449 protein-coding genes, 3 tRNA genes, 1 other RNA gene, 1 pseudogene and 1 riboswitch (2 of these 455 cut by a window edge) are annotated in these 453,112 nt (G+C 62.7%); of the genes and pseudogenes, 270 read left to right on the top strand and 184 right to left on the bottom strand.

Translation table 11 applies throughout. From position 1 onward, the window contains the following. A protein-coding gene (locus Q0844_RS15030; RefSeq protein ID WP_299046399.1) for a potassium transporter TrkG crosses the window boundary here: on the bottom strand, window positions 1-663 show its start. It extends 810 nt beyond the left edge of the window; 663 of the gene's 1,473 nt are visible here — the first part of the coding sequence; it begins with the start codon at window positions 661-663; its stop codon lies off the left edge, out of view. 114 nt (window positions 664-777) lie between these two features. Between Q0844_RS15030 and Q0844_RS15025 the strand changes: the two genes are divergently transcribed. From Q0844_RS15025 to Q0844_RS15015, 3 genes are read left to right on the top strand one after another with little or no spacing between them, the layout of a single operon-like run. Next, complete coding sequence (locus Q0844_RS15025; RefSeq protein ID WP_299046397.1) at window positions 778-1,650, top strand: formate/nitrite transporter family protein; 873 nt, start codon at window positions 778-780, stop codon at window positions 1,648-1,650. A 32-nt stretch (window positions 1,651-1,682) separates the two neighbouring features. Next, complete coding sequence (locus Q0844_RS15020) at window positions 1,683-2,540, top strand: SDR family oxidoreductase (RefSeq protein WP_299046394.1); 858 nt, start codon at window positions 1,683-1,685, stop codon at window positions 2,538-2,540. Next, window positions 2,530-4,119, top strand: coding sequence for an alpha-amylase family glycosyl hydrolase (locus Q0844_RS15015; protein WP_299046392.1), 1,590 nt, complete (start codon window positions 2,530-2,532; stop codon window positions 4,117-4,119). The genes Q0844_RS15020 and Q0844_RS15015 overlap by 11 nt, the downstream gene beginning before the upstream one ends. Here the strand turns inward: Q0844_RS15015 and Q0844_RS15010 are convergent. After that, window positions 4,116-5,090, bottom strand: coding sequence for an SDR family oxidoreductase (locus Q0844_RS15010; protein ID WP_299046390.1), 975 nt, complete (start codon window positions 5,088-5,090; stop codon window positions 4,116-4,118). The genes Q0844_RS15015 and Q0844_RS15010 overlap by 4 nt on opposite strands. Window positions 5,091-5,427: 337 nt before the next feature. Between Q0844_RS15010 and Q0844_RS15005 the strand changes: the two genes are divergently transcribed. Both Q0844_RS15005 and Q0844_RS15000 read left to right on the top strand, forming a co-directional pair. Further along, window positions 5,428-6,192, top strand: coding sequence for a LuxR C-terminal-related transcriptional regulator (locus tag Q0844_RS15005; protein ID WP_299046388.1), 765 nt, complete (start codon window positions 5,428-5,430; stop codon window positions 6,190-6,192). A 70-nt stretch (window positions 6,193-6,262) separates the two neighbouring features. Beyond that, complete coding sequence (locus Q0844_RS15000) at window positions 6,263-6,523, top strand: hypothetical protein (RefSeq protein WP_299046386.1); 261 nt, start codon at window positions 6,263-6,265, stop codon at window positions 6,521-6,523. Between the two features lie 22 nt (window positions 6,524-6,545). Here Q0844_RS15000 and Q0844_RS14995 read toward each other — a convergent pair whose 3' ends face one another. The 6 genes from Q0844_RS14995 to Q0844_RS14970 form a co-directional block, all read right to left on the bottom strand. Further along, a complete protein-coding gene (locus Q0844_RS14995) occupies window positions 6,546-7,343 on the bottom strand; it encodes an SDR family oxidoreductase (protein ID WP_299046384.1) in 798 nt (265 codons plus the stop codon). 73 nt (window positions 7,344-7,416) lie between these two features. After that, window positions 7,417-9,030 (bottom strand): sodium:solute symporter, encoded by a 1,614-nt coding sequence (locus Q0844_RS14990; RefSeq protein WP_299046382.1) that lies wholly within the window; start codon window positions 9,028-9,030, stop codon window positions 7,417-7,419. Window positions 9,031-9,100: 70 nt separating this feature from the next. Beyond that, window positions 9,101-9,736, bottom strand: coding sequence for a DUF998 domain-containing protein (locus Q0844_RS14985; RefSeq protein WP_299046380.1), 636 nt, complete (start codon window positions 9,734-9,736; stop codon window positions 9,101-9,103). Window positions 9,737-9,740: 4 nt separating this feature from the next. After that, window positions 9,741-10,865, bottom strand: a complete 1,125-nt coding sequence (locus Q0844_RS14980; protein WP_299046378.1) for a mechanosensitive ion channel family protein — start codon at window positions 10,863-10,865, stop codon at window positions 9,741-9,743. Window positions 10,866-10,871: 6 nt separating this feature from the next. Beyond that, complete coding sequence (locus tag Q0844_RS14975; RefSeq protein WP_299046376.1) at window positions 10,872-12,473, bottom strand: sodium:solute symporter; 1,602 nt, start codon at window positions 12,471-12,473, stop codon at window positions 10,872-10,874. A gap of 413 nt (window positions 12,474-12,886) precedes the next feature. After that, on the bottom strand, window positions 12,887-13,918 hold the full coding sequence (locus tag Q0844_RS14970) for a sodium:calcium antiporter (RefSeq protein WP_299046374.1): 1,032 nt from the start codon (window positions 13,916-13,918) through the stop codon (window positions 12,887-12,889). A gap of 157 nt (window positions 13,919-14,075) precedes the next feature. Between Q0844_RS14970 and Q0844_RS14965 the strand changes: the two genes are divergently transcribed. The 12 genes from Q0844_RS14965 (at window position 14,076) to Q0844_RS14910 (ending at window position 26,408) form a co-directional block, all read left to right on the top strand. Then, window positions 14,076-14,762: a gluconate 2-dehydrogenase subunit 3 family protein gene (locus Q0844_RS14965; RefSeq protein ID WP_299046371.1), complete on the top strand. Its 687-nt coding sequence runs from the start codon at window positions 14,076-14,078 to the stop codon at window positions 14,760-14,762. 3 nt (window positions 14,763-14,765) lie between these two features. Next, on the top strand, window positions 14,766-16,550 hold the full coding sequence (locus Q0844_RS14960) for a GMC family oxidoreductase (protein ID WP_299046369.1): 1,785 nt from the start codon (window positions 14,766-14,768) through the stop codon (window positions 16,548-16,550). 11 nt (window positions 16,551-16,561) lie between these two features. Next, on the top strand, window positions 16,562-17,383 hold the full coding sequence (locus Q0844_RS14955; RefSeq protein WP_299046366.1) for a c-type cytochrome: 822 nt from the start codon (window positions 16,562-16,564) through the stop codon (window positions 17,381-17,383). A gap of 6 nt (window positions 17,384-17,389) precedes the next feature. After that, window positions 17,390-17,887, top strand: a complete 498-nt coding sequence (locus Q0844_RS14950) for a c-type cytochrome (RefSeq protein ID WP_299046364.1) — start codon at window positions 17,390-17,392, stop codon at window positions 17,885-17,887. Continuing rightward, window positions 17,884-18,834: a cytochrome c oxidase subunit II gene (gene coxB, locus Q0844_RS14945; protein WP_299046363.1), complete on the top strand. Its 951-nt coding sequence runs from the start codon at window positions 17,884-17,886 to the stop codon at window positions 18,832-18,834. The genes Q0844_RS14950 and coxB overlap by 4 nt, the downstream gene beginning before the upstream one ends. Continuing rightward, the gene (gene ctaD, locus Q0844_RS14940) at window positions 18,831-21,380 is read left to right on the top strand and encodes a cytochrome c oxidase subunit I (protein WP_299046361.1); all 2,550 of its coding nucleotides are present in this window, start codon (window positions 18,831-18,833) and stop codon (window positions 21,378-21,380) included. Before coxB ends, ctaD begins: the two co-directional genes overlap by 4 nt. Then, complete coding sequence (locus Q0844_RS14935; RefSeq protein WP_299046359.1) at window positions 21,377-21,706, top strand: hypothetical protein; 330 nt, start codon at window positions 21,377-21,379, stop codon at window positions 21,704-21,706. Before ctaD ends, Q0844_RS14935 begins: the two co-directional genes overlap by 4 nt. 18 nt (window positions 21,707-21,724) lie before the next feature. Continuing rightward, window positions 21,725-22,429, top strand: coding sequence for a cytochrome c oxidase assembly protein (locus Q0844_RS14930; protein WP_299046357.1), 705 nt, complete (start codon window positions 21,725-21,727; stop codon window positions 22,427-22,429). Between the two features lie 192 nt (window positions 22,430-22,621). Continuing rightward, a complete protein-coding gene (locus Q0844_RS14925) occupies window positions 22,622-23,998 on the top strand; it encodes an NAD-dependent succinate-semialdehyde dehydrogenase (RefSeq protein ID WP_299046355.1) in 1,377 nt (458 codons plus the stop codon). A 75-nt stretch (window positions 23,999-24,073) separates the two neighbouring features. Then, a complete protein-coding gene (locus tag Q0844_RS14920; protein WP_299046352.1) occupies window positions 24,074-24,688 on the top strand; it encodes a glutathione S-transferase family protein in 615 nt (204 codons plus the stop codon). 50 nt (window positions 24,689-24,738) lie between these two features. Then, window positions 24,739-25,335 (top strand): SDR family oxidoreductase, encoded by a 597-nt coding sequence (locus tag Q0844_RS14915; RefSeq protein ID WP_299046349.1) that lies wholly within the window; start codon window positions 24,739-24,741, stop codon window positions 25,333-25,335. Window positions 25,336-25,517: 182 nt separating this feature from the next. Further along, window positions 25,518-26,408, top strand: coding sequence for a transglutaminase family protein (locus Q0844_RS14910; RefSeq protein ID WP_299046346.1), 891 nt, complete (start codon window positions 25,518-25,520; stop codon window positions 26,406-26,408). An 88-nt stretch (window positions 26,409-26,496) separates the two neighbouring features. On the opposite strand, the gene Q0844_RS14905 is transcribed toward Q0844_RS14910, so the two are convergent. Continuing rightward, on the bottom strand, window positions 26,497-27,537 hold the full coding sequence (locus Q0844_RS14905; RefSeq protein ID WP_299046343.1) for a PAS domain-containing sensor histidine kinase: 1,041 nt from the start codon (window positions 27,535-27,537) through the stop codon (window positions 26,497-26,499). Window positions 27,538-27,807: 270 nt separating this feature from the next. Continuing rightward, window positions 27,808-28,167, bottom strand: coding sequence for a hypothetical protein (locus Q0844_RS14900; RefSeq protein WP_299046341.1), 360 nt, complete (start codon window positions 28,165-28,167; stop codon window positions 27,808-27,810). Between the two features lie 136 nt (window positions 28,168-28,303). On the opposite strand from Q0844_RS14900, the gene Q0844_RS14895 reads away from it, so the two are divergent. From Q0844_RS14895 to Q0844_RS14865, 7 genes are all read left to right on the top strand, one after another. Next, window positions 28,304-29,923, top strand: coding sequence for a GMC family oxidoreductase (locus Q0844_RS14895; protein ID WP_299046339.1), 1,620 nt, complete (start codon window positions 28,304-28,306; stop codon window positions 29,921-29,923). Beyond that, window positions 29,920-30,573 (top strand): c-type cytochrome, encoded by a 654-nt coding sequence (locus Q0844_RS14890; RefSeq protein WP_299046337.1) that lies wholly within the window; start codon window positions 29,920-29,922, stop codon window positions 30,571-30,573. Before Q0844_RS14895 ends, Q0844_RS14890 begins: the two co-directional genes overlap by 4 nt. Further along, window positions 30,566-30,982 (top strand): sugar dehydrogenase complex small subunit, encoded by a 417-nt coding sequence (locus tag Q0844_RS14885; RefSeq protein ID WP_299046336.1) that lies wholly within the window; start codon window positions 30,566-30,568, stop codon window positions 30,980-30,982. The genes Q0844_RS14890 and Q0844_RS14885 overlap by 8 nt, the downstream gene beginning before the upstream one ends. 11 nt (window positions 30,983-30,993) lie before the next feature. Beyond that, window positions 30,994-31,881, top strand: coding sequence for an alpha/beta hydrolase fold domain-containing protein (locus Q0844_RS14880; protein ID WP_299046334.1), 888 nt, complete (start codon window positions 30,994-30,996; stop codon window positions 31,879-31,881). Window positions 31,882-32,021: 140 nt separating this feature from the next. Continuing rightward, complete coding sequence (locus tag Q0844_RS14875; RefSeq protein WP_299046330.1) at window positions 32,022-32,588, top strand: type 1 glutamine amidotransferase domain-containing protein; 567 nt, start codon at window positions 32,022-32,024, stop codon at window positions 32,586-32,588. A 151-nt stretch (window positions 32,589-32,739) separates the two neighbouring features. Further along, complete coding sequence (locus Q0844_RS14870) at window positions 32,740-33,861, top strand: efflux RND transporter periplasmic adaptor subunit (protein WP_299046327.1); 1,122 nt, start codon at window positions 32,740-32,742, stop codon at window positions 33,859-33,861. Further along, complete coding sequence (locus Q0844_RS14865; RefSeq protein WP_299046324.1) at window positions 33,858-37,001, top strand: efflux RND transporter permease subunit; 3,144 nt, start codon at window positions 33,858-33,860, stop codon at window positions 36,999-37,001. Before Q0844_RS14870 ends, Q0844_RS14865 begins: the two co-directional genes overlap by 4 nt. Window positions 37,002-37,071: 70 nt before the next feature. Here the strand turns inward: Q0844_RS14865 and Q0844_RS14860 are convergent, their stop codons facing one another. From Q0844_RS14860 to Q0844_RS14840, 5 genes are all read right to left on the bottom strand, one after another. Then, a complete protein-coding gene (locus tag Q0844_RS14860) occupies window positions 37,072-37,209 on the bottom strand; it encodes an entericidin A/B family lipoprotein (protein ID WP_299046322.1) in 138 nt (45 codons plus the stop codon). Between the two features lie 237 nt (window positions 37,210-37,446). Beyond that, window positions 37,447-38,757, bottom strand: a complete 1,311-nt coding sequence (locus Q0844_RS14855) for an NAD(P)/FAD-dependent oxidoreductase (protein ID WP_299046320.1) — start codon at window positions 38,755-38,757, stop codon at window positions 37,447-37,449. A gap of 243 nt (window positions 38,758-39,000) precedes the next feature. After that, window positions 39,001-39,804 (bottom strand): metal ABC transporter permease, encoded by an 804-nt coding sequence (locus Q0844_RS14850; RefSeq protein WP_299046318.1) that lies wholly within the window; start codon window positions 39,802-39,804, stop codon window positions 39,001-39,003. Further along, window positions 39,804-40,541: a metal ABC transporter ATP-binding protein gene (locus tag Q0844_RS14845; protein WP_299046315.1), complete on the bottom strand. Its 738-nt coding sequence runs from the start codon at window positions 40,539-40,541 to the stop codon at window positions 39,804-39,806. Before Q0844_RS14845 ends, Q0844_RS14850 begins: the two co-directional genes overlap by 1 nt. Then, entirely contained in the window at window positions 40,538-41,035 is a 498-nt protein-coding gene (locus tag Q0844_RS14840) for a transcriptional repressor (RefSeq protein WP_299046312.1), read from the bottom strand. The genes Q0844_RS14845 and Q0844_RS14840 overlap by 4 nt, the downstream gene beginning before the upstream one ends. 77 nt (window positions 41,036-41,112) lie before the next feature. Here Q0844_RS14840 and Q0844_RS14835 point away from each other — a divergent pair, with 77 nt between their 5' ends. From Q0844_RS14835 to Q0844_RS14825, 3 genes are all read left to right on the top strand, one after another. Beyond that, window positions 41,113-42,237 (top strand): zinc ABC transporter substrate-binding protein, encoded by a 1,125-nt coding sequence (locus Q0844_RS14835; protein ID WP_299046310.1) that lies wholly within the window; start codon window positions 41,113-41,115, stop codon window positions 42,235-42,237. A gap of 165 nt (window positions 42,238-42,402) precedes the next feature. After that, window positions 42,403-42,861, top strand: coding sequence for a DUF2267 domain-containing protein (locus Q0844_RS14830; RefSeq protein WP_299046308.1), 459 nt, complete (start codon window positions 42,403-42,405; stop codon window positions 42,859-42,861). Window positions 42,862-42,891: 30 nt separating this feature from the next. Further along, window positions 42,892-43,413, top strand: a complete 522-nt coding sequence (locus tag Q0844_RS14825) for a GNAT family N-acetyltransferase (RefSeq protein WP_366523011.1) — start codon at window positions 42,892-42,894, stop codon at window positions 43,411-43,413. 46 nt (window positions 43,414-43,459) lie between these two features. Here the strand turns inward: Q0844_RS14825 and Q0844_RS14820 are convergent, their stop codons facing one another. Further along, window positions 43,460-43,840, bottom strand: coding sequence for a DUF983 domain-containing protein (locus tag Q0844_RS14820; protein WP_299046306.1), 381 nt, complete (start codon window positions 43,838-43,840; stop codon window positions 43,460-43,462). Between the two features lie 177 nt (window positions 43,841-44,017). Here Q0844_RS14820 and hmgA point away from each other — a divergent pair, with 177 nt between their 5' ends. From hmgA to urtE, 10 genes are all read left to right on the top strand, one after another. Next, window positions 44,018-45,373, top strand: coding sequence for a homogentisate 1,2-dioxygenase (hmgA, locus tag Q0844_RS14815; RefSeq protein ID WP_299046304.1), 1,356 nt, complete (start codon window positions 44,018-44,020; stop codon window positions 45,371-45,373). Window positions 45,374-45,466: 93 nt separating this feature from the next. Next, a complete protein-coding gene (locus Q0844_RS14810) occupies window positions 45,467-46,417 on the top strand; it encodes an MBL fold metallo-hydrolase (RefSeq protein ID WP_299046302.1) in 951 nt (316 codons plus the stop codon). A 23-nt stretch (window positions 46,418-46,440) separates the two neighbouring features. Then, entirely contained in the window at window positions 46,441-48,066 is a 1,626-nt protein-coding gene (locus Q0844_RS14805) for an FAD-dependent oxidoreductase (protein WP_299046299.1), read from the top strand. Between the two features lie 3 nt (window positions 48,067-48,069). Beyond that, window positions 48,070-48,252, top strand: a complete 183-nt coding sequence (locus Q0844_RS14800) for a DUF2783 domain-containing protein (RefSeq protein WP_299046296.1) — start codon at window positions 48,070-48,072, stop codon at window positions 48,250-48,252. Between the two features lie 308 nt (window positions 48,253-48,560). Further along, window positions 48,561-48,917 (top strand): hypothetical protein, encoded by a 357-nt coding sequence (locus tag Q0844_RS14795; protein WP_299046293.1) that lies wholly within the window; start codon window positions 48,561-48,563, stop codon window positions 48,915-48,917. A 574-nt stretch (window positions 48,918-49,491) separates the two neighbouring features. Beyond that, complete coding sequence (urtA, locus tag Q0844_RS14790) at window positions 49,492-50,769, top strand: urea ABC transporter substrate-binding protein (RefSeq protein WP_299046290.1); 1,278 nt, start codon at window positions 49,492-49,494, stop codon at window positions 50,767-50,769. 88 nt (window positions 50,770-50,857) lie between these two features. Next, the gene (gene urtB, locus Q0844_RS14785) at window positions 50,858-52,831 is read left to right on the top strand and encodes an urea ABC transporter permease subunit UrtB (protein ID WP_299046288.1); all 1,974 of its coding nucleotides are present in this window, start codon (window positions 50,858-50,860) and stop codon (window positions 52,829-52,831) included. A 3-nt stretch (window positions 52,832-52,834) separates the two neighbouring features. Beyond that, window positions 52,835-54,097 (top strand): urea ABC transporter permease subunit UrtC, encoded by a 1,263-nt coding sequence (urtC, locus tag Q0844_RS14780; protein WP_299046286.1) that lies wholly within the window; start codon window positions 52,835-52,837, stop codon window positions 54,095-54,097. After that, on the top strand, window positions 54,094-54,834 hold the full coding sequence (gene urtD / locus Q0844_RS14775; RefSeq protein ID WP_299046285.1) for an urea ABC transporter ATP-binding protein UrtD: 741 nt from the start codon (window positions 54,094-54,096) through the stop codon (window positions 54,832-54,834). The genes urtC and urtD overlap by 4 nt, the downstream gene beginning before the upstream one ends. Then, entirely contained in the window at window positions 54,824-55,531 is a 708-nt protein-coding gene (urtE, locus tag Q0844_RS14770) for an urea ABC transporter ATP-binding subunit UrtE (RefSeq protein ID WP_299046284.1), read from the top strand. The genes urtD and urtE overlap by 11 nt, the downstream gene beginning before the upstream one ends. Before the next feature lie 47 nt (window positions 55,532-55,578). Here the strand turns inward: urtE and Q0844_RS14765 are convergent, their stop codons facing one another. The 8 genes from Q0844_RS14765 to Q0844_RS14730 form a co-directional block, all read right to left on the bottom strand. Then, the gene (locus Q0844_RS14765) at window positions 55,579-55,971 is read right to left on the bottom strand and encodes a response regulator (protein ID WP_299046283.1); all 393 of its coding nucleotides are present in this window, start codon (window positions 55,969-55,971) and stop codon (window positions 55,579-55,581) included. Further along, window positions 55,968-57,440: an ATP-binding protein gene (locus Q0844_RS14760; RefSeq protein ID WP_299046282.1), complete on the bottom strand. Its 1,473-nt coding sequence runs from the start codon at window positions 57,438-57,440 to the stop codon at window positions 55,968-55,970. The genes Q0844_RS14765 and Q0844_RS14760 overlap by 4 nt, the downstream gene beginning before the upstream one ends. A 3-nt stretch (window positions 57,441-57,443) precedes the next feature. After that, window positions 57,444-58,193, bottom strand: a complete 750-nt coding sequence (locus tag Q0844_RS14755) for a transporter substrate-binding domain-containing protein (RefSeq protein WP_299046280.1) — start codon at window positions 58,191-58,193, stop codon at window positions 57,444-57,446. A 192-nt stretch (window positions 58,194-58,385) separates the two neighbouring features. Beyond that, entirely contained in the window at window positions 58,386-59,660 is a 1,275-nt protein-coding gene (locus Q0844_RS14750) for an aminotransferase class III-fold pyridoxal phosphate-dependent enzyme (RefSeq protein WP_299046278.1), read from the bottom strand. Window positions 59,661-59,663: 3 nt separating this feature from the next. After that, window positions 59,664-60,767, bottom strand: coding sequence for a mandelate racemase/muconate lactonizing enzyme family protein (locus Q0844_RS14745; RefSeq protein WP_299046276.1), 1,104 nt, complete (start codon window positions 60,765-60,767; stop codon window positions 59,664-59,666). Continuing rightward, window positions 60,764-61,870 carry an enolase C-terminal domain-like protein gene (locus Q0844_RS14740; RefSeq protein WP_299046275.1) on the bottom strand — a complete coding sequence of 369 codons (1,107 nt, stop codon included), beginning with the start codon at window positions 61,868-61,870 and terminating at the stop codon, window positions 60,764-60,766. The genes Q0844_RS14745 and Q0844_RS14740 overlap by 4 nt, the downstream gene beginning before the upstream one ends. Further along, a complete protein-coding gene (locus Q0844_RS14735; RefSeq protein WP_299046272.1) occupies window positions 61,867-62,949 on the bottom strand; it encodes an alcohol dehydrogenase family protein in 1,083 nt (360 codons plus the stop codon). Before Q0844_RS14735 ends, Q0844_RS14740 begins: the two co-directional genes overlap by 4 nt. Then, complete coding sequence (locus Q0844_RS14730) at window positions 62,946-65,402, bottom strand: FAD-dependent oxidoreductase (protein WP_299046269.1); 2,457 nt, start codon at window positions 65,400-65,402, stop codon at window positions 62,946-62,948. The genes Q0844_RS14735 and Q0844_RS14730 overlap by 4 nt, the downstream gene beginning before the upstream one ends. A gap of 68 nt (window positions 65,403-65,470) precedes the next feature. On the opposite strand from Q0844_RS14730, the gene Q0844_RS14725 reads away from it, so the two are divergent. The 11 genes from Q0844_RS14725 (at window position 65,471) to Q0844_RS14675 (ending at window position 75,953) form a co-directional block, all read left to right on the top strand. After that, the gene (locus Q0844_RS14725) at window positions 65,471-66,358 is read left to right on the top strand and encodes a MurR/RpiR family transcriptional regulator (protein WP_299046266.1); all 888 of its coding nucleotides are present in this window, start codon (window positions 65,471-65,473) and stop codon (window positions 66,356-66,358) included. Then, window positions 66,355-67,461: an aromatic ring-hydroxylating dioxygenase subunit alpha gene (locus Q0844_RS14720; RefSeq protein WP_299046263.1), complete on the top strand. Its 1,107-nt coding sequence runs from the start codon at window positions 66,355-66,357 to the stop codon at window positions 67,459-67,461. Before Q0844_RS14725 ends, Q0844_RS14720 begins: the two co-directional genes overlap by 4 nt. Then, window positions 67,458-67,838, top strand: a complete 381-nt coding sequence (locus Q0844_RS14715; RefSeq protein WP_299046259.1) for a carboxymuconolactone decarboxylase family protein — start codon at window positions 67,458-67,460, stop codon at window positions 67,836-67,838. The genes Q0844_RS14720 and Q0844_RS14715 overlap by 4 nt, the downstream gene beginning before the upstream one ends. A 250-nt stretch (window positions 67,839-68,088) precedes the next feature. Further along, window positions 68,089-69,822 (top strand): ABC transporter substrate-binding protein, encoded by a 1,734-nt coding sequence (locus Q0844_RS14710; protein ID WP_299046256.1) that lies wholly within the window; start codon window positions 68,089-68,091, stop codon window positions 69,820-69,822. A gap of 111 nt (window positions 69,823-69,933) precedes the next feature. Beyond that, entirely contained in the window at window positions 69,934-70,998 is a 1,065-nt protein-coding gene (locus Q0844_RS14705) for an ABC transporter ATP-binding protein (RefSeq protein WP_299046253.1), read from the top strand. A gap of 91 nt (window positions 70,999-71,089) precedes the next feature. After that, complete coding sequence (locus tag Q0844_RS14700; RefSeq protein WP_299046250.1) at window positions 71,090-72,175, top strand: ABC transporter ATP-binding protein; 1,086 nt, start codon at window positions 71,090-71,092, stop codon at window positions 72,173-72,175. Next, a complete protein-coding gene (locus Q0844_RS14695; protein ID WP_299046248.1) occupies window positions 72,172-73,035 on the top strand; it encodes a sugar ABC transporter permease in 864 nt (287 codons plus the stop codon). The genes Q0844_RS14700 and Q0844_RS14695 overlap by 4 nt, the downstream gene beginning before the upstream one ends. A 114-nt stretch (window positions 73,036-73,149) precedes the next feature. Next, complete coding sequence (locus Q0844_RS14690; protein ID WP_299046246.1) at window positions 73,150-73,947, top strand: carbohydrate ABC transporter permease; 798 nt, start codon at window positions 73,150-73,152, stop codon at window positions 73,945-73,947. A 128-nt stretch (window positions 73,948-74,075) separates the two neighbouring features. After that, window positions 74,076-74,345, top strand: a complete 270-nt coding sequence (locus Q0844_RS14685; RefSeq protein ID WP_366523020.1) for a DUF2160 domain-containing protein — start codon at window positions 74,076-74,078, stop codon at window positions 74,343-74,345. Window positions 74,346-74,425: 80 nt separating this feature from the next. After that, entirely contained in the window at window positions 74,426-74,821 is a 396-nt protein-coding gene (locus tag Q0844_RS14680; RefSeq protein ID WP_299046242.1) for a BlaI/MecI/CopY family transcriptional regulator, read from the top strand. Further along, window positions 74,808-75,953 (top strand): M56 family metallopeptidase, encoded by a 1,146-nt coding sequence (locus Q0844_RS14675; protein ID WP_299046239.1) that lies wholly within the window; start codon window positions 74,808-74,810, stop codon window positions 75,951-75,953. The genes Q0844_RS14680 and Q0844_RS14675 overlap by 14 nt, the downstream gene beginning before the upstream one ends. Window positions 75,954-75,956: 3 nt before the next feature. On the opposite strand, the gene Q0844_RS14670 is transcribed toward Q0844_RS14675, so the two are convergent. Next, window positions 75,957-77,009, bottom strand: a complete 1,053-nt coding sequence (locus Q0844_RS14670; RefSeq protein ID WP_299046236.1) for a LacI family transcriptional regulator — start codon at window positions 77,007-77,009, stop codon at window positions 75,957-75,959. Between the two features lie 187 nt (window positions 77,010-77,196). Here Q0844_RS14670 and Q0844_RS14665 point away from each other — a divergent pair, with 187 nt between their 5' ends. The 14 genes from Q0844_RS14665 to Q0844_RS14600 all read left to right on the top strand — a co-directional run bounded on the left by Q0844_RS14665 (window position 77,197) and on the right by Q0844_RS14600 (window position 91,351). Then, the gene (locus Q0844_RS14665; protein ID WP_299046233.1) at window positions 77,197-78,423 is read left to right on the top strand and encodes an ABC transporter substrate-binding protein; all 1,227 of its coding nucleotides are present in this window, start codon (window positions 77,197-77,199) and stop codon (window positions 78,421-78,423) included. A 75-nt stretch (window positions 78,424-78,498) separates the two neighbouring features. Beyond that, window positions 78,499-79,404: a sugar ABC transporter permease gene (locus Q0844_RS14660; protein ID WP_299046230.1), complete on the top strand. Its 906-nt coding sequence runs from the start codon at window positions 78,499-78,501 to the stop codon at window positions 79,402-79,404. After that, window positions 79,397-80,287: a carbohydrate ABC transporter permease gene (locus Q0844_RS14655; protein WP_299046229.1), complete on the top strand. Its 891-nt coding sequence runs from the start codon at window positions 79,397-79,399 to the stop codon at window positions 80,285-80,287. The genes Q0844_RS14660 and Q0844_RS14655 overlap by 8 nt, the downstream gene beginning before the upstream one ends. A gap of 3 nt (window positions 80,288-80,290) precedes the next feature. After that, window positions 80,291-81,364: an ABC transporter ATP-binding protein gene (locus Q0844_RS14650; protein ID WP_299046227.1), complete on the top strand. Its 1,074-nt coding sequence runs from the start codon at window positions 80,291-80,293 to the stop codon at window positions 81,362-81,364. Between the two features lie 6 nt (window positions 81,365-81,370). Next, the gene (locus tag Q0844_RS14645; RefSeq protein WP_299046224.1) at window positions 81,371-83,761 is read left to right on the top strand and encodes a glycoside hydrolase family 2 protein; all 2,391 of its coding nucleotides are present in this window, start codon (window positions 81,371-81,373) and stop codon (window positions 83,759-83,761) included. 11 nt (window positions 83,762-83,772) lie between these two features. Next, on the top strand, window positions 83,773-84,528 hold the full coding sequence (locus Q0844_RS14640; protein WP_299046218.1) for a sugar phosphate isomerase/epimerase: 756 nt from the start codon (window positions 83,773-83,775) through the stop codon (window positions 84,526-84,528). Window positions 84,529-84,540: 12 nt separating this feature from the next. Beyond that, on the top strand, window positions 84,541-85,665 hold the full coding sequence (locus tag Q0844_RS14635; protein WP_299046215.1) for a Gfo/Idh/MocA family oxidoreductase: 1,125 nt from the start codon (window positions 84,541-84,543) through the stop codon (window positions 85,663-85,665). 110 nt (window positions 85,666-85,775) lie between these two features. Continuing rightward, window positions 85,776-86,444 carry a DNA-3-methyladenine glycosylase I gene (locus Q0844_RS14630; RefSeq protein ID WP_299046213.1) on the top strand — a complete coding sequence of 223 codons (669 nt, stop codon included), beginning with the start codon at window positions 85,776-85,778 and terminating at the stop codon, window positions 86,442-86,444. 184 nt (window positions 86,445-86,628) lie between these two features. Next, complete coding sequence (locus tag Q0844_RS14625) at window positions 86,629-87,567, top strand: sugar ABC transporter substrate-binding protein (RefSeq protein WP_299046211.1); 939 nt, start codon at window positions 86,629-86,631, stop codon at window positions 87,565-87,567. A gap of 92 nt (window positions 87,568-87,659) precedes the next feature. Beyond that, a complete protein-coding gene (locus tag Q0844_RS14620; RefSeq protein WP_299046209.1) occupies window positions 87,660-88,742 on the top strand; it encodes an ABC transporter permease in 1,083 nt (360 codons plus the stop codon). Window positions 88,743-88,753: 11 nt separating this feature from the next. Continuing rightward, the gene (locus Q0844_RS14615; RefSeq protein WP_299046207.1) at window positions 88,754-89,530 is read left to right on the top strand and encodes an ATP-binding cassette domain-containing protein; all 777 of its coding nucleotides are present in this window, start codon (window positions 88,754-88,756) and stop codon (window positions 89,528-89,530) included. Between the two features lie 4 nt (window positions 89,531-89,534). Then, on the top strand, window positions 89,535-89,732 hold the full coding sequence (locus Q0844_RS14610; protein WP_299046204.1) for a hypothetical protein: 198 nt from the start codon (window positions 89,535-89,537) through the stop codon (window positions 89,730-89,732). A 3-nt stretch (window positions 89,733-89,735) separates the two neighbouring features. Next, window positions 89,736-90,737 (top strand): LacI family DNA-binding transcriptional regulator, encoded by a 1,002-nt coding sequence (locus Q0844_RS14605; protein WP_299046201.1) that lies wholly within the window; start codon window positions 89,736-89,738, stop codon window positions 90,735-90,737. Between the two features lie 80 nt (window positions 90,738-90,817). Beyond that, entirely contained in the window at window positions 90,818-91,351 is a 534-nt protein-coding gene (locus Q0844_RS14600) for a GNAT family N-acetyltransferase (protein ID WP_299046200.1), read from the top strand. Window positions 91,352-91,384: 33 nt separating this feature from the next. Here the strand turns inward: Q0844_RS14600 and Q0844_RS14595 are convergent, their stop codons facing one another. The 3 genes from Q0844_RS14595 to Q0844_RS14585 are packed head-to-tail and all read right to left on the bottom strand — an operon-like array spanning window position 91,385 to window position 94,553. After that, window positions 91,385-92,539 (bottom strand): Gfo/Idh/MocA family oxidoreductase, encoded by a 1,155-nt coding sequence (locus Q0844_RS14595; RefSeq protein WP_299046198.1) that lies wholly within the window; start codon window positions 92,537-92,539, stop codon window positions 91,385-91,387. A gap of 1 nt (window position 92,540) precedes the next feature. Next, window positions 92,541-93,437: a TIM barrel protein gene (locus Q0844_RS14590; RefSeq protein WP_299046195.1), complete on the bottom strand. Its 897-nt coding sequence runs from the start codon at window positions 93,435-93,437 to the stop codon at window positions 92,541-92,543. Between the two features lie 12 nt (window positions 93,438-93,449). Then, window positions 93,450-94,553 (bottom strand): Gfo/Idh/MocA family oxidoreductase, encoded by a 1,104-nt coding sequence (locus tag Q0844_RS14585; RefSeq protein WP_299046193.1) that lies wholly within the window; start codon window positions 94,551-94,553, stop codon window positions 93,450-93,452. A 145-nt stretch (window positions 94,554-94,698) separates the two neighbouring features. On the opposite strand from Q0844_RS14585, the gene iolD reads away from it, so the two are divergent. The 6 genes from iolD (at window position 94,699) to iolG (ending at window position 101,209) form a co-directional block, all read left to right on the top strand. Beyond that, on the top strand, window positions 94,699-96,567 hold the full coding sequence (gene iolD, locus Q0844_RS14580; RefSeq protein WP_299046191.1) for a 3D-(3,5/4)-trihydroxycyclohexane-1,2-dione acylhydrolase (decyclizing): 1,869 nt from the start codon (window positions 94,699-94,701) through the stop codon (window positions 96,565-96,567). Beyond that, window positions 96,567-97,412 (top strand): phytanoyl-CoA dioxygenase family protein, encoded by an 846-nt coding sequence (locus Q0844_RS14575; RefSeq protein WP_299046188.1) that lies wholly within the window; start codon window positions 96,567-96,569, stop codon window positions 97,410-97,412. Before iolD ends, Q0844_RS14575 begins: the two co-directional genes overlap by 1 nt. Beyond that, window positions 97,409-98,389: a 5-dehydro-2-deoxygluconokinase gene (iolC, locus tag Q0844_RS14570; protein WP_299046186.1), complete on the top strand. Its 981-nt coding sequence runs from the start codon at window positions 97,409-97,411 to the stop codon at window positions 98,387-98,389. The genes Q0844_RS14575 and iolC overlap by 4 nt, the downstream gene beginning before the upstream one ends. Window positions 98,390-98,402: 13 nt before the next feature. Continuing rightward, entirely contained in the window at window positions 98,403-99,257 is an 855-nt protein-coding gene (locus Q0844_RS14565) for a 5-deoxy-glucuronate isomerase (protein WP_299046184.1), read from the top strand. A gap of 126 nt (window positions 99,258-99,383) precedes the next feature. Beyond that, a complete protein-coding gene (locus tag Q0844_RS14560) occupies window positions 99,384-100,217 on the top strand; it encodes a class II fructose-bisphosphate aldolase (RefSeq protein WP_299046181.1) in 834 nt (277 codons plus the stop codon). After that, window positions 100,214-101,209 carry an inositol 2-dehydrogenase gene (gene iolG / locus Q0844_RS14555; protein ID WP_299046178.1) on the top strand — a complete coding sequence of 332 codons (996 nt, stop codon included), beginning with the start codon at window positions 100,214-100,216 and terminating at the stop codon, window positions 101,207-101,209. Before Q0844_RS14560 ends, iolG begins: the two co-directional genes overlap by 4 nt. On the opposite strand, the gene hemN is transcribed toward iolG, so the two are convergent. After that, entirely contained in the window at window positions 101,206-102,558 is a 1,353-nt protein-coding gene (hemN, locus tag Q0844_RS14550) for an oxygen-independent coproporphyrinogen III oxidase (protein WP_299046175.1), read from the bottom strand. The genes iolG and hemN overlap by 4 nt on opposite strands. A gap of 59 nt (window positions 102,559-102,617) precedes the next feature. Between hemN and fnrL the strand changes: the two genes are divergently transcribed. The 6 genes from fnrL (at window position 102,618) to ccoP (ending at window position 107,441) form a co-directional block, all read left to right on the top strand. Beyond that, window positions 102,618-103,358 (top strand): transcriptional regulator FnrL, encoded by a 741-nt coding sequence (gene fnrL / locus Q0844_RS14545; RefSeq protein WP_299046171.1) that lies wholly within the window; start codon window positions 102,618-102,620, stop codon window positions 103,356-103,358. Between the two features lie 82 nt (window positions 103,359-103,440). Then, complete coding sequence (locus Q0844_RS14540) at window positions 103,441-103,848, top strand: universal stress protein (protein WP_299046168.1); 408 nt, start codon at window positions 103,441-103,443, stop codon at window positions 103,846-103,848. A 169-nt stretch (window positions 103,849-104,017) separates the two neighbouring features. Continuing rightward, window positions 104,018-105,628 (top strand): cytochrome-c oxidase, cbb3-type subunit I, encoded by a 1,611-nt coding sequence (gene ccoN / locus Q0844_RS14535; RefSeq protein WP_299046166.1) that lies wholly within the window; start codon window positions 104,018-104,020, stop codon window positions 105,626-105,628. Between the two features lie 12 nt (window positions 105,629-105,640). Next, window positions 105,641-106,366, top strand: coding sequence for a cytochrome-c oxidase, cbb3-type subunit II (ccoO, locus tag Q0844_RS14530; RefSeq protein WP_299046163.1), 726 nt, complete (start codon window positions 105,641-105,643; stop codon window positions 106,364-106,366). 9 nt (window positions 106,367-106,375) lie between these two features. Next, window positions 106,376-106,567, top strand: a complete 192-nt coding sequence (locus Q0844_RS14525) for a cbb3-type cytochrome c oxidase subunit 3 (protein ID WP_299046161.1) — start codon at window positions 106,376-106,378, stop codon at window positions 106,565-106,567. Between the two features lies 1 nt (window position 106,568). Beyond that, a complete protein-coding gene (ccoP, locus tag Q0844_RS14520) occupies window positions 106,569-107,441 on the top strand; it encodes a cytochrome-c oxidase, cbb3-type subunit III (RefSeq protein WP_299046159.1) in 873 nt (290 codons plus the stop codon). Between the two features lie 213 nt (window positions 107,442-107,654). Here the strand turns inward: ccoP and Q0844_RS14515 are convergent, their stop codons facing one another. After that, on the bottom strand, window positions 107,655-108,770 hold the full coding sequence (locus Q0844_RS14515; protein ID WP_299046156.1) for a hypothetical protein: 1,116 nt from the start codon (window positions 108,768-108,770) through the stop codon (window positions 107,655-107,657). Between the two features lie 186 nt (window positions 108,771-108,956). On the opposite strand from Q0844_RS14515, the gene ccoG reads away from it, so the two are divergent. From ccoG to ccoS, 4 genes are read left to right on the top strand one after another with little or no spacing between them, the layout of a single operon-like run. Next, a complete protein-coding gene (ccoG, locus tag Q0844_RS14510) occupies window positions 108,957-110,390 on the top strand; it encodes a cytochrome c oxidase accessory protein CcoG (RefSeq protein WP_299046153.1) in 1,434 nt (477 codons plus the stop codon). A 3-nt stretch (window positions 110,391-110,393) separates the two neighbouring features. Beyond that, a complete protein-coding gene (locus Q0844_RS14505) occupies window positions 110,394-110,849 on the top strand; it encodes a FixH family protein (RefSeq protein ID WP_299046150.1) in 456 nt (151 codons plus the stop codon). Continuing rightward, window positions 110,846-112,978, top strand: coding sequence for a heavy metal translocating P-type ATPase (locus Q0844_RS14500; RefSeq protein ID WP_299046148.1), 2,133 nt, complete (start codon window positions 110,846-110,848; stop codon window positions 112,976-112,978). Before Q0844_RS14505 ends, Q0844_RS14500 begins: the two co-directional genes overlap by 4 nt. Beyond that, a complete protein-coding gene (gene ccoS / locus Q0844_RS14495) occupies window positions 112,975-113,115 on the top strand; it encodes a cbb3-type cytochrome oxidase assembly protein CcoS (protein ID WP_299046146.1) in 141 nt (46 codons plus the stop codon). Before Q0844_RS14500 ends, ccoS begins: the two co-directional genes overlap by 4 nt. Here ccoS and Q0844_RS14490 read toward each other — a convergent pair. The 10 genes from Q0844_RS14490 to Q0844_RS14445 form a co-directional block, all read right to left on the bottom strand. After that, on the bottom strand, window positions 113,112-114,041 hold the full coding sequence (locus tag Q0844_RS14490) for a 3-keto-5-aminohexanoate cleavage protein (protein ID WP_299046143.1): 930 nt from the start codon (window positions 114,039-114,041) through the stop codon (window positions 113,112-113,114). The two genes, ccoS and Q0844_RS14490, sit on opposite strands and share 4 nt — an antisense overlap. Before the next feature lies 1 nt (window position 114,042). Further along, a complete protein-coding gene (locus tag Q0844_RS14485; RefSeq protein WP_299046140.1) occupies window positions 114,043-115,059 on the bottom strand; it encodes a branched-chain amino acid ABC transporter permease in 1,017 nt (338 codons plus the stop codon). Next, entirely contained in the window at window positions 115,059-115,925 is an 867-nt protein-coding gene (locus Q0844_RS14480; protein WP_366523010.1) for a branched-chain amino acid ABC transporter permease, read from the bottom strand. Before Q0844_RS14480 ends, Q0844_RS14485 begins: the two co-directional genes overlap by 1 nt. Further along, a complete protein-coding gene (locus Q0844_RS14475) occupies window positions 115,922-116,632 on the bottom strand; it encodes an ABC transporter ATP-binding protein (protein ID WP_299046137.1) in 711 nt (236 codons plus the stop codon). The genes Q0844_RS14480 and Q0844_RS14475 overlap by 4 nt, the downstream gene beginning before the upstream one ends. Continuing rightward, window positions 116,625-117,353 (bottom strand): ABC transporter ATP-binding protein, encoded by a 729-nt coding sequence (locus Q0844_RS14470; RefSeq protein ID WP_299046134.1) that lies wholly within the window; start codon window positions 117,351-117,353, stop codon window positions 116,625-116,627. The genes Q0844_RS14475 and Q0844_RS14470 overlap by 8 nt, the downstream gene beginning before the upstream one ends. 9 nt (window positions 117,354-117,362) lie before the next feature. Then, window positions 117,363-118,634: an ABC transporter substrate-binding protein gene (locus Q0844_RS14465; RefSeq protein ID WP_299046131.1), complete on the bottom strand. Its 1,272-nt coding sequence runs from the start codon at window positions 118,632-118,634 to the stop codon at window positions 117,363-117,365. Between the two features lie 146 nt (window positions 118,635-118,780). Continuing rightward, window positions 118,781-119,725, bottom strand: a complete 945-nt coding sequence (locus Q0844_RS14460; RefSeq protein WP_299046129.1) for a 3-hydroxyacyl-CoA dehydrogenase family protein — start codon at window positions 119,723-119,725, stop codon at window positions 118,781-118,783. Between the two features lie 3 nt (window positions 119,726-119,728). Then, on the bottom strand, window positions 119,729-120,514 hold the full coding sequence (locus Q0844_RS14455; RefSeq protein ID WP_299046126.1) for an SDR family oxidoreductase: 786 nt from the start codon (window positions 120,512-120,514) through the stop codon (window positions 119,729-119,731). Further along, window positions 120,511-120,861: a cupin domain-containing protein gene (locus Q0844_RS14450; protein ID WP_299046123.1), complete on the bottom strand. Its 351-nt coding sequence runs from the start codon at window positions 120,859-120,861 to the stop codon at window positions 120,511-120,513. The genes Q0844_RS14455 and Q0844_RS14450 overlap by 4 nt, the downstream gene beginning before the upstream one ends. 73 nt (window positions 120,862-120,934) lie before the next feature. After that, window positions 120,935-121,774, bottom strand: coding sequence for a cyclase family protein (locus tag Q0844_RS14445; protein WP_299046121.1), 840 nt, complete (start codon window positions 121,772-121,774; stop codon window positions 120,935-120,937). Window positions 121,775-121,954: 180 nt separating this feature from the next. Between Q0844_RS14445 and Q0844_RS14440 the strand changes: the two genes are divergently transcribed. After that, the gene (locus Q0844_RS14440; protein WP_299046119.1) at window positions 121,955-122,662 is read left to right on the top strand and encodes an IclR family transcriptional regulator; all 708 of its coding nucleotides are present in this window, start codon (window positions 121,955-121,957) and stop codon (window positions 122,660-122,662) included. Between the two features lie 2 nt (window positions 122,663-122,664). Here Q0844_RS14440 and Q0844_RS14435 read toward each other — a convergent pair whose 3' ends face one another. Genes Q0844_RS14435 through Q0844_RS14420 form a run of 4 tightly spaced genes read right to left on the bottom strand, consistent with a single transcriptional unit; the run spans window position 122,665 to window position 126,577 of the window. Continuing rightward, window positions 122,665-124,137 (bottom strand): aldehyde dehydrogenase, encoded by a 1,473-nt coding sequence (locus Q0844_RS14435; RefSeq protein ID WP_299046116.1) that lies wholly within the window; start codon window positions 124,135-124,137, stop codon window positions 122,665-122,667. 8 nt (window positions 124,138-124,145) lie between these two features. Further along, on the bottom strand, window positions 124,146-125,180 hold the full coding sequence (locus tag Q0844_RS14430; protein WP_299046114.1) for an LLM class flavin-dependent oxidoreductase: 1,035 nt from the start codon (window positions 125,178-125,180) through the stop codon (window positions 124,146-124,148). Window positions 125,181-125,226: 46 nt separating this feature from the next. Then, entirely contained in the window at window positions 125,227-126,006 is a 780-nt protein-coding gene (locus tag Q0844_RS14425; protein ID WP_299046112.1) for an alpha/beta hydrolase, read from the bottom strand. Further along, window positions 125,978-126,577, bottom strand: a complete 600-nt coding sequence (locus Q0844_RS14420) for an amino acid synthesis family protein (RefSeq protein ID WP_299046110.1) — start codon at window positions 126,575-126,577, stop codon at window positions 125,978-125,980. The genes Q0844_RS14425 and Q0844_RS14420 overlap by 29 nt, the downstream gene beginning before the upstream one ends. A 107-nt stretch (window positions 126,578-126,684) precedes the next feature. Here Q0844_RS14420 and Q0844_RS14415 point away from each other — a divergent pair, with 107 nt between their 5' ends. The 4 genes from Q0844_RS14415 to Q0844_RS14400 all read left to right on the top strand — a co-directional run bounded on the left by Q0844_RS14415 (window position 126,685) and on the right by Q0844_RS14400 (window position 142,306). After that, window positions 126,685-127,521, top strand: a complete 837-nt coding sequence (locus tag Q0844_RS14415) for a LysR family transcriptional regulator (RefSeq protein WP_299046107.1) — start codon at window positions 126,685-126,687, stop codon at window positions 127,519-127,521. A gap of 319 nt (window positions 127,522-127,840) precedes the next feature. Continuing rightward, window positions 127,841-135,238: a hypothetical protein gene (locus tag Q0844_RS14410; protein ID WP_299046105.1), complete on the top strand. Its 7,398-nt coding sequence runs from the start codon at window positions 127,841-127,843 to the stop codon at window positions 135,236-135,238. A gap of 9 nt (window positions 135,239-135,247) precedes the next feature. Next, window positions 135,248-139,216, top strand: a complete 3,969-nt coding sequence (locus Q0844_RS14405) for a hypothetical protein (protein WP_299046102.1) — start codon at window positions 135,248-135,250, stop codon at window positions 139,214-139,216. A gap of 3 nt (window positions 139,217-139,219) precedes the next feature. Then, a complete protein-coding gene (locus Q0844_RS14400) occupies window positions 139,220-142,306 on the top strand; it encodes a hypothetical protein (protein ID WP_299046099.1) in 3,087 nt (1,028 codons plus the stop codon). A gap of 177 nt (window positions 142,307-142,483) precedes the next feature. Here the strand turns inward: Q0844_RS14400 and Q0844_RS14395 are convergent. Beyond that, window positions 142,484-142,559, bottom strand: a tRNA-Thr gene (locus Q0844_RS14395). Window positions 142,560-142,687: 128 nt separating this feature from the next. On the opposite strand from Q0844_RS14395, the gene Q0844_RS14390 reads away from it, so the two are divergent. Next, window positions 142,688-143,479, top strand: coding sequence for a hypothetical protein (locus tag Q0844_RS14390; protein ID WP_299046097.1), 792 nt, complete (start codon window positions 142,688-142,690; stop codon window positions 143,477-143,479). On the opposite strand, the gene carB is transcribed toward Q0844_RS14390, so the two are convergent. Further along, window positions 143,476-146,808 carry a carbamoyl-phosphate synthase large subunit gene (gene carB / locus Q0844_RS14385; protein WP_299046095.1) on the bottom strand — a complete coding sequence of 1,111 codons (3,333 nt, stop codon included), beginning with the start codon at window positions 146,806-146,808 and terminating at the stop codon, window positions 143,476-143,478. The genes Q0844_RS14390 and carB overlap by 4 nt on opposite strands. Before the next feature lie 167 nt (window positions 146,809-146,975). On the opposite strand from carB, the gene Q0844_RS14380 reads away from it, so the two are divergent. Beyond that, complete coding sequence (locus Q0844_RS14380) at window positions 146,976-147,647, top strand: HAD-IA family hydrolase (RefSeq protein WP_299046093.1); 672 nt, start codon at window positions 146,976-146,978, stop codon at window positions 147,645-147,647. Here the strand turns inward: Q0844_RS14380 and Q0844_RS14375 are convergent. After that, window positions 147,644-148,888, bottom strand: coding sequence for a cyclopropane-fatty-acyl-phospholipid synthase family protein (locus Q0844_RS14375; RefSeq protein ID WP_299046090.1), 1,245 nt, complete (start codon window positions 148,886-148,888; stop codon window positions 147,644-147,646). The genes Q0844_RS14380 and Q0844_RS14375 overlap by 4 nt on opposite strands. Before the next feature lie 51 nt (window positions 148,889-148,939). Beyond that, a complete protein-coding gene (locus tag Q0844_RS14370) occupies window positions 148,940-149,716 on the bottom strand; it encodes an alpha/beta fold hydrolase (protein WP_299046087.1) in 777 nt (258 codons plus the stop codon). A gap of 76 nt (window positions 149,717-149,792) precedes the next feature. Here Q0844_RS14370 and Q0844_RS14365 point away from each other — a divergent pair, with 76 nt between their 5' ends. After that, window positions 149,793-150,167 carry a hypothetical protein gene (locus tag Q0844_RS14365; RefSeq protein ID WP_299046085.1) on the top strand — a complete coding sequence of 125 codons (375 nt, stop codon included), beginning with the start codon at window positions 149,793-149,795 and terminating at the stop codon, window positions 150,165-150,167. 42 nt (window positions 150,168-150,209) lie between these two features. Beyond that, window positions 150,210-151,193 (top strand): NAD(P)H-binding protein, encoded by a 984-nt coding sequence (locus Q0844_RS14360; RefSeq protein ID WP_299046082.1) that lies wholly within the window; start codon window positions 150,210-150,212, stop codon window positions 151,191-151,193. Here the strand turns inward: Q0844_RS14360 and Q0844_RS14355 are convergent. Both Q0844_RS14355 and glyA read right to left on the bottom strand, forming a co-directional pair. Further along, the gene (locus Q0844_RS14355; protein WP_299046080.1) at window positions 151,190-152,059 is read right to left on the bottom strand and encodes a DUF817 domain-containing protein; all 870 of its coding nucleotides are present in this window, start codon (window positions 152,057-152,059) and stop codon (window positions 151,190-151,192) included. The two genes, Q0844_RS14360 and Q0844_RS14355, sit on opposite strands and share 4 nt — an antisense overlap. Before the next feature lie 7 nt (window positions 152,060-152,066). Further along, window positions 152,067-153,362, bottom strand: coding sequence for a serine hydroxymethyltransferase (gene glyA, locus Q0844_RS14350; protein WP_299046077.1), 1,296 nt, complete (start codon window positions 153,360-153,362; stop codon window positions 152,067-152,069). A gap of 184 nt (window positions 153,363-153,546) precedes the next feature. On the opposite strand from glyA, the gene Q0844_RS14345 reads away from it, so the two are divergent. Beyond that, window positions 153,547-154,308: an NAD kinase gene (locus Q0844_RS14345; protein WP_299046075.1), complete on the top strand. Its 762-nt coding sequence runs from the start codon at window positions 153,547-153,549 to the stop codon at window positions 154,306-154,308. Window positions 154,309-154,344: 36 nt separating this feature from the next. Here the strand turns inward: Q0844_RS14345 and Q0844_RS14340 are convergent, their stop codons facing one another. Genes Q0844_RS14340 through Q0844_RS14330 form a run of 3 tightly spaced genes read right to left on the bottom strand, consistent with a single transcriptional unit; the run spans window position 154,345 to window position 155,946 of the window. Then, window positions 154,345-154,905, bottom strand: a complete 561-nt coding sequence (locus Q0844_RS14340) for an SCO family protein (protein ID WP_299046073.1) — start codon at window positions 154,903-154,905, stop codon at window positions 154,345-154,347. A 4-nt stretch (window positions 154,906-154,909) separates the two neighbouring features. Further along, window positions 154,910-155,476, bottom strand: coding sequence for a hypothetical protein (locus Q0844_RS14335; RefSeq protein WP_299046071.1), 567 nt, complete (start codon window positions 155,474-155,476; stop codon window positions 154,910-154,912). 2 nt (window positions 155,477-155,478) lie between these two features. Next, window positions 155,479-155,946, bottom strand: coding sequence for a hypothetical protein (locus Q0844_RS14330; RefSeq protein ID WP_299046069.1), 468 nt, complete (start codon window positions 155,944-155,946; stop codon window positions 155,479-155,481). A 165-nt stretch (window positions 155,947-156,111) separates the two neighbouring features. On the opposite strand from Q0844_RS14330, the gene Q0844_RS14325 reads away from it, so the two are divergent. After that, window positions 156,112-157,128: a hypothetical protein gene (locus Q0844_RS14325; RefSeq protein WP_299046068.1), complete on the top strand. Its 1,017-nt coding sequence runs from the start codon at window positions 156,112-156,114 to the stop codon at window positions 157,126-157,128. On the opposite strand, the gene Q0844_RS14320 is transcribed toward Q0844_RS14325, so the two are convergent. The 5 genes from Q0844_RS14320 to Q0844_RS14300 form a co-directional block, all read right to left on the bottom strand. After that, the gene (locus Q0844_RS14320) at window positions 157,125-158,564 is read right to left on the bottom strand and encodes an SPOR domain-containing protein (RefSeq protein WP_299046067.1); all 1,440 of its coding nucleotides are present in this window, start codon (window positions 158,562-158,564) and stop codon (window positions 157,125-157,127) included. The genes Q0844_RS14325 and Q0844_RS14320 overlap by 4 nt on opposite strands. 65 nt (window positions 158,565-158,629) lie before the next feature. Further along, complete coding sequence (gene upp / locus Q0844_RS14315; protein WP_299046065.1) at window positions 158,630-159,262, bottom strand: uracil phosphoribosyltransferase; 633 nt, start codon at window positions 159,260-159,262, stop codon at window positions 158,630-158,632. A gap of 135 nt (window positions 159,263-159,397) precedes the next feature. After that, entirely contained in the window at window positions 159,398-160,567 is a 1,170-nt protein-coding gene (locus tag Q0844_RS14310) for a phosphopentomutase (protein WP_299046062.1), read from the bottom strand. Next, a complete protein-coding gene (locus tag Q0844_RS14305; protein ID WP_299046060.1) occupies window positions 160,567-161,874 on the bottom strand; it encodes a thymidine phosphorylase in 1,308 nt (435 codons plus the stop codon). The genes Q0844_RS14310 and Q0844_RS14305 overlap by 1 nt, the downstream gene beginning before the upstream one ends. Next, the gene (locus tag Q0844_RS14300; protein ID WP_299046058.1) at window positions 161,871-162,269 is read right to left on the bottom strand and encodes a cytidine deaminase; all 399 of its coding nucleotides are present in this window, start codon (window positions 162,267-162,269) and stop codon (window positions 161,871-161,873) included. Before Q0844_RS14300 ends, Q0844_RS14305 begins: the two co-directional genes overlap by 4 nt. A gap of 74 nt (window positions 162,270-162,343) precedes the next feature. Here Q0844_RS14300 and Q0844_RS14295 point away from each other — a divergent pair, with 74 nt between their 5' ends. Continuing rightward, a complete protein-coding gene (locus Q0844_RS14295; RefSeq protein ID WP_299046056.1) occupies window positions 162,344-162,547 on the top strand; it encodes a hypothetical protein in 204 nt (67 codons plus the stop codon). Here the strand turns inward: Q0844_RS14295 and Q0844_RS14290 are convergent. Then, on the bottom strand, window positions 162,544-163,629 hold the full coding sequence (locus tag Q0844_RS14290; RefSeq protein ID WP_299046053.1) for a cupin domain-containing protein: 1,086 nt from the start codon (window positions 163,627-163,629) through the stop codon (window positions 162,544-162,546). The genes Q0844_RS14295 and Q0844_RS14290 overlap by 4 nt on opposite strands. 191 nt (window positions 163,630-163,820) lie before the next feature. Here Q0844_RS14290 and Q0844_RS14285 point away from each other — a divergent pair, with 191 nt between their 5' ends. The 4 genes from Q0844_RS14285 (at window position 163,821) to Q0844_RS14270 (ending at window position 168,765) form a co-directional block, all read left to right on the top strand. Next, window positions 163,821-166,094, top strand: a complete 2,274-nt coding sequence (locus tag Q0844_RS14285; protein ID WP_299046050.1) for an NADP-dependent malic enzyme — start codon at window positions 163,821-163,823, stop codon at window positions 166,092-166,094. Window positions 166,095-166,240: 146 nt separating this feature from the next. Beyond that, window positions 166,241-166,504, top strand: coding sequence for a hypothetical protein (locus Q0844_RS14280; protein ID WP_299046048.1), 264 nt, complete (start codon window positions 166,241-166,243; stop codon window positions 166,502-166,504). A 27-nt stretch (window positions 166,505-166,531) separates the two neighbouring features. Beyond that, the gene (locus tag Q0844_RS14275; RefSeq protein ID WP_299046046.1) at window positions 166,532-166,786 is read left to right on the top strand and encodes a hypothetical protein; all 255 of its coding nucleotides are present in this window, start codon (window positions 166,532-166,534) and stop codon (window positions 166,784-166,786) included. Window positions 166,787-166,875: 89 nt separating this feature from the next. Next, on the top strand, window positions 166,876-168,765 hold the full coding sequence (locus Q0844_RS14270) for an AMP-binding protein (RefSeq protein WP_299046043.1): 1,890 nt from the start codon (window positions 166,876-166,878) through the stop codon (window positions 168,763-168,765). On the opposite strand, the gene Q0844_RS14265 is transcribed toward Q0844_RS14270, so the two are convergent. Beyond that, window positions 168,762-170,324 carry a DUF427 domain-containing protein gene (locus Q0844_RS14265; protein ID WP_299046041.1) on the bottom strand — a complete coding sequence of 521 codons (1,563 nt, stop codon included), beginning with the start codon at window positions 170,322-170,324 and terminating at the stop codon, window positions 168,762-168,764. The two genes, Q0844_RS14270 and Q0844_RS14265, sit on opposite strands and share 4 nt — an antisense overlap. A 212-nt stretch (window positions 170,325-170,536) precedes the next feature. Here Q0844_RS14265 and Q0844_RS14260 point away from each other — a divergent pair, with 212 nt between their 5' ends. Further along, window positions 170,537-172,036 (top strand): M23 family metallopeptidase, encoded by a 1,500-nt coding sequence (locus Q0844_RS14260; RefSeq protein WP_299046039.1) that lies wholly within the window; start codon window positions 170,537-170,539, stop codon window positions 172,034-172,036. Between the two features lie 201 nt (window positions 172,037-172,237). Here the strand turns inward: Q0844_RS14260 and Q0844_RS14255 are convergent, their stop codons facing one another. After that, complete coding sequence (locus Q0844_RS14255; RefSeq protein WP_299046037.1) at window positions 172,238-172,447, bottom strand: CsbD family protein; 210 nt, start codon at window positions 172,445-172,447, stop codon at window positions 172,238-172,240. A 69-nt stretch (window positions 172,448-172,516) separates the two neighbouring features. Continuing rightward, window positions 172,517-174,136: an AMP-binding protein gene (locus Q0844_RS14250; protein ID WP_299046034.1), complete on the bottom strand. Its 1,620-nt coding sequence runs from the start codon at window positions 174,134-174,136 to the stop codon at window positions 172,517-172,519. A 76-nt stretch (window positions 174,137-174,212) separates the two neighbouring features. Between Q0844_RS14250 and Q0844_RS14245 the strand changes: the two genes are divergently transcribed. The 4 genes from Q0844_RS14245 (at window position 174,213) to Q0844_RS14230 (ending at window position 178,098) form a co-directional block, all read left to right on the top strand. Continuing rightward, complete coding sequence (locus Q0844_RS14245) at window positions 174,213-175,199, top strand: DMT family transporter (RefSeq protein WP_299046032.1); 987 nt, start codon at window positions 174,213-174,215, stop codon at window positions 175,197-175,199. Between the two features lie 131 nt (window positions 175,200-175,330). Next, window positions 175,331-175,972, top strand: coding sequence for a sulfotransferase family 2 domain-containing protein (locus Q0844_RS14240; protein WP_299046030.1), 642 nt, complete (start codon window positions 175,331-175,333; stop codon window positions 175,970-175,972). Between the two features lie 204 nt (window positions 175,973-176,176). Next, a complete protein-coding gene (locus Q0844_RS14235) occupies window positions 176,177-176,812 on the top strand; it encodes a Hint domain-containing protein (RefSeq protein ID WP_299046028.1) in 636 nt (211 codons plus the stop codon). Between the two features lie 251 nt (window positions 176,813-177,063). Continuing rightward, window positions 177,064-178,098, top strand: a complete 1,035-nt coding sequence (locus tag Q0844_RS14230) for a hypothetical protein (RefSeq protein ID WP_299046025.1) — start codon at window positions 177,064-177,066, stop codon at window positions 178,096-178,098. A gap of 69 nt (window positions 178,099-178,167) precedes the next feature. Here the strand turns inward: Q0844_RS14230 and Q0844_RS14225 are convergent, their stop codons facing one another. The 7 genes from Q0844_RS14225 to Q0844_RS14195 form a co-directional block, all read right to left on the bottom strand. After that, the gene (locus tag Q0844_RS14225) at window positions 178,168-180,366 is read right to left on the bottom strand and encodes a 3-hydroxyacyl-CoA dehydrogenase NAD-binding domain-containing protein (RefSeq protein ID WP_299046022.1); all 2,199 of its coding nucleotides are present in this window, start codon (window positions 180,364-180,366) and stop codon (window positions 178,168-178,170) included. Between the two features lie 12 nt (window positions 180,367-180,378). After that, window positions 180,379-181,590, bottom strand: a complete 1,212-nt coding sequence (locus tag Q0844_RS14220) for an acetyl-CoA C-acetyltransferase (protein ID WP_299046019.1) — start codon at window positions 181,588-181,590, stop codon at window positions 180,379-180,381. Window positions 181,591-181,687: 97 nt separating this feature from the next. Beyond that, on the bottom strand, window positions 181,688-182,320 hold the full coding sequence (locus tag Q0844_RS14215) for a glutathione S-transferase family protein (protein WP_299046017.1): 633 nt from the start codon (window positions 182,318-182,320) through the stop codon (window positions 181,688-181,690). A gap of 305 nt (window positions 182,321-182,625) precedes the next feature. Further along, complete coding sequence (locus tag Q0844_RS14210; RefSeq protein ID WP_299046015.1) at window positions 182,626-183,783, bottom strand: acyl-CoA dehydrogenase family protein; 1,158 nt, start codon at window positions 183,781-183,783, stop codon at window positions 182,626-182,628. 24 nt (window positions 183,784-183,807) lie between these two features. Continuing rightward, window positions 183,808-184,020 carry a hypothetical protein gene (locus Q0844_RS14205; RefSeq protein WP_299046012.1) on the bottom strand — a complete coding sequence of 71 codons (213 nt, stop codon included), beginning with the start codon at window positions 184,018-184,020 and terminating at the stop codon, window positions 183,808-183,810. A 45-nt stretch (window positions 184,021-184,065) separates the two neighbouring features. After that, the gene (locus Q0844_RS14200) at window positions 184,066-185,847 is read right to left on the bottom strand and encodes an acyl-CoA dehydrogenase C-terminal domain-containing protein (protein ID WP_299046011.1); all 1,782 of its coding nucleotides are present in this window, start codon (window positions 185,845-185,847) and stop codon (window positions 184,066-184,068) included. Between the two features lie 27 nt (window positions 185,848-185,874). Beyond that, window positions 185,875-186,276 carry a MerR family DNA-binding transcriptional regulator gene (locus tag Q0844_RS14195; RefSeq protein WP_299046008.1) on the bottom strand — a complete coding sequence of 134 codons (402 nt, stop codon included), beginning with the start codon at window positions 186,274-186,276 and terminating at the stop codon, window positions 185,875-185,877. Between the two features lie 239 nt (window positions 186,277-186,515). On the opposite strand from Q0844_RS14195, the gene Q0844_RS14190 reads away from it, so the two are divergent. After that, the gene (locus Q0844_RS14190) at window positions 186,516-186,962 is read left to right on the top strand and encodes a universal stress protein (RefSeq protein ID WP_299046005.1); all 447 of its coding nucleotides are present in this window, start codon (window positions 186,516-186,518) and stop codon (window positions 186,960-186,962) included. 34 nt (window positions 186,963-186,996) lie between these two features. Here Q0844_RS14190 and Q0844_RS14185 read toward each other — a convergent pair whose 3' ends face one another. Together Q0844_RS14185 and Q0844_RS14180 are read right to left on the bottom strand one after the other, a co-directional pair. Beyond that, window positions 186,997-187,989, bottom strand: a complete 993-nt coding sequence (locus Q0844_RS14185; protein WP_299046002.1) for an FkbM family methyltransferase — start codon at window positions 187,987-187,989, stop codon at window positions 186,997-186,999. A 116-nt stretch (window positions 187,990-188,105) separates the two neighbouring features. Next, entirely contained in the window at window positions 188,106-189,080 is a 975-nt protein-coding gene (locus Q0844_RS14180; protein WP_299045999.1) for a hydrogen peroxide-inducible genes activator, read from the bottom strand. Between the two features lie 111 nt (window positions 189,081-189,191). On the opposite strand from Q0844_RS14180, the gene Q0844_RS14175 reads away from it, so the two are divergent. Beyond that, the gene (locus Q0844_RS14175) at window positions 189,192-189,728 is read left to right on the top strand and encodes a phosphoribosyl-AMP cyclohydrolase (protein ID WP_299045996.1); all 537 of its coding nucleotides are present in this window, start codon (window positions 189,192-189,194) and stop codon (window positions 189,726-189,728) included. 69 nt (window positions 189,729-189,797) lie between these two features. Here Q0844_RS14175 and Q0844_RS14170 read toward each other — a convergent pair whose 3' ends face one another. Further along, a complete protein-coding gene (locus tag Q0844_RS14170; protein ID WP_299046786.1) occupies window positions 189,798-190,169 on the bottom strand; it encodes a MerR family DNA-binding transcriptional regulator in 372 nt (123 codons plus the stop codon). A 124-nt stretch (window positions 190,170-190,293) separates the two neighbouring features. Here Q0844_RS14170 and Q0844_RS14165 point away from each other — a divergent pair, with 124 nt between their 5' ends. The 3 genes from Q0844_RS14165 to Q0844_RS14155 are packed head-to-tail and all read left to right on the top strand — an operon-like array spanning window position 190,294 to window position 192,561. After that, window positions 190,294-190,722, top strand: coding sequence for a PaaI family thioesterase (locus Q0844_RS14165; protein ID WP_299045993.1), 429 nt, complete (start codon window positions 190,294-190,296; stop codon window positions 190,720-190,722). Beyond that, entirely contained in the window at window positions 190,719-191,219 is a 501-nt protein-coding gene (locus Q0844_RS14160; RefSeq protein ID WP_299045990.1) for a PaaI family thioesterase, read from the top strand. The genes Q0844_RS14165 and Q0844_RS14160 overlap by 4 nt, the downstream gene beginning before the upstream one ends. A gap of 1 nt (window position 191,220) precedes the next feature. Beyond that, entirely contained in the window at window positions 191,221-192,561 is a 1,341-nt protein-coding gene (locus Q0844_RS14155; RefSeq protein WP_299045988.1) for an MATE family efflux transporter, read from the top strand. Between the two features lie 55 nt (window positions 192,562-192,616). On the opposite strand, the gene Q0844_RS14150 is transcribed toward Q0844_RS14155, so the two are convergent. From Q0844_RS14150 to Q0844_RS14140, 3 genes are read right to left on the bottom strand one after another with little or no spacing between them, the layout of a single operon-like run. Next, on the bottom strand, window positions 192,617-193,660 hold the full coding sequence (locus tag Q0844_RS14150) for a quinone-dependent dihydroorotate dehydrogenase (RefSeq protein ID WP_299045986.1): 1,044 nt from the start codon (window positions 193,658-193,660) through the stop codon (window positions 192,617-192,619). Then, complete coding sequence (locus Q0844_RS14145; RefSeq protein ID WP_299045983.1) at window positions 193,657-194,085, bottom strand: DUF1330 domain-containing protein; 429 nt, start codon at window positions 194,083-194,085, stop codon at window positions 193,657-193,659. Before Q0844_RS14145 ends, Q0844_RS14150 begins: the two co-directional genes overlap by 4 nt. Continuing rightward, window positions 194,082-194,429 (bottom strand): DUF952 domain-containing protein, encoded by a 348-nt coding sequence (locus Q0844_RS14140; protein WP_299045979.1) that lies wholly within the window; start codon window positions 194,427-194,429, stop codon window positions 194,082-194,084. The genes Q0844_RS14145 and Q0844_RS14140 overlap by 4 nt, the downstream gene beginning before the upstream one ends. Window positions 194,430-194,570: 141 nt before the next feature. Between Q0844_RS14140 and Q0844_RS14135 the strand changes: the two genes are divergently transcribed. Together Q0844_RS14135 and Q0844_RS14130 are read left to right on the top strand one after the other, a co-directional pair. Beyond that, window positions 194,571-196,130, top strand: a complete 1,560-nt coding sequence (locus tag Q0844_RS14135) for a 5'-nucleotidase C-terminal domain-containing protein (protein ID WP_299045977.1) — start codon at window positions 194,571-194,573, stop codon at window positions 196,128-196,130. Between the two features lie 163 nt (window positions 196,131-196,293). After that, window positions 196,294-196,965, top strand: a complete 672-nt coding sequence (locus tag Q0844_RS14130; protein ID WP_299045974.1) for an SOS response-associated peptidase — start codon at window positions 196,294-196,296, stop codon at window positions 196,963-196,965. Here Q0844_RS14130 and Q0844_RS14125 read toward each other — a convergent pair. After that, window positions 196,962-197,312, bottom strand: coding sequence for a hypothetical protein (locus tag Q0844_RS14125; RefSeq protein ID WP_299045971.1), 351 nt, complete (start codon window positions 197,310-197,312; stop codon window positions 196,962-196,964). The genes Q0844_RS14130 and Q0844_RS14125 overlap by 4 nt on opposite strands. A gap of 206 nt (window positions 197,313-197,518) precedes the next feature. Here Q0844_RS14125 and Q0844_RS14120 point away from each other — a divergent pair, with 206 nt between their 5' ends. Further along, window positions 197,519-198,742 carry an acyl-CoA dehydrogenase gene (locus Q0844_RS14120; protein WP_299045968.1) on the top strand — a complete coding sequence of 408 codons (1,224 nt, stop codon included), beginning with the start codon at window positions 197,519-197,521 and terminating at the stop codon, window positions 198,740-198,742. A 41-nt stretch (window positions 198,743-198,783) separates the two neighbouring features. Here the strand turns inward: Q0844_RS14120 and Q0844_RS14115 are convergent, their stop codons facing one another. Next, window positions 198,784-199,770, bottom strand: coding sequence for an ester cyclase (locus Q0844_RS14115; RefSeq protein ID WP_299045966.1), 987 nt, complete (start codon window positions 199,768-199,770; stop codon window positions 198,784-198,786). Window positions 199,771-199,874: 104 nt separating this feature from the next. On the opposite strand from Q0844_RS14115, the gene Q0844_RS14110 reads away from it, so the two are divergent. From Q0844_RS14110 to Q0844_RS14020, 19 genes are all read left to right on the top strand, one after another. Further along, entirely contained in the window at window positions 199,875-200,921 is a 1,047-nt protein-coding gene (locus Q0844_RS14110; protein ID WP_299045965.1) for an ABC transporter ATP-binding protein, read from the top strand. A 96-nt stretch (window positions 200,922-201,017) separates the two neighbouring features. Continuing rightward, complete coding sequence (locus tag Q0844_RS14105) at window positions 201,018-202,238, top strand: extracellular solute-binding protein (RefSeq protein WP_299045963.1); 1,221 nt, start codon at window positions 201,018-201,020, stop codon at window positions 202,236-202,238. Window positions 202,239-202,291: 53 nt separating this feature from the next. After that, window positions 202,292-203,797, top strand: coding sequence for a GMC family oxidoreductase N-terminal domain-containing protein (locus Q0844_RS14100; protein WP_299045961.1), 1,506 nt, complete (start codon window positions 202,292-202,294; stop codon window positions 203,795-203,797). Further along, window positions 203,794-204,822 (top strand): sugar ABC transporter permease, encoded by a 1,029-nt coding sequence (locus Q0844_RS14095; RefSeq protein ID WP_299045958.1) that lies wholly within the window; start codon window positions 203,794-203,796, stop codon window positions 204,820-204,822. Before Q0844_RS14100 ends, Q0844_RS14095 begins: the two co-directional genes overlap by 4 nt. Before the next feature lie 27 nt (window positions 204,823-204,849). Beyond that, on the top strand, window positions 204,850-206,001 hold the full coding sequence (locus tag Q0844_RS14090) for a carbohydrate ABC transporter permease (protein ID WP_299045957.1): 1,152 nt from the start codon (window positions 204,850-204,852) through the stop codon (window positions 205,999-206,001). A gap of 76 nt (window positions 206,002-206,077) precedes the next feature. After that, entirely contained in the window at window positions 206,078-206,608 is a 531-nt protein-coding gene (locus tag Q0844_RS14085) for an ester cyclase (RefSeq protein ID WP_299045955.1), read from the top strand. 9 nt (window positions 206,609-206,617) lie between these two features. Beyond that, window positions 206,618-207,946, top strand: a complete 1,329-nt coding sequence (gene hisD, locus Q0844_RS14080; RefSeq protein ID WP_299045953.1) for a histidinol dehydrogenase — start codon at window positions 206,618-206,620, stop codon at window positions 207,944-207,946. Between the two features lie 3 nt (window positions 207,947-207,949). Further along, entirely contained in the window at window positions 207,950-208,954 is a 1,005-nt protein-coding gene (locus Q0844_RS14075) for an ester cyclase (protein ID WP_299045951.1), read from the top strand. Then, window positions 208,951-210,000, top strand: coding sequence for an ester cyclase (locus tag Q0844_RS14070; RefSeq protein ID WP_299045949.1), 1,050 nt, complete (start codon window positions 208,951-208,953; stop codon window positions 209,998-210,000). Before Q0844_RS14075 ends, Q0844_RS14070 begins: the two co-directional genes overlap by 4 nt. Further along, entirely contained in the window at window positions 209,997-210,758 is a 762-nt protein-coding gene (locus Q0844_RS14065; protein ID WP_299045947.1) for an SDR family oxidoreductase, read from the top strand. Before Q0844_RS14070 ends, Q0844_RS14065 begins: the two co-directional genes overlap by 4 nt. Next, window positions 210,736-211,788, top strand: coding sequence for a LacI family DNA-binding transcriptional regulator (locus tag Q0844_RS14060; RefSeq protein WP_299045945.1), 1,053 nt, complete (start codon window positions 210,736-210,738; stop codon window positions 211,786-211,788). The genes Q0844_RS14065 and Q0844_RS14060 overlap by 23 nt, the downstream gene beginning before the upstream one ends. Then, window positions 211,785-212,753 carry an ester cyclase gene (locus tag Q0844_RS14055; protein WP_299045943.1) on the top strand — a complete coding sequence of 323 codons (969 nt, stop codon included), beginning with the start codon at window positions 211,785-211,787 and terminating at the stop codon, window positions 212,751-212,753. Before Q0844_RS14060 ends, Q0844_RS14055 begins: the two co-directional genes overlap by 4 nt. 44 nt (window positions 212,754-212,797) lie before the next feature. Then, on the top strand, window positions 212,798-213,412 hold the full coding sequence (locus tag Q0844_RS14050) for a pyridoxamine 5'-phosphate oxidase family protein (protein WP_299045940.1): 615 nt from the start codon (window positions 212,798-212,800) through the stop codon (window positions 213,410-213,412). Next, window positions 213,409-213,945 carry a DUF6653 family protein gene (locus Q0844_RS14045; protein WP_299045938.1) on the top strand — a complete coding sequence of 179 codons (537 nt, stop codon included), beginning with the start codon at window positions 213,409-213,411 and terminating at the stop codon, window positions 213,943-213,945. The genes Q0844_RS14050 and Q0844_RS14045 overlap by 4 nt, the downstream gene beginning before the upstream one ends. After that, entirely contained in the window at window positions 213,942-214,907 is a 966-nt protein-coding gene (locus tag Q0844_RS14040) for a cupin domain-containing protein (protein ID WP_299045935.1), read from the top strand. Before Q0844_RS14045 ends, Q0844_RS14040 begins: the two co-directional genes overlap by 4 nt. Beyond that, window positions 214,904-215,506 carry a class I SAM-dependent methyltransferase gene (locus Q0844_RS14035; RefSeq protein ID WP_299045933.1) on the top strand — a complete coding sequence of 201 codons (603 nt, stop codon included), beginning with the start codon at window positions 214,904-214,906 and terminating at the stop codon, window positions 215,504-215,506. Before Q0844_RS14040 ends, Q0844_RS14035 begins: the two co-directional genes overlap by 4 nt. A gap of 12 nt (window positions 215,507-215,518) precedes the next feature. Then, a complete protein-coding gene (locus Q0844_RS14030) occupies window positions 215,519-216,643 on the top strand; it encodes a cobalamin-independent methionine synthase II family protein (protein ID WP_299045931.1) in 1,125 nt (374 codons plus the stop codon). A 3-nt stretch (window positions 216,644-216,646) separates the two neighbouring features. Next, window positions 216,647-217,339 carry an RraA family protein gene (locus Q0844_RS14025; RefSeq protein ID WP_299045927.1) on the top strand — a complete coding sequence of 231 codons (693 nt, stop codon included), beginning with the start codon at window positions 216,647-216,649 and terminating at the stop codon, window positions 217,337-217,339. Beyond that, on the top strand, window positions 217,336-217,860 hold the full coding sequence (locus tag Q0844_RS14020; RefSeq protein ID WP_366523009.1) for a CIA30 family protein: 525 nt from the start codon (window positions 217,336-217,338) through the stop codon (window positions 217,858-217,860). The genes Q0844_RS14025 and Q0844_RS14020 overlap by 4 nt, the downstream gene beginning before the upstream one ends. On the opposite strand, the gene Q0844_RS14015 is transcribed toward Q0844_RS14020, so the two are convergent. From Q0844_RS14015 to Q0844_RS13975, 9 genes are all read right to left on the bottom strand, one after another. Next, window positions 217,857-219,089, bottom strand: coding sequence for a mandelate racemase/muconate lactonizing enzyme family protein (locus Q0844_RS14015; RefSeq protein WP_299045924.1), 1,233 nt, complete (start codon window positions 219,087-219,089; stop codon window positions 217,857-217,859). The genes Q0844_RS14020 and Q0844_RS14015 overlap by 4 nt on opposite strands. Window positions 219,090-219,157: 68 nt before the next feature. Beyond that, window positions 219,158-220,249 carry an alcohol dehydrogenase catalytic domain-containing protein gene (locus Q0844_RS14010; protein WP_299045921.1) on the bottom strand — a complete coding sequence of 364 codons (1,092 nt, stop codon included), beginning with the start codon at window positions 220,247-220,249 and terminating at the stop codon, window positions 219,158-219,160. Window positions 220,250-220,323: 74 nt separating this feature from the next. After that, window positions 220,324-221,553 carry a TCR/Tet family MFS transporter gene (locus tag Q0844_RS14005; protein WP_299045918.1) on the bottom strand — a complete coding sequence of 410 codons (1,230 nt, stop codon included), beginning with the start codon at window positions 221,551-221,553 and terminating at the stop codon, window positions 220,324-220,326. Then, window positions 221,550-222,872, bottom strand: a complete 1,323-nt coding sequence (locus Q0844_RS14000; RefSeq protein WP_299045915.1) for a lyase family protein — start codon at window positions 222,870-222,872, stop codon at window positions 221,550-221,552. The genes Q0844_RS14005 and Q0844_RS14000 overlap by 4 nt, the downstream gene beginning before the upstream one ends. Before the next feature lie 3 nt (window positions 222,873-222,875). Beyond that, window positions 222,876-223,664 (bottom strand): 3-oxoadipate enol-lactonase, encoded by a 789-nt coding sequence (gene pcaD / locus Q0844_RS13995; RefSeq protein ID WP_299045913.1) that lies wholly within the window; start codon window positions 223,662-223,664, stop codon window positions 222,876-222,878. 5 nt (window positions 223,665-223,669) lie between these two features. Beyond that, window positions 223,670-224,860 carry an endonuclease/exonuclease/phosphatase family protein gene (locus Q0844_RS13990; protein ID WP_299045911.1) on the bottom strand — a complete coding sequence of 397 codons (1,191 nt, stop codon included), beginning with the start codon at window positions 224,858-224,860 and terminating at the stop codon, window positions 223,670-223,672. After that, on the bottom strand, window positions 224,857-225,828 hold the full coding sequence (locus tag Q0844_RS13985) for a threonine/serine dehydratase (protein ID WP_299046783.1): 972 nt from the start codon (window positions 225,826-225,828) through the stop codon (window positions 224,857-224,859). The genes Q0844_RS13990 and Q0844_RS13985 overlap by 4 nt, the downstream gene beginning before the upstream one ends. Continuing rightward, on the bottom strand, window positions 225,825-226,643 hold the full coding sequence (locus tag Q0844_RS13980; protein ID WP_299045909.1) for an alpha/beta hydrolase: 819 nt from the start codon (window positions 226,641-226,643) through the stop codon (window positions 225,825-225,827). Before Q0844_RS13980 ends, Q0844_RS13985 begins: the two co-directional genes overlap by 4 nt. Beyond that, entirely contained in the window at window positions 226,640-227,326 is a 687-nt protein-coding gene (locus Q0844_RS13975) for a haloacid dehalogenase type II (RefSeq protein ID WP_299045907.1), read from the bottom strand. The genes Q0844_RS13980 and Q0844_RS13975 overlap by 4 nt, the downstream gene beginning before the upstream one ends. A 132-nt stretch (window positions 227,327-227,458) precedes the next feature. On the opposite strand from Q0844_RS13975, the gene Q0844_RS13970 reads away from it, so the two are divergent. After that, complete coding sequence (locus Q0844_RS13970) at window positions 227,459-227,893, top strand: peptidylprolyl isomerase (RefSeq protein WP_299045905.1); 435 nt, start codon at window positions 227,459-227,461, stop codon at window positions 227,891-227,893. 45 nt (window positions 227,894-227,938) lie between these two features. On the opposite strand, the gene Q0844_RS13965 is transcribed toward Q0844_RS13970, so the two are convergent. Then, complete coding sequence (locus tag Q0844_RS13965) at window positions 227,939-228,307, bottom strand: hypothetical protein (protein ID WP_299045902.1); 369 nt, start codon at window positions 228,305-228,307, stop codon at window positions 227,939-227,941. Window positions 228,308-228,463: 156 nt separating this feature from the next. Here Q0844_RS13965 and Q0844_RS13960 point away from each other — a divergent pair, with 156 nt between their 5' ends. Next, entirely contained in the window at window positions 228,464-229,267 is an 804-nt protein-coding gene (locus tag Q0844_RS13960) for a sulfotransferase (protein WP_299045900.1), read from the top strand. A 33-nt stretch (window positions 229,268-229,300) separates the two neighbouring features. Here the strand turns inward: Q0844_RS13960 and Q0844_RS13955 are convergent, their stop codons facing one another. Both Q0844_RS13955 and fabB read right to left on the bottom strand, forming a co-directional pair. After that, complete coding sequence (locus Q0844_RS13955) at window positions 229,301-230,092, bottom strand: enoyl-ACP reductase (RefSeq protein WP_299045897.1); 792 nt, start codon at window positions 230,090-230,092, stop codon at window positions 229,301-229,303. Window positions 230,093-230,101: 9 nt separating this feature from the next. Continuing rightward, entirely contained in the window at window positions 230,102-231,331 is a 1,230-nt protein-coding gene (gene fabB, locus Q0844_RS13950) for a beta-ketoacyl-ACP synthase I (protein WP_299045896.1), read from the bottom strand. A 231-nt stretch (window positions 231,332-231,562) separates the two neighbouring features. Here fabB and Q0844_RS13945 point away from each other — a divergent pair, with 231 nt between their 5' ends. Further along, window positions 231,563-232,606 (top strand): MBL fold metallo-hydrolase, encoded by a 1,044-nt coding sequence (locus tag Q0844_RS13945; RefSeq protein WP_299045893.1) that lies wholly within the window; start codon window positions 231,563-231,565, stop codon window positions 232,604-232,606. Window positions 232,607-232,618: 12 nt separating this feature from the next. Here the strand turns inward: Q0844_RS13945 and fabA are convergent, their stop codons facing one another. Next, window positions 232,619-233,128, bottom strand: coding sequence for a bifunctional 3-hydroxydecanoyl-ACP dehydratase/trans-2-decenoyl-ACP isomerase (gene fabA / locus Q0844_RS13940; RefSeq protein WP_299045890.1), 510 nt, complete (start codon window positions 233,126-233,128; stop codon window positions 232,619-232,621). 129 nt (window positions 233,129-233,257) lie between these two features. Here fabA and Q0844_RS13935 point away from each other — a divergent pair, with 129 nt between their 5' ends. The 3 genes from Q0844_RS13935 to Q0844_RS13925 all read left to right on the top strand — a co-directional run bounded on the left by Q0844_RS13935 (window position 233,258) and on the right by Q0844_RS13925 (window position 235,346). Continuing rightward, the gene (locus Q0844_RS13935) at window positions 233,258-234,043 is read left to right on the top strand and encodes a 2OG-Fe(II) oxygenase (RefSeq protein WP_299045887.1); all 786 of its coding nucleotides are present in this window, start codon (window positions 233,258-233,260) and stop codon (window positions 234,041-234,043) included. 74 nt (window positions 234,044-234,117) lie between these two features. Further along, window positions 234,118-234,537: a Fur family transcriptional regulator Irr gene (irr, locus tag Q0844_RS13930; protein WP_299045884.1), complete on the top strand. Its 420-nt coding sequence runs from the start codon at window positions 234,118-234,120 to the stop codon at window positions 234,535-234,537. A 71-nt stretch (window positions 234,538-234,608) separates the two neighbouring features. Continuing rightward, window positions 234,609-235,346 carry a methyl-accepting chemotaxis protein gene (locus Q0844_RS13925; RefSeq protein ID WP_299045881.1) on the top strand — a complete coding sequence of 246 codons (738 nt, stop codon included), beginning with the start codon at window positions 234,609-234,611 and terminating at the stop codon, window positions 235,344-235,346. Window positions 235,347-235,420: 74 nt separating this feature from the next. Here the strand turns inward: Q0844_RS13925 and Q0844_RS13920 are convergent, their stop codons facing one another. Beyond that, complete coding sequence (locus Q0844_RS13920; protein ID WP_299045880.1) at window positions 235,421-236,287, bottom strand: hypothetical protein; 867 nt, start codon at window positions 236,285-236,287, stop codon at window positions 235,421-235,423. 117 nt (window positions 236,288-236,404) lie between these two features. Here Q0844_RS13920 and miaB point away from each other — a divergent pair, with 117 nt between their 5' ends. The 9 genes from miaB to Q0844_RS13875 all read left to right on the top strand — a co-directional run bounded on the left by miaB (window position 236,405) and on the right by Q0844_RS13875 (window position 244,942). Continuing rightward, window positions 236,405-237,727: a tRNA (N6-isopentenyl adenosine(37)-C2)-methylthiotransferase MiaB gene (gene miaB, locus Q0844_RS13915; protein ID WP_299045877.1), complete on the top strand. Its 1,323-nt coding sequence runs from the start codon at window positions 236,405-236,407 to the stop codon at window positions 237,725-237,727. Window positions 237,728-238,003: 276 nt separating this feature from the next. Then, on the top strand, window positions 238,004-238,525 hold the full coding sequence (locus Q0844_RS13910; RefSeq protein WP_299046780.1) for an OmpA family protein: 522 nt from the start codon (window positions 238,004-238,006) through the stop codon (window positions 238,523-238,525). Between the two features lie 10 nt (window positions 238,526-238,535). Continuing rightward, window positions 238,536-238,838 carry a hypothetical protein gene (locus Q0844_RS13905; protein ID WP_299045875.1) on the top strand — a complete coding sequence of 101 codons (303 nt, stop codon included), beginning with the start codon at window positions 238,536-238,538 and terminating at the stop codon, window positions 238,836-238,838. A 172-nt stretch (window positions 238,839-239,010) separates the two neighbouring features. Next, window positions 239,011-239,976, top strand: a complete 966-nt coding sequence (locus tag Q0844_RS13900) for a PhoH family protein (RefSeq protein WP_299046779.1) — start codon at window positions 239,011-239,013, stop codon at window positions 239,974-239,976. 61 nt (window positions 239,977-240,037) lie between these two features. Next, complete coding sequence (ybeY, locus tag Q0844_RS13895) at window positions 240,038-240,532, top strand: rRNA maturation RNase YbeY (RefSeq protein WP_299046777.1); 495 nt, start codon at window positions 240,038-240,040, stop codon at window positions 240,530-240,532. 46 nt (window positions 240,533-240,578) lie between these two features. Next, a complete protein-coding gene (locus Q0844_RS13890) occupies window positions 240,579-241,466 on the top strand; it encodes a hemolysin family protein (protein WP_299045872.1) in 888 nt (295 codons plus the stop codon). Next, complete coding sequence (gene lnt / locus Q0844_RS13885; protein ID WP_299045870.1) at window positions 241,463-242,980, top strand: apolipoprotein N-acyltransferase; 1,518 nt, start codon at window positions 241,463-241,465, stop codon at window positions 242,978-242,980. The genes Q0844_RS13890 and lnt overlap by 4 nt, the downstream gene beginning before the upstream one ends. Window positions 242,981-242,989: 9 nt before the next feature. After that, a riboswitch (SAM-SAH riboswitch) is annotated at window positions 242,990-243,040 on the top strand. Between the two features lie 3 nt (window positions 243,041-243,043). Next, entirely contained in the window at window positions 243,044-244,225 is a 1,182-nt protein-coding gene (gene metK, locus Q0844_RS13880; protein ID WP_299045867.1) for a methionine adenosyltransferase, read from the top strand. 120 nt (window positions 244,226-244,345) lie between these two features. Then, the gene (locus tag Q0844_RS13875) at window positions 244,346-244,942 is read left to right on the top strand and encodes a hypothetical protein (protein ID WP_299045865.1); all 597 of its coding nucleotides are present in this window, start codon (window positions 244,346-244,348) and stop codon (window positions 244,940-244,942) included. A gap of 27 nt (window positions 244,943-244,969) precedes the next feature. On the opposite strand, the gene Q0844_RS13870 is transcribed toward Q0844_RS13875, so the two are convergent. Further along, a complete protein-coding gene (locus Q0844_RS13870; RefSeq protein ID WP_299045863.1) occupies window positions 244,970-245,716 on the bottom strand; it encodes a class I SAM-dependent methyltransferase in 747 nt (248 codons plus the stop codon). Window positions 245,717-246,196: 480 nt separating this feature from the next. Here Q0844_RS13870 and rpsA point away from each other — a divergent pair, with 480 nt between their 5' ends. From rpsA to Q0844_RS13825, 9 genes are all read left to right on the top strand, one after another. Further along, complete coding sequence (gene rpsA / locus Q0844_RS13865; RefSeq protein WP_299045861.1) at window positions 246,197-247,873, top strand: 30S ribosomal protein S1; 1,677 nt, start codon at window positions 246,197-246,199, stop codon at window positions 247,871-247,873. 283 nt (window positions 247,874-248,156) lie between these two features. Next, window positions 248,157-248,441: an integration host factor subunit beta gene (gene ihfB, locus Q0844_RS13860; RefSeq protein WP_076626727.1), complete on the top strand. Its 285-nt coding sequence runs from the start codon at window positions 248,157-248,159 to the stop codon at window positions 248,439-248,441. Further along, window positions 248,441-248,791, top strand: a complete 351-nt coding sequence (locus Q0844_RS13855; RefSeq protein ID WP_299045854.1) for a LapA family protein — start codon at window positions 248,441-248,443, stop codon at window positions 248,789-248,791. Before ihfB ends, Q0844_RS13855 begins: the two co-directional genes overlap by 1 nt. 9 nt (window positions 248,792-248,800) lie before the next feature. Continuing rightward, complete coding sequence (locus Q0844_RS13850; protein WP_299045852.1) at window positions 248,801-249,445, top strand: phosphoribosylanthranilate isomerase; 645 nt, start codon at window positions 248,801-248,803, stop codon at window positions 249,443-249,445. A 44-nt stretch (window positions 249,446-249,489) separates the two neighbouring features. Continuing rightward, a complete protein-coding gene (locus tag Q0844_RS13845) occupies window positions 249,490-249,699 on the top strand; it encodes an N-(5'-phosphoribosyl)anthranilate isomerase (protein ID WP_299045849.1) in 210 nt (69 codons plus the stop codon). A 111-nt stretch (window positions 249,700-249,810) separates the two neighbouring features. After that, window positions 249,811-251,055: a tryptophan synthase subunit beta gene (gene trpB, locus Q0844_RS13840; protein ID WP_299045846.1), complete on the top strand. Its 1,245-nt coding sequence runs from the start codon at window positions 249,811-249,813 to the stop codon at window positions 251,053-251,055. A 239-nt stretch (window positions 251,056-251,294) separates the two neighbouring features. Beyond that, complete coding sequence (locus Q0844_RS13835) at window positions 251,295-251,585, top strand: hypothetical protein (RefSeq protein WP_299045844.1); 291 nt, start codon at window positions 251,295-251,297, stop codon at window positions 251,583-251,585. Window positions 251,586-251,657: 72 nt separating this feature from the next. Then, window positions 251,658-252,083 (top strand): hypothetical protein, encoded by a 426-nt coding sequence (locus Q0844_RS13830; RefSeq protein ID WP_299045841.1) that lies wholly within the window; start codon window positions 251,658-251,660, stop codon window positions 252,081-252,083. Continuing rightward, window positions 252,067-252,594 (top strand): helix-turn-helix transcriptional regulator, encoded by a 528-nt coding sequence (locus Q0844_RS13825; protein ID WP_366523008.1) that lies wholly within the window; start codon window positions 252,067-252,069, stop codon window positions 252,592-252,594. The genes Q0844_RS13830 and Q0844_RS13825 overlap by 17 nt, the downstream gene beginning before the upstream one ends. Window position 252,595: 1 nt before the next feature. On the opposite strand, the gene Q0844_RS13820 is transcribed toward Q0844_RS13825, so the two are convergent. From Q0844_RS13820 to Q0844_RS13800, 5 genes are all read right to left on the bottom strand, one after another. Further along, entirely contained in the window at window positions 252,596-252,964 is a 369-nt protein-coding gene (locus Q0844_RS13820; protein ID WP_299045839.1) for a DUF2237 domain-containing protein, read from the bottom strand. A 3-nt stretch (window positions 252,965-252,967) separates the two neighbouring features. Continuing rightward, entirely contained in the window at window positions 252,968-254,134 is a 1,167-nt protein-coding gene (locus Q0844_RS13815) for a serine hydrolase (RefSeq protein ID WP_299045838.1), read from the bottom strand. Window positions 254,135-254,199: 65 nt separating this feature from the next. Continuing rightward, window positions 254,200-255,234: a DUF2332 family protein gene (locus tag Q0844_RS13810; RefSeq protein ID WP_299045837.1), complete on the bottom strand. Its 1,035-nt coding sequence runs from the start codon at window positions 255,232-255,234 to the stop codon at window positions 254,200-254,202. Then, window positions 255,231-255,914, bottom strand: a complete 684-nt coding sequence (pth, locus tag Q0844_RS13805) for an aminoacyl-tRNA hydrolase (RefSeq protein ID WP_299045835.1) — start codon at window positions 255,912-255,914, stop codon at window positions 255,231-255,233. Before pth ends, Q0844_RS13810 begins: the two co-directional genes overlap by 4 nt. A gap of 144 nt (window positions 255,915-256,058) precedes the next feature. Continuing rightward, on the bottom strand, window positions 256,059-256,706 hold the full coding sequence (locus Q0844_RS13800; RefSeq protein WP_299045832.1) for a 50S ribosomal protein L25/general stress protein Ctc: 648 nt from the start codon (window positions 256,704-256,706) through the stop codon (window positions 256,059-256,061). Window positions 256,707-256,854: 148 nt separating this feature from the next. On the opposite strand from Q0844_RS13800, the gene Q0844_RS13795 reads away from it, so the two are divergent. Next, a complete protein-coding gene (locus tag Q0844_RS13795; protein ID WP_299045829.1) occupies window positions 256,855-258,027 on the top strand; it encodes an MFS transporter in 1,173 nt (390 codons plus the stop codon). Between the two features lie 63 nt (window positions 258,028-258,090). Here the strand turns inward: Q0844_RS13795 and Q0844_RS13790 are convergent, their stop codons facing one another. After that, a complete protein-coding gene (locus Q0844_RS13790; RefSeq protein WP_299045825.1) occupies window positions 258,091-259,254 on the bottom strand; it encodes an alpha-hydroxy acid oxidase in 1,164 nt (387 codons plus the stop codon). A gap of 158 nt (window positions 259,255-259,412) precedes the next feature. Here Q0844_RS13790 and Q0844_RS13785 point away from each other — a divergent pair, with 158 nt between their 5' ends. The 5 genes from Q0844_RS13785 (at window position 259,413) to Q0844_RS13765 (ending at window position 263,893) form a co-directional block, all read left to right on the top strand. Continuing rightward, complete coding sequence (locus tag Q0844_RS13785) at window positions 259,413-260,558, top strand: twin-arginine translocation pathway signal protein (protein WP_299045823.1); 1,146 nt, start codon at window positions 259,413-259,415, stop codon at window positions 260,556-260,558. Further along, window positions 260,551-260,997 (top strand): MarR family transcriptional regulator, encoded by a 447-nt coding sequence (locus Q0844_RS13780; RefSeq protein WP_299045821.1) that lies wholly within the window; start codon window positions 260,551-260,553, stop codon window positions 260,995-260,997. The genes Q0844_RS13785 and Q0844_RS13780 overlap by 8 nt, the downstream gene beginning before the upstream one ends. An 82-nt stretch (window positions 260,998-261,079) precedes the next feature. Further along, window positions 261,080-261,778: a tRNA (guanosine(46)-N7)-methyltransferase TrmB gene (trmB, locus tag Q0844_RS13775; RefSeq protein ID WP_299045818.1), complete on the top strand. Its 699-nt coding sequence runs from the start codon at window positions 261,080-261,082 to the stop codon at window positions 261,776-261,778. A 136-nt stretch (window positions 261,779-261,914) separates the two neighbouring features. Then, window positions 261,915-263,267, top strand: a complete 1,353-nt coding sequence (aroA, locus tag Q0844_RS13770; protein ID WP_299045815.1) for a 3-phosphoshikimate 1-carboxyvinyltransferase — start codon at window positions 261,915-261,917, stop codon at window positions 263,265-263,267. Continuing rightward, window positions 263,264-263,893, top strand: a complete 630-nt coding sequence (locus Q0844_RS13765; RefSeq protein WP_299045812.1) for a d(CMP) kinase — start codon at window positions 263,264-263,266, stop codon at window positions 263,891-263,893. Before aroA ends, Q0844_RS13765 begins: the two co-directional genes overlap by 4 nt. On the opposite strand, the gene Q0844_RS13760 is transcribed toward Q0844_RS13765, so the two are convergent. From Q0844_RS13760 to Q0844_RS13750, 3 genes are all read right to left on the bottom strand, one after another. Further along, entirely contained in the window at window positions 263,890-264,324 is a 435-nt protein-coding gene (locus Q0844_RS13760; protein WP_299045810.1) for a hypothetical protein, read from the bottom strand. The two genes, Q0844_RS13765 and Q0844_RS13760, sit on opposite strands and share 4 nt — an antisense overlap. 109 nt (window positions 264,325-264,433) lie before the next feature. Continuing rightward, complete coding sequence (gene trpA / locus Q0844_RS13755; RefSeq protein ID WP_299045808.1) at window positions 264,434-265,228, bottom strand: tryptophan synthase subunit alpha; 795 nt, start codon at window positions 265,226-265,228, stop codon at window positions 264,434-264,436. An 87-nt stretch (window positions 265,229-265,315) separates the two neighbouring features. After that, entirely contained in the window at window positions 265,316-265,801 is a 486-nt protein-coding gene (locus Q0844_RS13750; protein ID WP_299045807.1) for an acyloxyacyl hydrolase, read from the bottom strand. A gap of 189 nt (window positions 265,802-265,990) precedes the next feature. Here Q0844_RS13750 and ychF point away from each other — a divergent pair, with 189 nt between their 5' ends. After that, on the top strand, window positions 265,991-267,088 hold the full coding sequence (ychF, locus tag Q0844_RS13745) for a redox-regulated ATPase YchF (RefSeq protein ID WP_299045805.1): 1,098 nt from the start codon (window positions 265,991-265,993) through the stop codon (window positions 267,086-267,088). 6 nt (window positions 267,089-267,094) lie between these two features. Here ychF and Q0844_RS13740 read toward each other — a convergent pair whose 3' ends face one another. Then, window positions 267,095-267,340 (bottom strand): hypothetical protein, encoded by a 246-nt coding sequence (locus Q0844_RS13740; protein ID WP_299045803.1) that lies wholly within the window; start codon window positions 267,338-267,340, stop codon window positions 267,095-267,097. Between the two features lie 98 nt (window positions 267,341-267,438). On the opposite strand from Q0844_RS13740, the gene Q0844_RS13735 reads away from it, so the two are divergent. The 4 genes from Q0844_RS13735 (at window position 267,439) to Q0844_RS13720 (ending at window position 270,357) form a co-directional block, all read left to right on the top strand. Next, a tRNA-Ser gene (locus Q0844_RS13735) sits at window positions 267,439-267,528 on the top strand. A gap of 130 nt (window positions 267,529-267,658) precedes the next feature. Next, on the top strand, window positions 267,659-267,805 hold the full coding sequence (locus tag Q0844_RS13730) for a DUF6538 domain-containing protein (protein WP_299045801.1): 147 nt from the start codon (window positions 267,659-267,661) through the stop codon (window positions 267,803-267,805). Between the two features lie 663 nt (window positions 267,806-268,468). Beyond that, the gene (locus Q0844_RS13725; RefSeq protein WP_366523007.1) at window positions 268,469-269,470 is read left to right on the top strand and encodes a TIM barrel protein; all 1,002 of its coding nucleotides are present in this window, start codon (window positions 268,469-268,471) and stop codon (window positions 269,468-269,470) included. Further along, window positions 269,467-270,357 (top strand): ribokinase, encoded by an 891-nt coding sequence (locus Q0844_RS13720; protein ID WP_299045796.1) that lies wholly within the window; start codon window positions 269,467-269,469, stop codon window positions 270,355-270,357. Before Q0844_RS13725 ends, Q0844_RS13720 begins: the two co-directional genes overlap by 4 nt. Here the strand turns inward: Q0844_RS13720 and Q0844_RS13715 are convergent. Both Q0844_RS13715 and Q0844_RS13710 read right to left on the bottom strand, forming a co-directional pair. Further along, window positions 270,354-271,196, bottom strand: coding sequence for an amidohydrolase family protein (locus Q0844_RS13715; RefSeq protein ID WP_299045794.1), 843 nt, complete (start codon window positions 271,194-271,196; stop codon window positions 270,354-270,356). The two genes, Q0844_RS13720 and Q0844_RS13715, sit on opposite strands and share 4 nt — an antisense overlap. After that, the gene (locus Q0844_RS13710; protein ID WP_299045793.1) at window positions 271,193-272,215 is read right to left on the bottom strand and encodes an aldo/keto reductase; all 1,023 of its coding nucleotides are present in this window, start codon (window positions 272,213-272,215) and stop codon (window positions 271,193-271,195) included. Before Q0844_RS13710 ends, Q0844_RS13715 begins: the two co-directional genes overlap by 4 nt. Before the next feature lie 103 nt (window positions 272,216-272,318). On the opposite strand from Q0844_RS13710, the gene Q0844_RS13705 reads away from it, so the two are divergent. The 3 genes from Q0844_RS13705 to Q0844_RS13695 are packed head-to-tail and all read left to right on the top strand — an operon-like array spanning window position 272,319 to window position 275,685. After that, on the top strand, window positions 272,319-273,122 hold the full coding sequence (locus tag Q0844_RS13705; RefSeq protein ID WP_299045790.1) for a BtpA/SgcQ family protein: 804 nt from the start codon (window positions 272,319-272,321) through the stop codon (window positions 273,120-273,122). Beyond that, a complete protein-coding gene (locus tag Q0844_RS13700) occupies window positions 273,119-274,201 on the top strand; it encodes a M42 family metallopeptidase (RefSeq protein WP_299045788.1) in 1,083 nt (360 codons plus the stop codon). The genes Q0844_RS13705 and Q0844_RS13700 overlap by 4 nt, the downstream gene beginning before the upstream one ends. After that, window positions 274,198-275,685 (top strand): FGGY-family carbohydrate kinase, encoded by a 1,488-nt coding sequence (locus Q0844_RS13695; protein WP_299045787.1) that lies wholly within the window; start codon window positions 274,198-274,200, stop codon window positions 275,683-275,685. Before Q0844_RS13700 ends, Q0844_RS13695 begins: the two co-directional genes overlap by 4 nt. A 2-nt stretch (window positions 275,686-275,687) precedes the next feature. On the opposite strand, the gene Q0844_RS13690 is transcribed toward Q0844_RS13695, so the two are convergent. Genes Q0844_RS13690 through Q0844_RS13675 form a run of 4 tightly spaced genes read right to left on the bottom strand, consistent with a single transcriptional unit; the run spans window position 275,688 to window position 279,951 of the window. Then, window positions 275,688-276,617, bottom strand: a complete 930-nt coding sequence (locus tag Q0844_RS13690) for a carbohydrate ABC transporter permease (RefSeq protein ID WP_299045786.1) — start codon at window positions 276,615-276,617, stop codon at window positions 275,688-275,690. Beyond that, window positions 276,614-277,717, bottom strand: coding sequence for a sugar ABC transporter permease (locus tag Q0844_RS13685; protein ID WP_299045785.1), 1,104 nt, complete (start codon window positions 277,715-277,717; stop codon window positions 276,614-276,616). Before Q0844_RS13685 ends, Q0844_RS13690 begins: the two co-directional genes overlap by 4 nt. Continuing rightward, on the bottom strand, window positions 277,714-278,295 hold the full coding sequence (locus tag Q0844_RS13680) for a methyltransferase domain-containing protein (protein WP_299045784.1): 582 nt from the start codon (window positions 278,293-278,295) through the stop codon (window positions 277,714-277,716). Before Q0844_RS13680 ends, Q0844_RS13685 begins: the two co-directional genes overlap by 4 nt. Window positions 278,296-278,355: 60 nt before the next feature. Then, window positions 278,356-279,951 carry an extracellular solute-binding protein gene (locus Q0844_RS13675; protein WP_299045783.1) on the bottom strand — a complete coding sequence of 532 codons (1,596 nt, stop codon included), beginning with the start codon at window positions 279,949-279,951 and terminating at the stop codon, window positions 278,356-278,358. Window positions 279,952-280,221: 270 nt separating this feature from the next. Here Q0844_RS13675 and ugpC point away from each other — a divergent pair, with 270 nt between their 5' ends. From ugpC to Q0844_RS13655, 4 genes are all read left to right on the top strand, one after another. Beyond that, window positions 280,222-281,286, top strand: a complete 1,065-nt coding sequence (gene ugpC / locus Q0844_RS13670; RefSeq protein ID WP_299045781.1) for a sn-glycerol-3-phosphate ABC transporter ATP-binding protein UgpC — start codon at window positions 280,222-280,224, stop codon at window positions 281,284-281,286. Window positions 281,287-281,301: 15 nt separating this feature from the next. Further along, window positions 281,302-281,754 carry an RbsD/FucU family protein gene (locus Q0844_RS13665; protein WP_299045779.1) on the top strand — a complete coding sequence of 151 codons (453 nt, stop codon included), beginning with the start codon at window positions 281,302-281,304 and terminating at the stop codon, window positions 281,752-281,754. A gap of 7 nt (window positions 281,755-281,761) precedes the next feature. Continuing rightward, window positions 281,762-282,685: a ribokinase gene (rbsK, locus tag Q0844_RS13660; protein WP_299045777.1), complete on the top strand. Its 924-nt coding sequence runs from the start codon at window positions 281,762-281,764 to the stop codon at window positions 282,683-282,685. A 645-nt stretch (window positions 282,686-283,330) separates the two neighbouring features. Beyond that, window positions 283,331-283,828: a DNA starvation/stationary phase protection protein gene (locus tag Q0844_RS13655; protein WP_299045774.1), complete on the top strand. Its 498-nt coding sequence runs from the start codon at window positions 283,331-283,333 to the stop codon at window positions 283,826-283,828. Window positions 283,829-283,868: 40 nt separating this feature from the next. Here the strand turns inward: Q0844_RS13655 and Q0844_RS13650 are convergent, their stop codons facing one another. Next, window positions 283,869-284,684 (bottom strand): response regulator, encoded by an 816-nt coding sequence (locus Q0844_RS13650; protein WP_299045772.1) that lies wholly within the window; start codon window positions 284,682-284,684, stop codon window positions 283,869-283,871. A 99-nt stretch (window positions 284,685-284,783) separates the two neighbouring features. On the opposite strand from Q0844_RS13650, the gene Q0844_RS13645 reads away from it, so the two are divergent. The 3 genes from Q0844_RS13645 to Q0844_RS13635 are packed head-to-tail and all read left to right on the top strand — an operon-like array spanning window position 284,784 to window position 287,255. Then, entirely contained in the window at window positions 284,784-284,957 is a 174-nt protein-coding gene (locus Q0844_RS13645; RefSeq protein ID WP_299045769.1) for a NepR family anti-sigma factor, read from the top strand. Beyond that, entirely contained in the window at window positions 284,947-285,495 is a 549-nt protein-coding gene (locus tag Q0844_RS13640; RefSeq protein ID WP_299045768.1) for an RNA polymerase sigma factor, read from the top strand. The genes Q0844_RS13645 and Q0844_RS13640 overlap by 11 nt, the downstream gene beginning before the upstream one ends. A 53-nt stretch (window positions 285,496-285,548) precedes the next feature. Then, on the top strand, window positions 285,549-287,255 hold the full coding sequence (locus Q0844_RS13635; protein ID WP_299045766.1) for a sensor histidine kinase: 1,707 nt from the start codon (window positions 285,549-285,551) through the stop codon (window positions 287,253-287,255). Here the strand turns inward: Q0844_RS13635 and Q0844_RS13630 are convergent. Continuing rightward, window positions 287,234-287,983, bottom strand: coding sequence for a Crp/Fnr family transcriptional regulator (locus tag Q0844_RS13630; protein WP_299045764.1), 750 nt, complete (start codon window positions 287,981-287,983; stop codon window positions 287,234-287,236). The genes Q0844_RS13635 and Q0844_RS13630 overlap by 22 nt on opposite strands. Window positions 287,984-288,049: 66 nt before the next feature. On the opposite strand from Q0844_RS13630, the gene Q0844_RS13625 reads away from it, so the two are divergent. Further along, complete coding sequence (locus Q0844_RS13625; RefSeq protein ID WP_299045763.1) at window positions 288,050-288,421, top strand: hypothetical protein; 372 nt, start codon at window positions 288,050-288,052, stop codon at window positions 288,419-288,421. 53 nt (window positions 288,422-288,474) lie between these two features. Here the strand turns inward: Q0844_RS13625 and Q0844_RS13620 are convergent, their stop codons facing one another. Then, the gene (locus Q0844_RS13620; protein ID WP_299045762.1) at window positions 288,475-288,654 is read right to left on the bottom strand and encodes a hypothetical protein; all 180 of its coding nucleotides are present in this window, start codon (window positions 288,652-288,654) and stop codon (window positions 288,475-288,477) included. A 201-nt stretch (window positions 288,655-288,855) separates the two neighbouring features. Between Q0844_RS13620 and Q0844_RS13615 the strand changes: the two genes are divergently transcribed. The 17 genes from Q0844_RS13615 (at window position 288,856) to Q0844_RS13535 (ending at window position 306,285) form a co-directional block, all read left to right on the top strand. Beyond that, window positions 288,856-289,692: a formate/nitrite transporter family protein gene (locus tag Q0844_RS13615; protein ID WP_299045761.1), complete on the top strand. Its 837-nt coding sequence runs from the start codon at window positions 288,856-288,858 to the stop codon at window positions 289,690-289,692. Between the two features lie 320 nt (window positions 289,693-290,012). Further along, window positions 290,013-291,293 carry an extracellular solute-binding protein gene (locus tag Q0844_RS13610; protein ID WP_299046772.1) on the top strand — a complete coding sequence of 427 codons (1,281 nt, stop codon included), beginning with the start codon at window positions 290,013-290,015 and terminating at the stop codon, window positions 291,291-291,293. A 99-nt stretch (window positions 291,294-291,392) separates the two neighbouring features. Beyond that, window positions 291,393-292,340: a sugar ABC transporter permease gene (locus Q0844_RS13605; protein WP_299045760.1), complete on the top strand. Its 948-nt coding sequence runs from the start codon at window positions 291,393-291,395 to the stop codon at window positions 292,338-292,340. 106 nt (window positions 292,341-292,446) lie between these two features. Continuing rightward, complete coding sequence (locus Q0844_RS13600) at window positions 292,447-293,385, top strand: carbohydrate ABC transporter permease (RefSeq protein ID WP_299045758.1); 939 nt, start codon at window positions 292,447-292,449, stop codon at window positions 293,383-293,385. 109 nt (window positions 293,386-293,494) lie between these two features. Further along, window positions 293,495-293,689, top strand: coding sequence for a hypothetical protein (locus Q0844_RS13595; protein WP_299045755.1), 195 nt, complete (start codon window positions 293,495-293,497; stop codon window positions 293,687-293,689). Between the two features lies 1 nt (window position 293,690). Continuing rightward, complete coding sequence (locus tag Q0844_RS13590; protein ID WP_299045752.1) at window positions 293,691-294,059, top strand: VOC family protein; 369 nt, start codon at window positions 293,691-293,693, stop codon at window positions 294,057-294,059. Continuing rightward, window positions 294,052-295,149 carry an ABC transporter ATP-binding protein gene (locus Q0844_RS13585; RefSeq protein ID WP_299045750.1) on the top strand — a complete coding sequence of 366 codons (1,098 nt, stop codon included), beginning with the start codon at window positions 294,052-294,054 and terminating at the stop codon, window positions 295,147-295,149. The genes Q0844_RS13590 and Q0844_RS13585 overlap by 8 nt, the downstream gene beginning before the upstream one ends. Continuing rightward, window positions 295,142-296,140, top strand: a complete 999-nt coding sequence (locus Q0844_RS13580; RefSeq protein ID WP_299045748.1) for an ABC transporter ATP-binding protein — start codon at window positions 295,142-295,144, stop codon at window positions 296,138-296,140. Before Q0844_RS13585 ends, Q0844_RS13580 begins: the two co-directional genes overlap by 8 nt. Window positions 296,141-296,154: 14 nt before the next feature. Next, window positions 296,155-297,777, top strand: coding sequence for a dihydroxyacetone kinase subunit DhaK (locus Q0844_RS13575; protein WP_299045745.1), 1,623 nt, complete (start codon window positions 296,155-296,157; stop codon window positions 297,775-297,777). Between the two features lie 33 nt (window positions 297,778-297,810). After that, entirely contained in the window at window positions 297,811-298,836 is a 1,026-nt protein-coding gene (locus tag Q0844_RS13570; RefSeq protein WP_299045743.1) for a LacI family DNA-binding transcriptional regulator, read from the top strand. Between the two features lie 22 nt (window positions 298,837-298,858). Next, window positions 298,859-299,914 carry a sugar phosphate isomerase/epimerase gene (locus tag Q0844_RS13565; protein WP_299045741.1) on the top strand — a complete coding sequence of 352 codons (1,056 nt, stop codon included), beginning with the start codon at window positions 298,859-298,861 and terminating at the stop codon, window positions 299,912-299,914. Continuing rightward, window positions 299,914-301,047, top strand: coding sequence for a Gfo/Idh/MocA family oxidoreductase (locus Q0844_RS13560; protein ID WP_299045738.1), 1,134 nt, complete (start codon window positions 299,914-299,916; stop codon window positions 301,045-301,047). Before Q0844_RS13565 ends, Q0844_RS13560 begins: the two co-directional genes overlap by 1 nt. Window positions 301,048-301,110: 63 nt before the next feature. Next, window positions 301,111-301,184 (top strand) — tRNA-Gly (locus Q0844_RS13555). Window positions 301,185-301,269: 85 nt separating this feature from the next. Continuing rightward, window positions 301,270-303,081 carry an ABC transporter transmembrane domain-containing protein gene (locus Q0844_RS13550; protein WP_299045735.1) on the top strand — a complete coding sequence of 604 codons (1,812 nt, stop codon included), beginning with the start codon at window positions 301,270-301,272 and terminating at the stop codon, window positions 303,079-303,081. Between the two features lie 69 nt (window positions 303,082-303,150). After that, entirely contained in the window at window positions 303,151-303,573 is a 423-nt protein-coding gene (locus Q0844_RS13545) for a BON domain-containing protein (protein ID WP_299045733.1), read from the top strand. 200 nt (window positions 303,574-303,773) lie between these two features. Then, a complete protein-coding gene (locus Q0844_RS13540) occupies window positions 303,774-305,672 on the top strand; it encodes an acyl-CoA synthetase (protein ID WP_299046769.1) in 1,899 nt (632 codons plus the stop codon). Between the two features lie 145 nt (window positions 305,673-305,817). Next, entirely contained in the window at window positions 305,818-306,285 is a 468-nt protein-coding gene (locus Q0844_RS13535; protein WP_299045731.1) for a hypothetical protein, read from the top strand. Between the two features lie 6 nt (window positions 306,286-306,291). Here Q0844_RS13535 and Q0844_RS13530 read toward each other — a convergent pair whose 3' ends face one another. The 7 genes from Q0844_RS13530 to Q0844_RS13500 all read right to left on the bottom strand — a co-directional run bounded on the left by Q0844_RS13530 (window position 306,292) and on the right by Q0844_RS13500 (window position 316,003). Beyond that, window positions 306,292-307,128 carry an alkaline phosphatase family protein gene (locus tag Q0844_RS13530; protein ID WP_299045729.1) on the bottom strand — a complete coding sequence of 279 codons (837 nt, stop codon included), beginning with the start codon at window positions 307,126-307,128 and terminating at the stop codon, window positions 306,292-306,294. 158 nt (window positions 307,129-307,286) lie between these two features. Beyond that, complete coding sequence (locus tag Q0844_RS13525) at window positions 307,287-308,921, bottom strand: ABC transporter ATP-binding protein (protein ID WP_299045727.1); 1,635 nt, start codon at window positions 308,919-308,921, stop codon at window positions 307,287-307,289. Window positions 308,922-308,988: 67 nt separating this feature from the next. Next, window positions 308,989-309,804, bottom strand: coding sequence for an ABC transporter permease (locus Q0844_RS13520; protein ID WP_299046766.1), 816 nt, complete (start codon window positions 309,802-309,804; stop codon window positions 308,989-308,991). Window positions 309,805-309,817: 13 nt separating this feature from the next. Continuing rightward, window positions 309,818-310,774 (bottom strand): ABC transporter permease, encoded by a 957-nt coding sequence (locus Q0844_RS13515; protein ID WP_299045724.1) that lies wholly within the window; start codon window positions 310,772-310,774, stop codon window positions 309,818-309,820. A 97-nt stretch (window positions 310,775-310,871) separates the two neighbouring features. Then, window positions 310,872-312,464 carry an ABC transporter substrate-binding protein gene (locus Q0844_RS13510; protein ID WP_299045721.1) on the bottom strand — a complete coding sequence of 531 codons (1,593 nt, stop codon included), beginning with the start codon at window positions 312,462-312,464 and terminating at the stop codon, window positions 310,872-310,874. Between the two features lie 139 nt (window positions 312,465-312,603). Next, window positions 312,604-314,592 (bottom strand): CocE/NonD family hydrolase, encoded by a 1,989-nt coding sequence (locus tag Q0844_RS13505; RefSeq protein ID WP_299045718.1) that lies wholly within the window; start codon window positions 314,590-314,592, stop codon window positions 312,604-312,606. Window positions 314,593-314,902: 310 nt separating this feature from the next. Beyond that, a complete protein-coding gene (locus Q0844_RS13500) occupies window positions 314,903-316,003 on the bottom strand; it encodes a DUF4147 domain-containing protein (RefSeq protein ID WP_299045716.1) in 1,101 nt (366 codons plus the stop codon). Window positions 316,004-316,224: 221 nt separating this feature from the next. Here Q0844_RS13500 and Q0844_RS13495 point away from each other — a divergent pair, with 221 nt between their 5' ends. The 4 genes from Q0844_RS13495 to Q0844_RS13480 all read left to right on the top strand — a co-directional run bounded on the left by Q0844_RS13495 (window position 316,225) and on the right by Q0844_RS13480 (window position 324,297). Beyond that, window positions 316,225-319,407 carry an Ig-like domain-containing protein gene (locus Q0844_RS13495; RefSeq protein ID WP_299045714.1) on the top strand — a complete coding sequence of 1,061 codons (3,183 nt, stop codon included), beginning with the start codon at window positions 316,225-316,227 and terminating at the stop codon, window positions 319,405-319,407. Between the two features lie 215 nt (window positions 319,408-319,622). Continuing rightward, window positions 319,623-320,888, top strand: coding sequence for a TolC family protein (locus Q0844_RS13490; RefSeq protein WP_299045712.1), 1,266 nt, complete (start codon window positions 319,623-319,625; stop codon window positions 320,886-320,888). Next, the gene (locus Q0844_RS13485) at window positions 320,885-323,119 is read left to right on the top strand and encodes an ATP-binding cassette domain-containing protein (protein ID WP_299045709.1); all 2,235 of its coding nucleotides are present in this window, start codon (window positions 320,885-320,887) and stop codon (window positions 323,117-323,119) included. The genes Q0844_RS13490 and Q0844_RS13485 overlap by 4 nt, the downstream gene beginning before the upstream one ends. Continuing rightward, entirely contained in the window at window positions 323,116-324,297 is a 1,182-nt protein-coding gene (locus Q0844_RS13480) for an HlyD family type I secretion periplasmic adaptor subunit (RefSeq protein WP_299045706.1), read from the top strand. The genes Q0844_RS13485 and Q0844_RS13480 overlap by 4 nt, the downstream gene beginning before the upstream one ends. A gap of 85 nt (window positions 324,298-324,382) precedes the next feature. Here Q0844_RS13480 and dtd read toward each other — a convergent pair whose 3' ends face one another. The 11 genes from dtd to Q0844_RS13425 all read right to left on the bottom strand — a co-directional run bounded on the left by dtd (window position 324,383) and on the right by Q0844_RS13425 (window position 334,148). Continuing rightward, window positions 324,383-324,826: a D-aminoacyl-tRNA deacylase gene (dtd, locus tag Q0844_RS13475; RefSeq protein ID WP_299045704.1), complete on the bottom strand. Its 444-nt coding sequence runs from the start codon at window positions 324,824-324,826 to the stop codon at window positions 324,383-324,385. Beyond that, window positions 324,823-325,494: a nitroreductase gene (locus Q0844_RS13470; protein ID WP_299045701.1), complete on the bottom strand. Its 672-nt coding sequence runs from the start codon at window positions 325,492-325,494 to the stop codon at window positions 324,823-324,825. The genes dtd and Q0844_RS13470 overlap by 4 nt, the downstream gene beginning before the upstream one ends. Then, window positions 325,491-326,615: a TFIIB-type zinc finger domain-containing protein gene (locus tag Q0844_RS13465; RefSeq protein WP_299045699.1), complete on the bottom strand. Its 1,125-nt coding sequence runs from the start codon at window positions 326,613-326,615 to the stop codon at window positions 325,491-325,493. The genes Q0844_RS13470 and Q0844_RS13465 overlap by 4 nt, the downstream gene beginning before the upstream one ends. Beyond that, window positions 326,612-327,007, bottom strand: coding sequence for a hypothetical protein (locus Q0844_RS13460; RefSeq protein WP_299045697.1), 396 nt, complete (start codon window positions 327,005-327,007; stop codon window positions 326,612-326,614). Before Q0844_RS13460 ends, Q0844_RS13465 begins: the two co-directional genes overlap by 4 nt. A gap of 138 nt (window positions 327,008-327,145) precedes the next feature. Beyond that, window positions 327,146-327,700 carry a cytochrome b/b6 domain-containing protein gene (locus Q0844_RS13455; protein ID WP_299045695.1) on the bottom strand — a complete coding sequence of 185 codons (555 nt, stop codon included), beginning with the start codon at window positions 327,698-327,700 and terminating at the stop codon, window positions 327,146-327,148. A 36-nt stretch (window positions 327,701-327,736) separates the two neighbouring features. Next, complete coding sequence (locus Q0844_RS13450; protein WP_299045693.1) at window positions 327,737-328,807, bottom strand: fatty acid desaturase family protein; 1,071 nt, start codon at window positions 328,805-328,807, stop codon at window positions 327,737-327,739. Window positions 328,808-328,891: 84 nt separating this feature from the next. Then, window positions 328,892-329,998: an SPFH domain-containing protein gene (locus tag Q0844_RS13445; protein ID WP_299045691.1), complete on the bottom strand. Its 1,107-nt coding sequence runs from the start codon at window positions 329,996-329,998 to the stop codon at window positions 328,892-328,894. A gap of 24 nt (window positions 329,999-330,022) precedes the next feature. Continuing rightward, window positions 330,023-330,901 (bottom strand): DUF2927 domain-containing protein, encoded by an 879-nt coding sequence (locus Q0844_RS13440; protein WP_299046764.1) that lies wholly within the window; start codon window positions 330,899-330,901, stop codon window positions 330,023-330,025. 94 nt (window positions 330,902-330,995) lie between these two features. Continuing rightward, entirely contained in the window at window positions 330,996-332,192 is a 1,197-nt protein-coding gene (locus Q0844_RS13435) for a toxic anion resistance protein (protein WP_299045688.1), read from the bottom strand. Window positions 332,193-332,209: 17 nt separating this feature from the next. Further along, window positions 332,210-333,109: a 5-bromo-4-chloroindolyl phosphate hydrolysis family protein gene (locus Q0844_RS13430; RefSeq protein WP_299045685.1), complete on the bottom strand. Its 900-nt coding sequence runs from the start codon at window positions 333,107-333,109 to the stop codon at window positions 332,210-332,212. Between the two features lie 244 nt (window positions 333,110-333,353). Then, window positions 333,354-334,148, bottom strand: a complete 795-nt coding sequence (locus Q0844_RS13425) for a pseudouridine synthase (RefSeq protein ID WP_299045682.1) — start codon at window positions 334,146-334,148, stop codon at window positions 333,354-333,356. A gap of 56 nt (window positions 334,149-334,204) precedes the next feature. Here Q0844_RS13425 and Q0844_RS13420 point away from each other — a divergent pair, with 56 nt between their 5' ends. Beyond that, window positions 334,205-334,654 carry a nucleoside deaminase gene (locus Q0844_RS13420; RefSeq protein WP_299045680.1) on the top strand — a complete coding sequence of 150 codons (450 nt, stop codon included), beginning with the start codon at window positions 334,205-334,207 and terminating at the stop codon, window positions 334,652-334,654. 56 nt (window positions 334,655-334,710) lie between these two features. On the opposite strand, the gene Q0844_RS13415 is transcribed toward Q0844_RS13420, so the two are convergent. Further along, entirely contained in the window at window positions 334,711-335,403 is a 693-nt protein-coding gene (locus tag Q0844_RS13415) for a metal-dependent hydrolase (RefSeq protein ID WP_299045678.1), read from the bottom strand. A 317-nt stretch (window positions 335,404-335,720) separates the two neighbouring features. On the opposite strand from Q0844_RS13415, the gene Q0844_RS13410 reads away from it, so the two are divergent. Continuing rightward, complete coding sequence (locus Q0844_RS13410) at window positions 335,721-336,392, top strand: ceramidase domain-containing protein (RefSeq protein WP_299045677.1); 672 nt, start codon at window positions 335,721-335,723, stop codon at window positions 336,390-336,392. On the opposite strand, the gene Q0844_RS13405 is transcribed toward Q0844_RS13410, so the two are convergent. Continuing rightward, window positions 336,371-336,784 carry a VOC family protein gene (locus tag Q0844_RS13405; protein WP_299045672.1) on the bottom strand — a complete coding sequence of 138 codons (414 nt, stop codon included), beginning with the start codon at window positions 336,782-336,784 and terminating at the stop codon, window positions 336,371-336,373. The two genes, Q0844_RS13410 and Q0844_RS13405, sit on opposite strands and share 22 nt — an antisense overlap. A 115-nt stretch (window positions 336,785-336,899) precedes the next feature. Here Q0844_RS13405 and gatC point away from each other — a divergent pair, with 115 nt between their 5' ends. The 5 genes from gatC to rnpB all read left to right on the top strand — a co-directional run bounded on the left by gatC (window position 336,900) and on the right by rnpB (window position 340,716). Continuing rightward, window positions 336,900-337,187, top strand: a complete 288-nt coding sequence (gene gatC, locus Q0844_RS13400) for an Asp-tRNA(Asn)/Glu-tRNA(Gln) amidotransferase subunit GatC (RefSeq protein ID WP_299045669.1) — start codon at window positions 336,900-336,902, stop codon at window positions 337,185-337,187. Continuing rightward, entirely contained in the window at window positions 337,187-338,671 is a 1,485-nt protein-coding gene (gene gatA / locus Q0844_RS13395) for an Asp-tRNA(Asn)/Glu-tRNA(Gln) amidotransferase subunit GatA (protein ID WP_299045666.1), read from the top strand. The genes gatC and gatA overlap by 1 nt, the downstream gene beginning before the upstream one ends. Before the next feature lie 33 nt (window positions 338,672-338,704). Next, window positions 338,705-339,544, top strand: a complete 840-nt coding sequence (locus tag Q0844_RS13390; RefSeq protein WP_299045663.1) for a hypothetical protein — start codon at window positions 338,705-338,707, stop codon at window positions 339,542-339,544. A 62-nt stretch (window positions 339,545-339,606) separates the two neighbouring features. After that, complete coding sequence (locus Q0844_RS13385) at window positions 339,607-340,206, top strand: N-acetylmuramoyl-L-alanine amidase (RefSeq protein WP_366523006.1); 600 nt, start codon at window positions 339,607-339,609, stop codon at window positions 340,204-340,206. A gap of 117 nt (window positions 340,207-340,323) precedes the next feature. Continuing rightward, an RNA gene (gene rnpB / locus Q0844_RS13380) (RNase P RNA component class A) lies at window positions 340,324-340,716 on the top strand. Here rnpB and Q0844_RS13375 read toward each other — a convergent pair. Next, window positions 340,717-341,280, bottom strand: a complete 564-nt coding sequence (locus tag Q0844_RS13375; RefSeq protein WP_299045661.1) for a TetR/AcrR family transcriptional regulator — start codon at window positions 341,278-341,280, stop codon at window positions 340,717-340,719. A gap of 105 nt (window positions 341,281-341,385) precedes the next feature. On the opposite strand from Q0844_RS13375, the gene Q0844_RS13370 reads away from it, so the two are divergent. Both Q0844_RS13370 and Q0844_RS13365 read left to right on the top strand, forming a co-directional pair. Beyond that, entirely contained in the window at window positions 341,386-341,583 is a 198-nt protein-coding gene (locus Q0844_RS13370; RefSeq protein WP_299045658.1) for a hypothetical protein, read from the top strand. A 4-nt stretch (window positions 341,584-341,587) separates the two neighbouring features. Next, window positions 341,588-341,986: an MAPEG family protein gene (locus Q0844_RS13365; protein ID WP_299045656.1), complete on the top strand. Its 399-nt coding sequence runs from the start codon at window positions 341,588-341,590 to the stop codon at window positions 341,984-341,986. Between the two features lie 45 nt (window positions 341,987-342,031). On the opposite strand, the gene Q0844_RS13360 is transcribed toward Q0844_RS13365, so the two are convergent. Next, window positions 342,032-342,409, bottom strand: a complete 378-nt coding sequence (locus Q0844_RS13360; protein ID WP_299045653.1) for a hypothetical protein — start codon at window positions 342,407-342,409, stop codon at window positions 342,032-342,034. A 244-nt stretch (window positions 342,410-342,653) separates the two neighbouring features. Here Q0844_RS13360 and rpmG point away from each other — a divergent pair, with 244 nt between their 5' ends. Together rpmG and Q0844_RS13350 are read left to right on the top strand one after the other, a co-directional pair. Next, entirely contained in the window at window positions 342,654-342,821 is a 168-nt protein-coding gene (gene rpmG, locus Q0844_RS13355) for a 50S ribosomal protein L33 (RefSeq protein ID WP_039682682.1), read from the top strand. 80 nt (window positions 342,822-342,901) lie between these two features. Continuing rightward, a complete protein-coding gene (locus Q0844_RS13350) occupies window positions 342,902-343,378 on the top strand; it encodes a GNAT family N-acetyltransferase (protein ID WP_299045643.1) in 477 nt (158 codons plus the stop codon). A 23-nt stretch (window positions 343,379-343,401) separates the two neighbouring features. Here the strand turns inward: Q0844_RS13350 and Q0844_RS13345 are convergent, their stop codons facing one another. From Q0844_RS13345 to Q0844_RS13335, 3 genes are all read right to left on the bottom strand, one after another. After that, window positions 343,402-343,863: a cupin domain-containing protein gene (locus Q0844_RS13345; RefSeq protein WP_299045641.1), complete on the bottom strand. Its 462-nt coding sequence runs from the start codon at window positions 343,861-343,863 to the stop codon at window positions 343,402-343,404. 73 nt (window positions 343,864-343,936) lie between these two features. Beyond that, entirely contained in the window at window positions 343,937-344,716 is a 780-nt protein-coding gene (locus tag Q0844_RS13340) for a Bax inhibitor-1/YccA family protein (protein ID WP_299045639.1), read from the bottom strand. Between the two features lie 193 nt (window positions 344,717-344,909). Then, a complete protein-coding gene (locus Q0844_RS13335) occupies window positions 344,910-345,125 on the bottom strand; it encodes a DUF1127 domain-containing protein (protein ID WP_299045638.1) in 216 nt (71 codons plus the stop codon). A gap of 124 nt (window positions 345,126-345,249) precedes the next feature. On the opposite strand from Q0844_RS13335, the gene Q0844_RS13330 reads away from it, so the two are divergent. The 5 genes from Q0844_RS13330 (at window position 345,250) to Q0844_RS13310 (ending at window position 349,523) form a co-directional block, all read left to right on the top strand. Continuing rightward, on the top strand, window positions 345,250-346,137 hold the full coding sequence (locus Q0844_RS13330; RefSeq protein ID WP_299045637.1) for a LysR family transcriptional regulator: 888 nt from the start codon (window positions 345,250-345,252) through the stop codon (window positions 346,135-346,137). Window positions 346,138-346,549: 412 nt separating this feature from the next. After that, on the top strand, window positions 346,550-346,921 hold the full coding sequence (locus Q0844_RS13325) for a helix-turn-helix domain-containing protein (protein ID WP_299045635.1): 372 nt from the start codon (window positions 346,550-346,552) through the stop codon (window positions 346,919-346,921). Between the two features lie 51 nt (window positions 346,922-346,972). Further along, the gene (hisN, locus tag Q0844_RS13320) at window positions 346,973-347,767 is read left to right on the top strand and encodes a histidinol-phosphatase (RefSeq protein WP_299045632.1); all 795 of its coding nucleotides are present in this window, start codon (window positions 346,973-346,975) and stop codon (window positions 347,765-347,767) included. Continuing rightward, window positions 347,764-349,104: an 8-oxoguanine deaminase gene (locus tag Q0844_RS13315; RefSeq protein WP_299045629.1), complete on the top strand. Its 1,341-nt coding sequence runs from the start codon at window positions 347,764-347,766 to the stop codon at window positions 349,102-349,104. Before hisN ends, Q0844_RS13315 begins: the two co-directional genes overlap by 4 nt. A gap of 47 nt (window positions 349,105-349,151) precedes the next feature. Further along, window positions 349,152-349,523 (top strand): CAP domain-containing protein, encoded by a 372-nt coding sequence (locus Q0844_RS13310; RefSeq protein WP_299045627.1) that lies wholly within the window; start codon window positions 349,152-349,154, stop codon window positions 349,521-349,523. On the opposite strand, the gene guaD is transcribed toward Q0844_RS13310, so the two are convergent. Then, window positions 349,520-350,806 carry a guanine deaminase gene (gene guaD / locus Q0844_RS13305; RefSeq protein ID WP_299045625.1) on the bottom strand — a complete coding sequence of 429 codons (1,287 nt, stop codon included), beginning with the start codon at window positions 350,804-350,806 and terminating at the stop codon, window positions 349,520-349,522. The two genes, Q0844_RS13310 and guaD, sit on opposite strands and share 4 nt — an antisense overlap. Before the next feature lie 113 nt (window positions 350,807-350,919). Here guaD and mgtE point away from each other — a divergent pair, with 113 nt between their 5' ends. The 6 genes from mgtE (at window position 350,920) to Q0844_RS13275 (ending at window position 357,086) form a co-directional block, all read left to right on the top strand. Next, window positions 350,920-352,314, top strand: coding sequence for a magnesium transporter (mgtE, locus tag Q0844_RS13300; protein WP_299045624.1), 1,395 nt, complete (start codon window positions 350,920-350,922; stop codon window positions 352,312-352,314). An 8-nt stretch (window positions 352,315-352,322) separates the two neighbouring features. After that, window positions 352,323-352,877, top strand: coding sequence for a 5-formyltetrahydrofolate cyclo-ligase (locus tag Q0844_RS13295; protein WP_299045623.1), 555 nt, complete (start codon window positions 352,323-352,325; stop codon window positions 352,875-352,877). Window positions 352,878-352,991: 114 nt separating this feature from the next. Continuing rightward, window positions 352,992-353,801: a TIGR00282 family metallophosphoesterase gene (locus Q0844_RS13290; protein WP_299045622.1), complete on the top strand. Its 810-nt coding sequence runs from the start codon at window positions 352,992-352,994 to the stop codon at window positions 353,799-353,801. Further along, the gene (locus tag Q0844_RS13285) at window positions 353,798-354,724 is read left to right on the top strand and encodes a DMT family transporter (protein ID WP_299045621.1); all 927 of its coding nucleotides are present in this window, start codon (window positions 353,798-353,800) and stop codon (window positions 354,722-354,724) included. The genes Q0844_RS13290 and Q0844_RS13285 overlap by 4 nt, the downstream gene beginning before the upstream one ends. Before the next feature lie 25 nt (window positions 354,725-354,749). Next, the gene (locus Q0844_RS13280) at window positions 354,750-356,528 is read left to right on the top strand and encodes an SLC13 family permease (RefSeq protein ID WP_299045619.1); all 1,779 of its coding nucleotides are present in this window, start codon (window positions 354,750-354,752) and stop codon (window positions 356,526-356,528) included. Window positions 356,529-356,588: 60 nt separating this feature from the next. After that, window positions 356,589-357,086 carry a hypothetical protein gene (locus tag Q0844_RS13275; RefSeq protein ID WP_299045617.1) on the top strand — a complete coding sequence of 166 codons (498 nt, stop codon included), beginning with the start codon at window positions 356,589-356,591 and terminating at the stop codon, window positions 357,084-357,086. Here the strand turns inward: Q0844_RS13275 and Q0844_RS13270 are convergent. From Q0844_RS13270 to Q0844_RS13255, 4 genes are all read right to left on the bottom strand, one after another. Then, the gene (locus tag Q0844_RS13270) at window positions 357,069-358,727 is read right to left on the bottom strand and encodes an FAD-binding dehydrogenase (RefSeq protein WP_299045615.1); all 1,659 of its coding nucleotides are present in this window, start codon (window positions 358,725-358,727) and stop codon (window positions 357,069-357,071) included. The genes Q0844_RS13275 and Q0844_RS13270 overlap by 18 nt on opposite strands. A gap of 12 nt (window positions 358,728-358,739) precedes the next feature. After that, window positions 358,740-359,597, bottom strand: coding sequence for a bile acid:sodium symporter family protein (locus Q0844_RS13265; RefSeq protein WP_299045614.1), 858 nt, complete (start codon window positions 359,595-359,597; stop codon window positions 358,740-358,742). Between the two features lie 122 nt (window positions 359,598-359,719). Beyond that, on the bottom strand, window positions 359,720-361,492 hold the full coding sequence (locus Q0844_RS13260; RefSeq protein WP_299045613.1) for an SLC13 family permease: 1,773 nt from the start codon (window positions 361,490-361,492) through the stop codon (window positions 359,720-359,722). A 254-nt stretch (window positions 361,493-361,746) separates the two neighbouring features. Beyond that, window positions 361,747-362,691: a glutathione S-transferase C-terminal domain-containing protein gene (locus Q0844_RS13255; RefSeq protein ID WP_299045612.1), complete on the bottom strand. Its 945-nt coding sequence runs from the start codon at window positions 362,689-362,691 to the stop codon at window positions 361,747-361,749. A 156-nt stretch (window positions 362,692-362,847) separates the two neighbouring features. On the opposite strand from Q0844_RS13255, the gene Q0844_RS13250 reads away from it, so the two are divergent. Both Q0844_RS13250 and Q0844_RS13245 read left to right on the top strand, forming a co-directional pair. Continuing rightward, on the top strand, window positions 362,848-363,594 hold the full coding sequence (locus Q0844_RS13250; protein ID WP_299045609.1) for a YebC/PmpR family DNA-binding transcriptional regulator: 747 nt from the start codon (window positions 362,848-362,850) through the stop codon (window positions 363,592-363,594). A 147-nt stretch (window positions 363,595-363,741) separates the two neighbouring features. Continuing rightward, entirely contained in the window at window positions 363,742-364,158 is a 417-nt protein-coding gene (locus Q0844_RS13245) for a VOC family protein (protein WP_299045606.1), read from the top strand. Window positions 364,159-364,308: 150 nt separating this feature from the next. Here the strand turns inward: Q0844_RS13245 and Q0844_RS13240 are convergent, their stop codons facing one another. Continuing rightward, a complete protein-coding gene (locus tag Q0844_RS13240) occupies window positions 364,309-364,545 on the bottom strand; it encodes a hypothetical protein (RefSeq protein WP_299045604.1) in 237 nt (78 codons plus the stop codon). 281 nt (window positions 364,546-364,826) lie between these two features. On the opposite strand from Q0844_RS13240, the gene Q0844_RS13235 reads away from it, so the two are divergent. The 7 genes from Q0844_RS13235 (at window position 364,827) to Q0844_RS13205 (ending at window position 372,619) form a co-directional block, all read left to right on the top strand. Beyond that, complete coding sequence (locus Q0844_RS13235; RefSeq protein ID WP_299045601.1) at window positions 364,827-365,423, top strand: LysE/ArgO family amino acid transporter; 597 nt, start codon at window positions 364,827-364,829, stop codon at window positions 365,421-365,423. A gap of 39 nt (window positions 365,424-365,462) precedes the next feature. Next, window positions 365,463-366,365: a DMT family transporter gene (locus tag Q0844_RS13230; RefSeq protein ID WP_299045598.1), complete on the top strand. Its 903-nt coding sequence runs from the start codon at window positions 365,463-365,465 to the stop codon at window positions 366,363-366,365. A 69-nt stretch (window positions 366,366-366,434) separates the two neighbouring features. Next, window positions 366,435-367,010 carry a transcriptional regulator BetI gene (gene betI, locus Q0844_RS13225; protein WP_299046758.1) on the top strand — a complete coding sequence of 192 codons (576 nt, stop codon included), beginning with the start codon at window positions 366,435-366,437 and terminating at the stop codon, window positions 367,008-367,010. Next, the gene (gene betC / locus Q0844_RS13220; RefSeq protein WP_299045596.1) at window positions 367,007-368,515 is read left to right on the top strand and encodes a choline-sulfatase; all 1,509 of its coding nucleotides are present in this window, start codon (window positions 367,007-367,009) and stop codon (window positions 368,513-368,515) included. Before betI ends, betC begins: the two co-directional genes overlap by 4 nt. Before the next feature lie 40 nt (window positions 368,516-368,555). After that, window positions 368,556-370,013: a betaine-aldehyde dehydrogenase gene (gene betB / locus Q0844_RS13215; RefSeq protein ID WP_299045594.1), complete on the top strand. Its 1,458-nt coding sequence runs from the start codon at window positions 368,556-368,558 to the stop codon at window positions 370,011-370,013. Window positions 370,014-370,267: 254 nt separating this feature from the next. Next, complete coding sequence (betA, locus tag Q0844_RS13210; RefSeq protein ID WP_299045592.1) at window positions 370,268-371,914, top strand: choline dehydrogenase; 1,647 nt, start codon at window positions 370,268-370,270, stop codon at window positions 371,912-371,914. A gap of 54 nt (window positions 371,915-371,968) precedes the next feature. Then, window positions 371,969-372,619 (top strand): thermonuclease family protein, encoded by a 651-nt coding sequence (locus Q0844_RS13205; RefSeq protein WP_299045591.1) that lies wholly within the window; start codon window positions 371,969-371,971, stop codon window positions 372,617-372,619. Window positions 372,620-372,635: 16 nt separating this feature from the next. Here Q0844_RS13205 and Q0844_RS13200 read toward each other — a convergent pair whose 3' ends face one another. Together Q0844_RS13200 and Q0844_RS13195 are read right to left on the bottom strand one after the other, a co-directional pair. Next, on the bottom strand, window positions 372,636-374,036 hold the full coding sequence (locus tag Q0844_RS13200; protein ID WP_299045589.1) for a helix-turn-helix transcriptional regulator: 1,401 nt from the start codon (window positions 374,034-374,036) through the stop codon (window positions 372,636-372,638). 65 nt (window positions 374,037-374,101) lie between these two features. Beyond that, a complete protein-coding gene (locus Q0844_RS13195; protein ID WP_299045587.1) occupies window positions 374,102-375,319 on the bottom strand; it encodes a multidrug effflux MFS transporter in 1,218 nt (405 codons plus the stop codon). Between the two features lie 179 nt (window positions 375,320-375,498). Between Q0844_RS13195 and Q0844_RS13190 the strand changes: the two genes are divergently transcribed. From Q0844_RS13190 to Q0844_RS13145, 10 genes are all read left to right on the top strand, one after another. After that, complete coding sequence (locus Q0844_RS13190; RefSeq protein WP_299045586.1) at window positions 375,499-377,031, top strand: acyl-CoA carboxylase subunit beta; 1,533 nt, start codon at window positions 375,499-375,501, stop codon at window positions 377,029-377,031. Next, window positions 377,031-377,372, top strand: a complete 342-nt coding sequence (locus tag Q0844_RS13185; protein ID WP_299045585.1) for a hypothetical protein — start codon at window positions 377,031-377,033, stop codon at window positions 377,370-377,372. Before Q0844_RS13190 ends, Q0844_RS13185 begins: the two co-directional genes overlap by 1 nt. Beyond that, complete coding sequence (locus Q0844_RS13180; RefSeq protein ID WP_299045582.1) at window positions 377,369-377,764, top strand: cupin domain-containing protein; 396 nt, start codon at window positions 377,369-377,371, stop codon at window positions 377,762-377,764. The genes Q0844_RS13185 and Q0844_RS13180 overlap by 4 nt, the downstream gene beginning before the upstream one ends. Before the next feature lie 92 nt (window positions 377,765-377,856). Continuing rightward, window positions 377,857-378,249, top strand: a complete 393-nt coding sequence (locus tag Q0844_RS13175; RefSeq protein WP_299045579.1) for a DUF6497 family protein — start codon at window positions 377,857-377,859, stop codon at window positions 378,247-378,249. Window positions 378,250-378,427: 178 nt separating this feature from the next. After that, window positions 378,428-378,574 carry a hypothetical protein gene (locus Q0844_RS13170; protein WP_299045577.1) on the top strand — a complete coding sequence of 49 codons (147 nt, stop codon included), beginning with the start codon at window positions 378,428-378,430 and terminating at the stop codon, window positions 378,572-378,574. A gap of 57 nt (window positions 378,575-378,631) precedes the next feature. Further along, on the top strand, window positions 378,632-378,988 hold the full coding sequence (locus tag Q0844_RS13165) for a hypothetical protein (RefSeq protein WP_299045576.1): 357 nt from the start codon (window positions 378,632-378,634) through the stop codon (window positions 378,986-378,988). Window positions 378,989-379,355: 367 nt separating this feature from the next. Then, window positions 379,356-379,559, top strand: a complete 204-nt coding sequence (locus Q0844_RS13160; protein WP_299045574.1) for a hypothetical protein — start codon at window positions 379,356-379,358, stop codon at window positions 379,557-379,559. A 132-nt stretch (window positions 379,560-379,691) separates the two neighbouring features. After that, the gene (locus Q0844_RS13155; protein WP_299045572.1) at window positions 379,692-379,895 is read left to right on the top strand and encodes a hypothetical protein; all 204 of its coding nucleotides are present in this window, start codon (window positions 379,692-379,694) and stop codon (window positions 379,893-379,895) included. A 651-nt stretch (window positions 379,896-380,546) separates the two neighbouring features. Further along, complete coding sequence (locus tag Q0844_RS13150; protein ID WP_299045570.1) at window positions 380,547-382,568, top strand: acetyl/propionyl/methylcrotonyl-CoA carboxylase subunit alpha; 2,022 nt, start codon at window positions 380,547-380,549, stop codon at window positions 382,566-382,568. Continuing rightward, window positions 382,569-383,345, top strand: coding sequence for a hypothetical protein (locus Q0844_RS13145; protein ID WP_299045568.1), 777 nt, complete (start codon window positions 382,569-382,571; stop codon window positions 383,343-383,345). It begins immediately after the preceding gene. A 187-nt stretch (window positions 383,346-383,532) separates the two neighbouring features. Here the strand turns inward: Q0844_RS13145 and Q0844_RS13140 are convergent, their stop codons facing one another. Next, a complete protein-coding gene (locus Q0844_RS13140) occupies window positions 383,533-383,979 on the bottom strand; it encodes a DUF4174 domain-containing protein (RefSeq protein WP_299045566.1) in 447 nt (148 codons plus the stop codon). A 145-nt stretch (window positions 383,980-384,124) separates the two neighbouring features. Between Q0844_RS13140 and Q0844_RS13135 the strand changes: the two genes are divergently transcribed. The 7 genes and pseudogenes from Q0844_RS13135 (at window position 384,125) to Q0844_RS13105 (ending at window position 390,467) form a co-directional block, all read left to right on the top strand. Then, window positions 384,125-385,081: a hypothetical protein gene (locus Q0844_RS13135; RefSeq protein WP_299045564.1), complete on the top strand. Its 957-nt coding sequence runs from the start codon at window positions 384,125-384,127 to the stop codon at window positions 385,079-385,081. Then, a complete protein-coding gene (scpA, locus tag Q0844_RS13130; RefSeq protein WP_299045563.1) occupies window positions 385,044-387,179 on the top strand; it encodes a methylmalonyl-CoA mutase in 2,136 nt (711 codons plus the stop codon). The genes Q0844_RS13135 and scpA overlap by 38 nt, the downstream gene beginning before the upstream one ends. A gap of 106 nt (window positions 387,180-387,285) precedes the next feature. After that, window positions 387,286-387,894 carry a VOC family protein gene (locus tag Q0844_RS13125; protein WP_299045560.1) on the top strand — a complete coding sequence of 203 codons (609 nt, stop codon included), beginning with the start codon at window positions 387,286-387,288 and terminating at the stop codon, window positions 387,892-387,894. Next, complete coding sequence (locus tag Q0844_RS13120) at window positions 387,891-388,394, top strand: GNAT family N-acetyltransferase (protein WP_299045558.1); 504 nt, start codon at window positions 387,891-387,893, stop codon at window positions 388,392-388,394. The genes Q0844_RS13125 and Q0844_RS13120 overlap by 4 nt, the downstream gene beginning before the upstream one ends. 9 nt (window positions 388,395-388,403) lie before the next feature. Beyond that, window positions 388,404-389,084, top strand: a complete 681-nt coding sequence (locus Q0844_RS13115) for a molecular chaperone DjiA (RefSeq protein WP_299045555.1) — start codon at window positions 388,404-388,406, stop codon at window positions 389,082-389,084. Further along, window positions 389,084-390,085 (top strand): annotated as a pseudogene (locus Q0844_RS13110) (endonuclease/exonuclease/phosphatase family protein). Before Q0844_RS13115 ends, Q0844_RS13110 begins: the two are co-directional and overlap by 1 nt. A 16-nt stretch (window positions 390,086-390,101) precedes the next feature. Beyond that, window positions 390,102-390,467: a hypothetical protein gene (locus Q0844_RS13105; RefSeq protein ID WP_299045553.1), complete on the top strand. Its 366-nt coding sequence runs from the start codon at window positions 390,102-390,104 to the stop codon at window positions 390,465-390,467. Here the strand turns inward: Q0844_RS13105 and Q0844_RS13100 are convergent. The 4 genes from Q0844_RS13100 to Q0844_RS13085 form a co-directional block, all read right to left on the bottom strand. Beyond that, window positions 390,464-392,014 carry a Ppx/GppA family phosphatase gene (locus tag Q0844_RS13100; protein ID WP_299045551.1) on the bottom strand — a complete coding sequence of 517 codons (1,551 nt, stop codon included), beginning with the start codon at window positions 392,012-392,014 and terminating at the stop codon, window positions 390,464-390,466. The genes Q0844_RS13105 and Q0844_RS13100 overlap by 4 nt on opposite strands. 130 nt (window positions 392,015-392,144) lie before the next feature. Beyond that, window positions 392,145-394,313 carry an RNA degradosome polyphosphate kinase gene (locus Q0844_RS13095; RefSeq protein WP_299045548.1) on the bottom strand — a complete coding sequence of 723 codons (2,169 nt, stop codon included), beginning with the start codon at window positions 394,311-394,313 and terminating at the stop codon, window positions 392,145-392,147. Between the two features lie 52 nt (window positions 394,314-394,365). After that, complete coding sequence (locus Q0844_RS13090) at window positions 394,366-395,037, bottom strand: DnaA/Hda family protein (RefSeq protein WP_299045545.1); 672 nt, start codon at window positions 395,035-395,037, stop codon at window positions 394,366-394,368. A 4-nt stretch (window positions 395,038-395,041) separates the two neighbouring features. Continuing rightward, entirely contained in the window at window positions 395,042-396,121 is a 1,080-nt protein-coding gene (locus Q0844_RS13085) for an AI-2E family transporter (RefSeq protein WP_299045539.1), read from the bottom strand. A gap of 229 nt (window positions 396,122-396,350) precedes the next feature. Between Q0844_RS13085 and proS the strand changes: the two genes are divergently transcribed. From proS to Q0844_RS13050, 7 genes are all read left to right on the top strand, one after another. Next, window positions 396,351-397,688, top strand: coding sequence for a proline--tRNA ligase (gene proS, locus Q0844_RS13080; RefSeq protein WP_299045538.1), 1,338 nt, complete (start codon window positions 396,351-396,353; stop codon window positions 397,686-397,688). A gap of 13 nt (window positions 397,689-397,701) precedes the next feature. Beyond that, window positions 397,702-398,685 (top strand): serine hydrolase, encoded by a 984-nt coding sequence (locus tag Q0844_RS13075; RefSeq protein WP_299045535.1) that lies wholly within the window; start codon window positions 397,702-397,704, stop codon window positions 398,683-398,685. After that, entirely contained in the window at window positions 398,682-399,185 is a 504-nt protein-coding gene (locus Q0844_RS13070; RefSeq protein WP_299045533.1) for a DUF2937 family protein, read from the top strand. The genes Q0844_RS13075 and Q0844_RS13070 overlap by 4 nt, the downstream gene beginning before the upstream one ends. A 51-nt stretch (window positions 399,186-399,236) precedes the next feature. After that, complete coding sequence (locus Q0844_RS13065) at window positions 399,237-400,523, top strand: lipoprotein-releasing ABC transporter permease subunit (protein WP_299045531.1); 1,287 nt, start codon at window positions 399,237-399,239, stop codon at window positions 400,521-400,523. Beyond that, window positions 400,516-401,202: an ABC transporter ATP-binding protein gene (locus Q0844_RS13060; RefSeq protein WP_299045528.1), complete on the top strand. Its 687-nt coding sequence runs from the start codon at window positions 400,516-400,518 to the stop codon at window positions 401,200-401,202. Before Q0844_RS13065 ends, Q0844_RS13060 begins: the two co-directional genes overlap by 8 nt. Before the next feature lie 115 nt (window positions 401,203-401,317). Next, complete coding sequence (locus Q0844_RS13055) at window positions 401,318-402,826, top strand: calcium-binding protein (protein ID WP_299045527.1); 1,509 nt, start codon at window positions 401,318-401,320, stop codon at window positions 402,824-402,826. Window positions 402,827-402,889: 63 nt separating this feature from the next. Next, window positions 402,890-403,876: an Ldh family oxidoreductase gene (locus Q0844_RS13050; RefSeq protein ID WP_299045526.1), complete on the top strand. Its 987-nt coding sequence runs from the start codon at window positions 402,890-402,892 to the stop codon at window positions 403,874-403,876. Here Q0844_RS13050 and Q0844_RS13045 read toward each other — a convergent pair. Together Q0844_RS13045 and Q0844_RS13040 are read right to left on the bottom strand one after the other, a co-directional pair. After that, a complete protein-coding gene (locus Q0844_RS13045) occupies window positions 403,873-404,307 on the bottom strand; it encodes a DMT family transporter (RefSeq protein WP_299045524.1) in 435 nt (144 codons plus the stop codon). The genes Q0844_RS13050 and Q0844_RS13045 overlap by 4 nt on opposite strands. 27 nt (window positions 404,308-404,334) lie before the next feature. Beyond that, window positions 404,335-405,015, bottom strand: coding sequence for a hypothetical protein (locus Q0844_RS13040; RefSeq protein ID WP_299045522.1), 681 nt, complete (start codon window positions 405,013-405,015; stop codon window positions 404,335-404,337). Window positions 405,016-405,158: 143 nt separating this feature from the next. Between Q0844_RS13040 and Q0844_RS13035 the strand changes: the two genes are divergently transcribed. Further along, window positions 405,159-405,485, top strand: coding sequence for a hypothetical protein (locus tag Q0844_RS13035; protein ID WP_299045520.1), 327 nt, complete (start codon window positions 405,159-405,161; stop codon window positions 405,483-405,485). Here Q0844_RS13035 and Q0844_RS13030 read toward each other — a convergent pair. The 6 genes from Q0844_RS13030 to Q0844_RS13005 form a co-directional block, all read right to left on the bottom strand. Continuing rightward, on the bottom strand, window positions 405,482-405,997 hold the full coding sequence (locus Q0844_RS13030) for a PaaI family thioesterase (protein WP_299045518.1): 516 nt from the start codon (window positions 405,995-405,997) through the stop codon (window positions 405,482-405,484). The two genes, Q0844_RS13035 and Q0844_RS13030, sit on opposite strands and share 4 nt — an antisense overlap. Before the next feature lie 831 nt (window positions 405,998-406,828). Beyond that, window positions 406,829-407,566 carry a hypothetical protein gene (locus Q0844_RS13025; protein ID WP_299045517.1) on the bottom strand — a complete coding sequence of 246 codons (738 nt, stop codon included), beginning with the start codon at window positions 407,564-407,566 and terminating at the stop codon, window positions 406,829-406,831. Then, entirely contained in the window at window positions 407,563-409,521 is a 1,959-nt protein-coding gene (parE, locus tag Q0844_RS13020) for a DNA topoisomerase IV subunit B (RefSeq protein WP_299045514.1), read from the bottom strand. The genes Q0844_RS13025 and parE overlap by 4 nt, the downstream gene beginning before the upstream one ends. 77 nt (window positions 409,522-409,598) lie before the next feature. Beyond that, entirely contained in the window at window positions 409,599-410,258 is a 660-nt protein-coding gene (locus tag Q0844_RS13015; RefSeq protein ID WP_299045511.1) for a hypothetical protein, read from the bottom strand. Window positions 410,259-410,317: 59 nt separating this feature from the next. Beyond that, the gene (locus Q0844_RS13010; RefSeq protein WP_299045508.1) at window positions 410,318-411,187 is read right to left on the bottom strand and encodes an alpha/beta fold hydrolase; all 870 of its coding nucleotides are present in this window, start codon (window positions 411,185-411,187) and stop codon (window positions 410,318-410,320) included. Then, window positions 411,187-412,476, bottom strand: a complete 1,290-nt coding sequence (locus Q0844_RS13005; RefSeq protein ID WP_299045505.1) for a dienelactone hydrolase — start codon at window positions 412,474-412,476, stop codon at window positions 411,187-411,189. The genes Q0844_RS13010 and Q0844_RS13005 overlap by 1 nt, the downstream gene beginning before the upstream one ends. Window positions 412,477-412,694: 218 nt before the next feature. On the opposite strand from Q0844_RS13005, the gene Q0844_RS13000 reads away from it, so the two are divergent. The 3 genes from Q0844_RS13000 to Q0844_RS12990 all read left to right on the top strand — a co-directional run bounded on the left by Q0844_RS13000 (window position 412,695) and on the right by Q0844_RS12990 (window position 415,778). After that, the gene (locus tag Q0844_RS13000) at window positions 412,695-413,285 is read left to right on the top strand and encodes a DUF1007 family protein (RefSeq protein ID WP_299045502.1); all 591 of its coding nucleotides are present in this window, start codon (window positions 412,695-412,697) and stop codon (window positions 413,283-413,285) included. Further along, window positions 413,273-414,169, top strand: coding sequence for a hypothetical protein (locus tag Q0844_RS12995; protein WP_299045499.1), 897 nt, complete (start codon window positions 413,273-413,275; stop codon window positions 414,167-414,169). The genes Q0844_RS13000 and Q0844_RS12995 overlap by 13 nt, the downstream gene beginning before the upstream one ends. Before the next feature lie 226 nt (window positions 414,170-414,395). After that, window positions 414,396-415,778 (top strand): MATE family efflux transporter, encoded by a 1,383-nt coding sequence (locus Q0844_RS12990; RefSeq protein WP_299045496.1) that lies wholly within the window; start codon window positions 414,396-414,398, stop codon window positions 415,776-415,778. A gap of 38 nt (window positions 415,779-415,816) precedes the next feature. Here the strand turns inward: Q0844_RS12990 and Q0844_RS12985 are convergent, their stop codons facing one another. From Q0844_RS12985 to Q0844_RS12975, 3 genes are read right to left on the bottom strand one after another with little or no spacing between them, the layout of a single operon-like run. After that, a complete protein-coding gene (locus Q0844_RS12985; RefSeq protein WP_299045493.1) occupies window positions 415,817-415,996 on the bottom strand; it encodes a hypothetical protein in 180 nt (59 codons plus the stop codon). Between the two features lie 36 nt (window positions 415,997-416,032). Then, window positions 416,033-416,443 carry a hypothetical protein gene (locus Q0844_RS12980; protein ID WP_299045491.1) on the bottom strand — a complete coding sequence of 137 codons (411 nt, stop codon included), beginning with the start codon at window positions 416,441-416,443 and terminating at the stop codon, window positions 416,033-416,035. 12 nt (window positions 416,444-416,455) lie between these two features. Further along, entirely contained in the window at window positions 416,456-417,658 is a 1,203-nt protein-coding gene (locus Q0844_RS12975; protein ID WP_299045490.1) for a pyridoxal phosphate-dependent aminotransferase, read from the bottom strand. Window positions 417,659-417,746: 88 nt separating this feature from the next. On the opposite strand from Q0844_RS12975, the gene Q0844_RS12970 reads away from it, so the two are divergent. The 3 genes from Q0844_RS12970 (at window position 417,747) to Q0844_RS12960 (ending at window position 419,005) form a co-directional block, all read left to right on the top strand. Beyond that, window positions 417,747-418,145 carry a helix-turn-helix domain-containing protein gene (locus Q0844_RS12970; protein ID WP_299045489.1) on the top strand — a complete coding sequence of 133 codons (399 nt, stop codon included), beginning with the start codon at window positions 417,747-417,749 and terminating at the stop codon, window positions 418,143-418,145. Continuing rightward, window positions 418,138-418,404, top strand: a complete 267-nt coding sequence (locus tag Q0844_RS12965) for a succinate dehydrogenase assembly factor 2 (RefSeq protein WP_299045487.1) — start codon at window positions 418,138-418,140, stop codon at window positions 418,402-418,404. The genes Q0844_RS12970 and Q0844_RS12965 overlap by 8 nt, the downstream gene beginning before the upstream one ends. 115 nt (window positions 418,405-418,519) lie before the next feature. Beyond that, window positions 418,520-419,005 (top strand): winged helix DNA-binding protein, encoded by a 486-nt coding sequence (locus tag Q0844_RS12960; protein WP_299045484.1) that lies wholly within the window; start codon window positions 418,520-418,522, stop codon window positions 419,003-419,005. A 3-nt stretch (window positions 419,006-419,008) separates the two neighbouring features. Here Q0844_RS12960 and Q0844_RS12955 read toward each other — a convergent pair whose 3' ends face one another. The 5 genes from Q0844_RS12955 to Q0844_RS12935 form a co-directional block, all read right to left on the bottom strand. Continuing rightward, complete coding sequence (locus tag Q0844_RS12955) at window positions 419,009-419,761, bottom strand: DUF1194 domain-containing protein (RefSeq protein ID WP_299045480.1); 753 nt, start codon at window positions 419,759-419,761, stop codon at window positions 419,009-419,011. Beyond that, complete coding sequence (locus Q0844_RS12950; RefSeq protein WP_299045478.1) at window positions 419,758-420,462, bottom strand: DUF1194 domain-containing protein; 705 nt, start codon at window positions 420,460-420,462, stop codon at window positions 419,758-419,760. The genes Q0844_RS12955 and Q0844_RS12950 overlap by 4 nt, the downstream gene beginning before the upstream one ends. After that, window positions 420,456-420,884, bottom strand: a complete 429-nt coding sequence (locus Q0844_RS12945) for a VOC family protein (RefSeq protein ID WP_299045476.1) — start codon at window positions 420,882-420,884, stop codon at window positions 420,456-420,458. Before Q0844_RS12945 ends, Q0844_RS12950 begins: the two co-directional genes overlap by 7 nt. A 62-nt stretch (window positions 420,885-420,946) precedes the next feature. Further along, window positions 420,947-422,329 carry a tetratricopeptide repeat protein gene (locus Q0844_RS12940; protein WP_299045474.1) on the bottom strand — a complete coding sequence of 461 codons (1,383 nt, stop codon included), beginning with the start codon at window positions 422,327-422,329 and terminating at the stop codon, window positions 420,947-420,949. Next, window positions 422,322-423,257 (bottom strand): hypothetical protein, encoded by a 936-nt coding sequence (locus tag Q0844_RS12935; protein ID WP_299045472.1) that lies wholly within the window; start codon window positions 423,255-423,257, stop codon window positions 422,322-422,324. The genes Q0844_RS12940 and Q0844_RS12935 overlap by 8 nt, the downstream gene beginning before the upstream one ends. Window positions 423,258-423,466: 209 nt before the next feature. Between Q0844_RS12935 and thyX the strand changes: the two genes are divergently transcribed. The 3 genes from thyX to Q0844_RS12920 all read left to right on the top strand — a co-directional run bounded on the left by thyX (window position 423,467) and on the right by Q0844_RS12920 (window position 426,124). Further along, on the top strand, window positions 423,467-424,378 hold the full coding sequence (gene thyX, locus Q0844_RS12930) for an FAD-dependent thymidylate synthase (protein ID WP_299045470.1): 912 nt from the start codon (window positions 423,467-423,469) through the stop codon (window positions 424,376-424,378). Next, a complete protein-coding gene (locus tag Q0844_RS12925) occupies window positions 424,368-425,051 on the top strand; it encodes a hypothetical protein (protein ID WP_299045467.1) in 684 nt (227 codons plus the stop codon). Before thyX ends, Q0844_RS12925 begins: the two co-directional genes overlap by 11 nt. 794 nt (window positions 425,052-425,845) lie before the next feature. Beyond that, window positions 425,846-426,124: a hypothetical protein gene (locus tag Q0844_RS12920; protein WP_299045465.1), complete on the top strand. Its 279-nt coding sequence runs from the start codon at window positions 425,846-425,848 to the stop codon at window positions 426,122-426,124. Here the strand turns inward: Q0844_RS12920 and Q0844_RS12915 are convergent. Then, entirely contained in the window at window positions 426,121-426,360 is a 240-nt protein-coding gene (locus Q0844_RS12915; protein WP_299045463.1) for a hypothetical protein, read from the bottom strand. The two genes, Q0844_RS12920 and Q0844_RS12915, sit on opposite strands and share 4 nt — an antisense overlap. A 169-nt stretch (window positions 426,361-426,529) precedes the next feature. On the opposite strand from Q0844_RS12915, the gene Q0844_RS12910 reads away from it, so the two are divergent. Beyond that, window positions 426,530-426,826: a hypothetical protein gene (locus Q0844_RS12910; protein WP_299045461.1), complete on the top strand. Its 297-nt coding sequence runs from the start codon at window positions 426,530-426,532 to the stop codon at window positions 426,824-426,826. Between the two features lie 68 nt (window positions 426,827-426,894). On the opposite strand, the gene Q0844_RS12905 is transcribed toward Q0844_RS12910, so the two are convergent. Then, window positions 426,895-427,101, bottom strand: coding sequence for a cold-shock protein (locus Q0844_RS12905; protein WP_299045459.1), 207 nt, complete (start codon window positions 427,099-427,101; stop codon window positions 426,895-426,897). Window positions 427,102-427,287: 186 nt separating this feature from the next. On the opposite strand from Q0844_RS12905, the gene Q0844_RS12900 reads away from it, so the two are divergent. After that, on the top strand, window positions 427,288-427,605 hold the full coding sequence (locus tag Q0844_RS12900) for an ArsC/Spx/MgsR family protein (protein ID WP_299045457.1): 318 nt from the start codon (window positions 427,288-427,290) through the stop codon (window positions 427,603-427,605). Here Q0844_RS12900 and Q0844_RS12895 read toward each other — a convergent pair. From Q0844_RS12895 to Q0844_RS12865, 7 genes are all read right to left on the bottom strand, one after another. Further along, complete coding sequence (locus tag Q0844_RS12895) at window positions 427,602-428,165, bottom strand: DoxX family protein (RefSeq protein ID WP_299045455.1); 564 nt, start codon at window positions 428,163-428,165, stop codon at window positions 427,602-427,604. The two genes, Q0844_RS12900 and Q0844_RS12895, sit on opposite strands and share 4 nt — an antisense overlap. A 4-nt stretch (window positions 428,166-428,169) precedes the next feature. After that, complete coding sequence (locus Q0844_RS12890; protein WP_299045453.1) at window positions 428,170-428,928, bottom strand: DNA-binding domain-containing protein; 759 nt, start codon at window positions 428,926-428,928, stop codon at window positions 428,170-428,172. A gap of 5 nt (window positions 428,929-428,933) precedes the next feature. Next, window positions 428,934-429,794, bottom strand: coding sequence for a DUF692 domain-containing protein (locus Q0844_RS12885; protein ID WP_299045451.1), 861 nt, complete (start codon window positions 429,792-429,794; stop codon window positions 428,934-428,936). Window positions 429,795-429,870: 76 nt separating this feature from the next. Next, window positions 429,871-430,176 carry a DUF2282 domain-containing protein gene (locus Q0844_RS12880; protein WP_299045449.1) on the bottom strand — a complete coding sequence of 102 codons (306 nt, stop codon included), beginning with the start codon at window positions 430,174-430,176 and terminating at the stop codon, window positions 429,871-429,873. 192 nt (window positions 430,177-430,368) lie between these two features. Continuing rightward, window positions 430,369-430,869 (bottom strand): hypothetical protein, encoded by a 501-nt coding sequence (locus Q0844_RS12875; protein WP_299045448.1) that lies wholly within the window; start codon window positions 430,867-430,869, stop codon window positions 430,369-430,371. Further along, complete coding sequence (gene thrS, locus Q0844_RS12870; RefSeq protein WP_299045447.1) at window positions 430,866-432,824, bottom strand: threonine--tRNA ligase; 1,959 nt, start codon at window positions 432,822-432,824, stop codon at window positions 430,866-430,868. Before thrS ends, Q0844_RS12875 begins: the two co-directional genes overlap by 4 nt. 88 nt (window positions 432,825-432,912) lie before the next feature. Continuing rightward, window positions 432,913-434,076 (bottom strand): MFS transporter, encoded by a 1,164-nt coding sequence (locus tag Q0844_RS12865; protein WP_299045446.1) that lies wholly within the window; start codon window positions 434,074-434,076, stop codon window positions 432,913-432,915. A 172-nt stretch (window positions 434,077-434,248) separates the two neighbouring features. Between Q0844_RS12865 and Q0844_RS12860 the strand changes: the two genes are divergently transcribed. After that, window positions 434,249-434,461, top strand: coding sequence for a hypothetical protein (locus Q0844_RS12860; RefSeq protein ID WP_299045445.1), 213 nt, complete (start codon window positions 434,249-434,251; stop codon window positions 434,459-434,461). Here Q0844_RS12860 and Q0844_RS12855 read toward each other — a convergent pair. From Q0844_RS12855 to Q0844_RS12845, 3 genes are all read right to left on the bottom strand, one after another. After that, window positions 434,446-434,910, bottom strand: a complete 465-nt coding sequence (locus Q0844_RS12855; RefSeq protein ID WP_299045444.1) for a GNAT family N-acetyltransferase — start codon at window positions 434,908-434,910, stop codon at window positions 434,446-434,448. The two genes, Q0844_RS12860 and Q0844_RS12855, sit on opposite strands and share 16 nt — an antisense overlap. 195 nt (window positions 434,911-435,105) lie before the next feature. Beyond that, the gene (locus Q0844_RS12850; protein ID WP_299045443.1) at window positions 435,106-435,522 is read right to left on the bottom strand and encodes an MAPEG family protein; all 417 of its coding nucleotides are present in this window, start codon (window positions 435,520-435,522) and stop codon (window positions 435,106-435,108) included. A 3-nt stretch (window positions 435,523-435,525) separates the two neighbouring features. Further along, the gene (locus Q0844_RS12845; RefSeq protein ID WP_299045441.1) at window positions 435,526-436,293 is read right to left on the bottom strand and encodes a helix-turn-helix domain-containing protein; all 768 of its coding nucleotides are present in this window, start codon (window positions 436,291-436,293) and stop codon (window positions 435,526-435,528) included. Between the two features lie 123 nt (window positions 436,294-436,416). Between Q0844_RS12845 and Q0844_RS12840 the strand changes: the two genes are divergently transcribed. The 6 genes from Q0844_RS12840 (at window position 436,417) to Q0844_RS12815 (ending at window position 441,853) form a co-directional block, all read left to right on the top strand. Next, a complete protein-coding gene (locus Q0844_RS12840; protein WP_299045439.1) occupies window positions 436,417-437,160 on the top strand; it encodes an alpha/beta hydrolase in 744 nt (247 codons plus the stop codon). Next, window positions 437,157-438,137 carry an alpha/beta fold hydrolase gene (locus Q0844_RS12835; RefSeq protein ID WP_299045437.1) on the top strand — a complete coding sequence of 327 codons (981 nt, stop codon included), beginning with the start codon at window positions 437,157-437,159 and terminating at the stop codon, window positions 438,135-438,137. Before Q0844_RS12840 ends, Q0844_RS12835 begins: the two co-directional genes overlap by 4 nt. A 14-nt stretch (window positions 438,138-438,151) precedes the next feature. Continuing rightward, complete coding sequence (locus Q0844_RS12830; RefSeq protein WP_299046756.1) at window positions 438,152-438,766, top strand: hypothetical protein; 615 nt, start codon at window positions 438,152-438,154, stop codon at window positions 438,764-438,766. Between the two features lie 124 nt (window positions 438,767-438,890). Beyond that, the gene (locus tag Q0844_RS12825; RefSeq protein ID WP_299045435.1) at window positions 438,891-439,961 is read left to right on the top strand and encodes a transporter substrate-binding domain-containing protein; all 1,071 of its coding nucleotides are present in this window, start codon (window positions 438,891-438,893) and stop codon (window positions 439,959-439,961) included. Then, window positions 439,961-441,046: a transporter substrate-binding domain-containing protein gene (locus Q0844_RS12820; protein WP_299045433.1), complete on the top strand. Its 1,086-nt coding sequence runs from the start codon at window positions 439,961-439,963 to the stop codon at window positions 441,044-441,046. Before Q0844_RS12825 ends, Q0844_RS12820 begins: the two co-directional genes overlap by 1 nt. Window positions 441,047-441,142: 96 nt before the next feature. Continuing rightward, entirely contained in the window at window positions 441,143-441,853 is a 711-nt protein-coding gene (locus tag Q0844_RS12815) for an alpha/beta fold hydrolase (RefSeq protein ID WP_299045431.1), read from the top strand. A 185-nt stretch (window positions 441,854-442,038) separates the two neighbouring features. Here Q0844_RS12815 and Q0844_RS12810 read toward each other — a convergent pair whose 3' ends face one another. Genes Q0844_RS12810 through Q0844_RS12790 form a run of 5 tightly spaced genes read right to left on the bottom strand, consistent with a single transcriptional unit; the run spans window position 442,039 to window position 447,993 of the window. Continuing rightward, complete coding sequence (locus Q0844_RS12810; protein ID WP_299045429.1) at window positions 442,039-443,532, bottom strand: AMP-binding protein; 1,494 nt, start codon at window positions 443,530-443,532, stop codon at window positions 442,039-442,041. Continuing rightward, complete coding sequence (locus Q0844_RS12805) at window positions 443,529-444,932, bottom strand: aldehyde dehydrogenase family protein (RefSeq protein WP_299045427.1); 1,404 nt, start codon at window positions 444,930-444,932, stop codon at window positions 443,529-443,531. The genes Q0844_RS12810 and Q0844_RS12805 overlap by 4 nt, the downstream gene beginning before the upstream one ends. Window positions 444,933-444,988: 56 nt before the next feature. Next, window positions 444,989-445,957, bottom strand: coding sequence for a tripartite tricarboxylate transporter substrate binding protein (locus tag Q0844_RS12800; RefSeq protein ID WP_299045425.1), 969 nt, complete (start codon window positions 445,955-445,957; stop codon window positions 444,989-444,991). Window positions 445,958-445,999: 42 nt separating this feature from the next. Further along, window positions 446,000-446,464, bottom strand: coding sequence for a tripartite tricarboxylate transporter TctB family protein (locus tag Q0844_RS12795; protein ID WP_299045423.1), 465 nt, complete (start codon window positions 446,462-446,464; stop codon window positions 446,000-446,002). Beyond that, the gene (locus tag Q0844_RS12790; RefSeq protein ID WP_299045419.1) at window positions 446,461-447,993 is read right to left on the bottom strand and encodes a tripartite tricarboxylate transporter permease; all 1,533 of its coding nucleotides are present in this window, start codon (window positions 447,991-447,993) and stop codon (window positions 446,461-446,463) included. Before Q0844_RS12790 ends, Q0844_RS12795 begins: the two co-directional genes overlap by 4 nt. A gap of 102 nt (window positions 447,994-448,095) precedes the next feature. Here Q0844_RS12790 and Q0844_RS12785 point away from each other — a divergent pair, with 102 nt between their 5' ends. Further along, a complete protein-coding gene (locus Q0844_RS12785; protein WP_299045418.1) occupies window positions 448,096-449,109 on the top strand; it encodes a substrate-binding domain-containing protein in 1,014 nt (337 codons plus the stop codon). On the opposite strand, the gene Q0844_RS12780 is transcribed toward Q0844_RS12785, so the two are convergent. Beyond that, window positions 449,106-449,681: a DUF6151 family protein gene (locus Q0844_RS12780; protein WP_299045416.1), complete on the bottom strand. Its 576-nt coding sequence runs from the start codon at window positions 449,679-449,681 to the stop codon at window positions 449,106-449,108. The two genes, Q0844_RS12785 and Q0844_RS12780, sit on opposite strands and share 4 nt — an antisense overlap. 12 nt (window positions 449,682-449,693) lie before the next feature. Continuing rightward, window positions 449,694-450,968, bottom strand: a complete 1,275-nt coding sequence (gene phaZ, locus Q0844_RS12775) for a polyhydroxyalkanoate depolymerase (protein WP_299045415.1) — start codon at window positions 450,966-450,968, stop codon at window positions 449,694-449,696. A 152-nt stretch (window positions 450,969-451,120) separates the two neighbouring features. On the opposite strand from phaZ, the gene phaC reads away from it, so the two are divergent. Together phaC and Q0844_RS12765 are read left to right on the top strand one after the other, a co-directional pair. Beyond that, window positions 451,121-452,926, top strand: coding sequence for a class I poly(R)-hydroxyalkanoic acid synthase (gene phaC / locus Q0844_RS12770; protein ID WP_299045414.1), 1,806 nt, complete (start codon window positions 451,121-451,123; stop codon window positions 452,924-452,926). Window positions 452,927-453,070: 144 nt separating this feature from the next. After that, window positions 453,071-453,112, top strand: partial view of a phasin family protein gene (locus tag Q0844_RS12765; RefSeq protein ID WP_299045413.1) — the start only. Its footprint extends 408 nt past the window's final position; the window shows 42 of its 450 coding nt (coding positions 1-42); it begins with the start codon at window positions 453,071-453,073; its stop codon lies off the right edge, out of view.

The following is a 453,112-nucleotide window of genomic DNA, read 5'->3' as shown; positions in this document are numbered from 1 at the left end:
CTCCCACCATCCGGGAAACAGGGGGATCGAGAGGACGACACCAGTAGCGGTGATGGCGGAATAGCCCATCAGCACCAGACGCGCCTTGGCCCGGGTCGAGGCGTGATAATCGGTGCCCGCCACCGATTGCTTGCCCAGCACCTGCGCCGCACGCCCGCTGTCCATCAGCAGCGCAACACCGGCCACCGCAATGGCAACCCCGCCGCACCACTGCATCCAGGCGCGCAGGAAATGGGCCGACACCGGCCAGCTTTCTGCATCCCGGGCCACGGACAGACCCGTGGTCGTGATGCCGGAGGCCGCTTCGAACAGCGCGTCATGCGGGGCGAGGCCCAGCACCATGAAGCCGGGAACGGCCAGCACCGTCGACAGGACAAAGATCAGGGCCAGCGTGGCGACGGCCTCGATCCGGCGCAGGTCCGCATCGGTCTTGAACTGCCGTGACCAGACGCCAAGTGCTGCCAGAATGACGGTCGGCGCCAGCAGCGCGGCGGCCAACGGCCGTTCGCCTTCGATCAGGGCGGCCACACCTGGCGCGCCGACCAACACGGCCAGCACCGGCGTCTGGTTCAGCACGGCGCGGCCCACGAATGCCGGACGTGCCCGCACGGACGCTGCCGCCTGTCCCCGGCGCGCGAGATCGGCGGCATCGCCACGCGTCATGCGATGTCTCGATGAAGGGGATGAAGGGACGGCTTCATACCAGAAAAATGCGCGTCGCGCCAAATGGTTCCCCACCATGCCGGAACCGTTGCCCGGACTGGTGCGTTGACCACTATGCACAGTTCCGAACGGCCCCTATCCGGCCCCCCGTCGAAACACACCAATTCGGACGAAGACGAGGCGTCGGTCCAGACGGCCACGCGCCTGTCCGCGCGCCTGATCTACGAGGTCATCCGCCGCGATGGCGAGGAAGAGCTGGAGCGCCCGACATCGTCCCTTGTCTGGTCCGGCATGGCCGCCGGGATCGTCATCAGTTTCTCGGTCTGGGGCGAGGCGGTGCTGCGCACGTATCTGCCCGACACGCCGCACGCCTTTCTGGTTGAGAACCTTGGCTATTCGCTGGGCTTTCTGATCGTGATCCTGGGGCGGATGCAGTTGTTTACCGAAAACACGATCACGACCGTCCTGCCGGTGATGCACCGGCAATCGTGGTCCTGCCTGGTGGCGATGCTGCGCCTTTGGACCCTGGTTCTTCTGGCCAATGTCGTGGGCGCCTTTGTCGCCGGGTTCTTTCTGTCACTGCCGGATGTGGTGTCGGACGCCGTGCAGGCGTCCTTGCTGGAATTGTCGTCGCATGCGGTGGGCATGGGCGCATGGCAGGGGTTTGTGCGCGGTATCCCGGCCGGTGTCCTGGTCGCCTCCATCGTGTGGATGATGCCGTCGTCGCAAAGCGGGGGCTTCTTCATCATCCTGGGCTTTACATGGATGATCGCAGCCGGTGACCTGACCCACATCATCGCGGGGTCCGTCGAAATGGCATATCTGGTCTGGCAGGGACAGTTGGGTGCCTACGCCGCCATTGTCGATTTTTTCCTGCCCGTTCTGGCAGGCAACATCGTGGGCGGCACGGCCATTTTCACAATGCTGGCGTGGGGCCAGGTGAAAAATGAGGTCGCACACGGAACCGGCACGTCAGGATCGGGTTGAGTCAGGAGCACACCCAGCCCGGAGCTTCCCCAATGGCCGACCAGAAAAAGATCCCCGCGCAAGCGCAGGAGTCAATGCCCGCGCACGAACACAAGATGGAGCCTGCCCCCGACTGGACGCCACGCCATGCCGGTGTCGGCAAGCTGTGGGGCAAATGCGCCATCATCACCGGCGGTGACAGCGGCATCGGCCGCGCCGTGGCCGTCCTCTTTGCCCGCGAAGGCGCGCGCGTCGGCATCATCTACCTGAACGAGGATCAAGACGCCGAGGAAACCTGCCGCATCATCGAAGAGGATGAGGGCGGCACCGCCTTTGCCCACAAGGCCGATATCGGCGACCGTGACGATGCCTTTGCCGCCATGGACGCGCTGCGTGAAAAGCTGGGCGGGATCGACATCCTGATCAACAACGCCGCGCAGCAATTCATGGAAACCGACCTGCGCGACATCACCGAAGAGCATCTGCGCCGCACCTTCGACAGCAATGTCATGGGCTATTTCTTTTGCACGCAGGCCGCGCTTGACCACATCCCCGAAGGCGGCGCGATCGTGAACACGGCCAGCGTAAACGCCTTTGCCGGGATGGCATCGCTGGTGGATTATTCGTCGACACGCGGCGCGATCACCGCCTTTTCGCGGTCATTGGCGCAGCAATTGGTGGGCAAGGGCATTCGCGTCAATTGCGTCGCCCCCGGCCCGATCTGGACGCCCTTCATTCCCGGCACGATGCCCGCCGAGATGGTCGAGGATTTCGGCAGCGAGGTGCCCATGGGCCGCCCCGGCCAGCCGTGGGAGGTCGCGACATCCTACCTGTTCCTTGCCAGTGACGACGGCAGCTATTTCTCGGGCCAGACGCTGCATCCCAACGGTGGCATGATCGTTGGCAGCTAAGGCACGTCCGCTGCGCGGCAACTGGCCCGCCAATCCCGTCATCTACCAGATCTACCCCCGCTCGTTTCAGGACAGTACCGGAACGGGCGAGGGGGACTTGCCGGGTATCACACGGCGGCTGGACCATGTGGCACGGCTGGGCGTGGATGGCATTTGGCTGTCGCCCTTCTTCACCTCGCCCATGTGCGACGGTGGCTATGACGTGGCCAACCATGTCGAGGTCGATCCCCGCTTTGGCACGATGGCGGATTTTGACGCGTTGGTCAGCCGGGCGCATGATCTGGGCCTTTTGGTGATGATTGATCAGGTGTTCAACCACACCTCTGACCAGCATCCGTGGTTCAAGGCGTCACTGGAACGCGCCCCGGAGTTCGAGGATTTCTATGTCTGGGCCGATGCGCGCGCGGATGGCAGCCCGCCGTCGAACTGGATTGCCTATTTCGGGCACCCTGCATGGCAATGGCACGCGCAGCGCGGGCAGTATTGCCTGCACCAGTTCCTGCCGTGCCAACCGGGTCTGAACCATCGCAACGATGCCGTGCGCGCGGCGTTGCAGGAAACGACATCGTTCTGGCGCGCGCGGGGGGTCGACGGCTTCCGCTTTGACGCGATCACCAGCGTTTTCTTCGACCCCGATTTCCCCGACAACCCGCCCGCGGATGACGCGGCGCGCGCGCTTATTCCCGGCCCCAGGAACAACCCGTTTACCATGCAGCGACACGACCATGACATGCTGCCCAAGGAGTGCGCGGCTTTTACCCGCGACATCCGCGAATGGTGCGGGTCCGACACGTATTTATTGGGAGAGATCAATCAGGGCCCCGGATCGATTGAGGTGCTGACGAAGTTCACCGGCCCGGACCGTCTGGATGCCGGATACACCATTGACCTGCCGGAGCGGGGCCTGTCGGGCACGATCATCAAGGATGTGCTGGACCGCCTTGGCGCACCCGGCCCAATGGCGTGGTGGTTGTCATCGCATGACCAGCCGCGACAGGTCACACGCGCCGGGGACGGCAGCGCCCGTGACGCGCGGATGATGATTGCCATTCTCTGCGCGCTGCCTGGTGCTGTGCTGCTTTATCAGGGCGAGGAGTTGGGCATGACCCAGCCCGATCTGCCGCGCGAGGTGCTGACTGACCCGTTCGACCTGGCCTATTGGCCCGATCCGCCGGGACGCGACGGGGCCCGCACCCCCATGGTGTGGGATGATACGACCGATCAAGGGGGCTTTAGCACCGCGTCCGATACGTGGCTGCCGGTGATCCATCCGCCCGGCGGCGGTGCCGCGCGCCAATGGGCAGACCCCGGATCGGTCCTGCGCTTTTATGAAACCGTCATTGCGCAGCGCCGCGCACTGGGCCTTGCCGATGGCGAGATCGCGGTGCAGGTGGCCGACGACACGCTGTTTGTGGCGCGGATCACCACCCCGGACGCGACTGTCTTGCTGTATGCAAATACAGGCGACGCGCCGCGTGCAGTCGATCTGCCCCCCGACGGGCACAGGATGCTGAGCAGTGCGGAACAGACCGATCAGGGACAGATCGCGCCGCGCAGCACGATCTGGGCGGTGATCTAACCGATCAGAAGGCCCAGGCACAGCACCAGCAGCAATGGCACGCCAAGCGCGATCAGCCGGGCGCGATCCGCGTCGATGATCAGGGCGCTGTTGCTTGCGCGGTCCGAAAACCGGCCACGGGCCGTCGCCTCGACGCCGGAGACCGGCCCCTCGATGTTGTTGGGGCGGCCGCCGGGTTCATTGCTGTCGGACTTCTGCATTTCGGCACCGCTGTCGGCCAGCTTGTGATCCAGCCAGTCGGGCAGCACCATGTTGCCGAACACCAGTTGCAGCACCGAACCGCCGACAAAGTATTCGCGCCGCCCTTCGCGTACCGCGCGCAGGATGGCGCGGGCCGCCACCTCTGGCTGGAAGATGGGCGGCGCGGGTTGCGGTTTCTTGGGCAGGCGGTTCAGCGCCCAGTCGAATTGCGGGGTGTTGAGCGCGGGCAGCTGCACCAGCGACACGGTGATGTGTGACCCTTCGCGGATCAGCTCGGACCGGATGGCAGATGTAAAGCCGTTGATGCCATGCTTGGACGCGCAATAGGCGGATTGATAGGGCACCGACCGGTAGGACAGGCCCGACCCCACATTGACGATCCGCCCGCTGTTGCGCCGTTCCATCAGCGCCAGCGCGGTGCGCGTCCCGTTCACCGCACCGATCAGCGTGGTGTCGACAATGCGCTGGAATTCGTCCGGGCCCATGCCGGGAAAGGGCGAAAAGCTGGTTTGCATCGCCGCGTTGACCCAGACCGAAACCGGGCCAAGCCGCTCTTCGATCTCGGCACCTGCGCTACCGACGGCCTCGGCATCCGACACATCGCATGTCCGGCAGACGACCTTGTCGCCATATTCGGTCTCCAACTGGTCCAGACGTGACTGGCCACGGGCCAGGATGCCCACGCGATACCCCTTGTCGATCAGGGCGGCGACCGTGGCACGGCCCACTCCTGCTGTGCCTCCTGCGACGACGGCGACGCGATCTGTCATTGGCTTGCCTCCAGTTCTGGTGCGCGGCCGTGAACGGCAACGCTTCAACAAGGGAACGCGTACCGGTCAAGGGCTGTTCCACGCGGACGGGCCGGGGACGCGGGCGATTGCGCGTGCAGCGTGCGACCGTGCGCCGCGCCTGCGGGACCACGGGTCAGCCGCGCGGTACATCGCGGTTCTGTCCGTGTGGCTTGGCACCTGCGGGATAAGCCGCCGTGGTCCCTGCATCGCGGAACTTCGGGCACCGCGGCGCGTTTTGACCTTGACCCTGACTGTTTTTGCGCGCCTTCCAGCGTCGCACGTTTGGGCTGGCACGGGGCCAGTCGATGGGGTGGACATGATTGACCTGAATGCAGCCACAGACCGCATCTTTGCCGCGCGCAGCATCCCGATGCTGCGGCGCACCCTGTTCAGGCTGTTGCGCGGGCTCCGGTTCCGCCGGATCGCGTATATCCACGCGGCCCTTGGCCGAAACGACTATCATTTCATGGACCAGGTCGGCTTTCCGCGCGACTTCGTGGTGTCCTATGCCGGGGCGCGGAACGATCCCGAAAGTCACATCAACGATCCCTTTCCGGTCGCGTCGCGGCAATGCGCATTTCCGGTGCGCTGGGCGGCATTCACGCAGTCCGCCGATCTGTCCTATCGGCATGCCGCGTTTGTCGACACGCTGCGCGCCCGGGGGATCGGAGACGGCCTGAGCGTGCACGTGGCGGGCCCCAGCGGGCGCGACGGCTATTTCGCACTTGGCTACGGGCGCTATGGCATCGACGCATCCGCGCGCGAGATGGCGCATGTGCAATTGATCTGCCAGGCCGCGCACAACATGCTGTGTTACCTCAGCCCCGATGGAAACAGGGTGATCCGGGTCGCGCTCAGCCAGCGGGAGATTGAGGTGCTGCACTGGATCGCGCATGGCAAGTCCAACAGCGTCATCGCGGAAATCCTTGGCGTGTCCCGCCATACGGTCAACACGCTGTGCCGCCGCAGCTTTGAGAAGTTGGGCGTAAGCGACCGGGTGTCCGCCGTCATCATCGCGCTGCGTCTGGGCGCGATCCCCAGCCTGTCGACAGGCCCCGTCGCGCAGGTGTCACTTACCTGAGTGACTTACACGTCCCCGTTGGTTCGCCTATCGCGTCCCCGGCCAGACGATGCGCAAGGGGTCCATCCGCATGCTCAAGATATCCGCTGACATCCTGGACCTTCTCGACACGACGCTTGATCCCTTCGACCGCCAGATCAAGGCGCTTGTCAGGGTCGAGGTCGCGGCGCACCTTGCCGAACACGCCGCCTACCAGATCCCGGAATACGAAGACTGTGCCGCTCTGCCGCGCCTGATCGAGGCGGCAGCCGAACTGAACCGGCTTGTCGTCATTCTTGCCGACCGGATCGACGGCTCACCCCCGATCACCGCCCCGCTTGCCAAGCGTTGACCCATCGCAGGGGCGACACACGTCAGATCGCCATCGTCGCGACCGATCCACCGTCGACGCGGTAATTGGCCCCTACGACAAAGCTGGCCTTGTCCGAGCACAGGAAGGCGATGGCTGCGGCCACTTCCTCGGGCTTGCCGCGCCGCTTGAGTTCCAGATACGGGCGCTCTTCGTCCAGGAAACTGCGCACCGCCTCGTCGCGGCTGACGCCGTCCTGTTCGGCGCGTTTGTCCATCATGCCATCGGTCATCGGTGTTTCGATGAACGCGGGCGACACCGTGTTGACCAGCACGCCGTTCCTGGCCGTCACCCGGCTGAGCCCCTTGGCGAAGTTCAGCAGACCGGCCTTGGCGACGTTATACACCGCCTCGTCCGCATAGGGTTGCACCGCGTTCTCGCTTGAGACGATGACGGCGCGGCCCCAGCCCTTGCGTTCCATCGGAGGGACAAAGGCGCGCATGGTGCGCACGACGGACATGAAATCGGTGTCCCAGGCGTGGTGCCAGTCGCTGTCCTTCATTTCCAGCGGGTGCCCCTTGGCCCCCGTCACGCCTGCGGCGCAGACCAGGATGTCGGGCATGTTGAACCGTTCCTCGACCGAGGCGGCCAGCCCCTCGACCTGCCGTGCATCGGTCAGGTCCGCTTGCAGCGCCGATGCGGCATCGCCCAGTTTTGCGGCGGCATCCGACACCGCGTCGCCCTTCAGGTCGACAAGGATGACATGCGCACCTTCTTCAATCAGGGCCTGTGCGGTCGCGCGCCCGATGCCGGATGCGCCGCCCGTTATCAGGGCCGTCTTGCCGTTCAATCCATAGTCCATGACGTGACCTTTCGCGTGTTGCGGGGAATGACTTGCAGGGCAAACGCCCCATCGACGTGACGGTTCCGCGCCGTCACCAGAACAGGATCAGAGTGCCGATCATCAGCGCGCCAAGGATCCAGGCATGGGTTTTGACATTCTTCAGGAACGGTGCATTTGCCGCATCGGTGTCAAAGGCCGCCGCGCGGGACCACAGCGCGTCCTCGTCCACGTCGTCCCGGTCGCCCATCAGGCTGAGACCGACAAAGATGGCCCCGGACACGAGCGTCATGATCGTGACGTTGATGGTGAAATGCAGCGGCCAGATCCCGAACTGGTTGGCGATAAAGACGCACAGGCCCAACAGGTGTCCCGCGATCAGGGTCCAGAATGCGGCACTGGCCGTGCCACGCGACCACAGCGCGCCCAAAGTGAAACAGACGACGAGGGGCGGCACCAGCACGGAAAACGCCTGTTGGATATAATCCCAAAGCCCGCCGAAATACTGGATGAACGGGGCCCAGATGATGGCGATGACCATAAAGCCCAGTGTCGCCCACGTGCCCCATTTTTTCTGTTGTTCCGGCTCGGGTTCACGCCCTTCCTTGGTCAGGAAATCATTGACCAGCAGGGTCGAGGACGAATTGAGCGTGCTGTCCACCGACGACATGATGGCCGCGATCAGCCCGGCCAGGACAAGGCCGGTCAGGCCTGCGGGCAGCACCTCGGTGATGATGATGGGAAAGACCTGATCGGGTGCCGAGATGTCCGGCAGGGTGACGACGGCCATCACACCCGGCAGGATGATGAAGAACGTCGGCAGGATCTTGAGAACACCGCCAAGGATGGCGCCCCATTGCGCGCGGCTCAGATCCTTGGCGCCCAGCACGCGCTGCACGATGTACTGGTTCGTGACCCAGTACCAGAAGCCCAGCAGCCAGACGCCGGTAAAGAGGCCGGGCCACGGCAGCGTGTCGTCGTCGATGGGCTGCACGATGCTCAGATTGCCGTCGGGCACCTGATCCTGCACGGTGGCCCATGAAAAGTCGACGGACTGGAACATCAGGAATGCCGTCAACGCCGTGCCCAGAAGCAGCACGACGGCTTGCAGGATGTCGGTGTAGACCACGGCCTTGAGACCGCCAAGCGCGGTATAGATACCTGCAAAGATGCCGATGCCGACACAGAACATCCAGATGTCGACACCCGGAAAGAACACGCGCATCACGACCGCCCCGGCATAAAGCCCCCCGGCGGTGTCCACGATGACGGTAAAGACGATGGTCAGGCCGGAAAAATACAGGCGTACCCGGCGCGAGTACCGTTTTTCCAGGTATTCCGGCGTGGTCGAGATGCGGGATTTCAGGAACACGGGCGCAAAGACGAACGCCATCAGCAAAAGCGGGATGCCCGCCATCCATTCATAGGCCGACACCGCCAGCCCGCCGGAATAGGCGCTGCCGGTGAGGCCCACAAGCGTCGAAGTCGAGATGTTCGAGGCAAAGAGCGAGAAACCGATGGCGGCCCAGCCCAGCGACCGGCCCGCCAGAAACAGGTCCTCGCCCGTCTTGGTCTGGCGCGCGACCCAGACGCCGATGGCCACAACGATGCCCAGGTACCCCGCGATGACGATGTAATCGAGAACGGCTAGGTCGGCGTCGATCTGGTTTTCCAAGGTGTCTGGTTCCCGTGTGGCAGGCTGTGCCACGGGCCACCCGGGCGGTGCGATGCGTTAAATATCATCAGCTTAACGCCCGAACCGGTCTTCGGTTCCCGCCTCAGGACAGGCTTTTGCGTCCTTGCCGCCACAGGATCCACGCCAGCGGCAGGGTCCAGATCAAGGTCGCGGCGACCGCGATCTTTTCCAGCGCCCCGTCATAGCTGTCGGGCGCCAGCTTGAAGCCCGTGGCAAAGACGATCCACAAAAACGCGGATGCGATGAACGCCCCGCGCAACGCCGTGCTGACCCGCGCAATCGCCCCGGCCATGGCCAGCGGCCCGGCAAGGTAGAGCGGGCCCAGCAGGAAGGTCAGCCAGACATGCACGGTCCAGTTGTCGCCCTGTGTCGTCAAATCGTCCCATAGGCCCAGCAGCGTGATCACGAGGGCCAAGAGCGCCAGCATGAACACCCCCATGGACCACCAGAACCGGCCGATGTGGTAATGCGCCGTGCCGATGGACAGCGCCAGCATGCCGGTCGCGCCCAGGTAGAACCCGGTGTCCATAATCCACTTGTGCGGCCCGCGCCCCAGGTCGCTGATCGTGTCGGCCATGAAATCATGTTCGGCGAACGCGATGGCCATCAGCATGGCGGCAAGGGGCGCGATGTTGCCAAGCGCCCCGACCGCGCCGCAAAACACCAGCAGTTCGGGTCGCAATTCGTTCAGGGCATCGTGGTTGCGTTCGTGGGCCATCAGATCATGCCGCCCGGCCATTGGATGCGTCGCGGTCGTCGCGCGCGGGCGTGCTCAACTCTCCGCGCAGACGCGGCAGCGCCTGCGGGTACTCGGACTGGAACCATTCGATCATCTTTTCCCGGATCTCGCAGCGCAGGTCCCATGCCTGCGGCGAGGTGCGGGCACTCATCAACCCGCGCAGGGTGACGGTATCCTTGTCGGTGTCGGTCACTTGCATGTTGGCAACCTGCCCGTCCCAATGGGGCGAGTTTTTCAGCAGCGTCATCAGGTGTTCGCGCGCGGCACTGACCGGCACGGTATAGTCCAGATACCAGTGCACAGCACCGATGATCGACGCGCTTTCGCGGGTCCAGTTCTGGAACGGCTGTTCGATGAAATAGGACAGCGGCACCACCATGCGCCGCCAGTCCCAGATGCGCACAACGACATAGGTGGCAAAGATCTCTTCGATCCAGCCCCATTCGCCTTCGACGATGACAACGTCGTCCAGCCGGATGGGCTGCGTGATGGCGATCTGGATGCCCGCGATCAGGTTGGCCAGCACGGGCCGCGCCGCAAGGCCCAGGATCAACCCCGCCGCCCCGGCGGAGGCGAACAGGCTGACGCCGTAACGCTGCACGCTCTCGAATGTCAGCAGGACGGCGGCGGCGGTGAAGATGCCCAGCACGATCACGGCGGTGCGCCGCAAAACGCGCACCTGCGTGACGTATTTGCGGGCGGCCAGGTTGTCGTCCGTGTCGAACCGGTACTTGCGCATCGACCGTTCGGCAAAGTGATTGACCAGCAGGATGGCGGTCCACCCCACAAGCACGATCAGAAGGATAAGCACCGTGTGCTGCAATCCGTCGTTCCAGAATGTCGGCAGGCGCACCGCAGGCAGCACAACGATCAGGCCAAGCAGGACAAAGGCAAGCCGCATGGGCCTGCGCGCCCGGCGCACGGCGGACCCGGCCAGCCCGACATCGGCCCCGAACACCCGCGTCAGCACGCGAAACGTCAGCCAGTGCAGCAGCAGCCCGCCCAGAATGGCAAGCCCGACCGCCGCAAGGGGCAGCAGGAAGCCGGGCAACCCTTCGACCCAGGCGATGGCATCCTGTGCCGCATTTTGCAGATCAGCCGGTTCCATGCCCGTTCACCAGAACCAGATCACGAAGCCTGCGGTGCAGACCACCAGCAAACCGGCCCACAGGGTGCGGTCCTGCCAGAACGGGGTTTCGATGGTGGTGAACACCTCTCGCGCTTCCTTGCCCGACCAGACCAGATCGCCCACGTTTTCCTTGTCATCGGGCGAGGTCAGGGCGGAAATGCCCATATGCGTGGCGATGCCCAGGACCATCATGATGGTCGACATGATGGTATAGTGGATCTCGGGCAGGCCCAGATCGGCCCAGATGCCCGTCACCTCTTTCATGATGAACAGCGGAATGCCCACGACAAGACCCAGCACAATGGTCCAGAACGCCCCGTTCCCGTTCAGCCACGGGATGAACAGGCCAAGGATATAGACCACCACGATGGTCGGGATGATATAGGACAGCGACGACTGGAAATAGCTGAACAGGCTTTCAAAGCCCGCGATCGACGGGGCATAGAGCGCGCCGAACACCATGACCACACCGGTCACGACCCGGCCCAGCCAGACCTGCCGCTCCTCGCTCACGTCCCAGATGGGTTCGACGAAATCCTTCACCACGAGGGTCGAGGCCGAGTTCATCGCGGAATCCAGCGATGACATGATCGCCGCGATCAGCGCCGCCATGATCAGGCCCCGCAGACCGATGGGCATCAATTCGAACGCGAGGGTGGGAAAGGCCAGGTCGGGCGTTTCAAGGCCAGGGTACAGTTTCAGCGCGATCAGCCCCGGCAGGATCATCAGGAACAGGTTCGGCAGCTTCAGGAACCCGGCGAACAGGGCACCGATCTGCCCTTCCTTCAGGTTCTTGGCGCCCAACGTGCGCTGCACGACAAACTGGTTGATGGTCCAGTAATAGAACCCCAGCAGAACCACACCCCACAGTCCCGTCCACGGCAGGAAATCGTCGCTCGGCGGCAGGATCAGCTTGGTCTTTTCCTCGGGGATGTCGACGAACAGCTCTTTCCAGCCGCCAATCTCGTCCAGCCCGATCCAGAACAGGGCCGCCGCCCCGATGATCAGCAGGATGGCCTGTACCGTGTCTGTCACGACCACGGCCGACAGCCCGCCCAGGATGGTGTAGATGCCCGCCACCAGCGCCAGCACGGCGACGGCGGTCCACAGGTTCAGATAGCCGGTGACGTTCGAGATCACGAGCCCCCCGGCATAGAGCGCGCCAGCCGTGTCGATGAACAGGATGGCCAGGATCGTGAACAGCGAAAACGCCCGGCGCGACCGGACGTCATAGCGGACTTCGAGGAATTCGGGAACGGTCGAGATCTTGGCCCTGAGGAACGAGGGCAGTATGAAGATCGCAAACAGGATCAGGACAAGCGCCGCCGTCCATTCGTAGTTGAAGATGACGACGCCGTTGGAATAGGCCCCGCCCATCAGCCCGACAAAGCTGGACCCCGACATGTTCGAGGCAAAGAGCGAGAAGCCGATCAGGTACCAGGGCAGGGACCGACCGGCGAGGAAATAGTCTTCCGATCCCCCCTTGGACTTGCGCGAGACATAGATGCCGTGACCGATGACGCCGATGAAGTATACGACGACAATCGCGTAATCTATCCAGTGAAGATCGAACTTTGCGTCACCCATGATAGCCTTCTGTCATCTGTACGCGGTGGTCGGCCGGTGGCGGGAACTTGCGCCGTCCGATGGCCGCCGGGGAGTGTGCGGTGGAACGGAAACGCGGCCTCGGGACGTTTTCGGTCGGGGCAGTCAGCGCGCGGGCAGAATCGGTCGGCGCGGCCTGGAAATGGCGCGGACCGGCACACATGCGCGGCGTTCAAAACTTGGAAAGAAAAATCGACGGAAGGACTGGATCAGGTGAAGCAGCATGGCGAACCTCCTTGAATGGATCGGACGCAGCGACCATGGCTGCGCATCCTAACGGTCAACGCGGTTCAACGTGCTTCGGTTGCGCAGGATGTGCATTTTGATGCCGAATGCTGCGCGATTGCGTTGATTTGACGATGGTTTTTCCCGGCAGCCGGATGCGCCGCGCGCCTTTACAGCGCGATGGCCTGCACGGCGATGGCCCCGGCATAGAGGCCCAGAATGGCAAGGCTCTCGCGCCCGATCCCGCCGGGTCCCTGCCGTTCTCGGTAAAGCAGGCCAAGCAGCAGGACCGCCGTCATCATCATCCCCACGGTCAGCCAGAACAGGTCGCTTGTCTGGATCGCGTGGTAGATCGAGCCGTCCCGATATCCCACGTCCGATATCGTCAGGAACAGGGTGTCAAAGGTGTTGCCGCCGATGATCCCGCCCACGGCCAGTTGCAGTGCGCCCCGCCGGACGGCGGCGATTGTGGTGACCAGTTCAGGCAGTGATGTCGCCACGGCCGTCATCAAGGCCCCGACCAGCGATGCCGACAGGTTCAGCCGGTCCGTCATTTCACCCCCGACCTGCCCGATCGCCCACCCGGCGGCACCCAGAAACAGCATCAGGACCCCGAACTGCACCAGCAGCCCGGTCGCGCGCTGGCCCGGTTCATCGCCGTCATCCGGCGTATCGGCGCGGGTGTCTTCGGTTTCGACCGGGCGCCACATCGGTTCCGCGCGCAACCGCGACGTGGCGACGACGCCAAGACCGTAAAGCAGTACCAGCAACAGGGACGCAGGGTGCACGCCCCATATGGCCACCTCTGGCGTGGCATAGGCGGCCAGCGGCACGCTCAGCAGCAACAGCAGCACGCCGCATTGAAAGACATTGGCCAGTTCCGCAGCCGCATGTTCAAGGTTGGCGCGCCGGTACAGTATATCCGCCACGGCCAGAAACGCCGTCTGCGCCGCAATGCCGCCGATCCCGTTGGAAAAGGCAAGCGACGCGCGCCCGTCCAGCGCCGCCGTCAGCGATACGATTGTCCCCGAAAACGACGTGGCCGCCCCCAGAAGGACGCCACCCACGACCGCCTCGCCCAATCCGGTGCGGTCCGCGATCCGATCGGCAAGGTCCGTCATGCGCATGCCCGCAAACAGGATCACGGTTGCGGCGACCGCACCGACACCAAACAGGGCCCACAGGGAAAACGAAGTCAGCATATCCACAGAACGCAAACCGGCGCCTCTTTGTTCAATCGCGCTTTGCACCTTTGCGTGCGGACCTGAAATAATCCCGGGCCATCACCGGCCATTTTCAATGGAACCCGCCACGGTTGCGCGACGTTGGTCTGTTGTTCACTGACCCGGAGACATATCCATGCCGCCCCGCTTTTCCCGACGCGCCGTCCTGCTGTCCATGAGCGGCGCGGCCCTTGCTGCAGGCATGCCAGTCCGGCACGCCTTTGCCCAGATGGACGCCGAACCGTGGGCCTTCCTGACAGATGACGAGGCGCGGTGGCTGGCCGCCGTGGCCGACATCTTCATTCCCGAGGACGACCATCCCAGCGCCAGCCAGGCGGGTGTCGTGGACTACATCGACATGCAACTGGCCACCGGCTACGGGCAGGGGCAGGGGCTTTACCTTGCAGGGCCGTTTCCCGAAGGCACGCCCGAACAGGGTTGGCAACTGCCCATGACCCCCGCCGAACTGATCCGCAACGGGATCGCGGCGGCGCGCGAGGAGACCGACCTTGCCACGCTGCCGGATGCCGACAGGCTGACCTGGGTCGAAGAGTTTTCCAAGCGCGAAGATCCGATCGGGGACGCACCGGCGCAAAGCTTCTTTGGCGAGTTGCTCAGCCTCACGAAGGAAGGGTATTTCGCCGATCCCATCTACCTCGGCAACCACGATTACGCGGGCTGGCGCATGGTCGGCTTTCCCGGCGCGCACGCCTATTTCACCGAACGGGTGGGCGACAACGCCCCCACCAGGCAGCCCCCCATGGGGATCGCGCACGGCCAGTTGCGCCACCGCGCCCCCCGTCCCATCGTGCAGGAGGGTTGAGCCATGGCCACACGCACCCTTCCCAAGACGGATGTCGTTATCGTCGGCGGCGGCTGGACCGGCCTGACGGCGGCCTATGAACTGGCCCATGCCGGGCAGCGCTGTGTCGTGCTGGAACGCGGACAGACCCGCCATACGGCGACGTCTTTTGCCGGGCCCGAGGAACATGACGAGTTGAAATACGCCCTGCGCTACGGCCACATGCAGGACGTCAAAAAGGAAACGCTGACCTTCCGCAACAACCGCGACCAGCAGGCGCTGCCGATGCGGCGACTGGGATCGTTCCTGCCCGGCACGGGGCTGGGCGGTGCGGGCATCCACTGGAACGGCCAGATCTGGCGGCCCCTGCCGTCGGACCTTGAGATGCGGACCCATTACGAGGACCGCTATGGCAGCCAGTTCATCCCGGACGACCTGACCATTCAGGACTGGGGCGTGACCTATGATGAACTGGAACCGCATCTGGATTTCTTTGAACGGATCTGCGGGGCGGCCGGTTACGCGGGCAACCTGAACGGCGAGACGCAGGCAGGCGGCAACGTGTTCGAAGGACGGCGCAGCGCCGACTATCCGAACCCCGCCATGAAGCAGCCCATTTCCAACACGCTGTTCGGCAAGGCCGCCGAAAAGCTGGGGTATAACCCGTTTCCCATGCCCTCGGCCAACGTCACGCAGGCCTATGAAAACCCCTATGGCGCGCAGCTGCACCCCTGCACCTATTGCGGCTTCTGCGAACGCTTCGGCTGCGGATATTTCGCCAAGGCCGACCCGATCATCTGCGTCTATGACCGCATCAAGGATCACGAGAATTTCGAGATCCGGTTCGAGGCACAGGTCCTGCGGGTCGAAAAGTCGGAGGACGGTCAGACCGCCACCGGCGTCACCTATCTGGATGAGGACGGGGTGGAGGTGTTCCAGCCCGCCGACACCGTTTGCCTGAATGCCTATGCTCTGTGGAACGTGCACCTGATGCTCGTGTCCGAGCTTGGCAAACCTTACGATCCCGAAACGCGTACCGGTGTCGTGGGCCGAAACTATGCCTACCAGACCATTGCGGCGGTGGATGCGTTTTTCGACAAGGATGTGGTTACCAACCCCTTCATGGGGGCTGGTGCGCTCGGCGTGGTGGTTGACGATTTCAACGGTGACAATTTCGACCACGCCGAGCTGGGGTTTCTGGGCGGCGGTTACATCGCGTGCAAGCAGTACAACGGTCGCCCCATCAGCTACCAGCCCACACCCGAAGGGACGCCCGCCTGGGGCGGGGACTGGAAACGCGCGGTGCGCGACAACTACAACCACCACGGCGATCTGGTCATTCACGGCTCGTCCGTGTCCACGCACGAGAACTACCTCGACCTCGATCCGACATGGACGGACGCGTATGGCAGGCCGCTGCTGCGGATGACGTTCAACTTCCCCGACAACGACCGGAAGATGAGCGATTACGTGATGAACCGCGCCGTCGAGATCGCGCAGGAGATGGACAACGTCACCTCGGTGTCGTCGGTCAACCTGGCGGCAGAGGGCAAGGATTATTCCATCGTGCCCTACCAGACGACGCACAACGTGGGTGGCGCGGTCATCGGCACCGATCCGACCACCAGCGCCGTGAACCGCTATGGCCAGATGTGGGACCATCACAACGTCTTCGTCTTCGGCGCGTGCCTGTTCCCGCAGAACCTTGGCTACAACCCCACGGGGCCGCTGATGGGGCTGGCCTATTGGACGCTTGAGCACATGAAGACCGACTACCTGCCCAACCCCCGCCCGCTGATGGACGCCTGAAGGAGGATCCTATGACCCGCAAGAACCACATCGCCGGCAGTATCGCAGCGACACTGTCGATCGTGATTGTCGCCCCCCTTGTCGCCATCGCCCAGAACCGCGAAGAGCAACCGGGCATCCGCGCGCTTGAGGCGAACCTTCAGGATGAGCGGGTGCTGTTCAACGCGACGGTCAACGAAACGGTCGATGACGACCTGCTCGAACTGGGCCGCCTTGTCGCCGTGGGCGGTGCGGAACGTGGCGGATCGGGCATGGCCTGCATCACCTGCCACGGGGCCGAGGGGATGGGCGACGGGTCGGGTGCGTTTCCGCGGCTGGCCGGGCAGGCGGGCTGGTACACCTACAAGCAGCTGATCGACTACGCCTCGGGCGCGCGCCCCAATCAGGTGATGTCCGGCATCGCCCAACGCCTGACCGAGCGTGAAATGGAAGCCGTCAGCGCCTATTACGCGGCCATCGACGCGCCCTATCACGAACCTGCGGGCAATGTGGACGTGGCCCTGTTGCAATGGGGCGGCCAGCTGGGCGCTGCCGGGTCGGCGGAAAAGGGCATTCCGGCCTGCGTGAACTGCCACGGCCCCTCGGGCACGGGCAATCCCCCTTCGGTGCCGTATCTTGCCGGTCAATACGCCAATTACATGACCTACCAGCTTCAGCTCTGGCGCGAGGGCGTGCGCGACAATGACGCCATGAACGTCATGTCCTCCATCGCCTCCAAGATGACGGACGAGGACATGCGCGCCGTGTCCGAATACTACGCCCGCGTGCGTCCGACCGACCATGTGGCCGACACCGCGCCACAGCCTGTCGACACGCCCGCGATTGCCGACTGACCGCGCATGTCGCGCAGGCGCACATATGTGGTGGCGACCGTGCTGGTGGCCTTGTCCTGTGCCGCGATGGCGTGGGCTGCGGTCCGTCCCGGTGACGGCATCGGCCACCGCACATGGGTGGCGGCGGGCGATGCCTTGCGCCATGTCGGGGACTGGTACCGCAGCGGTCCCGCAGACCGCCAACCGGACTGGGACGCGGCAAGCCTTGCGCTGCACGGCGCCGATGCGTCGCGCGGGCCTGACCTGATGATCGCCCATGGCTGCGGGTCCTGCCACGTGATCCCCGGCGTGTCGGGTGCGCGCGGTACGGTTGGCCCGTCGCTGGCCGGTCTGCGCCACCGGTCCTATGTCGCGGGGGTGCTGCCCAATGACCCCGGATCGCTGGTGCGCTGGCTGATGAACCCCACCGTGCACGCGCCGCAAACCGCGATGCCCGACCTTGGCGTGACCGAGGCGGAGGCGCGCGACATGGCGGCCTATCTCTACACACTCAGGGGCGGATGATGGAGCCACAGGACCACACGCCATCAACGCTGGACATGTACGGCTCGCAATCCGCGCTGAACCCCGTGGGCCTTGGCGCGGACCTGACGCTGGATTTGACACTGGCGATGACCATCGGTTTCGGCATGGTCTTTGTCGGGGTCATGGGCATCGTCTGGCTGGCCTGGCGGCGCGACCGGCCTGCGGGCCGCTGGTGGGTCTGGTCGGGCGGCATCGTGCTGCCCATCGCGGCCATCCTTGTCCTGATGACCGCGTCGACCGCGATCCTGGTGGCCAGCACCCGCGCCGACGACCGCGCGCTGGTGATCGACGTCACCGGCTATCAGTTCTGGTGGGATATCGTCTATGACCCCGGCGGCATCGCCCTGCGCGACGCCAACGAACTGGTGCTGCCTGCGGGCCGTGCCGTGACGCTGCGCTTGCGGTCGGCCGATGTGATCCACTCGTTCTGGGTGCCCAGCATCTCAGGGAAAATGGACATGATTCCGGGCCGAGTGAACACGCTGACCATCCGCCCCGACACGCCCGGACGCTACCGCGGTCAATGCGCCGAGTTCTGCGGCCTCAGCCACCCCCGCATGGCGTTCGAAGTGGTCGTGCTGGCACCTGACGACTTCGACCGCTGGCTGGTCGAGACGCAGGGCGAGGCGCGCGACGCGGCCAAGCCGGAACTGCTGGACGGCAAACAGGTGTTCATCGACTACGGCTGCCCCGCCTGCCACGAAATTCGCGGCGTGGCAGAGGGCGGGCGTCTTGGCCCCGACCTGACGCGCGTGGGCGGGCGCGCAGCGCTTGGCGCGGGCATGTGGCGCATGAACCAGGGCAACCTCGCGGGCTGGATCGCCGATGTGGGCGACATGAAACCGGGCGCGCAAATGCCCAGCTACAACCACCTCAGCGGGCCGGAACTGCGCGCCGTCTCCGCCTATCTGGCAAGCCTGAAATGACCGACACCCCGTTTGATCCGACCCCCGTGCCGCCGCCGCGCAACGACGCCTATGATGTGGCCCCCAAGGGCGAGCCGGACAAGGATTTCGAGGAGATCTGGGCCACGCCACAAGGCGCGCGCGTGCTGTCATCGGTCAGCCACCGCGTCGTGGGCAAGCGGTTCCTGATCACCGGCTTCATCTTTTTCCTGATCGCGGGCGTGCTGGCCCTGCTGGTCCGCCTGCAACTGATCGTGCCCGAAAACACCTTTCTCGACAGCGAGACCTACAACCAGGTCTTCACCATGCACGGCACGATCATGATGTTCCTTTTCGCGATCCCCATGCTGGAAGGGTTCGCGGTCTACCTGATCCCGCTGATGATCGGCGCGCGCGACCTGGTGTTCCCCCGCCTCGGGTCGTTCGGATATTACTGCTACCTCTTCGGCGGCATCATCGTGCTGTCGTCCTTCATCTTCGACGCGGCCCCGGCGGGCGGGTGGTTCATGTATGTGCCCCTGTCCACCAGCCAGTACACCGAAGGGTTAAGCGCCGATTTCTGGCTGATCGGCATCACCCTGGCCGAGATTGCGTCCGTCACCGCCGCCGTGGAAATCATCGCCGCCATCCTCTGTTCCCGCGCCCCGGGGATGAGCCTGACGAAGATGCCGATCCTGATGTGGTACCTGCTGGTCACCGCCTTCATGATCGCCATCGGCTTTCCGCCCCTCATCATCGGTTCCATCCTGCTGGAGGCCGAGCGTCTGCTTGGCCTGCCCTTCTTCGACATCGCCCTCGGGGGCGACCCGCTGCTCTGGCAGCACCTGTTCTGGCTGTTCGGCCATCCAGAGGTCTACATCATCTTCCTGCCCGCCGCCGGGATGGTCGCCACGATGCTGCCCGTGTTCGTGGGCAAGCCGCTTTTTGGCTATGGCTTTGCGGTGGCGGCGGTCGTCACGATGGGCTTTCTCAGCTTTGGGCTCTGGGCGCACCACATGTTCGCGACCGGTTTGCCGGTCATGTCGCTGTCGCTGTTTTCCGCCGCCTCGACCATGGTGGCGGTGCCCACGGGGGTGCAGATATTCTGCTTCATCGCCACGCTGTCGCTGGCACGGCCGCGCCTCACGGTGCCGATGCTGTTTATTCTGGGCTTCCTGTTCATCTTTGTTCTGGGCGGGCTGACCGGCGTGATGCTGGCGGCGGTGCCGTTCAACTTGCAGGCGCATGACAGCTACTTTGTCGTGGCGCACCTGCACTACGTGCTGATCGGCGGCTTTGTCTTTCCGATGTTCGCAGCGCTTTACTATTGGGTGCCGCATTTCACGGGCCGCATGATGTCCGACACCTTGGGCAAATGGGCGTTCTGGCTGATGTTCTCGGGCTTCAACCTCGCCTTCTTCATGATGCACCTGACGGGGCTGCGCGGGATGCCGCGCCGCATCGCGACCTATCCCGAAGGGATCGGGTGGGACCGGCTGAACATGCTGTCCACCATCGGCGCCTTCATCCTGGCCGCCGGGGTTGCGGTGTTCATCTGGGATTTCTTCCGCCACCAGCGCACGGGGCGCGCGGCGGGGCGTGACCCGTGGGGGGCGGCGACGCTCGAATGGCTTTATCCGACAAACGCGCCCGGCTACAACTTTCGCGCCATCCCCGAGATCCGGTCGCGCGAACCGCTCTGGGACCAGCCCGAACTGACGCAGGGCGACCCGGCGCAGATCGACGGCGCATTGCGCGCCTATCCCGATCACCGGCGCGAGACGATGGGCTGCGATCCCGTCAGTGGCGCGCCCATTCAAATCCTGCGGCTGCCGCATCCGACATGGATGCCGCTGGTGTCCGCCTTTGGCCTTGCCGTCCTTTTCGCCGCCACGCTCGCGTCGCTTTACTGGCTGTCGGCCATCGGTGCGCTGGTGGCCCTCGCGGGCCTGACCGGCTGGGTGTGGGAGCCGTCGGATAGCGGCGTCACCCGCGACATCGGCATCCGCGACGGCCTGCGCCTGCCGGTGAATGCCGTCAGCCGGTCCAGCCACCTGCATGTGGGGACGGTGGGCACGATCCTGATCCTGTTCGCACTCTACGCGTCGCTCCTGTTCGCGGGCCTCTACCTGTGGAACGTCAAACCCGACTTTGCCGAGGCCACGCAGCGCCCCGCGCGCACCTTTGCCCTGCTGGCCTTCGGCCTTGCGGTGGTGATGTTCGCGCTCAGCTGGATGGCCGGGCGCACGGCGCTGTTGCAGGGGCCGCGCGCGCTGGGGCTGGTGGCGAATGTGCTGCTGGCGTTGACGGTGCTGGGCCTGGGTCTGTGCCTGTTTTTGGCGCTGCTGCCGGTCGATCCCTACAGCACGGCCTTTGCCGCCGTCGGTTGGGCGATTGGGGCATTCGTGGGCGCGCTGCTGTCCGTGACGCTTTACTGGTCGCTGTTCAATGCGCTGCGCAAGCTGGTGGGGGCGGTGCGCCCCGGTCAGGGACTGCCCGATCTGCTGCTGGGATCGTTCGGCAAGGCGACGGCGACCATGGCGGCGATGACGGCGCTGGCCTATCTGGTCGCGGGGTCGCCGCAATGACCGGGCAGGTGATCCGCATCGCGCGCCCCGTCACGCTGTGGTCGCTGCACTTCATCGCGATCTACGCGCTGATCTCGGCCGCCTGCGCGCCGCGCGGGCTGATTGATCCGGACATGATGCGCGGCATCGCGGCCATCGTCACCGCAGGCTGCGCCATCGTGTTGCTGGTGTGGCTGGTGCTGGGCCTGCGCACGGCGCGCACGCTGGACGCGGATGCACCGGAGCGTCCGCTGAACGTGGCGGTCATCTGGTCGGCGCTGATTTCCCTGCTGGCCATCTTTGCAAACCTCTGGCCCGTGGCGGTGCTCGCCACCTGCGCGGGCTGACCTGACAAGGAGAGCGACATGGACCCCTATACCCCGTTCTGCGGCACACCGCCGATCCCGACCGAGCTGCTGACACGCTGGACCTTCGATCCGGTGCTGATCGCGGGCCTTCTGGTCGCGCTGGGGGCCGGGCTGGCGTGGGCACCGGACAGACAGCGGTTTGCCACGGCGTGGGCGCTGGTCGCGGTCCTGTTCGTCTCGCCGCTATGTGCCGCGTCCATGGCGCTGTTTTCCGCCCGTGTGGCGCAACACATCCTGCTGACGCTGGTGGCGGCCCCGCTGCTGGCGGCGGCCCTGCCGAAGACACGGGTTTCACCCGTCGGGGCGGCGGCGGCCTTTGCCGGGCTCTTCTGGATGTGGCACGCGCCCGGCCCTTATCAGGCGACGCTGGAAAGCGACCTGATCTACTGGTCCATGCATCTGAGCCTGTTTGCCGCCGCGACGCTGATGTTCGCCTCGATGCGCGCCGCCCCGGAAAAGGCGGTGCTGGCGGCCGCGCTGACGGGCACGCAACTGACGGTGTTCGCGGCCCTTTTGACGCTGTCGCCCAGCCCGTGGCACGGCTGGCACGCGCTGACCACGGTGCCTTACGGGCTGTCGGCACTGGCCGATCAGCAACTGGCGGGCGCGCTGATGTGGGTGGCGGGCGGTGGCCTGTTCATGGCGATGATCGCGCACCTGACATGGCGCTTTCTGCGCGAGACAAACGCCGGTCATCGCTAGCCGGTCAGCAGGGTCGACGGCGGCGGCGCATGTGCAGTCCGACACAGGCCACAGCGTGAGACCGTCGGCCCATGGCGCGCCCGTTGATGGCCCGGGACCGTCCGCACGCGCGGGTCTTCATCTGCCGCCCGCACGGAACGAAACCCACGATCCTGCGTTGAACCATGAATCCCAACAAGGTGAGCCCCCGACATGACGGCGTTTTCGACGATCAATCCTGCGACTGAAACCAAACTGGCGGGCTATGACCTGATGTCGCCCGATGCGGCTTTTGGCAAAATCGAAACCTGCCATACCGCATTTCTGGACTGGCGAAAGAAAAGCCACACGGAACGCGCACCCTACCTGCGCGACATCGCGAACCTGTTGCGCAACAAGGCGGATGACTACGCCAACCTGATGACCGAGGAGACCGGCAAGCTGTTGCGCGACGGCAAGACCGAGGTGGAACTCTGCGCGCAGATTTTCGAATACACGGCCGAGCACGGCCCGGACATGTTGGCCGACGAAGAACGTCAGCATGGCGCGGACGGCAAGCAGGGGGTCGTGGCCTACTGCCCGATCGGGGTGATCTACAGCATCCAACCGTGGAATTTCCCGGTCTACCAACCCACCCGCGTGCTTGCGTCGAACTTGATGGCAGGCAATGGCGTCATCCTGAAACACGCGTCGATCTGCACAGGCAGTGGCCTCATGCTGCGCGACATCTGCCTTGAAGCCGGACTGCCCGAAGGGTTGTTCGATGTGGTGATCATTGATCACGACACGTCGGATGCGGTCATCGAACACAAGCTGATCCGCGGCGTGACCATGACAGGCAGCGACGGCGGGGGCCGCCATATCGGTCAAGTCGCGGCCAAGAACCTCAAGAAGACTGTGTTGGAGCTTGGATCCAACGACGCCTATCTCGTCCTCGAAGATGCCGACATCGAATTGGCCGTAAAAACCTGCGTCCAGGGCCGTCTGTTCAACAATGGCGAAACCTGTGTGTCCGCCAAACGCTTTGTCGTGACCGAGGCGGTGTATGATGATTTCGTCGGTGCCTTTGTCGAACAGATGCGCGCCATCGAACTGGGCGACCCCAAGGACGAGAGCACGCAACTGGGCCCGCTTTCGAGCGAGGAACAGTTCGACACGATCTGCACGCAGGTCGCCGACAGCGTCAAGGGTGGCGCGGAAATCCTGTGTGGCGGCGAAGCGCCGGACCGGACCGGTCAGTATTATCCCGCGACCGTGCTGGTGAACTGCCAACCCGGCACACCTGCCTATGATGACGAGATTTTTGGCCCCGTCGCCGCGGTCATCAAGGCCAAGGACGATGAAGACGCAATGCGCATCGCGAATGACAGCCGGTATGGTCTGGGCGGGGGTATCTTTACCCGCGACGAAGATAAGGCGCGCAAGCTGGCCCGCGATCATTTCGACACCGGCATGGTGCGGATCAATTCGTTTGGTGCCGCGGACCCGAACATGCCCTTCGGGGGGGTGAAGGATTCCGGTTTCGGGCGCGAACATGGCGGCTTTGGCATGAAGGAATTCGTCAACGTCAAGGCGATCTACATGCCCTGAAGCATCGCCTGCCGATGCCGGGACGACCCCGTTGTCGCCCTTTGCCCAAAGCCCTCGAAAAGGACACCTGACGCCGTGATCACCATCCATTGCCTCGCCTATTCCCGCGCCATCCGGCTGATCTGGCTGATGGAGGATCTGGGCCAACCCTACGACCTGGTCCGATACGACCGGACCGATGCCTTTCGCGCACCGCAGGCGTTGCGCGATGTCCATCCGCTGGGAAAATCGCCGGTCATCGAGGATGGCGATCTGCGTCTGGCCGAGTCAGCAAGTTGCCTCCGGTATCTGACGCGCAAATTCGACGATCACACCCACACGCCGGACCCGGGGTCAGCCGCCTTCGCGCAGCACGAAGAGATGCTGGACTACGTCGAAAGTTCGTTCGCAGCGGCGTGCATGCGCGTGCTGCTGCCAGCGATGAAGGGCGAGGAGGTCGCCGAAAAGGCGCGGGATACCCTGCAGATGCACCTGGGCTATATCGCGCAGTCCCTGCCCGATCACGGTCTGCTTTTTGGTGATGCGGCCACATTGGCAGACATCCAGATGTCCTACCTTCTGGCGAACCTGGCTGCGGGTGGCTTTCTGGCCGAAACGCCGCGCGTCGCAACCTATTGGAACGACCTGCAAAAACAGCCGGGCTACATCGCCGCAACGAACGTGGCCGGACCGATGGCCCCCGATCTCTGAGCCGCCCCAAACCGCGCGGCCCATCTTCAAATTCAACAAAGGACCTTGTCATGAAAATTCTTGTCGCAGGCGCCACCGGCGCCACCGGAACACGCCTTATGAACACGCTTGTGTCAGAGGGGCACGCCCCCATCGCCTTGGTGCGCGAAAGCTCGGACACCAGCAAACTGCCGGATCAGGCAGAGACGCGCATGGGCGACCTTGCGGACCTTCAGGACGGCGTGTGCAACGGGTGCGAGGCGGTAATCTTTGCCGCCGGATCAGGTGGCGACACCAGCGCGGAGATGACCGACAAGATTGATCGCGACGGCGCGATCAGCTTGATCGATCACGCGTCCAAGGCGGGCGTGGCTCGCTTTGTCATGCTCAGCAGCGTCGGCGCGGATGATCCCGATCCCAGCACCGACATGGGCCATTACCTGAAGGCGAAACATGACGCCGACGAGCACCTGAAAGGGTCCGGCCTGACCTACGCCATCGTGCGCCCCGTCGCGCTGACTGACGACGATGGCACCGGCGACATGAAGTTCGGCGACGACGTTGATCCGAAGGCCAAGGCCGCGCGCGGCGATGTCGCGCGCGTTCTGGCCGATGCCGTCACCAGCGACGCGTGGGCTGGCAAGACCCTTTTGATGCAGTCGGCCTGAGCGCCGCTTGCCCAATCCGACCCCGCGCCGGTGCGCCCCACCGCGTGGCGCACCGGCGCGCGGTTGGCGGAGTACGGTGTCCCGCCCGGAGCAAAACAATGACCACATCCAAAACGTCCGTTTCCGTCATCCGCCCTAAAGACCGCCGACGGTCTTCAGGCCAGAGGTCCTGAGCGCTGGCCATGCCACATATCGAAATTCGCCATGAAACGACGTACCGGTACGCCGGTCCCGTGTCCCTGGGCCCGCACCAGATGATGCTGCGCCCCCGCGAGACCCGCGATCTGCGCCTGGTGCGGTTCGATCTGGATGTGTCGCCCGACGCGCGTATCGACTGGTCCACCGACGTGGCCGGGAACACCGTGGCCAAGGCAACCTTCGACGCCGCAAGCGATACCCTTGCTATCAAGGCGCGCATGATTGTCGATCTTACCGCGTCGGTCTGGCCGGTCTTCCCGATCTCGGCTGACGCGGCCTCTTATCCCTTTGTCTATATGAATGACGCAATGACCGATCTCGGGCCTCTGGCCGCGCCGCAATACGTGGATGACGCCGGTCGTCTGTCCGACTGGGTCGAAGGGTTCGTGATGCAGCGGCCGACCGACACGCTGTCCCTGCTCAAGGATGTCGCCAATGGCGTGACGGCGCAGGTCGCCTATCAAAGCCGCGAGACGGAAGGGACGCAAGGGCCGCTGGACACATTGGACAGGGGCTGGGGCACCTGCCGCGATTTCGCCGTTCTGTTTGCCGAGGCTGCGCGGACACTGGGCTTCGGCGCGCGGATCGTGTCCGGCTATCTCTCAAACCCGAACGCCGATCTGACCGGTTCCGCGGGCGATGGCTCTACCCACGCCTGGGTCGAGGTTTTTGTGCCGGGGGCCGGATGGATCCCGTTCGACCCGACCAATCAGTCGGTCGGCGGGGCCAACCTGATCCCCGTCGCGGTGGCGCGACGGATCGAACAGGTCGCACCGGTGACCGGCAGTTTTCACGGTGCGACAGATGCGCAGATGTCGATGGATGTGAGCGTAAGCGTCAAGCATATCGCGGACACGGCGGGCAACGACACCTGACCCTTCGCGATCTGGCGCGACGCTGGCAATGTCCTTGCCCACGCAGATGATATCGCGCCCGGCATTGCGGCCCTGGGGTATGCTGGTCTCAGCCCAGCGGAATGGCCAGACGGAATACGGTGCGATCGTCATTCGATGTCACGCCAATCTCTCCGCCATGCGCCTTTGCGATCTGATCCGCGATGTACAGCCCCAGGCCCAATCCCTGAAGGGACGCGCTCTTGTCGGCACGCTCGAACGGCTTGAACAGGTTCGAAAGAATATCCGGCGGAATTGCCTGTCCGGAGTTGGCGACCGACAGCACGAAAAAGCCATCCACCTCGTCCGTGACAACAGAAATCGGGTCATCCTGTGCCCCGTGCGCGACGGCATTGGCAACCAGGTTCGACAACAGCTGATCCAGCCGGGCCGCATCGCACAGCAATGCACCATCAAACGTGAACGAGGTTTCGATCTGTCGCTCGGGATGCGCCATCCTGACCTCATCCACGACGCGTTCAAACCCCGCCTGAAGCGTGTCGATCCGCTTCAGATCAACAGGAATGCCGCCGCCCAGACGGGCCCTGGCAAAATCCATGATGCTGTCGATCAGCGCCGCCATCCGCTCCGTACTTCCATGTATGGCGGCAAGCATGGCGGCGATTTGTGCGTCATGGGGTTGGCGTGAAGCGATCCGCGCGGCCGATCCGATGGCAGCCAGCGGATTGCGCAGGTCATGCCCCAGAATGGCGATGAATTGCTCGCGCAACAGGGCTTCGTCCTCCGAGGACTGCAGCGCCCGGGCGTTCGCCCTGTCCTGTGTCACATCACGCGCACTGCACACGAAAATGTCGCCCTCGGGGACCGCAACCCAGGACAGCCAACGATAGGTGCCGTCCTTGCACCGGTACCTGTTTTCGAAATGAAGCGCGGGTTCGCCTGCTTGCATGCGGCTGAACAGCGCAAGCGTCCGTTCTATATCTTCAGGATGAAGAAAGTCGGTAAAGACCATGCGCCTGATTTCAGGCTCGCTCCACCCGAGAACAGATTGCCATGCTGGGTTCGTCTCGACAAAAACACCGGCCTGATTGACGATACCCAGCAGGTCGGGCGAAACCTGCCAGGTCAAACTGTGTGTATCTGCAGCCATTGTCATGCCCGCATTTTAACGCAATCACGGCGATTGTCATGCCAGATGTAACGGGGTGCCAGTTGCGCGCTGCACAGTTGGGCCAGCGCGCCATCGGCTTAGGGAATCGACACCTGGCAGGTCAGACGCAAGTGCGGTGCGGGCGCCGAAAGACCTGGACCGAGGCGTAGGTGAACATAGGTGCGCATTGGCAAAGGCCGCCGCGGATGTCGCGGCACAAAGGGCCGTCGCCGGACAGGGCGCCGGGATGCGCCGCTGTCCTGGACCGGATTACGATGCAAGAACCCACAACAGGATCAGAAACAGCGGGCCCACCACCAGGGCGGCGATGAACAGGCCCTTGCCGCTGCGGGCGGGTTTGTCGCTTGGGTCATCCAGCACGCGCGGGGCGTCCTGCAATCCGGCATCCCCGGGGCCCGCACGCACTTCGCCCTGGCTGTCGATGGTATGGACAGTCTCGCTCTGCATGCCCGCTCCGGGTCGTGGCGCGCGGCGCCCGGCCTCTTCATCCGTGCCCAGCGGGGCAGCGGCGGGATGCACGCCCTGATCGGTGTCGGCGTTGTGTGCATGATCCGTCGGGTCGACGGGGTCGGCCTTGGGGCGGGGTTTGCGGGCGGGGTCCTGTGCCATTGAACGGGGTCCTTTGTGCTGTCGTCGCTGCGGGGTCAACAGATCAACCCCCAAGGGGCGCGGTCGGTTCCGGGCATCCGTGCGGAACCACCGACCGGCGGCCTGCGTTGCTTTCATGTCCAGCATCGGAGACGCCATGACCACCACACTTCCCCAAACCCCCGATCTCGTGGTCATTGGCGCAGGCGTCGCCGGTGGTCTGGTGGCCAAGCGCGCGGCCGAGGCGGGCCTGCGTGTCACCATCATCTGCGACGGTCCCGTCGTGGCGCGCGGCGACCTGGTCAACCGGTTTCGAAACGCGCCCGAGCAGACGATGATGTCGCCCTATCCCGTCGTCCCCCACGCGCCGCAACCGCAGACGGTGCGCACGGATGACTACCTGATCCAGAAGGGGCCATACCCCTACGACCAGCAATATATCCGCGTCGTGGGTGGCACGACCTGGCACTGGGCGGCCGCCACATGGCGGTATCTGCCCAACGACATGAAGCTGAAGACCCTTTATGGCGTCGGACGCGACTGGCCGATCAGCTATGACGACATCGAACCGTGGTACCAGATGGCCGAAGAGGAAATGGGCGTCGCCGGGCCGGAAAACGCGCCCTATGATGCTCCACGGTCCAAACCGTATCCCATGGGACCGGCCCCGTTTTCCTATATGGACAGTGCGTTCAACGAAAAACTGTCGGCGCTGGGTTATGATCACATCCAAGCCCCGCAGGCGCGCAACAACCAGCAGGTCTATGACGACCGCCCGCCTTGCTGCGGCAACGCCAATTGCATGCCGATCTGTCCCATCGGGGCACAGTATTCCGGCAACATGTCCGTGGAAAAGGCGCAGGCCGCCGGGGCGGAGCTGATCACGGATGCGGTTGTCCATCACCTTGAGGTCGACGCAGACGGACGCATCACCGCCGCCCGGTATCTCAAGCCCGACCGGTCCGAATTCCGCATCGAGGCGTCACGCTTCGTTCTGGCCGCCAACGGCATCGAGGGGCCGAAGATCCTGCTGATGTCGACACAGGAAAACGCCCCCGACGGGGTCGGCAACGCGTCGGATATGGTGGGTCGCAACCTGATGGACCACCCCGGCACCGCCAGCGCGTTCCAAAGCGCCGAGCCGCTCTGGCCCGGGCGCGGGCCGAACGTGCTGTCGGCCATCACGAACCTGCGCGACGGTCCGTGGCGGTCGGACATGGCCGCACGCAAGCTGATGATCCTGAACATGAACCCCGTGGCCGGTGTGACAGAGGACGCCATCGACGAAGGGCTGACCGGCACCGCCTTGCGCGACGCGATCCGCCACCGCACGGCCCGCGCGCAGGTGATCACCAGCTTCAATGAACAGCTGCCGGACCCCGCCAACCGCATCGTCCCCTCGACCGAAGGGTTGACCGACGCGCTTGGCCTGCCGCGCCCGGAAATCCGCTACAACATCGACGATTACGTGCACCGCGCCGCGGCTGATACCCGTGCGCGCGTCGAAAAGATTGCCGAGGCAATGGGGGCCGCGCCGGGCAGCGTGTCGCATAATGACGGCTATGCCCCCAACAACCACATCACCGGGGCCACGATCATGGGCGACGACCCGTCCGACAGCGTGGTGGACAGCGAGTGCCGCACCCATGATCACCCGAACCTGTGGATCGCGTCCTCGTCGACCTTTCCGTCGGTGTCCAGCGTGAACGTGACCCTGACCATCGCCGCCCTTGCCCTGCGCATCGGCGACAGCATCGCAGCGGAGGCGCGGCCATGAGACATATCTCCCTGATCGCCGCCGCCGTCCTGTCCCTGACCCTCGCGCCGCAGGCGGGCGGGCAGGGGGCGGACGTGCTACTGAACTGCTCCGCCTGCCACACGGTCGGGCCAGACCGGAACGCAGGCGACATGGCGCGGGCGCCGTCGCCCTATCCCAACCTCAACGGCCAATCGGTGCGCTATCTCGACCGCCAGCTTTGGGCCTATCGCCAAGGGCTGCGCCAGCACCCGCAGATGCAGGCCACGGCCACGGCACTGGGGGACGGGGCAGGGGCCATGGCGCGCATGTACGCCGATGCGCCTGTACCGGAGCTGACGTTCAATGCATCGCCCGGTGCGTTTGCCGAGGCCGAAACGCTGGTCATGGAGGGCGACTGGTCGCGCGGCCTGCCGTCCTGCGCCAGCTGCCACGCGCTGGACCCTAATGACCGTGCGCGCCTGTCGCCGCGCCTGCACGGCCACCCCGCGCCCTATATCGCCCGCCAGTTGCGCGCCTATGCCGACGGCACGCGCCGCTCTGACCCGATGGGCCGGATGCGCGCCTATGCCGCCGAACTGACCGAGGACGAGATCACCGCGCTGGCGGACTACTACGCCGCCTGGGGTCCGGAGACCGACCAGACGCAGGAGGACGACACCGATGGTTGACCCATATCCCACATCGCGCCGCAGCTTTCTGGCGGGCGTGTCCGCCGCCGCCCTGATCCCCGGCCAGGCATGGGCGCAAGCCGCGCCGACATTCGAGGATTTCGCCGCCCGCGCCCGCGCCCTGTCCGGCTTTGACCCGGTGCCGCGTAGCCTGCTGACGGGCGCGCGCGGCGTCCTGGACGACATGCAGGCCACCGCCTTTGCCGAAGGGCACGGTGCGGCAGACGCGGTGACCAAGACGGTGCTCAGGGCGCTTTATACCGGGCGGCACATGCCGCGCGACGGCGACATGGAACGCTTCGCCTATGCCGACGCGCTGATGTATGCCGCGATCGAGGACAGCGTGAACGTGCCCAGCTATTGCGGCGGCGTGCCGGCCTATTGGGCCGAAAAGCCCCGAATCACGTAACCCGGCACGACATGAACAGCATTGATTACAACGCGTTGCGCCACGTTGCCAACGGGCAACGCCTGCGCACGGCCATCGCCGAACGGCTGCACGTGGCACCCGTCACGGGGCCGCCCGTACAGATGCGCGCCCGCTTTGCACAGCTTGTCGGTGCCGGGCCCGCAGGACACCCTGCCACGATTGCGGGCGTGCCGTGCGTGCGGCACGGGGACGGGCCCGCGGTGATGTGGCTGCACGGTGGTGGCTATGTCTTTGGCGGGCCGCACACCCACGCCCGGGCGGCTGATGCGCTGGCCCATGTCAGCGGCTGCGCCGTCTATGTGCCCGACTACCGGCTTGCCCCCGAACATCCCTGGCCTGCCCCGCTGGAGGATGCCTGCGCCGTGCTGGACGCGCTGCCGGGTCCCGTGGCCCTTGTGGGCGACAGCGCCGGGGGGCACCTTGCCCTTGCCGTCGCGCGGCGGCGCGCGGGGCGGGTGCACGCGCTGGCCCTGATCTCGCCCAACACCGACCGCACGGGGCGCAGCTGGACCCGCGCGGCCAATTCCGACAGCGACCTGATGAACAGCGACGCCGATGACGCGCGTCTGGCGCGGATGGCGATGCCCGATCTGGCCCCGGACGATCCCGACGCCTCGCCCATTCTGGCGGACCTTTCGGCCCTGCCGCGCACCCTTGTCACCGCATCCCCGGACGAGGTGCTGTTTGGCGACAGCGTCCTGTTGATGCAGGCGCTGGCCCATGCCGGACATAACGTCAGTGCCGATATGCCCGGCGGTCTGTGGCACCTGTGGCCGCTTTGGCCGGGGCGGCTGCGTGCGGCGGACATGACCCTGCGGCGCATCGCGGCATTCCTGACCGCCGATGCGGACGCGATTGGCCGCGATCCCGGTTCCTGATCCGGGCGAAGACGGTGCACCACGCGCATGCGCGCGGCACGGCGCATAACCGCCGATCCCGGCATTTTCCGCGCGCTGCCTGTGGAACCCCACCCGCTGCGGATCGGTTGACCCGACAGATACCTAAAAAGGAGACAAAGATGCCTGCCGTAGAGAACGCGAAGATCCTGATCATGTCCACCAACGGGTTCGAACAGTCCGAACTGACGGGGCCGAAACAGCAACTTGCCGATGCCGGGGCCACGGTCCATGTCGCAACGCCCGATGGCGAGGCGATCACCGGCTGGGACGGTGGCGATTGGGGCGACACGGTCGAGGCCGACCTCAAGATCAGCGACGTGACCGTCGATGACTACATCGCGCTGGTCCTGCCGGGTGGGCAGATCAACCCCGATATCCTGCGCACCGATGAAACGGCCGTGCAGCTTGTGCGCGACTTCGTGGCAGGCAACAAGATCGTCGCCGCCATCTGCCACGCCCCGTGGCTTCTGATCGAGGCGGGCGTGGTCGAAGGGTGCGAGATGACGGCCTATCCGTCCATCCGCACCGACTTGCGCAATGCCGGGGCCAACGTGGTCGACAGCCAGGTCGCCATCTCGAACGGCATCATCACCTCGCGCAATCCGGATGACATCGACGCCTTCGTGGCCAAGATCCTGGAAGAGGTGAAAGAGGGCGAACACCAGCGCAACGTCGCTGCGCAATAGACCGGATAGGGCTCCCGCCATCATCCTGGGCGGGTGCCCAGCTGCCAAACGTGCATGGAACTTGCACCAAGCAGGCGCGTTGCGCTTTCACACGTAGGAGAGCCGCCGCCATGACATTTCCTCATACCCGTCCCTGCGCCCCCGCACATTCATGAGCGAGGACCGCACATCACTGGAGTTCGAGGATGATGCCGGCTCGGGGCGTTCTGCCTGGATCGCGGCGGGTATCACGATTGCCGCCGTTCTGTGGATGGGCAGCGGATTTATCTGGCCCGCCGACGACACGTCCGAAAGCACAAATACCGAGACCGAGGCCGAGGCGGTGTCCGTCGCAACGCGCCCGTCCCGGGCCGAGGACGTCACCCTTTATTTCCGAGGCGAGGGGCAGGCCGAACCCGACCGCGAGACGATGATCCGCGCCGAAATCTCGGGCGAGGTGGCCGAAGTGTTGGTTGAAAAGGGCAGTGATGTCGTGGCGGGCGAAATCCTTGCCCGGCTGTCCACGACGCGCCTGCAGGCCGATCTGAGCCGCGCGGAAGAGGAATTCGACCGCGCCGACCGCGAATTCAACAATGCCGTCGAGTTGCTGGACCGGGGTGTGGCCACGGTGGACCGCGTGTCGCAGGCGCGCGCCACGCTGGCCGCCGCCCGTGCCGCCCGCACCAACGCCGAAGAGGCGCTGGACGCCGCCCGGATCGAAGCCCCCTTTGACGGGCGGCTGGAACAGTTCAACGTCGATCCCGGCGAATATGTCACCGCCGGGTCCGAGGTGGGCCGCATCGTCGACAACCGCCCCCTGACCGTCTCGCTTCAGGTGCCGCAGCAGATGCTGGCCGGGCTGCGCGATGCCGAAACAGCGCGCGTGACGTTCATCACCGGACAGGAACGCGACGGGCGGGTGGCCTTTGTCGGATCGTCCGCCGCGTCCGAGACGCGCACCTTTCTGGCCGAAGTCGTCGTGCCCAATGAAAATGGCGACATTCCCGCTGGCATCTCGGCCGAAATCCGCATTCCCAACGGGCAGGAACGCGCGCATTTCGTGGCACCCTCCATCGTGTCGCTGAACGCCGCCGGAGAGATCGGGGTCAAGACGGTCGCGGACGGCGCGGTCGTGTTCCACAAGGTCGAGATCGCGCGCGCCGAGGTGGACGGCCTGTGGGTCACGGGCCTGCCGGACGAGGTGGAGTTGATCACCATCGGCCAGGGCTTTGTCCAGGATGGCGAACCGGTGCGCACGCGGCCGGAACCCGATGCGCAGGGCACAAGCGGATGAACGCGGTGATCGACGCCGCCTTTTCCCGCACCCGCGTGGTGATCATGGCGCTTGTCGCCATTCTGGCCGTGGGCGCCTATGCCTATGTCGCGATCCCGAAAGAGGCGAACCCCGAGGTGCCGCTGCCGCTGGTCTTTGTCACCACCGGCCTTGACGGCATCAGCCCCGCAGATGCCGAGGACCTGCTGGTCAAGCCGATGGAAACCGAATTCGGCGCGCTCGAGAACCTCGAAAAGATGACGGCGCAGGCGGGGCAGGGCTTTGCCAACGTGCAGCTTGAGTTTACCGCAGGCGGCGACATCGACGACGCGCTCGACAAGGTGCGCGAGGCCGCCGACCGCGTCGAAAGCGAACTGCCCGAGGATGCGCGCGACCTGACGATTGTCGAGATCAACACGAGCCTTTTTCCCATCATCACCATCGTGCTGTCCGGTCCGCTGCCGGAACGGGCGCTGAACGACATTGCCGACACCGTGCAGGACGAGCTTGAGGCGCTTCCCGGCGTGCTGGAGATCGACATCGGCGGGCAGCGGGACGAATTCCTTGAGGTGCTGATCGACCCGACGGTGTTCCAGACCTACAACCTCAGCTTTGACGAGATCGTGGGCCAGATCCAGCGCAACAACCGCCTGATTGCCGCCGGTGCGATCCAGACGGGCGGCGGGCGCATCGTGCTGAAGGTGCCGGGCCTGATCCAGAACGTCGAGGATGTGATGGACATGCCTGTCAAGGTGCGCGGCGATGCGGTCGTGACCTTTGGCGATGTGGCCACCGTGCGCCGCACGTTCGAGGACCCCGACAGCTTTGCCCGGATCGACGGCCAGCCCGCGCTGTCGCTGGAAGTGACCAAGCGGTCGGGCGCCAACATCATCGACACCATCGCGCAGGTGAAGGCGCGGATCGACGCGCTGTCGCAGGACTGGCCCGATGCGGTGCAGGTGACGTATCTTCAGGACCAGAGCGAACAGGTGGAAACCCTGTTGTCGGACCTTGAGGCGAATGTGATCGCAGCGGTCATCCTGGTCATGGTCGTCGTGGTCTTTGCCCTTGGCCTGCGGCCCGCGATCCTTGTGGGGCTGGCCATTCCCGGTGCGTTCCTGTCGGGCGTCATCGCGCTGTGGGCGTTCGATTACACGATGAACGTGATTGTGCTCTTTGCCCTGATCCTTGTCGTGGGGATGCTGGTCGACGGGGCCATCGTCACGGTCGAACTGGCCGACCGCAAGTTGCAGGAGGGGATGGACCGGCGCGCGGCCTATGCCTTTGGCGCAAAGCGCATGGCGTGGCCCATCATCGCGTCCACCGCGACCACGCTGTCGGTGTTCTTTCCGCTGCTGTTCTGGACGGGCACGACGGGCGAGTTCATGAAATTCCTGCCCATCACCGTGATCCTGACGCTGTTTGCGTCGCTGTTCATGGCGCTGATCTTTATCCCTGTGGTGGGCGGCGTGATCGGCAAGCGTCAGCCGCAAAGCGCGCGCGGCAAGGCGGTGCTGCACGCCGCCGAACTGGGCGATCCGCGCGACATCGGCGGGGCCACGGGGGCCTATGTGCGGGTGCTGGAATGGGCGATCCTGCGCCCCGGCACGACGTTGCTGTGTGCCGTTGGCCTGCTGGTCGCGACCTTTGCCGCCTATGCCGAATTCGGGCGCGGCGTGTCGTTCTTTCCCGAGATCGAGCCCGAGTTCATGCGCGTGGAACTGCGCGCCCGCGACAACCTGTCGATCTGGGAACGCGACGCGCTGGTGCGCGCGGTCGAGGCACGCATGCAGGGCTATAACGAGGTCGAGACGGTCTATGCCCGCGCGCAACTGGCCGAGGGGCGGCAGGACGAGGATACGATCGGCGTCATCCAGCTGGACCTGATCGACTGGGACGAACGGCGCACCGCCGCGGAACTGGGCGCGGATCTGCGCGCCGACCTGAGCGAAATCCCCGGCATCGATATCGAGGTGCAGACCGCCAGCAACGGACCCAACCAGGGCAAGCCCATCAACCTGCAACTGCGCACCCGCAGCCCCGACAAGCAGGCCGCCGCGGTCGAGACCGTGATGACCCTGATGGACGAGATCGGCGGCTTTACGGACGTGTCCGACACGCGGCCCCTGCCGGGGGTCGAGGTGTCGATCCAGGTCAACCGGTCCGAGGCCGCGCGCTATGGCGCGGATGTCAGCCTGCTGGGGCAGGCGGTGCAGCTTCTGACCCAAGGGATCACCGTCACGGATTATCGCCCCGACGACACGGACGGAGAGCTGGACATCCGCGTCCGCTTCCCGCGCGAGGAACGGTCGCTGGCCGAGTTGAACACGTTGCGCGTGCCGACGCCCTCGGGGCTGGTGCCGATTTCGAACTTCGTGACCTTCGTGCCCTCCGAGCGCGTCGGCACCATCCGCCGCATTGACGAGGCGCGCGTCGTCACGATCGAGGCGGACGTGGCGCCGGGCGTGCTGGTGGCCGAACAGATCAGCGCGCTGCGCGGTGCCCTTGAGGGGGCGGACCTGCCGGACGGTGTCACCTATTCCTTTGCCGGTGAGGCACAGGACCAGCAGGACGCGATGCAGTTCCTGAGCAGCGCCTTTGTCGCGGCCCTTGTGCTGATGGTCCTGATCCTGGTGATCCAGTTCAATTCCTTCTTTCAGGCGGCCATCGTGATGAGCGCCATCATCTTCTCCATTGCCGGGGTTCTGCTGGGCCTGCTGGTCACGGGCCGCCCCTTTGGCATCGTGATGGGTGGCATCGGGGTGATCGCGTTGGCGGGGATCGTGGTGAACAACAACATCGTGCTGATCGACACCTACAACGATCTGAAACGGCAGGGGGTACAGTCGCTGGAGGCGGCATTGCGCACCGGCGCGCAGCGTCTGCGGCCTGTGGTGCTGACATCCATCACCACCGCGCTTGGGCTGATGCCCATGGTGATCGGGGTGAAGCTGGATTTCTTCACGCGCGAGGTTGTCTATGGCGCGCCGTCGACGCAGTGGTGGACCGAACTGTCCAGCGCCATCGTCGGCGGTCTGACCGTCGCGACGGTGCTGACGCTGGTGCTGTCACCTGCGATGCTGATGCTGCAGGATCGGCTGGCGCAGGTCAGGCTACCGGGTTTTCTGAGGGGTCTGAAAAGGTCGAAACCCGCGCAGTAGCGCGGGTTCGGTTGGCCCGTCCGCCCGTGTCATCACGGCGCACGGGCGGGGCAGGATCACTGGCGCGCGGTCAAAGCTCTTGCTGGACGTCGTTCGAGACATCAGAGATGGCTTCACCACCGGCCTGGACGTCGCGGCCGAAGCCGTCCGCCGTTTCGCAGGCAGCAAGAGCGAGCACCGAGAAAAGGGCAAGTATGTGGAGTTTCATGGGGTTTATCCTTTCGTGACGGGCGCTGTTCGCCGCGAGGGCGATTGGAGCGCGTGTATGGTCCACCAACGTCTTGAGGGCCGATCGGTTCCTGAATGCGTGCGCAATACCACCGGGCCGCGGTGTGCTGTCTTCGGGACATGGCCCCCAGCGCCGCAGCGGATGCCCGTGGCAACGCGGTGATCTGCAGCCTTGGCGCTGTTGCTGACCGTGTCCTCGGGAGGACGCGTGCAGGGGTCAGCCGCCGGTGAACTCTTCGACGAATGACGGATGGATGGGCGCGATGCGGTCCAGATCGCTGGCCTTCGCCCCGGACCGGCGCAGGGACGCCAGAAGGGCGATCAGATCCTCGGCATGCTCTGCCGCGATCTCGGCCCCGGTCAGGGTGCCGCCCGTGTCAAAGCCGAGCCGGAAGACCTGTGGCTCAGGGCCGTTCGCCGGACCAAGGACACTGTCCGACAGGGTGCGGAACGTGTCGGTCCGGGGCGATCCGTCTGCCGTGCCGATGAAGGCCGCAGGCGGGTAGACAAAGGCGGTTGTGGTGACGTTGTCCAGATCGATCAGGGCCCCGCCATCACCGTGCAGCATGTGGGCCAGTTGCCGCCCGTCCGACGTGGCCACCGGGGTCAGCGGCATCCGGTCCGCCGCATCGCCCAGGGCATGGACACCCGCCACGTTCGTGGCAAGCCAGTCATCCACCTGCGCGGCCCCGCTGTCGGCACAGGCCAGGTCATCCGACAGCGGCCCGAGCGTGTCGGTGTTGGGTGTACGGCCCACGGCGGCGATGACGGCATCAGTCTCGACCTGCGCGCCACCGGCAAGTGTGCAGCGCAGGCCCGTATCCGTGCGGTGAACCGCAGTGAGGCCCGAGCCCATGTGCAGGGCGATGCCGTCGTGTTCGAAGATGTTTTGCACATGCTGGGCCAGGGAAGGGGGGAAGGTATCAAGGATCGTGGTCCCGTCCTGCACAAGTGTGATGTCGCTGCCCATGGCGGCAAAGATCGCCGCAAACTCGCACCCGATATACCCGGCCCCCACGATCAGGATGCGCGCGGGCCGGGATGTCCAGGACAGGACATCGCGGCTGTCGCTCAGATGTTCGGAGCCTTCGATGTCCAGCGGCGTGGGGCGTGCGCCGGTGGCGATGACAACGTTTTCCGCGGTGTAAGTCGTGTCGTTCACGCGCACGCATGTGCCGTCAACCTGCGCCCGGCCGCGGACAAGGGTGACGCCGTCCTGTGCCAGGGACTCCTCGAACCCGTCCCGGATGCCGGCGATGTGCGTGTCGCGGCGGGTGGCCAGCGTTTGGAAATCCATCGCCGCCGGGCCAAGGATGCCGGTCGTGTGGGCCGCTGCCAGTGCGCGCTGCATCCGGCCCGCGGACCACAGGATCTTTTTCGGGACGCAGCCCCGGTTCACGCAGGTGCCGCCCAGGTCTTCCTGTTCCACCAGCAGGACCTGTGCCCCCAGTCCCGCCGCCGTGCGCGCAAACGAAAGCCCCCCGGATCCGCCGCCTATGACGATGCTGTGGAAGGTGGTCTGGGTCATGCCGGTGCTCCGAAGTCTGGGGCGTGCGCCGATTGTGTCGGCACGCCTGCATCAACCCATGAGGTTCAGGTTCAGTTCCATGCCAGGGGGTCGGGCCTGTCCCGCCTGCTGGTGGTTCAAAGGTGTCAGGCGCCATTCAGGCGCGGCTGCGGACAGGGGATGTGCATATGGCGGGACCCGTGATGCCCTGCCGCGTCCGGGGGCACCCGGCGGGTGCCCTTGCCCGGGTCATGACGTGATACGCTAGCGCGTGTGCCCGCCCTGGCTGCGCCAGCCGATCAGGTTCAGCAGTGCAAACGACGCGGCGGCCACACAGACGATGGATGGCCCCGCCGGGGTGTCGAACAGATACGCGCCCTGTAAACCGGCAACGGCAGAGAGTGCGCCGATCCCGGCTGCGATGAAGGCCATCGCCTCGGGGGTGCGCGCCAGACCGCGGGCCGCCGCCGCAGGGATGATCAGCATCGCCGCGATCAGCAAAACGCCCACAACCTTGATTGCGACGGCCACGGTGATGGCAAGTGACACGGTCAGGATCAGCTGTTCCCGCTTTGGGTCAAGGCCACTGGCATATGCCAGTTCCTCGTTCAGGGTCGAGGTCAGCAGCGATGACCACCGCCAGGCGATCAGCCCCATTACCATCGCCGCACCGCCCCAGATCACCACAAGGTCGGTGCGGGACACGGCCAGGATATCGCCAAACAGGTACGCCATGAGGTCGATCCGGATGCCCGACAGGAAGGACACCGCCACAAGGCCAAAGGCGAGGGCGGAATGTGCAAGCACGCCCAACAGCGTGTCCATGGCATAGCCGCGCCCGGCCAGAACCGTCACGATGAGCGCCATGGCCAATGCCACGGCCAGTGCGCCGGGAAAGATCGACATCTCGAACGCCAGGGACAAGGCGACGCCCAGGATGGCGGCATGCGCCGTTGCATCCCCGAAATAGGCCATCCGGCGCCAGACCACAAAGCAGCCCAGGGGCGCGGCGGCAAAGGCCACACCGACCCCGGCCAGGGTCGCGCGGGTCATGAAGTCATCCAGCATTATTCGGCGGCCTCGTGGCTGTGCGGGTGATCATGGCCGTGGTCATGTTCGTGACGGTACAGCGCCAGCGCGCCGCCGGTCCCGGTTCCGAACAGCGCGCGATATTCGGGCGCGGACGCGACAACGGCCGGGGTGCCTTCGCAGCAGACATGCCCGTTCAGGCAGACGACCCGGTCCGAGGCGCTCATGACGACGTGCAATTCGTGGCTGATCATCAAGACGGCACAGCCGGTATCGCGCCGGACCTGTTCGATCTGCTGGTAAAAGGCCGCCGACCCACGCTGGTCCAGTCCCTGCGTCGCCTCGTCCAGCAGCAATATGTCCGGCTGATTGATCAGCGCGCGCGCCAAAAGCACACGCTGAAACTGGCCGCCGGACAGGTGCGACATCTGCCGTTTTTCCAGATCCGGCACGCCCGCACGGTCCAGGGCCGCGCGGCAGGCGGATCTGGACACACGGCCCGTCAGGCGCATGAACCGGTCCACGGTGATGGGCAGGGTCGGATCGATATGCAGGCGCTGCGGCACATAGCCGATCTTCAGCCCGTCTTTCAGCGCGATCGTGCCGCGTGTCGGTCGGGTGGCGCCAATAACGGCGCGCAGCAGGCTGGTCTTGCCTGATCCGTTCGGGCCGACGATGGTGACGATTTCGCCCGGTTTCACGCACAGGTCCACATCGTGCAGCACGGTGTTTGCGCCGTAGGCGACGCTCAGGGCGTTCACGGTGATCAGGTTCATACGTCGACCTTGTTCACGCAGGCCGGGCAGATGCCTTCGGCTTCGATGACTGTCTTTTCGATCTGGAACCCGACTGCGCGCGCCGCCGCCCCAAGCGCGCCTTTTGCGGGCGGCGATTGCGCTTCGGCAACGGCGTCGCACAGGCGGCAGATCATGAACGCGGGCGAATGGGTTTCGCCGGGATGCGTGCAGGCGACGAAGGCATTCAACCGTTCGATCTTGTGAACGAAGCCGTGTTCGGCCAAAAAGTCCAGCGCGCGATAGGCGACCGGCGGCTGTGACCCGAAGCCTGCGTCGCCCAGCATGTCCAGAATCGCATAGGCCCCAAGCGCGCGGTGTTCCTGAAGCAGGAGTTCCAGCACCTTGCGCCGCACCGGTGTCAGGCGCAGCCCGCTTTCGGCACAGCGTGCCTCTGCTTCGGCCAGGCCCTGGGCGACACAGGCCCTGTGGTCGTGTTTTTCAAAGCCGATGGGGGTCGCACCGTCTGCGGACATGGGTCGGAGGCCTCTTGTCATGTTATTATATATCATTTATGTAGCGACAAACGTTATAAAATCACATAGGTATCACAATGTCCAGATCGCGCATGTCCCTCTCTGTTGTCGCCATGTTGATGGGTGGAACAGCCATGGCTGAGGTGCCGCGTGTTGCCGTTGATATTGCGCCGGTACATTCGCTTGTGGCCCGGGTCATGGAGGGTGTCGGCGTGCCGGACCTGATTGTTCAACCCGGCGCATCCCCACATGCATACAGCTTGCGCCCGTCCGAGGCCGCTGCCCTGCAGAATGCCGATCTTGTGTTCTGGATCGGCGAGGATCTGACGCCCTGGATGGAGGGCGCAGTCGACACGCTGGCGACGGGCGCGGCGGTGACCAGCCTGCTGGAGGCGGATGGAACGACCCTTCTGGATTTCCGCGAAGGCGCGTTGTTCGAGGCGCATGATCACGGCGATGAAGATCACGCGGGCCATGATGACCACGGCCACGACGACCATGGTGAAGAAAAGCATGCAGAGCATGACGCGGATGGACACGATGACCATGGCCATGACGATCACGGCGATGAAGATCACGCGAACCACGATGACCATGCCCATGATGATCATGGTGACGAGAAACACGCCGAGCACGACGATCACGGCCATGACGACCATGGGCACGACGATCATGCGGGGCACGATCACGGGGCGCATGATCCGCATGCCTGGCTGTCCCCCCGGAATGCCGGCGCGTGGCTGAATGTCATTGCCGCGCAATTGTCGGCGGCGGATCCCGACAACGCGGGCCGCTATTTTGCAAATGCAGCCGCCGCCCGGGAGGACATGCAGGCACTGGCTGCCGAGGTGACTGCGACGCTTGATCCCGTCCGCGGCGGAAGCTTTGTCGTGTTCCACGACGCATACCAGTATTTCGAGGTGGATTTCGATTTTCCCGCGTCCGGTGCGATTTCGCTGAGCGATGCGTCTGATCCAAGCCCGGCGCGCGTGGCCGAGGTGCAGGGCCGCATTCGCGAAGAGGGTGTGGATTGCGTTCTGGCAGAGCCGCAGTTCAATGCCGGGCTGGTCGAGACCATTCTGGACGGAACCGAAGCCAATACCGCGATCATCGATCCGTTGGGGGCCGCCCTTGAACCCGGCGCGGCCCTGTATCCACAGCTGATCAGAAACATGGCCACCACCCTGGCCGAGTGTCTCTGACACCCCGGGCATGTCGTGACCGGCACCTGTTCGGTGCCGGTGCGCCAATGGGTCGACGGTGTGGTTGCCGGGCCCATATATGTGGTAAACGCGCTGCCTGCTTCCTAGATTGATATGCGTCTGCGCCTGCCCGCGTCTGACCAAATCGTAAAAGGATGCCGTGCCATGCCGATGCCCTGGACCTATCGCCATGCGACAAGGGAGTTTCGGTCCTTTCTTGGCGATGCCAAGGAGCGGATGAGCCTGGTGTCGGACAACAGCACCTATACCGCCGTTGATGCCGTGTTTCAGGTGTTCCGGCGACGGCTGACGCCGACACAGGTGATGATGTTTGCCGATGTGCTGCCATCTGTTCCGCGTGCCATCTTCGTATATCGCTGGAACCCCGAGGCGGCGCCCGTTCCCTTTGCCAGCCTTGAACAGCTGACCCGCGAGGCGCAGCGCGTGCGCAAGGATCACAATCTGACGCCGGACAATGCCATCGAGGCCACGGCCTGGGCCCTGCGCCGCCATGTCGATCAACGCAGCCTTGACCGTGTCCTGGATCAGTTGCCGGACGGAGCGGTGCAGTTCTGGACCGCCAGGGTCGATGACCCCAGGGAACTGGAACAGCGTATTGTCTGACGCCCACGGCCAAAGGACGAAGGTGCCGCGATGTCGCCCCTGCGTGATGATCACTCTGCGCGACCGGGCAAGGCGATGAGCGCCACGATCACTTTTGCGCGGCTGTCGACGGTGTCCTGTGACGAGATTGCCGCCCATATGTCCGACCCGCGCGTGGCCGCGCACATGCCCTTGCTGACGTCGGCGTGGGACCACGCCAAGGCCAAACGGTTTGTGGACATGAAAGAGGCATTTTGGCAGCGCGACGGCCTCGGCCACTGGGCCTTTCTGGCGGGTGGCGCCTATGTCGGGTGGGGAGGCTTTCAGAAAGAGGGTGCCGAATGGGACTTTGGACTGGTCTTGAAGCCGGACGCCTTCGGGCTTGGCATACGGATCGCACATCTGGCGATGGCCTGCGCGCGGGCGGACCAGCGCATTCCGTTCGTCACGTTCCTGTTGCCGCCGTCACGTACCCGACTGAAGGCTTTGGAGCGACTGGGCGCTGCGTTTGTCGGACGCGTGCGCCATGACGGCTGCGACTTTCTGAAGTACCGGCTTGAGACGCCGCGATAGCGGAAACCGGATGCCTGCCAGTCGCCGCCGAACGACACCGCCCGACCTAGAATCCGTGCATCCGTTTTGACCATTGATAGGCAACAACAAGCCCCTTCATCCGGGGCAACAGGAACAGTGTCGATGCCACCGCGACCGCCGACAGCACAAGGGCCAGTGTCAGCGGTTCGGGGCGGAACGCCGTGTACGCAAAGTGCAGGACAAAGCCCATGATGTGGCCGACAAGCAGGATGGTCAGGTAGGCGGGGCCATCATCGGCACGCTGCGGGCGCAGGTCCTCTTGGCACGTGTCGCAGTGTTCGTTCACCTTCAGATAGGAATGCAGCAGGCGGCCGCGTCCGCATTTTGGGCATTTCAGGCGCATACCGTTGAACAGGGCGGGTTTGAGCGCCCGCTCGGCTGGCGCGGTGCTGGCAACATCGGTCATCGCACATCTCCATCGCAAGACACGTGCAGTGCATATATGACCGGAAGGATTGTATGCAATCAATTTATGGAAATGATTGCATGTAGAACATCCTGTCCCCGGCATAGGTACAGCCCGGTTTTCAGTTGTTAGTTACAAATCCAACTAATAGGGAAGACCGACAGAAAGGGCTGAACCATGAATCAGGATGTGTTGATTTCCGGACTGAAGCGCGCGCCGAACATGACCGGCACCCACGAGGGGTACATGCCCGGCTGGGCCAACGATTTCGAGACCGAAGCCCTGCCGGGTGCATTGCCGCAGGGCATGAACAGCCCGCAAAAGTGCAACTACGGGCTTTATGGTGAACAACTGTCGGGGACGGCCTTTACACAACCCGGCCCGGAACGGACCTGGTGTTACCGGATCAGGCCATCTGTCAAGCACACGCATCGGTTCAACCAAATAGACCTGCCGCATTGGAAAACGGCCCCGCATGTCGTGGGCGGGATCGTGTCGCTGGGCCAGTACCGTTGGGACCCGGTCGAACACACGGGCGCGCCGCTGACCTGGTTGACCGGCATGCGGACGATGACCACGGCGGGGGACGTCAACACACAGGTCGGCATGGCCAGCCATATCTACCTTGTCACCGACAGCATGGTGGATGCCTATTTCTATTCGGCCGACAGCGAATTACTGGTTGTCCCGCAACAGGGCCGTCTGCGGTTTGCCACCGAGCTGGGCGTGATCGACGTTGCCCCGCAGGACATCGCGATCATCCCGCGCGGGCTGGTGTACCGGGTGGAGGTCCTGGAGGGTCCGTGCCGCGGGTTCGTGTGCGAAAACTATGGCCAGGCATTCGACCTGCCGGATCGTGGCCCCATCGGGGCCAATTGCATGGCGAACCCGCGCGACTTCAAGACCCCGGTCGCCGCCTTCGAGGATCGCGATGTTCCGTCTACCGTCACGGTCAAGTGGTGCGGTCAGTTTCACGAGACACGGATTGGGCATTCGCCGCTGGATGTCGTCGCATGGCACGGCAACTACGCGCCCAGCAAATATGACCTCAAGACCTATTGCCCGGTGGGCGCCATCCTGTTCGACCATCCCGATCCGTCGATCTTTACCGTGCTCTCGGCGCCATCGGGGCAACCGGGTGTGGCCAATATCGACTTTGTCCTGTTTCGCGAACGCTGGCTGGTGGCCGAGGATACGTTCCGCCCGCCATGGTACCATAAGAACGTGATGTCCGAACTGATGGGCAACATCTATGGCCAGTATGATGCCAAACCACAGGGGTTCGTGCCCGGCGGAATGAGCCTGCACAACATGATGCTGCCTCATGGTCCGGATCGGGATGCGTTTGAACGCGCCTCGAACGCAAATCTGGGGCCGGACAAGCTGGATCAGACCATGTCGTTCATGTTCGAAACCCGCTTTCCGCAGCATCTGACGCAATTCGCGGCGCAGGAGGCACCGCTGCAGGACGATTACATCGACTGCTGGGCGTCACTGGACAAGAAATTCGACGGCACGCCCGGCAAGAAGTAGCGACCACGGCGGCTGCCACGACTGCACGCGGCGCGCCCGCACGGCACCACACAACAACCGATGCGGGCCACGACCCGATCAAGGGAGAGTAGAATGGGAAAAGCTTTTGCCTCGCAGGGGGACATGACAGAAAAGACGATTTCCTTTGACGAGGTCGGCAAGGGGCTTTGGGCCTTTACCGCCGAGGGGGATCCGAATTCGGGTGTGATCATTGGCGATGACAGCGTGATGATCATCGAGGCACAGGCCACGCCCCGCCTGGCCAGCAAGGTAATCGAGAAAGTGCGCGAGGTGACGGACAAGCCGATCACCCATGTGGTCCTGACCCACTACCACGCCGTCCGGGTCCTGGGCGCGTCGGCCTTTGGCGCGTCACAGATCATCATGTCGGATGCCGCACGCGCGATGGTGATGGAACGGGGGCAAGAGGATTGGGACAGCGAATTCCAACGCTTTCCCCGCCTGTTCGAAGGGCATGAGAGCATTCCGGGCCTGACCTATCCGACCACGACCTTCAGTCACGGCATGACCGTCTATCTGGGCAACCGGCGTGTGGACATCAAACATGTCGGGCGGGCCCATACGGCTGGTGATGCGGTGGTGCATGTGCCGGACCAGAACGTGCTGTTCACCGGCGACATCGTCGAAGACCGGTCGGCATGTTATTGCGGCGACGGTCACTTTGCCGATTGGGGCACGACGCTGGATGCGATCCGGGCCTATGAGGCGGACGCCATCGCCCCCGGGCGCGGCGGGGCCCTCATCGGGCGCGAGGCGGTCGAGCGCGCGATCGAAAGCACGCGCGACTTCGTTCAAAGCACCTACAGGCCCGCGGCCAGGGTCGCTGTGTCCGGTGGCAGCCTCAGGGACGCATGGGATGCCGTGCGCGCCGAATGCGACCCCAAGTTCAAGGATTATGCCATTTACGAGCACTGCCTGCCGTTCAACGTCGCGCGCGCCTATGACGAGGCGCGCGGAATTGCCCACCCACGGATCTGGACCGCACAGCGCGACATCGAAATGTGGGACGCCCTGCAAGGCTGATCAACATGTCGAGAGAGGTCGGAATGCCAGCCACACGCTACGACACGGTTTTCAAGCTATACCCCTATGAACGTGTCGCGGCACAGGACAGCGATGTGCCGTCGCGGCACCCGGTGGTCATCGTGGGCGGGGGGCCGGTCGGGCTGGGCCTGGCCCTTGACCTTGGACAGCGCGGCACGCCGGTGCTGGTTCTGGATGACCATGACGGGCCCGGCACGGGGTCGAAGGCGATCTGCTTTGCCAAGCGCACGCTCGACATTGCACATCGGCTGGGCGTGGCGGCACCCATGGTCGACAAGGGGATCGTGTGGAATGTGGGCAAGGTGTTCCACGACACGGCGAAGGTGTTTGAATTCAACCTGCTGCCGGAGGATGGACACAGGAACCCGGCCTTCATCAACCTGCAACAGCCCTATTTCGAGACATACCTGTTTGACGGGATCCGGGCCGCACAGGCCAGGGGCGCGCCGATTGAGGTGCGTGGACGGAACGCCGTGGTCGGGATGGCGGACGCGGACACCGGCGTCAGGCTGGATGTTGAAACACCGGATGGACCGTACCGGATCGACGCGGATTGGCTGATTGCGTGCGACGGGGCACGGTCGCCCATCCGCACGATGATGGGTCTGGAATTCGACGGTCGGGTGTTCGAGGACAACTTTCTGATCGCTGACGTCCGTATGACGGCCGATTTCCCCACCGAACGGTGGTTCTGGTTCGACCCGCCGTTCAAGACAGGGGGCGCGTCGGCGCTGCTGCACAAGCAACCGGATGATGTCTGGCGGATCGACTTTCAGCTGGGTTGGGACATTGACCGCGCCAGGGAACTGGACCCGGACCGGATCCGGACACGGGTTGACGCCATGCTGTCCAGTCAAACGGGCGAGGTTCCCGACTATGATCTGGTGTGGACCTCCATCTACACGTTCCAATGCCGCAGGATGCGGAGTTTTCGCCATGGCCGTGTCTTTTTCGCGGGCGATTCAGCGCATCAGGTGTCGCCCTTCGGGGCGCGCGGTGCCAATTCGGGGATGCAGGATGCAGAGAACCTGGCCTGGAAGCTGGACTACGTGATCAAGGGGCATGCCGCGCGGCGCCTGCTGGACAGCTACGATGCCGAACGCAGCTTTGCCGCGGATGAGAACATCCTGAATTCGACCCGGGCCACGGATTTCATGACGCCCAAGTCCGACATGTCAAAGACGTTTCGCAACGCGGTTCTGCAGCTTGCGCAAAAGCACCCGTTCGCGCGCCCATTGGTGAACTCGGGCCGTTTGTCGGTGCCGTGCACCTATGACGGATTTGCGCATTTTTCGGAGGACATGTTGCAGGGCGGCCCCCCCGTCACCCGGCCCGGCGCTGCGTGTCCGGATGCGCCTGTCGGGGACGGGTTTCTTCTGGACCATGTGGGTCACGGATTCACGCTGCTGGCCCTTGGGATCGCGGACCTGACGACCGATGGGATCGATCCTATGATATCGGCTCTGCACATTCCCGACCCATCGCCGCCCTTGGTGGCACGCTATCTCGGGCAGGCGGCGCACGCCGTTTACCTGATCCGGCCCGATCACCACGTGGTTGCGCGCTGGGCGGACTTTGATGCAGGCAATGTGACAGCAGCGCTGGACCGCGCATTGGGGAGGGTCTGATCCGTGACACTCAATCTTGAGCCGAACCTGCCCGACCCGGATGGGTTTTACGATGAATTATTGGCGGCGCACGCAGGGCTGAGCACGCAGGACAGCACGGATTTCAATGCGCGGCTGATCCTTGTTCTGGCCAACCATATCGGGGACCGTGACATCTTGCGGGCGGCCCTTGCCGCTGCAAAATAGGGCGCCCGGGCGTCGGGTAGTGCGCGGGCCATCGCCCAGTGCTGGTCGAACCGGACCCCGGAATGCAACAGGAATTCAGGTTCGGCAAAGCGGCTGATCTGGCTGGGGTCGTCACGCAGGATACGGCGCGACAGGCGACCGCTACTGTTCGGCAAAGGCCTGGCCGCGCCGTCCCGCAATGCGGCGTGCCGTTGCCGTGCCCATCGGTTCGGGAAAAGGCGGGTTCGCCCAGAAGTGTGTTGGTTTGCAGGATCTGATGCGCCGCCGTTTCGGTAAACGCGCTGATCAGCGCCGATCCCGGCAGCGTCATGACGGCACCAATGACGCCTTGGGGGATCATTCAACGCGCCGGACAGGGCCAACGCAGCGGCAAGGTCGTCCATGTCTATTCTACGCTGGAACACATTCCGCCGCATGGCCTGTTCCAGCGCGGTGCCGGTGGTGCGGATATCTTTTTGCAGCGTTGTTTCCAGTTGATAAAGCGCTGCGGCGCGCGTGGAGTCGAACCACCTCTGGGCCTTCGTACGTGTTGCCCCAACGGCGGACGGCATACCAAACAGATCGCTTTCGATGATGCTGGCAAGCCTGATCTGCCTGGGCAGATCCGGGTCACGCTTGATTTTGACCTTCTTGCCGTTGCTTTGACGATTTCGCTGGCCTTGTGACCCTTTCCCCGGGACAGGTCCTCAAGCCGCCATGCGCGGCCAGCTTGTGCGAGTGTATGTAAACGTCGACATCAACCAAATTGACCCAACCTGTTTCGCTGGCTCGGACGGTGCGCTGCACCGGATTGCGCCAATTCGCCATAAACGATTCTCGTAGTCTACGATAAGTAGAGGCTCGAAGAGCGCCTTGATCTGTCACGATTCCATTTGTCTTCAGTGACTTCGCCCCAAGCACGCGGGTCCGGCAGGTGGTAAAAGGGCGCCGGGCCTGATCATCCGTACCAAAGTTTGCGCGCGAAAAGGCGTGGTGCGCCTGAATTTTCGGCGATGCCGCATTTTCCGCTTAAACTTTGCGCAAACGTGCGCGGCCTGCGCCACATTTCCAACCCCAGGACGTGTGCGGCGGGCGGATGCGGATACGACTTGCCCCGGGCGTTGATGCCCGAAAAACGTGCGACGGTGCCCGGCCTAGGAAACCATGAACACCATCGCACTCCGCATCAAATGCGTGGGGGGGATATGGATGTTCGTCATTCAAAACGCAACGCCCGCGCGACACGCAAAGGGATTGGCGATGTCTAACAAACTTCTCGCAACAACGGCTGCATTGGCCGCATTGACCGCACTGCCTGCGGTTGCACAGGATTGCCCCATCAAGGTCGGCGTTCTGCACTCGCTGTCGGGCACGATGGCGATTTCGGAAACCACGCTCAAGGACACGATGGAAATGCTGGTCGAACAGCAGAACGCCGCGGGCGGTGTTCTGGGCTGCCAACTCGAAGCCGTGGTGGTCGATCCGGCCTCGGACTGGCCGCTCTTTGCTGAAAAGGCGCGCGAGCTGCTGACCGTGCACGAGGTCGACGTGATCTTTGGCAACTGGACATCCGTCAGCCGAAAATCCGTGCTGCCGGTGATCGAGGAACTGAACGGTCTGCTGTTCTACCCGGTGCAATACGAGGGCGAGGAAAGCTCGAAGAACGTGTTCTATACCGGTGCTGCCCCGAACCAGCAGGCGATTCCGGCCACCGATTATTTCCTCGAAGAGCTTGAGGTCGAAAAATTCGCGCTGTTGGGCACCGACTATGTCTATCCCCGCACCACGAACAACATTCTGGAATCCTACCTTCAGGACAAGGGCATCGCGGCCGAGGACATCTTCGTCAACTATACGCCTTTCGGTCATTCCGACTGGTCCAAGATCGTGGCCGACGTTGTGGCGCTTGGCGCGGACGGCAAGAAGGTCGGTGTGATCTCGACCATCAACGGCGACGCCAATGTCGGCTTTTACAAGGAATTGGCGGCTGCCGGCATCTCGGCCGATGACATCCCCGTTGTGGCGTTTTCGGTCGGTGAAGAAGAACTGGCGGGCCTTGATACGTCGAACCTGGTGGGGCACCTGGCCGCCTGGAACTATTTCCAGTCTGCGGAATCCGAAGCCAACGACGCATGGATCGAGGCGTGGAAGGCCCGTATGGGCGACGATCGGGTGACCAACGACCCGATGGAAGCGCATTACATCGGCTTCAACATGTGGGTGAACGCCGCCACCGAAGCAGGCACCACCGATGTCGACGCAGTGCGCACCGCGATGTATGGCCAGGAATTCCCGAACCTGACCGGCGGTACGGCGGTCATGCTGCCGAACCACCACCTGGCCAAGCCGGTTCTGATCGGTGAGATCCAGGAAGACGGCCAATTCGACATCATCAGCCAGACCGAAGAAGTGCCGGGCGATGCCTGGACGGACTTCCTGCCGGAATCGGCTGTTCTGGTGTCCGATTGGAAAGAGCTGGGCTGCGGAATGTACAACACCGAAACGTCCAGCTGCGTTCAGATCAAGTCGAACTACTGATGTGACATACCGGGGGCGGCGCGCTGCCCCCGGACCTTTTCCGCGCGGCGGCGATGTGCCGCCAGACCCCTTCAAGGAAGTGACGCTCATGTCGGTTTTCCGCAACCTGTGCGCCGCGCTGGTATCCGTTTTTGTGGTGCTGTCGGCCGCGCCCTTGACGGCGCAGGATGCCACGGCGCCTATCCAGCAGTTGCTGCAGGTTCATGGCGACATCATCGCCAAAAGCTCGCGGCGCACGATTGGCCCCGCAATCGATGCGCTTGCCGACAGCGGTTTGCCCGAGGCCCAGACCGTGCTGGAGCGGTGGCAGGCCAAGGAGATGTGGCAGAACGAGGACACCGGGCTGTTCGTCTTTGCCGAAGAAATCGACCGCCGCACGATCCGCACCTTTGACGTGGCGTCCGGGGCTGATCTGGGCACGGTGCCCGACGACGGGTTCAAGCAACTCAAACCGAACAGCGGCATACGCGGTATGATCGGTGCCGCACTGGTGCGCTTTCAACTGAATGACCCGAACCCCGTCGCACGTCACGCCGCGCTGAACGCGATCGAACGGGATGCGGACGCCAGCCATCTTGGCGCATTGCGCGCCGTGCGCGACACCGAAGCTGACCCCGAACTGCGGGTCCGCATTGACCGGCTTGAACGGTTGCTGACCATCCAGTTCGCCGAGGCGGATGCCGAACGCATTGCCGCCATCGAGAGTTTTGCGGACGATCTGGGCGTCGATGTGCGGGCCGCGCTGAACCCGCTGGTCGTGACGGCCGTGGATGTCGCGACGGTTCTGCCCGATGATCCGGACGTTGTTGGACAGATTGTTCCGGGGTCGGATGACCTCAGCACGGCCAGTGCGTACGACCTTCTTGTGTCCAAGGGATTTGCCGTGGGCCGTATCTCGCGCGATGCGCAGAAGGCAGCCCTGATCGCGAATATCGATGGCGACCAGGTGGCAGGGATCAAGGTCGCATCGCTGGACAGTGAAACGGCGCGTGATCTGGCCTATGCGGCCCTTGCCGCTCAGGGCAGTGTCGAACCGGCGGCCACGGACGCAGATGTCGACGCCGCCCTGGCCGCACACGTGTTTTTCGAACGCTACCGCAGCACGGCCCCGGCGGTTGCAATTGCGGCGCAAGCCGTCCTGACGGGTATCGAGAACAAGGTTGCCGTGAACCAGACCATCGATCTGGGTCTGGACGCGCTGTCGCTTGCGTCGATCTATTTCCTGGCCGCCATCGGCCTTGCCATCACCTTTGGCGTCATGGGGGTGATCAACATGGCGCATGGCGAATTCATCATGATGGGGGCCTACACGGGCTATGTCGTCCAGTTGTTCATTCCCGACTATACCGTGTCGATAATCGTCGCGATCCCGCTGGCCTTTGCAGTGACCTTCGGCGCAGGTGTCGCGATGGAGCGGACGGTGATCCGTTGGCTGTATCACAGGCCGCTGGAAACCCTGCTGGCCACCTTCGGTATCTCGATTGCCTTGCAGCAACTGGCCAAGAACATCTTTGGCACCCAGGCGCGCCCGCTGACGGCACCGGGTTGGCTGGACGGGTCGCTTGCCTTCAACGACATCGTATCGATCAGCTATATCCGGATCGCCATCTTCGTCCTGGCCCTGCTGTTTCTGGCCCTGTTCTGGGTGGTGATGAACCGCACGCGCCTGGGGCTTGAAGTGCGGGCGGTCACCCAGAACCCGCGCATGGCGGCGTCCATGGGCATCAACCCCGACAAGATCAACATGCTGACCTTCGGCTTCGGATCGGGCATTGCCGGGATCGCAGGGGTCGCCATCGGGCTTTATGCCAAGGTCACGTCCGAGATGGGCAGCGACTATATCGTGCAATCGTTCATGACCGTGGTCGTCGGCGGGGTGGGCAACATCTGGGGCACGCTTCTGGGGGCCACCATGGTCGGCACGCTGCAAAAGGGGATCGAGTGGTTGAACCCGTCCAACACGCTGGCGGCACAGACCTATATGATCCTGTTCATCATCCTGTTCATCCAGTTCCGACCCAAGGGTATCATCGCCCTCAAGGGTCGCGCGGCGGAGGCCTGAGCCATGACACACGCCGTACTGGACGCGCCGCGCAAACCCCGGTTCTTCCTTGTTGGAAACCCGTCGGTTATCCTGTTCATCTTCTGCCTGGCCGTTTTTACGCTGGCGGTCACGATCCTGGCCGAAGGGTTCGGGATCGGGATGATCTCCACCAGTTTCGTCAAGACGTTGGGCAAGACGCTCTGCCTGTGCCTCGTGGCGCTCGCCATGGACCTTGTCTGGGGGTATTGCGGCATCCTCAGCCTTGGGCACATGGCGTTCTTCGGGATCGGTGGCTATGCCATCGGCATGTGGCTGATGTATGCGCGGACCGAGATCATCGTGACGCAAAGTCTGGCTGCAGCGCCATTGCCACCCACGCCGCAAGAGATTTCGGACGGGATCGCGACACAGATCTTCGGGGTCGTGGGGGCGTCTGAATTTCCGCCAATCTGGGCTTTTGCCCATTCGCTGCCCATGCAGCTTGGGGCTGTGGTCCTGGTGCCGGGCCTTATCGCGTTGCTCTTCGGTTGGCTGGCCTTTCGCAGCCGCGTCACGGGGGTCTACCTGTCGATCCTCACGCAGGCCATGACGCTGGCGCTGGCGCTTTATCTCTTCCAGAACGACAGCGGGCTGCGCGGGAACAACGGCCTGTCCGGCCTGCAAAACCTTCCCGGCCTTGATGCAGTGCCGCAATCCACCGTTTCGATCTGGTTCTTCTGGGCGTCGGCCCTGGCGCTGGGCCTTGGCTATGTGCTGTGTACCTGGGTGGTGTCGGGCAAGTTCGGGTCCGTCATTCGCGCCATCCGCGATGATGAAAGCCGGGTACGCTTTCTGGGCTATCCGGTCGAAGCCTACAAGCTGTTCATCTTCACCATCACCGCGGTCATCGCAGGGATCGCCGGGGCGCTGTATTACCCGCAAGCGGGCATCATCAACCCGGCAGAGATCGCGCCCATCGCCTCGATCTATCTGGCGGTCTGGGTCGCGATCGGCGGGCGCGGGCGGCTTTATGGCGCGGTCATCGGCGCGGCGTTCGTGTCGCTTCTGTCCACCTATTTCACGGGCGGGCAGGCGCCTGACATCGCCCTTGGGGGCTATACCGTGCAGTGGGTGGATTGGTGGACGGTCCTGCTGGGCCTGTCCTTTGTGTGCGTCACCTTGTTTGCGCCCAAGGGGTTGGGGGGGCTCTTTGACCTGATTGCCGCGCGCCGGGCGCCCACGCGGCATGGTGCAGATCTGGGGCCGGATGTCGGTGCGCTGCGCGAAAAGGAGGCGGACACATGAATACGCTTCTCGAAGTGTCGGGGGTTTCGGTGTCCTTTGACGGATTCAAGGCCATCAACAACCTGACCTTCCAGATCGGCGAGGCGGAAATGCGCGCTGTGATCGGTCCAAACGGCGCGGGCAAGACCACGTTCATGGATATCGTGACGGGCAAGACGCGCCCGGACGAAGGGCGCGTCCTGTGGGGCGAAAAATCGCAATCCCTGCTGTCCATGTCAGAAAGCCAGATCGCACGGGCCGGAATTGGGCGCAAATTCCAGCGCCCCACCGTGTTCGAAGATCAGACCGTTGCCGAAAACCTGATGCTGGCGTTGAAGAAGAAACGATCGCCCCTTGCGGTTCTGGGCTTTCGCGCCTCAGCTGCGGACCGGGCGCGCGTGACCGAACTGGCCGAAGAGATTGGCCTGGGCGCAGCACTGCACCGCAAGGCCGGTGAACTGAGCCACGGACAGAAACAATGGCTCGAAATCGGGATGCTGTTGGCGCAGGAACCAAGGCTGTTGTTGGTGGACGAACCCGCCGCCGGGATGACCCCGGCCGAGCGCGCGCACACTACGGAAATCCTGGTCGAGGCGGCCAAGACGCGCGCCGTGGTGGTGGTCGAACACGATATGGAATTCGTGCGGCGGCTGGGGTGCAAGGTCACGGTCTTGCATGAAGGGTCCGTGTTGGCCGAAGGCTCCATCGACCATGTCACATCCAACGAAGCGGTGATCGAGGTGTATCTTGGCCGATAATCTTCTCGAAATCCAAGGGCTCACGCTGCACTACGGTGGCAGCGAGATCCTGCGGGGCATTGACCTGTGCGCGCGGCGCGGAGAGGTCACCTGCGTCATGGGCACAAATGGTGTGGGCAAGACAAGCCTTCTCAAGGCCATCTCGGGCACCCATGTCCGGACGGCCGGAACCTATCATCTGGATGGGGATGACATCGGCAGGCTCAGCGCCCATGCGCTGGCCCAACGGGGGGTCGCCTATGTGCCGCAGGGGCGCGAAATTTTTCCGTTTCTGACGGTACAGGAAAACCTGGAAACCGGATTTGCCTGCCTGCCGCGTGACAAGCGCCGTGTGCCGGACGACATCTTTGATCTGTTTCCGATCCTCAAGGACTTCCTGCACAGGCGCGGCGGCGACCTGTCGGGTGGGCAACAGCAGCAGCTTGCCATAGCCCGCGCACTGGTCACAGAGCCAAGGCTGTTGCTGCTGGACGAACCGACCGAAGGCATACAACCCAACATCATCAAGCAGATCGGGGATGTCATATCGACCCTGCGGGACAAGGGGCAGATGGCCATCATCCTGGTCGAACAGTATTTCGACTTTGCCTTTGAACTTGGCGACCGGTTCACTGTTCTGGAACGGGGCGCGGTCAAGCTGGACGGGCCACGGCACGGCATTGAGCGGTCAGAGCTGCTGCGCGCCGTTTCCGTTTGACGGCTCGACCATTCCGATTTGGCCGCCTGCCGCGCCCTGCTGCTGCGTCAGGCCGATCCGCAATACTTGTGAACGATTGCGTTGATCTCGGATGCGATGATGGGTTTGCGCAGATGCCCGTTCATGCCATTTGATGTCACCGCCCCATCGTCGTGATAGTCGCTGTCTGCGGTCACCGCGATGATCGGGATGCTCCGGGGTGGGTCGGATGCCTTTTCGCGAATGCTCCGCGTGGCATCGACGCCGGACATGCGGGGCATGTGAATGTCCATCAGGATGACGCCATAGGCGTCGGGGTTGGCGCATACGATATCCAGGCATTCCTGCCCGTCCTTCGCGATGTCATAGTCGTAGCCCAGGGTGCTGAAGATTTCGCCCATCATGTACTGGGTGAAACTGTCGTCTTCGGCCAGCAGGATCTTCTTGGCAGGTTGGGTCATGCGGCTTCTTCCCCGATGTCACGTGCAGGGATCTGCAAGGTGAAGGTCGTCGCATAATCCTCTAAGTTTGACGGACTTTCAACCTCTAGCTGTCCGCCCATCAGTTTGGCCAGATCGCGGCTGATCGACAGCCCCAGACCGGTGCCGCTGTGGCGGCGGGTCAGGCTGTCATCGACTTGTGAAAAACGCTCGAACACGTTTGTGCCGTCGTTGCACAAGATGCCCGGGCCGGTGTCCGAGACAGAGATTTCGATCATCGGGCGGTTTGCGGCGGTTGCTTGGGTCATGCCAACGGCAATCATCACTGCCCCCTCGGCCGTGAACTTTGCCGCGTTGTCACACAGGTTGTGAACGATTTGCGACACACGCTTGTCATCGAAACACACGTCGGTCGGCACGTCGTCCGCGACCTTAAGATGGACCTTGATGTCTTTTTCATAACGCATGACGGACCCGACGGCCGTGTCGCGCCATTGTTCGGCAAGAGACATCAGATTGACCGACCGCGGGTTCAAGCGCACTGCGTTGGCTTCCAGCCGGGACACTTCCAGCACGTTGGTCAACTGCCCCAACAGGACGTTGGCGGCATCCAACCCGGTCGCGGCCTGCTTTTTCTGTCGCGCAGGCACGTCCGACATCTCGATCAACTGGAACAGGCCCATCATCGCGTTCAGCGGCGTCCGGATCTCATGGCTCATGTTGGCAAGAAACCGTTTGCGGGCAAGCGCGGCGGTGACCGCTTCGGTTTCGGCCTTCTTGCGCTGCGCCACTTCGTTCTCCAGCGCGTCGATCTGCTGTGCCGACCGATGGCTCATATCGTTCAGGGCCGACACGATCTTGTCTATGGCATCGGGGCGCATCTTGGCGCGCCGGTCCAGTGTCAGGGACAAGGGCGCCTGGCCCGGGTCCGCCACCCCTATACGTTCGGCGACGTCCGACAGATGCCGCGTGACGTACCAATAGTAGACAATCAGCAAGGCAAACGCGACGAGATAGGCCTTGATCAGGTTCGTTGCGATCAGTGTCAGGAATTGTGCCCACAGATCGGCCCAGATGCTGTCGAGAGACAGATAGATTGTCAGCGTGCCGATCACATTGCCTTCGCCGTTCACATTGCGCTCAAGCTCGAAGGTCGTCTCGCGTTCCAGATACGACTGATCGCCATATTCAAAGCTGTGGCCGGTGGTCGACGCCAACATGACATGCGCCACCGCCGGGTCCGACTGAATGCCGCGCAAGATGATGTCGACCTGTTCAAAGTCAAACTGCCACAATGCGTTTTGCAGGGGTTCCAACGCGCTGGCGCTGACCCGATCAACCACCTGAAAGGCGGTGCCGACCTGGCGCTGATAACTCAGGTACAATTGAACACTGGACGCCACCGCGGAAAACAGCGTGCTGATCAAAAGGGTCGCAACCACCAGGCGGAGGCCCAGCGGATCGCGCAGCGCTGTTCGAACAAACCCCATCCGCTAGTCACCCACATGCCGGTCCAGGATCGCGTCCAGCGTCCCATCCGCCCGCATATCCGCAAGCGCTGCGTTAAAGTCGCCCAGCACCTGATCCCGGTTCGGGAAATCGTTGCGCATCGCCATGTGGATGTTCTGCGACGTCAACGCGCCTGGAACAATCTCCAACTGACTGGCAAGGGTCGGATCAAGGATGCGCATGGCATAGTTTACCACATCAACACTATCGAGCGTCAAATCCGCGCGTCCAAAGGCCACCATTTGCATGGCTTGCAGGGTCGTTGTCACAAACACCTTGTTCAGGTAATCGGCGCGATCAAATTCATCTTCATACAGAAAGCCGTCTCCGACCGCGATTGTGTAGGGCCGCAGCGCCGGCACCGACGTGAATGTGTAAGTCTCTCCCGTCCGCTGAACCAGATGCACGTCGGTGGCATAAAACGGGTCACTGTAATCAAGGAATGCGGTCAATTCCTCATCCAGAAAAAGGCTGCCGACCACATCGAATTCGCTGCGGCGCGCGCCGTCCATGATCCGTGCCCAGGGAACCACATCGCTTTCCACCGTGTACCCGGCACGGGCGAACACTTCTGTAATGACATCAAGGGACAGTCCCCGGCCGGGCAATCCCGCGCCAGAGAATGGCGGCCACTCGTCCGCGACCGCCCGGATGGTGGGCGTGTCGCCGGCGACCTGCACAACTGTCCCAAGCAGCGTTGCGGCCAAGGCCAACAGCGACAGACATTTCTTCATTTCGATCACACCGTTCCTGCTTCGCGCGTAAGTTATGCCTGCCGCATGTCCCGATACAAGCATGAGTTGCATCTGCGCGTCGACGCCGCAACGTGTCGCGACGGACCCAACACAACGGCACCGCATGCCCGGGGCTCTTAACCAGTTACACAGAGTGGTTAAGCCATCGTGTACGCCGGAACTCGCTCTGGCCTAGTGCCGTGAAATTGCCGTCGCTGCGGCGTCAACGGCGGCACGGGTTCGCTCAATATCGTTGCGGGTCAGCGCCAGCGACGGATAAAGCTTGCCCGGAGACTTGAAGATGCCGTGATCTCGCAAGACCGCGTTCCACCGTGCGTTCCGTTGCGGATCGTCGTGACGGGCCGACCGGTAATCCACACAGGACTGCGCCGTGAAAATCACGTCAAACAGCGTGGCATCCCCGCACATCTTGTGTGGCACGTCCACATGCGCTAGGGCGGTGCTGATCATTTCCATCACCTCTGTGCCCACAGCCCGCAAGGCATCGTATTGGCCGGGTCTGCGCAGGATCTCCATCGTCTTCAACCCGGCAACCGATGCGACCGGGTTCCCCGAAAGTGTGCCAAGCTGCATCAGCCATTTGCCCTGTCCCACGCGCGCCTTGTCGAAATGGGCCATGATATCGGCGCTGGCACCCAGGGCCGCCAGGGGAAACCCGCCGCCAATGATCTTTCCCAAGGTGCAGATGTCGGGCACCACGCCGTAATGTTCCTGCGCCCCCCCATAGGCGAGGCGAAAGCCGGTGACGATTTCGTCAAAGATCAGCAAGACACCGTGGCGCGTGCACAGCTCACGCAGCCCGTGCAGGAAACCCGGTTGCGGCGGAATGATACGCTGCAACGGCTCCACGATGATGGCCGCGATATCGGCATGTTCATCCAGCAGCGACGCCACGGCCCGAAGGTCATTGAAAGGCGCGATCAGCATCTGGTCCGCCACGCTGGCGGGAATGCCCGCGCTGTCGGGAACGGCCTGCGGAAAATTCACATCCCGCGCGGGTGCCAAGCTCATTTGCGCTTCGGCGCTCATCCCGTGATACCCGCCCTCGAACTTCAGGATCTTGGTACGCCCGGTAAAGGCGCGCGCAAGCCGGATCGCATACATGTCCGCTTCGCCGCCCGAAGTGACAAAGCGGACCTGTTCGCAGCAGGGGACCGCATCCACGATGGCGGCGGCCAACTCGATGCCTGCGGCATTGTTGGCGAAAAAGGTCATGCCCTTGGGCAATTGCTCCAGCACCGCCTCCATGACTTCGGGGTGGCCGTGGCCCAGAAGCATGGGGCCCGACCCGATCAGGTAATCGACATAGGCGCGTCCATCTTCGTCCCACACCCGCGATCCCTCGCCGCGCGCGATCACGATGCCGGGGTCGAAATTGCCAAACCCGGCCGCCGGTAGCACGGCGCTTGCATGGTCAATCCATTCGGCTTGGGTGCGGATTTTCATTGGCTACTCCCAGATGTGATCAGGACGGCCCAATGCCTCGGCATTGACCGCGATGCCAAGGCCGGGACCGTCCGGGGGGCAAATGCGGCCCTTTGCCCGGACCGGGGCATCGGGTGCCAGGCGCGGGCTGACATAGCCCGACAGGTCGCAGGTGTTCAGCACCCGGTCCGGCGGGGTCGCGGCGGCCAGGTGCAGGACGGCAGCGGTGGTGATATCACTGCCCCAGGTGTCTTCGACGCACATCCGCGCGCCCAGATACAGGCACAGGTCGCGCGCACGCCGCGTCGCGCTCAACCCGCCGAACTTGCTGAGTTTCAGGGCAACGGCATCCATGCAGCCGCGGGCGTGTGCCTCAAGCAGGGATGCGGTGTCATGGGCGACCTCGTCCAACTTCATGGGCAGGCAGGTCGCATCGCGCACCCGGGCGCAATCTTCAATGGTCGGGCAGGGCTGTTCCAGCATCACATCCAGATGGGCCGCGGCCCGGCCCACGCGCGTGGCGTCCAGCGACGTGGCACCGCAGTTCCAGTCGCCATAGACCAACGGCCCGGGCCCCACGGCCTCCCGCACCCTGGCCAGCCGTTCCACATCCGTATCCCACCCGCCCGACGCCCCCAGCTTGGCCTGAAACTGGGTGATGCCCTGCGCCTGTGCATCGCGCGCGATGCGCGCCATCTCGTCGGGGTCAACACATGTGATCGAGTGATAGAGGGGCAGGCTTTCGCTTTGACGCCCGCCCAGCAACGCATGTACGGGCAGGTCGGCGACGCGTCCCGTGATGTCCCAGAACGCGATATCAAGCGCGGACTTGGCATAGCGGTGGTCGATCAGATGCGCCTCAAGCCGGGCCATGAGTGCGTCGACCCCAACCGGGTTGGCGCCGATCAAAAGGGGGGCCATCTCTTCAATGGCCGGGGCGACACCGCGGGCATAGGCCGGCAGGTAGTTCGGGATCGGACACACCTCGCCCCAACCGCTCACACCCGCATCCGTGTCGACCCGCAAAATGACCGTTTCGACAGTGTCGCAGGTCTTGCCCGCCGCCATGTAATAGGTCGCGTGGCTTGTCAGGGGCACATGCCACAAGGAGATGCGCGTGATCTTCATCCGTAGACCGCGACCGGATCGCCCAGGGCGTCTTCGTCAGGGTGCACGCCAAGGCCGGGTGCCTCGGGCAAATGCAAATGCCCATCGCGATTGCGTGGCCCGCGCCCGCCTGCGATCTCTGCCGTGATCATGTCCTGACAGGCCCAGACCGCGTGGCAATGGGCATCCGGGATCGTCGCCGCCAGATGCAATGCTTCCGTGTCTGCCAGAACCGACCCACCCGTCGCCATCACAAACATGTCGATCCCATGAGCCAGCGCCACATCGCGCATCCGCGCCGCCTTGGTCAGCCCCCCCACGCGGTTCAGCTTGATGCCGAACACCTCCGCAATCCCCTCGCGCGCGATGCGGCAGGCATCTTGCAGGGTGACAAGGCTTTCGTCCATGGACACGGGACAGGCATGGCGCGGCGCGATGGCGGCAATGCCATCCAGGCTTTCGCAGGGCTGTTCGAACATCACGTTCAGGTCTTCGCATGCGGACATGACGCGCAGGGCCTGCTGCCGGGTCCAGCCCCGGTTCACGTCATAAAGGATGATGTCGCCTGGCGCGCGCAGTGCCTCGACATCCCGAATGCGGGCAATGTCGCGGTCCACGTCGCCGCCAATCTTCACCGAATGGGCGATGTATCCCCGCTGGCGGTAACGGTCGATGACGGCGCGGGTCTCGTCCGCCGTCTTGGCCCCGACAGAGGACGCGATGGGACGCGGCGTGCGCGACCCGCCGCCCATCAGATCGGCGATCGGCAGACAGGCGGCTTGTCCGGCAATGTCCCAACACGCCATGTCGATAGGGCTTTTGGCATACAGGTGACCGGGCAGGGCCATGTCCATGGCCCGCTCCACATCCAGCACCCGGCGCGGGTCAAGGCCCAGGACAAAAGGGGCCATCGTCGCGACCCCGGCGCGTATGCCCGGGCCGTGGGCCGGGACATAGGTATGTCCCCACGGCGTGCCTTCGCCCCAGCCGATCAGCCCGGCGTCGGTTTCAACCCTGACCAGCGTCGCATCCAGCGTCTCGAACTTCAGCCGTCCGCCCGACAGCCAATAGGGATGCTCAAGCGGCAGATCGACCTGATAGACGGTAAGGCGCGTGATCTTCATGGGACAACGACGATGTTGCCTGTGTGCGCCTTGGCGATGAAGGCGCTCTGGGCGGCGTGCAACTCGGCCAGCGGATAGGTCGCGGCCAGCGCCGGTCTGATCTCGCCCGCTTCGATGTAGCGGACGAGGTTGGGCATGACCTCAAGATCAATCACGGTCGAGCCGGCAAAGGTCAGATCGCGCAGGTACAGCGTGCGCAGATCCAGCGTCACCATTGGCCCGGCAATGGCACCGGAACAGGTGTAGCGCCCGCCGCGCTCAAGCACGTCGATCATCGTGGGCCAATACGTCCCGCCCACGACATCCGCCAGAACGGTGATCTTCTCGGCCCCCAGGGCCTTGCGCAGGTTGCCGGGCGCGCGGGGCAGAACGACATCCGCGCCCAGTGCAGCCACGTCGGCGTGCTTGGGTTCCGATGCCAGGGCAATCACCCGTGCCCCGCGCCGCCTGGCCAACTGGACCAGGGCGCCGCCCACGCCGCCGGAGGCACCGGGCACAAGAACGGTATCGGCATCGGTGACAGCGGCCCGGGTCAGCATCCCCTCGGCTGTGGAATACGAACAGGAAAACGTTGCCAACTCGGCATCCGACAGATCAGACTGCACAGTCACCGCGTTGCGGGCGGGCATGGTTGTATACTCGGCAAATCCGCCATCCCGTTCCGATCCAAAATACCCGGTCCTTGTCTTGTCGGTCAGGTCCTCTGGATCGCGCAGCCAGTTGTCAGTGATGATCCGCTCGCCCATCCGGGCCGCATCAACGCCTGCGCCCACGGCCACAATGGTGCCGCACACATCAGCCCCCTGGATACGCGGGAACGCGATGGGCGCGCCGCCCCAGCTTGGGTCCTCTTCGCCCACGTCGTCATAGGCCCCACCGCTTGTGGCCTCGGTCACTGTCTTGGAATACCAGCCCGAGCGCGTGTTCACGTCCGTGTTGTTCAACCCGCAGGCGCCCACCTTGATCAGCACTTCGCCGGGGCGGGCCTCGGGGCGCGGCCAATCGGTGTGCCAGACCATCTGGTCCATGTCGCCATGGCCCATCGTGACCATTGCGTTCATCGTGTCGGGCAACGTCATGGCGCCGTCTCCATGTGGCTGTCGGTGCGCGGGCGCACGCTGTGTGGGTCATAGGCCGGTTCGGCCAACACGCGTGCCCGACGCGGGGTGCCATGAATGACAACCTGCAACGCGGTGCCGGGTGTGGCGGCAGACTGTTTGACGTAGGCAAAGGCCAGGCCCTTGCCCACCGTCGGGCCAAAGACAACGGATGCGGTCGATCCGACAACGACGCCATCGTGCAACACCGCCTCGCCACCATGGCCATCAATCTCACCATCAGGTTCGATCTCAAGATAGGCGCAGACCCAGGGCAGGTCGGTGTTGAAGGTGCATTCGGACCCCAGGAACGTCTTGTCCGCCCGGGCAAAGCGCAGCACGTCCGCTTCGGCCAGAGTGACCTCATTCGTCAATTCGCCCGCGCCCTTGAACCCCTTTTCCATGCGCATGACATTCATGGCAAAGCTGCCATAGTCCCTCAGGCCCAGCGGTGCCCCGGCGGCCCAAAGGGCGTCGTAGACATCAACGCAGGCTGCGTTGGGCATGTGCAGTTCCCACCCCAATTCCCCGGCATAGGACATGCGGAAGGCCCAGACAGACTGACCCGCCACCGCGATTTCCCGTGCCGACAGCCAGCGAAAACGGGCATTGTCGAGGGGGGCATCGGTACAGGCCCCAAGGATGGCGCGTGCCTTTGGCCCGTTCAGCGACAGGGCTGACCAGTCCGCCGACAGCGCCTTGACCCTTGCATCCGCATCGCCCTGATGCTGTGCCAGGTGATCCAGCAACCGCTGCTCGAAGAACGCGGCGCACACCAGGTAGAACCGATCCTCCGCCATCCGTACAATCGTGGTTTCCAATTCGATCCGACCGCGACGGTTCAACATGTGGGTCAGGGTGATCGACCCCACATTCTGTGGCATCCGGTTGGCCGTCAGCCGGTCCAGCAGGGCGTAAGCATCCGGCCCCGACACCTCGACCTTGGTAAATGCGGTGACATCCATGATCCCGGCCGCCTCGCGCACCGCTTTGACCTCGGCCGCGACCACGTCATCCACAACCGTGCGCCGGAAACTGTAATGGTCTTCCTGCGCCACACCGCCTGTCGCAAACCAGCGTGGGCGCTCAAAGCCGTACACGTCTTCGAACACCGCCCCCTTCGATTTCAGATGCGCATAGAGCGGCGATGGTTTCACCGGCCGCCCGGCCAGCCGGTTGAAATGGGGGAAGGGGATCTCGTGGCGCAGACAGTAATCTTCCTTGGCCTTGATCACTTGCCAGTCCTTGGTGGCATAGCCGCCAAAGCGGCGCGGGTCATAATCGCGCATCGAAATGTCCGCCGCCCCATGCACCATCCATCGCGCCAGTTCGCGCGTCAGGCCCGGCCCCCAGCCAATCCCGATCTGTGTGCCACAACAACACCAGTAGTTCCGCACACCCGGCGCGGGGCCAATCAGCGGGTTGCCATCGGGGGGATGGCTGATGGCCCCGTGCACATCGCGGGTGATCCCAAGGTTCGCAAAGATGGGCATGCGGTTCAGGCTTTCCTCAAGCCACGGCATCACCCGGTCATAGTCCGCATCAAACAGTTCGTTCTCGGCCTCCCACGGGCAATGATCCTCCCACACCGTGTTTGGATTGGCCTTTTCGTATATGCCGATCAGCCCCTTCTTCTGTTCCATCCGGATGTAGCCAGAGACTTTTTTGTCATCGCGGATGACCGGCAGTTCGGTGTCCAGATCGCGGAATTCCGGCACCTCGTCAGTCACGAAGTAATGGTGGGTCATCGACGTCATGGGCAGTTGCAGCCCCGACCATTCGCCCATCTGGCGGGCATAGGTGCCGCCGGCATTGACCACGTGTTCGCAGGAAATGGTGCCGCGCTCCGTTTCGACCACCCATGCGCCGTTCGTGCCCTGGGTGATGTTCGTCGCGCGACAGCGGCGCACGATGCGGACCCCCTTGGCCCGCGCGCCCGCCGCCATCGCCATAGTTACATTTGTCGGGTCCACATGCCCGTCATCGGGTGTGTGCAGCGCGCCCAGCACGCCGTCCAGATTGTAGAACGGATGCAATGCGGCCACACGCTCGGGGCCGACCAGCTCTATGTTGAACCCAAGGGACCGGCCCACCGACAACGTGTGCCGCAGCCAATCCATCTCGTCCTCGGTATAGGCGAGGCGAAAGGACCCGCAGCCATGCCAAGTGACAGGCTGGCCCGTCTCTGCCTCAAGCCCGCCGGAATACAGGCCGATGTTGTAATCGACGCATTTGCCCAATGAGAAACTGGACGTCGAATGCGTGATCTGCCCGGCAGCATGCCACGTGCTGCCGCTGGTCAGTTCCGCCTTCTCCAGGAGAACCGTGTCCGCGCCCCACCCTTCATGGCCAAGGTGATAGGCAAGGCCCACGCCCATCACGCCGCCCCCCACGATGACGACCCGCGCGTGGGTCGGAAAATCACTCTCAGCCATGAATCGCATCTCGGGTTGGCGCAAATAATGCTCGACACGCTAATCGTACATTTATACCTTCGTCAATTATGAATGACACAGATGTATCATCGCGCGTCCTGACCCGTCTGTCCGACGAATTCGGCGACCTCACGCCCGAGGCGCAGAAGGCCGCCAAATACGTGCTGGAAAACCCCCGCGACATAGGTGTGTCGACCGTGCGCGAGATTGCGGAAGCGGCCCAGGTCAAACCCAACACCGTTGTGCGTATGGCGCGGCAGGTCGGCTTTGACGGGTACGAGGATTTTCGCGCCCCGTTCCGCGAGGCGATCCGCCAGGGGCAGGTGACCTTCCCCGACCGCGCGCGGTACCTGCAGGACATCGGCAAATCCGGCCAGCTTGGCGCGCTCTATGCCGACATGATCCAATCCGCCTTGCGCAACATCGAAGAGACATTCGCCAACATTCCAACCGACGCCCTGACCGCGGCAGCCAAGGCCATCTGGACCTGCCGAAACGTCTTTGTGCTTGGTGTCGGGGTCAACAATGCCAACGCCCGCAACTTCACCTATCTTGCCTCGACCGGCATGGTGCAATTCCATGCGATCCCCCGCGCCGGGTCCGTCGCGACAGACGATCTGGCCTGGAGCGACGACCGCGATGTCCTGATCGCCATCACCTGCGCCCCCTACCGCCGCGAAGTGATCGAAGCGGTCGAGGTTGCGCGCGAACAGGGCATGACAATCATCGGGATAACCGACAGCCCCGCCAGCCCGCTCTACCGCGCCGCCGACCATGGCTTTGTCGTGGCCGCCGACACGCCGCAGTTCTTTCCGTCCTCGGTCAGCACCATCGCGCTGCTCGAAACGCTTCTGTCGTTTGTCATCGCCCAATCCACCGACAAGATCGTCGAGCGGGTCGAGGCGTTTCACGCCCGCCGTCACCGCATTGGTCTGTATACCGAGGGGTCCGAATGACCGAACCGATCCGCGCGCTTCCCGCGCGCTATTACACCGACCCCACCATGTTTGCCGTCGAACGGGCCGGGCTGCTGGCGCAAACCTGGCAATTTGCCTGCCACGCCTCCGACCTTGGCGAACCCGGCGCCTACTGCTGTTTCGAGGTTGCGGGCGAAAGCCTCTTTGCCATCCGGGGGCGCGACGGTGTGATCCGTGCCTACTACAATGTCTGCCAGCACCGCGCGCACCAACTGGTGCAGGGCAGCGGCACGACCCGCGTCATCGTCTGCCCCTACCACGCGTGGACCTATGAACTGACCGGAGAGTTGCGCGCAGGCCCCAACCTCAAGGCGGTCGAAGGGCTGCAAAAATCCGAAATCTGCCTCACGTCCATCCGGGTCGAAGAGTTCCTTGGCTTCGTCTTCGTCAACCTTGACCCGAACGCGGCCCCCATGGACGACTGGTTCCCGAACGCACGCGCGGAACTGGAAGACTGGGTGCCCAACTGGGCCGACCTGCGCCCGCTCGAATGGGTCGAGATCGCGGAACGCTGCAACTGGAAGGTCAGCGTCGAAAACTACTCGGAATGCTACCATTGCAGCCTGAACCACCCGACCTTTGCCAACGGCGTGGTCCGGCCCGATACCTACGACATCCAGCCGCAAGGCAAGTGCCTGCGCCACACGACGCAATGCCAGTCACTGGATCAGATGACCTATGATATCGACAGCGGCTTTGCCCACAGCCACGAATATTCCAGCTGGTTCCTGTGGCCCATGTTCAGCTTTCAGGTCTATCCGGGCAATGTGCTGAACACCTACCACTGGCGGGCCATCGACGCTGAAAATGTGGTGGTCTGGCGGGGCTGGTTTTCGGTGGACGGCGCAGACGACGAAACCGTGCGACGGCTTGCGGTTCAGGATCGCGCCACCACGGTCGAAGAAGATATCGGACTGGTGGAATCCGTCCAACGCGGCCTGCAATCGCGCGGATATGTGCCCGGACCGCTGGTTGTCGATCCAAAGGGCGGGGTGAATTCCGAACATCCGGTCATGCATTTGCAACGCTGGATGCGCGCGGCCATAGAAGACGCACCGCAAGCCCAAGGAGACACCCAATGAGCACCTTTGACGAAGACCTGTTTCTGAAAGGCCTCGAACAGCGCAAGGCGACCCTGGGCGCGGAATACGTGGAAAGGAACCTCGCCGCCGCTGACGATTTCACGCGACCGTTCCAAGAGGCGATGACCGCGTGGTGCTGGGGGTTTGGCTGGGGCGACGATGTGATCGACGCCAAGACGCGGTCGATGATGAATCTTGCGATGATCGGCGCGCTGGGGAAGATGAGCGAATGGGAAATCCATTGCCGCGGGGCCATCACGAACGGTGTCAGCCGCGAAGAAATCCGCGCCATCATCCATGTGGTGGCGATCTATTGCGGTGTACCGCAGGGGTTGGAATGTTTCCGGGTCGCGCGCCGGGTGCTTGACGAAGAATGAGCACGCGGCACCGTATGGAATCGCCGTGACACACTCTGTTTCGATCACCTGGACAAGCGGGACGCTGCCGGGTCCGGTTGGCGACCGGCATGGCGTCCAAAGGGCTTTGAATGCTGCGGCTCGCGATAAGGCGCTGTAACTCTGGCGTAAATTTCTACTAACTTTTTAGTTTGACAGAAATTTTACTTTGCGCCTATCGTAGCTCAAGTCGGAGAAAACCGGCTCACATGGAAATTTGGGAGGACACAAGATGCGCAAGTATCTTCTCTCCGCGACGGCTGTGCTTGCAGTCATTGCGGGGCATGGGACTGCTTTTGCCGACACGGCGGCAGCCCAGAAATGGATTGACCAGGAATTCCAGCCATCCACGCTCAGCAAGGCCGAGCAGATGTCGGAAATGGAATGGTTCATCCAGGCAGCCGAGCCGTTCTCGGGCATGGAAATCAACGTGCTGTCCGAAGGCATTCCGACGCATGGCTATGAATCCGAAGTGCTGACCAAGGCGTTCGAGGAAATCACCGGCATCAAGGTGAACCACCAGATCCTTGGCGAAGGCGAGGTCGTGCAGGCTGTGCAAACGCAGATGCAGACACAGCGGAACCTCTATGACGGTTACGTCAACGATTCGGACCTGATCGGCACCCACTCGCGCCTGCAACTGGCCTACAACCTGACGGAGCAGATGGCCGGCGATTGGGCAGACACCACAAGCCCGACGCTGGACCTGGAAGACTTCATGGGCATCCAGTTCACCACCGGTCCCGATGGCAACCTCTACCAATTGCCCGACCAGCAATTTGCGAACCTGTACTGGTTCCGCAAGGACTGGTTCGATGACGAAGAAAACAAGGCCGCATTCCAGGCCAAGTACGGCTATGAACTGGGTGTTCCGGTCAACTGGTCGGCTTACGAGGACATCGCCGAATTCTTCTCGGAAGATGTGCAGGAAATCGACGGCGTCCGCATCTATGGCCACATGGATTACGGCAAACGCGCCCCGGACCTTGGCTGGCGCATGACCGACGCGTGGCTGTCGATGGCCGGTGCGGGTTCGGTGGGCGAGCCAAACGGCGTGCCGATCGACGAATGGGGCATCCGCATGGAAGCAGGGTCCTGCAACCCTGCGGGCGCGTCTGTGACACGTGGCGGTGCGGCAAACGGCCCTGCGGCGGTTTATGCGATCCGCAAATGGGATGAATGGCTGCGCCAATACGCGCCACCCGGTGCGGCCTCGTTTGATTTTTATCAATCTCTTCCTGCGCTTAGCCAAGGGAACGTGGCCCAGCAGATCTTCTGGTACACCGCCTTTACCGCCGATATGGTCAAGCCGAAATCCGAAGGCAATAACACCGTGGACGACGACGGCATGCCGCTCTGGCGGATGGCGCCCAGCCCGCACGGACCATACTGGACCGAAGGACAGAAGGTTGGCTATCAGGATGTGGGGTCCTGGACCTTCCTGAAATCGACACCATCGGATCGTGCGCAGGCCGCGTGGCTCTATGCCCAGTTCGTGACGTCCAAGACTGTGGATGTGAAGAAGTCCCATGTGGGTCTGACTTTCATCCGCGACAGCTCGGTCAACCACGAAAGCTTTACCGAACGCGCGCCCAAGCTGGGTGGTCTGGTCGAGTTCTACCGCTCGCCTGATCGCGTGGCGTGGTCGCCCACTGGCATCAACGTGCCCGATTACCCCAAGCTGGCCCAAATCTGGTGGCAGCAGATCGGTGACGTGAACTCCGGTGCCTTCACACCGCAGGAAGCGATGAACCGTCTGGCCGAGGAAATGGATATCACCATGGCCCGGATGCAGCAGGCGGACGAAGCGGCAGGTGTCTATGGCGGCTGCGGCCCGCGTCTGAACGAAGAGCGGGATGCCGAATGGTGGTTCGCCAATGGCGGTGCCAAGCCGAAGCTCGACAACGAGAAGCCGCAGGGCGAGACCGTCAACTACGACGAACTGGTCGCGCGCTGGCAGCAATAAGCGACAGGTGGTCCCCGCGGGGACGCGGGGACCACCGATTGCAGGCCGGGCTTCAGCCCGGCATCCGCATGGGGTGTGCCGGGCTGAAGCCCGGCCTACGGGACGAGACTTATGACAATCGAGCTGAAATCGGCCGCGAAGGCGATCCGCGGGATCACCCATATCAAGCCGACCTCTCTGGTGCTGGAGACGGGACATTTCAACGTCCTTCTGGGCCAGACCGGATCGGGCAAAACCTCTTTGATTAAGCTGATGGCGGGCCTTGACCCGCTGGCCGGTGGCGAGATCTGGATGGACGGGCGCGACGTGTCCAAGCTGTCCACGCAAAAGCGCAATATCAGCCTCGTGCACCAGTTCTTTGTGAATTACCCCCAGATGACGGTCTACGACAACATCGCCTCCCCCTTGCGGGTTGCAGGCATGGCCAAGTCCGAAATTCAGGGCCGGGTGGAGGAGGCCGCAGACATCCTGCAACTCCGCCCCATGCTCAACCGCCGCCCGCAAGAGCTGTCAGGCGGGCAGCAGCAAAGGACTGCGCTGGCGCGCGCGATTGCCAAGGAAAGCCGGGCCGTGTTTCTGGACGAACCGCTGGCGAACCTGGATTACAAATTGCGCGAGGAATTGCGGGAACAACTGCCGGAACTGTTTGCAGGACGTGGGGCGGTCGTGGTCTACGCCACGTCCGAACCGGAAGAGGCGTTGTTGCTGGGTGGCAAGACCGCGTTGATGGATGACGGCGTGGTCACGCAGTTCGGAACGACCGCCGACATCTATCGCAAGCCCGAAAATCTGACCGCCGCGCGCGTGTTCTCGGATCCGCCGATCAACGCGGCGCGGATGTCGAAGTCGGGGACGACAGCGACCCTTGATACCGGGGCAAGCTGGACTGTTGCAGGTGCCGCGGCAGACCTTCCCGACGGGTCCTATACCCTCGCAATCCGACCGCATCATGTGACGCCTGTCCCCGCGGGGACAGATTATGTTAAATTATCCGGTAAGGTTTTGGTAACGGAATTGTCGGGGTCCGAGTCCAGTGCGCATTTCCAAATGGGGGGCGACGGCTGGGTATCTTTGGCCCATGGGGTGCATCCCTATGAGGTGGGCGAGGCGCATGATTTCTACATGGATGCCAGCCAGGCGTTTTATTTTTCTCAAGATGGGAGGCTCGTGGCATGACCCGGATTTCCCAGCATTGGTGCGCCGTCAAGGCACACCCTACGGCACCCTGTAGGGTGCGCATTCATGCGCACCGCACCGGAGCGACATGATGGCCAAGATCACGCTTTCGAACCTACGCCATTCCTACCTGCCGAAGCCTTCGGGGCCTGCGGACTATGCGCTCAAGGAAATCGACCTCGATTGGCAGGACGGCGGGGCCTATGCGTTGCTGGGACCGTCGGGCTGTGGCAAGTCCACGCTGCTCAATATCATCTCAGGCCTGCTGACCCCGTCCGAGGGGCGCATCCTGTTTGACGACCGCGATGTGACCGACCTGCCGCCCGATCAGCGCAACATCGCGCAGGTGTTCCAGTTCCCGGTGATCTACGACACGATGACGGTGCGCAACAATCTGGCCTTTCCGCTGCGCAACCGCGGCGTGGACGAGGCGCGGATCGCGCAGCGCGTGGCCGAGATTGCGCAGATGCTGGAGGTCGAGGAGATGCTCGACATCCGCGCCGCGCATCTGTCCCCCGACAACAAGCAGAAGATTTCGATGGGGCGGGGATTGGTCCGCGACGACGTGAACGTCGTCATGTTCGACGAACCGCTGACCGTGATCGACCCGCATCGGAAGTGGAAGCTGCGGTCCAAGCTGAAGGAACTGCACCAGCGTGTGCGTGCCACGATGATCTATGTCACCCATGACCAGACCGAGGCGCTGACCTTTGCCGATCAGGTGGTGGTGATGCAGGACGGTGAGATCGTGCAGATCGGCACGCCCGTGGAACTGTTCGAACGGCCGCAGCACATTTTCGTGGGTCACTTCATCGGCTCGCCCGGCATGAATGTCCTGCCCGCAGAAGAACGCGATGGCGGTGTGCGCTTCCAGGGCCGCGCGGTGGCCCTGGAAGGGGCTGTGACCGGGCAGGGTGGCATCACGCAGATCGGCATCCGCCCTGAATTTGTCGCGCTTGCAGATGCGGGCCTGCCTGCACGGGTTCGCAAGGTGTCGGATGTAGGCCGTCACGCCGTGGTCGAGGCGATGGTGGGCGACGCGCCCGTCAAGGCCATAGTCGAGGGTGAGTTGCCTGAACAGGGGGCAGAGGTGCATCTGGCGTTTCGGCCGGACCATACGCGCCTGTACCGGGATGGGTGGATCGCGACAGCAAAAGAGGGACCGGCAGCACAATGAAGACCGAAAATCAAAAGGCGTGGTTCTTTGTCCTGCCCGTGCTGCTGCTGGTCGCGTTCAACGCGCTGGTGCCGATCATGACGGTGGTCAACTATTCGGTGCAGGAGACGTTTGGCAACAACGTGTTTTTCTGGCAGGGGCTGGATTGGTTCGAACAGATCCTGCGGTCCGACCGCTTTCAGGCCGCGCTGGGGCGGCAGTTCCTGTTCACCTTCCTGATCCTGATCATCGAGATTCCGTTGGGTATAATCATTGCGCTTTCGATGCCGAAGAAGGGCATGTGGGTGCCTGTGTGCCTGGTGCTGATGGCGCTGCCCATGCTGATCCCTTGGAACGTGGTGGGGGCAATGTGGAACATCTTTACCCTGCCCAAGATCGGATTGCTTGGCTATTTTCTGAACGACGTGTTGGGCGTGCCCTATGACATGACCCAGAACCCGTTTGCGGCTTGGGTGACGATCATCGTCATGGACGTGTGGCACTGGACGTCCTTGGTGGTGCTGCTGAGCTATGCGGGCCTCGTGTCCATCCCGGACGCCTATTACCAGGCGGCCAAGATTGATGGGGCGAGCCCCTGGAAAGTGTTCCGCTATATCCAGTTGCCGAAGATGAAGACGGTGCTGACCATCGCCATCCTGCTGCGGTTCATGGACAGCTTCAACATCTATACGGAGCCGTTTGTTCTGACCGGTGGCGGGCCCGGGAATTCGACGACATTGCTGTCGATTGATCTGGTCAAGATTGCCCTGGGGCAGTTCGACCTTGGCCCTGCGGCGGCGATGAGCCTGATCTATTTCGCGATCACGCTGCTGGTGTCGTGGTTGTTCTACACCCTGATGACGAAGGATGATGCGCAATGAGGTCTTATCGTCTGATCCAAGTCACGCTCGGCGGGCACCGCCGGGCATGCCCACCCCGGGGGGGCGTGCAAGCCCTCAGTTCTGCCGAACAACCCATTGGGCGAGGTGTTTGCCATGCGTAAACGCTCCCTCATCCCGATCCTCTATATCGCGTTTCTGATGCTGCCGATCTATTGGCTGGTGGCGATGTCGTTCAAAACCACGAACGAGATCCTGTCGGGGTTTTCCCTTTTCCCGCAGACCTTCACGCTGGACAACTACAAGGTCATTTTCACCGACCCGAGCTGGTACTGGGGCTACATCAACTCGATCATCTATGTGTCACTGAACACCGTGATCTCGGTTTGCGTGGCCTTGCCTGCGGCCTACGCGTTCTCGCGCTATCGGTTCCTTGGGGACAAGCAGTTGTTTTTCTGGTTGCTGACAAACCGCATGGCCCCGGCGGCGGTGTTCGCGTTGCCGTTTTTCCAACTCTATTCCTCGGTCGGTCTGTTTGACACGCATATCGCGGTGGCGCTGGCGCATTGCCTGTTCAACATCCCGCTGGCTGTGTGGATTTTGGAGGGGTTCATGGGCGGTGTGCCCAAGGAACTGGACGAGACGGCCTATGTCGACGGCTATTCCTTCCCGCGCTTCTTCGTCGTGATCTTTCTGCCCACGATCAAGGCGGGCGTGGGTGTGGCGGCGTTCTTCTGTTTCATGTTCTCGTGGGTCGAGTTGCTGCTGGCCAAGACGCTGACGGCGGTGCAGGCCAAACCCATCGCCGCCGAGATGACCAAGACGGCGTCGTCCGCGGGCTACGAATTGGGACTGCTGGCGGCGGCGGGGACGCTGACGATCATCCCCGGGGCCATCGTGATCTACTTTGTGCGCAACTACATCGCCAAGGGCTTTGCCCTGGGGAGGGTGTGATGAAACGACTTCTCTGGCTTGCAGCCCTTCTGCCGACCAAGGCACTTGCCCAAGGGTGGGGCAATGTCGCCAACACTCAGGAAGACAAGGGGTTTTCGTGGACGGACCCGCTTTGGCCCAGCTTCTGGATGGCATGGACGCCTGCCACTTTCGCCCTGTTCTGCGGCATCTTCGGGGCCATTGCGATCATCGGTGTGCTTGAGGTGGTCAAGTACCGTGACGGGATCGAACGGCGCGGTATCCTGGGGCTGACCACGACATTGGGGGATCGGCTGTTCATCTCGCTTCTGGGGTCGGCCTACATCTTTCTGGCGTGGCTGGGGCTGATGGGCCAGCCGCTGTGGATTCCGCTGGGCCTTGCCCTTGGTTGGGGCGTTTTCTGCTTCTGGAAGGTGTGAGAAAGCGTTTTGTAAAACGAAAGACTTCGTATTTACTCGGCCGGTGTGACGAGTGAGCGATGTGTCTTGGATAGGACGGAATGAGACAAAAGAAGAAAAGCGACCTGCTGACCGAGGTGGAACTGGAGTTCATGACCGAGCTTTGGGACCTGGGCGAGGGGACCGTACGGGACGTTCTGGACCAGCTGCCGGAAGGTCGGGACCTGGCCTATACCTCGGCCGCGACCATCCTGCGCATCCTGGAGCAAAAGGAATTTGTGACCAGCCGCAAGGATGGCAAGCGCCATGTCTTCAAGCCGACGCTGGGCAAGGATGCGTACCAGACCCGCTCTCTCAAGGATCTGTCGATGAAGCTGTTTGATGACACGCCTGCGTCCCTCGTGGCGCGGCTGGTCAATGATGACGCGCTGACAGAGGAAGCATTGGGGCAAATCCGGGCACTTGTGGATCGGAGGTTGAAAAATGATTCCGGGTGACGCGCTGCTCGACGCTTTTATCAATGCCAATATCCTGTTCGTCGTGGCCTACGCTTTGTGGTATGCCGCGCGATTTCTGTTTCACCGGCTGGGCCTCAGGCACAGCTACGCCACGCAATTGCACCTTCTGAACAGCGTGTTTGTGGCGATTGTGCTGTCGCCGTTCTTGATCGTGGCCTTTGCGGCGTTGCAGGCCAGCGGCTACGCCAAAAGCGTGAACGTCAATCTGTCGGATATGGTGGTTGCCTACTACCTGAACGGCGGCTTCAGCATGCAGGCGACCGAGTTCGAAAAGTTGGTGAACCTGCGCGATACGTTCCTGAACAACGTGGTCAACGCGGCAGGGTGGGTGGCCTGGACCGTGATCGCGGCCTTCTTTGCGGGCCTGATCATCGGGACCGGGCGGTTGGTGTTTTCCATGTTCTGCCTGGGGCGCATCGTGTCGGCCAGCTATGCCTGGCGGCGGTTCGGGCGCATCCGTCTGCGACTGTCGGACAGAACGCTGGTGCCGTTTTCCACGCGTGGGTTGCGCAACTACTATGTTGTGATCCCGTCGCACATGCTGGGGCAACCCAAGGAACTGAGCGTGTCGCTGGCCCATGAATTCCAGCACCTGCGCCAGGGCGATATCGAGTGGGAGATCGTGCTCGAGGCGCTGAAACCCTTCTTCTTTCTCAACCCGGCCTATCATGCCTGGAAGCGTCAGGTCGAACATCTGCGCGAACTGTCCTGCGATGCCGAGGTGCTGACGCGGGGCCGGATCGATGTGCGGGCTTATTGCGAAACGTTGCTGGCCGTGTGTCAGCAAACCCTGCGACGCGACCGGATGTTTGTCGTGGCCGTGCCAAAGGTGACATTGGTCACCGCCGACCGATCCACCCTGCGCGATGGGCGCATGACGTTTCTGGAACGGCGGATCACCTCGCTTTTGGACATGCGGCACCTGCGGCACCCGCGCTTGCTGTACATGGCGACCCTGCTGCCACTGATCGGGGCCATCATGCTGACTGCCATTGCCATCCAACGGCCCGGCGACTGGAGCCAGGACCGGCTTATGCTGTCGACGGTTGTGAACCTTGAACGGCTGGACGAAATCAACCGGCTGTCCACCTTTGGCCGGGTGCGCAATTAAGACCTAGTCAGACCGCCACGCCCGGTCGTCGGGGCGGTCAAGCTCCTGCATAGGGGGCTCGTCCGGGGCGTTGATCCGGTGCATCAGGGCACGGGCCATGAAGTTGCCCGCCTGATCGATGTTTTCCTCAACCACCAGAATGCCCGAGCGGAAGCGACGCAGGAAGGTGATCGCCTCTTTGGCCACGACATCAAAATCCTGTTCCAGTACAAAACCCAGACGTTCAACGGTCGAGACCATGGTGACGCACCCGCCGATACTGGGCGCAATCAGGCCGTCGGGGCGGTCATCGTGTTGGAACACCGGGATCATCGCCTGTTCGATCACCGGGTTGTCCTGGTGGGCGTTGGCCCCTTGTATGACCGAGAACCGCACGCCAAATTCAGCGGCCGCGCGCGTGGCCCCGTCAATCATGTTCTGGGCATAGGTCTGGTTCCGGGGCGGGGCCAGCATGGCAATGTGTTTGCGCCCGCGCCCGGCCAGTGCCTTGACCGCCAGCGCGCCATAGCTGGTGTTGTCGTAGTCGAAATAGGCGTGCCGGTCGCACGCCGCTGTCCGCCCATGGGTGACAAACGGGAACTTGTGATCAATCAGATAGTCGACGCGCGGATCGTCTGGTTCGATCTGGTTGATGATCAACCCGTCCGCGCTGCCGGTTTCCACGATGTAGCGAATGGGCACCATCGGGTCCTCGTCCGGGAAATAGGGCGTTATGATCATGTGGTATTGCGTGCCACGCAATGACGACGCGACCGAGGATATCAGCCGCGCGGTGTGGTTCATCATGTCGTGTTCGGTCGACATCACGATGCTGATCACGTTGGTCCGGCCGGTGCGCAGCCGCACGCCCGCGCGGTTGGGACGGTAGCCGATCTGCTTGGCGATATCGCGCACCCGTTCCTTGGTGTTCTTGCGAATGTCCGGGGCATCGGCCAAGGCCCGCGACACGGTGGGCACAGCCAAGCCCGACAGACGCGCAATCGTCTTGAGCGTCGGGCGTTCGCCCGGTTTAAGGGCGATGGGGGTCGGCGTGTCCGGGCTGCCGGTCTTGGTCATTTCGGGCCCCTTCCGGCGCATATCCGCAGGTTTGCCCGGACAATGGCCCAAGGCAATGTCAACGGAACCAAGCCGTTGCGTTCCGTACGGTAGTTAATTCGATCCATAGCAAAATTCTACCTTGATCGGAAAATCTAAATCGTTGTAGCAATTACTATAACGATTTAGAAGTCAGGGAGGACTCACTATGAAAAAGATCGCAAAACTGATGGCGTCCGCTGCATTCTGCACGGCGTCCGTGGCCCATGCCGGAGAGCTTGAGGTCACGCATTGGTGGACATCCGGGGGCGAAGCCGCGGCTGTGGCCGAATTTGCCAAGGCATTCGATGCCACCGGCAATACCTGGGTGGATGGCGCCATCGCGGGGTCGGGCGGCACCGCGCGCCCCATCATCATCAGCCGCATTCTGGGCGGTGACCCCATGGGCGCCACGCAGTTGAACCACGGGCGGCAAGCCGAAGAGTTGATCGAGGCGGGTCTGATGACCGATCTGACCGACCTGGCCGAGGCCGAGGGCTGGAAAGACATCGTGAACCCGCCCTCGCTCTTGGATGCCTGCACCTATGAGGGCCGTATTTATTGCGTGCCGGTCAACATCCACTCGGCCCAGTGGATCTGGCTGAGCCACGGGGCGTTCGAAAAGGCAGGTCTGTCGGTGCCCGCGAACTGGACCGAATTTGTCGCCGCCGCGCCCAAGCTGGAAGAGGCGGGGATCACGCCGCTTGCCATGGGGCAGCAGGGCTGGCAGCAGAACCTTGCCTTTGGCACGATCACCATCGCGATTGCGGGCATCGACGCGTGGCGCAAGGTGTCGGTTGAACGGGATGTCGCGACAGCGCAGGGCCCGGAATATGCGGCGGTGTTCGAGGCCGTTGCGAATGCCCGTGAACTGGCGCGCAATTCCAATGTGCAGGACTGGAACCTTGCCACGAACCTTGTGATCACCGATCAGGCCGCTGGCCAGATCATGGGCGACTGGGCGCAGGGCGAATTCCAGGTGGCTGGTCAGGTCGCGGGCGAGGATTACACCTGCCTGCCGGGTCTGGGGGTGAACGAAATCCTCGATACCGGTGGCGACGCGTTTTACTTCCCCGTGATCGATGATGCGGCCACGAAAGAGGCGCAGATGGCGCTGGCCTCGACGCTGATCGCGCCGGAAACGCAAGTGGCGTTCAACCTCAAGAAGGGATCGCTGCCCGTGCGCGGTGACATCGATCTGTCGGCTGCCAATGACTGTATGCAGAAGGGTCTCGAGATCCTGGCCGCAGGCAATGTACTGCCGTCGGGTGACATGAATCTGACCGCCGACACCCAGACCCAGATCGAGGATCTGATGGCCGAGTTCTGGACCTCGGACATGTCTGCCGGTGATGCGCAAGCGCGCTACGCCGACATCATCGCGTCTGCCGAGTAAGACGCGCCTCCCAGTCGCCTGCCCGATGTGATGTCGTATCGGGCAGGCGCAGTGCGACATGTGATGGGGTGGGTCATGTCCTCTTCTTCTTCCAAAGCGCGGAAGCCTTCGGGTCTGTTCCGCAACCTGTCGGCCAAGATTGCGTCGGTGCCGATGGTGCTGACGGCGCTGGTTGTGTTCGTGGGCGGTACGGCCTGGACGGTGGTGTATTCGTTCACGTCATCCAAGCTGCTGCCCAAGCTGAACTTTGTGGGGCTCGATCAATACGAGCGGCTCTGGGGCACCCGGCGGTGGCTGATCTCGATCGAGAACCTGGCGGTTTACGGCTTTTTCTCGATGATCTTCACGCTGCTGATCGGGTTTACCCTTGCGGCCTTGCTGGATCGCAAGATCAGGGGGGAGAATGTGTTTCGCACCATTTTCCTCTATCCCTTCGCGCTCAGCTTTGTTGTGACGGGCCTTGCGTGGCAATGGATACTGAACCCCGATCTGGGCGTGCAGCATGTTGTCCGGTCGATGGGATGGGACAGCTTTACCTTCAACCCGCTGAACGACCCCGACATCGTGATCTATGGCATCCTGATTGCCGGGTTGTGGCAGGGCACGGGCCTGATCATGGTGATCATGCTGGCCGGACTGCGCGGCATTGACGAAGACATCTGGAAAGCGGCCCGCGTCGACGGGATCGGTACCGTCAAGACCTATATCCGCGTGATCATTCCGATGATGCGCCCCGTCTTTGTGACGGCGCTGGTCCTGATCGCGAGCGGGATCATCAAGATCTACGATCTGGTGGTGGCCCAGACCAATGGCGGACCCGGCATCGCGTCCGAGGTGCCCGCGAAATACGTCATCAACTACATGTTCCGCGCCCAGAACCTGGGCCAGGGCTTTGCCGCGTCAACCATGATGCTGGTGAGCGTGATCATCATCCTGATCCCGTGGGCCTACCTGGAATTCGGAGGCAAGAAACGTGGCTGATGCAATCACCCCGCGCGGGCCCAAACCGCGCCCCCGCTTTTCGCGTGCAAATGTCATGCTCTACGGCACGCTGATTGTCGTGGCGGCCTACTATGCACTGCCGCTCTACGTGATGATTGTCACATCGCTGAAGGGCATGCCCGAAATCCGCCTGGGCAACATCTTTGCCCCCCCGGTCGAGATCACCTACCAGCCCTGGGTCAAGGCGTGGGCCGAGGCGTGCACCGGCATCAACTGCGAAGGTCTTTCCCGCGGGTTCTGGAACTCGGTCCAGATCCTGATCCCGTCCGTGATCCTGTCCATCGCAATCGCATCCGTGAACGGCTACGCGCTTGCAAATTGGAGGTTCAAGGGATCCGAGGTCTTTTTCACCATTCTGATCGTGGGGGCGTTCATCCCCTATCAGGTCATGCTGTACCCGCTGGTCATCATCCTGCGCGAACTGGGCCTGTACGGGAACGTCTGGGGTCTTGTGCTGGTGCACACGATCTTTGGCATGCCGATCCTGACGCTGCTGTTTCGCAACTACTTCACTTCTGTACCCGAAGAGTTATTCAAGGCCGCTCGCGTGGACGGGGCAGGGTTCTGGGGCATCTACTTCCGCATCATGCTGCCCATGTCCCTGCCCATCTTCGTGGTGGCGATCATCCTGCAGGTGACGGGCATCTGGAACGACTTCCTGTTCGGCGTGATCTATACCAAGCCCGCCGACTACCCGATGACCGTGCAGCTGAACAACATCGTCAATTCGGTACAGGGCATCAAGGAATACAACGTCAACATGGCCGCCACGCTGCTGACCGGTCTTGTCCCGCTCATCATCTACTTCGCCTCCGGCAAGCTGTTTGTCCGGGGCATCGCCGCGGGCGCGGTGAAAGGCTGATCCATGACTTCTGTTCTTGTCAAAGACCTGACTTTGAAATTCGGCGCGCTGACCGTGCTGGACAACCTCAACATCGACATACCCGAGGGCGAGTTTCTGGTGCTGCTGGGTGCGTCGGGCTGTGGGAAGTCCACGCTGCTCAACTGCATCGCGGGGCTGCTGGACGTCACAGACGGCGAAATCCACATCAACGACCGCAATGTGACGTGGGAGGAACCCTCGGGCCGTGGCATCGGCATGGTGTTCCAGTCCTACGCGCTCTACCCGCAAATGACGGTCGAGGGGAACCTGTCATTCGGTCTGAAAAACGCGCGGATGGCGCGCGACGAGATCAGGAAACGCGTGGCGCGGGCGGCAGAGATCTTGCAGATCGAGCCGCTGTTGCAGCGCAAACCCGCCGCCCTGTCCGGCGGGCAGCGCCAGCGGGTCGCCATTGGCCGGGCCCTTGTGCGCGACGTGGACGTGTTCCTGTTTGACGAACCCCTGTCGAACCTGGATGCCAAGTTGCGCGCCGACCTGCGGGTCGAGATCAAGCGCCTGCACCACAACCTGAAAAACACGATGATCTATGTCACCCACGATCAGGTCGAGGCGATGACACTGGCCGACCGCATCGCCATCATGAAGGGCGGGATCATCCAGCAACTGGATACCCCGACCGAAATCTACAACCGGCCCACAAACAAATATGTGGCCGGGTTCATCGGCAGCCCCGAGATCAACTTCTTTGAAGGGTCGGTCGAAGACGGCGTGTTTGTCACCGCCACGCAGCGCTTTTCGCTGGAGGGGTACACGTTTCAGGGGGCCGCGCAGAATGGTCCGGCGTGGCTGGGCATCCGACCGGAACATATCGTGTCCGGTGATGGCGCGCGCCATCTGCCGGTCACGGCCGAGGTCACCATCGACATCGTGGAACCGATGGGGTCCGACACGTTGGCCTGGGCCGATCTGGCCGGGGTGCCGGTGCGCATCCGGATGGACGGGCAGGCGGCAGTGTCCACAGGGGACAGCATCCTGATCGGGTTTGACCCGGCCCGTGCGTCGCTGTTTGACAAAACGACCGAGGAAAGGGTCTGAGCCGGCATGCAGGACCTGAGCGGCCAATGGCACCTCTCGGACGAGACGGGGCAGTTCACGGCACCGATGGTGCTGCCCGGCGACGGGATCAGCGCGCTGCGCGATGCCGGCGTCATCCCTGACCCGTATTGGGGCCGCAACGAATATGACCTGCGCTGGATCGCGGACCGGGATTGGCTGCTGACCCGGACATTCCGTGCGACCGGGCGCAAGATGACGCTGGTCCTGTCGATGCTCGACACCGTTGTCGATGTGTCGCTGAACGGAACGACCGTGTTGCAGGCCGACAGCATGTTCCGCACCTACCGGATCGACGTGTCGGACGCCCTGGTGGCTGGCGAAAACGTCATCACGCTGCATTTTCGCTCTGCCCCTCGCATTGCCAGGGCACGGGCCGACGCTCAGCCTGTCCCGGTGCCCTTTCAGACGGACAATTGCCCGATCCCGCATGGCAATATGCTGCGCAAACCCGAATGCGACTTTGGCTGGGACTGGAACATCGCCCTGGCGCCCTTTGGTCTTTACGGCGACATCCGGCTGGACCCGCACGGGCCGCGTATTGCGGATGTCATCGTGGCGCAAACGCACGCGCCGGGTGCCGTGACGGTGACGGCGACGGTCCGAACCGAGGGGGTCGAGGATGGCAGTGACGTTGCCGTGTCCCTATGCGGTGTGACGGCCCAAGCCCCCATCCGGGATGGCACCGCGCAGGTCACGCTTGCGGTGGCAGACCCGGACATGTGGTGGCCCGTGGGGCAGGGGGATCAGACGCTGCATTGCCTGCAGGTCACCGCCGGCGGGGCAGAGGCCACCCGCAAGATCGGTCTGCGCCATGTGGCGCTGGTCACAACGCCAGATGCGACAGGCAGCGGTTTTGCGCTGCATGTCAACGGGCGTCCAACTTTCATGCGGGGTGCGAACTGGATACCGGCGGATGCCTTGGGCGGTGCCATCACGCCCGACATGTGCCGCGACCTGCTGCAATCGGCGGTCGATGCCAACATGAACATGATCCGGGTTTGGGGTGGCGGACGGTACGAGCCCGACTGGTTCTATGATCTGTGCGACGCGTTGGGTCTGCTGGTCTGGCAGGATTTCATGTTTGCCTGCCATCTGTATCCATCCGACGATGCGTTTCTGGCCGATATCGACGCTGAAGTCCGCGAACAGGTGGCCCGCCTGAACCACCATGCCTGCATCGCGCTGTGGTGCGGGGACAATGAACTGCTGGGCGCGCTGACCTGGTACGAGGAAAGCCGCAAGGACCGAGATCGGTATCTGGTGGCCTATGATCGGCTCAACCGGATCATCGAAACCGCGGTTAGGGCCACGGCACCGGACGCCCTCTGGTGGCCGTCCAGCCCCTCGCCCGGGCCGATGAGTTTCAGCGGCGGTTGGCACAACGACCGCGCGGGCGACATGCATTTCTGGTCCGTCTGGCACGAGGGCCGCGATTTTGAGCATTACCGGGACGTGTCGCCCCGCTTTTGTTCCGAGTTCGGATTCCAATCCTATCCGTCCATGGACGTGATCCGCCGTTTTGCGGATACTGCCGATTTCAACATCGCGGCCCCGGTGATGGAAAGCCATCAGAAGAACGCAGGCGGCAATGCCCGGATCGCGGAAACCATGTTCCGCTATTTCCGCTTTCCCGTGGGGTTCGAGAATTTTGTCTACCTCAGCCAGGTGCAGCAGGCACTGGCGATCAAGACCGCCGTTACCCATTGGCGCAGCCTGAAACCGCATTGCATGGGCACGTTGTATTGGCAGCTGAACGACACTTGGCCGGTCTGTTCGTGGTCAAGCCTGGATCACGGCGGCGGATGGAAACTGCTGCACCACGCCGCGCACCGGTTCTACGCCGATGTGCTTGTCACGGCTGTACCGGGGGACGCGGGGACCGACCTGCGCGTTGTAAACGATGGGCAAGGCGAGGTTGATGTGGACGTGATGGTCTATGCCGCGTCACCATCCGGGACCTTGCGGGCGCTGGGACAGGCCAGCGTCGCAGCACCCGTGTCGCAGTCCGTTTCCGCCCTTGCGGTGCCGGATGGCGCGCTCGCTTTGGATGAGGTTCTCTGGTTCGATTGGACCACACGCGGCGCGGCAGGCGGGTCCGATCATTTTGCGCCCGTGCCCTACAAGGGCCTGCCGCTGCTGCCGTCCGGCCTCTCGGTCAAGGTGACCGAGGGCGATGGCCACTGGCTGGTGACCCTGACGGCATCGGCCCTGGCCCTTTTTGTTGCGGTCGAAGCGGACCAGCCGGGACGGTTCAGCGACAACGCGTTTGACCTGTTGCCGGGCCGGCCCGTCACACTTCGGTTCGTTCCTGCCGCACCCGGCGCGACGCCCGCGTTCACCGTGCGCGATCTGCACTCTGCCACCCATGACATTTGAAAGGTCCTGACATGACAGCCCTGTCCTACCAGCTTTACAGCTCCCGCCTGTTTCCGCCTCTGGGCGACACCCTGCATATGCTGGCCGATATCGGCTATGCCCATGTCGAAGGGTATGGCGCGCTTGTCACGGATGACGATGCGCTGGCCGCCCTGGATCGCGGATTGCAGGACACGGGCCTGACGATGCCCAGTTGCCATGTGGGCCTCGACCTGTGCGAAAGCGATCCCGAAAACGTGCGTCGGATAGCGGACCGGTTCGGGGTCGAAACGGTGGTGATCCCCTACATCATGCCCGATGACCGGCCCACGGACGCGGCGGGCTGGCAGGCCTACGGCGCGCGGCTTGCCGCTGTGCAGGACCGGTTCGCGCAATCCGGTCTGGACACGGCCTACCACAATCACGACTTCGAATTCATGCCGCTTCCGGATGGCACGCTGCCGATGGACCTGATCCTTGAACACGCGGGCGACGTTCTGTTCGAATATGATGTGGCCTGGGCCGTGCGGGCCGGGGCCGATCCCATGGCACCTATCGGCACCTATGGGGCACGGATTGCCATCGCGCACCTCAAGGACATCGCGCACCCCGGGCAGGCCGGGGACGAAGATGGCTGGGCCGATGTCGGGCACGGGACGATGGCGTGGCCCGCGCTGTTTTCGGCCCTGAAGGCCGCGGGCACGCGCCACTTTGTGATGGAACACGACAACCCCAGCGATCACCGCCGCTTTGCCCAGCGTGCGTTCGACGCAACACAGAATTTCTGAGCGGAGGGACACATGCAAGGCATTGGAATTATCGGCTGCGGCAACATCTCGACCGCTTACCTGACACTGGCCCCGTTGTTTCAGGGACTTGAGGTGCGCGCGGTCGCCGACCTCGATATGGATGCGGCCCAGGCCCAGGCAACCAAATTTGGCGTACGCGCCAGCAGCGTGGACGATCTGCTGGCCGCTGGTGACATCGACATCATCGTGAACCTGACCATCCCGGATGCGCATTTCGCAGTGACGCGGTCCATCCTGCAGGCGGGCAAACACGCCTATTCGGAAAAGCCGATCGTACTGACGCAGGAACAGGGCGAAGACCTGCGCTCGCTGGCGGCGGCCCGGGACCTGCGCGTCGGGTCTGCCCCCGACACGTTTCTGGGCGGTGCCCATCAGGCCGCGCGGGCGGCGATCGATGCGGGCAAGATCGGCAATGTGGTGGCAGGCACGGCCCACGTGATGAACCACGGAATGGAACACTGGCACCCCAATCCCGACTTTTTCTTCCTGCCCGGCGCGGGGCCGATGCTGGATATCGGGCCGTACTACGTCACCAACCTGATCCAGCTTTTGGGCCCGGTGCGCCGCGTCGGTGCGCTGACCTCGACGCCTGAAACCAGCCGCACAATCCTGTCCGAACCGCGCAAGGGCGAGGTGATCCCGGTCAAGACCCCGACCAATATCCACGCCCTTCTGGACTTTGAAAACGGGGCCACGATCACCCTGTCCACATCATGGGATGTCTGGGCACACCGGCACGGGCATATGGAGCTGTACGGCACCCGGGGCAGCATGTTCCTGCCCGATCCCAACTGGTTTTCGGGCGACGTCGAGATCGTGGACAAGAGCGGCGAAACCGCGTCGCTGAACACGACGACCCACCCGTTCGGCGTGCCCAATGTCGACAACAACGGCGTTGCGCGCGCCAATTATCGCACCGCCGGGTTGGCGGATATGGCGCAGGCCATGAACGAAGGGCGGGCACATCGCTGTTCGCTGGAACTGGCCCTGCACGCAGTCGATGTGATGACGGCCATCCTGCAGGCGGGGGACACCGGTAACATGGTGACGCTTGGATCAACCTGCGCGCGGCCGGACCCGATGACTGCGGATGCCGCAAGGGCGCTGCTGAAATAGGATCCAGGGTGGTGCGCGCATTTGCGCACCACCCCGGTGACGGAATTGCGCCTTCTCTGATGCGCGGCACGCGGCCTATCCTGCGCCGAGCCAGCCAGAGGAGTTCCACCATGCGCAGCCTAGACGACATTCTTGCCATCAGCGCAGACCGCAAGGGCGGGGTTGCCGCAGTGCTGGGAGAATTCGCGCCATCAGCCACGCCCGATGCGCTGGCCCAAATCCCCGATGACCGTTGGCTTGCCCAGATGACCCGCTCGATCTTTCAGGCCGGGTTCAACTGGAAGGTCGTGGACAACATGTGGCCCGGATTCGAAGAGGCGTTTCACGGGTTCGACATCGGGCGCTGCGCCATGATGAGCGAGGACTGGTTTGACGAACTATGCGCAAACAAGGCCATTGTCCGCTTCCCGCAAAAGATCAGGTCCGTGCAGCAGAATGCTGTTTTCATTCAGGAACAGGCCGCGACCCATGGCAGCTTTGCACAGATGGTCGCCGCGTGGCCCGCGGATGATTATGCCGGTTTGCTGGACTTTCTGAAAAGGGACGGCACCCGATTGGGTGGCAACACCGGACAGTATTTTCTGCGCTTTATGGGCGTGGACGGCTATATCCTGTCGCGTGACGTGACCGCGCGATTGATCGCCGAAGGGGTGATCGACAAACCGCCGACCTCCAAGTCCGCGATGAAGGCGGTACAGACCGCGATGAACGATTGGCAGGCCCAATCGGGGCGCTCCCTGAAAGAGATCAGCCGCATCCTGGCCACAAGCTGCGGATAGGGGCGCGGGCCACCGGGCAGATGCGGCCCAATTGAAATTTTGAATGCAACCGGTTGCAAAATGCAGCGACTCGCATATCATCGCGGTCGTTGCCAACCGGAGACTCAGTCCGATGAGAGACGGTTTCCGGTCGGCGGTCCGGCAAAAAATGGCGTGATCCGGACACGCAACTTGGGAGGAAACCATGAAGAAATTTGTGACAGTGGGCGCGCTCGCCATGCTGATGGGTGGCACGGCCATGGCCGAAACCATCGGTGTGTCCGTGGCCCGTTTTGACGACAACGGCCTGACGATCATGCGCAACGGCATGACCGATCACGTGGAAACGCTGGACGGTGTCGAACTGATCATGGAAGACGCGCAAGACGACGTGGCGCGCCAGCTTGACCAGATCAACAACTTCATCGCGAGCGGCGTGGACGCGATCATCGTGAACGCGGTCGACACCAACGCGACCGAAGCGATGAGCCAGGCTGCTGCCGCTGCCGGTGTGCCGCTGGTCTATGTGAACCGCCAGCCCATCAACATGGACACGTTGCCCGAAGGCCAGGCGTTCGTTGCATCGAACGAGATCGAAAGCGGCACGCTCAAGGCGTTCGAGATCTGCAAGAACCTGCGCGCCGCGGGCAAGTCGGGCGGGGCCACCGCCTACATGCTGATGGGTCAGTTGTCGAACCAGGCGGCTGTGCAGCGGTCCAAGGATGTTGAAGACGTGATTGGCATGGACATGTGCAACTTCATCACCCTGATCGACAAGCAGACGGCCAACTGGTCCCGCGACCAGGCGCAAGACCTGATGACCAACTGGATTTCGGCGGGCGAACCGTTTGACGCGGTCTTTGCCAACAACGACGAAATGGCGATTGGCGCGATCCAGGCGATGAAAGCGGCGGGCATTTCGATGGATGACGTCGAAGTGGGCGGCGTGGACGCCACACCTGACGCGCTGGTGTCGATGCAGGCAGGTGACATGGACGTGACCGTGTTCCAGGACCTCGCGGGTCAGGGCGCAGGCTCGATCGACACCGCGATCAAGCTGGCAAACGGCGATGACGTCGACAAGACCGTCTTCATCCCGTTCAAGCTGGTGACGCCGGACAATGTTGCAGACTTCCTGCAATAATTCGGATCGGTCGGGCGGCGCATGACGCGGCCCGACCACCCTGTCCTGACAAAAGAGGCGGCCCATAGGACCGCTCAACCCGGGAGGCACCCATGGCCGACGCATCGCAGGGCACCGGCGGGCTGACATTCGACAGCAAGCGACGGGCCTGGCCAAACGAGCTTAATATCTTTTTCGCGCTGATCCTGATCATCTTCGCGTTCGAGGCGGCGGGGCAATTTCTGCCCTACATGAACGGGCAAAGCTTTCTCTTCGACACACGCGACCGCTTTGACAGCATCTTCAACGAGGCACGGCTGCGCATCATCATCCTGCAGGTCGCCATCATCGGCATCATCGCGCTGGGGGTGACGCAGGTGATCATCTCGGGCGGCATCGACCTCAGTTCCGGCCCATTGGTGGGGGCAACGGCGATGATCGTGATGTCCTTTGCCCAGACCGAACTGGTCAATGGCGGCCCGAACCCCAAGGCGGTGTTCGGCGACTGGGCCTTTGATTTGCCGGTCATCGTACCGCTGATCGTGGGCCTCAGTTTCGGGGCCTTCATCGGCGCCATAAACGGCAGTCTGATCGCCTATACCAAGATCCCGCCGTTTATCGCGACGCTGGGCATGTTCCTGATCTGCCGCGGCATCGCGCAGGCCTGGACGCGCGGACAGCCCGTATCCTTCCCCACCGAAACCTATGCCCTGATCGGCAAGGGCATGATGCCCGTCTACCTGTTCCTGGCCCTGGCGGTGCTCTTCCACTTCATCCTCAAATACACCGTCTACGGCAAACACACCTACGCCATCGGATCAAACGAGGATGCAGCAAGGATGTCGGGCATCAACGTGCAGCGTCACAAGGTGGTGGTCTACATGATCGCCTCGATGCTGGCGGCCTTTGCGGCCATCGTGCTCAGTTCCAAGAACCTCACGGCGCAATCCGGCATGGGCATCTTCTATGAACTCTACGCCATCGCCATGGCCGTGATCGGCGGCGTCAGCCTGACGGGCGGGCGCGGGTCGATCATCGGCACGGTGCTGGGGGCCATGGTCTTTGGCGTGATCCAGTCCGGGTTCACCTACATCAAGCTTGACGCCTTCTACCAGTTGATGGCGATGGGCGGGATCATCATCGGCGCGGTCGTGCTGGACAAGGTCCGGCAAGAACGCGCGGCATTGCGAAGTTGACGGGGGCGATCATGAGTGACGAAATCGTACTTGAGACGCGGGGGCTGACCAAACACTACGGTGGTGTGCACGCCCTCAACGACGCCAACTTTACCCTCAAACAGGGCGAGCACGTGGCGATCATGGGCGACAACGGCGCGGGCAAGTCCACCTTTGTCCGCCAGATCACAGGGGTCGAACAACGTACGCGCGGCGACATCATGTTCTACGGTGAGCCGGTGCACTTTGACGGCCCCCTCGACGCGCGCAAAGCCGGCATCGAGACCGTGTTCCAGACGCTGGCACTCGCCGATGACCTGGACGTGCCCGATAACCTGTTCCTGGGCCGCGAAAAGACCAGATTCGACTGGCTGGGTCCGTTCCGCCTGCTGGATTACAAGGCCATGCGTCAGGCCACCATGGACGGGTTGGAAAAGACGGCCGTGAAAATCCCCAACATCCGCAACACCATCCGCAACATGTCGGGCGGCCAGCGGCAATGCGTGGCGATTGCGCGCACGGCCACCTTCCACTCACGGCTCACAATCATGGACGAACCCACGGCAGCGCTGGGCGTGCAGGAAACCGCACAGGTCGAAAACATCATCCGCACGCTCAAGGAACAGGGCGAACCCCTGATCCTGGTCAGCCACAACATGCGGCAGGTGTTTGACTTGGTGGACCGGATCGTGGTTTTCCGGCGCGGACGCATTTGCGCGAACCTTCGCAAGGAAGACACCGATGGACAGGACGTGGTTGCCTACATCACCGGGGCCAAGACCCAGGAAGGGTACGAGGACGCAGCCTGATCCGGTGAAACGCTACCTTGATCATTCCTTCTTTGTCCAGGCATGGCGACGGCACCTGACCGTCGCCGTGTGCGTTTTGTGGGGGCTGTTCGAACTTTCCGCCGGTGCCGTGGGCTGGGCCGTGTTCACCTTTGCCATCGGGGCCTTCGCGCAGTGGCAGTTCAGCCTCGTGGACTGGTCAATATACGATGCGGAGGGCTGAGCGATGGCCGTGACCCTCAAGGATGTGGCCGAACGCGCGGGCGTGTCCCGCTCTGCCGTGTCGCGCTGTTTCACGCCCGGCGCATCGATCAGCGGCAAGACCCGCGAAAAGGTCGAAAAGGCCGCCGCCGAACTCGGCTACAGCCCCAACGCGCTGGCCTCGTCCCTGACCACGGGCCGGACGAAGCTGGTGGGCGTGGTGTCCAACAACTTCCACAACCCGATCTTCCTCGAAGTCTTTGATCTGGTCACGCGCGAGTTGCAAAAACGTGGCCTGCGCCCGCTTCTGGTCAACCTCTCGGACGAGATGGACCCGTCGAATTCGGTCCGCCTGCTGCAGCAATACTCGGTCGACGCAGTAATCGTGGCCTCGTCCACCCTGCCGGTCAGCTTCGCAGAAAGCTTTCACGAGGCGGGGATGCGCGTCGTGCACTCCTTTGGCCGTCTGACGGATGCGCCCAAGATCAACGTGCTGGGTATCGACAATATCGAGGCCGGGCGCATCGCCGCGCGCGAGTTGATCAAGCGCGGTTACCGCAAGGTCGGCTTTCTGGCAGGTCCGCTCAGCGCCACGTCGACCCGCGACCGTCACACCGGCTTTGCCGAGGAACTGGGCCGCCACCCGGACGTGTCGCTGTCGGTCAGCTATGCCAAGGCCTATTCCTTCAACGCCGGGCGGGACGAGATGGCGCGCCTTCTGTCCATGGGCCCGGCCGAGGCGTATTTCTGCGGGGACGACGTGCTGTCCATCGGGGCAATGTCCGCGATCAAGGATGCGGGCCTGTCGGTGCCGGATGACGTGGGCATCATCGGGCTGAACAACATGGAAATGGCCGCCTGGGAACTGATTGACCTTACCACCCTCCACAATCCCATAGACGAGATCGTGCGCACGTCCGTCGATCTGGTCGAGGCGATGCTGGATGGCGAGGAAACCGTTGCCCAATCCCTGACCTTTGACTGCCACGTGGTCGAACGCGGTACGCTGCGCCCGGTCGAAACCTGATCCGGCGACTTGGCGCCTACGCGCTGCGGTGCCGCTGTTTGGACATTGCGCGACGGATCGCACCCGGTCCTTAATCGCGCATGACCTTCGCGCCCCTGTTGGACACGCCACGGCTTGCCCTGCGCCCGCTGCGGCTGCGCGATTTTCCATTTTACTGGCAGTTGGTCGGGCATCCAGAGGTGCGCCGCTACCTTGGGGGGGCTGCGCCACGGCGCGCACGGCTGTCTCGCTTTCTGCATCTTTTGGTGGTTGGGCGCGGGTCAGGGGCATGGCTGGTCTGTGCCCGACCACGGGGACAGGCCATCGGGTTGGTCGAACTTGGACCGCACAAGGACGGGCAGGATATTGAACTGTCCTACCAGTTCCATCCGCGCGCGTGGGGCCGGGGACTGGCCTGCGAAGCGACGGAACGTGTCGTGACTCATGGGCTGCTGGACGTGCAACTGCCCCGGATCATTGCAGAGACGCAAGCGGCGAATGCCGCGTCGTGCCGGTTGCTGGAACGCCTTGGTTTTGCCGAAGATACCCGCCTGACCCGTTTCGGGAATGAACAGGTGATCTTTACCGTCCCGGCCCCCCGGACGGTGGAGAAATCTGAAATTTACATTCCTTAACAAAGCGTTGTGGTTACCCATGGGTAACCTCAGCTACCGAAACATCGGTGGCCGCGCATCCAGCCACGCACCGTTCTGCTTGCCGCTTTCCGCCACTGCAAAAACGGCTGCCATGGACCGCAACCCGTCTTCGGCCCGCGGATACAGGTTGGCCGCCGGGTCCATCAACCGCCCTTCTTTGCGGGCCCGGATTGCCTCGGCCAGATCGGTGTAGATGTTGGCAAAAGCCAGCGGCATCCCTTCGGCATGGCCAATGGTGACGCGGGTGGTGCGGTCCGCCTCGGGCGACAGGTTCGCCTCGCCCCGTTCGATCACCTGCAACCGCTCGTTCAGCGGCATGTAATACAGCTGGTTCGGCTGTTCCTGGCTCCACCGCAGACCGCCGGTTTCGCCAAACACCTGAATGCCCAGCCCGTGCTGCCGTCCGATGGCGACCGACGACGTCCACAGCCGACCGACCGCACCGCCATCCATGCGGAAGTTGACCATGGCGTCATCTTCCAAGGTGCGCACATCGATGCAGGACACGGTGTCGGCGCTCAGCCTTTCAACCTCCTGCCCCGTCACGAAAGATGCCATGTGCATCGCATGAATGCCGCAATCGGCAAACTGCGCCGACACGCCCGCCTGCGCGGGATCATAGCGCCAGCGGACGCGCGGGTTGTCCGCATCTGTGGCATCGGCATGGTGCCCGTGGGCAAATTCGGCCACGACCAGCCGCACCTTGCCGACGTCGCCGCGCGCCACCATGGCCCGCATGTGACGCACCAGCGAATAGCCGGAATAGCCGTAGTTCACCGCGCAGATATTGCCGGTCTTCTGGGCGATCTCGACGATCTCCTGACCCTCTTCCACGGTCATGGTCATCGGCTTTTCACACAGCACGTGAAACCCGCCTTCAAGGAAGGCCTTGGTGATCTCGAAATGCGTGGCATTTGGCGTGGCAACGGTCACAAGGTCGATCCTGTCGTCGCGCTTGCGCTCTCCCTCCAACATGTCCTGCCAGGACCCATAGGCCCGATCCCCCAGGCCCAGACGCCGACCATAGTCGCGCCCTTCCTCGGGACGGTGATCCAGCGCGCCTGCGGTGAAGTCGAACAACCCATCCAGGCCAGCACCCAAACGGTGGGCCGGACCAATCTGGCTGCCTTCACCGCCTCCGATCATGCCCCATTGCAGCTTTGCCATCTCAGGCTCCTTCAAATCCGATGGATTGCAGATAGGCGCGGTTCAGTTTCGCGTCGTCGATGGGCGAGGTGTCGCCAGCAGGATCGCAATCCTGCTCCACCGTGCACCAGCCGTCAAAACCGTTGTCCAGCAGAAGCTGCCGCACGGCCGGAAAATCGACATCGCCGTCGCCCAGGTTGCAGAAGATACCCTGACCGCAAGCGTCGTAGAAACCGGTGCGCTTGGCGATCACATCGGCTTTCACCTTGGGATCGATGTCCTTGAAATGCATATAGCTGATGCGGTCGATATGCCGCTTCATGAACGCGACGGGATCAAAACCGGCATAGGAATGGTGCCCGGTGTCAAAGCAGATCTTCAGGATGCTGTCGTCCACCTCATCCAGCAGACGTTCCAGCTCCGGCTCAAAGTCGATGAAGCCTGCGGCATGGGCGTGAATGCCCACAGTCAGGCCATAGTCTTCGGCCCCCATCCTGGCCACGGTCGCGATGCGGTCGCGAAACGCGGTCCATTCCGCGGTGCCCATCTGTTCGGCCTCGTCCGCGCGGCCCGCAGTCGGCGCACGCCGTTCGGAAATGGAATCGATCAACACAAGATGCCGCGCGCCATGCGCCTTCAGTGCCTTGCAGGTGCGCACGGCACCGTCCATCACGTCATCCCACGCGGCAGGATCGTGGAACGGGCGGAACACAACCCCGCCCACCAATTCCTGCCCGAACTCTTCCAACGCATCACCCAGAACTGCGGGGTCCTCGGGCATGAAGCCCACGGGCCCCAATTCGATCCCGGTGTAGCCTGCATCCGCGTTCTCCTGCAGTACCTTGCGCCATGCGGGGTTGCGCGGGTCGTCCGCAAATTCCACGCCCCAGGAACAGGGGGCATTGCCGATCTTGATCATGTCCTTGCCTCTTCAGAAATCCGCCACATTGACCCAAGCCTCTGCCCGAGAGGAGGCAAGGGCCGCAGCCACAACTTGATTGACGCGCAGGCCTTCCTCGAACGTCGGCCAGACGGTATCACCCGTGTGGATCGCGGTCAGAAAGTCCTTGGCCTCGATGATGATCTGGTCCTGATAGCCGGTGCCATGCCCGGGACCCTGACAGAAGGGCAGGTAGTCGGGATGCGCAGGCCCGGTCAGGATCTTGCGAAAGCCGCGCTCGGCCTGTGGTCCCTCGGCGGTGTAAAGCCACAGCGCATTCTGATCCTCGCCATCAAAACGGATCGCGCCACCGGTGCCATAGATGTCATAGGCATAGCCCATCTTGCGCCCCGTCGCGACGCGGCTGATGAACAGGCTGCCATTGATGCCGGAGGCAAAGCGCAGGGTCAGATAGGCCTGATCGTCATTTGTCACCTCAATGCCACCGCGCACCCGGTGCACCGTTTCAACCCGGGCAAACAGCGCCTCGATCGGTCCCATCAGCGCCTGTGCGCAGTTGATGGGATGCGGCGCCAGATCGCCCATGCAGCCATTGGCATCGCCCTGCGCACGCCACGTGCCGGGGTCATTGGGATCGGCAAAGAAATCCTCGGTCATCTCGCCGCGAAACGACGTGACCTGCCCGATGCGTCCCTCGGCCACCAGCTGGCGGGCATATTGCGTGGCCGGTGTCTTGGCATAGTTGAATCCGACCATGTTCGCGACGCCCGCCGCCTTGGCCGCGGCCACCATCTCACGCGCATGATCGGGTGTTTCGGCAAGCGGTTTTTCACACAGCACAGGTTTGCCGGCGGCAAGGGCGGCCAGGGCGATGTCGCGGTGCGTGTCCTGGGGCGATGCGATGACAATCGCCTCGACCTTTGGGTCATCCACCAGCACGCGCCAGTCAGCGGTCGCGCGCGTAAAGCCATAGGTTGCGCGGTAGCGTTCCGCCGATGCCTCAGAGGTCGCGCACACCATTTCGAGCCGTGGGCGCAGGGCCGTGTCGAACACGGCGGCCACGGCGCCAAACGCCACCGCATGGGCCTTGCCCATATAGCCGCCACCGACGATGCCGATGCCAATTTCCGCCATCCGGGCTCCTCCCTGAAAAAGTATTTGCAACCGGTTGCAATACCGGTATCGTCATTGCAACGGACGGGTCAATACAGAATCGTCGCGAAATGAAATCGCGCATCAAAAGGCGCTAAATGCAATCGCGCAGCCATGGGAGGAGAATATGGCGAGCAGCGACACCGTGCGTCTGACGACAGCGCAGGCGATCATCCGCTATTTGGCGGCGCAGTACATCCAGATTGACGGGCAGGAGTGGCACCTGTGCGGCGGCGGCTTTGGCATTTTCGGGCATGGCAACGTGACCTGCCTGGGCGAGGCGCTGTTTGATCACAAGGACGAATTGCCGCTCTATCGCGGGCAGAACGAACAAAGCATGGGCTTTGCCGCGGCAGGCTATGCCAAGACATGGCTGCGCCGACGCTTCATGTTCTGCACGGCGTCTGCCGGTCCCGGCACGGCAAACCTGCTGACGGCCTCTGCCCTGGCCCATGCGAACCGGCTGCCGATGCTGATGCTGTGCGGCGATACGTTCATCACGCGGCTGCCTGACCCGGTGCTGCAACAGCTTGAACATTTCGGCGACCCGACCTTTGGCGTGAATGACGCGTTCAAGGCGGTCACGCGCTATTGGGACCGGATCACGCATCCGGCGCAGATCATCCAGTCGCTGCCGAATGCGATTGCAACACTGCTGGACCCGGCAGATTGCGGACCGGCGTTCATCGGGCTGCCGCAGGACGTGCAGGGCTGGGCCTACGACTACCCGTTGGCGATGTTCGAACGACGCGTGCACCGCATCCGCCGCCAGTTCCCCGACGCGGCAGAGGTGGCCGACGCCGCCGCCGCCCTGAAAACAGCCAAACGCCCCATGATCATCGCGGGCGGCGGCGTGCAATATTCCGGCGCGGTCAAAGAGCTGACCGCCTTTGCCGAAGCCCACAACATCCCCGTGGTCGAAACCATCGCGGGACGGGCCAATATGCTTGATACGCATCCGCTGAATTGCGGCCCCATCGGCGTGACGGGATCGGACAGCGCCAACGCGATTGCCGAAAAGGCCGATGTGATCTTGTCGGTGGGCTGCCGGTTGCAGGACTTTACCACCGGATCCTGGACGGCCTTTGCGCAAGACGCACAGATCATCGGCCTGAACGCAGGGCGCCATGACGCTGGCAAGCACCGCTCGCTGCCTGTGGTGGGGGATGCCAAGCTGGGGCTTGATGCACTTGGATCGGCCATGTCGGGCTATGTCTCTCCGACCGGGTGGACTGATTTTGCAAAATCAGTGCGCGCCGAATGGACGGCATATGTGGCAGGCAACGTGGCACACGGGAACCGCCCGAACTCCTACGCCCAGGCCATTGGTGTGGTGAACGCGGCGTGCGATCCACGCGACCGAGTCATCGCCGCGGCAGGCGGTCTGCCTGCCGAGGTGACAGCCAACTGGCGGACCCTCGACATCGGTACCGTGGATGTCGAGTTCGGGTTTTCGTGCATGGGCTACGAGATCGCAGGCGCGTGGGGTGCGCGCATCGCGCAGGCCGAACGCGAACCCGATCAGGACGTGATCACCTTCTGCGGCGACGGATCGTATCTGCTGATGAATTCGGACATCTATTCCTCTGTCCTCAGCCGGAAAAAGATGATCGTGCTGGTGTTGGACAATGGCGGCTTTGCCGTCATCAACAAGCTGCAGAACAACACCGGCAACGAAAGCTTCAACAACCTGCTGAGCGATGCGCCCACGATTCCGGACGCCTTTGCCGTGGATTTCGAAGCGCATGCCGCCAGCATGGGGGCTGCGGCAGAAACGGTCGCGACCCCCGCCGACCTGGGCGAGGCGTTCCGACGGGCCAAGGCCAGCGACAAGACCTATGTCATCTGCATGAAGGTCGACGCCTACGAGGGCTGGACTGAAGGCGGCCACGCGTGGTGGGAAGTGGGCACGCCTCACGTGACCGACAATGAAAAGGTCGCCGCCGCCCATGCCGATTGGGAATCCACCCGGCCCAGGCAGCGCAAGGGGGTATGATGCGGACCTTTACCGCCGACACCGCCGATCCCGTTGTGATCTGCGAAGAGATGCTGAACGGCCCCGGTGCCGTGCGCATTGCCGGACTGTTCAGCCCGGACCAGATCGCAGACGCGCGCGCGCGCATCATGGCGCATTCGGACGGCGAGGGTGACAAGGTCACGCATTTCCAGGGTGCAGCGATGGAGGATGGACGCGCCAACCTCCAACGCCGGGTCTGGAACCTGCTGGCCAAGGGCGATGTGTTTTCCGAGATGGCGACGCATCCGGTCATCATGACCGTGCTGCGGCGCTGGCTGGGGTCCGAATTCATCATGGGGTCCATCGCCGCCAACCGCATTCTGCCCGGTGGACCGGGGCAGGAACCGCATATCGACTTTCCCTATTGGGATTTCCACAGCCCTGACACACACCCCATGGGCCTGAACGCCAGTTTCCCGATGAACGCGCAGGTCACCATCGCGCTGGACCCGTTTACCGAGGAAAGCGGCGCAACGGCTTACCTGCCGGGCACGCAGCGCGACATGCGCTATCCCACGGCGGATGATCACGATCATTTCTATGCCAACTGCGCACGGATGACGGGTGATCCCGGCGATACCGTCATCTTCTTCGGCGCGGCGTGGCACTGTGCGATGCCCAACCATGCGGATCACGACCGCAATGCGGTGCTGATCAACTACATCCCGAAATTCGTCAAACCGCTCGAAGACATGCCAGGTGCCTTGCCGCAGTCGTTCCTTGATGCCGCCAGCCCCGAGATGCGGCAGCTTCTGGGCTTCAACTACAAGTACCCCGAAATTCTGGATCAGGCAGACGCGGTGAATGCCGAGGGGATCAGATGAGCGCGCTGCTGGATGGGATAAGGGCCAATGACTTTGTCATCGTGGGGCGCGCGGGGATTGATTTCTTCACCGATGTGGGCGTGCGCGCCGAGGATGCGGAGCGCTTGACGGTCGATCTGGGCGGGTCCGCCGCAAATATCGGTGCGGGCATCTGCAAGCTGGGGGGCAAGGCGGCGCTTGTCACATCCGTCAGCGACGATTCCGTCGGCAGCTACTGTATCAACCGCCTGAGGCACTACGGCGTAGACACCACTCACGTGAACCGGGTCGGCGGGGAATACCGCAACTCGCTTGCCTTCTACGAAAGTGTGCTGGACGGGCATCGCAACGTCATCTACCGCAACGGGGCCGCGGATTTTCAGATGACGGCTGAAGATGTCGAACAGGTGGATTACTCCAAATATGGCGCGCTGATCACCGCAGGCACCGTATTTGCCGCCGAACCGTCGCGCAGCGCCACGTTCCGCAGCTTCGACCTGGCGAAGGACGCGGGCCTGCCCATCATCTTCGACGTGGATTACCGCCCATACTCGTGGCCCTCTCCGCAGGTTGCCGCCGACGTGCTGAGCCGCGCGGCCGAGGCGTCGGACATGATTGTCGGCAATGATGAAGAGTTCGGGTTCATGGCTGGTGGCATGGACAAGGGACAGGCCAAGGCGCGTGTGCTGTCCGAAACCACCGCCCGCATCGTGATCTACAAGAGGGGCGAAAAGGGCGCTGTAACCTACGCGGACGGGCAGGAGATCGCCACTGGTATATACCCCGTCACCGCCGTCAAACCCAATGGGGCAGGGGACGCGTTCATGGCCGGGCTGATGACCGGCCTTGCCGACGGGCGCGATCTGAAGACCGCCATCCTGCGCGGCTCCGCCTGCGCGTCCATCACCGTCTCGCAACCGGGCTGCGCGCCTGCCATGCCCACGCCCGACCTGCTCGATGATTTCCTGACACACCATCCCGGTCCCACATCACCATAAAGGAGACAGGCACATGCATATCGCGCCTTTCGACAACCAGAACAAACCGATCGTGGATGTGGATGATGCCACTGTCCCGCTGAATTACTTCAACATCGTGAAGCTGAAGAAGGGTGAGGCGTTCGAATATGCCGTGCCCGGATACGAGACCTGCATCGTGCCCGCGACCGGTACGGTCGACGTGAATGTCGAAGGGTTCAAGGCCGACGCACTTGGCGGGCGCGGCGTGGATGTGTGGGACGGTGAACCCGAAGGCGTCTATGTCCCCACGGCGGCGAAGGCCGAGATGGTCTGCACTTCGGACACGGCCGAGGTGTTCGTGGCCGGTGCGCGTTATGACAAGGTGCTGGACGCCTTTGCAGTCCGCAACGACGAATTGGACCTGGTGCAATACGGGTCGGACGACACGAAAACCCACCGCAAGATCAAGCACATCCTCGGCACCAAGTACCACGACAAGGTGGGGCGCTTGCTGGTGTCCGAACTGTTCACCGTGGGCCAGGGCGGCTGGTCGGGGTTCCCCAGCCACAAGCACGACACCGACCGGTCCGAAGGCGGCGAGGTGATCGAGACGCGCCATGACGAGACCTACAACTTCCGTTTCCGCCCCAACCACGGATCGGGCGTGCAGATGTTGCAGCGCAAGGACAACCTTGCGGGCGATGCCTATCACATCGTCGATGGCTCCACGATCTGCCTCGACAACGGCTATCACCCCTGCGCGGTGCTGCCGGGATATGAGATGTATTACTTCACCATCCTCGGTGGCCTGAGCCAGCGCAGCCTGGTGCAGTATTTCCAGCCGACCCACGCCTATCAGATCGAAACCATTCCGGGCATCAAGGACATGATCGCGAAGTTCAAGTGATGTAGCGCCCGGCGGCACCGCCGGGCAGCCCCCGACCGCCCATTCCCCAATGGCGAACCGCAGGTTCGACGGGCGGGGGCCACACCCCCAACCCGCGGCCGGGGCCCGCCCTCAGTTTCCAAAGACATGCCACTCGTCACTCTGTCAGATGTTTTGATCCCCGCCAAATCCGATGGCTATGCCGTCGCAGGTCTCGTCACGCTGGGCTGGGAAGACATGCGCGCCTACGTCGCCGCCGCCGAAGCTGAAAACTGCCCCGTGATCCTGCAGGCCGGACCGTCCTGCCGCGCGCACACACCCCTGCCAATCCTGGGCAAGATGTTCCGACACCTGGCCGAAGCGGCAAGCGTGCCGGTTGTTGCCCATCTCGACCACGGCTACACCTTCGATGAATGCCGCGAAGCGCTCGACAGCGGCTTTACCTCGCTGATGTTCGATGGCTCGCGCAAGCCGCTGGCCGAGAATATTGCCGAGACCAGGGCCATCGTCGACATGGCCCACGCGGCTGGCATCTCCTGCGAGGGCGAGATCGGGTTCGTGGGCTATGACAACGGTGAAGCCTCCGCCGGGACCAACCCGGCCGAGGCGGCGCAATTCGCGGCAGAGACAGGCGTGGATGCCATGGCGGTCTCGGTCGGCAACGTGCACCTGCAAACCGACCAATCCGGCGGCCTGGACGAAGACCGCATCGCCGCCATCCAGGCGGTCACCGACGTGCCGCTTGTCATCCATGGCGGCTCTGGCGTGCCTGCCGCCCAGCGGCGCACGCTGGCGACACAGACCAATATCTGCAAGTTCAACATCGGGACCGAGCTGCGGCAGGCCTTTGGCAACGCCCTGCGCGACGCGGTGAACAGCGACCCGGAGCGCTTTGACCGCGTGCAAATCCTGCAAGACACGCACGACCCGGTTGTCGCGGCCACCCGCACCGTCCTGCGCACCATGAGGGCAAACACATGATCAATATCGCACTTCTGGGCTGTGGTCGTATCGGACAGGTCCATGCCCGCAGCCTGATGGGGATGGAGGGCGCGCAGGTCGCCGCCGTGGCCGATGCCATGCCCGAGGCCGCCGCCGCCCTGGCCAAACGCACCGGGTCCAGGGTGATGGAGACCGAGGATATCCTGACCGCCTCCGATATCGACGCGGTGGTGATCGGCACGCCGACCACCACGCATTACGACCTGATCCACAGCGCGGCCCGCGCGGGCAAGGCGATCTTTTGCGAAAAACCCATTGACCTGAATGCCGCGCGCATCCGCGACTGTCTCGCCGTGGTCGAACAGCACGCGGTTCCGTTCTTTATCGCCTTCAACCGGCGCTTTGATCCCAATTTCCGCACGCTCAAGGGGCAGATCGACGACGGGGCCATCGGCAAGGTCGAGATGGTGACAATCCTGTCGCGCGACCCGTCACCGCCGCCCATCGGCTATATCAAGACCTCCGGCGGTCTGTTCCGGGATATGATGATCCACGATCTGGACATGGCGCGGTTCCTGCTGGGCGAAGACCCGGTCGAAATTTTCGCGCATGGGTCGTGCCTTGTAGACCCCGAAATCGGGCAGGCAGGCGATATTGACACCGCGATGGTGTCCCTGCGCACCGCGTCGGGCAGGCTGTGCCAGATATCGAACTCGCGCCGCGCCACCTATGGCTATGACCAACGCATTGAAGTGCATGGGGAAAACGGCATGTTGCGTGCTGACAACGTGCTGACCTCGACGGTCGAGATGTCGAACGCCGCCGGCTTCACCCGCGCCCCGACCGAACCGTTTTTCCTGGAACGCTACGCCGCAGCCTATACGGCGGAGATGCAGCATTTCGTACAGGTTTTGACTGCCGGTACGCCGCCCAACCCCGGCGGGATCGACGGCTACAAGGCGCAGGTGATGGCGGACGCGGCGCAGGCCTCTTACGAGGCGGGCGCGCCAATGACGCTGGATTTCACCTAGATCGCGGCGCTGTAGGTGCGCTTGTCAGCCTGTGCGGGGTGGTCGGTGGTCAGCGTGCCGGCAATCTGGCGCACAAGCGGGTGCGCCCAGCGGGCAATCGTCAGCGTTTTGCCATCCCAGCTCACGGCCTCTTTGAACCGCTCAACGATGTGCAGCACAGCCGACAACACGGTGGGGTCGGCCAGGTGCGCGTCCGACAGTGTGGCGGCGTGATAGCACATCATTTGCGCAACCACATCCGCCTTGAGGTGATCCACCCCGTTCAACGCATAGCCGCGCCACAGGGCGGGCTGGTCCGCATCGATCTGGGCGGCGTATTTGCCGGTCACCGGGATGTTCTGCGCAAATCCCTGCGGATAGGTCGAGATGGCAGAGGCCCCCAGACCGATCAGATAAGGGGCCGTATCATCGGTGTAGCCCTGAAAGGACCGCGTCAGCCGTTTGTCAAAGAAGGCCTGCGCCAGCGCGTCGTCGGGGCGTGCAAAATGATCAATCCCGATCTGGACATAGCCTTGGCCCAGCAGCGTCCGCCGGGCAAGGTCGAACAGCGCCAACCGGTGTTCCGGCTTGGGCAATGCGTCGCTGGGGATCAGCGACTGTCGCTTGGACATCCATGGCACATGCGCATAGCCAAACAGCGCGATCCGCGCGGGCGCCATATCCAGCGCGGCCTGCAGCGTCTGGGCCAGTGACGTCCTTGTCTGGAAGGGCAGGCCGTAAAGCAGATCAAAGTTCAGGCCCTGCACGCCCAGATCGCGCACCTGTGCAACCACATCTGCGGTCAGCGCCCGTGATTGAGCCCGTCCAATGGCCTTCTGCACCTGCGGGTCAAAGTCCTGGATGCCAAGGCTGACGCGCGACAGGCCGTGCTGTCGCAGCATTGCAAGGCGTTTGGGGCCCACATCTGTCGGGTCCACCTCGACCGAGAATTCATCGACCGTGCTGAGGTCCCAGATGTCATCAAGACCCGACAGCAAACGGTCCAGCAGGGCGGCGGTCAGGATGGTAGGGGTTCCGCCGCCCAGATGCAGCCGCCTGGTGCGCACCGCGTGTCCAAAGCCGGTCCGCGTGGCCCGCGCCTCGGCCAGGACCCGGTCGACATAGGGCGCCAGCGGGGCGTCGTTGCGCGTCCCCTGGGTCCGGCATGCGCAGAACCAGCACAGTCTGCGGCAAAAGGGGATGTGGACATAGAGCGAAATCTCTGCATCCTTGGGCGCAGTAGATTGCCAGGTGCGCACGCAGTCCGCGCCCACCTCTTCGCTGAACCAATTGGCGGGTGGATAGCTTGTAAAGCGTGGGACCCTGGCATCGAAAAGCCCATGACGGCGGAGGTCGGAAACGTGTTTCATAGCCCTGAGTTTCGTGATCTGTCCGCCGCGCGCATTGACACAGATCAACAGGTCTCGGGATGAACAAACCGGTTCCGGCCTTCGACAACTGTTCCAGTTGCCCGATCCGTCACCGCGCCGTGTGCGCGCGCTGTGACGAGGACGAGCTGGAGCAACTGAACCAGATCAAGTTTTACAAGACCTATCCTGCGGGCAAGACCATTGCGATGCGCGGTGATGCGCTGGATGTGGTGGCGTCGGTTGTGGCGGGCACCGCGACGCTGGAACGCGCGATCGAGGATGGGCGCACGCAACTGGTGGGCCTGCTGTTGCCGTCCGATTTCATCGGGCGTCCCGGCCGGGACACGTTGCAATATGATGTGACCGCCGTGACCGAGGTCACGTTGTGCAGCTTCTACCGCAAGCCGTTCGAGACGTTGCTGAAGGATGTGCCGCATTTGCAGGAACGCATGCTTGAGATGGCGCTGGATGAATTGGACGCGGCCCGCGACTGGATGCTGCTGCTGGGTCGCAAGACCGCGCGTGAAAAGATCGCCAGCTTCCTCATGCTGATCGCCAAGCGTACCGTGAACCCCGATGGCCGCGTGATGGGGGACACCTCACGGCTTGAATTGCCCATCAGCCGCGAGGCCATGGCGAATTTCCTGGGTCTGACCATCGAGACCGTCAGCCGGCAGTTCACCAGCCTGCGCAAGGACGGGGTGATCGGGCTGGATGGCAACCGCACCGTTCTGATCCCCGATCTTGAGACGCTGCTGCTGGAAAGCGGCGATGACTCGGACGGCGGCGTGCTGTTCTGATCCCCGCTTGATCCACATCAACGCAGGCCCTGCGCGCGTGGCGTAATCCTTCTGGCCGAATGGTCAAAGGAGGGTTGCCCCCATGTATTCCAACATTCTGATCCCCGTCGCCTTTGGCGAAGATCGCGATCATCCGCAGGCGGTGGCCGTGGCGCGGCATCTGTCCTCGGACGGTGCGCTGATCACGCTGTTGCATGTGATGGAGCAGTTGCCCGTCTACGCAGCCGAATTCGTGCCGACCGACCTGGTCATCGGGAACCGGGAACGCATGGCCGGACGCTTGCAGGTCATGGCAGCCGATCTGCCCAATGGACAAAGCGCCGTGATCGAAGGCGCCACAGGGCGTAGCATCACCGACTATGCCAAGGATCACAGTACCGATCTGATCGTGATGCCATCCCACCAGCCCGCGCTGTCGGACATCTTGCTGGGATCCACCGCCGCCTGGGTCACCCGGCATGCGCCCTGCGCGGTGCATGTGATCCGCTAGGGACGTGTCCCAAAATCTCGGGCGCTTGATCCAGATCAACGCGGGCGTCCCGGCGCCCGCTTAATCACCACAACATACGAACAGGTCTGTTGTCCCCGCGGGGACAGTGCGCAGACGCGCAGCGATCCAGAAAGCCAAGGGATCGGTGCGAATTTGCAAAGGAAAGAGAATGTGGGACTACGTTAAACTCATTTTGCTGGGCCTGGTGGCCCTGTGCGCTGCCATTGCAGCGGACTGGGGGCATGACCTGGCCTACAAGCTGCATGCGGCACTGATCTTTGTGATCGCGCTGGGCATGTTCATCTGGCAGGTCCGCCAAATCGGAGAGACACAAGCCGTTGTGGACGACACCGGCTATATGGATAGTGTCATCCGGGCAGGCGTGATCGCCACCGGCATCTGGGGTGTCGTGGGTTTTCTTGCGGGCGTGTTCATCGCCTTTCAACTTGCCTTTCCGGCCCTCAATTTTGACTGGGGCCAACCCTTTACCAATTTCGGACGGCTGCGCCCGCTGCACACAAGTGCGGTGATTTTCGCGTTCGGGGGCAACGCGCTGATCATGTCGTCGTTCTATATCGTGCAGCGTACCTGTGGTGCGCGCCTGTGGGGCGGCAACCTCGCGTGGTTCGTCTTCTGGGGCTATCAGCTGTTCGTCGTGATGGCCGCGACCGGTTATTTGCTGGGCGCCACGCAATCCAAGGAATATGCAGAGCCGGAATGGTATGTGGACATCTGGCTGACCCTTGTCTGGGTTGCCTTCCTCGCCGTCTACCTTGGCACCATCTTCAAGCGGCAGGAAAAGCACATCTATGTCGCCAACTGGTTCCTGCTGAGCTTTATCATCACCGTGGCGATGCTGCATATCGTCAACAACCTGAGCATTCCTGTGTCGCTGTTCGGCTCCAAATCCGTGCAGGTGTTTTCGGGCGTGCAGGATGCGATGACGCAATGGTGGTATGGCCACAACGCCGTGGGCTTTTTCCTGACTGCGGGCTTCCTGGGCATGATGTACTATTTCGTGCCCAAGCAGGCGGGGCGTCCGGTCTATAGCTACAAGCTGTCCATCATCCACTTCTGGGCGCTGATCTTCCTGTATATCTGGGCGGGTCCGCACCACTTGCACTACACCGCGTTGCCGGACTGGGCGTCGACCCTTGGCATGGTGTTTTCGATCATCCTGTGGATGCCCAGCTGGGGCGGCATGATCAATGGCCTCATGACGCTGCAAGGCGCGTGGGACAAGCTGCGCACGGATCCGATCATCCGGATGATGGTGATTTCGCTGGCCTTCTACGGCATGTCCACCTTCGAGGGGCCGATGATGTCGATCCGGGCGGTGAATTCGCTGAGCCACTATACCGACTGGACCATCGGGCACGTGCATTCCGGTGCGCTGGGCTGGAACGGCATGATCACCTTTGGCGCGCTCTACTTCCTGACGCCGCGCCTGTGGGGCCGGAAAGAGATGTATTCGATGGCGGCTATCGACTGGCACTTCTGGCTCGCCACCATCGGTATCGTTCTTTACGCCGCGTCCATGTGGGTGACCGGCATCATGGAGGGCCTGATGTGGCGCGAAGTCGATGCCCAGGGGTTCCTCGTGAATTCGTTCGCCGACACCGTAAGCGCGAAGTTCCCGATGTATGTGGTGCGTGGGCTGGGCGGGGTCCTTTACCTGGCTGGCGGCGTGATCATGGTCTGGAACATGTGGATGACCATCCGGGGCGGCAAACCCGTCGCGGTGGCCCCGCCCGCACCCGCAACCGCACAAGCAGCATAAGGAGACAGTGCAATGGCTTTTCTTGACCGACACCAGGCCCTGGAACGCAGCCCGACGCTTTTGTTCGTCTTCTCGCTGCTTGTCGTCACCATCGGTGGCATCGTGGAAATCGCACCGCTGTTCTATCTTGAGAACACGATCGAAGAGGTGGACGGGGTGCGGCCCTACAGCCCGCTGGAACTGGCGGGGCGCGACATTTACATCCGTGAAGGGTGCTATGTCTGCCACAGCCAGATGATCCGCCCCATGCGGGACGAGGTCGAACGCTATGGCCACTATTCACTGGCGGCAGAGTCGATGTACGACCACCCGTTCCAGTGGGGGTCCAAGCGCACCGGGCCGGATCTGGCCCGTGTGGGCGGCCGGTATTCGGATGCGTGGCATGTGGATCACCTGCTGGACCCGCAATCGGTTGTGCCGGAATCCATCATGCCGAAATACGCCTTCCTGGCCGATACCGTGCTGGACACGGATCAGGTCGAAGCGCTGGTCCGCACCCACCGATTTGTGGGCGTCCCCTATACCGACGAGATGGTCGCGGCTGCTGTGGACGATTTCCGCGTGCAGGCCGATCCCGACGCGGATTGGGACGGGCTGGTGGAACGTTATCCCGGTGCGGTGGTGTCCAATTTCGATGGTCAGCCCGAGTTGACCGAGATGGATGCGCTGATCGCGTATCTGCAGATGCTGGGCACGTTGGTCGACTTTTCGACCTTCACCCCCGAGCCGAGCCGATAGGAGGACATGATGGATACTTATTCCTTCCTCCGAGAACTGGCCGATAGCTGGGTGCTGCTGGCGATGGTGGTCTTCTACATCACAGCCTGCCTGTGGTCCTTCCGCCCGTCGGCCCGCAAGGCCAATGAAGAGGCCGCTGGCATTCCCCTACGCAACGACACAGACGCGCATTTCATCGCGCAAGAACCGGAGGCCGACTGAGATGGCTGACAATCAAGATATCGATCAGGTCACCGGGACCGACACCACCGGCCATGAATGGGACGGAATCAAGGAGTTGAACAACCCGTTGCCGCGCTGGTGGCTGTGGACCTTTTACGGGACGGTTGTGTGGGGCCTGGCCTATACCATCGCCTATCCCGCCTGGCCCCTGGTCAACGCGGCCACCGCGGGCCTGTTGGGCTATTCGACACGTGCCGAGGTGGCCGAACAGATCGCCGTGGTCGAGGCGCAGAACGCGGAGGTGTCCGCCATCCTTGCGTCGGCTGACCTGTCGACGCTGACACCCGATGATCCGGCGCACCGTTATGGTGTGGCGGGCGGCGCGTCGGTGTTCCTTGCCAATTGTTCGCAATGTCACGGGGCTGGGGCCGCCGGGGTTCAGGCGGCGGGGTATCCCAACCTGCTGGATGACGCGTGGCTGTGGGGCGGCACGCTTGAGGATATCGAATACACCGTGCGTCACGGCATCCGGAACGAGACCGATCCCGATGCGCGGTGGTCCGAGATGCCTGTCTTTGGCGACATCCTGTCGGATGAGGAAATTGGTCAAACCGTCGAATATGTGTTGGCCTTGTCAGGTCAGGACCATGATGCGGCACTGGCCGAACAGGGCGCAGGTCTGTTTGAAGAGCAGTGTTCGGCCTGTCACGGGTTGAATGGAGACGGTGACCGGACGCTTGGTGCGCCGACGCTGAACGATGCCATCTGGCTTTATGGCGGTGACCGCGAACGCCTGACCGAGACGATCACCTATTCCCGTTTCGGCGTGATGCCCGCGTGGGGCCAGCGCCTCGACGAAGACGAGATCAAGGCGGTCACATTGTACCTGCACCAATTGGGAGGCGGCGAGTAGCTCTTGCCGTTTTTCACTACGCCGCGCGGTGGGGTACCTGCCCCGTCAAAGGGGGGATGCGCGGCGGTCCCGGTCCCTGTCCTGTTCGTACCAAGCGGGGGCCGGGATACCCGCTTGAATGACTGCGGCCTGATCTGAGACCTGTTTGATATCGGTGACCTGCGCCTGGATACGCAGGCTTCCCACATTGAAGTCGAACGTTAGCTCCGCAGGTCAATCTTCTGGAATGTCAACGTTTTTGTCCTTCTCCAGTATCTTTCGCCACTCATCCACCTTCGCGGTGATCCGAGGCGCTCCTGGTCGAATTGCAAGCGCCATTTCCATCAGCTTCAGCGCATCCTGCAATTCCGGTTGCCGGCCTTTTTCGATCCGCAGTGCCAGTCCAAGTAAGAACTGCAAGTCCCCGTCACGCCGTTGAAAAAAAGGTGCTTGGGTCGTGATGTTTTCGGCAAGGGCGGCGATCGTGTCTTCGGGTATCTGTTCGGATGGTGCCGTGCGCACCACGTCCTTTGGGTCGCCAAACCCGACGTGTTCTTCGGGTGGAAGGTTCCGGTTTATAGCCGCAACGAATGGCTTGTTGGCCGCAGTTAACAGGTCATAGGTTTTTTGCGATACGCGTGTTTTGCCCCCGCGGCTTTCGGGAAAGTGGGACACCAGAAACTTCGCCACGTAACCCGCGCTTTGGGAGCCTATGATGGCGTTGAACAGGCGCTGTATGTCCAATTCGGGTTGTGTCAGCCCGCGATTGACCCGTGTGACGTCGGGCAACTGAAATGCCTTGGCGTCAAGACGTCCATCGAAAGCGTCGGCGCAAAACACAGATACCAAATCCGACTTGTGCCTAGAATAGTTCCGAACGCGCAGTTCGAACCCCAGCATGCGCGACAGGTTCATCCATTCGACCACGATAGGGTGCGGACCCAGCGGGTTCCGGGTCAGGTATGTATCCACATCCTCGACGATCCCGCGCCCTTTCACGCCCTGTATCCAACGGGATATCCCGTGATCCACGACGTCGCGCGTGAACAGGATCACCTTCAACTTGTACGTCTGCGAAATCTTGGCAAGCGTGTCCGTACCCATCAACGTTCTGAACAAGGTTTCGCCGCTGACCAAAAGCGTATTCCGGCCCGCGAAATCCAGCACATCGGAAAAGATGCTGGAGTGATTGCCCGAGGTGGTCTGTCCCGCAGCGGCGGCCGTCAGGTTCTTGTGAAACGGGTATGTTACGTTCGCACGTTGCAGTTGCTCTTGGTTCAGCGCGAACAGCGATTGTAAATAGGATGAACCGGTTTTTCCGTGCCCGACATGCAAAACGATTGATGTCATCTGATTGCGGTCGCCTTTGCGTTTTCAGCAGCCTCGCCTGACGGCAGGCCTTTCGCCAAGACTTACAGTGGGTCCCGCCAACCTGCAAAGGCGATCAATTGCAATTGACCGAACTGCAATTGATCTGGGTCAAGGCTGCTTGGGCTGCTGGTGTGCAGGATACGTTGACGAACAGGACAACCGAATATGACACAGCCTCCGGCTACTCCGCCGTCTTTGTATGTTGCGCGCGAACCGATCTTTCCCCGGCGGGTGAAGGGCACGTTTCGCACGTTGAAATGGTGGATCATGGGCGTGACCCTCGCGATCTACTACCTGACCCCGTGGATCCGCTGGGATCGTGGCCCGAACCTGCCCGATCAGGCGGTTCTGATTGATCTGGCGGGGCGGCGCTTTTACTTTTTCTGGATCGAGATCTGGCCGCACGAGTTCTACTTTGTGGCCGGTTTGCTGATCATGGCGGGCTTGGGCCTGTTTCTGTTCACCTCGGCCCTGGGCCGGGTCTGGTGCGGCTATACATGTCCGCAGACCGTGTGGACGGATCTGTTTATCCTTGTCGAACGCTGGATCGAAGGCGACCGCAACGCGCGGGTGCGCCTGTGGAATGCCGATTGGTCGCTGAAAAAGCTGCGTTTGCGCGTGACCAAGTGGGGTGTCTGGTTCCTGATCGCGCTGGCGACGGGCGGGGCGTGGGTGTTCTACTTTGCCGACGCACCGACGCTTGCCGCGCAGTTGCTGACCTTCAGCGCGCCGCTGGTGGCCTATTCCACCATCCTGATCCTGGCCGCGACCACCTTTGTGTTTGGCGGGTTCATGCGGGAACAGGTCTGCAACTACATGTGCCCGTGGCCACGCATTCAGGCGGCGATGATGGATGAAAGCACGTTGACCGTCGCATACCGCCATTGGCGGGGCGAGCCGCGCGGCAAGCACCGCAAGGCCGAAGGGGCGGAGGCCCTGGGCGACTGCATCGACTGCATGGCCTGCGTGAACGTGTGCCCTGCAGGCATCGACATCCGCGACGGGCAGCAGATGGAGTGCATCACCTGCGCGCTGTGCATCGACGCCTGTGACGAGGTGATGGAGAAGATCGGCAAGCCGCGCGGCTTGATCGACTACCTTGCCCTGTCGGATGAAGCGGCCGAAACAGAGGGCGCAAAACCGCGCCCGATCTGGCAACATGTGCTGCGCCCTCGCACGATCCTTTATACGTCGATGTGGTCGCTGATTGGCGTGGCGCTGGTCTATGCGTTGTTTATCCGGTCGGACATCGATCTGACGGTCGAGCCGGTGCGCAATCCGCAATTCGTGACCCTGTCGGATGGGGCTGTGCGCAACACTTACACCCTGCGCATCCGCAACCTGACGGCCGATGACCGGGAGTTCCGGGTCATGCTGACCTCGGACGAGATTTTGCGGATCGATGTGGAAACGGATGGGCCCGTGGCCAACCATGTGACCGTCCCCGCCAACGAGACGTTTCAGGCGCGTGTCTATGTCATCGCGCGCCCGCAGGACCCGGCAGCCGAGGCTGTTACCACCGACCTGCGCCTGTGGGTCGAGGATGTCGAGACCGACGACCGCGCCGGCGTCGCCACCATATTCAACGGAAAGGGCTGAGAGATGATCAAGGAACTGAATGGCTGGCATGTGTTGGCGATTTTCGGCTCTGGCTTTGCTGTCATCATCGGGGTGAACCTGACGCTTGCCTTTCAGGCGGTGCACACCTTTCCGGGGCTTGAAACCAGGAATTCCTATGTGGTCAGCCAGGCGTTCGAGGCGGACCGTACGGCGCAGGAGGCGTTGGGCTGGAACGTGTCCGCTTCGGTCGACACCGGGGCGCTGTATTTGACCATCGTTGATGCGCTGGGACCGGTTCAGCCGCAAATCACCGCCGCAACGCTGGGGCGTGCCACCCATGTGGGCGAGGACCTGACACCGATCTTTGCCTATGATGGCGCACGCTTTGTCGCTGCGATCCCGGTGCTTGCGCCGGGCAATTGGAACCTGCGTCTGGCGGCCGTGGCCCCCGACGGCACCGCGTTTCGCCAGCGCATCGTCTTGCGGGTCTCGAAATGAGCGTGGCGTCCTGCCCCGGTTGCATTGCAGCAGGTCCGGCGGCGGAGGCCGCAGGCCGGGACGCCGGTTTGCCCACCCACGAATTGATCCTGCCGGGTGTGCATTGCGTGTCGTGTATCCGGTCGGTTGAGGGGCTGCTGAACGCCCGCCCCGACATTGCGGCCGCCCGGGTGAACCTGAGCCGCAAGCGTGTGGCGATCACCGCGGAACCGGGCATGGACCCCGCCTCGTGGATCACGGCCCTGACCGATATCGGTTTCGAGGCCCATGAGGCGCGTGATGCGGGCCGTCACATGCAGGACGACGGGTTGACGTTGCGCCTGGGCATTGCGGGCTTTGCCATGATGAATGTCATGCTGTTGTCCGTGGCCGTGTGGTCCGGCGCGACAGACGCGACGCGCGATTTCTTCCACTGGATTGCGGCCACGATTTCGCTGCCTGCCGCAATCTATTGCGCGCAGCCCTTCTTTCGGTCGGCGTGGTCGGCGTTGCGGGCTGCGCGCCTGAACATGGATGTGCCCATTGCACTGGCCATCCTGCTGGCTTGTGGCCTGTCGCTGTATGAAACCATGCATGGCGGCGAACACGCCTATTTTGACGCGGCCCTGTCGCTTACCTTCTTTCTGTTGGGCGGTCGTGTGTTGGAAAAGCGGATGCGTCAGGCGGCCCGGTCCGCGGCGGCTGATCTGGCGGCGTTGGAGCCGATGCGGGTAACCCGGATTGAAGGGGACACACGGGTCAGCGTGCCCGTGGATGAGGTTGCGATGGGCGACACCCTTTGGCTGGCCGCTGGTGCGCGGGTGCCGGTGGATGGGGTGGTGAACAGCGATGTGGTGCAGGTGGATCGCAGCGCGCTGACCGGTGAAAGCGAAGAGATTGCGGTGGCCCAAGGCGCACCCCTGACCGCGGGCGAGGTTGTGCTGACCGGTCCCGTGACCATGACGACGACCGTGGCGGCCAAAGGGTCCACGTTGCGCCGTTTGATCCAGATCGCTGCGCAGGCCGAGGGCGCGCGCAGCCGGTACACCAGCCTCGCTGACCGTGCGGCGGGTGTCTATGCGCCGCTGGTGCATGGCTTGTCCTTTGCCGCCTTTGTCGGGTGGTCGGTGGCGACGGGGGACATGTATCACGCCCTGACCATCGCCATTGCGACGCTGATCATCACGTGCCCTTGCGCGCTGGGATTGGCTGTCCCTGCGGTGGCGACCGTGGCGACGGGCCGTTTGTTCCGCATGGGGCTTTTGGTGAAGTCCGAGACCGCGTTGGAGCGGTTGGCCGAGGTGGACACTGTAGTCTTTGACAAGACCGGGACGTTGTCAGCCGCCGCCCTGGTGCCATCGGCAGAGATGCCGGCCACGGCGCGCGCGGTGCTCAAGGCCCTCGCGCAGGCGTCTGCCCACCCGCTGAGCCGGTCGGTGCTGCCGCTGCTGGGCGACGTCAGGGCGGCTGATCTGGACCAGATTGCCGAGCAGAGGGGCAACGGTGTTTCGGCAGTTTGGCAGGGACGCCCCGTGCGCTTTGGCAACGCGGCCTGGGTGGGTGCCGGGCAGGGAACGGTCTTGAGCATCGGGTCGCATCTGTATGCGTTCGACCGGAAGGAACAGTTGTTTGCGGATGCCGGTGACACCGTTGCGCGGCTGCGGGACATGGGACTTGAGGTGCATTTACTGACCGGTGACAGCGCCCGGAACGCGGCGCGTGTTGCGGCCCAACTGGGTGTCGAACAGGTGCATGCGCAGGTGGATCCGGAGGCGAAACAGGACCTGATCGAAGCCCTGCAAGCCGAGGGGCGCAAGGTTGTCATGGTGGGTGATGGTCTGAACGACACGCTGGCGCTGACCCGCGCCTGGGCGTCCATCGCGCCGGGCACCGCGCTTGAGGCCAGTCAGAATGCAGCCGATGTCGTGCTGCTGGGCCAGCATCTGTCAGGCATTCCTGCCGCCATCGGCATTGCGCGCAGCGCGCGGCGGCGGATACTTGAGAACTTTGGCCTTGCGGCGTGCTACAATGCCGTGGCGATCCCGCTGGCTCTGGCCGGATTTGCCACGCCGCTGATGGCGGCGCTGGCGATGTCCACCAGTTCGATCACCGTGACTGTCAACGCTTTGCGCACGAGGGCGACGCCATGAATGTGCTTGTCATACTTGTTCCCTGTTCGCTGATCCTGGGGCTTGCCGCGCTGGTCGCCTTTGTCTGGACCCTGAAAAGCGATCAGTATTCCGACCCCGATGGGGACGCGCAGCGCATCTTGTTGCGGGACGACTAGAACGCGACCTTGTCGCCGCCCTTGAGGTCGAGGATCTCGCGCGCCTCGTCCGGGGTGGCGACGTCGCAGCCCAGATCCTCGACGATGCGGCGGATTTTGGTGACTTGCTGGGCGTTGCTTTCCGCAGGTTTACCGCGCGAGATGAAGAGGCTGTCTTCGAGGCCGACGCGCACGTGGCCGCCCATCTGGCTGGCCGTGGTCGCCAATGGCATCTGTGCGCCGCCCGCGCCAAGGACAGACCAGCGATAGTCATTCCCAAACAGACGGTCCGCTGTGCGTTTCATGAAGATCAGGTTGTCCACCTCGGCCCCGATGCCGCCCAGAACGCCGAACACGAATTGCAGGAACACGGGTGCTTTGAACAGGCCGATATCCATGCAGAATTTGAGATTATAGAGGTGGCCGACATCATAGCATTCGTGCTCGAACTTGATGTCGTGGGGGGCCAGTTCCGTCGCCGCCTGTTTGATATCGGCAAAGGTGTTGCGGAAAATATTCGCCTCGGACCCGGCGACATAGTCCTTTTCCCAATCGTGTTTCCACGTGTCATAGCGGTCTGCCAGCGGATGGAAGGCAAAGTTCATCGACCCCATGTTGAGCGAGCACATCTCGGGGCTGAATTTGACCGCGGCCTTGATCCGATCCTCGATCAGCATGGTGGGTGCGCCGCCGGTTGTGATGTTCAGCACGGCGTTGGTGGATTGTTTCACGCGGCTCAGGATGCCGGTGTAGTGATCGGGGGTGACAGATGGGCGGCCATCGTCAGGGTCACGGGTATGAAGGTGCAGGATGGATGCCCCAGCCTCGGCCGCTGCAATCGCCTGTTCGGCGATGTCATTATGCGTGACGGGCAGGTGGTCGGACATGGTGGGCGTGTGGATCGCGCCGGTGACCGCGCAGGTGATGATCGTTTTCTGCTTGGCCATGTTAATTGTCCTTTGCGTCAAGTTTGATACGGTAGCTGAGCGGGAAAAGCTCAAGGTCGTAGCGGTCGCGGATCAGGCCCCAGACGCCTTTGGGTGCCTTCAGCATCACCACGATGGCAACGGCCCCCAGCACCATCAGGTAGATCGTGCCGAAATCGGCGAGCGTTTCGCGCAGCAGGAAGAAGAGGAGCGTGCCGATGATCGGCCCCTCAAGCGTGCCGATGCCGCCGATGACGACGATGAAGATCACGAAAGCCGTCCAGTCGTTGACCGAAAAGGCGGCGTCGGGCGAGATGCGTAGCTTTTGTAGAAAGATCAGGCCGCCTATGATTGATGTGAAGGCAGAGGTGACGACATAGACTTCAAGCTTCGTGCGCCAGATGTCGATGCCAAGCCCGCTGGCCGCCACTTCGCTGTCGCGGATCGCCGTCAGCGCGAGGCCCCGGCGCGAACGCAGGAACAGGTAGACGGCTGTGATCACAAGGATGGCCGCGCCTAGGGCAAGCCAGTAGCTGAGCGCCTCGCGCGCCGACCGCCCGTCGGCAAGCGAGCGCACGATCCCGACAGGTAGGGAGGTGCCAGAGCCACCGCCAAGGGATGAGATTTGGGCGAAAGTCAGGCGGAACACCTCGGCCACCACCCACGTGCCGATGGCGAAATACGCGCCCTTGAGCCGGAAGATAAGGGCCGCGATGGGGACTGACAGCACGGCGGCGAGCAGGCCCGCCAGCAGGATCGCCGTGATCGGGTGCAGCCCGCCGAAGATGGTGAGGGCAAAGAGCATGTAGCCCCCGAAACCCACGAATGCCTGTTGGCCGACCGATACAAGGCCCGCATAGCCCGCCATGAGGTTCCAAAGGCACGCAAGGGAGAGGTAAAGGAACACCTCGCCCATCAGGCGCAGATCTGCGCGCCCCGCCCACCACGGGGCGGCGGCCAGAACGATCAGGGCAAGGGCCGCGATGATCATGGCAATGCGACTGGCGCGGGTGGCGCGATATACGGTTGGCGTGCTCATCAGTGCTGCACCCTTGGGAACAGGCCGTTGGGACGCACGGCCAAAACAACAAGGAAGGCGATGTGACCGGCGAGGACCTGCCAGCCGGGATCAATCTTGGCCCCGATGGTCTGTGCGACGCCAAGGATGACGCCCCCGGCAAGCGTGCCCCAGAGGTTGCCCAAACCGCCGATGATGACCGCCTCGAACCCGAAGATCAGGCGCCCCCCGCCGATGGAGGGATCAAAGCTGGTGCGGATGCCCAGAAGGATGCCCGCGATGCCCGTAACCGCAAGGGCCAGCGCCATGGCAAGGCCGAAGACGTGTGCTTTGTTCAGGCCCATGAGTTGGGCGATGTCCTGATTGTCGGACACGGCGCGGAAGCCGCGCCCGAGGGCGGTTGAGTAGAACATCCATTGCAGGCCCGCGATGACCGCAACGGCGATGCCGAAGGTCAGCAGGGGCAGGATGCCGATGGTGAGGCCACCCAAGGATACGCTGGCCGTTTCGATAGCCCCGGCAGACAGTTTTTGCGGATCGGCGGAATACCCTTCGAGCAGGGCATTCTGGATGATGACCGACAGGCCGAACGTGACCAGCAGCGGCGGCAGGATGTCGGGCCCAAGCGTCTGGTTCAGGATGCCGCGTTGCAGGATGTAGCCGATAACCGCCATGACCGGCAGGACCAGAAGGGCGGCAGCAAAGGGGTGCACACCGAACATCATGGTTGTGCTGAGGCCAAGATAGGCGGCCAGGATGATGAGGTCGCCATGAGCGATATTCACCAACCGCATGACACCAAAGATCAGCGACAGTCCGGCGGCAAAGAGCGCATAGAGCCCGCCCAGTAGAACGCCCTGCACGATCACGTTGATCCACTCGATCATGCGGCAACTCCGAAATAGGCGGCGGTGATTTGGTCGCGCGTGACATCGCCGGTCTTGCCGGACAGCGACACGCGCCCCTCTTGCAGGCAGAACACGCGCGACGACACTTCGAGCGCCTTGCTGATGTCCTGTTCGACCACCAGCGCGGTCATGCCGCCGCCGATGATGCCGGGCAGCGCGTCGTAGATCGTCTTGATGATGACGGGGGCAAGGCCAAGGCTGATCTCGTCAAACAGGATCACTTCGGGGTTGGCCATGAGGGCGCGACCGATGGCGACCATTTGCTGCTGCCCGCCCGAGAGTGAGGTCGAGGCCTGTTTGCGCCGTTCCTTCAAAACCGGGAAAAGGTCATACACCGCATCGAGCGACCACGGGCCGGAGCGCCCCACCTTGCCGCCAAGCATCAGGTTTTCCTCGACCGACAGGGATGGGAAAAGCTGCCGCCCTTCGGGCACAAGGGCGAGGCCGCGATAGGCGATCTCGTCCGCGCGCAGGGTGCCGATGGCTTCGCCGTTGAAACGGACCTGTTCGGGCGCGTTCCGCATCAGGCCGGAGATGGAGCGCATGAGCGTGCTTTTGCCCGCGCCGTTTGCGCCGATGATGGCGACGACTTCGCCTGCGTGAATATCCATGTCGACGCCGTAGAGCGCCTGGAAGTCGCCGTAATGGGCGTCGAGTTTGGACAGGGACAGGATCGGGTCAGACATCGGGGTCCACTCCGAGATAGATTTCCTTCACCTCTGCGCTGTACATGATGTCCTTGGGCGCGCCTTCGGCAATCTTTTTGCCAAAGTCGATGACGATCAGGCGGTCGACCACGGCCAGCAGGGCGTGGACCACATGTTCGATCCAGATGATCGTGGTGCCTTTGGCATGCACTGCCTTGATCGTGTCGATGAGGGCGGTGCATTCAGCCTCGGTCAGCCCACCGGCAATTTCGTCCAGCAGCAGCAGTTTCGGTTGCGCCGACAAGGCGCGCGCCATTTCCAGCCGTTTGCGATCCAGCAGGGTCAGGGACCCGGCGCGTTGGTTGGCCTTGGGCAGCAGGCCGGTGTCCGTCAGCACCTGAAGCGCGTGGTTTTCAGCCTCGGCGCCCGACAGGCCCGCGCCCTGCATCGCGCCGACAAGCGCATTTTCGTAGACGGTCATGCCGCCGAAGGGCTGGGGCACCTGAAAGGACCGCGCGATGCCCATCTTGCAGCGTTTGGCGGCAGGGGTCGTGGTGATGTCCGACCCCTGAAAGGTGATCCGGCCCGCGTCTGGGCTGAGCGCGCCGGTGATCAGGTTGAACAGCGATGTCTTGCCCGCGCCATTGGGTCCAAGGATGCCAACGGCGTCGCCGCTGGCAATCTCGAACCCGGTGTCATCCGCGACCGTGACAGCCCCGAATGACTTGCGCAGCCCGTCGACAGACAAAAGGGCAGACATCGCCCCGCCTTAGCTCAGCAACTGCAGCTCGCCGCCGACAGGGATCTGTGGCGCGTGGCTGTTGTTGGTGATGACCAGTTCGACACCGTCGCCTGCCTTTTGCCACTGCCCCGACACCAGCGGTGTCTTGGACACGTTGGGCACGGGGCCGGTTACCCAGTTCACGTCACCGACGATGGTGGACATGTTGGTGCCTGCGATGGCGGCGGCGTTCGCCTCAAAATCATCAAGGTCCTCGGACCGGGAAATGACATCAGCCACCACTTCGAAGAGCGCGTGTTTGAACCCGATGGGCTGTGTCCACGGACGTCCCGTGGCAGCGGTGAAGCCGTTCGCCAGTTCGCCTGCTGTCGTGCCGGTCAAGGATGAGCTGAAGGGGTGGTTCGGCGACCACCAGATTTCGGTCGTGAGACCCACGCCACGGTCCCCAAGCGCTTCGATGGCGGACGGGAACAGCAGCGCCTTGCCGATGGTCGCAACCTTGGGATTAAAGCCCTGCTGCGCGGCCTGCGCCCAGAAGGTGCCGAAATCCGGTGGGATCATCACGCCGGTGATGATCTCGCAGCCGGCGTCCTTGAAAGCCGAAATGAAGTTCGAAAAATCGTCCGTGAGGGGCTGGAACCGACCCGGATCGGTCAGCTCGAACCCTTGCGCGGCCAGCGGTGTGGGCAGGCCAAGCTCGGGGTGGCCCCATGCGTTGCCGTCCGCATCATTGGGGAACAGCCCGCCGACCTTCTTGGCCACGCCTGCACCATCCCAAAGGCTGGTGAAGTTGGCGATAACGTCCTCAAGCCCCCAGAAGAAGTGGTAGGTATAGCGAAAGCCTTCGGCGGGGTTGCCGCCACGGCCAAAGAAATAGGGTTGCCAGGGGGCATCGGTGGTGATGCAGGGGACCTCGTTGATCTCTGCCTGATCGGCGACCGGGTTGGTGGTATCGGGGGTTGCAGCGGCGGTGATGATGTCCACTTCGTCCGACAGGATCAGTTCCGCGGCGACTTCGGCGGCGCGGTTGGGGTTGGACTGGCTGTCCTTCTTGATGATCTCGATGTTGTAGGATTTGCCATTGTTCGTGATGCCGCCTGCGAACTTGGCGCGCAGACCTTCGAGGATGTAATCATCGGCCTCTGCGAAACCCGCCAGCGGCCCGGTCGAAGGTGTCACAAAGCCCACCCGGATCGTCGGGGATTGTGCGTAGGCGCGTGTGGCCCGCAGGATCGCGGGGGCTGCGACGGTGGCACCCAACCCGGCCAGGATGCGGCGGCGTGTGATATCAGTTTTCATGTCTCTCCTCCCAAAGATGTGGTTCGGGCGGCGTCCCGTCCCGACATGCGCGCACCCTCTTTGCCGGGGCGTCACGCCGTGATGTGCTTCAGACCTATCACATGCAAAAGATGATCCTGATCCGAAATGAATGCCGATTTATAACCTCATGTTATGTTTTGAGCCTGTTCAGCCAAGAGTTCGTCCAATGCGTGCAAATGCTGCGCGATCCGGGCCTTGGTCTTGTCCAGATCGCCGGAGGCCCAGTCTCGGAACCCATGTCCTGCTGCCATGCCGGTGCGCCCCTCGTGCAACAGGGACCCAAGCAAGGGCGACGGATCAGGGCGCGCGTCCAGATCGAACAGAACCTGATCGTGGATGTCCCGTGTCAGTGCCAGCCCGACCAGATCCGCGTTTTCCAGGGGCCCCAGTACGGCCAGCCGCCGTCCGAAACTGGCCTTGACCACATCATCGACGGTCTTGGCGGTGCAGATGCCGTTCTCGACCAGGCTGATCGCTTCGCGCCACAGCGCATGCTGCAGGCGGTTGCCGATAAAGCCCGGTACATCCTTTTCGACCATCGCCGGTGTCTTGCCCGCATCGGCCAGTAAATCCATCATCGCGGTGGCGGCGTTCGCGTCCGTCCATTCCGTCTTGATCACCTCGACCAGGGGGATCATGTGCGGCGGGTTCCACCAATGTGTGCCCAGGGCGCGGTGGCGGTGGGCCAGCCCGCCCATGATCTTTGTGATCGGGATGACAGAGGTGTTCGAAGCCAGAATGGCGTTTTCGGGCGCGTGCGCCTCGACCCCGGCAAAAATCTGCTGTTTCAAGTCAAGCTTTTCGGGGGCCGCTTCGAATACGAATTGCGCATCACGGACGGCGATGTCGACGGTGTAACACAATTCGATCCGTTTCAGGGCGCGGGCGATGTCCGGATCGGTCGCGCCCAGCAGGCGTAAACTGTCCGAGACGCGATGGGGCAAGGATTGCAGCGTTTCGGGGACGGGGTCATGCACGGTCACATAGTGCCCGGCGCGCGCAAAGGTCAGCGCGATGCCATGACCCATGAGCCCGCCGCCGATCACCGCGATTTGCTGGTTCTTGTCCATGCCTTAACCCGCCGTATAGCCGCCGTCGGCATATAATATATGCCCGGTGTAAAAGTCCGACGCGCGGGACGACAGGAACAGAAGTGGCCCGGCGAGGTCCTCGGGTTCGCCCAGTCGCCCCTTGGGCACGCGGGTCAGGAAGCCGTTGCGCACCGCCTTGGCCTCGTCCGTGTCCTCAAACATCCACGCGGTGAGGGGGGAGCGGAAGACCGTTGGTGCAATGGCGTTGACCGTGATGCCGGTCGGGCCCAGTTCGCATCCCAGGGCCTTGGTGATCCCGTCCACGGCTGCCTTGGACGCACAATAGGCGGTGTAGCCCGCAGGGTGGCCCAAAAGGCCGCGGGCCGAGGACATCAGAACAATCTTGCCACCGTCGCCCTGGGCTTGCATCTGCGCGCTGGCGGCGCGCGCGATCAGCCAGCTTTGGGTGACATTGGCGTCCATCACGCCTTCGAAGGTTGCGGGGGCCATGTCGCCGATCTTGGCGACCTTGTTCATGCCTGAGGCCACGACCAGGATGTCGATCTGGCCAAAGGTGTCGACCGTCTCGGACACCAGCGCGGCACAGGCGTCTTCGCTGTCGGGGCGCGCGTTGATCTGGTGCGTTTCGCCTATGCAGGTGCTTGCCACATCGGCCATGGCGTCCGCATTGCCTGCCGCCAGCACAACTTTGGCACCTGCGCCGGACAGGCAACGGGCAGCGACCGCGCCGAAAGCGCCGGACGCGCCAGTGATCAGTGCCACTTTGCCCGAGACATCGAAGAAGGACAGGGGATTGTCGAGGCTCATGGCCGACCTCCGTCGGGGTAGGGGATGACAACCAGCATCTTGCAGATGTGGTTGCTGCGGTTTTCGATCTTGCGCACTTCACCGGGGGGGATGGTGCAACTGTCCATGGCGCGCAGCACCGTGTTTGTGCCGTCAATGGTGACGGTCAGTTCACCGTCCAGGACGACATAGACCTTTTCAAACGGCGTCGCGTCGGGGCCGGCGCCACCACCGGGCAGGAATTGCGAAAACCCGACCCACTGGTTTTCCGGCCCGCCCTCTTCGAACCCTTGCAGGCGTAAACCTGTCACGCCCCAGTGGTTGGGGGCGTCATAGGGTTGGGCATCGGCAAAGCGTTTCGTCAGCATGGTGTGATCCTTGGTGGCGGTGCGCCCAAAGGGCACACCCTATGTAGGGTGCGCATTCACTGCGCACCTTGGCTCAGAAATCCTCGCCCGCCTCGATCCGGTAGCCCTGGTTCTTGTCCATCAAGGCGACCAGGCGGATGATACAGCCATCGCCGCGATCCCAGTTCCAGGGGAAGAAGGCAAAGGTCACGCGCTTGCCCGTGACCCGGTCCAGATCGCCGCCCACGTTTTCGATGCCCAGGATGCCGTTGGTGAACAGCTTCTGGTGCACGGGCTCCCATTCAGGGAAATCAACGTCCCACGGGGTGCCGCCGGACCATTCAAGGTACTCTTTTTCCAGATGTGGCAGGATCGGGCCATTGCGCTGCGGACCGATGGCGGTGGCGAGCGGGTGGTCGTTGGCCTGGGTGTCGTGGCCGACAACCTTGACCCCTTTTTCGACCATCCAATCGGCGGCAGAGGGTACAAGGCCGGGGCAATAGGCGAAATAGTCGCCGTCTTCATATTGCTTGTGCCAGCCGGTGTTGATGATCAGCACGTCATTCTTGCGGATTGCGTGGCCGCAGGCTTTTTCCAAGTCATCACCGGTGATCTGCTCCCACTTCTTCTTGGGGATGCTGACCACAAGGCCGGAGCCAAAGAAGTGGGGCAGGGGCACTTCGTCGATGAACGGTGTGCCCTGCACCACGTGGGCCGGGGCGTCGATATGGGTGGTGACGTGCATCGTCGTGGTGATGGTCTGGCTGAGAACACCGGACTTCGCCATGTAGTGCTTACGGTCGATCTGGACGTCCTTGAAATACGGCCAATTCGGGCATTGGAAGCCATAGCGGTGGCTGAGGTTCACGAACTCAAGCCCCATGTCGTTGTTGTCGTTTTCCTGGAAATTGATCCCGCGAATGTTGACGACCATTCCACCCTCCCAAAGCTGCGTCTTGCTGTCCTGTATTATGGTGCGTATGTACCGAATGGCGGTCAATGATTGTTTGCGGAACGGTAGGCCAGTAGGTTTTGATTGATCAAATGGTCGGCAAGTCTGGGCGGGAGGAATTCAATGCAACGCGAAGAAATAGTTAAAAATCAAGGAATTCAGGTGATTTCGCGCGCTGCTGACATTCTGCGGCTTCTGGGGCGCGAGACCGGCGGATTGAGCTTGGGGCAGATTGCCAAGCACGTGGAACTGCCCCGCTCTACGGTACAGCGGATCGTTGCGGCGCTAGTGGGCGAGGGGTTTATTTCCACACGGCGCGGGGACGGGGGAATCAGGTTGGGGCCTGAAATCCAGTCGCTTGCGCAGGCGGTGTCATCGGATATGCGTGCCCGTTTGCGCCCGGTGATGGAGCGGCTTTCGGAAGCCACGAGCGAGACCGTGGACCTTGCCATCCTCGAAGGCGCGCGAATGCTGTTCGTGGACCAGATCGAAGGCAGTCACAGGTTGCGTACCGTCTCGCATATCGGCGAACGGTTTCCCTTGACGACCACTGCCAACGGACGCGCGGCGCTGGCCTGCATGACGCGGGATCGGGCCCTCGCCCTGATCCGGGCCGAACACAGGGACCGGGGTGCCTACGCGCCGCCGCTGTCGGATATGGTCGCACAGATAGATGCGATCCGCGCGGGCGATCTTGCCCATGACGAGAACGAACATACTGACGGTATCTGCGCCATGGGATTTGCCGTGATGGACCAGGCGGGCGACATCTTTTCGGTGTCTGTGCCCGTCCCCAGTTCGCGGTATGATCGCGTCAAACCGGCCCTCGCTGCTGCCATCCGTGCCGCGATTGCCGACTTGGAAAGCTAGTATCAGCGCATCACGAACGGATTTGCCATGGGCGTGTCCGACGTGTTGATCCAGGTGGTCTTGGTCCTGGTGTAGTCATGGATCGCCTCGATCCCGGCTTCGCGCCCGTATCCCGACTGGTTGAAGCCGCCAAAGGGGGCGATCGGGGAAATGGCGCGATACGTGTTGATCCAGCAAATCCCGGCACGCAGCCTGTCAGACACACGATGCGCGCGCGCAAGGTTCTGGGTGAAGATGCCCGAGCCAAGGCCAAAATCGCTGTCATTGGCAAGCGCGATGGCTTCGTCTTCGGTGTCGAAGGGCAACAGCGACATGACGGGACCGAACATCTCTGTCTTGAGCGTTGCGATGTCGGGGCTTGGGCATTCGACAAGGGTGGGGGCCATGTAGTTGCCGGGCCTGTCTGGTGCGCTGCCGCCGAAGCGGATGGTTGCCCCATCACGTGTCGCATCTGCCAGCGTTGCCGTGATCCGGTTCACTTGTGCCGCCGTGCACAACGGGCCCACATGGGTTGTCGCCTCAAGCGGATCGCCAACGACGATGCCAGCCGCCTTGGTTTCGATCCGGGATACAAGGTCTTCGAAAATGGTGCGCTGAACGAGCCCCCGTGACCCGGCCACACAGCTTTGTCCGGATGCACCGAAATTGCCCGCAATCAGCCCGTTCGCCGCCCCGTCCAGATCGGCATCGTCAAAGACGAGGATCGGGGACTTGCCGCCCAACTCCAAAGTGGTGACCGCGAAATTCTCGGCTGAATTGCGGACGACGTGCCGTGCCGTGTCTGGCCCGCCGGTAAAGGCGATGCGGTCCACATCCGGGTGCCGGGTAAGGGGGATGGCACAGTTTTCGGCGTCGCCGGTGATCACCGATACCACACCGGGTGGAAAACCAGCGTCTTCGATCAATTTGGCAAATTCGAACATGGGGGCAGGGGCGATTTCCGACGCTTTCAACACAACGGCACAGCCTGCCGCCAGCGCTGGCCCCAGCTTGGTCGCCGTGAGGAACATCTGCGCATTCCACGGCACAATGGCCGCCACGACGCCGATGGGTGCGCGTCTGGTAAAGACATGCATGTCCGGTTTGTCGATGGGCAGGACGGCGCCTTCGATCTTGTCGGCCAGACCCGCGTAGTAGCGGTAGTAATCCGCCACATAGGCCGTCTGGGCAGAGGTTTCGGCCAAGAGCTTGCCACTGTCCGTGGTTTCGATCCGACCCAGATGGTCCGCATGCTTTTCGATCAGGTCGGCAAGGCGGTAGAGCAGTTTGCCGCGCTGCGTCTGGCTTAGGTCGCGCCATGCCGGATCGTTCAACACGCGCGTGGCGGCGGCGATGGCCGTATCGACATCCTGAGGAGCGGCGCAGGCGAAGGTGGCCCAGTCCTTGCCCGTGGCCGGGTTTTGCGTCGCCATGACCTGACCCGCAGCGCCATCGCGCCACGTGCCGTCAATGAAAAGCTGGTAGTGCTGGGTCATCCGGGTCCTCATTGAAAGGCGGGCATCACGTCATCGATGAAACGGGCCAGCGAGGCGCGCTTGCGTTCGAAACTCATACCGCTGTCGATCCAGAATGAATACTCGTCATAGCCGAGGTCTTCGTAGCGTTTGATCTGGTCAATCACCTCCTGAACCGTGCCGATCGTCAGATCGCGGTGCATGTTCTTAGGCGACATCATCTTGTTTGCGGCAAGCTCCGCGTCACTGAGTTCGGCAATCAGCCCCTGTTCGACGGGCCGCGTGTTCTGAAACCATGCCCCGAAATAGCAATAGAAGCGGGACAGTTGCTGTGCGGCCAGACCCACGTCCGCCGCATCCGATCCCACGTAGGTGTGGTGCAGCAACATGATCTTGGGGCGCGGACCGTCATGGCTGGCACAGGCGTCGTTGAACCGGCCCATCAGTGTTTCGATCTCTTCCAGACCTTGCCACAGCGGCGTGACCTGAACGTTGAACCCGTTGTGCACACCGAATTCATGACTGTTGGGATCACGCGCCGCGATCCAGATCGGTGGACCATCGGGCTGCGCGGGCTTTGGGGCGGATGTTGTCGCGGGGAATTGAAAGAACTCTCCCTCATGGGCGCAATCCCCGGCCCAGAGGGCGCGCAGCAGGGGCACAGTTTCACGCATGCGTTGGCCCGCTTCCCACGCGTCCATGCCGGGCACCATGCGTTCGTATTCATAGGAATAGGCCCCGCGCGCGATCCCCAGTTCGATCCGTCCGCCGGTAATGACGTCGGTCGAGGCCGCTTCGCCCGCCAATTTGATCGGGTGCCAGAAGGGCGCCACGATGGTGCCTGTCCCCAGGCGTACGTTTTTTGTCTGGTGCGCCAGATCCACCAATGTCAGGAACGGGTTGGGCGCAATCGTGAATTCCATCCCGTGATGCTCGCCGGTCCAGATCGCACGCATGCCGCCCTCATCCGCCATCTTGCACAGCTGAATGAACTCCTTGTGCAGCACGTCGTGCGGCTGGTCCGGGGTCAAGCGTTCCATGTGTGCAAAAAGCGAAAACTCCATCACTTGGTCCCTTCTGTTGACAGGTCTTTCGGGGTGGTCGCGTCGGTCATCCAAACACCTCGGACGCAAAGCGGTGCAGCGAGTCGTTTACGATGCCTGGGTGGGTGACGGGCATCATATGCGCTGCCCCGGCGACAATCAGGGCGCGCCCGTGCGGTGCAAGTTCGGCCATGTGGTGCGACATGGCTGGGGTTGAATTCGGCTCGTCCGCGCCAGTGGCAAACAGCGCGGGGCAACCAAGCGCGCGCAAATCGGCATCTGTGGGTCCGTCAGCATTCGCAAAGACGGTATAGGCGGATTTGTATCCGGCGGGGTCTGTCTGCGTCAGCCATGCTTCACAGGCGGTGCGTTCCGGCGATACGGTGGCCCCGAACCAACGGTGCAGCGTGGGGCCAGGGTCCGGGTTCGTCGTTCCATCAAGGTTTGCGGCACGCGACTGCACAGCCTGTGCGGCGGTGGGGCTGCGCCCCTTGATCGCGTTCAACGCGACCACTGCCAGAACCCGCCGCGGGTGCCGGGCCGCCATATCAAGCGCAATCATCGCCCCAAAGGAATGCCCAACGATCAGGGCCGGTCCGGCCAGGCAGGACGCGACCGCATCCGTGTAGTCTGCCACGCCAGATGGCGCGGTCAGCCGCACACTGCGCCCGTGCCCCGGCAGGTCGATGGCCGATACGCGGCAGTGACCCGCCAAGGCGTCGATCTGCGCATTCCACGCCTCGGCCCGCAGACCGACGCCGTGCAGCAGGACAATGTCCGGTCCCTGACCGGCCACGACCGCCGCAAGCGGGCCAAGGTCAGACCGCTGCCGGGTTGTCCACGTCATGGCCCAGATCCTTGAGGTCTTGGTATCGGTCACCGATGCGGTGATGCGGGCGTCCGCCGGTTGCGGCCCCCAGGACAACAACCACTTCTTCCGCACGGGGCGCATCCGGGATCGCGAACTGGATGGTCAGGTAATGCGACCGTCGGCCTGCATCGTTCTTGTCCATCAGCGGCACCATGATTGGCGCATTCGCAGGCCCCCGCGTGTTCGTGAAGGCGAGGTAGGACTTTGCGCCCACCGCCTCGCGAAAGTGGTTGCCGAAGCGCAGTGTGTGGATAAGGCCCGAGGCATGTTCGACTTCGCCGTCCAGACCAACAACTGCGGCCTTGCCATAGGCTTCGATTGCGTCGCCTCCGCCCGCCATTCCAAGGATGCGGTTGGTCAGCAACGCGCCCAGTATTGTGCCATATGCCTGGATTTCGGGCGTCAGATCCTCGACAAACCGTCCGGCCCATGGGTTTTCGACCACAGCGGCAACGGCAAACAGGCGCCAGGGATCGGCGGCCCGTTTGAAGCCTTCTATCAGAACCTCTTCTTCATACGTGACCAGTTTGCGGATGTTCGGTTGCATGAGTGCCCCAGCCTTGATGTCGTGCAACCATCAAAAAGCTGCGTGTTTTTGACAAATGATGGATTTATGCCCTTATGCATTAGTATGACTAATGGCAGGCTTCTGTGATGGCAAAATCCCTTCCCCCGTTGACGTGGTTCCGGGCCTTCGAAGCGGCCGCACGGCATCTGAGTTTCACGGCGGCCGGGGCCGAAATCGGGATGACCCAATCGGCTGTCAGCCAGCAGATCAAAGCGCTTGAGACCCGTCTTGGATCAACGCTGTTCTTGCGCAGGCCAAGGGGATTGTCGCTGACCGATGACGGGCGGCGCTTGCTGCCTCAGGTGGGGGCGGCGTTGGAAACGCTGTCGGCGGCAACCGCGGGGTTCGAGGCTGGGCCGCGCGCGGACCTGCTGACGATTGCCGCATCCGTCAGCGTGACACAATGGATGATCTCTCCCCGATTGGCCGACTTCACATCAGCGCATCCGAACGTGCGCCTGCGGTTCCTGAGCACGATCTGGCCGGACGATTTTCATGCTCCGCGTGCCGATGTCGAAATCCGGTTTGGATCCCGCAAGCAAGTGGGGCAGGGCGCCGTCGAACTGCAGCCTTCGGGACTGGTCGCGCTGAAACCACCGACATTGGGCGGCCCCCTGTCCACGCTGCCCCTGATCGAAGCGGTGGGGACGTCGGGCGGATGGTCGCGATGGCGCGACATCGTGGGCGATGCCGGTCAGCCCACGCTGTTCGTTGATTCCTTTGGCATGGCCTTGCAGCTTGCCGCGCGGGGTCACGGGGTGGCGCTGGTGAGCGAGATTCTTGCGTCGGATGCGCTGCGGACAGGTATGTTGGAACGGGCGCACGATGCACGACTGCCCGCGCAAGAAGGGTATTTTCTGTGGCACGCAAACGAAAATTCACATGCCAAGGCGTTTGCGGATTGGGTGGCCGGGATGCGCTGAAAAGCTGTGGGCGCGCACGTGTGCCTTCAGCTGAGAAAGTCGTTCGTATTCAAGCCGCAACGCGCCATACTTGACAGATAGTGTCCGAGCCCACGGCCTTGATGGCCCCTCATTCAGGTCAAAAATTGAAAGCGCTTTGATCGCCAGCGCGGCATACGTGGCCGTCTGGCGTGGCGCGTCCATGACACCTTTGGCAGTGGCGAATTTACGCGCACGCGGTTTGACAGACGCATCCATCGATGGTTGAATTTTCTGACAGTTACCGTGTTTTTCCGTCGCTTTTTAAACTCAGCAATTATTTTGCAGGGATCATTGGCTCATGCCGTTCGATCTGTCTTTGGTAGACCTGTTCCGGCCGTATATTTTGCGCGGCGAGGCGACAACCTGGCACGCCGTCCTGTCTGTCATCTATGTCGAAAGTTATGAAACCGCGACCGGTCCCGGCGGTATGGTCATTCGTGGGGTTGCGCGGTTTTCCGGCGATGTCGATCTGCCCACCTTCGATCCGTCCACCGGTACGCTGACGGCGGGGGCGGCCAACACGGAAGGGCACCCACGCAACCAACCCGACCGGTCAGAACCCTGGTTGGATGTGACGGACACGCGGGTCGAGTTTTCGATGACGGTGCCCCGGGTGGCTGGGACGATCATCGCAACGGGTGTCGGCACAGTGCCCGGCGGGGACGCCGATTTTCAGCCCCTGCGCGATGTGCTGGATGCGCTTGATGCGCCGCCCATTGATCCGCCGCCATCTGATTTTCCCAACACCGGTTTCACGCTTGATCTGGTCCTTGCGGGCATCGAACTGCGCCCGCCGTTCCTGCAACCGGCAGAGATGCGGCCTGACGGGTTGCTTGTTCCGCATTCCACGAGACGGGACGTGGTGTTTCATCTGCCCAAGATCAAGCTGCGTCTGACCCAGGGATCGGATGCGAATGCGCAAGTGCAGGTGTGCCTTGTGTCGCTGGGGGCCTCCGGTCTGGACGATCCCGGGGCGCTGAGCGCGGCCGAGCTGGTCACGATGGAGCCGCACCACGCCTTTATCGGTCCGGGCCGCGTGGTCGGATTTGGCTTCCGGTCGGCCTATCTGGATCTCTCGGATGGTTACACCCCGCCCGAAGTGCTGTCGCAGTTTGGATTTGATGAGGCATGGACCGGGCTTTACCTGCCCGAGATCCGCATTTTCTTTGCCCCGAACGGGGCCGAGGATTTTGCCGTCAATGCCGGTGTCGAGAACCTCTTGATCGGTCTGGGCGGATCGAACGGGGTGACCGGTGATTTTGACGTGGCCGTCATCAATCAGGGTGGTGGTGATCTGGCCATCGGCGCCAATTTCTTTACCAGTGACCGCCGTGGGATTGGCATCACGCGGACAGGGGCGGGGACGGCAACCGCGGCCCTGCCGGAAACCACCCGTCTGGCCGTTGATGTCCGAGGCGGTCGCGCGCCATATTCGGTCACTGTGGATCAGGGCAGCGGTGCGCAGGCGGGTGTGGTCCATGACGTCACGACACCCGCGACCGGTACGCGCACGATCACCATCACCGCGACGGACACAAGCGCACCGCCCAAGGAAACGACCCTTGTCATCACGGCCGCCCGCCGTGCGCCGCCCGCGATTGCGCCACCTCCCGGCGAACCGCTCGCGGCCATTCTGACCACCACATCCATCACCCGCGAGGCGCAGTCACTGCCTGCGCCACCCCTTCAATTGCTGAACGACAACCGCCAGGCGGGCACAGTGCGGGTGTCGCTGGCGGGTGTGACCGTGCCGCCCGCGACCGAATGGATCGTCGATGGGGGGCCGCCCAGTGTGGGCACGACGGTCGATATCGATGTGGCAGGTGGGCAATCCCGCACAATCGAGGCGCGCATACCCGACGACACTGTCAATTCACTGACCGCCTATTTTCGCTATGACACGCCACCCAAGAATGACCCGCTGAACTATTCGCGTGCGGCTGGAAACATCCGCCATGATCAGGCCCTGATCGCAGATGAGAATTCTGCCTGGCGCGTCGGTGCGCGCGACTTCGATGTGGTGCATGCGGATGTCTTGCAACGGATCAACCCCAAGGATGTCACGATCACGGGCACGGCCAGCTATGATGGCAATGACGGCAAGGCGCAGTACAATTGGCTGCTGAGCCAGCGGCGCGCCGAAGGGTTGCGCGCCTTGCTGGATGACCGGTTTCCACCAGGTTACACCGGGGCGGACGCGCCAAGTGGCCCAAGTTTCACCATCAGTTGGCGGGATAATGTCTGGCGTCCGCAAGGTGCCCCCAACCGCTCGCAATACTGGAGCGCGGAGATCACCGGCTTTTCCGTCAACTATCCCGGAGAAGTCATCACGGGCGATGTGCGCCGCCCCGATGTCCCGGACCCGCCGCCGCCGCCGCAGATCACCGATACGCCGCCCGACGAACCGGCAACCCCGGACTGGTTCCGGTCTGCGCGCCTGAAGGTCCGCATCATCCGCAACCAGTTCGTGGCGCTTGAACTGTCGGGGCAGATCGACTTCCAGACCGGTGTCGAGGGCGCGCTGCAACGGGGTGGGGCAGGTGAGACGCCAGATGACATCCGCGGCGTGGGCAACAACCCAGCCGATGGCATCACTGATTTCTTGTTCCTTTACCAGACCGACCCGGCCAGCCAGACGGACGAGGTAAAGCTTTATATCGGGGCCGACCCGGCGGACAAGGACGGGCTGATCATGACGGGGCAATTGCCCGGTCAGGCCCTCAAGCCCAAGAATTTTGGCCGTGACCTGCTGGGCATGACCACCATCTTCACCCCGCTTCTGTCCGAGATTGCGCCCGCCAACCCCGCCGATGGCGGCGTGGCCCCGCTTGTGGCCTCGGCTGCCGTGATCGGGGTGGCGACGGGTTTGGCCACGGCCGGGTTCTTCAACATCGAACGGGTGATCCTGTTCGGGGGCGAAGGGGCGTTCCGCCGTCAGGGTGATCGCTGGCAGATGAGTTTCCTCTTTGATGTCGAGACTGCGGTATCGGTCAACATTGCCTTTGGCGGCGGTGACCCGCTGTTGGAAATTCCGCGCGATACCCCACTTGCAGTGCGGTACAAGGCCATCGGTCTCAGCTTTGGTGAACCGCCGGGCGGCGGGGGCAAGTTCGAGTTCCGTCCGGTCTTTGACAGTTCCAAAGGCTATACCATCGACGTGTCGGGCCCCGGTGCCATCCGTGTGGCCGATCCTCTGGGGCAGATCCTGCAGGTGCTGGGTGCACGCATCGCCCGGACCAACCCGCTGAGTTTCGAGATCGACCTGGGCTTTGCCATCGACCTGGGCGTTGTATCCGTCGACCGCGCCCGCGTGCGTCTGCCAGTTGATCCGCTGGGGGCGCCCGAACTTACGGCTTTCGGCGCCGGGCTGAAGGTGCCCGGCGTCCTGGAAGGCAGCGGGTACATGGAATTCAACGACGGTGCGGCCGGAACCGAGATCAAGGGTGGCATCGACGTGCGCCTGATCCCGGTCAAGCTGCGCATCGCCGCCCAGATTGCCATCGCCCAGATTCCCGAAAGCGCAGGCGGCCCGGCCACCGGCGTGGCTGTGGCCCTTGAAGTCGAGTTGCCGGTCGCCATTCCCCTGGCGCAGTCCGGGTTCGGCATCTACGGCTTTGTCGGGCTGTTCGCGATGCACTATGCGCGGGACGAGGACGGGATCACGTCGCTGACCCCGGCGCTTGAATGGCTCAAGAACCGCGCCAATGGCGACCCCACGAACCTGCAGGCATGGAAGACCAATGTAGACAGCTGGGCCTTTGGCGTCGGCATCACGCTTGGAACCATGGGCAGCCCGATCATCTTCAACGTCAAGGGCATGTTTCTGCTGGAACTGCCGGGGCCCCGCGTGCTGCTGGTGGTCAAGGCGAACCTCTTGGCGGTGCTGCCCGCCCTCAAGGACAAGAACGCGGAAGGCACGTTCCTGTGCGTCATCGACCTCGACTTTGGCCGGGGCACGCTGACCATCGGCATTTCCATCGACTTCACCATCGATCCGCTGGTCGAGATCAAGATCCCGATCGAGGCGTTCTTCAACCTCAAGGACGGCAAGTTCTGGCACATCTACCTGGGCAGTTTTGAAGGCAGTGACCTGCAAGGCAACCCGCTGCCCGGTCCGATCCGCGCGTCGATCCTGGGTGCATTTGACGGGTCGGGATATGTGATGTTCTCGGGCCACGGCATTCCCAGCTACCAGCCCCCGGGCAACAATCTGCCCGCGCTCAGCCAGGTCAACGGGTTCGGCATTGCCGCCGGTCTGGAAGTGTCGATCATCTGGGGCAACACGTCGATCAACCTGTATCTGAAGGTGACGGCGGGCTTTAACGCGATCATCGGGTTCCAGCCCTTCTATGTGGGCGGGCTGCTGTACCTGCGGGGCGAGTTGAAGCTGTTCATCATCAGCCTGTCCGCCTCTGCCGCGCTGTCGGCGCAGGTGGGCGAACGGGCAGACGGCACGCAGGTCAGCCGCATTGACGGTGAAGTCTGTGGCGAGCTGGACCTGTTCTTCTTCTCGATCAAGGGTTGCGTCGATTTCCACATCGGCGAGGATTCGAAAATCCTGCCGCCGCCGCCGGATCTCTTTGCCGGAGCCGTGCTGGTCAGCCGCACGCCGGCGCTGGCCGAAGGCACCGGCGTGGACCGCGGCATCGACAGCAAGATCGGAGATATGCCGCGCGGTTCCAGCCAGCCCGCGAATGAAGACATGCCAGTTGTGCCCATCGACGCAATCCCGGTGCTCAGCCTTGCCATGCCCGCGCTTGACGGTGGGATCATGCCGTTGGGGGACACGCCAGGTGGCAGCACGGGTGCGCCGTCTGGTGGATTCATCGGACGCGGCGACTTTGCCTATCGCTATTCGATGACCGAGGTCACGCTGGAGCGCGTGGGGGAAGCCGACGCTGTCATGCCGGGCAATACCCCATCCACGTGGTGGACGCTCGAACCCACCGACGGTGAGAACCTGACGACACATCTTTCCTTGCTCAACTGGACACCAAATCCCGCGCCCAAGGCGCTTGAGCGGACGGAACTTCTGGAAGAGACAGTCCGCGAGCGTTGGGGCAACATCTGTAATCCGGCCGCTCCCGCAGCGCCCGTCCTGTGGACCTTCTCGGATGAGCCGCTGGGCCCGTCACCTTCGGGGTGGACCCTGCAGGGTGCTGCGTGGCCAGACCCCGAAGACACCAGCCGGTCGGTCGAGGCAGACACCGGTCTGCATGTGCACGAAACCTGGCGGTCGGGCGATGCGGCGCTGGACCAGTTGCGCGGGATCATTCCGGCAGTCGTTGAAGGTGCGCTGGTGAACTGCGCACCCGAGGTGCCGGACGATTTCCAACCACAGGGCGACAGCACCGGCATTCGCCGTGACATCACGGGTCGCCCGCTTGATCTGAGGTTGAATGCGGATCGATTGGACGACCTGTCCGATATTCGGATCACGCCTGCCCTGAACCCCGACCTTGCGGCCACCCTGCGTCGGGCGACCCCTGATCTGAACGTAGACGTGGGCACGTTGAACACCGATCTGGTTGGGGCCTTTGCCGCCCGCCGCGATACAACCGGTCGCGATACGAACATCGCGACAGGGACGTTGAACACGCGGACCCGTCGCCTGGCTGAACGGACGCTTGTTGACCGGGCCGTCATCGGATCGTTCGGCGCGCCGAACGGCGTGGACATCCTAACCGCTGACCGCATCGACCTGGGCGAGGCGGCGCGCCGGTTGACCCAAGGCGTGGCGATTACACGCAGCACATTGCTGAGCGCCACGGCAGGCGCTGCGACCCATGCCACGCCAACCCATGACATACCGCAGATCGACGGCCCGAAATGCCCGGGCCGGGTTCTGGCCTCGCCGCTGTGGGACATCGGCGAACCGGTGGTCTTTGGTGATCGCAGCCGCGCGGACGAAGTGGCCGATCAACTGTCCGAACTGGGCCTCAAGCACGGCCCCTTGTCCGACGTGATCGAGGTCGACAGCGACCGGATCGTGGACGGGCACCTGCTGATGTGGGTGAACCGCGGGTTGCTCAATGACGAACAGGGCACCGGGCGCGGCTTGATGATCCACTACCTTGATGCGGGTGGGAACGTGCTGGACGTACGCCCTGTCCGCGTGTCCGACTTGCTGTCTGTGACAAGCGTGCCGCCGCGCTGGTTGAACCCGCTGGGTCCCTGGTTTGAGGATATCTATCACACGGTTCTGTACGGACAGTCGCGCCTGGCCCCGCGCCAGCCGGTATGTGTCAAGCTTGAGCCACCAGACGGCACCGAGCGGTTCCGCATTGGCGTGCTCTATCTGGACGAAAAGCAGGCCAACCGGTTCGAGCAGCAAGGCCGTCCCTACTATGTGGGTGCCATCGAATTGACCCGCATGGGCGAGGTCGAGCGCGAAGACTACGACACAACCGAAATCCAGAAAGATCGCGAAGTCGTCGAAGAGTTCCTTGGCCCGCAAAGCGGCGACGTGGCGCTGATGTTCCCGGGTGCGGTCTACAAGATGACGTGCCGCACCGATGTGCGCATCCGTGATGATGAAGGCGCGGAAAGTGACGCGGCCCCGCAGGTAGCGGAATTCTGGTTCCGGACCGATGACGCGGCGCCTGCGCGGCTTGATCCTTGGATCCTCTGCACTTTGCCCGCGGAAAACGAGGCGCACGTGTTTGGCCTTGATGCGCCACGGGTCGTTTTTGCCACCAATGCTGTTGATCAGCTATTTGCTGCATATGGCAAGGAATTGCGCGTCCGGCTGAAGGCCGCATCGTTCGAGCAGGTGGATGAACCGGGCATGCCGCACCCCGTGCCGATCGACGCAGGCACCCTTGAAAACGTCAAAGGGCATGTGCTGTCGCCCTTCGAGGCCGTGTTGCAGGATGTGATCAGCAAGGACGCGGATTGTGTCCCCATCGACGGCGAACGCGTGCGCCATTCGCTCTTGCAACTGCCGATCCCGCTTGATCCCTACACCGATTACGTCATGGACATCGAAAGCGTCGATATCGGCGCACCTGCCGACACGGTCGGTGACCGGGTGTACCGTTTGAACTTCTCCACCGGGCAATTCGGGCTGGTCGAAGATTTCGCGCGCGATATTCAGGGAACGCTGACCGAAGACCGGTTCGTGGCGGCCGGGGCCTTGCAGGCCATTGCAAACAAGCCTGCCTATGCAGGCCGCACGCTGGACAGCATCGTCGGGGGACAGACCCTGTTGACCACCATGGGTCCCGAACTGGACGAAGACCTGATCGATGCCGGTCTTGAACCGATGGACGTCCCCGGCGCGGCACGCGTCATCGTGTTCTGGGAACAGGCCAATCCGGCCTCTGATCCACAACCGGCGGCCATGTTGCTGGACGCAAGCGAGCCGCTGCATCGGACACGTCCCCTGCCGCAGGAGGTCACCGAAGAAGACCCTGACGGCATTGCAATCACGCGCTGGCGTCTTGAACCTACGCCATGGCTGTCGATCGCCGAGGCAAGCAGTTCTGATGACGTAATCGACAAAACCCTGTTCGCGCCGGGTGCCCAACGCGCACTGATTACCCTGAAGCCCGGATCGCGCGGCAAGGCGTTGCGGTTGAACATGATCCGCAAGGCCTTTTCCGAGCCATATCTGGACGAGGGACTGTCCGGCGATACCGAGATCGAAATCGTGGCGACGGACCTGACCCGCGCACCCTGGGAAGAAGAGGAATAGGAGGCAAACATGGATCGCATATTCAGCCCCTATTTGTTCCGCGGTCAGGGCGCGATGATCGACGGCAACGCGTTGCTGCGTCCCTTTGCCGACGAAAACGGCGTGGTCACGGGCCCCTTTGGCCCGTCGGCAGATGTCGCCGCCACCCATGAAACCCTGCGCGCGACCCGCGCGGCTCCTCAGGGCCTTGATCTGAAGGATTTCGGCAACAGGGTGCTGGCCGTGTTTTTGCGCTGGCAGTTGAATCCGGGCGTCGGAATGCCGTCGGAACCGTTCAAGGTATGGCGGCGTGTGGCGTTTCCGCTGTTGCAGGACCCCACACCGGCTGTCGCCACCCCCACCGCCTTGCCGCCGCTTGGCACGGTGTATCAGTTCGCCGAACCGGTGATGTCTATCGTCGTTCGGGTCAAAAGCGTCGGCCCGGCGCTGGGCGTGACCATTGTGCCCGTGGCCAACGGGGTTGGTTTTGAAAACATGTTGGGCCTCGAGGCGCTGAACATTCCGGCCAATGGGGCACGCACCTACCGCTTCTATGCGCCGTTCATCACCGCCGTTCTGATCAACGGGGCGCAGGGCCAGGAAGTGTCTGTTGTGGGCGAACCTCTGTCCCAGGCGGAAAAGATACAAGGTTGGGAACTGATCGAAACCGTCGGTTTGCCGGTTGATCCCGGAGAGTTCGACGGATTGGACGGGCAGTCGCATGGTAAGGAACAGGGGCTGGTTGGTGCCGAATTGCCCGCCATGGATGCCGCCAAACAAAGGTTCTCGCGCGGGATCAATCCATTTGGGTGGTATCCCGCCTTTCCGACAGGAGAGGTCGCGCCCACCTGGGAATTGCCTGACCCGGATGGCATGATCGATGATGCCAACAAGACGCTGCTCGCGATGCTGCGCAAGGCGATGGAGGCCCCGCCAAATCAGCAGCAGGAGGTGCTGGACCACCACGTCATCAGCCCCCCGCAAAACGCCAATGGCGACATGATGCCGGCCGAGGATGGCGAGGCGCGGGTGTCGTCGGTCAAGCTGATGCAGATGGCCGTGGCCACCGATCCGATGCAATCGGTGCTCATGGGGTTTGGCACCGGGTATCCCTATGTGGACCTTGATCCGATCAATTTCGGGGAACAGAGCTTTCTCGGGTCCTCGGATATGGCCGATTATGACTTCATGATCACCGGGCTGTGGCATCGGGGCCTGGCCGGCAATGGCGACGCACAGGAACTGGCCGCGATCATACCGCGCCCGCGCCGCGTGATCCGCCCCATTCCGCCTGCTGATCTGCGGCTTCATTTCCTGTCACACCAACGACCCGCCGCGCCAAATGGAAACTGGGTCGCGACCAGTCGGGCAAGTTGGGAACGTCTGCCGCTTGACAACCTGAACGCCGTGTCCAGCTTTGCCTTCGGACGGGCCGAGACGGGCGTTGCCGGGCCTGCAACACCGTTGATGGAACAGCGCCCATCGGGCAAGGGCCTCATGCCCATCGGCAACAATGAGAACCGGCAAGACCCCGAATACCCGCGCCAATCGGCGTCCGACCCGGGTTTTGTCATTCCCAACAGCCCTGGATCGGTCAGTGCACGCTATGGGATTGCCACGCAAAACCTGTTTGGGATCTGGAGCCCATGGGCCACACAGCCCTTTGCCTCGACCCAGCCGGACCCGGACACCGTGAACATCATCTCGGCCGAATTGCGTCCCATCGATACAGGAAGCGGTACGGTCTGTCCCGCGGATCTGGTGGTCGAGTTCGTCGTGGACTGGCGCGTGCGGTCCGTGGCGCGCATCGACTTCCGGGGTCGCCTTTTCCAGGCGCCAACCCGGCACACCGAACCGCCAGCGGCCTTGCCCGGTGGGTTGCAGAAGACCCTCGGCGGGGCAGCCCAGAACGTATTCGTCAGCTTCGCGGGGGATGTGCCATCGTTGAATGATCCAAGCGTACCGGGGCTTGATGGCGAACAGAATGTCATCAGCCTGGACGAACAGGGGGAAAGTGCCGTCGCCACACCCGGTTTCGCCAGCCAGGGCCATGCGCGGCGCTACCGCGTCACAATTCCGGGCTTTTCGCTGGATTACGCAGGCACCCCGCATGTCGGGCTGGCCCTGCGCGCGCGGTTGCGCGAAGCCATCGCGCCCAACCGTCTTGGCAGCTTTGGTCCCCGCAGCAAGGTGACATATGCGTCGGACCCGCGCGCGCGCCCGACGCAGGTGATCGACATCGTGCGGCTTGCCAGCCTGCCGGACGCCAAGGGCGAATGCCACGCCATCATCGAATGGCAATCCGTGCCGGGGGCAGAGGGGTACATCCTGTACCAAAGCACCGAAACACGCATGCTCGCCAGTCGCGACCTGTCGGAAGCCCTGCCCGGCGTGACCCTGAGCACGCGGTTGACCACCCTGAAAGACGCATTCGCCGCGTCACCCGACAGGCGTGATTTCAACCGGGTGAACAAGACCTTGCTGACGGGCACGAACCTTGATGTCGCCTTGCCGCGTGGCTCGCAGGCCATTCACCTCTTCATCGTCATCCCGGTCAGCGCTGGCGGCGTCGAGGGGCCATGGCCGAGCGGCCCGGACGCGGACGAAGCGATGATCCCCTTTGTTGCGCCCCGTATTGCAACGCCTGCGCCCCCGACGCTTGAGGCGCAGCGGATCGAAACGCCGGGCGGCTTTGCCGCCCGCCTGCGGATCGAGACGCGGGCGCGTTCCGGCGCGCGGCCCGGCACCATCGACCTGTATCGCACGCGGGTGGCCGACGCAGCGCGCCAGATCGACAGTATGGGGCCGCCGCTGGTGTCCCTCACGGGCAGTACAGGGTCGTGGACAGTTGGCACAGACACCAATGGTTCCGAAAACTGGATCACGGACGTGACCGGCGAGGACGAACCGGGCGGATCTTGGCGACCCCAATGGTACCGCGCCATCGCGTGGGGACAGGACGATGCGCAACGCGGCGTCCGCAAGGGCAGGGGGCGACCGTCGCCCGCCGTCCCTGTCGTTATTCCGCCAAGCGGGCCGCCGCCCTTGTCGCCGCCAATGCTGGAATGGCCGGGTGGCGGCAATTTCGGGGACATCCTTTTGTCAGCCGTGTCTGACGCACCGATCTTGCCCACGACGCTTGGCCCCCACACGCTGTCGGCAGAGGTGCGGTTGGACGGCGTGCCGGGGCTGCATTACAACACCGTGGCCCCGGATGCGGGCGAGGACCCGTTGAACCCCGGCCAAAAGCTGCCGGGCGCCACTCCGCTGGACCTGATCCCGGAAGTGCCGGAAATGACCCAGACCGCCCTGTGGCGCGCGCCGGACGGGCAGGACCGCAACTATCGCCTGTTCATCCGCCGCCCTGCCCAGATGCCTGGCGGCAGTATCCTGCTGCGCATGACGGACCCGTTGGGGCGTGTAACGGAACGCGCAATCAGCTTTGGTCAGGGATCCCTTATCCCGTTGCCGGACCTGAGCGAGGTGGATAGTTTCAGCATTTCGGGGCGGGGTACCGTCTTTTCGGTGACGACGGATGCGCCAGTGACGGGCCCGCTGGAATATCGCGTGCGCATTGCGATCCGGCCCACATCGGGCGGTGTGCTGGGCACAGACCGGTTCCGCGACCTGCGCGATTTGACGGACCGCTTTGACCGGTTCCGCCCACAGCCTGACGACACGCCCGATCTGCCCTTCCGCCGACCCCGCAGAATTGAACCGCGCCCGGGACCTATCCTTGACCTGGGGATAAACCGGCCGCGCTCGCAATTCGAGACGGTCGGCAACGAACTGGTCTACGAGGCCCCGCTGGCCGACGTGCCGGTGGGACGCGGACCGGCACCAACCGGTGGCGCACAGGCCCCGCTTTATGTCGCCAACCGGCAGAAGATCGGGGCGCGCACGGGGATAACGGTGTTCGCCAGCAGAGACATCCGCAGCATCACGTTCGAGGTAATCACACCGGACGGGCGGCGGGTCTCAAGTTCGGATCGGGATTGACCCATGACACAGCTGACCGTTTTCACATTAACCCCCCAGGCCGCAGCCCAAGCCCTGCAAGACAACGGACTTGACGCGCTGGGATTGACGATGCCGCACCTGTCAAACGCCTGGGGGTCGGCAGACCCCTCCTTTGACGCGGGCACACTCCGGTTGACGCCGTCCGGCAATGCGCTGGCCCCGTTTCGGGGCACGTTGGAATATCTGGATCAGGGGCACGAATTCCGGGATGTAACCGGCGCCGGAATCGCTGGTCCTGTTGGCGCGTTTCGCCTGCACCCGCAGGCGGTCGCACGTTTGTCGACCCTGATGGCACGCTACGCCGTGGCCCCCGCGCCCCACCATCGGCCTGTTCCCGAAACGCTGGTTTTCACAGGGGCTGTTCCGGTGCCGGACCGGTCCCCGCAAACCTATGAGCCGGGCGAAAGCCTGGGCCGCAGCGAACCGATGAGCTTTCATGACAGTCGCGGCCTGATCATCGACCCCATCGCCGTGGCTGCCCTGTTCGACGACCTGATCACGACCTTTCCAGCGCTCGACTTTTCCGATGGTGCAGGCACCGGCGGCGCGGGAGGTGTCGGCACCATCGCCGCGCTCGCTTCGGGCGTTCTGGCGCAGGTCGTGGACCTGCACGGTGCACCTTTTGTGGCGGCCTTGGGTGACGTGGGCGTGGAAAAGCAGGACGGTTCGGACACGCAGACCGGTACACTGGACGGGTCCGGCCTTGTCGCGATGTCAGCCGGAGAGGTTTTGGCGGCAACAGGGTCCGAAGCCGGAACCAGGGTGCGACTGGGGTGGGCCACCGGAGGCACCATGGGGGCCGGGCCGCTGGCGCAGCCTGGCCTGCCCGGTGGGATCACGCTGCCGCGGCAGTTCTTTCGCGCCTATGCGGTGGACCTCGATTGGCACCTGCGGGGCAACCGCACCACCAGCGCGGTGGCTGGGGTGCCTGCCGAAGATGGCGACATACCCGAGGACCTGAAACCACAAGTGCGAACCGAAGTGATTATCGACTATGCGGTGGATGGTCCTGACCTAATGGCGATGTCGAACCAGGTCCTGACGCGGATGGATGGCGCGGCTGGCAACCCGCTGATGTTCGCTGTCGCGCCGATCATAGCGGATGGTGTGCCGGTTCCGCCCGGCCCCGGCGCTCCGGCCCATTGGCCTGCGTTTCCGGCGGGGGGCGGGGCTGGCGTGTTCGGGGCCAACCCTGCGCCGCTTGTGGGCGCCACGGCCACATGGACAGCGGACGAGGACGTCGTGGTGGTGATTGCAGCAGATGCCGTACCCGATGGCAGCGCGGTGCGCATCTACAACCAGCGCTTTGTTTCGATCCCTGCAATTGGTGAAACGCCGTCCTTCAAGCGCGGGGATGGCGGTGCCGGGATCGCGGTGGCGGGCGTGCCGACACAGATCCTCGTACACAATCCGCTTGGCCTCGGTGCGGGCGATCCCAAGCCCGATCCGGCCACGCTGGTCTTTGACATGGTTGTCACACCGCGCACCCAGACCCGGCGTCTGTTCGCGGCGCGCACCCTTGCCATTGCGGCCGGGCCCGCGGCCCCGCCACCCGACATTTTTGGTCCCGCGCCGGACCGGATGGCCGCCGTGCCCGATACGGTGAAATCCGTGGCGCCCGTGCCGTTGTTCGGCACCGACGACGGGCCTGATGATGGTGCCGCAGGCACCCCGGTTGACGCCGCACGGGCCCTTGCGTCCGAAACCGTGCCACGCACCGGGCCGCGCCAGCCCACGATGGGACGGCTCGAAGCGATTGTGGTCACGGGCATCGGCGGTGCCGCTGTCAGCGCAGGTCTGGACTGGGACGGTGTGCTGAGCGGAACATCATGGGATCGCGACGCGCTGTCGGCCAATCACGGGCAGGGGAACCCTGGCAATCCGCCCGGACCGGACACGCACAGCGCCGGGGTGCGGGTCGAAGGGGCACTGGGCTATGATCTGGCACGCCACGCCGTGCGGCGTGTGCAGCCCTTCATCCCGCTGCCGGGCGGGCCACCACCTGCCCAAGCCCCCGGATGGCTGGCCATGTCGGGCGGCGACAACATGAACCCACCGGCGCGGGCCGGGGCAGCACCTGCCGGGGCGACCTCGTCCGGTGTGCTCTTGCAGACCGTGGCCGCGGTGTCCGAGACGCCAGAGCTGTCCCTGCTGCCGCCGGGCAATCCGCTTGACTCAGCCTCGCCCATCGATTTGCAGACCGTGATCAACGACATCGCAAGCGCGCTGAGCTTGCCTGCGCCCACGCTGAACGTGACCAATGGCAACCGGCTGCTGAACGAATTGCGGCGCGAGTATGAATTGTCGGTACACGGCGCGCGCGATGCGCTTTGGTCGCTGGCCCGTGCATTCCATCAGGCCGAGGAACTGGTTTACATCGAGACATCAGGCCTTGCCCGTACGGTCCATGCCGGGGCAGGCGCCGGGGCTGTTACAATTGATCTGATGCAGATCCTCGCCGACCGGCTTGCGGCGCAACCGCGTTTGAGAGTGATCCTTTGCACACCGCGTGAAACCGACTTTGCCAAGGCCCCGTTTGCGCGTGCTGCATTCCAGCTGCGCAACGAAGCGCTGCAAATGCTCACTGCTGTTGCAGAGGCCCGCGTGGCGGCGTTCCATCCGGGCGGATTCCCGGGCCGGGCGTCCAGGCTGCCGGGGACCACAGTGATTGTCGATGACGTCTATTCCCTGACCGGTGCCACGCATGTACGGCGCCGCGGTATCAGCTTTGATGGCAGTGCCGCCGTGGCTTCTGTCGATCACAGCATTGCCCAAGGCTACAGCGCCAAGGTGCGCACCCAGCGCGTGTTGTCGATGGCGGCCCGGATGGGGATCGCGCAACGCGATGCGATGGGTTTGCCCGTCTCGGATTTCATCAGATTGCAGCGCCCGTCGGCCGCATTCTCGCTGGTGCGGGACCTTGTTGAACAGGGCGGTCTTGGCCGGATTGAGCCACATTGGGACGGCCCGGACGATGCAACAGTGCTGCCGCAATCGGCAGACGTGGCGGACCCGGACGGCAGTGACGGCGCGAACCTTGCGCTATTCCTCGCAGCGTTGCTGGCCTAAGCGGTTGTAAAGATTTGAGGAAAGCGCGGCGGCGTTCGTTGCCAGCGTCGGAAACGGCAATGCTGAATGCACGGATGCTTGTCAAACCACCGGCATTACCCAAGCAACTGATGCAAGGGCCAGCACAACTTGGAACGCATCCGGTCGCAAGATAGCAAAGGCGGTGGGCCCAAAAGGTGGTGCCGCTGAAGGGACTCGAACCCCCGACCCCATCATTACGAATGACGTGCTCTACCAGCTGAGCTACAGCGGCACCGTGGCGGGCGTTATACTCATTCCGCCCGGCAGAGCAAGCGCAAGAGATCCTGCTTCGGCACCACCGTTAAAGCCGCTTTAAGGCGTCACCTGTAAGAGCGTGCCAGTCTAGTGGTGGTACCTCGCATGAAGTTCTTGGCAATTCCCTTGATGGCGGCAATCCTTGCGCTCGGATTTGGTGCACCGCCTGCGCAGGCGGATCGCAACACGATCCGCGACTTGGCGGATCAGGCGGTGCTTGTCCATCGCATCACCAAATCTGCCTGCATGCTGTTTGTCGGGGCTGAAACCCCTGTGCACGCACAAGATGTCATCGCATCGTCCGAGATGTTGACGACGCTGTCGGTGTGGCTGGCCATGGACCCGGATGCGTCCGAACCCATGTTGACCGAGCTTGAAACCTACACGCGCTCGGCCCGCCAGATTGCAGCGGGTGATCGCCACACCGTACCGGTCACGTTGCTGCTGCTCGGCAATCCGTCGCTTGCAGCGCGGTACCGCGAACGATGGCAATCAGCCCCCAGTGATGTCGAAGAGCGGCATCGCGCGTCCTATGCCTTGGTGCAGGAATTGCGAGTTGCATCGCAGGCCTTCCAGCGAGATTTGTGCCTGTTTCTGACCAACCTGACACCAGAAGGCGCCGGGGCTATCCTTGCGACCGACATTGCCGAATTTTCCGACGCGCTTGTCAGGTTGGTCGAAGGAGATGTAGAAACGGGGATCGTTCCGGCACCGAATATCCATATCAAGATCACACTGGGCAAGGTTGCCAGCAAGTGGAAAACGCTGGAACCGATCCTGAGCGGTGCGGCGTCCGGTGCCCCGGTTGATTCGCGCAACGCGCAACTGGCTTCGGTTCTGGGCGATTCGATCCTCGCGAATTTCGACGAAATCTCGGATCGCTTTCTGAACTACTAACCCTGCAACGCTTTCACACCGACATCACCCTGTGCCTGCTCCCGGATCGCCAGTGCCGCCGCATATGCCCCGGCAGCGGTGGTAAAATACGGGATCCGGTCATAAAGCGCGATGGCACGGATGGATTTGCTGTCTTCAACGGCGAGCGACCCTTCGGTGGTGTTGAACACCAGTTGAATGCCGTCGTCCTTCATCATGTCGGTCACATCCGGGCGGCCTTCATAGACCTTGTTGACCATGCTGCACGGCACGCCGTTGGCCTCAAGCCATGTGGCGGTCCCGCGCGTCGCGACGGTTGTGAAACCAAGCCCATGCAGGATCTGTGCCGCTTCGAGCATCTGTGGGGTCTTGTCCATATCCTTGATCGAAATGAAGGTGCAGCCTGCATTGGGCAGCACCATGCCCGCCCCCATCTGCGCCTTGAGGAAGGCACGGGCAAACGTCCGGTCCCACCCCATGACTTCGCCGGTTGACCGCATCTCTGGTCCCAGGATCGTGTCGACACCGGGAAAGCGTGCAAACGGCAACACAGCCTCCTTGACCGAGAACCAGGGCATGTTCGGATCAGCCAGCGTCATCGGATCTGCGAGCGGCAGCACGCTGTCATAGCTGGCATCTGCATCATAGGCCGGGCGCTGTGGGAAGTTGGACAGGGGCTCGCCCGCCATGACCCGCGCGGCGATTGAGGCAATTGCGCTGTCGGTGGACTTGGCGACGAAGGGCACGGTCCGCGAGGCGCGGGGGTTAACCTCGATGAGGTAGATGTCGTCGCCCTGGATCGCGAATTGCACGTTCATAAGGCCAACCACCTTCAACGCCCTGGCCAGCGCATGTGTCTGCGCCTCGATCTCGGAAATGATATCGGATGGCAGCGAATAAGGGGGCAGGGAACAGGCGCTGTCGCCCGAATGGACGCCAGCCTCTTCGATATGTTGCATGATGCCAGCCACATGCACATCCGTACCGTCGCACAACGCGTCCACATCCAGTTCGACCGCACCGGCCAGATAACTGTCCAGCAAGACGGGGCTGTCGCCCGACACCACCACAGCCTCTGAGATATAGCGTTCCAGGTTCGCCTGATCGCGCACGATCTCCATCGCGCGCCCACCCAGGACATAGGACGGGCGAATGACAAGCGGGAAGCCGATATCGCCCGCGATTTCAAGTGCTTCGGCATCAGAATGGGCGATGCCGTTCTTGGGCTGCTTGAGACCGAGATCGTTGACAAGGGCCTGGAAGCGTTCGCGGTCCTCGGCCAGGTCGATGGCGTCAGGCGTGGTGCCAAGTATCGGAATGCCGGCGTCTTGCAGCGCGTTGGCCAGCTTTAGTGGTGTCTGCCCGCCAAATTGCACGATCACGCCATGCAACGTGCCGTTATCCTGCTCGACCCGCAGAATTTCCATCACATGTTCGAACGTCAGCGGTTCAAAATACAGCCGGTCGGATGTGTCATAGTCGGTGCTGACCGTTTCAGGATTGCAGTTGACCATGATGGTCTCGTACCCTGCGTCCGTCAGGGCAAAACAGGCGTGACAGCAGCAATAGTCGAACTCGATCCCCTGTCCGATCCGGTTCGGACCGCCGCCCAGAATGACAACTTTCTTGCGGTCTGACGGGCGCGCCTCGCACTCGACATCGCCGAAGACCGGCGTTTCATAGGTCGAGTACATGTAGGGCGTTTGGGCCTCGAACTCGGCCGCGCAGGTATCGATCCGCTTGAACACGGCCCGCACGCCCAGATTTTCGCGTGCACGACGCACCTGATCCTCTTCTCGCCCGCTCAATTGGGCCAGGCGCGCATCGGTAAAGCCCATCATCTTGAGGCCCCGCAGCCCGTCTTCGGTCACGGGCAGGCCGGCATCGCGCACCCGCGCCTCGGCGTCCACGATCTCGCGGATGCGGGACAGGAACCAGGGGTCGAACTTGGTTGCGCCAAAGATGTCATCGTCGCTCAACCCGTGGCGCATGGCCTGCGCGATCAGGCGCAAGCGGTCCGGCGTTTGCGCAGAAATGGCCTTGACCACCGCCGCCTTGTCCGGTGCCCCGGGGATGTCGATGTCATCAAGGCCGACAAGGCCGGATTCCATGGATGCCATCGCCTTTTGCAGCGACTCGTGGAATGTCCGGCCTATGGCCATGACTTCGCCCACCGACTTCATGGCGGTCGTCAGGGACGGCTCCGCGCCCGGGAACTTTTCGAATGCGAATTTCGGGATCTTCGTGACGACATAGTCGATGGTCGGCTCGAACGACGCGGGCGTCACCTTGGTGATGTCGTTGTCCAACTCGTCCAGCGTATAGCCGACCGCCAGCTTGGCTGCGATCTTGGCAATCGGGAACCCTGTCGCCTTTGAGGCCAGTGCCGAAGACCGCGACACGCGAGGGTTCATCTCGATCACGACCATGCGCCCGTCATCGGGGTTGATCGCCCATTGCACGTTCGACCCGCCTGTTTCCACGCCGATCTCGCGCAGCACCGCGATCGAGTGGTTGCGCATGATCTGGTATTCCTTGTCCGTCAGCGTCAGGGCCGGGGCCACGGTGATGCTGTCGCCCGTATGCACCCCCATCGGGTCCACGTTTTCGATGGAACAGACGATGATGGCGTTGTCCGCGGTGTCGCGCACCACCTCCATCTCGTATTCCTTCCAGCCCAGCAGCGACTCGTCCACAAGGATCTGACCCACGGGCGACGCGTCCATCCCGGACCGGCAGATCGCCTCGTAATCGTCGCGGTTATAGGCCACGCCGCCGCCGGTGCCGCCCAGGGTAAAGGCGGGGCGGATGATGGCGGGCAGGCCGATCTCTTCGAGCGTTTCGAGGGCCAGCGCAACACCGGCCGCCAGATCCTTGTTGCCTTTTTCGTCCTTGGGGGCCGTCACGATGGTGGCGCGGGGGTTCTCGATGCCCAGCCGGTCCATCGCCTCTCGGAACAGCTTGCGGTCTTCGGCCATTTCAATGGCTTCGCGCTTTGCGCCGATCATCTCGACCCCGAACTTGTCCAGAACACCCATCTCTTCCAGCGCAAGCGACGTATTCAGGCCGGTCTGTCCACCCATCGTCGGCAGCAGCGCATCGGGGCGTTCCTTCTCGATGATCTTTGCGACGATTTCGGGTGTGATCGGCTCGATATACGTGGCGTCGGCCAAGCCCGGATCTGTCATGATGGTGGCCGGGTTCGAGTTGACCAGAACAACCCGGTAGCCTTCTTCCCGCAGCGCCTTGCAGGCCTGTGCGCCGGAATAGTCGAACTCGCAGGCCTGACCGATGACAATGGGACCCGCGCCGATGATCATGATCGACTTGATGTCGGTACGCTTTGGCATCTTGGCCCCCCAAATGTGCAAATTGTCCTGCCTTATAGGGATGGCGCAGGAAGGTGCAAGAGGCGGCAAACATGCGCTCGACGAAAACCGGCTTCGGGTGCGGAACTTCTGCAGCAGTCACGCAGTTACTTGCCTGTCCCTGCGCTGCCATCACAAGGAACCCATACATGACCTATTCCGCATTGCTCTTTGGATCGATCGGGGTCCTGACGGAAACGTCTGACCTGCAACGTCGCGCCTTCAACACCGCCTTCGAGATCAACGAACTGGTCTGGCATTGGGACACCGACACCTATCGGTCCTTGCTGGAAGTGCCGGGCGGCAAGGCCCGGATCGCCCATTACGCCAGCACACAAGAGGCAGACGTCGATGTCGACGCGGTGTACCAGTCCAAACTCGAAGCGTTCGAAGCTGCGCTGGAGGACGGCGTCAAGCTGCGCCCGGGCATCGCCGACCTGATTGCCGAAGCGCAGGTGCTGCAGATGCGCCTTGGCTTCGTCACCGCGACCGATCCGCGACAGGTCGCGGCCATTCTGCGTGGATTGCAATCTCAGGTGGATGCATCGGTCTTCGATTTCATCGGTGATCGCACCATCGCCGCGCGGTCGAAACCGGCCCCGGACATCTACAACGAGGCGTTGCGCCAATTGCACATCACCGCGGATGCGGCGCTGGCGATCGAGGATACGCCGGAAAGCGCGCAGGCCCCGGTGGCCGCCGGTATCCGCACACTGGGCTACCCCGGTGCCCTGTCCGAAGGCAGGTCTTTCGGGGAAGGTGTCGAGGTTGTCGACGAATTGCATGTGTCACTTTTGCGGGACGCCGCCGCCGCAGCCTAGGCGCTTTCGGACATCCGTGGCGCGGGTACTCTGGCCTTTGTCCCCGTGTCATAGAGATAGTCGCGCGACAACGGCACGGCATCGCGTTTATGCGCGAGTTGCAGGTGATACACCCCCTGCATCTGGTGTTCGAACGCCATGATGCACACCGTCAGATAGTAGCGGAACATGCGTATGAACCGGTCGTCATAGTCCTGCCTGATCTCGTCCAGATGCGCTTCGAACCGGTCGCGCCAGTGGCGGATGGTCTTGGCATAGTGCAGCCGCCACACTTCGATATCCGTTTGCCACAGGCCGGACCGTTCCATCGCCGGAGCCAGCTCGGACAGGGATGGAACATAGCCACCGGGAAAGATGTATTTGTTGATCCAGGATGAATGCGCCATTGGCGGCGCGGATCGCCCGATGGTGTGGATCAGCGCAACGCCATCGGGGTCCAGCAATTCGGCCACACGCTGGAAGTAGGTGTTGAAATTGGGCACCCCCACATGTTCCAGCATGCCCACAGACACGATCCGGTCAAACGTGCCTTCGGTGTGGCGATAGTCCTGCAATCGGAATTCGATCCGATCGGCCAGGCCCGCCGCCTCGGCCCGGCGCCGGGCCGTGGCAAGCTGGTTCTCGCTCAGCGTGATGCCGGTGACACGGCAACCGTGATCGCGGGCCAGGGTCAGGGCCATTCCGCCCCAACCACAGCCGATGTCCAGCACCCGCATGCCCGGCTCAAGACACAGCTTGCCAGCGATATGCGCCTTCTTGGCGGCTTGCGCCTCTTCCAGCGTCATCGCGTCATGGCGAAAGTAAGCGCAGGAATATTGCATGTCGGTGTCCAGAAACCGGCGATACAGGTCATCCGAAATATCATAATGGTGCGCCACGTTCCTTCGGGACGCGCTTGGCGCATTGTGCTGGATGAAGCGGCGCATAAGGAACCGCGCCCGGTTCGCCATCAGCATCCAGGTGGGGATCGTGCCTTTGAACCGGTTGCGCACGATGATGGTCAATGCATCGTCCAGTGTGCAATTGCGCGGGGTGATCCTGCCATCCATGTACCCTTCGCCCAGGCCCAGATCAGGGTTCAGGATCAGTGCGCGCAAGGTCGCGCTGTCCGAAATCTCAAGATGCGCGGTGGCGCCCGTGTCGGGGCCATAATCGCGCGTCACCCCATCAGGATAGGTCAGGCTGAGACGGTCATCGACCATCATGCCCGTCAGAAAACGGTCAAGCAGCTTATCCCACATGATCGCACCCCTAGATTCACTCCAACCATAAAATAGCGGCGTGGACAGGGGTTACGTCAAGGGCTGGGGGGGCGGTGCGTCCAGATAGGCGCGCACGGTGCCTTCAAAAGCGCGCGGGTCATCAGCATGCAGCCAATGCCCGGCGCCGGTGATCTTCACGAACCGGGCGGCGGGAAACAAGGTGCGGATGGCCGGGCGGTGATCGTGGGTGACATATGCGCTCTGTGCGCCGGACAGAAACAGTGTTGGGCCCTCGAACTGGCCTTCGACCTGCGGAAAGCCAAGAATCGCAGGCATATTCTGCGCCAGCGCGTCCAGGTTCAGTCGCCAGCGCCGGTCCGCCACGTCCAGCGACTGGGTCAGAAAACTGCACAGGGCCGGTTCAACCCCCAGGTCGGCCAATTGGGCGTTGGCGTCCGACCGGCGCGTCACCGTGCTCAGGTCGACGGCGCGCATTGCTTCGATGTACTGAATTTGGCTGTGGTCATAGCCGACCGGCGCAATGTCGCCGATTACCAGCCTCCGGACAGCGTCGGGCCGGGTCACGGCCAGCATCATCGACGCCTTGCCGCCCATGGAATGGCCAACAACATCCATCGGGCCACCCAGCGCGTCGATCACCTCGGCCAGGTCCGATGCCAGATCGGTATAGGCGTGATCGTCTGACCAAAAGCTGTGCCCATGATTGCGCATGTCCACGGTGATCACGCGCCGGGTATCGGACAGCCGTTTGGCAATGATCCCCCAGTTCCGCCCTGACCCGTAAAGGCCATGGGCAATCAGCAGCGGGGTGCCTGTTGCGTCCCCATGTTCGGAATAGCTGAGCATGCGCCAAGGCTTAGCCGGATTGCGCCGGCGCATCCAGAGGGATTGAGCATGCACCGCCCGCGCGGTAAACAGCGGCATGGAAACCGCACACAGCATTCAGGCCCGCGCCGACCGCGTGCAACGCGCGTTGGGCGCTGCGTTTGGTGTCAAGGCCAAGTCGCTTGAGACGGCGTTGCGCCGAACGGGGCGCCGCATGCCCAAACGGCTGCACGCAGAGGCGCGCAAGATCGTGAGGGCGCAATCCTTCGGCGGACATCCAAAGCTGATGCGCCAGATCGACGGTGCAGCCCTTGGCACGGCCGAAGATCGCGTGATTGTCTTTCTGCAAAACATCGACCGCGCGGACCGGCGCAAGGGCCTGTGGTTGGGTATCGGTGCTGCCATCGCCTTCAACATCCTGCTGGTGCTGGGCGGTGTCGTTCTCTGGATGTGGTCGACGGGCCGGGTGTGACCGGCACTGGCAATGCAGGGGCCAATGTGACACCCATATGCCGTGACTGATCCATTGCGCGCCCCGTCTCCGAAACATGTCCTGGTCTTTGGGGCCACGGGCACAATTGGCCGCGCGACCACGGCGGCCCTTCTGGACAGGGGCCATGCGGTGACATGTGTCATGCGGCCGGGTGCCGACGCAGTTTCGGCAGCCGGTGCGGCCTGCATTCAAACCGAAGTCTTGGACCCGACCGCGGTGGCGCGTGACGTGTTCGGGCGCGGCACCTTTGACGCGGTGATCTCCTGTCTCGCCTCGCGTACCGGTCCGCCACGGGACGCCTGGGCCATCGATCATCGGGCGACGGTCGATATCGTGCAGGCGGCGCGGGCCGCGGGGGTGCCGCATGTCGTGCTGTTGTCGGCGATCTGTGTCCAGCGCCCGCGCCTTGCCTTCCAGCACGCCAAGCTGGCCGCCGAACAGGCGCTGATTGCGTCCGGGCTGACCTATTCCATCGTGCGGCCCACCGCCTATTTCAAGTCGCTGTCAGGTCAGATCGCGCGGGTCCGGAGCGGCAAGCCGTATCTGCTGTTCGGGGATGGCGCATTGACGGCCTGCACGCCGATCAGTGATCGGGACCTAGGGCATTATCTGGCCCTTTGCGTCGACACGCCCGACCTGCAAAACCGCGTGCTGCCCATCGGCGGGCCAGGCCCCGCGCTGACGCCGCGCGCGATGGGGGACCACCTGTTTGCCCTGTTGGGCCAGACGCCCAGGTTCAAACATGTTCCGGTGGGTATGATGCGCGCGATTGCAGGCGGTCTTGCGGCGGCAGGCAAGGTGGTCCCCCCCCTCGCGGCCAAGGCCGAGCTTGCGCGTATCGGCCTCTACTATGCCACGGAATCGATGTTGGTACTGAACCCGGACACGCAGCAGTATGACCGCACCGCAACCCCTGCGACCGGTGCCGACACGCTGTTCGACTATTACGCTGCCGTCCTCAAGGGCGAGGCGACCGTAGAACGGGGCGATCACAGCGTCTTCTAGGTGGCCTGCACCGTCTGCTTCTGCGACACCGGCGCCCAGGCGCTGCGCATCAACGCATCGCGACTGACCAACGTGACGGTGCCAAAGGCAAGGTAGAGCAACATGTACCAACTGCCCATCTTCGAGAAATTGACCGGATCGCCCGGCAATTGCCCGGCATACAGCCACGTGCTGGTCGCCGTCCCGATGTTTTCGGCCACCCACATGAACAGCGCGACCAGGGCACCGGCGACGGGCATCGGCATCCAGTAGAACCGGGCCATCCGAAACCAGACCCGGGTCCGCCAAAACAGCAAGACACTGCCCACGATCAACACAACCCGGATGTCGGGCAAAAAGTGATGCGCAAAGAAATTGGCATAGATCAGACCGGACAGGGCCCACAGCGCCCAGACAGGTGGAAACGGGGCAAAGCGCATGTCAAAGACACGCATGACCCGTGCGATATAGCTGCCGACGCTGGCATACATGAACCCCGAAAACAGGGGCACGCCCGCAATCTTGGTCATGGCGTCGCCGGGATAGCTCCACGATCCCATATGCACCTTGAACAGTTCCATCGCGGTGCCTGTCAGGTGGAACAGCAGGATGATCCGCATCTCGGCCCATGTTTCGATCCGCAGGATCAGCAGGATGGCCTGCAACGAAATCGCATAGATCAGCAGCGCATCATAGCGGGCGATGATCCACGTCTCTTGCCAGATGGCATCTGTCACGATCAGACCGGCCAGCAGCAGTGCACCAAACAGGCTCGCCCAGCCCTGCTTGACCGTGAACATGACAAACTCGGCGGCCGACGCGGGCAAGCGGGCCCTCAGGGCATCGCCCAGGCGCCGCTCGATCCGGTCGGTGCGTGTGCCCGTCAAAAGTGGGTCAGAGGTTTGGATACAGCGGGAAGCGGGCGCACAGGTCAGCCACCTCGGCCTTCACCTTCGCTTCGACAGCATCATTGCCATCCTCGCCATGGGCCGCAAGGCCGTCGACAACTTCGATGATCCAGTCGCCGATCTGCCGGAACTCGGCTTCGCCAAAGCCACGCGTTGTGCCCGCCGGTGATCCCAAACGAATACCGGACGTGATTGTCGGCTTTTCGTCGTCAAAGGGCACGCCGTTCTTGTTGCAGGTGATGTGGGCACGGCCCAGCGCTTTCTCGGTTGCGTTGCCCTTCACGCCCTTGGGGCGCAGGTCAACCAGCATGACATGGGTGTCGGTGCCGTGGGTGACCGTGTCCAGACCGCCCTTGTGCAACTGGTCCGCCAGCGCTTGGGCGTTCTTGATCACCTGCTGCTGGTAGGTCTTGAACGATGGCTCCAGCGCCTCGCCAAAGGCCACGGCCTTGGCCGCGATCACGTGCATCAGCGGGCCACCCTGAATGCCGGGAAAAATGGCCGAATTGAACTTCTTGGCCAGCGCCTCGTCATTGGTCAGGATCATGCCGCCGCGCGGGCCGCGCAGGGTCTTGTGGGTTGTCGTCGTCGCCACATGCACATGCGGGAAGGGCGACGGGTACTCTCCGGCGGCGATCAGACCGGCAAAGTGGGCGACATCGGCCAGCAGCCATGCGCCCACCTTGTCCGCAATCTCGCGGATGCGGGCAAAGTCGATGACGCGCGGAATGGCCGATCCACCGGCGATGATCATCTGCGGCTTGTGCTCCAGCGCCAGTTCTTCGATCTGGTCATAGTCGATGTCCAGCGTGTCGCGGCGCACACCGTATTGCACGGCATTGAACCACTTGCCCGACTGGTTTGGCTTGGCCCCGTGTGTCAGGTGGCCACCGGCGTCCAGCGACATGCCCAGAATGGTATCGCCCGGTTGCAGCAGCGCCTGGAACACACCCTGGTTGGCCTGAGAACCGGAATTCGGCTGCACATTGGCAAACCCGCAATCAAACAGCTTGCAGGCACGTTCGATCGCAAGGTTTTCGGCCACGTCCACATATTGGCACCCGCCATAGTACCGACGGCCCGGATAGCCCTCGGCATACTTGTTGGTCATCACGCTGCCCTGCGCTTCCAACACGGCGGCCGACACGATGTTTTCGGATGCAATCAGCTCGATCTCGTCGCGCTGGCGGCCCAGTTCATCGCGGATCGATCCGAACAGTTCGGGATCACGATCGGCCAGGGATTGGGTGAAAAAACCGTCGGTGCGATGGGGCGCATTCATGAGAACTCTCCTGCGTGGACTGAGTCGATTTTGTTGGCCGTTTCCTATCGGAAACCGACCCCTTGAGCAAAGGATGTATCCCGACCAAACGCGCACCACCAGCGACAAAGCGCGCGGAACGCTGGTAAGGGGCGAAAAGATATGGTTCTTTCGGCGAAATACGTTTGCCATAGGAAACCTTTCCATGCCCCTCAAGATTGCCTTTGCGGCCAGCCGCGCCCCCGTGGCGCAGACCGCGCGGGCCGCGCTGATCGGGCGCTATGGCGATGCGGAAACCGAAGATGCGGACGTGATCGTGGCGCTGGGCGGGGATGGGTTCATGCTGCAGACCCTGCATGGTACGCAGCATCTGAACAAACCCGTCTACGGCATGAATCGCGGCACCATCGGCTTTCTGATGAACGAATATGGCGAATCCGATCTGGTCGAGCGGCTGGAAGCGGCGGAAGAGGCCGAATTGAACCCCCTGTCCATGACCGCCCTCCGGTCCGACGGCACCAGCCACAAGGCGCTCGCGATCAACGAGGTGTCGCTGCTGCGGGCGGGGCCGCAGGCGGCCAAGCTGCGGATCACGGTCGATGGCCGGCTCAGGATGGATGAACTGGTCTGTGATGGCGCGCTGGTGTCCACGCCCGCGGGGTCCACGGCGTACAACTATTCGGCCCACGGTCCCGTGTTGCCCATCGGGTCGGATGTGCTGGCGTTGACTGCCGTGGCAGCGTTCCGTCCACGTCGGTGGCGCGGCGCGCTTCTGCCCAAGATGGCAAAGGTGCGGTTCGACGTGCTCGAAGCGGACAAGCGCCCGGTCATGGCCGAGGCGGACTCGCGGTCCATCCGCGATGTCTCGACCGTGGAAATCCAGTCAGAACCCTCGGTCGTGCACCGCATCCTCTTCGACCCCGGCCACGGGCTCGAAGAGCGGCTCATCTCGGAACAGTTCAGCTAGGCAGCGCCGCAAGGCACACCCGTTGGTGCGCCCGCCTCAGCTTGGCTCGGGGATGTAGCCACGCGCAATGTTTGCAACCTGCGTCACATCCAGAACGGGCGGCAGCAGGGTCAGCAGGTCGCCCTCTCCATCCAGCAGATGCACGAAACTGCCATGGGAATAGATCCAGCCGTATTCGGGGTCCATGAACAGCGGCTCCACCTCGACCTTGAAGGCGTCATAGGCGGCTTGCAGCGCGTCCTGTTCCCCTGTCAGACCAATGAAATCCGGGTGAATCTCCGCCAGCGGTGCGCCCATCGTGTCGACCTGGTCCTGATCGGGGGCGACCGTGATCATCACGGGAGTCACGGCAATGCCATCGCGCGCCAATTCATCCACGACCTGTGCCATCAGGGGCATCGCCGCGGAACAGATGTTCAGGCAATTGGCATAGCCAAAGAACACCAGCTGGTACTTCCCATCCGGGTCGGCCTGCGTGCGCACCGCGCCGAATTGGTCCACCAACTCGTAGGGCCCGCCGATATCCACGGGAAAAGGGCTTTGGCCGGTGGCGGGCAGTGCCGCCAACAGCGCAAGCGCGGTCAAAGCTGATCGCATCACCTCAGAAGTTCTCCGCAATCCATTCCTTGTCGAACTCGGTGCCCAGACCCAAATAGCCTTCCTGCTCGATGATGGCGGCAATGCTTGGATCACGGCGGAACCAAGGCCCCTTGCCCTTGGCTTCGGGATGCTCTGCGGCCCAGTTCTTGGTCCACTTGTTGGCCTTGATCTTGTCGCCACCACCGGGTGGGACGATGGTCTGCACCAGATAGACGTTGTTGGCGCCCAGTTCCGGGTCATCTATCATCAGCCCGTCCACCGTGATGGTCTGGTTGCAGAAGGGCTGCAATTCGACGGCCGCGCCCGTAAAGGCAGGTTGGCTGTTCTTCATCGGCAGGATCAGAGCGTCGTCAGCCGTGCGGATCAGTCCAAGCTGACGCTTGCCTGCACCGCAATCGGCGGGACAGTCGCCCGTGAACTCACAAATCAGATCGACCACGGTCGCCTCAAAGGTCGACGGTACCTCGGCATAAAGGTTCCAGCTGCGCGCTTCGGACCCTTCCGAGAAATCCTGGGCGGCCAATGGCGCGGCCATCAGGGCCAGGGCGGCTGTAAACTGTCTCAACATGATCATTCGCCTCCCGGACGTGCTGATTTCGGGATCGAGAAGGGCGGCACATTGCCAAAATCATCGTGGTTCTTGTTCGTGATATCCAGATCGGACACCACTTCGTTCACCACGATGTAATTCAGCCCGTCGCGCTCATACAGCATGCCATCGGCCTCGACCGTATGGGCGGCCAGCTTCAGGATGCCGTCACCGCCTGCGGCCTGATCGTCATCTCCCACTTTCAACACCATGTAGACGGTGCCATCCTCGGCCAGCAAACCCACCGGAATGCCCCCGGCACTGCACCACAGCGCGCAGGTGTGGTGAGCCGATCCCACGACGGCGTCCGGGCTGCCCATCACGCCGGAAAAGTAACACCAGGTGTCAATGATTTCGCCGGTAACCTGGATACGTGATCCTTCCGCGGCCTGTCCGGCCATGGGCAAGGTCATCGCGGCCAGCGCCCCCAAAATGAGTGATCGCATCATGCAGCCTTTCATCAAATTCTGTAAACTCAGGCTGACATGCCGCGCGGGCAGCGGTCAATTCACGCTTTCTGCGATGGCAGATTTGTGATCGCTTGGCGCGGGGTGGCCGGTCTGCTATTGTCAGTTCAACCAAAGAGGCACGAACACGCCCGCCGCAGTACAGGTATGACAGCACTCAGCAAATACGATCGGCTCGAAGCGACGGGCCTGTGGCGCGCATCCATGGACGCGCAACGGCGCGAGGTCATCGTGTCGATCGGTGACGCCACGCTGGTCATATCGGACCTGAACGACCGCGCCATCACCCATTGGTCACTGGCCGCGGTTGAAAAGGGTGCAATCCCCGAAAAGGGGGGCGCGTCATACTATCCCGACGGCGACCCCGATGAGGTGCTCGAGCTTGGCCCGGACGAGGCGGAGATGATCGACGCCATCGACACGCTGCGCCGCGCCGTTGCACGGGCCCGGCCCAAACCCGGTCGGCTGCGCTGGCTTGGGGCGGCGGTGTCGGTGTCGGCCGTGGCGGCGCTTGCCGTGTTCTGGTTGCCCGGTGCGCTGGTCGATCACGCCATGCGCGTCGTGCCACCGGTCAAAGAGGCCGAGATCGGCGCGGCGCTCCTCGCCCGGATCGAACGGGTCTCGGGCCAGCCCTGCAGCAGTATCGAGGCACGCCCGGGTCTTGTGGCGCTTGCCGGGCGCACGGGTGCCGCACGTGTCGTCATCCTGCCCGCCGGTGTGCGCGAGGCACTGTCGCTGCCCGGGGGCACGGTCCTGCTGAACCGCGCGCTGGTCGAAGACTACGAAGAACCGGATGTGGCGGCGGGCTACATTCTGGCGGAACAGGTGCGCAGCAGCGACACACCGCCGCTGCGCATGCTGCTGGAACATGCGGGCCCCCGCGCCACGGGCACGCTGCTGACCACGGGCGCATTGCCCGATCACGTGCTCGAAACCTTCGCCGAAGACCAGCTGTCCAGACCCGCCGTCGAGATGCCGCATGACAGGCTTCTGCCCGGCTTTGCCGCGGCCAAGGTGCGCAGCACCCCCTACGCCCGCGCCCGCGACATCTCGGGCGAAGCGACGCTGCCCCTGATCGAAGCGGACCCGATGTCAGGCCAGCAGCCCGCCCCGATCATGCGCGATCGCGACTGGCTGCAACTGCAATCGATCTGCGAAGGCTAGCGGACGAACGCGTCGGAAAATCCAGCCGCCCGGCTGCGTTTCAGACCCTGTGACAGGTCCGCGGAAGACGCGAAAGGCCCCGCCAGAACCACCTGGTAGGATTTGCCGCCACGGGTCACCTTGCCGATCCTTGCAGGCAGCCCGGCACGCACAATCCGTTGCGCGGCGGCCTGCGCATTCGATGGCACGCCAAAGGTCCCCACCTGCACATAGCGGCGCGTCGCGGACGCCTTGGCTGTCGCGTTCGGCGCGGCTCGGACCGGTTTGGCAACCACGGGGGCGGGGGCGGATTTCGTTGACACAACGGGCGTGCGGGCCTTGGCGCGGGTCTTGCGCTGCACGCGTTTCATGATCTGGCCGTCGCGACGCACAATTGTGACGGTGCCCAGATTGCGCTCTTGGGTATCGATATCGGTGTAGGGAAAGACCAGCGGCACCGTGGCGGTGACATCCCGCCCGGTCCGGCGGTCAATCAGGCGGCGCGGGACCGTGTCGGTCCAGGCCAGGCGGGTCTGGGCAATGCCGTTCAGCGTCTGCTCGGCCCTCCGGGGGTTCAACCGGTCATCCTCCCAAACAGGCACATAGCCTTCGGGAATGCTTGCGGGCCGCTTCAGGGCGCGCTGTTCAAACACATGGCGCGGCACCAGCCGGGTGGTGGGACCAGCCACGCCGGATGCGGGGGCTGTGGCAGTTGCCATGCGCACGGGTGCGCGGGGGGCGGTCGCGACCGGCGGTGTCGCCGCGGTGCCTGCAGGCGCGCGCACCACCTGCTGCGGGCCACAGCGCACAGGGCCGTATTGGCCGGAATTGATATAGCGACTGCTGACCGACGTGCCGCCCGCGCAGGACGGTGCGGCGCGTTCGGCGGTCACGGTGCGACGAGGGGCCGGGGCTGGCGCCGGGACTTGCGTGCGGGCCTGCGCCGCCGGGGCCGGTGTCGGCGTTGCGATGGGCGCTTGCACCCGCGGCGCCGGGGCAGCGGCCGGACGCTGGACCGTCACGCGCGGTGCCGGGGCAGGTGCAGCCGGGGCTGGCGCGGCTTGGGTTGTCCGCACGGTCGGGCGCGGTGCCGGCGCGGGGGCTTGCGTGGCTGCCGTTTCGGCGGCCGGAGGGCTCACCGTGATCTGCTCGACCCCCGGCGCCGACTGGCGCGGGGTCACGCGGGCGGCCGCGGCGGCATTGGCCGACAGGGACGGGGTCTGGCCGCAGATCAGCCGTCGCTGACGGTTCACGCGCGGCACCCAGGTGACATTGCCGTCAATACCGGCCCGGATGAACACACAGCCGTTGCTGTCAACGTACTGCGTGCCCTTGAAGGACGCGGGCGGAAACTCGGCCGGTGTCTGCCCGTTGCGCAAGGTCTGCGCGGACCCGGTTCCAACAGACAACGACGCCGCAAGCACAGCAAAGGCTGCAATTCTGGTAAAACGCATCATATCCCCCACAAGATATGGGGGGTACGATGCCTCAACCCCGACGCTGAGTAAAGCGGCGATGCGGCCTATTTGGTGCCAAACATCCGATCGCCCGCATCGCCCAGGCCCGGAACGATATATCCGATGTCATTCAGGCGGTCATCCACGGCGGCCGTGACAATGGGCACATCCGGATGCGCGGCCTTCATCCGGGCGATTCCCTCCGGCGCGGCCAGCAGACACAGAAAGCGAATATTGGTGGCCCCCGCCTCTTTCAGCTTGTCGATGGCCGCCGCCGATGAATTGCCGGTGGCCAGCATCGGATCGACTGCAATCACCAGCCGGTCCTCCAGCGCTTCCGGCACCTTGAAATAGTATTCGACCGGCTCCAGCGTCTCTTCATCACGGTAAAGCCCGACAAAGCCGACACGGGCCGACGGGATCAACTCCAACACGCCATCCAGCAGACCGTTGCCGGCCCGCAGGATCGAAATCAGGGCCAGCTTCTTGCCGTCCAGCGTGGGGGCATCCATCGCCTGCATGGGCGTCTCGATCCGCTTCGTGGTCATCGGCAGGCCCCGCGTCACCTCATAGGCCAAAAGCTGCGAAATCTCGCGCAACAGCTGCCGGAACACGGCCGTGGGCGTGGCCTTGTCGCGCATGATGGTCAGCTTGTGCTGCACAAGCGGGTGTTCAACAACGGTCAGGTGTTCGGACATGGGACGGCTCCTTTTCATCCCTTCTGCCGTGCCCGCCAGCGGGCCACAATACCCTTCTTCTGGCCAAAAGTACTTCGGGGGCGCCCGCAGGGCGGGGGCAGAGCCCCCTGAAAAATCGCGTGCGCCGTCAGGCGCTCATCGCGGTGGCACGCCCAGATGCACGGCCACCAGGCGGGCCACGTCCTGAAATCCGATCAGGCCAAGGGGCGCGCCGTCGCCCCCCTGGACCAGCACGGGCACCCGCTCGCGGGTGTGATCGGTGCCGACCCAGGTCGGGTCATTGCCGTGATCGGCGGTCAGCACCAGAAGGTCGCCGCCGCGCAGATGCGGGATCAGTTGCCCGATCCGGGCATCGAACCACTCCAGGTGCCGGGCATAACCCGCCACATCCCGACGATGACCATACAGACTGTCGAACTCCACGAAATTGGCAAAGGTCAGGCTGCCGTCCTCTGCCCCGTGCACCAGGTCCGACAGATGTTCCATCAGGTCGGCATCCGTGCCCTTGCGCACCTCGTCAAAGCCCTGCATGGAAAAGATGTCACCCACCTTGCCCACACCGTAAACGCGGTGCCCGGCCTCCTGAACCCAGTTGGCCAGGATCGGGGCCGGGGGGGTGATCGCAAAATCGCGCCGGTTCACGGTGCGCTCGAACGCGCCATCCGTGCCCACAAAGGGGCGGGCAATCACGCGGCCCACCCGCATCTCGTGCAGCATGGGCGCAACCGCGCGGCACAGGTCCAGCAAGCGGTCCAACCCGAAATGCACCTCATGCGCCGCGATCTGGAACACGGAATCAGCAGAGGTGTAGCAAATGGGGTACCCCGTCCGTACATGCGCAGCCCCGTGTTCCGCGATGATGGCGGTGCCAGAGGCATGGCAATTGCCCAAAAGGGCATCGACACCTGCCGCCGCGCACACGGCCTTCACGACCTCCGGCGGAAAGGCCGGGCGGACATCGGGGAAATAGTGCCAGTCCCACGGCACCGGCACGCCCGCCAGTTCCCAGTGGCCCGACGGGGTATCCTTGCCCCGCGACAACTCGGTCGCAACGCCCCACGGACCCGCATCGCAGGCGTCGCCATTGGCGCAGGCCATCGCGTCAAACAGGCCCAGTGCCTGCAGATGCGGCACATGCAGCGGCCCGCTGCGCCCCTCTTCGGCCTGACCCGCGGCACAGGCGGCGGCAATGTGGCCCACCGTATTGGCCCCGCTGTCGGGCACGTCGCCGTTGAAATACGCCCCCGCATCCGGTGCACCGCCAATGCCCACGGAATCCATGACAACAAGAAAGGCGCGGGGCATCAGCCGATCCGCTCGACTATCAGGTCAGGCAGCGCGGGCGCAACGGAGCCAAGCGTGATGGCAGCCCGCACCGCTGCTTCGGCCCGGTCGGCATCGGCAGGGCGGGCGGCATGGATCACACACAGGGGCTGACCCTTGCGCAGCTGCGTGCCCAGCCGCACCACCTCGGACAGGCCGACGGCGGGGTTGATCACATCACCTTCCACCTGACGCCCCCCGCCCAGGCCGACCACGGCCAGGCCCAGAGCCTCTCCATCGATGGACGTGACATGCCCGGCCCCCTGCGCCGTCACCTCGCGAATGACGGTCGCTTCGGGCAGGAACCGCGCCCAGTTCTCGGTGAACTGCAGCGGTCCGCCCATGGCGGCAATCATCGCGCCAAAGCGCTCGGCTGCACGGCCATCGGCCACGGCAGCGACAATGGCATCGGCCCCGTCCTGCACATCCTCGGCCAGGCCGCCATTGGCCAGCAACACACCACCCAAGGCAGCGCAGATTTCCAGCAACGGACCCTGCGCCGCACCGGTCAGCACCCGCATGACCTCGGCCACCTCAAGCGCATTGCCAAGGGACGGCGCCAAGGGCTGCGACATGTCCGTGATCAGGGCCGTGGTCTTGCACCCCGCCGCATTGGCGGTCTTGACCAAGGCATCGGCCAGCGCGCGCGCCTCCTCGGCACTTTTCATGAAGGCCCCGGAGCCGACCTTGACGTCCAGCACCAGGCCCTCCAGCCCCGCCGCCAGCTTCTTCGACAGGATCGACGCGGTGATCAGGTCCATGCTCTCGACCGTGGCGGTCACATCCCGCACCGCATACAGGCGCTTGTCGGCGGGGGCGACATGGGCGGTGGCCCCCACAATGGCGCATCCCGCCCTGGACACCACATCCCGAAACCGCCGCTCGCTCAGTTGCGTGGACACGCCGGGAATGGCATCCAGCTTGTCCAGCGTGCCGCCGGTATGACCCAGCCCCCGGCCCGAAATCATCGGCACATATGCCCCGCACGCGGCAAGGGCCGGGGCCAGAACCAGGCTCACGCAATCCCCGACGCCCCCGGTGGAATGCTTGTCCAGAACCGGCCCCCCAAGATCCCAGTCCAGAACCTGCCCGCTGTCACGCATGGCAATGGTCAGGGCCACCCGGCCCACATCCCCCAACCCGTTCAGGCACACGGCCATGGCAAACGCCCCGGCCTGCGCGTCCGTGACGCTGCCATCGGCCAGTCCCTGCGCAAACCAGGCCAATTCGTCCCGCGACGGCGTTTGCCGGCCGCGCAGCTTCGCAATGATGGTGCGGGCGTCACTCATGCGTCGCCATCCATATGTGCGGCTCCGAACGCGCCGGGCAGCAACTCGGCCAGGGTCATCACCTGCTCGACCCCGCCGGTGGTGGCCATGGTCACGGTCACGTCGCCCGCACCGAATTCGGCCAGCTTCTGACGGCACCCGCCGCACGGGGTGACAGGCATCGGACTGCCCGCCACGACATAGGCCTCAACGATCCTGCCCTGACCGGCGGCAACCATGGCCGCGATGGCACCCGCCTCGGCACAGGTGCCTTCGGGGTAGGCCACATTTTCCACGTTGCAGCCGACAAACACGGTGCCGTCGCCCGCACGCAAAGCGGCACCCACCTTGAAATTCGAATAGGGCGCATGCGCGTTCTCGCGCACTGCCAGCGCCGCCTCTTTCAACTCGTCCATAACCACCCTCGTTGTCGGAACTTTGACCCTAGCCAAGCGTTTTCCGTTTGACCACCGGATAAAAGGAGACCGAAATGACCTCGACCAAGCAATCCTCGATGCGCGTCGTCGCCCCCGAAATCAATCCCCCGCTGAGCGAAGCAAAAGACGAAGAGATCACTGAAAAGACCGCCGCAGAATTGCGCAAGCTGTGCAAGGAAAAGGGCGAAGAGTTTGACACCGCGCTGACCGAGGCGCAGGCCCGGGAGCGTATCGCGCGGCTCAAGGAAATGGACTAGTCTGACAGGGTCGCAGACGCGCCCGGCAGAGAGACCTCCAGCAATTCGATGTCGTCGGATACATCCGAATACCGCGTCCGCATCCCCGGCGGGATGACAAACGCGTCGCCCGCTTCAAGGGCAAAGGGCGCGCGTCCCTCACCGTCCAGGGTCATCGTCCCCTCCATGACGAAAGTGAACAGGATATCGCTGTCGTGCACTGACCAGTCAGGTGTGCCGGACGCCCTGCGCGCAACCTGAACACCCGCGACGCCGCCCGTACCAACGGCAATCCCGGTATCGCGGGCCTCAAAGCCCTCCAGCCGAAACGGCCGCCACATCGCCTCCTCGACCTTGTGGTGCACAAAGCGCTGGCCCTGAAATCTCCGCTCGGGGTTCGCAGGGCCGTTGGGCAGAACCATCTCGTGGTCAATGGTGGTTACATGCTCGGCAGGTACGCCAATTTCGATCACCTCGATATTGTCGCTGGCATACAGGACCCGATGCCGGATTTCGGGCGGCTGGATCACGCAGCATCCGGCCTCCAGGCGAAACGGCGCCCCCTGATCCTCATAGACCAGGTCAACCCAGCCCTTGTAACAAAAGATCAGCTGGAACCCGACCGTATGGTAATGCACCATGTCGGGCACCGGCCCGCCGTCGGGAATACGAATATGGCTGGCAATGATGGATCCGCCCAGCCGGTCGGGGATCAGATCGCGGTAATGCATGCCTGCACGTCCAATGATCCACGGGGCCTGATCAGCAAGCCGCCGGACCACAAAGGAATGCACCGTCGCGGGCATCACCAGGGGCGGGTTCAACGCCTCGATCTCGACCCGCGTCCCGTTCGGCGCCTGCAGCACGCGCGCCCCTTCGGCAAATTCATCCGGATCGTCCGTCAGGATGCGCAACGTCGCGGGCGGCTCCTGTGCTCCCGCCTCGATCCGCACCCGAAGCCCATGACCGGAAAACACCGCAACCGAAGGGTCATCGGCAGGATAGATCATGTCCATCCGCATCCCCAACACCTTGGTGAAAAACGGAATATCGTCCCGCAATTCCTGCGTCGGCAACCGCACCTCTGCCCGAACCTCAGCCATCCCAATCCCCTTCACTTTGCCAAATAAACTCCGGGGGCGTTGCGAATGCAACGGGGGCTGGCCCCCACAAGAAATGGCGTGCGCGCAGCGCTCGACTGGATCACGTTTGACGCATGTGACCAAACGTCAATTGGCGCGCATCCAAAAATAGTTTAACGCTAAACCAAATTCGAACACCCAAGGGGAATTCCATGGCCGACACACCCAATCTGCGCGATGCCGCACTTGCGTATCACGAATTCCCCAAACCCGGTAAACTCGAAATCCGCGCGACAAAACCCATGGCCAACGGCCGCGATCTGGCGCGCGCCTATTCTCCGGGCGTGGCCGAGGCCTGCATTGAAATCAGGAACGACCCCGCCAACGCCGCGCGCTACACCGCCCGCGGCAACCTGGTGGCCGTGGTGTCCAACGGCTCGGCGGTGCTGGGCCTTGGCAATATCGGCGCGCTCGCCTCCAAGCCCGTGATGGAAGGCAAGGCGGTGCTGTTCAAGAAATTCGCCTCCATCGACTGCTTCGATATCGAGGTGAACGAAAGCGATCCCGAAAAGCTGGCCGATATCGTCTGTGCGCTGGAACCCACCTTCGGGGCCATCAACCTCGAAGACATCAAGGCGCCGGACTGCTTTGTCGTGGAAAAGCTGTGCCGCGAACGCATGAACATCCCCGTCTTTCACGACGACCAGCACGGCACGGCCATCGTGGTGGGGGCGGCGGCCAAGAACGCGCTGCATGTGACGGGCAAACGCTTCGAGGACATCAAGATCGTCAGCACCGGCGGCGGCGCGGCAGGCATCGCCTGCCTCAACATGCTGCTCAAGATGGGGGTCAAACGCGAAAACGTCTGGCTCTGCGACATCCACGGCCTCGTCTACGAGGGCCGCACCGAGGACATGAACCCGGCCAAGGCGGCCTATGCCCAGGCCTCGGACAAGCGCACGCTCGATGACGTGATCGACGGGGCGGACATGTTCCTCGGCCTGTCGGGGCCCGGCGTTCTGACCCCGGACCAGGTGGCACGCATGTCACCGCAACCGATCATCTTTGCCCTCGCCAATCCCACCCCGGAAATCCTGCCCGACCTCGCGCGCGAGGTTGCGCCGGACGCCATCATCGCCACCGGCCGCAGCGATTTTCCCAACCAGGTCAACAACGTCCTCTGCTTCCCCTTCATCTTTCGCGGCGCGCTCGACGTCGGTGCCACCACCATCAATGACGAGATGCAGCTGGCCTGCATCGACGGCATCGCCGCGCTCGCCCGTGCCACCACCAGCGCCGAAGCGGCCGCCGCCTACCAGGGTGAACAGCTGACCTTCGGCCCCGATTACCTGATCCCCAAACCCTTTGATCCGCGCCTCGTTGGCATTGTCAGTTCGGCGGTCGCCAAGGCGGCGATGGACACGGGCGTGGCGACACGGCCCATCGACGATCTTGACGCCTACAAGACCTCGCTCGACGGCTCCGTGTTCAAATCCGCGCTGCTCATGCGGCCCGTGTTCGAAGCGGCACGAGCCAAGGCGCGGCGCATCGTCTTTGCCGAAGGCGAAGATGAACGGGTCCTGCGTGCGGCCCAGGCCATGGTCGAGGAAACCACCGAACAGCCCATCCTCATCGGGCGGCCCGAAGTGATCGAGGCACGGATCGCGCGTGCCGGTCTCACGATCAGGATCGGCGACACGGTCGACCTCGTGAACCCCGAAAACGATCCGCGCTACCGCGACTATTGGGGCACCTATCACGACCTGATGTGCCGCCGTGGCGTCACCCCGGACCTGGCCCGTGCCATCATGCGGACCAACACCACCGCTATCGGCGCGGTCATGGTGCACCGGGACGAGGCCGACAGCCTGATCTGCGGCACGTTCGGCGAATTCCGCTGGCATCTCAACTACATCAACTGCGTGCTGGGGCGGGATGATTATCACCCGGTCGGCGCGCTCAGCATGATGATCCTCGAAGACGGGCCGCTGTTCGTTGCCGACACCCAGGTGCACCTGCATCCCGAACCCGACCAGATCGCAGAGATCGCGGTGGGCGCGGCCCGCCACGTGCGGCGCTTCGGGATCGAACCCAAGATCGCCTTCTGTTCCCAAAGCCAGTTCGGCAACCAGGGCGACGGGTCCGGCTGGCGCCTGCGCGAGGCGATCCGCCTGCTGGACGAGGCGGGCCACGACTTCTGTTATGAGGGCGAGATGAACATCGACACCGCCCTTGATCCCGACCTGCGCACGCGCCTGTTTCCCGGCAACCGCCTCGAAGGGGCCGCAAATGTGCTGGTCTTTGCCCATGCGGACGCGGCCTCCGGCGTGCGCAACATTCTGAAGATGAAAGGCGGCGGGCTCGAAGTCGGGCCGATCCTGATGGGCATGGGCAACCGCGCGCATATCGTGTCGCCGTCGATCACGGCACGGGGTCTGTTGAACATGTCGGCCGTGGCGGGCACGCCTGTGGCCCATTACGGATAGGTGCTGACCCCCTCCCGATGGGGACCTGGGCGGTCCTCGCCGGTGCCCGCATAGGGCGCAACCGCACGAATATGCGGCAGCCCGGTGGGACCGTCAGCCATCCACCCCTATATGAACCGCAGCACCTGATCCGGAGACATCCCCGCATGAAAGCCATCGCTGCACTTCCCCTGTTCGCCGCGCTGGCAGCATGTGCCACGCAGATCAGCGAAAGCCGGGGAACCTATTCCGATTTCGGGCGTTCCTATCCCGCTGTCACGCGGGTCTACCAGAATGACGACGGCACTACCTATTCGCGCACGACCATTACGGTCGGGGCTGAACGGGTGACCTGCATCACGGGCGACCGGCGCGATTGCCGCACCGCCCTGATCGACACGATCAACCGGGACCGCGACGGGGAACCGTAGCGGCCCACGACCGACAAAGGACACCCCATGCGCCCGATCCTGTCTGCCCTGATCCTGCTGGCCGCCACCGGTGCCTGCACGCAAATCGTGTCTGAACAGGACACGACGTTCACCTACCGGGGCGATACCTATCGCGCGGTGATCCGCGACTATTCCAGCGGCAGCCAGAGTTTCACCAAGCGGGTTGTCTACGACGGCAACAAACCCATCAGCTGCTCGGCCACCGATGATCTCGATTGCGCGGCGGCCATTTCCTATGAACGGCTCGACAGCAACGACTGACAATCTGCCACAGTTGGCGCTCACATCCCTTGCCCCCGGTGGCGTTCCCCGCGTACCCCTGTGTCCGAAGACACGAGGGAGGACGGGCCATGGGCTACCGCGCGGAATATGACAGCTGGAAGGCGGACCCCGAGGGGTGGTGGATGCAGGCGGCCCAGGCCATCGACTGGACCAAGGCCCCGACACAGGCCCTCACCCGACGGGCCGACCACCTCTATGACTGGTTTGCCGATGCGCAGGTGAATACGTGCTGGAACGCCGTCGACCGCCATGTCGACGCGGGCCGGGGCAACCAGACCGCCATCATCTACGACAGCCCGATCACCGGCGCAAAGTCCAGAACCTCCTATGCCGAATTGCAGACGCAGGTCGCATCACTCGCCGGTGCTCTGGCTGCGCGTGACGTCACCATGGGCGACCGGGTCATCATCTACATGCCCATGGTACCCGAAGCATTGGTGGCGATGCTGGCCTGCGCGCGTCTGGGCGCGATCCATTCGGTGGTGTTTGGTGGGTTCGCCGCCAACGAACTGGCGGTCCGCATCGACGATTGCACGCCCAAGGCGATCATCGCGGCCTCCTGTGGGTTGGAACCCGGCCGCACGGTGGAATACAAACCCCTGCTTGACGGGGCCATCGACCTTGCCGACCACACGCCCGACTTCTGCGTGATCCTGCAACGGGCGCAACATGAATGCGCGCTTGGCCCGCGCGACCTCGACTGGCACGCCGCACAGGACGGCGTCGCCCCGGCGGATTGTGTCCCGGTTCCGGGCGACCATCCGGCCTACATCCTCTACACCTCCGGCACCACCGGCGCGCCCAAGGGCGTGGTGCGCCCCACGGCGGGCCACCTCGTGGCGTTGAACTGGACGATGAAGAACATCTATCAGGTCGATCCGGGAGAAGTCTTCTGGGCCGCATCGGACGTCGGCTGGGTCGTCGGCCACAGCTATATCTGCTACGCGCCCCTGATTGCAGGCAACACGACAATTGTGTTCGAGGGCAAGCCCGTCGGCACCCCGGACGCAGGCACGTTCTGGCGCGTGATCGAAGAACACGATGTCAAATCCTTCTTCACCGCGCCCACCGCCATCCGTGCCGTCAAACGCGAGGACCCCAAGGGCGAATACCGCGCCAAATACGACCTCAGCGGCCTGCGCGCGCTCTACCTTGCCGGCGAACGCGCCGACCCCGACACCGTCGAATGGGCGCAGGACCTGCTGGGCGTGCCGGTCTATGACCACTGGTGGCAGACCGAAACCGGCTACACCATCGCAGGCAACCCCGCAGGGCTCGAAGCGCTGCCGGTCAAGATCGGCTCGCCCACCGTCGCCATGCCGGGCTATGACGTGCAGATCCTTGACGACGCGGGCCACCCCGTGGCGCCGGGCGAACTGGGCGCGATCGCGATCAAGCTGCCGCTGCCCCCCGGCACCTTGCCCACGCTCTGGAACGCCGAGGACCGGTTCATCAAATCCTACCTCCACACCTTCCCCGGCTTTTACGAGACGGGCGATGCAGGCATGATGGACGACGACGGATACCTCTACATCATGGCCCGCACCGATGACGTGATCAACGTGGCAGGCCACCGCCTGTCCACAGGCGCGATGGAAGAAGTGCTGGCAGGCCACCCCGATGTCGCCGAATGCGCGGTGATCGGCGTCACGGACCAGTTGAAGGGGCAAAGCCCCGTGGGCCTCTTGTGCCTCACCACCGGCGTGAACCGTCCGCATGATGAGATTGTGACCGAATGCGTCAAACGCGTCCGGGACCAGATCGGCCCCGTCGCGGCCTTCAAGCAGGCCATCGTGGTGGACCGGCTGCCCAAGACCCGCTCGGGCAAGATCCTGCGCGGAACAGTGGTCAAGATCGCGGACAATCAGGACTTCAAGATGCCCGCCACCATCGACGACCCGGCCATACTCGACGAAATCCGGGACGCGCTGCAAACCATCGGCTACGCAAGGGGCTAGCCGACCGCGCGGGGTCGGCCCTGGACCCCGCCGCCAAACACATGCACGGGCGCGCCCAGCCCACGCAACTCCACCGGGCCCAGATCGGTCAGGCCGTCCTGACCGGTCGCCACCTCATCCGTCACCATGATCGCATGACCGTGGGTCTTGCCCGCATCGCACAGACGTGCGGCCACATTCGCCGCCAACCCGATCACGGTGAAATCCAGCCGCGTGCTTGACCCGATATTGCCATAGGTCACGCGGCCAAAGGCGATGCCGATGGCGCAGGACGTCTGCGCCGTCACCGCGTCCTCGGCCACCTGCGCCACCACGGCGCGCGCCGCCTCCACCGCCGCCGCACAGGCCGCCGACGCATCCTCTCCGGCCGGGAACACCGCCAACACAGCATCCCCGATGAACTTCAACACCTCGCCGCCATGCTCATCCACGATGGTCGAGGTGATCTCCAGAAACGCATTCAGCAGGGCGATATAGTCATCGCGGGGCAACGCCTGCTCCAACCGGGTCGAGCCGCGCAGATCGCAGAACATGATGGCGGCATCGATCTCGTCCCCGTCGCCACGCCGGATCTCGCCGCCCAGAACCCGCGCACCCGACCGCTTGCCCACATAGGTCTCCAGCAGTGCCTGCGCGTTCTCGCGCTGCATGAACACCTCGTAGTAGCGGCTGATGACGGTGGCGCATTCATAGACCAGCCCAAGGTTCTCGGTCGTGAAGCCGTCGGGGTGGTCTGATGTCAGGGTCAGCACATTGGTGCGGCCATCGGAAAAAGGCAGAGGCATCGCCACGTAATCCGTCGCCCCCTCGGCCCGCAGTTCATCCATGATGGGAAAGCGCGACGCCTCGTCCGTGTCGGCCAGACGCTGACGTACGCCGCCCCGGCCCTGCGACACATGCTGAAGCGGGCTGTTCACAAAGCCCGGAAATTGGTGGATGTCATAGGACGGCGTATACGTCGTCACCGCATTCTCGCTTGCCCGCCAGATATAGTTCTTTCCCGCGATCATGGGATGCAGCGACCAGATCAGCACGGCCATGCGGGACACGGCAATCCCGTTTTCGTTCATCTTCCGGGCCAGCGCCTGTGTGAACGCCTCGGGGTCGGGCAGGGTGCCCGCCTCGCGCATCAGCCAATCCACCAGCGGGCCGGTGATGTTGCCATCGCGCTCGGTCTGCAACCGGTTCTTGCCCAGATCGATGCGCGTGGCGGCATTCGGCATGAACCCGACATAGCCCTGAATGCCCTTGCTCTCGGGCAACGCGGACACATAGCTCCAGATACCGTTCGGGATGGTTTCCCCGTGCAGCAGCACATCATTGTAACTGGCAGTGCCCTTGAACGGGCAAAAGGTCTGAAGATCGGTTGTCGGCCCCAGTTCGACCAGAATATCGTCGCGCGGGACATAGATGGCGGCAGGCAGGCGGGTCTCGTACATCACGCGCGCCCGCGTCGTCTCGACCAGCAGCACATCATTGTGCCAGATGCGCACCGGGTGGCGCAGCGGCTCCACATCGATGCGGTAGCCTGCGGGCTTGGGCAGATCATCAAGGCTCATGGCATGTTCCCCTGTGCTGTATCTAACATGGGCGCACCGGGGCGCGCCACCAAGGGGCAACAGGGGCCGGACCTGCATCCGCATACACCGGCGCAGTCGGCAAAAGCCCGCCAAAATGCCCATCCGCGCGCCGCACGCGCAAGGGCCGGGCGCAAACCATGCTATCCTCGCCCTCTATTTTACAAAGTCCATTTTTTTCAAGGAGGCACAGGATGCCGTATTTCAAGCCATTGATGGCGCTCGCGCTCATCTGCACGTCCACCGCGGTCGCGGCACAGAACCGACCGGTCTTCAAACATCCCTTCCCCTGCGGCCAAAGCTGGGACGCATCCACCTACGACACCCATGGGCCGGACCCCGACAGCCTGGATTTCACCTACTGGCGCGACCGCAGCGAAAAGGCGGTGACCGAACGCGAAAACCTCACCAACGGGCAATACATCCTGTCGTCTGCCGCGGGCGAGGTCGTGCGCGACGACATCGTGGCCGATGACGAAAACGGGCAGGTGCGGCGCATCAGGATCGCGCACGCGAACGGCTGGGACACAACCTACCTGCACGTGATGATCGAACCCCCTTTCCTCGAACCGGGGCGCAAGATCGCCATGGGCGAGGTGATCGGCCGCGCGGGCCGGTCGGGCACAGGCTTTGCCAACGACCACATCCACTACAACCAGCGCAATCCCGACAACGAAGCGGTGCGCGTCCAGTTCGACGGCGTGAACGCCGCGACCCACAATGGCGACCAGTCCACCTGGGATCTCTTCCTGTCGGACCAGGCCGAACGGATGGGCAGCGCCAATTGCACCGGCCACAGTTTTATCCGATGGCGCGATGGCGGCGCCAACTACATCCTGCGCTACAGCCCCAACACCCGCCGCGTGCGCATCACCCGGATGGACGCCGATGGCACCGGCGGCACAAACACCTGGACAGGCGAAGACTGGGGCCGGTCCTGGACCCACTACGCCCACTGGAGCCGCGACGGCACCCATTACCTGTTGCAATACAGCGCCCCGCGCGGCCGCGCACAGTTCTTCCGGATCGAAGCGAACGGCGCGGGCCTCACCCTGCTCGAAGACACAAGGACATGGACCCAGCGCTGGACCACGATCAAGCGGGTCAACCACGCGGGCAACAATTACCTCTTCGCCTACAACTCGATCACCGGCTACCACCAGATCCTGCGCATCGACGACAACAACCGCAGCGCCGCCGTCACCTGGGTGAACGACGACATCCGCGGCTGGACCCACATCCTGCCGTTTGACCAGGACGGTGAACAATACGTGCTCTACTACAAGGCCGCCTCCGGCCGGGTCATCATCCGCCAACTGGTCGACGAAAGCCGGGACGGGTTCGACGGCACCGAATTGCGGCTCGACACCGTCTATGACGGCACGCGCCGTGCGGGCTGGACGCACATGACACTCGCCCGCGATGGCGGCACGCTCTTCATGCTGGGGTTCCGCGCCAACAACGGTCAGGCCCGGCTGTGGGAAATCGACGCCCCCGCCGACGGGCCCATCGGGCAGGGCCGGTTCCAGCTTGATCGCAAGTGGGACATCATCACCGCCATGCGCGAAGGCGGGCAGGCCCGCATCTTCCTCTATGGCATCGACCGTGGCGACGGGGCGGTGATGGATGTCGACAATGACGGCAGCGGTCTGACCGAACTGGCCACGTTCGACTGGCAGGGCGGCTGGCGCTAGGCGCGACCAGCAGGGGCCGCGTGCAAATCGCGGCCCCTCGGCCGCCAGCATGTTAATTTTTGATGGATTTTCGGTAAACGCACAGCACTTTGGGTCAAGTCCCTGATGCTGCACGCAAATCACGGATCGGCAAAGATATCGTAACCGCTCCGAACACGGTGTCCCCGCGGGGACAAACCCCACGGGGACACCTCGGATCTCTCAGAACTTGGCTTTGTTCTCGGCAATGAAAGCATCAATCTGATGTTCGGCCTCATCCTTCGCCACGCCATAGCGTTCCTGGATCTTGCCAACCAGCTGTTCGCGGTCGCCCTCGGCTTCCTTCAGGTCGTCATCCGTCAAATCGCCCCATTTTTCCTTGATGGCGCCGGTCATCTGCTTCCAGTTGCCCTTGATCGTATCCCAATTCATGGCACGTCTCCCTTGTGCGTCCCGGTTTCAACACCAGAACGCGGACAGGGCACGCACCGTTCCAAGGCGTCACAATTCAGCAGCTGTTTTCCGCAATTCGAACTTCTGGATCTTGCCCGTTGACGTCTTGGGCAGGTCCTGGAACACCACCGTCTTCGGTGCCTTGAACCCGGCCAGGGTCTCGCGCGAAAAGGCGATCAGATCGGCCTCGGACGGGCTGGTGCCCGGCTTCAACTCGACAAAGGCGCACGGCACCTCGCCCCACTTCTCGTCCGGCTTGGCAACCACGGCGGCCAGGTTCACGTCCGGGTGCGCCATCAGCACACCCTCCACCTCGACGGAACTGATATTCTCGCCGCCCGAGATGATGATGTCCTTGGCCCGGTCCGCGATCTGGATGTAGCCGTCAGGATGCTGGATCGCGATGTCGCCCGAATGGAAATACCCGCCCTCGAACGCCTCGGCCGTGGCGTCCGGGTTCTTCAGATACCCCTTCATGACCGAGTTCCCCCGGATCATGATCTCGCCCTGCGCCGCCCCGTCCATCGGCACCTGTGCCATGTCGCCGTCCATGACCGTAATGTGTTCCATCATGGGAAAGGCCACGCCCTGCCGCGCCTTGATGGCGGCGGTGTCCTCGGCCCCGTCCCAATCCGACTTCCACAGGCATTCGGTCACGTGCCCATAGGTTTCGGTCAGCCCGTAGACCTGCGTGACGTTGAAGCCCAGCTTCTCGATCTTGCCCAGCGTCGCCGGGGCCGGGGGCGCGCCCGCGGTGAACACCTCGACCACGTGGTCAAAGGCCCGCCGCTCGGCATCATCGGCATTCACCAGCATGTTCAGAACGATCGGGGCACCGCCGAAATGGGTCACGCCTTCGTCGGCGATCGCGTCATAGATCGGCTTTGCCGCGATATCCCGGCAGCACACCAGCGTGCCGCCCACCAGCGGCATCATCCAGGTGTGGTTCCAGCCGTTGCAGTGAAACAGCGGCACAATCGCCATGAAGACCGGGTGCAGCACCATGCGCCACGACACCACCGTGCCCATGGTCATCAGGTAGGCCCCACGATGGTGATAGACGACACCCTTGGGCCTGCCGGTCGTGCCAGAGGTGTAGTTCAGCGCAAGGCTCTCCCACTCGTCCTCGGGCATGATCCAGTCAAAGGACGGATCGGCGCGTGCCAACACGTCCTCGTAGACGTTATGCCGTCCCGACGCGGGCCAGCCATGGGCCGCATCCGCCACCTCGATAATCCGCGGGGACGCGCCCTGCATCGCGGCGCTGGCGGCTTCGGCCAGGTCCAGAAACTGCGGGTCGACCAGCACCACCTTGGCCCCACCGTGGTCAAGGATATAGGCGACCGTGTCCACATCCAGGCGCGTGTTGATCGTGTTCAGAACGGCGCCGCAGGCCGGCACGCCGAAATGCGCTTCGGCCTGCGCAGGCAGGTTGGGGATCAGGGTTGCGACCACATCGCCGGGGGCCACCCCCATGCCGGAAAGGGCCGAGGCCAGCCGCGTGCACCGGTCGTGGTACTGCGCATAGCTGACGCGGTGATCGCCATAGATCACGGCCGTCCGGTCCGCAAAGACCAAGGCCGCGCGGCGCAGATGCGACAGGGGTGTCAGCGGTACGTAATTCGCAGCCGTCTTGCCGAGGCCGGTTTCATCTGCCATCCAACCCATATCGGTCCTCCCCGTAGTCTCAGGCGCAGTGATGTTGCGCACTTATGGCGAGGGGCGCAAGCTATGGAAAGACTTGATGACATCCACCGTCCCCCATCGTCCCACGGCGGCTGCCTTTTGCATGGTGGGCGCGATGTGCATCATCGGGGCGATCGACATCTATGTGGCGGTTATCGCACAGACCATTTCGGTCTGGCAGTTCCTGATCCTGCGGCTTGTGATGGCCGCCCCCATCATCCTGGCCCTGTCGGCCATGGGCCTTGGCACTGTGCGTCCCCGCCGGGTCAGGGCGGTGGCGGTGCGGTCCACGCTGATTGCGACGGGCATGTTCTGCTATTTCGGCGCGCTGGCCTTCATGCCCATCGCGATGGCGCTGGCGGGGCTTTTTACCTCGCCCATCTTCGTGCTGCTGCTGACGGCCTTTGTGTTGCGCCAACGGATCGGGCCGTGGCGGATCATCGCGGTGGCCGTGGGCTTTGTCGGCATCCTTGTGGTGCTTGGCCCCTCGGGCGGCAGCCTTGGCTGGGTGGCGTTGCTGCCGGTGGTGGGCGGCATCCTCTATGCCTCGGGTGTCGTGGCGACACGTGCCTTGTGCGAAGGGGAAAGCACGCTGACCCTGCTGCTGGGCATCTTCGTGGCGCAGGGGCTGCTGGGCACCGGTGTCCTGACGCTCTTGACCCTGTCGGGTCTTGAGCCGGGGCAGGGCGGCATGGCGTTCCTGACGCGCGGGTGGATCTGGCCCATAGACGCGGTGTGGCCCTATCTGTCGGTGCAGGTCGTGGGGTCGGTCGTGGGGGTCAGCCTGCTGAATCGGGCCTACCAGATGGGCGAGGCAAGCCATGTGGCGGTGTTCGAATACTCCATCATGATCTTCGGCCCGTTCTTTGGCTGGTGGCTGCTGGGTCAGCCGGTGACATGGGTGCAGGGGTTGGGCATTGCGCTGATCGTGTTGGCGGGCGTGATCATCGCGGTGCGGAGCAGGGAGGCGGTCGCACTTGATCCCCGGTCGGGCACCCAGCCCGGCCTGCGCCCGCCCGACCTCCCCCCGGAGGGCAAACGCTAGGTCGAAACCTGCGCCGTGCGCGACCACCAGGCGGGACGCAAATGTGCTGCACAGATCACAGGCCCGCCAGGTCGGGCGGGCGCTGGCCTCTTGCAATGGACAGTCCATTGCGGCCCGTGCATCTTCGGCCCATGATCCTCAGCACCGGCCGCAGTTACGTCTTTATCCACGCGCCCAAAACCGGCGGTACGGCCATGGCGCTGGCGCTGGAGGACCGGGCCATGAAGGACGACATCATGCTGGGTGACACGCCCAAGGCGCTGAAACGTCGCCGCCGCGTCCAGGATGTCAAAACGCGGGGGCGCCTCTGGAAGCATTCGACCATGGCCGATATCGACGGGCTGGTGCCGGACCTGAAGGGCCTGTTTGCCTTTACCCTCGTGCGCAACCCGTGGGACCGGATGGTCAGCTATTATCACTGGCTGCGGGATCAGGATTTCGACCACCCGGCGGTGGCCCTGGCCGGGCAGATGGAATTCACCGATTTCGCCTGTGCTGCCCAGACACGGTCGTCCATGCAGGCGAGCCCTGCGCGCCACTACATGACAGACGCACAAGGGCAGGTACGTTGCGACCTGTACATCCGGTTGGAACGGTTTTCAGACGATGCTGCGCCGCTATGGGACCATCTGGGTTTCGTGCTTGACCTGCCCCATGCCAACGCGTCGCAGCGGGACGCCCACTATAGACAGTATTATTGCGATAAAGCCCGTGCAGCCGTGGCCGAGGCCTGCGCGGAAGATATCGAAAGATTCGGTTACCGCTTCGAATGAACGGCCTTGCGAGGTCCTCATCCCTAAAATTGTCGACAAATGCAGATCAATCACGTGGCGGGTCATTGTATTGATGTGCGGGCGGGCAACAGTGCCCAATTCCCGCCCAGATTGCGACCCGTCTTGGCCCCGCGAATCATCCCAACTGACCGTATCAAACGCAAACCGGCGCGCTGCCAGCGCCGCACCATGGGGATGGATGAGATGTTTGGATGGACAAGGACGCAAGCGCCGCAGCGGATGCCCGAATTGTCGGCGGCCTGGGACGGCGGCGTGATGACCACGCGGGGGCATCTGGCGGGCACACGGGTGGCCACGGCCATGGGCTGGCGCGCGGTCGAGGCGCTGGCCGCCGGTGACATGGTCCTGACCTTTGACGCGGGCCTGCAGCCGCTGGTCGAAGTGCGCCGCGACATCTTCTGGACCGCCGACGCGCCGGTGCCTGCGGCCTATCATTCCGTCTTTGTCCCCGCGGGGGCGCTGGGCAACGCGTCCGATCTGGAACTTCTGCCCGATCAGGGCGTGCTGGTGGAAAGCGATGCGGCCTGTGATGCCTATGGTGATCCCTTTGCCGTGCTTCCCGCCAAATCGCTGGACGGCTTTTGTGGCATCCGCCGCATCAGCCCGCGCATGCAGATCGAGATCATCACGCTGGTCTTCGCGACCGAGCAGGTGATTTATGCAGAAGGGGGCGCGCTGCTGCATTGTCTGCGCCCGATCCTGGGCCTGGACGAATTGGGCGCGCCGCGTGCCGGATATGACGTGATCCCGCCCCGCGACGCCGCCTTTCTGGTGGATTGCATGAAGGTCGAGGCGCAACGCTACGGCGCGGGGGCCTGACACCGGTTTGGCGCGCGACCTGGAGGCGCGCGCCTCACCCGCTCCGTACCCGGCCCGCTGCGGTTCGGCCGGCTGCCCCGCCCCCAACATCGGGGCGGTGGTCGGGTGCGGGGGCAAGGATGTCCCGCATGCCGCGGCGCGGGGTGACGCGCCGTTTGCCCCCGAACCGATGCACGCGATGGTTGCTTTTCCGCCGCATATCTTTCAGTCTGAACGCATTGATTTTTCCCTGTTTCACAGGACTATTTCCGATGCGGCAGATTGCCTTGCTTTGCGTGTTTCCCATTCTGAGTTGTGTGCTTGCCTTTGCCGGTGCGCCCGGTGCGGCGCAATCCGCAAGCTGTACGGCCCTTGCCGGGGAATTGAACACGCGGTTTGTCACCGTGAAATCGCAACAGCCGGGGGCGGGGGTGCCAGAGGATTCAGGCATAATCGTGCACACGATCCATGGGCCCGGCACGCAGTCGGGTGTACCGCCGGGGACGCCCGGCTATCTGGATCTGGGCCAGTTGAATGCCCTGCCGGTTGATGCCACCCAAAGCTGCGGCACCTATCTGGGGCAGGGCGATTATCTGCCGTGGTGCGGGTCCAACCTGACACCGGGCGCGACGCCGCCGGTGCTGAGCGACGCGTCCTCCTGGACCTATGTGCGCGCCGACACGCTGATCCACGGGGCCATGCCCGGCGTCGATGACGAGGTGGTGTGTTCGGATGACAAGGACAAACGGTACGGCCTGATCTTTTCCAACGCGTTCATGAATGACGGCCCGAACCTGGGCTGCATGTATCCGCTGGACGGCGACACCGGAAACCGGGACAGCAAGGGGTGTGGCGCCACGACACATGTCTGGCCGAACCGGCCCGTCGGGCAGGCAGCGTGCACCGATCCGGAGACTGCCCAGACGTATCTGGGCGACTACAACACCATCCTTGCCGCGTCCGGGTCCGTTGCAGGGTCGCTGATCTGTTCGCTGGCTGCGGATCAGTTCAACACCTGGGTTGCCGTGCGCAAGAAGGTGGACCTGAGCCAGACCACATGGCCGGTGAACGAGTTTGTGCTGCACAATTGGGACAGCTATTCGACCGCGCAACTGGCGCAGGGCAAGTATGTGCAGGGCATTTACTATCTGTCGGGGTGCCAGCGTACCTCAAGGCCGGGCCTGAAAAGCGACGCGCAGAAAATTGCGGATCTGTACAGGAAATGGTCGGGTGTGGATGTGCCGGTGGTCGCGTTGAGCAACGCCGCCCTCCGCAACAAGAGCAACACGCCCTTTTCCTGCCAGTAAGATCCCGGAAACAGAAAAAAAGCCCCGACGCTGCGGGGCTTTTCCTGTGTTCTGGTCTTGGAAGCGGCTTCAGGCGGCTTCGGCGTCTTTCGGGCCAAAGCGGCCATAGAATGTCTGGTTCTTTTCGGCCATGTCCCGCAGGAGCGCGGGGCACTTGAACCGTTCGCCGAACTTGGCTTCCAACTGGTCACACCGTTCGGCGGCGTAGGGTGCGCCGATGATGTCGAGCCAGCTGAGCGGGCCACCGGACCACGGCGCAAAGCCCCAGCCCAGGATCGCGCCCACGTCGCCTTCGCGGATGTCCATCAGCACACCTTCTTCCAGCGCGCGGACGGCCTCGAGGACCTGAGAGAAGAGCAGACGGTGCTGGACTTCGCCCAATTCCGGTTGGTCGTCCATCAGCGGGTAGCGGTCGTGCACGCCCCGCCAGATACCCTGACGTTTGCCCTTGTCGTCGTAGTCGTAGAAGCCCGCGTTCGCTTTGCGGCCCAGGCGCCCTTCTTCCTCAAGCCAGAAGATCAGGTCGTCCGAAGGGCTGTCGGGATAGGCGTCGCCCATGGCGGCCTTGGTCGCACGGGCGATTTTCGCGCCCAGATCAATGGCGGTTTCGTCCGTCAATTGCAGCGGACCCAGCGGCATGCCGACCATCTTGGCGGCGTTTTCGATCAGCGCGGGTTCGACCCCTTCGGTGACCATCCGCGTCCCTTCGTTGATGTAGGGGATGATGCAGCGGTTGGCGTAGAAGAAGCGCGCGTCGTTGACCACGATGGGCGTCTTGCGGATCTGGCGCACGTAGTCGAGCGCCTTGGCCACGGCCCGGTCGCCGGTGTTCGCGCCCTTGATGATCTCGACCAGCAGCATCTTTTCGACGGGCGAGAAGAAGTGGATGCCGATGAACTGGTCCTGGTTCTTGCTGGCCTTCGCCAGTTCGGAGATCGGCAGCGTCGAGGTGTTGGAGGCAAAGATGCAATCGTCGGGGATGATCGCCTCGACCTTCCCAGTGATCTCGGCCTTGACCTTGGGGTCTTCGAACACGGCTTCGATGATCAGGTCGCAGCCTTTCAGCGCGTCCAAATCAGGCGTGGCAGTGATGCGGGACAGCAGCGCTTCGCCCTTTTCCTGCGTGGTCTTGCCGCGTTTGATGCCACCTTCGACATATTTTTCGGAGTAATTCTTGCCCCGGTCCGCCGCTTCCTGGTCGCGGTCGATCAGCACCACGTCGATGCCCGCCTGAGCCGAAACAAGCGCGATGCCTGCCCCCATCAGGCCCGCACCCAGCACGCCAAGCTTCTTGACCCGCTGGTCTTCGATGCCTTGGGGCCGCACGGCACCCTTTTCCAGCGCTTCCTTGTTGAGGAACAGCGAGCGGATCATCGCACCCGACGAGGGGTTCATCAGCACATTGGTGAACCAGCGCGCTTCGATCTTCAGCGCCGTGTCGAAGGGCACAAGCGCGCCTTCATAGACGGCACTCAGCAGCGCCTTGGCGGCGGGATAGACGCCTTGGGTCTTGCCGTTCACCATGGCAGCCGCCCCCACGAAGGTCATGAAACCTGCGGGGTGGTAGGGCGCACCGCCGGGCATCTTGTAGCCCTTCTGGTCCCAGGGTTTCACAAGGTCCGCATCGGTGGCGTTCAGCACCCAGTCGCGGGCTGCGGCAACAGGGTCGGCGACGACCTCATCCACCAGCTTGCCCTTGGCCTTGTCGGGCGACACCATCTTGCCTTCGAGCAGGAAGGGCGAGGCGTCCATCGCGCCCAGCTTGCGCGCCAGACGCGTTGTGCCCCCTGCGCCGGGGAAGATGCCGACAAGGATTTCGGGCAGGCCGACCTTGGCCTTGGGATTGTCGGCGATGAAGGTGCGGTGGGTGGCCAGGGGCAGTTCCAGACCGATGCCGGCGGCGGTGCCGGGCAGGGCGGCGGCAATCGGCTTGCCGCCCTTCAAGGTCTTGGGGTCCATACCAGCGCGTTCGATCTTGCGCAGGAGGCCGTGCATTTTCATCGTGCCTTCGAACAGGCCTTTGGCGGGGTTGTCGCCCGCGTCTTCCTTCATCTTGGCCAGCAGGTTCAGGTCCATGCCACCCGCGAACGTGTCCTTGCCCGAGGTGATGACGACACCCTTGACCGCATCATCGGCCAGCACGTCGTCGATGTGGTCGTTAAGCTGCGCCAACCCTTCGAGGGACATGACATTCATGGTCTTGCCGGGCACGTCCCATGTGATGGTGGCGATGCCGTCGGCGTCTTTGGTCAGTGTAAAGTCAGCCATTGTGTTCTCTCCTTACACGCGTTCGATGATTGTGGCGGCACCCATGCCAGAGGCGACGCAGAGCGTGGCAAGACCGGTTTCCTTGTCGGTCCGCTCCATCTCGTCCAGGAGCGTGCCGAGGATCATGGCGCCGGTGGCCCCCAGCGGGTGGCCCATGGCGATGGCACCGCCGTTCACGTTGACCTTGCCGTGGTCGACGTCAAAGGCCTGCAGGAAGCGCAGGACAACGGCGGCGAAGGCTTCGTTGACCTCGAACAGGTCGATATCGCTGATCTTCATGCCGGTCTGGGCCAGAATGCGTTCGGTGACAGGCACGGGGCCGGTGAGGTTGATGGTGGGATCGGTGCCGATCTTGGCGGTGGAGTGGATCCGCGCGCGCGGCTTGATCCCCAGCTTTTCGCCCAGTTCCTTGTTGCCGATCAGCAGGGCGGCGGCCCCGTCCACGATGCCGGACGAGTTGCCCGCATGGTGCACGTGGTTGATCCGCTCAAGGTGCGGGTACTTCATCAGCGCAACCTTGTCGAAGCCGGGCATGACCTTGCCCATCGCCTCGAACGCGGCGTTGAGGCTGCCCAGCGACTGCATGTCCGTCTGCGGGCGCATGTATTCGTCGTGATCCAGGATCGGCAGGCCGTTCTGGTCCATGACGGGGATGATGGACTTGGCAAAGCGCTTGTCGTCCCAGGCCTCTTTCGCGCGACGCTGGCTTTCGACCGAGTATTGGTCGACGTCGTCGCGGCTAAATCCGTATTCCGTCGCGATCAGGTCCGCGCCGATGCCTTGCGGGGCGAAATAGCTTTCCATGGCAATCGACGGGTCCGCCGCGATGGCGGCCCCGTCCGAACCCATGGCGACGCGGCCCATCATCTCGACCCCGCCGGCGATATAGCCGTCACCGGCCCCGCCGCGCACCTGGTTGGCGGCGATGTTCACGGCTTCTAATCCGCTGGCACAGAAGCGGTTGATGGCGATGCCCGGGATCGCCTCGTCCAGGTCCGAGGCCAGAACGGCGGTGCGCGCCAGGTTGCCGCCCTGTTCCATCACTTGGGTGACATTGCCCCAGATCACATCCTCGACCACGTGGCCGTCGATATTGTTGCGTTCCTTGAGCGCGTTCAGGGTCAGGGCCGACAGGCGCAGCGAGGTCACCTCGTGCAGGGCCCCGTCCTTGCGGCCCTTGCCGCGCGGGGTGCGGATGGCGTCATAGATAAAGGCTTCGGTCATCATGTTGGTCCTTCTGCCAGTGGCGTGTTCTTTGGACGTTAGGTGGGGTAGACCGGATGGTCTAATCAAGGGTGACGTTGCGGCGGTTCAGGTAAACTTACGCCCGGTCGGCGGGAGAGCCGGGCATGAGGTCGTAGGGGGATTTCCAACCGGGGGTGTTTGCGAGATTGTCGAGCCAGCGGTCGATATTGGGCCAGTCGGCGCGGTCAAAGCCGAAGGGTTCGGGGTAGTAGAGGTAGCCGCAGCACGACAGGTCCGCATTGGTGATGCCGTCGCCCACGATCCAGTCGCGGCCGCCAAGATGCGTGTCGAGGACGGTGTAAGCGGCCTTGAGGCGGCCCTGGTTTAAGGCGATGACCTCCTTGGGCTGCTTTTCGTCCGGCAGGAAGTTCATCAGGAAGCGGGTGACCCCGCACATCGAGCTGAGCTTGTGATTGTCCCAGAGCACCCAGCGGAGAACTTCGTACCTGTCGTCCCCGTCGCCGCCGAACTTGCTGGTCTTGTCCGAGATGTACTGCTGGATGACGCCGGACTGGCTGATCTTGCGGTCGCCGTCGATGAGCAGCGGCGCTTCACCCATCGGGTTGAGCGCGCGGTATGCGTCAGTACGGGCGGCGCCACCGAAGAAATCCACGAAGACCGGCTCCCAATCGAGGCCGGAGAACTGCAGCGCTAGCGCCGCCTTGTAGGAGTTCCCGCTTTCGCCGAAGCAGTGCAGTTTGAGGGTCATGAGTGCGGGCCTTTCCGGTCGTTTGGTTTGAGAGGGCGGGACCGGTGGGTTTCACACCCCCCGGACCCCCCGTGGAGTTTATTCTGCAAGATGAAGAGAGCTTTGTTCACCAAGCATTAAGGTTAACGCGCCAAGACTATATTGGCATGGCAGGCTGGAGAGCTGAGCCATGTGCAAGGTGACGCTCTGCTTCCTCGGCCTCGGTGGATGCCGCCCGTCGGAAGCAGGGCGGAGCTGCTCTTTCATCTTGCCAGGAAAACTCCCCCCGGAGGGCCGATCCGCCACACGCCGCACGGCCTGACCCATCAAAATGCCCTCGCAATCAGCTCTTTCATGATCTCGTTGGTGCCGCCGTAGATGCGTTGCACCCGCGCGTCGGTCCACATGCCGCCGATGTCGTAGTCGTTGGTGAAGCCGTAGCCGCCATGCAGTTGCAGGCATTCGTCCAGCACCCAGGCCTGCGTGTCCGTGGTCCAGTATTTGCACATGGCGGCCTTGTCCACGGTCAGTTCGCCGCGGATATGTTCGGCCATGCAGTCGTCAAAGAAGGACCGGCTGACCATCGTCTTGGTCTTGGCTTCGGCCAGTTTGAAGCGGGTGTTCTGAAATTGCAGGAGGGTGCCGCCGAAGGCTTCACGCTCCTTGCAATAGGCAAGCGTGCGCTCGACCGCGCCTTCCATGGCCCCCACGGCGGCGCAGGCGATGACCATGCGTTCCTGCGGCAGTTGCTGCATGAGCTGGTAAAAGCCCTGGCCTTCGGTACCGCCAAGGATGTTTTCGGGGGCGATTTCGACATTGTCGAAGAACAGTTCCGACGTGTCGGACGCGTGCATGCCGATCTTGTCGAGGTTGCGGCCGCGGGCGAACCCTTCGGCCCCGTCGGTTTCGACAACAACCAGCGACACGCCTTTGGAGCCGAGGGTGGGATCGGTCTTGGCCGCGACGATGATCAGGTTGGCGTGCTGTCCATTGGTGATGAAGGTCTTGGAACCGGTCAGCTTGTAGGCGTTGCCGTCCTTGATGGCGCGGGTCTTGATCGCTTGCACGTCCGAGCCGGTGGAGGGTTCGGTCATCGCCAGGGCGCCCACCAACGCGCCTGTGACCAATTTGGGCAGCCAGCGCTGTTTTTGATCTTCGGTGCCGTAGGCCAGAACGTAATGGGCGACGATGCCCGAGTGGATGCCGTGGCCCCAGCTTGCAAGGTTTGCCCGTGCGGCTTCGACGAGGATCGCGGCTTCGTGTCCGAAATCGCCGCCTGCGCCGCCGTATTCCTCGGGGATCGAGGGGCAGAGCAGACCCAACTCGCCCGCCTGCGCCCAGGTTTCGCGGTCCATCTCGCCCTGTGTGCGCCAGCGGTCGAAATGGGGGGCCCATTCGTTTGTGATGAATTGCGCCGTCATGTCGGCGATCATCTGGTGTTCTTCTGTCATCCACGTGGACGACCCGGTGGCGATGTCTTTCATATCTCTCCTCCCCAGGAGACAGGATTAGCGTTTGCGCGCCTCCAACTCGGAATTGAACAGCCGCAGGCGGGCTGTCAGGTTTTCCTCGTTCATCACGCTGTCGAAATTCTCGAACAGGAAGGACAGCGCCTCGCCCTCGTCCAGCCCGGCCTCTGACGCGAACCGTTTGAGGCGGCGATAGCCGTCCTCGGTCATGGCGACGGGAAAGCGGCGGGTCAGGCGAAAGCGTTTGGGCATGTGTCCTCCGGGTTTAGGGTGCGCGGTGTCCCGCGCACCGCCACCTTAGAAGTTTGCCGCTTCCAGGGCCATCACCGTGTCCGCCCCGGTCTGGATGCGGGCAAGATGCAGCGCAGTGGCGGGCAGTTGGCGGGCCATGTAATAGCGCCCCGTTGCCAGCTTGGTCTCAAAGAAGTCGGGGTCGGATGTACCTGCCGCAAGCGCGTCGCGCGACGCCTTGCCCATCTTGGCCCACATCAGACCCAGGCAGACATGGCCGAACATGTGCATGAAGTCGTAGCTGCCGCTCAGCGCGTTGTTCGGGTTCGTCATGCCATTCTGCATGAAATACATGCCTGCGGCCTGCAGGTCCTTGGACGCCGCCTTGAGCGGGTCGAGGAAGTCCTTGTCGAACGCCTCGTCCTGACCGGCATTGTCCTTGATGAAGGATTTGACCAGGTCAAAGAACGCCATCACGTGCTTGCCGCCGTCCTGCGCCAGCTTGCGGCCCACGAGGTCCAGCGCCTGCACGCCGTTGGCCCCTTCGTAGATCATCGCGATGCGGGCGTCGCGGGTGTATTGTGACATGCCCCACTCCTCGATGTAGCCGTGCCCGCCATAGACCTGCTGGGCCTTGATCGTGTTGTCGTAGCCGACATCCGTCAGGAAGCCCTTGATGATCGGGGTCAGCAGCGACACGATGCCGTCCGCATCCTTGTCACCGGCCCGGTGGGCTGCGTCGATCATGGTCGCGCTCCACAGGATGAAGGCGCGGGCCCCTTCGGCAAAGGACTTCTGATCCATCAGCGAGCGGCGAATGTCGGGGTGCACGATCAGGGGATCGGCGGGGCCATCGGGGTTCTTCTCACCCGTCACGTCGCGGCCCTGCAAGCGGTCCTTGGCGTATTCGAGGGCGTTCTGGTACGCAACTTCGGCCTGGGACAGGCCCTGCATGCCGACACCGATGCGGGCCTCGTTCATCATGGTGAACATGGCGCGCATGCCCTTGTGCTCTTCACCCACCAGATAGCCCACGGCGTCATCGTAGTTCATGACGCAGGTGGAGTTGCCGTGAATGCCCATCTTCTCTTCGATGCTGCCCACGCTGACCCCGTTCCGTGCGCCCAGCGAGCCATCGTCGTTCACGCATATTTTTGGAACAATGAAGAGCGAGACGCCCTTGATCCCTTCGGGGCCGCCCTCGATCTTGGCCAGAACGAGGTGGATGATATTCTCGGCCATGTCGTGTTCACCGGCGGAGATGAAGATCTTCTGGCCCGTGATCCTGTAGCTGCCGTCGTCCTGCGGTGCCGCCTTGGTGCGCATCAGGCCCAGATCGGTGCCGCAATGCGGTTCGGTCAGGTTCATGGTGCCGGTCCATTCGCAGGACACCATCTTGGGCAGGTAGGTTTCTTTTTGCGCTTGTGACCCATGCGCCAGGATGGCCGAGGCCGCGCCGTGGGTCAGGCCCTGGTACATGGTGAAGGCCATGTTGGCGGAGGAGAACATCTCGCCCACCGCGGTGCCCATGACGTAGGGCATGTTCTGGCCGCCGAATTCCTCGGGCATGTCGAGGCCGGTCCAGCCGCCTTCCTTGACCTGCTCGAACGCGTCCTTGAACCCGGTGGGGGTGTAGACGACGCCATTTTCCAGGCGGCACCCTTCGGTGTCGCCCACGACGTTCAGCGGCGCGAGAACCTCGGAAGTCAGCTTGCCTGCTTCACCCAGGATGGCGGAGGTAAAGTCGGCCTCAAGCTCGTCATAGCCGGGGATGTCCTGCCCGGTGACGTTCAAGACGTCGTGCAGGATGAATTGCATGTCTTTGGTGGGGGGCGTGTAGCTGGGCATAGTCTCTTCTCCCTGGTGCAGCGGCGCTTACTCAGCGGCCTTTTTCGTCGTGTTCATCGAGGCGATCATCTTCTCGCCCCATTTCAACTGGTCCTTGAGGTCGTCGATGGCTTCTGTCAGCTCGTCGCGCTGACGTTCCATATCATCAAGTCGGTCGCGGGCTATTTCATATGTCCGCGCAAGTTGCGTCTGTTGCTGGTCGCCCATGTCATAGAGATCGAGCAGCTGGCGGATCTCTTCCAGGCTGAATCCAAAGCGCTTGCCGCGCAGGATCAGCTTGAGCCGGGCGCGGTCGCGTTTGGTAAACAGGCGCTTCTGGCCTTCCCGGATCGGGAACAGCAATTCCTTGGCTTCGTAGAAGCGCAATGTCCGCGGCGTGACGTCAAAGGCGTCGCACATCTCGCGGATGGTCATGGTTTTCTCACTCATGGGATCACTCGCATATCCTGTTACGGACACGACATGGGGGAGAGACGGATTCGATGCAACGGTCAGCTGACGTTGACGTAAGTTGTACGTTGCGTCATTTGCAGAGTTGACGTGATCGTGAGGTGCGTCAACCCGTTGTAGCCCCCCGTTCCCGGCACGTTCCGCGCCGTTGATACACATCAAGGTTCCGCATTTCCCCCCCTGCTAGGGTCCGTGTGCAGTCAAACGGAGGACCTGACATGTTCAAGAAAATCGTTGTGGGTATCGACGGATCGACCACATCCGACAACGCGGTACGCATCGCCTGCGATCTGGCCACAAAATACGACAGCGACATCCATCTGGTCCACACGCCACAGCCCCAGACGGTCGCCTTTGCCATGGGCGCGGTTGCCGGATACCACGCCGTCACCACGATGCCGTCTCAGGACGAGGTGATGGAGGCGGCGGCCAGGATCATTGCAGACGCCACGGTTGTCGCCGCCGAATGCGGCCAGAGCGTTGCAGGGGCCCATACGGAGCAGGGGGATCCGGCCGATCACATCATTGCCTGCGCCAAGGCGGTTGGGGCGGACCTGATCGTGACGGGGCGCCGGGGCCTGGGCAGCATTGGATCGTTGGTGCAGGGGTCAACCAGCCTGCGGGTCAATCACCTGGCCAAATGCGCCACCCTGTCGGTGATCTGATCCGGTCGGGCGCGCCCGTCCCGGCCCGCGCCGCCTATTTGATCAACAGGATGTCGGCGTGAATGTGCCCGCCGCGATCTTCGGCGCCGAGCCGGTCGTGATACAGCGTCACCAGGTCCTCTGCCGTCATTTCAACCGCGACGCCGTCGGCGGAATCGCGGATGCTGATGATGCGGCTGAACTGGTTCACGGCATCCATGAACAGGTCCAGCCCGTTGGCACGGGCCAGCCCGTAGGGCCAGAATTCGGTCACCACCGGGCAGCCGCTGTCCAGGATGCGTTGCGCGCCCTTGAACACGTGGCCTTCGTGGCCCTGCACGTCCATCCAGACAAGGGCGGTGGCGTCCAGCGGGGCCGCCGATTGCGCGATCACATCGTCGAATGTGCGCACCTCGACCTCGATTTCCGTGCGGCCCGCATCGCTGTCCATGCGGTCGACCTGCGGTGTGTCCTCGGACACGACGCGGTGGTCGCCGTAATTGTCGTTCGACCGTTCCAGTTTCATCACGCCGACCTTGTCGGACAACGCGCCGTGGATGGTTTCGGCATTGCTGTGGATGCCTTGCAGGGCCAGGTTGGCCGCCAGCAAGTCAAAGTTCATTGGGTCCGGTTCCACCGACACCGACCGTGCAAAGCCCATCGTGTGGGCCTGCACCGTGTGGGTGCCGATATTCGCGCCGATGTCGTAAAAGGTGCCGGACGGCCGCGGCAGGCCCAATGTGTCAAACAGGCCCATCACCCCCGATACCGCATCCCCGTCATAATCGCCCGTCAGCCGCATCGCCTGACCGATGATCATGTCGGACACATGCGTCACCCAATGCTTGCCCGCGTTGTCACGCAACGCGATGACATCCGAGGCCAGCACATGCGGCCCTTGCAGCAGGTGACGCTGAAAGCTGTGTGGATCATCTTCGGGTGCGTTGACGTCATAAGTCAGATCCACATCCAGCTTGTGCGCAAGGTAGCGGACAATGAAGGAGGATTTGCTTTTGGCCTGTGTGAACTTCTGGATGAGGTTAGGCATGAGGCACGGACCCGTCGTTGGTGATCCGACGGTCACTAGAGGACGCCGCGCGACCTGGCAACAGGCCAACGTCCGGCGCGCCTGTGCGTGTCGGCGCGTCCCGGGCCACGCGGGCCTTATTGCTGCGCCCGGTCGTGCATCATCCGCTCGTCAAACCGGTCGGCACGTGTGGCGCGGATTTCCCGCTTTGTCGCGATCAGGTGTTCTGCCAGTTGCAGGCAGTTCGGCCCAAGCGGTGAGCCGCGCCGCCAGAGCAGCGCGATGTCATGCCGGGCCTCGGCATCGTCGATCCGGCGCACCACGAAATCCGGGTCACGCACCGCTTCGGCCAGGGCATATAGCGACGGCAGCACCGCGACGCCTGCGCCCATCACCGCCATTTGGCGCACCGCGTCCAGGCTGCTGCCCCGGTAGTCGCGGCTGACATAGGTGCCCGCCCGTTCGGCCAGCCGGTCCACGATCCGCGCGAGGCGGAATTCGGAGCTGAGCGACAGGAGCGGCCGATCCGACAGGTCCGCCAGCGCGATGGGTGTGCTCTGGGCCGAAAGCGGATCGTCAGCCGCGGCGCAGGCCCACAGCGTTTCCGTGAACAGCGGATGGCTGGAAATGTCGGGCTCGTTGGTCGGCGTGCCGATGACCGCGTCCAGGTGCCCGTCCTTGAGCAGCGTCAGCAATTGCTGCGTCGGCCCCTCCTGCACCACGAGGCGCAGCTTGGGATACAGCTGGTGCAACTGCCGGTTGGCATGCGGCATGAAATAGGCCCCGATCGACGGCAGCACCCCAAGCGCCAACCTGTCCCCGAACGGCCCGATGGCCCCACGGGCCACCGCACGAAATTCGCGCACCTCCTGCAGGATGACACGTGCGCGCGGCAACAGCCGTTCCCCCAGCGACGTCAGCCGCACCTTGCGCGAGGTGCGCTCAAACAGGGGCGCGCCCAGTTCGGCCTCCATCGTCGCAAGTTGTTTGGACAGGCTGGGTTGGCTGACCGCAAGGCGCTGGGCGGCTTTGCCGAACGCGCGGTCGTCTGCAACGGCAACGAAATATTGCAGCTGGCGCAGGGACGGGCGGGCCGGGGCGGATATATCCATGCCTTTTAACTATGGGTTCGCGCGTTTCTTTCAATTGGTAATATCAATCGCCCCCGCCCATCTCCGGTTCAGAGCAGCGAGACCTGCGCCAACCCCGAGAGGAGAACAACCGTGATCAAGACCACCCTGACAGCAACTGCCGCAACCCTTGCCCTGACCGCCGGCATGGCCGCGGCCGCGCAAGAGCCGACGCTGACGCCGGACCGCGTGTCGGACTTCAAGACGGCCTGGGGCGAGGGCATCGTCAAGATCGGCGAGGTGCACACGGCAGGCGGCGATTACAGGCAAGCCGCGCGCCAGCACATCCTGGACTTCTATGCCTATGGCAAGGACATCGTCCTGTTCAAACCGACGCTGGCGAGCCAGGACCAGTTCCGCGGCACCTTTGACGAGGCGTTGTCCTATTTCGTGGGCGGCAGCATCGAGGAAGATGGCGGATTTGCGATTGCTCCATACACCAACGTCCGGTGGGAGAACGAAGGCACCAGCATCAGCGGCGACATCGCCTTTGCCATGGGCAACTACTTTTTCACCACCACGGACGGGTCAGAGGTGAAGGTCGAATACACCTTTGGCATCCAGGAAATGGAAGATGGTGAGTTGAAAATCGTGCTGCACCATTCATCCTTGCCGTTCACGCCAGGCTGAGAAGTCTGACAAAAGCCTGCCGCGCCCTGATCCCCTGCCGGGATCGGGGCGTCTTGCGTCTCTGCGGGGTCAGTCGCCCAGGCCCCGGGCCACGCTGTCGCGCAGGTCCTGCAATTCGTCGCGTGCCTCGTCAAGTTGCCTGCGCTGCTCGTCCAGTTCCTTGAGCTGTCCGTCGGCCAGTTCGACCCAGGCCCGCATCTGTGCCTCGGTGCCTTCGTTTTCATAGATCATCAGCCATTGCCGGATGTCTTCCAGCTGAAAGCCGAATTTGCGGCCGCGCAGGATCAGCTTCATCCGGGCACATTCGCGCGCACCATAAAAGCGCGACCGACCCTCGCGGTCCGGCTGCAAGAGTTCGATATACTCGTAGTACCGCAAGGTGCGAGGCGTCACGTCGAACTCCGCGCACATCTCCTTGAAGCTCAAGCGGTCGTCTGCCATGGCTTTCAGTGTCTCCATCCCTGGCCTCCCAGCCTACGGTGCGGGCGCGTGCCGCGCAACAGGTCCTTGCCCGCGCGGACAACAGGACCCATAAGTTGGACCTCAGACCGCGCGACGAGGCCCCATGTCAGACCCCGACAAACTGAAGCTTGCCAGACAATTCATCGAAGCTATTCCACATTCCCGCGACCTTGGCATGGTCCTGAGCGAGATGGGGGACGGGGTTGCCGAGATCACGATGCCCTATGATCCGCGCCTGATCGGGGACCCCGAGACAGGGGTGATCAGCGGCGGGGCCGTGTCTGCGCTGATGGACACCTGCTGCGGGGCTGCCGTGATGAGCCACCCCAAGAACCTGGCGGGCACCGCGACGCTGGACCTGCGCATCGACTACATGCGGGCGGCCACCCCCGGCCAGGCGATCACCACGCGTGCCACGTGCTACCATGTGACCCGTTCGGTGGCGTTTGTGCGTGCCACCGCCTGCGACGATGACGGCGACAATCCGGTGGCCACGGCGACAGGTGCCTTTACCGTGGAGGGCGGGACATGAAAAAGCCGGAGCCTGTTCAGATCGTCAAGCAACGGCGCGATGCGGCGCTGCGCGCGCTGGTCGATGGCATTCCCTATATCCAGTACCTGGGCATGACCTTTGACCGGCGCGGGGACGAATTGACCGGCGTGCTGCCCTTCGACGAGAAGCTGATCGGCAATCCGCTGCTGCCGGCGCTGCATGGTGGCGTGACGGCGGCCTTTCTTGAGGTGACGGCCGTGATGACCCTGACCTGGGCAACGCTGTGGGACGACATTGAAAAGGGCGCGCTGGATTTCGACCCCGGGTCGGAAACGCGGGTGCCACGGGTGCCCAAGACGGTCGACTTTTCCGTGGATTACCTGCGGTCGGGCCTGCCGCGGGACGCCTATGCGCGGGCGCGCATCAACCGGTCGGGGCGGCGCTATGCGTCCGTGCATGTCAAGGGCTGGCAAGACAATCGCGACCGCCTGTTTGCGCAGGGAACGGGGCATTTCGTGATGCCGCAGCGTCGGTAGCGTGGAGGTCGCAGACCCCAAGGCCCCGCCTGCGCCACTCACCCACAAGCGGGTGCTGAAGATCGCGCTGCCCATCGTGCTGTCCAACGCCACGGTGCCCATTCTGGGCGCGGTCGATGTGGGCGTCGTGGGGCAGATGGGCGAGGCGGCCCCCATCGGCGCCGTCGCCATGGGCGCGATCATTCTGACAACCCTGTACTGGATCTTTGGCTTTTTGCGCATGGGAACCGTCAGCCTGGTCGGGCAGGCGGCGGGGGCGGGGGATGACAACGAGGTCAGTGCCTGGTTGACCCGCGCGCTGCTGGTGGCCGCCGTCGGTGGCGTTGGTCTGATCGTCTTGCAATTTCCGCTGTTCTGGCTGGCGTTCCAGCTGTCGCCGGCCAGTGCCGAGGTGGAAAGCCTGACGCGCGATTACCTGTTCATCCGTATCTGGACCGCGCCCGCCGCTATTGCCGTCTATGCGCTGACCGGCTGGCTGGTCGCGATGGAGCGTACGGGCGGCGTGTTCTGGGTGCAATTGGTGATGAACGGGGTGAACATCATCCTGAACTTCGTCTTCGTGCTTGGATTTGGCTGGGGTGTGCCGGGTGTCGCCATCGCGACCGTGATCGCCGAAGCGATCGGTGCGGGCCTTGGCCTGTGGTTCTGTCGCGCGGCCTTTGCACGGCCTGCATGGCGCGACTGGCCGCGCGTGCTGCGGCGCGCGCAACTGATCCGCATGGCGCTTCTGAACACCGACATCCTGTTGCGGTCGGCCATGCTGATGATCATCTTTTCCAGCTTCGTGTTCCTCGGCGCGCGCTTTGGCGATGTGACGCTGGCCGCGAACGAGGTGCTGATCCAGTTCATGTACATCACGGCCTATGCCATGGACGGTTTTGCGTTCGCCGCCGAAACACTGATCGCGCGGGCCTATGGCCGCAAGGATCCCGCCCGTGTGCGCCGGTCCGCGGTGATGACATCCATGTGGGGCATGGTGATCTGTGCGTCGACCGCCTTTGCGTTTCTGCTGGTGGGGCCGTGGCTGATCGATGTGATGGCAAAGGATGCAGAGGTGCAGATGGTGGCGCGCGCCTACCTGCCGTGGATGGTGGCCGCGCCGCTGGTGGGCTGTGCCGCGTGGATGTTCGACGGCATCTTTATCGGTGCGGGCCGGGGGCGGGACATGCGCAACATGATGGCGATATCCTTTGCGCTGTATTGGCTGGCGGTGCTGATCCTGCTGCCGCTGATGGGCAATCACGGGCTGTGGGCGGCGCTGCTGGTGTCCTTTCTGGCGCGGGGCGTGACGCTGGGGTTGCGCTATCCGGCACTCGAACGGAGCGCCGGCCAGGACCCTTGAAAGGTCCGGCTGGGGCTCTGCCCCAGACCCCGGGATATTTTTGGCCAGAAGAAGGTCAGAGCCAGTCGCTTGCTTCCGTGCCGACGGCTTCGGTGACGGACTGGAATCCATCCTGTTGCACGTGCACGTCAAGCCCTTCTGCGATGCGGGCGGCGAGGCTGAGGCCGCCGTAGACAAGCCCGGTGTAAAGCTGCACCGCTGACGCGCCCGCCCGGATCTTGGCATAGGCGTCGCGGGCCGTCGCGATGCCACCGACGCCGATGAGAGGAACCTTGGTGAGGCTGTGCAGCTTGGCGAGCACGCGGGTGGATTTTTCAAAGAGCGGCGCGCCCGACAGGCCGCCCTTTTCATGGGCGTGCGGGCTGCGCAGCCCGTCCCGGTCGAGCGTTGTGTTGGTGGCGATGATCGCGGCCACGCGGGCGTCCTCGGCGACCTTGGCGATGTCCGCGAGGTCCTGATCGGTCAGGTCCGGCGCGATCTTGAGAAAGACGGGGACGTTGCCCCGCACCTGCATGACGCCGTCCAGCAGGGCGGCCAGCGCCATGGGCCCTTGCAGATCCCGCAGCTTTTCGGTGTTGGGGCTGGAGACGTTCACGGTGGCGAAGTCGATATGCGGGGCGCAGTGGTGCAGGACGCGCGCGAAGTCCTCGGCCCGGTTGGCGCTGTCCTTGTTGGCGCCCAGGTTCAGGCCCACGGGCACGCCCCCGGGGCGCTTGGCAAGGCGGGCGGCAATCGCGTCCATCCCGTCATTGTTGAAGCCGAAGCGATTGATCGCGGCGGCGTCCTCGGTCAGCCGGAAGAGGCGCGGTTTCGGGTTGCCGGGCTGGGGCAGGGGGGTGGCGGCCCCCACCTCGATCCAGCCGAAACCGGCGCGGCCGAGCGGGGCGATCGCGGTTGCGTTCTTGTCGAACCCGGCCGCCAGGCCCAGCGGGTTGGGCAGGTCCATGCCCGCCAGTGTCATGCGCAAGCGCGGGCTGGTGACCGGGCCGGGCAGGGGGGCGAGCGGCGTGTGCAGCGCCCTGAGCGCGAGCCCGTGGGCCACTTCCGGGTCCAGCTTGCGCAGGGCCCGCGTACCGATCCGTTCCAGCGCCCGTTTCATCCGAACGATGCGCCCTGATCTGCCGGTGTGCAGCGGATGAGCCGCGAGGTTTTGACCGCCGCCTGCCGGTGCACCACGGCCCGCCTATAGTCGGGGTCCGTGACCATGGCCAGAAACGCGCCCGCGGTGGGATAGCGGGCGATGAAAACGGCGTGCCATGCCTCGTCACCGGGGCCGATCAGGACGGTTTCAAAGCCGCCGCGCCAGACGATGCTGCCGCCGACCTTTTGCAGGATGGGGCCGGTTTCCTTGCCATAGAGCCCGTAGGCCTGCGCGCCCGTCAGGCCGTCGCGGGCAAGGTCGTGATCGCCGGGGTAGTTGGCCAGATCATTGAACCGCACCAGGTTCAGCATCTCGATCGGCACGTCGCGGGGCAGGTCCTTGAAGGCGGCAAACTGGTCGGCTGTGGGGTCGATATGTGTCATGTGTCAAACCCTGCGCCCGGCGGGAACCGGTGTATTCCACCTTCCAGCGGAAGCGGCTGTGCCCAGTGCACATCTGCCAGCCGCATCTCGCGATAGAGATGGGGAAATTCTGCCCCGCCGCGCGAGACCTCCCATTTCAGATCAGCGCCAAGCCTGTCCGCATCCACCGCGATCAGGAACAGGTCGTCCTGACCGGCAAAATGCCTGGCCGCGGTTTCGGCCGCCTGCGCGGCGGTGGAGAAGTGGATGTAGCCATCGGCCACATCGATCGGCGCGCCCGGCGTGGTGCCGTTTTCGCGCAAGGCGGCCCATTCGGGCGCCCGGAAAATCTTGTAGATCAGCATGCGGCCGTGATGCCCATTGCCCAAGCGCTGGTCAAGTGCGCGCTGTCACGGATTTGTCGCGCACATTCCGCAACGAACCGCTTTGACTCGGACGGCGGATTGTAGTCACGATACCGCCATAATCAACAAGGGAGACCCGGAATGACACGATTCCTGATGGGCACTGCCGCCCTCGCGCTGAGCGCGGGCATGGCATCGGCCGAATACACGCTGCACATCCTGCACACCAACGACATGCACAGCCGCATTGAATCGATCAACCGCTTTGATTCGACCTGCGACGCCGAAGGCGAGGCCGAGGGCAAATGCTTTGGCGGTGTGGCGCGTGTGAAGACGGCCATCGATGCCAAGAAGGCGTCCCTGGGCAATCAGAACGTCGTGGTGCTGGACGCGGGCGACCCGTTCCAGGGGTCGTTGTTCTACACCACCTACAAGGGCGCGGCCGAGGCCGAGTTCATGGATCAGATGGGCTATGATGCCATGGCCGTGGGCAACCACGAATTCGACGATGGCCCGCCCAAGCTGGCAGAGTTCATCGACGCGGTCAGTTTCCCCGTGATCTCGGGCAACCTGGACCTGTCGTCGTCGGCAGAGTTGAAGGACAAGGTCGAGAACCACGTGGTTCTGGAGGTGGGCGGCAAGAAGATCGGCGTGATCTCTGCCCTGGCGACGGACACGGTTGAAACGTCCAGTCCCGGCCCCGACGTCGTGTTCCAGGACGAGATCGACGCGCTGGCGGCGGATGTCGCAACGCTTGAGGCCGAAGGCGTCGACATCATCATCGCGCTGAACCACGTTGGTCTGAACAAGGATCTTGCCATTGCCGAGGCGGTGCCCGGCATCGACGTGGTGATCGGCGGGCACAGTCACACGCTGATGACCAATGGCGATGATGAGACACCGGCCTACCCGACCATGGTGGGCGACACGCCGGTGGCGCAGGCCTATGCCTATACCAAGTATCTGGGCCACCTGACCGTGACCTTTGACGATGACGGCAACGTGACGGCGGCGTCGGGCGATCCGATGCTGCTGGATGCGTCGGTTGAACCGAACGCCGCGTTTCTTGAGCGCATCGCCGAAATGGGTGCGCCCATCGAGGAGATGAAGACGCGCGTGGTGGCCGAAGCCGCCGAAGCCATCGAAGGCGGGCGCGACACCTGCCGGGCGCAGGAATGCCCCATGGGCTCGCTCATTGCCGACGCGATGCTGGACCGGGTGAAGGATCAGGGCATCGAGATCGCGATCCAGAACGGCGGGGGCATCCGTGCCTCCATCGATGCGGGTGAAATCACCATGGGCGAGGTGCTGACCGTGCTGCCGTTCCAGAACACGCTGTCGACCTTCCAGGTGTCGGGGGCGGCCATCGTGGCGGCGCTTGAGAACGGCGTGGGCCAGATCGAGGATGGCGCGGGCCGGTTCCCGCAGGTGGCCGGCATGAGCTATGCCTTTGACAAGGCCAAGCCGGCCGGTGCGCGGGTCAGCGACGTCATGGTGGGCGGTGCGCCCATCGAGATGGACAAGATCTATGGCGTGGTCAGCAACAACTATGTCCGCAATGGCGGCGACGGCTATGCCATGTTCGTGGATGCGGCCAATGCCTATGACTTCGGTCCCGACCTGGCGGACGTGACGGCCGAGTACCTGGCCGAACAGGGGCCGTTCACGCCCTATACCGACGGTCGTATCACGGCGAAGTAAACGGCGGCGCAGACCGTCTGCGCGCTATGCTGTCGAAAAGGCGGGGCCGTGGCCTCGCCTTTTTTTCTTGGGGTCGGGCGGGCGCGCAAGGTGCGCGCGAACGATCCTTGCCGGATCAAGATCCGCCTTACGATTTGTCTTTTGCTGCGTTAACCATGCGGGCATGTGTGGACGTTTTGCCGTGACCCTGCCCCAGGACGCGATGGCGCAATTGTTCGCGGCCGTGCCCGCGAATGACCTGCCGGATGTACCCAACTACAACGTCTGTCCCACTGATGCCGTTCATGTCGTGCGCAGTCAGGACGGGCAGCGCCGCCTTGCGCCCATGCGCTGGGGGTTCATCCCGCACTGGTACAAGACGCCGAATGACGGGCCGCTTCTGATCAACGCGCGGGCCGAGACGATTGCCGAAAAGCCGGCCTTTCGCGCGGCCTGCCGGGAACGGCGGGCCGTGATCCTGGCCACAGGGTTTTATGAATGGACGCGCGACGGGGATACGCGGCTGCCCTGGTACATCACCCGCTCGGATGGCGCGCCGCTGGCCTTTGCCGCCGTGTGGCAGGACTGGATGCTGAAAGGTGCGGAGGATCCGCCCATGCGGACCGCCGCCATCGTCACCACAGGGGCCAATGCGCCGATGTCCGCCATCCATCACCGCATGCCGGTGATCCTGGAGCGGGACGATATCGGCCTGTGGCTGGGCGAACAGGGCAAGGGGGCCGCCACGCTGATGCGGGCCGCCCCCGATGATGCGCTGTGCTGGCACCGTGTCGACACGGCGGTCAATTCCAACCGGGCCGCGGGGCCCGGCCTGATCGACCCGATCGCGGGTTAGTCGAGCGGCGCGTCCGCAAAGCTGATGTTGCCCTGCACGAGGTAGGAGCCGTCCTCTTCCGACAGGTTGTCGGCATCGTAGAATGTCGTTTGAACGGTTTCGTCCACGACCATCGTCACGGATGCCTGATCGGAGATCGGACCCAGGGCCCAGCTGCCGTGTTTGGAGATGATGTTGTGTTCGGTTCCGGTCAGGTTGGTGAACCTCACCGTGTCGCCTTCATCCAGGTAGAGGATGGAGGGGAAATAGGCGTCGGGCAGGATCAGAATCTCGTGTTCAGCCGCCGAGACAGCAGTGGCCGCCGTCAGCGTCGCCAGAACGGCCCCAAATTGCATTGCGCGCTTCATGCCAGCACTCCTTTTGCTTCGGCCCCACCCGAAAGACAGAATCGTATATGCTGTCTATGCGCGCCGATTGCGGCTGAAATGAGGCATGGACCGGGCCGGGTTGTGGCGCATTGTTTGGATGTCGCATGGTCACCGGCGGCGTCGGACATTAAGTACATAAGCAAGCCGTGCCGCTTGGGCATGCAGGAAGACAGGTGGAGGACCGCATGAACGTCGAGACAAAGATCCTGAAGGCCAAGGACGCGCCGGACCTTGGGTCCTTTGACTGGTCCGACCCGTTGCGCCTGTCGGACCAGCTGAATGAGGACGAACGGATGATCCAGGCCTCGGCGCAGGCCTATGCCCATGAAAAGCTGGCGCCGCGCGTTGTCAGCGCCTTTGCGGAGGAGGCCACCGACCCCGACATCTTCCGCGAGATGGGAGAGATGGGCCTCTTGGGCGTGACGCTGCCGGAAGACTACGGCGGTCTGGGCGGCTCTTATGTGTCCTACGGTCTGGTCGCCCGCGAGGTCGAGCGCATCGACAGCGGGTACCGGTCGATGATGTCGGTGCAGTCGTCCCTCGTGATCTATCCGATCTATGCCTACGGGTCGGAAGAGCAGCGGCAGAAATACCTGCCCAAACTCGCCTCGGGCGCGTGGATCGGGTGTTTTGGCCTGACCGAACCCGACGCGGGCAGCGACCCGGCGGGCATGAAGACAACCGCGCGCAAGACGGACAGCGGCTATGTGCTGAACGGATCGAAGATGTGGATTTCGAACGCGCCTATCGCGGATGTGTTCGTGATCTGGGCCAAGTCGGACGCCCATGGTGGCAAGATCCGGGGCTTTGTCCTGGAAAAGGGCATGGCGGGGCTGTCTGCGCCGAAGATCGAGAACAAGCTGTCGCTGCGCGCCTCCATCACGGGCGAGATCGTGATGGACGGGGTCGAGGTGGGCGAGGATGCGCTGTTGCCGGATGTGCAGGGGTTGAAAGGGCCGTTCGGCTGTCTGAACCGCGCGCGCTATGGCATTTCCTGGGGGGCGATGGGGGCGGCCGAGTTCTGCTGGCACGCCGCGCGTCAATACGGGCTGGACCGCAAGCAGTTCGGCAAGCCGCTGGCGCAGACGCAGCTGTTCCAGAAGAAGCTGGCGGACATGCAGACCGAGATCACGCTGGGCCTGCAGGCCTCCTTGCAGGTCGGGCGGCTGATGGATGCGGCACAGGCCGCGCCCGAGATGATTTCCATCGTGAAACGCAACAATTGCGGCAAGGCGCTGGAGATCGCGCGGGCGGCGCGCGACATGCATGGCGGCAACGGGATTTCGGGTGAGTTTCAGGTCATGCGCCATATGGTCAACCTGGAGACGGTCAACACCTATGAGGGGACGCATGACGTGCATGCGTTGATCCTGGGCCGCGCTCAGACCGGATTGCAGGCGTTTTTCTGAGCGCCGGACTGGGGGCCAGCCCCCAGACCCCCGGGATATTTCTAGCCAGAAGAAGGGGGCAGGGCGTTTGATCGTGCGATGAGGTCGACGCCCATTTGCCGAAACAGGTCCATGTAATCAAGCATCACCCAGTTTTCGGCGATCTGACCGTCGGCGCAGCGATAGAAGTCCATCACGCGCAGCGTCAGGTCCCTGCCTGTTGCGGCGACGCCCAGATAGGGGCCGCGATGTGTCATTGTCATCGACGGCCAGCCCGAGATGGCGGCGTAGTTGCCCATGCCGATGCGGGCATAGTGGTTGCCGCCCTTGCGGTCGGGAAAGGCGGCAAGGAACGGTGCGCGGTGGTCTTTGACAAACCCGTCCCAGCGGTAATTCGATCCGATCCCGCCCGGCCCGTACCACAGCATGTCATCTGCCCAGTATCCGTCCCGGCCCGTCTGCCCTTTGGAGGCGCCGGTTTCGGGGTCGTAGACATGCAGGTCGCCCAGCATGGATTCAATTAAATCAAGGCTTTGCGTGCCGTTGCCCATGGGCAATATCCCGTCATGGGTGGCGGGACCGGGAAACAGCATCTCGGTCCCCAGGCGCCCGCCGAACGGATCGCGCCCGGCCTGGCGCATCAGGTCCGGCAGGTCGAGGATGATCCGTGCCTCGATGATCGTGTCGCCATCGACCCGGTAGAATTCACCCGCGCGCAGGAAGGCGAGGCGATTCGATGGGGTGAGGCCCCATAATGGCGCGGAAAAGGTGCCGACATAGTGGGTGAAGGACGCGATCCAGGTGCCGCCCACCGCGCGGCGGTTTTGACCGGAGATGAAAATTTCATCGCGGCGCCGCGCGTGCCGCAGTGCAGCGCGAACCGGGGCATAGACATCGGCCCAGGCGTCTTGCGGCGTGTTCACCGGATGCGAGAAAAAGAAAGCGCAATCAGGTGCAAAACAGGTTCTGAACGCCTGCTGCGCTGCGGCATCCTCGGCGGCCCAAATGGCGTGCAACCCCTGTCGCACTGCGGAGATATCTGATGTCATGTGACCTGTGCCCGGTTGATTTTGCACACGTGTGCAAAAAAGAGTTGCCAAGTCGCGGGGCGGATGTCTAGCCTTATTCATCAACCTATCGGACGGGGGGTCCCATGGCAGAGATTCAGCTGCGCAACATCAACAAGCGTTGGGGGTCCTTTGTGGGGGTCGACAATTTCGACCTGACCATCGCGGATGAAGAGTTCCTGGTGCTGCTGGGCCCGTCGGGCTGTGGCAAGACCACCACGATGCGGATGATCGCAGGCCTGGAAGACGCCACCGAAGGGGACATTGTCATCGACGGCAAGCGCGTCAACGATCTGGACCCCAAGGACCGCGATGTGGCGATGGTGTTCCAGTCCTATGGTCTGTACCCGCACCTGAATGTCTACGAGAACATCCGCTTTCCGCTGAAGGTGCGCAAGGTTGACCCGGCCACCCATGACGAGAAGGTGCGCCGCGCCAGCGCCATGGTCGAGCTGGATGATTTCCTGCATCGCAAGCCTGCCGAACTGTCGGGGGGGCAGCGCCAGCGCGTGGCCCTGGCCCGCGCTATCGTGCGCGAGCCCAACGTGTTTCTGATGGACGAGCCGCTGTCGAACCTGGATGCCAAGCTGCGGGTGTCGACGCGGGCGCAGATCAAGAACCTCAGCCACGAATTGAAGGTCACCACCGTCTATGTGACCCATGACCAGATCGAGGCCATGACGCTGGCCGACCGCGTGGTGGTGATGAAGCAGGGCAAGGTGCAGCAGGTCGGCACGCCGACCGAAATCTATGACCGGCCCGCCAACACCTTCGTGGCCAGCTTCATCGGCTCTCCGGCGATGAACCTGATGGAGGGCACGATGGCCGGCGGTACCTTTACCGGTGTCAATGTGTCGATCAGCGGCCTGACCGCCCCTGACGGCCCGACGACCCTGGGGTTTCGCGCCGAAGACGCCGCCCTGGCCGACACGGGCGGCCAGATCACGGCCCCCATCTACACCATCGAGCTTTTGGGCGATGCCACCATGCTGACCGTGCGCGCGGGCGGGCAACTGGTGTCGATCAAGGCGCACAAGGAGTTTCGGGCCGAGATTGGCGACAGCGTGTCGTTTTCGGTCCCGGCGGGCATCTGCCACGCCTTCGATTCCGAGTCAGGCGAACGTCTCGCCTGAGGGAAGCCGGCGGTCCGGGGGCACCCGGATTGCCCAAATCAGGCCGGTGCAGACTTGCAAGATGCACTGGCGCAAAACGCAACAGGGAGTTTGCATATGTATTTGAAGAAACTGGCACTTGCGGGCGCGATCTCGCTTTTGGGGACCACGGCCTTTGCCGCGTGTTCCTATGAAAATGACGTGCCGCTGAAGTCGCTGTCTGCCGGGTTTGAAGCCTGGAAAGCGGTGACGGATGCCATGGCCGAGTGCGGCAATTTCCAGGCCGAACTGGATCAGGAATTCCGCACCAAGCAACCTGCGGCATTCGAAGCCAACCCGTCGCTGTACCATATCGGCGGCGTGTCGAACGGGACCATCACCCCGCTGCTGAACGCGGGCACCATCCGTCCGCTGGACGATCTGGTCGCGAAATATGGTGAGAACCTGTCGCCCAACCAGCTGATCCGCGTGGATGGCAAGATCATGGCCGTCGCCATGATGGTGAACACCCAGCACCTGATGTACCGCGAGGATATCTTCAGCGATCTGGGCATCGACACGCCCACCACGTGGACCGAAGTGTTTGCCGCGGCCGAGAAGATCGAAGCCGCCGGTGTCGTGGACCACGCCATTGGTGCCACCATGAAATCCGGCTGGAACCTGGCCCAGGAATTCGTGAACATGTACCCCGGCTTTGGTGGCGCGTTCTTCAATGACGACAACACCACCGCCGTGAATTCCGACGCCGGGATGAAGGCGCTGGAGACCATGAAGGCCACGCTTGAGTTCACCGATCCCGAAGTGCTGGTCAGTGACAGCACCTATGTGCAGCAGCAGTTCCAGCAGGGCAAGATCGCCATGGCGAACCTGTGGGCGAGCCGCGCCGGTGCGATGAATGACGAGGCAGAAAGCCAGGTCGTGGGCAAGGTCAAGATGGCCGCGGCCCCCGTGGCGATGGATGGCGGCGCGCCTGCCACCACGCTGTGGTGGGACGGTATCGTGATCGCCGCCAACATCACGGACGAGGAAGCCGATGCGGCGTTCCGTCTGGCGATGGAAGGGTTGGACAGCGACATGGTCACCGCCAACAACGAAGCGGCCATCTGGCTTGTGAACGGGTATGAGCCCGGCCCGCTGGCCGAAGGTGCGATTGCAACCGCAACGGCGAACCCGGCCCCGCCTGCATACCCGTCGACCACGCAGATGGGTCTGCTGCACACCGCGCTGGGCAACGAGCTGCCTGCCTTCCTGACGGGCGAGCGTGACGCGGAAGCAACGCTTGTTGCCGTGACCGAGGCCTACACGACCTCGGCCAAGGAAGCCGGCGTGCTGGAGTAAGCAAAATCGGCTGGCCGGGGGTGTCCCTGGCCAGCCGCTTTCGAGGGGGACAGATGACACGGGACTACGATCATATCGTTGTGGGCGGTGGCTCTGCTGGATGCGCGGTGGCAGCGCGTCTTGCCGAACGACCAAATGCAAGGGTCTGCGTGATCGAAGCGGGCCCATCGGATCGCGACATTCGGGTGAAGGTGCCCTTTGGTCTGGTGAACCTGATGCGGTCGGATGTCCGCAACTGGAAGCGCGAGACAGTGCCCATGGCCGCCGCCGGGGACCGTCGCGTTTCCGTGCCGCGCGGGCGTATGCTGGGTGGATCGGGGTCGATCAACTCCATGGTCTGGTTTCGCGGGACGCGTGCCGATTTCGACGCCTGGGGCCTGCCCGGTTGGGACAGCGACACGGTCTGGCGCGCCTTCGAGGCGGTGGAAGCGCGGATGACCCCCGCGCGGTTGCCGCATCCGCATCCCCTGTCCGACGCATTCGGCCGCGTGTTTCCCGCCAATGATCCACAGGCGCCGCCCACACCCGAACGCCAGAGCGCGGGCGTCTTTCACACCAACATGCGCAACGGCGCGCGCTGGTCTGCGGCGGACGGCTTCCTGCGACCCTCCGGGGCCGATGTCGTCACGGATGCGGAAGTGGATCACCTGACCTTTGACGGGGACCGCGTCACCGGTGTGGTGCTGCGTGACGGGCGGGCCCTGCAAGCGCGTGCGGGCGTGGTGCTGTCCGCAGGCAGCATTGAAAGCCCGATGATCCTGATGCGCTCGGGCATTGGTCCGGGTGCGGACCTGACACGCAACGGCATTGACGTGCGTATCGATGCGCCGGGTGTCGGCGCAAACCTGCATGATCACCCGGGCTTTGGCCTGCATTTCAAAGGGCGCGGGTCCGGCTATGGCCTGACGCTGGGCCAGCTGCCCGCGTGGGCCCTGTCGCCGCTGCAATGGCTGCTGACCCGCACGGGCCGTCTGACATCGAACACGGTCGAGGCGGGCGCCTTCTACAGCGTGACCGACAGCGCCGTGCCCGACATCCAGACCCATTTCCTGCCCTTCCTGATGGGCTGGCAGGGCCGGGCGATCATCTGGGGATCGGGGTATTTCGCGGATGTGTGCCTGTGCCAACCGCGGTCGCGCGGCCGTCTGGCGATGGGCAGGGACAGGTACAAACCGCTTATCGATCTGAACCTTTTTGGCGATGCGTGGGACCTGGACATGATGGTCAAGGGGGTCGAACGCCTGCGCCAAGTGTTGGATACGGCGCCGTTTGGCGCGCGCCGCGCCCCGGAAGGGTTCCCCGGCAAGGCCGTGACTGGTGACGCGTTGCGCGAGGCGATCCGCACGCGCGCGGGCACGGCCTATCATCCCGTTGGCACCGTGGCCCTGGGCGGCCCGCTTGATGCGCACGGGGCCGTCAGGGGGATCGGGAACCTGTGGGTTGCGGACGCATCGGTCATGCCGCGCATCACATCCGCCAACACCAATGCCCCGTCCATGATGATCGGGTGGCAAATCGGTGGCCATGTGGCCGCCGCTGCGGAAAGGAAAGCAGCATGAAGTTCAAGACGTTCTTCTGGTTCGTGGCCCCGTCGGTCTTCATGATGCTGCTCTTTATCGCGGCACCGCTGATTTCGGTCTTTATCCAGTCCTTTCAGATCACGCAGCCCGTCATGCAGCAGATCGAGGTCGAGACCTGCACGCCGGGCTTCCTGACTCAGACCTGCGTGACAGAGGTCAAGACGGTTCCCATCATTGACGAGGAAACGGGCAGGACCCAGACCACCACGGAATGGGTGGGCTTTCAAAGCTACCAGAACGTGCTGCAGATGGATAAGTTCTGGGCCGCCATCGGGTCGGGCAATTGGGGCGAGATCCTGCAGATCGACTTCTGGAAGGCGCTGCGCTTCACGCTCATGTTCACGCTGGTGACGCTGCCGTTGGTGGTCGGGGTGGGGTTGATGATCGCGCTGGCCGTGAACAACGCGGCCAAGTCGCTGCGCGGCCCGGTGATCTTCGTGTCGCTTCTGCCCTTTATCATCACGCCCGTGATCGGGTCGCTGTCGATCTACTGGCTGTTCGTGGGCGACGGCATTCTGACCGCCACGCTGGAACGCTGGACGGGTCAGGACATTGCCATGTTCGCGCAGGCCTGGACGATCGAGTTGCTGATGTATTTCTACCGCGTCTGGCACGTGGCGCCCTTTGCCTTCGTGATCTTCTATGCGGGCCTGCAAACGGTGAACATGGACACGCTGGAGAGCGCCATCATCGACGGCGCCAACCGGTTCGAGCGTCTGCGCTATGTGATCGTGCCGCACCTGATGCCGCTGATCATCTTCATCGCGCTGATCCACCTGATGGACTGCTACCGCGTCTTTGACGAGATCATCGGCTTCCGCAGCCAGGCGCATGTCATTTCCCTGCAATGGCTGACCTTCGATTTCCTGACACCGGATGACGCAGGCAACCGGGCCATCAGCCGGGCCGCCGCCAGCGCCATGCTGACCATGGTAGGCATCGTGATCCTGCTGATCCTGCCACTGCGCCGCACCTGGCGCGACCACAAAGGGGGGGCGCATTGATGTCCGTTTTTCCAAAGGAAAACAGCAATGAGTAAAGCCACCGCACAGCCCTTGTCGCTCAAGGTCGCATCGGGCGCGTTCCTTGCCTTCTGGTGCCTGATCGCGGCCTTTCCGATCGTCTGGATCGCCGTGATGAGCGTGAAATCCCCGCGCGACGCCTTTGATGCCAGCGCGTGGAACGTGATCACCGGGCCGGCCACACGGGCCGCCGGCAACGGTCTCAGCTTCCTCGACATCCTGCTGGGGCTGGTCGTGCTCTACCTGGCCATCCGCTGGGCCTTCACCCGACTTCCGGGGCTGGTTCAGCAGTTTTCGCCGCCGGGATGGATCGTGCTGGGCTGGCTGGTGGGGGCGGCGGTCTATGGCCTTCTGTTCGTGCTGATCTTCCTGGGCGCGCTGCCCTACATCTCGGGTGCACTGAACGGCATTGCCGGACCGTTGGGCACCCCGATTCTGGGCCTGACGACGGAACATTACGTGGCGGTCTGGGGCGAAAACCAGTTCTACCGCAACTTCATGAACTCCATGATCGTGACGGCGGGTGTTGTGACGGTGTCGCTGACGGTGGGCACGCTCGCGGGCTACGGGCTGGCCCGCTCGGGCTCGAACCTGGCCTTCTGGCTTCTGATCATCGCGCTTGTCTTCCGCGCCCTGCCGCATTCGGTCCTGGTGGCGGGGTACCTGCCGTGGTTCATCAATTCGGCCGAAATCCTGCGTCCGATCCTGGGCGACCTCAGCCCGACGCTCTATGGCCAGCCCTGGGCGATCATCGCGGTGCTGGTGGCGATCAACCAGCCCTTCACGATCTGGATGCTGCGCTCGTTCTTCCAGAACATCCCGTCCGAACTGGACGAGGCGGCGCGGGTCGACGGCTGTTCGCACTTCCAGGCGTTCCGCCGCGTGATCATGCCGGTCATGTGGCCCGGGGTAATCACGACGGGTCTCTTCAGCTTCCTGTTGGGGTACAACGACTTTCTGGTGACCGCCCTGCTGCTGGATGCGCAGAACCAGACGATGGTTCCGGCCATCGCGGGCTACTTCAACCGTGAAACCACCACGACCGACCAGGTCGAGGCGGTTGCCGCCGCCGTGTCCATCACCGCCCCCCTGTTCCTGCTTGTGATGGTGTTCCAGCGCCAGATCGTGTCGGGCCTCACAGCAGGTGCGGTGAAGGGCTGATGTCTTCTTCTGGCTAGAAATACTTCGGGGTCCGGGGCAGCGCCCCGGTCCTGCGGATCAAACAGAGAGTACGAACATGAGAGGGTCACGACCCGAACAAGCGGTTCTGACCCGCGACACAGACATGACCAAGACCGACGCAACCCGCGCGGTGATCGAAGGTATGGTGGATGGCCTGAATGACCATCGCATCGATGATATCGGCCAGTTCTTTGCCCAGTCCTTTCGCTGGATGGGCAATACGGGCTGTGGCACCAAGACGGGCCTGCAAGAGTTCCAGGACAATTGGCAGCGCCCCTTTCAGGCGGCGTTTGCGGACAAGGTCTGCGTGGACGAGGCGCGGCTGTACATGGGCGAATGGGCCGCGGCCTTTGGGCGGCAGGAGGCCACCCATGCCGGCACGTTCATGGGCATCGCCCCCACCGGCAAACGGATCGAGATCCGGTACATGGATTTCTGGAAAGTGGAAGACGGTCGCATCACCGACAATTACGTGATGGTCGATTTTCCCCACGTGCTCGCCCAGTTGGGGCGGGATGTTTTTGATGGTGAAGGCTGGGAGGCCTTCGATCGCGGCGAGAAGACCCCGCCGCGCCCCGACGCATGAGGTGAGGACATGACGATTGAATACTTGAAGCGTGGCAAACCCGAAGCCGAGCGGGCCGAGGATGACGCCAAGACCCGCGCCATCGTTGAGGCGACGCTGGCGGACATAGAAGAGCGCGGCGATGCCGCCGTGCGCGCGTTGTCGGAGAAGTTCGACAGCTACAGCCCCGACAGCTTCCGCCTGACCCAGGCCGAGATCGACGCGCTGATCGCCGAGCTGACCCCGCGCGAGCTGGAGGACATCAAGTTCGCCCAACAGCAGGTCCGCGACTTCGCGCAGGCACAGCGCGACTCGATGCTGGACATCGAGGTCGAGACGATGCCGGGCGTCATCCTGGGCCACAAGAACATCCCCGTGCAGTCCGTGGGCTGCTACGTGCCGGGGGGCAAGTTCCCCATGGTTGCGTCGGCCCACATGTCCGTCGCCACGGCCAGTGTTGCCGGTGTGCCCCGCATCATCGCCTGCACACCGCCGTGGCAGGGCAAGCCCAATGCCGCCGTGATCGCGGCCATGCATCTGGGCGGTGCGCATGAAATCTATGTCATGGGCGGTATCCAGGCCGTGGGCGCCATGGCCATCGGGACCCAGACGATTGATTCCGTCCACATGCTGGTCGGCCCCGGCAACGCCTTCGTGGCCGAGGCCAAGCGCCAGCTTTTTGGCCGCGTGGGCATCGACCTCTTCGCCGGGCCGACCGAGACGATGGTCATTGTTGACGAGACCGTGGATGCCGAAATGTGCGCCACCGATCTGCTGGGTCAGGCCGAACACGGCTACAATTCACCGGCGGTTCTGCTCACCAACTCCCGCAAGCTGGCCGAAGAGACGATCAACGAGGTGGACAGAATTTTGAAAATTCTGCCCACCGCGGATACCGCCCGCAAAAGCTGGGAGGATTATGGCGAGATCATCTTGTGCGATACCTATGAGGAGATGCTGGAGGTCGCCGATGACGTGGCATCCGAGCATGTGCAGGTGATGACGGATCGCGACGACTGGTTCCTGGAACACATGACCTGCTATGGCGCGCTGTTCCTTGGTCCCCGCACGAACGTGGCCAATGGCGACAAGGTGATCGGCACCAACCACACCCTGCCCACCAGGAAGGCGGGGCGGTATACGGGTGGGCTGTGGGTCGGCAAGTACCTCAAGACGCACAGCTATCAAAAGGTCACCACGGACGAGGCGGCAGCCGAGATCGGGGCCTATGGTTCGCGGCTGTGTATGCTCGAAGGGTTCGTGGGCCATGCCGAGCAGTGCAATCTGCGAGTCCGCCGCTACGGCGGGGTGAACGTGCCCTATGGCGAGGGGGCCCCTGCGCGCGACGCAGCGGAGTAGACCGTGAGCAACCAGAACCAACGCAACAAGGCCACGGCGCTGACGCTGTGGGCGGCCCTTGATCGCGCCCCGGACAGCGCGGCGGCGTTGCTGCCGGCGTTGCAGGGCTGGCACGGACCTGCGCCCATCGGCATGCAGGGCAGCGCCGATGCGATCATCGGCCAGCTGTTTGCGCCCTTGCGCGCGGCCATCCCCAACTTGCGGCGGCACACACATATCTTCATGGGGGGGCAATCATCCGCCCATGAAGACGGGCGGGCCGATGACGCCTGTTGGGTGGCAGGCACGGGGTACTACAGCGGGCGGGCCGTGGCGGATGTGTTCGGTATCCCCGCGACGGGCCATGACCTGCGCATCCGGTGGGGCGAATTCCTGCGCTTTGATGCGGCGGGGCAGATCACCTATGCCCAGACGATCTGGGATTTCGTCGACTGGTTTGACCAGATCGGCCTGCCCGCCCTCCCGCCCCCGCGCGGGGCCGTGCATGTCTATCCCGCGCCGACGGCCTATGACGGCGTGCTGACCCGTCCGCAGTCCGAGGACGAGGGCGCACGCACCCGCGCCTTTGGCCGCGAGTTTATCTTTGGCGGTCTGAACCAATTCGACGAAAACGACCTGTCGAGTATGGGGATGGCGCGGTTCTTTCACCCGAATGTCAAATGGTATGGCCCCGGCGGGATCGGCGCGTGCCTGTGCCTGCACGAGTTCGAGACCCTGCACCAGGAACCGTGGCTGGTTGCCTTTCCCGACCGCAAGGTCATGTACCTGGAAAGCCTTTTCGCCGAAGACAGGATGCTTGCCGCCTCTGGCCCCAGGGGCGTCGTCGGCACCCATGGCGGGACCTATCTGGGCCACCCCGCGACCGGCGCACGCATCGAGGTGTCCGGCCTTGATTTCTGGCTGCGCACAGGCGGGCAATTCACGGAAAACTGGGTGTTTGTCGACATGATCCACCTGTTTCAGCAGATGGGCGTGGACCTGTTCGCCCGAATGCGCGAGGCCGCATGACCGATCCGCACAGCACCCACAAGGCACGGCTCGCGCCGCTGCGGGCCGCCCTTTATGATTTCGACGTGGATGCGGTGCGCCGCGTGCTGGACGACCTGTGCGCGCCGGAGGTGGTGTTCCGCCTTGCGTTCCCGTTTGAAAGCATGGCGGGTGTCGGAACCTTTGTTGAGGCCGCGCTCGCGCCCTTGCTCAGGGCCATGCCGGATATCGAACGGCGCGATCATATCGTGATGGCGGGTCCCACGCCCGAGGGGGCCGACTGGGTTGGATGCGGCGGATACTACACCGGTACCTTTGTGGCACCGTGGCTTGATATCCCGCCCACGGGGCACATCGCACATATGCGCTTTCACGAGTTCTATCGCTTTGAGAACGGCAAGATCGTCGAGATGCAGGCGTTGTGGGACATCCCCGAAGTGATGATGCAGGCGGGGGCCTGGCCGATGGTGCCCAGCCTGGGGCGCGAATGGCACGTGCCGGGTCCGGCATCTTGCGATGGCCTTGTGCCCGGACCCCGTGACACCGCCGCGTCCGAAGAGTCCTGCCGGCACATCATCGATATGCTGGCCCATCTCAAGAAACATCCCAGCCAGGGCGGTCCCGAGGTGATGGAGATGGAGCGGTTCTGGCATCCGAAGATGATGTGGTACGGACCCAGTGGCATCGGGTCCGGCCGCGGCATCGCGGGCTTTCGCAACTGGCACCAGATCCCGTTCCTGAACGGCATGCCCGATCGCGGGCAATATGTGGATGAGATCGTGTACCACTTCTTTGGCGACGGTGCTTATGCTGCTGTCACCGGCTGGCCGGACATGTATCAGACGATCACGCACGGGGGCTGGCTGGGCCTGCCACCCACGCACAGGCGGATCGAGATGCGGTCCCTTGATTTCTGGCGCCTTGAGAACGGACTGATACGGGAGAATTGGGTGATGGTGGATATGTTGCAGATGTATGACCAGATTGGTGTCGACGTGCTGGCGCGCATGCGCGAATTCAACAAGGCCCGGGCGGGCTTTGACCCGGAAACGGGACGGGCGCCATGACCGCTTTGCCCCGCACGCCCTCCTTTGATCTGACGGGCAAACGCGCGCTTGTCACGGGTGCGTCCTCTGGCATCGGGCTGGGCTGTGCCGTGGCCCTGGCCGAGGCGGGCGCGCATGTCGTCTGTGCGGCACGGCGGGCCGATGCGCTGGCCGACGTGGTGGCCGCGATGACCGCGGAAGGATGGAGCGCCGAAGCCCTGCAATTCGACCAATCCGACATCGCAGCCGTGAACGGGGCCTTTGATACTCCATACGACATCGTACTGAACTCGGCCGGGCTGGCGCGGCATGGCCCGTCCTTGGACACGCAGCCGGACGATTTTGACGCGGTCGTGGGCATCAATCTCAAGGGGGCTTATTTCCTGTCGACTGCCGCTGCACGCGCCCTGACACAGGCGGGCAAGCCCGGGTCGATCATCCATATCTCGTCCCAGATGGGCCACGTGGGTGGCATTGACCGCGCGGTATATTGTGCGACCAAGCACGGGGTCGAGGGGATGGTAAAGGCCATGGCCATCGAATGGGGCAAGTCCAGCATCCGTATCAACACGGTCTGCCCGACATTTGTCCGCACGGCGCTGACGGCAAAGACCTTTGAAGACCCGGACCGCTATGCCTGGATCATGGACAAGATCAAACTGCCCCGCGTGGGCGAGGTCGAGGACATCATGGGAGCGGTCCTGTTTCTGGCGTCTGACGCCTCTGCGATGGTCACGGGCACGTCCATGCTGATCGATGGCGGATGGACTGCGGATTGATGGGGGCCTGATGCCGGACAAGGTGACAGCACTGGATGTGGCAGAACGGGCGGGGGTGTCCCGGTCGGCTGTCAGCCGTGTGTTTACACCCGGAGCGTCGGTGTCCAAGCGCACCGCCGACAAGGTGCGGCAGGCGGCGGATGCGCTGGGATATCGGCCCAATGTGCTTGCCCGGTCGTTGATCACCGGGCGCAGCCGCATCATCGGTCTGGTGGTCGCCTATCTTGAAAACCACTTTTATCCCGAAGCCATCGAACGGCTGAGCCGTGCGTTGCAGGACCAGGGCTATCACGTGCTGGTGTTCATGTCCTCGAACTCGAACGAGGATGCCGACGAGGTGATGCGAGAGCTTCTGGACTATCAGGTGGATGGGATCATTGCCGCCAGCGTCGGCATGTCCAATGATCTGACGCAGCGCTGCGAGGCCGCGGGTATTCCCATCGTTCTGTTCAACCGGGCGCAGGATGATGATCGGCTGTCGTCGGTGACCTCGGACAACTACCATGGCGGGCGCAAGCTGGCCGAATTCCTGGTGGCGGGCGGGCACGACCGCATCGCGCATATCGCAGGGTGGGAAGGCGCGTCGACCCAGCGTGATCGCGAGGCCGGATTCGTTGCCGGCCTCGAAGCCGCCGGGCAGCGTCTTTGCGCGCGCGGCGTGAGCGACTTCAATTTCGACACGGCAAAACGCGTCGCACGCGAGATGTTTGCACAGGCTGAACGGCCGGATGCGGTGTTTTGTGCCAATGATCACATGGCCTTTGCCGTGATGGACGTGCTGCGGTTCGAACTGGGCCTGAGCGTGCCGGGCGACGTGTCGGTCGTGGGATATGACGATGTGACCCTGTCGGCCTGGCCCAGCTATGATCTGACAACCGTGCGCCAACCCGCCGGGCAGATGGCCAGGGCCACTGTCGATATTCTGATGGACCGGCTGGCCGATCCAGACACCAAACCCCGCCGCGTTGCGCTGGATGGACCGCTGGTCCTGCGCGGGTCGGCCCGCATACCCAAAGGATGGACCACATGAAGGGTTTTTCGAACCGGTGGAAGGATTTCCCCGACTACATCATCGGCATCACCAAGGAGATCTGGGAAGATCGCGGCATTGCGACCCTGCATCATTACTACAGCCCCGACATCGTGGTGCGGTCGCCCGCATCTGTGGTCATAGGCAACGAAAAGGTCATTGGGGCCACGATGGCGACCTTGGCCGAGTTCCCGGACCGGACGCTGTTGGGCGAGGATGTGATCTGGAGCGGGACACCGGAAGAGGGGATGCTGTCGTCGCACCGGCTGCTGTCGACCGCGACCCACATGGCCGACGGCGTTTACGGCAAGGCATCGGGCAAGAAGCTGACCTACCGGATCATTGCGGACTGCCATGCGATCAACGACCAGATCAATGACGAGTGGCTGATCCGGGATCAGACCGCCATCGTGAACCAGATCGGCTGGGACGCCAAGGAATATGCCGCCGACCTGATCGAACGAGAGGGCGGGGGAGAGAACGCGGTGCGCCCGCTCACACCCGCCACCGATAAACCCGGCCCCTACAAGGGCCGTGGCAATGACAACGCCTGGGGCCAGACCTATGCGGATATCCTGACCCGGATCATGGGCGCAGACATGGCGGTCATCCCGGCAGAGTATGACCGCGCCGTCCAATCCGAATATCCGGGCGGCGTGACGGGCCACAGTCACGGCCCGGTTGACCGGTTCTGGATGGGCCTGCGGGCGTCCTTTCCCGACGCGACATTCACTATCGACCACCAGATTGGCCGCGATGATGATTTGATGCCGCCGCGCGCCGCCATCCGCTGGGCGCTGCATGGCAAACATGACGGCTGGGGCTATTTCGGTGCGCCGACGGGGGCCGAGGTGTACGTGCTGGGGATTTCCCATGCCGAGTTCGGCCCCTGGGGCCTGCGCCGCGAATACACGCTGTTTGACGAGACGGCGATCTGGAAGCAGATCCTGTTGCAGACGGGCTGAGGTCGGGATTTTGCATATTTTTGGAACAATGAAGGTTTAGGGGTGTGAAACGCTACGACGACATCATGTTCACGGACGCTGTGAAAGCGTTGCAGGAGGCCGACGGCTCTGCGGACATGTATGCGCGCAGCTACGGCGCGCGCACCCGCGCGCTTGGCCCTGATGAGCTGGCGTTCATCGCCGCGCGCACGTCGTTCTACATGGCCACGGTGTCCGAGACCGGCTGGCCTTACATCCAACATCGCGGCGGGCCTGCCGGGTTCCTGACCGTGCTGGACGATCATACGCTGGCCTTTGCCGATTATCGTGGCAACAAGCAGCACATTTCCGAAGGCAACGTGGCGGGTGACAACCGCGTGTCGCTGTTTCTGATGGACTACCCGCGCAAGGCCCGGATGAAGGTGCAGGGCCGCGCCACGTTCCAGAATGCCTGTGACACTGCGGCGCTTGCCGAACAGGTCGCAGTCGATGGGCAGGGCCGGGTCGAGCGGGTTGTCACCATCGCCGTGGAGGCGTTTGACTGGAACTGTCCGCAATTCATCACGCCACGGTTCGATGCGTCCGAGATCGCGCAGCTTGTCGGTCCCGAGTTGGACAAGCAAGCCGCCCGCATAGCCGCGCTTGAGGCGGAACTGGCCGCAGTGAAGGGGCAGGGATGATGGACATCTACCGCGCCGCTGAACGTCTGATGGGCATGCAGGACACGGACTGGCGGCGCCATGCCAACCCGCTGAGCGTCTGGACGCGGTTCACGTGTTTGCCGCTTCTGGTTCTGGCGATATATGCGCGTCAGTGGATCGGGTGGTGGGCGCTGCCCCTGGTCCTGTTGGCGGCGGTTTGGACATGGGTCAACCCGCGTGCCTTCCGGCCGCCAGAGGATTTCGGGTCGTGGGCATCGCGGGGCACGTTGGGCGAACGGATTTTCCTTGCACGTGCCGAATACGACGTCGCCCCGCATCATATCCGCGCGGCACATGTGCTGACGGCGCTGTCGGCGATGGGCGCATTGCCCCTGATCTATGGGCTGATCGTTCTGAACCCGTGGGCCACGGTGCTGGGCCTGATCGCGACCATCCTGCCCAAGGTCTGGTTCGTGGACCGTATGGTCTGGATCCACGCCGATGTCACTCAGTCCACACCGGGCACCGCGCTGCCCGATCCAACACTTCCATTTGAAAGGACCACCCAATGACCCCCGCCGAGATGGAGCCGCGCATCGTGCGTTACGGCGAATTGATGCCCTGCAAGACCGCGTTCATCGACGCGCACACGCCGGGGTCGGACCAGAAGGAAAACTTCACAATCATCGGCGGTGGTGTGTCGGAATCCCCCGATCAGCATGTGCACATCGGCATCCCCCACGGTTTCAACATCGGGGCGGCGGGCCAGCCCCCCAAATGCCGCAACAGCCTGCACAGCCACCGCACGGCCGAGGTGTTCTTTGTCCTGTCGGGCCGCTGGCGGTTCTTCTGGGGCCGTTGGGGCGACGCGGGCGAGGTGGTGCTGGAAGAGGGCGACATCATCAACATCCCCACGGGCATCTTCCGCGGGTTTGAAAATATCGGCACGGATTACGGGATGATCATGGCGATTCTTGGCGGTGACGATGCCGGTGGCGGTGTGATCTGGGCCCCGCAGGTGATCGAGGATGCCAGCGCCCATGGCCTGGTGCTTGGTGAAAACGGCAGCCTTTACGACAGCAAGAAGGGCGAGAGCCTGCCTGAGGGCATAGGTCCCATGCCGCTGCTCAGCGACGAGGCGCTGAACGAGTTCCCGGAGATGACCCCGATGCAGGTGGTGGGCTACGGCGTGCGTCGGTATTGGGACATGGTGGCATTGGCCAAGGACACGCCGTGCAAGGTGATAGGTGAGACGGGGATCATCCGTGACAAGCCGGGATTCGAAGTGGACCTGATCACAAGATCAAGCGCGTCTGAGGACATGCACAGCCACGACACGCCATCGGTCCTGATGCCCATGCGCGGACACTGGAAGGTCACATGGGAGGGCGGCAGCACCACGCTGGCCCCCGGCGACACCATGAGCGTGCCTGAGAACCTGGCCCACAATGCTGTGCCCTCGATGACGGGCGAGGCATCCCTGTATCATATCGTCGGCACCGAAGATCCTGCCGGCCCAACGTGGATGGGATGAGCGGCACGCCCGACGATATTCAGGGCGTCTATGACCGTCAGGCGGCGGTCTATGACGCCCAACGCTCGCGCGCCCTGTTCGAGGCGCGCTGGCTGGCGCGCTTTGCCGCAGGGCTGCCGGACGGTGCGCGTGTCCTGGACCTTGGCTGTGGTACGGGTGAACCCATCGCACGCTGGTTCAAGGCCGAAGGGTTCGTGGTGACGGGTGTCGATTTTTCCGAACCCATGCTGAACATCGCGCGCACCCGCTGGCCCGATGGCGATTGGCGCCAGGCCGACATGCGCGACTTTGATCTGGGCGAGGTGTTTGACGGCATCATCGCCTGGAACAGCTTTTTCCACCTGACGGCGGAGGCGCAGCGCACGTGCATCGCGCGCATGGCCCGGCACCTTGTGACCGGCGGTGTCCTGATGCTGACCGTGGGCCCCGACGCGGGCGAGGCGCAGGGCACCGTCGGAGACGAACCTGTTTATCATGCCTCGCTGTCGCCTGCCGAATATGCCACATGCTTTGAGGCCAACGGCCTGCGTCTGACCGGCTTTCTGGCCGAAGACCCTGAAACGAACCGCCATTCCGTCCTGATGGCGCGCAAGATCTGAAGGAGACCTAGAATGCCCGTGACCACCACCCATGTCGGGTCCTTGCCCCGCACGCAGAAGGTCGTCGACTTCATCTTTGCCCGCGAACGGGAAGAGGCCTATGACCAGGTGGCGTTCGACGCCGCGATGGCGGACGCCGTGGATGATACCGTGGCCAGGCAGGTTGCGGCAGGCGTGGACATCGTCAGCGATGGCGAGACGTCCAAGATCAGCTATGCCACCTATGTCAAAGACCGGTATACCGGCTTTTCCGGCGACAGCCCGCGCAACGCGCCCGCCGACCTCAAGCAGTTTCCAAGCTTCCTCAAGCGGCTGGCCGACGATGGCGGCACGCCCCAATATGCCCGACCGATGTGCACGGGCGACGTGCGCAGCAAGGGGCAGGGCGAGCTGGAAAAGGACATTGCCAACCTCAAGGCGGCGATGGCGAAGCATGGCGTGGATCGCGGGTTCATGAACGCGGCCTCGCCCGGCGTGATTTCCCTGTTCCTGCAAAACGATTTCTACCCGACCCGCGATGCCTATCTGGCAGCCCTCGCCGATGCGATGAAGGCGGAATACGAAACCATCGTCGGCGCGGGTCTGGACCTGCAACTGGATTGCCCGGATCTGGCCCTGTCGCGTCACATGCTGTTCAATGACCTGAGCGATGCGGAATTTCTCAAGATCGCGGACGCCCATGTCGAGGCGCTGAATCACGCGCTGGCGGATGTGCCCGCCGAAAAGGTGCGGGTGCATATCTGCTGGGGCAATTACGAGGGGCCGCATACCTGCGACGTTCCCATGGACACGGTGTTCCCGACGCTGATGGCGACCAAGGCGCGCTATGTCCTGTTCGAGACCTCGAACCCGCGCCATGCGCACGAATGGACCGTGTTCCGTGACCGCAAGTCCGAAATCCCCGATGACAAGGTTCTGGTGCCGGGCGTGGTCGATACCACCACCAACTTTGTCGAACACCCCGAAGTTGTGCGCCAGCGCATCGACAGGTTCACAGATATCGTGGGCGCGGACCGCGTGATCGCGGGCAGCGACTGCGGCTTTGGGACCTTCGCAGGCTTTGGGTCCGTGGACCCCGAGATCGCCTATGCAAAACTGACCGCGCTGTCCGAAGGCGCGGCCATGGCAAAGGGCTAGGCCATGGACAACGCCCTGCACGACCTTTTGCGGTCGGTCGACACCCCCACGGTCTGCAACGCCATCGAAGTTGCGCAGGGCAAGCGGGGGTTCAACGCGTTTACCCGTGGTACGATGCTTGCCTCCGATCCGGATGGGGTGATCGTCGGCTATGCGCGCACGGCCCGCATCCGCGCGCTTGCCCCGCCGACCGAGGCCCCGGACGTGATCAAGGCGCGGCGCATGGCCTACTACAGGTACATGTCAGAAGGCCCGCGCCCGTCCGTTTGCGTGGTGCAGGACCTCGACGTGCCAAATGCCATCGGTGCCTATTGGGGCGAGGTGAACACCAATATCCACAAGGCGTTTGGCCTGGCCGGAACGCTGACGGATGGGGTGATGCGGGACCTTGGTGATCTGGCGGACGGGTATCCGGTGGTGGCCGGGTCCATCGGCCCCAGCCACGGTTTTGTACATGTGATCGACTATGACCAGCCGGTGCGTATCCACGGGCTCGACATCCGCCCGGGTGATCTGGTGCATGCCGACCGGCACGGGGCCGTGGTGGTCCCTGCGGATGTGATCCCGGCGCTGGCGGATGCCATCGCCACGCTGATGCGGTCGGAAAAGATCGTATTTGATGCGGTGAAGGGCAAGCAGATTGACTTTGAACAGTTCGAAACCGTCTGGGCCGCGTTCGAGGCTGCGCGCACGTGATCCGCTGGGCAATCGCCGTTGCGCTGCTATGTCAGCCTGTCATGGCGGATGATTTCGAACTGACCCCCGAATGGGAGTATGTGGCCGACACGGTGATGGGCGGTGTGTCGCGCGGGCAGGCGCGGGAAGTTGCGCTGGCCGGGCGCGCGGCGACGCGGCTGACTGGCACCGTGTCGCTCGACAACAATGGCGGCTTTGTGCAGATCGCCTTTGATCTGGCAGGGGGCGAACCCTTTGACGCAAGCGGTTACACCGGTATCGCGCTTGATGTTTTTGGCAATGGCGCGGAGTATGACCTGAGGCTGCGCACCGATGCGCTTACCCGGCCGTGGCAGTCCTTTCGGACCACGTTCACGGCGCCCGCCGTGTGGACCACCATCGACCTGCCGTTCACTGCATTCAAGCCGCATCGGACTGAGGCGGTTTTCGATCCAGCGGGATTGCGGCGCATCGGCATCCTGGCCATCGGACGCGAGATGGACGCCGATGTCGCGGTCGCAGCAGTGCGCCTGATCCGCTAGTCACGCGGCGCAGGCGCACCGCCTTCAAAGCTGTTGCCACGTTCGTAATCGCAGGGCGCCTCCTGCATCTGCAGGTGCAGACCATCACCGGTGTAGGGGTGCGCGCGCGCCAGGTCTTCGTCCACTTCTATACCCAGCCCGGGCGCTTCGGGGGGCGTGATGAACCCGTTCTCGACGCGGATGCTGCCCTTGATCAACTGGTCATGAAACGGTGTTTCGATTGTTTCGCACATCAGCAGGTTGGGGATGGAAGTGGCCAGATGGACGTTGGCCGCCCATTCCACCGGTCCCGCGTACAGATGCGGGGCCATCTGTGCGTTATAAACCTCGGCCAAGGCGGCCACCTTCTTCATCTCCCAGATACCGCCCGCGCGGCCCAGAGCCGGTTGCAGGATCGTCGCGGCCCCGCTGCGCAGGACAGGCGCGAATTCGGCCTTGGTGGTCAACCGTTCGCCTGTTGCCACCGGGATACGCACCGCACGGGCCACCTTGGCCATCTCCTCAACGGCGTCCGGCGGAATGGGTTCTTCGAACCAGAGCGGGGAATAGGGTTCCAGTGCCTGGCCCAAACGGATCGCCCCTGCGGTGGTGAACTGCCCATGCGTGCCAAACAGCAGATCGGCCCTGTCGCCCACCGCCTCGCGGATGGTCTTGCAGAACGCGACGGATTGCGAGATGTCGCGCATCCCCGGCATGTGACCCCCGCGCAGAGTGTAAGGGCCCGCCGGGTCAAACTTTACCGCGGTATAGCCACGGTCCACACAGTCAAGCGCGGCCTCCGCCGCCAACACGGGCGAGGTCCAGAACGCGTCCAGCCCGTGATGGGGCAGGGGATAAAGATAGGTATAGGCGCGAATGCGGTCATTCATCTTTCCGCCCAACAGCGCCCATACGGGCCGCTCGCGTGCCTTGCCCAGAATGTCCCAGCATGCAATCTCGAGCCCGGAAAACGCCCCCATGACTGTCAGATCCGGCCGCTGGGTAAAGCCCGAGGAATAAGCGCGGCGAAACATCAGTTCGACGTTCTCGGGGTTTTCGCCCGCCATGTGCCGTTCAAACACGTCCGTGATCACGGCGCGCATGGCATCCGGCCCCACGGACGAGGCATAGCATTCGCCCCATCCCACAATCCCGGTGTCGGTCGTCACCTTGACAAGGCACCAGTACCGCCCACCCCAACCCGGCGCAGGCGGGGCGGTCACGATGATATCGAGGTCCTTCAGTTGCATCTTTGGTCCCTCTTTTCCGTTTAAAAAAATACTGGGCGGCGGCGGCGCAGGGCGGGGCTGGCCCCCTTCTACCTGTCGAACAGGATGACGTTCCGCCGTGCCGTGCCGGTCTTGGTGTCGGCGATGGCGTCGTTGATCTGGTCCAGCGACCAACGGCCCGAAATCAGGCTGTCCAGTTGCAATCGCCCCTGCTGATACAGGTCGACCATCCATGGAATGTCGCGCTGGATCACGACGTCTCCCATCTTCGATCCGACCATGCCCTGACCGGTCGCGGCCAGGATGACGGGTTCATACTCTGCCTTGGCCCCGGAATGGGGCATGCCGACCATGATGACCTTGCCGCCGTTGCCCAGATACCTGGGCGCTTGCGCATAGGCCGGGACGGCCCCGACGGTGACAATCACCGCCTCGGCCCCCTTGCCACCCAGCGCCTTGTAGCTGGACCGCCAGGGCGACGCGCCGGTTGCCAGTACGCCATGGGTTGCGCCAAAGGCCTTGGCGTCTTCCAGTTTTTCTTCGGTCATGTCGACGGCCACGATGCGGCGCGCACCGGCGATCCGGGCACCTTGAATGGCGTTCAACCCGACGCCGCCCGCACCGATGACCACAACATCCTGCCCGGCGCGCAGACCCGCCGCATTCACCACGGCCCCGACGCCGGTGATCACGCCGCAGGCGATCAGGCTCGCGGCCTCCTTGGACATGTCTGCCGGGATTTTCACCAACTGCTTCTGGTCCACGACGACCTTCTCGGCAAAGGCGCCGCAGGCCATGGCCTGATGCAGCTTGCCATCCTCGGCCGTACGGATCGGGCCCTTGTCGCCGTCATAGGGCGTCTCGCATACCGTCGGTTTGCCGCTGGCGCAGGACGGGCAGGTGCCGCAGGCACGGATCAGAGTCACGACCACGCTGTCGCCTTCGGCCAGCCCCGTGACGCCGGGGCCCACCGCGCTGACAATCCCCGCCGCCTCGTGCCCGTATACCGCAGGCAGGCTGCCGCCCCAGGCCCCTTCGGCAAAGGAAATGTCCGAATGACAGATGGCAACCGCGTCCAGCGTCACTTCGACCTCGCCCATCTCGGGTGCACGGATCAGGATATCCTCGACCACGAGGGGCGCGCCAAAGTCGTGGCACACGGCGGCTTTGATGGTTTGCATATCCGTCCCTTCCATTGTCTTGCCCCGGACGGTGGCGCAGCGCAGGCGCACAGGCAAGTCGGAAAACGACGCCCTTATGGCGCAGATGATCCGCTGACGTCGGGTGATCTGCCTGCGCCTCCGCTTCGGACAAAAACCATCAGGGCAATGGCGATCAGAACCGCTGCCAGAAGGAAGGGGGCACCCGGCAGGTAAACGGACGTCTCGGGCTTGGTGAACGTGTAGAACGTGGATGTCATCAGCAAGGGGGACAGGATCATGGCCAGGGCAGAGATAGACACCAGCGCCCCCTGCAATTCACCCTGTTCGTCGTCACCCACCGCCTTGGACATGATGCCCTGCAACGCAGGGGTGATGACGGCAGGCAAGGCGGCCAGAGGCGTCAGGATCAGAAGCCAGGTGCCCGAGCTGACAAATCCGATCAGCAGGAACACCCCCACATCCGCCACATGCCCGTAAATCACGGCACCGCGTTCGCCCATCAGGCGCAGCATGGGCCGGATCAACCCGCCCTGCACCAGCGCCATCGCAATGCCGAACAGGGACAGAGACAGACCAACCATACCCGGTGACCAGTCAAAGCGTTCGGACGTATAGTAGGCCCAGACCGCCGGATAGACGGTAAACGCGACCTGGTAGATGAAGAAGACCAGCAAGAGCGGTCCAAGACCCGGCAACCTGCCCAGGTGCTTGAACAGCCCAAAAGGATTGGCGCGCGACCAGGCGAAGGGGCGGCGAATGCGGTCATCTACGGTTTCCTTCAGCACGACATAACCGAAGACGGCATTTCCCGCGGCCAATGCCGCCGCCGCATAAAACGGCGCGCGGGTGCCGTATTCGGCCAGAAATCCGCCCAGGGCGGGGCCCGCGACAAATCCAAGGCCGAATGCCGCGCCGATCAACCCGAAATTGGCGGCCTTCTCCTCGGGCTTTGAAATGTCAGCCATGTAAGCGTTGGCCGTGGACTGGGTGGCCGCGGTGATGCCCCCGACGACGCGCCCGGCCAGAAGCAGCCAGATGGTGCCGGCCACGGCCATCACCAGATAGTCCAGCGCCAGCACCACCAACGACACCAACAGGATCGGGCGACGACCATACCTGTCGGACAGCGCACCCAGTAAAGGGCCGAACAGGAACTGCATGGCGGCGAAACTGGTCGACAGAACCCCGCCCCACAGGGCCGCGGTGCCGATCCCCATGCCGCGCACCTCCTGGATCAGGTCGGGCATCACGGGCACGATCAGGCCGATGCCCATGGCGTCGATCATCACCGTCAACAGGATGAAGACGATGGGCAGCTTCACAGGGCGGCTACCCTCTGGGCAAAGGCGCGTGCGTGCGCAGGGGCGGTGCCCATCTGGGACGCCGGGTCAAACAGGTCCCGGGGCAGATCGGGATGGGCTGCGCGGGCAATATCGGCCAGCGATTGCCGCTGTGCCATGGCCTCGGCGATCAACACCTTGGTGGCTTCTTGCGCCTCTGGTCGGGGCATCTTGGCGGCCAGCGCAAAGCTCAGTGCCTCGGCATGTGCCCCGCCCAGACCGTCAAATTTGGCGGCCATGGCGTCCACGTCGGGTGACCAGTCCCGCACCATGACGTGGGCCAGGTTGATCGCCGCCGCGCAGGACAGGGCAATCTGCGGAAGCACCATCCATTCGGTGAACCACGCCGCCCCGTCGCGCTGATGTTGATGCGCCGCCGCTGCCTGCAACGAGGCGCGCAGCCCCGCCACCTGGTGGCCCAAAGCCACCAGCGCCGACGGTCCGACCGGGTTGTGTTTCTGTGGCATGGTCGATGACGATCCCGCCGCGCCAAGGGTCAGGTCCTGACAGTCGGTCGCGGCCAGCGCCACGGCGCTGTCGCCCATGCCCGCCAGCGTTGCGACAACCCGGCCCATCCAGTCGGCAATGCGCAATACCGGACCACGGTCCGTATGCCAGCTGCGCCCCGGATCGTTCAGGTTCAACGCGTCTGCCAAGGCCGCGCGCGTTGCATCCGGCTTTGGTCCAAGGGCTGAAGCCGTGCCAGACGCACCGCTGAGAGAGACCCACAAAGATGCCTCCTGTACGCGCGAAAGATCGTCCAGCGCGTCTGCCAACGGGTGCCCCCATTGCGCCAGCACGCTGCCCCAACTTGTGGGCGTCGCATGCTGACCATACGTGCGCGCGACCATCGGTGTTGCGGCATGGGTGCTGGCCTGCGCACCCAACGTCTTCAGCAATGTGACCAGCGTGTCCCGCTGCACCGCCAATGTCTGGCGCATACGCAGCATCAGGGCGGTGTCGATAATGTCCTGGCTTGTCGCCCCCCAATGGGCGAATTGCGCATGTTCCGGGGCCTCCATCGCCTTGCGGAATTCGGCCACGAGGGCGGGCACGCTGACACCGTTCCGCCCCGTCGCATCGGCCAATCCCGCCGGATCAATCTGCACCTCCAGCGATGACCTGTGAATAAACGCCGCGCTCAGGTCCGGGATCATCCCTTGCGCGCCTTGCACCTTGGCAAGGGCCCCCTCCACCAGCAGCATCGCGCGCACTTCGGCGCTGTCGGACCACAGCCGCCCGACCTCGCCCGTCGGGAACAGTTGCGCATAAAGCGACGAGGAAAAGACCGAAGCCGCCATCGATCAGATATGCCGGGTCGCGACCATGAAATCGGTCAGCACGCAGGCGTATTCCTCGGGCTGTTCGACGCAGGGCAGGTGGCCCGCCTTGCGGATCAAGTGGAACCGGCTGCCGGGGATCAGGTCGACGGTTTCACGCACCACGTCGGGCGGTGTCGACCCGTCTTCGGACCCCGCAATGCCCAGGGTCGGCAGGCGCAGCTTGGCCGTGGTGGTAAAGAAATCGGTGCCCGAGATCGCGGCAGAGCATCCGGCATAGCCTTCGTCGTCCTGCCGGGTCAGCATGTTGCGCCACAGCTCCAATTCCACCCCGTGGTGAAAGTCGCGGGAAAACCAGCGGTCCATGACGGCATCGGCCAGCTTTTCTATGCCACCGGTGTTCACGTCCTGAATGCGGTCTGCCCACATCTCCTTGGTGCCGATCTTGGCACCCGTGTTGGACAGCACCATCGCGCGCATCAGGTCCAGGCGCTTGACGGCCAGGCCCTGGGCGATCATGCCGCCGATGGACAGGCCCACGAACATCGCATCCTTGAACCCGTGCATGTCCATCATCTGTTCACAGTCACTGACCAGCTGACCCATGGAATATGGCGCAGGCGGACATGTCGACAGGCCGTGTCCGCGCTTGTCAAAGCGCAGGATGCGCAGGCCTGCGGGCAGCATAGACAGGATCGGGTCCCACAACCGCATATCCGTACCCAGAGAGTTCACGAACACGACCGGCGCGCCATCGTCCGGCCCGTCGATGCGGTAGTGCAGGCGGACGTCGCCCAGATCTGCCATGTGCATTTTGCTTAATCCTTCAGTCGCATATGCGCGATGATCTGCCCGTGATCCGAGGCCAGCTTGTTGTAGGGCGCCTCGGCATGGCTGCCATCGGTCAAATGATCGTTCAACACGCTGAAATAGTCCATGTGCCCAATGCTTTCCGGTGCGTCAGCCAGAAAGTGGCGCGACATAAAGATCTGATCGATGCTTTCATACACGCCACCAAACGCAGCCGTATAGACCATGTCGCGCGTTGATTTGCGGATGAACTGCTTTTCGGCGGAATGCAGGCGCACGGCCTCGATGTCCGTGCGGATCTGGGCATCTTCGTCTTCAGAGTACCGGTCGCGCGGGGTTTCGGCGTCATGGCGCAGCATCCAGGCATAATTCTTGAACGGGTGTTCGCCGCTGATGATCTCGGAGCTTACGGCATGTTCGCCGTCATTGAAATCGCCCATGACCATGACCGGATGCCCGGCCTGCAATTCCGCGACGATGGCGCGGCGCAGAACCCAGGCCTCGGCCATCCGGCGCAAGGCGGACCGGACACCGCCCAACGCGCGGCCCACGGCATCATAGCGTGTCAGATCGACCTCGGGCGGAAACGGCGCACCTGCGGGACGCAGGTACTCGCCCAGTTTGGATTTCAAGTGACAATTGAAAACGGTGATCACGTGCTGGCCCACGGGCACACGCACTTTCAGGATCGGGCGGCTCAGCCGGGTCAGTCGAAAGCTGCCGCCGCCATCCGGGCCCATCGGGCCAAAGTCGATGTCGACAGGGTGCGGCAGATCCTGAATGACCTCCGGTGCGCCGACAAACCCAAAGCGCGACAGGATCGCGACGCCGGGGCGACGCTGGCCCGGACCACCATCATTTGCATTGGGTGCGACGGCCAGCGCCGCATCGGTGTAGGGGCGGTAGGCCAGTTTGCGAAAGATGGCCTTGCGGCGATATCGCTTGTCCGGGCCGGGAATGTGCTGGGCGTTGTCGGCCATACCTTCGGCATCGGCGGCCGCGATGACATCGCGCAGGGCGCGTTCCTCGAAAATCTCCTGAAAGCCCACGATGTCGGTGTCCATGGTCTGCACCTTTTCGGACAGCCAATCGACCTTCCAGGCGTATTCCTCGGGCGTATACTGTTGAAAACGGTAGTATTCCTGATCGGGGCCAATCAGGTTCTTGACGTTGAAACTGGCGATGGTGAAGTCGGTCATGCAGGTAAATCCAATGCGCGTTGGAAGATGTCTGGGTCCACGTTTCCGCCTGAAATCGTGACGATCACGTCATCCCCCTCTATCTGGTCCTGCCGACACAGGGCGGCAGCAAGGGCCACCGCACCGCCGGGTTCGGCTACAAGCTTGAGGCGCAGGAATGCCTGCGCCATGGCGTACAAGGCCTCGTCTTCGCCGACGACCAGCCCGGGACCGCACAGCCGGTGCATGATGGGAAAGGTCAGGTTGCCCGGCTGCGGCGTGATGATCGCGTCGCAGATATTGCCCGAGGTCGCGGTGTTGCGTTCGATCCCGCCGGAGCGCAGCGACCGGGCCACGTCATCAAACCCTTCGGGTTCGGCCGGGCGCACCCGCAGACCCGGCGCGTCGGCCTCAAGGGCAAGGGCGATGCCGCTGGTCAGTCCGCCGCCGCCGCAGCACACGATCACGTCGGCGGCCACCACACCCACGGCGGCGGCCTGCTGCGCAATCTCAAGGCCGGTGGTGCCCTGGCCGGCAATCACCAGCGGCTCGTCAAAGGGTTTGATCAGGGTCAGACCGCGGTCCTGGGCCAATTGTGCGCCGATCGCATCGCGGTCTCCGGTGCTGCGATCGTACAGCACGACCTCGGCCCCCAACGCCCGCGTGTTTTCGATCTTCAGGGCAGGGGCGTCGCTGGGCATCACGATCACCGCCGCCACCCCGTGCAACTGCGCGGCCAGGGCGACGCCTTGGGCGTGATTGCCGCTGGAAAAGGCGATGACACCGGCGCTGCGGGTGGCGGCGTCCAGCGCCGACACCGCAGACCATGCCCCCCTGAACTTGAAACTGCCCGTATGCTGCAGGCATTCGGGTTTGATCCAGACACGACGACCCGCAATATCGTCCAGAAAGGGCGTGTTCAGCAGCGGTGTCACGCGCGCATGGCCGTTCAGCCGCGTGGCGGCGGCGCGGATCATCTCGATGTTCACGTCAGCATTCCCATCCACGTGCGTATGGCGTTCACGACGGCAGGTTCATCCAGGAACGGTACGTGCCCGCGTCCCGGCACCTCGGCATAGACCATGTCGGGGCGGCGGTCCTGCATCTTTCGGGCCGTCTCGGCCCGCAGCAAGTCGGACCCGGCCCCCCGGATCAGGGCAAGGGGTTTGCCTGCAAGCGCATCGAAGAAGGGCCACAGGTCCGGCACCGCGCCGCCTGCCTCGACCGCGTCGCGCAGGCGCGGGTCATAGGTGATGTCCAGCCCGTTTTCCGTTTCGACAAAATGCGTCCTTGCCTCGTGCAGCCAACGCTCTGGCGGCACGTCCCTGAACCCTTTGAGGACATGGGGCAGAGCCGCCGCAGCCTCGGCATGCGTGCGGGCCGCCGGGCGACGACCCAGATAGGCCATGATGCCCGCCAATCCGTCCGCATCCAATTCGGGGCCCACGTCATTCAATGCCGCACCCAGCACACGTTCGGGCGCGGCGGCGGCCAGTCCCATGGCGTTCAACCCGCCGCGCGACGTGCCCAGAATGGCGACGGACGCCAGCGACAGGTGATCCATCAACTCCATCACATCGCGTATCTCGACAGGCAGGCTGTAGGTTTGCCAGGTCGGATCCCATTGCGACTGGCCGCGCCCGCGATAGTCCATCTTGATCAGCCGGCAGGGGGGCAAATGGGGGGTCACATACTGGAAGTCTCGTGTCGTGCGCGTCAGCCCCGGCAGGCACAACAGCGGCAGGCCTTCGCCCGCGTCCTCGAAGTACAGGGTCAACCCATCGGACGTCTGGAACGTGCTCATGCGGCAGCAAGTCCCGGAATACCGGTCAGGTCCGGCAGGATGTGCGCGGGTGTCCAGGGCAGGCGGTCCACAGGCTCTTGTGCGCGGTTGACCCAGGCGGTGACAAAGCCATACCCGGAGGCCCCTGCCGCATCCCAGCCGTTCGAGGATACGAACAGCACCTGGTCCGGCGTGCAGTCGAACCGTGTCCCCACCAGGTCATAGACCCGCGCATCCGGCTTGAAGATGCCCACGCTTTCGACGCTCAGGCAGTCGTCCAAGACATTCCCGATGCCTGCGGACTGCACCGCGCCGTTCAGCATGTCGGGCGAGCCGTTGGACAGGATCGCGGTGTTCAAACCCTGACCCTTGAGGGCATGCAGCATGGCAGGCACCTCCGGATAGGGCTGCAATTCCCAATAGAGCGCCAGAAGACGCGCGCGCAGCGCCGTGTCATCGCCCAGCCCATTGCGGTCGAGCGCCCAGTCCAGACCGTCTTGGGTGACCTCCCAAAAATCCGTGTGCGCGCCGGTGATGGCGCGCAGCCACGTGTATTGCAGTTGCTTCAGACGCCAGTGTTCGGCCACGGCGGGCCAGGTGTCTTTCAATCGCGGGAAATCGGGCTCGGCGGCGGCAATGCGGGCGGCGGCGGCCACGTCGAACAGTGTGCCATAGGCGTCGAAGATACAGGTGGTGATGGGCATGGCACACTCCTTTGGGCGCAGACTGGCACGGGGCGGGCCCGACGAAAAGGGCAGAGGTGGGGTTTACCCTACTGGCGCGGACAGGCAGGGTGGGGCACTCGTCGTGTAGACGATCATGTTGGGAGAGGAACCATGACAGCAATCAAGGACGGCGACACGGTGCGCATCCATTACACAGGGACTTTGCTGGATGGCTCCGTCTTTGACAGTTCGGATGGGCGGGACCCTCTGGAATTCGTCGTGGGGTCGGGTCAGATCATTCCCGGATTGGACGCCGCCTTGCCAGGTATGACCCAGGGTGAAAAGAAGCAGGTGAATATCGCCTGCGCGGATGCCTATGGGCCGCTCAACCCCGCATTGCGTCAAGGCGTGCCGCGCGACGCAATCCCCGAGGACATCCCGCTGGAAGTTGGCCTGCAATTGCAGATGCAGACACCACAAGGGCAACCGATGCCCGTGATGGTGGTTGAGATTGGCGAGGAAGAGGTCATGCTGGACGCCAATCACCCACTGGCTGGCAAGGACCTCGTTTTCGATTTCGAGATCGTGTCCATCGACGCTGGCTGACGCGCGTTCCGGCTTGCGCGGAACGACGCCCCACCCCCCGTCCCGTCACCCGCCCGGATTGAGGGCGCGCAGCGTGCGCGCGACGGCATCGGCCTGCGCCTGCGTATCATCCGGCGCGCGGGTCGCCTGGGGCAGGGTGCCACCACGGCGCACGGGGACGGCATCGCCGGGCATCTGTCGGACATTCACGCTTTGTGGTGCGTCAAAGCTGGCTGTTTGCGTGCGTGGCGGCACGTCATGGGCCAGCGCCACGACATCTTCGACAATGCCGGGGTTCATCCGCAACAGCAAAAGCAGGCCCATGCCGGACATTGAAAACAACAGCCGTCCCAGCCATTTGGACCGGCGCGCGCGCGCGGCGCGGCGGTTCAGGATGCGCGCGTGGCGCTCTGGATCAAGGCGTTCCTTTGACATGGTGTCTGGCCTATCAGGTCAAACGGGCGATACTTTGGCAAAGTGTGGGACATTTCCGTTAATGGATGGCTAAAAGGATCGAAACGCGCCACATCTTTGTCGAGCTGGGATGTGTTGCGCATCTGCAGTTAAAGCTTTCATCAAGCAGGAGCGCAGATGAGCATCGCGCAAAAGATCGAGCAGGAGATTGAAAGGTGCAACACCCTTGCCTCTGACTGGACGCTGCCCACTTTTCTGATCCTTGGGGCCATGAAGTCCGGCACAACCACCCTGCACGCGCATCTTGCATCGCACCCGGATCTGTTTGCGCCGCACCCAAAAGAACTGCACTTTTTCAACCAGCATTTCCTGAAAGGGCTGCCTTGGTACGCTGGTCATTTTGATGCAGCGCAAGGCCGGATATGTTTTGAAACCACACCGGCCTATCTGTTCGAACCTGATACAGGCTACCGCGTGCAGGCCACGTTACCGGACGCGAAGTTCCTGATCATCCTGCGCGATCCGGTCGACCGATGTGTGTCGCATTACCATCACATGCTGCGCACCCGTCGCGAGACTCTCCCGTTTGCAGAGGCCATAGGCCTGGAGTCATCGCGGACCGACAAGCTGTATGCGCAGGTCAAGACACGCGCTTTGGTGCATAGCCCGGAACTAAAATGGTTCAGTTACGTCCGGCGCGGGCACTACATCGACCAGTTACAGACATGGACAAAACTGTTCCCCAAGGATCGATTCCTGGTGCTCGATTTCCAGGATCTCTGCGACAGCCCACAAAGCGTCGTGGATCAGGTAACGGACTTTCTTTGCGTGCCCGGTCTGCGTGTTGATTCGACACGGCAAGAAAACGCACACGCGCGCGGCGGCGTGTCCGCTCAGGAAGAAGCCGAATTGCGTGATCTTTTTGCGCCGTACAACGCGCGGCTTGAGGCATACCTCGGGCGCAAGCTGTCCTGGATGTGACACGCAGGCGCAGCGGCGAGGTGGAAACGAGGGCTACAGGTGATCCGGTTGCGGCATCCCCAGAACGTGGAACCCGCCATCGACGCGAATGATCTCGCCCGTGGTGCAGGCGCCCGCATCGGAACACAGGTACACAGCCGTACCCCCCACGGCCTCAAGCGTCGCGTTTGACCGCAAGGGCGCATTCTGGTCGGTGTGCTTGTAGGTCTTGCGGGCCCCGGCAATGGCCGACCCGGCCAGCGTCTTCATCGGCCCGGGCGAGATGGCATTCACGCGAATACCGTCCGGTCCCAGATCGTTCGCCAGATAGCGGGTGGCGGATTCGAGCGCGGCCTTGGCCACGCCCATCACGTTGTAATTGGGCACGACACGGTTCGATCCCAGATAGGTCAGCGTGATCAGGGACCCGCCATTGTCCACCATCATCGGATGCGCGCGGCGGGCGACTTCGATGTAGGAATAGGCCGAAATATCCATCGAATGCTTGAAGTTGGCGCGGCTGGTGTTCAGGAACCGGCCGGTCAGTTCGGACTTGTCCGAAAACGCGATGGCATGGATCAGGAAGTCAATCGTGGGCCAACGGGCTTCCAAGGCCTCGAACGCGGCATCCAGCGACGCGTCGTCGGTGACATCGACATCCACCATGAAGTCGGATCCGACGCTGGCGGCCAGCGGCTCCAGCCGTTTGCCAAAGGCCTCGCCCTGATAGCTGAACGCCAGGTCCGCCCCGGCCTCGTGCAATGCCTTGGCAATACCCCACGCAATGGACCGGTCATTTGCGACTCCCATCACAAGGCCGCGTTTTCCTGCAAGCAATCCCGTCATACTCAATTCTTACCCGTGAAATCTGGAAAGGATCATCGATCCATTGGTGCCGCCAAAGCCAAACGAGTTGGTCATGACCGAATCAAGACCGGCATCGGCCCGCATCTGGGTCGCGATCTCGGCCGGATCAAGGGCCGGATCAAGCGTTTCGACGTTGATGGACGGCGTGATAAAGTCGTTGTCAAGCATCAGCAGGCTGAAGATCGCCTCAAGCGCGCCCGCCGCGCCCTGGGCGTGGCCGGTCATCGACTTCGTGGAACTGACGGGCGGGGTTGTGCCTTCGCCAAAGACGCGGCGCACGGCTTCGATCTCTCCCACGTCCCCCACCGGGGTCGAGGTGCCATGCGCGTTGATGTAGCTGACGGTGCGCCCTTCGGGCAGGGTTTCAAGGGCGGCCCGCATCGCCCGTTCGCCGCCTTCGCCCGACGGGGCCACCATATCATGACCGTCGGACGTGGCGGCATAGCCTGTGACTTCGGCGTAGATTTTGGCGCCGCGTGCGCGGGCATGCTCAAGCTCTTCCAGCACCACGATACCACCACCGCCAGAGATGACGAACCCGTCGCGGTCGGCGTCAAAGGCGCGGCTGGCCCGCGCCGGGGTGTCGTTGTACTTGGACGACATCGCCCCCATCGCGTCAAACAGGCACGACAGGGTCCAGTCCAGTTCTTCCGCGCCACCGGCAAACATCACGTCCTGCTTGCCCAGCATGATCTGTTCCGCAGCGTTGCCGATGCAATGCAGCGAGGTCGAACAGGCGCTCGTGATGGAATAGTTGATGCCTTTGATGCGGAACCCGGTTGCCAGGTTCGCGCTGATGGTCGACGACATGCACTTCGGCACCGCAAAGGGACCGATGCGCTTGGTCGCGCCGGTCTTCAACACTGTCTGATGCGCGGTCAGCATGGCGGACGTAGACGGCCCGCCGGACCCGGCCACCAGACCGGTGCGCGGGTTCACGATGTCGCTTTCCTCGAGGCCCGCATCCGCAATCGCCTGGGTCATTGCGATGTGGGCATAGGCGGCTCCGGGCCCCATGAAGCGCAGGGCGCGCTTGTCCACAAGCTCTTTGACATCCAGATCGATGGTCCCCGCCACCTGACTGCGAAAACCGTGCTCGGCCATCTCGGCACTGGCTTCGATCCCGGATGTCCCGGATTTGAGCGAGGCCAGAACCTCGTCCGCGTTGTTTCCGATGGATGAGACGATGCCAAGGCCCGTCACGACGACTCTTTTCATGTGCAAACCTCTGGTTTGACGCGACGCACGCGCGCACTCCTTGGGTTGGATCACGCGTATGTAGGACGGCGGGGACCGGGGGCGCAAGGCGGTATGCGGCGCTCTTGCCCGACAATCACCGGTTTCGATGTTGAAATTGAAGCGCAAAACCTGCTCCGGATCACGTCAGCATTGCGTCAGGTCACAGGGTCCGTTCTAGTGGGATGCACGTCACACCAAGGTCTTTCTCAGATGTATTCGATCACGCATCTGCGGCGCATTTCGCTGCTGTTCGTCCTCTCCGTCCTATGCGTGGCCAGGTTGGCCCATGCCGACATGACGGCCCAGTTTCTCGGCAACACCACGATCGTGTTTGACGACGGCACGGATGTCATTCTGACAGACGGGTTCCTGTCCCGGCCGGGGCTGCACAACTATGCGCTGGGCATAAAGATCGAAACCGACACGGGGCGGGTGAACCGCGCGCTGGACAGTGCCAGGGTCACCTCGGCCGCCGCCATCTTTGTGGCGCATGCCCATTTCGATCACGCCCTAGATGCCGGGTTCGTGGCGCACAAGCTCGGGGCACGTGTCTTTGGGTCAAGGTCCACGCGCGCGGTGGCAAAGGCGTTCAGGCGGCCTGCCGGGGATCCGGCGCTCGAGTTCACGCTGCTGCACGATGAACGCACGTACCGGGTGGGCAATTACACCGTCACCGCCATCTACACGCCCCACGGGTGGCCCAACCGCTTTCCCGGCGAATTGCGGCCCGGATTCAAGACGCCCCAGCGCATGCGTGACTTTCTCGCGAACGAAAACTACTCGTTCCTGATCCGCAACGGACGCAGTTCCGTGCTGGTCGTTCCGGGCGGCAATTATCTGCCCGGAAAACTGTGGCCCGACCGATACCGGGCCGACACGGTGTTCCTTGGGATCGGGGGGCTGAATTCCGCGCACCGAAGGGAGGCCGGACGGGGCAATCCCAACTTCATCGAAACCTACTGGTCCGAAACGGTCGACGCGGTCCAGGCCACGACTGTTGTGCCGATCCACTGGGACAATTTCTTCAGGGAACTGACACAAGGCGAGCCGTTTCGCACGCCCCCGCGCATCGTCGAGGATGTCGCGGCCGTCCGAAGGACGCTGGGCAAGATCGTGGCAGATCACAATGCACGCAAGGACCGCAAAATCTGCCTTTTGTGGTTGGAAGAACCCTTCCAGACCATCGATGTGAACGGAACGGCGCTCTGCCCGGCGGATCAGGACGTCGCGGTCCTGCCCGCTCCGAACAAGTAGATCAGTGCGCGATCAGCTTTCGCTGAGCGCGACCTTCATGTCCTTCACTTCATAGATGACCTCGCCATCGGCCTCGACGATGCCGTCGGCCACGCCCATCGTCAGGCGACGGGTCTGCACGGCCTTGGTAAAGTCGATCGTATAGGTCAGCATCTTGCGGTCCGGACGCACCATGCCCTTCAGCTTGACCTCGCCCACACCCAAGGCATAGCCGCGCCCGGTCCAGCCGCGCCAACCTAGGTTGAACCCGGTCAATTGCCACAGACCGTCCAGACCAAGACAGCCGGGCATGATCGGGTTGCCGGGGAAATGGCAGTCAAAGAACCACAGGTCCGGCGTGATATCGAACTCGGCCAAGATATGGCCCTTGCCATGGGCACCGCCATCGGCCGACACGTCCGTGATGCGGTCCATCATCAGCATGGGCGGTTCGGGCAGTTGGGCATTGCCGGGGCCAAAAAGCTCGCCGCGGGCGCATTTCAACAGATCGTCCTTGTCAAAATGTGTCGGGTACTCTGCCATTGTCGCCTCGTTTTTCGCGCCTCGTGACCCGTCGCCGGGTTTCGGCCCCTCTAGCACCCGCCGGGCAACGGGTGCAAGGGTCGGGCCGGTCCCTTGTCAGGTCAGGGCCGTTGGGGCAGGGTCCTGTGCATGGACCAGATCATCGACCTTGACCGCTATCCCCTGCACCAGCCCCATACGGATGCGTGGGATGCGCTTGTGGCCCACGCCAAGGCCGGGCTTGCGCGCGACGGGCTTTTCAACCTGCCCGGTTTCATCCGGCAGGAGGCGCTGACCACCGTATTGAACCATGTGCACCCCCGCATGGCACGCCACAGCTTTCATCACCGCCGGGCCCACAACATCTACTTCAGGGATACGGTGGACGGGCTGGCCCCTGACGACCCCGCGCTGCGCAAGGTCGAAACGGCCAACCACACATTATGCCACGACCAGATGCGGGGCACGGCGCTGGACAAGATCTACCAATGGCCCGACTTTGCGGGCTTCCTTGCCGCGGTCATGGACAAGGATCAGCTCTACATCATGGACGATGCGCTGGCCGGTCTGAACGTGCTTGAATACCGCCCGGGCGAGGCGTTGAACTGGCATTTCGACCGCTCCATATTCACCACCACGTTGCTGCTGCAAGAGGCGACGGAGGGCGGGCTTTTTGAGTATGCCAAGGATCTGCGCAGCACGGATGACCCCAATCACGCGGGCATCGCGGACCTGCTGGAAGGGCGGATCACGCCGACACAACTGACGCAGGCCGCAGGGACACTGAACGTGTTCCTGGGCGTCAACACCGCCCACAGGGTATCGACCGTGGGGCCCGGCACATCGCGGATCGTGGCGGTGCTGTCGCATTACGACACACCGGGTCGCGCCTTCACGCCACAAGAACAGATGGGCTTTTTCGGACGTGTGGCATAATGCACCGATCCCGTTTTGCGATTGAATTGCAAAACGATGGTCCTTTATAAGTACTGTAACGCTACGAGGACCCGATGACGGAAACGCAGCACGATGTAGGAAGCGCCTGGCTCTCCGGAGCCGGACTTCGCCCCACGCGACAGCGGGTCACGCTGGCCGCATTGCTGATCGGTGACGGCCAGCACCGCCATGTCACGGCAGAAAGCCTGTTCGAGGCGGCCAAGGATCAGGGCGAAGCGGTGTCGCTGGCCACGGTCTACAACACGTTGCGCGCCTTCTGCGATGCGGGCCTGATGCAAGAGGTGACGGTGGATGGATCGAAAAGCTATTTCGACACGAACACCCACGACCACCCGCACTTCTTCTGGGAAGACGAGGCAAAGCTGACCGATGCACCATCGGACCAACTGGTGATCGCGCAACTGCCCGATGCACCGGACGGGGCGGAAATCGCGTCGGTCGACGTGGTGATCCGACTGCGCCGCAAGGGTTAGGGCGCGGGCCTTTACCAACATCTAAGACATTTTGCATAGCTCTGTGGCAGGCACCCTGTTGGAGAGACACTGTGTTTGACATTGATCGTCCGGATCAGGACGCGACGGATGCGCCCCTGACCCGTGCCCTGCAATTGCAATGCCGGGCCCTTGCGGCTGTTCCGCATGAATTTCGGGCCGTGGGCACGTGGCTGAACTATGATTGCGCCTTGCTGCCGCATCTGGACGATCCCGATGATCGGGACCGCGTGATCGAGGACATGGCACGCGCGCGCGCCGGTCTGGAACAGGTCATGCGGTATTTCGACCTGACGGCGGACATTCCCGACTATGATCCACAGGCGCTCGCGTGGTTTCGCGCCTGCCTGAACCGCGCGCCGCAAAAGGCGGACCCGTTTCGGGTGACGGCGCGGATGCTTTACGACCTGCAGGCGGTGGCGACAGACGGGCACATGTCGCTGAAACAGGTGCATCGGGACACGTCCCACTACATCATGACCCATCTCGGACCCGAGATTGTCGGTCTGCTCGGCATCCTGAATGCCGAGGTCGAGGATCAGGAACAGACCCGCGTGCGCTATGCGGCGGAAATGCACGCAAAGGCGGACGCCGCGGTGGCCGACATCACCTCGGTCAGCAGGATGGTGCGCCTGATTTCGCTGAACGCGTCCGTCGAAGCGGTGCGCGCGGGTGACGCCGGGCGCGCATTCGGCGTCATCGCGTCCGAGGTCAAGGCCATGTCCGAAGCGATCCAGACCTCGGCAGCGACGGTCACCAGAACCGTGCGCGACCTGACCGACAGGATGTAAGCCGCGCACCGCGCGATGCGGTAACGATCTCTTAATTTGTGTTAATATTCCATGGGGTTACCCGTGGGTAACCCTCAGAACCACTGGCCCGGTTCCATAAGCCCCAGATCCAGAAGCTGGCGCGAATGCCATTCGAACGGGGCAGAGTTGTGCCATTTGAACGTGTCGATATCAAAGGTGCTTCCGGGGTTCAGCTTCAGCGCCTTGGCGGTGCGGAAGGAACAGATCGCAGCCGTCAGGTTGTGGTGCCATTCGCAGGCAAAGGTGTTGTATTCTTCGTCATTGAAGGTGTGATCGTCGCGCAGCTTCAGGCCGGGCTTGGTCTTGAACAGCGAAATGCGGTCGATCTTGCGCCGGGCTTCGGGCACATGTTCCTCGAACCGCCAGCGCAGCCCGCCATAGAAGTTCAGCTGCCGTTCCTTGGGATGCCCGTTCGCGCCGGGCCGGGCCAACGCGTAATACCCCGACTTGTCCAGATGGGCGCCGTCCAACGACACCGCGTTGGGGTTGGCCCACAGGTCTTCGGCATAAAGGTCGACCACATAGGTCAGCATCGCATTGCGCCGTTCTTCGGTGTGAAAGGCCAGCATTTCGCCCACCGACCGGGTTTCGCAAAAGGGATGGAACAGGAATTCGGCGTTGTAGCAGTAGAACATCCATGTCCCGGCGGGCACCGCCCCGATCACTCCGTTTACGGCGGTTTCCAGCGCATCGGGGGCCGAGGTGTTGCAGGCAATTCGAATGACACTGTCCTGCAGGTCGCGCGCCAGACCGAACCGTTCGGGCATGAACGCGATCACATGCGCAAACCCGGCCTGTTGATGGTGGCGCAGGGTGGTTTCCAGTTCCACATCATCTTCGGCCAGGACAACGGCCACCGGCCCCTTTTTCGGAACCGCCTCCTTGTCGGCGATGAAACTGCTCAGACTGTCGAACTGCATGTCGTGCCCCTTGTGGCGGTCTTGCGGTCAAATTTCGGTTAATCGGCGCCGCATTGCAAGATGCGGGTGGGGCTGGTAAGCGGCGCTCTCCATCCGCACCATTCGGGACCGCGCCCCATGTCGACGCCCAAAAAGCTCTTTATCAAGACCTATGGCTGTCAGATGAACGTCTATGACAGTGAACGCATGGCCGAAGCGCTGGGCGGGCAGGGCTATGTCGAAACGTCGACGCCCGATGACGCCGACATGATCCTGCTGAACACCTGCCACATCCGTGAAAAGGCCGCCGAAAAGGTCTATTCCGAACTGGGCCGGTTCAAGGGGCTCAAGGCCGCGAACCCGGACCTCAAGATCGGCGTGGCAGGGTGCGTGGCCCAGGCCGAAGGCCAGGAAATCATGCGCCGCCAGCCCATGGTGGATCTGGTGGTCGGCCCCCAAAGCTATCACCGCCTTCCCGAAATGGAGGCCAGGACCCAGGCCGGCGAAAAGGCGCTCGACACCGACTTCCCCGAGGAAGACAAGTTCGAAAAGCTAAAAAACCGTCCCAAGGCGCAACGCGGTCCCACCGCGTTCCTGACGGTGCAGGAAGGATGCGACAAGTTCTGCGCGTTCTGCGTGGTGCCCTACACCCGCGGGGCCGAGGTCAGCCGTCCGGTGGACCGCATCCTGACCGAAGCCCGCGATCTGGTCGAACGCGGCGTGCGCGAAATCACCCTGCTGGGCCAGAACGTCAACGCCTATCACGGTGCCGGCCCCGACGGGGCGGACTATACGCTGGCGCGGCTGATCTGGGATCTGGACAAGGTCGATGGGCTTGAACGCATCCGCTTCACCACCAGCCACCCCAATGACATGACCGACGACCTGATCGAGGCGCATGGCACCTGTTCCAAGCTGATGCCCTACCTGCACCTGCCCGTGCAGTCGGGCAGCGACCGCATCCTGAAACGGATGAACCGCAGCCACACCGCCGAAAGCTATCTGCGCCTGATCGAACGCATCCGCGCCGCCCGCCCCGACATCTTGATGTCGGGCGATTTCATCGTGGGCTTTCCCGAAGAAACCGAAGAGGATTTCCAGGCCACGCTCGATCTGGTGGAAGAAGTGAATTACGGCTACGCCTACAGCTTCAAATACTCGACCCGCCCCGGCACGCCTGCCGCGGAACGCGCGCAGGTTGATCCGGCCCAGGCCGACGACCGCCTGCAACGCCTGCAATCCCTGATCACACGCCAGCAGCGGGCCATTCAGGACAGCATGGTGGGCCGCACGGTCAACGTCCTGTTCGAAAAACCCGGGCGCCGTCCTGGCCAGATGGGTGGCAAAAGCGACTATTTGCACGCCGTGCACGTGGACGATGCCCCGGTCAAGGTCGGCGACATCGCGCCAGTCAGAATCGTCGAGGCCGCAGCCAATTCCCTGGCCGGTGTGATCGACTGATCCGACGCTTTGCCGACAATTCGTGCCAAAATTGCCCGGCCCAATTGTAAGTGGGCCGATTTAAGGCACAATATCTGGTAAAAACGGGTTCACAGACCGTTAATTTTTCCCTACGCTTTTGCGCAGAGTGGCGAGGGTCGGCCTGTTTCCGGGCATGTTGGTGATCCTTGCGGGGGACCAACAAAAAGGGACAGGGCTGTGGCGAAATTCTTTTCGAAAACAGTTGATAGGCTTCTGACCACCGCGGCTGCCACCGCAGTGGCACTGACGTCGCTGATGGCGGCGGATGTATCTGCGCAGACGTTCAGCACCGACACGCGGTCGCAACAGGGGCGCGACCAGGGACAATACATCCCGACAATCTGGGTCGACCCGGATGGGTGCGAACACTGGGTGATGGATGACGGGGCAGAGGGCTACATGACCCCGCACGTCAACCGCAAGGGCATCCCGGTCTGCCGCCGGGGCAACCTGTGCGGCGTGATGAACTCGGACCAGTTCTTCCAGACGGACAGCGCACGCATTCATGCGGCAGGGCAGCAACGCCTCAGCGAATTCTTCAGCAACTCGACCGCGCAGGCGTTCATCATCACCGGTCACACCGACAGCCGCGCCAGCGATGCCTACAACCTGCGTCTGTCGCTGAACCGGGCCAATGCGGTGGCAGCCGTGGCACAGCGGTCGGGCGCCCGCATCGCGGATGTGCGCGGCTATGGCGAACGCCTGCCCGCGCAACCCAACAACACAGCCAAAGGCATGGCAGCCAATCGCCGTGTCGAAATCATCTGCATTCAGTAAGGGGCGTATCATGACCAAGTTGAAATTCGTCCCGCTTGCGATCGCAGGATTGGCCCTGGCGGCCTGTGGTGATGGCCTGCCCCCGGACAAGACGGTGGACCGGGGCACCGACCGCAAGGACCTCAGCCAGCTTCAGGCCGGTATCTGGGTGGATCCCAATGGCTGCGACCACTGGATCATCGACGACGGGGTCGAGGGATACCTGTCCGCGCGGCTCGATCCCTTTGGCAAGCCGGTCTGCTCGGGCGTGGCCGAACCCACGCGCACGGCGGGCGACTTCAAGGGTGGTTCGCGGATCGGGGACCCCAACTGATCCCGCACCCAGCCGTATCCAGGGGCCGGAGCGCACAAGCGCCCCGGCCTTTTTTGTTTCATTTGCATGAAATCACGTCCCAGCCCGTTGCGCCCCTTGTGCGAACTTGCGACGCTATCAGGAAACGAGACTCAAGGAGCAGCATTTGACCCTAGACCAACCGTCCCAGGAGATGGTCCTGGAATTTCCCGACAACCGTCTGCTGATCGACCTGTGCGGCCCTTATGACAGCCATTTGACGGCGATAGAATCCGCGCTGGACGTGCAGATCGTGCGACGGGGAAATGTGCTGGCGGTGCTGGGGGAGGACGGGGCCCAGAAACGGGCGGGCGCCGTGCTGAACGCGCTCTACCTGCGGCTTGAGACCGGCAAGGACGTCGAACCGGCAGATGTCGATCGCGAGCTGCGCATGGGCCAATCCGAAGTGGGGACAGGCGCGCGTCAGGGCGATCAATTGGAAATGGCGGTCGGCAACCGGATCGAAATCAAGACCCGAAAGAAACTGGTTGAGCCGCGCACGGACGCGCAGAAGGCCTATGTGCAGTCGCTATTCGACAATGAAATGGCCTTTGGCATCGGCCCCGCGGGCACGGGCAAGACCTACCTTGCCGTTGCCGTGGGTGTGTCGATGTTCATCTCGGGCCATGTGGACCGGATCATCCTCTGCCGGCCCGCGGTCGAGGCAGGCGAACGGCTGGGTTTCCTGCCCGGCACCCAAGAGGAAAAAGTCGATCCCTACATGCAGCCGCTTTACGATGCGCTGAACGACTTCCTGCCGGGCAAGCAACTGGCCAAGTTGAAAGAGGAAAAGACCATCGAAATCGCGCCCCTCGCGTTCATGCGCGGCCGCACGCTCAGCCGCGCCTTCGTGGTGCTGGACGAGGCGCAAAACGCCACCACCATGCAGATGAAGATGTTCCTGACGCGCCTTGGCGAAGGCTCGCGCATGGTGATCACCGGGGACCGCACCCAGATCGACCTGCCGCGCGGCGTGGCATCGGGCCTCTGGGATGCGGAACGCCTGCTCAAGAGCATTCCCAACATCAGCTTCAACTACTTCACATCCAAGGATGTCGTCCGCCACCCGCTTGTGGCCGCCATCATCGAAGCCTACGAGGCGGACACGGAGGCGCAATGATCCTCTTTCACTTTGCCAAGTAAACTCCGGGGGTCCGGGGGCTGGCCCCCGGTTCAGACATCTGCCACACGACATCGACATCCTGATCGAAGACAGCCGCTGGCAGGATGCAGACCTTCCCGCACTGGCACGGCGCGCCATTGATGCAACGCTCGACCATCTGGGCCTCGGACCTGCCGAACTGTCGGTACTGGCCTGTGATGATGCACGCATTGCCAGTCTGAATGGCGACTTCCGCGACAAACCCACCCCCACAAACGTCCTCAGCTGGCCCGAAGAGGATCTGTCGGCCGCAGCACACGGCGCCGCCCCGCGTGCGCCGCGACCGGATCCCGGCGGCACCCTCAGCCTTGGCGACATCGCCATTGCCTACGACACCTGCGCCCGCGAAGCCGCCGACCGGGCCATGCCGATGGGCGATCACGTGACCCATTTGCTGGTTCACGGAACGTTACATCTGTTGGGCTATGACCACATAAGTGACACAGACGCCACGCGGATGGAGGCATTGGAGGTCGAAATACTTGGCAAACTGGGCCTGCCTGACCCATATTGAGGCCCATCAAGGGGCGATGCCCCGCATGTGACTTGGATAGGAGCCAATGGGCGACACCGACGGATCGTCTGACGCGGCGCAGCGCGCGCAGTCAGGCACTGACACGACCGAACCTTCGCAAAGTGGTGGTTTCCTGTCGCGCGTGATTGGCGCGCTCAGCCCGCCAGGTAATGACACCACCCCCCCCGAGACACCCAGTCCCCGGCCGCAATCGCACGGCATGATCAACCTGCGGCGCCTCCGGGTCGAGGACGTGGCAGTACCGAATGCGGACATCACCGCCGTCCCCGACACCGTGTCGCTGGATGAATTGGTGCAGGTGTTCAAGGACAGCGGCTATACCCGCCTGCCGGTGTTCGAGGGGACGCTCGACACGCCCATCGGCTTTGCCCACCTCAAGGATGTCGCCCTGCAACACGGGTTCAACGGCGACGGGGCGGATTTCGATCTGCGCGCGCGCCTGCGCCCGCTGCTCTTCGTGCCGCCCTCGATGACCATCGGTGTCCTGCTGACCAAGATGCAGACGGAACGGCGGCACATGGCGCTTGTCATCGATGAATATGGCGGCGTCGACGGGCTGGTCACGATCGAGGACCTGATCGAACAAGTCGTGGGCGAGATCGAGGATGAGCACGACGTGGACGAGGGCATCCTCTTTACCCGCGAAAAGACGGGGTGCTATCTTGCGCTGGCCAAGACCCCGCTCGAGGAATTCGAGGCCGAGATCGGCGTGTCGCTGACCACCCACGATGACGTGGACGAAGAAGAGATCGACACGCTGGGCGGCCTCGTCTTCATGCTGGCAGGCCGCGTGCCCGCGCGCGGCGAGGTGGTGCTGCACCCCGACGGGGCCCAGTTCGAGGTCATCGATGCCGACCCCCGCCGGATCAAGCGGCTGCGCGTCCGTCTGAAAGGGCCGGAGCCCGCTGAATGACCCTTGTCCCGCGCCTGCAGGCCTTGCCGTTCTGGGTGCAGGTGCTTCTGGCAATTGCTTTCGGGGCGGCGGGTGCGGGCGCGCATGCGCCGTTTCTCTTTGCACCGGCGATTGTCCTGCCGCTTCTTGGCGGGGTGCTGGCGCTGCGGGTCGGCACGGCGCCGCTGCGCGCCTTTGCGCTCGGGCTGGCCCTGGGGGCCGGGTATTTCGGGCTGACGATGACCTGGATCACGGAACCTTTCCGGGTCGATGCGGCCGCAACCGGATGGATGGCCCCGTTTGCGCTGGTGCTGCTGGCGCTTGGCATGGGGCTGTTCTGGGGCGGGGCCGTGGCCTTTGCCCGCTGGGCAGGCGGCCGGGTCTGGGTGCTCGTGGTGGCCTGGACGGGGGCCGAACTGTTGCGGGCCTACCTGCTGACCGGATTTCCATGGGCCACACCGCCACAGGCGCTTGTGCACACGCTTGCGGGCCAGGGGCTGGCGTGGCTTGGGCCGCACGGTCTGATGGCCGCCATGTGCGCCGTGATCGCGGGACCCGCGGCGCTGCCGCGGCGCGGGGCCTGGGCCGTGATCCCCGTGGTGATCCTTGCCGGTCTGATGCTGCGCCCGCTCGACACCGGACCGGCGCCGCTCACGGATCAGACCGTGCGCCTGATCCAGCCCAACGCGCCGCAGGACGAAAAATGGGACCCCGCGCGCATCCCTGTCTTCGTCAACCGCCAGATTGACTTCACCGCCGCCGGGGACGTGCCCGATCTGATCGTCTGGCCCGAAACGGCGTTGCCCTACCTTCTCGAGAACGCCCAACCCGCCTTTGACGTGATCGCCGATGCCGCACGCGGCGCACCCGTTGTGCTTGGGATCCAGCGACGCGACGCCTCGGGGCGCTACTACAACAGCCTGGTCGCGCTGGATGATGCGGGGCAGGTCGGGCAGACCTACGACAAGCACCACCTGGTCCCGTTCGGGGAATACATGCCCCTGCCGGCCCTGTTTCGCAGCCTGGGCGTGCGGGCCCTCGCCGAGCGGGCAGATGTCGGATACGCGCGCGGGCCAGGCCCGCAAGTGCTGGACATGGGGCCGCTGGGCACCGCGCTGCCGCTCATCTGTTACGAGGCGGTCTTTGCCCATGACGTGGGCGCCGCCCCCACGCGGCCCGATTTCCTGATGCAACTGACAAATGACGCGTGGTTCGGCATGCGTTCGGGTCCGCAGCAGCATCTGGCGCATGCGCAGATGCGCGCCATCGAACAGGGGCTTCCGCTGATCCGGGCGGCCAACACGGGCATCTCCGCCGTGATCGACCCCAGGGGGCGGATCACCGCGTCACTGGGCCTGAACGAGGCGGGGTATGTCGATGCCGTCCTGCCCGCTCCCGGGGCTCCGACGCTCTACAGCCGCACGGGCGACTTGCCGTGGGTGCTGCTGGTTCTGACAGGGTTGATTGCAGCCATTTTGCACCGCGCGCGCACCCGCCGCACGGCACCCATTGACGCAGGCACCCCCGACGCGTAAGGCGTCCCGGACCCGCCACAACGGCTTCCTGACGTGGCGCGGATAACCTGTAATGGAGCGCTCATGTCCCGTCAGAATTACACCTTCACCTCGGAATCCGTGTCCGAAGGCCACCCCGATAAAGTCTGCGACCGCATCTCTGATGCCGTGCTGGACGCCTTTCTTGCCGAAGAACCCGAAGCCCGCGTCGCCTGCGAAACCTTCGCCACCACCAACCGCGTCGTCATCGGCGGCGAGGTGGGCCTGAGCGATCAGGACACGCTGCACGATTACATGGGCAAGATCGACGAGATCGCGCGCGCCTGCATCAAGGACATCGGCTACGAGCAGGACAAGTTCCACCACGCGACCTGCGAGGTGACCAACCTTCTGCACGAACAATCGGCCCATATCGCGCAAGGCGTGGATGCGGCCGACAACAAGGACGAAGGGGCAGGCGATCAGGGCATCATGTTTGGTTTTGCCACCAACGAAACGCCCGAACTGATGCCCGCCCCCATCCACTATGCCCACGCCATGCTGCGGCGTCTGGCCGAAGTGCGCAAGAACGGCACCGAACCCGCGCTTGGTCCCGACGCCAAGTCGCAGCTTTCGGTGATCTACAAGGACGGCAAGCCCGTGGGCGTCAGCAGCCTCGTGCTGTCGACCCAGCACCTTGATGAAAGCCTGACCAGCGACGACATCCGCGCCATGGTCACCCCCTATATCCAAGAGGTGCTGCCCGACGGTTGGTTGACAGACGAAACCGAATGGCACGTGAACCCAACGGGCAAGTTCGTGATCGGCGGCCCGGACGGGGACGCGGGCCTGACGGGGCGCAAGATCATCGTGGATACATACGGTGGCGCGGCCCCGCACGGTGGCGGCGCGTTCTCGGGCAAGGACCCGACCAAGGTGGACCGCTCGGCCGCCTATGCCGCGCGCTATCTGGCGAAGAACGTCGTGGCCGCCGGTCTGGCGGACAAGTGCACGATCCAGCTCAGCTACGCCATCGGCGTGTCGAAACCCCTGTCGATCTATTGCGACACGTTCGGCACCGGCCAGGTCAAGGATTCAGCGATCGAAACGGCTGTGGCGCAGGCCATGGACCTGACGCCGCGCGGCATTCGCGAACACCTGTCGCTGAACAAGCCGATCTACCAGCGCACGGCGGCCTATGGTCACTTTGGCCGCGCGCCTGATGCGGATGGCGGGTTCAGCTGGGAACGCACCGATCTGGCCGACGCGCTCAAGGCCGCGGTCTAAGGACCCCGACGGGCGCAGGGGTCCACCTGCGCCTGTTACACCAGATCACCAAACGGTGCTTGGCAATTGAACCATGGCTGGCCTAGCTTTTGTTGCAGATCGCAAGGAAAGGCACCGGCCATGGTATTCGTTCGCACCGCATTGATGGTTACTGTTCTGGCGTGCACGGCCATCTACGGCGCACATGCCCAGACCACGCCGGACAATGGATCCGACGCAGAGGTGCTGCCCGACGCGGAAACGCTGCCGCAGGCCCGGCTGGAACCCCCGATGACATTGCTGCGCATGGCCGAGATCATCCGCGCCATCGATCCCGAGGCGCAGCCAGCCGGCAACGCCATCCAGTTCACGCTGGACGACATTCCGATCATCGTGATCGCCGATCCGGTGGCGGACCGGATGCGCGCCATGGTCCCGATCCGATCCGCCGACGGCATCAGCGCCGAAGAACTGATGCGCCTGATGCAGGCCAATTTCGACAGTGCACTCGACGCCCGCTATGCGGTGGCACAGGGGCGGCTTTGGGGGGTGTACATCCACCCGCTCAGCCCGCTGGAAAAGGATCAACTGCTGTCGGCCTTCGTGCAGACGATCAACGTGGCCCGCACCTACGGACAAACCTATTCCGGGGGCGCCACCGTCTTTGGCGGCGGTGACAGCAACGGGATCTACCAGGAACTGCTGCAAGAATTGCGGGAACTGGGGGAAGAGATCTAGCGCAGTCCCGCATCGCGCTGCGGCCGGTCAGGTCCGTCTGGCAAGTGCACCGAACATCATTTCCGAGACCGACGTCGACCGCGCAACGGCGCGTTCCGCGGCCAGCCGCGCGTCCAGCGTATCGATGTCGATCTCTTTCGCGGTCGCAATCCCCGCAGCTTCGATCCTGGGCAGCATGGCCCTGACTATATCAGCCGTCGGCGCGGGTTGATCGGGCGTTTCGACAATCGCCTCCGCCAAAAGTCGGATGTCGTCGAAACCGGCCTCTGTCAGCAAATGATGCAGGTGAAACCCCGTGCCGGGATTGGCGCCCTCGGCCTGCACCGTTTTCCAGATCCAATCACGCGCCTGATCGGCCAGTGGGCGTGCCGACGTGGAATGCTGCAGCGTCGCATCGTGTTCCTGTAGGATCAGAACGCCGTCCGGCTTCAGCAGGGTGTGGAACGCCTTGGCCGCAGCGGCCTGATCGGGCAGGTACATCAGGACCCGCCTGCACGTGATGACGTCGAACCGGGTACCCTCCTGCGCAAGATCCATCAGGTCACGATCGACGAAGCGGGTGTTGGTCAGTCCCAGTTCATCGGCCGTTTGCCGTGCCAGGTCCAGCGCCTTGGCATTCAGGTCAATCCCGACAACATCGCCGTCGTCACCGACGGCCTGCGACAATCGGAACGTGACCACGCCGCTGCCACATCCGACATCAAGCGCCGTTGCCCCCCGGGGGATATGCGCCTGAGCGAACAGTCGATCCGTAAATGCGCCGCCATTGTCCATGCGGCTGCGATATCATGTTTGAATCGCCAGATGCCATGTCTTTTGCAACGGCGACCAAACCGGGCCGCGCTGCGACCGCCCGCCTTCGGGCAACAGGGTGCCAAACAGGTGGTTAATATCCGCTACCGGACCGTGCGGCGCGCTATATCCGTGCAGCGTCGCGACAATTTCAGACAGGTGAATATCGCGTAAACCCGACGAACACGCTGTCCCCGCGGGGACAAACCTGAAAAAACCGGGGACACCCGCCGGAAACGCGCCCAAAAGCGCCAAACGCTTGCCCTTTGTCGCAACGCCCGCTATACGCGCGTCCGTCGACAAGGTGTAAACACCGCAGAACATCGAGATGAGCAGGGTCGGAACCATCCGGCCCTCTTTGTTTTGCAGACGGAGTGCGCACCTGACCAACGAAACCTTGAAGACCGGCGGAGACAACCGCACGGCCCGAAAAACCGAACACAGTTAGGATAACGACGCCACATGGCCGATAAAATGATGGAGGAATTCGAAGCCCTCCTGCAAGAAAGCTTCGAAATGGACACGCCCGAAGAGGGGTCAGTTGTCAAAGGCAAGGTCCTCGCCATCGAGGCAGGTCAAGCCATCATCGACGTAGGCTACAAGATGGAAGGCCGCGTCGAGCTCAAAGAATTCGCAAATCCCGGTGAAGCGCCCGAAATCTCTGTCGGGGACGAGGTCGAAGTGTACCTGCGCGCCGCCGAGAACGCCCGTGGCGAAGCCGTCATCTCGCGCGAGATGGCCCGCCGCGAAGAAGCCTGGGATCGCCTGGAAAAAGCTTATGCCGACGACGCCCGCGTCGAAGGGGCCATCTTTGGCCGCGTCAAGGGTGGCTTCACGGTCGACCTCGGCGGTGCCGTGGCCTTCTTGCCCGGCTCGCAGGTTGACGTGCGCCCCGTGCGTGACGCGGGCCCCCTGATGGGTCTCAAGCAGCCGTTCCAGATCCTGAAAATGGACCGTCGCCGTGGCAACATCGTTGTGTCGCGCCGTGCGATCCTCGAAGAATCGCGTGCTGAACAGCGCGCCGAAGTCATCGGCAACCTGACCGAAGGTCAGAACGTCGACGGCGTGGTCAAGAACATCACCGAATACGGTGCGTTTGTTGACCTTGGCGGTGTTGACGGTCTGCTGCACGTCACGGACATGGCATGGCGCCGCGTGAACCACCCGTCCGAGATCCTCACCATCGGTGAGACGATCAAGGTGCAGGTCATCAAGATCAACAAGGAAACCCACCGCATTTCGCTGGGCATGAAGCAACTGCAAGAAGATCCATGGGATCTGGTGGCTGCCAAGTACCCGCTGGAAAGCACCCACACGGGCCGCGTGACCAACATCACCGACTACGGTGCGTTTGTTGAGCTGGAACCCGGTGTCGAGGGTCTGGTCCACGTGTCCGAAATGTCCTGGACCAAGAAGAACGTGCACCCCGGCAAGATCGTGTCGACCAGCCAGGAAGTCGAAGTCATGGTTCTGGAAATCGACGGTGCCAAGCGCCGCGTGTCCCTGGGCCTGAAACAGACCATGCGCAACCCGTGGGAAGTGTTTGCAGAAACACACCCCGAGGGCACGGAAGTCGAAGGCGAAGTCAAGAACATCACCGAATTCGGCCTGTTTGTTGGCCTCGAAGGCGACATCGACGGCATGGTGCACCTGTCCGACCTGTCGTGGGACCAGCGTGGCGAAGAAGCCATCCAGGATTACCGCAAGGGCGACATGGTGCAGGCTGTTGTGTCCGAAGTGGACGTCGAGAAAGAGCGCATCTCGCTCTCGATCAAGGCCATCGGCGGCGACAAGTTCGCAGAAGCGGTGGGCGGCGTGAAGCGCGGGTCGATCGTGACGGTCGAAGTGACAGCCATCGAAGATGGTGGCGTCGAAGTGGAATACGAAGGCATGAAATCCTTCATCCGCCGCTCCGACCTGTCGCGGGATCGTGCCGAACAGCGCCCCGAGCGGTTCTCGGTCGGTGACAAGGTTGATGTCCGCATCACCAACATCGACAGCAAGACCCGCCGTCTGGGTGTCTCGATCAAGGCACGCGAAATCGCCGAAGAGAAAGAGGCCGTGGAACAGTACGGTTCGTCCGACAGTGGTGCATCGCTGGGTGATATCCTGGGCGCCGCGCTCAAGGGTGACGAATAAGTATCGCGTCAGTCCAATGACACTGACGACAAGAAAGGGGCCCTGCGGGGCCCCTTTTGCTGTGTCACGGGACGCATCGAATCATCCGCGACGCAAGCTGTGCACAATGGTGCATAGGCACGCACGGCGGCTGGGCAACGCTGATTTTCATGCCATGGACCTTTCCGATTGGTAAAAAAACCGGCCGAGCCCAAAATGCGGCTATTCCCGAAAGGCGCGTTTGTTCCTATAGTTACCGGACGCATAATGAAAAAAGCACCGAGTCCCTCGGGAGGAATTCAAGATGATCCGGTCAGAGCTGATCCAGAAGATCGCAGACGAAAATCCACACCTGTACCAAAGAGACGTGGAGCGGATCGTGAACACCATCTTCGACGAAGTGACCAACGCCATGTCGCGCGGCGACCGGGTCGAGTTGCGCGGTTTCGGTGCGTTTTCGGTCAAGAAGCGGGACGCGCGTACCGGGCGGAACCCAAGGACCGGTGAGACCGTTGAAGTGGAAGAAAAGCATGTGCCGTTCTTCAAGACCGGCAAGCTGCTGCGTGATCGTCTGAACGGGAAAGCCTGATGCGCTACATACGCTATGCCTGCATTGCCATCTTTGCCGTGGCGTTGATCGCGGTTGCGCTGGCCAACCGCGGTTTGGTGACGCTCAAACTGTTGCCGGACGAGATTGCGGGCCTGTTTGCGGTGGCCCCCACAGTCGAATTGCCGCTGTTTGTCGTCATCTTTGGCGGCATCGTTGCCGGGCTGCTGGTTGGTTTCGTCTGGGAATGGCTGCGCGAGCATAACATCCGTGCGGAGAGCGCGCGCAACGCCCGCGAGATGCGTCGCTTGGAACGCGAGGTCAAACGCCTCAAGTCCGAAAAGCACGAGGGCAAGGACGAGGTGCTGGCCCTTTTGGACGAGGCCAGCTAAGCCCGACCCATGTCAGAAGTGTCTGTAAAGATCTGCGGCCTGCGCCGCCCCGAACACGTGGCTGCGGCGGTCGAGGCCGGTGCCACATATGTCGGGTTTGTGTTTTTTCCGAAATCCCCGCGCAACATCAGTATCGCGGACGCGCGCACCCTTGCCTTGGACGTCCCCCCGGGCGTGGCCAAGGTGGCATTGGTGGTCAACGCCGACGATGCGTTCCTTGATGCGCTGACGGATGCTGTGCCGCTGGATATGCTGCAGCTTCACGGGGCCGAAAGCCCTGCGCGGGTGGCAGAGATCAAGGCGCGCTATGGCTTGCCGGTGATGAAGGCCGTGGGCATCGCGGGGGTGGAAGACTTGCCCAAGCTGGATGCCTACACCCACGTGGCTGATCAAATACTGGTGGATGCGAAGCCGTCCAAGGACGCCGACCTGCCGGGCGGAAATGGGCTGACCTTTGACTGGTCCTTGATTTCCGGCCGCCGCTGGCCTGTGCCTTGGATGCTGGCGGGCGGCTTGACGGCTGACAATGTGGGCGCGGCGATTGCACAGACCGGGGCGCGACAGATTGACCTGAGTTCTGCGGTGGAGACTGCGCCGGGCGAAAAGGACAGTGGGCTGATCCGGAAATTCATGGCTGCGGTAAACACCCGTTAACCACGCGTGCGCATGTTCGGGGCATGGATGTTTTGCCCGACTACATGACGCCACATCAATGGCTGGACCATATCTTTAGTTCGAAGTCCGCGCTGCAAGGCGGTGTGGTGCGCCGGAAAGTGCGCGATGTCGAACGCTTTGTTGGCCGTCCCCTGTTTCGGGACGAACTGCGGCGTCGCGGCTACCGCGCCATCGAAAACAGCGGGAACTTTGTGATCTTCTGTAACCGGGATGCGCTGCGCCTGTTCGAGTGATGTGGGCGGGGCAATTCTTGAAGAATTGCCGTTGGGCGATCCTTGAAAGGATCGCTTTACCCGGCGCGTGCGCGGCGCTAAACCCTGCCTCTGTAGCTAGGGAGTGCGGCGATGAACGACCTTTTCAATTCCTTCATGACCGGCCCCGATGAAAACGGGCGCTTTGGTGACTTTGGCGGGCGCTTCGTGTCCGAGACGCTGATGCCGCTGATCCTGGCGCTGGAAGAGGAATACGAAAAGGCCAAGACCGACGACAGCTTCTGGGCCGAGATGAACCATCTCTGGACGCATTATGTGGGCCGACCCAGCCCGCTGTATTTCGCGGAACGCCTGACGGATCATCTGGGCGGCGCCAAGATCTATATGAAGCGGGACGAGCTGAACCACACCGGCGCGCACAAGATCAACAATGTGCTGGGTCAGATCATCCTGGCCCGTCGCATGGGCAAGACCCGGATCATTGCAGAAACCGGCGCGGGGCAGCACGGTGTCGCCACGGCGACAGTCTGTGCCAAGTTCGGTTTGAAATGCGTGGTCTACATGGGATCCCATGACGTTGAACGTCAGGCCCCCAACGTGTTCCGCATGAAGCTGCTGGGCGCGGAAGTCATCCCTGTGACCTCTGGCCGTGGTACGTTGAAGGACGCGATGAACGACGCGCTTCGCGATTGGGTCACCAATGTGCGCGACACGTTCTATTGCATCGGCACCGTTGCCGGGCCGCACCCGTATCCGGCCATGGTGCGTGATTTCCAAAGCATCATCGGCAAGGAAGTCCGCGAGCAGATGACGGCGGCCGAAGGGCGGTTTCCCGATACGTTGATCGCGGCCATCGGCGGCGGGTCGAACGCGATGGGCCTGTTCTATCCCTTTCTCGACGACAAGGAGGTCGGCATCATCGGCGTCGAGGCGGGCGGCAAGGGTGTGAATGCCAAGATGGAGCATTGCGCGTCGCTGACGGGGGGGCGTCCGGGCGTGCTGCACGGCAACCGGACGTATCTGTTGCAGGACGATGACGGGCAGATCCTCGAAGGATTTTCGATCTCGGCCGGTCTGGATTATCCCGGCATCGGGCCAGAGCATGCGTGGCTGCATGACATTGGCCGCGCCAAATACGTGTCGATCACGGATGTGGAGGCGCTGGAGGCGTTCCAGCTGTGCTGTACGACCGAAGGGATCATTCCGGCACTTGAGCCGAGCCACGCGTTGGCCCATGTGATGAAGATCGCGCCAACGCTGCCGTCGGATCACATCATCTGCATGAACATGTGCGGGCGCGGCGACAAGGACATCTTTACCGTGGCCCGTCACCTGGGCTTTGACATGACCGGTCCGGAAGGGCGCAACGTCGAATAAGTGCGACATGGCACGCGCTGCGAAGGCGGGCTTTGGCCCGCCTTTTTTGTGCATAAACCCTGTGTGGAGACGGGCGGACCCCGGCGCATGACGGCATAAACTCAGGTTTAGAGCCGTGGACCATGTGTTTACAGACCCGCAGATAAACCCGTAGTCCATAGCCGCGCTGCGCACCTTGGCCCTTTTTGTAAGCACGACGCGGCATTCCGCCGTGCATGTGCAACAGAAAGGACTACGACATGAAACAGACACTGACCCTGACCGCCGCCGCCCTGCTGCTGGGCACGACTGCCATCGCCGAAACGGACCGCACCTCGGACGGGTCGTTTCAGGTAGCAAACGTGTTTGAACAGATCGAGCAGAGCCCGCTTTGGGCGTCGCTGACCGGCGGAGATCGCGATGACGACGATGACCGGGATGACCGGTATGATGATCGCGACGACGATGGGGACGACGACGAAGACGAGGATGACGACCATGACGATGACCGCGACGACGATGGGGGGGACGACGACGGCGACGACGATTGATCGCGCGCCGCATGTGATACATCTGTGCGAAGGCCCGCCGTGCGCGGGCCTTCCCTGTCAGGGGGACAGGATATGAAGACGTTACTCTTGTCGGCGGTTCTGGCGGGTGTTCTGGCGCTGCCGGGCGCTGCGGGACCCATCGAAGACAGCATCGTGCGCCAGTTGCGGGAACAGGGGTTTTCGCAGATCGACGTCCGCCGCACCCTGCTGGGGCGGTCCCGGATCGTGGCGCGCAGCACGGATCTGTACCGCGAGATTGTGGTGAACCCTGTCACCGGGGAAATCCTGCGCGATTTTTGGCGCGAATTGGGCGGTGACGGGCGCGGCACCCGCATTGTGGATCCGTCAAACCCGGGCAGCGGGCAAGGTGTGGACGACGACCGCGACGATGATGACGATGATGACGATGACGACCGTGATGATGATGATGGCGGCGACGATGGCGATGGGGGCGACAGCGGCGACGGAGAGGGAGGCGACGATGGCGACGATGACTGACCGCCGCCATGTCGCGGGCCTGTCGCGCAGGACATTGGTGTTTGTGGCCGTTCTGATCGTTCAGACTCTTTGCGCGGTGTTCTTCGTCTCGGAAATCCTGGTGTCCCTGTTGGGCCTGCCCATTGCACCGATCAGTTGGCAGGTCCACGAACTGATCGAGATCGCAGCCGCCGTTGGTCTGCTGCTGGGGGTCGGGGTCGGGGCCTATATGCTGCGCGCGGCAGTGCGGCGATCAGATCATGTGGAAAGCCAGCTGCGCGCGGCGTCGGGCGCGTTCATGGAGCTGTTGGAAGACAAGTTCGACAGCTGGGCCCTGACCCCGGCGGAACGCGATGTCGCACTGTTTTCGATCAAGGGTTTGAGCACGCAGGACATCGCGGCGTTGCGCGAAACCTCGGAAGGTACTGTAAAGGCACAGACAAACGCCATCTACCGCAAGGCGGGCGTGTCGGGCCGCCCGCAACTTCTGAGCCTGTTCATTGACGACCTGATGGAGGGGCCGCTGGGGTAGGTCAGGCGGCGTATTGTTCCAATACGTCAAGCGGGACGATTTCAAGTGCCCGCTGATGTGTGCCTTCCAGACTGACCCTGGGTGCGCATCCTTCGTCATGGGCCTGCAGGAAACGTGACGCACACAGGCACCAGCGATCCCCCGGTTCCAGACCCTTGAAACGGAATTCAGGGCGGGGCGTGCTGAGGTCGTTGCCCACATATTTTGAATAGGCAAGGAATTCGGCCGTCATAACGGCACAGACCGTGTGACTGCCCTGGTCTGCGTCGCAGGTGTTGCAATGCCCGTCCCGGAAGAAGCCGGTGACCGGATCCAGGCCGCACAGTTGCAGTGCCGTGCCCAGGACATTGATGCTGTCATCAGGTTCCATGCGTCACTCCGTTGCGTCCACGATCCGGCGGAACATGCCGATGTTTCCGGCGTTTACACCGTCTTCGCGGAAGTGTCTGTCCGCGGCGGTTGTCACGATCACCACACCCGCCTTCTGATCGATGTAGAGGTATTGGCCGTAAATGCCACGGCCCATGAATTGTCCTTCGGTCGCGCCCACGGGGATCCACCACTGATAGCCGTAGCCAACTTTGCCGGGTTGCGTCGGTGCGCTGGCGTCGGTCGATGCCGCAATCCAGTCTGCCGGGACAACCTGTTGGCCCTGCCATGCGCCGTTTTGCAGGATCATCTGCCCGAAGCGCGCATAGTCGCGGGTGGTGACGTTGAGCCCGCCAAGGACAAAGGCAACGCCGACGCCATCGGTCAGGTACAGGGGCGATTGTTCCAGCCCGAGCGGTCCAACCAGCTTTTCCGCCATCAGATCGGGGATGTCGCGACCCGTGGCACCGCGCGCCACCATGCCCACCACATGCGTGTCGATTGAGGTGTATTGCCAGCGGTCCCCTGCATCCGCGAACGTCTCTGTCAGACCGGCGGCAAAGTCATCCATCTTGCCGCCAAGGGCAAGAACGCGTCCCATCCGATTGATATCGCTGTCGTAATCCAGATAATCCTCGTCAAAGGTGATCCCGCTCGACATGTGCAGGACATTGCGGATCGTGGCGCCGTCATAAGCACCGCCCTTGAGGGTCGGTGCATAGTCCGTGACCGGCGCATCGAGCGAGGAAATCGCCCCCTCATCGACCAGTATGCCAAACAGCGCCGACAAATAGCTTTTGGCGACGGACCAACTGATCCGCAGATCCTCCGCCGACGTGCCCTGATAGTAGGCCTCGTGCACGATCTCGCCGTCCTTGAGCACCAGCATCGAGGTGACCGTCCGGTCCTGCACCCAAGCGCTGTACCCATCTGGCATGGCCATGTCGGGACCTTGTGGCAGGGGGCTGGTCGGTCCGTCGCCCTTGGGGATTTCTCTGTGGAGAAATGCGCCGTCCATGTTGGAGAAATTCGACACAATGCGGTTTTCGTCGAACAGAGTGTTCACGGCAAGCAAGCGCGTGATTTCTTCGCGCTTCCACAATCCGATCGCAACTGCGGCAATTATCAACGCCAGAAGCGCCCGAACTATCCATTTCAGCACAACACGCATTTTTGTCCTCCGCCTTGCACACACCTATCCACAGGACTGCAGGTGCAAGCAACTTTGCCCGTGCGTCACCCGGTCCAGTTGATCCAACGCCCATGAAAATCTGCGCGCCCCAGATTCAAGGTGAGGTCGCCGGGCCAGAGCCGCAAGGTCAACGCGGCCCCGACGGCGCCCGTCGTGTCGCCATCGGTCTCCATCTGCATCCATGCGAGTGGCGTATCGGCCGTGGCGCGCGCGCCCGCCGCTTCGATCAGCGAAGTTCCCCGGGCCTGGGCATGCGCAGGGAAGTATTGCCACGCCACGGTGTGCTGGATCATGTGCATGTGACCGGTGGGGACAGTGTCCAACCGCCGCGCCAGCCAGTCGATGGCGTCGCCCTTGTCCACGCGGGCCGTCAGAACCGATGTTGCGGCCCGGGTCAGCGTGACCCTGTGCGGCTGGTCCGCCCAGAGGTACGAGAGCAACCGTAGACGATCCGATTCATCGTGCAAGTTCAGGGGGTTCAGGTCCACACCTGATCTGTCCACAATCTGTGGATAACTTGCCGGCGGGCGCGGTCCCGTCCAGTCCGGCGCAAGGGTTAACGCCGCCGTGTCCGGGCCGAACCGTGTGCCATCAACCTCAAGCGCGAAGTGATCCCACATCAGGTTGAGACCACCGCTTGCCCCCAGTTCCGACAGCACGATGGGCCGATCGAATTTGGCAGTTGCGACATGCGCCATCGCGATCAGGGCCGCACTGCGCCGCACCTCGTTGGTCTGCGGGGCGTGCCGCGTCCAGTCAAGCAGGAAGGTTTCGTGTGTTTTCAGTGCGTTGACGATGGCGTCTTCAAGCGTTTCATTATCAACCTCGTGTGGCGGGTAGGTTGCCGCCAGCGTGGTGTCGAGGCCTTGTAGAACCAGCGCGTGCAGCCCGCCACCTATCCGCAGCGGCAGCGAATGCCCGGCAGGGCCGATATCGCCCGCATATGTCGCCATTTTCCGACCAAGAGCGGTGTCGGGGTCCCACCGTTCGGCCAGGATGCCCAGCACGCGCCCCATCAGGGGTGACCCCATGCGGGCACAGGTCGCCGACTGGTCCAGAAAGGCCTGGCGCAGCGTCACGAGAACCGGTCCATCAGCTTTTGCAGGGGGGACCGGGCGTCGGTCCCTGGTCCTTGCTCGGGCGTGGACGGCTTTGCGGTTTCCTCTGCTCTGGATGTCTTGCTGGAGCGGGGCGGTGCCACGCGCAGGGCCACGGCGTTCATAAACTTGGCCCCGTCCCCTACGGCAAGATGCGGCGCGCCGTCCGAACAGCCCCGGATCACGTCATCAAGCCAGCTGTCGTCCGCCTTGGGAAAGTCGCGCAGAACATAGCCCGGCACCGCATCCTTGTGGCCGGGATGGCCGACCCCAAGCCGCACGCGGGCATAGTCCGCGCCGATATGCGCGTGCACGGAGCGCAGGCCGTTATGGCCTGCATGGCCGCCGCCCACCTTCCACCGCACCTTGGCCGGGGCGAGGTCAATTTCATCATGCAGAACAATGACATCGTCGGCGTCCAATTTGTAAAACCGCATGGCTGCGCCGACGCTGTCGCCGGATTTGTTCATATATGTCTCGGGCTTGAGCAGGACCGCCCGATTCGATCCGAACCGGCCTTCGGACACACGTCCCTGATGCTTGGATTTCCAAGGGGGAAAGCCATGATCCGCTGCGATGCGGTCCAGCACCATAAAGCCGATATTGTGCCTGTTCCGCGCATATTTCGGGCCGGGATTTCCCAAGCCGACAATCAGTTTCATGCGGTCGCCCTTGTGATGTTGCGCCGCAGCATAGTTGTGCGCCGAGTCGTGGTCCAGTGGGGCGCGCGCGCGCGGCGGACAAAGAAAAAAGGCCGCCCCGAAGCGGAGCGGCCTTGCTACCTGGCGCGCTGTGCGCTGCCGGGCTTATTCTTCGGTCGAGGCCTCTTCGCCTTCTGCACCCTCTTCGACTGCGTCATCGTCTTCGCTTTCGGCCGAACGCAGGCCGGACGGAGCAGAGATTGTGGCGATCACAAAGTCACGGTCGATGGTGGGCTTGGCACCGGCAGGCAGCGTCACCGACGAAATGGTGATGCTGTCGCCGATTTCGGCTTCGGACACGTCGATCGAAATGCTCTCGGGGATGTCGCCCGCGGTCACGATCAGTTCCACCTCGGGGCGGACCAGCGACAGCACGCCGCCTTTTTTCAGTCCGGGCGATACATCTTCGCCTTCCACGTCAACACCGATGAACAGGTTGATCTTGGTGGTGCGGCGCAACCGCATGAAGTCCACGTGCGTGGGCAGGTCCTTGACCACGTCGCGCTGCACGTCGCGGCAGATGACGCGCACGTCCTCATGGCCTTCGACTTTCATGTTGAACAGCGTCGACTTGAACCGACCGGCCTTCAGCATCTTGAACAGCTTGTTGAAGGGCAGATTGATCGGCAGCGGATCCGTGTCGCCACCAAAAACAATCCCTGGAACCATGCCGTCGCGGCGGGCCTGACGAGCGGCGCCCTTGCCTGTCCCCGTACGTTCCAGGGCTTCGAGATCAGGAATCTCTCCAGCCATCTTAATTCTCCAAAGTTAGGGCAGGGTGCCTCCAAGGCTGTCACCCCACGTGAAGGCTGCGCTATAGAACGGTTTTTACGCCATGAAAAGACGCAAAATGGCCGTGTTTGGGCTGGACGGCCCTGCGCGCCCATGGCACCGCTGACGGATGCGGCTTTTGAACGATCTTCTGGCCTCGCGGCGGGCTCTGGCGGGTTTTGTCACGGTGGGCTTTGGATGGGCTGCGTTTTCGGCCCAGATGCCGGTGATCAAGGCGCAGGTGGGTGTCGGTGACGGGGCCTGGGGCACATTGGTTCTGATCGGATCGACCGGCGCGCTGATGGCGATGTGGCTGGCCCCGCTGGTGTACCGGCTGTGTGGCCGCTGGGCCCTCATGGTGGGCGCCGCAGGCATGGTGGCGGGTTTCTTGCTGGCCGGTGCAGCCCATATGCCCCTGACGATCGGGATCGCCCTGTTTCTGGCCGCTGGCGGGTCCGGGGTGGCCGATGTGCTGGCAAATGCCGAAGTGAGCGAGGCCGAGGCCGAGACGGGCCGCAGTCTCATGAACCTCAACCACGGCCTGTTTTCCGTTGCCTATGCGGTGGCGGCCATCGCCGTGGGTGTGGCCCGCGAAGACGGGTTCGGCCCCGTGGCGGTCTTTGCCGCGATGGCGCTGGCCGTGGCGGTGTTGGCACCGTGGATGATCTTGCCGGACCGCCCGGTGGATGCAGAGGAAACGGGCGACGCCGCCGGGATGCCCCGCGCCCTGGTATGGGTGGGCGGGCTGGTCGTGCTGGCGGCCTTTCTGGGCGAGGCCGCGTCCGAGGGCTGGTCAGCGCTGCATGTGGAACGCACATTGGGCGGCGGCCCCGCCGAAGGGGCGTTGGGCCCCGCGCTTTTGGCCACAGGGATGGCCGTAGGCCGGTTGGGGGCGCATGTCTTCGGGGCGGGCTGGCCGCCGTTTCGGGTGATGGTCCTGGCGTCGTGCATTGCAGGGGGCGGCCTGGCGCTGGCCGGTGTGGCCCCGGGCTTGCCCGTGGCGTATGTCGGCTTTCTTCTGGGCGGGCTGGGCGTGTCCGTGGTAGGGCCTTTGGCCCTTGGTCTTGTGGGGCAGGCGGTGCGGCCGAAACACCGGCTGGCAGCCATCAGTCAGGCCGCGGCGCTTGGCTATGCGGCGTTCTTTCTGGGGCCTGTCATCATGGGCTTCGTGGCCGAAGGGTTCGGCCTGCGTGTGTCGTTCTACGTGATCGCGGGCATCATGTTTGCGGTGGCCGCGCTCTTGCTGCCCGCATGGGGGCGCATGCTCTCACAGCGCGCCGCACCTGCCGTTTCTTCCGACTGAAAATACGACGGGGTCTGGGGCAGAGCCCCAGCCGGTCGCCGCAGCGCGCTGCGGCGAAACCCCTTATTGCCACCGCCCGCCGAAATCCTCGGGCACCAGCAGGTTGTGGCGCCCAAGATTGGCCACGCTGGTCTCGCCGCACAGCGCCATGGTTGTATCCAGTTCCTTGTGGATGACAGTCAGGGCTTCGGTGACACCGGCCTGCCCCATCGCACCCAGTCCGTAAACAAAGGCGCGGCCGATATAGGTGCCCTTGGCCCCGAGACCGAGCGCCTTGAGCACGTCCTGACCGGACCGGATGCCGCTGTCCAGATGTACCTCGACCTGATCGCCCACCGCATCCAGGATCGAGGGCAGGGCGCGAATGGAACTGAGCGCGCCGTCGAGCTGTCGGCCGCCATGGTTCGACACCACGATGGCATCGGCGCCCACTTTCAGGGCCATCCTGGCATCATCGGCGTCCAGAATACCTTTGAGGATGACCTTGCCGCCCCATTGTTCCTTCAGCTTCGCGACCTTGGCCCAGTCCAGTGTCGGGTCGAACTGTTCGGCGGTCCAGGCCCCCAGCGAAGATGCATCGCTGATGCCGTCCACATGGCCCACGATGTTGCCGAATTCGCGGCGCTTGGCCGACAGCATCTCGATCCCCCAGGCCCATTTGGTGGCCAGGTTCGCGATGGTCCTGGCCGTCAGCTTGGGCGGTGCGGACAGGCCGTTTTTCAGGTCCTTGTGGCGCTGGCCGAGGATCTGCAAATCGAGCGTGATGACAAGCGCCGAGCACTTGGCATCCTTGGCCCGCTGGATCAGGCGGCTGACATAGTCCTGATCCTTCATCGTATAGAGCTGGAACCAGAAGGGCGCGTCGGTATGGCCCGCCACATCCTCGATCGAGTTGATGGACATGGTGGACAGGGTAAACGGCACGCCGAATTTCTCTGCCGCCCGCGCGGCCTTCATTTCGCCATCGGCATGCTGCATCCCCGTGAGGCCCACAGGGGCAAGGGCCACGGGCATCGCCACATCCTGTCCGATCATCTGGCTTTGGGTAGACCGGCCCGACATGTCGACCGCCACGCGCTGGCGCAGGCGGATCGCATCGAAGTCCGAGGAATTGTCGCGAAACGTCTGCTCGGTCCAACTGCCGGATTCGCAGTAATCATAGAACATCCGCGGCACGCGCCGTTCATAGATGCGTTTCAGATCGTCGATGGTGGTGATGACGGGCATGGCAAACTTCCGATATTGGTTAGGTTTGCTTACCAATTAGACCGATTTCAGGCAAGAGAAGTTGTGACGCAGGCAATCAAGTGCGAAATAGGACTTGTTTGGTGCGGAATCGTACTATATTCACGTTATAGTTCGAAATCGCACCAATGGAGTGACCCATGTCTTTTTCCCGTCGCAAAACCCTGGCCCTGCTTGGGGGCGGATCGATCCTCGCAGCATCTGGCGCGGGCGCCTATGCGGTGACCCGCACGCCGCAAACGGCGTTGCAGCCCTGGGCACAGGCCGGCACCTATACAGAGCCGCGCATGCGGGCCCTGTCCTATGCCATTCTGGCCCCCAACCCGCACAACCGGCAGCCCTGGCAGGTGGATCTGCGCACAGAGGGCGAGGTGACCCTGCGCGTCGATACGGATCGCCTGCTGCCGCATACCGATCCCTTCAGCCGCCAGATCGTGGTGGGACTGGGATGCTTTCTGGAACTGATGGTCATGGCCGCAGCCCAGGACGGGATCGGGGTTGACCTGGACCTGTTCCCGGATGGCGCAGATGCCACGGCGCTGGATGCGCGCCGCGTGGCCGTTGCGCGGTTCACCAAGGGGGCGGGCACACCCGCGCCGCTGTTTTCGCAGGTGATGGACCGCCGGTCGCTGAAAGAGCCCTATGACACGGACCGCCCGGTTGCCCAATCGGTGCTGGACGGGATCATGGCATCGGTCACGCGCGGGTCCGGCCGGGATGCGACCAACGATCCAGACCGCGTGGCGGCCCTGCGCCTTCTGACCGCGCGCGCCTTCCAGATCGAATTCGAAACACCACGGACCTACAAGGAAAGCGTCGATCTGTTTCGGATCGGGCATCGCGAAGTGGATGCAAACCCGGACGGCATTGATTTTTCGGGTCCCGGGTTCGAGGCGTTGCGCCTGGCGGGACTGTTCAGTCGCGAGGCGGCGATGGACCGGGACAGCCTGTCCTACAAGCAAGGGCTGGAGATGGTGACGGGCACGGCGATGACCGGCATGGCCTATGTCTGGCTGACGACGAAGGGCAACAGTCGCACGGACCAGATCATGGCGGGCCGCGACTGGGTGCGTCTGAACCTTGCCACAACGGCGGCGGGGCTTGGCATGCAGCCGATGAGCCAGGCGTTGCAGGAGTTTCCCGAGATGGCGCCCCTGTACGAAGAGGCCCATGAGATGCTGGCCTCTGACGGCGAAACCGTGCAAATGTTGGGGCGATTGGGTTATGCCGCGCCAGTGCCGCACAGCCCGCGCTGGGGAGTGGAAAGCAAGATCGTGCATGCGTGATACCGACCCGTCGGTCTTTTTCGAGGTGTTCAACGAGATCGGCATCATTGAACAGCTCAGCCGCGCCATTCTGGAGGCGCGGCTGCCGCACGGCCTGATTGCGCCGCATTTTGGCGTGCTCAACCATCTGGTCCGTGTGGGGAACGGGCGCACACCTATGGACATGGCCCGCGCCTTCCAGGTCCCGAAGACAACGATGACCCACACCCTGAAAGGCCTGGAACAGCACGGCCTGGTCGAGACCCGGCCAAACCCGGATGACGGTCGGTCGAAACGGGTATGGCTGACCGACAAGGGCCGCACCGTACGCACCGAGACAATCGCGGCCATGGGCCCGGATTTCGAACAGTTGGCGCGGGATTTCGACGTCACCCGTCTGGTCGAGATCCGCCCTGTCCTGGCCGATTTGCGCGCCTATCTGGACAAGGCGCGGGACTGACCGCCTTGGCCCCTTGGGTGGTGCACCCCACCTGCGCATGCCCCCATTGCCCCGCTTGCCCCCGCGCGCTAAACGGCGCGCCATGAGCACACGCCCACACCGCAACTTCTATGGCCGCCTCAAGGGCAAGACCCTGAAGGACAGTCAAAAACGCTATCTGGACGAGGATCTGGCGGCGCTGTCGCCGGGGCCAGTGTCCTGGGACGAGAACCCGGAACGGGACGCGCTGGACCTTGGTGCCCTTTTTGACGGCAAGCCGGTCTGGCTGGAGGTCGGGTTTGGCGGCGGCGAACATCTGGTGCACCAGGCGGTTCAGAACCCGGATGTCGGCATCATCGGGGCAGAGCCATACATCAACGGGGTCGCGATGCTGCTGGGCAAGATCCGGCGCGCCGGCGTTCAAAACCTTGCCGTGCATCCCGGCGACGCGCGGGATCTGATGGATGTGTTGCCTGACGGGTCCATCGAACGCGCCTTTCTGCTGTATCCCGATCCGTGGCCCAAGGCACGCCATCACCGCCGCCGCTTTGTTACCCAGGAGCATCTGGAGCCGCTGGCCCGTGTGCTGACCCCCGGCGCGCTTTTCCGGGTGGCGACCGATATCCCCGACTATGTGCGCCAAACCCTCGAGGAGGTGCCAAAGGCCGGGTTCGAGTGGTTGGCCGAGCGTCCCGCGGATTGGCGCACACCGTGGCAGGACTGGCTGAGCACCCGGTATGAGCAGAAGGCCCTGCGCGAGGGCCGCGTGCCCCATTACCTGACCTTCCGTCGGCTGGGCTGACGACGTGAGGGGGCCAGCCCCCTCGCGCATGCGCGCTCACCCCCGAAGTATTTTCAGCCAGAAGAAAGATGGGGTGCTGGACGGCATTGTGCGGGCGGGGTAGGTCTGCGCCGACGAACAAGATGCGAGCGCACACATGTCCAGCCACGGTGACCCGATCCCCATGACTTCTGCCGCCAGTGGCCCGTTGACGGGAACGGCGGACGTGCCGGGCGACAAGTCCATTTCGCATCGGTCCCTGATCCTGGGGGCCTTGGCCGTGGGAGAGACAACCATATCGGGGCTGCTGGAAGGTCAGGACGTTCTGGACACGGGCCGGGCGATGCGGGCCTTCGGCGCGGACGTGATCAACCACGGTGGCGGGTCGTGGTCGGTGCACGGGGTCGGTGTGGGCGGATTTGCCGAACCGGACCAGATCATTGACTGCGGCAATTCGGGCACCGGTGTGCGATTGATCATGGGCGCGATGGCAACCTCGCCCATCTCGGTCACCTTTACCGGTGATGCGAGCCTGAACGGGCGTCCCATGGCACGCGTGACCGATCCGCTGGCCCTGTTCGGATGTCAGGCTGTGGGCCGGGCCGGGGGGCGGTTGCCGATGACCCTGGTGGGGGCCGCCGATCCGGTGCCGGTGACCTACACCGTGCCCGTGCCGTCGGCGCAGGTGAAATCTGCGGTCCTGCTTGCCGGTCTGAACGCCCCGGGCGAAACTGTTGTGATCGAGGCCGAGGCCACGCGCGACCACACGGAGCGCATGTTGGCGGGCTTTGGCGCCGACATTTCGACCGAAGTGACCGAGGCGGGCCGTGTCATCACGTTGAAGGGTCAGCCCGAGTTGACGCCGCTGCATATCGAAGTGCCGCGCGATCCGTCCTCGGCTGCGTTTCCGGTCTGTGCCGCATTGATTGTGCCCGGGTCGGATGTGTTGGTGCCGAATATTGGTCTGAACCCGACACGGGCCGGGCTGTTTACCACGCTGCGCGAGATGGGCGCCGATCTGAGCTTTGAAAACGCGCGTGAAGAGGGGGGCGAACCCGTTGCCGATTTGCGCGCACGCTTTTCGCCGGATTTGAAGGGCATCGAAGTGCCTGCTGCGCGCGCGGCCAGCATGATTGACGAGTATCCGGTGCTGTCGGTCGTCGCCGCCTTTGCCACGGGTGAGACGCATATGCCCGGGGTGAAAGAGCTGCGCGTCAAGGAGAGTGACCGGATTGATGCGATGGCGGCCGGGCTGCGGGCTGCGGGTGTCGGGGTCGAGGATGGGCCTGATTGGTGGACCGTGACCGGCCTGGGCCACGGCAATGTGCCCGGTGGTGTCACCTGTGCCAGCCATCTTGATCATCGTATTGCCATGTCGTTCCTTGTGATGGGCATGGCCACGCAAAAGCCGATGTCGGTGGATGATGGCGGACCGATCGCCACGTCCTTTCCCATTTTCGAGTCCTTGATGGCCGGGCTGGGCGCGGCCATGCGGCGCGACACCGCATGAGTGCTGCGCCCTTCACGGTCGCCATTGACGGGCCTGCCGCGGCTGGCAAGGGCACCATTGCACGGGCGATTGCGGCGCATTTCGGATATGCGCATCTGGATACCGGTCTATTGTATCGTGCGGTCGGCGCACGGGTTCTGGATGGGGCCGATCCGATTGATGCGGCCCGGGCGCTGGACCCGACCGCCCTGGAAGACAGCCGGCTGCGCACGGCCGACGTTGCGCAAGCCGCGAGCGAAGTGGCCGTGATTCCGGAGGTGCGCGCGGCGCTGCTGGCGTTTCAACGCGGCTTTGCCCGAAGGCCGGGCGGCGCGGTACTGGATGGGCGCGACATCTGTACGGTCATCTATCCAGACGCGGAAGCGCAGCTTTTCGTCACGGCCAGCGCCGATGTGCGGGCCGAACGGCGGTGGGCCGAACTGCGCGCCAAGGGGGACATGCGGACCCTGGCCGAGGTGTTGGAGGACGTGGAAGCACGCGATGCCCGCGACAGCGCACGCGATGCGGCCCCGATGAAGCCGGCGCCTGGCGCGCGTGTGCTGGATACCTCTGAATTATCGATCGACGCGGCGGTTGCCGCGGCCATCGCCCATGTGACGGCCTGCGGAGGCCGGGCCGCACCCTAGGAATTCAGGGCCGCATTCAGGTCCGTAGAATCGACGATCACATAGGACGTGTGGGTAATGCGCCAATTGCCGTCAGGCTGCTTGCGCAGGATCGAAAACGCCGGATACGGTTGCTGAACCAGAATGTCGCGGCTGATCAGCCGCGTTTCGTGGGTTGCGGCCACTTCGTCCGGTCCGCGAAAGCTGGCCGATACGCAATGACGCGCCATCAGTGTAACCTGTTGTTTCACAAGATGCGCGTGCACGCTGTCGAAGGTCACGCGCAGGTCGCTGCGCGTTTCAATCAGGCGTTTGCCGTCCAGCGTTTCGACCTCGTAGGGCAGCAGGAAAAAACCTGCAAAGCGGTCAAAGTCGCCGGACAGCATCGCATCGCCCGTGCGGGCCAAGAGGTGCTCGGAGACGTCCTGTGCAGTGAGTAGCGTTTTTGTCATCGGTAATAATGTGTCAAAGAATAACGTGACTTTGGCACAACCGGCGAAAAACTCAACGATTTCAGTATTTTCCCGCATTGCGGGAATTTTGAGGGCCCTATACTGCCGCTCAGGCCGCGTGCGCACCGTCCGACAGGGATTTCACAAAGGCCAGGACGCTCGCCACGCTGTCGCCTGCTCCGATCCGGCTGACAATGGCAGAGCCAACCACGGCACCATCCGCGACCGATGCGATGGCCTTGGATTTTTCAGGTGTGTTGATGCCGAACCCGACGATGACCGGCAAATCGGTTGCTGCCTTGATGCGCGCGACTTCCGGGCCAACATCGCCTGCTTCGGCCTCGGCCGCGCCGGTGATGCCCGTGATCGATACGTAATATACGAAGCCGGATGTGTTTTGCAGCACGCGGGGCAGGCGGTTGTCATCCGTTGTGGGTGTGGCCAGCCGGATAAAGTTCAAGCCGGCCTCTTGCGCGGGAATGCACAATTCGCTGTCTTCTTCGGGCGGCAGGTCGACCACGATCAGCCCGTCAATGCCCGCCGCCTTCGCCTGTGCAAGGAACGTATCGACCCCGCGCGAATAGATCGGGTTGTAGTACCCCATCAGCACAATCGGCGTGACATCATCTGCCTCGCGGAAGCTGCGCGCCAGATCGAGTGTCCGGTCCAGTGTCATCCCTGCCTCAAGCGCGCGTTGACCAGCCAACTGAATGGTCGGGCCATCGGCCATGGGGTCCGTGAACGGCAGGCCAAGTTCGATGACGTCCACGCCGGCGCCGGGCAAACCGCGGACCACCTCCAGCGAAGTGTCATAGTCCGGGTCCCCGGCCATCACGTAAGCCACGAAGGCCTTGCGCCCCTGGGCGGCGAGGGCAGCGAATTTGGCGTCGATCCGGGTTGTCATTTCAGTCTCCTGTCCGTCCCGCCTCACCTGCCAAAGCGGTGCGGGAAAGGCAAGCGTCGTCCGCCAGTCCGGGCGGAACAGGACGGATCAGAATTTGAAATGGTACCGGATGGAATAGACATTCATCCCCGGGTTGTCGTCTGCAAGACTGGCATTGGACTTGTGCGACAGGGCCGCTGAAATGGCATGCCCGTTGTCGAATTGATACCCGACGCCCAGCAGCGACCGGATTTCAAAGGCCGACCCCAGATCGTTGCCTGCGGTGCCTTCCTCGTAGAGACCGGGCATGATGCTGTTGTCGATGAACCAGCCGCTGTTCCATTGCCAGCGCGACCAGATCCCGCCCCCGATGAACACGTCCCCTTCGCCGGTCAGGCCCAGATTTGCGCCCCAGGCCACCGACAGAACGCGGCGTTCCACGAAGGGCGTGTGCCGGTATTCCACATCCAGCGCGACGCTGTCCTGGCCCTGGTCCCCGAAATCGGAGGCGCCAAGCCCGAACGTCCATTCCTGTGCCGATGCGGCGCTCACACTGATCAAAAGCGAAAAGATAGCAACATAAATGCGGTTCATGTTGTAGGTCCCGTGTCCAAAGTCTTGCGGATCGTGTCGGACATGGCCGACCCTTCGCACACTGCGTCATACGGTGCTGTACTTTCAAATTCTTTCGAAAAACCGCGGTGAAGAAATCCCGACATGTCACCGGCTTGCACCTATTGGCGGTCCTGCTAGAAGCAGCGCAACCTTCGAAAGGACGAAACCATGGGTTTTAAAATGGGAATCGTGGGTTTGCCGAATGTGGGCAAATCGACCCTGTTCAACGCGTTGACCAAGACGGCCGCCGCGCAGGCCGCGAACTTTCCCTTCTGCACGATCGAGCCGAATGTGGGCGAGGTGGCGGTACCCGACGGGCGTCTGGACAAGTTGGCCGCCATTGCCGCATCCAGGCAGATCATTCCGACCCGCATGACCTTTGTCGACATCGCGGGCCTGGTCAAAGGGGCGTCACAGGGCGAAGGGTTGGGCAACCAGTTCCTGGCCAACATTCGGGAAGTGGACGCGATTGCCCATGTCCTGCGCTGTTTCGAAGATGGCGACGTCACCCATGTCGAGGGCCGCGTCGATCCTGTGGCCGATGCGGAAACCATCGACACCGAATTGATGCTGGCCGATATCGAAAGCCTGGAAAAGCGGCTGCAGAACATCGTCCGCAAGGTCCGCGGCGGCGACAAGGAGGCGGTTCAGCAGGAACGTCTGATGAAACAGGCGCTGGCGGTGCTGGAAGATGGCAACCCCGCCCGTGTTGTCGACGTTGATGCCGAAGATGCAAAGGCGTGGTCCATGTTGCAACTGCTGACAACCAAGCCGGTGCTGTATGTCTGCAATGTGGGCGAGGCGGAAGCCGCCGACGGCAATGCCCATTCGGCCAAGGTGGCCGAGATGGCGGCCGCTCAGGGGAACAGCCACGTGGTCATCTCGGCCCAGATCGAGGAAGAGATCAGCCAGCTAGAAGATGACGAGGCCCAGATGTTCCTCGAAGAGATGGGCCTGGCTGAGGCAGGGCTCGATCGGTTGATCCGCGCGGGTTATGAACTGTTGCACCTGGAAACCTATTTTACCGTCGGTCCCAAGGAAGCGCGGGCCTGGACGATCAAGACGGGGACATCGGCACCCAAGGCCGCCGGTGTGATCCACGGCGACTTTGAAAAAGGCTTCATTCGGGCCGAAACCATCGCCTATGAAGATTACGTTGCGTTGGGCGGCGAACAGCCCGCCAAGGACGCGGGCAAGATGCGGGCCGAAGGCAAGAGCTATGTCGTCAAGGATGGCGACGTCATGCACTTCCTGTTCAACACCTGATCGGCCCTACCGCCGGTCGTTGGCCCATTGGCGGTAGTCCGGGTTGTTCCTGGACAATGTCCGCGCCGAGGGTGACGCCGTTCCGCGCTCAATCTGGGCCACTGCGCGATCCGGCACCGGGGACCCGGCACCTTCGCCAACCTGATATCCGATGGGGCCGTCGCAAGCTGCCAGACCTGCACAGAGTGCTGTCGCAATGATGATCCTGAGGGTCACGGGATGTCCTTGTGTCTTGGCGGTGTCAGGCGCCATCTTCTCCGGCCTCAACATAGTGCATTGCGGCAGAAAGCGTAGAGGCTGCGTGCAATTGCGCTTGTATCCCGGACGATTGACCCGCTATACGCGTCGGCGGAGACGTGGCCGAGTGGTCGAAGGCGCTCCCCTGCTAAGGGAGTAGGCCCGGAAGGGTCTCGAGGGTTCGAATCCCTTCGTCTCCGCCATTTTCCTCAGTTCAGCTATCTCTTAACCACCTGATAGTAGGGCGGAATGCGGCGTTGTCGTGCCGACGGCGGTGTTCGGTCGGCTTGATTTGCTGCACATCTTGCTACACAAATGGGCGATTTCTCGGCCATGAGCATCGCCAAACGAGGCCGTCTTTACCACCTCCGCCGCCGCGTGCCGCGCCGGTATCGGCACATCGAGCCGCGCGAAACCGTGTGGATCAGCCTGCATACCGATTCCGAGACGGTCGCGCGCAGCAAGGTGGATCGCGCCTGATCCCAGATGATCGAAGCCTGGGAGTCGCGCTGCACGCTTGCCGCCGGAATCGACGGCCGCATCCGCCTCCAACCGCTCGAAAACCGGCGCGCGGGTCGGATCCTCAGTGACCACCGCCGCGACCTTCCAAAGTGCGACCTCGACGCACATTTCCTCCGAATAACGCGTTACGTTCTTCTTGTTTCCCCATGACCCAGGATCCTTGTTTCGGGGTCTCCGGCAAACAAAGGGCGGTTCGGTTTAGGCCGTGTCCCGACTGGTTGGCAGACGACGTTCGAAGAAAAATGACTTCTGCTTCATCGATGTGCCCGACGCACTTGCACAAGGTCCACAGGCCATGAGGTGAGCTAGAGCGGCGGGAAGCGGTCTTTCGCCGTGGGCGCGAGTGGGTAAGCACAGCTACGCCGGAGCAGACATTCGCAGCGTCGCCACCGGTGGCCGGTTTCAACGCGATCAGGGGTGGAACGGGATGCCCCGGAACCTCCGACGTGGCAGGAGCCAGCGCCCACGACGCACAGTTTTTTGCAACAAGCACCAGAGTTACCTGAACCGGCTTGCGCAGATATGGTTTTGCGTCTGCCCTTGTCACGCGCAGAGCGTAGCTTTCTTATAAGCGGGCCAATCGAGCGCGCGGGCGGCTGTCCGGGGTGCAATGAACGGGAGATGCTTGGAATGTCGGCAGGTCACAACAGAGCGCGCTACGCCGCACGTCTGAATGCGTTCAAGCGAGCCGTCCCGCCGGGGACGGATGCGAGTATCCGCGAGTTAATCGCCGCCGCCGGCAGGACGGGCGTTCTCGATGCCGCTGATTTGAACTTCCCGGACCATTTTGAAGGGCACACCGCAACAGCCGATGTCCGGATGATGCTTGATGACGCAGGCCTGACGCTGAACGGTCTGGCGATGCGATACTACACCAACCCCGGCTATGCGATCGGTGCCTTTACCAACCCCGATCCGGATGTCCGCCGCGCGGCGATCGATGAAACCAAGCGTGGTATCGACGTGGGGCGGGAACTCAACTCGAGGCTGATGACGCTCTGGATGGGGCAGGACGGCTTCGATTATGCATTTCAGGGCGACTATGCCCGGATGTGGGACGATACGGTCGCTGCGATGGCCGAAATTGCTGACCACGACCCCGATGTTGACATTGCAATTGAATACAAGCCGAACGAACCCCGTGCATTTGCGCTCATGCCCGATGTGGGTACGACGCTGCTTGCGCTGGGTGAAGTGGACCGTCCGAACATGGGTGTGACGCTCGACTTTGCGCATGTTCTTTATGCCGATGAGATGCCTGCGCACACAGCGCATCTGATCGGACGGCATTCCCGGCTTTTGGGGGTGCATTTGAACGACGGGTACGGAAAGCGTGACGATGGCGTAATGGCCGGGACTGTGCACGCGGTGGCAACCGTGGAATTGTTCGTCGAACTGGACCGGCTTGGCTACGACGGTGTAATCTATTTCGATACGTTTCCGGATCACTCCGGCCTCAACCCGATCAAGGAAGCACAAACGAATGTCGCGTTGGTCGAGCATCTCAGGACCGTCGCACAGCGACTGAAGCAAAATGCGTCACTCTCGGATGCGATCGCGCGACAGGATGCAACGGACAGTCAGCGCATCGTTGCGGCGGCGCTATATGGATTTGAAAAGTGACCGACGTATTTGTCGCCGGGTCGCTGCACTGGGATATCGTTGTCGATGCGCCACGGTTACCGGGTCTGGACGAGACCCTGATGGGCCACAGTGTGGCGTATCGCTTTGGCGGCAAGGGCGGTAATCAGGCGGTGGCAGCGGCACGCATGGGCGCATCCGTAGCCATGGCCGGTTTAGTCGGGCGCGACGATGCCGGGCGACGTTTGCGGGCGATGATGGATGCGTCCGGTGTGGATCACACTCAGGTTTTTGAGAGTGACCAGCCATCGGGAATGAGCGTCGCAATTGTTGATGAGAATGGGGAGTACGGTGCGGTGGTGGTCTCGGGGGCCAACATGAGGCTTGTCGCGGACAACATTGTTCTTCCGCCAAATCTGAAAGTGCTTCTTCTTCAGAACGAAGTGCCGGAAAGCGTCAATCTGGCCCTAGCCAAGCGCTCAAGGGATACCGCGCGGGTCATACTGAATGCGGCGCCTGCGCGCGCCCTGCCGGGCGACTTGTTGTCCTGCATTGATGTTCTTGTTGTCAATCGCGTCGAAGCGACCGCTTTGATCGGAGCAGAGGATGGACCACTTGATGCTGAAGCTGCGGCACGTGCGATCTGCGCCATGGGTCCGATGTCAGCTGTCGTGACACTTGGTGCTGAAGGGTTGGTGGTGGCGGATGCGTCCGGTGCTGAACGCCTGAGTGCGTTCAGCGTCGATACAGTGTCGTCACATGGAGCGGGCGACATGTTTTGCGGGGCGCTGGCGGCGGAAATCGCCAAAGGCGCGACCGTTCGCGAAGCCTGCCGGTTTGGCGCTGCTGCGGCTGCCCTTGCAGTATCGACGCCCTTTGCGGCGCGGGACAGCATCACCGAGCGCGCGGTGCGTCGCCTGATGGGCTAGCTTGCGTCGATCTGGTAGAATTCGGCAGCGGTGCCACCGAACACACAGACCTTTTCGTCGGCAGTCAGGGCGTCGGTCAGGATTTCCGCCGCCTCGAGCCAGCGATCATATTCGGCGCGCAAACGGACGACGGGCCAATCCGACCCCCACATGACGCGGTCTGGTCCGAAGGTTTCGAATATGTGAAAGGCGTAGGGTCTGAGGTCGTCCACCGTCCAGTTGTCACTGGCCTCGGTCACGAGACCGGAAAACTTGCAATACGCGCCCGTCTCGCGCGCGATCGCAGACATGCCGTCGGCCCAGTGTTGGAAACTGTCGGGGGAATGGCCCGCAATGTCCGGTTTCATGCAATGATCCAAGACACATCGCATGTCGCCGTATCGGGTGAGGATCGTCAGGAAATTGGCGAGGTGACGCGGAAAGCCGAGCGCGTCGAATGTCAGCCCCAGATCGCATACGGCGCGGAAACCGTTTTGCACATCATCGCGCAGCATCCAATCGTCGTCTGGGATATCCTGAATCATCGGGCGCACGCCTGAGAACTTCGGATGTTTGCCGAGACGTGCGAGGGTTTCGGCCACATCTGACGCTTCGAAGTCCACCCAGCCGACGACGGCGCCGACTGTCTCTGTCGCGTCAGCAAGGCCCAGCATGTATTCCGTCTCGTTGACTGTTGCAGCTGCCTGAACAAGTATGCTGCGGCTGATCCCTGCCGTGGCCAGTTGCGGTGCGAGGTCGGTCGGCACGTATGGGCGTGACAGCGTTGCATCGTCCTTGGGCATCCAGTCGTAGTCACCGCGCGCGGGCTGCCAGAAGTGCTGGTGGGCGTCGATCTTCATGCCGGCGCATCATCTCGCAATAGTCCGTTCGCCTTGAGGTCTGACCAGAAGGCATCCGGAATTGTCGCGTCGGCGGCGCGGATGTTCGACTGCATTTCGTCGAGTCCCTGTCCGCCCGGAATGACCGAAACGACTGCGGGATGGCGAAGCGGAAATTGGAACGCGGCGTCCACCAGGCGCACGCCGTGGCGGTTGCAGACGGCTTCGATCCGGGCGACGCGATCAAGGATGTTCTGAGGCGCCGGGTCGTAGTTGTAAAATGCGCCCTTGCGCGCACCCGTCGCCAGAATGCCCGAGTTGTACGGCCCGCCAATTACGATCCCGATGTCCCGCTCAACGCACAGCGGCAGGAAGCTCGCCAATGCCTCCTGTTCAAGAAGCGTGTATCGACCCGCGAGCAGGAAGATGTCGAAATCGCCGCGTTCGGTCAGCCATTGGCACGGCTGCCATTCATTCACGCCCGCGCCGAAAGCGGAAATCGTCCCCTCTTCGCGCAGTTTGAGCAGTGCCTTGTAGCCGCCTTCCATCAACTCGTTCAACTTGGTGTCGAGCACCGCTTGGCTTCCGTGATTGAAGACATCGAGATCATGCGCAAAGAGAATGTCGATGCGGTCGACCCCGAGCCGCTCAAGCGAATACTCGACCGAACGAAGTGTTGCGTCGTAGCCGTAGTCGTAGACCTCGTTCCGCGCAGGCACATCGAACCACTTACCATGTCCATCGCGCGTCTCTTCGGTCGCGGCTTTGAGCAGGCGTCCGATTTTGGTTGATAGCACGTACTCGTCACGCTGCTTGCCTCGCAGGAAGCGGTTGAGGCGAGTCTCGGCAAGGCCGAGGCCGTAGAGCGGTGCGGTATCGAAGTAGCGCACGCCGGCGTCCCAGGCCGCATCGAAGACTGCGTCGGCGGCTTCGTCGCTGATCGCGCGGTAGAGGTTGCCAAGCGGAGCCGTTCCGAGGCCCAGTTCCGTGAAGGTCAGGCCGCCCGAACCGTGCCTGTCCCAGCGTCGCGTGCGTTGCATTCTTGATCCCTCCGTCGTCGATTGAGCCTAGGGCAGTTTCGCCTTGGGAGACAAGGATTTCCCCGCTAGGCTTTGACGAACAGCTCAGGGGGGAGGTTCAGCCATGACCAATTTCGGACGCGTCTTTGGCACGCCGAAACCGGTGATCGCCATGGTCCATCTCGGTGCGCTGCCGGGTGCGCCTCTGTTCGACGCGGATGCGGGGCTGGACGGCATTATCGAGGCGGCTCGGGCCGACCTGGCAGCACTTCAGGCGGCAGGTGTCGATGCGGTGATGTTCGGTAATGAGAATGACCGGCCCTATGAATTCGACGTGGACCGCGCGTCGCTCGCGACCATGGCCTTTGTCATCGGCAAGCTGCGGGATGAGATCACGGTCCCGTTTGGCGTCAACGTTCTCTGGGACCCGACCTCGACCATCGCGCTCGCCGCTGCAACCGGCGCAGCCTTTTGCCGAGAGATTTTCACAGGTACGTACGCGTCGGACATGGGGCCGTGGACGCCAGATGCGGGCGCGGCCATGCGCTACCGCGCGCGTCTCGGCCGATCCGACTGCCTCATGCTTTACAATGTTTCCGCCGAGTTCGCAGACAGCGTGGACAAACGATCACTCGCCGACCGGGCGCGCAGCGCCGTGTTTTCGTCGATCCCGGACGCCGTTCTCGTCTCGGGCGCGATCACAGGCGAGGCAGCGCGGATGGAAGATCTCGAAGCGGTGAAAGCTGTGCTGCCGGATACGCCCGTTCTCGCCAACACGGGCGTAAAGCACGAAACGGTCGCGGACGTCTTTGCGATTGCCGATGGCTGCATCGTCGGGTCGTCACTCAAAGTGGACGGAAATACCTGGAAGGCCGTGGACCCAGAGCGTGCGACGGATTTCATGGACCGCGCGAGGGCAGCGCGATGAGGGATCTTCTGGAACGACTACTTGCGGTCCCGGGGCTGTCTGGGCACGAAGACCGCATTCGCCGCGTGATCGCCGCTGAACTGGAGGACATCGGCTGCACGCACGAGACGGATCGGCTGGGAAATCTCTGGACAACGTTCAGGGGCGACGGCCCGTCGGTCATGCTGTTCACGCACATGGACCAACTGGGGTTCGTGGTGCGCAAGATCGATGCCGACGGGTTTCTCCGCCTGTCTCGGCTTGGCGGCGTCCCCGAGCGCGCGCTGGCCAGCCAGGAGGTTGAAGTTTCGACAAGGCACGGCGATCTGCCCGGAATCATTGCCAACAAGAGCCACCATGCGACGACGCCGGATGAGAAATACACGGTCATTCCCGTGGGGGATCTCTATGTTGATTGTGGGTTCGAGAGCGCTGCCGAAGCAGAGGCGGCGGGCATTCGTATCGGATCCCCAGTCGTTTACGCGCCGGGGAGCCGTGCACTGGGTGAAAATCGGATCACGGCGCCCGCATTAGACGACCGTGCGGGCTGCGCGGTGTTGATCGAGGTGGCGCGGGCGCTGACCGAACGCGCCGGCGGCCCAACGGTACATCTGGCGTTCACGACCCAGGAGGAGTTCAATTTGAGGGGGGCGTTGCCATTGGCGGAGCGGCTCAAGCCGGACATGGCAATCCAGATCGACTTGATGCTGGCAACGGATACGCCTGATATGGGCGATGCCGGGGAGATGCGGCTCGGCGGCGGGCCGGGGATTTCTCTCTATTCGTTTCATGGACGCGGGACACTCAATGGCGTCATCCCGCATCCGGCGATGGTGCGGCTGTTCGAGGAGGCGGCGGACGCTGCGGGTATCCCCCTTCAAAGGAGCGCACAGACGGGTGTGTTGACCGATCTGTCATATGTCCAACTTGTCGGCGGCGGCGTGGCGGCGATCGATGTCGGTTTCCCGTTGCGGTACTCACATGCGTCGCGCGAAATTGTGGATTTCCGCGATCTCGATGCGCTCCGCGATCTGCTGGTCGCCGCGCTGTGTCGCGTTGGGCCGGATTTCGACCTGAGCCGGGATGGTGCCGTGGCATGACTTACACGCTCGGCGTCGATATCGGCACCTATTCGTCCAAGGGCGTGATCGTCGACGAGGCGGGCGCGATCCTGGCTGAGGCGCGACGCCCCCATGAAATGCTGGTGCCGCGCCCCGGCTGGGCAGAGCATCGCCCGGAAGAGGACTGGTGGGGCGATTTCGTGCACATAACGCGCGCTTTGTTGGATCAGTCCCGCGTTTCGTCGGACGATATCGCGGCTGTCGCCGTCAGCGCCATTGGCCCTTGTATGCTCCCGGTGGATTCCTCTGGCGATCCGCTGATGAACGGGGTACTTTACGGCGTTGATACGCGGGCGAGTACTGAAATCGATGATCTGAACGCGCGAATTGGCCAGGATGTGATCCTGGATCGGTGCGGCAACGCTTTGACGTCTCAATCGGTCGGGCCGAAAATCCTGTGGCTCAAGCGGAACCGCCCGGAGATTTTCGAGAAGACGGAGAAGGTTCTGACGTCGACGTCTTTCATCGTGCATCGCTTGACGGGTGAGTTTGTCATCGATCACTACACGGCGGCCGGTTTCTCGCCGCTTTACGACGTCGCGCAGTGCGATTGGACGGACGCATTGGCGGATGACATCGTGTCGCTCGATGCGCTGCCACGGCTGCTGTGGTCTACGGAAATCGCGGGCAACATCACTGCAAGCGCTGCGAAAACAACCGGTTTGGCCGAAGGCACGCCTGTTACGACCGGAACGATTGACGCAGCTGCCGAAGCCGTCAGCGTCGGAGTGCGTGCGGCCGGAGACATGATGCTGATGATGGGATCCACGATCTTCATCATTCAGGTCACAGAGCAGCGTGTTCGCGACCCGAGGCTCTGGTACGCTCCATGGCTCACCCCGGGGAGCCATGCCTCGATGGCAGGTGCGGCCACGTCGGGGACGCTGACGCATTGGTTCCGGGATCGATTTGCGCAAGAGCTGCCCGCCGCGACGGCCTTTGCGACGCTGGCGGAGGAGGCCGAGGCCACGCCGCGCGGCGCCAACGGGCTGCTGTTTCTGCCGTATTTCTCGGGCGAACGGACACCAATCCACGATCCCCTCGCCAAAGGCGCGCTGTTCGGGATGAACCTGACGCATGGACGAGGCGATGTGTATCGCGCGGTTCTCGAAGGGATCGCAATGGGTACGGCGCATGTCATCGATACGTTTCGCGACGTCGGCGCCGCGCCCACCCGCGTACTGGCCGTTGGCGGTGGGACGCAGAACACCGTTTGGCTGCAGGCGACATCGGACCTCAGCGGTTTGACGCAGATCGTCAGCGACAAGACCATCGGGGCGTCCTACGGGGACGCCTTCCTCGCCGCGCAGGCAGTGGGACTTGTCGCCCCAGACGATATCGCGGCATGGAACCCAGCGAGCCGCGGCATCGCTCCGGAGAAACACGATGCTTACGCAAGGCAATATCCACTGTTTCTGAAACTCTATGAGCAAACAAAGGAGATCGCCCACGCGCTAGGGTGAGATTACTTCACCGCGCCCGCGGCCATACCCTTGATGATGAAACGTTCCAGCAAAACACCGATGACGATCAGCGGCAGGATCGCCATGAACGACAGGGCGGCCATCGACCACCACGAAATGCCTTGCGAGCCGGTTTGACTGGCGACCATGACGGGCAGCGTGTTGGCATGTGTCGACGTCAGGAGCGCAGCGAAGAAGTATTCGTTCCACGTCAACACGAGGCTCAGAATAAACGCCGCCACCATACCCGGTAATGCGATGGGCATCACGATGGTCAGGAACGCGCCCCAGACAGACAAACCATCGACCAGTGCGGCCTCTTCCAATTCCGCCGGGATCGAGCCGAACTGGTCCCGCATGATCCAGATAACGATCGGCAGGACGGTCAGCGTGTAGAGCAGGATAAGCCCGATCCGCGTGTCAAGCAGCGCGACTTCCTTGTAAAGCACGAGAAACGGCAGGGCGAGGACGACCGGCGGCAGGATGAGCTGGCTGAGAAAGAAGAACAGGATGTCGCCGTTCCTCATGAAGCCGAACTTGTAACTGAACCGGCTGAGGCCATAGGCCGCCATACTGCCAAGGATCAGTGCCAGAAGGGACGAGCAGACGGCGACGATGGTCGAATTCCAGAATCGTTTCAGGAACTCCTCTCGCACGGTCGACTCGTTGCCGATCGTCTCGGGCGAGAGGCCAAGGGAGCGAAAACCGAGCCATTTCGGGTCATAGTCGACCCAAGGGACGAGGTTGCCCTTCATGACGTCCGGGGCGGCCTTGAAGCTGGTGGTAATGGTCCAGTAGATCGGGAAAAGGCAAATGATCGCCCAGAGGATCAGAATGCCGTAGATCAAAACTCGGCTGGTCCACCATCCGGCGCGGAAGCCCTTGTCCGCATCGCTGTCGTGGAAAATCTGGGTGTTGGTCGCGTCGGTCAATATCTTGGCCTCATCCAGCGGTCGGCGAGTTTCATGACGATGGTCATCGCGATCACGATGATGACGAGGTAGACGATGGCCAGAAGCGTTCCGTAGCCCACGTTGGACCGGTCGCGGTACTCGCGGAAGATGAATGACGTCACACTATCGGTCGCGCCGCCGGGTCCGCCCGAAGTCACGTTGATGATGATGTCCGCCAGCTTCAGCTTGAAGATGATGCGGATCAGGATCGCGGTGATTGATACCGGCAGCATCAAGGGAAACGTCACTTCCCAGAATCGGCGCCAGGGCGATGCCCCGTCTACCTCTGCGGCTTCGTGCAGTTCGCGCGGAATAGCCTGCAGCCCGGCGAGGATCATGATCATCATGAAGGGGATGAACGTCCAGGCGTCCATCGCCATGATCCAGAACCGTGCCACTTCGGGTGATCCGAAGAACGAAGGGCTGTCCCAGCCAAGGTCACGCAGAAGACGCGAAACAGGGCCAAAGCGGATCTCAAGCATTGATTTGCCGATCATCCAGCTTACTGCGACGGGGCTGAGCATCAGCGGAAGCAGGAACGCGACGCGAAAGAACTTGCGCCCCCGGATCTGCGCGTTCAGCAGCAGCGCGAGTCCGAAAGCGATGGCGTATTCGACGATGATCGCCAGGCAGTACCAGACCATATTTGTCATAGCGTTCCAGTAGAACGGATCCCCCCACATTTGCCGCACGTTGTCGAAGCCGTTGAACGTGCGTCCGTCCGGGCTTGAGAGGTTCCAGTCTGAAAACGCGATGCCAAGCGCAAAGATAAGCGGGAAAACAACCATCGAAACGACAAAGATCGCAGCGGGCACAACAAATAGGCGCCGCTTGCCCTGTTCGCCGTGGATCAGAACCTGCGCCCAGCAAAAGGCGACGATCCATGTGCAATAGGCGTAAAGCGTGGGGCGCCAGTTGGTAAGGCCGAGGTCGAGGGTGCCGTACTGGTCAAGGGTTTGCAGAACAGCGACGACAAGCGTCAGCGCCCCGGTCGCCCAGGCTATCCCGCGCCCGAACCGCCGCCGCGTGTCGGAGATGTCGTCGCGGGTAACAACGTGAAGATACTCGCCCTCACTCATGCATTTGGCCGTGGAAGACAGGCGGGCGTTGTACGGCTCATTGAACCAGAGGCCGCAATCATCACCGCGTCGCACGACCGACCCGCTGCCTCCGCCATGTGCCGAACCGCCGCCTTCACGTACCAACAGTGTCGCCAGCGGATCCGGACAAACCATTGGCACCAGTGACGGCGGCTGATGAACAGCAAGAGCCGCCCGCGAGGAGCGATCAGACATGCAGGATTGGATATTGCAGATTGCGGATCATCGAGATGCTCGATGTCGTGCGCGCAACGAACCGTCAAACAGGCGGCGTCGCTTGGTATGTCGCTGAACGAGGCCTGAACGGTGCAAACATGTCCAGCGCCCGCCGTTTCAGGTGTACGCGCTGCAACGTCCGGCATTGTCGGGGTGGAATCGACGAATGCGAGGCTCTTTGCTGGGCCATAAACAGCGCAGTACGCGTCGGCGCGATCGCCGCTGTCTGTGCCGATATCGACGAGAGCGCTTTCGACCGACGGCACCACCAAACGCTCCGTTGTCGCCTGCCACCATGTGGCCGCGTCATCGTATTGCGAGACGGTGTCGAAATGCGCCATGTCGGAAATCCGGTATCAAGTCGGTTGCAGTGGCGCCACACTTGCCGCCACCGCTGTTTTTTAGATCCCCAGAGACGCTTTATAGAGCGCGATCTGGCTGTCGCGGCCGATCTGGTCGGTGATTTCCTCCCAGGCCGCGGCGATGGCGTCTGCCGTCTCCTGCGCGGAGCCGTATTGGCCCGCGAAGCCCTTGGCCAGTTCGTCCTCGGCGACCGAGTAATATTGGAAAATGCCCGGAATACGCGGTTCGATGGCGGCATTCGGATGGTTGTAGCTGTCCGCGTTGGAACCGAGATAGTCTTCGACATAGGCGCGGTCATAGCCCGCCGCTTCCCACTCCTCGAACTGGAAGTGCGAGTTCCGGTAGGGCTGGAAACCCGACGGGTAGGCTGAGGTCCAGAGCGACAGGTCCTTGCCGCCGAGGTGGGCCGCTGCCGACCATGCCGCCTTGCGCTTCTTCTCGTCACCCGAGACGCGGTTGGTGACGTAGATGCCCCAGCCGATATAGGCCATCTGCGGCGCTTCATTCATCTCCTCTTCCCATGCGTCTGCCGCTGCGTTGTAGCGTCGCTCGGAGGCCGGGTTGATGCCGAAGCCGACAACGTCGCCGACGACCGAAGTATCGGAGGTCCGCGCCGACGATCCCACGTCGCCCCACCACATCAGCATAGAGCCGGTGCCTGCAAGAAACTGTTGGAACGCCGTTGTTCCGGGGTCCGCGTTGATCTGGTCCGTCGGATAAGCGTCGGCCGCGATCAGGTCGAGCACGTCCTGGATCGCCTGCACGAAGCCCGGGTTGTTGACGCGCGGCTTCATGGTGTCGGGATCGAAAAGCCAGGCCGGATCGTCAGGATGCTTGGCGTATGCAGCGGCACGGTTGAGGATAAAGTACATCCCGAAGCCGCCCCAGCCCTTGAGCGGGTCGAGGTAGCCGTGCGCCGGGAGACCGGTCAGCGGGTCTTCCTTGCCGACAAGATCCTTGGTCACCTGATTGATCTGCTGCCACGTGCGCGGCACCTCGGCCCCGCCGATGCCACCATCGCCGAAGTAGTCGGTCCGGTATGCAAAGGTGTGGCAGTCGCCATCGATTGTGATCCGGTAGGTCTTGCCATCCCAGGTTCCGACGGGCTCCTTCAGATAATCGACGAGGTCATCAGCCTCGATCTGCTCTTTGACCCAACCGGGCATTTCATCAAGCAAGCCCTTGCCCGCCGTGTCGCCTTCAAATGGTGCGCCCATCTCGACGATGTCGAAGTCGACGGTGCCGGTGGCAATTGCCTGCTGGAGACGTGGGTTGTAGTCAGCCTGCGCGAGGTCGATCCAGTTAATCTTGGCTCCGGTGTAGGCCTCCCAGGGCTTCAGAAATCCGCGAAACAGGAAATTGTGCAGGTTCTGGTTGTTGAGGCCCATGAAGGTCAGCTCGACACCTTCGAACTCGCCTTCCTCAACGCGTTCTTTTGTCGGCCCCAGTGTCAACGCGCCGACCTTCTGCCAGTCGGCGTCTGTGGGCGATCCCTGTCCCACGCCGGGAATGGCCAAAAGCTCAGCCCTCAGGTTGGCATGACCGTCGGCCAGTACAGCCTTGGGCACCGCACCGCCAACGGCCGCAACGGCGCCTACGCTCGCTGCGCCCTTCAGCATTTGGCGGCGACTCATCTTGTGGCGCGCCATAAGCGCTTTGTAATGTTCAACTTTCACTGAAATATCTCCTCCCAAATGACGACGTTCTGTCGACGATACACAGTTGGAACAGACTTCGGCTGGGAACAGCTTTTATTTCTTTTCCCCAACGCGCGGCCCCAACCGACACCCCAAACTGTTTCAGTCAGACCCCTGTTCTGTCAACGATCTTGGAGAGATAGCGCCCTGCGACGTGGACAGGTCGGCATCGCTCGGCTAGCGTCGCGAGCGTAGGGGAGGTGCCGTATGGCGAACGTGACGATCAGGACTTTGAGGAAGTCCTACGGTGAGTTGGAGGTTATCCACGGGCTGGACATCGACATCGCCGACGGTGAGTTCGTGGTGCTGGTCGGACCCTCGGGATGCGGAAAGTCAACGCTCCTGCGGATGATTGCCGGACTGGAAGACATCACGTCCGGTGAGATCAGGATTGCAGACAAACTGGTCAACAACCTGCCACCCGCTGAGCGCGACATCGCAATGGTGTTTCAGAACTATGCGCTTTATCCACACAAGACGGTCGCTGCAAACATGGCCTTCGCTCTGCGCATGCGGAGGATGCCCAAGGCCGAGGTGAAAGAGCGCGTCGAAAAGGCGGCAGAGGTGCTTGGGCTGACGCCATATCTGGACCGGTATCCACGCGCGCTGTCTGGCGGCCAGCGGCAGCGGGTCGCGATGGGCCGCGCGATTGTGCGCGATCCTCAGGTTTTCTTGTTTGACGAACCGTTGTCCAACCTTGATGCAAAACTCCGCGTTCAAATGCGTGCCGAGATCCGGGAGTTGCATCAGCGGCTATCGACGACGACTGTCTATGTCACACATGATCAGATTGAAGCGATGACGATGGCGGACAAGATCGTTGTTTTGCGCGATGGCCATGTCGCCCAGATCGGCACACCGCTTGAACTCTATGACAAGCCCGCGAACGCATTCGTCGCCGAGTTCATCGGTTCGCCATCCATGAATCTGCTGGACGCGACGCTGCAGCATCGCGACGGTGAAATCTGGGCCGAAGTCGACGGCGCGCGCTTCCCGATTGGCGGCGGGCGCGATGCGGGGGACGGGCGTCCGGTGAAGCTGGGCATAAGGCCGGAGAACCTCTTGCCGGACAATGACGGGTTGCCCGCTGAAGTCGCCGTTGTCGAGCAAACCGGCTCGGAAACCCACATCATCCTGCGCGCGAACGGCTCCGAATTGACAACCGTGTTGCGTGACAGGCGCGAGTTCAAACCGGGGCAGCAAATCTACCTGAGGCCGGAGAGCGGCGCCGTGCATCTCTTTGACCCCTCAAATGGCGCACGGATTGATTGAGGAGGGACAGCGACGATGCTCAAAGGACTCGACAATAGGCTGAATGCGGAGGTGCTCTTCGCACTCAGGGCGATGGGGCACGGAGACGTCCTTGTCGTTGCTGACACTAACTTCCCCTCCGATCAGGTCGCCCGGTCCACGGTGTTGGGCGAGTTGCTGCGCATGGACAACCTGACAGCTGCCGAAGCCGCGGAAGCTATCTTGAGCGTGATGCCACTCGATACATTTGTCGACGACTTTGCGGGCCGAATGGAGATTGTCGATAACCCGGACGAGATTCCGCCGGTGCAGGCCGAGGTTCAGGAGGTAATAGACACCGCCGAAGGACGCGAACGTCCCATGGTCAGCATCGAGCGTTTCGATTTTTACGACCTTGCCCGCGAGGCCTATGCGGTCATCCAAACGGGTGAACGCCGTTTCTACGGCTGCTTCATGTTCCGCAAGGGCGTCATTCCCCCGGAGGAGTAATAGGAGCATGGTGCCAAAAATTGTGATCCTCGGGGTCTTCGTTGCTGACACGGCGTATCGGGCCAAACGACAGCCAGCGATGGGTGAGACGGTGCTGGGCGAAAGTTTCGCGCTCGGCCCCGGCGGTAAGGGCTCCAATCAGGCCGTGGCCGCAGCGAAGGCTGGCGGGGATGTGCATTTCATCACGCGATTGGGCGACGATCCGTTCGCACAAATGGCCCGCGACACCTGGAACGCAGCAGGCGTCACGCCCGCAGTGAGAGTTGATTCAGAGAGCTATACCGGTGCGGCCTACATCTTCATCGACGACGCAACAGGTGACAACGCGATCATCATCTCGCCGGGTGCCGCAGGTCGTATCTCCGTGGAAGACGTGGACGCGCAGGCGGAGTTGATCCAGGGTGCCGACGTGTTTGTCACACAACTGGAACAGCCGATGGCGGCCGCAAAGCGCGCACTTGAGATCGCAAAGTCCGGCGGAGTGAAGACGGTTCTCAATCCGGCGCCCGCAGCAGTGCTGACTGACGAGATATTGGCGCTTTGCGACTATGTCACGCCAAATGAGTCCGAAGCCGAAGGGATCACCGGGGTGCCCGTCAAGACACCCGACGACGCGGCACGAGCGGCAGATGCGTTGATGTCACGGGGCGTTGGCGCCGCAATCATCACGCTTGGTGCGCAAGGAGTTTTTTACAAGGACCGCGACACGGCCCTTCACGTTCCCGCCATCACGGCAGGCGACGTCGTCGAGACGACGGGCGCCGGGGATGCCTTCAACGGCGCCTTTGCCGTTGCCCTTGCCGAAGGTATGACACCTGAAAATGCGCTGCGTTTCGGCTGCGCGACCGCAGGGATTTCGGTAACCCGGCTGGGAACTGCACCGTCGATGCCCGCCCGTGCCGAGATTGATGCGCTTCTAGCGGCAAATTGACGGGCGATACTGTGGCTGCCTGCAAGTTGGCAGCTGCGGCGTCGCCCAGATCATTTGCCTTTTTGTTCGAGGATTCCAATCATACGCAAGCGTATGTTGAATTAAACTTTTTGAACCAAGCGATCCGAAGGATGGTTCGCGTGTGCAGTCACCGGTTTCCGCGTTTCATACGACCTGCTGTCCTGAGAAACCTTCGATTTGAGGGTGCCATTCTGAACAGATCCGGAGGATCGTGCCAACTGGTTGCAGCTTGCTACGCGTCGAGGACAGGGACGCGGTGGTGCGCAAACACGCGCGTTCTCTTTTCGTCCGCAGCGTTTCTGACTCATGCACACGCCGTGTATGCAAACGCCGGTTTTGTTCCGATGGAACACCCTCAAGGCTTCCGCGCTGAGTGGCGCGATAAGGTCTATGTCATGGAGCGCTTGATGTCTTGAATAGCGTCGCAAATCGACTGATGGCTTAGGTTTCAGAATTTGTCTGCGCCATCCACGCCTACGCGATCATCGTATGGAAATTGGCCTCAACCGGGCGCCGTCGCGGCACTTGTTACCCTCAAAATCCGTTCGCACGTTGCACGGTTGCGGGAACCCTGAAGCGTCTCGTTTGTTGGTTTGATAACGCAACCAATTGACGGAGAGTATCATGGCAGACGCATTGCAAGTTGTTCCATCGGCAGATGATGTATCGACAGGCGTTCAAAACACCGAAGCGATCGCAACCGGTTTGGCGGATGTTCTGTCCGACACCTATTGCCTCGTGTTCAAGACGCATGCCTACCACTGGAATGTCGAGGGGGCATTGTTCTATTCGGTCCACAATCTGACCGAAGAACAGTACGGAAACATGTTTGAAGCGGCGGATGAACTGGCCGAGCGTATCCGCGCCTTGGGCGAACTCGCGCCGCACGCGCTCAAGGACGTCCTGGGCCGGTCGCAAGTGGAAGACGCAAGCGGCGCCCTGTCTACCGCAGAGATGGTGGAGGACCTTGCCGGGGATCACGAACGCCTCGCCCACCGTTTGCATGCACTGGCTGAACTGGCGGGCGACAATCGTGACATCGTGACCGAAGACCTTGCGACAGCACGATCTGCCTTTCACGAACAGGCGGCGTGGATGTTGCGCGCGATTTCGAAGTCATGACTTAGGGCCCCGCCATGCAAACACATGGCGGGGCGCTGGTTTATGCGTTGAGCGTTTCGGTGGACGAAAAGAACATGGCCTGGCTGACCGCCGATTTCACCTGAGCTTCGGTATAAGGTTTCGAAATCAGAAAGGCGGGCTCGGGGCCCGTGCCTGTCAGCAACCGCTCGGGGAAGGCGGTGATGAAGATGACGGGACGGTCACCGCTGCGGGCCAGAATATCGTTCACCGCATCGATGCCGCTGGAATTGTCGGCCAGCTGAATGTCCGACAGGATCAGGTCGGCGTTTTCTTCCTCCGCCAGCTGCACGGCCCGCTCGCGGGTACGCGCAACGCCGGTGACGCGGTGGCCCATGTCGGTGACAATGGATTCCAGGTCCATGGAAATGATCGCTTCGTCTTCGATGATCATGACGCGGCCCGACACGTGGTGGCTCATTTCGGTATAGGCGATGTCGATCAATTCCTGTGCCTCGTCGGACGGGATGTCCATGACGGCGCCCACTTCCGACGCTGAAAATTCCTCGACCGTGTGCAGCAGCAAAGCTTCGCGCGTGTTTGGCGTGAGTTTGGCGAGGTGACCGCGCGCACGGCGCGTAATGTCGGCCTCGTCCGCGTCATCGCCAAAAACCGCGCCGGACGTCGTCCAGATCGCGTGAAATCTGCGAAACAGCGCGACCTTTGCGTTGGATTCCGATTGATACTGTCCTGGTTCCGCGAGGATCGCTTCGAGCGTCGCGATTGCATATGTGTCGCCGCTGGATTGGCTGCCTGTCAAAGCGCGTGCATAGCGCCGGAGAAAGGGAAGGTTCGCGCCAATCGCGTTGGCCACGTGCTCCCTTGCATCGTCGTTCATTTCTTTTGCCTTATTTCGACCTATTGTTGGAACTATACGCGCGGTGGTGCGTATTGGTTCCATCGAAGTTAAGAAATAGCGGACAAGAAACCAAAAACTATGGCCAGGCAGACCCGTAAAGCAGATGTTGCCGCACAGATCGACGCGAACCTGAAACGGGCGTTCGACGATCTGGCGAGCGAACCGATCCCGGACCGGTTCACCGACCTTCTGAACCAATTGCGCACCGGCGGTGGCGCAACAGGTGACAAAGGGGCGGCGGATGAAAAATGACCCACGCGAAGAACTCGTCGAGCATCTGGGGGCTCTGCGTGCGTTCGCGCTCAGCCTGTGTCGCAACGGTGCGACGGCGGATGATCTGGTCCAGGAGGCCGTGATCAAGGCGTGGACGAAAATCGACACGTTCGAGCCCGGCTCGAACATGCGTGCGTGGCTGTTTACGATCCTGCGCAACACCTACTATTCGCTGCACCGCAAACGCAAACGCGAGGTCGAGGACGCTGACGGCGTGTATGCCGAAACGCTGGCCCAGAAACCCGATCACGACGGGCGGCTTGCGATGCGCGACTTTAATGTGGCCTTTGACCAACTGACCGACGAACAGCGCGAGGCGCTTGTTCTGGTGGGCGCGGGCGGCTTTTCCTACGAAGAAGCGGCAGAAACCTGCGGCGTGGCCGTCGGCACAATCAAGAGCCGCGTCAATCGCGGACGCGCACGGCTGGCCGAACTGATGTCGGTCGATGAAACGGATGCCATCGAACTTACAGACAGTGTGACGGCCGGGATCGTTGCGAACCAAAGCGCGGCTTAGGCTTGCGCCGGGACTTGTCGACACGAGGGCTTTTTGTCCGGTTGGCGGGTTTGATGAGCCTTGCCCTGTTCCCATTGGGCGCCATCGCGCTGTGGCAGACCAATCAGGTTGTCGACACGACCGTTCAATTGTCGAACCGGATTATCCTGTCGGAAACCGAACGGGCGGCGGCAAGCGAACGGCGGCTGCTGGAACGGGGACGCGGCGCGACGGAAGGGTTGGCGGCCTTGATCGGCCCGGTCGTCGGTAATGCCGCGCAGTGTTCACAGGCGATGGAGCGATTCATCCGCACCCAGGACCTTTTTGTCTTTGCCGGGTTCATCGACGCGACGGGGCAGATGGATTGCGCGTCAAACGGCGTGTCGGCGGACTTTTCCGAAACGGACAGCTTTGCCCGCGCGATGGAACGGCGCCAGCCGATGTTCGAGGTCAACCTGTCCGGCGCTGCAACGGGCAAATCCGTGGTCATTGTCAGCCAACCGGTCGACGTGGACGGCACATTTGCCGGGTTCATCTCCCTGTCGGCCCCGCACGATCTGACAGATGTCAGCGAACTTGAAACAGCGCGCAGCCTTGGCATGGAATATGTGACCCTCAATCGCGCGGGCCGCATCCTGTCATCCACAAACGGGATGGACACCGCAGGACACCTGTTGCCCACCAATGTCAGACCCGAAGACTTCGTGGACCGGCAGGGCGACACCTTTTCCGCCCGCGCCATCGACGGGCGCGAGAGACTGTTTGCGGTCGCATCGATTATCCCCGACGAAGTTGCGGTTGTCGGATCTTGGCCGACAGGGCGCGTCGCACGGGGCGGTGGTGCAGTGTCGGTGTGGTTGCCGCTGCTATTTCCAATCCTGATGTGGTTCGCGGGCATCGCCGTTGCGTTTCTGGGTCTTCACCGATTGGTCATTCGCCACATCTATCACCTGCGTGGGGCCATGCGTCGCTTTGCGCTGGGCGAACGGGACGCGCCCCGGTTGACGCTGAATAACCCGCCGGCAGAGTTCGAAGTGCTGGAGACGTCGTTCAACCGCATGGTGCTGGCATTGATGCATGCCGAAGCGCAGGCCGAAAAGGATCTTGATGAAAAGACAATTCTGCTGCGCGAGATCCACCACAGGGTAAAGAACAACCTGCAACTGATCGCCTCGATCATGAACATGCACGCACGCGCAGCGACCGCGCCCGAGGCACGCGCCGTGTTGGCGCAGTTGCAGTTGCGGGTCCGCGGGCTGGCCACCGTGCATCAGACGCTGAATGCCACGTCGCATGACCCCAGCATTGATGCGCAGATCATGCTGGAACGGCTGGTCAAGGAAATGGCGCCGCTGACGGAGACGCAAAAACGGGAAATCCACGTCACGACGAACATTCTGTCAGTGCAGCTTGGGCAAGATCAGGCGGTCACGCTGGCGATGCTGGCAGCCGAAACCTTGACCAACGCGGTCAAGTATATCGGCGGCCCGTCCGACACGACGCGTCGCCTGGATGTGACATTCACAAGGGTGGATGACACCACCTTGCGTTTCTGCGTGGTGAATTCAATTGGCGCGCATCAAAGCCCGGGCGTGACCGGTGCGGGCAGTGGCGGCGGGGTCGGGTCGCGCCTCATCCGTGCCTTCGTGGCGCAATTGAATGGCAAGGACGAGCGGGAAGAAACCGACACGCATTACCGCTTTGCGGTCACCTTTCCCCTGGCGCCGGTCACTGGCGCGACCGACCCCGCGCTGGCCCGTCAGATCAGGGGCCGCGGCTGAACACGTTCGGGATCAATCCCCGACAGCTTGGTCAACTCCGGCTCGTCCATCACCCACAAGACGCCATGAGACCATGACGCGACACCGCGCGCGCGCAGTTTCGCCAAGGTCTTGTTCGTATGGACCAGGGACAGACCCAATGCATCGGCCAGGTCCTGCTGCCGGAAGGGCAGGGGGCAGGTATCGTCCTTCGTCAGGTCCAGCACGCGGGCCCGGCAAAAGAAGCGGTGCAAGCTCCATGCGATCTTGTCCACAGCACCGCGCTGTCCGACGGTGGTCAACGCCTCGCCCAGAAAGTGTTCCTCCACGGCGGCAATGTGGGTCAGCGCAAAGGCGCGGTCGGGCTGGTTCTGAAACAGTTCGAACACCCGGTTGCGGTTGAAGACGCACAGACGCATCGGTGTGGACGCTTCGACCGAATGGCACATTTCATCCATCACACCGGCCTGCAGGCCAATGAAGTCACCCGGCATCACGAAACTGATCACCTGGCGGCTGCCATCTTCAAGTGTCTTGTAACGTATGCCCATGCCCGACAGGACAGTAAAAAGCTGAGCAGATCGCGCGCCTTCAATGAACAACTCGGTGCCTGCATCGGCAACCATCTCGCCCGTCTTGAAACGCTGCATGAACGACACTTCATCGGGTTTGAACGAGGTAAAGCAGTCTTGCCCACGCAGCGGACACTTGTCGCAGTCGATGACGGAAACATTGTCTTGGTATGTCACAGTTTATTGCTCCGTTCTGTGTGCAGATGGGACAACGGCGGCCAGCCAGAATGGGAACGCCACATCATGACCCTCCAAAATCTGACCGACGGGGCATCTGGCCTTGTCGTCAGCAGAAATTTTGTCGAAGCCGAAGACATTGCTGATGCCCTTCGGCGGTCCGGATTTGCCAACGTCCAACATTGCCGCAACGTGCGTGCCGCGCTGGATGCACTGGCAGAACCGAACGCCGCGCTCGCCGTCGCGTTCCTGTCCTTCGACGGTAATGACGACCAGGTCGAAGTGCTTTTGGCGCTTTTGCACAAGGCGGAGGCACACACCGTTCTGATCGGTGACGATCCCACCTTGGCTGAGAACCTGGGTACCGCATTCCTGCGACGCCCGTTTTCGAACAGGGATCTGGATCGATGCATTGAACGTGTGAGGCCGGTCCCCTGAACGCAGCGTGTCAGCCGCCCCGGTTGTCACATCCGGCTGATGTTGGATTGTCTTCAGCCTTGTGGTTCGATCATCTGGGCATCGTCTTCGCTCAGGGCCGCATCGCTGTCGACGCTGGAATAGATGTTGGCGACGAACAGGGCACCCGCGACAAGAACAACCGCGGCGATGCCGGCCAGAACAAACCAGTGTTTGCGTTTCTGTGTCTCGATATTCGTGTCAGGCGCCGACATGTTTCGGTCTCCTTGTATGTCATTTGCTACACGACAAACGCGGTGTTTCCCCGGAAGTTCCCTATTTTTTGAACCCTTATGGGCCGGGGCCGTTGCCCGCATCGCCATGATCCCGCCCCGTGCGTCGCATCCGACCCGCCGGAACCAAGTTGCGCGGCTGACGTTGTCCAATGACATACGAGCAATTTGCAGAGGGTCTGCATGACACATCCTTCCACCTCACCATTGGTCGAAGAAAAGCGCGAAGACACTGCCGTGAACCAGGCAACCGGGCTGTCGCCGCGCCTGATCTTCGAGACGATCCGCAGGCACGGGGAGGAGGAACTGGACCGCCCGACCGGAACATTGTTCTGGTCCGGCATCGCGGCGGGCATCTTGATCAGCTTCTCGGTTCTGGGCGAGGCATATCTGCGCACCTACCTGCCCGATACGGACTGGCGGTTCATTGTCGAAAACATGGGGTATTCGCTGGGGTTTCTGCTGGTCATCCTGGGCCGCATGCAGCTGTTCACCGAAAACACGATCACAACGGTTGTGCCCGCCGTCATTGATCCGTGCCGTCAGGTCCTGTCCAAGGTCGCCATGCTGTGGAGTGTGGTGCTGTTGTCCAACATCATCGGCGCGTTCCTGATCGCCACCTTTCTCGTCTACACCCCGGTCCTGTCCCCGGATGTCATGGCCACCGTGACGGATCTCAGCAAGCATGCGACAGGCTTTGCACCGCTCGAGGGGCTGGTGCGCGGCATCCCTGCGGGCGTTCTGATCGCGTCGATTGTGTGGATGCTGCCGTCCGCGCAGAACAACGAGGTGCTGTTGATCGTCATCTTCACATGGTTGATCGCGCTGGGCGACTTTACCCACATCATTGCCGGGTCGGTCGAAATGGCGATCCTGGCCGTACAGGGCATGATTGGCGCAGGGCAGGCCATTTTCGGGTTTTTCCTGCCTGTACTTGTCGGCAACATCCTTGGCGGCACGGCTGTGTTCACCATGATGACCTATGCGCAGATCCGTCCGGAAATCGACGAACGCAAGTAAGGTGCCAATCGGGGGGCGACGCACATCCCGATGCGTTGCCGAATGGGCCGAGGTGGGGCCCATCTGCGACTCACCCCGGACACTGATGTCCGATCCGCCGCGGCAATCGCAGTCAGCGCATCGAATTTTCTGGTGCGGATTCGCCGTTGCAAATCATGAACTTGACCGCGAACCGCCCCAAAATGATGAACGCACCTCAGAAATGCGTTGACATGATGTACGTCCCTCAAATAGCGTTTTCGCATGGCTGCCAAACCTGCGCGGCCACTAGGGAGGATCATATGGAAAAAGTGACTTCAGCCGCCATTGGCGCGGCCCTGATGACGTCTGTCAGTGTGCCAACCATGGCCATGGCAGAGGATTTGACGCTGTGCTGGGCGGCCTGGGATCCCGCCAACGCCTTGGTCGAACTCAGCAAGGAATTTGAGGCCCAGTCGGGCCACACAATGAATTTCGAATTTATCCCATGGCCCAATTTTGCCGACCGGATGCTGAACGAACTGAACTCGGGCGGCAAGCTCTGCGACCTGCTGATCGGCGACAGCCAGTGGATCGGCGGCGGGGCCGAAAACGGCCATTACGTCAAGCTGAATGACTTCTTCGACGCCGAAGGCATCAGCATGGACGACTTCGCGCCCGCGACCGTCTATGCCTATTCCACATGGCCCAAGGGCACCCCGAACTACTACGCGCTGCCCGCGATGGGCGATGCCAACGGTTGGTTCTATCGCGCCGACTGGTTCGCCGACCCTGACATCCAGGCGGCGTTCAAGGCAGCAACAGGCCGCGATCTGGGCGAGCCGCAAAGCCAAAAGGAACTGCTGGAAATCGCCCAGTTCTTCCAGGGCCGCGAAATTGATGGCAAGACGGTCTACGGCGCATCGATCTTCACCGAACGCGGATCCGAAGGGATCACGATGGGCGTGACATCGGCGCTCTATCCATGGGGTTTCAAATACGAAAACACCCCCGGCTCCTACGATATGGAAGGGGCGGTGAACTCTCCGGAAGCGGTCGAAGCGCTCGAATTCTACAAGGAATTCTACAAGACCGCGACACCGCCGGGCTACACCAACTCCTACATGGGTGAATCACTCGACGCGTTCAAATCCGGTCAGGTCGCCATGGCGATGAACTGGTTCGCCTTCTTCCCGGGCCTCTATGCCGACCCGAACACGGGCGGGGACAAGATCGACTTCTTCGTGAATCCACCGCAGAACCAGGCCGGTTCGACATTGGGCGGGCAAGGCATCAGCGTGGTCGCCTATTCCGACAAGCAGGACGCGGCGCTTGAATACATCAAATGGTTCGCCGATCCGGCCGTGCAGGCCAAGTGGTGGGAACTGGGCGGTTATTCGGCCCATAACTCGGTCCTGAACGACCCGGGCTTCAAGGACAGCGCACCGTTTGCCGGTGACTTCCTCGAGGCGATGGGCGCGGTTCAGGACTTCTGGCAGGAACCGGCCTATGCCGAACTGCTGCTGGCCATGCAGAAACGCATCCACGACTACGTGGTGGCCGATCAGGGCACGGCACAAGAAGCCCTCGACAAGCTGATCGAGGATTGGACCGAAGTGTTCGAAGACGAAGGCAAGCTCTAAACCACCAGCGGTGCGCAGTGAATGCGCACCCTACACCACCATCCGTAGGGTGCGCGGTTTCCGCGCACCGCACCCCTCTCTTTGCCTGGCGGTAGCCCCATGACAAACACCATCACTGACCGCGCTGCCAGGGCCACACCCACCCGCGTTGCCCGCAAGATCAAGGGGCTCAGCGACCGCGCCATCGCGTGGATCTTCGTCGCACCGACGATCTTCCTGCTGCTGGCAATCAACATCTTCCCACTGATCTGGACCATCCAGCTCAGCTTTACCAACTACAAGGCCAACCGGCTGAACCGCGAACCCGAATTCATCGGCCTGCGCAACTATGAACGCATCCTCACGGACAGCGACATCTGGCTGAACATGCAGGCCACCGCGCATTTCCTGTTCTGGACCATCGCGCTCCAGGTGCTGATCGGGTTCACGCTGGCCTGGCTCATCAACAAGAAGTTCAAGGGCAACGACCTCTGGACCACGATCATCGTGCTGCCGATGATGCTGTCTCCGGCGGTGGTCGGCAATTTCTGGAAATTCCTCTACCAGCCGCAAATCGGGCTCTTCAACTACATCGTCGCCTTCTTCACCGGCAAGGACCCCAGCAGCTTTGAAATGCTCGGCTCGGTCCAGCTGGCGCCGTGGTCCATCGTCATCGTGGACACCTGGATGTGGACGCCCTTCGTCATGCTCATTTGCCTTGCGGGCCTGCGCTCCATCCCCGACTACATCTACGAGGCGGCAGAGGTCGACCGCGCCTCGAAACTCCGCCAGTTCTTCACCATCACCATCCCCATGGTGCTGCCGTTCCTGATGCTCGCCGTGCTGTTCCGGGGCATCGAGAATTTCAAGATGTTCGACCTCGTCGTGCAACTCACCGGCGGTGGCCCGGGTTCGACAACCGAACTCACGTCCATCAATCTCAAGCGCGAGGCGTTCGAGAAATGGCGCACCGGCTACGCGTCGGCCTACGCCATTATCCTCTTCGTCACCGTGTTCGGTCTCGCCAGCATCTACGTCAAGGCCCTCAACAAGGTGAAAGAGAGATGACCCACACTCTTCTTTCGGCTCCAAATATCCTCGGGGGGCGGTGCGTACGCACCGGGGGGCAGACAGCCCCCCTCCCAACCCCGACCTCATTCGCGGACCTCGAACCATGAGCGCCTTCTCCATCACCGAACCCACCAAACGCTCCAAGTGGGTCGCGGGCACGCTGGTCATCACCTATGCGCTGATCACCATGATCCCGCTGGCATGGATCATGCTCACCGGCTTCAAATCCCCCAGCGATGCCATCAGCTACCCGCCCAAGGTCGTGTTCGAACCGACGCTGGAAGGGTACGTGAACCTCTTCACCACCCGCACACGGCAAACGCAGGAGTTCCTGGAGGCCAACCCGCCGCAGAACTGGGCGGACGAGATCGTGCGCGAATACGACATGGTCATCGTGGGCCCCTCGAAATTCGGCGAACGGTTCCTGAACTCGGTCATCATCGGCTTCGGGTCGACGTTCCTCAGCATCTTCCTCGGCACCCTGGCCGCCTACGCCTTCAGCCGCTTCAAGATCCCGCTTGCGGACGATCTGCTCTTCTTCATCCTCAGTACGCGGATGATGCCGCCCATCGCCGTCGCGATCCCCATCTTCCTGATGTACCGCAACCTCGGTTTGTCGGACACGCATCTGGGCATGATCCTGCTCTACACCGCCGTGAACATCTCGCTGGCGGTCTGGCTGCTCAAGGGGTTCATCGACGAAATCCCGCGCGAGTATGAAGAGGCGGCGCTGATCGACGGCTACACACGGTTCCAGGCCTTCTACAAGGTGGTGCTGCCACAGGCCGCGACCGGCATCGCGTCTACGGCGATCTTCTGCCTGATCTTCGCCTGGAACGAATACGCCTTCGCGGTGCTGCTCACATCCGCCACGGCCCAGACGGCACCGCCCTTCATCCCGACGATCATCGGCGTCGGCGGCCTCGACTGGCCCGCGGTCGCGGCGGGGGCCACGATCTTCCTGCTGCCCGTGATGATCTTCACCATCCTGCTGCGCAAGCACCTGCTGCGCGGCATTACATTCGGGGCGGTCCGCAAATGATGTCACTACGCGCTGACACAACATCTTGGTGCACCGCAGCGGTGTACAGGTTGTGCACAGGGTGTGCACGGGATGTGCATGCCGGTTTTCGACAGAATGAGGTGCCGACATGAAAGGGTTTCTGACCGGCCTCATGCGCCTGCGCCGCGGCCCGTGGGAGGCGCTGGCGACCATCATCATCGCCCTTGGCGTCTTCATGCTGATGCAGCCCTTCGTGCTCTGGGCCTTCACCTATTCCTTCATCACGACACTGGTGGGCACCGTCATGTTCATCATCGTCAGCCACTTTCCCGAAGGTGAATGAGATGTGGGAACAAGCCTGCCCAATCCTGCCGTCGCGCGATTTCGACATAACGCAGTCCTTCTATGACCGGCTCGATTTCGAGACATGGTACAAGGATGACGGATACCTTCTCATGAACCGCGACCGGGTCGAACTGCACTTTTTTGCCAAGCCGGAACACGCCCCCGAAAGCTGTGATCACGGGGTCTACATACGGCCCGGGAACGTCGATGCCTTTTCTGACGAAGTGGCAAGGCTGGACCTGCCGCGCAGCGGTGCATTCCCGAAATTCACACCCGCCGAAGACAAGCCATGGGGTATGCGCGAAGCGGCGCTTTGGGACCCGGATGGCAACCTTTTGCGGATTGGCGAGGTGATCGCAGATGGCTGAAATCGTTATCAAAAATGTCCGCAAGGAATTTGGTGATTTCGTCGCGGTGCGCGAGTCGAGCTTCACGATCGAGGATGGCGAATTCTTCATGTTGCTGGGGCCCTCGGGCTGCGGCAAGACCACGACGCTGCGCATGATCGCGGGCCTGGAATTGCCCACGTCCGGAGAGATATTTCTCGACGGGGAAGAGATTGGCCAGCGGCCGCCGTCGGAACGCGATATCGCCTTCGTGTTTCAGATGTTTGCGCTTTATCCCCACATGAATGTCTACAAGAACCTCAGCTATCCGCTGGTCAGCCAGGGCATGCCGCGCGCGCAAGTGCGCGCCAAGGTGGACGAGGTGGCAACGATCCTGGGGATCAAGGACATCCTCAAGAAACCCGTGGGGGGCCTGTCGGGCGGCGACCGCCAGCGCGTGGCACTTGGCCGTGCGATCGTGCGCGAACCCAAGGCCTTCATGATGGACGAACCCTTGGGCGCGCTCGACGCCGAATTCCGCGAACACATGGCCGAAGAACTGCGTGCCCTGCATGACCGCATGGGCGCGACCACGGTCTATGTCACCCACGACCAATTGGAAGCCATGCAGATGGGCGACAAGATCGTCGTGATGAACAACGCCGTGGTCGAACAATTCGGCAAGCCGCAGGACATCTACGACATGCCGGCCACGATGTTTGTCGCGGATTTCATCGGCTCACCTTCCATGAACTTCCTGAATTTCAACGGAAAAGTTGGAACGGGTGATACGCAGATATATTTTGATCGCCAGGCCCTTCACGTGCCCGCATTGCGTGAAGGGGCGGCGGGCGACCTAGTCTTTGGTGTGCGTCCCGAACACATTCATTTCTCGTCCGACGGGGCGTATCGGGGCAGGGTCCTGGCCACCGAATACCTTGGCACAACCCAGATCGTGACCCTCGACACACCCAATGGTGAACTCAAGGCGCGCATTGCCTCGGACCAACCTGCTCGCGTGGGCGAGGCGGTCGGCCTGGGGTTCAACAGCAAGACTGTGACCTTGTTCGACAAGGCATCGGGACGCGCCTTGCGATCCGAACTGAACGAAGGGGTGCTGGCAGATGGCTGAGGTGCAACTGAACGGCGTGTCCAAGTCCTTCAAGGCGACCAAGGCCGTGATCGACATGGACCTGACCATTCCCGATGGCGCTTTCGTCGTCCTGCTTGGACCCACGGGGGCAGGTAAAACAACAACCCTACGGCTGATTGCCGGGCTGGAAAAACCGGATGCCGGAGACATCCGGATCGGCGGCGTGTCGGTGGCAGGGTTGACCCCGGCGCAACGCGATGTCGCCATGGTGTTCCAGCAGTATTCGCTGTATCCGCACATGTCTGTCCGGGACAATCTGGCCTTTCCGCTCCGGTCGCTGATCCTCAAGACACCCGAAGATGAAATTGAACGTAAAGTCAAAGAGGTGGCCGGCGTTCTTCACATTCCACATAAACTGGACAACAAGGCCACTGAGCTGTCGGGCGGCGAGATGCAGCGCGTGTCCATTGGCCGCGCACTGGTGCGGGATCCGCAGGTGTATCTGATGGATGAACCCCTGTCATCGCTTGATGCCAAGTTGCGGGCCGACCTGCGGATCGAGCTGAAGCGCATCCACGCGGAACTGGCGGCAACGCTTCTGTACGTCACGCACGACCAGATCGAGGCGATGACCATGGCCACCCATGTCGGCGTTCTGGACCAAGGGCGTTTGGTGCAATTCGGGACGCCGCGTGACATCTATGAAAACCCTTGCACCGCGTATGTTGCCGCGCGGCTGGGCCAACCCCGGATCAACCTCTTGCCTGTGGGTATCATGGGCGAAGATGCACCACCCGGCGCGCATCAGGTCGGCCTGCGTCCGGAAAACATTCGGCACGGAGCGGGGCGCGATGCCCAGGTCGTGCGCGTCGAACACCTGGGTGATCAGACGCGGTTGCACCTGAAAGTGGCCGATCACGACGTCATCACCCTGACTGATCCCCATACCAGCCTCAGCGCGGGTGAGACCATCCAGATCGCCCCCGAAAATCCCGTTTTCTTCGACGCCGCAGGCGCGCGGATCACCTGAGAAAGGACACGCACATGGCACAATTCGTCAACGCGAAAGAGGACCTTGTCAAAGAGGCCATTGACGGGCTTTTGGCCTGCTCAGGGGGGGCGCTGGCGCGGCTGGACGGGTATCCGCACATCAAGGTGGTGTATCGCGCCGATTGGGCCCGCGACCGCGTCGCGTTGATCTCGGGCGGCGGGTCCGGGCACGAACCGGCCCATGCCGGCTTTGTTGGCCCCGGCATGCTGACCGCTGCCGTCTGTGGCGAGGTGTTCGCGTCGCCCTCGGTCGAGGCAGTGCTGGCCGGGATCCTCGCCGTGACGGGGGAAGCCGGGTGTTTGTTGATCGTCAAGAACTATACCGGCGACAGGCTCAATTTCGGATTGGCGGCAGAACGCGCAAGGGCGTTGGGCCGCAAGGTCGAGATGGTGGTGGTGGATGACGACATCGCCTTGCCGGATCTGCCACAACCGCGCGGCGTGGCCGGCACGTTATTCGTGCACAAGATCGCCGGCGCACTGGCCGACGCAGGCAAGCCGCTGGACGCGGTCGCTGCCGCAGCCCGACGGGTCATCGCGAATGTCGCCACGATTGGAACCAGCCTTGACACCTGCACCGTGCCCGGATCGCCCAAGGAAAACCGCATCCCCGAGGGCAAGGCGGAACTGGGCCTTGGCATCCACGGCGAACCCGGGGTCGAACAGGTTGCCTTTTCCGACGCAGCCCAGGCCATGGATATCGTATTGGACAAGCTGCGTGCACATGCTGAACCCGGCCCGTGTGTCGCACTCCTGAACAATCTCGGTTCGACGACACCGCTTGAGATGGCGGTGCTAAGCCACGGTCTGGCGACCTCGGGGATTGCGGGGCAGGTGATCGGACCGTCGCTGATGATGACATCGCTGGACATGCACGGGTTCTCGGTCTCGGTTCTTCCGGTCAATCAGGAAGAACAACGCGCATTGGCCGTTCCGGTGCCCATGGCGGCCTGGCCGGGCGTGCATGATATCGTCGACGTGCCCGTGACGGCGCTGCCCGATGGGTTGACACCGATCGAACCGATCCCGTCGTCCAACGCTCGGACGCGCGATACCATCGCACAGGTTGCGGATGTTCTGATCGCGGCCGAGGGTGCACTGAACGAACTCGATGCCAAGTCCGGCGATGGCGACACGGGCAGCACACTCGCCACGGCGGCGCGTGCGCTGAAGGACCGGCTGGACGCGATGCCACTGGCTGATCTGACGCAACTTTTTCCGGCCCTCGGCAATGAACTGAGCCAGACCATGGGCGGCTCGTCTGGCGTGATCCTGGCGATCTATTTCAACGCGGCTGGCGATGCCTGCGCGGGCGGCGCGCCGGTGCACAAGGCGTTGGTTGAGGGATTGAAACGCGTCAGCGATGTGGGCGGGGCCAGCGTCGGCGATCGCACCATGATCGACGCGCTGGCTCCGGCGCTTGATGCGTTGGGGCAGGGTATTGATGCGGCCGCGGCGGCGGCGCGGGCCGGTGCGGACAGTACGGCCAACATTCACCGTGCAAAGGCCGGGCGGGCGGCGTATGTCCCCTCCGAGAACCTCAAGGGGCACAATGACCCCGGCGCCGAAGCGGTTGCCTTGGTGTTCGAAGGGTTGGCCGAAGCCATGAAAGGGTAGGCACGCTTGAACAAGCAGGACACCAAGTCAGTCTTGAAACCGACAGTCAACGACATCGCGCGGGTGGCGGGCGTGTCTTTGGCGACGGTGGACCGTGTTCTGAATGCCCGTCCGGGCGTGCGATCCGTCACCATTGAAAAGGTGAACAAGGCCATTGCCGAACTGGGCTATGTCCGGGACACGGCGGCAGCCAACCTGGCGCGGGGCCGCGTCTACAACCTTGTGTTCATCCTGCCGGATACGGCCAACGAATTTGTGGTGGCGCTGGATCACCACGTTGTCGAACAAGCCGCAAAGCTGCGGCACCAGCGCACGACGCTGGACACCATACGCGTGCCCCCGTTTGATCCGCAGGCCTTGGTGCACACGTTGGATGCCGTGGATGCGACACAAACCGATGGGGTCGCCGTTTTCGGCCCCGAAACCCCGTCGGTCCGGGACGCCGTCAAACGCGCCCGTGCCCGCGGAATTGTGGTCGTGGCGCTGGTCGCTGATTTGCCAAGCTCCGACAGGGATCATTTCATCGGCGTGGACAATGTGGCGGCCGGACGAACCGCGGCCCACCTGATGGGCCGTTTCGCGCGCGGTACGGGCCGCGTTCTGGTCATTACGGGATCGCGGTTGGCGCGTGATCACCTTGAACGGCGCAAAGGGTTTGACGCCGTGATGTCCGCGCAGTTTCCCAGTCTCGATGTCGTCGCCTCGATCGAAGGGCGGGACGATCCGGACTTGATCCGACATATGCTGCCGGATGTTTTCGCGTCCTACCCGGATCTGTGTGGCATCTATTCCTCGGCCGCTGGCAATCCGGGGTTGATCCAGTATCTGAGCGACCATCCCCGTCCGGGGCTTGTCGTGATCGCCCATGAATTGACGCCGACCTCTCGGACGGCGTTGGAAAGCGATGTGTTTGATGCAATCATCTCGCAGGACACAGGGCATCTGGTCCGGTCCGCCGTGCGACTGATGAAGGCGACTGCAGACCGCCAGCCCATCGATCACACGCAGGAACGCATTCGCATCGACATCTATTTGAAGGAAAACATGCCCACGTCCTGAGGGCATGAAGGGAGGAAACATCATGAAAACGATCCAGGGTCCGGCGCTGTTTCTGGCGCAGTTCGCGGGCGATGAGGCGCCATTCAACTCTTGGGACGCGATCACCAAGTGGGCGGCCGATTGCGGGTACAGGGGTGTGCAGGTGCCCAGCTGGGATGGGCGGCTCTTTGACGTGATGAAGGCTGCGGGGTCGCAGGATTACTGTGACGAATTCACGGGCAAGGCGCGCGAAAACGGGGTCGAGGTGACCGAATTGTCCACCCACCTGCAGGGCCAGCTTGTGGCGGTTCACCCGGCCTATGATGATGCGTTTGACGGCTTTGCCGCGCCAGAGGTACGGGGCAATCCCAAGGCACGGCAGGAATGGGCCGTCGAACAGGTCAAATACGCGCTGTCGGCATCTTCGCGGATGGGGATCAAGGCGCACGCGACGTTCTCGGGCGCGCTTGCATGGCCCTATGTCTATCCGTGGCCGCAACGCCCTGCCGGTCTGGTCGAGACGGCCTTTGACGAATTGGCCGCGCGTTGGCGTCCGATCCTTGATCATGCGGACGAGATGGGTGTGGATGTCTGCTATGAAATCCACCCCGGTGAGGACTTGCATGACGGCGTAACCTTCGAGATGTTCCTTGAGCGTCTCGACAATCACCCGCGCTGCAACATGCTGTATGACCCCAGCCACTACGTGCTGCAATGTCTGGATTACCTTGACAATATCGACATCTACAAGGATCGGATCCGGATGTTCCACGTCAAGGATGCCGAGTTCAATCCGACCGGGCGGCAGGGTGTTTATTCGGGCTACCAAAGCTGGGTGGATCGCGCCGGACGCTTCCGCAGCCTTGGCGATGGGCAGGTCGATTTCGGGGCCGTGTTCTCCAAAATGGCGGCCAATGATTTCGACGGTTGGGCCGTTGTCGAATGGGAGTGCTGCCTGAAACATCCAGAGGATGGCGCACGCGAAGGCGCGCAATTCGTCCAGGACCACATCATTCGCGTGACCGAACGTGCGTTTGACGATTTTGCAGACGGCGGCACGGATGAGGCGGCCAATCGCAAGATGCTGGGGATCGACTGATGGCGGACCGTATCAAACTGGGCATGGTGGGCGGCGGCAACGACGCGTTTATCGGTGGCGTACATCGCATCGCGAGCCGCATTGACGATCGTTTCGAACTGGTGGCAGGTGCACTGAGTTCAACGCCGGAGAAATCGCAGGCCAGTGGCGCGGCGCTTGGCCTGCCGCGCATCTATGACGATTTCAAACTGATGGCGCAGCGAGAGGCGCGGCGTAAGGATGGGATTGATGCCGTCAGCATCGTGACGCCAAACCACGTACATTTCGCCGCCGCGCGCGAATTTCTGAAGCGCGGTATTCACGTGATTTGCGACAAGCCGCTGACGTCGACCCTGATGGATGCCAAGAAGCTGGTGAAGGCGGCGGAGGACAGTGGCGCGCTCTTTATTCTCACCCACAACTACACGGGCTATCCGATGGTGCGACAGGCGCGCGACATGGTTGCCAACGGCGACATCGGCGTGATCCGCGTGGTGCAGGTGGAATACCCCCAAGACTGGCTGACGATCGAGCAGGACTTCAAGCAGGCCGAATGGCGCACCGATCCGGCTCGGTCCGGCGCAGGCGGATCAACCGGCGATATCGGAACGCATGCCTTCAACCTTGCCTGCTTCGTGACCGGGCTCGAGGTCGATAGCCTTGCCGCGGACCTGACAGCCTTTGTCCCGGGGCGGCAGGTCGACGACAACGGTCATGTGATGCTGCGATTCGAAGGTGGCGCAAAGGGCATGCTGTGGTGCAGCCAAGTGGCACCGGGCAATGAAAATGCGCTGCGCATCCGGGTCTATGGCGACAAGGGCGGCCTTGAATGGGCGCAAGAGGATCCGAACTACCTGTGGCACACGCCCTTCGGTGAGCCGAAGCGCCTGATCACGCGGAATGGGGCCGGGGCTGGCGATGGCGCTGCGCGCGTGTCCCGCATCCCGCCGGGCCATCCCGAAGGTTATCTGGAAGGGTTTGCCAACATCTATACCGAAGCCGCGACCGCCATTGCCGCAGTCAAGGCAGGCAAAGCGGTGCCGGGTGATGTGATCTACCCCACCATTCACGACGGGTTGAAAGGGGTGCAGTTCGTGTCGGCTTGTGTCAAATCCTCATCCCGGAATGCGGCCTGGGTGAAGCTGGATCATTGATCAGGTGGGCGATGGGGCGGCTTGACCCGCCCCGGCCCTTGGCATATCTGATCCATCGGAGCTGCGGGCGTTGTGTAGTGGTAAGACCTTAGCCTTCCAAGCTAATGACGCGGGTTCGATTCCCGCCGCCCGCTCCAAACCTTTCCCCTGCGCGGCCCTGTCCACTTGACCTGACAGTAAAGGTGCAGGCATGTGCGGGATGCAGAAGTTGCCGGAGACCGCATGGCCGACCAGACGACCGCCGCCGCACCGCCGAACGCAGGCACGCAAGAGCGCGAGAAATCCAAGAAGATCGGTGCATTGCGCGCGCTTTGGCCTTTCATTCTGCCCTATTGGAAGCTGATGTTGGCGGCCATTGCGGCCCTTGTGTCAACGGCCATCGTGTCGTTGGCGTTGCCGCTGGCGGTGCGCCGTGTGGTCGACAATTTCAATACCGCCGACTCCGAGATACTTGATCTCTATTTCCTGGCAGCCATCGGGATCGCCGGTCTGCTCGCGATCGGGACGGCTGTGCGCTACATGCTGGTCACGCGTCTTGGGGAACGTGTGGTGGCGGATATCCGCAAGGCTGTATTCGATCGGGTGATCGGAATGTCCCCCAGCTTTTATGAAAACATCATGACCGGAGAGGTGCTGAGCCGGATCACCACCGACACGACGTTGATCCTGAGCGTTGTGGGATCGTCCATTTCCATCGCGTTGCGCAACGTGCTGATCTTTATCGGCGGTCTTGTTCTGATGCTGCTGACATCCGCCAAGCTGACGGGTCTTGTACTGTTGATCGTCCCTGCGGTCATCATACCGATCCTTGTGCTGGGCCGTCGCTTGCGGGTGCTGAGCCGCGAAAACCAAGATTGGATCGCCGCGTCGTCCGGGCGCGCCTCGGAACAGTTGAGCGCCGTGCAAACCGTTCAGGCGTTCACCCATGAAACGGTAAGCCGGGCGATGTTCTCTGATGTGACCGAACAAAGCTATGGATCGGCCAGACGGCGCATCGCGACGCGGGCGTTGATGACAGCCATTGTGATTTTCCTTGTTTTTGTGGGCATCGTCGGCGTGCTTTGGATCGGCGCAAATGATGTACGATCCGAAGTGATGACGATGGGCGCGCTGATCCAGTTCGTCATCTACGCGGTGATGGTTGCCGGCGCGGTTGCAGCCCTGTCCGAAATCATCGGTGAATTGCAGCGCGCCGCCGGCGCCACAGAGCGACTGGTCGAACTATTGCAGACTGACGACACCGTCCGCGACGTGGCGCAGCCTGCACAATTGGCGCATCCCGTACAGGGGCACATCACATTCGAAAACGTGCAGTTCGCCTACCCCTCGCGTCCGAAAATCAATGCGCTTGACGGTGTGTCCCTGGACATTCAGGCCGGTGAAACCGTTGCCTTTGTCGGCCCATCCGGCGCAGGAAAGACCACGATCATTCAGATGCTGTTGCGGTTTTATGATCCGCAACACGGGCGTGTCATGCTGGATGGCGTGGACGTGGCGCAGATGGAACGCGAAGCGTTTCGCCAGCACATTGCGCTGGTGCCGCAGGACCCGATTATCTTTGCGGCCTCGGCGGCTGAAAACATCGGCTTTGGCAGTCCGGGCGCACAGCAGGCCGAGATCGAAGCGGCAGCGCGTGCCGCAGCAGCGCATGATTTCATCATGAATCTGCCGCAAGGGTACGACAGTCCCTTGGGAGAACGCGGTGTCATGCTGTCGGGCGGCCAAAAGCAGCGTATCGCCATTGCCCGGGCCATTTTGCGGGATGCTCCGGTTCTTCTGCTGGACGAGGCGACCAGCGCATTGGATGCCGAGAGCGAACGCGCGGTCCAGCAGGCCGTTGATGGTTTGGCCGAAGGGCGCACCACCCTGATCGTGGCGCATCGTCTGGCGACCGTGAAAAAGGCGGACCGTATCGTTGTGTTGGATCAGGGTCGCGTCGTGGCACAGGGCCCGCATGACACATTGGTGTCCGAGGATGGGCTTTATGCAAGGCTCGCCCGCTTGCAATTCACGGATGGTATGGCTGCCGAATAATTCCCCTTAGCGGGCCCTGCGCAATCTGGTTTGACGCGTTCAAGCGTTGACCGGGGTGCGAGGTGCAAAGTGGGGAAGTGGCCGTTTGTGAAAGGGCGCGGCAAGGTCCTGACCAATGATGGCGTTGATCTGACGGCGGACATTTTGCGCGACGAGTTGCGGCGCCTTGACCTTGATGCCCGACATTTGTCGATCCAGGTGCAGGACGATGTCGTGTTTCTGTCGGGCGGCGTGCCCGCCCAGGACGACAAGGAGCGCATCATCTTGACCGTTGGCAACGTGCATGGAGTGGCAGCCGTGATCGAAGATATCCCAAGCGCGGGTGAACCCAGTTTCTACACAATTGTGCCCGGCGATACGCTCAAATCCGTGGCGGCCACCAGGTTGGGCTGCGCGGACCGCTGTCAAGACATCCTTGCGGCGAACCGGCCCATGCTGGCATCTGCAGACATGATTTATCGCGGGCAGGTCCTTCGGTTGCCGCATGTGTAAGCGCCTAAGGCGCGGTTGTCCTGCGCCACATGCCGGTCAAATGGACTGCGCGTGACCCAAGGTCACTTGCTCTGACGCGGCGTCCGACACCTGCGCTGCCCCTTGCAATGCTTGAACATTGCGTCAATCCACCGCATCTTGTGGCCGAGGGATTACTGCGCCGCAAACGAAAAAACCATGGCGCTACAGGGAGGATGACCATGCCATTTGCCGGGATCGCGGACCGCGACGCCATTCAGAACGAAATGCCCTGGGAAGAGCGTGACGTTGCCAAAACCTTGTTCGGCATGCTCAGCCGTACTGCCGAAAAATACCCCAGCCACAATGCGGTCAGCTATCAGATATTCTCGGATCCGAAGTCCAAGGCGGAAACTCTGACCTGGTCACAGCTGCAGGGCCGCACGGCGCAATGCGCCAACATGCTGCGGGCCCACGGCATCGGTCCCAAGGACGTGGTCGCCTATATCCTGCCCAATGCGACCGAGACCGTTGTGGCCCTGCTGGGCGGCGCGACTGCCGGCATCGTGAACCCGATCAACCCGTTGCTGGATGCCGAACAGATTGGTGCCATCCTGCGTGAAACGGGTGCCAAGGCGGTCATTACGCTGCGCGCCTTCCCGAAAACGGACGTGGCGCAGAAGACGACTGAAGCGGTCAAACTGGCCCCGAACTGCAAGACGATCTTCGAGGTTGATCTGCTGGGCCACGTATCGGGCCTCAAGTCCTTTATCATTCCGCTGATCCGTCCGAAGATGGAGAAGGCGCCGGGCATTACGTATCTCGATTTCAATGCCGAATGCGGGAAACACCCAACCACACTTCAGTTCGAGGACGTGCAGGAAGATCGGGTGGCGTGCTATTTCCACACCGGTGGCACGACGGGCATGCCCAAGGTCGCGCAGCACAAGTATTCCGGGATGGTCTATAATGGGTGGGTCGGTGCGACCGTCCTGTTGTCGGCCGAAGACAACATACTGGCCCCGCTGCCGCTGTTCCACGTGATGGCTGCGCATGTTCTGCTGCTGGGTGCAGTGGCATCCGGCGCGCATTGCATTTTCCCGACCCCACAAGGGTACCGGGGCGAGGGCGTGTTCGACAACATCTGGAAGCTGACGGAGCGGTGGAAAGTCACGTTCATCGCGTCGGTGCCGACGGCAATCGCCGCCATGATGCAACGTCCCATTGATGCCGACGTCAGTACGGTGAAATCCACTTTCTCGGGATCCGCCCCGTTGCCACAGGAATTGTTCAAGCGCTATGAAAGCGCCGCAGGCGTCGAGATTGTCGAAGGCTACGGCATGACCGAGGCGACCTGCCTTGTGTCGGGTAACCCGATCGATGGCGAAAAGAAAATCGGTTCGGTTGGCATCCCGTTCCCCTATACGGACGTGAAAATCTACAAGAGCACGCCCGACGGTCCGGTCGAGGCTGGTGTGGACGAGATCGGCGAGATCTGTGTCAGCAACCCCGGTGTGTGGGCGGGCAACACCTATACCGAAGCCGACAAAAACAAAGACCTGTATTTCAATGAAAAGTACCTGAGGACGGGTGATCTGGGGCGTCTGGATGCTGATGGCTATCTTTGGATCACGGGGCGCGCCAAGGACCTGATCATTCGCGGTGGGCACAACATCGACCCGGCCGAAATCGAAGAAGCGCTGCTGGGCCACGAGGCCGTGGCCTTTGCCGGCGCGATTGGTCAGCCGGACGCGCACTCGGGTGAGATCCCCTGCGCTTACGTGGAATTGGTCGAAGGTGCGAGCGTCACACCTGACGAGTTGCTGGCGTTCTGCAAGGAACATGTGCACGAACGGGCGGCACAGCCCAAGCACATGACCATCATGGACGAGTTGCCCAAAACCGCGGTTGGCAAGATCTTCAAGCCAGACCTGCGCAAAGAGGCGATCACGCGCATCTATAACGCCGCCCTGGCCGAGGCAGGGTTGAAGGCCCAGGTCGTTTCGGTCACCGAAGACAAGAAGCGCGGGCTTGTGGCCCAGATTGCCGCGAATGGCGAGGGCGAAACCGCGATCCAAACGGTTTTGGGTGACTTCATCCGCCCATGGGAAATCGCCTCGGAAGCGATGGCGGCCGAATAAGTCACGCAGCCGGAAGAGACATGGGGCGCGGTCATTCCTTGGTGGCCGCGCCATTCTCATGTGCGGGATCTGACAAAGACGTGAGCGGCGTTTTCAAAACCGCTCCGCTATGGTGCGTCCAAGACGATTGCTGTGTGAGGCACCTATGCCCAAATCCAGGAAACGAACCAAATCAGCCGCACCCGAAACGACCCGGACCGCGTTGTCACGTCGATCAGTCCTGGGCGGCGGTGCTGCGGCCTCTGCCGCGGTTCTGGGGGCCGGGGTTTGGGGCATCAGCTCGTTTCGAACTTACGCTGCGGAACACGATCTGACGCGGGTCGGCAATGGCGATCCGGCGATCGTGCAGATCCACGACCCACAATGCCCTACCTGTACGGCCCTGCAAAAACAGACCCGCCGCGCGTTACGCGATTTTGACGACTGCGGAATGACCTACCTTGTTGCGGATATCAACACGCCGGAAGGCGCGGCCTTTGCCCGTCGCTATAATGCGCCGCATGTCACCCTGTTGTTGTTTGACGGCGCTGGTGAATTACAGCGCAAGGTGCAGGGTTTGCAGCAAGCCGCAACGCTGGCAGAAGTCTTTGCGGCCCACAAGGCGACGGCCTGATCGTACTTAGGTCAAAAACGGTTTGGCCTTCATCGTGTCCGGAATACCTGCGCCAAGACGGCTGAGGATCGTCGGCGCCAGTTGCAACTGGTCAATGACAGTGTCGGGTGCCGGCCCGTTCGCCGCGCCGAAATAGTAAAGCGCGGTTTCCTGCTGAAGTGCCCCACGCCCCCCGTGGTGGCCACGGTCGTCCTGGCCGTGATCCGCGGTGATGATCACCTCGTACCCCATGTCGCGCCAACGCGGGATGAACGGGGCAAGCATTTCGTCCATGACAAAACATGCATGATCCATTTCCTGGCAATCATGAAAAAACCGGTGTCCCATGCTGTCGAGCGTACAGGTGTGCAACAGCCCATAGGTCAGATCGAACCGGGCACAGAGACTGGTAAGGGTGCCGAACAGGTCCACGTCCGACGGCGTCATCTGGTTGGTGAGCCCGTAGCCGGTCATGCTGTGAAATCGGCCATGGTTGATCGTGGCGCTGTCGGGTTCGTCATATTCGATGTCGCGGACAAAATCGAACGGGTGGCGATTGAAGAACTCCGACCAAAAGGAATGGGCGACCGCCCCTGTCGTGCCGCCCGCCTGGCGAACTTGTCCAAAGACATCCGGGTGGGTCAGTCGGAAGACGTTTCCGTTGCCGGTGCAGCCATGTTCCGCAGGTGTGACCCCGGTGTGGATCGAGGCATAACACGAGGCGGAAATGGAGGGGATCACCGCACGGTGCGTCCAGGTCCGCGCATGACCACTGTCGACCCAGCCTTCCAGATTGCCGAAAAGGCGGCGAAAATTGCGCAATGGAACGCCGTCAAGAATGATCAGAAGAAGTTTGCATGTCATCGGTGAAGGCTCCGTATCGTGGACCGTAGTTTGGATGTGACGGACACGTCATGCCATACCGTATGTGTGAAACCAGGGTTGCGTTTCCGCGCGACGTGACGGGTCGGACGCTCTTTGCCCTGGGACAAAGACGCCCCGCCCGCCGTCCCGTAGGTGTCCTAGTTTCCGGCGCTTTCCATCTTGCGGTTGGCGATCACCTCTTCGAGCCAGCCGAGTTTCATCTCTGGCACGGAACTGAGCAGCAGGTCGGTGTAGTCGTCATAGGGTGGCGTCAGCACTTCGGATTTCGTGCCATAGCGCTGGACCCGGCCCTGATACATTACCGCGATACTGTCCGAGATCGCCTTGACGGTTGCGAGGTCGTGCGTGATGAAAAGGTATGCGACGTCTTCGATCTTTTGCAGGTTGAGAAGCAGTTTCAGGATGCCGTCGGCGACCAGCGGATCGAGCGCCGATGTCACCTCGTCACAGATGATCAGCCTGGGTTTGGCAGCCAGCGCCCGCGCGATGCACACCCGCTGTTTCTGTCCACCCGACAATTCGGCCGGGAAGCGATCCTGAAATCCCGTGCCCAGTTCAATCTCGTCCAGCAGCTCCTGGATCCGTTTCTGTTTCTCGGCTCCCTTGAGTCCGAAGTAGAATTCGAGAGGGCGCCCGATGATTGTACCGACCGTCTGGCGCGGGTTCATTGCAACATCGGCCATCTGGTAGATCATCTGCAACTCGCGCAGGTCTTCGCGTGTGCGGCTGGGCTGGTCGGGCGACAGGGTGCGGCCCGCGAAGGTGATCCTGCCCGCGCCGGGCGGCAACAGCCCGGTGATCACGCGGGCGAGGGTGGACTTGCCGGAACCGGATTCCCCCACGACCGCGAGCGTCTGGCCCGGGCTGATATCGACACTGACGTCGTGCAGCACGTCGAAATTGGTGCCTTTGTAACGTGCTGTGATGTTCTCGACCCGCAGCACCGGTTCGGTTGGTTGCTTTTCCTGGTGTTCAATTGAACGGACAGACACGAGGGCCTGCGTGTACGCCTCTTGCGGGGCGTTGATGATCTGATCGGTGGTCCCGTATTCAACCATCTGCCCCATGCGCAGCACCATGATATGATCGCTGACCTGTGCAACAACAGCGAGGTCATGGGTGATGTAGAGCGCCGCGACACCGGTGTCGCGGATGGCGTCCTTGATCGCTTTCAGCACGTCGATCTGGGTTGTCACATCCAGCGCGGTGGTGGGTTCGTCAAAGACGACAAGGTCGGGCTCGGGGCACAGTGCCAGCGCTGTCATGCAGCGTTGCAGTTGGCCGCCAGACACCTGGTGCGGGTAGCGCGCACCGATATGTTCAGGATCGGGCAGGCCCAGCTTTGCAAACAGCTCAACAGCCCGTTTCTGCGCGTCCGCTTTGCTGAACTTGCCCTGACCCACGGCTGCCTCGATCACCTGCTCCATGATCTGCTTTGCCGGGTTGAAAGAGGCGGCGGCGGACTGGCTGACATAGGTCACTTCCGCGCCGCGCAGCCTGCGCACGTCGCGCAGCGATGCCTGGCGCACGTCCCGCCCATTCACCTCGACCGTGCCCCCGGTCAAGGTGACGCCCCCACGGCCATAGGCCATCGTCGCAAGTCCAATGGTGGATTTGCCTGCACCGGATTCGCCGATAAGGCCCAGCACCTTGCCGGGTTCGACATCAAAATCGACCCCGTGCACGATTTCGATGTCGTGCGGTTTTTCGCCGGGCGGATAGACGGTTGCCCCGATCTTGAGGCCGCGGACCTTGAGCAGTGGTGTGGTCATGTTTGGATACCCCCGGGGGCGCTGCCCCCGGACCCCCGAAGTATTTTCAGCCAGAAGATGGGCTGGATCATCCGCGTCCTCCCTTGAGCGAGGTGGTTCGGTTGAGAATCCAGTCTGCGATCAGGTTCACGCTGATGGCCAGCGTCGCGATGGCAACTGCCGGGTAGAGGGCGGCGCCGATACCGAAGTTGATCCCTTCCTTGTTCTCTTTCACGATGCCGCCCCAGTCGGCCAGTGGCGGTTGGACGCCAATGCCCAGGAACGACAGTGTCGAGATGAAGAGCACCATGAAGATGAAGCGCAGCCCCATTTCGGCCACAAGGGGCGACAATGCGTTGGGCAGGATTTCGCGGAAGATGATCCAGCCCAGTTTTTCGCCCCTGAGCCGCGCGGCCTCGACATAGTCCATGACAGAGATGTCCACGGCCACCGCGCGGGCCAGTCGATAGACACGCGTGCTGTCGAGCAGGCCCATGATGACGATCAGAGTCAACACCGTGGCCTCGATGCTGGACAGAATGACGAGGGCCAGGATCAGCGACGGGATCGACATGAAAAGATCGACAAGTCGGCTCATGACCTGGTCAACCCATCCGCCCGACACAGCGGCGAGAAATCCGAGAACCGATCCCGTTGTGAAGCTGAGAATGGTCGCTGCGGTCGCGATGAAGATCGTTGTTTGTCCACCAAAGATCATGCGGGTCAGCAAATCGCGCCCGATCTGGTCCGTGCCGAGCCAATGCGCGGAAGAAGAGGCCTCCCACACGTCGCCGACGGTTTCGGCCATGCCATAGGGCGCGATCCACGAGGCGAAGATCGCGGCAAGAAAATAGGTGGTGGTTATGATCAGGCCAACAGCCGCTGAGAGGGGGATGTTTTTCAGCATGTCTCTGGCCCTACTTCGGATGCCGCAGGCGTGGGTTCGCCAAAATGGACACGACGTCCGCCACGATGTTGAGAATGATGTAGACTGCAGCGAAGATGACGCCGCATGCCAGCACCACGGGCACGTCCCGTTTGACCACGGCATCGACCAGGTATTGGCCCATGCCCGGATAGGCAAAGACCACTTCGACCACCACAACGCCGACAACAAGGTAGGCCAGGTTGATCATGACCACGTTCACGATGGGCGCGATCGCGTTTGGAAACGCATGCCTGTAAATGACCCGGAATGTGGTCAGCCCCTTGAGTTCCGCCGTTTCGATATAGGCCGATTGCATGACGTTCAGAATGGCCGCCCGCGTCATGCGCATCATGTGGGCCAGCACCACGAGTGTCAGGACGGCAACCGGCAGCGAAATGGCATGCAGCTGTTCCAGAAGCGGCATGCCCGGACTGATCGAGGCAAAGGACGGGGCCCAGAAGAGTTTCACGGCGAAGAAAAAGACAAGGATGTACGCAATCATGAACTCCGGCAATGAGATCGACGCCAGCGTGACCCCGGAAATCAGCTTGTCCGGCCATCGGTTCTGGTACCGCACGGCGATCAGACCCAGCAGGATCGCCAGCGGAACCGAAATGATCGCAGCCCAGAAGGCCAGAAACAGCGTTGATGACATGCGCCGTGCGACCTGTTCGCCGATGGGCAGGTTATTGGTCAGCGCATTGCCCATGTCGCCAGTGAGGATACCGCCAAGCCATTCGAAATAGCGGGTCAGGGCAGGGCGGTTCAGGCCCATTTCTTCGCGCAGGTTGGCGAGGTTTTCAGCAGTGGCGCCCTGGCCCAGGATGGCTTGGGCGGCGTCACCCGGCAGGATTTCCGTCAGCCCAAAGAGCAGGGCCGACGCCGCCAGCAGCAAGATCAGGCCAAGACCAAGACGCTGCAGGACAAGTGTCAGAATGGGGTGCATGAAATGTTCAGTTCCTGTGATGCGCCAAGCGGCGCGACAGACCGTTGCGCGCAACGAAAAACCGCGCCCGGAGGAACCGGACGCGGTATGCCTGGATTTACGCTTTCCAGGTTTTCTTGAATGCGTACCAGTTCATCTGGGGACCGTTCGGATCGCTTTCCCAACCCTGCACCTTGGTCGAAACCGCGTCCACGAAGTCATTGAACATCGGCACCATCAGGCCACCTTCTTCGTTCAGCATGCGGCCCATTTTCGAGTAGATCTCTTTCCGCTTGGCCTCGTCCAGTTCGGCGCGTGCCGCGAGCAGCATCTCGTCGAATTCCGGACGTTTCCAGCGGGTGTCGTTCCAGTCTGCGGTCGACAGATATGCCGTCGTGTACATCTGATCCTGCACAGGGCGACCGCCCCAGTAAGAACAGCAGAACGGCTGGACGTTCCACACTTCGGACCAGTAACCGTCGTTGGGTTCACGCTTGATTTCCAGCGGGATACCGGCGGCTTGTGCCGACTGCTGGAACAGGGCGGCCGCATCGACCGCGCCGGGAAAGGCGCCATCAGCGGTGCGCAGGATAATGGGCGAGCCGTCATGGCCGGATTTGGCATAGTGCTCGCGCGCCTTATCCAGATCAAAGCTCCGCTGCGGGATCGTATCGTCAAAGAGCGGGTAGGCCGCGTTGATCGGCATGTCGTTCCCGATCGAGCCATACCCTTGCAGGATTTTCTCGACCATTTCCTCGCGGTTGAGCGCGTGCTTCAGCGCGAGCCGCAGTTCATTGCTGTCGAATGGTGCCGTGTCGATATGCATGATGAACACGTAGTGGCCGCGGCCGGCTGTCGACAGAACGTTGATCGTGGGCGCGCGGTCCAACAGCTTGGCAATCTTCGGCTCGACCCGGTTGATCGTGTCGACCTGACCCGATTGCAGTGCTGCGGTCCGTGCCGTGGCATCGTTCAGCACGATAACCTCGACATCATCGTAGTGCGCGATCTGGCTTTGATCGCCGCCCCAGTAGTTGGGGTTGCGCTTGCCGATCATGCGCACGCCGGGTTCATCGCTTTCCAGCGTGTAGGCTCCGGTGCCGATGGCTTCGGTCGGGTTGTCGAAGCCGCCATTCGGCTGGATCATCAGGTGGTAGTCCGCCATCAGGTAAGGCAGGTCCGCATTGCCGACGCCAAGCGTCACTTCGAACACGTCACCATCGGTGCGCATGCTTTCGATGCCCTGCACGATGCCCAGGGCGCCGGACTTGGAATCCTCATTCGAGTGGCGCGCCATGGTCTGCATGACGTCCTCGGCCGTGACGGATTTGCCGTTGGAAAACTCGATGCCCTGCCGAACCTTGAAGCGCCATGTCTTGGCGTCTGACGAGCCTTCCCAGCTTTCCGCCACCAGACCCGTCAGCGAGCCGTCTGCTTCTACTTCGACCAGACCTTCGCCCCACAATTGGCCACCCGCGATGGGCACGTCTGACGCCCAGGTCGCGGGATCCTGACTGTTGGTGGACTCGCCGCCCTGCACACCCATCTTGAAGCTGCCACCCGCGACCGGCGCAGCTTTGGCCGGGGTTGCGAGCATCGAGCTTGCGGCAGCGGCCGAAACGCCAAGTGCAGCGGCACGCGCCATGAAATCGCGACGTGTCATTGTGCCTGCCGCCACCTTGGCGGTCAGGTGTTCCAGTTCTCTAGACATAAGTTTCTCCCGGTTGGTCCCCTGCGCCTTTGGCGACGCGTTTTTTGATTACGGGATCAGCGTACCCATTTGATGACACCCTTCAAGGGTTAATCGGGATTTACCGACCTGTGCGGGCGTCAGTTCGGCCGTGGCGGGATTACAGGCACTGACGTTCGATGCGGTCGGTCACATCCCGATGATAGATGCGCGTCCCGTTCTCAAATGCCTCGATCGTGGCGCTGAGATGAAAATACGTCGCGTCCGACCACATCTCGCAACGCGCCTCTGTCCGCAGCTTGAGGTCACCCCGTTCCAACTCATCTGTCCAGTGGCAAGTGCCCCGGGCGGACAGGGGATCGTCCGGGTGAATGTCCCACTTTTCCCGCGCGATGGACCCATTGATCAGGCCGTGGTCAAGGTCACGTACCTTGCCAAAATCATCCTCGATGATCAGCGACGTAACGCCGGTGACCATATCCACCTCCTGCCTGCGCACATGGCGTTCAGCGCGCAGTTCCTCGGTTTGCCAGGGCGGCGCGGCCTCGGGGGGCGGGAAGGTGATTGGCGCATCGCCGTCATCTGTCCATGTGGGCAAAAAGACTTCGCCCATGGTCACGCGAACCCGGCCCGACGTCGGACCCGGCCAGATCAGCGGCCAATACGCTGTCGAGATCGAAATACGCAACCGGTGACCTTCCGGGATCGCATACCCGATGTGATCCAGGCTGACAGTGATCAGATGCTCTTCACCGGGCGGCATGGGTTCGGGACGGGCAGAGCCGTTGCGGTGGCTCAGATTCAGCACACCGTAGGTGATGCGCGTGCTGGCCCCATCCGGGTGCACATGGCACAGCCTTATGGACAGTTGCGCCTGCGGTGTATCGCTGGAGATACGCAGGGTCACCTTGGGTGCACCCAGCAGCGACAAACCTTCGATCGGGTCGCTGGTCCAACATGCAGATTGCCCATCGTCCCTGCGCTGATCACCTGGCAATTCGGGACCCAACCATATGGCACAATATTCGCCAGCATCCGCACCGCAATCCGCAGCCGAAGCAATTGTCACGTCCGTTCGCGCCGGGTCGCCAAGCACGCCATTCTGCCCAAGCCACACTGTGGTGCCGACCGGGTCTTGCAGGGACAATTGCTCATGCGGCACGCCAACCCACCGGCCGGGCCGGTGGGTGTACCACGTTGCTGGCCGCACGCCGTCCATGATGTAGGCGCGGTAGTCGGGGTCGTTCTCAACGCCGGTTTCGATCCCTTTCAGCCACCTGTCCCACCACCGCAAAGCCTCCTGCAGGAAGCCGATACGCGGCTCGGGTACGGCAAAATGCGGATACTTGTGAACCCAGGGTCCAACAATGCCCTTGGCGCCCGGGATGTTCCTTACAAGCTGCGGCACCGCGTTCTTGTATGCATCCCCCCAACCGCCCACAGCCAGGACCTTGGCCTTGATCGTGTCATAGCTCTCGCAAACGGACCCGTGTGTCCAATAGTCGTCCCGCGTTTGATGACGAAGCCAGGAAGCAGGCAGAAACGGCTCGTGTTCCAGCCGGTCCATCCACATCTCGCGCCAGTCGGAGCGCAAGGCGGGATCCGGCGCGCGCGATGAATAGCTCCACATCGTGGCGCCCCAGCCCAGGTTTTCATTCAGCAGGCAGCCACCCTTGTAGTGGATGTCATCTGCAAATCGGTCGACAGTCGAACAGAGCGTGATGATGGCTTTCAATGGCTCAGGCGCCATTGCCGCGACCTGAAGGCTGTTGAAGCCGCCCCAGCTGATGCCCATCATCCCGACGTTTCCATTGCACCAGGGTTGGGCCGCCAGCCAGGCGATGACCTGAACAGCGTCGTCGAGTTCCTGCCCGGTGTATTCGTCTTCCATCACCCCCTGGCTGTCGCCATTGCCGCGAATGTCGACGCGAAGGCAGGCATATCCGCGCTGTGCGAAATACGGATGGGTGAGCGCATCGCGGGCACAGGTGCCATCTCGCTTCCGGTAGGGCAGGTACTCCAGGATCACGGGGACCGGGTCCGCCATCGCATCCACAGGCCGCCAGGCGCGCGCGGACAGGCGGGTGCCATCGCTGAGATGAATGCCCAGATCCGGCAGTTCTTCGATGTCGCGCAGGGCGTTTTTCATGCGTGCACGGTGGGTGCCGGGAGTGCGCGATGTCAAGCGGGGAAAGGGGGCCAGCCCCCTCGCGCATGCGCGCTCACCCCCGAAGTATTTCGGGCCAGAAGAAAGACTTTATTAACCTTGAAGATGTTGGATGTCCGAACGGTACAGGCGGAAGCGCCGATGGCCGTGCCAGGAGAAGGGGCACCTTTCTTCGCGGGGGAGGGCCCTGTGCCTTACCCTTTCCTTCTTCTGGCCCGAAATACTTCGGGGGTTTGGGGGCAGAGCCCCCATTTCGGAAAACGAGTCATGTCGCCGCAAGGCGTCATTTGAATCACATCTTGCACGCAATCAGCACGTCCATGACATTTGTGCCTGTTGGTCCGGTGACGACCAGCGCGTCCCGTGCTTTCAACCAAGGATACGCATCCGCACGCGCGAGCGCTTCTGCACCGCTGTCTTGCCATGTCCGCCCATCCACCAAGGCACCGGCTGCATCCGTCGGCCCATCTGTGCCATCCGTGCCTGCGACAAGGATCTGCATATTGTCCAACCCTTGAATTTCCCGCGCCAGGGCCAGGCCAAGCGCCATGTTGCGTCCCCCCTGGCCGGGTGTAGCGGGCAAATGCACGACCGGCTCCCCGCCCAGAATGTGCAGGCCAGACGGTGCCGTACGCAACATGTCCGCAATCTGCGGAGCAAGCATTGCCACATCATCATAAAGTGTTTCGTCATTGGTGCGCACCGGCACGGGGCTTGCCGCGGCCACGGCACCACGTGCAATGGCGTTGCTGGCGATGATCCGGGGCGTGAATGCAAAGGCGGCATCCGCGTCTGCGTCGCCAATCCCGGATCCAATGGATGCAAGGCTGTCGCCTTCCACATCGGACAGGGCCAGCGTGGTGACCCGCGCCCCCGCAAACCGGGCCAGCAACTTGCCACCCTTGATGCGCGACCGCGCCGTGCGGTGCGCATTCATGTCGCCGATTGGGGTGCCCGAGGCCAGAAGGCTTTGCGTTTCGGCCTTGAGCGTGTCGAGTGTCATCCCCTCGACAGGCACCTCCGCCAGCGCGGACGCGCCACCAGACACAAGCATCAGCAAGTGGCTGCCTGCAGAACAGTCCGTCACGGCATCAATCAGAGCCTGCCCGGCGCGCAAAGAGGCCGCGTCGGGCACGGGATGCGCCGCCTCGATCATCTTTGCATGAACCGGGGCGCCGTCACCGTGCCCATATTTCGTGACGATCAGGCAGGGGGCATCTGGCCATGCCCGCGCTGCGGCTGACGCCATGGCGGTCGCGGCTTTGCCGACTGCGATAATGCGATCCGGTGCTGGGATTTTGCCGCCAGCAATGGCATTTCGGACAGCGACATCGCCGCGCACGGCGTCCACGCCCGCTTGCCAAAGCGCGAGAAGATCGGGGTATTGAGCCATGCATAGAACCTCGTGTCAGGGGACAGGTGAGTCGGATTCAGCACAACATCTACCCGAAATCCCTGCAAATTGTGACGGTTGGCCAAAAAGACTCTAGCCCTAGAATCATGATTCGCGTATCACTGCGCCCACAACAAGTTGTCAGCACGACGAAACAAGGTCGGCGACGCGTTTACCGAAGGGGCCGCAGACAAGCGGTCTGAGGCGAGAGTGGTGGTGTTATGAAGGCGATTGATTTCGTCGTCCGCGATGGTGCGGGCGCATTGCAGCGTGGAGTCGTGCCGGTCGAAGGCAACACGACAGTCGCGCTCACAAGCGGGCAAGAAGTTTCGTTCAATCTTCGGCAGATCGATCTGGCCGGACAGCGGCGCAGCGGTGACGATCTGGTCATTACGCTTGTCGACGGGCGGGAAATCACGCTTGAAAACTATTTCAATGACGTGGGCGAGACAAATCGCCTGTTCATCTCTGCGGACGGGTACCTCAACGAGGTGGCTTTTGTCGAAACGACGGATGGAGAGTTGTTTGCCCAGTTCGGCCCGACCGAGCAGTGGGGCAAGTGGAGCCCGTCGGATGACCTGATTTATCTGGGTCGGACCGAAGTGGCCAACGTCGCTGTTGCGGATGATGAAGAAGTATCGATGCTTGGCGCTGCCCTTCTGGGCGGGACCGGCCTTCTGGGCGGTGGCGCGGCCGCAGCTGCGGCAGTGGTTGGTGGCGCCGTCCTTCTGGACGACGATGATGAAGGTGGCGGTGGGGGCGGTCCTGCGACCCCTACACCGTCCCCGGCCGATCCGACCGTCGACAATGTCGGCACATCGACGGATATCGGCGGCGATGACACGTCAACCCATCAATTCACCGTGTCCGGCACGGGCGAGCCTGGCGATACGGTCGAAGTGACTGCGGGCGGCGAGGTGCAAACAACAACCATCGGCGACGATGGCACGTGGTCTGTGATCTTTGTCGACAGCACATTCCCGGCGGACGGAACCGTTGATACAACGGCGGTCTTCACGCATGTCGGCGGTGGCACCACAACCATCGATGGCCCAACATTCGTGATCGACACGACGCCACCGGATGTTGCGGTGACCGAAGGCGTGGAAAGCGTAGGCCATATCGTCAACGGCACGGAGTTGTCGGGCGGCGTTACGCTTGAGGGCACGGGCGAGGCGGGCGCATCGCTGGCCATCACCATTGCGGGTGTCACGCGCACGGTCACCGTTGCCGATGATGGCACATGGCAAGCGACCTGGCAGGCCGGCACCTTGGCCGAGGGCGAATATTCGACCGATGTCAGCATCGTCGCCACCGACAGCTTTGGAAACAGCACAACGGTCACCGACACGCTGGTGATCGACACGGTTGCCGAAGTCACGATGGACACCGCCACGGTCGAGACCGATGGCGTGATCAACGCTGCTGAGGCATCTGATGGTGTGACATTGACGGGCACGGCACAGCCCGGTTCGACCGTCGAAGTGATGTTCGGATCCGTGACACGAAGCGCCACGGTCGACGCATCCGGCAACTGGACGGCGACCTTTCTGGCGTCGGAAATCCCCACAGGCGAAACGGACGTGTCGGTCACTGCGGTTGCGACGGACACGGCCGGTAATACGGCGACAGCGACGGGCAGCGTCCAGGTCGACACATTGGTCAATGCGCTCAACTACACGTCGACCGCCGGCGGCGATGGCGCGATCAACCAGGCCGAGGCAGCCTCGGGCCTTGTCGTAACCGGCGTGGTCGAACCGGGCTCGACCGTGAGTGTGGAGCTTGCCGGTGTGACTACAACGGCAATTGTGGCGGCAGACGGCAGCTGGACCGCGACATTCGGGCCGGGCCAATTGCCTACGGGAACGTACACATCCGATATGGTCGCGATGGCCACGGATGCGGCGGGGAACACCGCCAGCGTGACGCAGTCCGTCACCGTGGACACCCAGGCCAGTGTTCTGACCCTCGATGGCCCGGTTGAGGGTGACGATGTGATCAACAACGTCGAAGCAAGCGACGGCGTGGTGTTGTCGGGCACGGCGGATGCCGGTGCAATTGTCAACGTGACCCTGCACGGGGTGACGCACCAGACAGTTGCCGGTTCAAACGGCGTTTGGCAGGCGTTCTTTGCCGCAAACGAGATCCAGCAGGGCACCTATGACGCCCAGATCACGGCAACCACGACGGATGCGGCGGGCAACACCGCCACGGTGACGGACACCGTTCACGTGGACACCCGGGTCGACAACCTGTCGGTTGCGGCAGATGTGATCGAAGGCGACAATGTCATTTCGGGCGCGGAACGAGCAGACGGGGCCGTGCTGACCGGCACAACCGAACCAGGATCAACCGTGGTTGTCACCATGGGCGCCTTTACAGTGCAGGCGATTGTCGACGCAAATGGCAACTGGCAAGCGCCCTTTGCCGCCTCGCAGATCGCCGAAGGTGAATACACCACGAACGTGTCGGTGACGGCAACGGACCGCGCGGGCAACGTGGCCACGGTGACAGACACGGTTCGTGTTGACACCTTGGTCAACCAGTTGAACATCCAGGATAATGTGACATCCGACAATGTGGTAAGCGGGCCCGAGGCGCGCGACGGCATCAACCTTGGCGGTCAGGTCGAGCCGGGATCGACTGTCATGGTCGATTTCAATGGGACGGTTCTGGCGGCCACGGTGGACGCAGCGGGCACATGGTCACTGGACATCCCGCCCTCGGCCATTCCGGGCGGCGAATACGACGCAGCAATCACAGTCATGGCCACAGATGCGGTGGGCAACACCGACACGATCAGCGACACGGTACGCATCGATACCGAAGCACCTGATGGACCGGTGATCGCCAGCTTTACCCGCGACAGTGACGGCATTCGCGGCATCTCGACCGAGCAAAGCGATGGCGATCTGTCCGTGGCGCAGGTTAACGCTGATGGCACGATCACGGATGTGACGGCCACGCAGGTTGATATCGACGTGCTGGGCGAGACGAACTTCCAGTTCCAGTCGGATGTGCCCGATGGCTCGCACCTTGTTGTTACAAGCGAGGACGCGGCAGGCAACACCAGCGGCACATATGTGGTTCTGGACGACGAAAGCGCCAACTCCACCGTCGATCTGGGGAACCCGTCCCTGGGCAATTACCAAATCGAAGCGGTCGAACTGCAATTCGCGGAAGAGGCCAATCTGACCATCACAGAAGCGCAGCTTCTGGCCCTGTCGGACAGCACAAACACGCTGACGATCCATGGCGGAAGCGACGACACGGTCACGATTGCAGGTGCGCAGCGCACCGGGTCCACCACGGTCGAGGGCCAGACCTACGATGTCTACAGCCTGGGCACCGAAGGCACGATCATTCTGGATGACGACATCGCGGTCAACACGGGCGTGGTCTAGGGCGCTGATACAAAACGGAAATTTCACTGGGCAAGAGCAACAAAAACAATATCGAGCATTCTCCAGCAAGATTGAGGCGCGGACCGGACCCCGCAACCGCGCCCATCCAACCCAACGATAAAAACCCGAAACGGGACAGGACTATGGGGCTAGGTGGTATCAAGTTTGCGGCGACATGTGCCGCATTTTCGCTCACTGCGGGATGTATGGGTGACATGGGCGACCTGCCTTTTGTATCCCGATCAGGTTCCGGGGCGGAAACGTCCGTCGCACCCGCCTCTCAGGCGGCGCTTCGGGCAACACCCACCACACATGATGAAACACTGAATGCCGAAAGCCCCGTTATCCAGGGGCTCTTGTCACGTCAGTCTGTGTTGCCTTCGGGCAGCGCCTATGACCGCGTGGCGACCGCCGTTTTGGCCGCAAACGCACGCGCCGCCGAAACCGAACTGCGCGCGGCGCGCCTGCGGGCATCGGCGGCATCAAAGAACTGGCTGCCGACGATCGGACCACGCGTGTCGCTGAATTCCCTGGGCGATGTCATCACTCAAATCGTCGTGGATCAGGTATTGTTCGACAATGGCCGCAAGAAGGGGGAACGCGCCTTTGCCAAGGCCGATGTCGAAGTTGCCGCCGTCGCGCTGGCCGAGGATACGAACACCCGGGTCGCGACGGGGATCGGCCTATATCTCGCAGCCGCAGAGGCCCGCGAAAGTGCCGCCGTCCACCGCGACACGCTGCGCGAGATGGAGCATTTCGAATACATCATGTCCGAACGTGTTCGGGGTGGCGTGTCGGACATGTCCGACCTGAACGTGATCCGGCAGAAACTGGCCGAAATCCGTGCCGCCATTGCCGCCAGCGAAGAGGCGCACGCCACGGCGCTTTCCGAACTGAACGCCATGTCGATCCAGCCGCTGAACGATGTGCGTGGGCTTGAGGAACTGACTGTCGGTGCCGCTGCTGCGCAGCCGCTGGCTGTCACGCGGGCCGAGGCCGAAAAGGAGCGCAGCATCGCGCAGGCGCAGATCGACCGCGCCAATCAATTGCCGGGCATTAATGCCCAGGCGACCATCGGCGAAAACAGCGGGGCAGGTATCACCGCAGGTGGCATGTCGCTTGGGCTTGGCACCGGTGCGCGTCTGCGGGCCATCGAGGCGGCGCGCGAGACCGCAGGCCGCCAGGTCGCACAGGCCAACGAAGATGCAAACCGGACCTTGCGCCGGCTTGAGGGGCAGGCGCAGGCCACGGCCCGACAGGCGGCCGAAGCCCGTGGGTTGACCGCGCAGGCCAAGGCCAATCTGGACCTGTTCCAGGATCAATACAGCGCCGGACAGCGGCAGGTGATGGACGTGGTGGGCGTCTACGAAACCTTTGCTGCGCGTCAGGTTGCCGAAGTGCTGCTGAAATACGAGGCGCGCCGCCTTCAGGTTGAATTGGCCCGGGTCCAAGGCGTGCTGGCGGATGGAGAGCAGATTTGACCGAAAAGCGGCCCTTTACCCTGACCATCACAAATGGCAACCGCGCCCAGATCAAGGCTGCGCCTGTCAAGGACACGCCGAAAGCGGACAATGCAAACCGTGTCGCGGATCGCCTGACAGCGCGCGCTGACGTGGCCGTGGCCTATGCCGGATTGCTGGGCGTATCCTTGGCGCGTTCGGACATGTTGGACACGCTGAAACTGCAATCGCGGGACGGCGCCAGCGACAAGGTCGAGGCAGGCACGATTGCCAAATGCCTGCGCGCCGCAGGCCTGAACGCCCAGATGGTGACGGTGTCTGCGCTGACATCCGATCATTGGCCCGCTCTGGCCTATATGACCAGCGGCCAGGTCGTCCTTGTGGTTGGCCAGGACCGCGACGATTTGATCATTTTCGACAAGACGTGCCCGGACAACCGCGCGCATGTGCCGGTCGGGGAATTCACACCTTTCTTTGCCGGATTGCTGGTCAAGGCCGAAGCGCCCTTGTCCCGCGTGGCCGAGACCCACAAGACCTTCAACGTCAAAAACCATTGGTTCTGGGGGCAGTTCCCGCGCTTTCGCAAGGCACTGGCCGAGGTTGCGCTTGGCTCTTTCGTCGCGAACCTGCTGGCCGTCGCCGTGGCGCTGTTTTCCCTGCAGGTCTATGACCGCGTGATCCCGCATCAATCCGAAGCGACGCTTTGGGTGCTGGCCGCGGGCGCCTGTCTGGCCCTGCTGCTTGAGGCCTTCATCAAGATCGCGCGCGCGCGCCTGATGGACGGGGCGGGGCGGCAGATCGAACTGTCGGTGCTGACCCTGTTGATGCAACGCGTGATGGGCATGCGCAGTGATCTGCGGGGACAGTCGCCGTCGATGACCTTTTCGGCAATGCGCGAATTTGGATCGGTGCGAGAATTCTTTACCGCGTCGACCATCGGCACGATAGCAGACATTCCGTTCATCTTTGTGTTCCTGTTGCTTGTTGCCTCGATTGCGGGTCCCGTCGTTTGGGTTCTGATCCTGGGCGGTGTTCTGATGGTTGTTCCCGGCTTCTTCCTGCAAAGGCGGATGCTGCGGCTGACCCAAGAGACACAAGGCGCGTCCGCCAAGTCTTCGCGTCTGCTGCACGAGGCGATCTTTGAACGCGACACGGTCAAGACGCAGCGGGCCGAAGACCGCGTGATGCGCCTCTGGCAGGAACTGACGACGCTCAGCGCGATGAAATCCTCCGAACAGCGGCGGCTTGCCTCCGTCCTGACCTTCTGGTCGCAAGGCATGCAGCAGATGACGTATGTGGCAGCAGTGATCGCGGGCACTTATCTGGTGTTTGCCGGGCAATTTACGGTCGGATCGATCATCGCGGTGGGCATCCTCACATCCCGAACGCTTGCACCGTTGACGCAACTGGCCGGCACCATGGCGCGCTGGGGCAATGTGAAAGCGGCCCTTGATGGCCTTGATGCCATCGCGGACGCGCCACAAGACACCGATGAAAGCCGCACCTACCTGCGGCGCGATGCGTTGAAGGGCCATTTCGAACTGCGCGAGGTGCAGTTTCAATATGAAGAAGACGGGGCGCCCACACTGGACATTCCGGCGGTGCAGATCATGCCGGGTCAACGCGTGGCGGTGCTGGGGTCCAATGGTGCGGGCAAGTCGTCGCTTCTGAAAATCCTGTCGGGGGTCTATGCGCCCACAAAGGGTCGCGTGCTGATCGATGGCACGGACATGAGCCAGATCGAACCGCGCGACCTGCGCCGCCTGATCGGCTATCTCGGTCAGGACGTGCGGCTGTTTTCCGGCACATTGCGCGACAACCTGAACCTGACGCTGCTGGAACGCGACGATGATCGCCTCTATGCCGCGCTCGATTTTGCCGGGCTGGGGCAGTTCGTCAAGGCCCACCACAAGGGCCTCGACCTTGAAATCCTTGACGGGGGGCAAGGCCTGAGCATCGGGCAACGCCAGTCCATCGGCTGGGCACGGCTGTGGTTGCAGGACCCGCAGGTCTGTTTGCTGGACGAACCGACGGCGGCGCTGGATCAGACACTGGAAAGCACGCTGGTCAGCCGTTTGGAGACATGGATGGCAGACCGCACCGCCATCATCGCCACGCACCGTGTGCCGATTCTGTCGCTGACCAACCGGACGCTGATCCTGCAAAACGGGCGCATGACCGTCGACGGCCCACGGGATGAGGTGCTGAACCACCTTGGCAAAACGGTTCCATTGAAGGGCAAGATCGCATGAGCATCGCCCAGACCAACCTCAGCGGTCAGCTGCAAAGCGACATGCATGGCCCGTCGCTTGTCGTGTGGTTAAGCGCGGGTGCGGTGCTTGTTTTTATCCTTTGGGCAGCCTTTGCATGGGTCGACGAGATTGTGCGTGGATCGGGCGAGATGATCTCGTCCTCGCGCCCCCAGATCATTCAGAACCTCGAAGGTGGTATCCTGGCAGAACTTGCCGTGGCCGAAGGTGACATTGTCGAACGCGGCGACGTACTGGCCCGCTTGCAGGGAACACAGTTTCAGTCGCAGGCGGATGACCTGCAGGACCAGATCACGGCGCTCGCCGTGCGCCAGTTGCGGCTCGAGGCCGAATTGGCAGGTCAGTTCGACTTTGCCGTGCCGGGTGGGCTGGAACGGCAGATGCCGGGGCTGGTCGCCTCGGAAAGGGCCTTGTTGAACGCCCGTCAAACGGATTTCCTGAGCCGCCGTGAGGGCGCGCAGCGGGTGTTAGATCAGGCCGCCAAAGAGCGCGCGCTGCTTGAGGACCTTCTTGAGCGCAACATCGTGGCACTGATCGAGGTCACCCGCGCGCGCAAGGCCCATGCGGATGCCCGGATCAAGCTGGATGAAATCATCACGCAGACCGAACTCGAACGGGCACAGACCTATTCCGATACGCTCAAGGAACTGGGCACGCTGCGCCAGACCTACAAGGCCGCGCAGGACCAATTGAACCGGACTGTCCTGGTCAGCCCCATGCGCGGCATCGTCAACAACCTCAGCGTGACGACCATTGGCGGGGTGGTGCGGCCGGGTGAAGAGATCTTGCAGATCATTCCCCTGGACGAAGAACTGTTTGTCGAAGCGCGCGTGGCCCCCAAGGACATCGCGGGCGTGCGTCCGGGCCAAGAGGCAAGCGTGAAGCTCAGTGCGTATGACTACACCATCTACGGCGCGCTGAAGGGCGAAGTCCGCCTGATCTCTGCCGACACGTTCAAGGACGAGCGCAAGCCCGACAGCGAAGCGCATTACAAGGTGACGGTGCGTGTGGACATGTCGGCGTTGACCGAGCGCCAGCGGTCCATTTCAATCCGGCCCGGCATGCAGGCAGAGGTCGAACTGCACACCGGCTCGAAGACGGTGATGCAGTATCTGATGAAACCGCTCTACAAATCGCGGCAGGCGTTTCGCGAGCCCTGAGCCCGTTGGGTGCACTCTTGGCTTTGCCAATTCGCCCACCCACCGGCCCCAAGGCGTCTTGGCGTCGGGCTTATCAAGACAAAGGTCAGATATCGGTGTCCAGCCAGATTGTGACGGGGCCGTCGTTCGTGAGGCTTACAGCCATGTCAGCGCCGAATTGTCCCGTTTCGGTCGGGATGTTCAGGTTGCGCAGGGCGTCGGCGAATTGGAGATAAAGCGCTTCCGCTTCATCCGGTTTGGCTGCGCCGGAAAAGCCGGGCCGGTTGCCGCGTGACGTGTCTGCGGCCAGAGTGAACTGGCTGACCACCAGCGCGCTGCCACCGGTTTGCAGGATCGACAGGTTCATCTTGCCCGCATCATCCTTGAACAGCCGCAGTTTCGAGATCTTGGCCGCAAGAGCCTGTGCCGTGTCATTCGTGTCACCCGGCATGCTGCAAACGAGGATCAAAAGGCCTGCATCACACCGCCCCACAACCGTGCCGTTGACAGTCACAGACGCGTCGGACACCCGCTGCAAAAGCGCCCTCAATCGCACCACTCCACGATGTCGTCCACGTCCGCTCGGGTGGTGCGAAACCCGTTTGCGGCATGATCCGGATCCGCATAGCCAAACGAGATGGCACACAGGATCTGGCGGTCGTCTGGGATGCCGAAATGGCTGCGGACGAACGGGGCCTGCGCCGCGATGGCCGCCTGCGGGATCGTCGCAATCCCAAGGGCTTGGGCCGCAAGGCAAAATGCCGTGACAAATCCACCCGTATCCATCGCGCCATATGGCCCGAGCGCCGAAGGGCTGGTGACAATGGCCACATGGGGGGCACCAAACAGACGGTAGTTTTCCATCATCTGCCGGGCGGATGCGGCCCGGTCGCCCTTTTCAATGCCCACGGCATCATACAACTGGAAACCGCAAGCGCGACGCCTGTCGCCATAGACACCTGGATAGCTGTCGGGCCAGCGCATGTCGGGATTTGGGGCGGTAGACAGGGCGGCGTCGTAGACTGCGTCGCGGAACCTGTCAGTGGCTTGACCGCGCGTGATGATCACCTGCCACGGCTGCGCGTTGCACCAACTGGGCACCTTTCGGGCGGCGGCGATGATCTTCCGGATCTGATCACGTGGCACGGGGTCCGCGGTAAAGGCGCGGCAGGAAAAGCGGCGCGACAGAACGGCGTCCAGCGTCTCGTATTCCGTCATTGCTGCACGGCCATGGCAAAGCCGATGGCACCGGCAAGCAACACCCCGATCAGCACGGCGACCACGATCTTGCCGGTGGACCAGGGACGCTCGCCCTGAACGCGGCCAGTTCGGCCATTGACGACAAAGCGGTAGGTCTCGCCGCGATACTTGTATGCGGCCAGCCAGACAGGCAGAAGCACGTGCTTGAAGGTGATCTTGCCCAGCTTGGTGTCGACCGAGTGGATGCGTTGCCGGTCCCCGCCGATATCGAACTTGATGTCGCGGGCGATCACCCGGTCCATATGCGCGCGCGCCTCTTCAAACCCTTCTTCAAGCTCGACAGCATACCCTTCGGCCCGGAACCCGGCCAGGAATTCGGGTGCATACGGTTCCATCGCGCTCAGATCCCAGGGCTCCAACGCGTCGGTGAACCGCTTGGGCAGCGATGTCGAGGCCAGCACCAGCACATCATCGAAAAACCGCGCAACCTTGCCACGTGCCCGTTGCCACCGGATCTTTGCCACGCGCACCTGCTGTTGTTTGCCATCGCGCATGATGGTCCGCGTCTCGTAATAGACTGTTCCGCGCTCGCCCGTATATGCGCTGCGGGTATCGGCATCGAAGGTCCAGTAGGGGACATAAATGCCCTGCATCGCCCGACCCTTGCGGGCATAGTCCTGCAGCCCGTTCGGCGCGAACCACAGGCGGCCCAGCCAGTCGGTCATGGCCTTGCGGGCTTGCGCCTCGCTTAGGGCAAAGGGCAGCACACCGCGCGGCTTGATATGACGGTGCGCGCCTGTATCGGTCACCACCGGCGTGGCGCAGAACGGGCATTCGGTGGCGTGAATGTCGGCGTCAAACTCGACCTGTGCGGCGCAATTGGGGCATCTGGAAACCCGGGTTTCCTCGATCTCGGCTTCGGGCAGGTTGGCTGTCAGGGCGGCGCGGTAGTCGAGTTCGGCAATCGGTGCCACCTTGGCGGGACGCTCTGCATCCATCGACGCCGTGTTGCCGCAATGGTCACACACGAGCTGACCGTGGCCGGGATCAAACCGAAAATCAGCCCCGCAATTGTCGCAGGGAAACCGATGATCGGACAGGGCGGCGGGCCCGCGGGACAGATCAGGCAGGTCGGTCATAGCAGATTGTGCATCGATGTCGGTGTCATCCGGCGCAGCGCGCCATCACCCAGCGCGGTATGCCGCCAAAGATGAAAAATGGCGTGCAAAGCGGATGCAGCCATGAGGTAAAAGTAAAGGTCCGTCATCGGTGGACCAGCCCACGCACCCCCAGCCAGGCGCCAGGCCGTCCCACCTGCGACAAGGGCCAAAGCAACATACATCCCTCGGCTCAGCCATGGATGGGCCCGGCGCAACACCCCTTCAAGCTTGGGACCCGGCCCGTTCATCAGACCCCGGACAGCGGCCAGACCACACAGGGCCATCCCCGACAGCGCAAAGACCCAGGCGATGATTGGGATCGGTCCACCGGCGACAAGCAGGACCAAGGTGACAAATGTCGTCCAATGCATTGTGATCGTGGCAGTGCGGCGCATATGGGCTCGGCTTCGTGCGAATTCGGCATCCGCAGCGTAGTTGCCTCGCGAACCCTTGGCTACCTGCAAAGCAGGGCGACCCTTGCAAATTTTGCCCCGGCGCCTCGAAAGCGGTCACAGAAAACGGTGCAGTTTCCTGGGTGCCATAATCCGCAGCGCATTGTCCCTGAGCCTGACATGGCGCCAGATGTGAAATCCGGCATGCACGGCGACCACACCGCCCAGTGCGTAGAACTCGATGATGTGGAACTGACCCACCAACTGGTTGGCCGCGTGCCAGCCCATGGGCGGTGCGATGGGTAGGAACCCACCGGCCTTCAGCAAGGTGGCAGAGGTCAGACCGAGCAGAAACCCGGTCAGGGCCACCAGAAAAAGCCCCCAGATCAGAACCAGATGCAACCACCTGTGCATGTGCCGCATCCATCCGCGCAGTTTCGGTCCGGGGCGGCTGGCCAATCCACGGCGCAACAGGTCCGCAAACCACGCCAGGCTAAGCGACACGAAAATCAGCGCGAGGATCGAATGCGCCTGAAAGGCGCGGGGGCCAAAGGGTGTTACATCATCCGGTTGCACCAGCAGGAACCAGATGAACAGCGGCACAATCGTCCAGTGCAACCATTTCAGGGTCGTGCGTCGGGTCGGGAGTTGCATCTTGCGGGTGCGTGTCATGCGCTTCTTCAGGTGTACGTGATCAATGCAGATCCATCACATGGCGTGGGGGCGCAGCATTTCGACCTCCGGGCGGTACGGCGCCGCACCTTTTGGCAGGTCCGGCACGATCACGGCATCGTTGTTGGTCAATTGTCGTATCAAGACGGGGATCAGCCGTTTGTAGGCGGCAAGCATGGAAGGCTCCGGATGGGGCAAATCGTGCCGGATCAAGGCATGCAGCCTGGGCAGGTTGTAATAGGGCACCATTGTGAACATGTGATGCTCCAGGTGGTAATTCATGTTCAGATAGATGAAGCGACTGAACGGGTTCATCATGACCGTTCGCGTGTTCAACCGATGATCGGTGACGTTCTCGGCCAGCCCCAGATGCTGCAACAGCCCTGTCAAGACATGGTGCCACGCCCCATATAGCCGGGGCAGGCCGATGACCATCAACGGCAGGATCGACCCCGACAGCAACGCAACCGCAAGCGTACAGGCATAGATCGCAAGCCAAATGCGCGCGATACGGAAGATTTTTGGATGATCCTTTGGGCTGACATAGCGTGCTTCTTGCGGGTCAACGCGTCCCGAGGCATGCAAGCACATCCGCAAGACCGCCTTGCAGACATCGATCAAGCCAAAGAAATTCAGCGCAATCCGTCCAAGGTCGGGCGGGCGCATCGCGACGATTTCAGGGTCGCGGCCGACAACAATCGTATCCGTATGATGCCGGACATGGCTTGCGCGCCAGACAACCGGATTGCGCATCATCATGAAGCAGGCGATGTGATAGACGACATTGTTCATCCAGGCGGTTTTGAAGGCGGTCTTGTGCCCGCACTCGTGCCATCTTGCATCCCCACCGGATCCATACAGCACACCGTAAATCAACCAGAAGGGCGCGGACCACCAAGAAGGCCACAGCGCTATTCCGACACAAGCGCACAGGATCATCGCGCCAAGCCAAATCAATGTGTCACGCAACGCGATCGCGTCGGATTTCTGCATCAAGGAACGTATGTCGGCGGGGTCAACTTCGGGCCGAAACCACTGCGGATTGGCCGCGCCCTGTTCGACGGCACGGCGCCCGGTTTCGCCGGTCAGAGAGTAGTCCTTCGCCATACCGAGACGGTAAAGAACGTTCGCCACGCGGTCAATTCAGGTGCCAAGGCGCGCAGTATCACGCGGCTTGGGAACCTGCGGGCCTTAAATCCCGGGCGGCGGGGGCGGCGGCATGATGGTGAACAGCTGCGCCAGTTCCGTCACGTCTTCGGCTTTCATCCAGCCATCCTGACCCGCCGTCCAGACATAGCTTTCGCGCATAAGTTCGCCCGCCGCGGCCATGCGGCCCAGTTGCGCCTTGGAAAACGGACCCTTTGTTTCGCCATTCTCGGCCACGTGCCAGACATGTTCGACAGGTGGCGGAGGCGGCGTGGCACCGCCGCGCGCCGGTTGCGCCCCCCAGGGGCCGGACGCGGCCATCTGGCCCATCTGCATTCCCATCGCCGCGCCAAGCCCCGCTTGCATCGCACCCGACGCGTCGCCGCCATCGCGCCCAAGCGCCTCGGCGGCCTGAAACTGCATGTATTCGTTCAGGTTGCCGATGACACCCATGGACGACCGTTTGTCCATCACTGCTTCGACCGCAGGCGGCAGCGAGATGTTTTCGATATACAGCTCGGGCAGGGTCAGGCCGTACTCTGCAATCTGTGCGCTGATTTCCTTGGCGACCAGTTGGCCCAACTCGCGCGTGTTGGCCGCCATGTCCAGAACCGGAATGCCCGATTTGGCAAGGCTGCGCGACATTTCCTGCACGATCACGTTGCGGATCTGAAAGCTGATCTCGTCCATCGTGAATTCACCATCGGTGCCGACAATCTCGACCAGAAAGCGCGCGGGGTCGGCAACCTTGACGGAATACGTGCCAAATGCACGCAGGCGCACAGGGCCAAACTCGGGGTCGCGGCAGATGATCGGGTTCTTGGTGCCCCATTTCAGATCGTTGAAACGGGTCGTGTTGACGAAATAGACTTCGGATTTGAAGGGGCTTTTGAACCCGTGATCCCAGTGCTGCAACGTCGTCATGATCGGCATGTTGTTGGTCTCGAGCATGTAAAGACCGGGGGTGAAGACATCCGCCAGCTGCCCTTCGTGCACAAAGACCGCAGCCTGCCCTTCGCGCACGGTCAGCTTGGCACCGTATTTGATCTCGTGACCCTCGCGTTCGAACCGCCAGACCATGGTGTCACGACTGTCGTCGACCCAATGGATGACGTCGATAAACTGGCCCGAAAGGAAGTCGAAGATGCTCATGTGGGGTCTCCTTGAAGCTGGTCGTCAGGATGGGCCTGCCGTGGCCTCTTGGGCCAGGGTGCGGACAATCGGTTTGGCCTCGGCGCGGCCAATGCCGGGGGACAGGCGGGGGTCATAAAGCATGCCCAGAAGGTGTTCGTCATGATCGGTCAGCAACGCGAATTCGTCATCGTCGTTAAAGATCGACGGGCGCGCATCGGGGCTGTCATTGGCCAGGCCCAGGCCTTGGGCCAGTTCCTCGTGGATGCAGGACAGGCGCAGCAGGTCCGGGTTTTCGGACCGGATCACCGCCACTGCGGCGGTATAGGTCGACTGGTTCGTTCCACTGGCATAGGCGGCCACCGCGCAATAGGCGTCGCGGGGCAGGTCGCGTACCGGGGCGAGATTGCTGCGTGTGACGCCGGGCAGGGCAGGCGCATTGGCGTTCAGTGTTTCGGCCCGGTCGTCTTCAGAAACGAAAAACACCAGAAAGTTCGGGGTGTCGGCCACGGATATCGGGTGTCCGGTGGCCTGTGCCAGCCGCCGCGCATAGGCGATCACGTCATTTGTGTCGCGGGCGCGCTGGCTTGGCGGAACAGAGGGGCCAAACACAACGCCCAGCCGGACAGGCGCCGCCCAGCGGCGCAATGCACTGGCGGACCCGGGGCGCACGCCCGGACCGGCATATTCGTTAAAGAACACGATCTGCTCAAAGTTCCGCGCCAGCATATCGGCGGTAAAGGGTGTGTCGGGCCCACCCCCGTCCTGCCGCAACAGGCCCGAGGTGAGCTGACTGGATTGCACCTGTGCCAGAAACGCACGCAATTCCGCACTTTGTTGGGATGTGGCCTGTATGGGCGGGGCGGTGGGCGGAACCAGCCCCGCGGGCCGGGCGCGCGGTGTCAGAACCGGTTCAACCGGCATGAACACGTCGCAGGCGGCCAACAGGCCCAGGGCGGCAATGCCGCCCCACTTGCACAATTTGCCTATGACATGGATCCCCGACATGCGTATGGAGTCAGCCCGGAACGGCGGTGCCGGCGGTGTCACCGACACCGTCCTTGCGCGCCTTGGCGGCCGCCAGCGTATCACGCAGCTCGGCCTCCATCTTCTTGAGGTCCTCTTCGGCGGCGGCGCGCTTGGCCTTGCCTTCGTCGGCAATCTGCAGCGATTCCTGGATGGTGCCGATCAGGTCCGCGTTGGCCTGCTTCACAGCCTCGATATCGAACACGCCGCGCTCCATCTCCTGGCGGATCATCTTGTTGCTTTCGCGCAGGTTGGCGGCATTCGCGGTCAGCAATTCGTTGGTCAGGTCGTTCGCGTCCCGCACGGCGGCAGCGGCTTCGGCACTGCGCTGGATGGTGACGGCCTGGGCCAGCTGGGTTTCCCACAGCGGCACGGTGTTGACGAGGGTCGAGTTGATCTTGGTCACGAGGCTCTTGTCGTTCTCCTGAACCAACCGGATCGAGGGCAGGGACTGCATGGTGACCTGGCGCGTCAGCTTCAGATCATGCACCCGGCGCTCCAGATCATCGCGCGCGGCGCGCAGATCGCGCAATTCCTGCGCCTTCATGACCTGTCCGTCCTCGGGGGCCGCGTTCACTTCGGCCTCTTTCGCGGGGATGATCGTGGCATCCAGTTCCTTGATCTTTTCCTCGCCCGCCGCGATGTACAACGCCAACTCGTCATAGAATTGCAGCGTCTTTTCATACAGCAGGTCCAGGGACTTGATGTCCTTCAGCAGCGTATGTTCATGGGCCAGAAGGTCATCGGTGATCTTGTCGATCTGGCTTTGAACGGTTTCGAACTTGGCCGTGAACTTGGCAAAGGGGGCCGCGCGGCCCAGCAGTTTTTCCCAGAAGGTGCGGTCGCGGCGCACGTCCAGTTCGCTGATGGAAAACCCGCGGATCGTGGTGACGATGCCGCGCAAGCTGTCGCCCGCCGGGCCCACATCCTTGTTGCGCACATCGGCCAGCATGGATTGGCTGATTTCCTGCAATTCGGCCTGTGCGGCCGACCCGAAGGACACGATGGACTGGGTGTCTTCCATGTCGATCTCGTCCATACGGGCGCGAATCTCTGCCCCTACAGGTGCGTCGGCCTGTTCCAGCGGAACGATGGCACCGGCGTCAGCGGGCTCAGGCAGAACAACGGCGGTGACTTCCTCGACCTGGGCAAGGGCGGCTTCGGCCTTTTGGCGAACTGTTTCGGACATCTGTGCAATCCTTACTGTTAAACGTCATCGGCGGGCGACACGCGCACGCCTTCGCGCTGCAACCGATCGCGCAGCACATCAATTTCAATGGAGAGGTCGGTGCGATCCTCGGTGAGCAGTTTGCGCGTGCGCGCGGCAAAGTTTTCCTCAAGATCATCCAGCAGCGCGGCATAATCGGCGCGGGCCTGGCTGTCGCGGCTGCGCCCGTAAATGTCGGCAAACTTGATCGTCGCGTCGCGCGCGCCGATCAGGTAAACGCCCAGATACTTGCGGGCGGCGGTCAGGTCGCGCGGGTCTTCCTCGACCGTCTGGATCAGGTCGCGGACAGTGGTCTGGAACTGGTCCAGCCGCGGCTCCATCTTTCGGTCTTCGGCCCGTTTCATCGCATCGCGCATCTCGGCCAGCAATTCTTCGGCCCCGTCGACCACGCGGGCGACCCTGTCTTGCTGAAAGGTATCGACACCCTCCATCCCCTTGGATTTCAGGGGATCGATGCCGAAGGCCGCAAAATGCAGGCCAAAGGCGGCAAGGCCATAGAGGAGGGGGGCGATGATCCCGGGCTCGGATCTGTAGGCGGCAAGCGTGATGCCGAAGCCCACCAGAAACGCGGCAATGATCTTGCGCGGCAAGGCCGGGCGACGGGCCACCTTGCGGGCGGCAAAGGCCGCTTCGGCCTTGAGCCCCTCGCGCAGCATGAAGGCCGCGCCTGTCAGAACGGCAGCCGACACGAGGGCGGTCACCAGTCCGGTTGCCCCGTCATTCAGGGCCAGAAACACCATCGGCACGGCGGGAAGAAACATCAGGTTGGCGCGGGCGCCCACCGGATCAACCCGCGCCTTGTCAAAGGCAGGGCGGTCGCCCTTGGTCGGTTCATCCTTGGGATCGGGGCTGTATTTTCCGCCAAAACGCTGCGCCATCGGTTCAGAGCCCCCCAAGCAGGCCGGTTGTCACGCCGAACATCAGCGCGATCAGCACCGCGAATGCGATTTTCTGAAAAGCGGTAGGCTCCATCCCGTAAGTCCCTGTTGGCTATCAGACATATAGCCCGTTTGCGGGTGCAGCACTAGGGGCGCGCACCGGCTTGTCCCTGCATCACAGGTGTGACGCGCAAATGACAGGCGCAAGGGGAAATTTGTGGGGCATGCGTCACATATGGGCCGATCAGCCCGGTTTGCGGTTGCGGCGGGGCCGTGGGCGGGGTGTTTTGACGGGCTTTTCAGGTTCCGGGTCCAGACCCAGCTGGTCGCGCAAGACGCGGCGGCGGACTTCCTCGACTGCGCCTTGTTTCAATTCACCCAATTGGAACGGGCCATAGCTGACGCGGATCAGCCGGTTCACGGTCAGACCGATACTGTCCATCGCGCGCCGGATTTCGCGGTTCTTGCCCTCGCGCAGCCCCACCGTCAGCCACGCATTGGCCCCCTGTTGACGGTCAAGCGTGACCTGCATGGGCTGAAAGCGCTCTCCCTCGACCGTCACGCCCTTGCGCAGCGGTTCAAGCTGCGGGTCCGTGGGCCGTCCATTCACCCGCACCCGGTAGCGCCGCATCCATCCGGTCGATGGCAGTTCCAGCCTGCGTTTGATCCCGCCGTCATTTGTGAGCAGCAAAAGCCCCTCGGAATTGAGGTCGAGGCGGCCAACGCTCATCACCCGCGGCATGTCTTCGGGCAGCGCATCGAAGATGGTCTTGCGCCCCTGTTCGTCCCGTGTTGTCGTCACAAGGCCCGCCGGCTTGTGATAAAGCCACAGGCGTTCCGGCTCTGCCGCTTGCAGCGGTTTTCCATCCACGGTGATCTTGTCCGTTCCCGTGACATTCAGGGCCGGGCTGTCGATCTGCTTGCCGTTTACGGTCACGCGGCCTGCGGTGATGATCTCTTCGGCGCCGCGGCGGCTGGCGATGCCGGCACGGGCCAGAACCTTGGCGATGCGATCGCCTTTGGGGATGTTTTGGGTCATGGGCAGGCCATAGCGGTGGGTTGCGCGGCAGGCAAGCGGCGTGGCAGGGGAGGGGCATGGAGTTTCGGTCATTCATGGATCAGGCGCTGCGCGAGGCGCGTGCAGCAGGCGCGCGCGGCGAGGTGCCCGTGGGTGCGGTGATTGTGTCCCCGCGGGGACAGATCGTGGCCCGCGCCGGAAACAGGACACGGGAGTTGAACGATCCCACCGCCCATGCCGAGGTTCTGGCAATCCGTGCGGCCTGTGCGGCGCTGGGGTCCGAGCGCCTGACGGGACATGATCTCTATGTCACGTTGGAGCCCTGCGCGATGTGCGCAGCCGCCAGTGCAGCGGCCCGGATCGCGCGGGTGTATTACGGCGCGTCCGACCCGAAATCCGGCGGGGTCGCACAGGGGGCGCGGGTGTTCTCGCATCCGCAAAGCCACCATGCGCCCGAGGTCTATGACGGCATCGGTGCCGCCGAGGCGGAAGCGCTGTTGAAGGACTTTTTCGCCGCCCGCAGGTAGCCGCGTCCCGGTGCGGACAGCGGGACCAGGATGTCTGAACGTTCCGGTGCGCGGGGTCAGAGGGGGATGGGCACCATCACCTCCGGTTCGATCACCTTGACCCCGGGCAGGCCGTCGCGCAGGACATCCGCTGATTGTTCCAGGGTCGGAAAAGTCCTGTAATGACAGGGAATTACCGTGCCGAAGTGAAAGAAGTGGCGGGCGGCATAGGCGGCGGCTGCCATGTCCATCGTGTAGTAGCCACCGGCCGACAGGATGCCGATATCGGGTTTGTAATAATCCCCCATCCACTGCATGTCGGCCATGATGTCGGTGTCGCCAGAGTGGTATATCGTCTTGCCCTCGCCCCGGATCATGAAGCCGCATTCCTGACCCGAATACCGTGGGTTTTCGTCTTCGCCGATGGAGGACGAGTGCGATGCAGGCACCAGGGTCGCGGTGACATTGCCAAGTTGGATCGTGCCGCCGCGGCCGTATGCATGACCCTGGATCGCCCCCTTGGCAAAGAGGAGGTTCCCCAGTTCGAAGATGGCCGAGACGGGCGCGCCGGTCTTCTGGCTGATCGTGACGCTGTCGGCGGTGTGGTCGAAATGGCCGTGCGTGACGAGGATATGTGTGGCGCCGTCGATGGCCGCCGGGACCTGGTCTTCGGGCAGCATCGGGTTGCCGTTGATCCAGGGGTCGATGAGCAGGGCCTGGTCCCCGATTTCGATGCGGAAGCTGCCGTGACCGAGCCAGATGATGTTCATTGTGTCCTCGCTTTCCGTTGCCAGTGTAGCGCCGAATTGAGAGGGCGGGAGCCTCCGGCGGGAGTTTTTTCGGCCAAGTGAAAGAGCATGCGATTCGCGTTTGGATTTACGTTATATTCAAGGAGGTTAACGGGCGAAGGTCCGATGCACCATGCGTACACAGCCTGTGCACACCCTGTGCACCGTTGCGGTGCATTCGGGGTCCGGTTAACGCAGCGTGCGCAGCGCCCGTCGCCTTGCGCCCTGGTCGGGGTGCGCAGGTCGTTATGGGGCATAACCATCTTGACGCGGCATCCCGGTGCCACATCTCGCGCGGCATGGACGTGTTGCGCCAGATAGACGGGTATTGCGAACGGGTTGGGCCAGATTACTGGGCCGAGCCGGTGAATGCGGTGACCAACGCGGCCTTTGTCATCGCGGCGCTGATCATGTGGCGGCGCAGTGCGGGTGTGCCGCTGGCGCGGGCGCTGAGCGTGATCCTGGCGCTGATCGGGGTGGGCAGTTACCTGTTTCACACCCATGCGCAGGTCTGGGCGGCCATTGCGGATGTGGCGCCGATTGCCGGGTTCATCCTGCTGTACATCTTTGCGATCAACCGGGATGTCTGGGGGATGCGCACGGGGTGGGCGCTGGGCGCGACGGCTGCGTTCTTTCCCTATGCCGCCGCCACGGTGCCGCTGTTTCGCGAGGTGCCGGTGCTGGGTGTGTCGGCGGGGTATCTGCCCGTGCCCGTTCTGATCCTGATCTATGCGCTGCTGTTGTGGCGGCGTGCGCCAGCGCTGGCGCTCGGCTTTGTCATTGGTGCAGCCCTTTTGTTCCTGTCGCTGACGGCCCGGTCGCTGGATGACGTGCTGTGCGCGCAAATCCCGGTGGGCACGCATTTCTGGTGGCACATCCTGAACGGCATCATGCTGGGTTGGATGATCGAGGTCTATCGGCGCCATGTTGCGTCGCCCGGGCGTGGCGTTCAGGTGTCGTCGTCAACCTGATGCACTTCGATGACATTGCCGTCGGGGTCGTAAAAGAAGATCTGGTGCCAGCCTTCGACTGCTTGATTGCCCCAGTCTGCGTAAGGAATGCCTTGAGATTCAAGGTGCGCGCGGAACGCGGCAAGGTCGTCGGTGCGGTAGGCGATATGCCCGTGGCTGACCGGGTTGACCTGCTGCCCGGATCGGAAGCCGGCAAGCGGGTCCTTTTGCGCCAGATGGGTCTGGATGGCGCCGTCGGTGACAAAGGCCACGTCGCCCGCATACCCCTTGCGTTTTTCCAGCGTGGGCAGGCCGTTGACCTCGGTCTTCAGCCCAAGCACATCGCGATAGAACGCATCCATGCGCGCCACATCGTCGGTGACCAGGTTCACATGGTGCAATGTCAGTTTCATGCTGGCTCTCCTTTGCTCAAATCTGTGGCAATCCTGGGGTGTGGGCAAGGCCCGAGGCTTGAAGCTGGCCCGTCGCTTCGCTATTGCCCGCAGTGACGAGACCACGAGGAATTTCATGTCCATCGATCAAAGCACTGCCGCCCGCGTGGCGAAACTGGCCCGGATCAAGGTCGAGGAGGACCAGCTTCCTGCCCTGGCGTCCGAATTCAACACCATTCTGGGCTTCATCGAGCAGCTGAGCGAGGTGGATGTCGAGGGCGTGGAGCCGATGACATCCGTCACCCCGCAGCGCCTTAAGCGGCGCGCGGATGTGGTGACCGATGGCGGGCAGCAGGACAAGGTGCTGGCCAATGCGCCCGATGCGCGCGAGGGCTTCTTTGCGGTGCCGAAGGTGGTTGAGTGATGGCTGAATTGAACAAGCTGGGGCTGGCAGAGGCCCGGGATGCGCTGCGTGCGGGTGACGTGACATCTGTCGAGTTGACCGAAGCCTGCCTGACCGAGATCGACGGGGCCGGGGCGCTGAACGCCTTTGTCCACAACACGCCAGAGATTGCGCGCGATCAGGCGAAGGCGGCGGATGCGCGGATCCAGGCCGGGGATGCGCCCGACATGTGTGGTCTGCCCATCGGCATCAAGGACCTGTTCTGTACCAAGGGTGTGCCGAGCCAGGCCGGGAGCCGTATTCTGGAAGGGTTCCTGCCGGAATATGAGAGCACCGTCAGCGGCAACCTGCTGGAGGCGGGTGCCGTCATGCTGGGCAAGCTGAACATGGATGAGTTCGCCATGGGGTCGTCCAACGAGACGTCTGTTTATGGCAATGCGGTGAACCCGTGGCGGCGCGGCAATGACGAGGCCGCCCTGACCCCCGGTGGATCGTCCGGCGGGTCCGCGTCCGCCGTGGCCGCCGATCTGTGTCTGGCCGCGACCGGCACCGATACCGGTGGCTCGATCCGCCAGCCTGCGGCCTTTACCGGCATCACGGGCATCAAGCCGACCTATGGGCGCTGCTCGCGCTGGGGGGTGGTGGCCTTTGCCTCGTCCCTGGATCAGGCGGGGCCGATGACCAAGTCGGTGCGCGATGCGGCCATCATGCTGGAGGCGATGTGCAGCCATGATCCGAAGGATTCGACGTCTGCCGACCTGCCCGTGCCGAATTTCGAGGCCATGCTGACCGGCGACATCAGGGGCAAGAAGATCGGTATTCCGAAGGAGTACCGCATGGACGGGATGCCGGACGAGATCGAAGCCTTGTGGGCGCAGGGCCGCGAGATGCTGGCCGATGCGGGGGCGGAGATTGTCGATATCTCGTTGCCCCACACGAAATATGCGCTGCCTGCCTATTATGTGATTGCGCCGGCGGAGGCGTCGTCAAACCTCGCCCGTTATGACGGGGTGCGCTATGGTCACCGGGCCGCGCTGAGCCAGGGCGACGGCATCACCGAGATGTACGAAAAGACCCGCGCCGAGGGGTTCGGTGACGAGGTGAAGCGGCGCGTGATGATTGGCACCTATGTCCTGTCGGCGGGGTTCTATGACGCGTATTACAACCGTGCGCGCAAGGTGCGGACGCTGATCAAGAGGGACTTTGAGGATGTGTTTGCGCAAGGGATCGACGCGATCCTGACGCCTGCGACACCCTCTGCCGCCTTTGGTCTGGGCGAGGCGTCGGATGATCCGGTGCAGATGTATCTGAACGACGTGTTTACCGTGACCGTGAACATGGCGGGCCTGCCGGGCATTGCTGTTCCCGCGGGGACAGACGCGCAGGGGTTGCCCCTGGGCCTGCAACTGATTGGCCGCCCGTGGGAAGAGGGGGATTTGCTGAACACCGCTTATGCGCTGGAGGCCCGGGCGGGCTTTGTGGCAAAACCGGCGAAATGGTGGTAATCTGGGCCGACAAACCCAAAAAGGGCTGAGCAGATGAAGAGTTTCCGCAGTTTTCTGGTGCTGGGCGCCGTGGTCGGTCTGGCCGCGTGCCAGCCCGCGATCCCGGACAGCAACCCGGGCGGGTTTGTCGATCCGGGCCGGGGGGTCGGCTTTGACAATCCCAACACGCTGGCCGCGCGCGAGGCGCGGGATGCGCAACTGGCGGGCGCGGGGGTAGAGGCCCCGCCGCCCGTGGGGACGCAATCGCTGCCACCGGCATCGGCCGGGGCGCAAACGCGTGTGGCGTCGGCCACACCGGTGACGCAGGGCCAGGCCACGCAGGCCCGGTCGGCCCCCCGCGCGGTGTCGAATCCGGCCGGTCTGGATGCGGAACTGGCGCAGATTGCGGCCAGCAATGACGCGGCTGCAGCCCGCGCCAACTCGGGCCAGGACGTGGTCAATGCGAGCCCGTCAAATGCGGCGCCCGTGATTCTCAACAATCCGGGGATTTCCGACGAAAACAACTTTGACGCCGTGTCGTCGCGTCAATCCATCGAAAGCGACGCGGCGCGGCTGGAAGCCAACCGGCAGCAATATCAGGTTGTGCAGCCCACGGCATTGCCGTCCCGGGCAGGCACTGCGCAGCCCAATGTCGTGCAATATGCGCTGCAGACCCGCCATCCGGTCGGCACGCGGGTGCATCGCCGGTTCAGCGTGAACGCAACCGCAAAGTTCGAGCGCAACTGCGCGGCCTACAGTTCGTCCGACGAGGCGCAGATCGACTTTCTGGCACGTGGAGGCCCCGAGAGGGACCGGCAAGGCCTTGATCCGGATGGCGACGGCTATGCCTGCGGCTGGGATCCGGCCCCGTTCCGTCGGGCGGCTGGCAACTGATCCTTCGGGACCACCCCTCACCAAATTGCGGACCGCGCCGGGATGGGCTGTGGCCCACGCACGTGGTCCTGCACTACACGGCCATGGCCAGTGCAGAGGCGGCGATCGAACGGCTGTGCGACCCGGCGGCCGAAGTGTCGGCGCATTACGTGATCTGCACGTCCGGGACGGTCACGCAGCTGGTGCCGGAAGGCTTGCGCGCCTGGCATGCGGGTGCGGGCGAATGGGACGGGCTGACTGACATCAACTCGCGCTCCATCGGGATCGAGATGGACAATGACGGGCTCACCGCCTTTTCCGAACCTCTGATGCAGAGCCTTGAGGCGCTGTTGACCGGAATACTGGCCGCGTGGGACATCCCCCCACGGAACGTGATCGGCCATTCGGATATGGCACCGGGGCGCAAATTCGATCCGGGGCCCTGGTTTGATTGGCCGCGGCTTGAGGCACAGGGGCTGGCCGCGAAACGGGGCCGTGACTTTGGCGCCGGTGATCCAGACCTCGACAGCTTTGCCAAGCTGGCACGGCAGGCCGGGTATACGGCGGATGCTGATCCCGAGACACTTCTTGCCGCGGTGCGGCTGCGTTACCGGCCGTTCAAGACGGGCCCGATCGAAGCCGAAGATTACGCACCGATTGGGCACACCGCCCGTTGGACCTAGGCGCTGAATGCCTCGCTCATCTTGCCAGATAAACTCCCGCCGGAGGCTCCCGCACGTTCCACGCGCGCGACGCTCCCCATTGACGCGCCCCCGGTCCCGCACGTAAGGGCAGCGGGCGCGGAGGGGTGGATGGCCGCCTACGGGCGCGGGCCTTGCCCGCACCGTGGGAGGAAAGTCCGGACTCCAGAAAGCGACGGTGCCGGGTAACGCCCGGGCGGGGCAACCCGACGGAAAGCGCCACAGAAATCAGACTGCCTTGCATGCAGGGCAAAGGTGAAAAGGTGGGGTAAGAGCCCACCGCGTCCCGGGCAACCGGGACGGCATGGCAAGCCCCACCGGGAGCAATGCCAAATAGGGACCGCGTGGGCCGCAAGGCCCGGGGATGCTTTTGCCCCAGCAGGTCCGGGTTGGCAGCTAGAGGGGTGGTGGCAACATCATCCCGAGAGGAATGGTCATCTCGGGGCGGGCAACCGCCCTAGACAGAATCCGGCTTACAGCCCCTCCGCGCATCTACCATCCCCTGACGGTGGCCCGGACCACTTCGGCCAGCGGGATCGCGGCGGCCTTGTCGCCGGCAAGCTTGATCTGACCCAAAGCGCCCCACAGCGCCCCGACAAGAAACTCGGCCCGGGCGTCGGCATCGTCGATGCCATCGGCGCGCAGGGCGGTCAGAAAGCCGTCCTTCCAATAGGCACGGTAGGCCGTGACCAGCGCACGGATCGCGGCGTTGGTGCGTTCCAGTTCGGTGACCGTGTTGACCATCAAACAGCCCGCGTGGGCGATGGCCTCGGGTGGTTCGGGTTGCGAAAACCCGGCAAAGACCATGTCGATGGCCCCCCGGCCCGGCGCGGCAAAGACCTGTTCCAGATTGGCCTGCACGGCGGCAAAGTACCGTTTCAACACTGTCTCGAACAGCTGTTCCTTGCTGCCGAACGCGTTGGACAGACCGCGGATGCCGACGCCTGTCGCGTCCTCCAGCATGCGGGTGGTCGTTGCCTCGAACCCGTTGCGCCAGAATGTCATCATGGCCGCATCCAGCACGGCATCGTCGTCAAAGTTGCGGGGTCGCGCCACGTGTCCACACCTGCATTTTGCATCAGGCGTTGCAAAATGCAGCGCCATGCCCTATGTCCTGTTTTGCATCGCGTGATGCAGAACCAACAGTAAAGGATAAATCCAATGCCGACAATCAGAGTTACCGTGCCCGCAGGCGCGTGGAGCACAGAAGAAAAAGCCAAGATTGCAGAGACGCTGACCGGCGGTCTGGCCGGTGTTGCGGCAGATGCCGGCAAGGGCGACATCAAGGGGTATATCAACGTCCAGATCATGGAAGCCGCGTCTGGCGGGTATGCCGTCGGGGGCCACGTTGTTGGCTGAGGGGATGGTGCCAGAATTGTGGGCCGTGGCGGGGTTGAGTGCCCTTTGGTTGCTGCTGGTCTTTGGTCAGCAGCTTTACAACGACAAGGCCAAGGGGGCCGCCTGGGCCCTGTCGAACCGCGATGATCAGGACATGCCCGCGACATCCCTGCGTCTGGCCCGTGCGACTGTCAATCACGTGGAAAATACGGTGATGTTCGCGCCTGTGGCGTTGGTGCTGGTGATGGCCGGGTTGAACACCGGCGTGACGGCCGTGGCCGCGCTGGTGTTTCTGGCATGTCGCGCGGGCCACGCGCTGACCTATGCGCTGGGGGTCACCCATATTCGCAGCGGCTTCTGGATCGGGGGCGTCGTGGCCACTGTTGTCACGGGCTGGCCCCTGATCCGGGCGCTGTTTGGATAGGCAAGGGCGGCCGGGGATGTCCCCGGCCGCCCTCGAACATGTCGATTATTCGGCGGGCTGGAGCGCCGGGGCCGTATCGCCCTTGTGCAGGCCGACAACACCCATCACCGTCGCGCCGATGGCCCAGTAATACAGGGCGTCAAGGCCGGTGAAGCCCAGCAGGAAAGGCGCTGCGAGAAACGCGATGCCCACGGCACCGTCAACCGCCAGGTGCAGCGTGTAGGGCAGGACGCGGATCAGTCCCAGTTTGTGATCGGTCAGGATTGTCAGGCCAAGGGCAGCGATGCCCGTGACCACCGACAGCCAGAAGGCCAGGGGGTTGGACTGGCCCAGTCCCAACAGGGCGGGCATCATCATCAGGCCAAGGGCAACGGGGTAATCAAGGTAGGCATGCACGTCTTTGGTTACGAAGCGGATGGACATCTTGGAGGGTTCCTTTGGTGAGGTGTCTGGTGCGTGTGACAGATATTATGTACCGATCGGTTTCCATTCAATTCACGCTTGATCACGCCCGCGTGTCACCCGTTGTGCCGGTATCCGCACCGCATCAGCCGATCAGGTCCGAACCGGGGTTGACTCGGCCAACCGCCCGGGTAAAAGCGCGGTTCAATACGAATTTCCCGCTGGCGGGCCGCTTTGGCTGCGCTGGCGATGCAGGAGACAGCAGATGGCCAAGCCAACCACGATCAAGATCCGCCTGAACTCGACCGCAGGCACCGGCCACTTCTATGTGACCAAGAAAAACGCGCGCACCATGACCGAGAAGATGGTCGTACGGAAGTATGACCCCGTGGCGCGCAAGCACGTTGAATACAAGGAAGGCAAGATCAAGTAAGATCGCCCTGCCTTTTCGATGTCCAAGGCCGCGCCCCACCGGGGGTCGCGGCCTTTTCCTTGTTGGAACCGGAGACCGACATGATCGTGCGCCCCACCACCAAAGCGGATATGGCGGCTGTCGATATGCTGTTGGCGCGCACCTATCCGAAGCTTTTGAAGGCGGATTATCCGCCGTCGGTGCTGGTGACCGCCTTGCCCATCATCAGCCGCGCGCGGCCCGAGTTGCTGGTGTGCGGGACCTATTACGTGGTGGAGGAAGATCGTTTGATCCAGGGCGCCGGTGGCTGGACGCCCGACAGGACGGAGGCCCATCTGGGCCATATTCGGCACGTTGTGACGGATGACCGGGCGGTGCGGCGCGGAATCGGGCGGCGGTTGATGGAGCGGTGTTTTCACGATGCGCGCGCCGCGGGCGTGACCCGGATGGAGTGCTGGGCCACGCGTACGGCCGTGCCGTTCTACAAGGCCGTGGGATTTGAAGACGTCGGGCCGATTGATGTGCCTTTGGGGGATGGCATCCTCTTTCCCTCGGTCCGAATGCTGCGCGATCTGTGACCGGCGGCGCGGCTTGGTGCGCCTTAGTTGGGTTGGGTGGCGGGCCGTCCGTCAAGCGTCTGGTAGATGCGCGTGTCGGTTGTGCGGTCATAGATCAGCACGCGGTCATGGTCGGGATAGGTCACCGTATCCGCGTTGACCCGCGTGCCTATGACCACGTAGCGGGCGGGTGCGTCGCTTCGGTTCTGCATGCAATGCGCGACCGGGTCGCCCGCGCGCCAACAGGCGGCATCGCCGGGCGTCAGCGCGGTCTCAACCCCGTTTTCGATCAGGGTCACGGTGCCCGACAGGATCAGCACCATCTCGTCCTCCGTGCGGTGCCAATGCGCGTGAGAGCTGCGCGAACCTGGGGGCAGGTCCTCGATGAAGGCGCCGAATTGGGTGAGGCCGCCGGTGTCGCTCAGCAACTCGGCGCGGTAGGGGCCAAGAGAAGTGTCATTGCCGCCTGCGTCCGTCCTGGCAGTTCCGGCTTTGATGACGGTCATGGCGCGTGCTCCTGTCTCAAATGAAAAAGGCCGGTCACATCGACCGGCCTTTCGCTACTCGGATTGGATCAGCCTATTCCTGCTGGCCCATGAACATCAGCAGGAACTGGAACATGTTCAGGAACGAGATGTAGAGGCTGAGCGCGCCGTCAATGGCGGCCTTGTCCAGCCAGTCCTGATCGCCATGCGCCGCGTGCGCCACATAGGTGTTCTTGATGTCCTGCGTGTAGAACGCTGTCAGACCGGCAAAGATCAGGACGCCGATGGCCGAGATCGCAAACATCATTGCAGGGGACTGCAGGAAGATGTTGATGATCATCGCCACGATCAGGCCGATCACACCCATCATCAGGAAAGTGCCCATGCCGGACAGGTCCTTCTTGGTGGTGTAGCCATAGAGGCTGAGGCCCGCGAAGGCGATCGCAGTGACCAGGAAGGTCTGCGTGATCGAGTAGGGCGTGAACACCAGGAAGATCGAGCTCATCGACACGCCCATGACGGCGGCGAAGATGAAGAAGCCCAGTTGCACGGCCGCGGCAGAGCCACGGCGCATCAGCGCGCCCCAGCCAAACAGCAGGAAGGCGAGCGGTGCGAACATCACGACCCAACGCAAGGGTGTGGTGTAAAGCAGCGTGCCCAGACCCGTCAGGTACTGACCTTCGCGCAGCGCCACCGTGGCACCGGTCGGATCGGATGTGACAGCCAGACCTGCAATGGCCCATGCGGCCAGTGCAGTGATCAGCATGCCCACGGACATTGTGCCGTAGACCTTGTTCATGTGGGCGCGTAGGCCCGCGTCGATCTGGGCGGCGCGTGTACCGGCCGCGGACCGGATCGTATTCAACTCAGCCATTGTTGACCTCCAAATTGATACAAAGCCCGGTGGAGGATCCACCGGTCGCGGATTTCCGCCCGCATTGGGTCAAATATCGGGTCAGTTCCCTTGTCATTCAAGGGTTTTTGAAGGGTTTTCGGCGGGCAAGGTGCGACATTCCGACCGTTTTTGTCATAAATGCCGCACATGCCGATTTCCGAACCGGCCTTGCCTAGTCGCGCCAGGTGGCGGGGACATCCCAGATGGGTTTGGCGCTTTCGCGTGCGGCGCGGCGCGCATCGACCCCGATGTCGTCCAGCGCACGCGCATCCAGGCGGGCAAGGGCGCGGCGCGATTTCCACACCGAAAACAATGTGTCCAGACCGGGCAGGCGGCGGGCGGCCGGTTTCAAAGTGCTGTGGCGGGCGGTGATGTCGGTGAGCGCCATTGGAGCGTCCTTTCGTCTTTCGTGATGTGTTTGCTTTGTTGTATCAATTCTGTTGATCTATATGGCGGATCATGACACATTCTGAAAACGAATGTTTATGATGCAAAGCATCAGGGAGATTGATATGAGAAATTTGGACATCACCACGTTGCGGTCCTTCGTTGCGGTAGCGGAGAGCGGGGGCGTCACGCGGGCGGCCGGGTTCCTGCATCTGACCCAATCGGCGGTGTCCATGCAGTTGAAGCGCCTTGAAGACCTGTTGGGTCTGGATCTGTTCGACCGGTCCGGCCGGACAATTGCGCTGACCGCATCGGGCGAACAGCTGCTGGTCTATGCACGCCGGATGGTGGCGCTGAATGACGAGGTGATCACGCGCCTGACGGATCAGGCCTATGAGGGCGAGATTACCCTCGGGGTGCCGCATGACATCGTTTATCCGGCCATTCCAAGGGTGCTGAAGCAGTTTCATGCGGCCTTTCCACGGGTGAAGGTGCAACTGGACAGCTCCTACACCCGCCGTCTGAAGGCGGAGTTTGCAAAAGGGGCGTGCGACATCATCCTGACGACGGAAACCGGCATTGATGCAGGCGGTGAACAATTGTGCACAAAGCCGCTGTGCTGGGTGGGTGCACCCGGCGGATCGGCCTGGCGGCAGCGCCCGCTCAAGCTGGCCTTTGGGCGGCAATGCACCTTTCGTCCCCGTGTGATAGAACGGTTGGACAGCGCGGGCATTCCGTGGGACGTGGTGGTCGAAACCGAAAGCGACCGCACGATCGAGGCGACCGTCAGCGCCGATCTGGCGGTGCACACGATGATCGAAGGCACCGAACCGCCCCATCTGGACCGGATCGAACATGGCGGTGCACTGCCGGACCTGCCCATGCACAGCATCAACCTGTATGGCGCCGGAGGGGCGGCAAACGAAGTGCATGATGCGCTGGTCGGTTTCCTGCGGCGCGCGTTTCAGGCCGCAGATGCGGTGGCGCTGCGTGCGGTATCAGGGGCAGTTTGACATTTTCGAATCAATATTGTGAGCAACAATTGGCTTATCCCGCCGGGGAGGCGAGATTTGTTACATGCCTACTAAAGTCTTAAAATGCCTCGATAAAGCGGATTGGGGACTTCAATTTTAAGTGGTTGTGCCCGTGTGATGTTTATCGTGTAACGTGTTGAAGCATTGTGAGAAACAGGGTGCGCGCAAGAAGCGATTTTGCGCATGAACCACGACACACGTACGGAAGCGACGGCCCGCGCGCGCGTCACGGGGGTGGCGACGGGCGCATCGCATTCACGTGATACGGGTGGATTGCGTTGAAAAAATTGGGCGTACACCATACACTGTAAACATTACGCGACGCTTGGTGTGGTTCTCACCTTTGCACCGGGCGTTGTGAAAACCGCAGAATTAATAGGTTGGGCACGCAATGGCACATTTGGTAGACGTTCATGTCGGCAAACGGATCCGACAGCGCCGGTGGCTGATTGGCATGACCCAGCAAAAGCTGGCCGACATGGTCGGGATCAAGTTCCAGCAAATCCAGAAATATGAAACCGGTGCCAACCGCGTCAGTGCCTCACGGCTGTGGGACATAGGCGAGGCGATGGGCGTTCCGGTGGCCTTTTTCTTCGAAGGCCTCAAGGAAGATGCAGGTCAGCCTGCTGGCATTGGCAATGTCCCCACGGACATGCTGAGCGACAAGGAGGCGATGGAACTGGTACGCACCTACTACGCCATTCCCGAAGCGCAACGGCGCCGCCTGTTCGAACTGGCACGCGTGCTGACAGACGTCGCCTAGAACCTACACTCTTTGCTTGCGCCGCGCGTGCCACTCTGGCACGCCAAAGGCATGTCTTATCCCTTTTCAGAGCTGATCGCCGTCGCGCATGCCATGGCCGACGCGGCGCGTGCGGCCATCCTGCCTCATTTCCGCACCGACACGCTGACCGCCGAAAACAAGGCGGCAGACGGCTTTGATCCGGTGACCATTGCAGATCGCGCCGCCGAACAGGCGATGCGCGCGGTTCTGGCCCGGATGCGCCCGGCGGATGCGGTCCTGGGCGAAGAATACGGGGCCCTGCCAGGCACGAGCGGGCTGACCTGGGTGCTGGACCCAATTGACGGCACGCGCGGGTTCGTGGCGGGGACACCGACCTGGGGCGTTCTGATCGGTCTGAGCGATGACAGCGGACCGATCCTGGGTATGATCGATCAGCCCTATATTCAGGAACGGTTCTGGGGGGCGGGCGAAGTCGCCCGTATGCGAGGCCCATCGGGCGAACGGGATCTGGCGACCCGCGCGCCGCGCCCCCTGTCAGAGGCTGTTCTCTTCACCACCTTTCCGGAAGTGGGCACCCCGCACGACCGTGCAGGGTTCGAGGCCGTTGCGCACACTGTGAAACTGGTGCGGTACGGGATGGATTGCTATGCCTACGCGCTGGTCGCGGCCGGGCAGGTGGACCTGGTGATCGAGGCGGGGCTGAACAGTTACGACATCCAGGGGCCGATCGGCGTGATCGAAGCCGCCGGTGGCGTTGTGACCGACTGGTCCGGGGGCCCGGCGCACGAAGGCGGGCGGGTCGTCGCGGCCTCGCACCCGGACGTGCACCGCGCCGCGTTGGACATTCTGGCGGCCCACGTGTGACAGAGATCGTGATCAAATCCGCGTCCCACCTGGTGACGATGGACGGCGACCGGCGCGTGTTGCGCGACACGGACATTCGCCTGTGCGATGGCCAGGTGGCAGAGATTGGCGGCCACCTCGAAACGACAGGCGAAACCGTGGATGCGCGCGGGTGCGTCGTCACGCCCGGCCTCGTGAACACGCATCACCACCTGTACCAGACGCTGACGCGGGCGGTGCCTGCGGCGCAGAATGCGCTGTTGTTTGGCTGGTTGCAGACGCTTTATCCGATCTGGGCCCGCTTCACGCCGGACCACATGTTTGTATCGGCCCAGATCGGATTGGCGGAACTGGCGTTGTCGGGCTGCACCTTGTCGTCGGATCACCTGTATCTCTATCCCAACGGATCGCGCCTTGACGACACCATCGCGGCTGCGGCGGAGGTTGGCGTGCGCTTTCACCCCACGCGCGGCGCGATGAGCATTGGCGAAAGCGCTGGTGGCCTGCCGCCGGATCACCTGGTCGAGGAGGAAGGCGCGATCCTTGAGGACATGCTGCGCGTGATCGACGCCTTCCACGACCCGTCACCGGCGTCGATGTGCCGGGTCGGCGTGGCCCCGTGTTCGCCGTTTTCCGTCAGCCGCGAGCTGATGCGCGATGCGGCCATACTGGCCCGTGACAAGGGTGTGATGATGCACACCCATCTGGCCGAGAATGACGAGGACATCGCCTATTCGCTGGCACAGTTCGGATGTCGCCCCGGCCAATATGCGCAGGATCTGGGGTGGGTCGGGCCGGATGTGTGGCATGCGCATTGCGTCAAGCTGGACGCCTCCGAGATCGCGCTTTTTGCCCGCACGCGCACCGGCGTGGCGCATTGTCCCTGCTCAAATTGCCGTCTTGGGTCCGGCATCGCACCGGTGCGGGCCATGCGGGACGCGGGCGTGCCCGTGGGTCTTGGCGTGGATGGGTCGGCCAGCAACGACGCCGGCAATCTGGTGGCCGAAGCGCGACAGGCCATGTTGTTGCAGCGGGTCGCACAAGGTGCGGATGCGATGAGCGCGATGGACGCGCTGGACATCGCCACGCGCGGCGGGGCCGACATACTGGGCCGTCCGGATTGCGGCCGGATCGAGGCCGGAGCCCGGGCTGACATTGCCATCTGGGACACCAGCGGGATCGAGGCGGCAGGCAGCTGGGATCCTGCCGCTTTGCTTCTGGCCGGGCCCACCACCGTGCGCGATCTGTTTGTCGAGGGCCGGCAGATCGTGCGGGACGGCCAGGTGACCACGTTTGACCTGGGCGCGGCCATTGCGCGGCAAACCGCGATGGCGCAGGCACTGAGCGAGGCGGTATGAGGTCACTTTTCCTGAGCATTTCGATGTGTTTATGGGCCGCAGCCGCCGTGAGCGATCCTGTCGCGCTGAGCGCGGTCAATGCCGAACGGGCGGCGCAGAACCGTGCCCCTCTGGTCTATGACCGCAGCTTGGAGGCGGCGGCAGAGGCCCACGCACAGGACATGGCGCGCTCAGGTTTCTTTTCCCACACGGGATCGGATGGGTCCGATATCGGCCAACGTCTGACCCGCGCCGGGTATCGGTATTGCTTTGGGGCCGAAAACATCGCCGCGGGCCAGCGCAGCCTGACCGAGGTGATGGCCGCGTGGATGGGATCGCGCGGGCACCGGCGCAACATCCTGCATCGCGACGCGAAGGCGGTCGGGCTGGCGCAGGCCCCGGGCAATATCTGGGTGATGGTGCTGGCCGCCCCCTGTTAGGTGCGCCTGACGCCCGCGACCCACACGTCTGCCACCGCGCGGTCATCGCCCATCATGATGGTCGGGAACACGGCGTCCCAGATGTCTTCCGCCTGGGCATGCCGCTGCGCGATGGCCGGGGTCGACGCCAGGTCAAGGACACAGAGGTCGGCGGCAAGGCCCGGCGCAATCTGCCCGATCTCATCCGCACGGTGCAGCACACGCGCCGCCCCCGCAGTCGCCAGCCACAAAAGCTGGGCCGCATGAACGGCCACACCGCGCAATTGCGCGATCTCGTAGGCGGCGGCCATGGACCGAAGCATGGAAAAAGACGAACCGCCGCCGGTATCCGTGGCCAGACCCACGCGCAGGCCCGCACCGGCAAGGCCCATCAGATCAAACAGGCCCGAGCCGATGAACGTGTTGGACGTGGGGCAGTGCACAAGGCCCGCGCCCACCTCGCGCAAACGGTCCACTTCGCGCGGCACAAGGTGGATGGCGTGGCCATAAAGTCCCCGCGCGCCCAACAGCCCATGCTGTTCGTATGTATCCAGGTAATCCCGCGCAGTCGGATACAGGCCGCGCACCCAGGCGATTTCGTCCACCTGTTCGCTCAGATGGGTTTGCATCAGGGCATCGGGATGCTCGGCCCAAAGCGTCCCAAGCGCGGCCATCTGGTTTTCGGTCGAGGTCGGGGAAAAGCGCGGCGTGATGGCATAGTGCGCACGGCCCCTGCGGTGCCATCTGTCCAGAAGCGCCTTGCTGTCGTCATAGGCCGATTGCGCGCTGTCACGCAGGCCGTCGGGGGCGTTGCGGTCCATGCAGGTCTTGCCCGCGACCACGGCCATGTTGCGCTCTGCCGCCGCTGTGAACAGCGCCTCGACGCTGGACGGATGGATGGTGCAGAAACTGGCGACGGACGTGGTGCCGTGATCCAGCAGAAGATCAAGATAGCGCGCGGCCGTGGCCTGCGCGTAGGCCGGATCGCCAAAGCGCATTTCTTCGGGGAAGGTGTAGGTGTTCAGCCAGTCGATCAGCCGCTTGCCCCAGGACGCGATGATGCCCGTCTGCGGATAATGCGCGTGCGCGTCGATGAAACCGGGGCAGATCAGGTGGCCGGTGTAGTCGTGGCGCGCCGCGTGCGCGCCTTGCGCCTTGGCCGCGTCGCCCAAGGCCGTGATCCTGCCATCCTCGATCAACACCGCGCTGTTTTCACCAAGATGCACCGCGTCGGCCCACGGGGTCACAAACGGGTCGCCAGAAAAGGTCAGCACATGGCCGGTCAGAAGATGCGCATTGCTCATGCAGGTCTTATGCCGGGCAGCGCGAAGCGGCGCAAAGCGAAATCCGGCCCATTGTCAGCCCATGGGGTGCGCCCTATGGTCTGCCCAGACGCCACGGAAGGGAGACGCACGCCATGTCAGATGAGGCCAACGTGACGGACCCCACCAGCGATGAAAACGCCTATGTGCTTGAACGCAAGAACGTTTCCGCGATCCTGTATGCCGTTGACATCGAAGACCGCGAACAGCTGACCAAGCTGATGGAGCCGCTGCACGCGGCCGACATTGCCGACCTTCTGGAACAGATCAACGCCTTTGACCGGTCGCGCCTGATCCGCCTTTATGATCGCGAATTTGACGGCGACATCCTGACCGAACTGGACGAAGCGATCCGCGAAGAGGTGATTGCCGTTCTCAAGCCGAACGTCCTGGCCGAAGCGGTGCGCGATCTGGACAGTGACGATGTGGTCGACCTGATCGAAGATCTGGACGACAAGCAGCAGGAACAGATCCTGGATGCGCTGGAGGACACCGATCGTGCGCTGGTCGAACAGTCGCTGGCCTTCCCCGAGTATTCTGCCGGTCGCCTGATGCAGCGCGAGGTGGTCATGGCCCCCGAACACTGGACCGTGGGCGAGGCCATCGACCGGCTGCGCAATGCCGAGGAAGAGGACCTGCCCAATCAGTTCTACCACATCGTGCTGGTGGACCCGCGCCTGCATCCGGTGGGCAATGTGACGCTGGGCAAGCTCATGCGGTCGCGGCGCGAGGTGATGCTGACGGATCTGGTGGAGGACACCTTTCGCGTCATTCCCGCCAGCCAGGACGAAAGCGACGTGGCCTATGCCTTTAACCAGTATCACCTGATCTCGGCCCCCGTGGTTGATGACGAGGGGCGGTTGATCGGTCTGATCACCATCGACGACGCGATGGCCGTGCTGGATGAAGAGCACGAGGAAGACATCCTGCGCCTGGCGGGGGTGGGCGAGGAATCGGCCCTGTCGGATTCGGTCCGGGAGACGACCAAGCGGCGTATTCCGTGGTTGGCGGTGAACCTGGTGACGTCCATCCTCGCATCGCTGGTCATCGCGCAGTTTGAAATGGCGATTGCCCAGATCGTGGCGTTGGCCGTCCTGATGCCCATCGTGGCGTCGATGGGGGGCAATGCCGGCACGCAATCGCTGACCGTGGCCGTGCGCGCGCTTGCGACCAAGGATCTGACCGGTGCAAATGTGTGGCGCGTCATCCGGCGCGAGGTGTTGGTGGGCCTGATCAACGGCGCTGTCTTTGCCGTAGTGATGGGCGTTGTCGGCATCCTCTGGTTCGGATCGCCTGCGCTGGGATACGTGATTGCGGCCGCGATGGTGGTGAACATGGTTGTGGCGGGGCTGGCGGGCACAGGCATTCCCATCGTGCTGGACCGCATCGGAATAGACCCGGCGCTGGCCTCGGGGGCGTTTGTGACCACCGTGACGGATGTGGTTGGTTTCTTTGCGTTTCTCGGCCTTGCGGCCATCGTGCTGCTGTAGGGCTGCGGATGGATCTGGCGGATCAGAAAGCGGCCGTGCGCAAACAGGCCTTTGCCGCGCGCAAGGCCGCGTTCGACCTGGATGCGGGTGGGGCGTCGGGCCTGTTGTCATCCGTTCTGGCCGGGTACCGGGGTGTGTCGCTGGCGGGTTACATGCCCATCCGGTCCGAGATTGATCCGCTGCCTGCCATGGCCGAGGCGGCCGCGCATGGGCATGTCGGTGTGCCGGTGATCATGGGGCAGGGGCAACCGCTGCGTTTCTCGCGCTGGATGCCCGACGCGCCGCTGCGCGCGGGTCCGTTCGGCGCGATGGTGCCGGAGGTTGACGATTTCCTTAAGCCCGAGATCTTGATCGTGCCGCTTGTTGCCTTCACCCGGACGGGCGGGCGTTTGGGTTATGGCGGCGGCTTCTATGACCGGACATTGCAGCAATTGCGCGCGCGTCGGGCGACCCTTGCCATCGGTTTTGCATATGGCGCGCAGGAAATGGCGGCGCTGCCGATGGAGCCGACGGATCAGATGCTCGACATGATTGTCACGGACGCAGAGGTGATTGAGGTCTGAAGGGGGCCAGCCCCCGCGGCCTGCGGCTTCACCCTCGGAATTTTTGGAACTGAGAGAGGGGACGCGGTGCGCTTTGGGCTTGCCGTGCGCGCCGTGCGCGGCATATGGGGCCGTATGAAACTTCTATTCCTGGGTGATGTGATGGGCCGCGCGGGCCGTCAGGCTGTCACCGATCACCTGCCGCGATTGCGCGCCGACTGGGACCTCGATTTTGTTGTTGTGAACGGGGAAAACGCCACGTCCGGCATGGGGCTGTCCGGTGCGCATGCCAAAACCCTGCTTGAGGCCGGCGCGGATTGCGTGACGCTGGGCGACCATGCCTTTGACCAAAAGGACATGCTTGCCTTTGTCGAGCAGGAGCCGCGGATCATTCGCCCGCTGAACTTCTCCAAGGCCGCACCGGGTAAGGGCGCGCGCCTGTTCACGGCGCGGAACGGCAAGAAGGTGCTGGTGGCCCAGGCGCTGGGGCAGGTGTTCATGAAGCGGCCTTTTGATGATCCTTTCTCGGCCCTTGAAACGGTGTTCCGTGCCCATCCTCTGGGTGGTCAGGCCGACGCCATCATCGTGGATTTCCATTGCGAGGCGACCTCCGAGAAGATGGCGATGGGGCATTGGTGTGACGGGCGGGCCAGCCTGATGGTTGGCACCCACACCCATGTGCCGACGGCAGACGCGATGATCCTGTCCAGGGGGTGTGCCTACCTGACCGATGCGGGCATGTGCGGCGACTATAACTCGGTCATCGGCATGCAGCGGGACGAACCCCTGCGCCGGTTCATCACCGGCATGCCAAAAGAGCGGTTTCAGCCGGCCCTTGGCCCCGCCACTCTGTCCGGCGTCTATGTCGAAACGGGTGCTGACGGACGCGCGACGCGCATCGAAATGGTGCGCGAGGGCGGGCTTTTGCAGGCCAGCGGTCCATGACGGGTCGCGCGGCCCTCGGGTTCACGGCAGTGCTGATCCTGCTGGGGGCGGGGTGGGGCCTGACCATGCCCCTGACCAAGATTGCCGTCAGCACCGGATATCAGCATTTCGGCCTTCTGTTCTGGCAGATGGCGATCGGCGCTGCCGTCATGACGGTGCTTGGCCTGGTGCGCGGTGCGCGCCTGCCCTGGGGGCGGGATCACATGCGGGTCTATCTGGTGATTGCGCTGATCGGATCGGTATTGCCCAACTCGGCCAGCTATCAGGCGGCGGTGCACCTGCCGTCGGGCATCATGTCCATCCTGCTCAGCATGATCCCGATCTGGGCCTTCCCCATCGCGCTGCTGCTGGCGCTTGACCGCTTTGAATGGCGCCGTTTCGCGGGCTTGCTGGTCGGATTGACCGCCGTCCTGTTGATCGTGCTGCCCAACGCGAACATGACCGGCGCGATCCCGATTTTCTGGATCTTCGTGGGTCTGATTTCGGGCCTGTTTTACGCGTTCGAGGGCAATTACGTGGCGCGTTGGGGGACGGCGGGCCTGGATGCGGTGCAGGTCCTGTGGGGTGCCTCTGTCGTGGGGGCCGTGATCGCGCTGCCTCTTGCGCTGTTCAGCGGGCAATGGATCGATCCGCGCCCGGCATACGGGGCCGCAGACATCGCCCTGATCCTCAGTTCCGTCACCCATGTGCTGGTCTATGCGGGCTATGTCTGGCTGGTGGGCCGCGCGGGCCCCGTTTTTGCGGTGCAGGTCAGTTTTCTGGTGACGCTCTTTGGTGTGTTCTGGGCCAAGCTGATCCTGGAGGAGGCCTATGCCCCGACCGTCTGGGCCGCCCTTGCACTGATGCTGGTGGGCATGTTTCTGGTGCAGCCGCGCCGCGGGCGGGTTGAAGCGGCGGCATCGTTGGGGGACAGTGCACGCTGATCGCGCATGAACAGGGGTCGTGCCCATGGGGCTGATCGAGCTTTCGCAAACAGGCTATGCCATCCTGACGCTGGTGGTGGTGGGCGTCATGTTCGTGCTGTTCCTGCGCGAGGTGTTTCCGACCGAAGTGGTGGCCATCGGCGGCGTGGCCCTGATGCTTGGGTCGGGTGCATTGCCCTATGACGATGCCCTGATCGTTCTGTCCAACCCGGCCCCGTGGACCATCGCGGCGATGTTCATCATCATGGGGGCGCTTGTGCGCACCGGGGCGCTGGATGCCTTCACCGGGCTGGCGGACCGCAAGGCCCGAACCAACCCGGCCGTGGCCGTCATCCTGTTGATGGCCTTTGTTGTCTTCAGTTCGGCAATCGTGTCGAATACCCCGGTTGTGGTGGTCATGATCCCGGTGATCATTCAACTGGCCAAGACAATGGGGCTCAGCCCGTCGAAACTGCTGATCCCGCTCAGCTATGCCGCGATCCTGGGCGGCACGCTGACCCTGATCGGCACCTCGACCAACCTGCTGGTGGACGGTGTGGCCCGGGCGCAGGGGATGGCGCCGTTTACCATCTTCGAGGTCACGCCGCTGGGCATTGTCCTGGTGGTCTGGGGGATGGTGTACTTGCGGTTCTTTGGTCCCCTGCTGTTGCCGGACCGCGACAGCTTGGCGGGGTTGCTGAGCGACCGCAGCCGCATGAAATTCTTTACCGAGGCCGTCATCCCCCCCGAATCCAACCTGGTCGGACGCGAGGTGACGGGCGTGCAGTTGTTCAAGCGCGATGGCGTACGCCTGATCGATGTGATCCGGGGCGATCAGTCGTTGCGCCGGAACATGGCAGGGGTCGCGTTGCAGGTGGGCGACCGTGTGGTCCTGCGGACCCAGATGACCGAGCTTTTGAGCCTGCAACGCAACAAGGAACTCAAGCGCATCGATCAGGTCGGCGCGGTCGAGACAACGACGGTCGAGGTTCTGATCACACCCGGCTGCAAGATGGTGGGCCGGTCCCTGGGGGCGCTGCGCCTGCGCCGCCGCTACGGGGTTTATCCACTGGCCGTGCACCGCCGGAACCAGAACATCGGGCGGCAGCTGGATGACCTGGTGGTCAAGGTCGGTGATACGCTGCTGTTGGAAGGGGCACCCGAAGACATCCAGCGTCTGGCCAGTGACATGGACATGGTGGATGTCTCCAAGCCCTCGCAACGCGAATACCGGCGCAGCCACGCCCCCATTGCGCTGGGCGCGCTGTTGGGGATCGTGATCCTGGCGGCCCTCGGGGTTGCCCCGATCCTGATGCTGTCGGTGCTGGCAGTCGCCGTGGTGCTGATCACCCGCTGCATCGACGCGGACGAGGCGTTTTCCTTTGTCGATGGCCGCTTGCTGGCGCTTATCTTTTCCATGCTGGCCATTGGTGCGGCGCTCGAGGCGACGGGGGCGGTGTCGCTGATCGTGGATGCCATCGCGCCCAGCCTGATGGTGCTGCCGCCGTTCCTGATCGTGTGGGCGGTGTACCTGCTGACCTCCGTCCTGACCGAATTGGTCAGCAACAATGCGGTCGCGGTTGTGGTGACACCCATCGCCATCGGCCTTGCCACTGCCCTCGGGATTGATCCGCGCCCGCTTGTGGTGGCGGTGATGGTGGCGGCGTCGGCGTCGTTCGCGACGCCCATCGGCTATCAAACCAACATGCTTGTCTATGGTCCAGGCGGCTACAAGTTCACCGACTTCATGCGGGTGGGCATTCCGCTCAACCTAAGCGTCGGCGTGCTGGCGTCGGCGGTGATCCCGCTGATCTGGCCGTTGTGAGGGAAAGAGACTGTTAACGGCGGGCTGCTATGCGGGGCATCACCCAACCCGCAGCATGCCATGCCTGACCTTCGCCGACCCGCACATCTGATCACACCCGATTACGAGGACAATGGGCTGTTCCGGTCACCGGTGCGGCGCGTCACTGTCGGGCTGGTGCCGCAAATGCACCGCAACAACCGGCAGGACCTTGTGGTGCGCGGCTTTACCCAGGACGGTGCCGCGATCCAGGTGCTGTTTGCCGGGCGGCGGACCCGGCAGGCCCATGGGGTCGAGGCGCGTTTGCGCGCCCTGTTGTTCCACGCCCGGTCCAAGACCCCCGGCTGGCGCCCCGAAGGGGTTGATACGATCCAGCTGCCGGTGCGGATCGAAGGGGTGTGGCGGTCCCGCTTTTCCCGGGATGCCTGGGGGTGCGAAACGCGGCATTTCCAACTGATTGCGGCACGGTGGGCGATGTTCGATGACAGCGGCGTGGCCCACCTGTGCGGAGAGGCGCCCGTGCATCTGGAACAGCGGCATCCCGGCCGGATCAGGGGGGCGTCAGGCGATGGAATTTGACCGCCCGGCAGCGCGCCCCGAAAAGATGCAGCCGCCCAGGAACGTGCCCTCAAGCGCATTGTAGCCGTGATAGCCCCCGCCGCCAAAGCCCGCGACCTCGCCGGCCGCGAACAGGCCCGGCACAGGCACGCCATAGGCCCCGATCATCTGGCTGTCGAGGGTGGTGTGAAGCCCGCCCAACGTCTTGCGCGTCAGCACATGCAGCTTGACCGCGATCAGCGGGCCGTTCCCAGGATCAAGGAACTTGTGCGGCTTGGCCGTGCGCAACAGGCGGTCACCGCGATAGTTGCGCGCGGCATGAATGGCCATCATCTGCGCATCCTTCGAGAACGGATTGTCGATCTGGGCATCCCGCGCCTCGATCTGTGCGCGCAGTTTGGCCTCGTCAATCAGGTTGCCGCCCGCGACCTGGTTCATGCCCCGGACAAGCGTGCTCAGATCGTTGGCGACGACAAAATCCTCGCCGCGTTCCTTGAAGGCTTCGACCGGGCCGGTGGCGTTCTTGCCCGACAGCACGCGTTGCCTGATCACCTCTGACCACTTCTTGGAGGTCAGGTCCGGGTTCTGCTCGGACCCGGACAGCGCGAATTCCTTCTTGATGATCTTCTGGGTCAGCACGAACCAGCTGTAATCATAGCCCGTCGCGAGAATGTCGCGCAGGGTCGACATGCTGTCAAAGCCGGGCAGGGCGGGTGGGGCGAACCGGTTGCCTTCCGCGTCGAACCACATCGACGACGGACCCGGCAGGATACGAATGCCGTGGCTGGGCCAGATCGGGTCCCAGTTCTTGACGCCTTCGGTATAGTGCCACATGCGGTCGCCATTGATGACGTGTCCGCCTGCCGCCTCGGAAATGCCGATCATGCGGCCGTCCACATGGGCAGGCACACCGGCCACCATGTCCTTGGGCGCGGGCCCAAGGCGGTCTGTGGGCCACACCTTGCGCACCATGTCGAAATTGCCACCAATGCCACCGGAGGTCACGATGACCGATGGCGCGCGCAGCGCGAACTCCCCCACCTTGTCGCGGTTGGTCTGCTGGCCGCGCGCGGCACCGTCGTCGGCCAGCAGCGTGCCACTGACACCCTTGGCCGCCCCGTTCTCCATATCAATCCGGTCCACCTGGTGGCGAAAGTTGAACTGGATCAGGCCCGCCTTTTCATGGTCTTCGCAGCGGCGCACGAAATGTTCGATGATGCCGGGGCCCGTGCCCCAGGTGATATGAAACCGGGGCACTGAATTGCCGTGCCCATCGGCAAAGCTGCCGCCCCGTTCGGCCCAGCCCACGATGGGAAACCACCGCAACCCCATCGCATGCAGCCAGGGGCGCATCTCGCCCGCGGCAAAGTCGATATAGGCTTCGGCCCATTTGCGGGGCATAGCGTCTTCGTCGCGGTCAAACTGGGCGCTGCCCATCCAGTCGTTCAGGGCCAGCGCGCGGTTGTCACGGATGCCCATGCGCCGCTGTTCGGGCGTGTCGACCATGAAAAGCCCGCCCAGGGACCAGAAGGCTTGACCGCCGAGGAAACTGCGCGGCTCCTGATCAACGATGATCACCCGCTTGCCGCGATCCCCAAGTTCGGCGGCCGCGGCCAGACCGGCAAGGCCCGATCCCACGACAATGGCGTCTGCCTGATCCATCTGCGGTCTCCCTCAGCGGCTGCGGAACCATACCACAAAGGGTGCGGCAACAAGATACATCAGAATGCCGTAGACCCCGGATGGCAGGGCCATCGCGCTGAACCCGTCGGCCTGGCCGGATATGAGGGCGGCCAGCGTGATGCCAAGGGTCGCGTTCTGGATGCCGGTTTCAACGGCGATCGTCTTGGACTGGTCCCAGGGCAAGGCGGCCAACCGGGCCAGGGCCAGGCCGACCAGCAGAAGAACAAGGATAAGCACCACCAGCGCAGGACCCAGCGTGTCCAGGTTGCCGACAAAGATGTCCCAGTTCGCGGCCAGCGCGGCAACAACGATGATGATGAACAGCAGGGTGGCAAGGCGCGACAGAAAAGGTTCGACACTGATGGCGAAATCGGTGGCATAGCGGCGGATCAGGACCCCGATCAAGACCGGCAGCGTGACGATCACAAAGACCGACACGGCAAGGCGTGTCACCGACACATCCGGTGCGGCATCCCCCATGAAATGCACGACCGACCACGCGGCAAGGACAGGGACCGTCAGAATGCTGAGCAGGCTGATAACAGCCGTGAGGGACACCGATAGGGCGACGTCGCCCCGGGACAGGCGCGCAAGCATGTTTGACGTGACGCCACCCGGACAAAAGCTGAGCAGCATGAAGCCGACGGCGATTTCGGCGGGCAATCCAAAGGCGCGCACCACACAATAGGTGACACCGGGTAGCAGGATGACCTGAGCGATCGCGCCGGTGGCAAAGGCCTTGGGTGTGCGCAGGACGCGGCCAAAGTCGGCAAAGGTCAGTCCGATGCCGAGGCTCAGCATGATGATCGCCAGCGAAAGTGGCAGCACCACGTTTACAAGTATGTCCATTCCGTCGCCTCCCTGCGCGCGACGTTAGACGGGACGGTCCGTTGCACGCAACGCTTACCCTTGGTCAGCCGTTTTCCGGCCCGGAAAACGGTCCGGAATTTTGCAAAATTCCGATGCGCGGATCAAAGCGGCCAGAACAGCAGGATGGCGGGGATCGACACCGCAATCACGATGACCTCGAGCGGCAGGCCGATACGCCAGTAATCGCCGAACTTGTACCCCCCGGGTCCCAGTATCAGCGTGTTGTTCTTGTGTCCGATCGGGGTGAGGAATGCGGACGAGGCGGCGACCGCCACCGCCATCAGGAACGGGTCGGGCGAGACACCCAGCGTCTGGGCCATCTGGATACCGACAGGTGCGGCCACGATGGTTGTGGCAGTGTTGTTCAGCACGTCTGACAGGCTCATCGTGACGACCATCAGCACCGTCAGCACCGCCCAGGCGGGCAAGCCGTCGGTCAGTGTCACCAGCCAACCCGCGATCAGTTCCGTGCCGCCCGAACTTTCCAGCGCGGCCCCCAGCGGGATCATGGAGCCGAGCAGCACGATCACGGGCCATTCGATATGGGTATAAAGTTCGGACAATGGCACGATCTTGGACAGCACATAGGCCACCACGACAAGGCCAAGCGCAATGGGCAGGTACAACAGGCCCACGCTTGCCGCCGCGACCGCCCCTGCAAACAGCCCGATGGCAAGCCAGACCTTATCATCGGCTGTCACGGCCAGACCGCGTTCGGCCAGCGGCAGGCCGCCCAGCCACTGCGTCACATCCTGGCCGGTGTCGCGCGGCACCAACAGCAGCAGGATGTCGCCCGCGCGGACTTCGGTCTTGCGGATCTGCTTGGTGATCCGCTTGCCGCCACGCGAAATCCCCAAAAGCACGGTGGATTGGCGCCAACTGAGCCCGACACTTTGCGCTGTCCGTCCGATCAGACGGGATTGGTCCGTGACGACGACTTCAATGATTTCAACGCCTTCCCCGGCTGCTTTCAACTGCTCTTCGCGCTTGGCATCCGCGACCGCCAGGCTGAGGGCCGCGCGGAATTCGTCCAGCGCATCGGGCGTCGCCTCGATCACCAGGGCGTCGCCCTCCTGCAGGACCGTATTGCGGGCGCGCCCGTAGCGGCGTTTGCCCTCCCGGATCACGCCGATAATGGCGACATCGGCCTTTTCCGCCTCTTCCTCCAACTCGCCCACGCGTTTGCCTGCATGTTTGGACCCTTCGGGAATGGTCAATTCGGCGATGTATTCCGACAGAGCCTCGTCCGGGGTGCTGCCATCCTCGCGCGCCGGGATCAGCCGCCAGCCGACAAGCGCGACAAAGGTCAGGCCCGCGATGGCGGCGATGCCCCCCACCGGGGCGAAGTCGAACATGCGGAAGGGTTCGCCCAGGCTGTCTTGGCGGATCGTGGCGATGATGATGTTGGGCGGCGTGCCGATCAATGTGACCATGCCACCGAGGATCGTGGCAAAGCTGAGCGGCATGAGGCTGAGGCCTGGCGACCGACCGGCCTTTCGCGCGGTCTGGATATCGACCGGCATCAGGAGCGCAAGTGCGGCCACATTGTTCATGAAAGCGGACAGCACGCCGCCAATGGCCCCCATCAACGTGATATGCGCGCCAAGCGATCGGCTGGCATCGACCAGGGTGCGCGTGATCAGAAAGACCGCACCCGAGCGCACGAGCCCCGCCGAAACCACGAGCACCAGGGCCACCACAAGCGTTGCGGGGTGGCCGAAGCCGGAAAAAGCCTCTGCACTGGGCACGACCCCCAGCACAACCGCCGCCATCAGGGCGGTGAACGCAACAATGTCATAGCGAAAGCGCCCCCAGAGCAGCAGGCCGAAGACGGCGCCGAACAGGGAAAACAGGATAATCTGGTCGGTGGTCATGTCCGGCACCCTAGGGTTCGGGGGCTGGGCGTTCCAGTTGTTTCTGCGGACGCGGTTTGAGGCTGTTCATGCCGCAATGTGTGAGGCGGCGGGCCAGTGCTGGTCTTGCCCGGTCCCGGGGTGTCGGGGTGGGGGGCGGGCGACCCGCGGGATCAAGCGGGCGCTGCGCGACGCGATTTTTTGCGTGAATGGGGGCGCTGCCCCCAAACCCCCGGGATATTTCTGGCCAGAAGAAGAGCGTGGGCCGTGATCCGTTACCAGTGGATCGTTCGGGTGGAGGGGGCGGTCCAGTCGATCCGGGGGCCTGCCGGGACAATGCCCAGCGGGTTGCGCGCCTCGGACGGGGAAAAGTAGCCTGCCTTGTAGATGTCGGGTTTGACGGTTTCGGCCACGCCAGGGAGGGCATTCAGCGCGCGGGCATAATCCCACAGGGCGGGGTAGTCGCTGAGTTTCGCGAGGTTGCATTTGAATGCGTAATGGTAGGCCACATCGAAGCGGGCCAATGTGGGAAAGAGGCGCAGGTCGGCTTCGGTCAGGTTTGTCCCAGTGAGCGTGATGTGTTTGGTGAGGTGGCTTTCGAGATCGTCCAGCGTGGCGAAGAGAGCGGTGACGGCGGCGTCATATGCCTCTTGCGTGCGGGCAAAGCCGGCACGGTAGACACCGTTGTTGACATGTGCGTGGATCAGGGTGTTCCAGCGGTCAATCTCGGCCTTTTGATGGTCGGGGCACAGGCGGCGGTTTGGATCAAAGGTGGTGCCGAGCATGCGCACGATGTCGGCGCTTTCGTTCGAGACGATCTGTTTCGTCTCTTTGTCCCAGAGGATCGGCACCGTGATCCGCCCGGTATAGGGGGGGTGTTGACGGGCATAGACCTCGTGCACGGCGGACGTGCCCAGTTCCACGTCGGTGAATTCACCGTCCGTGTCGAACACCCAGCCCTGTTCGGTACGCCGGGGTTTGGCGATGCTGATCGAGATCGCGTCCTGAAGCCCGAGAACCGCCCGTGTCAGCAGCGTGCGATGCGCCCACGGGCAGTTCCAGGCGACGAAAAGGTGATAACGGCCATGGTCCGGCGTGAACGGGCCATCTGGTGTGATCCTGCCCCGCAGCGTGCTTTTGGCGCGCTCGTATGCGCCGTTTTGGGTGGTGCCGGGGCCGGGGTCCTGGACCTGGTACACACCTTCGATCATCACGCCCATGGTTTGCTCCGTTCTGTTTGGTTGCAAGCTAGCAGAGCGGGGCAGGCGTGCCACGCACGGGAGGGCTGCGCCGTTGCACAGGGTGGCCTTGCCCCTGTGGCGGGCGATGTCCTATAGACGCCCGGACCACCGAAATTCCGAAGACAGGAGGCGCGCATGGCCGGCCACTCAAAATGGGCAAACATCCAGCACCGCAAGGGGCGTCAGGACAAGCTGCGCGCCAAGCTGTTTTCCAAGCTGTCGAAGGAAATCACCATCGCGGCCAAGATGGGTGATCCCGACCCCGACAAGAACCCGCGCCTGCGCCTGGCCGTGAAGGAGGCCAAGTCGCAGTCCATGCCCAAGGACAATATCGACCGCGCCATCAAGAAATCGATCGCGGGCGAGGGCGAGGATTATGAAGAGATCCGCTATGAGGGCTATGGCCCGAATGGCGTGGCCGTGATCGTCGAGGCGATGACGGACAACCGCAACCGCACCGCGTCGACCGTGCGCTCGACCTTTACCAAGAACGGCGGCAATCTGGGCGAGACGGGCAGCGTTGGTTTCATGTTCGACCGCAAGGGGGCCGTGAGCTATCCGGTCGAGGCGGGCGATGCCGACACCGTCATGATGGCCGCGATCGAGGCCGGGGCCGAAGACGTGGAGAGCACCGAGGACGGCCATGTGATCTGGTGTGCGGATACGGACCTGAACGAGGTGTCGAACGCGCTTGAGGCAGAATTGGGCGAATCCGAGTCCACCAAGCTGGTGTGGCGTCCGACCACCACGACCGAGATGGATCTGGAAGGCATGCAGAAGCTGATGAAGCTGATTGATGCGCTGGAAGATGATGATGACGTGCAGACCGTCACCACCAATTTCGAGGCCAGCGACGCGGTCATGGATCAGCTGGACGGGTGAGTGAGGTTACCCATGGGTAACCGCAACACTTTCTTAACGAACATAAATTTTGTGTTGAAACTGCGTGCGGTGCCATCGTTGTGCATGCCGCGTCGGCCTGTGCTATCTTCGCGCTTATCCTGTGACGTCTGAAACGGAGCCATCAGCATGATCGCGTATGTCTGCGTCGGTGTGGATGATATTGACCGGGCTGAACGGTTCTATTCGGCCTTTCTGCCAGCGCTTGGTTACGGGCTGGAGCGGTATCACGGCGACCTAAGCTATGCGTTGCCCGTCGCGCCGGGCCAGGCCCCGGTGTCGCCGGAATTCTATGTGAAGGTACCCTTTGATCGCGGGCCCGCGTCGGCCGGGAACGGCACAATGGTGGCCTTTGAGGCACGCAGTCAGCAGCAGGTGCGTGACTTGCATGCCGCCGCAGTGGCCGCTGGCGGTCAGGACGAGGGCCCGCCGGGATTTCGCGCGGCCTATGGCGCCAATTTCTTCGTGGCTTACTTGCGTGATCCGCAGGGCAACAAGGTCGCGCTGTTTTCGAGCGATCCGAACGAGCCGGGACGCGACGGGTAACGCTGTTTCATGTATGCGCGCTGGCGCATGGTGGTGCCGGGGATTGCGTCGGTCGCCGCGCACGCTGTCTTGCCCGTTGCAAAAGCAAAACGCCGCCCTGTCACCAGGCGCGGCGTTCAGTCTTGCCTTCGGGGGCTGTTCCGCTGCGGATCAGAAGAACAGTTGACGCGCCACCTGGCTCCAGCTTTGTGAGCCGTCGGCATGGGGTGCGGGTGTCTGCCGGCGCAAGCGGCGCATCAGGCCCTTGAGATCGTTCAAGCGGGTGCGCGCAGCGGCACCGCCCGCGCGGCTTTGCACGGACAGGATCTTTTCCTGGGTTTGCAACGCGGCCTCGATCAATTCGAGGTCCTGCTTGGTCAGGTCGACGGTATGTGTATCGTCAAGCATCGGATTTCATCCTTGTTATCGTTGACCAGCATATGGGGTCTGTAAGGTCATACGCCAATCATCAAAGATCAGATCAACGTGATACCTGCGTCAGATGACAACTGCTGGCAGTAGGTCAATGCGTGATATGTCACGCGGGTTGGATCGATATAGGGACGTCGGTGCCGGAATGCTCTGCCCAATTGCGCAAGGCTGATCTGCAGAAAACGTATAGCTCGCGCGGGGTTGCAGCGCAGAGTTCATATGGATAGATCCTGTCGCGTTGCAATGTGAACCGTGTCATGGCCTCTTTCGTTCCCGGGTTTTTGCTGTCTCTGTCCCTGATCCTGGCGATCGGGGCGCAAAATGCGTTTGTCCTGCGACAGGGGCTGCGGCGGTTGCATGTGTTCTGGGTGTGCCTGACCTGCGCCACCTGCGACGCGGTTTTGATCGCAGGCGGGGTGGCCGGATTTGGCGCCTTGGCCGAAGCGCTTCCGTGGTTCGAGGCGGTGATGCGCTATGGCGGTGCCGCGTTCCTGATCTGGTATGGCTGGCAGAATGCGCGGTCAGCCTGGAAGGGCGGCGCGGCCATGGACACGTCGGGCGGTGATGTGCAGAGCCTGCGTGCTGCCATTCTGACTGTTCTGGCCCTGACGTGGTTGAACCCGCATGTCTATCTGGACACGGTTGTGTTGATCGGGTCGATCTCGGCCCAGTACCCGGACCGGTTGCTGTTTGGCATTGGCGCCGTGCTGGCCAGTTTCACGTTTTTCTTTTCCCTTGGTTATGGTGCGCGCCTGCTGGCGCCGCTTTTTGCCAACCAGAGGGCATGGCAGGTTCTGGACGCGATCATCGCGTTGACCATGTGGGGCATCGCGTTGAAATTGCTGCTGCTCTGACGCCTTGTGCTTGGTCATGGTTTCGGGGTTCATGGGGGCATGAGTGCCTCCCCCTCTCGTCCGCTGATCGCTGTCTTCTGGATGCTTGTCACCGGCTTTTGTTTTGTGGCTGTGACCGCGCTGGTCAAATACATGGGCGACCGCATTCCGCCGGCCGAGGCGGCATTCCTGCGCTATCTGCTGGGCCTGGTGTTTTTGCTGCCCATGTTGCCCGCCTTGCGTGCGGCCCATCTGACAGCGCGGCAATGGCGGCTGTTTTCGATGCGCGGTGTGTTTCACACCGGTGGCGTGATCCTGTGGTTTTTTGCAATGACCCGCATTCCCATCGCCGAAGTGACGGCGATGAATTACCTCGCGCCGGTCTATGTCAGCATCGGGGCCGCGCTGTTTCTGGGCGAGCGGTTGGCCTTGCGCCGAATCGCGGCCATTGTCGTCGCCCTGATCGGCACTGCCGTCATCCTGCGCCCCGGCTTTCGCGAGGTGGCCCCCGGACACATTGCCATGTTGTTTTGTGCCATCAGCTTTGCAGGATCGTACCTTTTGGCGAAGATCATGGCGGATGAGGCGAAACCGGCTGTCGTCGTGGCCATGTTGTCGATTGTCGTGACCATCTGCCTTGCCCCGTTTGCCCTTGCCAATTGGGTGTGGCCCACCTGGGGCGAAACGGGCCTGCTGTTTCTGGTCGCCTGCTTTGCCACCGCCGGACATTACACAATGACCATGGCCTTTGCCGCGGCCCCAGTCACCGTGACCCAACCCGTCACCTTCCTGCAGCTGGTCTGGGCTGTCCTGCTGGGCGCGCTGGTGTTTGCCGAACCGGTCGATGTCTGGGTCATTCTGGGCGGTGCGCTTATTCTGGCTGCCGTGTCCTTTATCACCTGGCGCGAAGCGGTGTTGAAACGGCGCCCGATCACACCTCCGAGCCCTGCAACCAAGCTTTGACTTTTTATTGATTGACGGATCAATAAAAACCCCGCACCTTGCGCGACGATGCAAGGACCGGAGGACGCCGTGCCGAAATTGGGAATGGAGCCGATCCGCAGGGCGGCCCTAGTCGAGGCCACGATTGCCGAGATCGGCGCGGCCGGGTCGCTGGATGTCACCGTGGGCCAGATCGCCAAGCGGGCCGGCATGTCGACGGCGCTTGCGCATCACTATTTCGGGGGCAAGCACCAGATCTTTCTGGCGGCCATGGGCCAGATCTTGCGCGATTTCCGGGCCGAGGTGGTCGAAGCGCTGGCGCGATCCCGCACGCCACGCGCCCGGGCCGAAGCGTTGATTGCCGCCAGCTTTGCGCCGTCCTGCTTTGCGCCTGCGACGGTCGGGGCCTGGATGACACTTTATGCCCAGGCCACCACCCATCCTGAAACGCACCGGCTGCTGGTCCTGTACCAGCGCCGTCTGCGATCCAACCTGACCCACGCCCTGCGCGGGATCAGCAGCGATCCCCGTGGGGACGCGGACATGTTGGGGGCCCTGATCGATGGGCTGTACTTGCGCGCGGCCCTGGCCAAGGACGCGTCGCGCGACGCGGCAATGTCCACCGCGCTGCGGGCCCTGGACAAGGTGACAGGAGCGCACCAATGACCCAGCCCAACATCCTGATCTTCATGGTGGATCAATTGAACGGCACGCTTTTCCCCGATGGGCCTGTCGATTGGCTGCATGCGCCGAACCTGAAGAACCTCGCCGCGCGGTCCACCCGCTTCCGCAACGCCTACACCGCCTCACCCCTGTGCGCGCCGGGGCGCGCGGCCTTCATGTCCGGCCAATTGCCCAGTGCAACGGGCGTCTACGACAACGCGGCGGAATTCCCGTCCGCCATCCCCACCTATGCCCACCATCTGCGGCGCGCAGGCTATCAGACGTGCCTGTCGGGCAAGATGCACTTTGTCGGTCCCGACCAGTTGCATGGGTTCGAGGAACGGCTGACCACGGATGTCTATCCGCCCGATTTCGGCTGGACGCCGGATTATCGCAAGCCGGGCGAGCGGATCGACTGGTGGTATCACAACATGGGGTCGGTCACGGGCGCGGGTGTCGCCGAGATCACCAACCAGCTCGAGTTCGATGACGAGGTGGCGTATCACGCGACCCGCAAGATCTATGATCTGGGGCGCGGCCACGATGCGCGGCCCTGGTGTTTGACCGTCAGCTTCACACATCCGCATGATCCTTACGTGGCGCGCAGAAAATACTGGGACCTTTACAAGGACTGCGACCACCTGATGCCCGAGGTGGGCCCGATCCCCTACGCGGATCAGGACCCACATTCGCAGCGCATCCTCGATGCCAACGACCGGGACAATTTCAACATCTCGGATGACGACATCCGCCGGTCGCGGCGCGCATATTTTGCCAATATCTCCTATCTCGACGACAAGATCGGCGAAGTGCTGGAAGCGTTGGAAGGTACGCGGCAAGAGGCGATCATCCTGTTTGTCTCTGATCACGGCGACATGCTGGGCGCGCGGGGGCTGTGGTTCAAGATGTCCTTCTATGAAGGGTCCGCGCGGGTGCCATTGATGATCGCGGCCCCGTCGATGGCGCCGGGCCTTGTCACTGACCCGGTGTCCAATATCGACGTGTGCCCCACGCTGTGCGATCTGGCGGGCGTGGACATGTCAGACGTGATGCCATGGACCACCGGACAGTCGCTGGTGCCGCAGGGGCAGGGGGTGGAACGCACCGAACCCGTCGCGATGGAATACGCGGCCGAGGCGTCCTACGCCCCGATGGTGTCGCTGCGATACGGCAAGTGGAAATTCAACCGCTGTGCGCTGGACCCGGATCAGCTCTTTGACCTCGATGCCGATCCGCAAGAGTTGACCAACCTTGCCGACGTTCCCGCCCATCAGGGAACGCTGGCGCAATTGCAGGCCAAGGCCGACGCCCGGTGGGACCTTGACCGGTTCGACGCCGAGGTGCGCGCCAGTCAGGCCCGCCGCTGGGTTGTTTACGAGGCGCTGCGAAAGGGGGGCTATTTTCCCTGGGATTACCAACCGCTGCAAAAGGCCTCGGAACGGTACATGCGCAACCACATGGACCTGAACGTGCTGGAAGAGAACCAGCGATTCCCACGGGGCGAATAGCGTTTTCATTGTTCGAAAAATATGTCCGCCGGAGGCGAGAATGACCTATCCAACCCAACCCACGGCCAGCCATTTTATCGCTGGCGAATATGTCGAAGATACCGAAGGAACGCCCATTGACGTGATTTACCCCGCGACCGGCGAGGTGATCGGGCGTGTCCACTCCGCGACGCCTGCAATCATTGACCGGGCGCTGAATGCAGCGCGTACGGCGCAGGCGGAGTGGGCCGCGATGACCGGCACTGAACGGGGCCGTATACTGCGCCGGGCCGCCGACATCATGCGCGCACGCAACCACGATCTGTCGGTGCTGGAAACCTATGATACGGGCAAGCCATATCAGGAGACGTCCGTGGTGGATGCCACCAGCGGGGCGGATGCGCTGGAATATTTTGGCGGGATGGCCGCGACCCTGACGGGCGCGCATATCCAGCTGGGGGAAGACTGGGTCTATACCCGTCGCGAGCCTTTGGGGGTCTGCGTCGGGATCGGTGCATGGAACTATCCCACGCAGATTGCCAGTTGGAAGGGAGCGCCCGCGCTTGCCTGTGGCAACACCATGGTGTTCAAGCCGTCTGAAACGACGCCGCTATGTGCGCTGAAGGTCGCTGAAATCCTGCACGAGGCGGGTGCGCCTGCCGGCGTCTATAACGTGGTGCAGGGCTTGGGCGATGTGGGCGCGGCATTGGTCGGCGATGCGCGGGTCGACAAGGTATCGCTGACGGGATCGGTGCCGACGGGGCGCAAGGTTTATGCCGCAGCTGCCGAAGGCATGAAGCATGTGACGATGGAGCTGGGCGGCAAGTCGCCCTTGATCATCTTCGACGATGCAGACGTCGAAAACGCCGTGTCGGGGGCAATCCTCGGCAACTTCTATTCCTCGGGCCAGGTCTGTTCCAACGGTACACGTGTCTTTGTGCACAAGGCAATCAAGGACGCCTTCCTCGCACGCCTGACCGAACGGCTGCGTGCGGCCGTGATCGGTGATCCGCAGGATCCTGAAACCAGCTTTGGTCCCATGGTCAGCGCACGGCAGATGGAGATTGTGCAGGGCTACATCGCCAAGGGGCAAGAGGAGGGCGCACAGCTTGTTTGCGGCGGCAACCGGCTGGACCGCGATGGGTTTTTTCTGGAGCCGACCGTCTTTGCGGGCGTGACCGACGACATGACCATCGCGCGGGAAGAGATTTTTGGCCCCGTCATGGCCGTGCTGGATTTCGAGACCGAGGAGGATGTGCTGGCCCGGGCCAATGACACACAATTCGGTCTGGCGGCGGGCGTGTTCACCCGCGACCTGGCGCGCGCGCACCGTGTGGCTGCCGGGTTCGAGGCGGGGACCTGTTATATCAACACCTATAATGACGCGCCGGTCGAGGCGCCCTTTGGTGGTGTGAAAGCCTCTGGCGTCGGGCGCGAGAATTCGAGCGCAGCCATCGAGCATTACAGTCAGGTGAAGTCGGTCTATGTGCGCATGGGCGATCTGGAGGCCCCGTTCTGATGGGGAAGGACGCCCTTTTTCGGAGCGCTCCCGCCCACCCACCCCGCGCTCCGAACAAGGGCGCGCGGGGGGCGGTGTTGCGCCATGTGGGATGTGAAGGATTTTTGCTGAGAGGTGCTTGAGGGATCGGTTTGATCCCCAAGGCACCTCATCAAGGATGAGATGCGATTCCCCGAAACCTCAAGACCAGGCCGCGCCGGGCGCGGGGGCCTTTGGCCCGTCTTGACCTTTCGCGGACTCACGGAAGGTGAGCAATGGAAGCGGATTATGTGATTGTGGGGGCTGGGTCGTCGGGCTGTGCCGTGGCCTACCGGTTGGCGGAGGCCGGCAAGTCCGTTCTGGTCATCGAGCATGGGGGGACGGATGCGGGCCCCTTCATTCAGATGCCTGCGGCGCTGTCTTATCCGATGAACATGAAACGCTATGATTGGGGGTACCGATCAGAGCCGGAGCCGCATCTGGGTGGCCGCCGGCTGGCCTGTCCGCGCGGCAAGGTCGTAGGAGGGTCATCGTCCATCAACGGCATGGTCTATGTGCGCGGCCATGCCATGGACTATGACCACTGGGCCGAGAGCGGCGCCGATGGTTGGGCCTATGCGGACGTGTTGCCCTATTTCAAACGGATGGAAGCCTGGGACGGCAATGGCCATGGCGGTGATCCGGCCTGGCGCGGCGCCGATGGGCCGTTGCATGTCACGCGGGGGCCACGCACCAATCCGCTGTTTGCCGCCTTTGTCGAGGCCGGTCGGCAGGCCGGGTACGAGGTGACCGACGACTACAATGGACAAAAGCAGGAGGGCTTTGGCCCCATGGAGCAGACTGTCCACAAGGGGCGGCGCTGGTCTGCGGCCAACGCCTATCTGAAGCCGGCGCTGAAGCGGTCCAACTGCGATCTGGTCCGTGGTTTGGTCGAGCGGGTGGAGATGGCCGATGGCCGCGCCACGGGTATTGTCCTGGCAGGCGGAACCACCGTCAAGGCACGCGTCGAGGTCATCCTTGCGGCGTCGTCCATCAACTCGCCCAAGATCCTCATGTTGTCGGGTATCGGCCCGGGTGCCCATCTGGCCGACCATGGAATTGATGTGGTGGCGGACCGTCCCGGTGTCGGGGCGAACCTGCAGGACCATCTGGAGATGTATATCCAGTATGCCTCCAAACAGCCGATCACGCTGTACAAATACTGGAACCTGTTTTCCAAGGCGCTGATCGGGGCGCAGTGGCTGTTCACCGGCACGGGTCTGGGCGCATCGAACCAGTTTGAAAGCGCCGCCTTCATTCGCAGCCGCGCGGGGGTGCCGTACCCCGACATCCAATACCATTTTTTGCCCATCGCCGTGCGCTATGACGGGCAAACGGCAGCTGATGGGCACGGATTTCAGGCCCATGTCGGCCCGATGCGCTCTCCCTCTCGCGGGGCGGTGACCTTGCGGTCCGCGAACCCCGCCGATGACCCGGTGATCCGGTTCAATTACATGAGCACCCCGCAGGATTGGGAGGATTTCCGCACGTCGATCCGATTGACGCGAGAGATCTTTGGCCAGGACGCTTTTGCCCCATTCGTGAAGCATGAAATCCAGCCGGGCGCCGCCCACCAGAGCGACGCCGCGCTGGATGACATCATCCGCGAACATGCAGAAAGCGCCTATCACCCGTGCGGCACCTGTCGCATGGGCCGCACGGGTGATCCGATGAGCGTGGTCGATCCCCAAGGCCGGGTGATCGGTGTGGAGGCGTTACGCGTTGTGGACAGTTCGGTCTTTCCACGCATCACCAATGGCAACCTGAATGGTCCATCCATCATGACCGGCGAGAAGATGGCCGATCACATCCTGGGCCGCCATCTGCCCCGCAGCAACGATGTGCCCTGGATTCACCCGGATTGGGAAACGGCGCAGCGTTAACGTACGTCGCAAGTTCTGTTTGAAGTCTTAACGAACCGTTGCCATGTTAACGGTATGTTAAGACTTTGTTCCGTTCTTGTTCTCCTGCTTTTGCCCAACCTCGCGGGCGCAGACATTCGCGGCATTGTGCGGGTCATTGATGCGGACACGATTGATGTGGGCGGCATCCGCATTCGCCTGCACGCCATTGATGCGCCTGAGATCGGCCAGTCTTGCAAGACCGAACAGGGCCTGCCCTTTGCATGCGGCGCGTGGGTCACGGGGCAGGTGCGTGCGATGTACGAGGGCAGACAGGTCACGTGCCAGCCGCGCGATACGGACCGGCATGGGCGGACGGTGGCCAAATGTGCGGTTGCAGGATCGGACATGGGGGCCGAGATCGTGGCAGCCGGGTTGGCCTTTGCCTATCGCAAGTATGGCATGGACTATGACCTTGATGAAAAGTCGGCCTATGTGGCGGATCGGGGCTTGCACGGAGTCCGGGTGCAATCGCCCGCGCAGTTCCGGCAGACGCGGGCCAATGGGCGGATACCACCCGACCCGGCATGCCGGATCAAGGGCAATATTTCGCCCAACGGATACATCTTTCACATGCCAGGGCAGGACTTCTATGAGCGGACCGGCATAAACGAGGCGCGGGGCGAGCGGTGGTTCTGTTCGGCGGCGCAGGCGCGACAGGCCGGGTGGCGTCCGGCGCGGCGATGAGCGTCAGGCGGATCGCCTAGTTCACGATGTAGGGCAGGACGCCACGCGTGTCGGGATCAACCGACAATTGCCGTTCCAGCGGCGGGACCGAGCGCTGGTGACACATCTTGCGTTCGCAAATCCGGCAAGAGATGCCAATCGGTTCGAATGCCTCGGCACGGCCGATGTCCATCCCGTCCGCATAGACCAGCTGTTCTGCGTGCTTGACCTCGCATCCCAGCGCGATGGCAAACCGCCGCACGGGTGCGCCGAAACGCCCACCCGATTTGGACACGTCATGTGCAAGGCTGATATATCGCACGCCGTCAGGTGTTTCGGCCAATTGGCGCAGGAACTGCCCAGGCTGTTCAAACGCGCGGTGCACATTCCAAAGCGGACAGGCGCCGCCAAACCGTGCAAACTGGAGCCTGGTTGCTGAATGGCGTTTCGTGATTGTCCCGGCCCGATCCACCCGTACGAAAAAGAATGGCACGCCCTTGGCGCCGGGGCGTTGCAGGGTCGACAGCCGGTGACAGACCTGTTCGATCGAGGCGCCGAACAGGGTCGCCAGCTGCTCTAGATCGTGGCGCGTGTCCTTTGCGGCCTGCAGGAAACGTGTGTAGGGCATCAACGCCGCACCCGCGAAATAGTTGGCAAGGCCGATCTTGGCAATCGAGCGGGCCTCGTCCGTTTGGAACCGCGCGAAATCCAGCGTCGCTTCCAACAGCTTGTCCTGGCGCAGCAGGGCCACTTGCAACAGCATCTGGAAGGTTTGGCTTTCTTGGCTTGCGCGGTGCGACAGGGTCAGCGTTTGGGTCGCGCTGTCGAAGTGGCGCAGCGTGTCAGTGTCGTCGAAAGTGACCGTCGTACCGCCATTGGCAAGGGCAGAGACAGCGGCGACGCGGATATTCTGGTGCTGTCCATCGGCACTCGCAAACCGTTCTGCAGCCTTGTCCACGGCGTCGATATAGTTGTCACAGTAGTGAAAGAAATCACGCACTTCTTCCCATGGGCTGGGACGGGCGCGGGCGTCTTCGCGTCCCAATGCCTCGTCCAGAGAGGCAAGCCGTTCATGGGTTTGCCGGTATGCCCGGTGCAGGTCCAGGAACGCATGCGCCAGCGCGGGGGCGTTCGAGGCGGCAAGCCGCAGGTCGGCCATAGGGGGCAGATCGCCCGAAAATACCGGGTCCGCCAATGCTTCGCGCATGTCCGACACCAGCCGTTCGCCATCACCGGAGCTGAGTTCGGTCACGTCCAGCCCGAATTCCTGGGCCAACGACAGCACCACCGTCGTGCTGACGGGGCGGTTGTTGTTTTCCATCTGGTTGAGATAGGGCAGGGACACGCCCAGTTTGGCGGCAAAGTCCTTTTGCGTAAGGCCCACGCGGGTTCGTACCTCGCGCAGCTTGGCACCGGCATAGAGTTTGGGGGCGGCCATGATGATCCGTATTTGCAGGTTTGCAGTGATTGCAGGCTAGGTTTGCAAAGCGTGTGGCACAAGCCCTAGGCCATCGCAAGCCGCCGTTCGCGTCGATAGACGGCGCCGATGGCGGCCAGGGCGAAAATACCGGTCAAGACCATGATGTAGAGCAATGGATAGGCCCCGGTTTCGGGTGTCAGCAGGAAACCCGCAAGGGCAGAAAGCGCCGCCCCGCCGCCGATCATGATCGCGCCGCCCAGGCCCGAGGCCGTGCCGGCCAGGTGCGGGCGCACCGACAGCATGCCCGCCGTTGCATTGGGGATAACCAGGCCGTTGCCGAGGCCCACGAAGGTCATCATCCCGAAGAACGAGATCGGTGTGCCCATGCCCAAGACAAAGATGGCAAGCGACAATGCGGTGCCGAACAGGTTTGCGACAGACCCCCACAGCACCATGCGGTTGACGCCAAAGCGCGTGGCGTAGCGCCCGCTGAGCCCATTGCCGACAAAGTAACCCACGGCAGGGGCGCCAAAGTAGAACCCCAGTTGCGCCGGCGACATGCCGAAGACCTCGGTGCCCACGAAGGGCGCGCCGCCCAGATAGGCAAAGAACGACCCCGAACAGAAGGCCGCTGCCAGTGAGTAGCCCCAGAAGCGCGGCGAGCGCAGGAGTTCGGGATACTCCTTGAATTGGCCGATCAGTGATTTGGATGACGGAGCCGCGGTTTCACCCACATCCTGGTGCACCAGCAAAAGGAGCAGGCCGCCAATCAGGAAGAACAGCCAGAAGACGGACTTCCAACCAAACGCTTCATCCAGAAGGCCGCCGAAGAAGGGCGAGATCATGGGCACGATTGCCATGCCCATCGTCACATACCCGATCATCGAAGCCGAGTGGTCCTGGTCGTACAGGTCGCGAATGATCGCGCGGCTGAGCACCATGGCCACGGCGATAACGGCCTGGCACATGCGGAAAAACAGGAAGACTTCGGCATTTGGCGCATAGATGCAGCCAAGCGTCGCCAGCATGAACAATGCGATGCCCCATAACAGCACCTTGCGACGCCCCAGATTGTCCGAGATCGGCCCGATGATTGTCTGCATGATGGCCGAGACGGCGAGATAGAGCGCCACGGACAACTGCATGAGACGGTATTCGGTGTCAAAGTAAGCAGTCATGTTCGGCAGGCTGGGCAGGAACATGTTCATGACCATCGCCGACACCCCGGCCAGCAGGATCAGCGTTACAATATGGGGCGGGGTCGTGCGGTCCAGGAAACGGACCTTGGGCGGCGATTGCATGTACCCGAGGTAGGCGGGCGGAAATGAACTGTCCAGTGCAGTTCTACACAGCTGCCTGTGCTTTGCGGATTTGCAATTTGCACAGCATATCCTGAATACTATTTGCAAATATTCTGATTGGCGCTTCTCCCTGTCCTGCTTGACCCTGTATAAGGCCCCAAATCACCAGCGGGGACAGCATGAAAGATATTCTGACCGAATTGGAAACGCGGCGCGCGGGTGCGCGTCTGGGCGGCGGGCAAAAACGGATCGACGCACAGCATGGTCGCGGCAAGCTGACCGCACGTGAACGGATTGACCTGTTGCTGGACGAAGGGTCATTCGAAGAATTCGACATGTTCGTCACGCACCGCTGCACCGACTTCGGTATGGAGGATCAGAAGCCCGCTGGCGACGGTGTGGTGACGGGCTGGGGCACGATCAACGGGCGTCAGGTCTATGTGTTCAGCCAGGATTTCACTGTTTTGGGCGGATCGGTGTCGGCCACGCATGCCGCCAAGATCTGCAAGATCATGGACAAGGCGGTTGAGAATGGTGCCCCGGTCATCGGCATTAACGATTCCGGTGGCGCGCGCATCCAGGAAGGTGTCGACAGCCTTGCGGGGTATGGCGAGGTGTTCCAGCGCAATATTCTGGCGTCCGGCGTGGTGCCGCAGATTTCCCTGATCATGGGTCCCTGCGCTGGTGGCGCGGTCTATTCGCCCGCGATGACCGACTTTATCTTCATGGTCAAAGACAGCTCATACATGTTTGTGACCGGCCCGGATGTGGTGAAAACCGTGACCAATGAACAGGTCACGGCCGAAGAACTGGGTGGCGCATCCACACATACCAAGAAATCGTCGGTGGCCGATGCAGCCTTTGACAACGATGTCGAAGCGTTGGCCGAGGTGCGTCGCCTGGTTGACTTTCTGCCGCTGAACAACCGCGAAAAGCCACCCGTGCGCCCTTTCTTTGACGAGCCGGACCGGGTGGAGACCAGCCTCGACACACTGGTGCCGGAGAACCCCAACACGCCCTACGACATGAAAGAACTGATCGTGAAGCTGGCGGATGAGGGCGATTTCTATGAATTGCAGGAAGAGTTCGCCAAGAACATCATCACTGGCTTTATCCGCCTTGAGGGGCGCACGGTCGGTGTGGTGGCGAACCAGCCCATGGTGCTGGCGGGCGTTCTGGACATCGACAGCGCCCGCAAGGCCGCCCGTTTTGTACGTTTTTGCGACTGTTTTGACATCCCGATCCTGACCCTGATCGATGTGCCCGGGTTTTTGCCCGGCACCAGCCAGGAATATGGCGGTGTGATCAAGCACGGGGCCAAGCTGCTGTTTGCCTATGGCGAAGCGACGGTACCGAAGGTGACGGTGATCACCCGCAAGGCCTATGGCGGGGCATATGTGGTGATGGCGTCGAAGCATCTGCGGGCGGATTTCAACTATGCCTGGCCCACGGCCGAAATTGCGGTGATGGGTGCCAAAGGTGCCACCGAGATCATCCATCGCGCGGACCTTGGCGACGCAGACAAGATCGCGCAGCACACGGCCGACTATGAGGACCGGTTTGCCAATCCTTTTGTCGCCGCCGAGCGCGGGTTCATCGACGAGGTGATACAGCCGCGTTCCACACGCAAACGGGTGAGCCGCGCCTTTGCGTCGTTGCGCAACAAGAAAGCGCCGATGCCGTGGAAGAAGCACGATAACATTCCGCTGTGATGGCCCGCACATGCTGGCATATCCTGCATGAGGGCGGCCGCGTCACCTTGTGTCGCCATCTTCCGCCCCGCTTTGACTTTGCGGTGCGTACGATGCTGCCGGGTGGCCGGGCAGTGCGTTTGGCCCATCAAATCCGTCAGGATCTGTGGCGTGCGTTGCAGAATGTGCGGGGATATTCTGTCGTCGTGCAGCTGGATCGTCGCGCTGATGGGTGGCAAGTGACTGCGGGGGGCCATGCCGCGCGCGCGGTGCTTGCGGCCGTTGTCGCACAGGCACAGGCCGTTCTGAACGATCCGCGCAACCATGCGCGGTGGGTCCGGTCAGCTGGAGGGGTGACGTGAGCCTTTGGAAGAACCAGGCCTTTGCCGTTGCCCATGCCGATAGCGGTGCATTCGAAGGCGCGGGCCTGCGCCCGTTTTTCGAGTATCGCCAGTTGGGCATTTCCGGAGCGACGAACGGTGCCTACGGAGCACATGTCATCCGAGCCGTTCCGGGGATGAAAAGCCCGGGTACATGGCACAGTCATGATCTGGATTTCCAGATGGTCTATGTCACCCAAGGGTGGGTTGTGTTCGAATACGAGGGACAAGGCGAACACGTATTGCGTGCGGGATCCTGTGTGCTGCAACCCCCTGGGATTGTGCATCGCGAGAGTCGGCACTCTGACGACCTGGAATTGATCGAAATCACGGCCCCTGCCATCTTTACAACGCAAGAAGAAGATGCACGATGAAGGATGACAGGCAACATACACTGCCGAATGGAACAGTGCGACGGGTTATCACCGATTGCACAGCAGCCCCGGAGGGAGGAGCCCGGACCCGCTTGTGGGAATGGGTCCGGGGCTGCGGTTCGGCACTGATGCTGTCGGCCATGCCAGCCTTGGCTTATGATGTACCGTCAGGTCAGCCTGTCACCTTGTCCGAAGTTCTGGTTGATCAGGTCGGCACAGAGGCGTGGCTGCGATTTCGTTTTGTGGCGCCGGATATCGCGCGGGGCGCCGGCGCCGTGTCATATGCCGATGCCGAAGCGGATTTTCAGGCGCTTTGCGACGGGTTCGCGCTGGGCTACATGACTGAATTTGACCTGAGCGCGGATGTGGTCGTGATTTCGTTGATGGACCGGCCCGTGCCCTTCGGCACGTCCGATCCGGACGCCACCCAATTCTTCGAAGCGTATCGCATTGGCCCCGAGGGCTGTGTCTGGGAGGCGTTCTGATGGATCAGCGGAAATTTGCATATGCGGCATTGAGGCCACAACCCGCGCAGTCCTGTCGGGGCCCGTATCTTTCGCCCGCAAAATCTCGTATACGAACCTCAAGGGGTCCCCAAGACCGCCTTACCTCGCATCGGATGCGCCATTTCGTGTGTCCGGAAGTTGACTACAGGAGAGACAGATGTCGAAGAGCATCAAAGTGTTGGGCATGGTTAGCCTCATGGTTCTGGTCGCCGCTTGCGGCCGCAACAACAACAACGAAGAGTTCGTGGTTGTCGAACCTGAGCCCATCAGCCAGGAACCTGTCCAGACAGGCAAGTTCAAGTAATTCTACAGGGCGGGCTGTTCAGCCCGCCCTGACACCTCTCACCGCGGGGGCCAGCGTATGCTGAAACACCGCGGTTTTCCCGGTCGACTGACTGGTACAGATTTTCAATTCACAATCCGCCGCCCAAACCCCAAAGGGGTGACACCGCTTCAGCGGCGCGAACGCTTTGCCGATCGCAGACCGCCTGACAAACGGGCCGACACAGCGTTTATGGCAGCCTTGTGGGCGCATTTCGGATCAGAGCCGTTCGAGCGCGGCAATCTGGACGCGGGTCGGTTGTCGTGGCTGTTCGGGCGCGAGGTTGTTCCGGCCACCGATCCCTTTGATCCCGCTGATTACGAAGCACTTTTGCAGATCGACGAAGATGTCGCCCGCGCGTCGTTTCCCGATGCGTTCGAGGAGCCGTGGGCTTGAGATCGCGGGCAACCATAGGCGCTTTCTTGCCGTCGGATTCCCGTGTTTGGCGAAACACGGCTCATTCCTGCCTGCCTGCAAACCAGCGCTTTGTGCGGTCATGGCACCTGTGCAATCGTGTAACAACAGGGCCGCTTCCCCAGGTTTTCTGCGGCGCTGTGTACCATTTCCGTACCCCTTCCCCTGGTGGGCAGCAGATGTCGCAAGATGTTATGCTGCCCACCTCTTTTTTTGTTTTGATGCAAAAGGTTACGCCGGTTGTTACAGGGCGTCACGCAAACGCGTCCGTTTATGACAGGGCAAACACCTTACTTTTGGATCAATCGGTTCCTAACTCCAGTGCAGAGAGAGAAAAGGACCCGAACCCATGTCAATCAAACTTGCTTCTGTCGCACTTGCCGCAACCCTTGGACTGGCCGCGTGCGGCGATACGATCGGCGAACAGGCCCTGTCCGGCGCCGTTGTCGGTGCGGCGGGCACCGCGATCTTCAACGGTGATGTCGGCACCGGCGCGGTCGTTGGCGCGGTTGGCGGTGTCGCAATCTGCCAGTTCTCCAACAGATGTAACTGAGCGTCGGCGACCGCGCGCTGAAACGCGTCCGTTTCGGCGGCGCGATGCGCATCCTGCGCAACAAAGAACGGAACGATTGATCGACCTTGGCGTTTGTCTCAGGACAACGACGTCAAATAAAGGAAGATCATCATGCGTATCAAAACGATTATTCTTGCCTCGGTCGCGGCTTTCGGACTGGCGGCGTGCGGCGACACTGTTGGCGAGCAAGCCGTTCTTGGTGGCGCTGTCGGCGGCGTTGGCACAGCCGCGCTTGGCGGTAATGCCGTTGCGGGTGCAGCCGTTGGCGCGGGCGCAAACGTCCTGTACTGCGACCAGAATCCAAGCCGCTGCTAATGCTGCGCATGACCTGAAAACCCGCCAGGCGCGCGTAACACGTGCCTGGCGGTTTGTTGCGGGGCGCGCACCGCTTGCAGCTTGTGCTGCGACGCAGCTGCGCCCTGACCGCGCCTCAGCCCCAAGCGAAGTTGCACAATCCGATGTCGGTGCTTTGACCGACATTGGACCGATGTCTTGGACGGCTCGAGTCGTCCCGTTTAGCGTCGAGACTGACAATCCGTACGCACCATTCAGCAACGTCGCTGGTGTCATAAGCGGCCGCGAAGGTGGCGATAATCGCGACGGCACACGCGTCCGTTCTGACACGGTCCAGCGTTTTTCGTTTCATTTCTTTGATCCAAACACCGCAGGCCCATCTGCGCCCTTGCGCATCGATCTGCGGCGCTTCGCCATGCCCCGGGGAACCAGTCCCTCGCAAATACTCAACTCTTTCGATTTTGAAGCGCAGAACCAAAGCGTCGCGATCAGGCGCGCAACGCAGCGGCCTGCGTTTGCGCGAGACACGTCTCGCGCAGGGATCACGAAATACAAGACGATAGCGGCGGTGTCAGTCCAGAAAGCCGCCGACAAGCAAAAAGTGTGGGCCATGCAACGTGCCGTGCGCACGTCAAACTGGCCCGGCCAAAGACCAAGAAGTGAGACAACACCATGTTCAACAAGATTTTAATCGCCAACCGTGGCGAGATCGCCTGTCGTGTCATCAAGACGGCGCGCAAGATGGGGATCCCGACTGTCGCCATCTATTCGGACGCGGATGCGAAGGCATTGCACGTCCAGATGGCGGATGAGGCGATCCATATTGGTCCACCCCCGGCCAATCAGTCCTACATCGTGATCGACAAGGTGATGGATGCGATCCGGCAGTCCGGCGCCCAGGCTGTTCACCCGGGCTATGGCTTTCTTTCTGAGAACGCGAAGTTTGCCGAAGCGCTGGAAGCGGAGGGTGTCGCTTTTGTCGGACCACCCAAGGGTGCAATCGAGTCCATGGGCGACAAGATCACGTCGAAAAAGATCGCGCAGGAGGCAGGGGTAAGCACCGTTCCCGGCTATATGGGGTTGATTGGCGATGCAGACGAGGCGGTGAAGATTTCGACCGAGATCGGGTATCCGGTCATGCTCAAGGCCTCGGCCGGCGGCGGCGGCAAGGGGATGCGGATCGCGTGGACGGACGAAGAGGCACGCGAAGGGTTTCAGTCGTCCAAGAACGAGGCGGCCAACAGCTTTGGCGATGACCGCATCTTCATCGAAAAATTCGTGACCCAACCCCGACATATCGAAATTCAGGTGCTGTGTGACAGCCATGGCAATGGCATCTATCTGGGCGAACGGGAATGTTCGATCCAGCGCCGCAACCAGAAAGTGGTTGAAGAGGCGCCCAGCCCCTTCCTTGACGAGGCGACCCGCAAGGCGATGGGCGAACAGGCCGTGTCACTGGCAAAGGCAGTTGGCTACGCCAGTGCAGGCACCGTTGAATTCATCGTAGATGGAGAAAAGAACTTCTATTTTCTTGAAATGAATACGCGCCTCCAGGTCGAACACCCGGTGACAGAGTTGATTACCGGCGTCGATCTGGTCGAACAGATGATCCGTGTGGCCGCTGGCGAAAAGCTGTCCATCACACAGGAGGACGTGCAGCTTAATGGCTGGGCGATTGAGAACCGGCTTTATGCCGAGGATCCCTATCGTGGTTTCCTGCCGTCGATCGGCCGTTTGACCCGCTATCGCCCGCCCGCCGAAACGGCCAGCTACACGCCAGGCGTGACGCCGGATGACATCGTGGTGCGCAATGACACGGGTGTCTACGAGGGTGGCGAGATCAGCATGTATTATGACCCGATGATCGCCAAGCTGTGCACGTGGGGGCCGGATCGGGCCACAGCCATTGAAGCGATGCGCGTGGCGCTCGACAGTTTCGAAGTCGAAGGTATCGGCCACAACCTGCCGTTCCTGAGCGCAGTGATGGATCACCCGAAGTTTGTTTCGGGGGACATGACCACAGCCTTTATCGCGGAAGAGTATCCGGATGGGTTTGAGGGCGTGGACCTGGGCGAAGCAGACCTGCGCCGGGTGGCAGCGGCCTGTGCCGCGATGCATCGCGTGGCCGAAATTCGCCGTGCGCGGGTGTCGGGCCGCATGGACAATCACGAACGCAAGGTCGGTACGCACTGGAATGTCAGCCTGCAGGACCAGTCTTACGATGTGGTGATTGATGCGGACCATGACGGGGCCACAGTTGCCTTTGGCGATGGCAGCGCCCTGCGCGTGTCCGGCGCGTGGACGCCGGGCGATCAACTGGCACAGATGGATGTCGATGGTACACCCTTGGTGCTGAAGGTCGGGAAAGTGTCTGGTGGCTTCCGGATTCGGACCCGCGGCGCGGACCTGAAAGTGCATGTGCGGTCACCGCGCCAGGCCGAACTGGCGCGCAAGATGCCGGTCAAGACACCGCCAGACACATCCAAGATGCTGCTGTGCCCCATGCCGGGGTTGGTCGTGAAGGTCGATGTGGCCGAAGGCGACGAAGTGCAGGAAGGTCAGGCGCTGTGCACGATCGAGGCGATGAAGATGGAGAACATCCTGCGCGCCGAGAAAAAGGGCACTGTGTCCAAGATCAATGCAGGCGCGGGCGACAGCCTGGCGGTTGATGACGTGATCATGGAGTTCGAATAGGTGCCACGCACCTGGGTTGCCATATACGCTGTCCTGGTTCTGCTGCTGATCGGTGTGGTGATGCAACGGAACGGTGCCCCCCTCTGGGGTCTGGGCGTTGCGGGTGTATTGGCGATCGGGGCCTTCTATTACCTGCTGTCGGGTATTGCGGTTGTCGCGATCTTTCTCAGGGCCCTTCTTGCGCTTGTGCCCATCACTGCCGTGTCCGGCGCGCTGATCTATTGGGTGATTACCAAAAGCGGTCTGGAAGCGGGTGAACAGCGCGCACTTGTTGCGGCCATCGCGGTCGCTGCCGGTTGGGTTGTGGCCTTTGTCACGGGTGAAATGCGTGTTGTGAACCAGGAACAGGAACGCCGTCGCGACATCATCCGGGCGGCGCTGGCCGAGATTGATCTGATCGTAGACTGGGCCGCACCCATCGACTGGGCGGCGGCCATTTCGGACATGCAGCAGAATTTCTTCAAGAACCGTAGCTACAAGGTGTTCGTCTTTTACGGGCACCAGTTCGAGACACTGCGCCGCCTGACGGCGCAAATCGAGATTCTGAGCAAGCCACAGATCATGCCGGTAACCGAGTTCTATCAGCTTCTGGACCGGCTGGAGCAGATGGAAACCAAGATGGGCGCGACCGAATTTGATGCGCTGCCCTGGGACCGGCGCGAAAAGGCGGTGACCCGTTATCTGGAACTGCAAGGCAAGGTTGCCGGCGCGGGCAAAATTGCCGCGGCAGCCTTAAGGAACCGGCCATTTCACGGCTGGATTCGTCACATTACGTGATGGGGTGTTCAGTGTATATAAGCACGCTGGGACGAACGAATATCGTCAGATCAGCGGGTTACCCTCGCCTTCGACCGGCGTTCGGGTGTGCGGTGAGCGCGAATGTGTCATCTGTGCACCTCCTGTTGCGTTCTGACCTGAATATAAGCGGTTCAAAGGTTAACTTCAAGTTTGCCCAACGCGCGCTTCATCCATCGCTGCGTCGTTCGCGGATTTCGCGTTGCCGAATGGGCATTTTGTCAATGGTGCGGGTCAATTCGCGTACGTCCCACGGGAACGGTTTGCGCAGTTTCACGCCGCCGTCCTTGCCCACAAGCACAAGCATGAAGCCGCGGGGACGAAACTTGACCCGCAGTGCGCTGTCGACGGACGGGTCCGTATCAGTCAGCACAACAACGTCGCGTTCGGCCAATTCTTCGGCACGCGCTTCCAGAAAATCAATCTGTTGCCTGAAATTCGGGTCATTCGGGCTGTCTGCGAAGACGACGATGGGCCGCTTTTCCCAGACAAATTCGCTCAAATCTGCGGCGTCTGCTGCGATGAAGATGGATGGCGTGGGTACGTCATCACTGGCCGCCGCGACCAGCGATCCGCCAAAAAGTCCAACCAGAACAATGGGTAATACGTGTTTCATCAGCCCTCCTGCTGATCCCAATGTAGCGGCTTTTTTTGCAATTGCGACGGCTGCTCGCGCCAATTTTAGCATTAATCGCTCAGCAACCCTGTGCGTGCGACGCCTTAACCATGATCGTTCGGTGCCTGCCGGGCGGCACAGCATCATGGCAAAGGACCAAAGCGGCATGAAAGTGATCCTGCATATCGGTGCCCATCGCACAGGAACGACATCATTTCAGGCGTATGTGCGTCGCAACCTGGATTTCATGCGCGCCCGACGGATCGGGTTCTGGGGGCCATTGCGCACCCGCAAGGGGTTGTTTCACGGGATCCAACCCAAGCTGGGGCTGGGGCCAAGGGCGACCTTGCGTGCGCGTGGGCGCATCATGCTGCAACTGGACAAGGCCGAGCGGAACGGGACCAAAACCCTGCTGGTTTCCGATGAAAACATGCTGGGCACGATGCGGCGCAACATGCAGTCGCGGATGCTGTACCAGGATGTCGGTGAACGGATGGCACGCTATGTTGCGGCCTTTGACGGGCAGATTGACACGATTGTCATTTCGACCCGCGCCCTGAACCATTTTTGGAGTTCGGCTGCTGCTTTTTGTGTGTCGCGTGGACATGTGGCGCTCCAGCCGGACGCGCTTGTGCGCGTGGCTTTTGGACCGCGCACGTGGCGGGATGTGATTGCGGACGTGGCCTGTGCAGCGCCTGCCGCACGGCTTGTGGTTGTCCCGTTCGAACGCACCGCTGGCCGACCGGATGCACTGTTTCGCGGTGTGACCGGATTTCATGGTCCACGCAATGCTGCCGAAACATGGCTGAACAGGTCGCCAAGCGCGCCTGAACTGCGCTCGATTTTAGCGGATCGCGGCGATGATCCGGATCTGGTCGCAGGCATGACCCAGCGCTGGACCCCCTTTGACCCCGCCGCCATCGCCGCGATGCGCGAGGCGTATATGGACGACATACACTGGCTGACGGCCGGTGCCGATGGACTTGCAACACTGACAGAGGATCTGGGCCAGAGAGGAGCGGGGCAAACCCCGCCGCTTGGCCCGCTGACAAGAGGACACGTACATGGCGACGAAGAAAGACGATTGGCGGAACCTGGCTGAGGGCGAACTGCGCGGCCGCCCGGTCGAGGACCTGACATGGAACACGCTTGAGGGCATCGATGTCGCCCCGATCTACACCCAGGACGATTTGGAGGGTGTGGATCATCTGGGCACGATTCCCGGCCAGGCGCCGTTCACCCGCGGTGTGAAAGCCACGATGTACGCGGGCCGTCCCTGGACCATCCGGCAATATGCCGGGTTCTCCACAGCCGAGGAATCCAACGCGTTTTACCGCCGTGCACTGGATGCAGGTCAACAGGGCGTATCCGTGGCTTTCGATTTGGCCACGCACCGTGGATATGACAGTGATCATGAACGCGTTGTGGGTGATGTTGGCAAGGCGGGTGTCGCCATCGACAGCGTCGAGGACATGAAAATCCTCTTCGACGGTATCCCGCTGGATAAGGTGTCCGTCTCGATGACCATGAACGGTGCCGTGATCCCCATCCTTGCCAACTTTATCGTTGCGGGTGAAGAACAGGGCGTCGACAAGGCGCAACTGTCCGGGACCATTCAGAACGACATCCTGAAAGAATTCATGGTCCGCAATACCTATATCTATCCGCCCGAACCCAGCATGCGGATCATTGCAGATATCATCGACTTTACCTCGAACGAGATGCCGAAATTCAACTCGATTTCGATCAGCGGCTATCACATGCAAGAGGCCGGCGCGAACCTGGTACAGGAACTGGCCTTTACCCTAGCCGATGGGCGCGAATATGTGCGTGCCGCGATTGACCGGGGCATGGACGTGGACACGTTCGCGGGGCGTCTGTCCTTCTTCTTTGCCATCGGCATGAACTTTTTCATGGAAGCGGCCAAGTTGCGCGCGGCCCGCCTTCTGTGGCACCGCATCATGTCTGAGTTCGAGCCGAAGAATCCCAAATCCTCCATGCTGCGTACGCACTGCCAGACAAGCGGTGTCAGCCTGCAGGAACAGGACCCGTACAACAATGTCGTGCGCACAGCGTTCGAGGCGATGAGCGCAGTTCTGGGCGGCACGCAATCGCTGCACACCAACAGCTTTGACGAAGCCATTGCGCTGCCCACGCAGTTCTCAAGCCGGATCGCCCGCAACACACAGTTGATCCTGCAGAATGAGACAGGCGTGACCAACGTCGTCGACCCGTTGGCCGGGTCCTACTATGTCGAAAAGCTGACCCATGATCTGGCTGAGGCAGCCTGGACGTTGATCGAAGAAGTCGAAGAGATGGGCGGCATGACCAAGGCCGTCGCTTCCGGTATGCCCAAGTTGCGGATCGAGGAAGCAGCGGCCAAACGCCAGGCCATGATCGACCGGGGCGACGAGGTCATCGTCGGGGTGAACAAATTCCGGCTGGAGAAAGAAGACGAGATCGACATCCTGGACATCGACAACGCCGCCGTGCGGGAAAGCCAGATCGCGCGGCTGGAACGGATCAAGGCGGAACGGGACGACAAGGCCTGTCAGGCCGCATTGGACAATTTGACTGCAGTGGCGGCAGCCGACGGCAACCTTCTCGAGGCTGCGGTCCAGGCGGCGCGGGCACGTGCAACGGTGGGAGAAATCAGCATGGCCATGGAAAAACAATTCGGGCGTCACCGGGCAGAGGTCAAGACGCTGGCCGGTGTCTACGGCGCCGCATATGAGGGCGATGAGGGGTTCGCCGCGATCCAGAAATCGGTCGAGGATTTTGCCGAAGCCGAAGGTCGCCGCCCTCGGATGCTGGTGGTCAAGATGGGCCAGGACGGGCATGATCGCGGGGCCAAGGTGATTGCAACCGCCTTTGCCGATATTGGGTTTGACGTAGATGTGGGCCCGCTGTTCCAGACCCCGGCCGAGGCCGCGCAGGATGCTGTCGACAACGATGTGCACGTGGTGGGCATTTCATCCCAGGCTGCAGGTCACAAGACGCTGGCCCCGCAACTTGTGCAGGCTCTCAAGGAGGCTGGCGCGGAGGATATCATCGTCATCTGTGGCGGGGTGATCCCGCAACAGGACTACCAATTCCTATACGATGCCGGGGTAAAGGCGATCTTCGGACCCGGCACCAATATCCCGGACGCGGCGCAGCACATTCTGAACATCCTGCGCAACGGCGACGCTGCGGCCTGAGACCGGTGGCTGGCCCCCGACCCGGGGCCGGCATTGACCCTTCAAATCCGCGTGGCGGCCTGCGATACACCATGCCAGGACGTCAAAGCGGTCAGGAGGTGCTCTGGTGTTGTTTGACCATCTCGTCGTGGGGTCCAAGGACTTGTCCCAGGCCCGCACGCTTGTCGAAGATGCGCTTGGGGTGCCGATGCAACCCGGCGGTGCTCATGCCGTGTTTCATACCCATAATGCACTGATGGGGTTGGAAGACGGTCTCTACCTCGAAGCCATTGCACCCAACCCGGCAGCCCCCGACCCGGCAAGGCCGCGTTGGTACGATCTGGACCGTTTTGACGGGCCAGCGCGTCTGTCGAATTGGGCGTGTTCCGTGCCTGACATGGAGGCCGCCCTGACCGATATGCCCGACGGGACCGGAGCGCCGGTGGCCGTTCAGCGCGGATCGCTGTCATGGCGCATGGCGGTGGCAGCAGATGGCACGACACCCTTTGACAACCTCTGGCCCGCGTTGATCGAATGGCCGACGGGTGTGCATCCGGCACGGGCGTTGACCCCCACGGGCGTGCGTTTGCGCCGCTTCACACTTGTGCATCCGGATGGCGACGCCCTGTCCGAAGGGCTGCAAAAGCATCTGAGCGATGATCGCGTTGCGGTCGAAACGGGGCCACTGGCGCTGCAAGCTGCGTTCGATACACCACATGGTCCACGCACACTGTGATCCGTGACGCTGACATATCGGACGCGGGTTGGATCGCGACCCTGTGGAACGACGTGATCGCGCACACGCAAATTACCTTTACCACCGTACACAAGACCCCGGACGACATCCGCGCCATGCTGGCCGAACGGGTGGTGCTGGTTTTGCCCGAACAGGGCGGCTTTGCCACCTACGGGCCGTTCCGAAGCGGGCCGGGATATGCGGCAACGATCGAACATACCATTCTGCTGTCAGATCGGGCGCGCGGACGCGGGCAGGGGCGGGCGTTGCTGAGCGCCCTGCAAGAGCGTGCGGCGGCGGACGGTCACCATGTGATGGTCGCTGCGATCAGTGGCATAAACGAGGCGGCCGTTGCATTTCACCGCGCCATGGGCTTTGCACAGGTGGCGCGGATGCCTCAAGTCGGTCGCAAGGATGGTGTCTGGCTGGACCTGATCCTGATGCAGAAACAACTGGGTGCGACCGTGAGCGCTAACGCCTCGGCGCAAGATACGGTATAGAGTGGCGGCATGTCTCTTTGGGCCCGCATATCCGACGCGCTTGCTGCACTGAATGCCGGTGAAAGTCTGAGCCAGGTTTTCGACAAACTGCGTGCGCCGCCCGAGCGCAGCGTCGCCTTTGCAATTGCCGTGATCGCGCTGGGGGCCAAAATGGCCAAGGCCGACGGGCAGGTCACGCGGGACGAGGTGACTGCCTTTCGCGAGGTGTTCCACATCTCGGACAAGGACGAGGCGGGTGCGGCTAGGGTCTTCAATTTGGCCCGACAGGACGTTGCTGGGTTTGAAGACTATGCAACCCGTATTCACGCGATGTTCGCCGGTGAACCGGACACCCTGACCGACCTGATCGAAGGGCTGTTTCACATCGCCATGGCTGATGGATTCTATCATCCGAACGAAGATGCGTTCCTAGAGGAAGTTGCCCATATATTTGCCATTTCGGACGCGGATTTCAGGGCATTGCGCGCCCGCTTTGTGCCGGATGCCGCGCCTGATCCCTATTCGGTGCTGGGTGTGGATGCCGCTATGGAGCTCGATCAGATCCGGACGGCCTGGCGCAAGTTGGTGCGCGAGAACCATCCCGACGCGATGATGGCTCGTGGCGTCCCGGAAGAAGCGCTGAGACTGGCCGAAAAACGGATGATTGACATCAACCGCGCCTGGGAAGACATCCAGGGCAGTCGCAGCTGATGCGCCTAGCAACCTACAATGTCGAATGGATGAACAGCCTGTTCGATGATGAAGGGCGTCTTCTGAATGATGATGCGTGGTCGGCACGTTACAACGTGACCCGCGCGGCCCAGACGGATGCGCTGCGAACGGTGTTTCAGGCGATGGACGCAGATGCGATCATGGTTATCGAGGCGCCGGACAACGGGTGAGACCGTGACACTGTTGTTGCGCTTGAGCGGTTCGCCGCATTTGCTCAGGTGCGCGCGCGCCGTGCGGTCATCGGTTTTTCCAATGACACGCAACAGGAAATCGCACTGCTTTACGACCCCGATGTCCTGACTGCGCACCACATGCCCCAGGTGCATGCTCAGGCTCCGCAATTCGATGGATCGTTCAAAATCGATCTTGATGTCGATTCCGCGCAGGACGAGGTTGTGTTTTCCAAGCCGCCGCTGGAGTTGTCGGTCGAGATGCGGGATGGGGTCGCGTTCCAAATGATCGGGGCGCATCTGAAATCCAAGGCACCGCACGGCGCCACATCCCGGGATGAGGTGATGCGGCTGTCCATCGCAATCCGACGTAAGCAGTTGGCCCAGGCCATCTGGTTGCGGGCCCGCATTGATGGGGTCTTGCGTGACGGGAACCCGCTGGTCGTATTGGGCGATCTGAATGATGGCCCGGGTCTGGATGAATACGAACACCTGTTTGGCCGGTCCTCGGTCGAGATCATCTTGGGGGACGGGGACAACGCCCTGTTCGATCCGCATGCGCGGCAGGCGCTGCAGCGCCGCTTGGGCGCTACACCGACCACCGCCCGGTTCTGGATACGACCGGAACAGCGCTTTCTTCAGGCGCTGCTGGATTACATCATGGTGTCGCCGGATCTGGCCGCCAAACGCCCGAGTTGGCGCATCTGGCATCCTCTGGACGATCCGGCCTGTTGGGCACGGCCCGCGTTGCGCGATGCACTGGTAACCGCGTCCGATCATTTCCCGGTCACGTTGGATATCGTGTTATAGTGCCCATATGAAGTGCATGAAACACAGTCTTGCTTATCTATTTCTGGTCGCCACAGTGGCGACCGCAACTGCCCAAGAGGCGGACGATGAGGGCGGCCAGTCGCTGATGGAACGGGGCGCGCAGATGCTGCTTGAGGGGCTGATGCGCGAAATGGAGCCCGCCATGGACGGGTTGCAGGACATGGCAAAAGAGTTCGGCCCAGCCTTGCGCGATTTCACGGCCCAGATGGGCCCGGCCCTGCGTGGGCTGTTGGAAGAGGTCGAGGACTGGAGCGTCTATCACCCGCCCGAGATGCTTGAAAATGGTGACATCATCATTCGGCGCAAGGCACCCGAGGAGTCGGTGCCGGGCAAAGATCCTGACACGCAGATCGATATCTAGCGCCGCCGCCGTTTCACTGTCACCGTGGCCTCAAGCGATACAGCAAGCGAATTCAGCCGTGCTTCGGCCACCTCGCCAAAAAGCGGCATCGCGTCCGGGGACAGGTGCAATTCCAACTCGCGTTTCTTCGGAAACCAACGGAATTCACCCCGGTCGGCGTCCTTCTCCATCCACAGCATCGCACCAAATCGCATGGCCTTGCCGAGGATTTCAGCGTCATGCTGGGCCTTTTCGTCGATCAGGTCATAGAGACCTTCGAAATGCGTGCCTTCGCGCTTGTTGGTGTAGCGGTGCAGCAGCGCGAGGCCCAGAAAGATGCGTTCCGAATGCTTCAGCCCTCCCAGATTGGCACGGGTCGCGTTGTCAAAGCAAACCTCGGCCCGGTAGTCGGGATGCGCGCGCCAGCTGACATCGTGCAGCAGGCAGGCGGCCTTGATCAATCGTTTGCGGGCCAGCGGGGCGGATTTGAAGATGGGTTCAATGAACTGATAAAGCAGCTTGCCGAACCCGGGCATGCGCGCGTCCTTGGCTTCGGCAAAGCGACAGGCTTCGATCAGCGGGTCGCGGTCCCGCAGGCGCTGGGGCATCTGTTCATACAGCATGCCCTCGCGGATACCGTAGCTTGAGACGGCGATGTCTTTGGGGCGGAAGGTCTTGACCAGACGCCACAGCACCTCGGCAGCCAGAGGCACCAGCGCCATGCGTGCGGACGAGATACCGCAGGCGCCGCGCAACGCCTCGTGATCGTCGTGTTCGCGGATGAACTTGGCGGTTCGTTGTACCGATTGCGGCGTCATGCGGTATTCATGCAGCACGTGCAGGGGATAACCGCGACGGTGCATGTCCACGCGTGCGATGGCCCGCCATGACCCACCCACCAGAAACAGCCGGTCCCGTTGCATGCCCATCTGCGCATGGAGCTGTTCCATGACATCCTGGATGTGCGCGCGCCGTCCCTTCTTGCCACCTTTGACAGTCTGCAGTTTCAACGGCCCCAGATCCGAGGTGACACGGCGACCGACCTGTCCGTCCGAAATCTCGGCCAGTTCCATGGAAGATCCGCCGATATCGCAAACGAGGCCGTATGATCCGGGCCAGCCCAGCAATACACCCTGCGCCGACAACCGCGCCTCCTCGCGCCCGTCGATGACCCGGACGTTCAACCCGGTTTCACGCAGCACATCCGACCGAAAATCCAATCCATCGGTGGCATCGCGCACGGCGGCGGTCGCGACCACGGACAGGTCCGACAGGCCCATGCCTTCGGCCAGCCGCTGGAACCGTTTCAGTGCATCAAGCGCGCGCACGCGACCCGTCGGGTTCAGGTGCCCGGTGTCCGAAACACCGGCACCCAACGCGCACATGATCTTTTCGTTGTAAAAATAGGCAGGCGACCGGGCTGCGCCATCGAACACGACAAGGCGGACCGAGTTTGACCCCACATCCACCACGCCGACCCGCGACAGGGCCCGTGCGGATGGATCCTCGAACAAGGGGCGGCCAAACAGGCTGCCGTCGCTTGCCTGCGACGAAACCGATACGTTCATGGAACCCCCGTGGTGCGCACTTCAGGATGTTGATGGACCAGCGCGCGGCGTGGGTCAATGTTCCGGTCATCCGGATGGCACTGTTTCGGCATGCACCGAAAGGCGCCGACCGGCCGACCCCGGCGCAGGATCAGTCTTCGGTATGTGTCAGCTTGGGCACATCGCTGGCCCCGGCCGATCCGCGCCCGGACAAGGATGGGTTTTCCATGAAAAAGCGGTGACAATTGAACGCAAAAGTCCCTTCGGGCAATTCGGGGCGTTTGAATGACCCGTCTGCCGCCATCACCCAGCTTTGCGCCACATCCGCCAGATTTGCGGCCATTACCTGGCTTACAATCTGCGCCTTGACCGTATTGTTCTGAATTTCGACCAGGGTTTCCACGCGGCGGTTCAAGTTGCGCCCCATCCAGTCAGCGGACGAGATGAACACGCGCGCTTTCTTGGATTGAAGCCCGTGCCCGTTGCCAAAGCAGACGATGCGGCTGTGTTCGAGAAACCGACCGACGATCGATTTGACGCGGATGTTGTCTGAAAAGCCCGTGATCCCGGGCCGCAGACCGCAAATACCCCGGATGATCAGGCTGATTTTCACACCGGCCTGGCTGGCGGCGTACAGCGCGTCGATCACCTCGCTGTCGATCAGCGAGTTCATCTTGGCCCAGATTTCAGCCGGATTGCCCGCCCTTGCATGCTCAGCCTCGGCGGCAATCATCTCCAGCAGGCGCGGTTTGAGCGTCGTGGGTGAGATGGCCAGGTTGTCCAGCCCCTCGGGCGGTGCATAGCCCGACAGGTAGTTGAACACCTTGGTCGCGTCGCGCCCCAGGTCGGCATCGCAGGTGAACAGCGACAGGTCTGTGTAAATGCGCGCGGTGATCGGGTGGTAGTTGCCGGTGCCGTAATGGGTATAGGTCACCAGTTCCTTGCCCTCGCGCCGCACGACCGTGCTGATCTTGGCGTGGGTTTTGAGATCGAGGAAGCCGTAAACCACATGCGCGCCCGCTCGTTCCAGGCGTCGGGATTGGCGAATGTTGGCGGCCTCATCAAAGCGGGCCTTGAGTTCGACCAAAGCGGTGACCGACTTGCCGTCTTCAGCCGCTTCACACAGCGCCTCGACGATGGGGGAATTCTTGGATGTGCGATAAAGCGTTTGCTTGATCGCCACCACGTTGGGATCGCGGGCCGCCTGTTGCAGGAAACGCACCACCATGTCGAACGTCTCGTAGGGGTGGTGCAGCAGCATGTCTTTTTGCCGAATGGCGGCAAACATGTCGCCTTCGAAATCCGTGACGCGTTCCGGAACGCGTGGCGTGAAGGACGGCCAAAGAAGATCAGGCCGGTTGTCCAGAACCAGTTCGCTGAGATCAGCCATGCCAAGCATCCCGTCCATCTCGATGACTTCGGCATCGCTGACGCCGAGTTCTTCCATGATGACGGCCTTCAGCGCCTTGGGTGCACCGGCGGAATGGGTCAGGCGCACAACTTCGCCCCGGCGGCGGCGCTTGAGCGCGACCTCGAATTCGCGCACCAAGTCTTCGGCCTCTTCCTCGACCTCGAGGTCGCTGTCACGCAGCACCCGGAACCCGAAATGCGCCTTCAGTTTGTAACCCGGGAAGAGGCTTGGAATGTGCAGGACCAGCAACTCTTCCAGCGGTAAAAAACGCTGGTGGGGACCGGATAGTGCGACAAAGCGATCGATTTGCGCTGGGATGGGCAGGAGCGCCTGCAAGGGGCGTTTATCGCTTGTGCGCTCCAATTGCAGGGCCAGCGCGTAGCCGGTGTTGGGGATGAAGGGAAACGGGTGGGCCGGGTCAATGGCGAGCGGCGAAAGGACCGCAAACACGCGGCGCAAGAACACGTCCGCCAGGTGGGTGATATCCTCCTTGGTCAGATCATCGCGAGTCAGGATCGAGATGCCCTGATCCTCCATCTCGGATTTCAGACCGGACAGGACTTCGGTCTGGCGCAGGATCAGTTGGCGCGCGTTTTCGTTGATCAGGACCAGCTGTTCGGCAGGGGTCAGACCGTCTGCTGCCGGTGTCGTGTTCCCGGCGACGGCCAATTCGCGCAGACCTGCCACGCGGACGGTGTAAAACTCGTCCAGGTTGCCCGCACTGATCGATACAAATCGCAGCCGTTCCAATAGCGGCACACGCGGGTTTTCCGCCTCTTCCAACACACGCCAATTGAACGCCAGCCAGCTCAGCTCGCGGTTGAAGAAGCGACCCGGACCCTCGGTGTCGAGGTCCGGCTGCGGCGTGGGTTCGGGGAAGGCCGAACCGAGGAAATCTGCGTTAGTCATACGTGGGTTATGTCGACGGGGTGTGAAGGTTGAGTAACGTTTATCCGCCGGATCACCCCTGATTGTCCAGACAGGCCGCGGCGAGGGCCCGCGTGACGGGCTTTTGTCGCGCAAGGCTGTCTGCGTCGATGTCCGCAACGACCCGGCGTGCGGCGGCAAAGCTACGCTCCATATGCGTGACAAGATAGGGGATCACATCGGGTCTTGGTGCGAGTTGCCTGTCGGCAAAGAGCTTTGCCAGCACCGCGGCCAGAAGGCTGTCGTCCGGTGCATCCAGTGCGGCGTGTCCTGCCGCATCAACACGGCTTTGCAGGTCCGGCAGGCTGAGCTGCCAGAGACTTGGGGCGATTGTGCCTGTCATCAGCAGCGGATGGCCCGCTGCTTGCAATGCGTTGTGCATATGAAACAGGGCCGTCTGACGATCGGTGTCGGTGGCGATCCGGTCAACGTCTTCGACCGCGACGGGGCCGTCGAAATAGGCATCGACCGTGGCCTGGTTCAGTTTGGATGCGGGTAGAATCTGTGCACCCGTCTCGGCCGCCCAGACATGGGCCAAATGCGTCTTGCCTGCGCCTTCCGGACCGCTGAGCACCAGTTTGTTCATGGGCCAGGTGCGCCACGCCTCGACCATGGAAAGGGCCACGGCATTCGATGGTGCGACCAGAAAGTCATCGCGCCCCAGTGCTTCGCGCACCGGAAGGTCAAACCCGAGTTGTTGGGCCATGGGATCAGTCCTCGGCCTCTGGATTGCGCTGACCGGTGACGCCGGTATAGAGGCGGCTGCCGCGGTACTGTTCGATCACGAAGCGGACCAGAACGCCAAGGGATGCAGCCATTGGCACCGCAACCAGCATGCCGACAAATCCGAAAAGTGCTCCGAACACCGACAAGGCAAGGATCAGCCAGACGGGGTGCAGCCCGACGCTGTTTCCCACAAGCTTGGGTGTCAGAAAATTACCTTCGGCGATTTGTCCGATCTGGAACACGACGGCGACGGCGACGATCCACCACCATTCCCCCCAGAACTGGAACATGGCCAGACCGATCGCCAGCAGCCCGCCGACGATAGCCCCGACGTAAGGGATGAAAGTCAAAAGGCCGGCAACAAACCCCACGACAAGGCCGAATTGCAGGCCGATCAGCATCAGTGCAACGGCATAATACGTGCCCAGGATCAGGCACACGGTGCCCATGCCGCGAATGAAACCTGCGAGTGTGGCGTCGACTTCGCCCGCCAGGCGGCGGATCACCGGGGCGTGGTCGCGCGGCAACAGCTCGTCCACACGCGCGATCATGCGATCCCAATCAAGTAGGAGGTAGACGGCAACCACGGGCACGATGACGAACAGGACAATCACGTTGATCAGGCTGGCTGCCGACGTCAGTGCGGTTTCCAGCAACTGCCCGCCGCGGTCCGAAATTGTCTGACCCAGTGATGTCAGGGTCTGGCGCACGGTTGACCCTTCATCAAGCAGGCTGGGAAACCGTTCTGTCAGGAAGGCACCAAGGTCGCGGGCCAGTTGAGGTGCCGCATTGAACAGTTGTACGGCCTGTTCCACCAGCGTCGGGATGACAAGCAGGGCCACCAGGACAAAGATGATGATGGCGCTGACGGTAATGATCCCGGTCGCAAGGCCACGGCTACAGCCATGTGCTTCGAGCCAGTCAGCGACGGGGTCGAGAAAATAGGCAATCGCGGCGCCCAGAAAGAACGGCAGAAGTTGGTTGCCGAGCGCATAAAGCAGCACGAAGAAGACCGCAGCGGCGATCCCCCAATACTTGATCTGTTCCCGGACGGGCAGGCCCATATCTGTTCCATGCGTTGCGTTCGCCTAGAGATGCGGGGTTTTTGCCGCCGCTTCAAGGGGTTTACAGTTTGCAATCGGATCCAATTGAGCGCGCGCGCGCGCCTTTCGTTTTGTGGGGCGCTGCCCCGGCTTCGCCTCCTCCGGGAATTTCTGAAAACAGATACGGGGACGTTGCGGGTGTGCGGCCTTTGTCCTAATCAGGTCGAAATCTTGTCGAGGGAGCGCTGTCATGCGTTTGAGCCGTTATTTTCTGCCTGTGCTGAAAGAAAACCCCAGCGAGGCGCAGATCGTCAGCCACCGGCTGATGCTGCGGGCAGGCATGATCAAGCAATCGAGCGCGGGCATCTATTCCTGGTTGCCGCTGGGCTTCAAAGTGCTGCGCAAACTGGAAAACATCGTCCATGAAGAGCAGGTGCGCGCGGGCCACATTCCGATGTTGATGCCCACGTTGCAATCGGCGGACCTGTGGCGCGAAAGCGGGCGGTATGACGATTACGGTCAGGAAATGTTGCGGATCACCGACCGCCACGATCGCGACATGCTGTATGGCCCCACCAACGAAGAACTGATCACCGATATCTTCCGCAGCCATGTTGGCAGCTACAAGGATCTGCCACTGACCCTTTATCACATCCAATGGAAGTTCCGGGATGAAATTCGCCCCCGCTTTGGCGTGATGCGTGGCCGCGAGTTCTTTATGAAGGATGGCTACAACTTTGATCTGACCAAGGAAGATGCGTTGCATGCATATAACCGGCACCTGGTGTCCTACCTGCGCACGTATGAGCGGATGGGCCTGCAGGCCATTCCGATGAGGGCCGACAGTGGACCGATTGGCGGCGATGACACGCACGAGTTTCTTGTTTTGGCCGACACAGGCGAGAGCGAAGTATTCTACGACAGCGCTGTCACCGACCTGACGTTCGGTGACCGCGAGATCGACTATGACGACGAGGCGCAGTGCCGGTCCGTGCTTGAGGAGTTTACTTCGAAATACGCGCGCACGGACGAAACCCATAACGAGGCACTGTTCAACCAGATCCCGGAAGAGCGTCGTCGCGTGGCGCGCGGTATTGAAGTGGGTCAGATCTTTTACTTCGGGACCAAGTATTCCGAGGCGATGAATGCCGTTGTTCAGGGGCCGGATGGCAAACAGGTGCCGGTGCACATGGGCAGCCACGGAATCGGTGTCAGCCGCCTTGTCGGTGCCATCATAGAAGCCAGCCACGACGACAACGGCATCATCTGGCCAGAAGGTGTCACGCCTTACCACTGCGGGATCGTGAACCTGAAACAGGGTGATGCCGAGGCGGACGCTGCCTGTGACGCGCTTTACGCCAGCCTGACAGCGCTGGGTCTTGAGCCGCTTTACGATGACCGCAACGAACGTGCAGGCGGCAAGTTTGCCACAATGGACCTGATTGGTCTGCCCTGGCGGATCACGGTGGGGCCGCGGGGCTTGAAAAACGGCGTTGTCGAACTGACCTCGCGCCGCACAGGCGCAAGCGAAGAAATGCCGCCCGAAGCCGCAGTAAAGAAAGTGGCGGAGATCTACGCAAACCTGTGATAGCCTGATGATAATGCAGGCATTTTTGGGATCAATATTGTGTGTGGCGCTGCTGGCGCCACCCCATGAGGCGGCACGGGAGACGTCACAGCCCGTGCTGCATGACGCCATGCAAGCCGCCTTTGATCGCTGGCTGAACAGGCAAGAGGCAACCGGCGCTTTGGCGACAGCGCGGCTTGGTCCCGAGGGCGTATGGGAGAGCGCGGATAAAGGTGCGGCCCCGGCCGAATTGGCAAGTGTCGGAAAGTCGGTCACGGCGATCTGTACGCTGCATCTGGTCGAAGAGGGCGTGTTGGACTGGTCAGACAGCCTGGCCGGTCTGTTGGTGGCCGCGCCGGATGTCACCATCGGCGAACTGGTGACGCACAGTTCGGGGATCGCCCCGGATGCCACGCAGGCAGCCATGCCGCTTTGGCTGGATCAAGGGCAGGAAGCCACGCAGCATTTCAGCGCGCAGGTGCTTGACCTCGTGAACGCCCGCAGTTCCCAGATGGGCCAGCGGGGCAGATATCAATACAACAATGAAAACTATGCACTGCTTGGCCTCGTGATCGAGGCTGTGACAAACGAGCCTTACTTTGAAGCGTGCCAGACCCGTCTGAACCTGCCGGACAGCATAAGGCCCAGCCCGCAGACTTCCGAGTTTCAGCCTTGGGGCGGGCTGATGGCGAACCCGGTGGATTTCGCGGAATTCCTTCATCGCCATTTCGGGCCGGGCAGCGCGGTGGCCGACGACCCGTTCGCGTATCCGCATGTCTCTTTGGGCGACGGTGCCTATTATGGTCTGGGCATGGTTTTTCGCGGGTTTCGCGGGGGGCATAACTTTTGGCATTTTGGCGCACACTGCTTTCCGGGGCGTTTGAATGCCGGAAGTTACGCGGTGCTTTGGGAAGGGCGCATGAGCGCTGTCGCGGTCTTTGATGCGTGTGTGGAGTGGGATGCAATGGTCGAGCTTGATTACACACTGACTGTCGCGGCCTATGGAGGGCGGCCATGATCCTGCGCAGCGTCATCCTGATTGGCGGGGTGCTTGGCGGCGCGACAGCATCGCAATTGCCCGAATACTCGCAGCAATACCGTCAACGACTGGGCGGCGCCGTCGATGCACTGGCCGAAGTCGTGGCGGATTTCGATGCCTCGGCCAAGGCCGAAGGGCTGAGCCGCGAGGCCGCCTTGGACCAGATGCGGGGCACGGATTTTCTGGACCGCAGACGTGCGGACATGGCCGGGACCTTTGACCGCTTTGTGCGATTGCAGTCGGATATTGCGGTGCTTGAAGGGGCGGGACCGTTCATGCGTGCCTATCATGTGGCGCGATCAGCGGATGCCGAAGTGGCCGCTGCCGCGCTCGAGACCTTTGAACCGGCGATACCGTTGACGGTCGCGGGGGGGATTTTTGCGGGCAGTGGCTTTATCGCCGGGCTGCTGGCGGTTTGGGCGGTGCTGAAGCTGTTGCTCTGGCCGTTTGGCCGGCGGCGGGTCGCGCGCGGGGCTTGACCTCGGGGGCGGACCCAGCCACATCTCTCCCACCCCGAGCAGGAGCCGTAAATGGCCAACCAGACAGCCCCTTTTGCCCCGTTTGAATGGATGATCGCATGGCGCTACCTGCGCGCACGTCGGGCCGAGGGCGGGGTGAGCACGATGACCTGGATCAGCCTGATCGGCATCACCCTGGCGGTTTTTGCGTTGATCGCCACCCTCGCCGTGCGATCGGGGTTTCGCGCTGAATTCGTTGATACGATCCTGGGCGCGAATGCGCATGTGACGGTGTATCATATCGGCGAAGTCACCGACACCGGCCGGATCGATCGCACTATTTCCGACTACGAGGAAAAGGCAGGCGCGTTGGCCGCACTGCCGGGTGTGGTTCGCACGGCACCTTTGGTCCGAGGGCAGGTCATGGCGAACCTGCGCAGCCGCAATGCGGGCGTGCAGGTGTTCGGGATGACCGCCGAGGATCTGGCCGGTTTGCCCCGCATCTCCGATCCGCAAACCTCTCAGGGCGACATTTCCCGATTTGAACAGGGGGTCGCAATCGGGTCAGGCGTGGCACAGGAATTGGGTGCACAAGTCGGGGACCGCATCAAACTGATCTCGCCCAACGGAGTGCGCACGGCCTTTGGCACCAGCCCCCGCATCAACGCCTACGAAGTCACATACATCTTTTCAGCAGGAAGATATGACATCGATCGTGTGCGGGTTTACCTGCCCCTCGCAGAAGCCCAAAGTTTCTTTAACCGCGAGGGTGTAGCGGACGAAATTGAAGTGATGGTTGAGGACCCCGAAGCGATCAGCCAGTATCTTCCGGCGATCCTGGAGACCGGTGGGCCGCAGGCGCAGGTCTGGACGTGGAAGGACGCATCCGGCGGTTTTCTGCGTGCGCTTGAAGTCGAAGACAACGTCATGTTCATCATTCTGTCGATCCTTGTGCTGATTGCTGCGATGAACATTGTGTCCGGGCTGATCATGCTGGTCAAAAACAAGGGGCGCGACATTGGCATTCTGCGCACCATGGGGCTGACCGAAGGATCGGTGCTGCGGGTGTTCTTTATATGTGGTGCCTTCACCGGCATCATCGGCACGGCGATGGGTGTGATCCTCGGCTGTCTTTTTGCGATCTACATCGATCCGCTGTTTTCCTTCGTGAATTACGTGATGGGTGGCGGGGTCTGGGACCCGTCCATCCGGGGCATTTATGCCTTGCCGGCCCAGCTGCACCTTGGCGATGTCCTGAGCGCGGTCGCGCTGTCTCTTGGGCTGTCCTTTATCGTGACGATTTTCCCCGCGCGGCGCGCGGCCCGCATGAATCCGGTCGAGGCACTGCGCTATGAATGATGCTGTTCTGAGCCTGGCCGGGATTTCCAAGTCCTACAACACGGGACGTCCCAATCAGGTGGACGTGCTGCGCGAGATTGAACTGGACGTCCAAAGGGGCGAAGTCGTGGCCCTTGTCGCACCATCGGGCGCGGGCAAGTCCACGCTGCTGCATATCGCGGGGCTGCTGGACACGCCCGACACCGGTGCCGTGACATTGAACGGGATGAACCTGACCGGGCAATCCGACCGGAAACGCACACAGGCACGGCGGGCGGACGTGGGGTTCATTTACCAGTTTCACCACCTGCTGCCCGAGTTTTCAGCGCAGGAAAACATTGTCTTGCCACAGCTTGCGGCAGGAAGGTCGAAAACGTCGGCACAGGAACGTGCGATGTCCTTGCTGGACAAGGTCGGTGTCGCGCACCGCGCCGCACACCGACCGGCCGAACTGTCGGGGGGCGAACAACAGCGGGTGGCCTTCTGCAGGGCCCTGGCCAATGAACCCGCGCTTTTGCTGGCCGACGAACCCACGGGCAATCTGGACCCGGCGACATCGGATCAGGTGTTTGGCACCTTGATGAAATTGGTTCGGGACACTGGATTGTCGGCGCTGATCGCCACGCACAACCTAGACCTTGCCGCACGCATGGACCGCATCCTGAGATTGGATGGTGGTCATCTCAGGGCAAGTACCTGAGGGAACAGTTCGCTGCATCCATTTGGGAAACAGTGTGTTTTCGCTTCTTACGTGTAGATGGCGGCCGCGATATGATAGGCGGCCGTGGTTAACGCTGTTGCTTGGAGTATGAGTGATGTCCGCGATGCTTACGTTCTTTCTGCTGTCCTTGGGTGCATTTGTGGGTGTGCTCGATTCCACTTCGGGCAGCGGGTCGGCAAACACAGATGCGTCAGAGGACCCCGTGGAAGAGGATGACCCGGTCGAGCCGGGCCTGGACCTCGCGGGCACAGATACCGATGACACACTGACTGGCTCCAGCTTCGATGACATGCTCAGTGGGCTTGACGGGGCCGACACGCTCAACGGTTTGCAGGGCGACGACACGCTGGATGGGGGAGGTGGAGACGATGTTGCGCGCGGCAGTCTTGGCGACGACCTGCTTTTGGGTGGCGCGGGCAATGATGATCTGAATGGCAACAACAACAACGACACCCTTGATGGCGGCGAAGGTGATGACACGCTGGACGGCGGTACCGAAGATGACAGCCTAGTGGGCGGTAACGGTGCGGACGAATTGCGCGGCTCGTCCGGCAATGACACGCTGATTGGCGGCACGACCGACGATCCGATTGACGATGCGGCTGACACGCTTCTGGGCGGCGGCGGGGACGACATCCTGTTCCTGTCGGACGCTGATATCGGCACGGGCGGCGACGGCGCTGACCAGTTCACCTTGTCCGAAGGCGAAACAGGCGATGCGACCATCACCGACTTTGATCCGGAAACCGACGTCCTTGTGATCGAAACAGGCGAATTCGACGTCAATGTGCAAAGCCAGGAGGTCACCGCCGATGGCTTGCTTGTCACGTTTGATTCCACTGCAACTCTCCTGCTGCAGGGGCTGACCGAACCCTTGGACGACGACGCGTTCCGCTTTGTCGAGGACACCGACGAAGGCCCGGGTGAGGATACGGTAGAGCCCGGTGATGACACCGTGGACACCGGCGAAGACACGGTAGATCCCGGGGAAGATACAGTGGACCCAGGCGAGGACACAGTAGACCCCGGTGAGGACACGATGCCCGCGGCGGTGCAACCCTTTGTCGGGACAGACGGCGATGACACGGCGCCAACCCCCGGTGACGGTCAGGCGCTCAGCGCGGATCTGGGGGCCGGCAACGACACCGCCAGTGGCGGCGCCGAAAACGACACGATCATCGGCGGCAACGGCGCAGACAGCCTGACCGGCGCGGCCGGCGATGACATCCTGTTCTCCACCAGCGGTGATGCCTCGGCATCTTCGGACACGGATGTGGACATGTTGGATGGTGGCCTGGGCAATGACACCTTGGTTCTGGGGGCCGGCGATCAGGCCACGGGCGGCGCAGGGGCCGACATCTTTGCCCTGCGCGCCGACGCCAATGATACTGTGACGGTCGGTGATTTTGATGCGGCCGAGGACCTGCTGATTGTCGAAACGGCCGAGCCTGCCGATGCAACGATCCTGGGGCAGACCACGACCCCGGCGGGGCTTGTGATCAGTTTCAGCACGGGCGGCGATATCCTTTTGTCCGGCATCACGGACCCGATTGACCCGGCCTTGATCCGGTTCGAAGCACCCGGAACATCAACGTCCGCTTGACGCCTGCGTCCCGGTTTGCTCTGTCTGGTCCTCGCGGCAACTTCCGCGGGGGACAGACCAAGAATGACGGCAATCGCACAAGCCGAAATTGAGCGCACGGTGCAGGCCGCATTGATGGCGCACGGGGCCGGGGCATTTCCGGCAGCCGAGGTGGCGCGGGCCGTTGCGCAGGCCGAGGCAGCAGGCAACCGGATTTGCGGGCTCTACTATCTTGAAAGCTATTGCCAGCAACTGGTGTCTGGCCGTGTTCTGGGTGACGTCGTGCCTGTTGTCACCGCACCCCGGCCAGGGGCGATCCACGTGCACGCGCAGATGGGGTTTGCGCAACCTGCCTTTGCCTATGGCCTGGCGCCTGCACTCGATGCGGCACGGCAGTTCGGCATCGCCAGCCTTGCGGTTGGGCATGCCCATACCTGCACGGCCCTTGGATACTTTACCGAACAGATTGCACGGGCCGGGCTGATCGGGCTGGGTATGACCAACGCCTCGCCGATCGTGGCACCTCCGGGCGGCAAAACGCGGATGATCGGAACCAATCCCATCGCTTTTTCGGTACCGGACGGGCAGGGCGGGCTGGCCATGCAGTTTGACCAGTCCACAACAACTGTCGCCCTGGGCAAGATCACCATGGCCAAGGCGGCGGGCGAACGCATTCCCGAAGGATGGGCGCTTGATGCCGACGGCAACCCCACGACAGACCCGGCTGCGGCCCTTGCCGGTTCGCTGGTGTCAACGGGGGGCTACAAAGGTTGGGGTTTTGGCCTGATGGCCGAATTGCTGACTGCCGGTCTGACGGGCGGCGTGCTCAGCCGGGATGTCAAACCGCTCAAGGCGCCCGACGGTCCGCCACATGACTTGGGCCAATTCTATATCCTGATTGATCCCAGCACGTCTGATGCGTTTGTCGACCGACTGACACAGTTCACGACCTATCTGGCCGAAGACGACGCGGGGCGTATGCCCGGCCAGACCCGTGTGCTGCCCGATCCGGTCGACGTGGATCCGGCCGCATGGAAGCAGGCACAAACCCTTGCGGGGCTGGACGCCTAGGCCAGCTGCGTCAACCAGACCCCGGCTGCCATCAGGGCGATGCCGCCCATACGCGTCAGGCTGAGGGCTGTCGCCTGCGCGCCGAACAGCCCGAAATGATCAATGGCAGCGGCTGAAATCAGCTGGCCCAGCAAGACGAAGAAGACGGCATTCCCGATGCCGAAATGCGGCGCGATATAGGTGATGCTAAGCACATAGAACGCGATCAGAACACCCGCCAGCAACAGATGCTTTGGCGCGGCAGACAGCTTTGACAGTCCATGTGCGCCGGTCAGTGCGAACACCGTTGCTGCGGTGCCGAACGCGATGATGAACAATACAGTTGCCGCCGCGGCGGGGCTGCCCAACCGGGTGCCCAGGGCCGCGTTCAGAGCGGCCAGAATGGGAATGCCAATCCCGGCCAAAAGCATGATCACAGCGTATTGGGCCATGTGGAACCTCTCCTGGTCTTGCGTCTGTTACCCGCAGATGCCTTGCACCTGCACCCCGTCCCAGGGCAGACGCACATCATTCTGCCGCGACTGGGGCAGGGGCGATACGGGCATGGCTTGCGAAATGAGGGCATGCAAGCGTTGCGTGCGATCCCCCTGCGGGTCCAGTGCGCGGCAGCATACGAATTCTTCCACTATCGACCCCTGTTGCTCGAATCCGAATTCCAGGAACTGGCGGTCAGAGGAGACGTCAAAAAGGTACGGATCGTCGCTGATGCGGTGTTCCCGCGCGGCCTTGAGGGGCGAGTACCCCGTCACGTCACGGTTTTGCCATTGCCACACATGGGTCAGTTCATGCGCCAGCAGCATGGCGGCAATCAGGTTGATCTCGCCCGGGTAGTCGGGGACGTAGTCGTCCAGATACCAGTCCTCGTCATACAGCACGGTCTGCCACAAGGCGACTGCAGCGGGCTTGGCCGTCACGATGTCCGTTGTGGGCGGCGGCAGAATTCGTTCGCGGCAGGTGGTGCGCGGACGGGCCTTGCGCTTGAAGGTAACGGCCCGCGTAGGTGCCCCATTTACGAACCGTACACGGTCATGGTTCAGCTGGTCACCGTGGATGGTTTGGGCAAAGGCGCGCTCGGCCTCGGTCAACGGGCGGCCACATGCGGCAAGCAGGGACAGGATCAGGAACAGGCGCAGGATCATTGGGCCAGTAGGGGGCCGAATTGGGCGAAGTTCAAGACAAGATCGCGTCAAGTTACGGTTGACGCGCAAGCGCATCAGTTGCTATCCGGCCCCCACGACACGCGCGCATCAATGCGGGCGTCCAACACTGAAAGAAAACTCCAATGAATTTCGTGCGTTCCTGTGGCACCTTCGCCGCCGTATCCCTTGTATTGTCTGCCTGTGTCTCGCCCGAGGTTGTGCCATCCCGCAACGTCGAAGACAGCACTCTGAGCTGCGAGGAAATCAAAGTGCAGCTTGGTCAGCTTGAACAGATCCGTGAAGAGGCGGCCAAGGGCCAGCGCGCATCGGGCGAAAATGTTGCCGCGGCGATCCTGTTCTGGCCGGCAATCATCGGCAACTACCAAAACGCCAAACAAGCGCTCGAAGCGGCAGAAAAACGCAACGATGTACTGGTTGAACTGGCCGAAGAAAAACGCTGCCGGTTCTAGACTGGCAGCGCAAAGGTGGCGGTGGCAAGCGCTGCCACCTTGGTGTCCGGCCATGCGGTCAGCGTGCAGCGGGCAAAAGCCAAAGAGCGCCCCGCGCGGGTTACCACGGCCTGGGCGCGGATGCCGTCGCCCAAAGCTGGTCTCAGGAACTGCGTATCAAGCGTGACAGTCGCCACCGGTACCATCTTGCCCAGATGTGCCCCCACGCTCAGCACCATGCAGGTGTCGGCCAGCGTTGCCAGCGCCTGTCCCGACACGATCCCGCCGACCCGGGCAATGGCTTGTGTGATCGGTATGTCAATTGTGACGCCCTGCGCGTTTGCCTGTGTTACGGTGGGCCTCAGGTCCAGGACCCAAGGGGCAAAACTGGCATCCAGAAATGCTTGAACGTCGTCGCATGCGTTCAGCTTGGCCGCGCGCGTGCGCCATGACAACCCCGTCGCATCCCCGTGATCAGAGGTGATGGACCGGGGGGTGTTTGTGTCAGATATGCGCCCCCACTTCTTTCTCATCATCGCGGGGACAGCCCCCGCGGACAGCACCGCAGGCCACCACTCACGGGTTCCCCGGCCTGCCTGGAAAGGAGAGAAGAGATGGAGAAAGTTATCATTCCGACCGTATTCGGGTTTGCAGCCATGATGAGCCTCTGGGTCATCGTCGGCGCCACGGTCTAAGCCTTTCACCCCCGGTTTTCTGGACGTCCCGGGGGTGGATCAGCGCGGCGGAGGGCCTTTCCGTTTGCCCCCCTTTACGAGTTGGGCCCCCGCCGCCGACATATCGCCCAGAAGATGCCTTGGTTCGGTAAATGGTCGTTAACCAGTCTGATGGCACTGAGAGGAAGACAACGGGGCGTGTTGCCCTGCTTGGTTTAGCGAGTGACGGCGGAGGCGAAAGCCTCCGCTTTTTTCAGTGTCGACGCAGTGGGCGCGTCACACGGCCGCGTATCAAGCGCCAGCCTGCTGGCGCGTTGCCTGGCAGTGTATCGCAAAGCGATGCACGGGAAGGGGCGGAGTGATGCGCGCGAGGGTTCACCAACAATCCGCGCCTCACCCTCACCCAATCCACCTTCGGACAAAACACCAAGGGGCGGTATCAAGGGCTGTAGCCCGCCGCCCCATCGCCGGGCCAGCGGCTGTGCCGCGTCTTTCGACAGCGTATTGCAACGCAATGCGCGAGAGAAACGCCCCCCGGCACGGCGATATGGTTGGTGTAGGCGCATAGTTCGGATCGAAGATGTAGGTGGCTGCCATAAAGCGCTGCTGCGGAGCGGTCGGATCGCCGCACCGCGGCCCTTCGATGGAACGCCATCGTATGCAGGCAAAAGTATTGAATGCCGACAGTACTTACTTGTGATCGCCGCTGCACTCCACAGCCTCAAAAAACTTACTCCAGCTATTGTCTGACGGGAAAGGGGGCAATAAATCGAAGCGCGTTTCACATCTTTGGCGATCTTGATTTGTATACTCGATTAGCAATTTATACGCTTTCGTTGGTAAACCCTCTACGTCGCTTTGGATTATATCGTATGCCGCGCTCTCCCCGCGTTGAAGGACGTCAGACTGCCGGTCAGTTTTCCAATTCTTGCCATCTGATAGAGTGAACTTGACGTCGGTTGCTACTGCTCCTGAGTTCAATATCTTCAAGTTGAAGGTAAGACTGTTTCCGCTCTTGGATGATGCGCGAAAAGCTACAATGAACTTGGGCTGTAGGGCTTCCAAACGACGCTTTTCACTTAAATCTAGTAACTCTTTTTCGTGCTTAAGAGTCTCGCGAGTGACTGAAACCATATCTGCTTGTTGTGCAACTGAGGCGGCTAGTTCCTTTGCTTGTAGATTGAGTGCTTCAACGCTGTTTTGAAGCTCTTTTCCTTGCTGAATAAAACCCAAAACCAGCCAGAATAACGCAAGTGGACCAAACGCCCCTGCTAGAAAATCACCCAATTCATTGAGTGAAATTGGCGAAATCTCTATCAGTCCCACTACTATGGCAGCGGGTATCCCACCAAACAAAAGGATTAGATAAGTCCAAGTCGCCTTTAGTCCCCAAGTCTGTAGCCGATTTGTGGTAGATGCCTTACTCAAACATCCAACTCCTCCACAAACCGCGCGTTCTCCTGGATGTACTGAAACCGCATCTCCGGCTTCTTGCCCATCAAACGCTCGACCAGATCACCGGTCTCGCCCGGTTCGTCCTCGTCAATCGACACGCGGATCAGCTTGCGGGTCGCGGGGTTCATGGTGGTGTCCTTCAGGTCCTTGGCGTCCATCTCGCCCAGCCCTTTGAAGCGCGACACGTCGATCTTGCCCTTGCCGCCCAGACCGCTCTCCAACATCGCGTTCTTCTCAGCCTCGTCCAGGCAATAGACACGCCGCGCGCCTTGCGTCAGCCGGAACAGGGGCGGGCAGGCCAGGTACAGGTGCCCGGCATCAATCATCGGCCGCATCTGGGTGTAGAAGAACGTCATCAGCAGTGCCGCGATATGGGCGCCGTCCACGTCCGCGTCTGTCATGATGATGACCTTGTCATAGCGCAGATCATCCAGGTTGAACTTGGTGCCCAGCCCAACGCCAAGCGCCTGTGTCAGGTCCGAAATCTCGGCATTCGACCCCAGCTTGGACGACGCAGCCCCCAAAACATTCAGGATCTTGCCGCGCAAGGGCAGCAGGGCTTGGGTCTTGCGGTCGCGCGCCATCTTGGCCGACCCGCCCGCGCTGTCGCCCTCGACGATGAACAGCTCGGTCCCGTCGCGGCTCGTGGCGGAACAATCCACCAGCTTGCCGGGCAGGCGCAGTTTTTTCGTCGCCGTCTTGCGCGCTGTTTCCTTTTCCTGACGGCGGCGCAAACGCTCTTCGGCGCGCAACACAAGGAAATCAAGGATCGCACCGGCCGACTTCGTATCCGCCGCCAGCCAGTTGTCAAAGTGGTCGCGCACCGCACCCTCGACCAAACGCTGGGCTTCGGTTGTCGCCAACCGATCCTTGGTTTGGCCCACGAACTCAGGTTCGCGGATGAAACAGGATACCAGCGCGCAGCCTCCGGTGATCAGGTCGTCGCGGGTGATTGTGGCAGCCTTCTTGTTGCCTGCCAGTTCCCCGTAGGCCTTGATGCCCTTCAGCACAGCAGCCCAAAAACCCGCCTCGTGCGTGCCACCTTCCGGTGTGGGCACGGTGTTACAATAGCTTTGGATGAACCCGTCCCGCGCAGGGGTCCAGTTGATCGCCCATTCCACCTTGCCCGGCACCCCGAACCGCTCCTGGAACCCGACCGTCCCGGCAAAGGGGGCCTCGGCATAGGTGGTCGCACCGCCCAGCGTTTCACGCAGGTAATCGGCCAACCCACCGGGAAAGTGAAACGTCGCCTCTTGCGGCGTGTCGCCATCGGCAATGGCAGACTTCCAACGAATTTCGACGCCCGAGAACAGGTAGGCCTTGGACCGCACCATCTTGAGAAGGCGGGCAGGTTTGAAGCGGTGATGCCCGAAGATCTCGGCATCCGCGTGGAAGGTCACGGTTGTGCCGCGCCGGTTGGGCGCTGCGCCCACCTTCTCGACCCCGCCCAGGGGCAGGCCACGGGAAAAGCGTTGTTCGTAGACTTCCTTGTTGCGGGCCACCTGAACAACCATGCTGTCCGAAAGCGCGTTCACCACCGACGCGCCCACCCCGTGCAGGCCGCCCGATGTCTGGTATGCCTCGCCCGAGAACTTGCCGCCCGCGTGCAACGTGCACAGGATCACCTCAAGCGCGGACTTGTCGGGGAACTTCGGGTGCGGGTCGATGGGAATGCCACGCCCGTTGTCGCGGATCGTGACGGCATAGTCGTCATGCAACTCCACCTCGATCCGGGTCGCGTGGCCGGCCACGGCCTCGTCCATCGAATTGTCCAGCACCTCGGCCACCATGTGGTGCAGGGCGCGTTCATCCGTGCCCCCGATATACATGCCGGGGCGCTTGCGGACCGGCTCCAGCCCCTCAAGCACCTCGATCGAGGATGCGTCATAGTCCGTTGGCGTGGAAGCCCCGCTCAGAAGGTCGGTCATGGCAGCTGCTCTTTGTTGATTGCGGCCACTATGCCAGAGCGGATCAGGGGGGGGAAGTGCGGATCAGGGCCACCGGGTCACTTGGGCCAATGCGTCCCCAGCTTTCCCGCAAGCTGCTGTTCGTCGATGACACGGCGGTAATGCTTCATGCTGTGGTCCGGACCCAGACCCGAGAATTTGGCGCGTGCGCGGTGCACACGTCCCAGGTGGTGGAAACTGCCCGGCAGATCGCACACCTTGTCATCATCCCGGTTCAGGCACAGGCACAGGCTGGAATGCTTGATGCTGCCCGGGCTGCGGCGCGGACGGGGCGAGGCAAACCCGATGCCCGGCACACCGTAGGTGCGGACAAGGATTTGCGTTGCCGCTGCCCCCAGCGAATGACCGATGATGTATTTCGGGCGGTACTTCTCCCGCTCCAACCAGTCGTAGATGACCTTGGCGTGGCGCAGAAACCCCTGATGCCAAACCGTGCCGGAGGCCCCTTTTTCCGTATCGGCGTCAGACAGGCGGTACTTCTTTCCCGCGATGTTCAGGACCCGCAAATTGTAGCGCAGGTAATCCATGACCGAGTTGGACCCGGGGATCAGCAAGATGTCTCCCTTCAGGAAAATCGCCTGTACGTCATGATCGTTCAGGTCATCCCGCCAGGCCGCGGCAAGGGATGCGTTGGTGCGCCCGGAATAGGACGCTTCGGCCATCTGCGCGGCCAGTTTGATCTCGTATCTATGTGTCATATGGCTATTCCCTGAACTGAATATGCGCCACTATGCCGTGCACGTCCGTTTCAGAAAAGTCAGGAAAGCCCTAACCAATCGCGCATGATGTGCGCGACCTCGTCCGGCTTCTGGTGCAGGACCCAATGGTCCGCGCCTGTCACCTGCGCGCGGGTCAGTTCGGGGGCAAAGGCCTCGAGCCCGTCCGTTGAGACGGGCAGAAGGGCGGTGTCACCTTCCGCCCAGATCAACAGGTGGGGGCAGCGCACGTGCAGGCGGTCCAGCGGCAAGTCCGGCATCGGCACCGGCGCGCCGGGATCGGCCACGACAAGGGGCGAGGCGCGATACCAGTTGATCATGCCGCGCAAGCCGGATTGCCGCCAGATTGCCTTGTATGCCTCCAGGCGGTCCCCGACCAGCCAACTAAGGTCCATTTTGGCCGAAAACAGCTTGAGCAGCTTGGCGAAATCGTTCGCGGCGAGCGTCTCTTCCGACCCTGGGCTGCGCAGGAAATTGATGTATTGCGAGGCTTCGGACTGCGCACCCCCGGCCGCCATCGCCCGTTGAAACGGCACCGGATGCACGCCGTTTGCAATGATCAGATGCGACACCAGATCGGGCCTGAACATGGCCAGACCATAGGCGACCGAGGCACCCCAATCATGGCCCATGACAATCACGGGGCCACGATCCGCGATCAGGGCCGCCATGTCCGCCACCAGCCTGGAGGTGGCGTATGCGTTCACCTCGTCGGGGGCATGGCTTGCGCCGTACCCGCGCTGGTCCGGGGCCACACAGTAAAACCGGTCAGACAGCCGGGTCGCCATGCCTGACCATGCGCCCCCGTATTCGGGGAACCCGTGCAGCATCAGGATCATCGGCAGGTCCGGATTGCCCCAACTGCGGACGGTAAAGTCGTGCCCGCCCAGGCGTTGTGTTTGGACGTCCACTATTGTCCCTTGGGCAATGTTTCGAACTGCAGGCCCTTGGCGGTACGCGGCGCGAACCCCCGCCAATAGGTGTGGTCTTCGGTGGGGTTTCCGGCTTCGTCCAGATCGACCAACCCGGCAGACGCGTCCGGCACTAGGTCCAGATACGCGCCCTTGTCGACATCATCCTTGAGATGCAGGTCGAAAAAGGCGGTGGCGAAATGCTGGGCGATGTTGTTCATCCGGGTCGTGTCCCAGACGGCGTCGGCATAGTGTTCGAACGGCACGAAATCCAGCCCCTCGACCGGTTCCCAGCTTTCGCGCGGGGCAGGCATGGGGGCGGCGGCGTTGTGATTGGCATGGTCGAAGGTCAGCAGATGGCGGTCCGCGCCCACCGCGCCCGTGAACACTTCGCGCATCGCCGCATAGACCGACACATCGTCATCACTGCCCGCCATCAGCATCGTCGGGACGCGCAGGCCCGCGATCCCGCTTGCATCCCAGAACCCCGCATTGTTGCCCCAGGGGCCGATCGCGATGATGGCCTTCAGGCGCGGGTCAATCAACGCCTCGTGGCTCTCCGACATCGCCAGATGCGCCTCAAGAAGCCCGTTGGGCGCGCCCCAGCTGAACTCGGTCGAGGCCTGTGTGACCCCGGCACCGCCAAAGATCAGCGCGCCGTATCCTCCCATGGAATAGCCAACCAGACCGGTGGTGTCCGCATCCACAATGTCACCCAACGCACCACCAAGACCGGCCATGTGATTCAGGACAAAGGCCTGGTCGAGCGGACGGTTATACAGGGTGGAGCCAAAGGCGGCCTGATCCGAATAGGTGCTGTCAGTGTGGTCGATGGACACGGTAACATAGCCTTTCGAGGCCAGGTTTTCGCCCAGATGGCTCATCAGGTACCGGTTGCCGGGATAGCCATGGCTGATGAGGATCAGGGGAAAGCGTGTTCCGGCGGCTGGTGTCGCATCCCGCGCTGCCCGCCCGGTCAGTGTCACTTCGGTCGCGCCGTCGCGCAGGATTGCGGTATAGGCACCGCCGGGTTCGGTGCCTTCTGCTGCCGGGTACCACACCTCAAGCGTCAGGGGCCGGTCATAACGTGGCGCTTCGTTTCCCGTGACATTCAGGATGTCGATACTGTCTGGAATGGACACGTCCAGGGTCTGAACACCGACAGGCCAGGAGCCGTATGGCGCCAATGCGGGCGCGTCGGGCCTGATCTGGTCGATCGGGTTGCCCCATGCGCTTGCGGCGGTCAGGGTCGCGGCAAGGGTAAGGCCGGTGGCGCGGGGAATGGTCATACGCGTGTCCTTTGGTCAGATTCAACCTACGGTAACATATCCACCACCTACATCACCACTCTGACAGAGCCTGCTGCAGGTGCAACCCGTGATCTTTGGTCACGGCCCCGTGCAATGACCCGCGCACGGGGCAAAACAGGGTTGAGGCACGGCGTCTACGCGCTTAAGTCTCGCCCATGCGCATTGCTTTGACTTTCTTCGCCGCCTTGGCGTGTCTCATGCCCGCCACGGCCGTGGCGCATCCGCATGTATTCGTGGACACGAAGTTGAAAGTGGTGGTCAGTGCCACCGGCAAATTTGAAGGGATCGAGGTGCATTGGACCTATGACGATTTCTATTCCCTTTTGCTGTTTGCGGATCTGGGTCTTGACCTGGACGGCGATGGTGAACTGACCCAAGGCGAACTGCGGCGGCTTGATGGGTTTGACATGCAATGGGTCGCCGGGTTCGAAGGGGACAGCTATGCGTATCGCAATGGCAAACGCATCAAGCTGGGCAAGCCACAGGGGCGCGGCGTGTCGGTTACACAGGGACGGATCACCACGGTGCACTTCCGTCCCGCGAGGGGGCCGGCAGAGGGCGTTGTGATCCAGGCTTACGATCCCACCTTTTACACGGCCTATGACCTCACCGGCCCGGTCGAAGTTGATGGACCTTGCCGCGCAACCATTGAACCTGCGGATCTGGATGCCGCCTACACGATGGTCGAGGAATTGCTGTATGCCACTCCGGCCGCCGAGGCCGAGGACTCCTACCCCGAAGTCGGCGAAGCCTTTGCCGATACGGTGAGCCTGTCATGCGCGGGCTGAGGGTCGGCGTTCTGCTGACCGTTGCGGGTGCATTGCTGTGGCTTTTTGCCCTTGGGGGCATGTCGGATATCAGCCAATGGGCGGCCATCCAGCAGCGCGAGGCCCAGAATGCGCTGGCCGGGGGCTTGCGCGCCGTTCGCGCAGGCCAGCCTGGCGCATGGGTGGCCCTTATGGGTGTTTGCGCGGCATACGGCTTCTTTCACGCCGCCGGACCGGGACATGGCAAGCTGGTGATCGGTGGTTATGGCGCGGCTGCGCGGGTAACGGCATGGCGTCTTTCGGGGCTGGCCGTCGCGTCGTCTCTGGCGCAGGCCCTGGCGGCCATCCTGCTGGTCACGCTCGGTGCGCTTGTGCTGGGCTGGGGGCGGGCCGAGATGACGGACACCGCAGACCGCATCCTTGCACCGGCAAGCTACATTGCCATCGCACTTGTTGGCCTGTGGCTCGTGATACGGGGCCTGCGGCGAACCACAGGCGTGAATGCCCACGACCACGCGCATCAGAGTGATGATCATGGCCATTGCAGCACCTGTGGCCACGCGCACGCCCCAACCGTGGATCAGGTCGAGGCGGTGACCTCATGGCGCGACGCCGTTGCCATCATCGGCTCTATCGCCATGCGTCCCTGCACCGGCGCGGTCTTTCTTCTGATCCTGTGTTTCGGTCTTGGCATTCCGTGGGCGGGTGTGGCCGGCGCGTTGGTAATGGGATTGGGCACAGCCAGCGTGACGGTGTTGGTGGCGCTTGTGGCCGTGGGCGCGCGGCAATCGGTCTTTTCGGGATGGTCCGGTGCCGGAGCGGTGCGCGCGATGGGCGTGATCGAAGTGGCGGCAGGCGCCCTGATTGCACTGGTCGCGACAGCGCTGGTTCTGCCGCTGCTGTAAGGGCACATCCCGGCCCGTCAGACTCAACCGGTTTCGCAGTTGCGATCGTCATGGGCACACGAAGTGGCCGGATCACCGATTGATGACAGGCCTTGGCAGATGCGTTGCCCCAAGGTGCAACAGCGCAAGGCCATGTGGGCTGATCCAGGCGCCTCGCGGGTGGCATCCGGTCGCCCGCGCAACTGTCCCTCTTTTCTTGTGTCAAAAGCAGGCGTAAGGGTGGGGCATGTCCACATCGCAAATGTCATATGTCGCGCACGCCCGCGCCGCCCTTGTCTTGGGCTTGCCGCTGATTGGCGGGCACCTTGGACAGGTGGCAATCGGGGTGACCGACACCGTCATGCTGGGGTGGTACGGCGTGGAAGAACTGGCCGCCCTCGGCGTCGCCAGCAGCGTGTTTTTCGTGCTGTATCTCATGGGGTCAGGCTTTGCCTGGGCCGTCATGCCCATGGTGGCGTCGTTCCACGCGGAAGGGGACGAGGTAAATCTGCGCCGCGCCACGCGGATGGGCCTGTGGCTCAGTATGGGGTTTGCGCTGTTGGCCTTGCCGATCATGATCTATTCGCGGCCGATCTTGCTGGCGCTTGGACAGACGGAACAGGTGGCACAATTGGGGTCCGAATACCTGCGCATTGCGGGGTGGGGGGTCGTCCCCGCGCTGCTGGTCATGACCTTCAAAAGCTACCTGGCCGCGCTCGAGCGTACGCAGATCGTGCTGTGGATCACGCTTGCGGCGGCGGTTGCCAACGCGCTGGCGAACTATGCGTTCATCTTCGGCAACTGGGGCGCGCCTGCCTGGGGTATTTCGGGGGCCGCCGTCGCCTCGCTGGTGACCCAGATAGTAATGCTGTTGGGCATATTCGGCTATGCGGTGGTGGTATTGCCGCAACACCAGTTGATGAAACGCCTGTGGCGGCCGGATTGGGAGATGCTGGCCCGCGTGTTCCGCCTTGGCTGGCCCATCGGGCTCACCAACCTCAGCGAAGTGGGGCTTTTTGCGGCGTCGGCCTTCATGATGGGGTGGTTGGGCACAATCCCCCTCGCGGCCCACAACATCGCCCTGCAATTGGCTTCGATCACCTTCATGGTGCATTTGGGCCTGTCGAATGTGGCGACGATCCGGGCGGGCAACGCCTATGGGCGCGGGGACCTCGACCATATGGTGCGCGGCGCGCAGACTGTCATCGTCATGAGCCTGGGCATGGCGCTTGCGACCATCGTGCTGTTCATCGCATTTCCCGAACCGCTGATTTCGCTCTTTATGGACCGCGACGAACCTGCCCGCGATCAGATCCTTGAAATCGGGGTCCTGCTATTGGCGCTTGCGGCCCTGTTCCAACTGGTGGACGGCGCGCAGGTGATTGCGCTGGGCCTGCTGCGCGGCGTGCAGGACACGACCATACCGATGGTGCTGGCCGGGGTGTCCTATTGGCTGGTGGGCATGCCGGCCTCTTATGTGCTGGGTTTTGTGCTGGGCTGGGGCGGGGCAGGGGTCTGGCTTGGCCTTGTGCTGGGCCTGGCCTGTGCCGGTGTCGCCCTGATGATCCGCTTCTGGACCGTGTCTCTGCCACGGCTCAGCCAAGGCGCCTCCGTCGCCGCCGCCCAGTAAAACAGGCGGCAACAACCCCGCCCGTTTCCATCGTACCGTCACAGAATGAAATCCCCCGCCTCGACGGCATTGACCCATGGCGGTTCGATCTTGTCGATGATCGACGCACAGCCAAGGATCACGTCCCACGCCGGATCATCCTGAATGCAGATCGACAGGGCATACATTTCGCCGACCCCGATCGGCGGAAACCGTTCAAATCCGCCTTGGAAAATCACATGACTTAAGTACGAAACCGCCGACCCCGGATCCGCTCAGGTCTTGGACCCGTTCATCAACCGGTCCGCTTTCTTGCGCACCAGAACAGATCGCAAGTCGTGCATCGCCAGCAGCAAGGCATCGGTCACGTTTTCCAACTGATCATCCGTGGCACGGCTTTGGGCCCAATGCGTCGTCAGGTTCAGATAATCGACAGCCCGGTGAATGTCGTCGATGTCGCGATGGGCCAGCGTTTCGGCGCGCGCTTCCATCCAGGCCTCGATGCGGGACAGGTCCTCGGGCGACAGGGTGCGGTCGCCATGGGGCTTGATCTCTCCGTTGCGGATGTTGACGACCGCGATCTGGTCCATCTCGATGCGACGCTGCCGGTTTTCGGTATCCACGCGAAACACGGCGGCGCCATTCTCGCGCACACGGAAGTAATAGTCAGGAAGCTCCGCGCCCATATCCCGTCCCTTTTATGTCAGCCCCGCACAGAACTTCTGAATGCGGGTGCAGGCCTCTTCGAGGGCCTCGTCGGAGGTAGCGTAGCTGACGCGAAAGTTCGGCGATAGCCCAAAGGCGGCACCAAAAACGACCGCCACACCGGTCTCTTCCAGAAGCGCGGATGAAAATGCCTCGTCATCCACGATCTTTGTGCCGCCAGCTGATGTCTTGCCGATACAGCCCGCAATGGACGGGTATACGTAAAAGGCACCATCAGGCACCGGGCAGGCGATACCCTCGGCTGCATTCAACATGCTAACCACCAGATCCCGACGGCGCTTGAAGATGTCGTTGTTCGGGGCGATGAAATCCTGCGTGCCGTTCAGCGCCTCGACCGCGGCGTACTGGCTGACCGAACAGGGGTTCGAGGTGGATTGGGACTGTACCTTGCGCATGGCTTTGATCAGGTCTTCGGGGCCCGCGGCATATCCAATGCGCCAGCCGGTCATGGCATAGGCCTTGCTGACACCGTTGACCGTCAACGTGCGGTCATACAGGCGCGGCTCGATCTGGGCCGGGGTCGTGAACTTGAAATCATCATAGACAAGGTGTTCGTACATGTCGTCCGTCATCACCCAGACATGCGGGTGGCGCATCAGAACATCGGTGATCTCTTTCAACTCGTCCCGGGTGTAACCCGCGCCCGTCGGGTTCGAAGGCGAATTGAAGATCAACCATTTGGTCTTGTCGGTGATGGCTGATTCCAGCTGATCAGCTGTCAGCTTGAATCCGGTCTGCAGCGACGCCTCGGCGATGACCGGCGTGCCGCCGGCCAGCAGCACCATGTCGGGGTAGCTGACCCAATAGGGGGCGGGGATCACCACCTCGTCGCCCTCGTTCAGGGTCGCCATCAGGGCGTTATACAGGATCTGCTTGCCGCCTGTGCCCACCGTGACCTGCGCGGTGGTATAGTCCAAGTCATTGTCGCGCTTGAATTTATCGACAATGGCCTGCTTCAGCTCTGGAATGCCGTCCACCGGGGTATATTTGGTTTTGCCAAGGGCGATCGCGACAACGGCGGCATCCTTGATGTTCTGGGGCGTGTCGAAATCCGGCTCGCCCGCACCAAGGCCGATGATGTCCTTGCCTTCGGCCTTCAGTGCCGCGACCTTGCCCGTCAATGCGACGGTCGGGGACGGTTTGACGCGGTCGAGTGTCGCGGAAAGGAATGTCATGTTGGCCTCGGGATGCTAGGGCGGTATCGAAACCCTCATAGGCGGCGGCCCGCGCGCGATCAAGCGCCACGCCAAAAGGAGAGACGCAATGGACGACGTGCAAGACTGGTACAGTGCCGACGCAGCAACATTCGGGGACCGCGTCGCAGGCGCGCGCGAAGCGGCGGGTATGACGCAAAAGCAGCTGGCCAAGCGGCTGGGCGTGCGTCTGGCGACCCTCAAGGCGTGGGAAGACGACCTGAGCGAGCCGCGCGCCAACCGCCTGTCGATGATGGCCGGATTGCTGAACGTCTCGATGATGTGGTTGATCAATGGCGAGGGTGAAGGCCTTGATGCGCCCGTTGATGCAGGGGAACTGACGTCGGATATGCGCGACCTGCTGACCGAAGTGCGCGACATGCGGGCGGACATGCTGGCCCGTGCCGAGCAGTTGGGCCGGCTTGAGAAAAGGCTGCGGTCGGCGATGCAGGCCCCGGCGGATGTCTGACGAACTGCGGGAACACCGGCTCAAGCGGCTGCACATGCGCTCGATGCGACGCGGGATCAAGGAAATGGACCTGATCCTGTCGACCTATGCGGGACGGCATCTTGCGCAGATGACTGATGCACAATTGGACGTCTACGACGCGCTGCTGAACGAAAATGACCAGGATTTGTACCGTTGGGTCACGGGGCAAGAGGCCGCTCCGGACCATCTGACGGCGCTGGTTGATGATGTGTCGCGCACGTTTCAGCCTGAAAAGTAAGGGCCCAGAGGCATTTAACTGAATATTTCCGAATCATGCCCATGTTCTGATCCCGAGCAGATCAGGTCGGAGAAGACGGATGAGCATTCAGGACCCAATTGGCCAGGTCCCAGGCATGGCCGACACTACAGCAACCAACGCCGGATTCATGGTCGGATACCTTGAGGCGCTGTCGCTGGTCGAACGGCTGCACCGTCTGTTACTGGACGTGATCAAGGATGAATTCGAACGCGTGGGCGTTCTGGAAATCAACGCGGTCCAGGCGCTTTTGCTGTTCAACATCGGCGATAACGAGGTGACGGCAGGCGAATTGAAAAGCCGCGGCTACTACCAGGGCTCCAACGTCAGCTACAACCTGAAGAAACTGGTGGAAATGGGGTACATGCACCACCAACGCTGCGAGATTGATCGCCGGTCGGTCCGCGTGCGCCTGACCGACAAGGGGCGCAAGATCCGCGATGTGGTGAATGACCTGTTCCTGCGCCACGCCGATGGGCTGCAATCCAAGGGCGTGCTTGGCCCGGAAGGCATCATTGACATCACGGCGTCGTTGAAACGGATGGAACGGTACTGGACCGACCAGATCCGCTATATCTACTGACCGCTACCGGCCCCGGGCACCGCTCACGGACCGGCGGGGCAGGGGGGCTTGGCCCAGGATCAGCGTTTCCAGTTCACGCTCCAGCTTGCGCGCCATGGCGTCGGCGTAATCCTCAAACCCAAGCGCGGTTTCCACGAAACTGTCGGACCCCACGATGACACTGTTCTGAAAATACGCGGCCAGACCGGAAATCTCGGCCTGTCGCAGATCACCGATGCCGGGCGCATCCGCCCCGATCACCAGCGCATTCACGGTGATCCCGGTGGGCTCGATTTCGGGCTTCACGTCCACAGGTCGTATCCCGAGGTTCGACTTGCCATCCCCGGACAAATCCAGGGTCAACTTCCAGCACTCGGACCGTTCTTGCAGGTGGGTCACCCCTTCGCGCATCGCCAGCCCCAGGGCGGTACCGGGACTGGCCTGACGCCGTTCCGTCGCCCGAAGCTGTCCGATCACGGCATCCAGCGCAGGTGCGTTGGTGATCGCAGTCCAGGGCAGAATGACAGCCGGGTCTTCCGGCCCGCTCCATTCATAGACCAGCAGATACACCGGCGCGGCCGGCATCTGCAGCAGCGCCTGCCGTACCCGCCCGGTGTCAAGTGCGGCGGCCAGTCCTTCCATTTGCAACCGGTACTCGCGCGCATCGACCGATCCGGACACATCCAGGCCCAGCGCAAGTGCCTGCCGGCACGCCGCATCAGCCCCGGCGCCAACCATGGCCGCCAGCGCGGCCCCGATCAGCGCCGCACGGCTCATCCGCCGCGCCGCGCGTCGCCGTCCAGCGCGCCGATGACCGGAGGCGTCAACTCGCGCTCCAATTTGCGCCGCATCGCGCGTTCATAATCCTCGAACCCCTGCGCCACTTCCAGAAACGCCCCGGGGCCGCGCAACACTTCGCGTTTGTAAAAGTCGATCAACATGGTCTCGGACGTGAATTCAGCCGCATTGACCACCAATCCGTTCACCGTCACCTCGTCAAAGGGAAATTCGCGATAGGCAAGTTGCGGCCCAAATCCCTCGTTGTTCTGACCGTCCCCGGCCATGTCGATGGTCTGGTACAGACAGCGCGGCGCGCGGGTCAACATGTCCGATCCGAAGCCCAACGCATACCCCATGGCGGTGGGAAATTCATTATGGGACCGTTTGCTGGCGGCCACCGTTTCGGCGGCGTCCAGCAAGGCGGCAGGCCCGTCAATCAGGGTCCAGTCCAGCACGACTTCCTGATTGTAGCGGCCGGACCATTCGTAAACGGCCAGCGCCACGGGCGCGTCTACCGCAAAGAACGCGGCTTGCACTTCGGGTGCGGTCAGCGCCGCAACAAGACCCCCGCGCTGCAACTGGTCCTCGGTCGCATCAACGGACGAAGACACATCCAGCGCCAAGAGCAGGGCCAACCGGCACGCCGCCGCAGGGGATGCGGCGACGCACAGGGCAAGAAGGGCCGCGGCCCTTACCAATGGCCCGTGTTTTCCATGCTGGCCCAGGGTTCGGCCGGGGGCAGGCTGTCGCCCGCTTGCAGCAATTCGATCGACACGTTGTCAGGCGAACGGACAAAGGCCATGTGCCCGTCGCGAGGGGGGCGGTTGATGGTCACCCCATTGTCCATAAGGTGCTGACACATCTCGTAAATATTGTCGACGCGGTAGGCGAGATGCCCAAAATGACGGCTGTCGTCCGGCAACGCATCATCGCCATCCCAGTTGTATGTCAACTCGATCGGGCATTCCGGCTGATCCGGGGGCGCCATGAAGATCAGGGAAAACCGCCCGCCTTCGCTGTCATGGCGGCGGGTCTCTTCGAGGCCCAGCAGCTTGTAAAATGCCATAGAAGCGTCCAGGTCTTTCACCCGAACCATGGTGTGCAGATAGGTTAGTGGCATGGCCGTCCTCCTTTGTGCCGACGCCAAAGCTAGCACATCGGGGCCGGACGGAAAGGTGCAGTTCAGTAAGTTGAACGGAAGGAAAAGCTCAGCTGGGTTGCAAGCGTATCGAAGGCGCTGATGTTCGACTGCACCCGTTCGCGTCGCAACTCGACGACCGGTGCGAAGCCAAAGACATCCATCTGAGCGAATGTCGCTGTCGCGCTCAGGCCGATGGCACTGTCTTCACGGCGCTCCGGGCCGAACAATGGTCGATCAAACAAGGATTGACGGAAATCAGCCGAAAACGCGATGTGTGCGTTCAGGATCGGTTGCCCCAGTGCATAGGTTGCGCGCAAGCGGTTGGTTGCGCGCGCGACGGCTGCCGAGTCGCTCGCCGAGTCGGCGACGGAGAGGTCGACCCTCAGAAAGTCCTTGCCGCCAACTGGAAACGACCATTCGACCCCGACCTCGGTGGTGGTGGACGTTCGCAGCGCATTGTCCAGCCGGTCGAGATGTTCCAGACGGCCCCGAAGGCGCAGCCGCTGTTGGTCGCCCAACGGGAACCGAAGCCCGGCCTCCAGCGCAAGTCCGGTCTGTGACCGGTTGCCACCGTTCCAGTCAAAAAACAAGCGCGTGCCGATATCGGATACCGTCTGACGACCCGCGGGGCGAAATCTGCCCTGCCAGCCGAATGTCAGCCGGTCGGCGGAAAAGTCCGAGTTGCTCAAACCCGGGTCGATGGAACTCGCTTCCGACCCCAATCTCGTGCGTCGCCCGTCATAGGCCACGGTGATTTCTTTCTGGGCGGTGACGGTGGCCGGGAAACGATATGTGACCGTTCCACCGAAATGATACTCGGTTCCCGAGATAGGCTGCGCCGCCGGATTCACGAAAATGATGCCGCCAATCTCGATCTGGTTGCTGGTCGGCGCATTGTTCGCATTGTCGGTCGGGGATATCCCGCCCCGAACCGAAAACGCCCAAGGGTTCCGCGACCTCACGTAGGCGTAGTCGCGGCGAATGGCGGCCTTGGCCGCGTCCGTCGGCGCCAGTTGACCCGCCCGTCTCAGCCAAAGCTGCGCCCGCGTGTGCTTGCCCGCAGACGCGAGCGCCTCGGCCAGCACGCGCGCGGCCAAATGCCGATGGGCTTGACTTTCCGCAATGTCGAAAGCCTGGCGCGCGCGCGAAATGGCCTGTTCCGTCTGGCCAAGGGCACGCTCTGCCCGTGACAGCGTAATCAGGATTTCGGGGTCACGCGGGTGCCTGGCCGCCAGCACCGTCAGCACGTCATGCGCCGCCCGGTGCTGACCATAGGCCATAAAGACAAGCGACAGCCTCTTGGCCGTGTCGATATCCAGCTCTGCCGAGTTGGGCTGCTGGGCAGCGACCGCCAGAGCCGACAGCATCCAAATGGTGAAAACAGCAAGCCGGCACCGCACCAGCTTGCGGAATCTGTCAGCCATTGTTGACCACAATAAGCGTTCCGGTCTCCCGGACCGTGCCAGCTCCGTTGGTCGGATCCGTATCCAGCGTTCCATCGATCACCACGATGCCTGCGATCTCCTCCCCGTTGGGGCCTGCGAACACGCCGGACCAGTCGCCGGACCCTGCGGAGTCGCCGGTCACTGTGGATTGGACCGAGAGGTTGCTGGCTTCGATCGTCGCATTGGTAAAGTCGATCTCCGCGGTTGAAAGCGAAACAAAATCGTCCAACGTGCCAAGGCTGTTGCCGTCCTGATCGAACAGCTGGCGGTTCGTAATCGTCCCGTCGACCGCGCCCGACACATCAAAGTCGAGCACGTCGACCGACATGACCACATCGCCCGTGACCAGTTGCAGGCCCTCTGCCCCCCCGTCGGTGCTGGTCTCGCGGATGCCCGCGTAGTCACCGGTAAAGATGTATGCGGCGGGCCGTTCCGCCGGGACGGCGCCCGGGCCGATGCGCTGCGCCAGCGCGCCGCCGAAACCGGGCCCGATGAATTCGTCGCTGCCCACGGCCGTCACCTGCGAAACGCTCGTGCGTCGGAAGACTGCAAAGAACTGTCTGCTGTCGGGCGGGGCGGCCACCGGGCTCTCGAAACGCTCGAACCCGTTGGGCAAGGTGCCGGTCCTGGTGTATGCGCCGCCAGTGGCGTCCGAACTGTCGAAAGGGACGTTGTTCAGGAACAGGGTATCGTCCGTCGGGTCCGCTGGTGTTCCGCCGTCATTGTAGGTCACGCCATTCAGGCTCAGCAGCCCATCGAATTCCTCGGCGGATTGCGTGCTGGGCGCCGGGTCCGCGCCTTCGACGGCTTCATCGAAACCGTCATCCGAATCCGACGTGAACGGGTTTCCGTCACCGCACGCCGCAACGCCGCCCAAAAGCGCGAAAGCCAGAATTGTCCGTTTCATGCCTGAATAACCTTTGCGGTTGATAGAACTGCCTCTTTTGCGTCAACAAAGCGCCGTAACCCCCCCAAAGTCAACGCTTTCGTGAGCGCACCATTTCGCGCGCGCCGTGAACCGTTGCCAAAAAACGACCCTTATATAGTGGTTCTCATGTCGCGGTCCCCCAGATAAGGTGAGGGCCCAACAGATTCTGTGGATAAAGGACGCGCCCCATGCCGCTCAGCCCCGAACAGCAAGCCGAAATCGATCAGCTGCGCAGCCAGACGACCCAGACCCTGCGCGCCACCGTCTCGGGGATGGAGGCGCATCTGTACAAGGCCCACCCCGTGCTCGACCACGGCTTTGTCCGCGTCATCGACTACATGGGCGACGACGCCGCCATCTGCCAGGCCGCCCGCGTCAGCTATGGCAAGGGCACCAAGTCCGTCCAGAATGACGAAGGGCTGATCCGCTACCTCATGCGCCACTGGCACTCGACCCCGTTCGAGATGTGCGAGATCAAGCTGCACGTCAAACTGCCCGTCTTTGTCGCCCGCCAGTGGATCCGCCACCGCACGGCCAACGTGAACGAATACTCTGCCCGCTACTCGATCCTGGATCGCGAATTCTACATCCCCGAACCCGACGCGCTTGCCGCCCAATCGGTCGTCAACAACCAGGGCCGGGGCGAGGCGCTGCAAGGGGAAGAAGCCCAACGTGTCCTGAACTACCTGCGCGACGACGCCATGCGCAGCTATGACCACTACGAAGAGATGATCAGCCAGGACGGCCAACAGGGCCTCGCCCGCGAACTGGCCCGCATGAACCTGCCCGCCAACATCTATACCCAATGGTACTGGAAGGTGGACCTGCACAACCTGTTTCATTTTTTGCGGCTACGGGCGGACGCGCACGCGCAATACGAAATCCGCGTCTATGCGGATGCGATCTGCGAGATGGTCAAGGATTGGGTGCCCGCGGCGTATAAGGCGTTCGAGGATTATCGGATGGGTGGGGCGACACTGTCGGCGACGGCGCTGGGGTGCATCCAACGGATGTTGAAGGGGGAAGTGGTAACGCAGGAGAATTCCGGCATGTCCAAGGGGGAATGGCGGGAATTTATGGGGGTTATTGGTGCCAATTAGTGGACCGCTTCGTCGGCAAATTTTGCAATATTGTCGGCGAGACGTACCTTCAAAAGCCGACGTAGAAAGAGACTACGCGTTCATTGAGAACGTAGATATTCGTTCAGCTGTTGTCGATGAATATCTAACGGCGCGTTATATCTACAAACTCGGCGAAGCATTGGCAGTCGAAAAACGAGACCTCTATTCGCATGTAAAATTTCAGGTAATCCAATACGCATCAATCTATGAAGTTATTATTGGTTGGATGTTGTGGGAGAAACTGGCCGCGCACCCAGAGGTGCGTCAACTGCAAACCGTCAAAACTGTGCGAAAACTTTCCACGCTACCAAGGTCCATAGTTGCCGAGACCAAGCAGGGTTCAGAAGTGTTTTTTGCAACGGAGAAAGAGTTGTCGGCGCCTCAGCAAAAGATTAAGTTTTCAGACAAGGTTAAAACCTCAGTAAGCCTAGGTTTCGTTGATAAGAACCTTGCTGCTGAGATAGAGGAGTTTTTTGCGGCCCGAAATGGAATCCACATCGAAAACGCTGTAAAAAATCAAATTGACTACGAGTTGGATTTGGCCAAGAGGGCGTATTGGCGGCTGCAGCCTTTTCGAGTTGGTGTGTCGGAGTTTTTGAGAGCGGGTTTGTTACCTGCAAATGCAAAAGTGCAACACGGCTTACAACAATAGTAAAGTAAAACTAAGGTATTGCGGTGCTAAACAAGCACGGAATCAAGGCCAAAGGCCGCCGTGCCAGCGCCGGACCGCCCCCCGGGCCGGCGCTACCTCACCACCAGCGCACCGCACCACCAAACTCACCAATGCTACAACCATAAATCGCGCCGCATTACTGTCGCTGCGCCAGCCCGCGGTCCAGCGCTGTCACGGCTAAGTGCCCATTTGAAATGCGCCCCGGGGCTCCGCCCGTGATTGCCTCAAACGATCCCCCGGATCGTGTGCCACTGCGTGAACCGGCAATCACCCCACCCGGGTCGGCGCTACATCCCCACCAGCGCACCGCCCCAACAGACTCACTACCATCACACCCATAAACCGCGCCGCAGCCCCGTCGCTGCGCCAACCCGCGTCCCGGCGCTGTCCCGGCTCCGCGCGCCAAGGTCTCCCGGCCCTCTCACGCATCGCTCTGCGATACGCTGCCGGGCAACGCGCCAGCGTCGCTGACGCTTGCTCCGCCCGTTCGCACCTCAAACGATCCCCCGGATCGATTGCCGGGCTTTGCCCGGACCGGTGCTCATCCCCGCCATCTCGCTACCTGTCCAAGAGGGAATCCCCCGCACCATGCACCAAACCCGTGCACACTGTGTGCACAGGTTGTGCACACAGTGTGCATCCCCAAAAACGCAAAATCTGGGGCGCTGCCATTTGATCGACACATCATATTCGAAACAAATTGTGAACGGATCGTACGGTGGTGCCTGCCGAATTCTATCCACAGGACGTCATAAAACTGTTACGTTGAAAATATGATCCGCACCGCCGCGATATTGACCCTTTTGGCCACGCCCCTTTCGGCCAATCCCATCGCCGACATTCTCTGCGCGCCCAGCAAGCAGATGCAGCAAAAGCTGGAACAGCAGTTCCGGTCGGCCCGCGCCGCCTCTGGCATGCGCAGCCCCGATCAGATGATGGAAGTCTGGACGGATCCGCGTGGCGGGTGGGCCATGGTGGTGCGCTATGCCAGCGGCACATCCTGCATCGTCGCGATGGGAGAGCATTGGGAAGAAACGGAAAATCCGACCTAACGGACAGCGCGCGCGCGCAACTGGGCAACCAGGACGCCGTTCTCGTCCTCCCACATCTTCCACGCCCGATACCCTTCGATCTGCGCGCGTGGCCCGGTCAGATCCCCCGCGAAATGCGCCTTGACCGCGTGGTAGTGACCCATGCACCGCGCCCATTCGCTGGGCGACGGAAACCGGGTTTCGGCAGACACTTCGCAGGCATAATACAGGGCAAGCAGTCGGAGCAGTTCGGTCATCTGGGTCCCCATGGCTGTTGTGGACTGTTTCCACCGTAGCCACAAATCCGCAAAATTTGAGTAAATCATGCGCGCGGTGCTGTGATCGGGTGAAAAATCTGGACTCGTGGGCAGGTCAGGGGCATCGTGCCCATAGATTTCGTGGTGTGTTGAGAAAACGAGGGAAGATATGCCATTCACAAAAGGGATAACCGCAGCGGCAACAGCTATTTTGCTTCTGGGGGCGGGTGCGGCCCTGGCGCAGGATCAGGCCGGACCAAAGATTTACGCCTATCACAGCCAGCATAATTTCTGCCCGGCCGGCCTGCAGCCCGTGACCATGGACGGCACCATCTGTTGTGGTCGCCCGAACCAGGGCATCAGCTATCAGCAGGCGCTGGCCCATTCGGTTGCGAAAAAGCGGCATGTGCGCCGCGTCAAGCAAAGCAGCTGCCCGGTGGGGACCAAGGGCTGCACCTTCGACTGAACCGGGGCTGAACCGGGATCAAGCGGCGCAGGATGCGATGTCATGCGCCGCTTTTGCATGTGTCGGGGTCAGAGCAGTTTGAGATCGCCCGCCATCTGACGTCCATCTCGTCCTTCCAGCAGTTCGAAACTGACCTTCTGGTCGTCGGCCAGACCTGTCAGACCGGACCGTTCAACCGCTGAAATGTGCACAAAAACGTCCTTGCCGCCTTCATCCGGGGCGATAAATCCGTAGCCTTTCGTGGTGTTGAACCACTTCACGGTGCCAGTTGGCATGATCCCGTGCCTCCTTTACCTTGCAGTCTCCCCCGCGCCGAAAGTCCGGGCAGGGGTCGTTCAGGCGCCAGCGCACCAATCGCTGCCGCTAGGTCAAGAGATTGCCCTCGATGCGCGAAAATCAAGGTTGGGGGATGCATTCCGCGCAGGATGCCGCTTAATTCAACGCAAACGTGAGGTGTGGATATGGAAATATACGGATTGAAAACATGCGACACGTGCCGCAAGGCGATCAAGGCGTTGCCGCAGGCTGAATTCGTCGATGTGCGCGCCGCCGGGGTGCCATCCGACGTGATGGACGCGGCCTTGGCCACGTTCGGGGACACGCTGGTCAACACGCGGTCGACGACATGGCGGGGGCTGACGGATGCCCAGCGGCAAGGCGCGCCCAAGGATCTGCTGGCTGCGCATCCGACCCTGATGAAACGCCCGCTGATTGCGGACGGGGAAGGCCTGCACCTTGGCTGGACCAAGGATGTGCAGGCCGCGTTGGGCGTGGCCTAGGCCACAGCCGGGGCCGGTTTCGGCGCAAGGGCACGGTCAAACGACAGCGGTCCGGCCCCTTTGAACACCAGCAGCAGAAGCAGGAACACCCACAGCGCGCGCTGGTCCATGATCAGGCTGTTGGATGGCGCGTCGAACCACGCCCCCAGCACCAGCCCGTCGCCCCATTTGTCATGGCCGTTCAGATCGGTGAGCGATTGCACCACGATGAACCCGATCATGCCCAGCGACGCCAGACGTGTGAACAGGCCCACGATGATCAGCACCGGCAGCACGAATTCCGCCACCGTGCCCAGCGTCACGACGGCCCAGTGGTACAGGCCCAGCTGAGTGACGTCATAGCCCACCGCTTCCATTTGCTTGGGAAAGATCTGCGCATATGCCCCCAAAGACGGCTGGAAGATGCCAAACACCCCATCCCCCAGCTTGGTCAGACCAGAGACCCAGAAATACACGGCCAAAATGGCAGCAAACAGGAAACGGGCAAGCGTCGGCAACAACCAGTCTGCGCGATCGAGGGGATCAAAGATCGCTGCGTGCACACGGGACAGGGCGTTCATGGGATCATTCCTTTGGTGGGGTAAGGTCGGTCAGGGCGTTGTGCTGCACCAGCAGGCTCAGCACGGGCGCAAGGTTAAAATCGGGGTCATGGGCGGCGGCCGCATCCACGGCGTCTTCCAGCGCGGCACCGTCTTGGATGGCCGAAACCCAGGCAAACTGGGCCGGGGTCAGCACGTGCGGTACAGGGTCAAATTCGGCCCGGGTCACCAGCACCGATTGCGCAACTGCGCGCGGCTTTGGTGCGTCAGGCACCGTGTTGTAGCGCCAGATATCATGGATCGGCCAGTTCGACGGGACGACTTGCACCGCCGGGGCCAGATGCAGCCGGGTGCGCATCAGGGCCGCGGGGGGCAGGGCTCCAAGACGCGCGGGATCCAGCGGGGGCGCATCGGCCGCGTGATACGACCGGCGCAGGGCCAGTTCCAACCGGGCCACATCGCCCAGATAGCCGATATGCGCCAACGGCGCGAACCCCTCCAGAAACGTCGGCACCTCAGCGCCATAGCGCATCATCAGGGGCGATGACGGCGGATGTGCCCGGGCAAACAGCCGCGCCACCTGGTCAAAGTTCTGATCCCCCAGCAGCTTGCACAACACCGGAAACCCGGTGCGCAGCGCCTCGATCAGGGCGACGGTCACATTGTTGCGGTACACGGCAAAGCGGCGGGTTGCGGGCTGACCAAGGCCATCGACCAGGCCGCCCGGCACCGGGCGTTCGGGATCCAGCAGCGCCGCGCGAAACTCTGTCTGCGTCGCCGCCATCCCGATCACCCGGCGTTGACAGCCGCAAGCGCGGCCGCGGCGCGGTCCGCCTCGGCGCGCAGGGTCGGCCAATCAGGCACATCATTGTCCCATTCGACCAGGACAGGCGCGGGGCCGGACCCGGCCAGCGCATGGTCCAACAGCGTCCAGACAGGCTCTGCCGCTTCGCGTCCGTGGCTGTCGATCAGCAACGGCGCGCCATGATCGTCCGCGTCTTCATCGTGGCCGCCAACATGGATTTCGCCAACAGCGAACAAGGGGTAGGCCTCCAGGTACGCGTGCGGCGTATATCCGAGATTGGTGGCCGAAATGAACACGTTGTTCACGTCCAGCAGCAGGCCACAGCCCGTGCGCCGCACCAGTTCCGCCAGAAAATCGGTTTCCGACCACGTGCTTTCTGCAAAGGCCAGATAGCTGGACGGGTTTTCCAGCAACATCCTGCACCCCAGAACGTCCTGCACCGTGTCGATGTGATCCGCAACGCGGATCAGGGTCGCGTCGGTATAGGGCAGGGGCAACAGGTCATCCAGGAACTCGGCGCCATGGGTGGACCAGGCCAAGTGCTCGGAAAAGCTGTCGGGCTCAAGCCAGCCGACCAGATGTTTCAGCCGGGCAAGATGGTCGGGATCAAGACGGCCTTCACCGCCAATCGACAGACCGACACCATGCACGGACACGCGAAAATCCTCGCGCAGCGCGCGCAGCTGTGCATGCGGGCGGCCTCCGTCGCCCATATAGTTTTCTGCGTGAATTTCCAACCACTTGACCGGGCCGGGTGCGGCGCGCAGGTCTGAAAAATGCTGGGCCTTGTATCCGACACCCGGTGCGGCAGGCAGGCGGGGCGGGGTCAGGGTCGCATCCAGCATGTCAAAACCTCCTTGGGGCGGGATCAAACGGAAAACGCCGGATCCGACGGGATCCGGCGCAGGCGTGTGACGTGCCTTATGCGGGCAGATCGCGGTCCAGCTCTTCCAGCGAGCCTGTGCGCGGTGTGCCATCTGCCAGGTCGGGCAGCTCGATCTCGGCGCAGGTGCCAGCGTCAACCAGCGTCCAGGCGTTGCCCTGATAGTCGACAGTGGATGTCCCGGCGCATGTGGTGCCGGGGCCAGCGGCGCAGTCGTTTTCACCGGCCAGCGAAATGCCATAGCATTTTTCCTTGCCGGCAGCTTCTGCTCCAGTGGTCGAGTGGGCGGTCATCGCGGCGGCAACTGCACCAACGATGGCAACGGTTTTCATGGTCTTCGACATCTTCAACGTCCCTTTCGGATATCGGTTACAGTACGGTCGTGCGCCTTACATAGGACGCGCCGGGGCAAAATTACCACCCAAGACGCGCGGTGTCACAGACCCGTTATCAGATGTTAGAAATTGGGCCGGTTTCCCCCCGTATTTCTACCGAATTGTTGCAGCGCAGAATAAAGCGCCAACGCATTTGCTACATCAGTCCGGGTCGGCCCACAGCTCCGTCGCTGTCAGAACGCGCGACGATACGGCGGGCACGTCCCCGGGCTGTGCAGCGATGTCGATCACATCATCCAGTGTCACGACGGCCCAATGTACCAACGGTTGGTTCAGCACCGCCTCGGCAAAGGTGGCGTCGCGCATATGTGTCAGGAACCGCGATGCGGGATAGTGGCGCAAGGGCCTGAAATAGTCCTCCTCGCGTTCAACCTCGGCATAACTTTCGTCGCGGATCTGCACTGCAACCACATCCTCGAAGGCAATGGTGTATTGTCGGCACCCCGGCAGGACGTCGATGGCATGGCTGGCGCCGATGATGCCGTCCAGCGTTTCGTTACCGGTGTCCGGACGCGCGGTTTCATCGCTGACACGTGTGCCATCAACGATGATCCGCACCACCCGTTCCACACCATCATAGATGACATTGACCAGGCGCAATGCCTGTTCGGTTTCCAGCCGGTTGCGGTCCGACCGTGTCACCGCAGGTCAGGGGCCGTGGCCTCGGCACCCAGACCGGCGACCACATCGTCCAGCGGCTGCACGCTGGTCTGCTTTTCTCCCAGCCGGCGCACCGAAACGGTCCGCTCCTCGACCTCGCGGCCACCGACGGCCAGGATCACCGGAACCTTGCCCACCGAATGTTCGCGCACCTTGTAATTGATCTTCTCGTTGCGCATGTCGGCCTTGGCCCGCACGCCTGCGGCGCGCAGGGCCGCGACCACTTCGGCCACATACTCGTCCGCCTCCGAGGTGATCGACGCGACGACAACCTGGCGCGGAGCCAGCCAGAAGGGCAGCTTGCCTGCATGTTCCTCGATCAAAATGCCGATAAACCGCTCGAACGACCCAAGACAGGCGCGGTGCAGCATCACCGGGCGATGCTTGGCCCCATCGGCACCGATATAGGTGGCGTCCAGCCGTTCGGGCAGCACGAAATCCACCTGGAAGGTGCCGCATTGCCAGTCCCGGCCAATCGCGTCGGTCAGCACGAATTCCAGCTTCGGGCCATAAAACGCCCCTTCGCCGGGGTTCATCTCCGGCTCGATCCCCGCCGCACGGGTCGCGGTCAGCAGCGCCTCTTCGGCCTTGTCCCACACCTCGTCCGATCCCGCGCGCATCTCGGGCCGGTCCGAGAACTTGACCGAGAAGCTGGCGAAACCGAGGTCTTCGTAGATGTCGGTCAGAAAGGCGATGAAGCGCGCGCATTCGCTGCCGATCTGGCTTTCCTCGGCAAAGATGTGCCCGTCATCCTGCGCAAAGCCACGCACGCGCATGATCCCGTGCAACGCGCCCGAGGGTTCATAGCGGGCACAAGACCCGAACTCGGCCATGCGCAGGGGCAGGTCGCGGTAGGATTTCAGCCCGTGCTTGAAGATTTCCACGTGGCAGGGGCAGTTCATCGGCTTCAGCGCGTTCACCGCCTTTTCCTTGGCGTGCTCCTCCTCCACCTCGACGATGAACATGTTCTCCTGGTACTTCTCCCAGTGCCCGGACTTTTCCCACAAGTTGCGGTTGACGACTTGCGGCGTGTTCACCTCGACATAGCCACCCGCGTGCTGCTTGCGGCGCATGTAGTCCTGCAGCTCGGTATAGATGGTCCAGCCATTGGGGTGCCAGAACACCTGACCGGGCGCCTCTTCCTGCATGTGGAACAGGTCCATCTCGCGGCCCAGCTTGCGGTGGTCGCGCTTGGCGGCCTCTTCCAGCATGTTCAGATGGGCGCGCAGCTTTTCCTTGCCGGTAAAGGCCACGCCATAGATGCGTTGCAGCATGGCACGGTTGGAATCCCCGCGCCAATAGGCGCCCGCGATCGACATCAGCTTGAACGCGTCACCCGGCACCTGCCCGGTGTGCTGCAAATGCGGCCCGCGGCACAGGTCCTGCCAATCGCCATGCCAATACATCCGCAGCGGCTCGTCGCCGGGAATGCTCTGGATCAGCTCGACCTTGTAGGGCTCGCCCCGGTCTTCGTAGTACTTGATCGCCACATCGCGGTCCCACACTTCGGTGCGCACGGGATCGCGCTTGTTGATGATCTCTTTCATCTTCTTCTCGATCAGGCCGAGGTCTTCGGGGGTGAACGGCTCGGCCCGGTCAAAGTCGTAATACCAGCCGTTGTCGATCACGGGACCGATGGTGACCATGGTGTCGGGCCAGATCTCCTGCACGGCGCGGGCCATGATATGGGCCAGGTCGTGACGCACCAGCTCATTGGCCTGCGCCTCGTCCTGCATGGTGTGAATGGCGATCTGCGCGTCGCCTTCGATGGGCCACGCAAGGTCCCAGTGCTGGCCGTCCACGGTCGCACTGATGGCTTTCTTCGCCAAGCTCTTGGAGATGCTCTCCGCCACGGCGGCAGGGGTTACGCCCGCATCATAGTCGCGCGCATTGCCGTCGGGAAAGGTAAGGGAAATCTGGTGCTGATCTTTGGCCATATCGGCATCCTTGTCAGTTTGGCGCCCACGGAACGCCCGGTTGCTAGGGTATGTGTGTGCCGCGATGTGACAGGCGCAGTGACGTCCGTCAAGCAGACTGTGGCGCCGGGCTGCGATTGATCGACAAGGTGAGGTGCAAAAGCGCCAGTGCGGACCCCACGCTTGCAGCCAGACCGACATAGAGAATGCCAAAGGCCTCGATCACCCACGCCCCGACAGCCGACCCCAAGGCCGCCCCGACATAGATCGCGGCCGCGTTCAGCGCCAAGACCACCGGCGCCTGCGGCCCGGCCAACCCGATCAGGCGCATTTGCTGGCCCGCCATGAACGCCCAGCCGGTCACGGACCAGGCAAAGGCAAGGACCAGCAACAGGGCATCCCCCATGGGCAGCACCGAAAAGAACGGCATGCACATCATCTGGCACAGGCACAGCGCCACCAGCGTGCGCGCCCAGCCAACCCGGTCGGCAAGAATGCCGCCCGCGATATTGCCCACAACGGCCCCCACCCCAAAGATGGCCAACACCAGGGTCACGCCATCCCGGCCATAGCCCATGGTCTGGCTCAAAAGCGGCGCGATGTAGGTATAAAGCACATAGATCGCCCCCAGGAACGTGCCGGTGAACAGCACGGCCAGCATCATCCGGCCATTGCGCAGCACCCCGCCAAGATCGCGCAGCGACACAGGCTGAAAACTCAACCCCTTGGGGACAAAGATCCAGATCAACGCGATGGCAGGCACCGCCAGCCCGACAACAACCCAAAACGCCCACCGCCACCCAAAGGTATAGGCAATCCAGCTGCCCGCAGGCACGCCCACGACCTGCGCCAGGGTCAGCCCAAAGAACACGGCCGCCAGGACGCGCGCGCGCATCTCAACAGGATAGAGGGCGGCGGCAACGGCGGCGGCCACGGGTGTGAACACCCCGGCACCGGCCGCGGCCATGACGCGGGCGATGTTCAACACGATCATGTTGGGGGCAAGGGCCGACAACAGCGCGGCACCCATGAACAAGGACAGACCAAAGGCCATCACGCGCCGCCGTCCCACGGCCCCGGTCAAGGACACCAGAACCGGCGACAGGACCGCGTAGGCAAGGGCATACACGGTCATCAGCGTGCCCGCCGATGCGGCCGTGATGCCAAAATCCGCGCCCAGCGGTTCCAGCACGCCGACGATGACAAAGGCGCCCATTCCGATCAGGAAGTTCGACGCAGACAGGATGGGGATCAACAATCGGGGCGGGGCCATGCTGTGGGTTATGATGCATTTTGTGGCGGCTTCAATGCGGCATACAAAGGCATGCAGAAAAAACGACCGAAACGCGCCAAAAACCGACAGATTGGACTGGACGTAGGCCGACGAATCCTTAACTAAGGAAGTGTTCACTATCGGAAACTTCTGATCGCCAAAGGAACACGCAGTGCCCAAGTACAACAAGACGTTTGAACTGACCGTTGAAGACCTGGACCTGATCGAGGATGCGCTGCGCGCGTCCAAGAATGCCGCCATCAATAATGACCTCGCCTTGAGCGCGGCAAATGACAATGTCCGCCAGATCCATGATCTGCTGGGGCGGCTGCACAATCAAAAGACGTTTTACCGCCCCGCCAAAGGGCCCTATGTCGGCGGCTGATCCAGTCGCACGCTAAAGCGCGGACCTGAACCGCTGCGGCGCAGAAACCCCTCGCGCTCGTAAAACCGCATGGCCTTGCGGTTGTCGGGATGCGTGCCCACCGTCATGAAACTGCACGCCATGTTGCGGGCCTCGTCCTGGCAGGCGCGCACCAGCGCGGCACCCACGCCGTTGCCACGTGCGTCGCGGCACACGAACAAATGGTGCATGTCCATCCCGCGCACACCGAATTGCAGCTGCGCCATGGGCAACAACGCGGCATAGCCCAGCAATTTTGATCCGCCATCGGCGACAAGAATGGTGGCCCAGGGATGCGGCCCCAACGCGTCGCGGGTGACCCGCTCGGCATCTATGTCGGGCTGATCGTCATGACACGCGGCAAGACCGGCAATCATGGTGACAACCTCTGCCACATCGGCGTGCGACATCTTTCGGATTGTGATGGGCATCTCTGCCTCCTCTTTCAAACGCGCCGCGTTCGGGAAGGCAGGGGAAAAAGCCGCTCGAACGCGGCTTTGGTGTTATGCAGGCACACCAACAGCACGCAGGGTTTGCGTGCCGAAATAATAGTGCTGTGCCATGCGCGGTCTCATGTCAGGCACTCAAGCGGGTGAACCCGCGCCCGTCAAGGGCGCGAGGTCACATCAGGCGGTAAAAAGCGCCCAGCCCATGATCAGGCAACACACCCAGCCGCCGGTAAAGATCAGCGGACGGCCCGGAAAACGGGCGGTTGCAGTGATGTACCCAACGGCATGGGCGATGCGCAGCACCAGAAAGGCAACGCTGGTCCACAGGGTCAGGGCCGAAAACCCGTCCACCCGGTCCACCAGCAGCACCAATAGGGCAAAGGGCACCGATTGCTCCAAAAGGTTCAGATGGGCGCGGTATGCCCGGCGCACCCAGGCGCGCTGCACGCTCGGATCAGGCGGTATGACAAACCCATCGGGCGCATCTGCCGGGATCGACCCCTCGGGCGCCGTGTTCACACCCACGATGTATGGGATCCACAGCGATGCGGCAAACAGGGCCAGAACGCCCAGAATGATCAACTCGGTCGGCATCGCTTATCCCTCCACATCCGCCATGGGACCGATATGCGTGTCCTCGCCCGTCTCCAGCCACGTTTTCAATCCGGCGGCCCAGCGCACCCAGCCATCGGCAACACCTTCGCCGTGTACGACGGGAAAAGTCAGGTCATAATGCTCTATCGTCAGGCGCACAAACGCGCCTTCGGGCCGCATCAGGTACACAACCCGGCTTGGCGCACCACCACCTTCCCAGTTTGGCTCGAACGTCATTTCCATCCGGCTTTTGGGGTCGGATTTCAGCATGACTTGCGACATCAGCGCCGTACCGTCCGGCAAATGCAACGTTGTGCGGTCGCCGTCACGCGACGCGTGGCTGCACATGAAGTGGTAATGCGCCACGTTCTTTTCGTCTGACAACGCATCCCACAGCCGGTCCTGCGTGGTCTTGATATATGTCTCCATCACGAAATCGGGTTTGGACATCTCGGGGTCTCCTTCGTCTTCAAGCTGAGCTTTGAGGGTGAGTACCGCTCGTGCCGCAGGTTTGACCCGGTAGGGGTCGATCCAACGGTCAATCGCTTCCTGCAAGGGCAGGGCGTTGAGGTAGTGGTGCTTGAAGCGCCCCACCTTCTTTGTGGTGATCAGCCCCGCCTCTTCCAGCACGCCCAGATGCTTCATGACCCCGAACCGGGTCATGTCCAGCAGCCCCTGCAACTGTTGCAGGGACTGGCCGTCGCGGTCGCGCAGCGCATCCAGCAGCGTGCGGCGGGCCGGGTCGGCCAGGGCTTTGAACAGATCATCCATCTGGCCTCTATATGTGATTCATTAGTCACGTGACAAGATGGTCACGTTTAAAAATCACCTTGCGTCAGGATGGACAGATGCGTGCCGCTTGCAGATGATCCCGCAAATCAAGGCGGAGGGGACATGACCGGACCTGAATTTCTGGACACGCCGCACGGGCGGCGGCTGGCCTATCACCGGACCGAAGGAACGGGGCCATGGGTCGTGTTTCTGGGCGGGCTCAAATCCGACATGGACGGCACCAAGGCCGTGCACCTCGAAACATGGTGCAAGGCGCAGGGCAGGGCGTTCTTGCGGTTCGACTATTCCGGCCACGGCCAAAGCTCCGGCACGTTCGAGGACGGCTGCATCGGCGACTGGGCCGAGGACACGGCGCACGCGCTGAACACGCTGACAGATGGCAAGCTGATCGTTGTCGGCAGTTCCATGGGCGGCTGGCAATCGCTGCTTTTCGCCCGCGCCCATCCCGACCGGATCGCGGGCCTTGTCACCATCGCCGCCGCCCCCGACTTCACCGAAGACAGCTACTGGGCCAGCTTCACCGACGCGCAAAAGGCCGAACTCGAGGCCAAGGGCCGGATCGCCATGCCCTCGGACTATATGGACCCCTACATCATCACCAGGCGCCTCATCGAAGACGGCCGCCAAAACCTCGTCCTCCGCGAGCCGCTCCCGCTGCCATTCCCCGTCCGTTGCCTGCAAGGCACCGCTGACACCGCCGTCACCACGGATACCGCCATCCGCCTCCTCAATCACGCCGACAGCCCCGACATGACGCTCACGCTGGTCAAGGACGCCGACCACCGCTTCTCCGACGGCCCCTGCCTCGGGCTGATCGAAACCGCCATCCAGGACGTCACCCGATGAAAACACTCGGCAAATTGCTCGGCCGCTTCCTCCTGATCCTGGCGCTGATCATCGGCGCCCTCTGGCTTTTCGGCCCCTACGAACAAGCCCCGCTGACACCCACGAATGCCAGCATCAACCCCGACCTGGACGCCCATTTCGCCGATGTCGAAGCACGGTACACCGACATCACCCCCGGCACCGAAAAGCGGATCATCTGGGCGGGCACGCCCGGCACCCGGACCACCTACGCCATCCTCTACGTGCACGGCTTCTCCGCCACGTCAGAGGAAATCCGCCCCGTCCCCGACCGCCTCGCCGCGGCGCTGAACGCCAACCTGATCTACACCCGGCTCCAGGGACACGGGCGCCCGGGCGACGCGCTGGCGACAGGGACAGTGCAAGGCTGGGTCAACGACCTGGCCGAAGGGCTCGATGCGGCCCGCATCGCCGGGCAAAAGGTGCTGATCCTGTCGACGTCCACAGGCGGCACGCTGGTGACAGCCACGGCGCAGGACGACACGCTGATGCAGGACGTCGCGGGGCTGATCCTCGTTTCGCCCAATTACGGGCTGAACAATCCGGCAGCCAGGCTGCTCAGCTGGCCCGCCGCGCGCTACTGGTTGCCCCCGCTGGCCGGGGTGCGCCGCAGTTTTGAACCGCAGAACGAACGTCACGGGCAATTCTGGACCACCGAATATCCCAGCGTCGCGGTGATGCCCATGGTTGCCCTGATCGACGCGGTGGCGGACATGGACCACACCGGCCACACGATCCCCGCACTGTTCTGGTACGCGACCGACGATCAGGTCGTCCGGCCCGACATCACGGCGCATATCGCCGGCCAATGGGGGGCACCAACCAAAACCGTCAACCCGACCATGGGGCCGCAGGACGACCCGCAAAACCACGTGATCGCGGGCGACATCCTCTCGCCCGGCCAGACGGACGCGGCGGTGCAGGGCATGCTTGACTGGATCGCGGACCTGCCGGGATGAGACGCCCCGCCAGCATGTGGAGCCTGGAAAACCTGGGCCGGGTGCGGCTGTCGCACCACTTCTACATGCGTGATTTCCTCTATTCGGAAATCGGCAATTTCCACCGGGTCCAGAACCTGCCACGCGACCCGGACCGCGCCATCGCCCATGGCAGGGAACTGTGCACACAGCTGCTCGACCCGCTCGAAGAAACCTTCGGGCGGCTTGCCATCCGATCTGGTTACCGCTCGCCCGAACTCAACGAATTCGGCAATGAAAACAAGCTGAATTGCGCCCGCAACAACAACCCGATCGAATGCCATATCTGGGACTGGGGGCAGGGGGATCAGGCCATCGCGGGCACGTCACTGGCGATCCCATGGTTCACGGATCAGTACGAACAGGGGCGCGATTGGCGCGACCTGGCGTGGTGGATTCACGACCATCTGCCCTATTCCGGCATGTGGTTCTTTCCCAAGCTCTGCGCCTTCAATCTGGACTGGCGTCCCACTCCCCACCGCATGATCGGCAGCTACATCGCCCCCAAGGGGCTGCTGTTGCGGCGGGGCGCGACACCGGACGAACCCCTGGCCCAACGACAGGCGCGCTACAGCGATTTCCCACCGTTCCGAGGAATCGCCTATCCCTGATGCGGTGGTCGGCGTGCCAAACATGTCAACCTATATACTTTGCCCCAACATCTGGTTTGTGAGTTGACGTTCCCCAGCAAAATAAGGGATTTTGCGCCGCAACACAGGCTTGGGGGAACAGGCGATGAAACGATTCTTGGGGGCGGCGGCGCTGGCGCTGGCCGCGACGGCGGCACCGGCGGCCGCACAGGCCTGCGGGGGCACCTACACGGTCGAACGGGGCGACAGCCTGTCGCGCATCGCGGATCGGCAGTACAAGAACGCGTCGCTCTGGACCGAGGTGCACCGCAACAACCTGGCGGTGATCGGCCAAGACCCCAACACATTGCGCGTCGGTATGGCGCTGCGCCTCGGCTGTATCGGCGGCTTGCCCGTCGGGCTGGACGTGGCGGCTCCGGCGCCACAAACGGCGGTCCAGACCGCCGCGACCGCGCCCTCGCGCCGCAGGCTGGAACGACAGATCAACATCGTCACCGCAGGGGATTTTGCGCCTTTCACCGACCAGAGCCTCGAAAACGAGGGGCTGATCACCGATGTGGTACGCACCGCCATGCACAGCTCGCAATCGGGGGACAATTACCGGGTGCACTGGGTCAATGACTGGTCCTCGCACCTTGATCCGCTGATGACCAACGCGATGATGGACATGGCGTTTCCGTGGTACAAACCCGATTGTGCAGGCACCCCCGACAACTATCGCTGCACGAATTTCCACTTCTCGGATCCGATGTTCGAGATGCTGATCCTGTTGTTCGTGGACAAGAACCGCCCGATCCCCTTCGCACAGGACAGCGACATCGAAGGGCGCACGCTCTGCCGTCCTGCGGGCTACTTCACCCACGATCTGGACCGGGCCGACCGGCGCTGGATCAGCGACGGAAAGATCACCCTGAAACAGCCGCAAACGGTCAAGGGCTGCTTTGACTTGCTGGTCGCCGGAGAGGTCGACGCCGTGGCCATGAACGAATTCACGGGCCGCGCCGCGATCAAGGATCTGGGCCTCAAGGATCAGGTCGAGGTTGTACAGGGCCGCCCGGTGTCGATCGAAGGGCTGCATGTGCTGGTGCACAAGGACCATCCGAACGCGGATGCGCTGATTTCGACCATCAACGGGGGGTTGGATGCGATCAAACTGTCCGGCGCGTATCAGCAGGTGATCGACCGCCACATGTCCAACATCTGGGCAGATTTCTGATGCGGCGGCGCGAGCTTGCCCTGACGGTTGCGGCCACCCTGGGGTGCGGCACCGGGGCGATAGCGTGCCAGCCCTCGCTGGTTGTCTCGCCCGGTGACACCCTGTTTTCGATTGCGGAAGAACAGCTTGGCGATCTGTCGCGCTGGTCCCTGATCTTCTACAACAACCCGGACATCCAGGGCGGCAGCCTGCTGGATCTGCCTGCGGGCACGGTTCTGGACATTCCCTGTCCCGAAGATACGGCGCAGACGGCAGAACCCGCAGCCACGCCTGCGCCTGCGCCCACCGCCGCGCCGACGGTGCAGGCCGATCCCAAACCGCTGCAACAGGAAAAGGCGCAGGCCGAGATCAAGCTGGTCACCGCCTCGAACTATGCGCCCTTTACCGATCTGGACTGGCCGGGGCAGGGCATGCTGACCGAACTGGTCAATGCCGCGTTCGAAGCCACGCCAAATCCGCTGACATACGCGATCGAATGGGAAAATGACTGGTCCAGGCATCTCTTTCCGATGCTGGACAGCAAGGAATTCGACATGGGGTTCCCGTGGTTCAAGCCGGATTGCGATGGCAACCCCACAAACGAACGCTGCGCCAATTTCCACTTCTCCGATCCGCTGGTCGATCTGGTCATTCTGCTGTTCGCGCGCAGCGATGATCCGATTGTGTTCGCGCAGGACAGCGATCTGCACGGCAAGACCCTGTGCCGCCCTGCCGGGTATTTCACCCACGATCTCGACCGCGCCGACCGGCGCTGGCTCAGCGACGGGTTGGTCACGCTCAAGCAGCCGCCGACCCCCGATGACTGCTTTGCCATGCTGGTTGCGGGCGATGTTGACGCGGTGGCGCTGAACGAGTTTCTGGGCGTGCAGAAGATGTTCGAACTGGGCCTGACCGATCAGGTCGCCCCCCTGTCGCGCCCGGTGTCCATCGAAGGGCTGCATGTGCTGATTTCCAAGACCCATTGGCGGGGAACCGCGCATCTGTACCGCTTCAACGCGGGGCTTGCGAAACTCAAGCAAAGCGACCGCTACAACGAGATCGTGAGCCGCCACTTGGCGTTGTTCTGGGACCAGATCAAAAGCTGACGTGGCTTGGGGGCTTGCCGTGGGGGCAGCGGCGGGTCATGGTTAATGAAAAGTAAAACGGCAGGCAGAAGATGGCGTCTAGGTCAGGTGGGCTTCATGGCTGAACCCCTTGTTTTTCTTCCCGGAATGATGTGTGACGCGCGGCTCTTCGGGCCGCAGATTGCCGAGCTTTCGGCCGAGTATTCGGTCATGGTGTCGCCCGTTACCCGCGGGGAACGGATCGAAGAGATTGCAAGCGGGCTTCTGGATGAGTTGCCCCAGCGCTTTGCGCTGGCGGGCCTGTCGATGGGCGGGATCGTCGCGATGGAGATCCTGCGCCGCGCGCCCGACCGCATCACGCGCCTGGCGCTGATGGACACCAACCCGCTGGCCGAGACCCCGCAGGTGGCGGCGGCGCGCGAGCCGCAGATCGTGAAGGCCCGGACCGGTCGGATGGCGGAGGTGATGCGGGACGAGATGAAGCCCAACTACCTGGCCCCTGGCCCCTACCGCAACGAGATCCTGGACCTGGTGATGGACATGGCAGACGCGCTGGGACCGGACGTGTTCGTGCGCCAGTCCCGCGCCTTGCAGCGCCGCAGGGACCAGCAGGGCACGTTGCGCAAATGCAAGGTGCCGACCCTTGTGCTCTGCGGTGCGCATGACGAATTGTGCCCGGTCAAGCGTCACACGTTCATGGCCGAACTCATCCCCGGGGCGGAGTTGAAAGTGGTGGAGGATGCGGGGCACCTGCCGACGCTGGAGAGCCCGGCAGAGACCACGCAGGCGCTGCGGGATTGGCTGAAACAGCCGCTGATTTTGCGGTGAAGGGTGATCTGTCCCCGCGGGGACACGCTGTTCGCGCGGTACATCATTTCTCAACCTTCAGGTGATTTTGCCGAAAGTGCAGCAGCTTGGACCTGCGCGCGGTCCGCTATCGCATTCTTAACCGTTCCGGGCACAGACTGACCCCCGATGGCGGGCGGCGCGGCGCATCCCCCAAGAAGACCGCCTCAGGGTGCGGGGATGTAATCGGTCAGTTTCAGGCGCTGGATCTTGCCGGAGGGGCCCTTGGGCAACTCGTCCAGAACGTGGATGATGTCGGGGGTCTTGAACGCCCCCAGCTTGGCCCGGCACAGGTCCATCAGATCGGCCAATGGAATGGCCGAGCCTTCGCGCAGGCGCACGGCGGCTTCGATCGTTTCGCCGTAAGTGGCGCATTGGCGGGCGAAGGCCGCAGCCTCGACCACGTCGGGATGGGCATAAAGCGCCTCGTCCACCTCGCGCGGGGCGATGTTTTCGCCGCCCTTGATGATCAGTTCCTTCAACCGCCCGGTGACAAAGACATAGCCGTCCGCATCCTTGCGGGCCAGATCGCCGGTGCGCAGCCAGCCGTCCCGGAAGGTGGCCCCGGTCGCCTCGGGGTTCTTGAGGTATTCCAGCATCACGTTTGGGCCCCGCACGACAATTTCGCCCTGGACCCCGGCTGGGACGGGGTGGCCGTTTGTGTCCTGAACTTCGACATCGCACCCATAGCCCATACCGGGCGAGCCGATCTTGCGCATGCCGGGGGGCAGGGGGTTTGACAGGATTTGCGCCGCCGTTTCGGTCAGCCCCATGGTTTCGACAATGGGCACGTCAAAGCGCGCCTCGAACGCGCTTTGGGTTTCGACGGCAAGCGCGGAGGAGGCCGAGCGGCCAAAGCGCAGGCGCGCGCGGCAGGCCGGTGATGGCACCGCATCGCCATGCAGCAGATGCGAGATGATCGTGGGCACGGCGGAAAACCACGTCACCCCGGCGCGGTCCGCCTGATCCCAGAATTGCGAGGCCGAGAACCGGGGGGTCATGGCAAGCGACCCGCCGGACACAAGGCTGCCCATGACCGTCACGCAGAGCCCGTTGATGTGGTAGACCGGCAGCACGCAAAACCCCCGGTCCCGTTCCGTCAGGGCATGTGCGATGGCGGTGGTCCAGCCGCCTGCAAGCAGGCTGGCATGGGTGTGCACCACGCCCTTGGGCCGCCCCGTGGTGCCGGATGTATACATCAGCAGCGCGTGATCCGAGGCCGAGACCGGGTGCAGCGGCCCGCTGGCCGTCTCTGACAGGGGCACCGGCTGCACGTCTGTGTCGTTGGCCGCATCAAAGAGATCGCGTGCATCCACGTGCACGAAGGCAAATCGCGCCTCGGAATGGGTGAGCGCATAGGCGATGGCATCGCGCCCGGCGGCGAGGTTGATCATGGTGGCCCGAAAGCCGCCGATGAGTGCGCCATACATTGCGATGATCCCATCCCGACTGTTCGGAGCGACGATAGCGACGCTTTCGCCCTTGGCCGTCCCGCGCGCCGCGAGGGATGCCGCAAACCCCTGTGCCCGCGTTTGCAGGTCTTGCCAGGACAGGACGTCGTCCGTTTCGGGAAACAGGAGTGCATCGCCGCCCCGGTCCGCCCGCGCGGCCAGCCAGTCAGCCACGGTCCCGCCGGGCGGGGCAAGGGGGTCGAGTTTCATGCGCCGGCCTCTTGCCAGTAGTCGGCGAAGATGTCCGCGAGCGCGGGTTCGCGGGCGGGAATTTCGCGAATGATCTTGGTCGATTGCAGGAAATGTTTCCAATGCAGGTTGTCGTCGATGGCGTTGCCGCCCCAGGTGCCGCAGCCCATGGACAGTGAAAACGGCATGCCATTGGTGAACGACCCGCCCGTGGCAAAGGTATGGGCCTGGTTCACGATGATCCGGCTGGTGGGGATGGCGGTGGCAAGCATGTGCGCCCGGTCATCCCGCGCGGAATGCAGTCCGACGGAATGTCCGGCCCCCTGGTGCAGCTGGATCTGGCGTGTGGTCACGACGGCGGCGTCGAAATCAGCGGCCCGGTAGAGCGCCAGCACGCGGCTGAGCTTTTCCCCGCTGAGCGGATGATCGGGGCCGATGCCGGAGGTTGGCACGGCGATGTATTCGGTGCCGTCCGGCACCTGACCGTCAAGGCCCAGTGCCGCGATCATCTTGTCCGCGTCCTGTGCAATCACGGCGCGGTTGAGGTGCCCGTCAGGCCAGAGGGCGGCGGTGATCGCGGCCTCGTCCTTGACCACCGCGCCGCCGGCCTGTGCCATGGCCGCGACAAAGGCGTCATAGACCGCGTCGACCACCACGACCGCGTTTTCGGAACTGCACGATGTCGCGTTGTCGAAGCATTTGGAGGCGCGGATCTTTTCGGCCGCTGCGGCCAGATCGGCGGTTTCGTCCACGATCACCGTCACGTTGCCTGCCCCCACCGCCACGGCGGGTGTGCCGGCGGTCTGGGCGCGGTGCACGTTGTTCTGGCTGCCCGTGCAGATGATCTTGTCACAGGTTTCCATCAGGCGCTGGGTCTTTTCCTTGGACCCCGGCGCGGGCACCATTTGCACAAGGTCCGGGTCTTCGCCGATCTTGGCGAATTCGGCGTGGATGAAGCCGATCAGCATTTCGCAACTGGCCACGCCCTTGGGCGAGGGGGCCACGACGATGGCATTGCCGCATTTCAGCGCGTTGATGATGTTGTTGGCGGGCGTGGCCGCAGGGTTGGTGGACGGCACGATGGCGCCCACGACGCCCATGGCGCGGGCGATTTCGGTGATGCCCGTATCGGGGTCGTCACGGATGATCCCGAACGTGGTGGCGTGTTGGATGTCGCGCATCAAGCCCAGCGTCTTGCGATGGTTCTTGGTGATCTTGTCGGGCACGTTGCCGAGGCCCGTCGTTTCGACGGCCAGTTCGGCCAATGCGCGGTTGCGGTCGGGTTCCATGATCGCCCAGGCGGCGGCCTGGGCGGCACGATCATATCTGACCTGACTGCCGTTTGCCTCGTACCGGGATTGGGCGGCGCGGGCGGCGGCGACGATGGTGTCCAGGTCTGCAATCGGGTCAGAGATGGTCATGGGGCGTCCTTGGATGGGTAGGGCGCGCGGGTGCGCGCCCCCCTTGTAGGGGTGGGTCAGAGACCTGCAAGCAGCTCTTTCAGGGTTTCCTCGCGGGCGGCCCACATCGCGATCACCTCGTCCCGGGTCATGATGTGCATGGGCGAACCGCCTGCCTTCATGCGCGAGGCGACGCGGCTGTTTTCGAACATGGCGGGCACGGTTTCGGCCAGCTTGTCGATGACGCCCTGGGGCGTGCCCTTGGGCACCATCACGCCGCGGAAGTTGACCGACGCGTTGTCGATGTCAAAGCCCTGTTCCTGCATGGTCGGCACGTCTTCCATGAAGGCGTTGCGTTCCAGGTCGAACACGCCGAGGATCTTGACATTGCCTGCCTCGCGGGCGCGGAAGGCGTCGGAGAGGTTGTTCACGCCGCCCAGCACTTCGCCCGCGATCACGGATTTCATGGCGCCTGCACCGCCCTTGTTCGAGGGGATGTAGGCCAGTTTCACCCCTGCCGCCTTTTCAAGTTGCAGGGCCGCGATGTGGTGCCCCACAAACAGGCCCGCGCCCGAGAAGGTCAGCTTGCCCGGGTTTTCCTTGGCGTAGCTGACCACATCGGCCATCGAGTTGAACGGGCTGTCGGCGGCCACCACGAAGACCGCCGGGTCCGCGCCCCAGTTGGCGATGGGTTCGAAGCTGTCGGTGGAGTAGCTGACGCCGCCCTCGATCGACTGGGCGATGAAGTGGGGCACGTTGTAGGCGGCCAGCGTGTAGCCATCGGCATCGGCCTGGCCCGCGAACCAGTTCCAGCCGACACGGCCCCCCGCGCCGGGTTTGTTGATGATCGCGATGGGCATGCCAAGCGCGTCTTCGTTGCCCGCCGTCATGGTCACGATGCGCGCCTGGAAGTCGGTGGCGCCGCCCGCGCCGTAGCTGACCATCAGCATCACGGGGCGTTCGGGGTAGGTGGCGTGGCCGTCGGCCTGCGCCGTGGTTGTCAAGGCGGCGAGCGCGAGGGCTGCTCCTGCGAGTAGTGTCTTCATGGGGTCTCCTCCCTTGGGTTGGGTGTCTGCCGCTCTTGCGGTTCAGAACAGTATCTCTCGTGGGGTGAAGACCCCCAAGAGCATGGCGAAGAGGCCGTACATGACGGCCAGGAATCCGGCGGTGATCAGCGCGCGCTTGATCCAGCTTCTGACCTGGGTGTGGGGGGCCGGATCGTAAAGCGACAGCAGAACGAAGAAGGTGATCGTGCTGGCGGTGTAGAAGCCCAGGCCCCTGGCTGCCCAGAAGATGTAGATCAGCGCCACCAGCAGGCCGGGCGCGATCCGCGCGGTGGCGTCAAGGGACAGGCCGTTGCCGACCTTGGTGCGGCCCATCAGGGCCTTGCCGAAGGTCCAGAGCGCCAGCACCACGAACACGGTCGAGATCAGGCGCGGGAACACGAAGGCATCCGCAGGTTCCTGGGTGTAGCTGATCCAGGCCACGGCGAGGCCCACAAGGGCCACGATGCCTGAGGCGCAGATGTGCTGAATACGGGGCAGGTTGGTCATGACAGTGCCTCCTCCTTCGCGATGGCCTCGTCCTTGGTGGTGACGACCTTGCGCGACCGCAGCTCCATCACGACCGAATACCCGACCGACAGGATCACGATGCCGATCAGGGTCAGGTTCAGCGCACCGGTAAAGAAGTACTGGCTGACGCTGGAGGTTGCATTGGCGATCATGGAACCCTGGATAAAGTTCGCCTCGGCAATGGGGCCGAGGATCAGGCCCAGAACCAGCGGTGCGGCGGAAAAGCCGAAGCGTTCTAGAAAATACATACCCGTCCCGAGCGCCGCCATCACATAGACATCGCCCATCGACGTCTGGACCGAGTAACTGCCGAACACCGCCAGCGCCAGCACCACGGCGGCCATCACGGCATTGGGCACCTGCGCCACCCGCGCCGCCAGACCCGCCACGTACAGGCCGAAGATGCACATCAGGATCTGCCCGATCAGCATCGAGTTGATGAAGGTCCACGCCACCTGCGGGTGATTGTCAAATAGGTCCGATCCCGGAAAGATCCCGTGGATCAGCAGCCCGCCCAGCAGCACGGCGGCGGTGGGCGAGCCGGGGATGGACAGGGTCAACAGCGGCACCAGCGACGGGCCGACCATGGCGTTGTTCGCACTTTCGGCGGCAATCACGCCTTCGGGGTGGCCGGTGCCGAACTTGTCCCGTTCGGGGCTTGTCTTCTTGGCCTGGTCATAGGCCACCAGGCCCGCGATCTGACCACCCACACCCGGGATCAACCCGATGATTGCGCCGGTGATCGTGCCGATGCTCAACGCCCGCTTGCGTGCAAACACTTCGCGGATGGCGGTGCCGATGGGGTGCTTTTCGACCTCCAGCACCTCGGCATCCAGCCGGGCGCGCCCCTTGGCAAACATGGTGATGACCTGCGGAATGGCAAAAAGCCCGATCAGGGCAGGGATCACATTGATGCCCCCCGCCAGGCTGTCGTGAAAGATAAAGCGTTGCGCCCCCATGATGTCATCAAAGCCGATCGTCGACAGCCACAGCCCGATGCACCCGGCCAAAAGCCCCTTGACCACGGACCCGCCGTCCAGCGAGCCGATGACCGTGACCCCCAGAATGGCAAGCCAGAACAGGTGTGACGGTCCGAAGGCCAGCGCCCATTGCGCCAGCATCGGCGTCAGGAAAATCAGCAGGAGCACGCCAAAGATGCCGCCCACGGCAGAGGCCAGAAAGGACAGCTGCAACGCGCGTGCGCCCTGGCCCTTGCGGGCCATCGTGTGGCCGTCCAGCGTGGTCGCGATATTGGCCGGTGCGCCCGGAATTTTCAGCAGGATCGCACTGACCGCCCCGCCGGCAACGGTTGAGGTGTAGGCGGCCCCCAGCAGGATCAGCCCCTGGGCCGGTTCCAGTTTGAAGGTAAACGGGATCAGCAGGGCCACCGCCATGGTTGGCGACAGACCGGGTGTCGCGCCCAGGATCAGCCCGCCGATCGTGCCCAGCATCAGAAGGGCAAAATTGAACGGGACAAACACGTCACCAAAGTACTGTATGAACTCCAACCCGTGTCCTCCCACCCAGTTTTGATCTGGTTGACATGTGAGATTAGCCAATGAAAATAGTATTGCAAATGTTTTCATTTTTTGCGGCTGTAAGGTGTACAAGTGACTGATCTTAAATCAAAAAAGATTGATATTGTTGCGGTTGCACGTGCGGCAAGGGTGTCGGCATCGACCGTCTCGCGCAGCTTCAATCACCCTGATCTGGTGAAGGGGTCGACTCGGAAAAAGATTGACGCGGCGGTGCGCAGGCTGGGGTATATCCGCAACCGCGCGGCGCAGACCATTCACGGCATTCGCAGCGGCACCGTGGGCCTGATCGTGCCCACCATCGATCACACGATCTTTGCCGAACTGATCCAGAGTTTTGCCACCGCCATCGAGGCGCGCGGCTTTACCATACTGGTGGCGGCGCATGGCTATAGCCTGGATCGTGAATATGCGTTGGCCCGCAAGATGTTGGAACACCGGGTCGATGGGCTGGCCTTTGTCGGGCACAACCATTCGGATGACACCTATGAGCTGTTGAAGCAGCAGAACACGCCGACGATCCTGCTGTGGAACTATTCGGATGCGGCCCCGTTCCCGTGTGTCGGCTCGGACAACTTTCTGGCGGGGCGGCTGGTGGGCCGGCATGTTGCCGAACTGGGCCACCGGTCGGTGGCGTTGCTGTTTCCGCCGCTGGACGGGAACGACCGCGCGTCCGAGCGTTTCGAGGGCGTGATGGGGGCGCTGAGCGGTGACGTGCGCCCGGAGTGGCAGTTGGAAACGCCCTATAGCGTGGATGCGGCCAAGGCCGCGGTGTCGGAGTTTCTGGCGGCGGGTCACAGACCCAGCGCCATCATCTGCGGCAATGATGTCCTGGCCTGGGGCGCGCTGCATGCCCTGGCCCGTGCGCGATTGCGCGTGCCGCAGGATGTGACCGTGACCGGCATCGGGGACTTCAAGGGATCAGGCGCGTTCGAGCCGGGCCTGACCACCGTGCGCATTCCCGCCCATCAGATCGGGTCGCAGGCGGCCGAGGTCATTGCAGGCATGATCACCACCGAGACCCCCGGGGCCGACAGCCTGTTGATCCAGCCCGTTCTTGTGCCGCGCCAGACCAGTGCGCGCGTTTAGCCGGGCTGGGGTGGATACAGGGCGGGGCGTTCGGCCTTTGGCACCACATGGATGGCGCGGACGGGGGTGCCGTCGCCATCGAAGAAGGGTGTTTGCCGCCACCGCCCGGTGATCCGCCGCGACAGCGCGCGCCCGGCAAAGCCCAGAAAGAAGGTCAATCCGCCCTCGTGCCCGCGCTTGCCGTTGGGTTTGCGCACAAAGGCCCGCGCCCGGATTGGTCCCAGCGGCGTGTCATCCTGCAACCGGTCGGTGCGGAAAGAGGCAAAAGCCACCTTGGGGGTGCGCATCGTGTTGAACAGGATCGCCCCGCAGCAGCGTGCCTGCCAGCGCAGCAGCCCCTTGTCCGACAGCGAAAAGACCGTGAGTTGATCCTGCCCCGCGTCCAGGCGCACCCGGTCCGGCACCGTCTGGTACAGTTGCACGCCGCCCGGCGCCGGGTCGGGTTGGTCGCCGTAAAGTTCCGTTGCCCGGCAGTCGTGGCAAAAGCATTCCGCCCGTGTGCCGTTCGAGGGCGACACGCCCAGAAGCGTGCCGCGCAGCGTGCCGCAATTGCAGGCGAAGGGAAGATCCACGCCTGCCATATGTCAGGCCGCTTTGTTCTTGTTCGCCGCCTTCTTGGCAGGCGGTGGGGGCGAATTGGCGTCGATGAATTCAAGCACCAGCGGGCGGATGTTGTTGCGCCAGCTTTTGCCCGCGAAGATGCCGTAATGCCCGGCACCGGGTTCGACGTGGCTTGCCTTCTTGTCGTCCGGCAGGCCCGTGCACAGGTCAAGTGCGGCCACGCATTGTCCGGGGGCCGAGATGTCGTCATTTGCCCCTTCGACCGTTTTGACGGCCACGGTCGTGATCTTGCCGATGTCCACGCGTTTGCCGTTTACGGTGAACATGTTCTTGGCGATTTCGCCGCGCTTGAAGATGCGGTCGACGGTGGAGAGGTAGAATTCGGCCGTCATGTCCATGACCGCCAGATATTCATCGTAGAACGTGTTATGCTTGTCGTGATCGCCTGCCTGGCCGCGGGCGGCGCGGCTGATCTGGTCGGTGAAGGCTTTGGAGTGCTTTTCGGCATTCATCGACATGAAGGAGGCCAGTTGCAGGAGGCCCGGATAGACCATGCGCCCCACGCCCGGATATTTGAAGCCGACGCGCTGGATCATGGTTTCCTCAAGCTGGCCCATGGTGACGCGGCGGCCGAAGTCGGTGACTTCTGTGGGCGTGGCGTCGGGGTCGATGGGGCCGCCGATCAGGGTGAGTGAGCGGGGCTGCGCGTCGGGGTCTTCCTCGGCCAGGTAGGCGGTCGCGGCGAGCGTCAGCGGCGCGGGCTGGCAGACCGCGATCACGTGGGTGTCGGGCCCGAGGTGGCGCATGTAGTCCACGAGGTAGAGCGTATAGTCCTCCACGTCGAACTTGCCCGCGCTGACGGGGATGTCGCGCGCGTTGTGCCAGTCGGTGATGTAGACCTCGCAATCGGGCAGCAGCGAAATGACGGTCGAGCGCAGCAGCGTGGCGTAGTGGCCGGACATCGGCGCCACCAGCAGGACCTTGCGATTGCGCGGCTTGCGCCCGGTCACGTTGATGTGGATCAGATCGCCGAAATCACCGGGCACGACGGTGTCGATGCTGACCAGGTGATCCTTGCCGTCTTCGGCGGTGAACGAGGGGATGCCCCAGTCGGGTTTGACAACCATGCGCTGGAAGGTGCGTTCCGTCACCTCGCCCCAGGCACGCATCCATTCCATGCCGGGGTTCGGCATCATCGAAAAGGCAGGGTAGGCCCCAAGGGCCTGGGCCGTGGCCCCCAGCCATTGGTTGGTGTTTCGCATGGTTTCCATGAAGTCGTAGCTGATCATGTAGCGCATCGCGCTCTCCTTCATTCAATAGGGGCGGGCGCGCACATGCCCGCGTCGGACGGTTTGTCGCTTTGCCCCCTGAAACATGCGACCATACATAGGCGGCGGCTGCACATAGGCGCAGTTGCTGCACGTGCGAAGACTACGGGGAAGACCTTAACATGACAACCAACGACACAACCGATGGTGCGGTCTCGGGCGAAAACCTCGATAAATTGAATGGTAACCTTCGAAAAGTTGAAGCGCTGACCCAGCGACTCACCCAGGTTTTGACGCACCGCAGCACGCATAATGCGGCCCTCGACGGCCCGAATCAGGAATTGTTTCAAAAGGCCGCCTCGGCCTATTGGAGCGAGGCGTTCCGCGATCCGGCCAAAGTGCTGGAGCACCAGTTGCAGTTCTGGTCGAAATCCGTGACCCATTTCGTCGAAGCGCAGCAGGCGCTGGCGCAGGGCAAATTGCAGGCCCCGGCCGATCCGGGCCCCAAGGACCGTCGGTTTGCCAACCCGCTGTGGGACACGCATCCCTATTTCAACTACGTCAAGCAGCAGTATCTGATCAATGCCGACGCCATTGCACAGGCGGTCGAGGACGTGTCGGACATGGCGCCGGTGGAGAAGCAGCGCCTTGCCTATTTCTCGCGTCAGATCGTGGACATGATGGCGCCCACCAACTTCCTGGCCACAAACCCCGATGCGCTGGAAAAGGCCGTCGCGACCGAGGGCCAAAGCCTGATCGACGGGCTGGAGAACCTGATTTCGGACCTCGAGGCCAACAATGGCGAATTGATCGTCAAACTGGCCGACGACAAGGCTTTCGAACTGGGCCGCAACATTGCCACAACGCCCGGCAAGGTCATCTACCGCAACCGGATGATGGAACTGATCCAGTACACACCGACAACCGAGAAGGTGCACAAGACGCCCGTCGTGCTGTTCCCGCCCTGGATCAACAAATACTACATTCTCGACCTCAAGGAGCAGAACAGCCTGGTCAAATGGATTGTCGAACAGGGGCACACCCTGTTTGTCGTGTCCTGGGTCAACCCCGACGCCGCCTATGCCGGGGTGGGCCTGGAGGATTACATCGAGGACGGGTATCTGGCCGCGATCCGCGAGGCCAAGGCGATCACCGGCGAGAAACAGGTCAATGCCATTGGCTATTGTATCGCGGGTACGACGCTGTCGCTGACGCTAAGCCTGCTGAAACAGCGCAAGGACAAGTCGATCAAGTCGGCCACCTTCTTTACCGCGCTTACGGATTTCGGGGATCAGGGCGAGTTCACGCCCTTCCTGACGGACGATTTCATTGACGGGATCGAGGCCGAATGCGCCGACAAGGGTATCCTGCCCTCGGTCATCATGGCGCGCACCTTTACGTTCCTGCGCTCGAACGACCTTGTTTATACGCCTGCCATCAAAAGCTACATGCTGGGCGAAACGCCGCCCGCCTTTGACCTTCTGTATTGGAACGGGGATGGGGCCAACCTGCCTGCGAAAATGGCGATGCAATATCTGCGCGGCCTGTGTCAGCGCAACGAATTGGCGACCGGTGGCTTTGACCTGATGGGCCACCATCTGGAATTGGGCGACATCGATGTGCCGCTGTGCGCCATCGCGTGCGAGACGGATCACATCGCGCCGTGGAAAGACAGCTATCGCGGCGTGCAGCAGATGGGGTCGAAGGACAAGACGTTCATCATGACCCAATCAGGCCATATCGCCGGCATCGTGAACCCCCCCACCAAGAACAAGTACGGCCACTATACCAATGACGATCTGAGCCTGGATCACGCGGCATGGCAGGCCAGCGCAGAGTTTCACGAAGGTTCGTGGTGGCCGCGCTGGGGTGCCTGGCTGAAAAAGCGGGGCGGGGCCATGGTCGCGGCCCGCACACCGGGTGATTCCGAACATCCCGTGCTGGAAGATGCGCCCGGAACCTACGTCACGGTCAAGGCAAGGCCCTGATTTCCTTCATGCATTCCGTTGGGTAAAGTTTTTATTGCTGCAGTGCAGCAAAGGACTTGATTTGCTGCACTGCAGCATGTATATCCTTTTGCAGACGCAGAAACGCGGGGATGGGCCCGCAGCGATCGAAAAGGATTGAAGACAATGGCCAAGCAAGCACAGGACGTTACAGCAATGTTCAAAGAC

The organism is uncultured Tateyamaria sp. (assembly GCF_947503465.1).
GTDB lineage: Bacteria > Pseudomonadota > Alphaproteobacteria > Rhodobacterales > Rhodobacteraceae > Tateyamaria.
The sequence above is the reverse complement of the archived record's forward strand: the minus strand, read 5'-3'. Positions and strand labels throughout refer to the sequence as shown.

Bases quoted from the DNA above. Each gene is read 5' to 3' on its own strand.
- Q0844_RS15025 (WP_299046397.1), top strand. From the start codon at position 778: ATGCACAGTTCCGAACGGCCCCTATCCGGCCCCCCGTCGAAACACACC.
- Q0844_RS15020 (WP_299046394.1), top strand. From the start codon at position 1,683: ATGGCCGACCAGAAAAAGATCCCCGCGCAAGCGCAGGAGTCAATGCCC.
- Q0844_RS15010 (WP_299046390.1), bottom strand. From the start codon at position 5,090: ATGACAGATCGCGTCGCCGTCGTCGCAGGAGGCACAGCAGGAGTGGGC.
- Q0844_RS15005 (WP_299046388.1), top strand. From the start codon at position 5,428: ATGATTGACCTGAATGCAGCCACAGACCGCATCTTTGCCGCGCGCAGC.
- Q0844_RS15000 (WP_299046386.1), top strand. From the start codon at position 6,263: ATGCTCAAGATATCCGCTGACATCCTGGACCTTCTCGACACGACGCTT.
- Q0844_RS14995 (WP_299046384.1), bottom strand. From the start codon at position 7,343: ATGGACTATGGATTGAACGGCAAGACGGCCCTGATAACGGGCGGCGCA.
- Q0844_RS14985 (WP_299046380.1), bottom strand. From the start codon at position 9,736: ATGGCCCACGAACGCAACCACGATGCCCTGAACGAATTGCGACCCGAA.
- Q0844_RS14980 (WP_299046378.1), bottom strand. From the start codon at position 10,865: ATGGAACCGGCTGATCTGCAAAATGCGGCACAGGATGCCATCGCCTGG.
- Q0844_RS14975 (WP_299046376.1), bottom strand. From the start codon at position 12,473: ATGGGTGACGCAAAGTTCGATCTTCACTGGATAGATTACGCGATTGTC.
- Q0844_RS14970 (WP_299046374.1), bottom strand. From the start codon at position 13,918: ATGCTGACTTCGTTTTCCCTGTGGGCCCTGTTTGGTGTCGGTGCGGTC.
- Q0844_RS14965 (WP_299046371.1), top strand. From the start codon at position 14,076: ATGCCGCCCCGCTTTTCCCGACGCGCCGTCCTGCTGTCCATGAGCGGC.
- Q0844_RS14960 (WP_299046369.1), top strand. From the start codon at position 14,766: ATGGCCACACGCACCCTTCCCAAGACGGATGTCGTTATCGTCGGCGGC.
- Q0844_RS14955 (WP_299046366.1), top strand. From the start codon at position 16,562: ATGACCCGCAAGAACCACATCGCCGGCAGTATCGCAGCGACACTGTCG.
- Q0844_RS14950 (WP_299046364.1), top strand. From the start codon at position 17,390: ATGTCGCGCAGGCGCACATATGTGGTGGCGACCGTGCTGGTGGCCTTG.
- coxB (WP_299046363.1), top strand. From the start codon at position 17,884: ATGATGGAGCCACAGGACCACACGCCATCAACGCTGGACATGTACGGC.
- ctaD (WP_299046361.1), top strand. From the start codon at position 18,831: ATGACCGACACCCCGTTTGATCCGACCCCCGTGCCGCCGCCGCGCAAC.
- Q0844_RS14935 (WP_299046359.1), top strand. From the start codon at position 21,377: ATGACCGGGCAGGTGATCCGCATCGCGCGCCCCGTCACGCTGTGGTCG.
- Q0844_RS14930 (WP_299046357.1), top strand. From the start codon at position 21,725: ATGGACCCCTATACCCCGTTCTGCGGCACACCGCCGATCCCGACCGAG.
- Q0844_RS14925 (WP_299046355.1), top strand. From the start codon at position 22,622: ATGACGGCGTTTTCGACGATCAATCCTGCGACTGAAACCAAACTGGCG.
- Q0844_RS14915 (WP_299046349.1), top strand. From the start codon at position 24,739: ATGAAAATTCTTGTCGCAGGCGCCACCGGCGCCACCGGAACACGCCTT.
- Q0844_RS14910 (WP_299046346.1), top strand. From the start codon at position 25,518: ATGCCACATATCGAAATTCGCCATGAAACGACGTACCGGTACGCCGGT.
- Q0844_RS14905 (WP_299046343.1), bottom strand. From the start codon at position 27,537: ATGGCTGCAGATACACACAGTTTGACCTGGCAGGTTTCGCCCGACCTG.
- Q0844_RS14900 (WP_299046341.1), bottom strand. From the start codon at position 28,167: ATGGCACAGGACCCCGCCCGCAAACCCCGCCCCAAGGCCGACCCCGTC.
- Q0844_RS14895 (WP_299046339.1), top strand. From the start codon at position 28,304: ATGACCACCACACTTCCCCAAACCCCCGATCTCGTGGTCATTGGCGCA.
- Q0844_RS14890 (WP_299046337.1), top strand. From the start codon at position 29,920: ATGAGACATATCTCCCTGATCGCCGCCGCCGTCCTGTCCCTGACCCTC.
- Q0844_RS14885 (WP_299046336.1), top strand. From the start codon at position 30,566: ATGGTTGACCCATATCCCACATCGCGCCGCAGCTTTCTGGCGGGCGTG.
- Q0844_RS14880 (WP_299046334.1), top strand. From the start codon at position 30,994: ATGAACAGCATTGATTACAACGCGTTGCGCCACGTTGCCAACGGGCAA.
- Q0844_RS14875 (WP_299046330.1), top strand. From the start codon at position 32,022: ATGCCTGCCGTAGAGAACGCGAAGATCCTGATCATGTCCACCAACGGG.
- Q0844_RS14870 (WP_299046327.1), top strand. From the start codon at position 32,740: ATGAGCGAGGACCGCACATCACTGGAGTTCGAGGATGATGCCGGCTCG.
- Q0844_RS14865 (WP_299046324.1), top strand. From the start codon at position 33,858: ATGAACGCGGTGATCGACGCCGCCTTTTCCCGCACCCGCGTGGTGATC.
- Q0844_RS14860 (WP_299046322.1), bottom strand. From the start codon at position 37,209: ATGAAACTCCACATACTTGCCCTTTTCTCGGTGCTCGCTCTTGCTGCC.
- Q0844_RS14855 (WP_299046320.1), bottom strand. From the start codon at position 38,757: ATGACCCAGACCACCTTCCACAGCATCGTCATAGGCGGCGGATCCGGG.
- Q0844_RS14850 (WP_299046318.1), bottom strand. From the start codon at position 39,804: ATGCTGGATGACTTCATGACCCGCGCGACCCTGGCCGGGGTCGGTGTG.
- Q0844_RS14845 (WP_299046315.1), bottom strand. From the start codon at position 40,541: ATGAACCTGATCACCGTGAACGCCCTGAGCGTCGCCTACGGCGCAAAC.
- Q0844_RS14840 (WP_299046312.1), bottom strand. From the start codon at position 41,035: ATGTCCGCAGACGGTGCGACCCCCATCGGCTTTGAAAAACACGACCAC.
- Q0844_RS14835 (WP_299046310.1), top strand. From the start codon at position 41,113: ATGTCCAGATCGCGCATGTCCCTCTCTGTTGTCGCCATGTTGATGGGT.
- Q0844_RS14830 (WP_299046308.1), top strand. From the start codon at position 42,403: ATGCCGATGCCCTGGACCTATCGCCATGCGACAAGGGAGTTTCGGTCC.
- Q0844_RS14825 (WP_366523011.1), top strand. From the start codon at position 42,892: ATGTCGCCCCTGCGTGATGATCACTCTGCGCGACCGGGCAAGGCGATG.
- Q0844_RS14820 (WP_299046306.1), bottom strand. From the start codon at position 43,840: ATGACCGATGTTGCCAGCACCGCGCCAGCCGAGCGGGCGCTCAAACCC.
- hmgA (WP_299046304.1), top strand. From the start codon at position 44,018: ATGAATCAGGATGTGTTGATTTCCGGACTGAAGCGCGCGCCGAACATG.
- Q0844_RS14810 (WP_299046302.1), top strand. From the start codon at position 45,467: ATGGGAAAAGCTTTTGCCTCGCAGGGGGACATGACAGAAAAGACGATT.
- Q0844_RS14805 (WP_299046299.1), top strand. From the start codon at position 46,441: ATGCCAGCCACACGCTACGACACGGTTTTCAAGCTATACCCCTATGAA.
- Q0844_RS14795 (WP_299046293.1), top strand. From the start codon at position 48,561: ATGACGGCACCAATGACGCCTTGGGGGATCATTCAACGCGCCGGACAG.
- urtA (WP_299046290.1), top strand. From the start codon at position 49,492: ATGTCTAACAAACTTCTCGCAACAACGGCTGCATTGGCCGCATTGACC.
- urtB (WP_299046288.1), top strand. From the start codon at position 50,858: ATGTCGGTTTTCCGCAACCTGTGCGCCGCGCTGGTATCCGTTTTTGTG.
- urtC (WP_299046286.1), top strand. From the start codon at position 52,835: ATGACACACGCCGTACTGGACGCGCCGCGCAAACCCCGGTTCTTCCTT.
- urtD (WP_299046285.1), top strand. From the start codon at position 54,094: ATGAATACGCTTCTCGAAGTGTCGGGGGTTTCGGTGTCCTTTGACGGA.
- Q0844_RS14765 (WP_299046283.1), bottom strand. From the start codon at position 55,971: ATGACCCAACCTGCCAAGAAGATCCTGCTGGCCGAAGACGACAGTTTC.
- Q0844_RS14760 (WP_299046282.1), bottom strand. From the start codon at position 57,440: ATGGGGTTTGTTCGAACAGCGCTGCGCGATCCGCTGGGCCTCCGCCTG.
- Q0844_RS14755 (WP_299046280.1), bottom strand. From the start codon at position 58,193: ATGAAGAAATGTCTGTCGCTGTTGGCCTTGGCCGCAACGCTGCTTGGG.
- Q0844_RS14750 (WP_299046278.1), bottom strand. From the start codon at position 59,660: ATGAAAATCCGCACCCAAGCCGAATGGATTGACCATGCAAGCGCCGTG.
- Q0844_RS14745 (WP_299046276.1), bottom strand. From the start codon at position 60,767: ATGAAGATCACGCGCATCTCCTTGTGGCATGTGCCCCTGACAAGCCAC.
- Q0844_RS14740 (WP_299046275.1), bottom strand. From the start codon at position 61,870: ATGAAGATCACGCGCCTTACCGTCTATCAGGTCGATCTGCCGCTTGAG.
- Q0844_RS14735 (WP_299046272.1), bottom strand. From the start codon at position 62,949: ATGACGTTGCCCGACACGATGAACGCAATGGTCACGATGGGCCATGGC.
- Q0844_RS14730 (WP_299046269.1), bottom strand. From the start codon at position 65,402: ATGGCTGAGAGTGATTTTCCGACCCACGCGCGGGTCGTCATCGTGGGG.
- Q0844_RS14725 (WP_299046266.1), top strand. From the start codon at position 65,471: ATGAATGACACAGATGTATCATCGCGCGTCCTGACCCGTCTGTCCGAC.
- Q0844_RS14720 (WP_299046263.1), top strand. From the start codon at position 66,355: ATGACCGAACCGATCCGCGCGCTTCCCGCGCGCTATTACACCGACCCC.
- Q0844_RS14715 (WP_299046259.1), top strand. From the start codon at position 67,458: ATGAGCACCTTTGACGAAGACCTGTTTCTGAAAGGCCTCGAACAGCGC.
- Q0844_RS14710 (WP_299046256.1), top strand. From the start codon at position 68,089: ATGCGCAAGTATCTTCTCTCCGCGACGGCTGTGCTTGCAGTCATTGCG.
- Q0844_RS14705 (WP_299046253.1), top strand. From the start codon at position 69,934: ATGACAATCGAGCTGAAATCGGCCGCGAAGGCGATCCGCGGGATCACC.
- Q0844_RS14700 (WP_299046250.1), top strand. From the start codon at position 71,090: ATGGCCAAGATCACGCTTTCGAACCTACGCCATTCCTACCTGCCGAAG.
- Q0844_RS14695 (WP_299046248.1), top strand. From the start codon at position 72,172: ATGAAGACCGAAAATCAAAAGGCGTGGTTCTTTGTCCTGCCCGTGCTG.
- Q0844_RS14690 (WP_299046246.1), top strand. From the start codon at position 73,150: ATGCGTAAACGCTCCCTCATCCCGATCCTCTATATCGCGTTTCTGATG.
- Q0844_RS14685 (WP_366523020.1), top strand. From the start codon at position 74,076: ATGGCATGGACGCCTGCCACTTTCGCCCTGTTCTGCGGCATCTTCGGG.
- Q0844_RS14680 (WP_299046242.1), top strand. From the start codon at position 74,426: ATGAGACAAAAGAAGAAAAGCGACCTGCTGACCGAGGTGGAACTGGAG.
- Q0844_RS14675 (WP_299046239.1), top strand. From the start codon at position 74,808: ATGATTCCGGGTGACGCGCTGCTCGACGCTTTTATCAATGCCAATATC.
- Q0844_RS14670 (WP_299046236.1), bottom strand. From the start codon at position 77,009: ATGACCAAGACCGGCAGCCCGGACACGCCGACCCCCATCGCCCTTAAA.
- Q0844_RS14665 (WP_299046233.1), top strand. From the start codon at position 77,197: ATGAAAAAGATCGCAAAACTGATGGCGTCCGCTGCATTCTGCACGGCG.
- Q0844_RS14660 (WP_299046230.1), top strand. From the start codon at position 78,499: ATGTCCTCTTCTTCTTCCAAAGCGCGGAAGCCTTCGGGTCTGTTCCGC.
- Q0844_RS14650 (WP_299046227.1), top strand. From the start codon at position 80,291: ATGACTTCTGTTCTTGTCAAAGACCTGACTTTGAAATTCGGCGCGCTG.
- Q0844_RS14645 (WP_299046224.1), top strand. From the start codon at position 81,371: ATGCAGGACCTGAGCGGCCAATGGCACCTCTCGGACGAGACGGGGCAG.
- Q0844_RS14640 (WP_299046218.1), top strand. From the start codon at position 83,773: ATGACAGCCCTGTCCTACCAGCTTTACAGCTCCCGCCTGTTTCCGCCT.
- Q0844_RS14635 (WP_299046215.1), top strand. From the start codon at position 84,541: ATGCAAGGCATTGGAATTATCGGCTGCGGCAACATCTCGACCGCTTAC.
- Q0844_RS14630 (WP_299046213.1), top strand. From the start codon at position 85,776: ATGCGCAGCCTAGACGACATTCTTGCCATCAGCGCAGACCGCAAGGGC.
- Q0844_RS14625 (WP_299046211.1), top strand. From the start codon at position 86,629: ATGAAGAAATTTGTGACAGTGGGCGCGCTCGCCATGCTGATGGGTGGC.
- Q0844_RS14620 (WP_299046209.1), top strand. From the start codon at position 87,660: ATGGCCGACGCATCGCAGGGCACCGGCGGGCTGACATTCGACAGCAAG.
- Q0844_RS14615 (WP_299046207.1), top strand. From the start codon at position 88,754: ATGAGTGACGAAATCGTACTTGAGACGCGGGGGCTGACCAAACACTAC.
- Q0844_RS14605 (WP_299046201.1), top strand. From the start codon at position 89,736: ATGGCCGTGACCCTCAAGGATGTGGCCGAACGCGCGGGCGTGTCCCGC.
- Q0844_RS14600 (WP_299046200.1), top strand. From the start codon at position 90,818: ATGACCTTCGCGCCCCTGTTGGACACGCCACGGCTTGCCCTGCGCCCG.
- Q0844_RS14595 (WP_299046198.1), bottom strand. From the start codon at position 92,539: ATGGCAAAGCTGCAATGGGGCATGATCGGAGGCGGTGAAGGCAGCCAG.
- Q0844_RS14590 (WP_299046195.1), bottom strand. From the start codon at position 93,437: ATGATCAAGATCGGCAATGCCCCCTGTTCCTGGGGCGTGGAATTTGCG.
- Q0844_RS14585 (WP_299046193.1), bottom strand. From the start codon at position 94,553: ATGGCGGAAATTGGCATCGGCATCGTCGGTGGCGGCTATATGGGCAAG.
- iolD (WP_299046191.1), top strand. From the start codon at position 94,699: ATGGCGAGCAGCGACACCGTGCGTCTGACGACAGCGCAGGCGATCATC.
- Q0844_RS14575 (WP_299046188.1), top strand. From the start codon at position 96,567: ATGCGGACCTTTACCGCCGACACCGCCGATCCCGTTGTGATCTGCGAA.
- iolC (WP_299046186.1), top strand. From the start codon at position 97,409: ATGAGCGCGCTGCTGGATGGGATAAGGGCCAATGACTTTGTCATCGTG.
- Q0844_RS14565 (WP_299046184.1), top strand. From the start codon at position 98,403: ATGCATATCGCGCCTTTCGACAACCAGAACAAACCGATCGTGGATGTG.
- Q0844_RS14560 (WP_299046181.1), top strand. From the start codon at position 99,384: ATGCCACTCGTCACTCTGTCAGATGTTTTGATCCCCGCCAAATCCGAT.
- iolG (WP_299046178.1), top strand. From the start codon at position 100,214: ATGATCAATATCGCACTTCTGGGCTGTGGTCGTATCGGACAGGTCCAT.
- hemN (WP_299046175.1), bottom strand. From the start codon at position 102,558: ATGAAACACGTTTCCGACCTCCGCCGTCATGGGCTTTTCGATGCCAGG.
- fnrL (WP_299046171.1), top strand. From the start codon at position 102,618: ATGAACAAACCGGTTCCGGCCTTCGACAACTGTTCCAGTTGCCCGATC.
- Q0844_RS14540 (WP_299046168.1), top strand. From the start codon at position 103,441: ATGTATTCCAACATTCTGATCCCCGTCGCCTTTGGCGAAGATCGCGAT.
- ccoN (WP_299046166.1), top strand. From the start codon at position 104,018: ATGTGGGACTACGTTAAACTCATTTTGCTGGGCCTGGTGGCCCTGTGC.
- ccoO (WP_299046163.1), top strand. From the start codon at position 105,641: ATGGCTTTTCTTGACCGACACCAGGCCCTGGAACGCAGCCCGACGCTT.
- Q0844_RS14525 (WP_299046161.1), top strand. From the start codon at position 106,376: ATGGATACTTATTCCTTCCTCCGAGAACTGGCCGATAGCTGGGTGCTG.
- ccoP (WP_299046159.1), top strand. From the start codon at position 106,569: ATGGCTGACAATCAAGATATCGATCAGGTCACCGGGACCGACACCACC.
- Q0844_RS14515 (WP_299046156.1), bottom strand. From the start codon at position 108,770: ATGACATCAATCGTTTTGCATGTCGGGCACGGAAAAACCGGTTCATCC.
- ccoG (WP_299046153.1), top strand. From the start codon at position 108,957: ATGACACAGCCTCCGGCTACTCCGCCGTCTTTGTATGTTGCGCGCGAA.
- Q0844_RS14505 (WP_299046150.1), top strand. From the start codon at position 110,394: ATGATCAAGGAACTGAATGGCTGGCATGTGTTGGCGATTTTCGGCTCT.
- Q0844_RS14500 (WP_299046148.1), top strand. From the start codon at position 110,846: ATGAGCGTGGCGTCCTGCCCCGGTTGCATTGCAGCAGGTCCGGCGGCG.
- ccoS (WP_299046146.1), top strand. From the start codon at position 112,975: ATGAATGTGCTTGTCATACTTGTTCCCTGTTCGCTGATCCTGGGGCTT.
- Q0844_RS14490 (WP_299046143.1), bottom strand. From the start codon at position 114,041: ATGGCCAAGCAGAAAACGATCATCACCTGCGCGGTCACCGGCGCGATC.
- Q0844_RS14485 (WP_299046140.1), bottom strand. From the start codon at position 115,059: ATGAGCACGCCAACCGTATATCGCGCCACCCGCGCCAGTCGCATTGCC.
- Q0844_RS14480 (WP_366523010.1), bottom strand. From the start codon at position 115,925: ATGATCGAGTGGATCAACGTGATCGTGCAGGGCGTTCTACTGGGCGGG.
- Q0844_RS14475 (WP_299046137.1), bottom strand. From the start codon at position 116,632: ATGTCTGACCCGATCCTGTCCCTGTCCAAACTCGACGCCCATTACGGC.
- Q0844_RS14470 (WP_299046134.1), bottom strand. From the start codon at position 117,353: ATGTCTGCCCTTTTGTCTGTCGACGGGCTGCGCAAGTCATTCGGGGCT.
- Q0844_RS14465 (WP_299046131.1), bottom strand. From the start codon at position 118,634: ATGAAAACTGATATCACACGCCGCCGCATCCTGGCCGGGTTGGGTGCC.
- Q0844_RS14460 (WP_299046129.1), bottom strand. From the start codon at position 119,725: ATGGACAAGAACCAGCAAATCGCGGTGATCGGCGGCGGGCTCATGGGT.
- Q0844_RS14455 (WP_299046126.1), bottom strand. From the start codon at position 120,514: ATGAGCCTCGACAATCCCCTGTCCTTCTTCGATGTCTCGGGCAAAGTG.
- Q0844_RS14450 (WP_299046123.1), bottom strand. From the start codon at position 120,861: ATGCTGACGAAACGCTTTGCCGATGCCCAACCCTATGACGCCCCCAAC.
- Q0844_RS14445 (WP_299046121.1), bottom strand. From the start codon at position 121,774: ATGGTCGTCAACATTCGCGGGATCAATTTCCAGGAAAACGACAACAAC.
- Q0844_RS14435 (WP_299046116.1), bottom strand. From the start codon at position 124,137: ATGACCCAGCACTACCAGCTTTTCATTGACGGCACGTGGCGCGATGGC.
- Q0844_RS14430 (WP_299046114.1), bottom strand. From the start codon at position 125,180: ATGGAGTTTTCGCTTTTTGCACACATGGAACGCTTGACCCCGGACCAG.
- Q0844_RS14425 (WP_299046112.1), bottom strand. From the start codon at position 126,006: ATGACGTGGACAACCCGGCAGCGGTCTGACCTTGGCCCGCTTGCGGCG.
- Q0844_RS14420 (WP_299046110.1), bottom strand. From the start codon at position 126,577: ATGCAACCGAACATCCGCAAACTGGTCACGTATGAAGAAGAGGTTCTG.
- Q0844_RS14415 (WP_299046107.1), top strand. From the start codon at position 126,685: ATGGCAAAATCCCTTCCCCCGTTGACGTGGTTCCGGGCCTTCGAAGCG.
- Q0844_RS14410 (WP_299046105.1), top strand. From the start codon at position 127,841: ATGCCGTTCGATCTGTCTTTGGTAGACCTGTTCCGGCCGTATATTTTG.
- Q0844_RS14405 (WP_299046102.1), top strand. From the start codon at position 135,248: ATGGATCGCATATTCAGCCCCTATTTGTTCCGCGGTCAGGGCGCGATG.
- Q0844_RS14400 (WP_299046099.1), top strand. From the start codon at position 139,220: ATGACACAGCTGACCGTTTTCACATTAACCCCCCAGGCCGCAGCCCAA.
- Q0844_RS14390 (WP_299046097.1), top strand. From the start codon at position 142,688: ATGAAGTTCTTGGCAATTCCCTTGATGGCGGCAATCCTTGCGCTCGGA.
- carB (WP_299046095.1), bottom strand. From the start codon at position 146,808: ATGCCAAAGCGTACCGACATCAAGTCGATCATGATCATCGGCGCGGGT.
- Q0844_RS14380 (WP_299046093.1), top strand. From the start codon at position 146,976: ATGACCTATTCCGCATTGCTCTTTGGATCGATCGGGGTCCTGACGGAA.
- Q0844_RS14375 (WP_299046090.1), bottom strand. From the start codon at position 148,888: ATGTGGGATAAGCTGCTTGACCGTTTTCTGACGGGCATGATGGTCGAT.
- Q0844_RS14370 (WP_299046087.1), bottom strand. From the start codon at position 149,716: ATGCTCAGCTATTCCGAACATGGGGACGCAACAGGCACCCCGCTGCTG.
- Q0844_RS14365 (WP_299046085.1), top strand. From the start codon at position 149,793: ATGGAAACCGCACACAGCATTCAGGCCCGCGCCGACCGCGTGCAACGC.
- glyA (WP_299046077.1), bottom strand. From the start codon at position 153,362: ATGAATGCGCCCCATCGCACCGACGGTTTTTTCACCCAATCCCTGGCC.
- Q0844_RS14345 (WP_299046075.1), top strand. From the start codon at position 153,547: ATGCCCCTCAAGATTGCCTTTGCGGCCAGCCGCGCCCCCGTGGCGCAG.
- Q0844_RS14340 (WP_299046073.1), bottom strand. From the start codon at position 154,905: ATGCGATCAGCTTTGACCGCGCTTGCGCTGTTGGCGGCACTGCCCGCC.
- Q0844_RS14335 (WP_299046071.1), bottom strand. From the start codon at position 155,476: ATGTTGAGACAGTTTACAGCCGCCCTGGCCCTGATGGCCGCGCCATTG.
- Q0844_RS14330 (WP_299046069.1), bottom strand. From the start codon at position 155,946: ATGATGCGATCACTCATTTTGGGGGCGCTGGCCGCGATGACCTTGCCC.
- Q0844_RS14325 (WP_299046068.1), top strand. From the start codon at position 156,112: ATGACAGCACTCAGCAAATACGATCGGCTCGAAGCGACGGGCCTGTGG.
- Q0844_RS14320 (WP_299046067.1), bottom strand. From the start codon at position 158,564: ATGATGCGTTTTACCAGAATTGCAGCCTTTGCTGTGCTTGCGGCGTCG.
- upp (WP_299046065.1), bottom strand. From the start codon at position 159,262: ATGTCCGAACACCTGACCGTTGTTGAACACCCGCTTGTGCAGCACAAG.
- Q0844_RS14310 (WP_299046062.1), bottom strand. From the start codon at position 160,567: ATGCCCCGCGCCTTTCTTGTTGTCATGGATTCCGTGGGCATTGGCGGT.
- Q0844_RS14305 (WP_299046060.1), bottom strand. From the start codon at position 161,874: ATGAGTGACGCCCGCACCATCATTGCGAAGCTGCGCGGCCGGCAAACG.
- Q0844_RS14300 (WP_299046058.1), bottom strand. From the start codon at position 162,269: ATGGACGAGTTGAAAGAGGCGGCGCTGGCAGTGCGCGAGAACGCGCAT.
- Q0844_RS14295 (WP_299046056.1), top strand. From the start codon at position 162,344: ATGACCTCGACCAAGCAATCCTCGATGCGCGTCGTCGCCCCCGAAATC.
- Q0844_RS14290 (WP_299046053.1), bottom strand. From the start codon at position 163,629: ATGGCTGAGGTTCGGGCAGAGGTGCGGTTGCCGACGCAGGAATTGCGG.
- Q0844_RS14285 (WP_299046050.1), top strand. From the start codon at position 163,821: ATGGCCGACACACCCAATCTGCGCGATGCCGCACTTGCGTATCACGAA.
- Q0844_RS14280 (WP_299046048.1), top strand. From the start codon at position 166,241: ATGAAAGCCATCGCTGCACTTCCCCTGTTCGCCGCGCTGGCAGCATGT.
- Q0844_RS14275 (WP_299046046.1), top strand. From the start codon at position 166,532: ATGCGCCCGATCCTGTCTGCCCTGATCCTGCTGGCCGCCACCGGTGCC.
- Q0844_RS14270 (WP_299046043.1), top strand. From the start codon at position 166,876: ATGGGCTACCGCGCGGAATATGACAGCTGGAAGGCGGACCCCGAGGGG.
- Q0844_RS14265 (WP_299046041.1), bottom strand. From the start codon at position 170,324: ATGAGCCTTGATGATCTGCCCAAGCCCGCAGGCTACCGCATCGATGTG.
- Q0844_RS14260 (WP_299046039.1), top strand. From the start codon at position 170,537: ATGCCGTATTTCAAGCCATTGATGGCGCTCGCGCTCATCTGCACGTCC.
- Q0844_RS14255 (WP_299046037.1), bottom strand. From the start codon at position 172,447: ATGAATTGGGATACGATCAAGGGCAACTGGAAGCAGATGACCGGCGCC.
- Q0844_RS14250 (WP_299046034.1), bottom strand. From the start codon at position 174,136: ATGGGTTGGATGGCAGATGAAACCGGCCTCGGCAAGACGGCTGCGAAT.
- Q0844_RS14245 (WP_299046032.1), top strand. From the start codon at position 174,213: ATGACATCCACCGTCCCCCATCGTCCCACGGCGGCTGCCTTTTGCATG.
- Q0844_RS14240 (WP_299046030.1), top strand. From the start codon at position 175,331: ATGATCCTCAGCACCGGCCGCAGTTACGTCTTTATCCACGCGCCCAAA.
- Q0844_RS14235 (WP_299046028.1), top strand. From the start codon at position 176,177: ATGTTTGGATGGACAAGGACGCAAGCGCCGCAGCGGATGCCCGAATTG.
- Q0844_RS14230 (WP_299046025.1), top strand. From the start codon at position 177,064: ATGCGGCAGATTGCCTTGCTTTGCGTGTTTCCCATTCTGAGTTGTGTG.
- Q0844_RS14225 (WP_299046022.1), bottom strand. From the start codon at position 180,366: ATGGCTGACTTTACACTGACCAAAGACGCCGACGGCATCGCCACCATC.
- Q0844_RS14220 (WP_299046019.1), bottom strand. From the start codon at position 181,590: ATGACCGAAGCCTTTATCTATGACGCCATCCGCACCCCGCGCGGCAAG.
- Q0844_RS14215 (WP_299046017.1), bottom strand. From the start codon at position 182,320: ATGACCCTCAAACTGCACTGCTTCGGCGAAAGCGGGAACTCCTACAAG.
- Q0844_RS14210 (WP_299046015.1), bottom strand. From the start codon at position 183,783: ATGAAAGACATCGCCACCGGGTCGTCCACGTGGATGACAGAAGAACAC.
- Q0844_RS14205 (WP_299046012.1), bottom strand. From the start codon at position 184,020: ATGCCCAAACGCTTTCGCCTGACCCGCCGCTTTCCCGTCGCCATGACC.
- Q0844_RS14200 (WP_299046011.1), bottom strand. From the start codon at position 185,847: ATGCCCAGCTACACGCCCCCCACCAAAGACATGCAATTCATCCTGCAC.
- Q0844_RS14195 (WP_299046008.1), bottom strand. From the start codon at position 186,276: ATGAGTGAGAAAACCATGACCATCCGCGAGATGTGCGACGCCTTTGAC.
- Q0844_RS14190 (WP_299046005.1), top strand. From the start codon at position 186,516: ATGTTCAAGAAAATCGTTGTGGGTATCGACGGATCGACCACATCCGAC.
- Q0844_RS14185 (WP_299046002.1), bottom strand. From the start codon at position 187,989: ATGCCTAACCTCATCCAGAAGTTCACACAGGCCAAAAGCAAATCCTCC.
- Q0844_RS14180 (WP_299045999.1), bottom strand. From the start codon at position 189,080: ATGGATATATCCGCCCCGGCCCGCCCGTCCCTGCGCCAGCTGCAATAT.
- Q0844_RS14170 (WP_299046786.1), bottom strand. From the start codon at position 190,169: ATGGCAGACGACCGCTTGAGCTTCAAGGAGATGTGCGCGGAGTTCGAC.
- Q0844_RS14165 (WP_299045993.1), top strand. From the start codon at position 190,294: ATGTCAGACCCCGACAAACTGAAGCTTGCCAGACAATTCATCGAAGCT.
- Q0844_RS14160 (WP_299045990.1), top strand. From the start codon at position 190,719: ATGAAAAAGCCGGAGCCTGTTCAGATCGTCAAGCAACGGCGCGATGCG.
- Q0844_RS14150 (WP_299045986.1), bottom strand. From the start codon at position 193,660: ATGAAACGGGCGCTGGAACGGATCGGTACGCGGGCCCTGCGCAAGCTG.
- Q0844_RS14145 (WP_299045983.1), bottom strand. From the start codon at position 194,085: ATGACACATATCGACCCCACAGCCGACCAGTTTGCCGCCTTCAAGGAC.
- Q0844_RS14140 (WP_299045979.1), bottom strand. From the start codon at position 194,429: ATGCTGATCTACAAGATTTTCCGGGCGCCCGAATGGGCCGCCTTGCGC.
- Q0844_RS14135 (WP_299045977.1), top strand. From the start codon at position 194,571: ATGACACGATTCCTGATGGGCACTGCCGCCCTCGCGCTGAGCGCGGGC.
- Q0844_RS14130 (WP_299045974.1), top strand. From the start codon at position 196,294: ATGTGTGGACGTTTTGCCGTGACCCTGCCCCAGGACGCGATGGCGCAA.
- Q0844_RS14125 (WP_299045971.1), bottom strand. From the start codon at position 197,312: ATGAAGCGCGCAATGCAATTTGGGGCCGTTCTGGCGACGCTGACGGCG.
- Q0844_RS14120 (WP_299045968.1), top strand. From the start codon at position 197,519: ATGAACGTCGAGACAAAGATCCTGAAGGCCAAGGACGCGCCGGACCTT.
- Q0844_RS14115 (WP_299045966.1), bottom strand. From the start codon at position 199,770: ATGACATCAGATATCTCCGCAGTGCGACAGGGGTTGCACGCCATTTGG.
- Q0844_RS14110 (WP_299045965.1), top strand. From the start codon at position 199,875: ATGGCAGAGATTCAGCTGCGCAACATCAACAAGCGTTGGGGGTCCTTT.
- Q0844_RS14105 (WP_299045963.1), top strand. From the start codon at position 201,018: ATGTATTTGAAGAAACTGGCACTTGCGGGCGCGATCTCGCTTTTGGGG.
- Q0844_RS14100 (WP_299045961.1), top strand. From the start codon at position 202,292: ATGACACGGGACTACGATCATATCGTTGTGGGCGGTGGCTCTGCTGGA.
- Q0844_RS14095 (WP_299045958.1), top strand. From the start codon at position 203,794: ATGAAGTTCAAGACGTTCTTCTGGTTCGTGGCCCCGTCGGTCTTCATG.
- Q0844_RS14090 (WP_299045957.1), top strand. From the start codon at position 204,850: ATGAGTAAAGCCACCGCACAGCCCTTGTCGCTCAAGGTCGCATCGGGC.
- Q0844_RS14085 (WP_299045955.1), top strand. From the start codon at position 206,078: ATGAGAGGGTCACGACCCGAACAAGCGGTTCTGACCCGCGACACAGAC.
- hisD (WP_299045953.1), top strand. From the start codon at position 206,618: ATGACGATTGAATACTTGAAGCGTGGCAAACCCGAAGCCGAGCGGGCC.
- Q0844_RS14070 (WP_299045949.1), top strand. From the start codon at position 208,951: ATGACCGATCCGCACAGCACCCACAAGGCACGGCTCGCGCCGCTGCGG.
- Q0844_RS14065 (WP_299045947.1), top strand. From the start codon at position 209,997: ATGACCGCTTTGCCCCGCACGCCCTCCTTTGATCTGACGGGCAAACGC.
- Q0844_RS14060 (WP_299045945.1), top strand. From the start codon at position 210,736: ATGGCGGATGGACTGCGGATTGATGGGGGCCTGATGCCGGACAAGGTG.
- Q0844_RS14055 (WP_299045943.1), top strand. From the start codon at position 211,785: ATGAAGGGTTTTTCGAACCGGTGGAAGGATTTCCCCGACTACATCATC.
- Q0844_RS14045 (WP_299045938.1), top strand. From the start codon at position 213,409: ATGATGGACATCTACCGCGCCGCTGAACGTCTGATGGGCATGCAGGAC.
- Q0844_RS14040 (WP_299045935.1), top strand. From the start codon at position 213,942: ATGACCCCCGCCGAGATGGAGCCGCGCATCGTGCGTTACGGCGAATTG.
- Q0844_RS14035 (WP_299045933.1), top strand. From the start codon at position 214,904: ATGAGCGGCACGCCCGACGATATTCAGGGCGTCTATGACCGTCAGGCG.
- Q0844_RS14030 (WP_299045931.1), top strand. From the start codon at position 215,519: ATGCCCGTGACCACCACCCATGTCGGGTCCTTGCCCCGCACGCAGAAG.
- Q0844_RS14025 (WP_299045927.1), top strand. From the start codon at position 216,647: ATGGACAACGCCCTGCACGACCTTTTGCGGTCGGTCGACACCCCCACG.
- Q0844_RS14015 (WP_299045924.1), bottom strand. From the start codon at position 219,089: ATGCAACTGAAGGACCTCGATATCATCGTGACCGCCCCGCCTGCGCCG.
- Q0844_RS14010 (WP_299045921.1), bottom strand. From the start codon at position 220,249: ATGCAAACCATCAAAGCCGCCGTGTGCCACGACTTTGGCGCGCCCCTC.
- Q0844_RS14000 (WP_299045915.1), bottom strand. From the start codon at position 222,872: ATGGCGGCTTCGGTCTTTTCCTCGTCGCTTTATGCGCAACTGTTCCCG.
- pcaD (WP_299045913.1), bottom strand. From the start codon at position 223,664: ATGCACATGGCAGATCTGGGCGACGTCCGCCTGCACTACCGCATCGAC.
- Q0844_RS13990 (WP_299045911.1), bottom strand. From the start codon at position 224,860: ATGACCGACTTCACCATCGCCAGTTTCAACGTCAAGAACCTGATTGGC.
- Q0844_RS13980 (WP_299045909.1), bottom strand. From the start codon at position 226,643: ATGAGCACGTTCCAGACGTCCGATGGGTTGACCCTGTACTTCGAGGAC.
- Q0844_RS13975 (WP_299045907.1), bottom strand. From the start codon at position 227,326: ATGCCCATCACCACCTGTATCTTCGACGCCTATGGCACACTGTTCGAC.
- Q0844_RS13970 (WP_299045905.1), top strand. From the start codon at position 227,459: ATGACAGCAATCAAGGACGGCGACACGGTGCGCATCCATTACACAGGG.
- Q0844_RS13965 (WP_299045902.1), bottom strand. From the start codon at position 228,307: ATGTCAAAGGAACGCCTTGATCCAGAGCGCCACGCGCGCATCCTGAAC.
- Q0844_RS13960 (WP_299045900.1), top strand. From the start codon at position 228,464: ATGAGCATCGCGCAAAAGATCGAGCAGGAGATTGAAAGGTGCAACACC.
- Q0844_RS13955 (WP_299045897.1), bottom strand. From the start codon at position 230,092: ATGACGGGATTGCTTGCAGGAAAACGCGGCCTTGTGATGGGAGTCGCA.
- fabB (WP_299045896.1), bottom strand. From the start codon at position 231,331: ATGAAAAGAGTCGTCGTGACGGGCCTTGGCATCGTCTCATCCATCGGA.
- Q0844_RS13945 (WP_299045893.1), top strand. From the start codon at position 231,563: ATGTATTCGATCACGCATCTGCGGCGCATTTCGCTGCTGTTCGTCCTC.
- fabA (WP_299045890.1), bottom strand. From the start codon at position 233,128: ATGGCAGAGTACCCGACACATTTTGACAAGGACGATCTGTTGAAATGC.
- Q0844_RS13935 (WP_299045887.1), top strand. From the start codon at position 233,258: ATGGACCAGATCATCGACCTTGACCGCTATCCCCTGCACCAGCCCCAT.
- irr (WP_299045884.1), top strand. From the start codon at position 234,118: ATGACGGAAACGCAGCACGATGTAGGAAGCGCCTGGCTCTCCGGAGCC.
- Q0844_RS13920 (WP_299045880.1), bottom strand. From the start codon at position 236,287: ATGCAGTTCGACAGTCTGAGCAGTTTCATCGCCGACAAGGAGGCGGTT.
- miaB (WP_299045877.1), top strand. From the start codon at position 236,405: ATGTCGACGCCCAAAAAGCTCTTTATCAAGACCTATGGCTGTCAGATG.
- Q0844_RS13910 (WP_299046780.1), top strand. From the start codon at position 238,004: ATGGCGGCGGATGTATCTGCGCAGACGTTCAGCACCGACACGCGGTCG.
- Q0844_RS13905 (WP_299045875.1), top strand. From the start codon at position 238,536: ATGACCAAGTTGAAATTCGTCCCGCTTGCGATCGCAGGATTGGCCCTG.
- Q0844_RS13900 (WP_299046779.1), top strand. From the start codon at position 239,011: ATGGTCCTGGAATTTCCCGACAACCGTCTGCTGATCGACCTGTGCGGC.
- Q0844_RS13890 (WP_299045872.1), top strand. From the start codon at position 240,579: ATGGGCGACACCGACGGATCGTCTGACGCGGCGCAGCGCGCGCAGTCA.
- lnt (WP_299045870.1), top strand. From the start codon at position 241,463: ATGACCCTTGTCCCGCGCCTGCAGGCCTTGCCGTTCTGGGTGCAGGTG.
- metK (WP_299045867.1), top strand. From the start codon at position 243,044: ATGTCCCGTCAGAATTACACCTTCACCTCGGAATCCGTGTCCGAAGGC.
- Q0844_RS13875 (WP_299045865.1), top strand. From the start codon at position 244,346: ATGGTATTCGTTCGCACCGCATTGATGGTTACTGTTCTGGCGTGCACG.
- Q0844_RS13870 (WP_299045863.1), bottom strand. From the start codon at position 245,716: ATGGACAATGGCGGCGCATTTACGGATCGACTGTTCGCTCAGGCGCAT.
- rpsA (WP_299045861.1), top strand. From the start codon at position 246,197: ATGGCCGATAAAATGATGGAGGAATTCGAAGCCCTCCTGCAAGAAAGC.
- ihfB (WP_076626727.1), top strand. From the start codon at position 248,157: ATGATCCGGTCAGAGCTGATCCAGAAGATCGCAGACGAAAATCCACAC.
- Q0844_RS13855 (WP_299045854.1), top strand. From the start codon at position 248,441: ATGCGCTACATACGCTATGCCTGCATTGCCATCTTTGCCGTGGCGTTG.
- Q0844_RS13850 (WP_299045852.1), top strand. From the start codon at position 248,801: ATGTCAGAAGTGTCTGTAAAGATCTGCGGCCTGCGCCGCCCCGAACAC.
- Q0844_RS13845 (WP_299045849.1), top strand. From the start codon at position 249,490: ATGACGCCACATCAATGGCTGGACCATATCTTTAGTTCGAAGTCCGCG.
- trpB (WP_299045846.1), top strand. From the start codon at position 249,811: ATGAACGACCTTTTCAATTCCTTCATGACCGGCCCCGATGAAAACGGG.
- Q0844_RS13835 (WP_299045844.1), top strand. From the start codon at position 251,295: ATGAAACAGACACTGACCCTGACCGCCGCCGCCCTGCTGCTGGGCACG.
- Q0844_RS13830 (WP_299045841.1), top strand. From the start codon at position 251,658: ATGAAGACGTTACTCTTGTCGGCGGTTCTGGCGGGTGTTCTGGCGCTG.
- Q0844_RS13825 (WP_366523008.1), top strand. From the start codon at position 252,067: ATGGCGACGATGACTGACCGCCGCCATGTCGCGGGCCTGTCGCGCAGG.
- Q0844_RS13820 (WP_299045839.1), bottom strand. From the start codon at position 252,964: ATGGAACCTGATGACAGCATCAATGTCCTGGGCACGGCACTGCAACTG.
- Q0844_RS13815 (WP_299045838.1), bottom strand. From the start codon at position 254,134: ATGCGTGTTGTGCTGAAATGGATAGTTCGGGCGCTTCTGGCGTTGATA.
- pth (WP_299045835.1), bottom strand. From the start codon at position 255,914: ATGAAACTGATTGTCGGCTTGGGAAATCCCGGCCCGAAATATGCGCGG.
- Q0844_RS13800 (WP_299045832.1), bottom strand. From the start codon at position 256,706: ATGGCTGGAGAGATTCCTGATCTCGAAGCCCTGGAACGTACGGGGACA.
- Q0844_RS13795 (WP_299045829.1), top strand. From the start codon at position 256,855: ATGCGGCTTTTGAACGATCTTCTGGCCTCGCGGCGGGCTCTGGCGGGT.
- Q0844_RS13790 (WP_299045825.1), bottom strand. From the start codon at position 259,254: ATGCCCGTCATCACCACCATCGACGATCTGAAACGCATCTATGAACGG.
- Q0844_RS13785 (WP_299045823.1), top strand. From the start codon at position 259,413: ATGTCTTTTTCCCGTCGCAAAACCCTGGCCCTGCTTGGGGGCGGATCG.
- Q0844_RS13780 (WP_299045821.1), top strand. From the start codon at position 260,551: ATGCGTGATACCGACCCGTCGGTCTTTTTCGAGGTGTTCAACGAGATC.
- trmB (WP_299045818.1), top strand. From the start codon at position 261,080: ATGAGCACACGCCCACACCGCAACTTCTATGGCCGCCTCAAGGGCAAG.
- aroA (WP_299045815.1), top strand. From the start codon at position 261,915: ATGTCCAGCCACGGTGACCCGATCCCCATGACTTCTGCCGCCAGTGGC.
- Q0844_RS13765 (WP_299045812.1), top strand. From the start codon at position 263,264: ATGAGTGCTGCGCCCTTCACGGTCGCCATTGACGGGCCTGCCGCGGCT.
- Q0844_RS13760 (WP_299045810.1), bottom strand. From the start codon at position 264,324: ATGACAAAAACGCTACTCACTGCACAGGACGTCTCCGAGCACCTCTTG.
- trpA (WP_299045808.1), bottom strand. From the start codon at position 265,228: ATGACAACCCGGATCGACGCCAAATTCGCTGCCCTCGCCGCCCAGGGG.
- Q0844_RS13750 (WP_299045807.1), bottom strand. From the start codon at position 265,801: ATGAACCGCATTTATGTTGCTATCTTTTCGCTTTTGATCAGTGTGAGC.
- ychF (WP_299045805.1), top strand. From the start codon at position 265,991: ATGGGTTTTAAAATGGGAATCGTGGGTTTGCCGAATGTGGGCAAATCG.
- Q0844_RS13740 (WP_299045803.1), bottom strand. From the start codon at position 267,340: ATGGCGCCTGACACCGCCAAGACACAAGGACATCCCGTGACCCTCAGG.
- Q0844_RS13730 (WP_299045801.1), top strand. From the start codon at position 267,659: ATGAGCATCGCCAAACGAGGCCGTCTTTACCACCTCCGCCGCCGCGTG.
- Q0844_RS13725 (WP_366523007.1), top strand. From the start codon at position 268,469: ATGCTTGGAATGTCGGCAGGTCACAACAGAGCGCGCTACGCCGCACGT.
- Q0844_RS13715 (WP_299045794.1), bottom strand. From the start codon at position 271,196: ATGAAGATCGACGCCCACCAGCACTTCTGGCAGCCCGCGCGCGGTGAC.
- Q0844_RS13710 (WP_299045793.1), bottom strand. From the start codon at position 272,215: ATGCAACGCACGCGACGCTGGGACAGGCACGGTTCGGGCGGCCTGACC.
- Q0844_RS13705 (WP_299045790.1), top strand. From the start codon at position 272,319: ATGACCAATTTCGGACGCGTCTTTGGCACGCCGAAACCGGTGATCGCC.
- Q0844_RS13700 (WP_299045788.1), top strand. From the start codon at position 273,119: ATGAGGGATCTTCTGGAACGACTACTTGCGGTCCCGGGGCTGTCTGGG.
- Q0844_RS13695 (WP_299045787.1), top strand. From the start codon at position 274,198: ATGACTTACACGCTCGGCGTCGATATCGGCACCTATTCGTCCAAGGGC.
- Q0844_RS13685 (WP_299045785.1), bottom strand. From the start codon at position 277,717: ATGAGTGAGGGCGAGTATCTTCACGTTGTTACCCGCGACGACATCTCC.
- Q0844_RS13680 (WP_299045784.1), bottom strand. From the start codon at position 278,295: ATGGCGCATTTCGACACCGTCTCGCAATACGATGACGCGGCCACATGG.
- Q0844_RS13675 (WP_299045783.1), bottom strand. From the start codon at position 279,951: ATGAGTCGCCGCCAAATGCTGAAGGGCGCAGCGAGCGTAGGCGCCGTT.
- ugpC (WP_299045781.1), top strand. From the start codon at position 280,222: ATGGCGAACGTGACGATCAGGACTTTGAGGAAGTCCTACGGTGAGTTG.
- Q0844_RS13665 (WP_299045779.1), top strand. From the start codon at position 281,302: ATGCTCAAAGGACTCGACAATAGGCTGAATGCGGAGGTGCTCTTCGCA.
- rbsK (WP_299045777.1), top strand. From the start codon at position 281,762: ATGGTGCCAAAAATTGTGATCCTCGGGGTCTTCGTTGCTGACACGGCG.
- Q0844_RS13655 (WP_299045774.1), top strand. From the start codon at position 283,331: ATGGCAGACGCATTGCAAGTTGTTCCATCGGCAGATGATGTATCGACA.
- Q0844_RS13650 (WP_299045772.1), bottom strand. From the start codon at position 284,684: ATGAACGACGATGCAAGGGAGCACGTGGCCAACGCGATTGGCGCGAAC.
- Q0844_RS13645 (WP_299045769.1), top strand. From the start codon at position 284,784: ATGGCCAGGCAGACCCGTAAAGCAGATGTTGCCGCACAGATCGACGCG.
- Q0844_RS13640 (WP_299045768.1), top strand. From the start codon at position 284,947: ATGAAAAATGACCCACGCGAAGAACTCGTCGAGCATCTGGGGGCTCTG.
- Q0844_RS13635 (WP_299045766.1), top strand. From the start codon at position 285,549: ATGAGCCTTGCCCTGTTCCCATTGGGCGCCATCGCGCTGTGGCAGACC.
- Q0844_RS13625 (WP_299045763.1), top strand. From the start codon at position 288,050: ATGACCCTCCAAAATCTGACCGACGGGGCATCTGGCCTTGTCGTCAGC.
- Q0844_RS13620 (WP_299045762.1), bottom strand. From the start codon at position 288,654: ATGTCGGCGCCTGACACGAATATCGAGACACAGAAACGCAAACACTGG.
- Q0844_RS13615 (WP_299045761.1), top strand. From the start codon at position 288,856: ATGACACATCCTTCCACCTCACCATTGGTCGAAGAAAAGCGCGAAGAC.
- Q0844_RS13610 (WP_299046772.1), top strand. From the start codon at position 290,013: ATGACGTCTGTCAGTGTGCCAACCATGGCCATGGCAGAGGATTTGACG.
- Q0844_RS13605 (WP_299045760.1), top strand. From the start codon at position 291,393: ATGACAAACACCATCACTGACCGCGCTGCCAGGGCCACACCCACCCGC.
- Q0844_RS13600 (WP_299045758.1), top strand. From the start codon at position 292,447: ATGAGCGCCTTCTCCATCACCGAACCCACCAAACGCTCCAAGTGGGTC.
- Q0844_RS13595 (WP_299045755.1), top strand. From the start codon at position 293,495: ATGAAAGGGTTTCTGACCGGCCTCATGCGCCTGCGCCGCGGCCCGTGG.
- Q0844_RS13590 (WP_299045752.1), top strand. From the start codon at position 293,691: ATGTGGGAACAAGCCTGCCCAATCCTGCCGTCGCGCGATTTCGACATA.
- Q0844_RS13585 (WP_299045750.1), top strand. From the start codon at position 294,052: ATGGCTGAAATCGTTATCAAAAATGTCCGCAAGGAATTTGGTGATTTC.
- Q0844_RS13580 (WP_299045748.1), top strand. From the start codon at position 295,142: ATGGCTGAGGTGCAACTGAACGGCGTGTCCAAGTCCTTCAAGGCGACC.
- Q0844_RS13575 (WP_299045745.1), top strand. From the start codon at position 296,155: ATGGCACAATTCGTCAACGCGAAAGAGGACCTTGTCAAAGAGGCCATT.
- Q0844_RS13565 (WP_299045741.1), top strand. From the start codon at position 298,859: ATGAAAACGATCCAGGGTCCGGCGCTGTTTCTGGCGCAGTTCGCGGGC.
- Q0844_RS13560 (WP_299045738.1), top strand. From the start codon at position 299,914: ATGGCGGACCGTATCAAACTGGGCATGGTGGGCGGCGGCAACGACGCG.
- Q0844_RS13550 (WP_299045735.1), top strand. From the start codon at position 301,270: ATGGCCGACCAGACGACCGCCGCCGCACCGCCGAACGCAGGCACGCAA.
- Q0844_RS13540 (WP_299046769.1), top strand. From the start codon at position 303,774: ATGCCATTTGCCGGGATCGCGGACCGCGACGCCATTCAGAACGAAATG.
- Q0844_RS13535 (WP_299045731.1), top strand. From the start codon at position 305,818: ATGCCCAAATCCAGGAAACGAACCAAATCAGCCGCACCCGAAACGACC.
- Q0844_RS13530 (WP_299045729.1), bottom strand. From the start codon at position 307,128: ATGACATGCAAACTTCTTCTGATCATTCTTGACGGCGTTCCATTGCGC.
- Q0844_RS13525 (WP_299045727.1), bottom strand. From the start codon at position 308,921: ATGACCACACCACTGCTCAAGGTCCGCGGCCTCAAGATCGGGGCAACC.
- Q0844_RS13515 (WP_299045724.1), bottom strand. From the start codon at position 310,774: ATGCACCCCATTCTGACACTTGTCCTGCAGCGTCTTGGTCTTGGCCTG.
- Q0844_RS13510 (WP_299045721.1), bottom strand. From the start codon at position 312,464: ATGTCTAGAGAACTGGAACACCTGACCGCCAAGGTGGCGGCAGGCACA.
- Q0844_RS13505 (WP_299045718.1), bottom strand. From the start codon at position 314,592: ATGAAAAACGCCCTGCGCGACATCGAAGAACTGCCGGATCTGGGCATT.
- Q0844_RS13500 (WP_299045716.1), bottom strand. From the start codon at position 316,003: ATGGCTCAATACCCCGATCTTCTCGCGCTTTGGCAAGCGGGCGTGGAC.
- Q0844_RS13495 (WP_299045714.1), top strand. From the start codon at position 316,225: ATGAAGGCGATTGATTTCGTCGTCCGCGATGGTGCGGGCGCATTGCAG.
- Q0844_RS13490 (WP_299045712.1), top strand. From the start codon at position 319,623: ATGGGCGACCTGCCTTTTGTATCCCGATCAGGTTCCGGGGCGGAAACG.
- Q0844_RS13480 (WP_299045706.1), top strand. From the start codon at position 323,116: ATGAGCATCGCCCAGACCAACCTCAGCGGTCAGCTGCAAAGCGACATG.
- Q0844_RS13470 (WP_299045701.1), bottom strand. From the start codon at position 325,494: ATGACGGAATACGAGACGCTGGACGCCGTTCTGTCGCGCCGCTTTTCC.
- Q0844_RS13465 (WP_299045699.1), bottom strand. From the start codon at position 326,615: ATGACCGACCTGCCTGATCTGTCCCGCGGGCCCGCCGCCCTGTCCGAT.
- Q0844_RS13460 (WP_299045697.1), bottom strand. From the start codon at position 327,007: ATGCATTGGACGACATTTGTCACCTTGGTCCTGCTTGTCGCCGGTGGA.
- Q0844_RS13455 (WP_299045695.1), bottom strand. From the start codon at position 327,700: ATGACACGCACCCGCAAGATGCAACTCCCGACCCGACGCACGACCCTG.
- Q0844_RS13450 (WP_299045693.1), bottom strand. From the start codon at position 328,807: ATGGCGAAGGACTACTCTCTGACCGGCGAAACCGGGCGCCGTGCCGTC.
- Q0844_RS13445 (WP_299045691.1), bottom strand. From the start codon at position 329,998: ATGAGCATCTTCGACTTCCTTTCGGGCCAGTTTATCGACGTCATCCAT.
- Q0844_RS13440 (WP_299046764.1), bottom strand. From the start codon at position 330,901: ATGCCGGTTGAACCGGTTCTGACACCGCGCGCCCGGCCCGCGGGGCTG.
- Q0844_RS13435 (WP_299045688.1), bottom strand. From the start codon at position 332,192: ATGTCCGAAACAGTTCGCCAAAAGGCCGAAGCCGCCCTTGCCCAGGTC.
- Q0844_RS13430 (WP_299045685.1), bottom strand. From the start codon at position 333,109: ATGGCGCAGCGTTTTGGCGGAAAATACAGCCCCGATCCCAAGGATGAA.
- Q0844_RS13425 (WP_299045682.1), bottom strand. From the start codon at position 334,148: ATGACCCAAAACATCCCCAAAGGCGATCGCATCGCCAAGGTTCTGGCC.
- Q0844_RS13420 (WP_299045680.1), top strand. From the start codon at position 334,205: ATGGAGTTTCGGTCATTCATGGATCAGGCGCTGCGCGAGGCGCGTGCA.
- Q0844_RS13415 (WP_299045678.1), bottom strand. From the start codon at position 335,403: ATGAACATCATCTGGCTCGGTCACGGCAGCTTCCGCATCGAAATCGGG.
- Q0844_RS13410 (WP_299045677.1), top strand. From the start codon at position 335,721: ATGGACGTGTTGCGCCAGATAGACGGGTATTGCGAACGGGTTGGGCCA.
- Q0844_RS13405 (WP_299045672.1), bottom strand. From the start codon at position 336,784: ATGAAACTGACATTGCACCATGTGAACCTGGTCACCGACGATGTGGCG.
- gatC (WP_299045669.1), top strand. From the start codon at position 336,900: ATGTCCATCGATCAAAGCACTGCCGCCCGCGTGGCGAAACTGGCCCGG.
- gatA (WP_299045666.1), top strand. From the start codon at position 337,187: ATGGCTGAATTGAACAAGCTGGGGCTGGCAGAGGCCCGGGATGCGCTG.
- Q0844_RS13390 (WP_299045663.1), top strand. From the start codon at position 338,705: ATGAAGAGTTTCCGCAGTTTTCTGGTGCTGGGCGCCGTGGTCGGTCTG.
- Q0844_RS13370 (WP_299045658.1), top strand. From the start codon at position 341,386: ATGCCGACAATCAGAGTTACCGTGCCCGCAGGCGCGTGGAGCACAGAA.
- Q0844_RS13365 (WP_299045656.1), top strand. From the start codon at position 341,588: ATGGTGCCAGAATTGTGGGCCGTGGCGGGGTTGAGTGCCCTTTGGTTG.
- Q0844_RS13360 (WP_299045653.1), bottom strand. From the start codon at position 342,409: ATGTCCATCCGCTTCGTAACCAAAGACGTGCATGCCTACCTTGATTAC.
- rpmG (WP_039682682.1), top strand. From the start codon at position 342,654: ATGGCCAAGCCAACCACGATCAAGATCCGCCTGAACTCGACCGCAGGC.
- Q0844_RS13350 (WP_299045643.1), top strand. From the start codon at position 342,902: ATGATCGTGCGCCCCACCACCAAAGCGGATATGGCGGCTGTCGATATG.
- Q0844_RS13345 (WP_299045641.1), bottom strand. From the start codon at position 343,863: ATGACCGTCATCAAAGCCGGAACTGCCAGGACGGACGCAGGCGGCAAT.
- Q0844_RS13340 (WP_299045639.1), bottom strand. From the start codon at position 344,716: ATGGCTGAGTTGAATACGATCCGGTCCGCGGCCGGTACACGCGCCGCC.
- Q0844_RS13335 (WP_299045638.1), bottom strand. From the start codon at position 345,125: ATGGCGCTCACCGACATCACCGCCCGCCACAGCACTTTGAAACCGGCC.
- Q0844_RS13330 (WP_299045637.1), top strand. From the start codon at position 345,250: ATGAGAAATTTGGACATCACCACGTTGCGGTCCTTCGTTGCGGTAGCG.
- Q0844_RS13325 (WP_299045635.1), top strand. From the start codon at position 346,550: ATGGCACATTTGGTAGACGTTCATGTCGGCAAACGGATCCGACAGCGC.
- hisN (WP_299045632.1), top strand. From the start codon at position 346,973: ATGTCTTATCCCTTTTCAGAGCTGATCGCCGTCGCGCATGCCATGGCC.
- guaD (WP_299045625.1), bottom strand. From the start codon at position 350,806: ATGAGCAATGCGCATCTTCTGACCGGCCATGTGCTGACCTTTTCTGGC.
- mgtE (WP_299045624.1), top strand. From the start codon at position 350,920: ATGTCAGATGAGGCCAACGTGACGGACCCCACCAGCGATGAAAACGCC.
- Q0844_RS13295 (WP_299045623.1), top strand. From the start codon at position 352,323: ATGGATCTGGCGGATCAGAAAGCGGCCGTGCGCAAACAGGCCTTTGCC.
- Q0844_RS13290 (WP_299045622.1), top strand. From the start codon at position 352,992: ATGAAACTTCTATTCCTGGGTGATGTGATGGGCCGCGCGGGCCGTCAG.
- Q0844_RS13285 (WP_299045621.1), top strand. From the start codon at position 353,798: ATGACGGGTCGCGCGGCCCTCGGGTTCACGGCAGTGCTGATCCTGCTG.
- Q0844_RS13280 (WP_299045619.1), top strand. From the start codon at position 354,750: ATGGGGCTGATCGAGCTTTCGCAAACAGGCTATGCCATCCTGACGCTG.
- Q0844_RS13275 (WP_299045617.1), top strand. From the start codon at position 356,589: ATGCCTGACCTTCGCCGACCCGCACATCTGATCACACCCGATTACGAG.
- Q0844_RS13270 (WP_299045615.1), bottom strand. From the start codon at position 358,727: ATGGATCAGGCAGACGCCATTGTCGTGGGATCGGGCCTTGCCGGTCTG.
- Q0844_RS13265 (WP_299045614.1), bottom strand. From the start codon at position 359,597: ATGGACATACTTGTAAACGTGGTGCTGCCACTTTCGCTGGCGATCATC.
- Q0844_RS13260 (WP_299045613.1), bottom strand. From the start codon at position 361,492: ATGACCACCGACCAGATTATCCTGTTTTCCCTGTTCGGCGCCGTCTTC.
- Q0844_RS13255 (WP_299045612.1), bottom strand. From the start codon at position 362,691: ATGGGCGTGATGATCGAAGGTGTGTACCAGGTCCAGGACCCCGGCCCC.
- Q0844_RS13250 (WP_299045609.1), top strand. From the start codon at position 362,848: ATGGCCGGCCACTCAAAATGGGCAAACATCCAGCACCGCAAGGGGCGT.
- Q0844_RS13245 (WP_299045606.1), top strand. From the start codon at position 363,742: ATGATCGCGTATGTCTGCGTCGGTGTGGATGATATTGACCGGGCTGAA.
- Q0844_RS13240 (WP_299045604.1), bottom strand. From the start codon at position 364,545: ATGCTTGACGATACACATACCGTCGACCTGACCAAGCAGGACCTCGAA.
- Q0844_RS13235 (WP_299045601.1), top strand. From the start codon at position 364,827: ATGGCCTCTTTCGTTCCCGGGTTTTTGCTGTCTCTGTCCCTGATCCTG.
- Q0844_RS13230 (WP_299045598.1), top strand. From the start codon at position 365,463: ATGAGTGCCTCCCCCTCTCGTCCGCTGATCGCTGTCTTCTGGATGCTT.
- betC (WP_299045596.1), top strand. From the start codon at position 367,007: ATGACCCAGCCCAACATCCTGATCTTCATGGTGGATCAATTGAACGGC.
- betB (WP_299045594.1), top strand. From the start codon at position 368,556: ATGACCTATCCAACCCAACCCACGGCCAGCCATTTTATCGCTGGCGAA.
- betA (WP_299045592.1), top strand. From the start codon at position 370,268: ATGGAAGCGGATTATGTGATTGTGGGGGCTGGGTCGTCGGGCTGTGCC.
- Q0844_RS13205 (WP_299045591.1), top strand. From the start codon at position 371,969: ATGTTAAGACTTTGTTCCGTTCTTGTTCTCCTGCTTTTGCCCAACCTC.
- Q0844_RS13200 (WP_299045589.1), bottom strand. From the start codon at position 374,036: ATGGCCGCCCCCAAACTCTATGCCGGTGCCAAGCTGCGCGAGGTACGA.
- Q0844_RS13195 (WP_299045587.1), bottom strand. From the start codon at position 375,319: ATGCAATCGCCGCCCAAGGTCCGTTTCCTGGACCGCACGACCCCGCCC.
- Q0844_RS13190 (WP_299045586.1), top strand. From the start codon at position 375,499: ATGAAAGATATTCTGACCGAATTGGAAACGCGGCGCGCGGGTGCGCGT.
- Q0844_RS13185 (WP_299045585.1), top strand. From the start codon at position 377,031: ATGGCCCGCACATGCTGGCATATCCTGCATGAGGGCGGCCGCGTCACC.
- Q0844_RS13170 (WP_299045577.1), top strand. From the start codon at position 378,428: ATGTCGAAGAGCATCAAAGTGTTGGGCATGGTTAGCCTCATGGTTCTG.
- Q0844_RS13165 (WP_299045576.1), top strand. From the start codon at position 378,632: ATGCTGAAACACCGCGGTTTTCCCGGTCGACTGACTGGTACAGATTTT.
- Q0844_RS13160 (WP_299045574.1), top strand. From the start codon at position 379,356: ATGTCAATCAAACTTGCTTCTGTCGCACTTGCCGCAACCCTTGGACTG.
- Q0844_RS13155 (WP_299045572.1), top strand. From the start codon at position 379,692: ATGCGTATCAAAACGATTATTCTTGCCTCGGTCGCGGCTTTCGGACTG.
- Q0844_RS13150 (WP_299045570.1), top strand. From the start codon at position 380,547: ATGTTCAACAAGATTTTAATCGCCAACCGTGGCGAGATCGCCTGTCGT.
- Q0844_RS13140 (WP_299045566.1), bottom strand. From the start codon at position 383,979: ATGAAACACGTATTACCCATTGTTCTGGTTGGACTTTTTGGCGGATCG.
- Q0844_RS13135 (WP_299045564.1), top strand. From the start codon at position 384,125: ATGGCAAAGGACCAAAGCGGCATGAAAGTGATCCTGCATATCGGTGCC.
- scpA (WP_299045563.1), top strand. From the start codon at position 385,044: ATGGCGACGAAGAAAGACGATTGGCGGAACCTGGCTGAGGGCGAACTG.
- Q0844_RS13115 (WP_299045555.1), top strand. From the start codon at position 388,404: ATGTCTCTTTGGGCCCGCATATCCGACGCGCTTGCTGCACTGAATGCC.
- Q0844_RS13105 (WP_299045553.1), top strand. From the start codon at position 390,102: ATGAAACACAGTCTTGCTTATCTATTTCTGGTCGCCACAGTGGCGACC.
- Q0844_RS13100 (WP_299045551.1), bottom strand. From the start codon at position 392,014: ATGAACGTATCGGTTTCGTCGCAGGCAAGCGACGGCAGCCTGTTTGGC.
- Q0844_RS13095 (WP_299045548.1), bottom strand. From the start codon at position 394,313: ATGACTAACGCAGATTTCCTCGGTTCGGCCTTCCCCGAACCCACGCCG.
- Q0844_RS13090 (WP_299045545.1), bottom strand. From the start codon at position 395,037: ATGGCCCAACAACTCGGGTTTGACCTTCCGGTGCGCGAAGCACTGGGG.
- Q0844_RS13085 (WP_299045539.1), bottom strand. From the start codon at position 396,121: ATGGGCCTGCCCGTCCGGGAACAGATCAAGTATTGGGGGATCGCCGCT.
- proS (WP_299045538.1), top strand. From the start codon at position 396,351: ATGCGTTTGAGCCGTTATTTTCTGCCTGTGCTGAAAGAAAACCCCAGC.
- Q0844_RS13075 (WP_299045535.1), top strand. From the start codon at position 397,702: ATGCAGGCATTTTTGGGATCAATATTGTGTGTGGCGCTGCTGGCGCCA.
- Q0844_RS13070 (WP_299045533.1), top strand. From the start codon at position 398,682: ATGATCCTGCGCAGCGTCATCCTGATTGGCGGGGTGCTTGGCGGCGCG.
- Q0844_RS13065 (WP_299045531.1), top strand. From the start codon at position 399,237: ATGGCCAACCAGACAGCCCCTTTTGCCCCGTTTGAATGGATGATCGCA.
- Q0844_RS13060 (WP_299045528.1), top strand. From the start codon at position 400,516: ATGAATGATGCTGTTCTGAGCCTGGCCGGGATTTCCAAGTCCTACAAC.
- Q0844_RS13055 (WP_299045527.1), top strand. From the start codon at position 401,318: ATGTCCGCGATGCTTACGTTCTTTCTGCTGTCCTTGGGTGCATTTGTG.
- Q0844_RS13050 (WP_299045526.1), top strand. From the start codon at position 402,890: ATGACGGCAATCGCACAAGCCGAAATTGAGCGCACGGTGCAGGCCGCA.
- Q0844_RS13045 (WP_299045524.1), bottom strand. From the start codon at position 404,307: ATGGCCCAATACGCTGTGATCATGCTTTTGGCCGGGATTGGCATTCCC.
- Q0844_RS13040 (WP_299045522.1), bottom strand. From the start codon at position 405,015: ATGATCCTGCGCCTGTTCCTGATCCTGTCCCTGCTTGCCGCATGTGGC.
- Q0844_RS13035 (WP_299045520.1), top strand. From the start codon at position 405,159: ATGAATTTCGTGCGTTCCTGTGGCACCTTCGCCGCCGTATCCCTTGTA.
- Q0844_RS13030 (WP_299045518.1), bottom strand. From the start codon at position 405,997: ATGAGAAAGAAGTGGGGGCGCATATCTGACACAAACACCCCCCGGTCC.
- parE (WP_299045514.1), bottom strand. From the start codon at position 409,521: ATGACCGACCTTCTGAGCGGGGCTTCCACGCCAACGGACTATGACGCA.
- Q0844_RS13015 (WP_299045511.1), bottom strand. From the start codon at position 410,258: ATGACACATAGATACGAGATCAAACTGGCCGCGCAGATGGCCGAAGCG.
- Q0844_RS13005 (WP_299045505.1), bottom strand. From the start codon at position 412,476: ATGACCATTCCCCGCGCCACCGGCCTTACCCTTGCCGCGACCCTGACC.
- Q0844_RS13000 (WP_299045502.1), top strand. From the start codon at position 412,695: ATGCCCGCCACGGCCGTGGCGCATCCGCATGTATTCGTGGACACGAAG.
- Q0844_RS12995 (WP_299045499.1), top strand. From the start codon at position 413,273: ATGCGCGGGCTGAGGGTCGGCGTTCTGCTGACCGTTGCGGGTGCATTG.
- Q0844_RS12990 (WP_299045496.1), top strand. From the start codon at position 414,396: ATGTCCACATCGCAAATGTCATATGTCGCGCACGCCCGCGCCGCCCTT.
- Q0844_RS12980 (WP_299045491.1), bottom strand. From the start codon at position 416,443: ATGGGCGCGGAGCTTCCTGACTATTACTTCCGTGTGCGCGAGAATGGC.
- Q0844_RS12975 (WP_299045490.1), bottom strand. From the start codon at position 417,658: ATGACATTCCTTTCCGCGACACTCGACCGCGTCAAACCGTCCCCGACC.
- Q0844_RS12970 (WP_299045489.1), top strand. From the start codon at position 417,747: ATGGACGACGTGCAAGACTGGTACAGTGCCGACGCAGCAACATTCGGG.
- Q0844_RS12965 (WP_299045487.1), top strand. From the start codon at position 418,138: ATGTCTGACGAACTGCGGGAACACCGGCTCAAGCGGCTGCACATGCGC.
- Q0844_RS12960 (WP_299045484.1), top strand. From the start codon at position 418,520: ATGGCCGACACTACAGCAACCAACGCCGGATTCATGGTCGGATACCTT.
- Q0844_RS12955 (WP_299045480.1), bottom strand. From the start codon at position 419,761: ATGAGCCGTGCGGCGCTGATCGGGGCCGCGCTGGCGGCCATGGTTGGC.
- Q0844_RS12945 (WP_299045476.1), bottom strand. From the start codon at position 420,884: ATGCCACTAACCTATCTGCACACCATGGTTCGGGTGAAAGACCTGGAC.
- Q0844_RS12940 (WP_299045474.1), bottom strand. From the start codon at position 422,329: ATGGCTGACAGATTCCGCAAGCTGGTGCGGTGCCGGCTTGCTGTTTTC.
- Q0844_RS12935 (WP_299045472.1), bottom strand. From the start codon at position 423,257: ATGAAACGGACAATTCTGGCTTTCGCGCTTTTGGGCGGCGTTGCGGCG.
- thyX (WP_299045470.1), top strand. From the start codon at position 423,467: ATGCCGCTCAGCCCCGAACAGCAAGCCGAAATCGATCAGCTGCGCAGC.
- Q0844_RS12920 (WP_299045465.1), top strand. From the start codon at position 425,846: ATGATCCGCACCGCCGCGATATTGACCCTTTTGGCCACGCCCCTTTCG.
- Q0844_RS12915 (WP_299045463.1), bottom strand. From the start codon at position 426,360: ATGACCGAACTGCTCCGACTGCTTGCCCTGTATTATGCCTGCGAAGTG.
- Q0844_RS12910 (WP_299045461.1), top strand. From the start codon at position 426,530: ATGCCATTCACAAAAGGGATAACCGCAGCGGCAACAGCTATTTTGCTT.
- Q0844_RS12905 (WP_299045459.1), bottom strand. From the start codon at position 427,101: ATGCCAACTGGCACCGTGAAGTGGTTCAACACCACGAAAGGCTACGGA.
- Q0844_RS12900 (WP_299045457.1), top strand. From the start codon at position 427,288: ATGGAAATATACGGATTGAAAACATGCGACACGTGCCGCAAGGCGATC.
- Q0844_RS12895 (WP_299045455.1), bottom strand. From the start codon at position 428,165: ATGAACGCCCTGTCCCGTGTGCACGCAGCGATCTTTGATCCCCTCGAT.
- Q0844_RS12890 (WP_299045453.1), bottom strand. From the start codon at position 428,928: ATGGCGGCGACGCAGACAGAGTTTCGCGCGGCGCTGCTGGATCCCGAA.
- Q0844_RS12885 (WP_299045451.1), bottom strand. From the start codon at position 429,794: ATGCTGGATGCGACCCTGACCCCGCCCCGCCTGCCTGCCGCACCGGGT.
- Q0844_RS12880 (WP_299045449.1), bottom strand. From the start codon at position 430,176: ATGTCGAAGACCATGAAAACCGTTGCCATCGTTGGTGCAGTTGCCGCC.
- thrS (WP_299045447.1), bottom strand. From the start codon at position 432,824: ATGGCCAAAGATCAGCACCAGATTTCCCTTACCTTTCCCGACGGCAAT.
- Q0844_RS12865 (WP_299045446.1), bottom strand. From the start codon at position 434,076: ATGGCCCCGCCCCGATTGTTGATCCCCATCCTGTCTGCGTCGAACTTC.
- Q0844_RS12855 (WP_299045444.1), bottom strand. From the start codon at position 434,910: ATGCCCATCACAATCCGAAAGATGTCGCACGCCGATGTGGCAGAGGTT.
- Q0844_RS12850 (WP_299045443.1), bottom strand. From the start codon at position 435,522: ATGCCGACCGAGTTGATCATTCTGGGCGTTCTGGCCCTGTTTGCCGCA.
- Q0844_RS12845 (WP_299045441.1), bottom strand. From the start codon at position 436,293: ATGGATGATCTGTTCAAAGCCCTGGCCGACCCGGCCCGCCGCACGCTG.
- Q0844_RS12840 (WP_299045439.1), top strand. From the start codon at position 436,417: ATGACCGGACCTGAATTTCTGGACACGCCGCACGGGCGGCGGCTGGCC.
- Q0844_RS12835 (WP_299045437.1), top strand. From the start codon at position 437,157: ATGAAAACACTCGGCAAATTGCTCGGCCGCTTCCTCCTGATCCTGGCG.
- Q0844_RS12830 (WP_299046756.1), top strand. From the start codon at position 438,152: ATGTGGAGCCTGGAAAACCTGGGCCGGGTGCGGCTGTCGCACCACTTC.
- Q0844_RS12825 (WP_299045435.1), top strand. From the start codon at position 438,891: ATGAAACGATTCTTGGGGGCGGCGGCGCTGGCGCTGGCCGCGACGGCG.
- Q0844_RS12820 (WP_299045433.1), top strand. From the start codon at position 439,961: ATGCGGCGGCGCGAGCTTGCCCTGACGGTTGCGGCCACCCTGGGGTGC.
- Q0844_RS12815 (WP_299045431.1), top strand. From the start codon at position 441,143: ATGGCTGAACCCCTTGTTTTTCTTCCCGGAATGATGTGTGACGCGCGG.
- Q0844_RS12810 (WP_299045429.1), bottom strand. From the start codon at position 443,532: ATGAAACTCGACCCCCTTGCCCCGCCCGGCGGGACCGTGGCTGACTGG.
- Q0844_RS12805 (WP_299045427.1), bottom strand. From the start codon at position 444,932: ATGACCATCTCTGACCCGATTGCAGACCTGGACACCATCGTCGCCGCC.
- Q0844_RS12800 (WP_299045425.1), bottom strand. From the start codon at position 445,957: ATGAAGACACTACTCGCAGGAGCAGCCCTCGCGCTCGCCGCCTTGACA.
- Q0844_RS12795 (WP_299045423.1), bottom strand. From the start codon at position 446,464: ATGACCAACCTGCCCCGTATTCAGCACATCTGCGCCTCAGGCATCGTG.
- phaZ (WP_299045415.1), bottom strand. From the start codon at position 450,968: ATGCGCTACATGATCAGCTACGACTTCATGGAAACCATGCGAAACACC.
- phaC (WP_299045414.1), top strand. From the start codon at position 451,121: ATGACAACCAACGACACAACCGATGGTGCGGTCTCGGGCGAAAACCTC.